Genomic DNA, 368,126 nt, shown 5'->3' with positions numbered 1-368,126 from the left:
GGTTTCCCCCCGGACCCCCCTTCCAAAAAACTTCAATAGGCTTCGCGTCGATCACTGCCAGCGCGGCAGGGTAATGCGAAGTAAATTATCGAGGGGGTCTGGGGGAAATCATTTCCCCCAGCCGGTCCAGGGCGGAGCCCTGGCCGCCGGAGGCCGCCTCTGATGCGAGGACGCCACATGCTGCTCGACGCCGACAACATCTACTACCGTCAACTCAACAAGCAGATCCGCGAGCTGGTCGCCCAGGGCGAGACCGAGTTCGAGATCATCAACGTGCGCGGCCAGCGCTACATCGCCGACGGCCTCATCGGCGACCTCACTTTCAAGGTGCACGGCGTGCCCGGCCAGGACATGGCCGCCTTCATGCGCGGGCCCACCATCCGCGTGGAGGGCAACGCCCAGGACGGCGTGGCCAACACCATGGATGACGGCCTGGTGGTCATCGACGGCATGGCCGGCGACGTGGTGGGCTACGCCATGCGCGGCGGCAAGGTGCTCATCAAGGGCGACGTTGGCTACCGCGTGGGCATCCACATGAAGGCCTACAAGGAAAAGTTCCCCGTGTTGGTCGTGGGCGGCAAGGCCGGCGACTTCCTGGGCGAGTACATGGCCGGCGGCGCCATCATCCTGCTGGGCATGTTCACCGGCAAGCCCGACGCGCCCATCTGCGGCCGCTCCCTGGGCACGGGCATGCACGGCGGCGTCATCTACGTGCGCGGCGGCGTCCCCGTCGAGCAGCTGGGGCCCCACCTCAAGACCGAGCCCGTGGACGAAGAGGACATGAAGCTCATCACCGCGAACCTCAAGCAGTTCTGCGATGAATTCGGGGTTGACTTAAACACCGTTTTGGCTGAACCCTTCCAACGCGTGAAACCGTTTTCCCACCGCCCGTACGGCAACCTTTACGTTGCCTGCTAAGGGGCCGGAAAGCGTAACCCATCACCGGAGGAATCAATGTTTCTGACCAGCGTGGCATACGCCATGGGCCAGCAGCCCGCAGCCGGCGCCGAGGGCCCCGGCGGAGGGCTCATGTCCTTCCTTCCGCTCGTCCTGATGTTCGTCATCTTCTACTTCCTGCTCATCCGCCCGCAGCAGAAGAAGCAGAAGGAAGCGCGCGAGATGCTCAAGAATCTCAAGCGCGGCGACAAGATCATGACCGGCGGCGGCATCTACGGCCGTATCGACTCCCTCACCGACGAACTGGTGAACGTGGAAATCGCCTCCGGCGTCGTCATCACCGTGAATCGCAACTTCGTGTCCGGCCTGGCCGACCCCGCGAAGGCCCCTGCGGACAAGGGTGAGAAGAAGAACGACAAGAAAGCCGTCAAAGCCGACGAAAAAAAGGAAGACAAGCAGGCTGAAACCAAATAAGCCTGTTCTGCCTCACTTTTCGACCATCTGCGAGGGGGAAACCGAGGGTTTCCCCTTTTCGCGCTGCAAGGAGCGTGCATGTCCAGCCTGTCCTGGCGCCTGATCGTGGTGGCCCTCGCGACCGTATTCGGATTGGCCTTCACCCTGCCGTCCATCGAATCCGTCCGCCAGTCCCCTTTGGGGTCGATTCTGCCCTCCAACCAGGTGAGCCTCGGCCTTGACCTCAAGGGCGGCATCCACCTGACCCTCGGCGTCGACGTCGACAAGGCCGTGGCCAACTCACTGGCCCAAGGCGGTCAGGACATCAAGGCCTTCGCCCAGGAGAAGGAGATCGTCATCATCCGCCAGAACCTGGTGGACAACAAGCGCCTTGAGTTCGTGCTGGCCTCGCCGGACAAGAAGGCCGCCTTCGACGAGATTCTCAAGAAGCAGTTCCCCGGCATGACGGTGGAGCGCACCGACACCGTCGACGACGGCAAGATCAAGTACACCCTGGGCTTCACGGCGGACTACCGCAAGAACCTGGTCTCCCTCACCGTGGACCAGGCCGTGAAGACCATCCGCAACCGTATCGACCAGTTCGGCGTGGCCGAGCCCGACATCCGCAAGCAGGCCGGTGACCGCATCCAGATTCAGCTGCCCGGCCTCAAGGATTCCGACCGCGCCATCGCCCTGGTGGGCAAGACCGCGCATCTTGAATTCAAGATCGTGGACGAGTCCGCCGACGTGGCCAAGGCCGAAAAGGGCCAGCTCCCCCCGGGCCGCGAGCTCATCATGGAGCGCATCACCAACCGCGACGGCAGCGCCGCCGACCGGCCCCTGGTGGTCAAGGCCGATGCCGTGCTCACCGGCGAGCACATCGCCGACGCCCGCGTGAACTTCGATCAGAACAACAACCAGCCTTACGTGAGCCTGAACTTCACGCCGCGCGGCGCCAAGATCTTCGAGCGCGTCACCGGCGAGAACCTGAAGAAGCGCATGGCCATCATCCTGGACGGCAAGGCCTACTCCGCTCCCGTCATCCAGGACCGCATCGCGGGCGGCCGCGCCACCATCACCGGCCGCTACACCGAGACCGAAGCCCGCGACCTGGCCGTGGTGCTGCGCGCAGGCGCGCTGCCCGCCCCGGTCAACGTGCTGGAGCAGCGCACGGTCGGACCCTCCCTGGGCCAGGAGTCCATCGACAACGGCGTGATGAGCATCAGCGTGGCCTGCGCGGCCATCGCCCTGTTCATGCTGGTCTACTACAGCTTCTCCGGCGTGGTGGCCAACATCGCCCTGGTGCTCAACGTGTTCCTGATCATGGCCGGCCTGTCGCTCTTCGGCGCGACGCTGACCTTGCCGGGCATCGCGGGCATCATCCTGACCATGGCCATGTCCGTGGACGCCAACATCATCATCTTCGAGCGCATCCGCGAGGAGATACGACTGGGCCTGCCGCCCAAGGCATCCATCAAGGAGGGCTTCCAGCGCGGCGCCCTGACCATCCTGGACGCCAACGCCACCACGGCCATCGCGGCCATCGTGCTCTACGAGTTCGGCACCGGCCCCATCCGCGGCTTCGCGGTGACCCTGCTGCTGGGCATCGTGGCCTCCATGTTCACGGCCATCTTCGTCAGCCGCACGCTGATGGAGCTGTGGGTGCGCGGGCACAAGGCCGAGACCAGGCTCTCGATCTAGTGTGGCGAATCGCCGGGGAAAGACCCCCGGTTGGAATCCGAATGAAAAAGGCGCGGTCCGCAGGGACCGCGCCTTTTTACGTGCGTCGGGGCAGGGCGGCTAGTTCACCCGGTAATGGCAGCCCAAACTCCTGGTGTTACGCATGGCCGACAGCGTGATGATGTACGCCGCCTGGCAGCCGTGGAACAGGTCGATGATGGGCTTTGAGAGCGGGGTCTCGCGGTAGAAGTCGTGCAGGTGGACGTTGAGGTCACGCAGGTCCTCGAAGGCGCGCTTCAGGCGCGAGGCCGTGCGGTGGATGCCCACGTAGTTCCACATGGTGGACTTGATGGTGGACCAGTCCTGGTTGATAAGCGCCGGGTCCTCGTTGCGGTCGTTGCCGGGGCTGACCCAGTCCGGGATGGAGTCGCACAGCTTGCGCGTGACCACCGGCTTGGAGCCGAAACGCGAGCCGATGTACCCGCCCGCGCTCACGCCCCAGACCACGCACTCCAGGAGCGAGGTGGAGGCCATGCGGTTGGCACCGTGCAGGCCCGTGCAGCTGCACTCGCCCACGGCGTAGAGCCTGTCCACGGTGGTGCGTCCGTGCACGTCCACCAGCACGCCGCCGCAGGAGTAATGCTCCGCCGGGACCACGGGGATGGGCTGCTTGGCGATGTCGACGCCGATCTCCGCGCACTTCTTGGCGATGCCAGGGAAGCGCCGGGCCACGTCCTTCACGTGGTTGGCCGCGTCCAGGTAGACGCAGTCCTCCCCGGACTTGAGCAGCTCGTCCATGATGGCCCGGGTCACGATGTCGCGCGGGGCCAGGTCCGCCCGGGTGTCGTACTTGGCCATGAAGGCCTCGCCCTTGGCGTTGACCAGCCTGCCGCCCTCGCCGCGCATGGCCTCGGTGATGAGGAAGCGCCGCTCCGCCCGGTGGTAGAGCGAGGTGGGGTGGAACTGGATGTACTCCATGTTCAAATAGCGCGCGCCGCAGCGGTAGGCCATGGCCACGGCCGAGCCCACGCAGGCCTTGGTGTTGGTGGAGTGCAGGTAGACCTGGCCCACGCCGCCGGTGGCCAGCACGGTGTAGTCCGCCAGGATGGTCTCAACCACGTCGGACACGGAGTTGTAGACGTAGGCCCCCAGGCACTGGTTCACCAGGTGGTACTTGTATTCCAGCTGGGTGGCGTGATGGTGCGAGGTGAGCACGTCCACGGCGGTGCGGTGGGTGAGCACCTTGATGTTGGGGTGCTTCTCCACGGCGGCCACCATGTGCTTCATGATGGAATAGCCCGTGGAGTCCGCGCAGTGCAGGATGCGCGGGATGCTGTGCCCGCCCTCCTTGGTGAGGTGGTACTGGCCGTCCTCGCGGAGCTCGAAGGGCACGCCCAGGCGGTCGATGAGCAGGTCGCGCACGATGGCGGGCCCCTTGCGGGCCAGGAAGCGCACGGCCAGCAGGTGGTTCACGTTCCAACCGCAGTTCAGGATGTCCTGCTCCAGCAGGGAAGGGCTGTCCTCGGGCGAAGTGTAGACGATGCCGCCCTGGGCCAGGGAGGAGTTGCCGTCGGTGAGCTTGTCCCCGGCGCAGAGCAGGTACACCTCGCGCCCTTGGTCGGCCAGGGTCAGGGCGGTGGCGCATCCGGCCGCGCCGGAGCCGATCACCAGCACCTGGGTCTTCATCCTGTAGTGGTACATTGCCTGCTCCTTGTCCGCCCTTGGAATGATTCGATCACGGCTGCCTGTTCAAAAAACACGCTGGCAAGGCGCGGGAAAAAGTCAAGGCCGAAGCGTATCCGGCATACGCGAGGGATTGGCTTTTTTCCGCAACGCCGCCAGCGGGGATTTTTCAACAGGCAGTCATCGTCCCGCCTGAACCTCTGTCACCGGCAGGAGCTCCCGCAGGAGTTTCGGGTCCAGCGCGGCAAGGGCTCCGCGCTTCCCGGCGTTGATGTAGATGACGTCCAGGCCGAAGATGCTCTTTTCCGCGTACACGGGCAACTTCTTGCGCGTGGCGAAGGGCGAGATGCCGCCCACCTGGTAGCCAGTGTGGCGCTGGGCGGCCTCCTGCGAGCAGGGGGTCACGGTCTTCACGCCCAGGCAGCGGGCCAGTTCCTTGAGGGAGACCTCGCGGTCGCCGTGCATGAGCACCAGGAAGGGCTGTTTCGCATCGTCCTCGAAGACGAGGGTCTTGACGACGGCGTTCTCGGGTACACCCAGCTCCTGCGCGGCGCGCTCGGTGCCGCCGTGGTCCACGTAGTCGTAGAGCCGCACCTCGAAGGGCACCCTGGCGGAGGCCAGCAGGCGCGTGGCGGGCGTGACGGGGGGCTTCGCGCTCATGGGCGGGGCCTAGGCGTGGCGCGAGGCCGGGCCAGCGCACACCTCCAGCATGCGCGTCAGCGCCATGCGGGCGGGGGGGATCAGGGCCTCGTCCACCTCCACGCAGGGGGAGGAGTCCAGGTTCTCCAGCAGACAGGCCAGGTTGGGCTCCGTGACCTTCTCCATGTTGGAGCAGGTGGAATAGAGCAGGGGGCGCACGTCCTTGACGCCCTTGTACTGGCCGGCCAGCCGGTTCACCAGGTTCCACTCCGTGCCCACGTAGATCACCGAGCCTTCGGGCGCTTCGGCCACGTACTTGATGATGAAGGAGGTGGAGCCGCAGGCGTCCGCCAGGGCCACGGTGTTGGGGTGGCACTCGGGATGTACCACAACCTTGCAGCCCGGGGATTCCGCCCGCGCCTTGCGGATGGACTCGGGCTTGAAGCGCGAGTGGATCACGCACTGGCCGGGCCAGAGCAGCAGTTGGGCCTGGCGGGCCTTCTCCAGCATGATGGCCTTGCCGTGCTCGCGGATGTCCAGGATGTGGCGCAGCTCCTTGGGCAGGCCCACCCAGTCGGCGGAGTTGAGGCCCAGGCGCACGTCCGGCAGGAAGAGCGTATGCGGCCCCTGCGCCAAGGCCCATTCGAGCATGACCTTGGCGTTGGCCGAGGTGCACACGGAGCCGCCGCGCTCGCCCACCAGGGCCTTCACCGCCGCCGAGGAGTTCACGTAGGTCAGCGGCGTCACGTGGAGCCCGCCCGCGGCCAGCACGTCCAGGACGTTGCGGGCCAGCCAGGCCGGGGCCATGTCCGACATGACGCAGCGGGAGTTCATCTCCGGGATGAAGACCTTCTGCCCGGGCTTGGCCAGGATGGCGGCCGTCTCGGCCATGAAGAACACCCCGCAAAACACGATGTATTCGGCGTCAAGGTCCGGGATGCGCCGGGAGAGCTCCAGGGAGTCGCCCGTGTAGTCCGCGTGGCGGGCCACGGCGTCGGACATGTAGTGGTGGGCCAGGATCACCAGGCGCTTGCCCAGGCGCTGCCGGGCGGCCTCGATGCTATCGGAGTCGTTGCGGGCGGTCATGGTGTCTGCTCCAATGCGGCCAGCTGCATGCTGAAGTCCGCGTAGGGCGCGGAGTGGGTGATGCGGCCCACGGAGATGAAGTCCGCGCCCAGCGCGGCCAGCTCCGGCAGGCGGTCCAGGTCCACTCCGCCGCTGATTTCGGTTTCGATGCCCCTGGGGATAAGAGCCAGGGCCTCACGCATCTGGTCCGGGGTCATGTTGTCGAGCATGATGCGCTCCGGGCGCTCGGCCACGGCCTGGAGCACCTCCTCCAGGCTGCGGCACTCCACCTCCAACGGCGGGCGGCCCTGGGGGAAGGCCCTGCGCACGGCGGCCACGGCCTGGGGGATGCCCCCGGCGCGGTCGATGTGATTGTCCTTGAGCATGAGCATTTCGGCCAGGTCGCGCCGGTGGTTCAGGCCGCCGCCCATGAGCACGGCGTACTTTTCCGGGTAGCGCAGGCCGGGGAGTGTCTTGCGGGTGTCCAGCAGGCGCGTGCGCGAACCGGCCAGAGCCGCGACGTAGCGGGCCGTGAGGTTGGCGATGCCCGAGAGATGGCAGAGAAAGTTGAGGATCACCCGCTCGGCCTTGAGCAGGCCCGCGGCAGGCGCGGTGATGACGGCGGCCACGGTCCCGGCGGGGATGCGCTGGCCGTCCCGCGTGCGGTAGTCGCGGCGGGCCTCGCCCAGGATGCCCATACGCTCGAGCACGATGTCCGCGATGGGCAGCCCGGCCACCAGGGTGTCCTCCTTGGCCACGATGCGCGCCGCGAGAAGGTCCGCTTGCGCGAACACGGCCTGGGCTGTCAGGTCCGGGCCGTCCTCCTCCAGGGCCAGGTCCACGGCCCGCAGCAGGTAGTCGCGGGCCGGGCCGGTGAAGTATGCGTCGAAGGCTGTCATGGTAAAAGGGGCGGGTAGCATGAAACGCCACGCCAGGAAAGAGCCCAGGCCGCTGATCCTTGCTTGATACCCGTTTCACAAATCCGGGCCGCGATCAGCCTCCCAGGGGAGCGGCAATGGCTGCGGCCGACGCGCCGCTAGAAGCTGTAGGCCAGGGACAGCTGTCCGCTCAGGCCCGCGCTCCTGGCCCCGTCGCCGAGGACGCCGTTGCATCTGGCCTTGAGCGTCAGGGCGTCGCGCTGGGCCGTCACCCCCAGGCCCGCCTTGAACAGGTTCCAGCTTTCGAAGGCTGAGGCCTGGCTCACGGAGTAGCCGTACAGCGTGCCGACGCTTTCGACCTGGGGATTGGCGAGCATCCGCTCGTAGCCGAGCGTGAGCGCGGGCGTTATCGTCCAGGCCCCCAGTTGCCGGGCGTCGAGGGCGATGTCCAGGTCCGCCAGGAGGCTGGCTGTCGTCTTGTTGATGCCGTGGACGTTCAGGGCCAGGTCGCTGCCGCCCTCGCTCAGGCTGCCCAGGCTGACGCCCGCGACGCGGACTCCGGCCTGCGGGGTGACGGTCAGGGGCGCCAGGCGCAAGACGTGGCCCAGCCCGGCGCGGCCGCCGTAAACCGCGCCGTTGCCGTTGCCGGTGGCCGTGCCCAGGCCGCCGCCCAGGCCGCGCCTGCTCTGGCAGCCGATCCAGCCCGCGTCCGCGCGCCCCTCCACGAAGGGGCCGGATTCGAGGCTGGAAAAACCGTAGCGCCCGCCGAGCGTCGCCAGCACCGCGTTGATGTCCGCGGTGGCGTCGGAGCTGCCCACGGACCCCCAGTTGTAGCCGATGCCGAGGCTGGCGCTGGCCTGCCCGTTGAAGCGGCGCGTGGCGCCGATCATGGAGCCCGCGTTGTACTCCGTGCTTTCGGCCGCGCCGTTGTATCCGTTGGTGCGGAAGCCGCCGCCGAAGCCCGCCAGCCAGTAGCGGGTCTGGCCCTCGGGCAGGTCGCGGGATTCCGTGAAGGGCCGGATCGCCTCGTCGATGCGCTGGGATTGGCGCATCAGGTAGGCGGCGGCGTCGGCGTGGACCTGGCCGCCCACCTGGGTCTGGACGCCGCCGAGCGAACCTTCGTCCACGGCGGACTGGAAATAGTAGTTGTAGCTGGTGTAGCGCCCGGACAGGGGAGAGTTCTGCAACTGGTTCAGGAGCGCCGCGCCCGAGGCCGCGTTTCCGGCAAGCCCGGCCTGTCCCGCCACCACCGGGTAGTAGACCATCTTGGCGCGCAGAACATAGATGTCGGCCTGGCTGAGCCCCAGCCCTTGCGTCAGGTAGCCGTACATCGACCCGTAGGAGGCGGTCACCTGGTCGAGCGCGGCCTGGAGCCAACTGGAATCGACACCGAAAAGCAGGTTGAAATTCATGCCGCGCAGTTCAGGCGCCACCGCCAGAACGGCCGCCGCCTGGGCGTTGATGGGCCCGGCCAGATAGGAGTTGGAGGCCAGATAATCCTGCATGCGGGTCGCGGGGGATACGCCCGCGATGGTCTCCAGCAGGGCCGCCGTCCAACCGGTGCGGTCCTTGCCGTCCGAGCAGTGGAAAAGGTCGGGTCCGGGATCGTGGGCCATGGTCAACAGGACCGCGCCGAACCCCGCGCGCGATGCCGGATTGGTGACGAACGTCCTGTAGCCTTCCTGGGCCGTGCGGAGCAGGGCCGCCTGGGAGTTGATCTGCGAGGTGTCGATGGGCAGCCCCGAAGTGCCGAAGACGTTGACGTTGGTGTATTGGGCCCCGGCAGGCAGCACGTCGGGCGTCTGGCCGATCTCCGTGGGGGTGCGCAGATCGATGTCGCGGACGATGCCCAGCCGGGATACGGTCGCCAGGTCCGTGTTGCTGAGGGTCAGGGCGCTGGAGCGATAAAAGGCCCCGGTGCGCATCACGCCGAAATTGCTTGTGGCGTTGACGAAGCCCGTGCCCCCGTTGCTGGCGGAGATGCCCGCGATGTCCCGGAAGTTCGGGGCCGAGGCCAGGATGGGAGTCGTGATCGGCTGCTGCGCCCGGGCCGGTGCGCAGGACAGGCAGAGAATCAGGGTGATGGTGACGTACAGAATGCTTTTCGCCCGGTGTGCCGCAAATGCAGGCATGCTCATCTCCCTTTTCCTGGTTGTTCGTTCGTCTCTGCCACCCCTCTGGCGATGGTATGGGAAATCCCTGGCGCACCTGTACGGCGGCCTTGTGCCGGATGTTCGCCGGTCCCGGGAGAAAGCTTGATGGCTGCCAGCCCGTCGGGCCGCTATTTTTTCCTGAGCCCCTTCAGTCGCGCGGCCAGCTTGGGCTCCGCGCCCTGGTCCTTCTCCTGGTAGAAGCGCACTCCGGAGAGCTCCGGGGGCATGTACTCCTGCTCCACCCAGGCCCCGGGGTAGGCGTGGGGGTACTTGTAGCCCTCCCCGAAGCCCCACTGGCGCTGCAGCTTGGCCGAGGGGTTGCGCAGGTGCAGGGGCACGGGCAGCGCGCCCCTGGCCTGCACCTCCTTGCGGGCGGCCAGGTAGGCCGCGTAGCTGGAATTGCTCTTGGGAGCCAGGGCCAGGTACACCGTGGTCTCGGCCATGGGGATGAAGCCCTCGGGCATGCCCACCATCTCCACGGCGTGCTGGCAGGCCACGGCCAAGGGCAGGGCCTGGGGGTCGGCCAGGCCCACGTCCTCCGAGGCGGAGAGGATCAGCCTGCGGGTGACGAAGCGCGGGTCCTCCCCGGATTCGAGCATGCAGGCCAGGTAGTAGAGCGCGGCGTCCACGTCGGAGCCGCGGATGGATTTGATGAAGGCCGAGGCCAGCTCGTAGTGCTGGTCCGCGTCGCGATCCCCGCGCATGACCTGCTCGGGCAGGTTCTGGCGCAGCTCGGCCGGGGCGCGCTTCTCCGGCGGCAGCTGTGCCGCGTACTCCAGCAGGTTCAGGAAGGTGCGGGCGTCCCCGCCGGACATGGCGGCCAGCATCTCCTGGCTTTCGCGGGGCAGGTCCTCCATGTGCAGGGCGGTGAGCCCGCGCTGGCCCACCTGGAGCATCTCCGAGTGGGAGAGGGAGCGCAGACGCATGACGTGCAGCCTGGAGAGCAGCTGCTTGGTCACCGAGAAGGAGGGGTTCTCCGTGGTGGTGGCCAGCAGGGTGATGTCGCCGTGTTCGAGCAGGGGCAGGAAGAAATCCTGCTGGGCCTTGGAGAAGCGGTGCAGCTCGTCGAGGATCAGGATCTCCTTACCCTCGATCTTTTGGCGCAGGGTGGCCAGCCCGGCCTCCGGGGCGCTGACGCGCACGTAGGGCACGCCCTTGGCCTTGGCCAGCAGCAGCGCCAGCGTGGACTTGCCGCAGCCCGGCGGACCGTAGAGCAGCAGGCTCGGCAGGCGGGCGGCCTTGAGCATGGTCTGGAGGCGGGTGATCACATGGCCCTGGCCCGTGAATTCCTCGAACGTCTCCGGGCGGATGGCGTGTGCGAGAGGCGGCATGGAGGCAGCCTACCTCCAGGCGGCGGGATTGTCACCCCCGACCGTTTCAGCGTCCCCATTCTCGCTCACAGCCCACCAGGCCAGGCCCAGGCACATGAGCGCGGCCGTTTCCCAGCGCAGGGGGCGCGGCCCCAGGGTCACGGCCTCGAAACCGGCCCCGGCGAACAGGTCCGCCTCGCCCTGGGTCAGCCCTCCCTCGGGGCCCAGCACGAAGATGCTGTCGCCCTGCACGGCCAGGTCCTCGCGGGCCAGGCCCCGGCGCAGCACCGGCGATTCCCAGAGCAGCCAGCGCTTCGTGAAGCCCGCCGCGCGCGCGGCCAGCCCGGCAGCCCCGCCGGGGATCATCTCGATCTTCGGCAGGCGGGGGTTGCCGCACTGCTTGGCCCCGGCCACAAGCTGGGCCTGCCAGGTCTCTTTGGGCTGGGCGGGCATGCCGCCCTGGCTGCGAGCTGCCTCCCAGAAGAGGATGCCAGCGGCCCCAAGCTCCACGGCCTTCTCCAGCAGCCAGCCGCGCCGGGTGGATTTGTTCCAGCCCAGGGCCAGCCAGCAGCGCGAGGCCGGGGCAGGGGCCTTACGCTCGGTGAGCAGGCGCAGCGTGACGCCGCCCTTGACCGCCTCCACCTCGAACAGGCCCTCGCGCCCCTGGCCGTCGAAACAGCGCACCTGCGCGCCGGGGCCCAGGCGCAGCACCTTGGAGAGGTGCTTGGCCTCGTCGCCGGGCAGGCGGAAGGGAGGTTCCCAGCATTCGGGGGGCAGGAAGAAGGAGTCCAGTCTGGGCATGGCGCGCCGGGTGGTTGTGTAGGTTCTGGTTGGCGGACTTTTGGGTCTGGCTGGCTTCCGCCTGGTCCCTCACTGCGCCGGATAGGCCGATATATTTGAAGAATATCAGCCTTTCCGGCGCAGCGAGGGACCAGGCGGAAGCCAACACGATTCACCGCGTTGGTGCGGCAAGACCGGGCGTTGCGGTTTCGGCGCTGACCGTTAACCGGTCACGCTCCGGTCATATTGTCGCGCCTCGCCGCGAAGCAGCCGCCGGGGTCCGGGGGGAGGCCCTCCCCCCGGCGGGGTTCGGGGCGGTGCCCCGTTGCTCTCGTAATTCTTATCCGTTCAATTTCTTCCTGGCGGTGCCGCCCTGGTAGAAGGGCAGGTCCACCTTCTTGGCGGGCAGCTCGACCTTGGCGGTCTTGACCACGAAGTCGGCGGCGTCGGCGGCCTCGGCCTTCACGTAGGCCAGGGCGATGCTGTGGCCCAGGGAGGGCGAGAAGGAGCCGCTGGTCACCACGCCCACGACCTCGCCGCCGGGCAGGGCCACAACGTCGTGGTGGCGGGCGCTGCGGCGGCCCTCGATGGAGAGCGCGATGAGCTTTTCGGGGGCGTCCAGGGCGCGGGCCTTGCCCACGTACTCCGCAGTGGAGGTGAGCATGCCCGCGTAGCCAGCGGCTCCGGGGGTGTGCTTGGTGTCCAGGTCCTGCCCGTAGAGGGGGTAGCCCATCTCCAGGCGCAGGGTGTCGCGCGCGCCCAGGCCCGCGGGCAGCACGTCGGGGTCGGCGGCCAGGGCCTCCCAGAGGTCATTGGCGCTGGAAGCGGGCAGGTAGAACTCGTAGCCCAGCTCGCCGGTGTAGCCGGTGCGGCTGACGATGATCTCCACCTCGCCGAACATGGCCTTGGTGAAGCTGAAATAACCGAGCTTCTCCCACTCGCCGGGCAGCAGGCCCTGGAGCACCTCGAAGGAGGCCGGGCCCTGCAGGTCGATCTTGGCGGTCTGCTCGGAGATGTTGGTGAATGAAAGCCCGTCAGGCAGGCGGGAGGCGATGGCCGCGAAGTCGGTGTCGATGCACGCGCCGTTGACCACGAGCATGAACTCGTCCTCGGCGATGCGGTAGACGATCAGGTCGTCCAGCACGCCGCCCTCGGAGTTCAGCAGGAAGCCGTAGCGGCACTTGCCGGGGGCCAGGGTGTCCAGGTTCTGGGTCACGGCCTTGGCCAGGGCGTCCTTGGCTCCCGCGCCCTTGAGCGAGAACTCGCCCATGTGGCAGATGTCGAAGATGCAGGCCTTGGAGCGGCAATGCTGGTGCTCGGCGATGATGCCGGAATACTGCACGGGCATTTCCCAGCCCGCGAAGGGGACCATCTTGGCTCCGTGGGCTTTGTGCCAGGCATTGAGCGGGGTGACGAACAGATTTTCCACGCTGGGCTCCGTCGGTTAGAGGGTAAGCATGTTCTGGGGCCTGGGCGGCTCGGTGCGCAGCTTGCGGATGCGCCCGAACTCGTCCACCAGGGAGACGAGGCGGCCGTACATCTTCTTGATCTGCAGCCCGTACGCCGAGAGGTCCTCGTCCTTGCGGTTGACGAAGTTCTTGTGGAGGTAGCGGTCCTGCAGGATGGTCTCGGCCATTTTGATGACCCGGTCCACCAACTCGTCGAAATAGTTGACCATTTCGAACTTGAGGTCCGAGAGGATGCCCGTGAAGGCCGTGAGCATGGCCAGGTAGGAGAGCTTCTGCCCCTTGTGCTGGCGCAGCAGCAGGTCCTCCAGGATCTTCACCTTGCGGGCCTGCTGTATGTAGCTGTATTTGCTCCAGACTTCCTGGTGCAGGGCGCGCATGGGCGTGAAACGGTCGTAGTTGTCGGGCGAGAGCAGGTAGCCGTCGAGCACCTTGACCACGTTGGCGTAGAAATCCTCGGAGTAGCTGATGATCCTGCGCTGGTGCTTGGTGAGCCAGCTGTGCAGGAACTTCAGGCGCTTCTCGTCCGTGTCCGTGCCCTGCACGATCTCGTGGCGCTTGAACACCACGCGGCCATGGTATTCGCCGCGCACGATGTCGTTCAGGCGCAGGAACATGGAGTAGGAATCCTTGATGATGTTCAGCCCGGAGGTAGCCACGCCCGTGAGCGGGTGGATGACCTCCTGGCGCACCACCGAGAGGGCGCGGTCCTGCCGGACGTTGTCCGGGTCGTACTTGTGCTGGTTGTAGACCACCCGCAGGATCACCACGCGCTTCTCCGGGTCCACGAAGTAGCCGCCGTCGCCCAGGAGCTTCACCGTGTCCTTGAAGTGCTCGTGCACGCTCACCAGGGCCAGCTTCTCCACCCGGGGGTAGTGCTTGGCGTCGGGGTGGGAGTACATGGTGGTGATGGTCCTGTCGGATTGGCCAAGCACGCGCACCATGAAGTTCTCGCCCGAGCGGGAGAGGCGGCGGGCGAACATGGCCGCCGAGGTGCGCCGCTCCGAGACGATGGGAAAGCCGTAGAGTTCCATGAGGAACTGGTACACGAAGAGGCGGTTGGCCTCGTACTTGGCGTCGTCCCCGGAGCTGAACTTGCCGATGCGCAGCCCGAACTGCTTGAGCTCCGTGTCCAGGTAGGAGGGGAAGGAGCTGTACACCCCGGCCAGGTGGAAGCGCCCCTTGGAGGTGTGCGACAGCACGTGGGCGCGCTCCATGTTCAAAAGGGTGGGCAGCAGCTCCATGTAGCTGGTCAGCGCTGTGATGTCCGTCCCGGCGAACTGCTGGCGCAGCTTGTCCTGGTCCTGCCGGGGGATGCGCATGGTCAGGGAGTTGAGGTTGGAGGCCGCCAGCCGTTCGGCCACTGCGGCGCCTTTGCTCCCGGGGCCGTGAAGGTCGTCCGGGGAGTGCAGGATGTCGTACTGGAAGACCTCCTGGAAGTAGGAGAGCTGCCTGGGCAGCACCACCATGGAGAAGCCCGGAAGCTCCTTGTACTCGAAGATGTCCACCTCGAAGGAGGGGAGCAGCTCGCGGTTTTCCACCAGGGGGTAGTTGGGCAGGGTGAAATAGGGCTGGAGCAGGGCGTACTTGGCGTGCGCCAGGTCGAGGAAGTCCTTGAGGGCCAGCAGGTCGCCGTCCTTGAGGGAGCGTGCGCGCGCGGCAAGGCCGCGCCCGCCAGGGAGCTTGCTGAAGGCGTTTTCCCAACTCAAGGACATACTACGTCTCCGCCGCGTCGGTCGTCCGGTCCGGCGGGACGCCTGTGGCGTCCGCAAGCGGCTTTCCAAACGCGGCTGTTTGCGCTACTCACCGAGAACGGAGGCCGCTCGGATCGCCCGGCGCGCCTTTCCATCCCAAAGTTTTATATTAGAAGTGCATTTCCCTCGCTCTGTCAAGGTAGGAAAACCCTGAACGCGAGGGCGCAACGGAGCCCAAGATCATGAGCACAGGCTGCGAACGCCAGCAATCCGGCAATATGGCCGACTGTCCTTGCACCTACTCCAGCTGCCCCAGGCTCGGCAACTGCTGCCAGTGCGTGGCCCACCACCGCGCCAAGGACCAGCTCCCCGCCTGCTACTTCACCAAGGAGCAGGAGGCCACCTACAACCGATCCATCGCCTATTTCATGGACTGCCGCCAAGGCTGACATGGCCCGCCTGGACGTTTTCTCACGCGTTCTGCAGCTGGTCTGCAACGTGTTCGACAGCTATTCCGCGGTGCTCTTTCTCCCCGATCCGGGGGGCGAGGGCTGCCGCCTTGCCGCGTCCTTCAGCCTGGGCGACGGCGTGCGCCAGGGCATGACCCTGGCCCCGGGCCAGGGCCTGGCGGGTTGGATCATCAGGGAGCGCAAGCCCCTGCTGGTGGGCAACTTCGACCAGAAACGCGGCGTGCTGGGCTACTATTCCGGCAAGGGCGAGGCGGAGATCAGGGCGTTTTTGGGCGTGCCGCTGGACGGCGTCACGGGCGCGCTCTGCCTTGACTCCAAAAAGGTGCACAGCTTCGGCGACAAGGACCAGAAAATCCTGGGCGAGTTCGCCAGGCTGGTCTCCGCTCTCTATCTGGAGCGCGATTCGCTGGCCGAAGGCCACGCCGAGGCCAGGATCTGCCAGTGCCTGCGCCAGCTCACCGACCTGCCCCGCATGCACCCCAAGTGGCACGCCTACCTGGGCGAACTGCTCGACCAGGTCTCCCGCGCCACGGGCTTCAGCCACTGCTTCCTGGCCGTGCGCGACGACCCTTCCTGCTGCTTCGCGGTTGAGGGCGTGAGCAAGGTGCTCTTCTCCCCCAGTCAGCCGGCCCCGGCGGGCTTCCCCCTGGGCGGGGGCATGATCGGCTGGGTGTTCAAGAACGACGCTCCCGTCTATTCCCAGGAGGCCGACCTCACGGCCCTGCGGCTCTTCGGCGCGCAGGCCAGCGCCCCGGTTTTCAAAACTGTCATCTGCCAGCCCGTGCGCTTCTCACGCCGCACCCGCGCCGTGCTGGTGCTCGCCAGCCAGGAGACCGCAACCCTTGGCGATCTCCACAAGGACTTCGCCCGCGCCGTGGCCGACCAGCTGGCCATGTTCCTCGAAAACCTGCACCTCAAGGCCCGGCTCGCTCGCCACAAGGCATAGACATTTTTCCAGCCTGCCCGTAGACAGAAGCAATTGTTCCGTAATTCAACCATCTCGCGAGCGGGCTGCACATGATATTCGACAGGCTATTCCGTTTTCTGGGCAAGGACTTGGCCATGGACCTGGGCACGGCCAACACCCTGCTGTACTCCCCTTCGGAAGGCATCGTGCTCAATGAGCCATCGGTGGTCGCCATCGAGTCGCGCACGGGCCAGCTGGTCGCCGTGGGCAAGGAGGCCAAGGAGTTCCTGGGCCGCACCCCCGAACGCATCCGCGCCATCCGTCCCATGAAGGACGGCGTCATCGCCGACTTCGAGATCACCAAGGAGATGATCGCCTTCTTCATCCGCAAGGTGATCACCGGCTTCAGGCTGGCCAAGCCCAAGATCGTCATCTGCGTGCCTACCGGGATCACCCAGGTGGAGAAGCGCGCCGTGATCGAGAGCGCCCAGCAGGCCGGAGCCCGCGAAGTCCGCCTGGTGGAGGAGCCCATGGCCGCAGCCATCGGCGCGGGCCTGCCCATCGAGGAGCCCGTGGGCAACATGGTGGTGGATATCGGCGGCGGCACCACCGAGGTGGCCGTCATCTCCCTTTCCGCCGTGGCCTACGCCGAGAGCGTGCGCGTGGCCGGCGACGAGCTCAACGAAGCCATCCAGCGCTACATGCAGGACCAGTTCCAGCTGCTCATCGGCGAGAACATGGCCGAACAGATCAAGATCCGCGTGGGCAGCGCCTACGAATTGCCCGAGCCCCTTTTCATGGAGGTCGCGGGCAAGAACATGGTCACCGGCACGCCCGGCATGGTGGAGGTTTCCGACTCCCACATCCGCGAGGCCATCAAGGAGCCGGTGAGCGTCATCGTCGGGGCCGTGCGCAAGGCGCTTGAGAAGACCCCGCCCGAGCTCGTGGCGGACATCGCCTCCCGGGGCCTGCTGCTGGCCGGCGGCGGGTCGCTGCTGCGCGGGCTGGACAAGCTCATCTCCGACAGCACCCGCCTGCACGTCATGCTCGACGACGACCCGCTGACCACCGTGGTGCGCGGCACCGGCAAGACCATCGAACATCGCGGCCACTACGACCAGGTGTTCATCAACTAGCATGGCAGATTTCGAGATGACGCCCGGACTGGCCGAGGCGGCCCTGGAGGCCGTGCGCCAGGCCGGGGGGATCATCCTGCGCCAGTGGAGCAAGCCCAGCGACATCCGGCGCAAAGGCCCCATCGACCTGGTGACGGAGACCGACCTGGCAGTGGAGGAGGCCCTCAAGCAGAGCCTCGCCCGCATCCTGCCCGGCTCCACCTTCCTGGCCGAGGAGTCCGCCGAGAGCCTCGACCCCGGCGAGCTGTGCTGGATCATCGATCCCGTTGACGGCACTACCAACTTCGCCCACCGCGTGCCCTTCGTGGCCACTTCCGTGGCCCTGTGGCAGGGCGGGCGCACGGTGCTGGGCATCGTCAACGTGCCCGCAATGAACGAGTGCTTCCACGCCGTCCTGGGCGGCGGGGCCTTCTGCAACGGCGAGCCCATACGGGTCTCCGGCGTGGCACGCCTGGAGGACTCGCTGATCGCCACCGGCTTCCCCTACACCGTGCGCCAGGACATCCGGCCCCTGATGGACAACCTGGAGAACATGCTCGTGAACACCCAGGGCGTGCGCAGGCCCGGCGCGGCCTCCATCGACCTGGCTTATACGGCGGCGGGACGCTTCGACGCCTTCTACGAGACCGGGCTCAAACCCTGGGACACGGCCGCCGGATGGCTGCTGGTCACCGAGGCGGGCGGGCGCGTGAGCGCGTTCGACGCCTCGCGGCCTTATTGGCTGCGCTCGCGCTCCATCCTGGCCTCCAACGGCCTGGTGCACGAGGCCGTGGCCGCGCTCCTGCGCGAGGATTAACCCTCTCCGCGTCCCTCTTCCCGCGTTTTCTCAGGAAACAGCACCCCTTCCTTCAGGGCGTAGACCACCCAGGGCGCAAACAGCTCGCGGTGGTCGTCCGACAACACGGAAAGCTCCTCCCGGCTGACCAGCAGCAGCTCTTCGTCGTCTCCGTCGCTGTGCAGGGTGCAGCGGAACACCTTCAGGGCTTCGAAAGCCGTGTCCTCCCCAGCTTTGAGCGCGGATTGCGGGGTCAGCGGGCCGAGGCCCTGCGGAAAGCGGCCCTCCGCCAGCCTGCGCGCGGCATCCGAGGCGGCCTCGCCGGGGAGGATGTGCCCGCGCGCCGGGAGCTCCCAGCGGCCCGGGTACAGGGCCTCCGTTTGCGGGCGCCTGGTGAGCGCCAGCCTGCCCAGCTTGTCGAACAGGAGCGTCAGCGCGGCCCTGTGCGGCAGGGACTGGCGGTGCGCCTCCGAGGCCGGGATCACGGCCAGGAGGTTGCCGTCATGGTCCACAACCTCAACCATCTCGGTCTCTGGGGATTGGTGTTTCCTGTGGGTTTCCATTATGTTCCTCGTGTGCGTCCTGGCGTGGCTTCGCGCGACATTTCGCGCTGCTGAGCCGCCCGGCGTTCCCGCAATCACAGCGCGCCCGCTGGGGGCGCGAAACGGAGCCAGATCATGCCCGATACCGGCGTCCCGGGCGCGCCGCGCCCGAAGCCCGGCCCGAAACCCAAAATCGTGCGCTTCGGCAAGGCGGACATACCCGCTGTCGTGGAGCTGGAAAAGCAGTGTTTTTCCGTGCCCTGGTCCCGCAAGCAGTACGAGGCCGTGGTCGACAACGAGCGTTTCCACGTGTTCGGGCTCGTGGAGCAGGGGGCCGTCATCGCCTACATCACCTTCTTCGCGGCCGACTGGGAGATGGAAATACTCAACATCGCGGTCCATCCCGGTCGCAGGCGCCGTGGGCTGGGCCAGCATCTGCTGGGTCACGTCTTGCAACTTTGCCGTGGAATGGGCATAAACCGGGGGTATTTGGAAGTCCGGCGTTCCAACGTCGCCGCGCAGGGCTTGTATGCCGCCTTCGGTTTCGAGGAAGTGGGCGTCCGCAAGCGCTACTACCCCGACAACAAGGAGGACGCCCTGGTCATGCGGTTGGACATGGACCCGGAGCCCTCTCCCGACTCATGATCCTCGGGTCCGGTGTGTCCGGGCCCGGCCGACCCACGATTCCGCTGGAAAAGGAGCGCTCAATGCCCATGCGTTTTTTGGACGAGATGGATATCTCCGGCAAACGCCTGCTGGTCCGGGTGGACTACAACGTTCCGCTCAAGGACGGCGTCATCACCGACGACACCCGCATCACCGCCAGCCTGCCCACCCTTGAACTGGCCCTCTCCAAGGGCGCGTCGCTGGTGCTCTGCTCGCACCTGGGCAAGGCCAAGGGCGCGTTCGACCCCAAGTTCTCCCTGGCCCCCGCGGCCAAGCGCCTGAGCGAGCTGCTGGGCCGCCCCGTGGCCTTCGCCCCCGACTGTGTGGGCCCCGAGGCCGTGAAGATGGCCGCCGCGCTGAAGCCCGGCGAGGTGCTCATGCTGGAGAACCTGCGCTTCCACGCCGGGGAGGAGAAGGGCGACCCGGCCTTCGCCGCCGAGCTGGCCAAACTGGGCGAGATCTACGTCAACGACGCATTCGGCACGGCCCACCGCCCGCACGCCTCGGTCTCCGGGGTCCCGGCGGTCATGGCGGCCTGCTGCGGCGGCTTGCTGCTCAAGAAGGAGTGGGAGTTCCTGGGCACGGCCCTGGAGGCCCCCACACGGCCCTACGTGGCCGTCACGGGCGGGGCTAAGGTCTCCTCCAAGCTGGCGGTGCTCAAGCACCTGCTGGGCAAAGTGGACAGCCTCATCATCGGCGGGGCCATGGCCAACACCTTCCTCAAGGCCCAGGGCCTCGAAGTGGGCAAGTCCCTGGTGGAGGACAATCTTCTGGACGAAGCGCGCAGCATCCTGGCCGTCGCCGTGGAGAAGAGCGTGCGCATCGCCCTGCCCGTGGACTTCGTGATCTCCATGGACGCGGGCAAGCCCCTGGGCGAGATGACCTCCGCCGGGGTCTGCGACGCCACGGCGGTGCCCGCCGAGGCCGTGGCCCTGGATGTGGGCCCCAAGACCGGCGCGCTCTTCGCCGAGGTGCTGTCCCCCGCCAAGACCGTGGTCTGGAACGGCCCCATGGGCGCGTTCGAGAACCCGGCCTTCGCCGCGGGAACCATGGGCGTGGCCAAGGTGCTGGCCGGGCTCGACGCCGTGACCGTGATCGGCGGCGGCGACACGGACGCCGCCGTGCACGCCTCCGGCCTGGCGTCCAAGATGAGCTTCATCTCCACCGGCGGCGGCGCTTCCCTGGAATTCATGGAAGGCAAGGAACTGCCCGCCTTCAAGGCCCTGAGGGAGTACGGAAAATGAAAAAGCTGATGGCTGCCAACTGGAAGATGTACAAGCTGCGCCACGAGGCCGGGGACACTGCCGAGGCCCTGGTCAAGGCCGTGAAGGACTCCATGCCCCAGGACCGCGAGGTGCTGATCCTTCCGCCGTTCACGGCCCTGCGCTCCGTGCGCAAGGCGATCAAGAAGGCCCCGGGGTTCGCCCTGGGCGGCCAGAACTTCTTCCCCTCCATGCAGGGGGCCTTCACCGGGGAGATCGCCCCGGACATGCTCCTGGACATGGGCTGCACCTACGCCCTGGCGGGCCACTCGGAGCGCAGGCACGTCATGGGCGAGGCCGACGAATTCGTGGGCCAGAAGGTGACCTTCGGCCTGGAGCGCGGCCTGAGCATGATCCTGTGCGTGGGCGAGACCATCGACGAGCGCAAGGAGGGCCGCCTTGAGGAGGTCGTGCGCCGCCAGATGGAGATGGGCCTGGCGGGCGTGCCCGCCGACGTGGCCCCCGAGCGCCTCACGGTGGCCTACGAGCCCGTGTGGGCCATCGGTTCGGGCCTGACGGCAGGGCCCAAGGAGATCGTGGAGGCGCACGGGCTGGTGCGCTCCATATTGCAGGATAAATTCGGCGCGAAGGCCCTGGAAATGCGCCTGCAATACGGTGGCTCGGTGAAGCCCGAGAACGCTTCGGAAATAATGTCTCTTGACAATGTTGACGGAGTGTTGGTAGGAGGCTCCTCCCTGAGCGCGGAAAGCTTCTCGCGGATTGTGACCGCCTAGAAGCGCATCAAACCCGGGGACACGCTCGAAAGCCGCATTGGAGAATACGTTGGAAACTCTCATCGCAACGGTACACGTCATCGCATGCGTCCTGCTGGTCGTGCTGGTGCTGCTCCAGTCCGGCAAGGAAGGCATGGGTGTCATCTTCGGCGGCGGCAGCGGCTCCGTGTTCGGCAGCTCCGGCGCCGGCGGGCTCCTGGTGAAGCTCACCGCAGGCCTGGCCGCGCTGTTCCTGGTCACCTCGCTGGCCTACAACGTGGTCACCGGCGTGGACAGGAAACCTAGCGCCTCCTCCGTGATGGACACCGCTCCCGCTGAGCAGAAGGCCGTCCCGGCCGAGAACAAGAAGCCCGGGCAGCAGAACCTCTTCGAGGAGCAGAAGGCCCCGGCCGAACAGAAGCAGTAATTGTCGAGAATGCCGAAGTGGTGGAAATGGTAGACACACCATCTTGAGGGGGTGGCGGGCGAAAGCCCATAGGGGTTCGAGTCCCCTCTTCGGCACCATCCATATGTCCAGGGACGGCCATACAAAGCCGCAAGCCTTGGAAGCCATTGAGAACCCGGGCGAGAAATCGTCCGGGTTCTTCTTTTGACGTACGAAGAATCCGGTTCGTCAAGGGCGCCTGTGGGGTATGCCAGGAGGGATGCGTGTTGCTGGCCGCTAGGCGGGACGAGTCAGCGGCGTTGCCCGAGGGTGGCGCGGGCGCCCTGCGTCTGCTCATACTGCGTTCGGGGCTCCAGCGGCAGGGGGCCTTGCGGTCTATCACGCTAGGGACTGGCCCGATGGGAGTGCGATTACGGGCTGAGGCGTCCCAGTAAACGGCCGATGGCGATCCATGTGTTCCGACTTGCCTAGAACGAAGACGCGTCAATTTATTCGTCTGACTCGACTAGAATACTGCCACGGCTATTTTTAGCTTTCCAGACATTCATGAACCGAAAAGTATACTATTTTAGACTGATTGGCTTGGCCAGAATTGTAGTTGTCGTGCATGCCGGAGCCACTTGCCTAGAACATTTACCTCTCAAAATGAGCAGTTCCGGCTTGACCGGGATGCGGGCTCGAGTGGCTCAGGTCCTGAGTTTATCGGGAATTTCGGCGACTTCACATCCGCCCCTGGTCTTCGTGTAATACTCATATCCGTACGAATTCGGAAAGTTTACTAAAAAGGGTTGACTGCAACCTGCTCAGTGGCATATTCGGCATCATCGTCGTGTGTCCTGCGAGATGTTCCCTCTTGTATAACCTTGATAAATATGTCGTTCCACGAGGAATTTGTTTTTAGATCAGAGTTGAAGGAAGGCATTTTCTCATGAAATAATCATTTCCATTTTGCAATGATGTGTTATGTATCTGACGAATGGAAAAATGGTCTTGATTCCATAGCTGTGCCGAAAATATCGTATCGCAAGTGATGGTGGCGCACAGGCAGGCAACGTTATGATGCCGGATGACGGCTGGTGATAGGCGACAGCGCCATGTTCGAGACTCAGCTGGCGTTTTATCCGCCGGCGCAGGGATCGGGCATTCGGACACAACGAGAGGCATTTGAGCAGGCGAGACGCCCTAAACAAGGTGGAGAAGTGAATGAACAGGCGTGAATTCATCAAGATCAACGTTCGTATGGCCCTGGCGGGAATTGCCTTGGCTGGAACTCAGGGCCTGCCCACAATGCTGGGCGTCTCAACCAGTCATGCGGCTTCATCTGTCAACCTAACCATCCAGCCAGTGCTTTGGGAGATGGTAGACGGCATCCAGGTCAACGCCTGGGCGTTCGATGACGGTTCCGGGCCGAGGATACCCGGGGTGATCGTCAACGCTTTGGAGGGCGAGCAGGTCACCTTCAACATCACGAACAACAACAGCATCCCCCATGGCTTCGGCCTGTGGAACGGCACCCAGATACTGCCCGGCACGACCATTGCCTCCATTCAACCCGGCGGCACGGGCTCGGTGACGTTCACGGCTCCCGCAGCTGGGAGCTACATGTACGTTGACCCCTTGAACTGGCCTCTGCACCGGGTCATGGGCCTGAACGGCGCCTTGTTCGTCAAGCCGCAGAACGCGGTCCTCCCGAACGGGAACAGGATTCCCTACAGCTCGCCCCCTGCCGCGATGCAGGAGCTGTTCTCGGATTTTGGAAAGGTTTCGTATTTCCCCGGAGACGACTGGGATCCGGCAAGAACCTGGCTCTGGATGTTCCACAGCGTGGATCCGAACTGGAACCAGACGATCCAGACCCTTGCCTGCGACGGCAACGCCGCGGGCATAGCAGCGAGCGTGGCGAGTTTCACGACCACCTATACGCCCCAGTATTTTCTCATCAACGGCAGAAGCGGGCACTGGTCCGGCCACGAGCCGGACACGGCGCCTTACGGCAACGTCGGCATGCCGGCCCTCATCGTGTCCATGAACAGCGGCTTGAACGCTGCCTCTCCCCACATCCATGGCAACCACGTTTTTGAGCTCGCCGCGAACGGCACGGTCAAGGACAACCTCATATTCCTGGACACGTGGAGCATGCTGTCGGGCGACATCAAGAGCCATCTTCTGCCTTTCATCATTCCGCCCGATACCATCAACAGTCCGGAAGACCCGGCGGCCTGGTCAGCAGCCGGCGGGGTGCCCAAGGTCGAGGTCGCCTCGGGCGTGCTGAGATCACAATTCCCCTTCGTATACCCGATGCACTGCCACCTGGAGACTTCCCAGACCGCGGCCGGCGGAAACTATCCCAACGGCTCCATGACGCACTGGTCCATCCTGTCGCCCACCATCGGCGGCCCTGTTGATCCGGCCCTGATCGGCAAGCATCCCGACCGCAGGATTTTCGGGGACCCCGACCCCCGCGGCTTCACCAACAGCGTTGGTTTATAACAGCATATCACGGAGTTCCCCATGGCCATACAGTGCAACAACACGACCTTCCCGACCGTCAGCCGGGGTCACTTCCCGGCCCCCAGCGACCCCGAGTACGACCACGCGGTCTATCACTTCAATCGCGGCTTCGCGAACATCTTCCACGGGACGCCGAACACGCCGGGATTCGTTCCCTTCAATCCGGCGACCCACCAGCGCACCACCCGCGAGTTCTACAAGGACAAGCACCTGAGCCTGGTCACCGGCCAGATACTCAATAACGCCACGCCGAACACAGTGGAGGTCTGGGGCTTCTTCGACCCGGACAATTCCAACGTGATCACGTATCCGTCCGTGCCCCTGCGCTACACCCAGGACAAGATCATCCACACAACGGTGCACACGCACCACGGCCCGCACACGATCCACCACCATGGCCTCGAGCCCGAGCCCATCAACGACGGCGTCGGCCACGTGACCATGGAGGTCGACGGCCAGTACATTTACCAGATGGTGCCCAGGCAGGCCGGGACGTTCTTCTACCACTGCCACCGCAACACGCCTCTCCACTTCCAGATGGGCATGTTCGGCTTCCTCATCATCGACCCGCCCACCGGGCCTGGCACGCTCTACGAGGGGGGGCCCAAGTACGACGTGGAAGCGCTTTGGGCTGTCACGGAGATCGACCGCAAGTGGCACGTCATGGACAAGTCGTTCGGCCAGCCGCCGGCGCCCAACGACATCCCGGGGGCGCCCCAGCTCTCCGGGTTCACCACCATCGCTCAAAACACCAGTAACGGGGCTCCAGGCCTTCACGTCTACGACCCTGACATCTTCCTCATCAGCGGCGTGCCCCAGGTCAAGGGCAATCCGACGCCTGGCCTGTGGCAGACCGACCCCAGGTCCCGCATCACGTCCAAGGGGCGCGAAACCATCCTCATCAGGCTGCTCTGCGGCGGATACAAGGTGCAGCGCTACACCTTCGGGCTGGATGTGGAACTTGTCGCCGAGGACGGCCGTCCCCTCGGCGTCGGCGCGAACCCGACCAAGAACGCGATGACCAAGTACTCCCGCCCGATCACCATCAAGGCCGGTCAGCCGTTCACCCTGACAACGGCCAGGCGCTACGACCTGATCATCAAGCCCAAGGCTGGCGGCAAGTTCCCCGTGAAGATCGAGTTCCTGAACTGGATCACCGGCCAGGTCGACTACTCGTCGCAGACATACATCGAGGTGAAGAAATGGAACCCCGTGCCGTACAACCTTTTGCTTGGGTAACGCTTCCCGTGAATACCTCTCGCCCAGGAGCGACAATGATTAAGAATAAGCTGTTGAGCCTTTTCGCCGCCTTGGCCTGCATCTCACTCGTAGCGTTGTCGGGACCGGCGCGCGCCGAACTGGCGGCCGTCGGTCCGCTGGACCCGGCCAACGGGTTCCCCCTCTGGTACCAGGACAAGGCCGGGACCTACCTGGAACTCTGCATGGACCCCATCGAGACCGTGGCCGGCCCCCTCTGCCTGCGGGCCTTGCCGTTCCCCAACAACCCCGTCTCGTTCCCGGACAACTTCGGCGCCGAAGCTTTCTGGTGGAGCGCGACGTCGGCCATCACCCTGCCGAACGGCGGCGATGCGCTGCTGGATATGGCCATTGAGGCGGCGTTCTCACTTGGCGAAACCCCGGCCGCTGGGGACCAGATCAGTTTTGCCAGGATGCGGATCAGGGTGGATACGAACGCGGGGGCGGCTGGCACCTACCGTGTCACCCACCCTTACGGAGTCACCGACTTCGTAGTTGACGCCGCTACCGCCGGTGGACGGGCCATCAACCATACCGCGGACGTCGGCATCCAGGTCGGCGTGTTCACCGGCGCGCTCAAGGGCGAAATCGGCCCCTTCCTGCAGTGCGTCTCCCCCGCGGCCCCTGCCGGGTTCCTGGGTGATCCCAACGTGCCCTGCACGGCGACCGGGAGCCCGAACAACACGAACGTGTTCAGGGTCCAGCGCATAAGCGGCCCGGTTGTGACCGGAGGGGCGTTCGGCACGGCCGGCAATCCCTCGGACGTGATCGAGAGCAACTCCTTCGCGATCATGGGCAAGGTGGCGACCAAGTTCGGCGCCTCCCTGGACCAGGCGACCTACACCCTCGGGCGCACGGGCTCGGGCAGGGTCGATGTCTACGCCTCGACTGCGCCCGGAAAGACCCTGACCGCCTCCGCCCCGGGCGTCGCGGTGCCGGTTCAGTTGACGCCCGGCACAACCCCCTTGCCCCCCGGAAAGCAGTTCGGGAGGGTGTTCTTCCAGGGAGGCCAGGTGCCGGGGCCTGTCGTCGTCCAAAACGTGTCCGACGCCCCCGCGACCTCGAGCCTCACGGTTCAGCCCGTGGATATCGTGAACATTACGAGAGCCCAGTACGTCATCGCGGAGAACGCCAGCAATCCGACAGGGACGCTGAACGTGAAGGCCAAGTCGGCGGACCTCCTCAACGCCCCTGCGCTCACTGTCTATGACGGCGACGGAACCACCTTGCTGGGGGCGATGTCAGCCTCAGGCTCCCTGAGCATGGCGCTCCCCATTCCTCCCTCGGAGATTGTGGTCAAGTCGGCTAAGGGCGGCATGGCCAGGGTGAAGGTGGAATTCGTCATTCCGCCGGTCGTAGCCGGACCTAACTACATGCTGCTGCAGCAGTAATTCCTGAAGCAGAAAATCCGTCGACTATCCGGCTCCCGCGCATGCGGGAGCCGGATTCTCAGGAGAAACGAATGGTCCGCCGTCATCGATTCCGGGTTTACCCTCTCGCCGCGTTCATCCTGGCGACCTTGTTCCTGTTTCCGTCCCTCCCCTTCAGCCAAGTGGCTCCGGTCATCCCGCCATCACTGAAGACGATCACTCTTCCGGCGATCCCCGGGATCGACAGGTACATCAAGGACAACAATGCCGCGATTATTCTCGGGAAGGCCCTGTTTTGGGATATGCAGATCGGCAGCGACGGCGTCACGGCCTGCGCGAGCTGTCACTTCCACGCCGGCGGGGACAACAGGAACAAGAATCAGGTCCACCCCGGCAAGGATGGCGCTTTCGCCATGCAGCCAAACGCCATCCTGACGGCTGCGAAGTATCCCTTTCGCAAGCTCTCATCCCCCGACGACCGCAACACCGTGCTGGGGGACAGCGACGACAGCTCCGGCTCCCAGGGCGTCTTCAGCGTCGACTACGTCGGACACGATCCCGCCCAGGGGGGATTGGAGCAGGGGACACTCACGGCCGCACCGACCGTCTTCCAGGTCAATGGGAAGCAGGTTCGCCAGGTGACTGCCAGGAACGCGCCCTCGGTGATCAATGCCGCGTTCAACTACGTGAACTTCTGGGACGGAAGGGCGAGCAATATTTTCAATGGTGTCAACGAGTTCGGCACCGGCGCCGTTCTGGCCCACCAGATACTCCGCATGGACGGCACCGGCACCCTCGTCCCTGAAACTGTCAGCCTCGACTTTTCGAGTCTCGCCTCCCAGGCTGTCGGACCCATGCTCAGCTCCGCCGAGATGTCCTATGCGGGCCGGACGTTTCCCCAACTGGGCCGGAAGATGCTCGCGCTCACGCCCCTGGCGAAACAGGACGTCCATCCCCAGGACAGCGTGCTGGGGAGCCTCTCCGCCCGCCCGGGCCCGGGCCTGCGGACCAATCAGGACGGGAGCCCTCGGACTTACGCCGACCTTGTCGCCGCGGCCTTCAAGGACGACTTTTGGGCGCACGGGCGGGAGCAGATGGAGAACAACTTCTCCCTTTTCGCCGGGCTGGCGATCCAGGCGTATGAGCGGACGCTCATCTCCAATGATACCCGCTTTGACCGGTTCCGCGAAGGCCTGATCGACCTTACGGAGCGGGAAAAACGCGGCATGGACCTGTTCTACAACACGGATCCGCAAAAGGGGACGTCCTGCTCCATATGCCACTTCGGGCCGGAGCTGACGAACATCTCCACCGTGGAGTTGGCTGCCGCCAACCCTGGAGAGCCGCTGGCGGTCATCGAATTCATGCCCATGAAGGACGGCTTTTCCCGCAATTATGACATCGGCTTCTACAACCTCGCGGTCCGCCCGACTGCCGCGGACCTCGGTCGCGGCGGGAAGGATCCCTGGGACAGGCCATTGTCCTTCTCCCGAAATGTCAGGGACGAATTCGGTCAGCCTCTCCCGGAGAGCTTCATCTCCGTCAACGGCGCGTTCAAGACGCCCGGACTGCGCAATGTCGAGCTGACCGGACCGTACTTCCATAATGGTGGCCTCACCACCCTCAAGGAGGTCATGGACTTCTACGGCCGAGGCGGTGACTTTCAGCAGCAGAACCTCAGGGACATGCCGCCCGCCATCGGGCCGGATCAGCCCGGCGGACGGCTGAATCTGCTCGTGGGCAACGAGGCCAACAAGGATGCCCTGGTGGCCTTCCTGCTCACTCTCACCGATGACCGGGTCAAGTATCGGAGGGCTCCGTTTGACCATCCCCAACTCTTCGTGCCCAATGGAGAGCCCGGGAACCAGCTTGCAGTCTTGTGTACGGATGAGCAGATCCTGACAGCAACCTGCAGCGAGATGCGCGAAATTCCGGCAGTGGGCCAGGCGGGAAGCACGTATCCGCTCAAACCATTCCTCGGGATGGACCCCTTCAGCCGGGACGACAGGCTCATCCCGAGCAATGTCATCGCGCCGGCCCTGATCCATCTGCTGCAGTAGGGATCATAGTCTGGCAACAGTTTGGTGTTCCAGCAGTCGCCGGCCCGCTTGCGGGAAATGATCCGGAGCAGGGGGCGGCCCTGATATGCAGCCATGCATGGTAATAATTAAGAGCCTGGGTGAGAAATCGTCCGGGCTCTTACGTTTGAAGATCTCGGCCATTGCGCGGGCGGGCGGCCTCCCGTATCTACGGGGCGCGTCTATTGCTTGCATATAGGCGGAACAGCTCTCAGTGCTCCTGCTTCCAGGTCATCCAGGCCCGTACAGCAATTTTGTAGCGTCATGGCGGTGAGACAGCCCGGAAGATGATGTTCATGCTCAGGGACACTGGGCATGTCAGCGCTGCTCGCCACGGCGATACCCAGTTTTGGAGGCAGGTTGTATGTGGCCGTTATGAGCCCCTCGGCCCTCATGACCGGTCGGATTGGCGAGATGATCAGTCCGCAAGTCGAATGTTCTTGCTGGAGCATATTGGGAGTTGCCACGATGTCGCTGGATTGACATCCGGCGTGTCTATGCACCTAAACACACCCACATCTGTTTGTAATGATTGACGTGTGAGTGTCGCCGTTCAGGTTGGTACAAAAGTCAATGGGTGCGAATGGGTATGGCGGTGGGGCAATAATTTTCGGAGGACAGTGCGAAATCGTGAAAAATAAGTTGAAACCTTCACGACTGGGTGTATGTTGGATGGGAAGTCCATTTAAGGCCCGCGCAAATGGGCGGCAGGCCTTTGCCCTGCTTGGAGTGTAGCCTCATTGACTCTTGGATTGTTTGAAACCAAGAGGCCAGTAAGGAAATCATGCCAGCTGTTACTGATTTCAACTGTTGATAGGAGGTGCTGCAATGGAATTGTGGCGTAAGTTGAACTTGTCGCGGACAGCAATTGTGATGACAATGCTCTGTGCAGTGTTGTCACCCGTAAGCTACTCCCCTGGAAACGGGGTTGTAACTTCGGATGCTCATGGGTACGCATTTAGCCCGATTCTTAACAAATTTGTCGACTCTCTTACGCCTGTCTGCAATGATACGAATACTTCCTATAATACGTTGGGATATTGCATACCGATCGCGAAGCCTGTCAGTTATCCTTCCGATCCTAATAGTGATTACTATCAGATAGGAATTCGGCAGTATTCCCAGCAGATGCATTCAGGGCTGCCTAACCAGACGACACTGCGCGGTTACTATGACCTCAGTCCCAATGCTTCGATCACGAAGCTGGGAACCACGGAGAAGCAGTCCTATCTTGGCCCCATCATTGTGGCCCACACCAACCGTCCAGTGCGTGTGACCTTCCGCAACGAGTTGCCGATTGGCAACGCCTTTCTGCCAGTCGACACCACCATCATGGGCGCGGAGGGCGTCCAGAACCGCACGGCCATCCACCTGCACGGCGGTTTCGTGCCCTGGATCAGCGACGGCACCCCCAACCAGTGGTTCACGCCTTCCGGCATAGGCCAGAAGGGTGTGAGCTACATCAATGTGCCGGACATGGCGACACCGGCAGCAAACGAATGGAACGCCTACTACCCCAACCTGCAGAGCGCGCGCATGCTCTGGTACCATGACCACGCCGTGGGCATCACCCGCACCAACGTCTACGCCGGCATGGCCTCGGCTTTCCTGGTCACGGATACGGCCGAAGCGCAGCTGGTGGCCAACGGAATCCTGCCCGCCGACAACAGCGGCCTCGGCATTCCGCTGATCATCCAGGACAAGAGCTTCGTCAATTCCGCCACGATCGGAACCCAGGATCCCTCCTGGGCCGCCAACCCGGATTGGGGCCAGTTCACCGGCGCCCTCTGGTACCCCCATGTGTACGAGCCCAACCAGAACCTGGCCGACGGCACTCCGAACCCCACAGGCCGCTGGGACTTCGGCGGCTGGGTGTATCCGCCCGTGCAGAACGTCCAGAACCCGCCCGCCGTCTCCGCCGTGGCCGAGGCATTTCAGGACACGTCCATGGTCAACGGGGTGGCCTACCCCTACATGGATGTGCAGCAGCGCAAGTATCGCTTCCGCATCCTCAACGCGGCTGGCGCAAGGGCCTTCAACCTGCAGCTGTACATGGAAGCTCAGGACATCAACCTGAACTACACCGGCGAGGCGAACCTGGCCCAGCCCGGCCCGGCCATGCTCCAGATAGCCAACGAGGGCGGCGTGCTGCCCGCACCGGTGGAGATGAACAATCCGCCGACCCAGTGGGGCGCCATCCCGACCTCGACGACCATGCCCACGGCGTACACCCTCCTGGTCGCCCCGGCTGAGCGCGCGGACATCATCGTCGACTTTTCGGCCTTGCCCCCGGGCGCCAGGCTGATCCTCTACAACGACGCGCCCGCGCCCGCCCCGGCCGGAGACCCCCGCGACGACTTCTTCACTGGAGCTCCCGACCAGACCGCGTTCGGAGGCGCCCCGACCACCCTTCAGGGCCAGGGCCCCAACACCCGCACGATGATGGAGTTCCGCGTCGTGGCCGGTGGGACCCCTGACGCCGTGAACTACGCGGCCACCAAGGCCTATCTGGCAAACGCCAATACCGGCCTGCCCGCGATCTTCGCCCAGACCCAGCCCAAGGCCATAGTGCCCCCCGGCACCCCTGTGAACGTGCGCGATACCACCGTCGCCGGCATCCCGGTCAAGATCAAGACCCTCAACGAGAACTTCGACAGCCACGGCCGCCTGAACACCCAGATCGGCACCAACGCCTTCACCATAGGCAACCAGGGCACCCCGGCCTACGGCACCGGCTACGAGGATATGCCCACGGAAACCGTGTTCAACCGCCAGCCGCAGATATGGACCGTGGTCAACAATACGGGTGATGTCCATCCCATTCACATCCACCTCGAGAACGTGCAGCTCGTGGCCCGCGTGGACTGGGCCGGCGTCGTGACGCCCCCGGACCCCAACGAACTGGGCTGGAAGGAAACAATCCGGATGCTGCCGGGGACCAACGCCATCGTGGCCGTGAAGTTCTCGCCGCCTCGCCTGTCCTTCGGCGTGCCCCAGAGCGTGCGCCCGCTCAACGCCACGAAGCCCTTCAACGCTGTGACAAATCCGCTGCACAACTTCGGCTTCGAATACATCTGGCACTGCCATATGCTCGAGCACGAGGAGCACGATATGATGCACGTCATCCAGGTGTACAACCCATACGCCCCGCCAGCGGCGGATTGGCTGCTGATGAACGGCGGTTGATGGTTGAAGATGCAGACACGGATTCCTGAGGCATTGAGGATCGGACTGCGCTTCAATCGTATCCAGGCAGTTGCGAGACATGAAGCTGCCGCAACGGAGGATTTATCATGATCTCAACCAGAACGATCGCCATGAGCCTGGTTCTGCTGGCGGGAGTACTGCTCCCCGGGGCCGCCATGTCCCAGAACCAGCAGCAGGCTGCCGCATGCAAGAGGACCTACGTCCAATGCGTGAACTCCAAGGAGATCACGGACGAGGCCGGCAAGTACCAGTGCGTGAAACAGTATCAATCCTGCTATCGCGCCGTTCATGGCCAAGAGACCGCGGTCATGCCCAGCGGCATTCCGACCGTGGACAAGTCGGCGAAGAAAGCCCAGTAGTAAGGATAAGCGTTGCATTCACTGCCGGGGTCCGGTTCGCCGAACCCCGGCAGTCGTCGTTGGTGAAGGGGAAGTTACGCAGGCAGGGGAGGGCAGCGCGTTGCGCTACCGCTTGCACTGGTTCAGGGCGTTGTTGCAGTTGGCCACGCAAACGGCGCGCTGGTTGGCGTCGCGCATGGAGTTGCAGACATTGACGCAGTTGGCCCAGCTGACGTTGCAGGCGTTTTCCTGGTTGCGGCGGCGGCGCTCGGCGGCGTCCTCGTCGTAGTAGGGGTCGTGGCGCCCACCGCGGTAGCCGGGATTGCCCTGGTAATAGCCGCCCCGGCCGTAGTAGGGGTCGTCGTAGTAGCCGCCGCGCTGGGCGGTATCCACGCAGCCTGCCAGGGCGAGAAGAGTGAGCAGCAGCACGTAGCGGATGTTCATGGGGCCTCCTGGGTATGCCCTTATGCACCACAAAGAGCGCGGCAAGTCAACGCGGCGCGCTCCACTCCACCGTCCGTCCGGCCGGGAATGTTGACCCCGCAACGCTTGGCCTGTAAGACCTTCCCCGGCGCGAGCGCCAGTTCATCCAGGAGCCTCCAGACATGGCAGAATACGAGGCGGTAATCGGCCTTGAAGTCCACGCCCAGTTGCTGACCGAAAGCAAGATTTTCTGTTCCTGCTCCACACGTTTCGGCAACGACCCCAACGAGAACGTCTGCCCCGTGTGCTCGGGCATGCCCGGCGTGCTGCCCGTGCTCAACGAGCGCGCCGTGGAGTACGCCGCCAAGATGGGCATGGCCATCGACTGCGCGCTCAACCCCATCTCGGTGTTCGCGCGCAAGAACTATTTCTATCCCGACCTGCCCAAGGGCTACCAGATCTCCCAGTTCGAGCTGCCCATCGCGGAGCACGGCAAGGTGGACATCCTCGTGGACGGCGCGGCCAAGACCATCGGCGTCACGCGCATCCACATGGAGGAGGACGCGGGCAAGAACATCCACTCCGCCACGGACAACGCCAGCTACGTGGATCTGAACCGCGCCTGCGTGCCCCTCATCGAGATCGTCTCAGAGCCGGACATGCGCTCCGCCGACGAGGCCGTTGCCTACCTCAAGGAGCTGCGCTCCATCCTGGTCTACCTGGGCATCTGCGACGGCAACATGGAGGAGGGCTCCTTCCGCTGCGACGCCAACGTCTCCATTCGCCCCAAGGGGCAGAAGGAGTTCGGCACCCGGGCTGAGATCAAGAACGTCAACTCCTTCCGCAACGTGCACAAGGCCATCGAGTACGAAATCCAGCGCCAGAAGGACTGCCTGGAGGACGGCGAGGCCATCGTGCAGGAGACGCGCCTCTACAACCCGGACAAGAACGTCACGGCCAGCATGCGCGGCAAGGAAGAGGCCCACGACTACCGCTATTTCCCCGACCCGGACCTGGTGCCCCTCAAGCTCGACCCCGCCAAGCTGGAGCAGTGGAAGGCCCAACTGCCGGAGCTGCCCCGGGTGCGCCGCCAGCGCTTCGAGAACGATTTCGGACTCACCGCGAACGATGCCGCCACCATCACCGCCGAGCGCGACCTGGCCGACTACTTCGAGGCCGCCTGCGCCGCCTACGCCCAGCCCAAGAAGATCGCCAACTGGATCATGAGCGAGCTGCTGCGCGAGATGGGCGAGGCAAAGCTGAGCGCCGCGCAGCTCAAGCTGGCACCAGCGGACCTGGCCAAGCTGGTGAAGCTGGTGGACGAAGGCGTGATCTCCGGCAAGATCGGCAAGCAGATCTTCCCCGACCTCTTCGCCCAGGGGGGCGATCCCGAGGCCCTGGTCAAGGCCAAGGGCCTGGTGCAGATTTCCGACTCCTCCGCCCTGGAGGAGGCCATCGACGCCGTGCTGGCCGCCAGCCCGGCGGAAGTGGAAGCCTACAAGGGCGGCAAGACCAAGCTCATGGGCTTCTTCGTGGGCCAGGTCATGAAGGCCACCAAGGGGCAGGCCAACCCCGGGCTGCTCAACCAGCTTCTGGCCAAAAAACTCAGCTAGGACGCACAATGACAGACCATATCCAGTTCTCCCCCGAGCAGGACGCCCTGGTCCTCCTGGACCAGCGCATCCTGCCCTGCCGCGAGGAATACTTCGTCTGCAAGAACAACGCGGACACCATCTACGCCCTGCAGACCATGGTGGTGCGCGGCGCGCCCGCCATCGGCGTCACCGCCGCCTACGGCTGCTACCTGGCCGCCGGCGAGGTTGACGGCAAGGACTCCGGCTGGAAGGCCCGCCTCGAAGGCCTGCTCAAGGACCTGGAGGACGCCCGCCCCACCGCCGTGAACCTGCGCTGGGCCGTTGAGCTCATGCGCAAGGCCTGGAAGACCCTGCCGGAGCTCTCCCTGGTCCAGCTGCGCGCCAAGTGGCTGGAGATGGCCAAGGAGATTCACCTCCAGGACATTGAGATCAACAAGGCCATGGGCCGCTACGGGGCCGAGCTCATCGCCGACGGCGACACCGTGATGACCCACTGCAACGCCGGAGCCCTGGCCACCGCCGGGTACGGCACCGCCCTGGGCGTGATCCGCGGCGCCTGGGAGCAGGGCAAGAAGATCCAGGTGATCGCCAACGAGACCCGCCCCTTCCTGCAGGGAGCGCGCCTGACCGCCTACGAGCTGGCCAAGGACGGAATCCCCGTGAAGGTGGCCTGCGACAACGCCTGCGCCCTGCTCATGCAGCGCGGCATGGTCCAGAAGGTGGTCGTCGGCGCGGACCGCATCGCGGCCAACGGCGACGCCGCCAACAAGATCGGCACCTTCGGGGTGGCCATCCTGGCCAAGCACTTCGGCGTGCCCTTCTACGTGGCGGCCCCGGCCTCCACCTTCGACCTGAACACCCCCACGGGCGCGGGCATCCCCATCGAGGACCGCACCCCCAGGGAGGTGACCCACGTGGGCGAGCACCAGATCACCCCGGACAACGTGGGCGTGTTCAACTACGCCTTCGACGTGACGCCCTCGGAGCTCATCGCGGGCATCGTCACCGAGCGCGGCGTGATCCGCGCCCCCTACGTGGAGAACATCCGCCGGATCATCGGCGGCGAATAACAACGACGCGGGGGCGGGGCGCAGAGCCGTTCCGCCCCTTTCCCCCCGCCTTGAGCGCTTCCGCGCCCCCGCAGGAAGGACCACCCCGTGCGCCTTATCATCAACGGAAAAGAATCGACCCTGGAACCCGGCCAGACCGTGGCCGCATGGCTCGCCGCACGCGGGCTGGACCCCCAGGCCGTCATCGTGGAAATAAACGAGGCCATCGTTCCCCGCGAGCAGTGGCCCGACACTGCCCTCAAGGAGGGCGACCGCGTGGAGGTCGTCTCCTTCGTGGGCGGAGGCTGATCCGTCATGTCCGACATGCTGACCATCGGCGACCGTGAGCTCACGAGCCGCCTCTTCATAGGCTCAGGCAAATATTCCTCCAACGCCGTGATCCCGGCCGTCATGGAGGCCAGCGGCGCGCAGGTCATCACCGTGGCTGTGCGCCGGGTGGACCCTGAGGCCGGGCAGGAGAACATCCTGGCCCACGTGCCGAAGAGCGCCATTCTCATGCCCAACACCTCCGGGGCCAGGACCGCCCAGGAGGCCGTGCGCATCGCACGTCTGGCCCGCGCCGCCGGCTGCGGGGACTGGGTCAAGATCGAGGTCATCAACGACAACCGCTACCTGCTCCCCGACAACTTCGAGACCGTGAAGGCCACCGAGATCCTTGCGGCCGAGGGCTTCACCGTGCTGTGCTACATGAGCCCGGACCTGGCCGCCGGCAGGCGCATGGTTGAGGCCGGAGCCGCCGCCGTGATGCCGCTGGGCGCGCCCATCGGCACCAACCGGGGCCTCAAGACCCGCGAGATGGTGCGCATCATGATCGAGGAGCTGGATGTGCCCATCGTGGTGGACGCGGGCATCGGCCGCCCCTCCGAGGCCTGCGAGGCCATGGAGATGGGCGCTGCCGCCGTGCTGGTGAACACCGCCGTGGCCTCCGCCGCCGACCCCGTGGGCATGGCCCGCGCCTTCGGGCGCGCCGTGGCCGCCGGGCGCGAGGCCTGGCTGGCCGGGCCCGGCGCTGTCAGCGAGCTGGCCCGGGCCTCCTCGCCGCTGACTGGTTTTTTGGGGGAGTAGGGCGGCCATGAGCTTCTACGACGTTCTGAAATCCGTGGACATGGCCTCCGTTGCGTCCGCCCTGGCGGCCGCCACCGAAGCCGACGTGCTGCGGGCCCTGGCCAGCGAGCGCCCCACCCGGGCGGACTTCCTGGCGCTGCTCTCCCCGGCGGCGGCCCGGCAGCTCGAGCCCATGGCCCGGCGCGCCCACGAGCTGACCGTGCGGCACTTCGGCCGGGCCATCAACCTGTTCACGCCGCTCTACCTGGCCAACCACTGCGTCAACCGCTGCGTCTATTGCGGCTTCAACACCCACCACGACATCAACCGCCGCCAGCTCACCCTGGAGGAGGTCGAGGCCGAGGCCCGCTGCATCGCGGCCACGGGGCTCAGGCACATCCTGCTGCTCACGGGCGAGGCCCCCAGGACCAGCTCCGTGGAGTACATGGCCGATTGCGCCCGCGTGCTGGCCAAATACTTCGCCTCGCTCTCCGTGGAGGTCTACCCGCTGGACGAGGCGGGCTACGCCAGGCTCCTGGAGGCCGGGATCGACGGCATGACCATGTTCCAGGAGGTCTACGACGAGGCGGCCTACCTGCCCCTGCACCCGGGCGGCCCCAAGCGGGACTACCGCTTCCGCCTGGAGGCCCCGGACAGGGCCTGCGCGGCAGGGTTCCGCCAGGTGGGCGTGGGCGCGCTGCTGGGCCTGCACGACTGGCGCTCCGAGGCCTTCTGCACCGGCCTGCACGCGGACTACCTGCAGAGCGCGTACCCCTCGGTGGAGGTAAACGTCTCGGTGCCGCGCATCAGGCCCCAGACCGGCGGCTTCCAGCCCAAGGTGGAGGTCGGCGACCGCGACCTGGTGCAGTACATCGCGGCCCTGCGCATCTTCATGCCCCGCGCCGGAATCACCCTCTCCTCGCGGGAGAGGCCCGGGCTGCGCGACAACCTGCTGCGCCTGGGCGTGACGCGCATGTCCGCCGGGGTGAGCACTTCGGTTGGGGGAAGGGCCACGGGCCAGAGCGACCCGGGCCAGTTCGAGATCTCCGACGACCGCAGCGTGGCGGAGATGGCCGCCATGTTCCAGTCCCAGGGCTACCAGCCGGTATACAAGGACTGGCAGTAACAGTAGATTCGAGCCATGAACCAGCTGCGCTCCGGCCTCTCCCGCTACCTGACCCAAGCCGACCTTGCCCGCATCCGCGCCCTGCGCGTGGGCATCGCGGGCGCTGGCGGCCTTGGCTCCAACTGCGCCTGGATGCTGGTGCGCTCCGGCTTCGCCGACCTCACCGTGGTGGACCACGACGTGGTGGAGCCGAGCAACTTGAACCGCCAGTTCTTCTTCGCCCGGCAAGTGGGCATGCCCAAGGTCCAGGCCCTGCGGGAGAACCTGCTGGACATCGACCCCGAGGCGCGCGTAACCGCCATCCAGGCCGAAGTGACCGCCGATAACGCCGTCTCGCTGTTCGAAGGCTGCCACGCCATCGTGGAGGCCTTCGACAAGGCCTCGGCCAAGAGGATGCTCGCGGAGGCGCACATGGGCCGCGACGTGCTCCTGGTGGCGGCCTCCGGGCTGGCCGGGTGCGGCGACGCGGACGCCATCGTCACGCGGCGTGTCCGGAAATCATTCTACATCGTGGGCGACCTCGCCAGCGAGGCCGGGCCGGACAACCCGCCCCTGGCCCCCAAGGTCACGCTGGCCGCCGCCAAGCAGGCGGACATCGTGCTGGCCTTCGCCCTGGGGAGACTGCCATGAATTCAGCCAAACCGGCCATGACGCCGCTGCTCGAGGGCGGCATATACGCCATCACCAGCCATGAACATTCACTGGGGCGCAGTAACCTGGAGGTGGCCGAGGCCGTCCTGGAAGCAGGGGTGCGCGTGCTGCAGTACCGCGAGAAGGACATGAAGCCCGGCCAAATGTACCACGAGTGCCTGGCCATCCGTGAGCTGACCCGCGAGGCCGGGGCCACCTTCCTGGTCAACGACCACGTGGACATCGCCATGCTGGTGGACGCCGACGGCGTGCACATCGGCCAGGAGGACTTGCCGCCCGAAGCGGTGCGCCGGCTCATCGGGCCGGACAAGATCCTCGGGCTCTCCACCCACTGCCCAGAGGAGGCCCGCGCCGCCCAGGAATCCGGGCTGGTGGACTACATCGGGGTGGGGCCCATCTTCGCCACCAAGACCAAGAAGGACGTCTGCGCCCCGGTGGGATTCGAATATCTGAACCACGTCATCAAGAATATCGAATTGCCCTTCGTGGCGATCGGCGGCATCAAGGAGCACAACATCGCCCAGGTGCGCGCGGCCGGGGCCCGCAACATCTGCCTGGTCACGGAGATCGTGGCCGCCAGGGACATCGGGGCCAGGGTGCGCGCGCTGACGGCGGCAATGCGTACCGAATAAGGAGTTGTCATGAAGATCATGGAGTACACGGCTGTGGAGCCCACCCACTTCGACAACGAAGTGGCCAAGGGCGTTGCGGGCAGGGTTCTTGTGGGCAAGGCCGACGGCGCGCAGAACTTCTGCATGAGGGCCTTCGAGATCGCCCCCGGCGGGCACACCCCCCGCCACGCCCACGCCTGGGAGCACGAGATGTTCTTCCACACAGGCGAGGGCGAGGTGTACGGCAACGGGCAGTGGAACCCGGTGGGCGCGGGCTGCGTGGCCTTCGTGCCCGGCAACTCCGAGCATCAGATCAGAAACACGGGCGAGAAGCCGCTCACCGTGGTGTGCCTCGTTCCTTCGGGCGCGCCCGAACTCTAGGAGACCCCCTTGATGAAAACCGCTCTGCTGCTCATCGATATCCAGAAAGACTACTTCCCAGGCGGGGCCATGGAGCTCGTGGGCGCGGAAGCCGCCGCAGCCAAGGCGGCTCGCGCCCTTGAGCACTTCCGCGCCCAGGGCATGCCCGTGTTCCACATCCGGCACGTCTCCCTGAGGCCGGGGGCGGGCTTCTTCCTGCCCGGCACCCCGGGGGTGGAGTTCCACCCCTACGTGGCCCCGGCCGAGGAGGAGCCCGTGATCGAAAAGCACTTCCCCAACGCCTTCCGGGAGACCGGCCTGGAGGCCACCCTGCGCGCCGCCAAGGTGGAACGCCTGGTGATCGCGGGCATGATGAGCCACATGTGCGTGGACGCCACCACCCGGCAGGCCTTCGACCTGGGCTTCACCTGCATCGTGCTGGCCGACGCCTGCGCTACCCGGGACCTTGATTTCGCCCACGTGCATGTGCCCGCAGCCCAAGTGCACGGCGCGTTCATGGCCGCCCTGGGGGCCGTGTACGCCGAACTGGTGGGAGTGAAGGATATGGCCGCGGCCCTGCGCTAGAGCCTGTTTTCCTGGAGCGAAGAGGTTTTGCGGGTTGACGCCGCCTTCGGGATAGGGCAAAGTCCCTGTCCCCGGCAATCTCGCGGGTCTGCATTCCGCAGGCCCGCCACGCCGGAGGCCCAATCAGGGACACACCACCCCATGCCAGCCACAGTAGCCATCATCGGCCGCCCCAACGTGGGCAAGTCTTCGCTTTTCAATCGCCTGCTGCGCAAGCGCAAGGCCATCACGCACGACCGCCCCGGCGTCACCCGCGACCGCCTGGAAGGCCAGGCCGTGCTTGCGGGCGTGCCCGTGAACCTTGTGGACACCGGCGGCCTGACCCTGGAGGACCCCCAGGGCCTCGAACTTGACGTGCTGGAGCAGGCCCGCCGCGCGGTCTACGCCGCCAACCTTGTGCTCCTGGTGGTGGACGGCCGCGAGGGCCTCACCTCCGAGGACCAGCGCGTGGCCACCCTGCTGCGCCAGTCCGGCAAGCCGGTGCTGGTGGCCGTGAACAAGGTGGACGGCGGCGAAAAGGAAGACCTCTTCATGGCGGACTTCCACGCCCTTGGCCTGGACCTGGCGCCGGTCTCCGCCGAGCACGGCTACGGGGTGCGCAGCCTGGTGGACGAGATCGTCTCCCGCCTGCCCGAGACGGACGAGCGGGGCAGGCAGAATCCCGAGACGGCCCTGACCCTCTCCCTGCTGGGCAGGCCCAACGCGGGCAAGAGCTCCCTGGTCAACGCCCTGGTGGGCGACGACAGGCTCATCGTCAGCGAAGTGGCCGGAACCACCCGCGACGCCGTGGACGTGGCCTTCGAACGCGGCGGCAAGCGCTACGTTTTCGTGGACACGGCGGGCGTGCGCCGCAAGTCCAAGATCGACGACTCCCTGGAGCGCATCGCCTCGCTCACGGCCCTGGGCAGCGGCAAGCGCGCCGAGGTGACCATCCTGGTCATCGACGGCCCCGGCGGCCTGGCCATGCAGGACAAGCGCCTCATCGCCTACCTGGACAAGGAGAAGGTCCCCTTCCTGATCGTGATCAACAAGGTGGACCTTCTGGACGCCAAAGGGCTCTCGGAACTCAAGCAGGACATCAGCGAGGAGCTGCGCATCTGCAACCACGTGCCGGTGCTCTACATCTCCGCGCTCAAGGGCAAGAACCTGCGCGACATCCTGCCCACGGCCCAGGCCATCCGCGAGGAGTGCGACATCCGCGTGGGCACGGGCGCGCTCAACCGCCTGCTGCGCGACGCCCTGGGCAAGCACCAGCCGCCGCTGGTCAAGGGCAGGCGGCCCAAGTTCTACTACCTGACGCAGACCGATACCGCGCCGCCCACCTTCGTGTTCTTCGTCAACGACCCGGAGCGCATCAAGGACAGCTACTCCCGCTTCCTGGAGAACCAGCTGCGCAAGATTTTCGGCATCCGCCGCGCGCCCGTGAAGCTCTATTTCAGGGGCAGCCACGAAGGCCGTGAAGAGGTGAAATAGATCGGCGGAGAAGAAATCTGTCGGCTGAATCAGGGAGGCGCTGCCTCCCCGAACCCCACCGGCAAGGGCATGATGCCCTTGCATCCCCAATTATATTCGATGATCAGCCGGAAACCACGTGGTTTCCGGCTTTTTTCGCGGCCCGATCAACGTTCGTATTCTGCTCCGCCCGTGTTCAGCAGGTAAGGCCAGCGGATGTAGGGGAACGTCAGGAGCACCGGGCCGTTTCCCTGGTCGAGGATTCCCTCGATCACGGTTGCCCGGCATTCCGGGCTGACGCTGCCGCGCTCCCGCGCGCAAAAGGCGTCCGGACTGTCGATGAAGCGGGTTTTTTCCCGCTTGAGAATGACGAGCGTCCTGCCTTCGGGGAGCCCGCCGATGGGCGGGATCACGAAGAACGTCAGACTGAGGGAAGCGAGGATGACCGCGACAGGCAGCAGAAGCAGGTACTTTTTCATCTCAGGATGCCTCCGAGCGGGGGCGGTGCGCATCTGACGTATGCACACGCGCTGTCTCCCGAGCGGGCTTTCAGCATTTGGCGGCTACATGGCCGGAGGTCACGCTATTTTGTCCCTTCCGCCCCGGAAGGAAATCCAGGCAGCGAGCATGGCGAAGCAGCCGAACAGCGCGAATGCCGCCCGCACGGCGGGCAGGGCCTCCGCGCCGACACGCCCGGCCGCGCCATCGCCCGAGAACAGCGCAAGCATCACACCCGTGAGCGCCATGGAGAGGCTCATGCCCGAGGTGCGCATGGTGGCCAGCAGCCCGGAGGCGACCCCGCGCCGGGTGGTGTCCACCGAGCCCATGAGCGCGTGGATGTTGGGCGAGGCGAAGAAGGCGAACCCCGCACCCAGCACGATCTGGAACCCCGCCACGCCAGCCGTGGTCAGGCCTTCGCTCCAGGCGGCCAGGGCCCAGAGCCCCAGGCCCAGCACGCCAAGCCCCAGTGCGCTGAGCCGCGTGGGCGCGATCCTGTCCGAGAGCGTCCCGGCCAGGGGGGAGAGCAGGGCCTGCGTGGCGGGCTGGACGAGCAGGAACACCCCCGCCGCGCCAGGGCTCAAGCCCAGGACGCCCTGCAGGGTGATGCTCAGGAGCAGGCTGGTGGAGAATGCGGCGGTGTAGCCGAAGGCCCCGGCGAACGCGGCGTGGCTGAAGCGGTGGTTGTCCGTGAAGAGCTGCGGCGCGATGAGCGGGGACTTGAGCCGTGCCTGCATGCGCACGAAACGCGCGCCGAGCAGCGCCCCGGCCGCCATGACGCCCAGCCCCCACAGGGATGGCTGCGTGGCCAGGCCGCCTACCAAGGCCAGCATGGCCGGAACGTAGGTGACGGCGCCGGTCCAGTCGAACCCGGCCATGTGGCCGGGCGCGTCGGGCGGGCGGTTGCGGGCGATGAGCGTGCAGGCCCCGGCGCCGATCAGCGCGCAGAGCACGAAGATGGCCCGCCAGGATACGGACGCCGTCAGGATGCCTCCCACCAGCGGCCCCAGGGCCAGCCCCACGTAGACGAACATCAGGTTCAGGCCCAGGGCGCGCCCCCTGCGCTCGGATGCTGCCGAATCCATGAGGATGGCCGCGCCCACCCCGAAGGTCATGGAGTCGGCCAGCCCCTGCATGGCGCGCGCTGCCAGGAGCGCCGGCAGGTTCGGGGCCAGCGTGGCCGTGACGGAGGCGCAGATGAACAGCACGCTGCCGCAGAGGAAGATGCGCTTGTTGCCGAGATGGTCAGAGAGGCGGCCGAAGATGGCCATGAACGCCGCCGCCGGTACGAGGTGGGCCAGCACCACCAGGGGCAGCTGATGCGGGTAGAGTGAGAACTCACGCCCGATGGAGGGCATGGCCACGGCCAGCGCGCCGTTGAGGAAGGGCGTCAGGAAGGATGCCAGGCCCACTGCGGCCTGGGACCAGTACTGGCGGCGTTCGAGTTGATCCATGCGCTTCCTGTTGGGATGAGCGGGGCGCGCTTGAGAACGCTATTGCCCCGCGTCCCTCGCGAAGCGATCCGGGTGTCGAGAGGGAGGAACTCCCTCTCGCGGGAGAGTCCAGAGAGGGCAGCGCCCTCTCTGGCCGCCGGAGGCGTCTCCTCCCAGTGATATTCTTACGAAACGGCGCTGCCGGGCAACACCTGGGCCGAGGGGGCCAGCAGCTCGAGGCCGCCTTCGCGCTTCACGGCCAGGATCATGCCCTGCGAGACCACGCCGCGCAGCTTGCGGGGCTTGAGGTTGGCCACGATGACCACCTGCCTGCCCTGCAGATCCTCGGGCTTCCAGTATTCCGCTATGCCCGCGACAACCTGGCGCGGTTCGGGGTCGCCGGCGTCCACGGTGACCAGCAGGAGCTTGTCGGCCTTGGGCACGGGCTCGACCTTGAGCACGGTGGCCACGCGCAGGTCGACCTTCTGGAAGTCCTCGAAGTCGATGGGGTCTTTGCTCACGGCGGCCTCGGGGGAAGTGGCGGCGGGTTTGGCATCGGCCTTGGGGGCCGGTTCGGGCGCGGCGGAGGGCGCGGGAGGCTCCACGCGGGGGAACATGTTGGAGGTCTTGGCCACCGGGGTGCCCGCGCTCAGGTTGCCCCAGCCCTCGGCCTCCATCTGCAGGTTCATCTGGCTGGCGGGGGTCGTGACGCCGAGCTGGGCGAGCATGGCTTCGGAAGCCTCGGGCATCACCGGCCAGAGGTGCACGGCCACCTTGCGCATGCACTCCAGCACGAAATACATCACCGTGGCCAGGCGGGAGGGGTTCTTCTCCTTGAAGAGGGTCCAGGGGGCCTGGGTGTCGATGTACTTGTTCAGGCCGCGCACCAGCTCCCAAAGGCTGTCCAGGGCCTTGGCGGTCTGGAAGCGCTCGAACAGGCGCTGGTAGTTCAGGCAGCAGTCCTTGGCCAGGAGCATCAGCTCCTCCTCGTCGGGTCCGCCTTGCCCGGCCTGGGGGATGGCCCCGTCGAAGTACTTGTGGGTCATGGCCAGGGTGCGGCTGAAGAGGTTGCCCAGGTCGTTGGCCAGGTCGGCGTTGAAGCGCCCGCAGAGGGCCTCCTCCGAGAAGGAGGAGTCGTGCCCGAGGCTCATCTCGCGCAGCAGGAAGTAACGGAAGCCGGAGAGGCCGTACTTCTGCACCATGGAGAGCGGGTCCACCACGTTGCCCAGGGATTTGGACATCTTGGTGTCCTTGATGAGCCAGTAGCCGTGCACGTTCAGGTGCTGGAAGGGCTCCAGGCCCATGGCCTTGAGCATGGTGGGCCAGAAAACGGCGTGGGGCTTGAGGATGTCCTTGGCGATCAGGTGGTTGGCGGCGGGCCAGTAGGCCTTCATGTCCTCGCCGTCGGGCCAGCCCAGGGCCGTGAGGTAGTTGAGCAGAGCGTCGAACCAGACGTAGGCCACGTAATTGGTGTCGAAGGGCAGCTCCACGCCCCACTCCAGGCGGGACTTGGGCCGGGAGATGCACAGGTCTTCCAGGGCGCCGCTCTCCAACAGGGCCACCACCTCGTTGCGGTACTGCTCGGGGCGGATGAAGTCCGGGTTGGCCTTGATGTGGTTCAGGAGCCAGTCCTGGTATTTGCCCATCTTGAAGAAGTAGTTCTTCTCCGCGATGTATTCTGGCTTGGTCTTGTGGTCGGGGCAGAGGCCGTCCGCCAGCTCTTTCTCGGTGTAGAAACGCTCGCACCCGAAGCAATAGTGCCCGCCGTACTCGCCGAAGTAGATGTCGCCGGAGTCGTAGACCTGCTGCAGGGCCTTCTGCACCGTGGCCTTGTGCAGGGGGTCCGTGGTGCGGATGAAGCGGGTGTAGTCGATGCCCAGGTTGGGCCAGAGGTCCTTGAAGAGCTGGCTGATTTCGTCGCAGTAGGCCTGGGGGGTCTTGCCAGCGGCCTCGGCGGCCTTGACGATCTTGTCGCCGTGCTCGTCGGTGCCGGTGAGCATCATCACCTGGCGGCCCATGAGTCGGTTGAAGCGGGTCATGGCGTCGGCCAGGATGGTGGTGTGCGCGTGCCCAAGGTGCGGGCGCGCGTTGACGTAGTAAATGGGCGTGGTGAGGTAGAAGCGCTCCACGATCAGTCTCCGGATTCAGGCGCGGGGGCCTGGCCGCCTTCGGGGCGTTTGTTCTTGGGTTTGCGCTTGCGCTTGCGCTTGGCCTTGGGCGGAGCTCCCTCGGCGGGCAGAGCCTCGGAGGGCAGGCCAAGGGCCACGATCTCGCCGTCGTCGCCGTCGGTGGACGGCACTGCGGCCTCGGCCGCGGGGCGTTCGCCCCCGCCGGGCGCGGGCCTGGAATCAGGCTGGCCGGGAATCTGCTCGCCGGACTGCGGCTGGGCCAAGCCAGGCTGCCCGGGCTCCTGGTTGCGGGGCTCCTGGGGGCGTTGCGGCCTGGGCTGCTGTGGCCTGCCTTGCTGCTGCCTGCCCTGCTGGGGCCTCTCACTGGCCTGGGGAGGGGCGGGGCGGCCGCCAGGCGGCTGTTGCGGAGCCACGTAGGGCACCCAGGTATCCCCGGCGATGGTGTTCCACTCCTCCAGGGTGAGCTCGCGCTCCTCCCCGGCCTCGGTGTACACCGAAATGGACTCCCGGAAGATGTTGGAGCGCAGCACCTTCATGGGGCCCTGCTCGGTCTGGTATTTCTTGCCCAGCTTGGGGCAGCGCCGCTGGAACTCCTCGTAGGTGCCCTGCTCGTAGGCCAGGCAGCACAGGAGCCTGCCGCACATGCCCGAGATCTTGGCCGGGTTGAGGAACAGGTTCTGCTCCTTGGCCATCTTGATGGTCACGGGCTGGAACTTGCGGATGAAGCGCGCGCAGCAGCACATCTGGCCGCAGTTCCCGATGGCCCCGAGCATCTGCGTCTCGTGGCGCACGCCGATCTGGCGCAGCTCGATGCGCGTGCGGTAGGCCTTCACGAGGTCCTTCACCAACTCCCGGAAGTCGATGCGCCCGGGCGCGGTGAAGTAGAAGACCATCTTGGAGCGGTCTTGCAGGATTTCCACGTCCACGAGCTTCATGTCCAGGTTGCGCTCGTTGATGCAACGGCGGCAATGGCGGATGGCGTCGCGCGCGAGTTCGCGGTTCTCGCCGTAGACGTCCATGTCCTCCGGGGCGGCGATGCGGACGATGGGTTTGAGCTCTTCCTGCTCCTGGCCCGCGGGCAACTGCTCCAGCACGCTGGCGACGCTGGCCATGGCCAGCCCCTGATCGGTCTTCACCAGAACGTGCTGCCCGGGGCGGACCTCGAAGGAGGCTGCGTCGAAATAGTATATCTGGCCGTTTTCCCGGAACCTCAGTCCCAGAATGTGAGTCATGGTGTATCCGAAACACCCCTGAGGGTGGTTGAAGATGGATGAACAACCCTTGATAGCTCATGATGGCGGGAACTTCAAACCCCAAGGGGCGCGCAATCCCGGTGGACCTGTCTTCCGGGGTCGCGGGGTGGCGCAGGCCGGGAGGGAGTGCCCGGATACCGGACCATACAGGAAGGGCTAACAGGCCGGTAAACAAGAAAATCAAGTCGAGTCGAGCACTCACGTCCGTAGCCCGCGAAGCGGCGAAAAGTTTTTGAAAAAAGTTGCGACTGTTTGTTGACAACATGAGGGCACACGCGTAATTACCGCCTTCCGCGACGGGGGGAACGTCCCGAAGCGCTGAACGGGTCATTAGCTCAATTGGTAGAGCAGCGGACTCTTAATCCGTTGGTTGTAGGTTCGAGTCCTACATGGCCCACCAGGAAATCAGGGAGTTAGGTGATAAACCTAGCTCCCTTTTTCTATTTTCCGCCAGCCGTTGCCGCCGATTTCGCGCCTCATCCGGCACCGCCTGCATCCAGGCTCCACCTTGGCCATCAGTTCTGCCGTGCAGTCGGTTGGCGTCATCTCATTCCCCGGCACAGATGGCCGTGCCACTCACCGCATAGTCCTGTTTGGAACGGAAGGAATCCTGGACTTGGGATGGATGGCGTGCGCACACAGCGTTGAACTCTGTCCATCTGCCGTAAGCCTGATGCCGCCGGTTCAGCGGGCGAGCAGGGCCGCTCCCAGTAACAATCGCGTTCAAGGCGTAGTCTTCCCACAATCTACGGATGGTCGAGTCAGGCGCCCATGTGGCTCCGTTGAACGAAGTGTTGTAGGATGAACTTCCTTCATGGAGGAGGGAGGGGGGGTGCTCTTTTTGACGCCGGGGCAAGCCGAAGCATGCTATCAGCCCCGGAATTGCCGTTAAAATATGGGCTGCATGTATTGTCTTGAATTTCAAACTCTTTCTCAAGGTTGCTATGCAACTGAATGCGCTCCGGGTTCTGCTTGACAGGGCAAGCCGAATCACTGATAACTCTAGATAGGAATGTATTCCTACGTCGATGGGGGGATTATGGTCCTCGACCAACAGGAAGCCGATCGGCGTTTGCAGGCCTTCAAGCAGGGCTGCAAGGCCGCCGGGGAGAAGCTCACCTCGCAGCGGATCGAAATCTTTCGCGAAATCGCCGCCAGCGAGGAGCACCCTGACGCGGAGTCGATCTACAAAGGCGTGCGCGAGCGGCTCCCGAATGTTTCATTGGATACCGTCTACAGGACGTTGTGGTGGCTCACGAAGATGGGGATGGTGACGACACTCGGCCCGACGCAGGACCGAACGCGATTCGATGCGAACCTGACACGCCACCACCATTTCGTCTGCATACGCTGCGGCTTGACCCGGGATTTCTACAGCGAGGAGCTGAACCGGCTGAAGCTCCCGGAATCCGTTGCAGCCATCGGATCAATCGAAAGGACGCAGGTCGAAGTGAAGGGCATATGCCACGTCTGCGCACAAGAAGAGAGTGTTGCCCACAGCATTTTGACGACGGAAGATAACAAGCGTTGTGGTGCTGACCCGAGTTGAATTCTTTGGGTTGTGGTGCATTACATCACGTATCAAGCCGATGCTTCTCATGGTTTGAGTTTATGCGGACGCATACAACGATGTTCTAATCCATGGAGGATGGGTTATGAGTGACGAGAAGAAATGTCCCGTGACGGGCAGGTCCAGCGGGCAGGTGGCCGGCGGCGGCACCTCCAACCGTGACTGGTGGCCCAACCAGCTGAACCTCAACATCCTGCACCAGCATTCCTGCAAATCCAACCCCATGGGGAAGGACTTCAACTACTCCGAGGAGTTCAAGAAGCTCGACCTCGAGGCCGTGAAGAAGGACCTCTTCGCCCTGATGACCGACTCGCAGGAGTGGTGGCCCGCCGACTACGGCCACTACGGCCCGCTCTTCATCCGCATGGCCTGGCACAGCGCGGGCACCTACCGCGTGGGCGACGGCCGCGGCGGCGCGGGCTCCGGCAGCCAGCGCCTGGCTCCCCTGAACAGCTGGCCCGACAACGTGAACCTGGACAAGGCCCGCAGGCTGCTCTGGCCCATCAAGCAGAAGTACGGCAGCAAGATCTCCTGGGCGGACCTCATGGTCCTGGCGGGCACCTGCGCCATCGAATCCATGGGCCTGAAGCCATTCGGCTTCGGCGGCGGCCGCGTGGACGTCTGGGAGCCCGAGCAGGACATCTACTGGGGCGCAGAGGACACCTGGCTGGGCGACACCCGCTACACGGGCGACAGGCAGCTGGACAACCCCCTGGCAGCCGTGCAGATGGGCCTGATCTACGTGAACCCCGAAGGCCCCAACGGCAACCCCGACCCGGTGGCCTCCGGCCGGGACGTGCGCGAGACCTTCGCCCGCATGGCCATGAACGACGAAGAGACCGTGGCGCTGATCGCGGGAGGGCACACCTTCGGCAAGTGCCACGGCGCGGGCGACGCCTCGCACGTGGGCCGCGAGCCCGAAGGCGCGGGCCTTGAGGAGCAGGGCCTGGGCTGGAAGAGCAGCTTCGGCAGCGGCAAGGGCGCCGACACCATCGGCAGCGGCATCGAGGGCGCGTGGAAGGCCAACCCCACCACGTGGGACATGGGCTACCTCAAGACGCTCTTCAAGTACGAGTGGGAGTTGGTGAAGAGCCCGGCCGGGGCCAACCAGTGGCTCGCCAAGGACGTGGCCCCCGAGGACATGGTCGAGGGCGCGCAGGACAAGAACAAGAAGTACCGGCCCATGATGACCACGGCGGACCTTTCGCTGCGCTTCGACCCCATCTACGAGCCCATCGCACGCGACTACCTGAAGAACCCCGCCAAGCTCGCCGACGCCTTCGCCCGGGCCTGGTTCAAGCTCACGCACCGCGACATGGGCCCCATCTCGCGCTACCTGGGGCCGGACGTGCCGCAGGAGAAGCTCATCTGGCAGGACCCCGTCCCCGCCGTGGATCATGACCTCATCGAGGACAAGGACGCCAAGGACCTCAAGGCCGCCATCCTGGCCACCGGGCTTTCCGTGGCCGAGCTGGTCTCCACCGCCTGGGCCTCGGCTTCCACGTTCCGCGGCTCCGACAAGCGCGGCGGGGCCAACGGCTCGCGCATCCGCCTGGCCCCCCAGAAGGACTGGGAGGTCAACCAGCCCGTTCGCCTGGCCAAGGTGCTGGCCGCGCTGGAGGGCGTCAAGGCCGGGTTCGACGCCTCGCAGTCCGGCGGGAAGAAGGTCTCTGTGGCGGACCTGATCGTGCTGGGCGGCTGCGCCGCAGTGGAGAAGGCCGCCAGGGACGCGGGCCAGGACGTGACCGTCCCCTTCACGCCGGGGCGCACGGACGCCACGGAGGCGATGACCGACGCGGCCTCCTTCGCCGTGCTCGAACCCAAGGCCGACGCCTTCCGCAACTATCTCAAGGCCAAGTACTCCGTGACCGCCGAGGAGCTGATGGTGGACAAGGCGCAACTGCTGACCCTGACCGCGCCGGAGATGACCGTGCTCCTGGGCGGCCTGCGCGTGCTGGGGGCCAACTACGGCCAGACCCCGCACGGCGTCTTCACCAAGCGTCCCGGAACGCTCACCAACGACTACTTCGTGAACCTGCTGGACATGGGCACGGTGTGGAAGCCCGTCTCGGAGGAGAACGAGCTGTTCGAGGGCCGCGACCGCGCCACGGGAGAACCCAAGTGGACCGGCACCCGCGTCGACCTGGTGTTCGGCTCCAACTCCCAGCTGCGGGCCATCGCGGAGGTCTACGGTTGTGGCGACTCCCAGGAGAAGTTCGTGGCCGACTTCGTGGCCGCTTGGACCAAGGTGATGAACCTGGACCGCTTCGACGTGATCTAAATTGACTGAACCCTCCCGCCGCCCGTTGGCGGGAAGGCACGGCCTACAAAACAGACGCGGCGCTCCACATCGGTGAAGCGCCGCGCTTTCGTTTCAATTCTCCGGGACGCCAATGAGGCGGCCCATCTCTGCCCACGGGCTCGCCGGTCAGGCGGCCCATTTCTCCACACGGGCACGCCGTTCAGGCGGCCAAGTCCGGCTTCAAGTACGCCGCGCAGGCGGTCAACCTATCCCCAAGGCGCGCCGCCACGGCTTACCGCTCCGTGTCCGGGGCGTGGTTTTGCGCCAGCCGCCTCTCCTGCATCCAGCACCACAGCACGGGGACCACGAACATGGTCACCAGCACGAAGACCATGCCGCCGAAGGGCGGGATGGCCATGGGCACCACCAGGTCCGCGCCCCGGCCCCGCGAGGTCAGCACGGGTATCAGCGCCAGGATTGTGGTGGCGGTGGTCATCAGGCAGGGACGCACGCGCTTGAGGCCCGCCTCGATGGTGGCGGCCCGGATGGCGGCAACGTCCTGGGGCGCGTGCTCCAGGAAGCGGTCGCGCAGGTAGGTGGCCATGACCACGCCGTCGTTGGTGGCCACCCCGAAGAGCGCCAGGAAGCCGACCCACACCGGCAGGGAGAGGGCCAGTTCGTGCATCTGGAAGAGGTGGCGCATGTTCACCCCGAAGATGTCCACGTCCATGAACCAGGGCAGGCCGTAGAGCCAGATCATGACGAAGCCGCCCGCCCAGGCCACCGGGATGGCCGAGAACACGATGAGCGAGGTGCTCACCGAGGAGAAGTGCATGTAGATCACCAGGAAGATCAGCGCCATGGTCAGCGGCAGGATAAAGGCCAGCCGCTTTTCGGCCCGGGCGTGGTTCTCGAAGGTGCCGGTGAAGTCGTAGGTGACGCCGGCGGGCAGCTCCAGCAGCCCGGCCTCGCGCATGGAGTCCAGGTAGGCCTTGGCGGCCTCCACGGCGTGGATGGCCGTCACCCCGGCCTTGCCGTCGAAGATCACGTAGGCGGCGGTGAAGGTGTCCTCCCCCCGGATCATGTACGGGCCGGGGCTGTAGCGGATCTCCGCCACCTGGCCCAGGGGTATCTGTGCGCCCTCGGGGGTGGTCACCAGCAGCGCGCCGATGGTCTTGGGGTCGTCGCGCAGTTCGCGCTGGTAGCGCAGGCGCACGGGGTAGCGCTCGCGGCCTTCCACCGTGGTGGTGACCACGCGGCCGCCCAGGCCGGTCTCGATGGCGTCCTGCACGGCCTGGACCGTGAGGCCGTACATCCCGGCCCTGCCCCGGTCGATGGCGATCTGTAGGTATGGCTTGGCCGTGATGCGGTCCGCCAGCACCGAGGTCGGCTCGATGACCTTGATGTCGCGCAGGAAGCGCTCGATCAGTTCGGCGGCCTTCTCCACGCTGGGCACATCCGGGCCCTTGACCCGCACGGCCACCGAGGCGCGGATGCCGCTCTGGAGCATGACAAGCCGGGCCGAGATGGGCTGGAGCTTGGGGGCGGTGGTCACGCCGGGCATGCGCGCGGCGGCGGCCACGGCGGCCCAGACGTCCTCGGGGTCGCGCACGCCGGGCCAGGCCGCGCGGCCGGGGTTCAGGACCGGGTCCAGGGCGCGCCGCCAGAGGCGGAAGGGCTGGCCGGATGGGTCCGGCACGAGGCGGCCTTCGGCGTCGCGGGTGAAGACCCCGCGCACGAAGTATCCGGCCCCGTCCGGGGCGGCCACGGGCACGCCCTCGCGGTTCTCGGCGTATCCCACGGCGTCGGGGTCGTATTTGAAGCTCAGCACGGTGCCGTTGTCTCCGGTCAGGAATTCGGGGTGGTAGTTGACCACCGTCTCGATCATGTTCAGCGGCGCGGGGTCCAGTGGGGATTCGGCCCTGCCGAGCTTGCCAACCACGGAGGCTACCTCGGGCACGCGGCGCAGGGCCTCGTCCTGGCGCTGCACGATGTCCAGCACTTCGGCCGTGGAGGCGTGGGGCATGGTGGTGGGCATGTACAGGAAGGAGCCCTCGTCCAGGGGCGGCATGAACTCCTTCTGCAGCCCCGGGAAGGCGCGTTGCATGGCGGCCAGTGGGGCGGATTCGCGCATGAACCCCGGCAGCCAGCCGAACATGCCGCCGAAGCCCAGCCACACCAGCCCGCCCAGAAGCACCAGGGCCGCTGGCATGGACAGGAAGGCCGCCTTGTGCTCCAGGCACCAGGCCAGCACGCGGGCGTAGCGGCGGTGGAACAGGTGGAACAGGCCCAGCCAGACACCGAGAACCATGCCCACGAACACCAGGTTGCGCATGACGCCGCGCTCCGGTCCCAGGGGCAGCCAGTGTCGGGCCAGCAGCAGGGCCACCCCGCCGATGGCCGTCCAGACGGCCGCGCGGGTGAGCAGGGCCTTGCGCTCGGGGGAGACGAAGCGCCGGGCCAGGTACAGCCCGCCCACGGCGGTCATGGCCAGGCCCGCGGCGGCGTCCAGGAAGATGGCCAGCAGCGCCCCGGCGTAGACCGCCAGTTCGTAGGGCGAGAAGTCCTTGGAGCGGTCCAGGCTCCTGCGCTTGAAGATCAGCTCGGCGGCAGGGGGGATGAGCCCCAGGGCCACCACCAGGGAGGCCGTCAGGGCGAAGGTCTTGGTGAAGGCCAGGGGCCGGAACAGTTTGCCTTCGGCCCCGGTCATGAAGAAGACGGGCAGGAAGCCGATGACCGTGGTGGCGATGGAGGCCAGCACCGCGCCGCCCACCTCCCGCGAGGCCAGGTACACGGTAACGGGAAGTGGTTCGCCCGGGGGGGCTTCGTCCCGCCTGCGCAGGATGTTCTCGGTGAGGATGATGCCCATGTCCACCATGGTGCCGATGGCGATGGCGATGCCCGCCAGGGCCACGATGTTGGCCTCCACCCCGAAGGCCTTCATGGCCAGGAAGGTCAACAGCACGGCCAGGGGCAGCAGGGCCGAGATGAGCGCCGAGGCCCCCAGGTTCATGACCATGGCCAGGACCACAACCACAGTGACCAGGATCTCGGAAACCAGGGCCTCGTCCAGGGTGTGCAGCGTCTCCTTGATGAGGCCGGAGCGGTCATAGAAGGGCACCACCTTCACCTGGCTGACGACGCCTCCCGGAAGGGTGCGCTTGGGCAGGGAGGGCTCGATGCGGGCGATGGCCGCCTTGACCCCGGCGATGACCTCCATGGGGTTGGCCCCGAAGCGCGTCACCACCACGCCGCCCACGGCCTCGTGGCCGTTCTTGTCCAGAGCGCCCTGGCGCAAGGCCGGGCCGAAGTTCAGCGCACCCAACTGGTTGAGGAACACGGGCCGCCCCTCGCGGGTGGCCACCAGGGTCTTGCCCAGGTCGTCCAGGCTCTTGATGAAGCCCAGGCCGCGCACCAGGTATTCCACCCGGTTGATCTCGATGGTGCGCGCGCCCACATCCAGGTTGGATTTCTGCACGGCGGCCGCCACGTCCTCCAGGGAGACGCCGTAGGCCTTGAGCAGCTGCGGGTCCAGCTCCACCTGGTACTCGCGCACGAAACCGCCGATGGAGGCCGCTTCGGCCACGCCGGGCACGGCCAGAAGGGCGTAGCGCAGGTAATAGTCCTGTAGGGTGCGCAATTCGCTGGCCTCGAAGCCGCCCACGAAGCGGCCTTCGGGGTCCAATCCGTCGAGGGTGTACCAGAACACCTGGCCCAGGGGCGTGGCGTCCGGGCCCAGGCGCGGGGCAACGCCCGTGGGCAGCAGGCCGGGCGGCAGGCTGGCCAGCTTTTCCAGGATGCGCGCACGGGAGAAGTAGAAGTCCACCCCTTCCTCGAAGACCACGTAGACCTCCGAGAATCCGAACGAGGAGTTGGAGCGCACCGTCTTGACCCCGGCGACCCCGAGCAGGGCCGTGGTCAGCGGGTAGGTCACCTGTTCCTCCACGTCGCGGGGGGAGCGGCCCGTCCACTCGGTGAAGACGATCTGCTGGTTTTCGCCGATGTTGGGGATGGCGTCCACGGCCACGGGGGCACGCAGGAGCCAGGGCAGGTTCCAGTCGAAGGGCGCCACGGAAAGGCCGCCCAACACGGTCATTACGGTCAGCAGGCCGACGACGAGCTTCTGGCGCTGGCAAAACGCCAGCACTCTTTCCAGCGGCCCGGCCCCTGGGGGCGGGGTGACGAGCGGTTCCACGGGCAGGCCGGGGCGGTCAGGTTTGTTCATGCTCACGGTGCGCCTCGCCTGCTCAGTTGCCCGCCGGGGCCTGGGGCTGCCTCGGCGCAGCGCCTGATTGCGGTGCGGCCTTGGGCTGCCCGCCCTGTCCGGGCGCGGGCGAACGGCCCTTGGAGCGGAGCATGAGCTTGAACTGCTCGTTCACGGGCGGTTCGTCCGTCTTGGGCAGGGCGTCTTCCGGCACCACGGACCCTTCGCCTCCGAAGATCTCGGCTGGCGGGAAGGCTGGAATGGGGGATGGCCCGTTGGGCCGCTCGCTGGGCGGCAGTTCGATGGCAGCGGGGGGCGCCACGTTGAGTCCGAAATCCTGCAGGCGGACAAGCCCCTCGGGCTGGAGCATGCTCGGCTTGGCCAGGATCTGGCGTTCGCTGTCGAGCTTGAAGGCTCCGTTCGTGACGACCTCATCCCCTTCGGTCAGGCCGGACTGCACGATGAAGAACCCCTCAGCCTTCGGTCCGAGCACGATCTCGCGCCCCTCGAACACGCCGGGCTTGCCCTGCACCGCAACGTAGACCACCGCGCGCCCGCCCGTGACCAGGGGGGCCGATTCCGGGATGACCAGCGGTGCACGTTCAGGCGCGGTGCCCGGGCTGGTGGGCCTGCCCTCCCTGTCCAGCAGGGCCTTGACCTTGCCGCGCAGGCTCATGCCCGGACGCAGCAGGGTCTTGACGTCGTTATAGCCCACGAGAACCCGGAAGGTCTTGTTCTTCTCGCTGAAGGTCGGCTCGATGACCAGGACCTTGCCCCAGAAGCTTTCGCCGGGGCGGGCAGGGGAGGAGAACTCCACCTCCTGCCCGATGCGCAGCCAGGGGAAGTCCTGCTCGAAAGCGTCGAAGCTTGCGAGCACGAAGTTGGGGTCGGCGATCCTGACCAGGCGCGTGCCTTTGTTGACATAGGCGCCCTGGACGGCGTTGTTTTCGATGATCACTCCGCCCACGTTGGAGGCCAGGTTGGGCATGCGTATGGGGATGACCCCCGGTGGCCGCTCCAGGCGCAGGATCTGGGCGATGTCCTTGTCGGGCAGGCCAAAGCCCTTCAGGCGGGAGCGCAGCATGGCGAACTTGCGCTGGGCGTCCTGGGTGGCCTTCTCGTCGGGCGGCGTCCCGGACGAGGAGCGCAGCGCCTGGTTGACCGGCTGGCCAAGGAGCGAGGAGACGATGTCCGGGATCATGCGCACCTGCTCGAGCAACTGTATCTCCACGTCCTGGATGTCGGCGGAGTAGAAGTCGAAGAGCCGTTGGTCCGTGCGGATGTATTCGCCGCTGCGGCGGATGTAGACCTTGTCCACTATGCCGTTCACGGGGGCGTTGATGTCGGCGATGAAGGCGTCGTCGTATTCGATCTGCCCGTAGAGATCCACCAAGGCGGTCACGTAGCGGCTCTCCACGCGCGAGGTGCTGATGCCCGCCAGGCGCATCTGCGCCGGGTCCAGGTGGTTGCGGGCGGCGTTCCCTGATTCCATGTCCCCAACGACCACCGGGGCCAGCCCCATGCCGCAGACCGGGCACTTGCCGGGCGCGGGCAGGGGGGGAATGTCGTTCATGGGGCAGGCGTAGAGCACCAGCTTGCCTTCGGTGGATTCACCCCCGGCGGCCTTGGGGGCGGCCTGCCCTCCGCTGTCAGCGGGGGCTTTCTCCGGGTTTTGGGAGCAGGCGGACGCCAGGGCCAGGAGGCACAGGATCGCCAGAAGGACGAACAGACGGGCCAGGGGCCAAGCTTCGGGGCGGGGGGCGGATACGTTCATGGTTTCCTATCCCAGTGTGAAGTCGGAGACGAGCATGGGCCAGACGGCGATGGCCGCGAGGAGCACGGCCGCTGCCAGCGCGGCCTGGCAGAGGCGGCGCTGGAGGCGGGGCAGGGCCTGGGCCAGGGAGGGAATCCCGCGCGCCCTCTCCACCGCGCCGACCCCGGCCCCGCAGATCCCCAACATCAGCAGGGAGGCGTAGAGCGGGTAGCCGATCCAGTGGAATTCCGCCTTGAGCAGGCAGAAAGGGCAGTGGTGCGTGGGCAGCTCGTACCAGTAGACGGATATGAAGGAGAGCAGGGCCAGGATGCCGATGAGGAACATGACCCCGGATATCCAGGCGAAGACGCGCGCGCCCCGCCCGGTGGCCAGGAAGTGCGCGCCGCTGCGGGCCAGGGCCACCAGCCCGCCCCAGAAGAGAATCTGGGCCAGGGTGGGCGGCAGGTGGGCCAGGGAGGCCGACAGGCCCGAGGACTCCTCGCTGAAGACGGCCCCGCAGCAGGAGGTGATCAGGTTCGGGGCCAGGTGCGAGAAATAGCCGTACTGCACGTAGGCCTCGAAGAGCACCAGGCCAGTGAGCGGCAGGAGCATGGCGTACTTGGGTTTGACCAGGGGGTAGTCGTAGCCCTGGTTGTCCAGGTGGTTGACGATGAGCCAGACCCCGCAGCCCAGGGCGGAGGCGATCTTGAGCAGCAGCGCGGTGTAGCCGTAGCTGTTGACGTTGAAGGTGCCCACCGCGCACATGGCCCCCACGAACAGGGTGTGCAGGTCCTCCCCGGCGTAGATGAACAGGAACAGCGAGAGCAGCTCGAAGGCCATCACGTAGGAGAGAATGGTGGAGATCAGGTAGGTCTTGCGCTCCAGGGCAAGCTGGCGCGGGTCGCCGCTGGTGAGGTCGAAGTGGCGCAGGATGGCCACGCCCTGCCACGCGGCGTAGGCCATGACCGCTCCGATGAGGCCCGAGGCCAGGAGCAGCGCGAGGACGACCGGCTTAACAATCATGTGGGCCTGAAGGCACGACCAGTCCGTCGCGCAGGCTGATCACCTCGTCCACCACCTTCGCCTGGTGGACGAGGGCGTCGTGGCTGGCGATGATGAACGTTTTGCCCTCGGCGTGCAGCTGGTCCACGATCTCCAGGAACTCCAGGGAGAGGGCCGTGTCCAGGTTGGCGGTGGGTTCGTCGGCGATGATTGTGGGCGGATCGTTGATCAGGGCGCGGGCGATGGCCGTGCGCTGCTTCTCGCCGCCGGAGAGGCTCTCCACCTTCTGCCCGATCTTGCCGCCCAGGCGGAATTTCTCCAGCAGGGCGGCGGCCTTGTCGCGAACCTGATGGCGGGGCTGGCCCAGCGGGCAGGCCGGGACCATGACGTTCTCCAGCGTGGTCAGCCCGGGCACCAGGTTGAAGCTCTGGAAGATGAAGCCGAAGGCCGTGCGCCTGAGCTCCGCCAGGAAGCGCTCCGGCAGGGAGGATATCTCCCGATCGCCCAGGTGGATGCGCCCCGAGGAGGGGCGGGCCATGCAGCCCAGCAGCGAGAGGAGGGTGGTCTTGCCGGAGCCGCTGGGGCCGGTGAGCACCACCACCTTGTTCTCGGGCACGGTCGCGCTCACCCCGCGCAGGGCCACGTATTCGCTGGGCCTGCCGGGATTGAATACCTTGGTGACGTTTTCAACACGGATCATGGTTCAACTCGCGCGCATGACCGTGTCCGGGTCGGTGATGGCCGCCCGCCAGGCCGGTATGACGGTTATGAAGGTGTAGGGCACCACGGAAAGGAAGAACAGGGCCAGCAGTTCCGTGAGGCTGACCACGGGGCTCAGCGGGAAGTCCACATAGAGCACGCTCCAGCCCTTGAGGGCCTGGGCGAAAAGGCCCGCGTCCGCCAGGAAGACGTGCGCGTAGGCGGCGATGGTGCCCAACAGGAAGGACGTGAGCGAGATGGCCAGCCCCTCCCAGAACTTCATCACCAGCACGTCGGAGGTGTCCCAGCCCAGGGCCTTGAGGATGCCGATCTCGTGGCGCTCCTCGGCGGAGAGGCCGGTGGCCTTGTCCCAGGCGAAGATGAAGAAGGCCAGGGCCGCGCCCGTGAACACCACGATGACCATGCCCCCGCGCCATTCGAACACGGACTCGTAGGTCCGCAGAATCTCCTCGCGCTGGATGGGCCGGGTGTCGGGGTGCTCGCGCTGAATCTTCTCGGTGACGGTCTGCATCTCCTGGGGGTTGCGCACGTTGACCGCGAGATCGGTGTACTGGCCCTCGGGCAGGCCGAACACCTGGCGGAAGGCTGTCTCCGACATGATGATCAGGTCGGCGGAGACGAGCCGCGTCTCCTCGGGCAGCACCTGCACGGGGGTGAACCCGGCGGAGTCGCCCTTGAAGGTGCGGAAGAGGTAACGGCCCTCCTGGAGGTTGGTCCAGGCCTTGGCCGCGGCCGGGCCGGCCACGATCTCGTTGTCGGCGTGGGCGAAGTCCGGCAGGCCCAGGACCGTGAAGGTCGCGCCCACGGCCCGGTTGAAATAGTAGCCCCACAGGCGCGGCTCCACCTGGCTCACGCCGCGGATCTTGCCGATGGACACGGCGTATGAGGCGGGGATCGTGTCGAAGCGCCCCGCCAGCATCCGCTGGACCACCAATTCCGGAGCCCCGGCCAGCACGGCCTGGCCTTCGGTGCGCAAGGCGCGGGAGAAGAACATGACCGAGGCGATCAGGAACACCACCAGGGCGTACGCCAGGACCAGCGCGCCGTTCTTGGCCTTGCGCCGCACCAGGCTGGCCAGGGTGTAATCAAGAAACGCCCGCTGGCGCTCGAAGGAGCTCATGGCCTGTCCTCCCCCCCGCCGGGCCCGCCGCGAGAGGTGAGGATGCCAGGCGGCGGCAGCAGGGCTCCGCTGGGGAAGTGCTCCAGGCTGCGCGGGTGGTCCTGGAAGGCCGAGAACAGGTCCGCCTGGGAGAGGTGCCGGGTGTAGCGGGCCTCGGTGGAGAGGCAGAGGTCGGTCAGGCCCAGCTCGGCCACCAGTTGCGACTCGAGGGCCAGGCGGGCGTCGCGCCGTCCGGCCTCGGCCAGAGGGTAGCCCGCCAAAAGGCCCGCCAGGATGAAACCCAGGCCGCCCGTCACGGCCAGAAAGGCGTCGGAGGGGCGCATCAGTCCAGAGCCTTGAGCAGGGCCGGGGTGATGTCGCCGTAGCGCAGAACGCGTTTGCCCTTGTGATCCTTGCGGAAAGCCTCGGCGTCGGCCTGGCTGGCCAGGGGCACAAGCTCCTGCCCCATGGGGCCGTACGTGTCGCTGCCCGCCACGTAGAAGGCCGCCTGCGCGGGGATGGGCTTCAGGGAATAGAATTCGCTCACGTACAGGTCCGCAATCTGCTCCTTCTTGAAGCCGGGCAGGTAATGGCCCGGGTCGGCCACGAAGCGGAACATGTCCTTGGGGCCGTCGAAGTAGAGGGTCTTGCCGTCCGTGAGCACCGCGTAGGCCAGCCAATCCTTGTACTTGGCCACGAACATGCCGCAGGCCGGGCACTTGTCGGTCTTGCCCGGCGGAGGGAGCTTCGGCTCGGCGGGCTGGGCGAGAGCGGCGGAGGCCAGGAGCAGCAGACCAAGAACCAGAGGCACAAAGCGAATGACTTTCTTCATGAAACATCCTTTGCGGAGCAGGCATGCACAGGGATGGGCTGAATCCGGTGGCTGCCGCATCGTTCAGGCCCTGCGGGCGGAGACGCGGCGCATCCGTTTCAGGGCGGCTGCCGCAGCTCTCCGGGATGCCCGCCCCAACACCTGAAATGTGGTGATCCGGTCGCGGTGCCCTGTGCGCAAGGGAACCGCGATGGTCCAAATACACGTACTTAATAAATAATGTACAGTATGTTCGGAGAATGTAAAGCCCTGGTGGAACAAAAAGGGCGTCATTGACGGTTCCGCCGCTTATGGGCAGCGGCTGCGGGGCTTGATACGGCCGCCCGGGGAGGGCGGCCGTTTTGCATGTAGTGAGGGTGCGGACGTTTCAACCGCGCCCGGGCGGGCCGCTACTTCGAGGCTTGCAGCAGTTGGAGGGCCTTCTGCGGGTTGTGGGCGCCCAGGGACCCGTCCATCAGAACCAGATTCGCCTTCTCCACGGCTGTGGACGCCGCCTTGCCACCCGCAGGAGAGGACTGGAGCTTCTGGACCTGCTTGAGCACTGCCTGCCGTGACTCCATCAGCGCCGCCCCCTTCGCGGCCCGGTCCGCGTCCTTGTGGCACTTGTCGCAGCTGGAGCGCATCTTGAACACGTCGGCCTCTTCAGGAGTCACAACCCGCATGGTGTGGGCCGAGACGTCCCACGGGTCCTTCGGGGTCTTTTGCGTGGCCCCGGCCCGGTTGCCCATCTTGGACATGTGGCAGTCCACGCAGACGACCCCTTTGGACGCATGGACGCTGCCCTCATACAGGGCTTTCTGGGCGGCGTGGCAGCCCACGCACTGCTGTTCCCTGGGGAGCTTGAGGCTTGAGCTCAGGTGCTTGGTGGCGTGGTCCAGGTGGCACGCGGAGCAGGTCACCCCGGCGGCCATGTGCCCGGAGCGCATGGTGTCGTGGTATTGCTGGCGGTTCTTCCTGGAGTCCTCGTTGCCCCAGAAGTTGGCGGGCCTGGTGGAGTAGCTCCAGAACTCGACCTTGTCCTGGAGGTCGGTTTGGCCGCTCCTGAAGCCCAGGGGGAAGGCGAAGTCCTTGTCCTGCTTGCTGTTCACGCGGATGTGGCACTGGCCGCAGAGCTGCTCCTGTTGCCAGGTGCCCAGCTTGCGGGGGTTGAGGATGCCGCCCTGGCCCTGTGCGGCCACGTGCTTGGAGCCGGGGCCGTGGCACTGCTCGCAGCCGATGCCGCCTTCCAAGCGGGAGAAGGCGTATTTGCCCTGCTCGTCCTTCTTGGCGTTGAAGGCGGTGGTGTGGCACCCGTTGCACTGGTAGTCCACGGTCTGCTTGGCGGGCATCTCCTCCGGCTTCCTGGGCCTGCCGTCGGGGGTGCCGTCGGCGGCCCACCAGAAGGGCGCGAAGGCGTTCTTGCGCCACTGCTTGTCGGTCTCCACCCAGCGCACCGGGCTGGGGTACACCTTGTCACCGACCTTGAGGTAGTACTGCTGCTCCCACAGTGAGCCGAGCACCTCGACGACCTCGTAGCTCTGGGCGTTGGCCGGGGAATCGGCGTCCAGCAGCGTGACGTAGCACTTGCCGTCCCTGGTTTCGGCCTTCACCTTGGGTGCGATCTTGACCTTGTTCTTGTCGGCGTCCTCGACCTCGACCCCCTCGAAGACCAGCTCAGGCCCCGAGAAATTCCCTTTAACGATGCCCGCGTCGTAAGGCCGCAGCATGTTGGCGTGGCCCGAGGCGGACCACTCCTTGAACTCCTTGGCGTGGCAGGCCTTGCAGGCCTGGGAGCCTGCGAACGAGGCCCCCTCGACGGCCGCGGTGGACACCGACGGCCTGACCATGCCGGCCGGGGCCGTCACCCTGGGGGGCGTCTGGCCTGCCTTCTCCTTGGCCTGGAGTGCGTCACCCCCGCAAACTCCCAGCACCGCCAGGATCGCCAGCACCGCCGCCACGGCGAACATCCGGTTTCCGCGCATAGCCACTCTCCTTATGGTTAACGGATCATTTGCCACATGAGTCCCGCCGCGCCGCTCAGACCGACGAGCACGTGCATGGAGACCTTCCAGCGCACGAGCGCGGCCAGGGCCGCCACGGCCACCGCCATGGCGAAAACGTCGGCTTCGCCCGAGGGAAAGAACGTGTGCCAGGCGAAATAGACGCCGATCTTGAGCACCACGCCCACAACCGCGCCCGATATGCCCGTCAGGGCCGCGCCGAGCCTGCGGTCGGCGGTGATGGCCTCGATGTAGGGCGCGCCCGCGAACACGAACATGAAGCTCGGCAGGAACATGGTGAAGGTGGTGAGCAGGCCCCCTGCGATCCCGGCGGCCAGGGGGGCCAGGTCCCCCGGCTGCTTCCAGGCCGCGATGAAGCCCACGAACTGCGTCACCATGATCAGGGGGCCGGGGGTGGTCTCGGCCAGGCCCAGGCCGAGCAGCATCTCCGTCTGCGTCAGCCAGTCCAGCCGCACCGCGTGGTCAACGATGTAGGCCAGGACGGCGTAGGCCCCGCCGAAGGTGACGAAAGGGGCCTTGCTGAAAAAGAGGGCGATCTGGGAAAGCGTGTCCGGCATGCCTCGGCAGGCCAGCACCGGCAGCACCACGGCCGCCCAGATGGCCGCGAAGGCGCCCACGGTCTTCACGACGTGCGTCAGCGGGGGCAGCGGCGCGGCGTCGCCGGGCTCTTCCGGCAGGCATTCCTTGGCGCCGGGGCGGGTTTGGCAGAAGATGTCCGGGCGGACCCGCGCCAGGGCCATGCCTCCGAGACCGGCCATCAGCACGATCATGGGGAAGGACACGCCGAAGAACTGCCCCAGGATGAAGGAGCCGCCCGCGAAAGCGTAAAGTGCCGGGTGCCGGAGGGACTTCTTTGAAAGCCGGAACAGCGCCTCCACCACGATGGCCACCACGGCGGCCGCAATCCCGTGGAAGACGCCCGCCACGGCGGGCACGTGCCCTTTCGCGGCGGCAAGCCAGGAGAGGAACAGCATCAACGCCACGGACGGCAGCAGAAAGCACAGCCCGGCGATGGCCCCGCCCAGGCGTCCGTTGAGCCGCCAGCCGATGTACACGGCCAATTGGTGCGCCTCCGGACCCGGCAGGAGCATGCAGAAGTTGAGCGCCCGCAGGAAGGCCTGCCCGCTGATCCAGCCCCGCGTATCCACCAGGTTCTTGTGCATCATGGCGATCTGCCCGGCAGGGCCGCCGAAGTTGATGAACCCGAGCTGGAACCAGTAGAGGAAGGCCACCTTCAAGGGGACACGGGGGGTGGCTGTCTCTTCGCTCATCAAGTTGCCTTCTGCTCCGAGGGGCCGGCCGTCTCCGCCGGGGCGGCGCCTTCCTGCGGCACGGCGGCGAGATAGCGCTTCTCCATCCCTTCGCCCGATCGCGTCAGTTCGGCGAACTCGGCCACCGAATCCGCCTTGGACCACAGGCCAACCAGGCCCACGGGCGGCTGGTCGAAGTGGTGGACGATGTAGGGCTTGCCGTCCACGAACCCCGTGACGGCCCCGCCCCGCACCTCAACCGCCAACTCGCGCCAGCGGCCGGTTTCCACGGGCAGGCGGGCGCTGGCCAGTTCGGTCCTGCGGCCGTCCTTGAAGGCGAAGAGCATCAGGTTGTCCTCCAGGGCGTTGACGCGCAGCACCAGGTAGGTTCCCGCGCTGCGCACGGCGAAGGCCAGCCCGGCGGCCTGGTCTATGACGCCCGCCACGGGCCGCACCATCAGCGCGGCCCGGCCGTCGCCCATCTCCGAACCCTTGGCCACGGCCAGCGGGAAGTGGAAGTAGGCCTCCACGGTGTCCAGGAAGCGCTGGTAGCGCCCGCCGGAGAGCCTGCCCATGAGCGAAGCCAGGCCCTTGGAGAGCCCCGTGGCCCACTCGGAGCCGTCCTGCCTGGCGACGCAGCGCCCCGCGCCATCCGGGAGGCACTCCCAGTCGCCCAGCGCCAAGTGGAATTCCGGCAGGGGGTTCTCCCTGCGCTTGGCCAGCAGGTCGTAATCGCCGCGCAGGAAGGCCTCGGCCATGGATTCGACCTCGGCCTGCCCGGTGATGGCCATGTCCAGGAGCCTGCTGCAGGCCAGCAGGCGGCCCAGCTGGTCCAGCGCGTCCTCCGTTTGCTGTTGGGGCGCGCCCTTGAGGGAGCCGTCCAGCACGTCGCCGCTGGCATCCACCGTGAAGCCCAGCCTGGCCAGCACCCTGGAAAGGAAGGCCACGCGCAGGCATTTGCCCGTGAAGCCCCCCGCCCCGCCCGCGAAGCGCAGGGTCACGTGGTTCTGGCTCGGCTGGCCGCCGCAGAAGGCGTCCACGTTGGCGAAGTGGTAGCCGAAGCGGGCCGAGAGGTTCAGGTAGTCCCTGCCGAGCATGGCGTAGGAGTCCCCCCCGGGGGCGCCGCCGCCCACCTCGGCGGTGGCCGAGGAGGCCATGAGGGTCATGAAGCTCTTGGCGTCGAAGGCGATGGTGCCGGACCAGGTGATGCCGGGGTGCGTGAACCCGCGCCACACGGCCAGCATGGGCACGCTGCGCAGGTCGTCCGGGGTGATGTCGTCGCAGGTGGTCAGGTTCTCGCGCAGGCCGCCGCCCAGGTCCACGCAGTAGAGGATGAGCGGAATCTGCGCCTTGAGCCGGGCCACGGGCAGGTCGTCATCCCCGGCGGAGTCGCAGAGCCCGAACATCTCCCGCATGCCCATCTCGTGGGCGTAGCGCACCACGTCGTGCAGGGTCCGGCAGTTCTCGGGCTTGAAGTCAGCGGAATCGGGGTCGGTGAGGGTCAGGGGCGCGAGCAGATCCAGCGCGGCCCGCAGGCGGCGGTGCATGGGGCTGTCCACCAGGCGCGAGCGCGGCCGGGAGGAGGGCGGCAGCTCGGCCCGGCCCTCCAGCACGCGCCCGCCCGTGGCGTCCAGAGTGACGACCTGGCCGGGGCTGAAGGCCTCGGGGCAGCCGGGCAGGCCGAACAGGGCCGGTATGCCCATCTCCCGCGCCACGGAGGCCAGATGGCTGGCCGCACCGCCCATGGCGGTGACCACGCCGCCCGCCCGGTCCAGCAGGGCGGCCAGCTCGGGGGCGGCGTTGCGGGCCGCGAGGATGGCCCCCTCCGGGATGGATTCGGGCACCGCGCCCTCGACGCGCACGACCTCGCCGCTGGCGGCCCCGGAGCTGGCCGCGGTTCCACCCTGCAGGATCACCTTGAGCCCCGCCGCCCAGTCCGCGCCGGCCTGGTCTTGGATCTGGGCCGGGGTCTCGTCCTGTTCCTGCGCGCCCAGCGGCCTGGACTGCACCACCACCAGCGAGCCGTCCTGATCCAGGCACCACTCCACGTCCTGGGGGGAGCCGAAAAACGCCTCCAGCGCAAGGCCCATGCGCGCAAGCTCCAGGGCCTGGGCGTCGGTGAGCAGGGCGGCTTCCGGGCGCGAGAGCACCTTCAGCGGCTCGCGCGAGAGGGCGTAGGCCGACGGCCTGGCCTCGCCAGAGACCAGCTTCTCCCCCAGGCCCTCCACCGCGTCCAGGCGCATGACGCCGCCAGACGGGGAGGCCGGGGAGGCCGGGAAAGACGGATCGACCGTGTACAGCACGCCGCTCACCTTGCTGTGGACCATGGCCAGCACCAGCACGGCCATGGGCGCGTCCGCGTCCTCGAGGCCGTGGCGCAGCCGGTAGAGGATGGCGTGGGGGGAATACTTGCTGGCGAAGACCATGCGGCACGCGGCCTCCAGGTCTTGCGGGGCCACGTTCAGCACGGACTCGTACTGACCGGCGAAGCTGGCCGCGCCGTCCTCGCCCACGGCGCTGGAGCGCACGGCCAGCGTGAGCCCCGGGCCTCGCGCGGCTGTCAGGGCCTTCAGGGCGGCCGCGAGTTCGCTGCTGATCTCCGGCGGGAAGGGGGCATCCCGCACGGCCTGGCGCAGCCTGAGCGAGCGGGCCTCCAGGTCCGGCAGGTCCAGGGGGGAGACGGGCTCCAGCTCTTTCGCCGCCAGCTCCTCCAGCCCGGAGGCGCGCAGGAACAGCCGGAATGCGGCGGTGGTCAGTACGAAACCGTCCGGGGTCGGCAGGGCTGCGACGCTGCGCACCAGGGCCAGCTTGGAGCCCTTGCCACCGAGCAGGGCGTCCTGCGCTGCGGTGTCGCCCGTCCCGCCCGCCGCCGAAAGCGGGACAACCAAGGGGGCTGCGGCGGGGCCTTCCTGTGCGTCCGTGCTCGGCTCCAGGGCGGCCAGGGCTCCGGCCAGCACCGCGTCCAGCGCGGGATAGAGCCCCTCATGGCGGCGCTGCGAGAGGTCGTTGAGGGAATCGGCCATGCACCGGGTGGACTCCACGATGGCGCGGCAGGCGCCCCGCACCGCGCCGGTGGTGAAGGGCTCGCCCCCGTAGAAGGTCTGCTCCAGGGCCGCGAGCCCGTCGAGCACCGCGTTGTTTTCCGCGAGCATGTCGCGGAAATGGCGGTACTTGCGGGCGGCCCTGTCCTCCGGGTCGGCCAGGAGCAGGCAGGCGTTCTTTTTCCTGAGAAATCCGAACAGACTCATTGAAGGCCTCCACGGTGCTGGCCGGGGCCGGATTGCGGCCCCGTGGGATCGAGCTGATGAGGAAATGGTCTCCTCCGGCCACTCCTTGAGACATCCGGCCAAGCTTGATGCGGCCTCCCCGGTTCGGTCCGGGCAGGCGCTCAGCCCCGGGTTCAGGCCGGGGAGGAGATGTTCTCCGCGGCCGCGATGAGCCCCTGAATCTCCCGGTGATAGCCGAAGTAGCGGGCCATGGTGACGGCGTTCTTCCCGTATTTGGGGTAGGCCGCCAGGATTTCCTCGAAGCGGTCCTCCGCGTCGCGCGGGCCGCTCAGGGGCACCTTCCCCTCCGTGATGATGTCCACCAGCCTGTCCGCATAGATGATGACGCGCTCCTCCAGGCGGTGCAGCGCGTAATCCTTGACGGGCAGCCCGAACTCCAGGGCTTCGGCCTCGCTGAGTCCTCCCCGAATGTGTTTTTCCATCACCGCGCAGACTTCGGGCGGCAGGCCGAGCTTCGCGCCCAGCTCCGCGCCGAGTTTTCCGTGCTCGATGGCGTGGGTCACCGTCTTGCCCAGGTCGTGGAAGAGGGCGCCGCGCGCCACCAGGCGCATGTCCAGGGCCGCGCCGGTCCTCTCCGCTATGTCCAGGGCCAGTTCGGCCACGGTCAGGGAGTGGTCCAGGTCTTCCTCGTTCATGCCTTGGGCGCGCAGCAGTTCGACGTCCTCTGGGGTGATTTCGGGATGCATGACCATATACCTCCGGCTCTTGCGGGAGAGGGTTGTACACATGGGGTTGGCCGGAACCTGTCGGCGGGGCGCCAGCTTGAGTATGTTGTAGCGCATGTGCTCCGCCAAGGTCCAGAGGAAGAGGTGGGAGGGGATGATGTCACTGCCAGGAGGGCGGCCAGGGGAGCGCATGCTCCAGCCAGGGAAATCGGGGCCGCTTGACCTTTCGTCCGCAGGGGGATGGCAAGAAGCGGGGCGGGCCGTTTCGTTGCGGGCGGCAGGACGGCGAGGGATGCGTCAGGGCCTTTGGACGCGAACGGGCCGCCCTCCTCGCGACAGACCCCCCAAAACGTCAACGCCCCGCCTCCCCCGGTGGGGGGGGCGGGGCGCTGCGCAATGTGCCGCCGCGGCCGTCGCCGCGAGCGCCTATTTCTTGATGGAGGTCACGATGGCCTTGTCCAGCCCCGGGTAGGACTCCAGGATGGCCTTCCTGGTGGCGAACAGCTCGCTCTGCCTTTGTTCGAACTCCGCCTTGGAGTAGAGCTTCTCCGGCTGCAGCAGGATGGACTCCACCCCGCGCACGGCCCTGGGCACCTTGAGCCCGGTGGCCTCGCAGATCTCCCAGTCCTCCAGGTCGCCGCGCAGGATGGATTCCAGGATGTTCACCGTGTCGTGCAGGGTGATCTTGTGGTAGTGCTCGCCCTCGCCCACGCCGCCGGTGTTCAGCAGGTAGCAGTCGATGTGTGGGTTCCACTTGAGGATCTCGTGAAACAGGTGGGCGTGCTCCACGCGGTCCCCGGCCAGGAAGGGGTCGTAGAAGAAGACGTTCTTGATCTTGCCCGCCTGGGTGGGATCCCCCGCGGAGGACTCCATGGACTGGCCCAGCACCATGAAGGCTGTGGCCTGCCAGGGCGAGAGCTTGGCCACCGCCGGGATGGTGGGCCCGCGCGTGATGATGAACAGGTTGTCCACCTCGTTCACCGCGATGAAGCGGGCGGCGTGCATGAAGTCGCGCCGCTCGATGACGGCGCGGCCGTTGGAGGTGCGCTCGATGTTGAAGAAGTCGAGCCCCTTGTCGGCGGTGACGTGCACGTTCTCCAGGTAGGCGTCGGGCTTGAGCGCACCGTAGAAGGTCTCGATCTGCTCGCTCGGGGTCAGGCCGTCGGTCTTGGCGTAGATGCCGCCCTGCTCGAAACCGTGGAACGAGCCGTCTCGCTTGAGGATGCCGCCGTCGTCCTGCACCAGCCAGGATTCCTCGCCGATGTTGCGGGCCAGCACCCGGCAGGTCAGCGAGGTCTTGCCGTTGGCGGAGAGCGCCACGAACAGCGAGGTCTTGGTCTGCATGTCGCCGTTGCTCATCTGCAGGGTGTCGCGGCGGCAGCCCGAGTGCAGGAAGATGCCCTCGCGCCCGAGCTTGGCGCGCCAGTCCTCCCCGGCGAAGACGCCCTTCTTCCACTCGCCCAGGTAGCTGGAGTTGCGCACGAACTTGATCATCCGGCCCGATTCGCCAAGCGCCAGGCGGATGGTGATGTCCTTCTCGGGCAGCACCTTGGAGGAGTTGCCCGCCCAGGCTTCGTCGTGGAAGAAGATCACCTGGTAGGTGGGGTCCGTGACGTCGTTGACGCGCGGCCCGAAGAGCTTGAGCCCGCCGTAGGCGATGTGGGCGAAGCGGCGTGGCACGATGAGGCGCGCGGTGACCGGGGTGGCCTCGTCGCGGATGAGCACGTCCAGGCAGATCAGCGGCTGGTCTTGCAGGTTGGTCACGGCCTGCTGGAGCAGGTCCAGCTCGGCCTGGCCGAACTCGTCGTCGATGTTGTTCCGGGTGAAGGGCTTGGCCCGGGAGGTGGGCTCCGTGATGGCGACAAGGTTGCCGTAGACCGTCTCGAAAACATCGGGTTCCTGAAGGCTTATGCGCCGCAGGCGGTCAGGTCCGGGGTTGTGGACGATGCGTTCATCGTCGGCCGCCTGGGTATAGATCGTTCTGGCTGCCTGCTCGAACTGATCGAAAATATGCATGCGTGCCTCACTGGGTTGGTTGGGGCGATTCGTCCTTGTACATCATTTCACGAGCCCCTGCCAAGCATTGTGGCGGGTTGCAATTGGCACCGCCCTGACTTAGTGCGGGATATCAGGTTGTTGGCGAAACGCGCCATGGAGGTCTGGTATGATCGTGGTCACCGGGGGAGCCGGGTTCATCGGAAGCGCGGTGGTCTGGAAGCTCAACGCGCTGGGGCAGGGCGACGTCCTGGTGGTGGACGCGCTGGGCACGGGCGAGAAGTGGCGCAACCTCCCGGGCCTGCGCTACAGCGAATACCGCCACAAGGACGACTTCCGGCGCTCCCTGGCCCAGGGCGGCAATCCGTCTCGGGTGGAGGCCGTGGTGCACATGGGGGCCTGCAGCGCCACCACGGAGCGCGACGCGGACTACCTCCACGACAACAACACCCGCTACAGCCTGGAGCTGTGCCGCTGGTGCCTGGAGAACGGGGTGCGCTTCATCAACGCTTCCAGCGCCGCCACCTACGGCGACGGCGCCCAGGGCTTCCAGGACGGCTCCGAGGGGCTGGAGCGCCTGCGCCCCATGAACATGTACGGTTACTCCAAGCACCTGTTCGACCTGGCCGCCAGGCGCGAGGGCTGGCTGGACAGGGTGGCCAGCCTGAAGTTCTTCAACGTCTACGGCCCCAACGAATACCACAAGGGCGACATGCGCAGCGTGGCCTGCAAGGCCTTCGAGCAGATCAGCGCGGGCGGGCCGGTGCGGTTGTTCCGCTCCCACCGCGACGGCTGGGAGGACGGCGGCCAGCTGCGGGATTTCGTCTACGTCAAGGATTGCGCCGAGGTGGTCTGCTGGCTTTTGGAGCACCCCGAGGTGGGCGGCGTCTTCAACGTGGGCACGGGCAAGGCCCGCAGCTTCCGGGACCTGGCCCTGGCCGTGTACGCCGCCATGGGCGAGAAGCCCCGCATCGAATACGTGGACATGCCCGAGGCCATCCGCGACACCTACCAGTACTTCACCGAGGCGCCCATGGACCGCCTGCGCGAGGCAGGGTACCACGCGCCGTTCACCTCCCTGGAGGACGGCGTGGGGGATTATGTGCGGGGGTATCTTGAAGCGCAGACGCCCTGGCTGTGAGGGGCGGTTCTAGAACAGACGCTCGAACCCGATGTCCAACCGCGCGGCGGCGTCCATGATCGCCTCCCTGAAGGTGGAGGCCACGATTCCCAGTTTGTGCGCGGTTCCGGCCAGGTCCTCGGGGCTTTGTACCGTGATCCCGTCGATAATCTCGCCGTGCCTGCCGCTGTCCGCCAGGACGACCCTGCATTTTTTCGTGAGGTGCGGCAGCAGGTTGCGGTGATAGCGCTCGAATCTCCCGCCCGTTCCCCAGATGAGCACCGAGTCCTGCGGCCCCAGCGCGGCGTAGCACGCCAGGGATTCCGCCAGCTCCTCCCAGACCTCCAGAAGCTCGGCGCAGTCCAGCACGATCCTGCCCAGAACCTCGTTGCAGCCCGTGGCCGGGATGCGGGCAAGATATCCCTCCAGAAGTTCGCTGAACTCCGGCAGGAAGTGCCCCCGCATCCCTTGCGCCCCGCTGTTGGCCCGCACGGCGTTCTCCAGCCGCAGGCCCTTGGCCACGGCCACCACGTTTTGCCGCATCTCCGCGCTGAAGTGGGCCTCCATGAAGCGCGTGACCACGTGATTGCCGGTCTGGTGGATGTCCACGTGCATCAGGTCGCGCTCGAAGGGTTCGAAGGGGCGCAGCTCGTCCAACACGATCTCGTAGGACGGGAAATAGCGCAGGGGCTCGCCCGGGTTCTCCTCGATGGCGGCCTGCACGGCCACGCGCAGGATGGACTTGCACAGGGAGTTCTCCACGAAGCGGCACTCCGGTATCTGCGCGGCCGGGACCTTGCCCACCTCGCGGGCGTTGAAGCCGTAGCGCTGGGGCGAGACGGTGAAGAGCACCTCCGGCAAGCCGCCCCCACGAATCCGGCGGATGCTCGCCAGGATGGAGCCGACGTGGAGGAGCTCGTCCTGAACGGTGTTCCTGTGGTGCGCGTACTCCGAGGCCGGGATGCCGTTGGACCTGTTGATGCACAGCCCGTTGGACTTCAGCCTGATGACGTGGGGCGTGCCCGCTGTGACCACCACGTGCGTGCAGCGGCGCAGGGCCTCGCGCAGGGCCTCAACCTCGCGCTCCAGCAGCGCGGCGGTCTCCTCGCGGGTGGTGTGCAGCCTGTGGTCGAAGTGGAACAGGTAGGGGTTGTGCCCGCCGAGGCTGTCCGCATACTCGTGGATGCGCTCGGCGTAGGCCGGGTCGGTTCCGTCGGCGGCACGGAGCACATGGGCCAATGACTCGAAGCTGTAGCCGAAGGTGGTGGGCAGGTTGCGGAAGCTCTCGATGCCCACCTGGCGCAGCGAGTCGTGCATGTGCGAGGCGAAGCAGGAGCCGAAGCACACGAAGCGGGCGTCGTTGCCCGTGACCAGCGGCGTGTGCGGAAGATCCAGCACGCGCCTGGCCGGGTACTGGAGCCAGAAGAGCGTCCTGATGCGCGAAAGCTCGTCCGCGAGGTTCATTTCCATCGCATGCCTCGGGATGTTGACGGCAGGCGCTACTTGCGCCGTTTGAACAGCTTCTCCAGCGCGGCCTTGTCCCAGGTGACCACCACGGGCCTGCCGTGGGGGCAGTAGTCGCGGTCAGGCGCGGCCGCCCACTCCCGCACCAGGGCCAGGGCCTCGTCCGGGGCCAGCGCGTCCCCGGCCTTGATGGATGCCTTGCAGCAGATCATGGCCCAGAGGTCCTCCATCTTGCGGGCCTGCCCGGCAACCAGCTCCTTCAGGAAATCCTTGGCCTGCCCGGTGCTCAGAAGCGGCGGGATGCCCCGCACGGCCACCACGCCCGGCCGCCCGCCCTCCAACTGGAAGCCCAGGGCGGTCAGCTCGCTCCAGAGGGCGGTGATCTTGCGCTCCTCGGCCGGGTGCAGGGACAGCTCGAAGGGGATGGCCAGGGCCTGGCTCTGGCCCTTGCTCTGGCTCTCGCGCATCCTGGAGTAGAGCACGCGCTCGTGGGCGGCGTGCTGGTCCAGCACGGCTAGGCCCTCCCCGGGCATGCGCAGGATCAGGTAGGTGCCCGCTATCTGCCCCAGATATTCCAGCCCGGCGGCCTTGCCCCCGGCGCGGGCGGCCGGTCGCGGCTCCCGCCGGTCGGGGCGGGCGAAGGACGGGCCGTCCGTATCGGCGGCGTAGCGCGCCTCCCGGTCCCGCAGGGATTGGGCGCCGGAAGGCCGGAAGCGCACCTCCCCCCCCTCGCCAGGCTCGCGGCTCGCGGACATGGCATGGCCGGGCGCGGCGTCGTCCCGCCAGGATTCATCGGTGCGCCGCCCCTCCGTCCGGCCGGGTCGCGGCCAGGCCTCCCCTCCGTCGCTCTCCTCGCGGGCCACCTCGCTCAGGTATTGGCGGTAGGTGGCGTACTTGGGGCCGGACGGGGCCTGGGGGGCGAAGTCCTCCCGAGGGGGGGCGGCAGCCGCGCCGAGATCCAGCTCCTCCGGCCCGGCGTCCGCCAGGGAGGGGCCTTGGTGGTCCAGCACGCGGGTCATGGGGGCGGAGGGCGCGCCCAGGTCCAGGGCGCGGGCCACGGCCTGGCGCACCAGGGAGAAGGCCAGCTTCTCGTCCCGGAAGCGCACCTCGGTCTTGGCCGGGTGCACGTTGACGTCCACCTCGCCGGGCGGGGTCTCGATGAAGAGCACAGCCACCGGATACTCCCGGGAGAGCATCCGGCCCTTGTAGGCGTCGCGCACGGCGCGCAGCAGCACGCGGTCCTGCACGGGGCGGTTGTTCACATAGAAGAGCAGCCTGTCCGGCCTCGCCTGCCCGGCATGGGGCAGCCCGGCGAAACCGGCCACGCGGCTGCCGTGCAGCTCGCCTTCAACCGGAGTCAGGGCCTGGGTCACGGCTGGGGGCCAGACGGCCTGCAGGCGCGAGAGCAGGTTCTGCCCGGCAACGAAGCGCAGCACCGTGCGCTCGCCGACAGTGAGCTTGAAGGCCACGTCCAGCCGGACCAGGGCCACGCGCTCCAGCACCTCCTGGCAGCGTTTGAGCTCCGTGGCCTGGGACTTGAGGAATTTGAGCCGCGCGGGCACGTTGGCGAACAGGTCGCGCACCTCCACGCGGGTGCCCCGGGTCATGGCGGTGGGGCCTTCCTCGCGGAAGTCGCCGTAGTGCACGTCCATGAAGCCCGCGTCAGGGGAGTCCTCGCTTTTGGAGGCCAGGCGCAGCCGGGAGACCGAGGCGATGGATGGCAGGGCCTCGCCCCGGAAGCCGAAGGTGGCGATGGATTCCAGATCCTCCACCTGGACGAGCTTGCTGGTGGCGTGGCGGGTGAGCGCCAGGCGCAGCTCGCCCTGGTCCATGCCGCGCCCGTTGTCCTGGATCAGGATCAGGCCCACGCCTCCGCCCTCCAGGGTGACCTGCACGCGATCCGCCCCGGCGTCGAGGCTGTTTTCCACCAGCTCCTTGACGACGCTCGAAGGCCGCTCTACCACCTCACCGGCGGCGATCTGATTCTGGAGCTTGGGAGGCAATACCCGGATGGTGCTGTAGCTGCTCATACGCCCGCCTCCTATCCGATAGCGCACCGTCCGGCAACGGAGTAGCCATGAGCATCCTGTACAACAAGGTGACTGCGGTCATTGAGCTGGCCAATATCGTCCACAATTTCAAGCTGCTGAACGGCCGCTGCGGCGCGGCCGTGCCGGTGGTCAAGGCCGACGCCTACGGCCACGGCCTCATCGAGGTCTGCCGCGCCCTGGCCGAGGCCGGGGCCGAGACCTTCGCCGTGGGCACGGTGGAGGAGGGCGTGGCCCTGCGCGCCAGCGGCGTGGCCCGGCGCATCATCTCGCTGCTTGGCCCCCTGGACCAGGCGGACTACGACGCCCTCTGGAACGACTCCATCGTCGGCTTCTTCCATTGCCATGAGCAGCTCGACGCCCTGCAGGAGGCCCAGGCCCGCCACACCAGCGTGCTGCCCGTCGCGCTCAAGTTCGACACGGGCATGCGCCGCCTGGGCTTCACCCTGGAGGACGTGCCCGCCCTGGCCCGCCGCCTGAGGAACATGGACAACGTGAAGCTGGAGATGGTCAGCACGCACCTGGCCACGGCGGACGAGCCCCAGTCGGCGGACTACGTGCGCGAGCAGGCCGAGCAGTTCCACGCCATCCGCGGCGCCCTGCTGGAGCACGGCCTGGAGCATACGGCCAACATGGCCAACTCCGCGGCCATGCTCACCCGGCCCGACCTGTACATGGACAACCAGCGCGCGGGCATCGCGCTCTACGGCTGCAATCCCCTGCACGGCACGCCCCTGGCCGAGGTGGGGCGGGGCCTCAAGCCCGCCATGAGCGTGAAGACGCGCATTCTCTCCGTGCATCCGCTGCGCGAGGGCCAGAGCATCAGCTACGGCTGCACCTACACCGCCGAGAAGAACATGACCGTGGCCATCGTGGCGGCAGGGTACGCCGACGCCTACAGCCGGGGCCTCACCGGCAAGGCGCAGATGTGCCTCAAGGGCCAGCGGGTCCCGGTGCTGGGGCGCGTGTGCATGCAGATGTGCGCCGTGGACGTGACCGGCGTGAAGGGCGCGGCCCACGGCGACGAGATCTGGCTGCTGGGCGGCGATGGAGAAGGCCGCATCACCCCGGAGGACCTGGCTGGCTGGTGGGGCACCATCACCTACGAGGTGTTCTGCATGCTGGGGCTGAACAAGCGGGAGTTCGTGTAGCCCGCCCGGAAGGCTCAGCCGGAAGAATCGTCAGAAAGTCAGGCCCGATGCATGGTGAGCCATGCATCGGACCTGTTTTCTTGCGCGGAGCCAGCCGGATGGGCGTGATGTGTTCTGCGGGCGGCCCGGCGGGCTTGCTGTCCTCTTGCTTCTGCCCGGCTGCAATGCTCCGGGCGGGAGCCTAGCCTGCGGCGCGGGCGCGCTTCTTCTCCAGGGTGACGCAGCGGATGCCTTCGCCAGCGAACCCTGGGCCGTAGCAGGCGTTGTCCGACACGCATTCGGCCGGACGCCGGTCGCCCTCGCGCCAGCGCTTCACCAGCCACGGCTCGCAGATGAGCGGGCGGCACAGGGAGATGAAGTCCGCCAGTCCGCCGTGCAGCAGCTCCTGCGCCACCTCGAACGAGCGCACGCCCCCCACCAGGATCAGCGGGATGGTCAGCGCGTCCTTGCAGAGCTTCGCGGCCCGCCGATAATAGACTTCCGCTTCAGGCCCCTTGATGCGGCCCTTGCGCGCGGGCATGAAGGCCTCGCCCGCGGGCCTGCACCCGCCGGACAGCTCCACCGCGTCCACCGAGGCGGCCTCCAGCATCCTGGCCACGGCAGCGGCGTCCTCGGGCGTGGGGCCGCCCTCCACGAAATCTTCCGAGTTGATCTTGGCCAGCACCGGGAAGTCCGGCCCCACGGCCTCGCGCACGGCGGCCACCACCTCCAGCAGGAAGCGGGCGCGGTTCTCAAGCGTGCCGCCGTATTCGTCGGTGCGCTTGTTCCAGGCCGGGGAGAGGAACTGGCAGAGCAGGTAGCCGTGGGCGGCGTGGACCTGCACGGCGTCGAACCCGGCGGCCTTGGCCCTGGCCGCGGCTTTGGCGAAGGCCGCAACCAGGGCGGCGATGCCCGCGTGGTCCAGCTCGCGGCAGGTGGAGCCGTCCGGCATGGGAATGGGGCTGGGGCCGACGGCGGGCAGGCCGGTGAGCTGCGTGTTGGCCTGGGAGCCGGCGTGGGCCAGTTGCAGGGCGATGATCCCCCCGGCCTCGTGCACGGCGCCGGCCAGCAGGGCCAGGCCCTGGTTCATGGAATCGTCGTGGATGCCCATCTGCTTGAGACCGGCCTTGCCCTCCGGGCTGACGTAGCTGTGGCCGCTGATGATGAGCCCCACTTCGCCGCGCGCCAGGTCGGCCACGTACTGGGCCAGGCGCGGGGTCACGGAGCCGTCGTCAGCTGCCATGCCCTCCCAGGTGGCGGAGCGCACGAAGCGGTTGGGGACGGCGAGGGAGCCTATTGTCATGCCGGTGAACAGGTCGGACATGGGGAACCTCCGGGATGTGCGGGGTAAGGATACGGGGCGTCCTGTAACACGAAGGAGGGGAGGGCGTACAGTCGCGGACGGGCCAGCCGATGCCGGAAACGGGACACGGCCCCCCGCGCCACGAAAAAGGGCGGAGGCCCGCGCCCCCGCCCTTAAAGCAACACTTCGCAATTTCTCGTGGCTATTTCTTCTTCCCGGCCCGCTTGCTGCGCAGCCAGTCGTACCAGGCGTCCAGCCCTTCCCGCGTGCGGCAGGAGGTGGGGAAGATCTCGATGTCCTTGTTCAGGGCGCGCATGTGCTTCATGGCGCTCTCCATGCTGAAGTCCACGTAGGGCAGCAGGTCGGTCTTGTTCAGCACCGAGGCCGTGCTCAGGTTGAACATGAGCGGGTACTTCTCGGGCTTGTCGTCGCCCTCGGTCACGGAGAGCAGGGTGACCTTGTAGTCCTCGCCCACGTCGAACTCGGCCGGGCAGACCAGGTTGCCCACGTTCTCGATGAACAGGATGTCCAGCCCTTCCATGTCGATCTGCTTGAGCGCCTCCAGGATCATGGAGGCGTTCAGGTGGCAGCCGCCCTCGGTGTTGATCTGCACGGCCTGGGCCCCGGTGGCGGCCACGCGGCGGGCGTCGTTGTCGGTCTGCAGGTCGCCCTCGATGACCGCCATCTTGAATTCGTCGCGCAGGTCGGCGAGGGTGCGCTCCAGCAGGCTGGTCTTGCCCGCGCCGGGGGAGCTCATCAGGTTCAGCGCCAGGATGCCGCGCTGGGCGAAAACTTCCTTGAGCTCCTGCGCCAGGCGCTCGTTGGCCTCCAGGACGTTGCGAACCACGGATACTTTCATGTTTATTCCGCCTCGATGGATTCGATGTAGAGTTCCTTGCCCGCCAGAACGGTATGCCCGAAATCCTCCCCGCAGGAGGGACAGGGGATCAGAAGCCGTCCGCGCTCCTCGGTGGTGAACTCCGTGCCGCAGGAGAAGCATTTGTATTTCGCCGGGATGGCCTCGATCTCGAAGATCGCGTCCTCCATGGGCGTCTTGGCCGTGAGGGCCATGAAACACGTCTCGAGGGCCTCGGGCACGGTGTTGGTCAGCGCGCCGTGCTTGACCTTCACGCGGATCAGCCGTTTGAGGCCGTTCTTCTCCATTTCCTGGGTGACGATGTCCAGGATGGATTGGGCGATGGACATTTCGTGCATGGTGACACCCTTGTGACCTAAATGGGAGCGAAACTCAAGAGCGCAGCCGCCAGAAGCGCGGGAAGCAGGTTGCCCACCCGGATCTGCATGAAGCCCAGCAGGTTCACCCCGATGCCGAAGATGAGCATGCCCCCGGTGGCCGTGATCTGGGTGAGCAGGTCCGGCGTGACTACCCCCCGCAGCGCCCCGGCCCCGAAGACGATGAACCCCTGGTAGAGGAACACCGGCACGGCCGAGAACATCACGCCCACGCCGTAGGTGGAGGCCAGGGGGATGGAGGCGAAGCCGTCCAGCGTGGCCTTGGTCAGCAGGATGGTGGGGTCGCCGCGCAGCCCCTCGTCAAGGGAGCCCAGAATGGCCATGGAGCCCACGCAGTAGATCAGCGTGGCGGAGATGAAACCGTCGGTGAACATGGCGTTGGTGGAGCGGGTGACGCGCTTGAGCGCCCCGCCAAGTGACTCCAGGCGCTCCTCGAGGCGCAGAAGCTCCCCGGCGATTCCGCCCAGCACCAGGCTGAAGACCACCACCAGGGGCCTGTCCATCTTGAGGGCCATCTGCAGCCCGATGATCAGAACGGAGAGGCCCAGGCCCTGGAACACGATGCGCTTCACCGATTCGGGGAAACGCCCGTGCATCATAAGGCCGAGCAGGCTCCCGGCGACGATGGCCAGGGCGTTGGCGATGGTACCCACAGGCATGTTCATGGAGCCCACGGAGCTACCAGTTTGACAGGGTGAGCACAAGGCAATCTTGACACGGCGAGGGCGCGGGCCTAAAGAGGAAAGCCCATTTGCCGGGATGGCGGAATTGGTAGACGCAGCGGACTCAAAATCCGCCGGTCGCAAGGCCTTGGGGGTTCGAGTCCCCCTCCCGGTACCAAGCATTTCAGCGGGTTACAGGTTCGGCGCACGGCGCGCCGAAAAGTGACTCACCTGTTGACTCACCTTTTCTTCAGAGGCCTAGGAAGCTGCAACTTCCTGGGCCTTCTTCATTGGGGTCACATTCGCGCGGGTTTTGGACTTTCCAAACGCCTCGTTCAGAGCCACTTTCGTACCCGTAAGCGAATGCAGGTAACGCGCCGTGGTGTGGCTCGACTTGTGGCGCAGGATCGCCTGGATCGCTGACAACGGTACTCCGGCGTTGTCTAGGATGCTCGCCGACAAATGGCGGATCGCATGGAAACCGAAACGTTTGACCCCAGCAGTTTCACAAAGCCTTTTCATCAGGTGGTCATGGCACTTGTAGTTGGTGCCGGAACGCGGATTGATGAACACGTACTCATGAAAACCAGTTTTCAGGCGCTGAGTGCGCATGGTCACGAGCAGATCGTCGGTCATGGGAATCCAGTCGAATTCCCGTCCGCCCTTGCGCTTGTTCGTCCAGAGCCTAAAGCGTAGGTTCTCGACGTCCACATCCTCCCACTTTAAGGTGTATACCTCCTGCATCCGACCCGCAGAGTGCAGGAACATCAGCAGGATACGTTTTTCATCGTCGCTCGCATGGTTGTAGACGTTCCAGAAGTCTTCTTCGGTGGGGACGTACCGAGGGCTCTTCACTTCCTTGTACCGTTCGACGAGCCAGGGGTTAGGACTGGGCAGTCCCACCGCCCTTATTCCCCAGTTGTACGCACGTACAAGGTGTACACGGTACTTGTTTGCCCGGTGGCCAGACTTTTCCTTGCTGATCTGGTCAAGGAATGTTTCCATGCGGCCGTAGGTTACCTTGCTCACCAGTGTCGTAGCAGGAATGGTCCTGAACAGTCGCCGGAAGATACGGCACTTTTCCTCATATGACTTGCTGGAAAGCCTGGTTTTCACATGATCCAAGTGGCGCTCAGCGAGATACGCCAAAGAGATCGTGTCGGTCTCCTTGAAGTTCTCGGCCCTCGACCGTGCGAGAACCTCCCACTCCTGCGCTTCGCGCTTCGACTCGCACCGCTTCTCGACACGTTTCCCCGTTGACAAGGTGATCTTGCCGTACCAGTATATCTGACCCTTGCGGTCTTTCCTGCGAATAGGCATCTTCGCTTCTCCTTCGCTGCAGGGCCTCCACTACCCATTTTTCAAAGAACAGGATGCGGCGGCCGTCTTTGAAGCCGCCATAGTCGCGATAGCGTTTATACACCGACCCGACGCGCCTGCCAACGAGGTTAGCCACGTCCTGGGCGGTCAACCTGCGACCAAATTCCTGATCCGTGAGGGTCATGGGAGAAAGCCTCCAGAGTGATTGAGGGGATCCCTCAATCACTGCAAGGGCGACAAAACTGTGCGCCTAGCGACATCTTAAGTCGCACAGGAATGATGGAGTCAAGCTAACCATCCAGAATGAAGAGTAACTTTACCAGGGGGGGCAAAAATAAGTCGAGAATGCGAAGGAATTGAAGGCCTTAGATGGCACCTATTCGTGAAGAATCCATTCAGTTACAAGCTGAGGTCTGTATGTGTAAGTTTTGGCTCGATTTAATTTTGAGTCGACTCCTGTAAGAATGTGCGAAAGATGCTCAAACAATCCGGGATGTGACTCTTTTAGACAAGATAGTGCACATTTAATCCTTGCCCTGACGGAGTCATGTATTGACTTTAAAGATTTATCGAGTGGCTGTTTATCTCTGTTGATAAATATTGAGTATGATTCTTTGAGTTTTTTTACTTCATTACGGTATTTTATTTCGTCTATAATATTGTTTTCTTTTTCATGGCACAAGATCTTGAGGCGCGTCTCAATTTCTTCTTTGACATCTTCAGTTGTTGTGCAAGTAGTGGTATTGTAAAATTTATAAGTATTTTTGTGCATACCTTCAGTATGGGCATCGTTTTGTTTCGCAAAATTTATATTAGACTGAGAGTTTAGCAATGATTTCTTTGGAAGAGAATTGTACAGTTCAAGCGGCTTAAAGCTTTTATATGGATTGCTTAACAGTGTGAAAATATATCGCATGCCATCCTGGTCTTTGATTGTAGTGTCCTTTCCATTAAACACACAGTGCCAGAAGTGACCTTTCAATAAAAATTTCCCTTTTTTGATGTCACTTTTCAGGTGATGAGCTCCTTGGTCGAAATCATGCCGGCAATGATCGTTTGAAACTGCTTCGAGATCACCTAGTGGAAAAATCATGTCTGTTTTGCTCTTAGACGCATAGTGCCTGGAAAATAAGTCCCCAACACTCCATTTTCTCATTGGGTCAAGGTCAAAATTTTTAAAAAAAGACTCTGTGTTAAAATCATTTTCTGGGAACAATGGTGTCGGCAGAGGAAGGTGGTGCAAAACAAAAAAATGCTCTAGATATTTTAAATTGATATAAATATGATCAAATGCACAGCATAAAATTCCTCCATGGGCGCTCTTGACGAATTCATGAAATTGCGTGGCGTCACTGATTAGCGTCTTGTTGTCATAAGAATATGGAAGCCCAAGAGAAAGCAGCAAGGTAATAATTTCAATTTCGTAGCTATGAGTAGAAAAGTACGCGCTCTCAAGGCTTTCGATATGGTAATCTTTTTTAAATGTGTTTTCATTCATTGAGACTGTACGCTTAAAATTGCTCGACAATACGATGTAATTGCTTTTATTTGATTTGTACATGTCGTAAGTCAGAGTGCATGACGACTTATCTTCCAGTGGTGATAAAAATACTTTTCTCGTCGCAACATGTTCAGAGCGAAAGTAAATACTTTTATCTAGATTGGTAGCCAGGTAATCAGCAATGGCTGGCCCGTAAGTGCCATCCATGTAAAGTTTGTCACGATGTAGGATTTGCTCCAGTGATGTGGCCTTAAAATTTCCCACCGCTACCCCTCATTTTTTAACATGCTAACTAGTAAGCATGGCATAGCATGGGCGTAGTCAACGTCCAAGAACCTCACTCCGTTCAAGTTGACTGTGACCACTCGCAGCAATCCGATCTCAACCAACTGCGATTAATGACGTGAGGTTGATGCACTCACATACACTTTCCAGAACTGGTTTGACAATTCACCTGCGTATGGAAAGAAGCGATTAATTCGAGGAAGGTATTGGCTGGTGTACTTGATACTCAGGTTCACCGGGGCAAGGCTTGGCGAGGTTGTCGAATGAAGTGAGATGGTTATAACCTGTCAGTCCCCCTCGAAAGAGGAGGTGGTCATGTTGCTCCTGGCTGTGTTAGCTGCGGAGTTGCGAAGCTTCAGGCACCCTAACCACGGAGATCGTCATAACCGCCTCACCCAGACCTTCCCGGCCTAATCAGTGGTGGGGCATCGACATGACCAAGGTCATGATCGAGGACTTCGGTTGGGTGTACGTGCTGATCGTGCTGGGCTGGCACACCAAGAAGGTCGTGAGGCACTACGCGGGGCTACAGGCCCGGGCTTGGCACTGGCTGGACGCCTTAAACAGGCTGTGAACTGACAGTTTCCCGAAGTTGCTCGGGGAGCAGGACTCAACCTGATGTCCGATAATGGCTTTCAGCCTACGTCCGTGAGTTTCATGAAGGCCTGCCGGGTCATGGGCGTCAACCAGGCTTTAGCCAGCTGCTCCAACCCCAAAGGCAACGCCGATACGGAGCGCTTTTTGCGCACGCTCAAGGAAGAACTAGTCTGGATCAACGAGTTCACGAGCCCAGAATACTTTGAACTGTTGGTTTTTTAATACTGATTCAGCATCCTGTATATTTTCAATCACGTTTGATCTAAAGCTGATTATAGCAATTTATTGGCTGATTTCAACCAAGCATTCTAAATTTCTATGACAGTCTGAAAGGAATTATTTTTTGTGCTAATTATTCGGCAATGCTTCATTGTGTACTATTTTGGCTTGTTTCGATGCTACAATTATTGCCAAAATCCGTGTCAAACAAAGAAACCATATTTATTATTTCTTTTTGAAGTATTGTCTCAAGAATATTATTACTCAAATCATTGTCATGGCTTGTTCTGTCTGCGGCAAAGCTCCTTCCATGTACATACGCACTTCTAATCCCGTATTGCTTGTTAAATGTTTTTTTCATTTCATTTCGTTCTTTAGAATTCCTTCCAGCTAAAAATGAATACCTGTCAGAGAGTTTGTCCAGTATTCTATCTTTTGAGTCATCGCCAAGTAGTGACTCAATCGCAATCCATCGCATGACCAATGACACCTCTTGATCTTCTTCGATCTTCGAATTAAATATCCACTTACAGGCAGATTTCAAATTATTCGTTAAGTCGTCGTATTTTGAAAGGCTCAGTAGTTTGATTAATTTTTGGAGTGTTGTGTACCTGTGAGAGTGTCGTTCTTCATTTGGAGTATTTTTGTTCAAGATGTTAAAAACATTGTCCTTTTTAAAGGCTGTAAAGTCAATGTTTAGGTGTGCTAGATAATTATTAAATCTTGTGTCCCCAAATATGTCTGTTGATAGAGACTCGTCAAATAAAGAGCTGCCCTCGGCTTTCCTTTCAGCGCTGACAATGTATCTCTGGTCAAATTCTCTCCCCTCCCATCCATCTTCAATAAGCTTGAGTGATTCCATTAAAATAATAACTTCTTTAAATTTTTGCAAAGCAATTTTGCATGATTGGTTCCAAAAGCCATGACTTTCATTAATGGTCGGCGTGACGTATCCTTTGCATTTTATGACAATAAAGTGTTCAGCGTAATGATTTATTTCTTTGTGGTGATTGCGGCATGACTCGTCGTCTGAAAAATATATGTCATCCGCGATTGGCAGCCGAAAGTAGTTGCTTGCATGAATTGGAAAATAGAATTCATAATCCATGGGGAGTGATTCAATCTCAGTTATGAATTTATTTATGTTTTCATTAAATTCTAATTTTGTGTGATCATAATATGACCTTGAAAAGTCTGGCCACTTGTTTGCGCTGTTTATGTAGTCCTCTTTTATGTTATATTGCCAAAAGCCTGATGATTTATGATTTGTGTGATAGAACAAAAGCCTGCATGAAAAAGGTAGACAAGCAAAATATTTTTCAAATAAGTCTTCCCAGTCTCTGCGACTTATATTTTTGATGGATAAACCATCGAGCGTCGAGTAAAGTTTTTCAATGATTCTTGCGGAGTTTTCTATGTACTCTTCAAATGAGATGTCTTTGTAATTATTTGAAGGATATATTTTGAACAACAGTTCCTCGATGTTTTTCCTGTCTTTGGAAGTCATGGCTTACCTCGTTGACCATAATAAAAGTTGTTTTTTAGGTTGCAATTTATGTAAAATTTTGAGTATTGCGCATTTTGTACATCTTAACTGGCTTTCGATTTAAATAGTCTGGCTTCGGAGCGATTTGTTTGAAATACAAGTCTCCGTTTTGGCTTGAGATAAACTAATTTCACAATGACTCTAGCAAGCTTTCAGTAAGCAGGTCAGCTGCTGCGGCTGCTTCATTTCTCGTACAATTTCATTGGGCAACAACCTGAGACTTTGCTCAAATTGTTCGCGGGATATCTTCGCACCTTTCCAAGGTTTTGAAGATTCGTAACGCTTTCGCGAGATGCCGAGGATGGCCCACGGCTTTTCGGGTTTGAGTCGATCACCGATCTTGGTCATGAGTTAATAAGTCCGCAGATAATTAACACACGGACGAGGCTTGACTATCAAGTCGTTTCTCATTCAAATCAAACTCAATTCCATTTGAAATTAGTAAATTCCTGGCTTTAAATGTAGAATTTTTGAGCAATAATTTCCACCCAGAGGAAGAGAGACGGTTGTTGTTTCATTTATTCCGGCAGCCTTGCTATTGCCGCCAGAATGCTTTTTAACACGTGATGGAATGATTTTTCTTTGCTGACACGAATACCCGCATAATATTGATCGGTCAAGTCGACAACCGTTTTCATACATATAAACAGCTTGCCACTGATTAATTCGCATGTGGCGCGATGATGGCATTTGTTTGTAGAGACATGTCGTGCGTTTCGAGTTTTGAAAAGATGCTTAACAGATCCTGGCGAAGTTTGTCCTTATTTTCCATATTCAATCGCTCCACCAGGAAAAACAAATGAAATAGCTACAAGTTTCCTTCTTATACTCTTTTTGGCAGTTGCCCCCGCTAGACCACTCCAGGCTCGAAACCTAGTCCTCAAAAACGCTCCGGTTTCCGCCTTTTTCAGTCCACATGGAGGAGGCAAGCGGCAATCGTGTCTGAGATCAATAAAGCTCAACAGAACATCCTTGTCCAGGCCTATTCATTCACGGCAGAGCCAATAGCCAAGGTATTTGGTTCGAAGCTTACATACGAGGAGTCAAGGTCCAGGTGATCCTCGACAAGAGCCAGAAGGGCGAACAGTAAACTAGTGCGACCTTCCTGGCCAACTCGGGCATTCCTACCTTCATCGATGCGGTCCATGCCATTGCTCACAGCAAGGTCATGGTCCTGGATGACAAGACGGTGATTACTGGCAGTTATAACTTCACCAAGGCGGCTGAAGATGAAGAACGCCGAGAATCTTCTCAATATCCGCTCGCCTGAGCTTGCCCAAATATATACTCCCAATTGGGAAGCGTATTTATAGCATTCCGCGCGGTATGAAGCTAGGTATTAGGACAGGCTCTCCCGGATTTTTCGTGGGTAAACCCCCTTCACGAACTGACCGGGTAAAGGTCCAAGCCGCAGACGAAGATGGCTGTCATGAAGTGATCCCGGTTCCTGTCGCCGCAGGCCTTTCTCTTGATGTCATGATATTGCTATTGAGGCCTTCGTCACGCCCTTTTCCAGTTGCTCTCGCGTGAACCAGAGATAGTATGCTTCCAGGCTCTCCGCCTTGCGCTCGTCGGCCACGTGCTCCACGGTGCTGTTGATCAGGTCGAACACCACGGTCACGTAGTTATGCCTCTTGCGAAAGGCTTTTTCGTCAACGCCGATGTACCGGGCGGGCTGTGATTGTTTGCGTTACCTGCCCCTGCGTACCGCCCGCTCCAGGACGCCCCATGCTTCATCCCAGGTGAGACGCAGGATGCGTCGTGTCCCCGTGACGGTGGCGTGCTCGGTCAACACGTCGATGATCAACCGTTCCATCAGCAGCGTGAAGCGCCCCTTGCTTTCAGCCCATGGTACTTTGACCTGCACCTCGCCATGTTCGGGGCAATCCACTCGCGAAACCCGTGCGTGAAGGAAGGTCTTGAACTGACAGGTGTCCAGATAACGCCAGCCCCGAGGCTTGGTATGATCCCGACAAGCCAGCTCACGGCCACAAGTGGGGCAGGACCAGCGAACACCAGGGCCATGCTCCACGCGGATGTCCACCCGGCCTTCCACCGTGTCCAGGTCAACCACCTCAACAAACCAGGGCTCGGTCAGACCGAGAATCCGAGAGAACAGGTCAGTGGCCTTCACGCGCGTCCTCAAGGAAGGACAATAGCCCGTCAGTTACCAACGGAAATCCGGAAGGCCCCATTATTGGTGGCCATCATGGGCATAGTGGCCATGCCGAAAAAGCATTGGCTGGGGCGAGCAAGCTCCCACCAGCGGAGAAGAGGAGCTAAGAAATTGCTGCTCACGGAAAAAGTCTGAAGATCTTTCTAGTTTTCCTCATTTTCCGTAAGGAATTTTCAGGCTATAGAAGCCAAACTTAGAGTTTGATGCGACAAGGTAATCTTAACAGTGTCTGTTTCCTTGCGCATAATCGACTGAAGAATTGAAGCCTCACTCGAATTATATTTAATAGGTTATTTCGTGGGGGAGGTATGGCTAATCAATTTCAGAGCTGGCAGTCGCAAATGTTGAGAGTTCGGGGCCTTGAAATTCCAGATGAGCGCCCATTGTATGCATACCGTCTTACTGGAGAAGAATTTCTGTCTCTAGAGGAACTTCTCAAGAGCGTTCTTACGCAATTTGGCCAGAGGCTTCATTGTGGCTTTTCGGCGATAGAATTGACGGCTCAACATATCTCAGGATTTCCAGCCCTCTTCGTGCTTTATGCAGCAGAGTGGTGGCGGCGACGCTACTATGGGAGTGGTTTTGCATGGGAGCCTATCCTACATGACCTCGGGTCGGATACCTCCGGATGGACTCATTTGCGTCGTAGTATCTGCGTGACTTCTGGACTGCAGGAATGGGGCCTCTCCCTAAGGGATTCTGTGGGGCTTCGCTATATCGGAACAATCGCCCTGCAGGGCGGGCTCCCTATGCGACTTTTGTCGGATGCGAAAGGGGCTTTGGGTAGGCTTTTACGATGTGTTCTCAAGGAGGCGGTCAAAGCGCAGGTTACCTCTTTGGAAATTCAAACCTGGGTCCGGAGTCTGGGCCATTACCTTCCTCGCACTTACCGCCAGTCTGAAATTTTCGTTCTGCTTGCGGACGTAATTACAACGGTCTTAACTCTGAAGGTGCAAGCGCAGCTTAACCAGAGTGCCGGATCCATTGAAGAGCTCGACAAAAGGGTTCCAGGGTGGCGTGATCGCTTTCCTCTTTCGATTGAGGATGCAGAAGCTCAGCGGCTAATTGAACAATTAATCAAAGACGCTTCTGCGGAAAAGGAACTACGCTACCCGCGGTTGTTCCGGGTTGAGCGCTACATTGAGCGCGATGAGTCTGGTGCTTGGCATTTGCGTTCAGCATTTCCTCTGGCTGATGGAATCGACTCTGAGGCGTTGGATCGTGCTTTTGGCGCATCTGCGAACGAGTTGCCAAGGTTTCTACACCTGATGCTACGGGCGGCTGACGGGGAGCAAGCTGCGTCACTACGCAAACTGGCTGGTCAGAATAAATACAGGGTAGAGAGGCGACCCTGGAGCTTTTCTGCCCAACAAGCTGCATCCGAGCATACTGTCCACCTAGCAGCCACTGATGGACGTGAGTGGGCCTCTTCGGCGCCACGAGGCGAAGCGCTAGATGTTGATCTGCCCTGGGTTTTCGACGCAAGAGATGAGGAGCCAAAGCTGCTACGCCAAGGTGGCGGTGCCGTCGGCACTAGCGAGGCCCTTGTCGCACTTCCACACGGGTGGAACGCAGTGGAGGACGACTCCAAGGGAATACCTTTAGACGGCCTTATTCCCCATTTCGGGAGACAGCTCTTCAGGGTGCGCGGCGACGTACGTTTCTCAAATGGTGAATTATCTTGCCGCATCCGTACCGGCCGAGCCGATGCTTGCGAGGAGAGCTACGAGTGGCGCGGGCAGCGCCTGTGGCAGATGGCCGTACGTCCCGCAATGGCGTTTTTGGGCAGGCCGCGGCTGTACCGTATGGATGAAAGCGAGGCAGCGAATGTCATCTCCGGCGATGCTAGCTGGCGTCCATTGGGAGGGGCCTCCTCCCTACTCGAGCCGCTCGGTCCGACCGAAATGTGGCATTCTGTGGCTGGGGAGGTTAAAGGGCGCGCCCGCATGCTCATTCTTCCCTCTGCAGCCCAGGTACGCTTGGAGTCAGGCGATGCAATTTCAGGGAGCATTCGCCTCGTGCGCTGGGGAGCTGCCAGTCTTCGTGTTGACCACGCGAGCATCACTACGGACCTTCGGCGCGATGGGAACGACTTGGTCGCGGATCTCAAGATGAGCGGAAATGAACCGGCTCCTGAATGGATTGAAGTCGATATCCACTGGCCACATGCAGCGCACCCCGGCAGGGTGCGCCTCCCATTTCCCGTGCGGGGAACGCGCATCTTTGCCAGTACCGGCGAGTTGGCACCCGGTACTCTACTGGCTGCAAACCAGCTCATCGGCGTTCGTTTGCTTTTTCTCAGTGGAAGTCCAAGTGCACTGCCCCGTATGTGCCTGCGGTTTAGGTTGGCAGGCAAGCCAGACATGATCGATCGTCAGATCACACCTCCGACAGGTTCAATGCATGTCGAAATCCGGTTACAGGACTACGCAACAGAAGTTGCCCACCTTCTGGCAAATGATGATCGACCGGATGCGCACGTCGAAGTGGTCGCCCAGATAGGCGGAGAGTCCCACACCTGCCTGCGAATAGCCCGTTACGCATGTCGCCTTGAACGCTCAGAGAGCTGTGTCTTCATAGGGTCAGCGAATAACGGAAACATTGATCTGAAGGAGCTAAAGGAGCTCCCTGTCCTGGCCCTGCGGCTCGACTCTCCTGGCGATGAACCGCAAAGTTTAGCCCCGGCCCTCTCGGAAGAAGCCAGAGGACGGACCTGGGATTTCTGCCCAGAGGATCGCGACCCAGGCTCATGGCTGTTATACCCTGCAGCCGACTCCCCTCTTGTCTTTCGCCCAACCCTTTGGACGGTCGAAGGAGAAAAGACTAATATGGGGAAGCTCACCATGGCCATTGGCATTTCCGAGTCGGAACAGCGGGATGTAATGCTTGATGAAGTGATTTCCCTACTTGGCGATGACTTTCTCGATCCGGATTGGGGTGACGTCGAACGGCTTGCCGCACAGCTCGGGCATCTACCGCTAGTCACTCTTGACTTGTGGCGGCATTTCGCCCGCTCCGACAAAGCGATGGCAGCCCTGGCTATACGTTTTTCCTCAATTCCCTTTTCCCTCATCGACCGTTTTGCCGCAGAGCTTCCATTTGCATGGGAAACTATCTCGTTTGTCGCTTGGAGAGAAGCGATCCAGAAACTGCGACTTCAGTGCGACTCACGTTTCAAGGAAGTGGCTGAAATCGTCTTCGCTGACCATTTAAAAAATAGACTCAATGAAATCACGTCACGAAGGCCGGCCCTTCGTTGGTCTGTGGCTCTTGCACGCACCGCCGCCATGGGAGAACAGTCTCAGGAGTTGCAGTTTTTTAAAAGAGTCAGTGGGGATGACATTAGTCGGATTCTGTTTGGTGGTGACGAAAGTCCTTGGCAGCGCATGATGCGAACCCACGCAGAGGATCAGTGGCCGAACTTTTTTAAGATGAATATCGCGAAGGCTAGACAAGATGAGGTCTATGCCAGATTCTTGTGCCCAATCAGCCAAGGCTATCGTGACGGAATCACCAACCTACCCATTCTTTTGGCGGCCCAAGCAGCATCCGGAGTCACCCAGGAGTGGCATAATAATCCAAATTTGATCCATGCTCTGCGCAAACACATTGAATTCGACCCTGACTGGTTTGAAGAAGCCTATAACTGGAGCACTGCCCGTTGCGTAGCTGACGGGCTCCTAAAGAGTGAGTTTACCCAATGAGCGATGGCTACTTTTCCGAACTGTTGCCCCAACTGGGCCACAGATCCAAGCTGGCAACCATCAATAGGTTAGGTTTTTCCAATGTTCCTCTAAGAATGTTTCTCGCAGAGGCCTTTTCAAGTCCCTTCGGCGAAAGTGGCAGTTTCCTGGCAGATCCAACTTTCGAGGCGGTGTTCGGCTGGCGCCAAGCGGAACCCACCATGCTTAAGCTTGCGGGAGGACTTCTGACAACTGGTCTCGTTGAGGCCATGGACGCCCCCCCCAAGGAGCTTTTGAAAGACTACCGCTTCGCTAAAGGGTTGCATCCATATCTGCATCAGCTAGAAGCATGGAGAGTCTTGTCTCAACCTCAGCCTCAATCGGTAATAGTTGCCAGTGGTACCGGATCTGGCAAGACTGAATGTTTCATGGTCCCTATTCTCGACAGGCTAGTAAGACTTCGTGAAGAAACAAAAGGGCGATTGATAGGAGTGCGTGCCCTATTTCTTTATCCATTAAATGCATTGATCAACAGCCAGAGGGATCGCTTGCGGGCATGGACACATGCTTTTAGGGGTGACATTCGTTTCTGCTTGTACAATGGAAATACACCAGAACAGATGCCGCAGCGCCAACGCAAAGAAAACCCTAACGAGGTCCTGGATCGCGAGGAACTTCGTTCCACACCTCCACCAATTTTGGTCACCAATGCCACCATGTTGGAATACATGCTGGTAAGAACCAATGACAAACCAATACTGGATGAATCGCAGGGCAAGCTCGAGTGGGTCGTACTTGATGAGGCGCATACCTATGTTGGCTCCCAGGCGGCAGAACTTGCGTTGCTCATTCGTCGTGTGCTCATTGCCTTCGGGGTAAGCCCTGAGAATGTAAGATTCGTTGCTACTTCGGCTACGATTGGTGATCCCGAGGGTAAGGGAGGGGAGCGGCTTAGACAATTTCTTGCCGAGGCAGCAGGAGTGAATCTGGATCGGGTCCACCTTATTTCAGGAGAACGCCACGTTCCAAGTCTGCCCGGGGGGAAATCAAAGCGCCGAGATTCTCTTGAGGCGCTTTGGCGGGTTGATAAGGAAGCTGAATGCTCGAAAGTACGATACCGAGTTCTAACAGAACACCAAATAGCCCGCGCCTTACGCGATCTCTTCGTGAGTGGCAGGAAATGTCCTCCGGTCGCCCGATTGTCGGATGTTACCCAAGTTGTTCATGGCGACGTTCAACCCAGTCCGGAAGGCCAGCGGGAAGCCCTCCAATGGCTAGACCTACTCTCGTCTACCAGTGACGCCAATGGAGACTGCTATTTACCATTGCGAGCACATCTATTTCATCAGACGCTCTCCGGGCTATGGGCGTGTGCCAATGGCGCTTGCTCTACCAAGGTGGGAACCGCGTTGGATAATCCGGATTGGCATTTCGGGCAGGTGTATTTCGGCCCAAGGAAGCATTGCCAATGCGGTAGTCCAGCATACGAAGTCGTCTCCTGCGATGAATGCGGCGAAGTCTACTTGTTAGGTGGGGAGGCTGGAGGGTATTTAACGCATTTTCAATCCTCCCAGGCTGTTGATGAGTTCGAGCTCGAAGTCGAGGCAGAATCTGGAGAAGAGGAAGAAGGACTTGACGAGGGTACGGCCGTATCTGCCCCGCAACACAAAGTCCTCATCGTCAACAGGACATCCTCCAGGCCAGACAGCCTCCTTGGCGAAATCGATATTGATCCAGTTAACAGGCGCATTACCGAAGTAGGCGCAGACACCCTGCGTTTGATGGTCCGAGAGGCCGAAGTCTCGGGCATTGGATGCCCCCTCTGCGGAGGGAGTGAGACAAGCCGTAAAATGCTCCTAAAGCCGGGACGCATTGGTGCCCCTTTCCTTCTTGGCAATATATTGCCGACCATGCTGGAATACGCACCTGATGGAGATAGACCTGCCGACCATCCGTATCGGGGGCGGCGACTGTTGACATTCAACGACAGTCGCCAAGGTGCAGCACGCATGGCTGCTAAATTGCAGCAAGATGCGGAACGTGGGAGAATAAGAAGTCTCATCTATCATATCGCGATCCAGCAGGGACGACATCAGGCGAGCGAGGCAGTAGCAAGACTTAAAGTCGAAATCGACCAACTCACGACTATTCAAAATCAGTCGCCCAATGATGCTTTAGCCTCCATGATAGCCACTAAGGAGGCTGAGCTTGCTGTGCTTGCTAAGCCTAAGCCAACTCCATTTTATGAGCTTGCACAACGACTTGCCGACCAAGGAAGCGACTTTGAGCGTATGCTTAAGTATTATAAGAAGTTCGCTCCAGATATTTTTGGTAGTGTAAACGGTCCTGCTGAGTTAGCGCGTTTATTTTTAGTGCGGGAATTTGGACGACGCCCGAAGCGTCAGAATAACCTTGAAACGATGGGGTTGGTTGCGGTTAGCTACCCCGCCCTGGAAAATATCCGGGAGATTCCGTCAGAAGTTGAGCGAGCCACGGGCTTCACGGCTGGAGACTGGTGCAATTTTCTCAAATTATGCATGGATTTCTTCGTTCGCTCAGGAGGGTCACTGTCCATTCCAATTACTTGGCGCCGTTGGCTTGGGGTTCCGTATCCCCAAAGCTGGATTGTTGGACGTGACGAGCCTAATACTGGTTTATACCAGCGTCGGTGGCCAAGGGCAAAGCGGAGCGGTTTGCAGAATTCCCTGGTCAAACTCCTTGTGCATGCCCTGCGAGCGGATATCCAGACGGCAGAGGGGGAAGACCGCGTGGATACCGTTCTGCACTATGCGTGGGAGGTTCTCATTGGTGCAGGATTATTTGAGATGGCCGCAGATGGGCGGGTTACCTCCTTGGGGCAGCTTGCATTTTCCCCTCAAGCTAGCGCTTGGATATGTCCGGTCACACGACGCTTTTTGGATACTACACTCAAAGGATTGTCGCCCTATTTGCCACGTGAGATAAAAGGAAGACCTTCCATTTGCACGAAGGTCGATCTTCCATTGTATGATGAGCCATTCAGCGGCACATATGACGACCTCGACAGGATGCGCAGGGGACGCGAGTGGTTGGCAAGACAGGCGGCGATCGATCCGCTCCGACAAGAAGGTGTTTGGTCGGACCTTAATGATCGTGTGATCGAACTGGTTCCCTTCTTCACTGCAGCAGAGCATTCAGCACAGCAAGATTCATCCACCTTGAGCTTGTATGAACGGGCCTTCAAATCCGGCGACCTGAACCTGCTCTCGTGCTCCACTACTATGGAGATGGGCATCGACATTGGCGGCATGGCAATGGTGACTATGAATAACGTGCCGCCCCATCCGGCAAACTACCTTCAACGCGCTGGTCGTGCTGGTCGTCGCCGAGAAGCTCGCTCTGTCTCTATGACCCTGTGCAAAACAAACCCACATGACCAAGCGGTCTTCAGCAACAGTCGCTGGGCATTTGATACACCCCTTCCTGCGCCGCAAGTGTCGCTCGACAGCAAGCTGATTGTACAGCGCCACGTTAATTCCTTCTTACTTACTCAGTTTCTCGCACAACGACTTGTTGCTGCCCATCAGGACAAAACTAAACTAACTAGTGGTTGGTTTTTCAATGATCCATCGGAGCCAGCAGCCAACTTCATCGCCTGGTGCCGCGCCTTTAATCCGACCATCTCCGCCTCTGTATGCGCGGGTCTCGAATGGCTGGTTAAGCACAGCGTATATGAGGGGTATCAATCGGAGAGTTTGACTCGTCAGGCTGCGGACGCAATGGAGCTGGTGAGTCAGGGGTGGCTGGCGGAGTGGAAGGCCCTGGAAACGCAGGAGGAAGATATCCGAAGGTCTGGAGGAAATGATGATCCAGCCTTCAAAGCCGTCACTATACACAAGTCGCGTTTGGCTGGCGAGTACCTGCTTCGTGAGCTAGCAACGAAAGGGTTCCTTCCTGGCTATGGTTTTCCGTCGCACATTTCCAGTTTCGACAACCTCACTGTCGATAAGCTTAAGAAAATCAAAACGGACGCGGGACGGGAGGATAATCGTTATCGTCGGCGTGAACTTGCAAGCCGCGATAAGGTGACGGCACTCCGGGAGTATGCGCCTGGTTCCGAAGTGGTAATGGATGGACTTGTGTACCGCTCGGCTGGAATCACTCTGAATTGGCACTCCCCAGCCTCCCTACAAGAGGTACGCGAAATACAGGATATCCGTCTCGCTTGGCGCTGCCACCGTTGTGGGGCCAGTGGTTCGAGTCATAGTTTGGATATAAGCCAACATTGCCAGGCATGCGGCACGACCATCAAGTCTGATAATATTAAGGAATTCCTAGACCCTGCAGGATTTGCGGTAGATTTATACGAATCTCCTCATAATGACGTAACACGACAGCACTTCGTGCCCCCCGAATCGCCTTGGATCAGTGCCAGGGGTGACTGGCGTCTGCTGCCCAATCCTAGCCTAGGCCGCTTTCGCGCCACGTCCCGTGGGCACATTTTCCACCAATCTCGTGGAATCTATGGGACAGGGTATGCCCTATGTCTAGCCTGTGGTCGTGCGGAGCCTATGGGCGTGAGCGGAACGCTTCCCTCTGCCTTCCTTCGGCCTCACCGCAAACTTCGTGGCGGGAGGGCTGAAGACCCCATATGCCCAGGAAGCTATGACCCTTGGAAAATCAAGCCTCGGCTTACCCTCGGCTGTGAATCGATTACTGATGTCTTGGAACTTCAATTAAAAACGGAGGATGGTATCTGGTTGCAGGATAGGGCTGCAGCGATGACGCTGGCAACGGCACTTCGCGACGCCGTGGCGGAATGGTTGGGGGTTCAGGCCAATGAATTTGGCTGCGACATCAAAGAATCTTCCCCAGAACCCGGAACAAGATGTCAGTCGATCCTGATTTACGATCATCACTCGGCTGGATATGCATCCAGTGCCGATCGATTTATAGATGATATCTTCTCTATCGCGAGGTCACACCTCTTGTGTAAGGCCAACTGCGATAGTGCCTGCCCCCAATGCATTTTAGATTTTGACCAGCGATTCCAGGCCGATAGTTTGGATCGGCATGCCGCCCTTCGGGTGCTTTCGGAAAGCTGGTTAAGTACATTATCACTCCCAGTAGAGCTGGCATATTTCGGGGTCAATTCTCGCGCCGAATATAGTCCTCTGGCAGAAGCTATCATACGTGAAGCAATGCACGCAGAAGGTTTAACCATCCGTTTGTTTGCAGGCGGGGACACAACCGAGTGGGATATTGGAATTTCACCGTTGCGCCAGTTGGTCTACCGTCTTGCCGGTAGCGGCTGGAAGATTACAATCGTACTCCCGGAGGAGGCTGTTGAAAGAGCAGACGCAGCCGACCGTCATTTCCTCGCCAGCCTCGCGGATCATCCAACAGTCAATGTGCTTGCCGTTTCCGCTTTGCTCGTCGTCAACGGTGGTCATGTGATTGCGGAGGTAAACAACAACCACAAGAGTGTTAAGTGGGCATATGGGGAGAGTCTTGCGATGTCGTTCGGTCCCACATGGGGTATGGCGTCGCTCCCTCTAGTCAAGAGCAGCGACTCCTCCACCTTGGTCTTAAATGGACGGTCACTTGAGCCAAACGCCTTACGCCCTCCCAACATTGATACTGGGGATAGAGAGTTGGTCGTTCACCACGAGTGCGATGGTTTATTGGAGGGATTTGGCGAACGGTTCTGGTCGCTCCTAACAGCTGGGCATGCAGAATCGCATAGGTTACTTACTGCCCCCCGGACCCATATAACCCATGTGCGCTACGAGGACCGTTATCTTTTTACTCCATTGTCGGTCGCTATTTTGGCCGAGTTGGTCGAAGGTATATGGTCGACAGTTGGGCGGGACAGGTGGTCTAATCCACAATTTGAAATAATCACAACCGGCCAGAGGAGTTTCGGCGAAAACTTTTCTTCCCGAACCGTATGGACTGATTGGACAGAGATTGAGATTAGAGATCAAGCAATCAAGCATACTTTTCAGTGCAAGGGGATTGAAGCAACCATGCGTGTAGTCGACAAAACGGCTACGAAGCATGGTCGACTATTGGAGATTGATTTCAATACAGGAGCGCGTCTAAGCCTCAGGTTCGACCAGGGCGTCTCTTATTGGCGTGCGTCCTCAGGATCTGTCAATAGGTTAGCCAGCCGCTTCAATTTTGATCTTGATCCTGCAGAGCAAGGTGAAATAATAGCGGATATGCAAGTACATGTTGAAGGAAATAAATGGCCGACAGAGATTTTTACAAAAGTAAGAAGTTCTCAATCAGATGTACAAAATTGATCTGGGTGCAAGTACATCTCGCGGCTTACCCTGAGAGTCGGGGCAAGGTCTTTTCAGTGGATCCGAACAATTTCAGGAAAGTCTTCTATGAGATTGCAAAAGAAGCGAAGCTCCTCAAGGAGGAAGGAATACGTCAGGATGGCTCCAGAGAGCTTTTTCCGCATCCACACACACTCAGACATACCCGCGCAATCGAGCTGCTCAAGGCGGGCGTGCCCGTCCCGGTTGTCCAAGATCTGCTAGGTCATTCGAGCATGCTCACGACCGCGCAATATGTCCGGCTGTCTGGACAAGACGCGAAGCAACTCATGAAACAACTGGGCCTACTGTGATGGGAACTGGCCGTGCTGATGTCTCCGAAAATTGAAGTTTAAGATCTTCGCCCACTGAGCAAGTGTCTCAGAAGAAGTCTTCTCGTTCAATTGGCCCTTTCATCATATCGATGATTTCTGAATGGATTTCTATTTCAAATAATGCTTGTAATGTCCGACGATCAAGTTTGTCGGGCCAGGTCTCACCGCTTTGGTCCCAGCCGATAAACTCCACTTCCAGAATTGCTTCCGCGTTCTTCAATATAAATTCTAGTCCCTGTTCATATGTGTCATAGACTGGGATGAGAAATGAAAGGCAATCGTTCGCAATATTAGCCGTAGTCATGGCCGGGCCATCACCTGGCATGGAATTCACCCAATCAAGGAAGGATTGCTTTGGTCTCAAGATCGCCATCGAGCGGTTGATCGTTTTGAACTGAGCAGAAGGCTTGTTCGGTTTGGCCATCAGTTGTGTCCTTTAACATACTGCATCAATTAGAATTTAGAACCCGATGGTGGTGGCTTGTCAAGACGGGGAGGATCCTGCCCGCTTGAGTTGCCGAAGAGCAAATTTTCAGAACACAAATTCTTTGATTTCCCACACGCGTCGAAATTCCAGGAGGCAGTGCTCAAAAATCCTAAGTTGAGACTTTTTACATTCCCACTGGACAGGGTAAATTTTGTCAAATCTTGAATAGTTTTTCCACCCAGGTCAAATCCGACGGGCCCTGGCCAATATTCCAATTTAGCTGTAAACGCTGGCTCAACGCACAAAAGGATTCAATCTAAAATCTGGAGTTTTGAATAATGCAGAACAATCGCATGATGCTATTGTCTGGAGTTCTTCTTTTCGCCATATTTGCCTGGGCCTCATGGTTATTCAGGTTTGAAATTCACATAGTGCCTAATCCTGATGGATATGTCGTGGCATATCGTCTCGATCGATGGAACGGCAGTCTTCGCCTTGTCGAGGATGACCAGTGGTATCCTGTTATCGAAGGCAACCCAGAGGATTTTCATGAAGCCTTGAGATCACCAAAATCGTCGACTTTTTAAAATAAATTTCCGCAATCCTCAGGCAAGCATATTGACATATTGTGAATTAGTATAGAGATAAGACTTCGTGCTTAATGCACATAAAAAGGAGTCAAAAATATGCCCGCTAAAAAAGGTGAGAGAATCGAACCTAAGTACGACGGCGAAAAGCTTCACGCTCTGATCAATGAAGGGAAGAACGAAAAAGAGATCATGGTCGCTTTGGGTGTTCTTTCTAAGCCCACGCTGAAGAACCACCTCATGAAGCTCATGCAGGAGAAGAAAGTATACCTGGAGATCCCCGGTGCCACCACGAGGACCAGGTCGTCATCCCCGGTCTACAAGAAGGGCAGGATCGTCCTCAGCGCCAACATGCTGGCTGGGATGGCATTCGAGGAAGGGCAGAAGTTCACCGTGAAGAAGACTGAGGATGGACTGAAGCTGAAGCTCGCCTAGTATTATCTGGATCGATTGTTCGCGCTTGGGCCGGGGCAAATTTTGCTCTGGCCCTTTAATTTCTGAACAGAATTATACGCCTGCCTTGCTGACCTGCTCGGCTATTTTCGGACCAACCGAAACTTGAGAAGAAGACTCCCACTGTCACAGACAAAAAGGGAGCCATGAGGAAGTCACGATTTCGGAAGAGTAGATGGTGGGCATCCCACATGAAGCTGACTGCAATCAGGTGCCCCAAGTGAATAAGCGCCATGGACGCGCGTACAAGAAATCTTAGGTTGAAATCACGTTGGCTTCGGTAATTGCAGGCCGATCCGTATCGGATAATGCATTGGGCGGGATAAGTTTCTTCGTCACGTAAAAGTTGAAATGCAATGTTGATGTCGAATGATCATATATACAACAGAGAAATCCTTGAAAATAGCCTTACGTACATGGCCATGACAAAAAACATTGACCTTGCTTAAAGATTGTATTCAAAATTAGCCCATTCAACAATCTCAGTAGGTACATCACAACCACTGCATTCAATTGACCTGTCGATAGCATGAGAACTTTGATAAATAAAAAGATTAAATGTGGTCTCAAAAGAATTGCCACATTCTGTACATTGGCCAGAATAGGTCCAACCCCTCCACAAAGAATGTTTCTCGACGGCTGGTTCTGGAGGGGATTCGGTAATTCTTGGAGAACTTGTCTTTGAAATTTCCATGATAGATACTGGGCCGAACAATGAAACAACATGTTCAAGGCAAGAGAGTGTTTCAGCTCGAGCTAAAGCCAAACGCTTTTCAAAGACCCTTTTAGAATAACTTGCCATGCTATGTACTTGTTCAAACCCAATTGAACATTCACTCTTGATAAAATTATCTGAAGAAACTTGATTCAGCGTACCGCAAGACTCACAAAATATTTTTTGAAATTCCATGATGCTTACCCCTTGAAATTTATATGTAACCAATCCAATATATTTCAAGAAGTTTTCCCGGTGAATCCATTAAGTTATGGCAATTAAACAAGTCATAATAAGCAAAACACATATCATAACGGCGACCATACAGATTAATGTTTGCGCAATAACAATTTCAAACTCAAAAATTTTGTACTTGCGATGCATGGATGAATATAAAATATCTAAATTCAGTATATTTGCAGAGTGGTCTTGCTATAAAACTTGAATCTCGATGGTTTCAGCATGGAAAACACCTTCAGCAGTTCCAAGCAACCTTCCGCGAGTGTCAAATCGCACTCCCACACAGTTAGACAACCACAAAGTATACCCAGTGATTTCGCCAAAACCGCGAATTGATCCTCCGTGCCGTATGTAGTGTTTGCTAATTATTCTAAATGTCTTCAAATACAATTTTTTCAACCTTCCCACACGGTACGATACAAAATGAATAAAGCGAGCTGCTACAGCCCCAGTGACAGCGGCTATTAATATTTGGTTTGGTCTTGTTTGGGCAGTGCTGACAAATATCACTGGGAATTGATTCAATTCGATATCAGTTTGTATCTTCAGAGACTTGACTAGGTCAAAAACAATGCTAGATTTAAAATTTGTATCTGCGTCGAGAAGAATTTGTACCAGCTTGTTGTAGCGCTTATAAAATAGAGGATTAACTTGCAGCCTGCACGTGTCTGGGCCGTCAGGGTATACACTTACCAGCCCAACATTTCTATAGTATACCGTGAATACACTTTTTCTTTCTAAAAAATGTAGGTCACACTGTGCCCGAACAATTTGCTTCAGATTGTCAATAATATCAAGCGGCGCTATAAGTGAATCTGACTTTTCGACAAGTTTAGGCGCGCCAGATCCAGTTGCAAAAATGTTCATACAATTTCGATCCTTTTTGAGTCGCAATTGCAAACAAAACAACGCAAGTCTTCATTAAAACTAAGATAAAAGATTGAAGTGAATCAGGTTGCAATAGATCTTATAACTTGGCGCAATTACTTCCTGTGTCTACCTCCTGGTCCAAATTGACAGCCATTTCCGTTCAGATGGGAGCCACAATAAATACACCTTCCTCCACCATGACCGTGTTCATGCCTTCCGCAAGGACCATGCCCACACGCATTCCCATATTGCCCAGACCCACAATAAATACACATCGAATCATCGTAATCATGCTCATGCACATGTTTAGGGCCAATCGAACAATAGCCGTAGCCAATTTGGCCACAATATTGACACGCCATAATCACCTCCAGCATTGAATTATTATGACAAGACATATAAATCAGTACTGGCGGCGCAAGTAGTGTATGAACTCTCATTCCTTGAAAATTTATGAAAATTAAGCACTGCCGGACTTTGGTTTATGTTTACTACAAATAATTTAAAGCGTCTACCAAGCTGAAGATGGTTGACAATATGTTTTCAGCATTAAAATTTTCATTTTCAGGGCCAATTTCCTCAAATTTTGTATCAAGCGCACGGGAGATGATGTCCATTATGAACCTGCATTCTGGACATTCAAGGTGATGGTGCCTAGAATATATATAATTATGGACTACACCATTCTGATCGACTCCCACAACGCTTTCAGGATATTTCTCCATATTGCCGAGGCACAGGACTGCTTCTCCCCTGTCACTCCGTTTTATGTCCATGACGACCTTTCCTACATGCGATCTAAGTGTTGACAACAATATATTTTGGGCTCCTACATTTTTTACCCCTTCAACAAACTTCCGGAGCGATCTGTCACACTCCCGGAATCGACTACAAACAGCCTCCTCGTTCGCATAAGTTTGGTTGCATACCAGAAATTCATCGGCAAACTCAAAGAATGAAGCGCTAATGGCCTGAAATTGGCAATTTCCTGCCGCCACTTTATTTGCCAATCGAACTTTTCTTGCAATCTCATGGCTATATCCATTAGTAACAACAACATACCTCATGGGCAAACCAGTAAGCATCGCATCGCAAAAATTTGTACTCATTTTTTTATATCTTAAGCGAGTTGAATTGTTTTTGCGGAAACTTTTTGTCTGCAGATCTTTGTTTATCACTTTCAATCTCAGCTCAGCCCCCAGCACTGGATTATCATCTATCTCATCTATCACTTTAGATACTGTATTAAGCAAATCCAATTTAACTTCACTTTCACTGTCTTTTACCACGCTAAAGGCGGTTAATATGCCATCACTATCAATATATAAGCTCACCTTGTGCGCGTCTAGATCTTCTACAATAAATTTTTTCCCATCCTGGAGATTCACCCTTTTGAAGCAGTTAAGTACAGAGCCAAAATGCAACCCAGCTATCATCCGTAATGAAATGCTCTCGAACAGGTGGGGAGGAAGGGCCACACTCTCTTCAAGATCTTTCGTTTCCTGTAGGGTTGAAATTCTAACCAATCTTGCTTTATGAAACGTATTCATTTTATTCTCATTTGCCTGGAAATTTTAGCATCTTTTGGCATTAATTTTCTTTATTGGGACTACGCGCTGACATATACAACGACTGCAAGCCACAACGCCAATATTGTGGAAAAAATATTCAACACTTTCCTGGAACAATATTCAGGATCTTCTTTTAGATGGTTATAGCAAAATACTATTCCTAAGGCTCCTGACAGTGCAACAACAAACAAAAGAACCTGAACTATAAAAGTCAGCCTAGCCATCATTATTTTAACAAAACTAGATCCAACGAAAATGTAGTTTCCAGAATTTACCCAATTTTCCACTTTGTGCCTTACGATCCGATATCCATACACGAAATTTATTGCAAAGTACCCAATCAGAAACAATTGAATCATTCTCGTCCTCCGATCGACTTTTTAAATTTTGTCTACTATTTTTTGTCGTGACTTATTCACTCTATTACAATTAATATTGAATCACTCTTTAGAGCGTCCCAACGTTTCTCAAGATAGCATTTTATGTCTCTGATTCCTTTGCAATTCTTTAGACACTCTTCTGCGATTGCTTCACAAAAATCATATCTATAATTTTCTGCAAAATAATAATTTAATACTTCACGTATCACAATTGATAGTACAGATTTCTTACATTGGCACATTGGGGCTGCAATTTTACTTAAAATTTTATCTGCTTCTAGTTCGTATTCATGAATAATATCATTAATTTCAAATCCTGCTTTGATAGCCACCCTAATGCCGATGGGGTCAAAGCCCAGAAGCACAATATTAACGATATCTATACTTGCCTTTACGGAGACGATTTCTCCTTCATGCATGTTAACCATTTGCAAGCCCCATTTCTTGTTAAATTTATCAAATTTTGTTTCATTCGTACGATTGATATTTCGCACCTGTACAAATTCCGGCTGTGATTTGCATTTTGATCCCGGTTCCAACCTAAATCCCCTCACTGACCGTCAGGATGGGCTAGCTTGAACTTTTGAACTGACCGATCGCAAAGCTCAAAATGACTGACTCCAACTAGGTATTCACTTCAGCCTCGGAGAAATAAACACCAAAACAGAACTATATTCATGCGAACATCCTAACTGCCTGTAATTACATTCAATAATATTTTCAATCAGATTCAGTTTTCTACTTCTGAGGATTCTTCCATCAGGTTGAGTTCGGCACGGATTTGGTATTTGGATGAAGAGAGCCATGCGCAGAATCATTGGCCCTATGAAAACCGGCATAATAGTTATAAATTGCAACGGCATAAATTATGTCTTGTTTTGAAATTTCATATGTATATTATCAATTGTTTCTGAAATTTATTTTATATTGCTTTTACATATAGCTTTTGACTACAATTGCAACAATTTTTCCGATTCAGCGACAATTCAATTTGAGCATCCTCCGCTAGGGGGGCGTCGGCTTTTTCCCCAGTTAACGATGGTAGCTGTCAACGCCGGTTGACATGATGACGGATGCGCAGGTGAGAAAGCTGAAGAAAGAGAAAACCTAGACGAGGCATACCTGGATAGCCGCGTTAAAATCCGTTATTACGAGCCGCAATACAGTGGAAAAATACCTCAAGGACGGCGGACTTGCCGCGGAGTCGAAATAACCTCAGGACTGGCGTACCCGGCCTGATTCATTCAGTAACACTGCCCAAAGATCGAAACATGTCTCCAAACAGGCCGGCTCTTGAGCACCGGACTACTTTTGAGGATTTGTTGGAACGGATCCCTGGCAAGTACAAAGAAGACCGGCTTCGGACCTTGCAACGTTGGGTGAAGGAGTGGCGTGGTAAGAGCTTCTTAACCTAGGCGCTTGGACACATGGCCGTACGTCGTGGTCATGACAGGCAGTTCACTTCCCACGCAAAGATCCTCGGACTGATGTCTGCTGTTAGAGTCGTGGGGAACTATGACTGAAAACAGGCCCATCTTGCCAAGATTGAGCTGTTCATCATCGTCGACTCCGGCCTGAAACCCTTCAAGACCTCAGAGGATGAAGATTTCCATGATCTGATCGCGGAACGGTACAAGATCTGCCCGACGATCATCACCAGCAATCTGGGCTTCTCCGAATGGGGAGAAGCCTTCAACTACAAGCTCTTGGGGGCCGTGCCCCTGGATCGCTTGCGGCACGGAGCATTGAGGTGGTCCTCTAAGGTCAGAGCTTCCGAAGCACAAAGGAAGAGGCTATGATCAAAAACAGCATTGCCGGTGCAGGGGAAAACAACCAGATTTTCAATATGTTTGAAGCCCGGGAATGCTGCCAAGTGGCCTTATTTGGGGCAGACATGTGTGGCGCCATTAGAGCGATCTATGACAAATTTGCGAGGCACCCAGTTCAATGGCAAAAAGCTTCGCAATTTGGCGAAAGTTGGCCTCAGAAATTTTGGAACGATTCGCGAACTTATTAACGCTTGTCATGACTTGATCCTAGCGCGATTTCGCTCTGCTGTTTTGGTCATGACCCTTCGAGAATTTATTCTCAAAATCAAGAATTAGACTTTACCAAAACGCCAGCTATGTCGGTGAATAATGCACGCGTATCATAATCGCTTAATTCAATACTATTCTTATAGCACTTGACAAATGAGAAACTGGAATTCGCATTAGATTTTTCAAACACAAACGCGACTATATCATCGCCCTCTCCGACGCCAACCACATAAGACGATTTAAATATCTCCAGAAATGGTCCTTTTTCAAAAAGTGAAAAAACATCAGAGTAGGTAAACGTGCTCTGCTCAAACCTGATCTTATAAAGCTCAGGGGGTATGTTGGCGGCATCCATTCTCTCGCATTTCACCTCTTTGTTCGAGACGAAGCTACTTAAGTCGCCAGGGATGAAGCAATTATTATTTTCCTGGTATTTAATGGCATAAAGCCGCAAAAACAATTCAATCTCATCAGTCATATTGGATGTTTTGCCAAGTAATTTACTCGCCAAATACTGAACGTTAACCTTGATAAACAAACTGATTGAGATCAAGCAGTCCATGTCCACGGCACTTGTCGCATTGGCATCGTTTATATATTGATTTGCCAATGACGCCTTGCTTTCGCACGCTGCGATTTCGTTGTCAATATTTGAAAACCATAACCTTCTAGCCATGAAAACAGCCGGCACAATGAAAAATATCAAGAGATACCACCATGCAGAGTTACCGATTTGGACAAAGTAGACAGTTAGCGCCGTCAAAATAGCTCCCAAGTAAAGAGGCACGTATGACGCCGTTGTTCTTTTATCCGTAAGGGATTCGACTCGTGTAGCCATATCAGAGACTTTCTTGTTGCTGTCAAAATACATTTCAAAGTCTGGTGTATTTATGTTGCCTTCGAGATTTTTAGATGCAACGTTCAAAAACGCCTTGACGTTCAATAGCTGTAGATTGACATCGTCCAAGCTTTGTTTGTCGCAGCTCAAAGGGTTTGCCCCAATAAAATAATATTCTTTGTTTATTTGTAGCAAAAGCTTGTAAACAGAAAAGCAAGTTGAACCAAATTCTTCAATGAATTGTTTGTTGACAATGCATTTCAAAATATCAGCAGCTATGCCATGTTCACCATTGAGAAACAAAAAAATCAATGCCCTGACAGTATTGTTTTCAAATATTTCCGGACGTTCTGTGTAAGCGGCCTCGACGAACGAAGTATGTCTCATGAGAATTGCGGCATATAAAAGCGTATTAATTTTATCCTCAAATTGCTCAAACACTACAGACACATTCTCAGGCGTTGTGAAAACGACAATTATCTGCACTAAGCTTTCAGTTAAAATCAATTCGGATGCTAGCCGCGCTCCCAAGTCATGCCGCCCAATAAAGAGGCACGCACAATACAAAAATTCAATATCGCACTCCTTATACAATTGAAATAAATCTTGACCGGGTTTGTCAATCTCGGCCTGCTCTAGAGCAACCCCTAAAAGCATGATACCGCTGGCCCTGTCTTTTAGTATATCATCAATATTATTGCGTATCCATTCAACGCAATCACTTTTCAATCCACATGCGTACGAAACTACATACAGAGGCTTTTCGTCAATCTTAAGCGCAAGATTCAATTCCTTAACATGCAGCAGCTCTCTTGCATCATCAATGCGGCGCTCTTTCAGATAAAATAAAAAGCGTCTATATGTTTCCACGAGCTCACGCATTTCAGCCCTTTCAATCCGTTCATCCTCAGCCTCTTTCGCTCGTGCGTGCATATCATATATTTCTTCAGCAAAACTTCCGATTGCTGAAGCCATTATGCTCCCAACTGACTCAACCTTATTTTCGAGAGAATTCAAATATGCGAGCATTATTTTATTCTCATCCTTATCCATTGGTTAACTCCATAGAGTAAAGAATTTATTTATTTTAGAATCATGATTAGAACAGAGGCCTAGCCCAAACGAGTTTCAGGAGGGCCTTGTAAAAGTCTTGCCCCCTGTGAATAAACAGAAATTCGCATTCCTTCCAATGCCAGAGGAACGGGTGTTTTATCATGCCTCTAAACCTGGTCAGCCTAGTCTTCGCGTACCCCCAAAAGCTCTCTATCCCATTCGAGCGTTGGCGAATTCATTTTCCCCGTGCTTCACTCGAAAATGCTTTTGGTATCCTAGGCCCACCAAGCCCCAGTATCCTCGCCACCCATCTGAATGACACTTTCGAGACTCACTCAGCCACGGATGACTGCCTAGAGAGTCGCTCAACTGCAATTGGGCACGATCTCCGTATATACTTTCCCTTAACGCATGAACATACCGAAAACAATGGTTTTACAGCCAGATCCCCGTCCGTGCTGACCTTTAATACGGCGCACCTTTTCTTCGCCGATCCTCCTGCGTAAATAGACGAGGTCCGAAGGATTGCATGGAAACTTCCACTGGAAACGGGTTTCCCGGAGAAGGCCCGAATGGGCCTCGTTTTTGGATAACACAGCGCCGCTTCAAAGAAATCAGAGATCTTGCCCCTAGGGATGGCAGAGGAAATACTCTTAAAACCAAACAAGGTTTGCAATGATTGACAAAAGTATCTTTGAAACACGAGAGTTAACGGAGATAGGCTTGGGCCGCACCAAGTCGCATGGGGCCTGGGGAGTGTCCCATTTTCTGTGTAAACCACCTTGGTTGATGGTTTAGCAGAGGTAAGCCTGCAGCCTGTCCTGGAAGAAGATGGACAGCTGGGCCATGATCTCCGGCCAGTTCCAGGTTCTCACTCTCCACCGCTTCGTGGCCTCTCCTACTGCCAGGTAAAGAGCCTTGAAGAGCGCTGTCTCCGTGGGAAATACACTTTTCCCTTTCACGGTCTTCCTGACCCGGCTGTTCAAGCTCTCGATGGGATTCGTCGTGTAGATGAGCCGTCTGACCTCTTCGGGATATTTGAAGAAGGTCGCCAGTTCTGTCCAGTTCCTTTTCCACGACATGACCACGTGCGGGTATTTCCTGCCCCATGCCTGCTCGAACTCGGCCAGGGCCATGAGGCCAGCTTCCTCCGTGGGAGCCGTGTAAACCGCCCGTAGGCTGGTGGCTACGACCTTTCTGTCCTTCCAGGCCACGTGAAAGAGCGAATTCCTGACCTGGTGAACGAGGCAGCGCTGGATCTCGGCATGCGGATAGACGGCGCCTATGGCCTCGGGAAAACCGGCTAGGCCATCCACGGCGAAAATCAGCACGTCGCTCACGCCTCGATTCTTGAACTCGTTCAGCACTCCCAACCAATACTTTGCCGACTCGGTTTGGCCGAGCCAGATTCCCAGGCACTCCTTGTTGCCAGCGAGGTCAATCCCGACCATCAGGTAAGCGGCCACGTTCTTGACCCGACCGTCCACCCGTAGTTTGAGAAAGAGGGCGTCCATGAAGACAATCGCGTAGACAGACTGGAGGGGCCGATGCTGCCATTCCTTGGCCTTATCCAAAATCGAGTCGGTAATCCGGCTTACCGTCTCCGGCGAGATCTCGTGGTTGTAGATTTCCTTGATATGATGCTGGATGTCCCTGGTGCTCATCCCTTTGGCGTACATCGACAGGATGTTGTCCTCGAAACCGCCAATGTCCTTCTGCCGCTTCTTCACAATGACGGGCGCGAACTCGGCTTTTCGATCCCTGGGGACATCAATCTCGATGGGGCCGAGCTTGGAGGCTAGCTCTTTCTGGCTGAAACCATTTCGGTAATTGTCCGTGGAAGTGTCGGACTTCTGGTACCTGTCGTAACCCAGGAAGCCGGTCATCTCGGCTCCCATGGCGGTTTCGACCACATCCTTGATCATCGAACGCAGGACAACGTTCAGGTCGTCCAGACAGGTGATCTCTCCCTCGAGCACCCGTCGAGCCAGTTCGTCTCGGTTGATCAGCACGAAAACCTCCTGGGACTTTCGCCCCTTATCGGAGGTTCACACAGAAAACGTTACAGGCCCCGGGGCCTGGCCTCAAATTATGAGTTGTTCTCCATCACGAATTTTAGTAATCGAAGGAAAGTCATCCATATCATATCTCCAGGCAGCTCCATGTACAGGTATCAATTTCTTCGCGTTTATATACCTAGCAAACTCGCCTAGATTCGCAGATGAAGCATGGCCACTCGTATGTATGTGTGTTGATGGAGTTTTAGATTTTTCGAACCAATCCTTTATTTTTTGCCCGTGACCTTTATCGAGATAACCGCTCCACATGGACCAGCTCCACACTTCATTTGGATCTGGGGTGACACCAGCAGCTGCGTAGTCTTCGATTAGCGACGATCTAGTCATCACAACCCATTTGTCGGGCGTCATGGCTAGTTTATTGGCAGATATCCCATACTTGACCATTCGCTCAGTCACTTCTTCACGCCCTCTTCTTCGATAGAAGCGGGACAGATTTTTCGTGACAACCACCTTCAGGTTTGGCCACCCAGGTCTCGGGATTTTCGCATGCTCCCCTAACAGCTCAAGCACCTCGGCAGTGTAGGTGTCGACAACAAGTGTCCGCCCTGTTTTCTTGCAGGCTCGATAAAGCGTGACTGTGCGGTCCGCGTTCTGACCTGACCAAGCAACGAATACACGGCCTGGTGTACGGTTGAAGAGGCCGACAAAATCTTCCTCAAGGTCAGACTCACTTTTGCACGGTTTATCGCTTCCGAGATTTGTCCCCTCCATGACCAGCACGTCGATGTCTGTAGGAGGATTGCGCATCAACCGTTCGACAAGGGTAGCTTTTCGTCCGTGATTCCTGAAATCTCCGGAGTAGAGAATTCGTTTTCCGGCAACCTCAACCAGAAGCATGTATGCGTCAAAGGCCGAGTGATCCGTCAGAAGAGGTGTGACCTTGAAAGGCCCAACCACAAATGGTTGGTCACTTTTCCAGGTCGAGAAAGAACGATCAATCGGCTCGTGCATTATCTCGGAGGACAATTTGATGAGCTTGGCGGTTGCTTCTCCACAAAAAACGGGCAAGTTTTTGGGCAACGCTTGGAGAAGGCCGTAGTGGTCTTGATGGGCGTGTGAGAGGAGCACACCACTAATAGGCCTGTAGAGGCCGAGAGTGTCTGGAAGTTTCACCTCCGAATCTTCAGGGACATCAAGAGGTTTGCCAACATCCAGGATGAGTCGATCCCCTTGTGATGTTGAAATCTCTATGCAATTGCCACCAATTGCGGATGCTGAACGGTGGACAGTGAGGCCGACTTGACGTGTCAATTTTTCACCTCATTTTTCTTCAAAAGCAGAGGTATAGCCGAGAAGTATTTTTTTGAAATGAAACCCAAACTTATTTTCTTTATTTGGAGCATAGTACTTTTCTATCTCTGAAAACCGCTTGTGAAATGCGTTGCTTGCAATGTAGCAAACAAAATCGCCATCCTCTTTTACATTGGACTTGAAGGGCCCCCTGAGATTGTCGATAAAACTTTTTTTGTGAATTAGCACAAACAGCGCATAATCAAGAATTTGAGCCATACATTCCATTTTTTTGTCGTTAAGCTTGAATTCTATTATTGATAACTGCCCGTACTTGTTTATGGTGACAAAATCTATAAAATATGTCGGCAAAATCCTGTTGGCCTGAGCTTTCTCGCCAGCAAAAGCTCCAGTGGAAAATTCTCGTGCAATTGGATATTTTTTTTTCTTCAAGTTGAAAAAATCTGGTCCAAAAATAGCGAGGCGCTCATTTGTATTGTGTCCTTCCCTTTGCGCAGCTAGTGAGCTAGCAAAAAGAAATGTTTGAAAATCTTTTTCTGTGCGACCGTTCTCCTTGTTGTCGCCTGGATCATTGTAGTCTACTCTAATAATTTCGTTACTTTCTCTTTCAAGCCCATTGCTCAATTCAATTTTATTGCCATATGCAGACATAAAATCAAGTTCCCACCCATTGTTCTCAGCCAAGTAAAAAAGCCTTCTACCTAGAGACCTCATATTGCATACGTTGTCTTCTTCATAGTTGAACTTGACGCAAATTTTGCCGACGTTCTTATTTGTTTCACACTCTAGGGCACTAACGAAATACATAAACCAAGGGTCGAGCGTTCGAAATCCAGTGACATTCGGCTTGCTATCTACGTTGCAAATTGCCTCTAACTTATCAACGCCGACAATATTGGCATCGTAGCTATAGTTTGCAGGGTAGGTGCCTGAAACGCCGCGCCCATTTCCATTGTAATTAGACACAAAATCTTGGATAGTCATAACTCTCCCCACAAATAAAAGGGCCGATCTCTCGGCCCGATAATAGTGTTTATATCAAATTAAGCCGCCAGCTTTCTATCCCGAAGGATGTCGGCAAACTGGGACATCTTCTCCTCACGCGCCAGACACTGCTTGAGCATAGTGATCTGCTCAGTGGTCTGGCTGGCATTGATTTCGTCCATCCCTGAAACCCCGTACCGCTCACAAATGTAAGCGGTATATTCGTCTTGGAGATCGTCGATGCCGAGGTGGCCGAAGGTCTCCATCAAGGTTTTCAATCCAGGCTTCTCAACCGTTTCAGTCGAAATTCCCGAACCTTCTAGCCATTCCAATACTTTTTTGCCTGTCTCGGGAGTCGGCGTCAAGCGTGAGCTATCGAACAGGCCGGTTCGGTCTTTCGATGCTGTTGCGACATGACCCTCAATCGAGAGATCCATGACCACAGTGAATTCATACTCCAGGCCATCTCGCTGAATGGGGGCGAGGCCCACTTTTGAGACCTTGGTCTTTCCGCTTTCGGTAGTGACCTCATAACCGGTCTTGGTGCGCATGGTCACGATGACATGACAGGTGCTGGCCAGGATCGCGTCTACCAGTTGGTTGTGGACCGGGGTAACCTCACGCCATGCATCGAACGAATTCCGTACGGCCTTGGCGGTACGGTCATGGATCGTAAGAATTCCACCGTCTCCAGCCCATGCATGTGAGAGTGAATCGATGATGAGCACGTCGTACCCAGCATCTTCTGCCGCTTTAATGCCTTCAAGGAACTTCTTGGGCTCAAAAGGTGGATCAATCCTGAGCACGTCATAGTCAACGATGTTGGCGTAGAGAGCACCGGAGCCACGCTCTGTATCTATCATCGCGATGCGGCCACCGAGGCCTTTGGCAATCTGGAGGGACGAGTAGGTTTTGCCACTACCAGCAGGACCAGTAAGGGCAAGGCGGAGCTTTGCACTTTCGCGTGTAGCTTTCTTGAACATGGCAATAACCTCCTATGCCGCCTGATCGTGCGGGTTCAAAGTTGGTGACAACTGCTGATAGGCAACTACGTCCTTGGTCATCTGGTAGAATTCCCAGGCGTATTCGCCAAGCATATTGACAGCGGTCTGCTTGTCACCATGACAGAGGGATTTGTAGGAGCACCAACCGCATTGCATTCCGGGATTCTTCCAGAAATGACCGAGCTTGATTGATGCTGCCACCTGACGACATGTTGTGACAATGTTTTCAAATTCGTCCAGACCAAGAACTGCCTTGTCATAGGTAATCTTGGGTTCCTTGGTACGGATAAGGTTCAGGAATGCGACCTCGACAGGCCTGGCATCCCAGTAGTCAGGATACGCCAGCAGGTATGCATACAGGGCCAATTCTGACGAAATGGCAGCCATTTTCATGGATGGTGTGCGCCCCACGGTCTTGATGTCGATGACAGCAGGGCCGGATTCGGTTTCTGAAACCAAATCAATAAGACCGCGTATGGTGATGCTGTCCCAGACCTCGCCGGTGAACGGATGGGTCAGGGGCACTTGGATATCTTTCTCGACGGCCAAGATAGGCATGGGGCCGATCAGCTCGAGAAATTTTATGGAGTCCGATAGGCACCGTGTCTGAGCATGTTGGTAGTCTTCGATGGTATCGTAGCCGCAGGTCTCGAAAGGCGTGGATTCCCAGAACCGCATATTTGCGACCGGGAGCACGTCCTCGATGGCGTCACGGTACATGAGACCCGACTCGACCAGGTGATGAATGGCGCGGCCTTCAATGAGGGCGGGATCATCCCGTAGCGGTTTCAGCCGCAGGCCATATCTCAGTCGGAATTTCTCCGGGCAGGAGATGTAAGCCATGAGCTTCGTCTTCGAGAGAGTAAGTGGCATGGGTATATCCTCGCTTTCTGTTGTTCCAGAAAATGGAACGGGAGGCAGCCGGTTTGGCCACCTCCCTGTTTTTAGGATGCGATGTCTGACAGAAATGGTCAGTCTTCACGCTGCGTTTGGAAGTGACCCCCTATCGACGGAATCCAACAGGATGCGTCGCCGGGGCATTTCCTCAATGGCAGCATCAATGGCGGTTTTGAGCGCGCTGAAGTCGTGAGTGACCTTCTGACGGAGAACCTCGTTGTATTGAACACCGTAGGGATTTCCGTTCAGAGTCTTGACCAGACCTCGGGCCTCATCGACCAGTTTTGCCAGGGTTTCGTCCTGGAAGAGATTTCTGTCAGCAAAGCCGTCCAGAAATTCGTTGATGCGGTTGGACATGTTGGATCGGATGATCTTGGGCTTGTCGCCGCCGGTGATCTTTTCGGAAAGATGGGTGATGATCTCCCCGAATTCTTCACGCAATGCAGCAACAGCCAATTCACGTGTCTCGGTCATTAAGTCCTGGAACTTCTGTTTCTCCTTCTGATAAATTTCTGGAGAGAGGAACGAAGCCTTGGACGGAACATCAAGCACGATAAAAGACCATGCAAAGCGGAACTTCGATTTGATGTCCTGTGGGTAATCTGTCTCAGAGAATAGTTCTCCAAGAGCAGACTTGGCCTCAGAACATGCTTCATCGTAAAATGTCGCGAATGTATCAACCTTGGACCAGAATTCATTTTTGAACTGTTCCATCCTGTTGTCGATTTCGTCGATAGAGTCCTTGGGCACGAGATGCAGACCTGCCAAAGGGAATGGCAGCGCATAGCGGGACAGAAGTTTCCGTGATTGCTGAATGGTCGTTTTGATAGGACCGAGAAGTTCTGGGTTGACGAGCAATTTCTTGCCTTTCAACCAATCAGGAGAACTGCCCAGGTCGCCCAAAAGGCTCTGGTTGATGTTCTTCGCACCGATCCAGCAGCTGGTAGCCAACTGGACCAGACAGGCTCTTTTGAACGTGTCGTTGCTCATGATGAAATGCTCCTTCGGGCTTTTGTCAGCCGCATAGGTTGATGTGCTTTTTCATCTCGATCTTGTCTTTCTGATAGAACGTCGCGGTAAGATGCTGAGATAGTTCTCGGCCAAGCAGGTCTTTCAGAAATTTACTTTCTTCAAGACACACTGGACCTTTGAAACCTTTGGTTTGAATCTGGACTTCCCCAGAATCATCAATGTCCACAACAATTTGTTTCTGCATAGGCAAAACACCTTCTTCTCCATACGTGAGATCACGGGTGGACGGGTAAAAGGACGTGGGGCCGAAGAGTTAGAAGCGATGTCGGAACTGGTATTTAGGCGGTGAGGATCAAGCGGATTCCAGAGGCTGTCTTCTTTTCGATAACGCGGTAATTGCGTCTTCGAGCCTCTTGTATGGTGCGTTCAGCACCGTAGGCTTGCTTGAGTTTTCCACCACCGTCGCCGATGGCGTTCTTGAGACTGGTATCCCAGAAGTCGGCGAGCAGCAGGAACTTTGTACCTTGCTGGACCACGCCGATTTCGTAGGATGCATTGGGAATGTGGATCGCATGATGGCACTTCCCCAGGTCTTGCTGGGTGATGCCTTCAGGGAGCGGGTATCTGTCTGGAGAGACCAAGCGCCCATACCAGATGTACGAGCGTTGATTCTCGCGGAATTCGAAACCGAGTCGCTGACATGCCTGCTTGAGGCAGACTATGTCATTGATCGTGATCTCAATCTTGGAAACATGCGACATGAGACCTCCTATTGGATAGCAGGGGTTGATGTGCGGATCTTTCGGGATTCCTCGGGAGCATCGTCTGGAGTGTTGGCCGGACGGGCACGAGTGCGTGCCCAGTTGCGTAGGGCGTCGATCTCTTCGCGCATTGTGCGGGAGAGGGGTATCACTGCATTAAGCGCAGTTCCGAAATCGGTGAAAAGGCTTTCGCGGAAAACCTGTTCAATCTCGGCTCCGCTGAATCCGTTGAGTTGGTCAGTGAATTCCAACGAGAAGTTGGTGCCGTATCTGGCGTTCATGATCTTCATGATCTCTCTACGTTCACGGTTGGAAGGTAGATCGACTGCAAATATTGAATCGAACCGGCCTGCCCTGAGTATTTCAGGGGGCAGTTTTTGAACGTCGTTAGCAGTTGCCATGACGAACACGGGTGAGGTGTTCTCTTGAAACCAATGTAACAACGCACCTAGGACATTTGATGTAGTTCCTCCGTCTGTCTCACCAGAGCTTTTTACTCCGGCAAGTGCCTTTTCGATTTCGTCTATCCACAAGACGGACTCGCCAAAAGCGGATATGATCTGCAAGGCTTGGCGAATGCGTTTCTCTGTCTCGCCAACGATCCCTGCTTTCATATCTCCTAGAGAAAGGCGGATGAGTGGCCATCCTAAGATACTGGCAGCAGCTTTACATGAAAGACTTTTACCAGTTCCAGGTATGCCCACGAGGAGCAGGCCTTTTGGCCTAGGGAGATGTTCGTTTCCAGGCGTGAACGCCTTTGCTCTTGAGCGGATATAGGTCTTGAGTTGACTCAGACCTCCAACGTTGGACAGATGTTCCGGTTCCCAGACTTCGAGAAGACCGGATTTACGGATGAGTTGCGATTTAAGATCGCTGATGATTTTTGAGGAGAAGTAGTGGCGCTTGACCAAGCTAAGCGCGTAGGCGCATTCGGCTTCGAATTCGGTGAGACCGCGAGCGAGACGCGCGGCTTTCTTGTTGGGTTTGACGTTCAGGGGGTTGCCCAACTCTTGTTGGAGCGAATAGAGGTTTTCTGTGTCAGGGAGCGGCAGGTCGATCACGGTGAAGATGGCCTTGAGTTCAGGGCGCATCTGGATGACCGGCGAGATCATAACCAGGCAGTTGCCTTTCGACTTCCACAATTCCGCACCGTTCTGAATCGCTTGTATGATCTCGGGACTGTCGGTGAACAGGTGAAGGTTGTGTGCCAGCAGGACAGTATCCATACTGTTGTTGAGCCAGGATAATGCTTCTACCGGATCACGGACCCCCTCTAAGATCTTCGCGCAACCCGCTTGTCGTATTCCCCTCATGCAGTCCCAGGCAAAGAACCTCCAATGTCCTTCGAATGGAATGACTTTTTCAGCTCGTGCTGGTTCATGGGTGAGAATCGAAATCGCGGGGAAACCTGCCTTGAGATAGTCTTGTAGCATGGAAAACCTCCTGGGTACGTTTCCCATACTATTTCTCTATGGCCGCTGAGAATATACAAACCCCTCCTACAGTTTCTGGAGGCAATGAATGCCATATCAAGTAATAACAGCATCAGGATATTTTATTCCTGGTTGTTGTTTATATAAAAATACTTTTTAGAAATTGAGGATGCAGAAATGGAAGAAATTCAAGAGACGGTGGTGAAGAAGACATGCCTTGATTGTGACACAGAAGATTGCCCTGCCAGAGCCAGTGGATTTCGGTGCCCTGAGAAAGAGATCGATCCAAACTTAATTGCTGCGCTGGAACACATGTTCAACCAGAAATTCAAAACCAAGATCATCAATGGAGAATACCTCAATGAAGAGCCAAGACTCTAGCAGCAATCATGACCAGTGTTGGGTGTGCGTGGTTGCCCCCTGTCCAAGCAGAGGGACTCCGTGTGGATGTCCTGCCGTGGTATTTGATGATGGGAAACCACGGTTACTTTACAAAGACGTTTGAAAATGAATCACCGTGCGGAACCTGCCGAAGATCTTCGTGAAAATTTGATACCGGTAATCCTTGTGATCTAGCCCCGCTTCTCGCGGGGTTCTTTTTAGGATATCTAAAATTTGAGGAATGAAGATGCTGAAATCAATCGAGTTGAAACCCGCAAAGTCTAAGAAACCGCATGCTTGCCGGTGTTCTGCCCGTTTGATGAAACCTTTGAAGAAGGAATCGAATAACACAACTTCCTTTCCCGCCGAGGAAACTCCAGCGACGTCGGCCCTACCGAAACCATCCCCAGCAGACCAAGGAAGTCTTTTCGACTTCGCCGGTCCGACTACAAATGCTACAGTCGATTCGGACACTTTTCTTTGGAATTGCTCAAGGCGCGGGCGGGCATTCCGCGACAGGGTTGCTTCCTTCACAAATGAATTTGGTGAAAATCCAATTGTTCGGATCACATCCAGTTTTAACAAAACAGACACATACTTGACCGATCCGAACAACCTTGTGATCATCGATGCGTCCACGGGGTTACTTGTGGACAATCCAATAATCAGAATGGAACTATTCAGAACGAACCTTGATGGGCGCAACTTCGTCCGCAGGTCATTCATCTCGAAGCAAGTTGTTGCTGTCTTAGATGGGATTATGGCAAGGAACGAATGGACCCCTGAAATTTCGCAAGATTTAAAATTCAATCGAGAGAAAGAAGATGAACTCATCAGCCTACTAATATCAAGACAAATTGGATTTTCCTTTGACGAACGCGGAATCTATAATGAGGTCAGGCTTTTTGGTTCACCTGACGCGCTTTTGCACTTTGCGAATGAAGCCTCGTCCAAAGGGATGCTTTTCCTGATCAACACTATTTCGTAAACCTACGCCACAAATGATGGACGTAATATGCCGAGGGCTTATGACATTCGTGAAATCCGTAGCTATCACTGTCTCGTCCCCGCTTCTCGCGGGGTTCTTTTTAGGGTAAGCAGGAAATGCCCCATGATGATGCGACGATGCCCACGACCTGGAGGCTAACATGCTGAAATGTTACGATCAGAAAGACGACAAGCTCAAAAGATCGAATGGAACCCGGAAGAGCACCGGCCAGTTGAGCCTCTGGGGTGGGTCGATCAAGCCATTTACGAAATCGGCCGAAGATCTTGCCGCACACTCCCTCAAGGATATTTCGATCCAGTGGACTGGCCAGGTCAAGAACCTGGATCTGTCAGAACTCAAAGCCCTCAAAGACAAATGCGGTGCCATCTCCGATTCTCTTTCCAAGGGCGTCGCGGAAGTCCATGGGAAGATTCGGAACAAAGGGCTGTCTCATCCAGCGGATGTCGCAGCCTATCTCGTGCTCCGAGATCTTGATGACAAGGGCATCAAAGAGGTTCCGAACCAGCGGTTGCGAGTCATTTATTTTGGTGTGAAAGCTCTTTCGGTTAATATCTTAATGCGGGTCCTGATTGAAGTTGGACATCACGTCAAACACTAAAGACGATAAGTTTAAGCTACCTTATAGTTTAATAAACAGTTCAATATTTATCGAGGCAAGAAGTTGCCAAAGGCGATTGTAACCGCCTCAAGGGGCCGCATTAAAGCCACGAATGAACAATAACCAAAAAGTCAAACAACAATTGGCAACATACTGTCGGCGCAGCACTCGATACGACCAAACCCAATGTTCATTATAGTTTTGACCAATATTATGCCAACAAAATGGCTGGCTTTATTTGTATTTTTATTCCACGTCATGAGGCTAAGTGGCTACCATTGCCATAGGCCATGGAGGTGTTATGGCTGAAAATGACTTTTCTTACTATAAAAAGTTAAATGATGACTCTAAGGTTGCGCTAATTGAATTAAGAGACAAGTTAGTTGCCAAATTTGAAAAAGAAATCGGTATCCCTGATTGTTGTTTTGAATTAGACTTTGCATCAAGAGAAGGAAATGATCGTAGAATAATACGACATATTTGTCAGGGATCCGAGGCCAATGCTATGAACTTTAAGGCGTCCAACGGCCTAAAACTTTGCTACTTAATTGATGGCTATATCAACCAAATATGCTCAAAGAATTTATTTGGACCTTATTTGTTTGCGCGCTGTGTTGTTGAATTGGCTGCATTTTGTCACTATGTATCTTCAGAATTAAATATGATTTATGAAAAGGCAGACAATACTTGGAAGTCAAAGGGGGAAGAGTTTTTTAAATTTATTTTGCGCGCTCGTTATGCGACAAGTGACACTGGCAAGAATTACGCCCTCTCCAAGGCGAATATTTCCAATAACATTAAAAAGCCAATAAGCATATCTAATTGCATCGATCGCATGGATAAAACAGGGGAACACAAAGGCATCAAGGATAAATATGCGAAACTGTGCGACTATGTGCACCATAACAATTCTAGCCAGTTCCTAGCCTCGCATGGCGCTGTAGCTTCAAACAACTTCAGAAATGAATACGGAAACATTGTTGCCCTGCAAAAAGATGGCGCTTTCTCTGTGTATAAGTATGGCTCATTTAATAAGCTTGAAATAGTTATTCGTGAAACAATAGACGACATGGTCACGTATGCTAACAGTGTCCAGTTGTCACTTGAGTCTTTGCCGCCATACCCATTTAGCAGTGAATTTATATTAAGAAAAACAGATGGAGATGGTGTGTATACGTCAATCAGCCATACGCAAAATCACAAAAGGTCGCCTATGGGGAAATGTGAAAGAAATGACCCGTGTCCTTGTGGTAGTGGTAAAAAATTCAAAAAATGTTGTTATATGTCGGTGAATTGATGATGTATCTATTCAACGCTGTTAATTGAAAGGGCCAGGGGAGTGAACCGTATACCATTGCGAACTTCCTGGCGAATTCTGAAATTCCGACGTTCATTGATGCCGCCCATGCCATTGCTCACAACAAGGTGATGATCCTGGACGGGAAGGCGGTCATCACCGGGAGCTACAATTTCACGAAGACTGCTGATGAGAAAAACGCAGAAAATTTGCTAATCATCAAGTCCGAGGAGTTGGCGAAGATCTACGCGGAGAATTGGCAGCAGCACTTGAAACATGCTGAGCCGTATACTGCCAAATATTGAAACCGTCTCACAAGGAGACATTAAAATGCCTCACGCCGAACTATCAGAATTTGTTGAGTTACGTCTAAAAAAAGAAATGCTGGATCATGTTGGTCTTCCTGACATCAACTACCCCGTACCCGTTGACGCACTTGACTCATCTCTCGAAAATGGTGGGAATATATCGTTCGCAAGCTTACTATATTGGCTTCAAGTTAAAATAAGCCCGGGAAAACAAGACTGGAAACATTTTAAACCTGCTATGAGTCGATTGGCAGAATTGGTATCACCTCCCGATGATAGATCTGAGGTTGTAGCCAGAAGTGATGAATGGTGGATTGAACTTGGCCCAGTAGACTTGAATTCTGAAATAGTTACAATCCAACGAGAAAGCGAACTAATTGCAGCAATTTCACGCAGAGAAGATGGGAGACTTCGTGTAGCTACTTTTTGGCCAATCGATTCACGTAGCGCTGAAATGCTGTTTGACCTTTCACGGATTCCGAATCCAAATTCTGGCGTCAACATGCGTGAAAACAATTGGGAATACGCTTTAGACGCTTCTGCCGCTACCGGGAATGTCTACGCATCAGAAAGGGGTGATTCATATCTTTCATACTGGAAGTTCGGAATCGGCATCAGTCATGACAAATCCGTCGTAGAGCCATATAGAAAATTTATTGATTTGATCCCACGAAGACCCTCATCAGCCGCAATTGAGCTCGGTGTCTTTTACGAGTTCTCAGCACCAGAATATTAATCCAGAAGAACAAGCCATTGTTTCAGTCTCTCGGTTTCGTATCCAGCGGATGACCATGAACACGCCCACTCAATGATTGACCTGTCCCGTGCAGCTGGCGTGCAGAAGTATTTCGGGTTTGGCTGATTTCCAACTCGAAGCAGGTCAAGGCGGTCGACGTCCCAGCAGGTGAACACCGTTATGTCCTCATCGACATCTGCCGTACCGACCGTGTGCCCCTCACAGGCGAGGCAAAGCATTTCCAACTGAGCGGGTTTAACCTTGAAAAACTCACCGCAAAGCGACCTGGCCAATTGTGCGCCCCGTGGACCATGTTCAGGATCACACCCGTCATTGTGGCGTTGGGAATCATGGAACACCGCGAAAAGTTCAACCACGACAGGATCGGCTCCAGTGGTCTCGGCAAGTTTCAACCCGAACTCGCGGACACGTGCCCAATGACTCAGCCCGTGGATGCCTCTGGGATTCAGGGAATACTCAGCCCAGATCCTTGAAATGAGCTCCGACGAAATGATCATGCGATCCTGGTGCCGGGCGGAAGTGACAGATTAGACATTTGAAAATCCCAGTTTCAAATCTTCGTCAAACGTTAGATTATCCCATCGATTCAAACAGCTTTCTGTGAGTAGATCTGCCGCAGCATTAAGTTTCAAGACTTGGATTGCTTCGTCGGGAAAGAGTTTGAGCAATTGTTCAAACTTATCGCGAGAGTATTTAGACCTCTTCCAGGGTTTGCTGGATTCATAATGTTTTCGAGAGATACCAAGGATCGCCCAAGGTTTTTCGGCAATTAATTCCTCAGAGATTTTACTCATAATTTAGATCTCATTCCTAGGTATTGATAGATTCAAAAATGAAAATTATATCTTTGTGTCTGAATTGAATTCCAGAATTTACTGCCGAAAGGTTTTGGCATTTACCATGGAAAGCACACTTGCTGGTGGCAAGTGCCATGGGTGGCAACTCCAATTCACCAACTTGCCACCAATAAGATACTAATTTTATTGACTAAAACAAACTGGTGGCAGGATGGCAGGTTGGTTTTCAACAATTATATTTTTTAATTATGTTATTTTCTTTCATATGAAATATTTTTAAGTATTGTTATTATATCATTATTACATTAATATTTTCATGAAATAAGTAAATATATTAATACCAAAACATTAAAGAGTATTGATTAAGTAAAAAAATATGAAGAAATAAAAACTGGTCAAGTCCATTTCCAACTTGCCATCTTGTCATCAGGACCATAACTTAAGTGATTTCCATGGCTTACTGGTGGCAGGTTGGTGGGATCCACTTGCCATCAGGGACTACTTGCCACCCCAGTGTCCCCCAAAGCAAAATGTCAACAGCAATGCCATCCTGGTCGTAGTATTCTGCTAAAAAATAGGGAGTTTTGCAACTCCCTAAATACTGAGATCAAGTTCTATCCAAAGAATGAATCTGTATCGTCAATTTTTTTGTTATATTCTGATTTAATTTATTCGCAATCATTCTCAAATTTCTTGTCATTGTCATTCCCAGATTGAGGCATTTGTTCAACTTTCGTGTTTACAGTTTGTAATAGTTTCAAGCTCCAGACACTTCCATTTTTAGTTTCTGACTTTACTGCGACAATACCAAGATCTTCGAGATCTGCTGCATACTTACTTAGCTTGACGCCTAGGCTTATGGGACTCTTTGGCCAATCATTGCTCAGCTTGGATTGATCATCTCCAATATTATTCAATTGAATGAGCATATCTGAAGTGCGACCCTCTATGCTTCCTGCACTTTCTGTCAAAATTTTTACTGCACTGATAAAACTGTTCGCCGACAGCTTTGCTCTTGTGTTCTTAAATTTCATCTGAAGAGCTCTGAAAGACTTCACATATGATTTTGCGTTGTAACCCAGAGCCTCAGCTACGGCTGCGCCAAAACGTTCATAGTCGCCCATTCGAGACAATCCTGCCAGCTCGATGCCAGGCAACAATCTTTTCGCCTCTACAAGAGCTTTTAGACATCCTTCTCGAATTTCAGGAAGATCTTCGCCAAAGTCAGCGTCAAGAATTGTTCTGTCGACGTTTTTGCTCATTGGCAATCTATCAAATTCAAATATCAATGCTCTATCAAGAAAGTCAGGCTCGAAGCTGGGAACATTTATCGAGGTAACAAGTATTTTCTTTTGAATTGACACCTTAAACATGTCCGTATCTACGTAATGCTTTCTTTTGCCGTATGATGTTCCTGTGACAGCCTGACAGATTAAGTCTGACAGCCAGTTGTCAACCTTTCGAACATTGTCAAAGAGTGGTATGCCTGATGAATTCAGTGTTAGGTAGAACCCCTCTTTTGTTTTTACGAAGTCTTCTTTAAGGTGGGTAGTTGGGTCAAAGACGCTTCTGAACTTGCTCGCAGTGCTTGTCTTTCCGCTTCCTTCCTGCCCAACAAAGCAGGTAACGGGTTGGTTGATTCTTGCCAGCGGACTGAGGCACAAGTCGACCAGGAGCAACATTTGTTGAGCAGAACTGCTGCAGTTCGCGTATTTCAAGAATTTTTTGGCATCTCCCCATGGGCCTGAGATCTTAATCGGAAGTTTTTCACTATTCGTTTTAAATATTATTGGACTATCTTTGATTTTTGTGTACATTGTGTCGTCGATTCTTAGGACATTTCCTTCTTCATCTGCCATGTCGATGTAATCAAACCCTCTCTCGAAGCCAAATCTGAGTCCAGACCGTACTGCTTTTCCATTTCCATCGCCGTATGCACTTGCATAGAATTTGGCATTAGATAAAAATTGGGACGGCATAATTTTATGACATTTGTCTCTGTACGCGAGAATCAAGAAGTTGCTGAATTCTTTCGAGTTGACCTCGATAAATTTCGAGTCGGGTGTAATTTTGGCATATATGCAACCGTCCTGGTCTTTCGCAAACTCGAGACTTTCGAGCAAGTCAACAACCTGCTTGTCCTTGTTCTGTTTTTGTTCCTTCGTCATCTTTTTCTCCAGATTAATTTTATTCCAAAAAGTGAGGCGAGCTTTCGCCCGCCTTACTCTGAAATAATCTAATTGTTATTTTCTGCTTCTGTAGTATTAATCTTTTAAAGACGTGTACCCTTTTACAAGGGCCTCAAAGGTTACGCCACTAATTACGAGCTCCGGGTCAACGTTTCTGCTTTCATCCATTTGTTTCTGCACTGCGCAGCCGCTTTGCATTGCTGCGTGGTAATCAAATTTGATATCAATTCCAGATTCGGCCATCACTCCATTTACGCCGGAAAGAGCATTTAAGACTGCGTTAAATTCTTTCAGTTTGTTTACTATTCTTTCGTTTTTTAGTCCATTTTTTCTTACCATTTGTTTCTCCGTGGTTAAATTGTTGTCTGTGTTGAATTTCCCATTGTTGAAATTCCAATTTACTTAGCTTCACCGCCTTCAAGATTTTCAAGCTTTGCGTAATTTCATGTTACTGCCATCCGTGTTTCGCTACGTTCTGCACGACCGCCTTGGTCAGGCTAGGAGGTCTGCTGGGGGGCGTTACCCTTCACAATCTCTATACGAAAAACTCCATTGGCTTTGGCGAGGTCTTGCGTAGGTGCAACTGAGAGGTCCTACACATCCTTGGCTCTGCCTAGTTCTCGAAAATCGTGGCCAGTGGTCTGCCCCCCCATCTAAGTTCAGTAAGTACACGTGCGATGGCTTCGCGCTTCTTAAATTTCGAACAATCTCAGGTTTCCACCATCATCGACAAATGCCAGGTTTATTTCATAAGGGCTAACTTTTCTGATTTTCATTATGTGTCTTTTGGCTTCACAATACTTCATAGTTTCAACGAAATTTGGACTGTCAAAGACATGCAGTGTCTCTGGGTCCATCACATACGCCTTGTCTTCATAAAGAGCCCAAACAACAAATCGATGATACCGTTTCATTTCTGCCGTTAAATCGTAATAGTTCAACATGCTATCCTCGCTTTTTGTAAGATGCTAGAAGATGTGCCCGTAAGTTTTTCCGGTTCGAGATTTTTCATTTACTTTTTGGAGTTTTCAAAATCCTCCTTTTCAACATTTTGATTGCGCAGGTTTCGATTCCATTTATGATCTGCCCAGGCGGTCGCTTCTGGTTTGGTCTATGCCTTCACTATCTCTATATGAAAAACTCCAAGGACTTCGGCGAGGTCTAGCGTAGGTGCAACTGATAGGTCCTACATAATCTTGGCCATACCAAGTTCAACGAAATAGGGGGCCGGTTACCCGACCCCCATCTAAGTTCACCCTACATAGGCCAGCGACGTCCAACATAGGTCCAAGTTCAGCCTACGCACGTCCAACTGCGCCAGCTTCGACCTACATAGCCTCTCAGCTGTCGTTAGCGCTGGGCTTGGATCCCGCCTTGGGCTTCCCCCGTTTCCCGGCAGGCTTCATCGTCCAGCCGGTTGTGGTCCAAATCATGTTCAAGGTCTTGCGATGCACACCACGGCGAGACACTTCAAGGCGATACTCGCCCTTGTCGGCATTGCCCTTTATGGTGAGGATCGTGTCCGCCAATTCCCGGTTTTCCAGTGTCATCACTTCCTTCGCAATCTTCTTTTCCAACTTGCGATGCATGTAGAGAGGGACGATGACCGAAACACCATGAGCGTGTCCGAACTTCTTGAGACCCTCCAGGTAGGACTTGGCTCCGGCCATGACCGCGGGCACCTTCTGTTCTGCAAAAGTCCTTTCAAGGTACGACTGGAGGACGCCATCGATCAAAATGACCGACTTGGTGTGAACCGTCTCGACCCTTTCGTTAAAGGCGTTGAGGCTCTTCTGATGAGCATCCTTCTTTTCGACCATCTTAGTCCACAATCCTGCGGCATCCTCAGGAAGCAAATTTTCTTCCTGCATCAGAGTCAGCTCGGCATCACGCTCCATGTCGTGAAGGTAAAACATGTCTCCAGGTTTCTGGATCGCATGGTCACCCAAGAGGGGCATTCCGGTTTCTACGGATTTTGCCATGGCGAGCATAAAGCTCTTTGCTTTAAGGTCATTCGGCATGATGAACACGGTAAGACCGATCGGCAGCACATCCTGTATGATGTATCTGGGCGGGGTAAGCTGTCTGCTGGTTCTGTCCTTCAGGCAGCATGCATCATGTGCAAGAAAGCGACTTTCATCCATCTCGTCCTCGTCGATGGGGTCAGCGATCCCAACGGGAGAGCGAGTTTGAGGTGCCTGGTCGACCTTGGGTGCGGCGGCGACAGCTTCGATGCCAGTCGACGCTTCCAGCGTGGAGGAAACCTTGTCGCTGTTGTCATTGGTGTAGGAAGTTGCCAGATCTTCGGCCACCTCAGCCATGTTATCGGCAGGCACAGCGGTTACATCATCAAGGCTTGTGGTCCCCAATTTCTTCGGTGGTGCAAACGGCGGGATGAAGTTGGGGTTGGCCGTTGTCATGGCACCGAAGGTAGCATGAACCTTTGCTGCCTCTTCTGTTCCAGGCGCGTTGGGTTTCTCAAATGGCGGTACGAATTTGGAATTGTCATTGTCGCTCATGGCGATCCTCCACTCAAGAGTGTTCCCTCAATGCTCTGCAAAGAGGGGAAGCCACTGGCCTCAACTCTCTAGGGCTACGCATGGCGTAGCTTGGCTACTTTCCGTGTAGCCAAACAATATTTTTCTTATTTTTTGAATAACTGTCTGGAATGATATGATTTGAAATTTACATTCTGGGGGCGCTCACCCTGTATGATCATGTGACGATCAACTGCGTGGAGAAGGGTAGGGAGAGCAGGAAGAGTAGGGGGACTCACCTGTGACTCACCTTTTAGGGGCAAATTCAAGGTGAGTCAGCGTAATCCAACACAACTCAGCATCAATTAAATTAAGTAGTTGCGACTATGGCGGCCGGTTATTCATGGACTCAAAATCCGCCGGTCGCAAGGCCTTGGGGGTTCGAGTCCCCCTCCCGGTACCAGGACGATCTCGCAGGGATCGAGCGGCCAGCTGTTTGGCGGACTCGGTCCCTTTCGTTTTGTTCCTCGGCTGACCAAACGGATGAAGGCAATCTAGGGTTGCCTCCCGACTATCCCACCAGCTGCTCCACATCCACCCCCAGCGCCGCCGCAACCTTGGCGAGCGTGGCCCGGCGCGGTTTGGCCGTGCGCGCCTCGATCTGTTCCAGCGCGGCCTTGGAGATGCCCATCCTGGCCGCCACCTGTTCCTTGGTCAGGCCCAGGTGCTCGCGCCAGGCGCGGGACAAACTCTTGCGGCCCGAACCGGCCAGCTCTGCGACTTCCTGCGGAATGTTCGTGGTGTCGTTGCTCATGGCCCGGCATAGAACGAAACCGGAGGCCCTGTCCACGCCGCACCCGGCGCCGGGCTAACGCTTCCCGGCTCCTCCGGCGATTTTGAGCAGTGTCCGCTCGTAGCCCAGGGCGATCTGGTCCCAGTCGTAGGTGGTGCGGATGCGCTCCATGGCCCGCCCGCGGTAGCCGTCCAGCTCTCCGGCGTGCTCCAGGCTCCAGCCCATGGCCTGGGCCAACTTCTCCTCCTCGGGTTCGAAGAAGATGCCGCAGTCGTCCAGCACCTCCCGGTTGAAGAGCACGTCGCGGGCCATGACGAAACACCCTGCGGCCATGGCCTGCAGGAGCGCCGGATTGGTTCCCCCCACCTCGTTGCCGTGCACGTAGGCGAAGCAGTTGCCCATCAGCTCGGCCAGCAGTTCCTTGTCGTAAATGAACCCGGGCAGCAGCACGCTCGGCCCGGCCTCACTCTCGATACTACCGGCGTAAACGCTCGGGTAGGGGCAGCCGCCCACCAGCACCAGCTTCTTGCCCGTCTGCAGGTGCTTGAAGGCCCGCAGGGTGAGCAGCGGGTTGTTCTCCGGTTCGAAGCGCGTGACCTGGAGGAAATACCCGCGCGGCTCAAGCCCCATCCGCGCAAGCCTGCCGGTGGCCGGTGCCGAGGCGGGATAGGCCCCGTAGGCCACGGTGTCGGAATCCGTGTCGTGCACGTCGCGGTAGTAGTCGCCCAGGGCAGCGGAGTCCGTGATGAGCCTGTCGGCGAGCAGGCAGCCCAGCTTCTCGCAGATGCGGTAGTAGGCTTGCGCCTTCTTGCCCCACTTGGCCCGCTTCCACTCCAGGCCGTCGGGGTTGAGCGCCACATGCCGGCCGAGAAGCTTGTAGAGGGCCATCAACGGGGCGTTGGCCGCGTTGAAGACCATGTGCGCGTCGTGCCTGGGGAACAGCGAGTGGACGATGCTCAGGAAGGTGTGGCTTAGAGTCTCCACCGCCTTGCCGCGCAGGCTCGGCAGATAGACCGCGTACATGCCCAGGGGCCTGGGATCGCGCTCCGGGTAGAGGTGCTCCCGGCAGTACAGGGTCACGTGGTGCCCCCGGGTGGCCAGGCGCTTGCCCACCTCCTCCACGCAGGTCTCGAAGCCGCCGTAGCGGCAGGGGGCGCCGCGCGTGCCCACCAGGGCGATGCGCAGCGGACGCCAGGCTGGTGCGTCGCTCATAAGTCCGAGATCCTTTTCAAACCCGGGGTGTTCTGTCCCAGTTGGCCACCCGCCCGAAGCTGGCCGCCACATGCACCCAGACGCGCCACGCGGCGTAGGCCGGGATCATGCCCAGGGCCTGCAGATCCGCCAGGGAGGCGCGCCGTCCGCTCAAGCCCAGCAGGAAATAGCCCGCATGGGCGCAGCTCAGCGCCAGGGCGGCCTGGAGCGGCGCGGCCGGGCCTCCCGCCAGGGCAAGCGGCAGGGCCAGCACCGCGAGCCCGCAACAGGCGGCGAAATTGAGCGAGAAGGGGGGCATGGCCAGATAGAGCGCGTAGGCCGCGCCGAGGCAGTCCCGTTCGGCGAGGCGCTGGCGCATGAGGCGCCCAAGCGGCCCCTTGGCCTCTGATTCCCCGGCGGACCAGCGGCGGCGCTGCACCAGGGCCGAGGCCATGTCCGGGGGCATGTACTGCTGGCTGACGGCCAGGGGGTCGTAGTGGATGCGCTCCCCGGCCGCCACGAAGGCGATTGTTGCGTCCAGGTCCTCCGTGAGGGAGCGCCCGGGCCAGCCGTGGCGCTCCACCACGCCGCGCGAGAGGCAGATGCCCGTTCCGCGCAGCGGCACCGAGAGCCCGAGCAGCTCCAGGCCGGGGTATTGCCACAAGTTCTTCAGGGTCATGGCCATGGAGGTCAGGCGGGTGAACCAGGTGCGCTCAGGCTCCAGCACGTCGTAGCGGCCCTGGACCACCTCCCGCCTCAGGGAGGTCCAGCCCGCCATGCGCGGCAGAAAATTCGCCGCCGGGCGCGAGTCCGCGTCGAAGAGCACCACGGCGTCGAAGCCGCCACGCTCCCGGATGGCTGCAAGACCGAATTCCAGCGCGTAGGCCTTGCCCCGGCGCTGCGGGTCGTCGCGCTCCAGGCAGACGGCCCCTGCCAGGCGCGCCTCGGCGGCGGTGGCGTCTGTGCAGTTGTCCGCCACCACGAACACCCGGAGGTTGTCGGTGGGATGCGCCGAAGCGAGAATCGCCCTGACGGTTCCGCCGATCATGAGTTCCTCGTCGTGCGCGGGCACCAGCACGGCCAGACGCACATGGAGGGCCTGCGGAGGCTGCCCGGCCTTGCGCAGGTTTCTCAGTGAGGCCAGCGCGAGCAGCCCCAGCGCCGCCAGCCACAGCGCCAGCGGGGCGAGACAGAGAAACAGCAGCGCGGCGGCCAGGGTCATGCGGCCGCCTTGCGGGCTTCAAGCAGGATGGAGTTGCCCCTGCTGCGGGGCAGAAGGTCGGCCAGGCCCAGGAGCATGGCCGGGAACAGGGTGAGGGGCCGCACCAGCCGGTCCAGCGTGCGCGACTTCCAGCACAGGCTGTTGAGCTCGAACGCCGCCTCGCCCGGGGGCGAGAAGGTGGGCTCGGGCGCCCTGGGTTGGAGCCCGGCCCCGGCCACCAGCGAGGTGAGTTCCTCGGGTGTGTATTCCTCGCGGACGTGCCCAGGGTCGGTGTGGGACTTGAACCAGGGCAGGAAGCGGCGCTGCAGCGAGCGCCGCAAGGGCACGTGCAGCACCAGCCTGCCGCCCGGGAGCATGCTGGCGGCGAAGAACTCCATGAGGGCGCGGTCCCGGGGGATGTGCTCCAGAACGTCCGCGCAGTAGATCAGGCCGAAGCGCGGGGAGGGGACCATGTCCTGGAAGTCGCCCTGCACGGCCTCCACGTTGGCGAGGCCCGCGGCCTTGGCCCGCGCCCTGAGGTTCCGGACGTGCCCCGAGTCGATCTCCATCCCCAGGAAGGATGACTGTGGATGCCTGCGGGCCATGGCCAGCAGCAGGTAGCCCTCGCCGAAGCCGAACTCCATCACCTGCGGGGGGACGCGCTCACGCTCCAGGGCGCGCAGCATATGCAGGGAGCGCAGCCGGGTGTGAACGGACGTGACACCCGTGAGGGAGCGGAGCAGCCCGTCCCCCTCGCTGTTTCGCCTGTAGCCCATGCCCAGGGTGAAATACACGTCAAGTCCAGACATCGGTTCCCCTCCGGAAATTGATGCGGGGGGCGCGCTTGTCGTGCGCGCCCCCCGCATGGGCAGTGGCGCTACTGCACCGGCGTGGAATAATGGACGATGGCGACACCCGCGCCCGGCAGCGTGAAGGTGGGGCCAGTCTTGGCGTAGGTGGTCGCCTTTACGGCGTCGCCCTGCTCGTTGGTGGTCATCGCGGTGGCGGCGCCGAGCACCCAGAGAGAGAAGGTGGACACCATACCGGTCTGGGCGTCCCGTACGTCGAGCACGAAGGGGGTCTTGGGAGTGCGGTTGACCACCAGCACCCAGACGTCCGAGCCCTTCGTGAAGGACTGGGCCCATACCGCCGGCACGGACATGCCCGAGGGGACGTTGCCAACCGTTTTGTAGCTCATGAGAGGGGCGTTGACGGTGGTAGAGAGGGCGTCGGCCCCGGTCATGGGCTTGAGCGCCTTGTAGAGCAGCCCCGACGGCCTGAGCCTGGGGTCGTTCCAACTCTTGACCAGCCCGAAGTTGTTGTTGCCCACCATGGACCAGAAGTTGGCCTGGGAGATGCCGTTGACCGCGCTGTACCCGACCATCTGGGCCACGTACCCGGCCTGGACCAGGGCGGTGCTGAAGCGCCAGTTGTTGGTGGCGTTGTCCATGCCCACGTTGAATTCCGTGACGAACAGCTGGGCCTTGGGGTTCTTCGACTGCACAAGGGTGCGCACGCTGGCCATGTTCTTGGCCAGGGCCACCGGGGCCGCCATGATGGCCTTGACCGTGTCGTCGTCGGTGGTGAGCGCGCCGAAGGGGGCGTAGAGGTGCAGCGAATAGAAGTCAGCCGTCGCGGCGGTGGCGGACACCACGGCGGCGTTCCAGGTGTTCTCCTCCGGGATGACGTATTTGCCCCAGGTGGTGCCGATGAGGCTGCCTTCGAGGATCGCGCCGACCTTCACCGAGGGGTCCACGGCCTTGAGAGCCTTGGAGAAGGCTATGAAACTGGTGCCGTAGGCGGCAGCGGTGGTGTAGGAGGGGTCGTCCGGCAGATAGGATTCGTTGCCCACCTCCCACCACGGGGTGGAGACGTTCTTGCTCTGCAGGTAACTCAGCCAGGCGGCCGCTTCGGAGGGCGGCTGTGTCAGGTTGGCCGTAATCATGCCCTTGGCCGAGAGGGCCTGGAGGATGGCGGCGTACTCGTCGCTGCCGCAGTACATCAGCTCAGGGGTCTTGACGTAGTTCAGGCTCGTGCTCCTGGCGCCCAGGGCCCCGATGCCGTTGCGCCAGGAGTAGATGCTCGCGAGCAGGCCGCCGGGGTAGCGCAGCGTCGGAGGCCCAAGTTGCTGGGCCGCGGCGATGGCCGCGGGCTGGAGCTGCGTGGTGCCGGGCGTCAGCAGCCCGTCACAGCCCGAGGTCCACTGAACGTTCGCCCCGAGCAGTTCCAGCGGGAAGCTGCCCTTGACCGCCCGGCGGTCCAGGCTGATGTGGTAGGTGGCCGCCAGTGATTCGGTCTCGTTGTCCCCGAGCACGAAATAGCAGGCGACAAGCATCGCGCAAATGATGAGAAGACGTGTGCGGGTGTGCATTCATCGCTCCTTTTGGGGGAAAAGCACCCGAAGATTGTTGCCGTGCCACCGCAGCCTGTCCCTGTTTCCTGGGGTCGGACGCAGGGAGTACGCCAGCAGCCAGATCAGCCACTTCACGAGCGAACCGGCCATTTCGACCCCGCAAAGAGCCAGCGCTTCAGCGAATCCGTGATGGAGGATGTAGTAACGTCTGTGTCCGGCCGCGATTCTCGCCAGGCGCGCCGTGGAGGCTTCCCCTCCGGAGCTGGCCGCTACGCCGTGGACCACGCAGGTCATTGGATAGAGATAAGCATGGCGGCCCCTGGAGGCTAGACGCTTCTGCAGCTCCAACTCCTCCCCGTAGAGAAATATGGATTCGTCAAAGCCACCTGCGGCTTCAAAATCCGTGCGGCGGACCATCATGGCCGCGCCGACAACCCAATCCACCCTCGTTGGTTCGTCGAATTCCGTTGGACCGTGGAAGAAGGCCAGGGCCTCGGCCGCGCGGGGCCACACCCGCCTCAAGCGATCAGCCAGGAAGTCCCTGCCGGCCAGGATGCGAAGCAAGCCCGGAAATCGCGCCGCCGCGTGCTGCGGGGCCCCGTCCGGCCCTATGAGCGCGCTCCCGGCCACGGCGGCGTCCGGCCGGGTGTCCAGGAAGCGGGCCAGGATGCCGGGCGTGTCCTCCTGGAGCGCGGCGTCGGAGTTGAGAAAGAACAGGTACTCGCCCCGCGCGTGGCGCGCGCCCAGGTTGCAGCCCCCGCCGAAGCCCCGGTTGCGGCCCGAGACGACGATCTGCACGGGGCCCGGGGCCGCTTCGAGCGCCTCCAGGCTCACGGGGCCGGAGGCGTTGTCCACCACGATGGCTTCCGTGCGGCCGGGGTCCGTGTGCCGCCACACGCTCTCCAGGCAGGCCAGGGTCAACTCCGGGGTCCGGTAGTTGACCACGATGACCGATACGGACGGCGCGTTCATTTCAAAACGACGAAAGTGCGCAGCACGCTCGGTATGATGAGGCCGTTGCGCATGTAGGCCCACACCTGCCAGACGTACCGGCCCGGCTGCCTGGCCTGGTAGATGGCGGTGTTGGTCTTGCCCTCGGCGCTCAGGCCCGGGCGCAGGGTTTCGCGCAAGCCCCCCTCGCGGTCCACGGAGACTTCGTAGCGGGCCACCGCTGAGGGGTCGGTCCCGGCGGGGTGCCAGCCCAGGGTGATTTCCATGCCCTGCCTGAACACGGCTCCAGTCTGGGGGAAGGCTTGGTAGACCTGGTCGGACCGGAACTCCGTCTGGGGTCCGGCCGTGGGGAATTTCCACTTCTCCTCTTGCGGGTTCTTCACGTGGCGCTCGTAGACCTCGCCCTGGCGGCTCAGCCCCTGCGTGTTCACGGGTTCGTTGGATTGCTGGCCCGCCGCGCGCGCATTGACGCACAGGAGGGGCAGGGCCAGCAGGACTGCGGCGCAGGCAAAGAGGTGTTTGGCGTTCATTTCTGCCTCGGCACGAGCTTGAGGTATGTCGCGTTCTCGTCGGGAGACGCGGTGTGGCGGAAGCGCTCCTCGCAACGCAGGCACGGCAGGGGATTCTTGTCGCCGTGCAGGGCCTTGCGCAGCTTGCGGTAGCCTCCGCCGTTCCAGATGGCGTCGAAGGATTGTTCGCGCAGGTTGCCCATGACGTACTGCGGGGCGAAGCAGCAGGCCCGGACGTCGCCCTCGAAGGATATCATGGCGTACTGCCAGGGGTAGCGGCAGGGAGGCAGGGCCGCCGGGGCGGGTGTCTGTCCGAAAATTTTCGGCAGCTCCAGGCGGATGCGGCGGTCCCGGGCCTCCATGGCCGCCTGCGCGAAACTCTCGGCGCACAGGGCCGGGTCCCCCAGCAGGCTCTGGGCGGCCATGTCCTCGTCCCAGGCCACCAGGTGGGAGGCCTTGATGGCGTCCACCCCGGCCTCGTCCGCCATGCGCACCAGCGCGGGCAGCTCGGCCACGTTGCCGCGCATGGTCACGAACTCGATGTGGATATGGGGCCGGGAGGAGCCCGAGGCGTCGCGCTCCTTGACCACTTCGCGCAGGTTGCCCCAGACCTTGCCGAAATCGGAACCAGCGCGGATGGACTCGTAGGTCTCCGCAGTGGCCCCGTCCACGGAGAAGACCACGTAGGCAAGGGGCCTTGCGGAGCGGGAGACGATCCTGCGGTACATCTTCGCGTCCATGAGCAGGCCGTTGGTGAAGAAGCCCACCCGCCCGCAGCGGAGCCTGGGCAGCATGTCGTGGAAGGCCCTGGACATGATGGGCTCGCCGTAGCCGAACAGCGCTATCTCCTGCACCGTCCCCGAGAGCTCCACGACCTTGTCGCACAGGGCGGGGTCCATGTCCCCCAGCTTGAGCTCGGTGGAGTGGCGGGAGCAGAAGGTGCAGTTGATGTTGCAGCGGTTGGTGACCTCCACCTGCATCATCCACGGCCGGGCGCTGTACGGCAGGCCCAGCTTGCCGCAGAGCACGGAGCCGAAGGTGTTGGCCTGGATGCCTGGGGAGGACTGCCCGAAGAGCGCCTCCACCTTCTGCAGGAAAGTCGTCTCGGGATTAGTGGGCACGGTGTGTCTCCATCTGTTTTTTCAGGTCGCGCTCCAACCCGGCGGCTATGGCCGTCCAGTCGAACCGCTCCACGCACAGCCTCCGGGCCTCCTCCGAAAGGGCGTCGGCCAGCCCCGGCTCCTCCCGGAGGGCGCGCAGCGCCGCCAGCGTCTCAGCGGGGCCTTCCGCGAACAGCGCCGACTTGCGGTGCTCGAGAGGCAGGCCCTCGGCGCCCACCGCGCTGGTGATGACCGGCAGCCCCGCCGCCATGGACTCCAGAATCTTCAGGCGAGTCCCGCCGCCGATGCGGAAGGGAGCGACGGAGGCGGCGCATCCAGCGTAGAGCGGGGCCAGATCCTCCACGAAGCCCGTGAAGCGCACGTCCGGCCCGGCCAGGTCCGAGAGGTCCATCCCGGCCGTATCCCCCGCCACGGTCAGGCTCACGCCGGGCACCGCGCGCCGCAGCAGGGGCATGTGTTCGCGCACGAAATGCCGGACGGCGTCCAGGTTGGGGGCGTGCCCCATGCCGCCCACGAACAGCAGCGAGGTACTGCCCATGGGGCGGGGGCCGGGAGAGGGCCTGATGGAGGCCGTGTCCACGCCGTTGGGCGCGACGATCACCCGGGCCTGCGGGGCCAGGGCGCGCAATTCGCCGGCGTCGTGCCCGGACATGGCCACCACCGTGCGGAACCGGCGCAGCTGGCGCGTCTCCTCCAGTTTCCAGAGCCTGTAGCGCAGCCACAGGAGCAGCTTGCCCGGCCAGGGCGCCACCTGGAAAGCCCGTCGCTTGGGCACGAAGGAGATGTCGTGCTCCACAAGGGCGGCACGGGGCCCCAGGGCCTCCAGCACGTCTTCGGGCGCGTTCAGGGCCATGAAGAAGAACTCCACCAGCAGCGCGTCGTACCCGGGAGCCAGCTTCCGCACGGCCCGCTCGTGGAAGGGGTGGCGCACCAGGGCGGCGAACAGGGGGGTGCCCGTCAGGCACATGGCCGCCACCCGCGCCAGCCGGGCCAGCTTGTCGCCCAGGGGGGCGGCCTGCGCTCCGGTCGCGCCCACGGTGCGCAGTTCCAGATCGCTGAACCAGCTCCGGCATTCGGTGATGTGCTCGCGCTCCCCGGCGGTGACGTTGCCCACGAAACCGATCTCGTTGCCGTTGGCCTTGAGCGCGCGGATAAGCCCGGCCAGGCGCACCCTGGTGCCCGTAGTGGGCGGCAGCGGGAACACGGGGCTCAGGATGAGGATGCGCACGGCGCACCTCCTCTCTCAGCGAACAAGCGCAAGGCGCAGCGCAGCGGGGCCGGGCGCAGCACCCCCACGAGCGCGAGCCAGCCCAGGAACAGGGCCGGAGCGGCCAGGGCCGATGCCACGGGGGGCAGCCAGAATCCCACGGCGATCCCAGAAACAGCGCCCGGGAGCGACAGGGCCATTGCGGAGGCGAGCCCCAAGGGGAATATCCTGGTTCCCACGTACCACATGTGAAACAGCGCGATGGAACCCATGGCGATCAGCCCGGCCCAGGCCGCGCCCTCCAGCCCCCCCAGGCGCACGCCGAGAATGTACAGGGCCAGGGTGCCTGCCGTGCCCCAGGAAACGATCCTCAGGGCCGTGCGCTCCTTGCGGCAGGATTGAAGCAGGAAGCCCAGGAGGCCGTTGATCGCGTGCAGGGGCAGCATGAAGGCGAGCACTGCCAGCAGCCCTCCCGCCTGCACGAAGCCGGGGCCGAACAGCAACGGCACCAGTTGGCTGCTGGCCCCGTACAGGAACAGGCTGACGGCCGTGCACACCACGGCCAGCAGCCCGGCGCTGAAGCGGGTCAGCTCCCGGGCGTGCCCGTCAGTGGCGTGCATGGTCCGGGAGAGGGCGGGGTAGATGGCGGCCACGAGGCTCTCCGGCATGAGGAAGGTCAGCGACACCAGACGCATGGCTGCGCCGTAGATTCCGGCGGCGGCCTCCCCCATGAACAGCGAGACCACGATGATGTCCATGCGGAAATAGAACGTCGCAACCAGGACCATCATGCCGAAGGAGGGAATGCCGCGCAGCAGCGCCCGGGCCTTCTCGCGGCTGAGAACCGCCAGGCCGGGGCGCCCGTCCCGCAGCATCAGCAGGGCGCAGATGCCGGAGAGGCTGCGCGAGACCACGTGAATGACCAGCAGCGATTGTAGGCCATACCCCAGGGTCAAGGCGGCCACGCTGGCTCCGACGCGCAGCCCGTTCTCCAGCGCGCTGAGCGCGACCATTGGCTTGGAGCGGCCCTGCGCGATGAAGGCCGATTCTGCGACCTGGCCAAGGACGGCCCCGGGCAAGCCCGCACCTACGATGGCCGCGCCCTGCACCATCCCCGGGGAGTAGCCCGCGGCAACGGTGAAGGCCACGAACAGCGCCCAGGCCAGCAGCGAACCCGGAAGCATCACGGCGAGCGAGGCCCCGATCCATTGCGGGCCGTGCTCCTTGTCCACCGAGATCTCGCGTGTGAGCATCGGGCCCAGGCCCAGCGTGGCCACGGCCTGGAAAACCAGGATCAGGCTCATGAGCAGGATGTAGAGGCCGAAGTCCTCCAGGCTCAAGCGTCTGGCGCAGTACCAGAACAGCACGAAGGAGAACAACGGCTGCAGCACCCGGGCCAGGAACAGCCCCGCGCCTGTCTTGAGCAGTTTCGCCATTGCCATGCACCTTCAATGCGTTACCGAAATACTCCCCCGGCCCTGGCATGCGCAAAGGGCGGAAGGATCATGTGAACACTTTCCGCAACAGTGGAATGCGCGGAATCACATTGCGCTGCGTCCAGATTGGTCCCCAGATGCCGACGGTCATCAGCACGGGCAGGATCAGGAGAAAGGCGTGGCCGTCCCAGGATACGAAACGAAGGATCAGCCCCCTGGCCACGTTGATGAAGATCGTGTTGAACAGATAGATCGGGTACATGTACTGCCCGAGCAGGGCCAGTAACCGGGAGCGGACCACCGGGCCGGTCCGGCAGAGCCCGTGCAGCGCGGGGATGGCGCATACGGATACGGGGAAGTCGTTCATGGTCACGTTCACCGCCAGGGCGCACATCCCGGCGAAGACGAGCAGGAGCAGCCACACGTACTTGTCCACGATGCGCAGATAGGCGGGGTAATGGTCGTATACGGCGATCCCCAACACCAGGAAGATGAAGTACCTTCCGCACAGGTTGAGCGCCAGGAAGTCCGGCAGCGGCAGGAAGTGGAGCACCAGCGCCGGAAGGATCAACAGCTCGGCCCGGCCGCGGGCCAGGCGCAGCAGGGGTGGGGCGACGGCGCTGAACAGGAACAGCACGTAGATGAACCACAGGAACGAGGCGTACGGGCTCGTTTTCGGCGAGATGAACACGGTGAGGTATGCGCTGAAGCCCGACAGAGGCTCGCCCACGTTGCCGATGCTCTGCACGGTCATCTTCCCGGCGAAGATGATGGTCGCCATGACGACGTAGGCCGGTATGAGCCGCCAGAATCTTTTTTTCAGGAATGCCGCGTAGTCGTCCAGGGTCTTCGGGAGCCCGCTCAAGGCCATGGTGATGCCCGTGATGAAGAAGAAGAACTGCATCTGGTACCAGTAACTGACGTGATACAAGAAGATGTACCAGTCGTTTCCGGCCGGGAACTGCATGTTGTAGGAGTGGTTGAACACCAGGAAGAGCATCAGTAGGCCCCTCCCGATGTCCAGGTCCGGGTGGCGTTCCCTGGCCATCAGCGGCGTCCTTCACCGGCTGCGGGAGCCGCCAGGATCGCCCTGGACAGCAGCACGATCACGCCCAGGTGCCACCAGAGCTGGCTGGCGATTTCCAGCTTGCGCAGACTCGGGCCGAACATGTCGGCCACGAAATATCCCGACAGGCCGGACAGAAGCGCGGCCAGCAACAGCGCGTGCTCGCCCCCGCCCTCCCGCTTGAAGGCGTTCCAGCCGAACACGGCGACGGACAGGAGGAAGAGCAGGTAGGCTCCCAGGCCGAGCAGCCCGATTTCGGAGGCCATGAGCAGGTAGATGTTGTGCACCACCGGGGCCAGGCCGGCTGCTGCCTCGTAGATGTTGTAATACCCGAACTCGGGCCCGGCCATGTTGAAGTTGTTGAGGCCGACTCCGACTACCGGGAATGTCTCGATCATGCTTATCGCCAGGTTGTTCAGGTCGGCGCGCGCGGAGATGTTCACCGGGTCCGAGAGGACTATCTTGTCGTATATCTGGCCGGAAAGGCTCGCCAGAACCACCAGGGCGGCGGCCGTCATGCCCGCCAGCAGCTTGCTGTGGCGCTTGACCCAGGCCCGGCCCTGGGGCGTGCATGCGATCAGAACGAGGAAGACGACGACCGTGGACGCCGCGGCCAGGAAGCCGCCGCGCGAGAGGGTCAGCAGCAGGGAGGCGAAGGCGCTGCCCGCCGCGAGCAGGAAGAGCAGCCTCTTCGCGCCACGGGTGGAAAGGGCCATGACGGAAACCGGCATGAGCAGCGCGGCCATGGGCACGGCCAGATAGTTGGGGTGGCGGTAGGTGCCGCCTACGCGCAGCACGAGGTCCGCCCCGAGCTTCTCCCTGAATCCGGCCACCTGGATGCCCAGGAAGGAAAAGGAATCCGGCAGTGCGTTCACGTACTCGGCCAGGACGACCGCGAACTCAAGGATCAGGCTGGCGCCGAGGCCGTAGAACATGGGCAGGAGGGATCGCTCGAAGACCGTGTCGCTGTCCATGTTGTCCAGGTGGAAGGCCACGATGAGAAAGAGCAGGCAGCATTTGAGCTCGAACACGAACTGGGTGAAGACCAGTTCGGAGTCGATGGCATTGTAGAGCGACAGGAGCAGGGTGAGAAAATAGACGCCGAGCAGCACCAGCTGGACCTTCGGCAACGGAGCGCGGGCTCCCTGGCTTTTCTCCCCGGCCGGGGCAACGAACAGCAGCGCCAGGAGGCAGAGGTCCATGAGGCTGACGTAATAGGCTGGAATGCCGCCCAGGAAGAGGTAGTAGTCCTCTCCGACGAAGAACTTCCTGGGGTTGAACACCAGGGCGAATCCCACCGTGAAGAGCAGCATGTTCCTGACGTAGCCCGTCCTGCTGAAGGCGATCAGGGCCGTGATCCCGGCCATGACCAGCACCAGGAAGATGTAGGCGTTGGGCTGGCCGACCGGCATGAACAGGGGGGCCAGCCCGGCGGCCGCCGCCAGAAGCACCATGGGCGCGATGTGCTTGAGAGAGGATAGCATGGCTTGATCCCCCGGATGGCGCTAATGGAAACGCCAGCGCCAGTTGAGGAGGTAGTTCGGGTCTTCCTGGGGCTCCCGTTTGCCCAAGGGCTCGGCCGGGACCCCCCCGACGATGGTGAAGGGCTCCACGTCCTTGACCACCACGGCCCCGGGGAGCACGACGGCCCCCCGGCCGATTCTGCACATGATCACCATGGAGCGCGCGTAGATGACTGCGTGGTCCTCGATGACGACCGGGCGCATCTGCATGGCGAACCCCTCCGCGCAGCCTATTTTGTGGCCCCCGACGCCGATGAACACCTGCATGGCGATGTTGACGTTGTTGCCGATGGTCAGCCCGCCGCCGGGATATCCGACCCCGGCCAGGAACAGGTCCGCCCCGATGCAGGTGTTGTCTCCTATGCTCACGCCGGGTCCAGGCACGCCGTGGATGCGCAGACGCTCGTGCAGGGAGGTGTCCTTGCCGATGGCCCAGCGCATGATGTTGCGGTAGAACCACAACCTGAACCAATGGCTCGGAACGTGGCAGACAACGTGGTTGGACACGTAGCTGATCACGTCCAGAAACAGGTCGTGGAACGAGTCCGGGAGCAGGCTGCGCGCGGCGCGCCTGACCTCGGCTGCTGTGAGTCCCATCGCGGCTCCCTGTCCCGCCGGCCTAGTGATAGAGCCAGGTCGGGATGTGGAAGCGCCGGAAGTTGAGCACTCCGCCCACCACCTTCGCCCGGGCCAGGTGCAGCTGGTTCATGGTGGCGTGCACCACGGCCTTGCGGGTTTTCTCCGACTTGGCCACGAAGATCACCCCGTCCGTGCAGGAGGCCAAGCTGAAGGTCTCCGGGCAGGTGGTGATGGGGGCCGCGTCCAGGATGATCATCTCATATTCCTTGCCCAGTTCGCGCAGGCGGGCCTTGAAGTCGCTGCGGCCGGACAGCAGGGTCCTGGGCAGCAGGGACTTGTCGCCCGCGGCCATCACGGAGAGGTTGCCGATGCTCTGCGCTATGTCCGGCCCGCGCGTGCCTTCGAGGTAATCCGCGAAGCCGGGCGAGGGCGGCATGCGGTGGATCTTGTGCAGCGTGGGGTTGTCGAAGTCGGCGTCGATGAGCAGCACCCGCATCAGCACCTTTTCGCTCAGGTAGTGGGCGAACAGGCGCGATATGGTGCTCACCCCAGAACCCCTGCCCCCGCCCTGGAACAGCAGGATGCACGGGGGGGACTGGCCGTCAGGGCAGTTCATCATCTGGTTGGCCAACTGCTGGAAACAGGTGTCGAACGGAACGAAGGGCATTGAGCCCCGCGAAGCGGCTTCGGCCGGCGTGTTGATCATTTTCACGATGTCCATATGTCATCCCGTTGCTTGCGAGTGTCTGGTGTCGCCTGGCGGCGCGGCCCAAGCCCCTAGGTGGAGGATTTCGTGCCGAAGAGGTGCATGTTGCGCAGCACGCTGTCGGCGTCCTCGGGCGTCATCACGGTGTCCTGCGGGACGAACACCACGGGCGCGCCTTGCAGGAGCACGCGCAGGTCGTCCACATTGTTGACCGTTCCCGAGAGCTGTTCCGCTCCCAGGGCGTAAGCCACACCCAGTATCAAGCCCAGCACGGCCCCGAGCAGCAGGTTGAGCAGCCGCTTGGGCGAAACGGGCCGCAGGGGCTCGCTGGCGGGCTGCACCAGCGTGACGGAGCCGATGCGCTCCTTGTCCATGACGGAGTTGATGCGCGATGTCTCGCTCTTGTCGGAGTAGGTGTAGAAGGTCTTGGTGAGCAGCTGGACCTGATCCTCGTACTCCTTCATCTCGATGCCCTTGGCGTCGAGGATCTGGGCGGTCCGGCTCACGTTGGCCAACTGCTCCTTCAGGGAATTGAGGTTGCGTTCCAGGGTGTTGGCCTTGCTTTTGAGGATGCCCAGGGCCTCGCGGTAGAGGCTGCCGCGCAGGCTGGCCATCTCGCCGTCGATGGCGGCCACGCTCGGGTGGCCGCCGCCGAGGCTCTGGATCATCTGGGAGTGGCGCACCTTGAGCAGCACCAGGTTCTTGAGCAGCTCGACCACGGACTGATCCTCCCGGAGTTCGACGGGAAGGACGTTCTCCACGTTGGCCAGCGGGGTCTTCTCCATCTCCTTGAACTTGCCGGTGGCCGCGCTCAGGTCCAGTTCGGCGGTGATGATGTCGTTGCTGATCCTGGAGAGAGCCTGGACCGTCTTGTCCTTCTGGATGCCCAGGTCATAGATGTTCCATTCCTTACGGAAGTCGATGAGCTTCTGCTGGGCTTGTTGCAGCTCCTGCTGCACCCCCGTCCTCTGTGCCGTGAAGAAGCTGAAGGAGCCGGGGTTCTCCATGGCGAGGGAGCTGGCCTGGAGGTATTCGGCCATGTAGGCGTCCAGGAAGAGGCGGGCCAGCCTGGGGTCGGGGTCGGTGAAGGTGACGCGGATGACCTCGGATTCCTTGACCCTGCGCACCTCGATGCGCTTCTGGAAGTCGAGCACCTGCCGCTGCTCCGCCGAGAGGGTGGGTATGAGCTGGAGGGTTTCCAGTACGAAGCGCCCGGCCCCCACGATCAGCTTGGGAACGGAACGGATGCTCTCGACGATCCAGCCGATCATGGTTTCGGGCTTGGGCCGGTTGAGCAGGTCGGGCGGGAGCGCTGCGAGCGCCTTCTCGACCATGTCGCGGCTCTCCAGAATCTGGATCTGGGTGTTCACCTGGTCCGCGCGGGTGAAGTAGACGTTGAGGGGCTGGGTCATCACCGTGGGGGGCAGGGATGCCTCGCGTCCCACCTTGACGAGCACTTTGCCCTCGCTTTCGTACTGCGGCGTGGCGATGTAATTGCCTATGATGGCCACAAGCAGGCTCAGCACGAAGATGTTTCGGATCTCCGTGCGGCGCTTGAAGAGGGCCTCCAGAAGTGTGCGCATCTGCTGACCTCCTGATTAGAACGGAGTGAAACTGGTGCCACGTGTTGATGTGGATCCCAGCGAGGCGGGGCCCCACAGGTAGCTGAACCCGACGTTGGCGCTGGCGCTCGTCGGGAAGGGCATCATGTTCCTGACGTAGAACAGGATGAAGTCGTTGAGCTTCTGAATCGTGGACGGGGGCACATAGATGACGTCGTACCGCTTGAGTTGCACGTCTTCCATGATGTTGCCCTTCTTGAGCACCGAGGCCACGTCGACCAGACGCCCGGAGGGCTGGCCGGATGCGTCAGAGCGGATGAGCACCACGGAGTCGAGCCCCGCTCCGGGTTTGTAGCCGCCGGCCATGGTGATGGCCTGGGTCACGGTGGTCGGGGTGTTGATGTTGTGCATGCCGGAGAGGTTCACTTCGCCCAGCACATAGACCATGTTGGAGCGTATCTGGCGCAGCTCGGCGGAGACATCCGCCGAAGACAGGACCCTGCGGTAGGCGTCGCGCGCCTCCTGCTGGATCTGGCCCACGCTCTTGTTCACCGCGAACAGGGGCTCGATCAGGGGCAGGCGGATGTAGCCGTCCATGCCCACCGGAGCCTCCTTTGTCTGGCCGGTCGTGCTGTTGGTGAAGGTGTTCTGCATCTCCTTGAGCTGGGTGTTCACGCTGACCACGCTGACCGTGATCTCGGGATTCTGGAAGATCCTCTTGCGCTTGTACCCCTCCACCAACTTCGCGGAGAATGCCGACGGTGAGATGTCCGCCGCCCTGAGCTCATCAAGGTAGGGGACGCTGACCATGCCGTCCGGGCGGATGACGATGTTGCGGTTGAGGTATTCGAGCCTGTGGTACTCGACGAGGAGCGTGTCGCCGCGCTGCAGCAGATAGGGGTCGTCCTTCTGCTGGATGCGGCTCAGGAAGGTGAAGCCGACGATGTCGCCCGGGCCGAGCTCGTACGTGCTGGCGTTCACCTCCTCTGGCTGCGCGGGAGCCGTTGGAAGTTTCTTGAGGTCCATCGAGGGGCGGGGACCTCCGTTGCTGCAGGAACACGCCATAAAGAGCACCAACAGCAGGAGCGAAAGGATTTTGATGGTTTTGGTGTTCATTTTGCTTCCTTGAATGTTGTGCATACGCAGTGCGACTGTTTACACCAACATCAGTGGCCAGATTTCAGATCCCTCCCCCTCGGAATATCTCCGGGATGGTGAGGAGCATGATCTTGAAATCTTCAAGAAGGTTCCAGTTGTCGATGTACTCCATGTCCAAACGCATCCATTCATTGAAAGGCAATTTGTTGCGGCCGCGAATCTGCCAGTAGCACGTCAGTCCGGGGCGCATGGAAAAACGCCTCCGCTGCCAATCCTCGGAGAAGCCCTGGTAGTCGGTGAGGGCCATCGCGCGCGGGCCGACGATGCTCATGTCGCCTTGCAGGACATTGAAGAACTGAGGCAACTCGTCGATGCTGTACTTGCGAAGGAACCTGCCAAAACGCGTTATTCTGGGGTCACACTTGATCTTGAAAACAGGCCCATCCATTTCGTTGAGGTGGTCGACGTCCGTCTTCATTCTTTCCGCGCCGACACACATGGTGCGCAACTTGTAGACATTAAATATGCGCTTGTTGTACCCAACGCGCTTTTGCTTGAATATGATCGGTCCTCTGTCAGTTATTTTGATTATCAGCGCGGATATTGCCATTATTGGCAATGTAACAATTATGCCGATGATAGCCATTATGACGTCAATGACGCGCTTTGTGCGAATTCTCCAGTCCTCAGTGGGGGCAGTGTGCAGGACAATGGAGTGTACTGAGCCGACACGCGAAGCCTCAAGCTTGCTTTTGCGAGGTTCGAAAATGTTGCTCAAATAGTGGACGGCGATACCTTGGCATTCCGCTTTTTCGATGATTGTGGATATGCTGTCGTAGTATGATCGGATGGGCAAGTGGATGAAGATGAAGTCGATCACGTTGTTGCGGATCACATCTTCGAACTTGTCCAAGGTGCTCAGCAGGCGCGCCTCCCCGTCGCTGTGGTTCTCGTCGTCAACGAATCCAAGGTTGTAGAAACCGAGTATCTGGTTCTCTTCAAAAAACCTGGCCATTTCCACAGCATGCCTATTGGAGCCAACCATGAGGACGATGCGTCTGTTCTTCTTGCTGGAATTGAACTTTTTGATTGTAAGGTACGATGTGTTGATCAGAAATGAATGAAAGGCTGTGCCGACGACCAGATATGAAACGACGGCCAGGGGGGAGAATATCTGGTGAGAAACAATACTGTCGATGATGAACAGAACAAGGGAGGTGGCGATAGTTGCAATTATGAAGCACCTGACGAGCTCGTCAATGGTAGGGATGCAGACCAATTGGTCGTTATTGAACGAATTGTTGAAAATGATGTAATTGATAATCAAGGCAATGCTACAGTAGCACATGCTTTGGATCAATGTGCGGATTTCAACATATCCGCTGTTTCCGACGACGGCGTTGTATGCGTCTGAATTGAAAATGATGAGGACAGTGAAAAGAGAGAAGAACACCGATACCGCGTGGCACAGCTTTGCATTGCGTAGGTAAGAATTACATCTTTGCTCAAACATCGTGTAAACCTACCGCTTGATATTGTCACGCAAATCAACGTTGTTGCCGCGTCGCATGGAACTGGCTATGGGCGTTGTGAGAAACCTCCTGATTTCATATCTTTGGTATTTATATGCGGTAAGAAGACAGGTCAACGTCTCTGTTTCGATGTCTGTTGTTACTGCATTAAATTTATTGATAAAATATGAAAGTTGCGTGTTTTTCGTATGCAAATATTCTCCAAATCCCCATAAGCCTGATAGACATTAAGAATCAATACGCAGTGGATATATACACACATTCCGCAGCAAAGAGTCAATGTATTTTGATTTGTTCTGATTTAGTTTGGGCGCTGCTTTTGCAAATACATGTTTTATTGAGATTAATTAAAAATATGCAGTGATATCCATGCGAGATAAATCAAGTGGGGTGCGTTTCGTTTGATGCCCCAAAATATGGAGGATACCTGCGTGATCTGGAAAACATCACGCAAACTCCGTTGACTGTAAGCTGGGAACAGCTTGTGACCGTTCGTCATCACGTTTGGCCGTGCTGTTGGAAAGGCCTTCAGGCTGGTTTGCAGTCGATACGGCTTCGGGAATATGTTGGAATAATGATAAGCGATGAGCGAGGCCCGCCCTCAGGATGGGGGGCAATCGTTTGAGCCGAAGCTGCGCAGGGAGGATGAGGGTCAGGCTGGTGAAAGCCTGTGCATACGCGTCGAGAGGCGCCCTAGGGTGCGCCGAGTCCGCCGGCGTCGAGCAGCTTGAGCCAAGCCTGCACGAGCCCCGGGTCCCACTGGCGCCCGGCGCCGTTGGCCAGGATGGCTCGCGCGGCGTCCACGCTGCGGGCCCGGTGGTAGGCCCGGTCCGTGGTCATGGCCTCGAAGCCGTCGGCGACGCTGATCAGCCTAGCCAGGAAAGGGATGTCCTCCCCCTTCAGGCCGTCGGGATAGCCTGTGCCGTCAAAGCGCTCGTGGTGGTGGTACACCACGGGCAGCACGTCGGTGAGGCTCGCCACCTTGCCCAGGATGTTGCGGGCGATGGCTGGATGCTGGCGCATCACGGGCAGCTCGTGCGGTTCGAGTATGGCGGGCTTGTTGAGGATGCTGTCAGGCACCCCGATCTTGCCCACGTCGTGGAGCATGCCCGCTGTACGCACCAGGTCCACCTCCCGTTGCTCCAGGCCGATGAATTTCCCCAGTCTGGCCGCATAGCGGCTGACCCGCTCGGAGTGGCCCCTGGTGTAGGTGTCCTTGGCCTCCACGGCGTGCACCAGGGAGAACACGATCTCGTCGTTGACCGATTTCAGGCGCGTGCAGGCCCAGTGGCTCTCGAAGCAGAGCGAGGCGTGGGCCGCGAACAGCGTGAGCAGGTGCAGGTCCGAAAGGGAGTAGGGGCTCGAGCCTTCGGCGCGCAGGGCCACCACCGCGCCCGGGGTACCCTCCGGGCCGCTAACGCTCACACCGATGGCAGAGGCGGGGACGGCGCCTTCCGACACCCTCTGGCCGAAAGCTTGGCGCAGCAGTTGCTCCTCGAGCAGCAGGGGGCGGCCCCTGTTGGCCAGCGAACCCGCGAGCGATTCGAACCAGGCCCGCACCTCGGGGTGGTCCCGGAAGTGGGGGCCAATGAGAACGTGCCTGCCGCCATGCACGCCGTTACCGTTGCCGTTGCCGTTGCCGTTGGGCGAGCCTCCATAAAAGAAGGCGATGCCGTCCGGCATGAAGCTGGAGCGGACCTGGAGCAGGAATTCCTTGATGAGGGACTTGGAGTCCTTCTGGATGGAGAGGGCGTTGTTGAGGTCCAGCATGCGCGAGAGGTCGCTGACGGCCTTCTGCTGCTGGCGCATGGAGCGCTCGTCCAGGGCCTTGATAACGGCGGAGCGAAGGCTCTCCACGCGGAAGGGCTTGAGCAGGTAGTTCACCGCGCCCAGGCGAACGCACTCCACCGCGTTGTCGATGGTGCCGAAGCCGGTGAGCACGATGACGTCGGTGCCGGGCGAGATGCGCGAGACCGACTTGATGAGGTCCATGCCGCCCGCGCCTGGCATCCGCAGGTCGCTGATGACGAGGTCGTAGCTTTCCTGCGCGATGAGGGTGGCCGCCTGAAGGCCGTCTCCGGCGGTGGAGATCTTCCCGGCCAGGTCAGAAAGGGCCTCGGCGCAGACCTCGAGTAGTTCGGGCTCGTCGTCCACCAGCAGGATGGATGTTCCGGCCGTGCTCATATTCCGATCTCTCCCGGAGGGTGAGGGTGCACTGCAGCCATATGGAATGATCCGTACAATAATGGAACTTCATTTGTCCAGTATATCGCGGATTTCCAGAAACAAAGTTCTGGGAGGTGCGTCGGACGGTTTTCTTTTTTTTCGTGTTGTTCTAATGGATGCGGACAAAGTTGTCCCCTCCGCAACCCATACCCTGCGGTGACCATGCGCCAGGAACATACACAGATTGCCGCTGAAAGAATGCGAACCCTGATCGACCGCATCGACACGCTGCCCTCGGCCCCCGCCTCGGCTCAACGCATCCTGGCCCTTGTCACCCAGCCCGCGCCGGACATGGCTGAGCTCATCGAGGCCATGGAGATGGACCCAGCCGTATCCTTGCGCGTGCTGCGCCATGCGCACTCGGCGGAGTTCAACCGCTTCGAGAAGGTGGACGACATCCGCCAGGCGGTCATGTTCCTGGGTACGGACGTGGTGTGCAACCTGGCGCTGTGCGTGTGCGTGCGCGAAGGCCTGCTCAAGAGCTTCGAGTCGGGCGATCCGGCCGTCAGCGAGATCTGGCGTCACAGCCTGGCCTGCGCCTGCGCCGCAAAGCTCATCGCGGAGCGCTTCCGCCCGGGCCTTGCGGGCAGGGCCTTCGCGGCCGGGCTCCTGCACGATTGCGGCAAGCTCGCCCTGCTCTCGGCCGGGGGGGATGCCTACGCCGCGCTGCTCAGCGACGAATTCCTGATCGGTAACCAGCTCCTCAAGCAGGAGCAGGAGTCCTTCGGCGCGGACCACTGCCTGGCGGGCAAATGGCTTCTGGAACGCTGGAGGCTTCCGGCGGAGCTTGTCGACGCCGCCTGGATGCACCATCAGCCCGCCAGCGCCTTGTTGGGCCTGGGCGAATCCGCCCAGACCAGCATGGTGGCCGCCCTGTCAGACCGGCTGGCGCATGAGTCCCTGGGCACGGTGCACCCCGGAACCGACCCCAGGAGCATGGAGCTCGCCTCCGGGCTCGGGCTGGATACCCCCGCCGTCCTCGCGGCCGTTCGGGAGGGCGTGGGCAGGATGTTCGCCCAGCGGGCCGCCCTGTTCGACCTCAAGGAGGACGCCGCGGCCTTTTACTGCAACGCCCTCGGGCGCGCCAACAGACGCCTGGGCGACGCCAACCTGAACCTCTCGGGCAAGAGCCGCGGGCTGGAAAGAGACGTGCAGGCGCTGCGCAACGTGGCCCTGGCTGGGGTCGCCATCGCCAAGGCGGACATCCCGCAGGACGTTCTCGCCGCCCTGGCGGCCTGTATGCGCGACCGCTTCGGGGCCATGGACGGCTTCGCCGGCCTGTGCGACCCGACGCTCACCGCCTGCGCGGGCCAGGCCTGGGGCGGGGAGGGGGGCGCCAGGCCCCTGGCTGTCCGCCTTACGCCCAGCCTCGAACCCGTGGCCGAGGATGCGGCCTTGCTCCACCCCGCCGTCGCCGCCAACCTTTCGGGGCTTCGCACCCGGGCCAGCGCCTTGCACGGCCCGGAGGGCCCGCCCATACACTTCCTGGACGGCGTGGCCATGGTCAGCCTGGTGGCGGGCGGGGATGTCGTCGGGGAGCTGCTGTATCTCCCCTCTGAAGGCTCCATCGGGGAGGAAGAGCGCGCCGCAGTGAGCCTGCTGGCCCAACTGGCGGCCCAGGCCTTCCGCAGGCTGGAGCTGGTGGCACGGTGCGAGGCGCGCTCGGAGCGGCTGAGCGAGGTCATGCTCTCCATGCAGGACCTCAACGAGAAGCTCCTCAAGACCCAGCGCCTCGCGGCCGTGGGCCAGCTCGCCGCCGGGGCCGCCCACGAGATCAACAATCCCCTGGCCATCATCTCGGCCCGCGCCCAGCTCATGGCCATGCGCGCAACGGACGAGGCCACCAAGAAGGGCCTGCGCCAGATGGTGGACCAGATCGACCGCATAAGCGCCATCCTGGGCAGCCTCATGGACTTCGCGCGCCCGGCCTCGCCGCGCATGGAGTCCATGAACCCGCGCGAGGTCATGGACAGGGTCCTCGGGCTCACCGAGGGCGGCCTGGCCAGCCAGGGCGTGACCATCCGGCGGGACTACAAGCCAGGCATTCCCGACATCAAGGCCGACCCCCGCCAGATGGAGCAGGTGCTTTTGAACCTCGTGCTGAACGCCCAGCACGCCATGGAGAGCACAGTGGAGGGCGCGGCCCCGGGCGGAACGCTCACCGCGGGCATATCCTTCTCCCCCGTGAGCGACTCCGTGACCTTCAGCGTCGCCGATACCGGCATGGGCATCCTCCCCGAGAACAAGGACAAGATCTTCGACCCCTTCTTCACCACCAAGGGCGAGGGCAAGGGCACTGGGCTGGGGCTCTCCACTGCCTACGGCATCGTCCAGGCGCACAAGGGCCGCATCGACGTGGAGAGCGCCCCCGGGCACGGCTCGGTGTTCAACGTGGTGCTTCCGAGGGATTTCGTGGCCCAGACCCCCGCGCAGGACATCCCCGCCGAGGGGCGCACCCCCCGGCAGGCCGTGCTCGTGGTGGACGACGAGCGCCACATCCGCGACATCCTGCGCGAGGCCCTGGAGTCCAAGGGCTACGCCGTGGAGGTCGCCGAAGACGGGGAGAAGGCCCTGCACCTGTTGCGCGAAAACCGCTACAGGCTGATGATCCTCGACATCAGGATGCCAAGCCGCGACGGCCTTTCGCTCCTGCGCGAGGCTGGCAGCTTCGCGCAGTCCGGGATGCCCGTGCTGGTGCTCACCGGGCTGGCCAGCGAGGAGGAGATTCTGGAGGCGCGCAGCCTGGGCGTGGTGGCGTGCCTGCGCAAGCCCTTCCAGGTGGACGCCCTGCTGGCCGAGGTGGGCAAGCTCCTGGACGGCGGGCCCAGGCCGTGAGCCGCGTGCTGGCCGTGGCCAGCGGCAAGGGCGGCACCGGCAAGACAAGTGTTTCGGTGAACCTCTGCGTGGGCCTGGCCAGGCTCGGCCGCAGGGTCTGCCTGCTGGACGCGGACCTGGGCCTCTCCAATGTGGACGTGCTCCTGGGCATCACGCCGGAACTCACCCTTGAGCACGTGCTCTTCGAGGGCGTGCCCATGGAGCAGGCCCTGATCCGGGCGGCTCCAGGCCTGGACGTGGTCCCCGGTGGCTCGGGCGTGTCCCGCCTGGCCGACCTCTCCAGGGAGTTGCGCTCGGTCATGGCCGCCCAGTTCTCCAAGCTTTCGGGCTACGACTATCTGGTGGTGGACAACTCCCCCGGCATCTCCAGCCAGGTGCTCTCCCTGTGCCTGGCCTGTCCGGAGCTGCTGGTGGTGGTCAACCCGGACCCGTCCTCCATCACCGACGCCTACGCCCTGGTGAAGGTGCTGGCCGAGAACGGCATGCGCCGCAGCCCCTGCCTGCTGGTGAACAAAGCAGCGTCCGCCGCATCCGCCCAGGAGATTTTCAACCGGGTGCGCGGGGCCATGGTCAAGTATCTCAAACTCGACGCCCGCTACCTGGGCTACGTCCCCAACGACCCGCACGTCTCCGCGGCGGCCGCCAGGCAGCGCCCCCTGCTGGAGATTTTCCCCGCCTCGGACGCGGGCCGCTCCCTGCTCGCCCTGGCCAGGAGCCTGGACCAGGCCCCCCTGGCCGCCGGGCTAGGCGAGTCCGACCCGGCCCGCGTGATGGAGGGGGCGCTGGTGCGCATGCGCGAGCGGCTGCCTGTGAGCCCCAGGCTCACGGCTTCGCAGGCCACGCGCCAGGCCCTGGACGCGGCCATCACCCTGGCGAATCTGCTGGAGAACCCCGGGCGCACCGACGGCGTGGCCGTGGCGGCCCGACTGAAGGCACTGCTGCTCAAGGCCCGCTCGGGCATGGAGCCGGGAGAGGACGCCCATGCGGGGCGGGGCGGCCCTCCGCAGAGCGTGCGCGTGAACGTGATCAGCCCCGACGCCTCCATCGGGGACATCCTCGCGGAGAGCCTGGACGCGGCTGGGCTGGGCGTGAACCCGGCGGGCGGGAGCGCCGACGCCGCGGTGCTCTATTGGCCGGGCGGCCGGGACATTCCGCAGGCCATGCTGGCCGAGCTGGGGGAACTTCAATACGTGCTCGTGCGCAGCCTGGGCTCCAAGGAGATGCCCCGCCTGCGCCGCGAACCGTCAGCCGTCATGGACCTGCCCTTCAACCTGGAGGACCTGGCCGGGGCCGTGCGCCGCTGCGCCATGCGCCCCACCTGATTCAACCTCCAGCGCGCCGCCGCCCGATTGGGCGGACCAGCGCCCGCGCCGGTGCGCCCTCGGCCCCTGCCAGCCTGAGGGGCAGGCAGACGAGTTCCACTGAGCCCGGCTCCACGTTTGAAAGATCCAACCCCTCCAGAATCCAGACCCCGGCGCTCAGCAGGATGCGGTGCACTTCCTCGCCGGACTCGTCCTGCCCGCCCACGGAGAGCCCGTCCACACCCAGCAGCCTCGGCCCGCGCTCCGCAAGATAGGCGGCCGCACAGGGAGTCAGGCGCACGCAGTCCTCAAGGAAACCGGCGGAATCCCAGACGCGGGCGGAATTGGCCGTCTTCAGCAGGATGCGCTCCCCACGCCTGATCCGGTGCGGGGCAAGCTCCCCGGCGGTGACGGCTCCCGGATCGAGGATGGCGATCACCCGGGCCCTGCCGATGCCGGTGTCCGGGGGCAGGGCGTCCATGTTCGCGCCGCCCGCGACGAAGTGGGCGGGTGCGTCCATGTGCGTGCCCGCGTGGGCGCACATCTCGACGCGGGTCAGGGTGCAGGGGTCGCCGCGCTCCAGGTCCAGCAGGCGTTCGGTCAGGGTTGGCGGGTCGCCCGGCCAGACGGGCATGCCGGTGCGGACGGGCACGGAGACGTCTATCCAGGGGGACCGCGTGGGTCGGGGCATGGCGATTCTCCCTCGGGCGATGCTCGAAAGGCCGCAGGCTACAGGAGGGACGCCCCGGCGGGCAACGCCTTTCGACCGCCGCCGGGCGCGGTTGACGGGGCAGGGCAAACAGGTACAATCTTTCAATGTTGGAACATTCCGCCCGGCAATCCCAACCGTCCATGCGCGCCCCTTTCCTGATCAGGGAGCTGCGCTTCGCGTGGCTGCTGCGGGAGGACGTCCGCATGGGCGCGCCCATCGACGACCCCGAAGCCCAGAAGGACTTCCAGGCCTGGTGGCTGCTGCACGCCCCGTGCGACTTCCCGGCGGCCGCGGCCCGGGTCCGTCCCGAAGACCTGCCCCACGTGGGAGACATCATCCGGCCCGCGCCTCCGGGCGAGGCCTTCGAGTTCACGCGGCTGATGGAGGTCACCTGGCGGCAGCGCACGGACGCCCGCGCCCAGCATCCGCCGGATACTCCCGCCGGGACAGCCGGTTTCATCCGCTGGTTCTTCGTCCACGGCGTGCCAGAGCACGACCTGTTCAGGCACCTCCCGGCCCAGCACGTGCGCAGGCTCAACGCCAGGGCCTGGGCCGAGGCGGCGCCCGGACAGGCGGCGGGGCAGGCAGTGGGGGAGGCCCCCGTCAGCCTGCTCCAGCTCTACACCTGGCAGATGGACCCGGCCCTGCAGGCCGAGTTCCCCCTGCACACCCCGTCCGGCAGGGCGCGTTTCCTGGGCTGGTATTACTGCGAAGGGGTCAGGACCCTGAAGCACGGGGGCTATCTGGAGCTTGATCCCCCGGCGTGGCTGGCCGGGCAGCATCCCGCCATCCCAGGCCTCAGCCGCCTTGCCGTGCTGGCCTGGCTCTGGGCCTGCCCCGGATGCGGGATGGAGGCTCTTTCGGACCCCCGCCAGATCGATGCGGCCGCCCGCTGGTTCCGCGAGGAGGCCGTGGAGCGCTACCGGCTGGGCCAGTTGCTGGCGGGCGGGCGGTCCCCACAGGCTTCGCCCGTGCCGGCGGCCGGCCGCGCTCCGTCCGGGCCCCTGCCGTCCGGGGTGAACATCGTGGGCTTCGCCAAGGGCGAACTGGGCATCGGGGAGGATTCCCGCATGGCCGCCGCCTCGCTGGAGCGCGCCGGTGTGCCCTTCGCGGTGGTCAACGTGCGCACGGGGCCCAACACCAGGCAGGAGGACTGCGCCCTGGACGCCCACCTCCGGGAGGAGGCCCCCTACGGGGTGAACCTGTTCTGCCTTACGGGGCTGGATACGGCCAGGGTCTGGCTGGAGAAAGGGGCGGACCTATTTTCCGGACGCCTGAACATCGGCTACTGGCCCTGGGAGTTGCCCGAATGGCCCGCGGTCTGGAGCGAGGCCTACGAACTCGTTGACGAGATCTGGGTCTCCAGCCGCTACACGCAGCAAGCCTTCCAGAAAAGCTCGCCCGTGCCGGTGGTGCTGATGCCCATGGCCGTCACCGTGGACAGGCTGCGGCGCCTGCCGCGCAGCGCGTTCGGTCTGCCGGAGGGTGCGTTCCTGTTCCTCTACGTGTTCGATTTCAACTCCTACCTGGCGCGCAAGAATCCCTGGGCCGCCCTGAGGGCTTTCCGCAAGGCCTTCCCGGCCGGAAGCGAGCCTGTGCGGCTGGTGCTCAAGGTGATGAACACCAGCCCGGACGACCCCCGGTGGCTGGCGTTCTGCGCAGAGGCCTCGCAGGACGCCCGCATTCTGCACATCGGCGGCACCATGGACCGGGGCGACGTGTTGGGGCTCTTCGCCGCCTGCGACGCCTATGTCTCCCCGCACCGATCAGAAGGCTTCGGGCGCACCCTGGCCGAGGCCATGCTGCTGGGCAAACCCGTGGTGGCCACAGGATATTCGGGCAATGAGGACTTCCTGACCGCCGAGACGGGCTATCCCGTGGGCGGAAGGCTGGTGCCCGTGGGAAGGGGGGAGTATCCCTTCGGGGAAGGCCTGTATTGGGCCGAACCGGACATTGACCAGCTCGCCGCCAACATGCGAGACATGGTCGAAAATCCGGCCCGGGCGTCCCGCCTGGCGGAGAACGGGCGCAGGCTCATGGAATTGCGCCACAACCCGGCCGCGGTTGGCGCGGCCTACAGGGCGCGCCTGGAATACTTGCTGGCGCGGCGCTGATGGGAGCGAAGGAGGGGCACATGAGAGGGGAGAGCATGCCGGGAGCCGGTGGCGTTGCCGCACAGTGGGCGGTCTGGCCCGAAACAGAGCGGGCTCGCGAGGCCCAGGCCGCAGCCCCCCATGCGAAGGCCCCTCATGTTCTGGAGCCGCCCCTGGCGGAACAGCCTGCCCAGGGGCCGTTGGCGCCTGAAATTCAAGTCCCGGAAGTCCCGCCTCTTGCGCAAGCGGTTCAGGCGTTTCCTGCCGTTGAAGGCCCCCGCATGGAGCTGGCCGAACTCAAGGTGCGCGCCGATTCCCTGGCCCGCGAGAACGAACTGCTGCGGCAAAGGCTGGCCCTGGCGGATCGTCAGGTGGAAGTCAAGGATATGCAGATCAACGATTTCAAGGCCATAACCGAGAACCTCACCCGCCAGAACCAGGTGCTGCTCATGCTGGCCCAGGGCGTGCCCATGGAGCGGATCCTCAAAGGGGGCCAGGATATCGATGTGCGCCCGCAGGAGCATTCCCGGCCGCAGACGCCCCGGGAGACTCCACGGCCCAGTCCTCCAAAGGCGTCCAGGCAGGCGAAACCAGGCCGCGAGTCCAATGCCCCGGCCAAGGCGGACAGGAGCCGCCTGGCCTCGATCCTGCGCGGAATGGTCAAGAAGGGGATGAGCCACCGGCTGATCGCCGAGGCCCTCAACGGGGAGGGGGCGCCCACCTTGTCAGGCACGGGCATGTGGGACAGGCGCAAGGTCGGCAAGGCCGTGGCCTTGCTGCTGTCCTGAAGATTTTACGGCCTCTCAACCGCCGGCTGGAGCAGTCCAGGCCAGGTCAGCCACATCCCTGGGACCGTCAGCGCTTTCCAGAGCGTGCTGGCGCACCGCCTCGACCCTGAAACCCCGCCTCTCGAAGAACCCCACCACGCCGCCGTCCGGCAACGCCACCGAGGTGCGCAGCGTGAGCCCTCCACGGCTGCGCGCCCAGGCGAGCATCTGCTCGGCGAGGCGCGAGCCCGCGCCGTGCCCGCGCCAGGGAGGACGCACATCCAGCAGAAACCGGCAGCAGCCCCCCGGGGAGCCGTCTTCAGGTCCCAGGCAGAGGGCGTAACCCACGGTACTGCCGCAAGCCTGGGCCAGGAAAACGGCCAGCGGCGCGCCGGGCCCGTCCTGCAGGCCGGCTGCATCGGGGCAGGCTGCCAGCAGGGCCTGCCCGTCGGCCGGGTAAACGGAAATGTCCGGCCTGCCGAGCACCACACTCGTCGGGGCTCCCGGAAAACGGTATGTCTCATGGCCGAGCACGCCCAGCAACAGGGCGTGCTCCCGGCCGTCCATCACCACCGGGGGCAGGGCGATGCTGAAGCCGCACAGCTCGCCGCAGCCCAGCGCCTCGGCGACGTCCGGGCGGGGGAGGTCGGCACGGGCGCTCAGCCACAAAGTGTCGTCCAGTACGCAGCAGACCGTCAAGGGGCCTTCGCCAGCGGGGGCGGCCACCCAGCCCGAAACAACGGGCCCGACTGCATCTATATGACCGGGGAATGTCCCGCTCATGCCAGCCACCAGGGGATGTCATGGGGCGCGGCGCAGTGGTCCGCGCAGGCCAGGGCGGTGAGGGCGAAGCGCTCCGTCCTGCGCAGCACGAAGGTGGCCGCGAAGCCTGCACGGGCCAGAGCCGTGGTCAGGCAGGCCGCGCTGAACCCGGTCCGGTGGCGCATGTGGGTGTTGCCTTCCGCGATGGCTGGGGTGAAGCCGTAGAGAACGTCGATGATCCGCACGGGACCCGCCGGAGAAACATAGAGGACGCGGTGCAGATCGCCGAGGGCGGCCTGCTGTGCGACGGCCTGGATGTCGGGGACAGTCACGAGGGCGAACCCGCCGGGAGCGAGCACGCGCCTGATTTCGCTCAGCGCGGCATGCACTTCGTGTTCGGCCAGGTGCTCCAGGTTGTGGGCGGAGTAGACCGCCTGGAAGGACGCGTCAGCCACCGGGGCCATATCCGTGATGGAGCAGGCGATGTCCGGTCCGTGGGCCGGATCGAGATCCAGGCGCACCTCCGTCCATGACCCGCGATGGAAAGGCTCCGGCAGCGGTGCGGACCCGGCGGGTCCGCACCCCACATGCAGGAAGCGGCTACTCTTCGTCATCCTGCGGCAGTTTCTTGAACACGATCAGTTTGGGGCTGCCCAGCAGGCGGCGTCCGGCGGCCGAAACGTCCACCCGATGGGGCAGGTTGTCGCGCAGTTCCTTGGGCGGGGTCCAGGCGAACCCTGAATAGCCGTCGCCGTGGCCCGCGTCGTGGACGTCCTGGCGGTACATGTTCGCCCTGGTCACGAAGTCGCGGGCGTCGTCCACGCGGACGGAAATCTCCAGCCTGCGCTCGGGGTGGGCCATGTTCCAGGCCCAGCCGCGCACCTGGCCGTCGTCGGAGGCGTCCAGATAGCCCTTCACGCCGGATTCGGTGAGCATGATGAACTTGTGGCCGTGCAACGTGATGGAGAACTCGGCGATGTCGGGCGGGCCGAAGCTGAAGATCCGGCGGATGAACTCTTCCTGGGTGATATCCGGATCGAGGCTGACCATCTTGTTGAAATCGGCGCTGGTCCTTTTGGTGCCGCCCCAGCAGAGGCTCTCGTTCGGCTCCAGCGGCGCAGGGTCAGCCAGTTTGGGAGCCAGCTTGGAGAACAGCGCCTGGGCCGCGCGCGAGCCGAGCTGCGCGTATATGAGCCGGTGCGCTCCCTGGGGAACGGGAAGGATTTCGGTGTCGATGATCGGGCCGTCATCGACTTTGATGGACATGACGTGCGCCGTGGCGCCGAAATGGGTGGCCCGCTCGTAGCTGGCCCAGGCTTCGGGAGCGGTGCCAGGGTAGTCGGGGGAGCCGGGGTGGATGTTGTAGGCCCCAAGGTCGAACTGGGTGAGGGCGTCGGCGGGCACGATGACGTTGCTCATGAAAGAGATGAGCCGGACGTTATCCTTGAATTTGTTCAGACAGACCCGCAGGGTTGCCAGATCGGGGGCGTGCTGGATTGTGGCGTTGGCCCCCCGGGCCTGAAGGGACATGGCAAGGCTTTGGATGTCTTCGTTACTGCACAATAGTACAATCGTAAACGGTTTGGACGCACTCATGATGCCACCTTCGTGAAACTTTCAGGGCTAGGAAAAAATGCAGGCCGTCGATGAAACGGCCTGCATGTTGGGCTGGTGTCACCCCCCGGCATTGCCGGGGGGGTGGCCAGAATCTTTGATCTACTTGGACCTAGCGGATGGTGGTGCCGCCGACGCCGATCAGGGGGCCGAACAGCATGATGTCGACCAAGGCGTAGAACTGGGAGAACGCCTGGAACAGCTGCAGGTTGGAGCCGGTCAGGCCGCCGGGAGCGGTGCCGCCCAGAGCGGCGTAGAGGCCGTAGGTCTGGCCGACGTAGAGTTGGCCGACCGGGCCGAGCTGGTTCAGGGTCACGGCGCCCGAGGGGATCAACCCAGCGGACAGAGCCACCAGCTGCGGGTTGCCGGCAAAGGACTGAACGAATGAAGTCTGGCTGAGGCCGCCACTAATCGTAGCCATGAATTATTCCTCCGTTTGATGTGGTTGCGCGCAGTATTTTAGCTGAAGGCCTTATCGCATCGGTTCAAGTTGGGCTGGCTCCTCGCGAGTGGTCACTTGAGAATGAACCGTCGGCATGGAGCCAGGAAAAAAAACTTCGCACTGAAATATTATGGCAAATGAAGGGCGTCAAGCGTTTTGTCCATATTGTCCACCATAATGGAACCTCGCCAGGGTGCGGGTAACGGAAAACTCCGGCCGCGCATCGCCTTGTCGGACAGGCCCGAGCCGTCGCAAGCCCGGAAGTCCACGCCCATCTAAATCGAACATAACCAACTCTCGCGACTGCTGGCAACCTTTTTTTAAGTATTCACGTTCGAAATTGGGGTGTACTGTCAGGCGGGATTTTCCGAAAGAAGTTGGCTTGTCCGCGGGCCTGCATGTCATGAGGTCCGGCGACGATGACGGAGGGGGAGCATGGGAACCTTTCATGATAAATCTTGGCGGGTTGACAATTCGTGGCTGGGGAAGGTATCTGGCGATAAGCTTAAAGACATTTCTGTGCGCGCTTTAGCGGGTCACCGGCTGCCAGCCCTCCTCGCTCGCGTTAGATAGCAAGGAACATTTCTCCATGACACAGTTTCAGCTGAATAGCGGCCTGATCTGTTATGTACTTGTGGCAAGGCACTTTCACGAAGACATCACTCCTGAAAGCATCGTTCATAAATACTCCATCGTTGAGAACGACATCGACCCTGCTCTGCTGGTGCGCATCGCCCGCGAGGGAGGGTTCAAATGCAAGACGGCCTCCCTTGATTGGAGCAAGCTCTTCCGTGTCGGAGACGCGTTTCCGATTATCGCCCGTTTCAATGACGGCCGCTACGTCATCCTTTCCGGCGTCCGGGGCGAGCCCCAAAGCGGCGATGTCGCTCTGATCGACCCCTCTTCCGGCAATTATCAGTTCCAGTTCTATACGCGCGAACAGCTCGAGGCAGTCTGGTCCGGCCAGGCGGTGATGATCAAAAAGTCGTTCGCCGTGACTGACGAGAAGCAGCCCTTCGGCCTGGGTTGGTTCGTGCCAGAGATGTTCAAGCAGAAGCAGATCTTCCGTGACATCGCCCTGGCCACCATGACGGTGAACGTCCTGTCGCTGGGCTTCCCTATCTATATGCAACTCGTGCTGGACAGGGTGCTGCAGCACCAGAGCGTCTCGACGCTCACGGTGCTCTCCATAGGACTGCTGGGCATTTTCATTCTCGACGCCCTGCTCTCCTACCTGAAGCGCTACATGCTGCTCTTCGCCACCAACAAGATCGACCTTAACCTTGCCCGTGTCATCTACGGGCATGTGCTGCGCCTGCCCATCGACTTCTTCGACAACACCCCCGCGGGCATACTGCTCAAGCACATCGGCGAAAAAGACAAGATCCGTCAGTTCATGACAGGGCGCCTGTTCATGACCATTCTGGATGCCACCATCCTGATCGTGCTCATTCCGCTGCTCTTCTTTTACAGCACGAAGTTGACATGTATCGTGCTGGGCATGTCGGTGGTGGTGGCGATCATCACCGGTTTAGCCATGGGCTCCTTCCGCAAGCGGTTGCGTTACCACTATGAAGCGGAGGCACGCCGCAACTCGCATCTGGTCGAATCGATCCGGGGCATCCACACGGTTAAATCCCTTGCTCTGGAGCCCCACCAGTACCGCGCCTGGGAGAATTTGAGCTCCAGGTCCGTCACCACTGCCTTCCATGTGGAAAAGCTCTCCGCCATCGTGGGCACAAGCTCCACCTTCATCCAGAGCCTCACCTCGCTGCTGGTGGTCTGGGTGGGCGCGAGCCTTGCCTTCGACAATGAACTCACCACAGGGGCGATCGTGGCTTTCCAGCTTCTCTCCGGCAAAGTCACGCAGCCGTTGGTGTCCATCGTCTCCATCCTCCACGAATACCAGGAGATCGGCCTCTCGGTCACCATGCTGGGCGAGATCATGAACCGCCCCGAGGAGAGGCCCCTCTCCGCGCGGGGCCTGGTGGGGCCCATCTCCGGCTCCATCGGCATCGAGCGCGTGACCTTCCGCTACGCTCCCGGCTCCCCCCCGGCCCTCATGGACCTTTCGCTCAACTTCCCGGCAGGCTCCATCATCGGCATCGTGGGCCGCTCGGGCTCCGGCAAGTCCACCCTGACAAGGCTCATTCAGGGGCTCTACCCACTGCAGGAAGGCCGGGTGACCGTCGACGGTCTGGACCTTCGCGACATCGACTTGGCCCACCTGCGCCGCTCCATCGGCGTGGTGCTGCAGGAGAACTTTCTGTTTTACGGCACAGTGCGAGACAACATCAGCGCAACCAAACCTTCGGCCACCTTCGAGGAGGTGGTCATGGCCGCGCGCCTGGCCGGTGCGGACGAGTTCATCCAGCGCCTGCCCCAGGGCTACGACAGCCCCATCGTCGAGGGAGGCGCTAACCTCTCTGGCGGGCAGCGCCAGCGCCTGGCCATTGCCCGCGCGCTGATCATGGAACCGCCGATCCTCATCCTGGACGAGGCCACCAGCGCCCTGGACGCCGAATCGGAATCCATCATCCAGGCCAACCTGGCGGGCATCGCCAAGGGGCGCACGCTCATCATCGTCAGCCACAGGCTGTCCATGCTGGCTTCGGCGCACTCCATCGTCGTTCTGGACAGGGGCCTGCTGGTGGGCAACGCGCCGCACCACGACCTGCTGCGCACCTGCCCCATCTACGCCGACCTCTGGCACAAGCAGAACCGCCACATGGAACCTGGCGCGCTGACCGGCGGCGGCTGGCAGGCACAAGGATAAACCGATGTTTTTGCCCAAGAAAAAAGACGATCCGTCCCTGCCCTCCATCCACCCGGACATGGTGGAGTTCCAGCCGGACGCGTCCGAGATAGCCAACACGCCCCTGCCCAGGACCGCCCGGCTGACGCTCTACATCATCATGCTCCTGCTGGCGTTCCTGCTGTCATGGTCCATCGTGTCGGAGGTGGACATCCAGGTCACCGGGTCGGGGCGCATAGTCTCCTCCGGGAAGGACATCGTGATTTCGCCGCTTTCCGACACGGTGATCCGCTCCATCGACGTCAAGGTGGGCCAAGTGGTGGCCGAGGGGCAGACCCTGGTGCGCCTGGACAACACCTTCACCTCGGCCACCGACACCCAGAACCGCTTCCGCCTCATGCGCAACAAAGCGGACATCGCCCGCCTGGAGTGCGAGCTCAACGGCAAGCCCTACGTGCCGCCGCCGGGCACCACCCAGGAGGAGACCTCCGAACAGCTCAAGATACTCGCCGGCCGCCGCGACGAGTTCAGCGCCAAGATGAAGGCCATCCAGAGCAAGACCGCCGAGACAGAGAGTGACATCGCCTCCCTGGAGAAGATGGTCTCCATCACCAAGAAGCAGGTGGACGTGGGCCAGGAAGTGATGAACATGCGCAGCGAGGTCTATCGCCAGGGCGTGGATTCCCGCCTGTCCTACCTGGACGCCCAGAATCAGCTCGCCAACATCACGGCCCAGCATGAGAAGGCCAAGGGGGAACTGTCCGCCAAACGCCTTATGCTCCAGCAGCTCAAGGCCGAAAAGGACGCCTACGTCAGCAACTGGCGCAACGAGGTCAGCAACAAGCTGGCGATGGCCAGGCAGGATCTGAGCACCCTCACCGAGGAGGTCTCCAAGTCTTCCCGCATGAGCGAGCTCTCCACGCTCACCGCTCCGGTGACCGCCGTGGTGCTCGACGTGGTGAAATACCCCAGCGAGAGCGTGGTCAAGGCAGGCGAACCCGTGATGTCGCTGGTTCCGCTCAATGTGCCGCTGGAGGTCGAGGCCCTCATTCTGCCCAAGGATATCGGCTTCCTGCGGGTGGGCGACCCCTGCAACATCAAGCTTGAGGCTTTCCCCTACCATCGTCATGGGCTGCTCAAGGGTAAGGTGCGCGTTGTCGGCGAGGACCAGATCTCCAAGGATACCCCCTCCGGCAGGGTGGGTGTCTACCCGGCGCGCGTGGAGATTACCGACATGAGCGATATCAGGAACGTGCCGGAGGATTTCAGGCTGGTTCCGGGCATGAGCCTGGAGGTCGGCATCAAGGTGGGTTCGCGCAGGGTCATCACCTATCTGATGTACCCAATCATGCGCGCTTTGGATGATTCCATCAGGGAACGCTAATTTCAGGCTTCAAGGAGCAGATATGGTCACCAGCAATATGTTTTTCGCCAACAAGGGGACGGCCGCGAGCCGGGGTACGGAGTCGGTCGCCACTCCTGAACTGACCCTAGTACCTCTGGAGCCTGGCCGGCATGTGATCGCCTTCACCGGAATCGACGTCCCCCAGAAAGACCTAGCCGGCCTGAGTATCCCCTGCCTGCAGCTCAGCATTCTCCCCGTCCCGGGCTCCGGCTCGGTGGCGTTCGAATCCGGCGAAGTGGCCTGGCTGACCTCCCCCGGGCAGGAAGTGGCAGTCACTGTTGGCGAGCGCGGCGCCATTGTGCAGTTTTTGACCCTGCGCCCAGGGGACTATCCCTCCACGGGGATGCATCTTGAAGTCCGCAGGCATCAGGCGGCCGCGCAGGGCGCTTCCTTCGGGCAGCCCCAAGCTCCTCAGGCTCCGATGTTCGGGCAGCAGCCCCAGGCGGCCCCCTTCGGCCAGCCTCAGGCCGCTCCTCAGGCTCCCCAGGCTCCCCAGGCTCCGATGTTCGGACAGCAGCCCCAGGCGGCCCCCTTCGGCCAGCCTCAGGCCGCTCCTCAGGCTCCCCAGACTCCGATGTTCGGACAGCAGCCCCAGGCGGCCCCCTTCGGTCAGCCCCAGGCGGCCCAAGCGCCGATGTTCGGGCAGCAGCCCCAGTCCGCTCCGGGTATCAAGCTTCAAGTGGCCTGCCACATCCAGAATGTCGGCGATCAGGTCGTCGAGGACGGCCAGCCCGCGGGTCTGCCCGGCTCCAGGCTGCGTCTCGAGGCCGTGGCCATGCTTGCCGAAAGCCTGGAACCCGACGCTCTGGAATACGCCGCCATCTCCCACGACGGACGTCTGACCCCCTGGGCTAGCGCGCCCCAGTTCTGCGGCACGCGGGGCATGGGCATGCCCCTGCTCGGTTTCGTGGCCCGGCTCAAGGGCCAGGCCGAAGCCAGGTACGACATCTGCTATTCCGGCACGTTCATGCAGGCCGGTCAGGTGGCGGAAGTGCGCAACGGCGAGTTCCTGCAGTCCGTCCAGCCGGGCGACATGCTCGAATCCCTGCGCGTGCGCATCGTCCCCAAGGGCGCTTTCTAGGCCCCGCGCGGCTTTTTCTCGCCCCCGCGCCCTGTGGCGCGGGGGCGGTTCCGCCGGGACGGAAGGGCCTTCATCCCGTGCGTGAAAGCGCGCCACGCACACAAGGCCGCCACTCAAGCCCACGGGTTCCCGCTGATGCAGCGCAACGGCCTGACCGTCCTCTTCATCCACTACGATTTCCCCAGCCAGTTCCGCGGGCTGGTGGCCCATTTCCTTGCGCGCCCCGGGGTGCTGGTGGCCGCCATCCAGCAGGCCTGCGCCTCCGCCCCTTTCGAGGGCGTGCATTACGCCACCTATCAGGTTTCAGGCCAGCCCCCGGCCGGCACGCACCCCTACGCCCGCAACATGGAGGCCCAGGTCCGGCGCGGAGCCGCCGTGCTTGAGGCCGCCTGGCGCCTGCGCTCCCAGGGCGTGGTGCCGGACCTGATCTACGTGCATCCGGGGTGGGGCGAGGCCCTGTTTCTGGAGCAGGTCTTCCCCGAGGCCAAGCGCATCGTCTATTGCGAATTCTACTACAGAACCAGCGGGGCCGACGTGGGCTTCGACCCCGAGTTCCCGGCCCCGCCGGAGCTTGGCCCGGTGCTGGCCATGCAGAACACGGCCGTGCTGCACGCGCTCAACACCTGCCACGCCGCCGTGAGCCCCACGCTCTGGCAGAAGCAGGGCCACCCCGGGCATTGGCACCCCCTTATCGAGGTGATCCACGAGGGCATCGACACGGACCTGGTGCGCCCCGACCCTTCGGCGGCGTTGCACTTGGGGCCGGGCCTGCCATCCCTGCGCGCCGGGGACGAGATCGTCACCTACATCTCCCGCGACCTGGAGCCCTACCGGGGCTTCCACACCTTCATGCGCGCCCTGCCGGAGCTGCTGGCCCGCAGGCCCGGCTGCCGCGTGCTGGTGGTGGGCAAGGACGGCCCCGGCTACGGCCCCAACCCGCCGGAGGGCCTCACCTGGCGGCAGAAGCACCTGGCCGAGAACCGCATCGACCTCTCCCGCGTGCACTTCCTGGGGGCTGAGCCCTACAACGTCTACCTCAAGCTGCTCCAGGTGTCGGCCTGCCACATCTATCTGAGCTATCCGTTCGTGTTGTCGTGGTCCTGCATCGAGGCCATGTCCGCCGGGTGCCTGATGGTGGGCTCCGCCACAGCACCTGTGATGGAGGCCATCGAGCACGGGGTCAACGGGCTGCTCACCGACTTTTTCGATCCCTCGGCCCTGGCCTCCACGGTGGCCTCCGCGCTGGAGGCCCCGGCGCGTTTCGCGCACCTGCGCGCGGCGGCCAGGCATACCGCCGTCACCCGGTACGACCACAGCCGCGTCTGCCTGCCCGCGCACCTGCGCATGGCGCAGCGGGTGCTGGAGGGCCGATGAAATCCACGTACTCCCGTCCCGACGCCGAAGCCGAGGCCCAGATCCGCGTCGCCAGGGAAGACCTGCGCACGGCCGAAAGCCTGCTGGCCTCGGGCCAGGCCGACAAAGCCCTGCCCCTGGCCCGGCGCTGCCTGGGCCTGGACGAGACCCACGCCCCGGCCTTGGCCCTGGCTTGCCGTATCTACGCGGCCTTGGGCGACATGGAGCAGGCCCTGGATTGTTCGGGACGGGTGGCGCGCATGGCCCCGGACCTGCCCGCAGCGCGGATGCTCCACGCCTCCTGCCTGCACGCGGCTCGCGATTTCGCCGCCTGCCGTGCCCAATGCCTGAAGGTGCTGGCCCAGGATGCGGACAACCGCGAGGCCCTGCGCTTCCTGCTCTCCAGCGGGTTGTCGCTTGGCGCGGCCCCGTCGCTCCAGGCAGAGGCCGTGCGCCTGGCCTCGCTCTCCGATTCCGTGGAGGACTGGGCCCTGGCCCTGCGCACCCTGGCCGAGGGCTCGGGCGTGCAGCCGTTCGGGCTGGCCGTGCTCCAGGGCGGGCACATCTGCGGCGCGGCGCTGGACCCGCGGCGGCCGCAGGACCAACTGGGCGTGGCTTTCAGCGTGGGCGGCTCCCCGGCGGGGGTGATGGCCGCCGGGCTGACCCACCCGGCCTTCGCCCTGGCCGGCCTGCCGGACGGCCACGCCTTCCGCATGGCCCTGCCCGGAGCCTGGGCGGGCGCGGAGGTGACGGCGGCCCTGGCCGACTCCGGCATCGCCTGTCACGGTTCGCCGCTCAGGCCCGCAGGGTCGGGCGCGGCCCAGGGCAGTGCTGCCGTGGAAATTTCCAACCGCATCGCAGGTCATCTGTGGCATCCGGCCGAACCAGGCAGGCGGCGCATGGTGCGCCTTGAGGACGACGCCGGGCAGGTGCGCGAGGTGCTCGCGGACCGATTCCGGCCTGACCTTCTGGAGAGGGGTCTGCACGACGGGGCGCACGGCTTCGAAGTCGTGTGGGAGGTCGCCGCGCGGAGCGGGTGCTGCGCCCGCGTCGCGGTCAGCGACGCGGCCACGGGCGCGCCGCTGCCGGGATCGCCCGTGACAGTCTGCGACCCCGGGCGCACAATCGGGGCTCTTGCGGCCTACAATGGCTGGCTGCGCCAGGCCTGGCTGGCCCCGGATGCGCCGCCGCCCCTGCCGCTTCAGTGCCGTGGGGAGTTCCTGCGCGCCGTGCGGGAGCGCGGGGCGCTGTGGCTCGCGGAACTCGAAACCCTGTCCGCCGAGGCGCTTCGAGCTGCGGCCGAGGATGAGGAGGACGGCCATGCCCCCCGTGGTTGACGTTCTGGTGCCCGTGTACCGGGGGCTGGCGGAGACCAGGGCCTGCCTGGAGTCGCTGCTGGCGGCCCCGAACCGCGCCGCCATGGAGATCGTGGTGCTGGACGACGCTTCGCCCGAGCCCGAGCTTTCGGCCTACGTGCGCGAACTGGCCGGGCGCGGGCTGGTCACGCTGCTGGTCAACCCAGCGAACCTCGGTTTTCCGGCCACGGTGAACAGGGGCTTCGCCCTGCACCAGGACCGCGACGTGGTGGTGCTCAACAGCGACACCGTGGTCTTCCCCGGCTGGCTGGACAGGCTGGCCCGCGCGGCGCACTCCGCGTCGGACGTCGGCAGCGCGACGCCGTTTTCCAACAACGCCACCATCTGCTCCTATCCACGGCCCAACCAGGACAACTCCGCCCTCCAGGACATCACCCCAGCGGAGCTGGACGCCCTGTTCGCCGCGCGCAACGCCGGGGCCGTGCGCGACCTGCCCACGGCCGTGGGCTTCTGCATGTACATCCGCCGCGATTGCCTGGTGGACGCCGGATATTTCGACGAGCACACCTTCGGCACGGGCTACGCCGAGGAGAACGATTTCTGCCTGCGCTCCGCCAGGCTGGGCTGGCGGCACGTGCTGGCCGGGGACGTGTTCGTCCGCCACAGCGGCCAGGCCTCCTTCGGCGCGGCGCGCAAGCCCGCCCTGGAGCGCAACCTGGCCCTTCTGGAGCGGCGCTTCCCCCTCTATCTGCCCACCGTGCTGGAGTGGAACCGCCAGGACCCCCTGCTGGACCTGCGCCGCAACGTGGACAGGGCAAGGCTGGAGCGCCTGCGCCCGCAACCCACGGTGGTGCAGGTCTGCCACGGGCTTTCCGGCGGCACGGCCCGCAGGCTGCGCGACGAGCGCGCCGAGCTGGCCGCCGCCGGGTTCGCCACGGCCACGCTGCTGCCGGACACGGGGCAGGGCGGGCGCGGCCCGGACCGGGTGCGCCTTGAGGCCACCCAGGCTCCCGATTGCCCCAACCTTCGCTACAGGCTACCCCAGGAGCAGGATCTGCTTGCGGCGGACCTCGCGCGCCTGGGGGCCACGGAGCTGCGCCTGCACCATTTCATGGACGTGCCGCCCGCGCTGCTGGAGCTGGCCGGGCGCATGGGCCTGCCCCAGGACGCGGTGGTACACGATTTCGCCTGGTTCTGCCCCCGCATCAACTGCATCGACGACACCCGCCGTCACTGCGCCGAGCCTTCGCCCGAGGTCTGCCAACGCTGCGTGGACGCCAACGGGGCGGATTTCCGGCCCGAGGGCGGTGTGGCCGGGTTGATCGAGCGCTCCTCGAGAATTCTGCTCGGCTCCAGGCGCGTCGCGGCCCCCAGCGCGGATGCCGCCGGGCGCATGATGCGCCATTTCCCCGGCCTCTCCGTCATGGCCGTGCCACACGGGGAGCCCGCCTTCGCGCCGCCGCCCCCGCCCCCCGCCTGGGACGGGCGCTCCCGCCTGCGCCTGGCCGTGATCGGGGCCATCGGCCCGCACAAGGGCTTCGAGGTGCTCAAGGCCTGCGCCCTGGACGCCGCCCGCCGCGACCTGCCTCTGGAATTTCGTGTGGTGGGCTTCAGCGCGGACGACGCCGCGCTCTACGCCACGGGGCGGGTGCACATCACCGGGGAGTATGCCGAGGAAGAGGCCCTGGAGCTCATCGCCCGCCAGCGCTGCCACGCCGCCCTGTTCCTTTCGGTGTGGCCCGAGACCTGGTGTTACACCCTGACCCAGGCCTGGCGCGCCGGGCTTTGCGCCTTCGGGTTCGACCTGGGGGCCATCGGCGAACGCATCCGGGCCACGGGCTGGGGGTGGCCTGTCCCGCTCTCGCTGGATGGACAAGTGGTCAACGATCACGTACTTGCCGCGTTCTCGGGGCGCGCGCAGCCTGGGCTGCCTCGCTGAATCCACCGACATCGCAGGACAATCCATGAGGGAACGCACCGACAACCGCAAGGAACGCATCCTGGGAGTTCTGGCCCGCAGGCAGAAAGACCTCACCGTGGTGCTCAACAACATCCACGACCCGCACAACGTCTCCGCGGTGCTGCGCAGCTGCGACGCCTTCGGCGTGGCCGAGGCGCACCTGCTCTACACGGACACGCCTTTCCCCACGCTCGGGCACAAGAGCTCGGCTTCCGCCAAGAAGTGGGTGCCCCTCAAGCGCCACAAGTCCGCCGCTGATATGATCAAGGGATTTCGCGGGAAGGGCATGCAGGTGCTCTCCACGGGGTTCGGGCCCCAGGCCAAGCCGCTCACCGACTGGGACCTGACCCTTCCCACCGCCGTGATCATGGGCAACGAGCATGACGGCGTGGCCGAGGAGCTGAACACCCTGGCCCCGGACCACATCTACATCCCCATGCAGGGCATGGTGCAGAGCCTCAACGTCTCGGTGGCCACGGCCGTGATCCTCTACGAGGCCTTCCGCCAGCGCATGGCCAAGGGCATGTACGACGAGCCGGGCTTCACCCCGGAGGAGATCCAGGAGCGCTACGACCTCTGGATCACGAAGTAGCGGAGCCCGCCATCAGCCCTTGCCCTGGAGCGCGGCCTGCAATTGGCGGGAGGCGTCCAGAAGCTGCCGCCAGGCCAGCTCGTGGTTGGAGTGCACCAGGGCGTCGATCTGCTGGTCGGTGTACTTGGACTCCAGCTTGATCTTGTTGCCCTGGATGTGGGCCACCTGGGCGGGGGTGGAGGCCTGGCGCATGCTGGAGTTCTGCACGTGGTCGATGCGCAGCCGCCCGGTGTAGAGGCAGGGCTTGCCAGCCAGCCAGGTGCGGATGTCGCGGTCCAAGTCGTCGAACTGGGTGGGAGTGAAGCGCACGTCGAAGCCGCCCACCTTGTCAAGCAGGGACGTCTCCAGCAGGTGGCAGCACCCCGAGACGGACATGCAGGCCCGTTCATAGCCGAACAGGCCGGCGTCACGCATTCCGGTGCAGTTGCTGAACACGCGCAGGCGCTCGCCGGACTCCGGGGCGTCCTGTCCGGCCAGCCTATGCAGCAGGTGGTAGTCCGCAGATTGGAGGCGGTGCGGGTGGCTGTGGTCGCGGATGGAGCAGCCCACGGTGGAGCACTCGGGGTGGCGCAGGGCGGCATCCAGAAGCAGGGCCAGCCAATCGTTAGGAAGGATCACGTCGTCGTCCAGGAAGGCCGCCCGCTCGCAGGCCCGCACCTGCGGCAGTGAGAGCAGCCAATTGCGCGCCGCCGGAGCCCCCACGTTCACCGGCAGGGTGACCACGCTCAGGCGGTGGGCCCCGTAGCGGTCCCTGGCGGCGGCCAGCGCGTCCGGGGTGGCGTCGGTGGAGCCGTTGTCCAGCACGAACACGGGGTTGTCCCCGATGTCGGAGGCGAAGAGGCTCTCGATGGTCTGGGCGATGAGCGCGGCCTTGTTCCAGCTGTAGGCCAGGATGGCCGTGCGCGTGGGCGGCAGGCCCTTGGGCCGCTTGGGGGCGCGCAGCGCGCAGGCCAGCTGCATGGTCAGGTTGGCGTGCCAGGGCATGGCCCGCCACAAGGGCAGCCAGTGCCGCACCGCCGCGCCGGGGTTGCCGTTTTCGGCGGCCAGCAGACCCGCTATGAACATCCGCCAGGGGCCGAACACCGGTCCCGCGCCGTCGATGGCCGGGGCGAGCCCGTGGGCGTGGTCCAGCTCGGCCGCCAGCCTGGAGTGAAGGTGCGCTTCCAGCCCCGCCTGGTCCAGGATATGTTTCGCCTTGTCGCGGTCGGGCAGGGCCACCAGCTCGTCCCAGGCTTCGCCCAGCCAGGAGAGTGCCGTCTGTCCGCGCACGGCCTGCTCAAGGAAGGTTCCGGCCAGATCGGGGTCCGCAGTAGCCTTGACCTCCTCCCAGAGGGGAGTGGGCGGCAGGGGACGCAGGCGTTTCTTGAGGGCGAGCATGGTCTGGCGCACTTCCGGGGCCAGGAAGCCCTGCGCCCCGTCCAGGGGCAGGAGCATGGCCAGCACTGTTGCGGAGAGCGGCCGCTGCTGCCAGGCCCAGGAGAGCAGGCCCGCGGCGGCCGACATCAACACTTGATTGCCGGGGGCCGAGCGCACTATTGCTTCCGCGAGGCCCCACTGTTGCCAGGGGCTTTCGGTGGAAAGCCCCCAGGTGGGCAGGGGCCCCCGCAGCAGGGCCAGTTGTGCGGGCTCGAACGGCGGGAAACAACCCAGGTACGTATCGGAGGTTTCTGTCATGGCATGTGCGCGTGATGATTGTTCCCCGCAGTCCCGGATGGACAGGGCCGTGCAGGCCCTCGTGGGGGGCGGGTGCGTCGTCTACCCCACGGAGACCTTCTACGCGCTGGGAGCCCTGGTGGGAAGCCCTTCCGCGCTGGCGCGCGTGAACACCATCAAGGGCAGGCCGCGCTCCAAGCCGCTGCCGGTGATCGTGGGCGGCATGGAGCAGCTCGGGCAGGTGATGTCCGCCGACGCGGCCTCCTGGCCGGGGTACGCGGTGGCCATGCTGCTCATGGAGCGCTTCTGGCCCGGCCCGCTCTCCATCATCGTCCCGGCGGCCAAAGGGCTGCCCCCCCAATTGCTGGACGGGCGCGGCAGTGTCTCCGTGCGCTTCACCCCCCACTCCCAGGCCCAGGAGCTTTGCCTGAAGGCGGGCTCCCCGCTGGCGGCCACCAGCGCCAACGTCAGCGGCGAGCCTTCGGTGAGCGATGTTGGCCGGCTTTCCCCGGCGGTGTGCCTCGGAGCGGACTATGTGTTGGCGGGCGACCCGGCTCCGGCGGGCGGGCTGGCCTCCACCGTGGTGCGGCCTCTGGCCAACGGCGAGGCCTACGTCTACCGGGTGGGCGCGCTGCCCCTGGAGGAGATCGAGCGTGTTGGGGTCATCCTGCGCCGCGAAGAGTAGGGAGCGCGTAAAGGTTTTTTTACCCCAAGGTGGCCCTGGGGGCTGTCGGGGGCGGGGAGGTTCAAGTTTTTCTACGATCCTGTGGGAGGGAGAGCGCGGTTGTCGATTATTTAAATACATTATTTCAGTATGTTATATAAATTTTCGACTTCTGTCCCAGGTTGGCCCGCTCCTTGCTACATAGAATGCATTCTTCCTCCTTTTGAAAACAATCTTTCTGAATCGGCTTTCAAGGATACCAGGCCCTTGAAAGCCGCTCTTCATTTTTAGCCCCGGAATAGGCGGCTGCGCCGCCGGGGCCTCTCTCCAGCACACTTCCGTCCGAATCAGGATCACGCTTTCCGCAAGGGGGCGTTGACGGGCTGCCATGGACCGGGCGCAGACCTCGCCGCGGGCAATGGCAGGGATGACGACTCCAACAGGTTGTGCGAACAGGTCCAGAAAGCTGAATGTCGTTTTGCTTCGGCCCGGAGGACTCTCGGGACCCGCATCCAGCCTCGCGGGAAGGGGCGCGCCCCTGACCGACCGGCCTGGTACAAGAAGCTGAACGCCCATCCTCCGCGCGGCGGCATGAGTTGCCAGGTGAGGCCGGCGGGCGTGCTCGCGGATGCTCATCAAGGGCCTGGCTCAATAAGCTGAACGTGAATCCGCGCGCGGCACGAATGGGCGCGCCCAGCCTTGAGGATCAGTCACGTGATCGAACATCCTCTCGCCTTCCAAGTTCAGTACACGGGATGCATTCGCCCCCGAAAGCCTGTGGCCGCTTCGAAGCGGAGCGCGCGCCCTTAGCCCAAGGCTGGCACATGGTTCAAGAAGCTGAACGCCTGACCCTCCGCTTGTTTCTCAAACGACTCTGAGACTCGTGGGGATGCACGCTGGCCGGATCGTTTGGCATGCCGGGCGCATTTGTTTGGAGCCAGCCAGGCGGGACGGAAGGCTGTAGTGCGGCGGCTCGCCATGCCTGCCCCCGGTTCATCTGGCACGAGGCTGCCCCTGACCGGTTGAAGCGATGGAGTTGTGGGACCGGTGTCGCCCCGTCGCAATCGGAGGAACGGTGGGTTCCCGTCTGTTTGCGCTGGGGGCTATGGCAGCGCGGGAGAGTTGGCTTATCAATCGTTCAAGGAATTTTACCGGAGATGGGCGCTGGGGCGGGGCGGGTCTGGGCTGTTCAAGAAATTTTACGATTACCGCACTGCCGTGGAAGGCATGCTTGCGAAATAAACAGTGTTATTTTGATAGTTTAATATGTATTTTCAGCTGTAGCCATGTGTTGGCACGCCGCTTGCTGTATGATGGGTGTTCTTCCTCCTTTTGATAAAACCGGCTTTCAAGGAATACCAGGGCCTTGAAAGCCGGTTTTACAATTTCCAGCCTTTCCCAATAGTTCCAGCACCACTTCCGGGCTGATGCCCTCCAGGCAGGCCGGGCCTAAGCGGCCGAGGCGCCCGCATTCGAGGTCCGCACAGGCGGCCGTGCAGGGCGAGCAGGGCAGTTTCAGCGAAATCTCGTCCATCCCCACTGGTCCCCATCGCGAGAAAGCCGTGGGGCCGAACAGCGACACCCCGGGCACGCCCATCATCCCCGCCAGGTGCATGGGGCCCGTGTCCCCGCCCACCACGGCCCGCGCCGAGGCGATAAGCGCCTCCAACTCCTCCAGGGTCTGGGGGGTGGCCGTCTTCGCGCTCCCCGTGTCCATGCCTCGTTCCAACTCGGCCGGGCCAAGGACCATCAGGGCCTCGCGCCCGTGTTGCTCCAGCATCCGGGCCAGTTCAAGAAAATGTACCAGGGGCCACTGCTTGGCCGGGTGACCGGCCCCGGGGAAAAGCAGCACCGGGCCGTCCGGTTTCGCCACCGCTCCGAATCGATCCCGGAACGCCGACAGCCAGTCCTGAACTATGGGAACCCCGGCCGCCTCCAGGGCGGCCAGCTGGGCCTGGCGGGCGTGCGGCGCGGGGTTGCCAGCCGGCACGGAGGGCAAGAAGGCGCAGTCCAGCCCGGGAGGGATCTCGGGAACCCTTTGCACCACGGGCCAGAATAACCGGCAGCCTGCCAACTCCTCCGGCGCTGCCGAAGCCCCGTGGACGCGCTCCAACGCGCGACGCAGGGCGGGGGGGCACGGTGCGAAGCCCAGCGGTTCGAGCCAGCGCATGCGCTCGGAAGACCCTGCCCAGTACAGCCGCGAACGATGGAAGGCCCTGGAAATGCTCAAGACGGCAGGCCAGGAAAGAAGGAAGTCCCCCAATGCTCCGTGATGAATGAGAATAACCTTGTCAGGCGCGGGTGGGGCAGGTATAGATTGCATCAAAGAGTCTCTTCGCATCCCCCGGACTGGCGTGTAAAGCCCCGCACGCCTCTGAGTCCGTTTCGCGTCCCACGGGGCATGGACGCCACAACGCAGATCTTATGGAATCCTCCTCGCCCTCCACATGCCCGTGTTGCGGGCGGCCCATGCCGGCCTACCGCAACCCCACCCCCACCGTGGATATCGTCATCGCGTGTCCCGGCGGAGGCGTGGTGCTCATCGAGCGGCGCAACGAGCCACACGGCTGGGCGCTGCCGGGCGGCTTCGTGGACTACGGCGAGACGCTCGAGAACGCCGCCATCCGCGAGGCCAAGGAGGAAACCGGGCTGGATGTGGAGCTCACGGGTCTGCTGGGCGTCTATTCCGACCCGGAGCGCGACCCCAGGCAGCACACCCTGGCCGTGGTCTACATGGCGCGCGCCCAGGACATGGCCGCCCTCGGAGCCGGAGACGACGCCGCCAGGGCCCAGATTTTCCCTCTGGACCGGCTGCCCGCCCCCCTCTGTTTCGACCACGGGCGCATCCTGGATGATTACGCGCGCGGCTTCCTCTGGCTCAACACCCGTAAGGGGCGGTGGAAATAACGGCTCGCTTCATGGGATCGTAACCACGCCGGTGTTAACCGGCCGTAGGTGTCTCGCAGCATCGGACGGGGAGCAGCATGCCATTTCATCACAAGGTCGTCTTCATCGCATCCGAGATTTACCCGTTCTCCAAGACCGGCGGGCTTGGCGACGTCCTCGGGGCGCTGCCGCTGACCCTCTCCCGCATGGGCTTGGACGTGGCCGTGATCACGCCGTTCTACGGCCGGTTGAGCACCGGCGAGTTCAAGCTGCGCCTGATCTCTTCGCGCTGCCCCGTGGGTTACCCCTGGGCTCCGATCACGGCCGAGATCTACATGGCCGACTACCACGGCCTGCCCGTCTATTTCATCCAGCGCGGGGAATACTTCGACCGCCGTTTCTACTACAACACTCACGACGGCGACTACTTCGACAACTGCGAGCGCTTCATCTTCTTCTGCCGGGCCTGCCTCGAATGGGCCAGGCGCATGGACATGGCCCCCAGGCTCATCCACGTGCACGACTGGCAGGCCGGCCTGGTGCCCGCGTTCATGCACTTCTGGCGGCAGATCGACCCCTTCTGGCGCGACACCAAGACCATGCTCACCATCCACAACCTGGCCTTCCAGGGGCGCTTCGCCTCGCGCCTCTTCAAGGGGTCGGGGTTGCCGCCCGAAGCCTGGAACATGGACGGCGTCGAATTCTGGGGTGACTTCAACCTGCTCAAGGCCGGCATAGCCTACTCCGACCTGGTGACCACCGTGAGCCCCACATACGCCGAGGAGATCCTCACCACGGAGTACGGCTGCGGGCTGGAGGGCATCCTCTCCAAGCGTAAACATGCCCTGCGCGGCATCCTCAACGGGGCCGACTACTCCGTCTGGGACCCGGGGAACGACCGCTACCTGCCGTGCACCTACAGCGCGGCCGACATCGCCAACAAGGCCGCCTGCAAGCAGAACCTGCTGGACGAGATGGACATGGACCCCATCCTGGCCAAGAGGCCGGTGCTGGGCTTCATCGGCCGCCTGCGCCGCCAGAAGGGCGTGGACCTGCTCATCGACATCCTGCCCGAACTGATGCGCATGGGCCTCGGCGTCGTGGTGCTGGGTGAGGGCAACCTGGAGTTCGAGGCTCAGCTCATGGAGATGATGGAGACCTACCCGGGCAGGCTCTCTGTCCGCATCGGCTACACCGAGGACCTGGCCCACCGCATCCAGGCCGCCTCGGACATCTTCCTGATGCCCTCGCGCTACGAGCCCTGCGGCCTGACGCAGATCTACGCCCTGCGCTTCGGCACGCCCCCGGTGGCCACCAACAGGGGCGGCCTCAAGGACACCATCGTCCCCTACCCGAACCCGGAGTGCACGGGCTTCACCTTCCCCGAGGCCACGGCCGAGTCCTTCCTGCAGAGCATACGCCAGGCCGTGGATGTTTTCTCCAGGCCCGACGAATGGAACAGGATCGTACACCGGGCCATGCGGGCGGACTTCTCCTGGGAACGCTCCGCCGCCCGCTATCTGGAAGTCTACCGCGAACTGGGCATAGACGTTTAGCCGCGCCCGCCCCGGCGCCCACCTTCCGGCCCGGCCCGGCCTTGCCTTTCCGGGCCGGGCCTGCGCCCTGGCGCGTCCGCCTCGCCCGGCGCCAAGGAGTCCACCCTGAGCACTCCCGTCGCGATTCCTCCGTTCGATCTCTACCTCTTCGGCCGTGGAGAGCATTGGGACATCTACCGCATCCTGGGCGCGCACCCCCACCGCGAGGGCGGCCGGGACGGCTTCCGCTTCGCCGTGTGGGCGCCCAACGCCCGCGAGGTGTGCGTGCTGGGCGACTGGAACGGCTGGCGCTTTGGCGAAACCATGCTGCACCCGGTGGCGGCATCGGGCATCTGGGCCGGGTTCGTGCCCGGAGTGGAGCGGGGCCAGCTCTACAAGTTCGCCGTGCGCGACGCCTCCGGCCAGGTGCGCCAGAAGTCGGACCCGTACGCCTTCCGGGCCGAACTCCGCCCGGCCACGGCCTCCGTGGCCTGGGGCCTGGGCGGCTACGACTGGCAGGACCAGGAGTGGATGCAGGCCCGCGCCGGAGCGGGCCTGCCGCTTGACAGGCCCGTGTGCGTCTACGAGGTCCATCCCGGCTCCTGGCGCTGGAGCGGGCCGAACTACGGCGACTTCCTGGACTACGGTCGGCTGGCGGACGAACTCATCCCCTACGTGGCGGACCTGGGCTTCACCCACATCCAGCTCATGCCCATGGCGGAGCACCCCCTGGACGAATCCTGGGGCTACCAGACCGGGCACTACTTCGCCCCCACCAGCCGCCACGGCACGCCCGAGGGCTTCAAACATTTCATCGACCGCTGCCACCAGAGCGGCCTGGCCGTCCTGCTGGACTGGGTGCCCGGACACTTCCCCAAGGACGCCTGGTGCCTGGGCCGCTTCGACGGCACATCGCTCTACGAGCACGAAGACCCGCGCAAAGGCGAGCACCCTGACTGGGGCACATACATCTTCAACTATTCCCGCAACGAGGTGCGCAACTTCCTGCTGGCCAACGCCCTGTACTGGCTGGAGGAGTTCCACCTGGACGGCCTGCGCATCGACGCCGTGGCCTCCATGCTCTACCTGGACTACTCGCGCGAGGACGGCCAGTGGGCGCCCAACGAGCACGGCGGCAAGGAGAACCTGGAGGCCATCGCCTTCCTGCGGGAGCTCAACACCGTGGTCCACGCCCGCTACCCCGGGGCGCTGATGGCCGCCGAGGAGTCCACGGCCTGGGCCGGGGTCTCCCGCCCGGTGAGCCACGGGGGGCTGGGGTTCAGCTTCAAGTGGAACATGGGCTGGATGAACGACACCCTGGAGTACTTCTCCAAGGACCCTTTGTTCCGCCGCCACCACCAGAACACGCTGACCTTCTCCATGCTCTACGCCTTCCACGAGAACTTCATCCTGCCCATGTCGCATGACGAGGTGACCCACGGTAAAGGCTCGCTGATCTCCAAAATGCCCGGCGACGAGTGGCAGCGTTTCGCCAACCTGCGCTGCTTCTTCAGCTACATGTGGGCCCACCCGGGCAAGAAGCTCATGTTCATGGGCGGGGAGTTCGGCCAGTGGCGCGAGTGGACCAGCCGGGAGCCGCTGGACTGGGCCCTGCTGGACTTCCCGGCCCATCAGGGGCTCATGGCCGCCCTGCGCGACCTGAATGGCATCGTGCGCCGGGAGCCAGCAATGCACGCGCTGGACTGCGAGTGGGGCGGGTTCGAGTGGGTGGACCTCTCCGACAGCGCCTCCTCGGTGATCAGCTTCCTGCGCAAGGACGGGCGCGGCGCGCAGATTCTGTGCGTGTTCAACTTTACGCCCGTGGTGCGCAGGGACTATGCTCTGGGCAGCCGCCACCCCGGGCGCTGGCGGGAGATTTTCAACTCCGACGCGGCCTGCTACGGCGGGTCGGGCGTGGGCAACGCCGGCGGCGTGGACGCCGAAAGCCCGGGCCTGGGCCTGTGGCCGCACCAGGTCCGCCTGACGTTGCCTCCGCTGGGCGCGGTATTTTTCAAAGCAGAGGAGCCTTCCGCCGATGCATCCCACGATCCTGACGACCCTGGGCGACCCCAACGGCCTGGGGCCTGAGCTTGTCTGCCGCTGGCTGGCCACGGGGCCGCGCCTGGAGGAGCGCCTCGTGCTCATCGGGCCGGAACCGGCCCTGCTCATCCACGCGGCGCGCCTGAACCTGAAGCCTTGCTGGCGCAAGGGCCTGGAGGATGAGTCACCGGGCGTCACCCTGCTGGAGCCTGAAGGCCTCAACGACTTCACCCCGCGCCCCGGCGAATTCCACGCTTCGGGCGGGCTTGCCGCCGGGCTCTCGCTGGACCTGGCCTGCGACCTTCTGCTCTCCGGGCGCGCGGCGTCCCTCGTCACCTGCCCGCTGAACAAGGCTGGGCTGCACGCGGCCGGGTTCGACTTCCCCGGGCACACCGAATTCCTGGCCCAGCGCGCGGGCCTCGGCCCGCACGACGTGTGCATGCACCTGTGCGGCCCCACCCTGCGCGTGAGCCTGGTGACCACCCATCCCCCCCTGCGGGAGGTGCCCGCCCTGGTGACACAAGAGAAAGTGCTGCACTGCCTGCGGCTCACGGCCCGCTTCGTGAGCGCCCTGGGCCTGCCCGGGCCGGTGGCGGTGTGCGGGCTGAACCCCCACGCCGGGGAATCCGGGCGCATCGGGGACGAGGAGAGCACCATAATCGAACCCGCAATCGCGCGGGCGCGCTCGGAAGGGCTGGACGTGGCCGGGCCTTTCCCGGCGGATACGGTGTTCCACAGGGCCTGGAAGGGCGACTTCCCGGCTGTGCTGGCCATGTACCACGACCAGGGCCTCGGCCCCCTCAAGCTGGTGCATTTCGGCGAATCCGTGAACGTGACCCTGGGGCTGCCCTTCGTGCGAACCTCCGTGGACCACGGCACCGGCTACGACCTGGTGGGGCGCGACTGCGCCAACATGGGCAGCTTCCTGGCCGCGCTGGACCTGGCGCGCAGGCTTTCGCGCCCCGTGGGTTGAGCACCCTCGCCACGGAAAAAATGAGAGCCGGGCATCCTCTGTGGATGCCCGGCTCTTTTTCGCTTCAGTCCGCGCGGGGCTAGGCCCTGGCCAGGCCTCCGTCCAGGAAGGTCTTGGCGTAGCGCTTGTCCTGCTTGCATATGTGCGTGACCAGCCACTCCTTGAGGAAGTCCATCAGCTCCATTGAGACGTTGGCCTGGCCGGACTTCACCTTGCCGATGTAGTCCACCACCTGGCCGGTGAGTTCCGCGTGCATCTTCTTGTGCGAGGCGCTCTCGGCGTACTTGAACTGATCGAAGTACTTCTCCTCGGTGCCGAAGTGGTAGACCGTGTACTCAGCCAGGCCGTCCAGCAGTTTTTCCAGCACGGAGCGGCCCTTGCCCGCCTTCATGGCGGCGTAGAGGTCGTTGATGAGGTCCAGGAGCTTGCGGTGCTGCTCGTCGATGACCTTCACGCCGGTTGCCAGGTCGCTGGTCCAGGCCATGAGCACGCCCGTCTGCATCCCGCTCTTGAGGTCCTCGATGAGCACGGAAAGTTCGCGTGAGAGATCGGAGAGTTCGATAACCGACTGGGCCGAGTCGTGGATGCCGTCGGCGATCTCGCTGGCCACCTGCTCCACCTCGTCGATGGCCTTGCTGATGTGCTGGGAGCTGGCCGACTGCTCCTCCGACGCCGCGGCGATGGAGAGGATCATGCTGGTGTTGGCCTCGGTGTGCGTCAGGATGGCCCCGGCGGACTGGCCGGCGCGCTGGGCCATGGCCGAGGCCTCGTCGGCGCGGGAGACGGCCAGGTCCATGTGCTCCACGTTCTGATGGATGGCGCCCTGGATGGACTTGATGGAGTCGCCCACCTCCTTGGTGGCGTGCATTGTCTTCTCGGCCAGCTTGCGCACCTCGTCCGCCACCACTGCGAACCCGCGTCCGGCCTCGCCCGCGCGGGCGGCCTCGATGGCGGCGTTGAGCGCCAGGAGGTTGGTCTGGTCGGCGATGTCGTTGATGACGTTGATGATCCTGTCGATGCTGCGGGCCTGCTCGCCCAGGCTGCCCATGTTTTCTTTGAGTACGCCGGTGGCCTCGTTGACCTTGGCGATGGCCGAGAGAGTCTCGGAGGCGATGCGCGCGCTGGCCGCGGCCTCCTCCTTGGAGTTTTCGACGCGCACGGAGGCGTCGGAGGAACTGCGGGAAATGTCGGTGATGGCCATGTTCATCTCGCCCATGGCGGTGGCCGTCTCGACCATGCGCTGCTTCTGCAGGTCGGCACCCTCGGAGATGCGCTCCATCTGGTTGGAGAGCGCCCCGGCCGAGGCCAAGACGCGGCGGACAACATTCTCCAGTTTGCCTGCCGCGCCCAGGAGGTTTGCGGCGCGGGACTCCTCGGCCAGGCGGGAAGCTTCCTGGGCCTGGAGGATGGCGTCGTCACAGGCGGCGTTTCTGAGGGCCATCTCCGCCTCCAGGCGCGCGTGGGTCTCCTGGGCGTCCTTGAGGCAGCGGGCAAGTTCGCAGAAAGCGTGCGAAAACACCTTGAACTCGCCGTTGATGTTAATGCACTCCGTGGCGGGGAGCTTCATTTCCAGGGCCTGTTTGGCCATGGTCTCCAGCCCGGCGAGCGGAAGCGCGATGATCGCTACGTGGACCGCGGCCGCAATGAGCACGACAACGGTCATAGCTATGCTCAGCCAGGCGGGAGCGCCGCCGGAAAGCGAGAAGGCCGCCAGGGTGGCGGCCAGCAGGGACGCAATGACCAATAAGCAAGACTGGAGCGTTCTTATAGACATGGATGCACCTCATCGCAATGGTGAGTCTAACTGTATTCAATGTCAAAGCGCCCTGCAAGTCTGACACTTTACAATTTGCCAATTATTCTACAAAAACAACGCCACACGGTGACCCTCAGGAGGGGCACCGGTTTAGGTAGGGACACAAACAATACTCAATCCTATTCATAAGCAGGAATCACAATGGAAAAGCAGGAAGCGCCCCGCGGGGCCATCCTTCAGCGTGACGGCGAGACCTGGGCGATCGTGCCCCGTACCCCCGTGGGGCTCATCACCCCCGAGGTGCTCGACGCCTTGAACACGGTGGTGAAGAAGTACTCCATCCCCATCGTCAAGATCACCTCGGGCCAGCGCATCGCCCTGGTGGGCATGAAGGCCGAGCAGGTGGAGCCCATCTGGGCTGACCTGGGCACCCTGGTGGGCCAAGCCATTGAGCTGTGCGTTCACTTCGTGCAGGCCTGCCCCGGCACCAGCGTGTGCCGCTTCGGCGTGCAGAACTCGCTGGGCCTGGGCCTGGAGTTGGAGAAGCTCTACGTGGGCATGGAGCTGCCGGCCAAGGTCAAGATGGGCGTCTCGGGCTGCCCGCTGTGCTGCGCCAGCTCCCTGGTGCGCGACATCGGCGTGATCGGCAAGAAGGACGGCTTCACCGTGGCCTTCGGCGGCCACTCCGGCGGCAAGCCCCGTGCGGCCGACATCGTGGCCGAGGGCCTGGACCAGGACCAGGTGGTTGCCCTGGTGAAAAAGCTCCTGGACTACTACCGCGACAACGCCAAGAAGAAGGAACGCTGCGCGCGCTTCGCGGAGCGCGTGGGCATCGAGGCCATCAAGGCCGCGGTGTTGTAAGCCGAAGGGCCGCTCCGAATGGGGCGGCCCTTTTTCATATCTCTATGATGATATCCGTCCTGCTCCCCGTGCGCGACGCGGCGGCGCACCTCCCCGCCTGCCTGGACAGCCTCCTGGCCCAAACGCTCGCTGATTTCGAGATTGTCGCCGTGGACGACGGCTCAACGGACCAGGGCCGGACGCTGGCCCTGCTGCAAGCCTACGCCGCCAGGGACGCCCGGGTGCGGGTGCAGGCCGCGGAGCACCAGGGCATCGCCTCGGCGCTCAACCTCGCGGCCTCGCAGGCCCGGGGGCGCTACCTGGCCCGCATGGACGGGGACGACGTCTGCCACCCGGAGCGGTTCGCCCTGCAGGCGGCGGCCCTGGACGCCAGCCCGGAGCTGGACGCCGTGGGCTGCCTGGTGCGTTACGGGGGCGACCCGCAAGCCTGCGGGGGCTACGCCCGCCATGTGGACTGGCTCAACACCCTTCGGAACCACGGCCAGATGCGCCTGGGCGTCTTCCGGGACGCCCCCCTGGCCCATCCCTCGGCCATGTTCCGAACCTCGTCCTTCCATCGCCTGGGCGGCTACCGGCAGGGGCCATTCCCCGAAGACTACGAGCTCTGGCTGCGCTGGCTGGAGGCAGGCGCTCGCCTGGGCAAGGTGGCCGAAACCCTGCTGACCTGGAACGATCCCCCACTCAGGCTTTCGCGCACGGACCCGCGCTACGGGCAGGACAGCTTTCACCGGCTCAAGGCCGAATACCTGGCCCGGTGGCTGGCCCGGCACAATCAGCATCATCCCGTGGTCTGGGTGGTGGGGGCGGGCAGGGTGACCAGACGCAGGGTGGAGCACCTGCAGGCCCATGGAATCCGCGTCCAGGCCTACCTGGATATCGACCCCAGAAAGATCGGCAACCATGTCGGCGGGATACCCGTAATGCACCACAGGGATCTTCCCCCCGCCGGAGAGGCCTTCGTGCTCAGCTACGTGAGCAACCCGGGCGCACCCGAACTGATAGCGGATTTCCTCAATTCCAGGGGCTACCGTCAGGGCTTGGACTATCTCCAAGCAGGATGAGGGTTTGGCGGTATATGCCGAAAAAACGCCGAAAATAAGGAAAAACGACCGTTTTGGTCTTGACTCGCCTTTTGGGTGACTCGGATGACGTTTGCGTCGCGTTTCTTTGTCAAAATTATTTGTCATTATATTTAAGCTGCTTATGAGCATATTGAACGAAAGGCCCTGATGCGGGGAATGCTCAGGAAGGCCCGCTACAAGCGACAATCCGAGAAAATGGCGCGAAACATGAAATTAATGCGGATGAAAAAGAACTAAAACTTGAATAATCTCGTAAAAATCAATCTTGTGCCTGTGGAAAACTTTTTCAACACCTGTTGAAAAAAATGTGGCCTCCAGGTCGCCAAGCCTTGTCCTTCGGTGCTTCCCGACCTGTCAGCCATCGTCGCCCCTGAAGCGGCTTTTTGCAAACTGGATCGAGATATCAAGTGGTTATGTTTTGGATAACCACCCAAGGCCGTGATGAGCACAGGGCGTTTATCCGGGTTGAGAAAAAAAGCCAGGAGAAGCATCAACTTCTCCATGACGCATCCGACCTGGAACCACATCCTCCATATACTCGAACGCAGCCTGAATCCCGGTCTGTATCAAGTATGGATAAAGCCCCTCTCGGCCGCCGTGGCCGATGGGCGCATCTGTTTGACGGCGCCCAACGAGTTCGTGGCGGCCTGGGTGCGCGACCGCCTCACCGGGCAGATCGCTGAAGCCGCGGCCCAGGTCATGGGGGGGGCGCCCGCCATCTCCGTGACGGCCCGCGACACGTCCGTCACCCCCTTGATCGAAACCTCAACAGCCCTTCCCGCACCCAAGCCGGAAGCCCCCGCGCCCGCCGGCGACTGCGTTGACCCGGCGTTCCGCTTCTCCTTCGACCAGTTCGTGGTCGGCCCCTCCAACGCCCTGGCCTATGAGGCCTCCCTGGGCCTGTGCAGGCGCAACCTGCCGGCCAACCAGCTGTTCATCAGCGCGGGGCCGGGGCTGGGCAAGACCCACCTGAGCCAGGCCATCGGCCGCATGATGCTCGCGGACATGAAGCAGGCCAAGCCCAAGGTGCGCTATCTGTCGGCGGAGGAGTTCTCCTCCCGGCTGATTCTCTCCATCAAGATGCGCGAGATGGACCGCTTCAAGGCCAGATTCCGCGAGAACGTGGACATCCTCATTCTGGAAGACATCCATTTCTTCCAGGGCAAGCTCAAGCTGCAGGACGAACTGCTCAACACCATCAACACCCTGGAGTCCCGGGGATGCCGGGTGGTGTTCACCAGCTCCTTCCTGCCCAAGGAGCTCTCCGGCCTGGACAACCAGCTGGCCTCCAGGCTCGGCGCGGGCTTCCTGGCCACCATCGACCAGCCCGACTACGCCACCCGCCTGAACATCCTGCGCCGCAAGGCCAGCCTGCATCAGGTCCTGCTCCCCGAAGACGTTGCCGACCTGCTGGCCAACAAGCTGCGCACGGACATCCGCCAGCTCGAGTCCTGCCTCCAGAACCTGGCGCTCAAGGCGCGCATCCTGGGGCAGGGCATCTGCATGGACATGGCCTGGGACGTGCTGCGCAACTACGACCTGGAGCAGCCCAGCATCAACCTGGACCAGATCGTGGACTACGTGTGCAACGTCTACAGCATCCAGCGCGAGCACCTTGTATCCAAGAGCCGCAAGCGCCAGCATGTGATCGCCCGCAACACGGCCTTCTTCCTGGCCCGCAAGCACACCCCCCTCTCCCTGCAGGACATCGGGCAGCGCTTCAACCGCAGGCACTCCACCGTGGTCAAGGGCATCACCGCAGTGGAGCGGCAGCTGACCCTGCAGACCCCGCTGGGCAGGCAGCTGGAGACCGCCATCGACCGTCTGGCCCAGTAGCTTCAGCTGGATAATTTGACACAGATGATTGGGGCGGCGCTGCCTCCCCAAGCCCCTCCGCCCAGACTCTCGGGCAGGGGGGTGACTCCCCCTGCATCCCCAACAGCTTCGCGTTCATGGGTGCGAATGTTGTGAGCACCGGGAAAACATAAAATCCGGGAAGGCCAGCCTTCCCGGATTTTGATTTGCGGGATCCAGGGGGATCATCCCCCTGGCGGGGCGTGGGGCGGCGCCCCACTCTTTGTCTGGATGACGGGCAGCGCCACATCCGTTTCAGATATGCGGTTCGCCTCAGCCCTGCCCGTCCTCCAGGACGGCCAGCTCCATGTCTCCCCAGACGCCCACCTGGCCCTCGACCTGGACGAACACGCCCAGCACACCCACGGCGGCCATCTCCTGGGCGCGCTCCAGGACCAGGGGCAGGTGCTCCGGGCTGCGGGCCAGGTTGCCCAGGGTGGTGGCTGCGGCGTCGGCCAGCGCCCCGGAGCGGGCCTTGACGGTCACCAGATCGGCGGCCCCGAAGGAGAGCGAGTGGCCGATGGTGGCCGAGGAGCCGCAAAGGGCCAGCGGGCTTTCCTGAGGCTCCACGCGCAGGGCCAGCCTTGCGCCCTGAACGGGCTTGGCCAGCAGTGCCACGAGCCTGGGCCGGGTGGTGTGGATGTAGATGTCGCCGCCGTTCTCCACCAGGATGTCGGGCGACAAGGGGGCGAAATAATCCGCCACGGCCTGGGCCACGGCCCCGGCCACGGCGGCCATGGGCCCCACCTGGCAGAGCCTGGAGGCGTCCAGCATGGCCCGGACCACGGGGGGGGCCGACTCTTCTCCCGGCTGCAAGGGGAGGGGCGTGAGGGAGTGGCGGAACTCGGGATGCAGCAGGATATGGTTGGTGAGCCCGGCGCGAACCTCGGTCAGATAGGCTCCGACCTCATCCGAGAGGTTCTTCCGGGCCGTGATGCGCAGGTCGGACTCCCCGGCGACGACCTGGAAGAAGGTCTCGCCCGGGGCGGGGCGCAGGGCTTGCCGGTAGGCCCTGTTGGGGTCCGTGTGGATCATCCGCTTTCTCCGGTGCTGGCGTGAGGCCGCGCGGGCTTTGGCCCGCCGGGGCGAGACTGCCACGGGCCCACACGTCGGACAAGCCCTTTGCTTGCCGGAATCGTGCTTCGGGAGTAGCCCTGGCACGAGGGGCTCAGCAGGCCCGGCCTAATGGAAATCCCTGTTGCGGCCGATGTGACGGCAAGATCCTCGCGATCCCCAAAGGAGATGCAGCCCAGAATGCACAGGTTGTCACAACTCGTCGACCAACTGCCCCAGATGGCCAATCCCCGGCTTGCGGCCCCGGGGATTGGGGTCTGGCTGGTCTGGGAAGGGCAGCTCTCTACCATCGTCGGTCAGATATTCAATGACTTCGGCGGTTTTCTTCAGGCAGAGGAAGAGAACCAGAGCCTGTGGTTCTTCTTCGGGGACGAAGCGATCAAGGCCTTGGGCAGGCTCTCAGGCTTCGCCCGGGTCAACCGTCTGCCCCTGCTCATCCAGCTCTTCCCGGCCTCGCTGCTGATCGGCTACAAGTTCGAGCGGAGCTTCACCTGCTCAGAGGATTTTCTGGCCCAGGAGGCAGCCCCCCCGCAGGACCTGGAGATGCTGGTCCACCCGGCGTTCGAAGGCCTGGTGCAGCCCCTGCCGGGCATGAACCTGAAGCCCGCGCTCCCTGTGCCCGGTCTCTCGCCGGCGCCGTACGGGCAGCTCACGGCGGACATCGCCATGGCGCAGGACTCCCCGCTGGGCTGGTACTTCATGCTGCGCCCCCTGGGCGATCCGCTGGACAAGAACACGGCCGAGGGCTGGCGGGCCATCTTTTCGGAGCTTCAGTCCCTGCTGGAGCGCATCGCCGCGAAATACATCTCCCACGAAGGATACCTGATCTTCGGGGTGGACAACGTGCGCTCGTTCCGCAACGTGGTCCGCGAACTGCTCACCCTGGAGGAGTCCATCCGGTCCGCGGATTCCGGCAAGAAGTACTGGCCGTGCGTCATGGCCTGCACACTCAAGCTGGGGCAGCACCTCAACAAGGATCTGCCCAGGCGCATCAACCTGGACTGGACGGACATCGCACCCGATTACCCGCACATGAGCTTCCGCTCGGCCTTGTATCTGGGGCCGGGTTTCCGCGTGAACGACGTGCGCCGGGCCTCGAGCAACCCAACCATCGACGACTGGTGCAGCATCTCCCTGGTAGAGGAGGATGGGGAGCCAGACATCCAGGACGAGGTTCCCTTCAAACCCCCGGCGAACCTGCTGGCGGGCAGCCTCACCCCGTGCTTCTACTGCGGACTCACCAGCCACGAGCCGGTGAGCTGCCCCTCCAAGTCTCTCCAGGATGCCGACCCCGGCGTGTGGGACAGGTTGGGCCTCATCGACATGGCCAAGCTGGAGGAGGCCGGGATGGGCATCAACCAGCTCATCGCCTCCGAAGGCCCGGGGGCGCTTCGCGGGCTTCTCGACGCCAAGGACGAGCGCGAGACCATCGTGCGGGGAATCTTCGAAATCGCCTATTTCAGCCAGCTGCGCTGCGTGGACCGCATCTGGCGCAGCACCGGCAAGGAGCTGCCCGGCGGTTTGGATACGCTCAACGCGCCCAACGACGGAGTGTACCTCTGGGACGCCCTGGATATGGCCAAGGCCGGGGCGCATGAGAACTTCGAGCAGGAGATCACGGCCAAGCTCGCAGCCTACGGGCGCGGCTTCCAGCCTCGCAGCGTGCAGGGCTTCGTGGCCATGGAGCAGGGCGACTGGAGCCGCGCCGGGTATTTCTGGCAGGAGGCCGCCCGCAGCGCCTATACGCCGCTGCAGCGCGGGTGGCTGTATTATCTCGAGGCGCGCGGTTTCGAGGTGCAGGGCGACTATACCCAGGCCGCCGGGCTTTACCGCCAGGCACGCTCGGAATGCCCCCGCTGGATAGAGCCGGGTTACCGGCTCGGGGTCTGCCTGGTGAAGCAGGGCTTCACCGACAGGGGGATGAACGAGATCGGCGACCTGCTCCGCCTGGACCCCAACATCTTCAACCGCGTGTTGATCGATCCCGAGCTGGAGCGTGGGCGCATCCACATCCTTTCGGCCCTCAAGACCCCCTGGAGCGAGGCCAAGACGGCCAGGGACGAGAAGCTGGACGCGGTCAAGTGCCTGCCGGACTACCTCAAGAGCTGGTTCAGGGACGACCACCCCTTCCTGCAGGAAGGAGTCCGCCACGCGCAGGAACTCGGCGGCATGTGCGCCATCAGCAACTACGTCTGCTTCATCTGCGTGGTACGCCAGTACGAAGCCCTGCAGGCCGACCTGCGCAAGGCCGTGGAGCAGTCCACACGCGAGCTTGGCAGAACGCTGGAATCGCTCCATCTCGAGCTCAAGGCCATCCATCACGAGGCCGCCTGGTTCCCGTTCGGCAAGCTGCTGCGTGAATTCAACAAGGACTACAACTCCTGCGCGGCCAAGCTCAACTGGATGCGCACGGCCTCCATGCAGGTGGCCGCAAACTTCCGCAAAAGCCAGGACTATGTGGAGGAAATCGAGGCCACCATTACGCTGCTCAAGGCCAGGCTTGTGACGCTGCGCATCGTACGGGACTCCACGTTGTTCGTGCTTCTGCTGGGCAAGAGCTTCATGTGGCTGGAGCTCGTGGGCATGGTGCTCTCGCTGGTCGCGGTGCCGGGGATAATCTACCTTTCCCAGAAATTCGGCCAGACCTGGATCGCTGACATGCTCTCCAGCCAGAAATGGCAGGTGCAGAAGGGGCTGATCATCATTGTGAGCATCGTAGCCATGGGCTTGGCTTCGGTGAAGACGGCCCTCACGTTCGAGAAAAAGCGCGCGGAACTCTTCAAGGAGGGCGAGGCGCGTGAGGCCAAGGCTGCCGTGGGCAAGGGGAAGGGCTCGGCGAAATCCGCCCCGGGGAAAGGCTCCTCCAAGGCCCTGCCCGCCGGCAAGGCCGAGTCCAAGGGCGGCAAGAAGAAATAACCGGGCATGTGGTGGCCGCGCGGCTCCAGGAGGGCAGGCTGCCGTGACACCCGGCGGCCCCAAGGGGCCAAATGGCCGGGGCACCCAGCGGGCGGGGCGGCATGCGGTCCGGGACTCCGAATGGCCGCGGGCATCGAGCGGCCGGTGGCCCGGATGACCTTGGCCGCTAGACGGCTTCAGACGCGAACGACCCCGGGCGGGCGGCCCGGCGCAAGGGCGCAAAAAAAACGGGCCCCCGAAAGGGGGCCCGCTTCTACATCAGTGAAGTCTGTAAGGACTACACGCAGCCGGTGGGCTTGGGCAGGCCGGCCATTTTGCAGGCGCCTTTGCCGGGGCCGGAGGGGAACAGCTCATAGATGTGCTTCAGCTTGTACCCGGTGACCTTCGAGAGGATGCGGACCATCGGAGCGATGCCGTTCTTCTTGTAGTAGTCCTGCAGGAACTCGATGACCTTGTTGTGCTCATCGTTGAGATCCTTGATGCCCTCGGACTCTTTCACGTACTCAACCCAGTCAGGGTTCCAGTCCTCGAAGCGCTGCAGGAAACCGTCCTCGTCAACCTCGAAGGTCTTGCCCTTGAATTCAACAGTGGCCATTCTCCATCCTCCTTGGCGTTGCTTGAACAATCTATCGGTTGCCTTGAGTTGCCGTGGATACCTCAACAAGAGGAATCCGAACCGTAAACAGCTACCCGCTGTCTTGGTACCATCATGGGACGCATGGCTCTTATCTGAAGACCGTGCTTCACGCAAGTGCGTATGCGTCCAGGTGTGGTCCCCACCTGAATTCGTGACGTCTTAAAGGCGAATTCCGAGTGTTGTCAATTCATTTCGATAACAGATCATTCCGGTATGATTTGCTCAAGATGGGTCCGTGCGAATTCAAGGCTCGGGTCCATCTCCAGGGCCTTGCTGAGAAACGTGACGGCCGCGTCCGTATGACCTAGGAATTTATGGCAAAGCCCCAGGTTGGCCAGGTCCATGACAGAGCCGGAGTCCAGGGCGAGCGCGGCCTCGAAGTCTCCGGCGGCATCGGCGTAGTTGCCGGCCTTGAAACGGCAGACGCCCCGCAGGTTGTGGTACTCCTTCACCTCCGGGCTGATGCCGATGGCCTTGCCCAGAATGGGCAGGGCTTCCTCCCACTGCTCCAGTTGGGTCAGGGAGTAGGCCTGGTAGAACAGGGCCAGGGCCTCGTCCTCCTGCTCGGGCTGCAAACCGGAGGCCTTCTCGAACAGCTCGATCGCATCCAGCACGTCGCCCGCGCGCAGGGCAAGCAGACCGCGGAAGAAGGGCAGGCAGGGCGCATCGGGGCAGGCTCCGGCCAGCACCTCCAGCCCGGTTGCGGCCTGGTCCTCGGGGCTCTCCTCGGCCAGGATGCGGCCCACGAACAGGGCCACGCTGGCCCTGGGGGTGCGTTCGCGGAAGAGGAAGCCCGGCACGAAGCTGTAGTTGGCGGAGACGCCCAGGTCCTTATGGGTGGTCTCGACGGTGTAGAGGGTGTAGCCCTGGGCGTTCAGTCCCTGGCAGAAAGCCCCGATCTCGTCGAGCATGTCCTGGCGTTCGATTCCGGGCAGTCGGTCGATGCTGGTGGAGGGGCCCTCGGCCAGCCAGCCCAGCTCGCCCAGGTCGGTGAACTTGCGCAGGCCCGAGGCCTCGTAGTTGCTTCCGGTCTCGAAGTCGCCGGCCAGCTGGGCCACCTCGGTGATGGCCCTCACGGCCGCCTTCACCGGGGAGGTGGCGGTGCCCGCCGTGAAGACGATCTCGCTCCTGATGCCCAGGGTGGACGGGTCGTAGGCCAGGGCTCCGACCGTGGGCACGGGCATGTTCAGGCTGAAGTCCTTGAGCCAGAGCGTGACGCCGTTGCGCTTGAAGGCGTCCACCAGCCCGGCCAGCACGGGGTCGTCCAGGTTGACCAGGTCGATGTTGGGCAGGTGGGGCTGCTCCCTGTCGATGACGGCGCTCACGTGGCGCTCCACCAGCTCGCAGGCGCCCTGGAGGATGGACTCCTCCAGGCAGTTGCCCGCCGAGGAGCCGTTGAACTCGTTGAGCTTCTTGAACCAATCCAGGGGCACCATGACTTCCTGGCCGTCCTGCACGCGGGTGGCGGGGTAGAAGCGCCAGGGCACCAGGTCCATGAGGGAGGCGGCCTGATCCGGGGTGATGGTGTCGCGCACGGAGAGGATGATCTCCTCGATGGGGATCACCTTGCCGGGCCAGAGGGCCTGCGCCTGGGACCATGTCGCCAGCGTGAAGTTGGACTCGTCGGCCCAGAAGCTGAAGTAGCTGAAACGCTCGGCCAGCTCCATCAGGGCGGAAGCCTCGGCCTGCGCCGGGGAGGCTCCCTTGCCCATCTGCTTGCGGGTGGGCATCACGCCCCGGGCCTGGGTGCCGCAGATGCTCAGGTATACGGGGATGCCAAGCCGCCCGGTGTCGGTGCGGCGCAGTTCGGCCAGGATGCCGCCGTGCCCGGCGAAGAGGGCCTTGACGCGCTCAACGGTGCTCTCGGGGGAGCAGAGCTTGTCGGAATCGCAGGTGTATCCCTTGGGGGTTGTTTGCAGTTTACGCATCGGTACGTCTCGTCATGCGGTAGAGCACGCAGGTTTGTGAATCCCCCGAATCGGCGCGGCAGGTGGTCTGCGTGCGCTGGATGCGGAAGTTCTGTTGGGCTTGGGCGAAAAAGGCCGCCGCTTCGCGGCAGTGGTCGCAGGAGAGCAGGACCTGAGCATCAGGCCGGGGGGCCAGTTGGCGCAGGAGCACCTGCTGCAAGGCGGCGTGCAGCGAGGGAATATACAGCGCCTCGGAGGCCAGGATGACGTCGAAGGCTTCGTCCGCGCCGCCAGCGCTGATATCCAGGATGGCGGTCCGGGCCTTGGCTTCCAGGCCATTCTTGATGATGCTGGCCCGGATGAACAACAGGGCCTCCGGTTCGATGTCCGTGAGGGTGGTGTCGCAGCCGCTCACCGCGGCGGCCAAGCCGCACAGGCCGAGGCCAGCGCCCAGTTCCAGCACCTTGCGGCCGGGCCGGGCGGCAAGCCCCGCCGCGAGCATGGCCAGGGGCAGCGACGCGGGCCAGAGCTTGGCCCAGAAGGGCAGGGTGAGCTTCTCCCCCGGGGCGGAGCGGGCGGCCAGACGGTCGATATAGGCGGACAGGTCCGTTATCTGAAGGATGTCGATGGAGACCGGCCCCAGGGCCACCGTCTCGAACCTGACGGGATAGCGCGAGGCGGCCAGGGCCAGGATGTCCTCCAGGCGGGAGTCGGCTGAGACAGCAAGTTCAAGGATGCGGGGATCGGTCATGGAGAGCGCTCCTCATGGGCATCCGAAGATGCAACAAAAAAGGCCGAACCCGCAGGTTCGGCCTTGTTCGATCCAGTGGAGCGGGAGACGGGATTTGAACCCGCGACTTCAACCTTGGCAAGGTTGCACTCTACCACTGAGTTACTCCCGCGATCTGGAGGCGGCATCCGGATTTGAACCGGAGAATGGAGGTTTTGCAGACCTCTGCCTTACCACTTGGCTATGCCGCCTCGCGCAAAGGGAAGCTGTGTTTAGAGAAAAGCTTCTGGCTTGTCAACAGCTTCCAAAACATCCATTCTGAAAGATTCCCCTGCCGGTGGGGAAGTGGAGCGGGAGACGGGATTTGAACCCGCGACTTCAACCTTGGCAAGGTTGCACTCTACCACTGAGTTACTCCCGCTCGGTGGCGAGAGGCGTGTTTAAAGAGATGGGGGGGCAAAGTCAAGCGCCATTTCGGGGAAATTTGCGAGCGTTTTCAATGTGCCAATGGTTTTGAGCGGATAGCGAGGCATATTTTTGCCTGAACTTCCCGGCACAAGCAAAAGGGGAGATGCCAGGGCCCCCTGTAGTTGGCTTGCGAGTGCAATGGTTTTTGATTACAGCCTGTTAGGGGCAAAATTTGGTGATGGCCCCACCTTTACCCCTTCACCCCGGAGCCCAAAACACGCGCCGCGTCCGGGCTTCGGCACGAACATGGGGCCAGCCCCCTTTACCTTGGCGCGCAAATCCTTTAGAGGGACTGACTTCGTTGACTCTGGGTTTCCGTAGTTTCGGAGGTTCCATTATGGATCAGAAGGATCTCGATTTCTTCCGGACGTATCTCAACGACTCGCTGCAGGATATCCTCAAGAAGGGCGAAGAGACCATTGAGGACATGACCGATACCGTCGAAGTCTACGCCGATCCGGCGGACAGGGCCACGGCCGAGTCCGACCGGGCCTTCACCCTGCGCCTGCGCGACCGCGAGCGCAAGCTGATCCGCAAGATCAAGGAGGCGCTTGAGCGCATCGACGACGGCACCTACGGCATCTGCGAGGAGTGCGGGGAGGACATCAGCGTTCCGCGCCTGAAGGCCCGCCCCGTGACCACGTTGTGCATCAAGTGCAAGGCCCGCCAGGAAGCCGACGAGGATATCAGGGGCGAATAAGCCCGCCGATGGACTCCTGCTTCTTCAGGTTTCTTGCGCCCGAGCTCGCCGGCGCCCTCGCCGGCGTCCGCTTCGACACCGTCTACGGCCCGTCCCCGGGCTTCTGGACGTTCGCTTTCACGCCACCCGTCTCACCAACGGCGGCCCTGCAGGGCTGCCGTTTCCTGCTGTTGCGCGCCCACGCCCAGAATGGGGCGATGCTGCTCTCCCCTGAAAAACCGGTCAATCCGCCCAGCCCCCCGGCCAAGGCCATGTGGCTGCGCAAACGACTGCGCGGGCGAAAAGTGACCGGCTTCAGGCTGGACTGGCCCCACAGGCGCCTGGCCCTGGAGCTCACCTCCGGCGACTGCGGCTGGCTGCTGCTCTCCATGGAGGACGACCCCGTCGTGCTGGAGCGGCTGCCGGACGGCTTCGGCGATGCGCCCGCCTGGTCAGGCGCGGACCTCGCCCTGGCCGATCCGTCCTGCCCGCGCAGCCTCCGCCGCGCCCTGGAGAAGGAGGACCCCGAGGACCGCGACGCCATGCTGGGGCGCTTCCTGAAGGGCGCTGCCGCCGGGTTCTACATGGGGCGTGGCCCCAAAGGGCCGGAGGGGCCGCTGCCCTGGCCGGCCTGGCGGGAGTCCGAACGCTTCGGGGCCGCGCTGGATGCCGCCCTGGCCCATGGGCGCGGCGCGATCTTCGAGGCCCTCGCGCCCCAGGCCGAAGACCCGAAACGGCTGCGCGTCCGGCGGGACAAGCGCCTGGAGACGCTGGAGAAGGACAGCAAGCGCCTGCAGGCCCTGGAGGCCCAGCACGCCTACGGCGAGGCCCTGGCCGCCAACCTCTCGGCCTTGGAGCCCCGCGCCAAGATCGGGCCGCTCACCCTGGACCACCCCGAACTCGGACCGCTTGAGGTCCCCATGGACCCGGCGCTCACGGTGCTGGAAAACATGGAGCGCTTCTTCCGCAAGGCGGCCAAGGGTCGGCGCGGCCAGCAGCACGTCGAGCGGCTGCGCGCCCAGGCGGAGCGGGGGGAGCTGCCCCCGCCCAGGCCGCGCGGACCCCAGGCGGCCCCCGAACCGGAGAGGAAGGGCCGCGTGCGCGACGCGGACCTGCACCGGTTCCGCTCTTCGGACGGCTTCGTCATCCTGCGGGGGCGCAACAGCGCCGCCAACCATCGTCTGGTGACCGAGGTGGCCAGCCCCTTCGACATCTGGCTCCACGCCGAGGGCGGGCCCGGCGCGCATGTGCTCCTCAGGCGCGACCACCCGGGGCAGGAAATCCCCGAACGCACCCTGCTGGAGGCCGCCGCCATCGCGGGGCTGGCCAGCTGGCAGGCCGGGGACTCCAAGGCAAAGGTGATGTACGCCCAGGCCGGCGAGGTGCGAAAAATCAAGGGCGCGGCCCTGGGCCGGGTGCGCCTTGACAGCGCGATCGGGCTCGTGGTCGCCATCGACCCGGAAATCGAAGGCAGACTGCGGATTTCCGATTGACTTTTACAGCTCTGCCCATCACGTAAAAGCACTCCTGCCTGCATATCTTAGTCTGAGGTGACGTATGACCTTGATGCGGAAGGTGCAGGTTTTTTCCATTGTATCGGCCTTGTTAACAGCCGCGGTCTGGCTCATCGCCTGGCTGGGCCTTTCCGGCGCAACCGAAGCCGCCCCCGGCTCCGGGCAGACATCCTCCCACGCGCTGTCCTCCCTCAGGGACACGGTCTTCTGGTGCGGCCTCGCGGCCGTGGCGCTTTCGCTCGGCCTGGGCGCGGCGTTCACGGCGGGCCTGGGCTCACGCCTGCGCTCTCTCGGCGTGCTGCTCTCCGGTACGGGCGAATCCCGGGACGGCGGCGACCTGGACGGCCTGGAACGCGCCCTGTCCAAGCTCTCCGCGGATCGCCAGGATGGCCTCGGCAGGATTTCGGCCCTGGAGGCCCTGGCCTCTGAGTTGTCAGAGGGGAAGGACATCGCCCTGGCGCAGGCCGCTCAGGCCAAACGCAGCGCCGAGAACTCCCGCAAGCACGGCATGTCCGGCGCGGCCGGCACCATCCGCTCCGTTGTCGGGGCCATCCAGGAGGTGGCTGGCAGCCTCTCCGGCGAGGTGGACAAGGCCGGGCGCGGCGCTCGCCTCCAGGCTGACATGGTGGCCGAAGCCTCCAGCGCCGTGGAGCAACTGGACGCCACCGTGCTGGACGCCGCCCGCAACGCCGCGCGCGCGGCCGACCTGGCCGCCCAGGCCCGGGGCAGGGCCGAAAACGGGGCGCAGGTGGTGGAGGGCGTCGTGGCCTCCATATCCCACGCCTACGGCCGCACCCAGGAGCTCAAGGACGTGGTGGAGGACCTGGGCGGGCAGGCGCAGGCCATCGGGCGGATCATGACCGTCATTTCCGACATCGCCGACCAGACCAACCTGCTGGCGCTCAACGCCGCCATCGAGGCGGCCCGCGCGGGCGAGGCCGGCCGCGGTTTCGCCGTGGTGGCGGACGAGGTGCGCAAGCTGGCCGAGAAGACCATGCTGGCCACCCGCGAGGTGGGCACCGTCATCGACGCCATCCAGTCCGGGGCCAAAGGCGCGGTCTCGGGCATGGAGAGCGCCGCCTCCGAGGTTGAGAAGGCCACGCAGGAGGCCAAACGCTCGGGCACCGCCCTGGCGGACATCGTCTCCATAGTCGAGGAGACCGCCGATCAGGTCCGGGCCATCGCCACGGCGGCGGAGCAGCAGTCCGCCATGAGCACCCAGATCGGGCGCACCGTGAGCCACGTGCGCGAAACCTCCGCCGAAACCCTTGACGGCATGACCCGTTGCGAGCAAGGGATCGAGAGTTTGATGGCGCAGGTTGGCGAGCTTGCCAACCTCAACAGCGTGTTCACCCTGCTCGGCCGGGGCGTGATCCAGGAACTCGTTGAGCGGCTGGCCACCTCCGACGAAATGAACTCGTTGGAGAGGCCCCGCATGGAGGCCCTGCTGGTTCGGGCCATGCGCGAGCACCCCTTCCTTGAGCTGGCCTACATGACCGACGCCGCCGGAGTGCAGGTGGTGGCCAACATCGGGCAGGGGGGCGCCCTGGACGGCACCGCCGTGGGCAAGTCGTGGAGCACGCGGCCCTGGTACGTGGGCGCCATGCGCGACAAGGACATCAATATTTCAGAGGTATACACGTCGTCGGCGTCCAACGCCCCGTGCATCACCGTGAGCCGCCCGGTGACCACCTCCCGGGGTGAGATCGTCGGCGTCCTGGCTTTGGACGTCAATTTGAGGTGATGCCTGAACACATGAGCAAACCGAACACAGCCGAGCGCAGGCTCGAATTCGACGACTCCGGCCTGGCCCGGGAACTCTTCGGGCCGCACAACGCCCACCTGGATCTCGTGAGGGAGCTTACGGGCGTCCGGGCGGACTCCCGGGGCAACGCGCTGACACTGCGCGGCGGCAGCGCCGAGGCCCTGGACCGCGTGGCCGAGGTCATGGTGGAGCTTTACGGCGCGCTGCGCAAAGGGGCGGGCATATCCCCCGAGAGCATCAAGCCGCTGCTGCTGGGTCTGGAGGGGGCCGTCCAACCTACGTCCCGCAGGTATTTCGAACAGGACATCTTCGTCGTCTCCCCCAAGAAGTCCATCACCCCGCGCACCCTCACCCAGCGCGAGTACCTGGGCACCATCCGCGCCACGGACATGGTCTTCGGCGTTGGCCCGGCTGGCACCGGCAAGACCTATCTGGCAGTGGCCGTGGCAGTGGCCGAGCTGCTGGCCAGACGCGTCAAGCGCATCGTGCTGACCCGGCCTGCCGTGGAGGCGGGCGAGAAGCTGGGCTTCCTGCCCGGCGACATGATGGAGAAAGTGAACCCCTACCTGCGCCCGCTCTACGACGCCCTGCACGACATGCTGGACTTCCAGCGCGTGAGCGAGATGATCGAGGAGGGCGTCATCGAGATCGCCCCGCTGGCCTTCATGCGCGGGCGCACCCTCAACGACGCCTGCATCATCCTGGACGAGGCCCAGAACACCACGCCCGAGCAAATGAAGATGTTCTTGACGCGCATGGGCTTCGGGTCCAAAGCGATAGTCACCGGCGACGTGACCCAGGTGGACCTTCCGCGCGGGGCGCCGTCAGGCCTGGTGGATGCCGTCTCCGTCCTCGAGGGCGTTGAGGGCATCGGCATCGTCTACTTCAGCGAGGAGGACGTCATCCGCCACCCCCTGGTGGGGCGGATCGTGAAAGCCTATGAGCGGCATACTCAGCCGTCTACGTAAAACCAGCCCCCCGCCCAAGGGCTCGGTGCCTTGTCAGCAGTGCGCCCAGCGCCCCATGCTGAGCTGGGGCCTCGGGGTGCTGCTGGCCGTGATTCTGGGCGCGAGCATTCTCTCCGCCGTCCGCTTCGAATCCGACGTGAAGGTCTTCCTGGCGGGCGACATCGCCAGCCAGGACGTCACCGCGGACCAGAACCTGCGCATCGAGGATCGCGAGGCCACCCTGCGCAAGCGCGACCAGGTCTCCGAGAACCAGCCTCCCGTTTTCGACCTGAGCCCCGCCCCTTTCGAGTCCCTCAAAAAGCACGTGACCGATATCCTGGCCCTCTCCCGCAAGCCCGACGAGGACCCGGAGAGGGTGCGCGCCTCCCTCTCGGAGGACCTCAACGTCGAGATCAGCCGGGACATGCTCCAGCTGTGGCGCACCCAGGAATTCCAGGACATGATGCTCCTGCAGCTGCTGCCCTGGCTCAAGGAGGTCTACTCCCGGGGCATTACGGCCCATCCCGGGGTGTTCACCACGTATAAGCAGGGCGTGCTCCTGCGCGAGCTGCCCTCGGGCATGGAGACCCTCTTCCTCGACAGCCCCGGCAGCATAGACCTGGACCGCTGCAAGGACGACCTCGACCAACTGCTGCGCAAGGACCTCAAAAAGACCATCCGCACCCGCAAGGCCGTGTTCACCCTGCTCAGCCCCTTCCTGCTGCCCAACCTGGTCTTCAACCAGGAGACCACCCTGGCCCGCAAACGCGAGATCGTGGGCGCCATGGAGCCGGTTTACACCAGCATCTACCGGGGCGAGATCATCGTCCGCCAGGGCGAGCGCGTCACCCCCGAGCAGCAGACCAAGCTCCAGGCCCTTTACGCCCATCGCACCAGCTCGGTGAGGCCCCTGGCCATCCCGGGCATGTTCCTGCTCTCCTGCCTGTTCTTCGTGCTGCTGCACCTCTCCCAGGGCAAGAAGTCGGGCATCCGGGCCGTGGGCAACCGCGAGTGGCTGGCCCTGGCCATGGTCACCGGCTTCTTCGTGCTGCTGGCCAAGTTCGTGGAGCTGGCGCGCCTCTCCGACGCGCACCTCCCGCTGTTCCTGAAATCCAGCCAGGTGGCCTTCGGGCTGCCCATAGCCGGCGCGGCGGGCGTGCTGGCCATGTTCCTGCCCCAGGCGCTGTGCTCCTTCGCGGTGCTGCTGATCTCCTACCTGGTGGCCAGCGAGGTGGGCGGCGGCCTGCAGCTGTTCAGCTACTACCTGCTGGGCGGCTTCGTGTACGCCTCCATCATCAAGAACTGCGACACCCGGCAGGACGTGCTGCGCTCCATCCTGCCCCTGGCCGGGCTGTGCGTGGTCTCCTGGATGGGCATCGTGCTGGTGCAGCAAGGCGGGGCGGAGATGACCCTGGCGGGCGGCGTGTACGCGGCCTTCAACGCCATCTTCTCGCTGCTGCTGGTGCTCGGCATGAGCCCCGTGCTGGAGCTGATGTTCGGCTTCACCTCCCGATTCAGGATGATGGAGCTCATGAGCCTGGAGCAGCCCCTGCTTCAGGAACTGATGGTCAAGGCGCCCGGCACCTACCACCACTCGCTCATCGTGGCCAACATGGCCGAGGCCGCCGCGCGCGCCATCGGGGCCAACGCTCTGCTGGCCAAGGTGGCCGCCCTGTACCACGACATCGGTAAGCTCAAGAACCCCAGCTATTTCATCGAGAACCTCTTCGGGAAGGAGAACAAGCACAACAAGCTCTCTCCCTCCATGAGCGCGCTCATCCTGATCTCCCACGTGAAGAAGGGCGTTGAGCTGGCCAACGAGCACAAGCTGGGCGAGGAGATCGCGGACCTCATCGGCCAGCACCACGGCATGACGCTGATCACCTACTTCTACCACAAGGCCCAGGAGCAGGCCGAGGCCAAGGGCGAAGAGCCCGTGCGCGAGGACGAGTTCCGCTATCCCGGCCCCAAGCCCCAGACCAAGGAGGCGGGCATCATCATGCTCGCCGACGCCATCGAGGCCTCCAGCCGCACCCTGGTGGACCCCACCCCCAGCCGCATCAACGGGCATATCCAGTCCATCGTGCGCAAGCTCTACAACGAGGGCGAGCTGGACGGCTCGGAGCTGACCCTCAAGGACCTGACCCAGGCCTCGGAGTCCTTCCACCGCATCCTCACGGGCATCTTCCATCATAGGATCGAGTACCCCAACCTGGATCGCGGCAAGGACAAGGCCAAGGAAGCCCCGGCCGCGGCCTCCTCGGGCAGAGGTTCGCCGGACAAGGCGGCCTGAGACAGCCCGAAGGGAGCCAAGAGCAGGGCGCTGCCCTGCACCCGCCAGGGGGATGATCCCCCTGGACCCCGCGACGGCTTCGCGGGGCAGGATGTCGTTTTGTGACGTGCTGTCCGCCAACTGCGTCCGCAAGGACGCCAGAAAAAGGAGTGGCCCATGCTCGTGGACTGGAAGAACCTGGTCAATAATTCCATGAAGGCGTTCGGGGAGCTGATCAAGGGCAACCCCAAGATCGGCGAGGCCATGAAGGCCTTGGACGATGCCGGTTCCGCTCACGGAGCGCTTGACGCCAAGACCAGGGAGCTGATCGCCCTGGCTGTGGCCGCCTCCACCCGCTGCGACACCTGCATCGGCGTGCACGCCAAGGCAGCGGCCGCCGCCGGGGCCACCCGCGAGGAACTGCTGGAGGCCCTGGCCGTGGCTGTGGGGCTCAACGCCGGGGCGGCCTTCGTCTATTCGGCCCGCATCCTGGAAGCCTTCGACGCCGAGAAATAGCCTGTATACCCCGGGGCCAGGCGCGCCCGGCCCCGGGGTTCTTCCGAACCGCCACCCTTCCGCGCCCGACGCGAAGCGATACAGGATTCCAAAGGAACGAAGTTCCTTTGGCCGCCGGAGGCATCTTCAATCGTATGATCTCTTCTGCTTCAACTCTTTGGATCGAACCCGGCGCGGCCCTGGACCCGACCCTGCCGCTCTCCCGGCGCGAGGCCGAACCCGTGCTGTACGCCCTGCTGGACGCGCTGGGCCTGACCGGCGGCGAGTTGGAAGTCCGCTTCGTGGACGACGTGGAGATCGCCCGGCTGAACAGGGAGTTCCTGGGCCTCACCGGCCCGACCAACGTGCTTTCCTTCCCCTCGGAGGATCCGGAGCGCCCGGCCTACCTGGGCGAGATCGCGCTTTCCGTGGACGCCCTCCGGCGCGAGGCCGCGCTCTACGGCCAGGACCCGCGTGAGCACCTGGTCCGGCTGCTGGCGCACGGCATCCTGCATTTGGCCGGGTACGACCACGGCGAGGCCATGGAGGCCATGACGGACCTCGCCGTGGAATCCCTGCGCTAGCCCGCCTTCCCCTTTACATCCTCCCCCTCTGCCGCTAAGAATTTTCTTTTTGCTGCATTTCATACTGGAGGCTCATATGCCCAGAAGATTCCTCGAAATACACGACATGACCCGCCAGGAGGCCCACGCCACCGTCTCCCGGGCCATCGAGATGAAGCAGTCGCGCTTCCGCTCCGAGCTGCTCGCGGGCAGGACCGTGGCGCTTATCTTCGAGAAGGCGTCCACGCGCACCCGCGTCTCCTTCGAGATGGCCGTGCGCCACCTGGGCGGCTCCACCATCTACATGACCCAGCACGACTCCCAGCTGGGCCGCTCCGAGCCCGTGGAGGACACCATCCGCGTGCTCTCGCGCTACGTGGACGGCGTGGTCATGCGCACCTTCGAGCACTCCAAGCTCACCCGCATGTGGGCCAAAACCTCCATCCCCATCGTCAACGCCCTCTCGGACGACTTCCACCCCTGCCAGGTGATGGGCGACGTGATGACCATGGTGGAGCGCGGCGCCGACCTGGCCAAGACCAAGGTGGCCTGGGTGGGCGACGGCAACAACATGGCCCACTCCTGGATCAACGCCGCCGTGTACTTCCCCTTCGAGCTGGTGCTGGCCTGCCCCGAAGGGTACTTCCCCAACAAGGACATCCTCGAGGCCGGGATCAAGGCCGGGGGCAAGATCCGCCTGGTCACCGACCCGCTGGAGGCCATCCGGGGCGCGAATTTCATCAACACCGACGTGTGGGCCTCCATGGGCCAGGAGAGCGAGGCCGGTGAGCGCATGGGCGTGTTCCAGGGCTACCAGGTGGACGCCAAGGCCATGGCCCTGGCCGCTCCCGGAGCGAAATTCATGCACTGCCTGCCCGCGCACCAGGGCGAGGAAGTGACCACCGAGGTCTTCGAGTCCGAAGCCTCCATCGTTTGGGACCAGGCCGAAAACCGCCTGCACATCCAGAAAGCCATCCTGGAATGGGTCTACTCCGGCGGAGAAGGCACCCTTCCGTATACCCTCGCGGAGATATAGCATGAGCAGCATCCAGAAAGTGGTCCTGGCCTATTCCGGCGGCCTGGACACCTCCGTCATCCTGAAGTGGATCAAGAAGACCTACGATTGCGAGGTCATCACCATGACCGCCGACCTGGGCCAGGACGAGGAGCTCGACGGCCTGGAGGAGAAGGCCCTGCGCACCGGCGCCACCAAGGCCTACATTGACGATCTGCGCGAGGAGTTCGCCAAGGATTTCGTCTTCCCCATCCTACGCGCCGGAGCCGTGTACGAGGGCCGCTACCTGCTGGGCACCTCCATCGCGCGGCCGCTCATCGCCAAGCGCATGGTGGAGATCGCCCTGAAGGAGGGCGCGCAGGCCGTCTCCCACGGCGCCACGGGCAAAGGCAACGACCAGGTCCGCTTCGAGCTGGCCGCCATGTCCCTGGCCCCTCAGCTCAAGACCATCGCCCCCTGGCGCGAGTGGGACTTCAAGGGCCGCGCCGATCTGCTGGCCTTCGCCAAGGAGAACGGCATCCCCGTGCCCGTCACCAAAGAGAAGCCCTACAGCTGCGACCGCAACCTCATGCACCTCTCCTTCGAGGGCGGCGAGCTCGAGGACCCGGCCAACGAGCCCGGCCCGCACAGCTACCTGCTCTGCGTCCGCCCCGAGGACGCCCCCAATGAGCCCGAATACGTGACCATCGACTTCCAGGCGGGCGACCCCGTGGCCGTCAACGGCGAGAAGATGAGCCCCGCCACCATCATCCGCACCCTGAACAAGCTGGGCGGCAAGCACGGCGTGGGCAGGCTGGACATGGTGGAGAACCGCTTCGTGGGCATGAAGTCCCGCGGGGTGTACGAGACCCCGGGCTGCACCATCATCCACGCCGCGCACCGCGACCTGGAAGGCATCACCATGGACCGCGAGGTCATGCACCTGCGCGACAGCCTGATCCCGCGCTACGCAGAGATGGTCTACTACGGCTTCTGGTTCGCCCCCGAGCGCGAGGCCATCCAGGCCCTCATCGACAAGAGCCAGGAGCGCGTCACCGGCCAGGTGCGCGTGAAGCTGTACAAGGGCCAGGCCACCCCGGTGAGCCGCGTGTCGCCCAACAGCCTCTACAACATGGAGCTGGTGACCTTCGAGGAAGACTCCGTGTACGACCAGTCCGACGCCACCGGCTTCATCCGGCTGCAGGGGCTGCGCCTGCGCGGCTACAAGAAGATGTAGTTCGTTATTGATGGTCCGCCGTCCGCCGGGCTATCCCGGCAGGCGGCGGACCGTTTGCATTCGATATGAGTGGAGACGGCCCGGGCGGTCTTCGCTCGAAGCAGTTTTTACCGGCTGCGCGCCGCGAAAACGGTGAGCCGGCATGTCCGGCCCTGCCTGCCAGCGCCCCCGGCACCCCGGTATATTTGAAGAATATCGTTGTGCCGGGGGCGCTGGCAGGCAGGGCCGGATGTGACGGCGGCCTGAGCAGACCGCACGCCATCCAGCCACCGGAGGCACTCCATGTCCGCATCGTCCAAGCCCTGGGGCGGCCGCTTCGCCGAACCCACCTCCAAGATAGTTGAGCGCTACACAGGCTCCGTCCGCTACGACAAGGCCCTCTACGCCCAGGACGTGGCTGGCTCCAAGGCTCACGCCCGCATGCTGGCCAAGCAGGGCGTCATCAGCGCCGCCGAGGCCGCGCAGATCGTTGAAGGCCTGGACGCCATCCTCAAGGACATCGAGTCCGGCGCGTTCGTCTGGAAGGACGAGCTTGAGGACGTGCACATGAACATCGAGGCCCGGCTCACCGAGATGATCGGCGACGCGGGCCGCAAGCTGCACACCGGGCGCAGCCGCAACGACCAGGTCTGCCTGGACTTCCGGCTCTTCGTCAGCGCCCGGCTGGAGGTCTGGTCCGAGCTGCTGGCCGCGCTGATCGGCGTGCTGGCGGACCGCGCCGCCGAGCACACGCGGACCATCCTGCCGGGCTACACCCACATGCAGCCCGCCCAGCCCGTGAGCCTGGGGCACCACCTGATGGCCTACGCCTGGATGTTCAAGCGCGACTTCGAGCGCTGCCGCGACGCCCTGAAGCGCTCCGCCGTGTCGCCCCTGGGTGCGGCGGCCCTGGCGGGCACCACCTTCCCGCTGGACCCCGCGGCCGTGGCCGGGGAGCTGGGCCTGAACGGCACCTTCAACAACAGCCTGGACGCCGTGTCGGACCGGGATTTCGCCCTTGAGGCCCTCTTCACGGGCTCCACGGCCATGATGCACCTCTCGCGCCTCTGCGAGGAGCTCATCATCTGGTCCAACCCCAATTTCGGCTACGTGGCCCTGCCGGACGCCTACGCCACCGGCTCCTCCATCATGCCCCAGAAGAAGAACCCGGACGTGGCCGAGCTCATGCGCGGCAAGACGGGCAGGGTCTACGGCGCGCTCTTCAACCTGATGACGCTGATGAAGGGCCTGCCCCTGGCCTACAACCGGGACATGCAGGAGGACAAGGAGCCCTTCTTCGACGCCGACCGCACCGTGAGCGACTCCCTGGCCATCATGGCGGAGATGATGAAGGTCATGGGCTTCCGGCCGGAGCGCATGCGCCAGGCCCTGAAGCTGGGCTTCCTGAACGCCACGGAGCTGGCGGACTACCTGGCGGCCAAGGGCGTGCCCTTCCGCGAGGCGCACCACGTGGCTGGCTCGGCCGTGGCCCTGGCCGAGCGCAAGGGCTGCGGCCTGGAAGACCTCACCCTGGCCGATCTGCAAGGCCTGAGCGCCGCCATCGGCCCGGATGTGGCCGAGATACTGACCTACGAGGCGGCCATGAACCGCCGCAACACCCACGGCGGCACCTCGCCCGCGCGCGTTGAGGACCAGATCGCCGCCATGCGAGCCTGGCTGGCCGAAACGGCGGGGTAGGGCGGTTGCAACAGGGAATGAAAAAGGACGCCGCGATGCGGCGTCCTTTACAATTCGGCGCTGGCGGAAGCGTATAGGGGTCGAACCTACCGACGGGGATGAGCCGTCCACTGGATTTGAAGTCCAGGCGCCACACCGGTGACGATACGCTTCCGAAGAGAGGGGCTTGTACACCTTCCGTTCGGCAACATCAACAGGCAGCACATGGACAGCCCATGCGGGCTGTGTTATCTATCCCGCTGGAGGAAACCCTCCACGGAGGAATCCAATTGAATAATCTTACGAAGAATTTGGGTATTTGGGCGGTCATTTGCCTGGTTATGATCGTCCTGTTCAATCTTCTCAACCAGCAGCCCCCCCAGTCCAGCAAGCTGGCCTATTCGGAGTTCCTGAAGAAGGCCACCTCGGGCCAGATCGAGGCCGTCAAGATCCAGGGGCACCGCATCGAGGGCATCACCACCGACAACCAGCGCTTCGCCACCTATTCGCCCAACGACCCCACCCTGGTGCAGACGCTCATCGCCAACAAGGTCCAGGTGCGCGCCGAACCCGAGGAGGAGTCCCCCTGGTACGTCTCGCTGATGGTCTCCTGGTTCCCCATGCTCCTGCTGATCGGCGTGTGGATCTTCTTCATGCGCCAGATGCAGGGCGGCGGAGGCAAGGCCATGTCCTTCGGGCGCTCGCGGGCGCGGCTCATCAACCAGGACACCCAGCGCGTCACTTTCCAGGACGTGGCCGGTGTTGACGAGGCCAAGGAGGAACTCAACGAGATCGTGCAGTTCCTCTCCGACCCCAAGAAGTTCACCCGCCTGGGCGGGCGCATCCCCAAGGGCGTGCTGCTCGTGGGCTCGCCCGGCACCGGCAAGACCCTGCTTGCCCGCGCCGTTGCGGGCGAGGCGGGCGTGCCCTTCTTCTCCATCTCCGGCTCCGACTTCGTGGAGATGTTCGTGGGCGTGGGCGCGGCCCGCGTGCGCGACCTGTTCGTGCAGGGCAAGAAGAACGCCCCCTGCCTGATCTTCATCGACGAGATCGACGCCGTGGGCCGTCAGCGCGGCGCCGGCCTGGGCGGCGGTCACGACGAACGCGAGCAGACGCTCAACCAGCTCCTGGTGGAGATGGACGGCTTCGAATCCAATGAAGGCGTCATCCTCATCGCGGCCACCAACCGCCCCGACGTGCTGGACCCGGCGCTCCTGCGCCCCGGCCGTTTCGACCGCCAGGTCGTGGTCCCCTCGCCGGACCTGCGCGGCCGCAAGCGCATCCTGGAAGTGCACACCCGGCGCACCCCCATCGACAGCTCCGTGGACCTGGAAGTGCTGGCCAAGGGAACGCCCGGCTTCTCCGGCGCGGACCTGGAGAACCTGGTCAACGAGGCGGCCCTCTCCGCGGCCAAGCTCAACCGCGACCGCGTGACCATGGACGATTTCGAGATGGCCAAGGACAAGGTGCTCATGGGCAAGGAGCGGCGCAGCCTGATCCTCTCCGACGAGGAGAAGCGCAACACCGCCTACCACGAGGCCGGGCACGCCCTGGTGGGCAAGCTTCTGGAAGGCACCGACCCGGTGCACAAGGTTTCCATCATCCCGCGCGGCCGGGCCCTGGGCGTGACCATCTACCTCCCCGAGGACGACCGGCACACCTACACCAAGAACTTCCTGCTGGACAGGATCGTCATGCTCCTGGGCGGGCGCGTGGCCGAGGAGGTCGTACTGGGCCATATGACCACGGGTGCGGGCAACGATATCGAACGCGCCACCGACACGGCCCGCAAGATGGTCTGCAAGTGGGGCATGAGCGAGAAGCTCGGCCCCCTCTCCTACGGCGAGAAGGACGAGGAGATCTTCCTGGGCCGCGAGCTCATGCACCACAAGAACTTCTCCGAGGACACCTCCCGCCAGATAGACGCCGAGGTCCGTTCCATCGTGGAGGGCTGCCACTCCCGGGCCAAGGAACTGCTCACGGCCAACATCGAGTACCTGCACGCCATCGCCAAGGCGCTCCTGGATCGGGAGACCATCAGCGGGGCCGACATCGACCTGCTGCTCAAGAACCAGGAACTGCCCCCCCTGGAGCCCACGGCCAAAGCCGAGCCCGAAAAGGCCGATGCAAAGCCCGAGGCTTCCTCCGCTCAGGCGGATTCCGGACAGGCTGCCAAGGCTGGCGGCGAGGCCGGACAGGAAGAGGCCCAGGAATCCGAGAAGAAACCCTCCGGGAACGACTGATTCCTTCCCCGAGTAATATCCGCAAGGCCCCGGGCGCTCATGCCCCCGGGGCCGCCAACCCTCTGAGCGGAGCGGCCCACCGGTGAACCACGCAGACGTTTCGCCCGGCATTGCCGCGTGGACGGTGACACGGGGGCGGGTCTTGAAGCCTGCCCCTTTTCTCGTCATGGGCATCGTCAACGTCACCCCTGACTCGTTCTCCGACGGCGGCCGCAACTTCGAGGCCTCCGACGCCTGCGGGCACGCCTCCCGGCTCCTGGCCGAGGGCGCGGCCATCGTGGACGTGGGCGGCGAATCCACGCGTCCCTTCGCCGAGCAGGTGGGCCAGGACGAGGAGTTGCGACGGGTCGTCCCCGTGATCCGGGGCATCCTGGAACGCCACCCCGACGCGGTGGTCTCGGTGGACACCTACAAGGCCGAGGTGGCCCGGCAGGCCCTGGAGGCCGGGGCGGCCATCGTCAACGACGTGTCCGCCTGCGCCTTCGAGCCCGCCCTCCTGGACGTGGTGGCAAGCCACAAGCCCGGCTACGTGCTCATGCACTCCCTGGGCAAGCCCGGAACCATGCAGGTGGACCCGCGCTATTCCGACGTGCTCTCCGAGGTGCGGACCTTCTTCGAACGCGGCATCAGGATGCTCACCGGCGCCGGGCTCCCCGAAAACAGGATCGTGCTGGACCCGGGCATCGGCTTCGGCAAGACCCTGGAGCACAACCTGACCCTGCTGCGCGGCCTGGGAACCTTTCTGGACCTGGGCAGGCCCCTGCTCATGGGGCTCTCCAACAAATCGTTTCTGGGCAAGCTCCTGGGGCTCGAAGTGCACGAGCGCGGCCCCGCCACCCAGGTGGCCTCGGCCCTGGCCCAGCTCGCCGGGGCGCGCATCCATCGGGTGCACCAGGCGGCCCAGGCGGTGCAGGCCCTGACCCTGGCGGAGGCCATGCGCCCATGACCCAGTGGCTCGGCAACATCCACGTGGGCTGGCGCGAGGCCCTGGACGTGGCCCTGGTGGGGCTGCTGTTCTACCGCATGATCCTGCTGGTGCGCGGCACGCGGGCCGTGTCCGTGATCCACGGGGTCATCGTGGTGCTGGTGGCCAACTACCTCTCGGGAGAGTTCGGGCTCTACACCCTGCACTGGCTGCTGACCAACTTCCTGAATTCGTTCTTCCTGGTGATGGTCATCCTCTTCCAGGCGGACATCCGCAAGGCCTTGGCCCAGGTGGGCCTGCGCTGGTTCGGGGGCCGCAAACAGACTTCCCGGGGGCGCGAGGCGGCCAACCAACTGCTGGCCAGCCTGCTCGACCTGGCCGAGCGCAAGATCGGCGCGCTGGTGGTGCTGGAGCGCGGCGTGCCCCTGGGCGACATCATGGACAGGGGCATCGCCCTGGCCACGGACATCCGCCCTGAGGTGCTCCAGGCCGTGTTCCACCACGAAAGCCCGCTGCACGACGGGGCGGTGATCGTGCGCGGGGCCAAGGTCGCAGCCGTGGGCTGCATCCTGCCCCTGGCCTCGCACAGCGCACTCTCCACGGCTTTCGGCACGCGCCACCGCGCGGCGGTGGGCGTCACCGAGGAGACCGACGCCCTGGCCCTGGTGGTCTCGGAGGAGCGCGGCGAGATCCGCGCGGCCCAGGCGGGCACCCTCTCGGACGTGCTGGACCCCGCAGTCCTGGAGGAACTCCTGCTGACCCAATGGGCGGACCGCCGATGACCTCCCTGTGGTACTCAAGAATCCTCGCCCTTTTGCTCGCGGTGCTTTCGTGGTACCTCGTGACCGGAAGGGAGCGGGTGGACTCCTGGGTGCGCGTGCGCATCGAGATGTCCGGGCTGGCCGACGGCCTGGTGCTGCTGGGCGCTCCCCGCGACCACCTGGACGTGCTGGTGCGCGGCCCCAAGGGGCTGGTGCGCAGCGTGGACCCGGCTGAGCTGGTCTACACCCTGGACGCCTCGAAGCTCGTACCCGGGCGCAACACCGTGGTGGTCGGCCCGGACGCCGTGGCCCTCTCCCGTTTGTTCGAGGTGGTTGAGGTCCGGCCCGCAAACCTGGAATTCTTCGTGGAGCGCCGCGTCACGCGGACCGTGCCGGTGCTCGGGGCCTTCAAGGACGCCTCCGCCCGGGACTACACCATCGTCAGCCAGCTCGACCCGCCGAAGGTGACGCTCTCAGGACCTGAATCCGTTTTGCAGGACGTGGACGAGGTGCTGGTGGAGCCCATGGCCCTGCCCGATGCGCCCTCCGGCGCCTTCGAGGCTTTCGTCCGGCTGGTGCTGCCCGACCAGGTCGAGGCCTCGCCCAGATCTGTGAAGGCCAAGGTGCAGTTCCGCCAGAACATGCGGGAGGCCGTTGCCGAGGCGCCCGTGCGCCTGGCCTTCCAGGGGGCGGCCTCCATCCGCGTTGCGCCCGAGAATGTGACCCTGCGCCTGCGCGTGCCCGTTCCCCTGCTTAGGGAGGGCGGCTGGCGCGGCCTTGTGGACGCCTATGTGGAGGTGCCGCCGGCAACGCCGCCGGGACGCCACGAATATGCCTACAAAGTGACGCTGCCCCAGGGCTGCGAGCTGATACAGGCGAAACCGGAACGCGTTTCCGTGTTCGTCAAATGACAGGAGTATCGATGAACAAGCGCCTCTTCGGAACCGACGGCCTGCGCGGCCAGGTGAACATCCATCCCATGACCCCAGAAGTGGCCCTGCGCCTGGGCCTGGCGGCCGGCGTGCACTTCCGCAACGGCAAGTGCAGGCACAAGGTCGTCATCGGAAAGGATACGCGGCTCTCCGGTTATATATTCGAATACGCGCTGGCCTCGGGCTTCTGCGCCTCGGGCATGGACGTGTTCCTGGTGGGGCCGCTGCCCACGCCGGCCATCGCCTTCCTGACGCGCTCCATGCGGGCGGACGTGGGCGTGGTCATCTCCGCCTCACACAATCCGTTCATGGACAACGGCATAAAGTTCTTCGACCGCCGGGGCTGCAAGCTGCCCGACGAGGCCGAGGACCGCATCGCCGAGCGCGTGATCGGCTGCGACGACGCCTGCTGGGAGTTCCCCGCCCCGGAGGACGTGGGCAGGGCCTTCAAGATCGAGGACAGCCCCGGGCGCTACAACGTCTATCTCAAGTCCACGATCCCCTCGGAGCTGACCTTCGACGGGCTGAAGGTGGTCATCGACTGCGCCAACGGCGCCGCTTACCGCGTTTCGCCCCTGATCCTGGAGGAGCTTGGGGCCAAGGTGATCCGCGCGGGCGTGGAGCCCGACGGCAAGAACATCAACCGCCAGGTCGGGTCGCTCTATCCGTCCGTGGCGGCCAAGATGGTGCGGGAGACCGGGGCCGACATCGGCATCGCCCTGGACGGCGACGCTGACCGCGTGATCGTGGTGGACGAGAAGGGCAACGTGCTCGACGGCGACCAGATCATGGCCATCTGCGCCCTGGATATGATGGAGCGCCGGGAACTGCCCGGCAACCTGCTGGTGGCCACGGTGATGAGCAACATGGCCCTGGAGGTGTTCATGAACGAGCGCGGCGGCAGGCTGCTGCGCACCCCCGTGGGCGACCGCTACGTGTTCGAGGCCATGCAGCGCGAGGGCGCGACCCTGGGCGGCGAGCAGTCCGGCCACATCATCTTCAGGCGCCACGCCACCACCGGCGACGGCACCCTGGCCGCCCTACAGCTGATCCGCATCATGCTGGAGCGGGGCAAGCCCCTCTCCGAGCTGGCCAACCTGCTCAGGCCCTATCCTCAGGTGCTCATCAACGTGCACGTGGAGCGCAAGATCCCCTTCGACCACGTCCCTGCCGTAACCAAGGCCGTGGCCGAGTGCGAGGCCGCCCTGGCGGGCAAGGGCCGGGTGCTGCTGCGCTATTCAGGCACGGAGTCTGTGGCCAGGGTCATGGTGGAAGGTTCGGACGACGCGATGGTGCGCTCCCTGGCGGACTGCCTGGCGGGCACCCTCAAGGAGCACCTGCGCTGAGCAGGCCGTTTTCACTGGACTTTCTGGGCGATTCCCATAGAAAATCCTTAGAGGAATAAAGGCGCGAGCCTGGAGGTTGAGTCCGATGGAGATCAAGAAAGTCGTCGTTCCCGTGGCGGGCTGGGGCACGCGCTCCCTGCCGGCCACCAAGAACGTTCCCAAGGAGATGCTGCCCATCTTCAAGAAGCCGGTGGTGCAGTACGTGGTGGAAGAGGCCCAGGCGGCCGGGCTGACGGACGTGGTGTTCATCACCAACCGCAACAAGACCATCATCGAGGACCACTTCGACTACAACCTGGCCCTGGAGAACATCCTGGAGCGCTCCGGCAAGCTCGACCTGCTGGAGACCGTGCGCCAGACCGCCGAGATGGCCAACATCATCACCGTACGCCAGAAGAAGCAGCTGGGCCTTGGCCACGCGGTGCTCTGCGCCAAGGAAGTGGTCAAGAACGAGCCCTTCGCGGTCATGGTGGGCGACGACCTGATGTTCAGCATGGAGCCGGGCATCAAGCAGCTCATGGCCGTGGCCCAGTCCGAGCACATGTCCGTGGTGGGCGTGATGGAGGTCCCGGCGGACAAGGTCTCCAGCTACGGCATCATCGAGGCCGACGAGTTCTCCTCGGGCCTGTACCGTGTGCGCGACCTGGTGGAGAAGCCCAAGCCCAGCGAGGCCCCCTCCAAGCTGGCCATGGTGGGCCGCTACGTGCTCTTCCCAGAGATCTTCGAGCACCTGGAAGCCCTGACCCCCAACAAGGACGGCGAATACCAGCTCACCGATGCCCTGCGCGGCCAGGCCAAGAAGGGCCGCCTGCTGGCGGTGAAGCTTCGCGGCCAGCGCTTCGACGCGGGCGACTGGGTGGACTACCTGGCCGCCAACATCTACTTCGCCCTGCAGGACGAGGAGCTGCGCTACCCGCTCATCTCCAAGCTGCGGGACTTCATGCCCGTTTAACAGCATCCCCGGCCGGGCCGCCAGCGGGCGGCCCGGCTTTTCCCCCAGCATGTCCACCCTTGTGCGCGTAGCGCTGCTCTCACCGCCGTTCGCCTCGCTGACCTACGGCGTCCCCCCGCATTTCGTTGGCTGGGACCTCCCGCCCGGCCTGCGCGTGGCCGTGCCCATGGGCCGCTCCCTGCGCGCCGGGGTGGTGCTCGGCCCGGGCGAGCCCCTGCCCGAGGGCGTTGTGCTGCGCGATTTCGTCTGGCCCCTGGAGCTTTCGCCCCTGCTCGGCCCCGAATACGTGAATCTGGTGGAGAACCTGGCCGCGCGCCAGATGGCCCATCCCGGCCAGGTGCTGGCAACGCTGCTCCCGGCAGGGCTGCGCTCCGCCAGGGCCAGCCTGACCGTGCGCCAGGGCGGGCGCAGGCAGAAGGTTCCGCTCTCCAAGGTTCTGGACTCCGCAGCGCCCCTGGCGGAGCTGGCCGTGGCCTGGCGCGGGGGCGAGGCGGTGCTCTCGGTCTCCGCCGCCGAACCGGAACCGGCCTACCGCCTGCTGGTGGACCCGCCCTGGCCGGTGCGCCCGGCAGCCTCCGTGCAGTTGGCCGTGCTGGAGATGCTTTTCGCCAGGGGGCAAGCCACCCCCTCGCAGCTTCGCGACTCGCTCGGGCCTGGTGTGGGGACCGCGCTCAAGGCCCTTGAGGGCAAGGGCTGCGTCGTGCTCGGCCCGCCGCCGGAGGAGCCCGACGAACCCTGCGAACCCTGCGAACCCGAAGACCGCCCCCCGCTGACCGCCGAGCAGGCCGCCGCCCTTGAGGAGCTCGCTCCCCTGGTGCCACCCGGGCCGGGAGGGGTGCGGCTGGTGCACGGGGTCACGGGCAGCGGCAAGACGCGCCTTTATTTCGAGCTGGCCCTGGAGACGCTGCGCCGGGGCAGGTCCGTGATGCTGCTCGCGCCGGAGGTGGCCCTGGCTTCGGCCCTGCGCGCCCGGGCGCGGGCCTGGTTCGGGTTCGAACCGGTGTTCTCCCACGGCTACCAGACTCCAGTGCGCCGTGAGCGCGTCTTTCGCGAGGCGGCCCAGGCCCGGTCCCCCCATCTGTACGTGGGCACGCGCTCCGCGCTGTTCCTTCCCGTGTCGGACCTGGGCCTGATCGTCCTCGACGAGGAGCACGACGCCTCCTTCAAGCAGGACGAGCGCATGCCCTACCAGGCCAAGGAGGTCGCCTTCTTCCGGGCCCGCCAGGCCGGGGCCTTGCTGCTTCTGGGCTCGGCCACGCCGGACGTGAAGACCTACCAGTCCGCGCTGGACGGCGTGACGCCCAAGGTGGTCATGGCCGGTCGCGCCGGGCCAGGGCGTCTGCCCGACGTGGAGTTGGTGGACATGTCCGCCAGGGACAAGGCCGTGCACCTGGACGCCTGCCTGGGCCGGGAGGGCGCCGGCCTGCTGGCCCCGCAGGCGCTCGCGGCCCTGGCCGAGACGGTGGAGAAGGGCGAGCAGGCCATGATCCTGCTCAACAGGCGCGGCTACGCCCCGCTGATCTTCTGCCTTGACTGCGAGCAGGTGCAGCGCTGCCCCAGCTGCGAGGTCTCCCTGACCTACCACAAGGGCCGTGAGCGCCTGGTCTGCCACTATTGCGGCCTGAGCCAAGGCTTCCCGCGCCCGTGCTCCGCGTGCGGCGGGTGCAACTTCCTGCCCATGGGCGAGGGAACGGAGATGCTTGCCGAGCAGCTCCAGGCCGTTTTGCCCGCTGGAGCCGCGGTGGCCCGGCTGGACCGCGATGTGGCCCGGCGCGCGGGCAGGGCGGAGGCCATCCTGGATGATTTCGGGCAGGGGCGCTCGCAGGTGCTGGTGGGCACGCAGATGCTCTCCAAGGGGCACGACTTCCCGGAGGTGACCCTGGTGGTGGTCGCCGACGGGGACATGGGCCGCAACATGCCCGATTACCGCGCCGAGGAGCGCAGCTTCCAGATGCTCGTCCAGGTGGCCGGGCGGGCAGGGCGCGGCGGCAAGGCGGGCAGGGTGCTCATCCAGACGCGCACCCCCGGCGACCCCTTCTGGGAGCTGGTGCGTAACGCCGACTACGAGGGCTTCTTCGCCCAGCAGATCGAGAAGCGCCGCAAGTACGGCTATCCGCCCTTCGTCAAGCTGGGCCTGGTGCGGGCCAGCTACCCCCGGGACTACGAGCAGGGCCCTGAGGCCATCACGGAGCTTTCGCGGGCGCTGCGCGGAGTGCAGGGGGTGCGCGTGCTCGGGCCGTCGCCCGCGCCCATCGCCGTGCTGCGCGACCGCAGGCGCTTCAACTGTCTGCTCAAGGCCCAGGACTGGCCGTCGATCCGCCAGAGCTACGCCCAGGCCCTTCGGGCCATGACCGGCAACGGGAAGCTACGGCTGCAACTGGATCTGGATCCGGTGGATATGATGTGAGCCAGCCGCCCGAAGGATCACTCCCGGCTGGACAACCCGCCCGAATGGGCTATGATGCCCCCATGACTCAACATCCCGGGGGTTCCATGTCAGCATTCCTGAAGAACGACGACAACGTCCTGCTGGCCACCGCCGAGGCCATCATCCAGGAGCGCCGCAAGCTGGGCCTGGAGGGTCTGGTGGGGGGCCTGGAGGCCGTGGTCATCTCCACCGAGCAGGACCACTTCCAGCCCGCCATCCTGCAGTTGCTCTCCACCACGGGGCACCAGCTCAAATACGCCTTCAGCGACGGCGACCGCGATGTGGCCGTGCTCACCCTGGAAGGTTCCGCCGACCTCATAGTGCAGACTCGCACCGGAGGCGAAAACCCCTTCCTCGAGGCCAACCGGGGTGCCAAGACGGCCGCCATGCCCAACACCCGCCTGGAGACCTTCGTCTTCAAGTGCAGGGACGTGCGCGAATATGCGCGGATTCAGCGCGAGCGAGGGGTGTTCTTCCTGCAGGACCGCGTGTTCGACAATTCCCGTTACCGCTACGCCCAGACCATGCCGTCGCGCTTCACGGGCAATGCCGTGGGCCTGGTGGAGTGGAAGACCAGGGAGTCCGACTATCTGACGGACGGCTGCAGCCCCCTGGCGCTGCCTGTCACCAAACCGGCCAGGCCCTACCTTGCCAACATCGGCGAACTGGACCACGTGGCCACCCGCGTGCGCGCCGAGGAGCGTGATGCCGCCATCCTGGAGTTCATGCAGCTCACAGGCTACAATTTCGCGTTCTCGGTCTATGTGGAGGCGCTCAACTCCATCACCAACGTGGCCCGGCTCACCCCGGACGACTACGCCCAGGTGTTCACCTCCGGCATCGAGCCTTTCAAGACCGTGGAGACCTCCGGCCCCACGGAGTTGTTCATCCACAACTTCGGGCCGCGCAGCCACCACATGGCCTTCAACACGGCCAACATCGAGAGCACCGTGGAGGCATTGAGCGCCGACGGATTGGGCTTCCTCTCCGAACTTGTGGGCTCCCGCGAGGAGGGGCTCAAACAGATCTTCAGCAAGATGAGCCCGCACACCCTGCTGGTGAACGAATACATCCAGCGCTACGACGGGTTCGACGGATTCTTCACCAAATCCAACGTGACGTTGCTAACCGAATCCACAAAGAATCAATAACCAAGGAGGTACGGTGTGGCGATTTGCAGGACGATCCTCTTGACGGCATTGGTCGCCGTCGCCGCATTGTTCGCTTGCGGCGCGGCCCTGGCCCAGGATAAATCCGGCTTCCCGATCATAACGGGCGAGCACTGGATCAACGCCACCGACGGCGAGCGCCTGGCCTTCATCGCCGGGCTCACGACCATGGTGGAGCTTGAAAAGGAAGTCCAGGGCGACAATCTTCCCCCGGTACAGAAGAGCCTCATCCCCAGTTGGGTGCGCGGCCTGTCGCGCTACACCCTCAAGGAGATCGTCGCGGCCATGGACAAGGCTTTCGCCAAGAAGCCCGAGCTCAAGTCCAAGCCTGTGGTCGAGGTTCTGTGGTACGAAGTGGCCATCCCTGAGACTCCAGCAAAATAGCGGGTGAAACCATGAGCAGAACTCTTACCACAGGTGTCCTTGTCCTTACGTTGTTGTTTGGTGCCGGTTGCACCAACATGAATAAAACCCAGCAGGGCGCGCTGAGCGGCGGCGTCATCGGCGCGGGCGCGGGCGCGGGCATCGCCGCCATCGCGGGTGGCTATGTGGGCGTCGGGGCCGCGGTGGGCGGCGCGCTCGGTGCGGTGGCCGGCGGCCTCTACGGCCACGAGCAGGACAAGAAGGCTGGCACCACCACGACCAGCAAAAAGAAGAAGAAAAGCCCGCCTCCCCCGGCCGAAACCTATTGATGGCCCGGCCTGGGAGGCAATCCCTCCCGGCCCTTTGCCCTAGGCGGACGCTCTCCGCACGGAGCTCGCCAGGCACTGGCCCCTGGACCCGATGAAACTAGAAAGCCCCCGCGCATCGGCGATGCGCGGGGGCTTAGTCGTTGTGTCTGGCGGGCATTGGGCGGTCTTCTCTGCGAAAGCAGGCGCCGCAAGTCCCTGAACCGGGGAGGGCGGCTAACGCCTCCGCGTGAAGTCCTTCTCGAGGTAATTCATGATGCCCTCGGCCGGTTGCGGCCTGGAGAACAGGAATCCTTGGGCCATCTGGCAGCCCAGCGTCCTGATGACGGCGAGCTGGGCCTCGGTCTCCACGCCTTCCGCGATGAGGCCCAGGCCAAGGTTGCGCCCCAGGCCCACGATGGCCCGCACGATCTCCGCGTGGCCGCCGGTGGCGTCGATTTCGCGGATGAAGGAGCGGTCGATCTTGAGCATGTCGATGGGGAAGCGGTGCAGGTAGGAAAGCGAGGAATAGCCCGTGCCGAAGTCGTCCACGAAGAGGCGAAGGCCCAGGGCCTTGAGTTCCTCCAGGCGTTCGATGGCGGCCTCGCCGCGGTCCATGATGACGCTCTCGGTGATCTCCAGCTCCAGGCTGCCCGGGGCGATCTCCGCCGTCTGGAGCAGGCCCGCCAGCTTCTGACCGAGGTCGGTCTGGGAGAACTGCTTGGCCGAGATGTTGACGGTCATGGAGAGGGGGGTGGGCAGCGGAAACCGCTTCTGGATCAGGGCCAGCATGCGGCATGCCTCTTCCAGAACCCACCAGCCCAGCGGGACGATGAGCCCGTTCTCCTCGGCCAGGGGGATGAACTCCAGAGGGGGGATGAATCCCCGCTCGGGGTGATTCCAGCGCAGCAGGGCCTCCAGGCTCACCGTGACCCCGGTGTTCACGTCCACGATGGGCTGGTAGTGCAGCTCGAATTCGCTTTTGGCCAATGCCCTGCGGAACTCGTTTTCCATGGTGAGCAGGCGGATGGTCTGCTCGTGCAGGGCGTTGTCGAACACCTCGTAGCGCGATTTGCCCATGCTCTTGGCGCGGTACATGGTCAGGTCCGCGTCGCGCAGCACCTCCTCGGCGGTGCCGCAGTAGCCGGTGCAGCAAATGATGCCGATTGAGACAGTGCTGTAAATCTCCTGCCCGTCGATGGTGAAGGGAACGCTCAACTCCTCCAGGATGCGCTCGGCCACCAGCGTGGCGCCGGAGAGGCTGCGAACCTGCTCGGAGATGACGGCGAATTCGTCTCCACCCATGCGGGCCAGGGTGTCGGCCTCGCGGGTGACGGTCTTCAGGCGCTCGGACAGTTTGATCAGGAACTGGTCGCCCAGGGCGTGGCCGAGGCTGTCGTTGATGACCTTGAACCTGTCCACGTCCAGGTAGAGCAGGGCGAAAAAGCTGTTTTGCCGGGCGCAGCGCGTGATGGCCTGGGAGAGCCGGTCCATGAACAGGGCGCGGTTGGGCAGGCCCGTGAGCGCGTCATGCAGGGACTGGTGCAGCAACTGCTCCTCGAAGCGCTTGTGCTCGCTGATGTCCTCCAGGGTGCCTTCGTAGCGCACGCTCTCGCCGGTGGGCCCGTGCACGAGGTGGGCGTTGATGGAGGCCCAGAGGGGGCTGCCGTCCTGGCGCACGGTCTGCACCTCGAAGGCCTGTATGCTGCCGTGGTCGCTCAGGATGCGCTGAAATATCTCGCGCTTGCCGGGGTCGCTGCAAATGCGGGCGGCGAGGTCCTCCACGGATGCTGTCATTTCCTCCAGGGATGAATAGCCCAGGATACGGGCCATGGCCGGGTTGGCGCTCACCAGCTTGCCCTGGTGGTTCACCTGGAAGATGCCCTCGATGGCGTTCTCGAAGATAGAGCGGTATTTGGCCTCGGCGGCGTTGCGCTCGTTGATCTCGGTCTGGAGGCGTTTGTTGGTCTCTTCCAGCTGGAGCGTGCGGTCGTGGAGTTCTACCGTCCTGCGGCGCACCTGTTTTTCCAGGTTCTCGCGGTGGGCCTTGTTCTCCTTGAGGAGCTTGGCGCGCTCCAGGGCGCGGCGCACGCAGTGCTCCAGGATGCCCAGGTCCTCCACGGGCTTGAGCACGTAGTCCCAGGCGCCCAGGCGCAGGGCTTCGATGGCGTCCTGGATCATGCCGGTGCCGGAGACCACGATGATCGGCACGTCCGGGGCTTCGCGCACCACGGTGGCCAGCACTTCGAGGCCGTCCATCTCGGGCATTCGAAGGTCTACGAGGATGATGTCTGGGTGTTCGGCGCGGAAGACTTCCAACCCGGCACGGCCGTTGGAAGCCTGGAGCACCTTGAAACCGCTGTCTTCGAGGTAGGCCTGGAAGGAGCGCCTGATAACGTCCTCGTCATCGATGGTCAGCAGCGTGGCCAAGGGCTCGTATGTCATGGGGTCATTCCTGGAGGAGTGTCGTAATTTTCCGCACCATCTCCCCCATGTCCAGCACGGGCTTGAAAAAGACATGACTGTCATCGAGCCCGGCGGACTTGAGGTCCTCGGAGAGGCTGAACTTGGTGGAGCCGGTGTGGATGAGGAACTTCATGCCCGGATGATCCCGGGCCAACTCGAGAATCAGGGCCGCGCCGTCCATTCCGGGCAGGCGCAGGTCCACAACGGCCAGATGCGGCGGATTAGAGCGCGCGACATCGATCGCCTGTTCGGCTGAGTCGGCGGTGCGGACCAGGAAGCCTTCGTCCTCGAGGTATGCGGCAAGACTGAGCCGCACTGGGGCTTCGTCGTCAACTACCAGAAGTTCGGCTTCTTCGATGCGCATTGTATGTCGCTTGCAAACGTTGGGGCGTAGTGACTCCACGGCATAAGTCAGGTCCCGGATACGCGAAAACGCGGCTCAGGCCAATTCATTTTTATCTCGGAGTGCAATGGTAGGAATTATTCCGACGGTAAATCCCGCGATATGCCCGCCCGCCCCTGCTGTCAGGGGCGGGCGGGCGGGCGGAGTGCTTCCTGCGTGCCGGATCGGGGCTAGTGCGTGATGGCCCTGCGGATGGTGGCCCTGGCCTGGGAGGTCTTGTCCAGGGTGATGGCCGTGCCGTAGCAGCTGAAGAACTTGGAGCCGTCGGGATGGAAGGCCACGGCCTCCTGGTAGCCCACGATGGCCTCGGCGCCGATCTCCATGGCGGATGCGGCCAGGGAGAGCATGGCGCATTCGGCGTCGTAGCCGCGCCCGTGCACCAGGCCCAGCACGCCCTTGGCGCGGCGGCCCTTGATGCTCGGCGTGGTGACCATCAGGAACTTGCCGGAGTAGAACATCTCCTTGGCGTGCTGGAGGCGTTTGCCCTGCTTGAGTTCCTCGTTGGGGTCCTTGGCTTTGCGGTCCGAACCGGTGAAGATCGAGAGCATGGCTCCTCCTTGCGGCTTAGAGAGTATGTCGTTCCGGCTTGGGCCGGTGCGTTTCGTCCATGAAACCAAGCAGTATCCATGCCATGATTTCAGTACGTGTCATTTCGAGGTGTTGGCGCGGAGGGGTGCCGGCAGCGTCGGAAAACCGCCGGAAAAAAAGGCCTGGAGGCGGCGAGCCTCCAGGCCTGAAGGGCGATGTCGGATGTGGCGTCAGCAGATGCGGGGGAGCTGTTCGCCTTCGAGCATGCCGAGCATCCTGTGCCCGCCCATGCCGGTGCGCAGCACCACCTTGCCCGGCCTGTCGGCCACCACGGAGCCGATCACCCTGGCCTGACGGCCAAGCGGGTCGCGGCGCATGATCGTCAGCGCCTGCTGGGCGTACTTCTCGGGCAGCACGCAGATCAGCTTGCCCTCGTTGGCGAGGTAGAGCGGGTCCAGCCCGAGGATTTCGCAGCCGGCGCGCACCACGTCGCTCACGGGGATGGCGGGTTCGTCGAGCACGATGCCCACTGAGGACTGCTGGGCGATCTCGTTGAGCGAGGTCGCAAGGCCGCCGCGGGTGGGGTCGCGCAGCACATGGACCTTGGGCAGGGCCTCAATGAGCTTGAGCGTCAGATGATTGAGCGAGGCGCAGTCGCTTTGCACGGGAGCCTCGAAGGAGAGGCCCTGCCGGTGGGAGAGCACGGTGAGGCCGTGGTCGCCCAGGGTGCCGGAGATGATCACAGCGTCGCCGGGCCTGGCCCTGTGCCCGCTGGGCGCGGGGTTCGCCACCACCTGGCCGATGCCGGTGGTGTTGATGAAGATCTTGTCAGCCGTGCCCCGCGGCACCACCTTGGTGTCGCCAGCCACGATGCGCACCTTGGCCTTCTTCGCGGCCAGGCCCATGGAGGCCACGATGCGCTCCAGGTCGGCCATGGCGAAACCTTCCTCGATGATGAAGCCGCAGGTCAGGTAGAGCGGCTTCGCCCCGAGCATGGCCACGTCGTTGACTGTGCCGTGCACGGCCAGGGAGCCGATGTCGCCCCCGGGAAAGAAGATGGGGTCCACGGTGAAGGAGTCGGTGCTGACGGCCAGCGGCCCGGAGACGTTGATCAGGGCCGCGTCGTCCATGCGGTTGAGGATGGGGTTGCCCAGGTGCTTGAAGAACACGTCGGCCACCAACCGGTGGGAGGCAAGGCCTCCGCTGCCTTGGTCCAGAAGAATCTTGTCGCTCATGGAACCCTACCGGTCGGTGTTGAGGTCGAGTTGGTATTTGAAGTACGCGGCGCAGCTGCCCTCGGTGGAGACCATGCATGGGCCCACGGGCTGGGCCGGGGTGCAGGCCTTGCCGAACAGCGGGCACTCGTCGGGGCGCATGATGCCCTTGAGCACCTCGCCGCAGCGGCAGCCGGGCAGCGGTTTGGAGGCCTTGAGCTCCACGCCGAGCACCTCGAAGGCGTCGAATGCGCGGTAGGCGTCCGTGAAGCCCAGGCCGCTGCCGGGGATGGTGCCGATGCCGCGCCAGAGGGCGTCCACGGGCTTGTAGACCTCGGCGACGATGGCCCGGGCCTTGGGGTTGCCCTCGTCGGCCACCACGCGCTTATAGTTGTTGATGACCTTGGGTTTGCCCTGGCGCTTCATCTCCGTCATGAGCAGGATGGCCTGCAGCAGGTCCACCGGCTCGAAGCCGGCCACCACGGCGGGGACGTGGTAACGCTCGGCCAGGGGCCTGTAGGGCTCCATGCCGATGATGGCGGAGACGTGGCCGGGCAGCATGAAGCCTTCCACGGCCATGTCCGGGTCGGAGAGCAGGGCGTCCAGGGCCGGGGGCACCAGCTTGTGGAAGGGCATGACCAGGAAGTTGCTGAGCCCCTCCTGGCGGGCGATCCTCACGGTGGCGGCCACGGTGGGGGTGGTGGTCTCGAAGCCGATGCCAAGGAAGACGACCTTGTCGCCCGGGTTGTCGCGGGCGATGGCCAGGGCGTCGAAGGGCGAATAGACCACCTCGACGCGCGCTCCCTCGGCGTGGGCCTTCTTCAGGCTGGCGCCGCCGGGGCCGGGCACGCGCATCAGGTCGCCGAAGGTGGCGATGATGACGCCGCTGCGGCCTGCGAGTTCAAGATAGGCGGCCACCTCGGATTCGTGCGTCACGCACACGGGGCAGCCCGGGCCGGTGAGGTGCACCACGGACTTCGGCAGCAGCGAATGCACGCCGCTGCGGAACAGGGCCACGGTATGGGTGCCGCAGACTTCCATGAAGCGCAGGCTGGAGCCTTTGACGGATTCTTCGATCTGAACCAGAAGCTCCTTGCAACGCGCCGGGTCGCGGAGGGGATCAGATGAGGTCAAGGTTCCATCCCTCCTGGAATATCTTCAGCGTCTCCAACGCTTCTTCGCGGTTGAGAATCCTGATCGCGAATCCGGCGTGGATGATCACGAATTCGCCCACGGCGGGCTTGTCTTCGATGAGGTCGAGGCGGATCTGCTTGCGGACCCCGCCGATTTCAACATCGGCGACCTCGCCCTCGATATGCTTCACTTCCATGGGAACGGCCAGGCACATGGGGAACCTCCCAATAAGGATGCGGCGTTGTGAAATGGACGCGCCGCAACTGGATGCACGGGTATATGGTGGCTCAATGCGGTCAAGTCAAGGCCGGGTGGTGAAAGATGAACCTCCTTACATGGATCGGACATCTAGAATTCATTCCCGGCTGTCGTATAAATGTACCGGATGGACCCTGGAGCCGGTGGTCTGCACCTGCCTGGACGGATTGTTGGCCGCCTGCAGTATATTGGTTTACTGCCGTTCACTGGCAGTAGATAGCGCTTGCTAATACCTCGTGTGACGTGGTAAAAAAGATTGAATCGGGAATTCCGGGCGATGTGAACATCGAGTGGTGTCGTATGAGCGAGCTTGAACCGCAGGACGTCATTGTCCAGGCGCGTAAACATTTGTTGAATATTGTCTCCATCCTCAAGGATGGTTCGGTGGAAGACGCCATAAAGGCGGCTGTCTATGGCCTTTACGCCTACATAAAGCACAGTGGCGTCCTGATCCGTCAGGAAAAGAAGGAATACCAGGAACTGCTCACCAAGGCGGTGCACCTGATAAGCCTCGATCCGCTGGTGAAGCAGATGTGCTCGGAACCGCTGGAGTACGTGCCCAGAAACGAGCTTCAACTCCTCTCGCGCATGCGCCAGCTGCCCGAGCAGATTCGCTCTCTTCACCGTGATCGGCTGCAGCAGGCCGAGACGGCCCGGCTTCAGTCCCGCTCGGACCGCATGGAGAAGGGCCGCCAGCTCATCGCCCAGAAATATTTCGACGGAGCCGTGCAGCACCTGGGCCGGCTGAGCGCCGAGTTCGCCGACGATGCCGCACTGCAGGCCCAGATCGGCAAGATGCTCTTCGACATCAACCACATCGAGTGCATCACCTATTTCGAGAAGGCCGTGGCCCTCGACCCCCAGGACCACGGTAGCCTGGCCATGATGGGCGTGGCTTTCCGCAAGATCCGCCAGTTCGACAACGCCGAGCGCGCCTACCTCGCGGCGCTGGAGAGGGATCAGGACAACGTGAACTACTTGTTCAACCTCTCCCGGGTGTATATCGACGCTGGTAAATGGACCAACGCCCAGGAAACATTGCGCCGGGTGCTGGATATCGACCCGACGCTCGGCCCGGCGCGCAAGGCGCTCGAGTTCGCCACGCGCCACTGCAGGGATCTGATGTGATGGCCGCCTCCGCCCAGCCCCTCGCGCCCTGGCAGGTATACGGAGGGCTGGAGCCGCCCAGCCTGCCCAGCCCCGCCCAATTGCCTCCGGCACCCACGGACATGCAGTGCTACGACTTCTGGGACCGCTACTGCATGCTGCCCCATATCCGCCAGCACAGCCTCGGCGTGGCCCGGGTGGCCACCCGGCTGGCCCTGCTGGGCAGGCAGGCCGGCCTCGACGTTGACGTGCAGACGGTGCGCGCCTCGGCCCTGCTGCACGACATCGCCAAGACCTACACCATCCGCCACGGGGGCAACCACAGCCAGCTGGGCGGAGCATGGATGCAGCAGGCCACGGGCAACCCCCTGCTGGCCATGGGTATCGTGCATCACGTGCACTGGCCCTGGCATGTCGACGTGCGGGCCTTCTTCCTGCCCCTGGCCATCATCTACGGAGACAAGCGTGTCCGCCACGACACGGTGGTCAAGCTTGACGAACGCTTCGAGGACCTCTACTCCCGCTACGGCAGCACGCAATACGTCCGCGACAGGCTGGCCGAATCGCGGCAGCAGTCCGCGATGATAGAAGAGGCGTTCGGAAACCTACTCGGGGTGGACCTCCATGAAGATACTTTTGATAGCGGGCGGCTGGTCGAGTGAGCGCGACGTCTCCCTGAGCGGGGCGCGCAACATCGACTCCGCGCTCCGCGCCCTCGGGCACGCGGTCACCTTTTTCGACCCGCTGCACAGCTTCGATTCCCTCACCGCCGAGGCCCGGCGGCACGACTTCGCCTTCCTGAACCTGCACGGCTCCCCCGGCGAGGACGGCCTTGTCCAGGCCATCCTGGACGCCGCGGGATGCCCCTACCAGGGCAGCGGCCCGGCTGCCTCCTTCCTGGCCTTGAACAAGGCCGCCGCCAAGCAGGTCTTCCGCGCCAGCGGCCTCGAGACGGCCGACTGGGAGCTGCTTGTCGCCCACCCCGGCGAGGCCTGGCGGCCCCGCTTCGGCCTGCCGGCGTTCTTCAAGCCCAACAACGGCGGCTCCAGCCTGGGCATGAGCCTGGTGCGCCAGGAAGCCGACCTGCCCGCCGCGCTGACCGCCGCCTTCGACAAGGACCGGGAGGTCCTGGTGGAGCCGGCCCTGGACGGGCTGGAGGTCACCTGCGCGGTGCTTGGCGAAGAGGCTCTGCCCCCCATCCTCATCAAGCCCAAGGCCGGGGTGTTCTTCGACTACGAGAGCAAATACGTGCAGGACGCAGCGGAGGAGATCTGCCCCGCGCCCCTTCCCGGCGAGGTCCTCGCTGCGGTGGAGCGCGCTTCCCTGGCCGCGCACAAGGCCCTTGGCCTGAGAGGCTATAGCCGGTCGGACTTCATCCTCTCGGGGCAGACCCCGGTGCTCCTGGAGGTCAACACCCTGCCGGGCATGACCGCCACCAGCCTGCTGCCCAGGGCCGCCGGAGTCGTGGGGCTGGACTATGCGGCCCTGGTCGCGCGGCTGATCGAACTGGGCCTTTCCGGTAGGGAATAGAACAACGCACTGGACGAACAGGCCCCCGGCATTATACAGCACCTGTCCGGCCGAAGGCCCCGCCAATTCACGCCGCTCATGCGGATTCTGGAGCATCAATGAGAGCTTTTCTTGCCCTTGAGGACGGCACCTGGTTTGAAGGCGCCTCTTTCACCGGTTCGGGCCGCGCAGGCGGCGAAGTCATCTTCAACACCGGAATGACCGGCTACCAGGAGGTCCTCACCGACCCCTCCTACACCGGCCAGATGGTGTGCATGACCTACCCCCATATAGGCAACTACGGCGTCAACCTGGAGGACGTGGAGTCCGACCGCGTCCGGGTTGCATCGTTCATCGTCAAGGAGTGCTGCAAGGTCCCCTCCAACTGGCGCGCCAAGGAGAGCCTGCCCGCCTACCTGGAGCGACACGGCGTCATGGGCATCGAGGGCATCGACACCCGCGCCCTGACCCGCCACCTGCGCCTGCACGGCGCACAGCGCGGCATCATCTCCACCGAGTGCACCGATCCGCAGGATCTGGTCCGCCAGACCCGCGAACTGCCCTCCATGGAAGGCCTGAACCTCGCCGACGCGGTGACTCCCAAGGAACCCTACGTCTGGGAGAACGGCAGGCCCCGCACCGTGACCCTCAAGCCCGACGGAAGCTACGACTGGCCCGGCTCCGGCCCGCGCGTGGTGGCTTTCGACTGCGGCATCAAGTGGAACATCCTGCGCCTGCTGGTTGCCCAGGGGCTCGACCTGCTGGTGGTGCCCGCCTTCTTCACCGCCGAACAGGTGCGCAAGCTGAACCCCGAATCCATTTTCCTCTCCAGCGGCCCCGGCGACCCGGCCGCCCTGACCGACATGGTGCACGCCACCAGCCTGCTGGTGAACGACTACCCCACGGCGGGCATCTGCCTGGGCCACCAGCTGCTTGGCCTGGCCCTCGGCGGCAGGACCTACAAGCTCAAGTTCGGCCACCACGGCCTGAACCACCCCGTGAAGGAAATCGCCACCGGGCACATCGAGATATCTTCACAGAACCACGGCTTCTGCGTGGACCTGGCCAGCCTGGACAACGTGGAGATGACCCACGTGAACCTGAACGACAACACGCTGGAAGGTTTCGCGCACACCAAGAAGCCCATCATCGCCATCCAGTACCACCCCGAAGCCGGGCCCGGGCCTCACGACAGCCGGTCCTTCTTCGTCCGTTACAGGGAGATGTTGCGCAGGGAGCTGGGACGCTAAACACCGCCAGGAAGGTGGGACATGTCCGCCGAACTCACCAAGGCCAGGAAACAGATCAGCGAGGTCAACTCGTACCTCAAGCAGTTGAAGCCGCTCCCAGCGGTGAACGCACTGTACGAGGCTGTATCCGCCATCCTCAAGGCCCCCTTGATGAAGGCCGAACGCGACGAGTTCGGCAAGCTCATCGAACAGGCCGTGTACCAGCTCAACAACAACCGGACGCTGCGCAAGCTGTATCCGTTGATCATCCCCTACGTGGCCGGGGACGAGAAGGGCCTCCTTGAAGTCCTGCGGGAGCTGCTGCGCGCGCTGCAGGCCAACACGGTTGAGGAAGCCAAGGACCAGATGGAGGGCCGCTCCAAGCGCCGGGCCGAAGGCATCGCCCTGGGCCTGCAGCAGCTTGAGGCCAAGGAGTTCGACCAGGCCCGCAAGACCTTCGCCTCCCTGTGCCGGGAGTTCCCCAACGACGCCGAGCTGCGCGCCGAAATCGCGGAGATATACATCCAGGCCGAGATGTTCCAGGACGCCTTCGGCTTCCTGGACGAAGCGCTCAGCTTAAGCCCCGACCAGCTCAGGCTCTACAACCGTATCGGCATCGTGCTGCGCAAGCTCGGCCAGTTCGAGCTGGGCGAGAAGTACTTCATGCGCGCCGTGAACTACGCCAAGGACGACCCCAACCTCTATTTCAACCTGGGCCGCCTTTATATCGACTGGGAACGCTGGGACAAGACCGAGAAGGCCGCCAAGCTGGCGCTCAAGCTCGACCCGGAGTTCGTGCAGGCCCAGAAGATGCTCTCCTTCGCCTTGAACAAGCAGGGCAAGGGAGCCTAGGGGCCCGTGCCGCCCGCACGGGTGGACGTGCTGATCCTCGGCGGCGGCCTGGCCGGGCTGCGCGCCGCGCTGAGCTGCCTGAAGGCCGCCCCCGGCCTGCGGGTGGCGGTCGTCTCCCTCGCCTCAATCCCTTCCGGCTCCTCCTTCGCCAACCGAAACGACGCCCTGGGCGTCCACGTCTGCTTGAACGACTCCGAGCGCGAACAGTACGTGCGCGAGGTACAGTCCCTGAACCGGGGCCAGGCCTTTCTCGATCCGCGACTGCTCGCCATCCAGGCGGAGGAGGGCGAGGCGCGGCTGGCCGACCTGATCGAGCTGGGCCTGCCCTTCGAGCGCGACGAACGCGGCGGGCTGGTCCCCCGTTCCTCCTGCTTCTCCCCCGATTCCAGACGTGCGTATGTGTTCAAGGGCCTGGAGCGCGCCTGGGGCTGCTTCCGTTCGCGGCTGGAGGCCCTGGGCTGCCTGTTCGTCCCTGGTTTCCAGCCTATTGCGATTCGGGGCGGGACGGATCCCGGCGCGTTGCTGCTGCCCCTGGGCGGCGGGGCGGCCATCCCGGTGCGGGCGGGGGCCGTGGTCGTGGCCCTGGGCGGGCCTGCGAGGCTGTTCCGGCACACCATGGCAGGGCCGGGCGTGCCCGGGTATGGCCACGGGTTGCTGGCGAGCGCAGGGGCTGACATGGCCAATTGCGGATACCTGCAATTCATGTGGGGCACGGTGCCGGGGAAGCGCTTCTTCCAGCCCGGGGACTGGAGCGGTGCGGACCCGGCGCTGGCCGCGCCCCGGCGGGGGCATTGCCCGTTCGGCTACAGGCTGGAGGATTCGGCCGTGGATTTGGCCCTGGCCGCGATGATGGAGCCGGACGGCACGGTGCCGCTGGAAGAGGGGCGCGTCGCGCCCATGGCCCACGCCAGCAACGGCGGGGCAGTGATAGACGAATGGGCGCAGACCAGCGTGCCGGGCCTGCTGGCCTGCGGGGAGTGCGCCACGGGGATGCACGGGGCAAACCGCATCGGCGGGGGCATGGTGCTGGCCACGCAGGTGTTCGGGCACAGGGCGGGTGTGCGGGCGGTGGAGCTGGCGCATGGGGAGGATTGCGGGCGCGGCCCGGCCTGGGAGGCTCCCGTCATCGACCGGAGGGAACGGATAGAGGGGCTGCGCTGGCTGGCGAAGGGGCTGTCGCGCTTCGCCGTCCTGGGCGGACGGCCCGGGCATCAGGAATTCTTGCGGGAACTGCGGGCGCGGCTGGAGACAGCGCGGGACTGGCGGCTGCGGCTCAGTTTACGGACGGGGGAGATGGTTCTGGACAGGCTGTAATAGCTTTTGCAAAAGTGCATAGCTTGTCTGGTTACTGGTAGCCTGGTTTGCGTCAGAGTTTATTCTGTTGATGTATACTTTTACTTCAGGAGATGGGGGTGGCCCCGTGTCACTGAATTGACTATACAATTCAATGTGTTGATTATTCAAACAGAGAATTCACTGAATAGACTCTCAAGGCGGATCAACCGTATCGTATTCATTTGTTTATTTGCGCTTATTGCCATGCTGCTGTGCTGTGGCGTTGCGTTATGCGCGGGTGTGAGTAAAGTTTCAGTTGTAATTAAAGAAGTTGTCGCAGCAACAGAAGAGGGGTATATAATTACAAGTGGTGGAGTTTTTTATCTGCCACATTCTGCTTCAGCAGTTGATATAGAAGATAAGCAACGTTCTGTCCTCGCTGACAAGCTGGAGCAATATTCAGGTCGCAGAGTTGTGTTGCGGATATACAAAAAAACAGTAATTGGTGTTTCATTCAATGGTGAACAATACTTTCCGAAGTTCAAAAAAACAATGATGGTAATTTATGCGGACAAGCCTTCAATAATAAACACGAATCTTACAAGAGTCGAACGTGATACCTATCTCCTCTCGCTGGAGACGACATCCGGGGTATTTTGCTTATTTAATGGCTATCAATATAAACGATATATGGACAAAGTCTATGGTAAGGTTAAGAAATTTGCAAATAAAGGAAAAATTAATGTCCCGGTTGTGTTGTATTATCATGAAATAAAAGACGCCGTGGATTGCAAGGGTGAAGTTGAAAATATTCGTCTGCGCTAGTCATGAATTGTCCAGACCCGTTGTTTTTAATCCTCAACATTCAACTTGGTGGTCTTCAGCCAGTCGTTGAATCAAGAAGGCGGGAATGGAATAATGCCTAGCAGCGATGCCAAGTATGCGGCCGGGTAGTACTTTGTAATAGCGGGAGTGCCAGTATGGCTTGATGACATGGGGTAGCTCTCGACTAACAACTTTAGGTGTGTTTAACTGGCATGAGTGTGATGTGTGTGTATACAATCAGAATATTTTGCACGGAATGTCTTGCGGTACGCCGGGGTGTAACATGTGGAATCTTTCAGATTTAGAATCTGCTGCGCTAGCCAAAGCTTCTGAAAGCCTTCTGTTTGATGATTTGTATGATTTTGTGTTGATGAGGTGGCCAGAGCGTATTGATACTTCACACAGAGAATATGTTGATTTTGACAAAATGCATGGAACTATCCGTGGGCTATATGATATTGAAGAGTCAGGTTCGGAATTATTTTGGCCGTTTGAAATATCAAACTTGTTGGTGCATTTATCTTATGCATTGTATACTGTTGTACACAAAATCTGCCTTATGCAGGATGTCGTTGTGCTGCGTGAGATCAATAGGGATTTTGTAAGGTATTGGTTTGAGGATAGGACGATATGGTATATGCTTGAACCTGATGAAACCAAAATCCCGGTTGGGCTCAGGGGCAATTTGCATGCAATATTTGATGAAGAGCTTATCAAGCAGTATTATTTCAAGAACGGATGAGCCCACGTCCGCTATGGAGCATGTCTAATTAGCGGAATAAAACGTTGGGGTCGGAGGTTTCCACACCAAATCGTCCTTATCCCTCCCCCTTCCTCTTCTTCGTAAGCAACCTCCTATTCAACGCCTGCCGCGTAATCCCAAGCATCTTCGCGGCCTCGCTCTGGTTGCCCCCGGCGCGCTCCAGCGCCTCCTTGATGATTCGCTCCTCGGCTTGTTTCAGGGTGGGCACGGGCTGCGGCCCGCCTTCCTCCAGCACCGGCGGGAACAGCTCCGGCCCCGCGCCCTTGCGCACGGAGCCTATCCATGCCCGCAGCGGCTCCATGGGCAGGCTGTCCCCCTCGCACAGAGCCACGGCGTTGAAGATCATGGCCTCCAACTCCCGGATGTTGCCCGGGAAGCCGTGCCCGGCCAGCAGCGGCAGGAACTCCGGCGGCGTGGCGGGCACGGGCTTGCCCAGCCGCTCCGCCGCCTTGACCAGGAAGTGCCTGGCCAGCAGCGGCAAGTCGTCCATGCGCTCGCGCAGCGGTGGGATGGCCACGTAGTGCGTGCGCAGCCGGAAGAAGAGGTCGCTGCGGAACAGGTCGCGCTCGATGAGCGCTTCGAGCGGCTGGTTGGAGGCCACGATCAGCCGGGCCTCCAGGGGCTTGGTGGTGTCGGAGCCCAGTTGGTAGTACTCGCGCTCCTGGATCAGGCGCAGCAGCTTGAGCTGCGAGGCCTTGCCCAGGTCGCCGATCTCGTCCAGGAACAGGCTGCCCCCGGCGGCTTCCTCTATGAGCCCCCTGCGGCCGATGGAGGCCCCGGTGAAGGCCCCTTTCTTGTGGCCGAACAGGGTGTCCGAGAACATGGCGTCGTCCAGGCCCGCCACGTTGACGCCCACGAACTTGCCGGAGAGGCCGCTGGCGTCGTGTATGGCGCGGGCCACCAGCTCCTTGCCGACGCCCGTCTCACCCGCGATGAGCACGGGCTCGCTGGAGGGGGCCACGGCCTCGACATAGGCCACCACGGCCTTCATGCGTGGGTTCTCCGTGACGATGCGCGCCGTGGGGGAGGGTTTTTCCTGCCCGGGCGCGGCCTCCAGGCGGACCGGCGGGGCGGCATCCTGGCGCTGCTCCAGGGCGTGCCGCACGGCCGAGAGCAGGTGCGCGCGGTCCACCGGCTTGACCAGGTAGTCCACGGACCCGGCGCGCATGCAGCGCACGGCGGTCTCCACCTCGTTGTAGCCCGTGACGATGATCACCGGGATCTCGGGGAATTCGTCCTTGATGAAGGCCAGCAGCTCCTCGCCCTTGAGGTGCGGCATGCACAGGTCCAGCATGATGAGCGAGACGGTCTGGCCGCGCAGGATGTTCTTGACCTCGCGCGGGTCCGAGCAGCGGATGGTATTGGTCAGCCCGGAGTAGCGCAGGTTGAGGTCGTAGCTCTGCAGGGCCTGCTCCTCGTCGTCCACGAGCAGGATGGGGTGCCTGGGGATGGGGGCGGCGCTCATGGCCTGGCGATTACTGCATGGCGGCGGGGAGGGCAATGGTGGCGGTGGTCCCCTCGCCGGGTTCGGATTCGATGATCAGCCTGCCGCCGTGCTCGCGGGCGATGGAGAGGCTGATGGAGAGGCCCAGGCCCGTGCCGCCCTGCTCGCGCTTGGTGGAGTAGTAGGGGTCGGTGACGCGGGGGATGTCCTGCGGGGGGATGCCCACGCCCTGGTCGATCACGCTGATGCGCACGCTGCCGGACTCCTCGTCGTGGGTGGTCGCGATCTCGATGCCCTGCTCCGGGGAGCGCAGGGCATGGCAGGCGTTCTGCACCAGGTTCACCACGATCTGCTCCAGGCGGTGCCTGCGGCCGCGCACCGGGGGCAGGCCCGCGCCGTAGCGCACCGAGAAGCGGCTGGTGTGCATGCCGATGGTCTTGCTCATGAGCAGCACGGCGGTCTGGACCACGTCGTTGACGGAGAGCATCTCGAAGCCGCTCTCAATATCCTGGCGGGCGAAGTTCTTGAGCTCGCGCACGAAGTCGCGGATGCGTCGCGAACCCTCGATGATGCCGCCGAGCAGCTGGGGCACGTGGGCGGTCACGTCCTCCACGGGGATGCCGCCCAGGGCCGCGCCGGGCTCCTTGTCGGCCAGCTCGCGCAGCCGGGGGCTCACCGCGTTCCAGAGGTCCAGCACCAGGGGGGCGTTGAGCATGATGAAGTTGTTGGGGTTGCTGATCTCGTGCGCCACCTCGGAGACGAGCGTGCCCAGGGAGACCAGCCTGTCCGCGTGCATGAACTGCGACTCGGTGACTTTCTGGTCCGTGATGTCCAGGCCGGTTGCCTGGAAGTCCTTGATGTGGCCGGTCCTGTAGAAGAAGCCCTGGATGATCCAGCGCTGCCAGAGCGGACGGCCTTCCTCGTCGCCGTCCACCCGCAGCTCCAGTTCGGCGATGGGGTTGTCAGCGGTGATGGTGTCCACGGCCTGGCCGAAGAGTTCGCGCACCTCCGAAGGGAGCAGCAGCAGGAAATGCTGGCCCAGGATGGACTCGCGGTCCATGTCGAAGTAGCGGCTCGCGGCTGTGTTGGCGTAGGTGAGGCTCCAGTCGGGCAGGAAGCAGCAGATAAGGTCCGGCCTGGTCTCCACGATGGACTGATAGAGGTTCTTGCGGTTGACCAGGCCTTCGATGGCCACCTTGTAGCGGGTGATATTGTCCACCATCAGGCGGTGGGCCACGCCGCCGGACGGCAGCGGGGTCAGGTCCGTGCGGACGCGGACCCAGGCCAGGCCTCCGTCGCTCATGGCCACGGGCTTCTCGATGTCGCGCCAGCCGCCTGAGGACTCCAGCAGTTCGGAGATGTCTCCGCACAGGCCGAGGCAGTACATGCTCAGCACGTCGCGGAATTCCATGAGCCGCAGGTCGTCCTGGGTGCATTCCGTCAGTGTGAAGAAGGCGGGATTGGCGTAGAAAACCCGGTAGTCGTCGTCGGCCAGCACGACTGCCAAAGGCAGGCTTCCGTAAAGAGCGTCGAGTGCTTCTCGCATGGGGCTCACGTGGGGCGGGGCGGGCTTGAGGCGCGCATCACCCTCTGGTGGGGTATGAATGGCTCCTATATCCTCTTGTAACGTTTGGCAAGTTGCTGTTACAGGTTTCACAAGCGTGTGACAAAGCGGACCGCGTGGTCCACCTCGCGCATCCGGCGCGTGGAAACAGGAGCCGACATGTTACTCTCCCGCCTGCTGGTGAAGATCACCGGCCGCAAGAGCCTGGAAGGGCTCTACGAACACTACGAGCCCGTGTCCAAGGGCGTGGTGGTGGTGCTGGCCGCCATGAGCGAATATTCTAAGACAGGCTTCAGCCTGGCCTTCCAGACCCTTTCCTCCCAGATCGACACCCTGGAGGGGCAGGCGGACAAGATCAAGCGCCGGATCAGGAACCACCTGCCCAGGGCCATGTTCCTGGAGGTGGATAAGACGCTGTTCCTCAACTACACCCGCAGCCAGGACAACATCCTGGACGAGGCCCAGCACGCCCTGAACTGGCTGGGCATGCGCCCCATGTGCCTGCCCTGCGAGCTGCTGCTCTCGGCCAAGGCCGCCACCAAGGAGTCCTGTCATTCGGTGGAGCTGCTCAAGCCCGCCATAGAGGCCACCATCGACCTGGTGTACGGCAAGGTTGACGACCGCTCGGCCGTCAAGGAGACCTTCCACAACATCCGCCTGCAGCACCACAAGGCCTCCAAGGCCTGGCGCAAGCTCATTCGCGAGGCATACGATGCGGACTGCGACTTCCGCGACGTCTACCAGTTCCTCAAGTTCGCTGAGCACATGCACGCCATGAGCCATAATGCCGAGGGTTCTGCGGACGTGCTGCGGGCCATGATCGCGCGATAAAGCCCGGAAAGGGGCAGGCCGGGAATATGGAACGGGCCGTGGAGCAGCATGCTCCACGGCCCGTTTTCGTTCTGGCCCAACGTGTCGGGTCAGGATGCCGCGGGCTAAGCCAAGGCCCTGCGAATGGCGTCCCCGGCCAGGGCCAGCGCCGCCACGGTGGCCTGGGAGCGGGCCAGGGCGTTGTTGGCCGCGAATCCGTGGACGGTGCCCAGCATGCGCACCGCGCACACGGGCACGCCCGCGTTGGCCAGGCGGCGGGCGTAGAGCTCCCCTTCGTCACGCAGAACGTCGAACTCGGCGGTGATCACCAGGGCCGGGGGCAGGCCCGCAAGCGCCTCGGGCGGGGCCTGGAGCACTGAGGCCGTGGGCTGCGCCCGCTGGCCGGGTTCCGGGGCGTACTGGTCCCAGTACCAGAGCATGTCCTGCCGGGTCAGGTTGAGCCCGGTGGCGAAGTGCTCGTAGCTGGGCTGGGAGCAGGTGGCGTCGGTGACGGGGTAGAGCAGCGTCTGGTGGGCGATGGCCGGGCCGCCGCGTTCCTTGCAAAGCATGCATACGGCGGTGGCCAGGTTGGCCCCGGCGCTGTCGCCGCCCACTGCCACGCGGGCGGGGTCGAGCCCCAGGACCGGGGCGTTCTCCGCAAGCCAGCACAAGGCGGCGAAGCCTTCCTCCATGGCCACGGGGTAGCGGGCTTCGGGGGAGCGCGAGTAGCGCACCATCAGCACCGCCGCGCCGCTCGCCCCCATCAGGTCGCGGGCGAGCCTGTCGTGGCTGTCGGGGCTGCCCAGCACCCAACCTCCGCCGTGGAAGTAGACGAGCACCGGCAGCGTTTCCGGCGCACCCACGGGCTTGAGCAGACGCAGGCGCAGCTCGCCGGAGTGGCCGCAGGCGGCCTCGATTTCACGCACTTCCGCTGCGGGGGCCGCTCCCGGGGGCAGGGCCTGGGCGGCCTCCATACCCTTCCGGGCCGCCTCGACGGGCACGGCGTAGACCGGGGGCAGCTGCGCGGCGAAGCGGGCCTTCAGGTGCGCCAGGGCATCGGGCTCCAGGGCGCTGGCTATGTGGTCTGAGATCATCAATTCATTCTCCTGGCCGGGCCGGGCCCGGGAATTGTCGGTGCCTGCGGTATCGGCACGCGTTGCATGTCTGCCGCGTTTCTGACGCGGTGGCAGCGAGGCGCACGTGGTCAAAGAAAAAAGGCCGCAGGGTTTCCTGCGGCCTTTTTGTCAGCGGATGCTCGTGCGGTCTAGTAGCTGGGCTTGAACTCGTCACGACGGTTCTTGGACCAGGCAGCCTCGTTGTGACCGGGGTCGAGGGGGCGCTCCTTGCCGTAGCTCACGATGGAGAGACGGGAGGCGGCGACACCCAGGTTGGCCAGGTAGTCGGCCGCGGCGCGGGCGCGGCGCTCGCCCAGGGCGAGGTTGTACTCGGCGGTGCCACGCTCGTCGCAGTGGCCTTCGACGACCAGCTTGATCTCGGGGTACTGCTTCAGGATCTCGGCCTTGCGGGTCAGGATCTGGCGGGATTCGGGCTTGAGGTCGTAGCGGTCCAGATCAAAGTAGATCATGGAGCCAAGCTCGCCAGCGACCCTGGCCAGCTTCTCGCGCAGTTCGCGCTCCTTGGCCAGGCGCTCGCGCTCCTGCTCTTCCCAGGAATCCTTGTCGGGGCCGGCGACCTTCTTGCTGGCGCAGCCAAAGCTCAGCAGAGAGACGCACATAAGAGCCAAAATAGCCAATAACAGTCTGTTCTTCATGAGTTGATCCTCCTCTTGCGGTAGATGACGCGGCCACCCATTACCGCGTTACGTTGTACGGAAAATTGTTCCGCCAACGGGCGAAACTCATACTCTCTTAGATGAAAAAGGCAAGTCCGCCGGGGGGCGAAACCAAGGTTACGCCGCAGCCTTTCACAATGGAAATCCTCGCCTGTATCATTCCTTGCCGACGACAGGGCTGAAAGCGGGCATCAAAGCTTCGCCTTCGCCGGTGGGAATCTGCACTGCGCCGTCTCCGTTGCGGGTGGTCAGGTACAGTTTGCGTCCGCCCGCCCTGCTGGAGGAGAAAGCGATGAAGTAGCTGTCCGGCGCGAAGCTGGGGTTCTCGTCAGAGCCGGGGCCGAAGCTCACCTGCTTTTCCGAATCGGTGGCCAGCTCATACACGTAGATGCGATGGCCGCCGCCGCCCTGTTTGGAGTAGGTGACGAACTTGCCGTCCGGGCTCATGGAGGGGTTGGTGTTGTACCCGCTCTTGGAGGCGCGGCGAACGGAGCCCGATCCCAGGTCCTTGATGAAGACGTTGGGGTTGCCCAGCCGGTCGGAGACGAAGGCCATCAGGTTGCCGGACTGGTCGAAGGTGGGGGAGACGTCGATGGAGGAGTCGGCCACCAGGGTGCCCGCCGTGTTCTTGTAGGAACCGTCCAGGCTGAAGATGTCGGTGTTGCCGCGGATGTTCAGGGCCACGGCGATGCCCCCGCCGGGGGTGAAATGCGGGCTGATGACCGTGGAGCTGGGCAGCGTGTAGACGTTGGCCTTTCCGCCGCCCCAGACGCCCAGGTAGTGCGAGGTGGAGCCGATCAGCGTGAAGCAGATGCGCGAGCCGTCCCAAGACCAGGCCGGGGAGATGGCCATGCCCAGGTCGCCGTAGCGGGTCACCTGGGCCAGGTCGCGGCCCATGGCCCCGACCATCCAGATGTCCTTGCCTTTGCCGGAGGGGCGCACGAAGGCCAGCTTGGCCTTGAAGATGGTGCCCTGGCCGGTGAGCAGGGCCATGAGCTCCATGCAGAAACGGTCGGCCACCTCGGGCAGCTGGTCGCGGGTGACGCCGGAGTAGACCTTGCCCAGCAGGAGCTTCTGGGAGAACACCTCGAAGGCGCGCAGTTCCACGTCGCCCATGCCCTTGCCCGGCTTCCAGACCGAGGTGATCATGAGGTCCACCTTGGCCAGGGAGAAGGGCTTGAAATCGATCTGGTCGGCCTTGGGCCCGGAGAGGCGCGCCCCGCCGAGGATGTCGGTGTCGCTCATGACCTTGAGGAAGGGCATGAACGAGAGGTTCTTGCGGATGAGTTCGTTGAGGTACTGGGCGTCGCTGGGGAGGTTCGGGTCCCCGAAGGGCTGCGCCTGAACCACGTTCATGCGGGCCTGCCCGGGGCCGTGGATCTCCACGGAGAGATTGTCCTGAGCGAAGGCGGCAGAGCAGAGGCAGAGCGCCGCACATGCCGTGGCCAGCAGTTTGATGATGCTGCGTGGAGCTGTCATGACTTAACGCTGTTCCTGGGAGTTGAAATTGAGCGTGAGCAGATTCAACGTCGGCGAGGGCGGAGCGGGCAGGTTTTCCGTCTCCTGCACGGCCCGCAGCGCCGAGTTGTCGAAATCCGCGCGACCCGATGACTGAACTATTCTCATATTCTGGATTCGTCCATCCCTGGCGATCTGCAATTCCACCTGACAGACGAGCTTCAGGTTGGCGAACTGCGGGAAGCGCCAGTTCTGTTTGACGAGCTTCTCCACGATGGCGGCATAGACCTGCAGCGTGGCGCCCGCGCCACCGCCGCCACCACCGCCGCCTCCGCCACCGCCGCCCTGTCCGGCCTGCTGGCGCAGCTTGGCCAGTTCCGAGGCCACGGTATTGGCGTTGGAGGCGCCGGTCCCTCCGGTCTTGGACTTGGCGTCCTTGAGGGCCTGGTTGAGCACGTCCTGACGTTCCTTGGCGGCCTTGTCGGCAGCCTCCTTGGCGGCTTTCTCCTTGGCGGCCTTGTCGGCGGCCTCCTTGGCAGCCTTGTCCTTGGCGGCTTTCTCGGCGGCTTCCTTGTCGGCCTTTTCCTTGGCGGCCTTGTCGGCGGCTTCCTTGGCGGCCTTCTCCTTGGCGGCCTTGTCAGCGGCTTCCTTGGCAGCCTTCTCCTTGGCGGCCTTCTCGGCGGCCTCTTTCTCCCGCTTGGCGTTTTCAGCCGCGATACGCGCGGCCTCGGCCTTCTCGGCGGCCGCCTTTTCAGCCGCTGCCTTCTCGGCGGCGGCTTTTTTCGCGGCCTCTTCCGCCGCGGCCTTTTTGGCGGCGTCCTCGGCCGCCTTCTTGGCGGCTTCCTCATGGGCCTTCACCTCGGCCTGGTCGGGCTTGGGCGGCTCGGGAACGGGCTTGGCCTCCTGCGGGCCGGGGGGCACGTCGGCCTTGGGGCCGGGAGGTTCTGGAGTGTTGGGTTGACCGGGCTGTCCCTGGCCTTCCCAGCCGGGAGCGGCGTCGGGCTTCAGGGCGGGGCCGGGCGTGCGGAGGTCGAGCAGCTCCACCTCGTAGACGGGAACGTCCAGGCGGATGGTGCGCATCTCCAGGTTGGTGAGCAGGATGCTCCCCAACACCACCGTGAGGTGGAGGAATACGGAAAAAAGCCAGCTGAGATAGCGCATGATTATCAGAGCGCGCCGCCACTATGGCGTGAGGGCGTCATTTTTTCGGGCGGGCCTGGTTTTTGTCGTCCTTGGCCGGGGCTTCGGGTTCCGCCACCATGCCAAGCTTGTCCACTCCCGCGCCCTTGAGCACGCCCATCACCTGCACCACCAGACCGTAGGGAACCTCCTTGTCGGCGCGCAGGAACATGAGCTTCTTCTGGTCGGTGACAAGGCGCTTCACATGGCCGGGCAGCTCGTCCAGGGTGACCGTGTACTCGTCGAGGTGCAGCGAGCCGTCCTTCTTGATGGTCAGCACGATGTTCTCGGAGTCCTTGGGCAGGGTGGTGACGGCCTTGGTCTGGGGCAGGTCCACCTCGAGGCCCTGGGTCATCATGGGCGCTGTGACCATGAAGATGATGAGCAGCACCAGCATCACGTCCACGAAGGGCGTGACGTTGATCTCGGCGAGGAAGCCTTCCCCGCCGCCCCCTGTGGACATGCCCATGCTAGTAGTCCTCCCGGGCGCGGGCGGCCTCCGGGCGTGCGCCCTGCTTGGGGGCCCAGCTCACCTCGCGCTGGATGCGGTTGAGGAAGGCGCCCGAGAAGCCGATGAGCTCACGCTCGATATGGCGGATGTAGCCCAGGTAGAAGTTGTAGGCCAGCGTGGCCGGTATGGCCACGCCCAGGCCGATGGCCGTGGCCACCAGGGCCTCGGAGATGCCGGGGGCCACCGCGGCCAGGGCCGCGCTCTGCTGCAGGCCGATGGAGTGGAAGGAGTTCATGATGCCCCAGACCGTGCCGAACAGGCCGATGAAGGGTGAGGCGTTGGCGCAGGTGGCCAGGAAGGAGAGCGACTTGGTGAGCATACCCAGCTCCGTGGCCACGGCCTGGCGCAGGGTGCGGCGGATGTTGTCCATGGCCACGCGGGACTTCTCGGCCGGGTCCAGTTCGGACTCCTCCATGCGCATGAGTTCCTCGAAGGCCTGCAAGCCCACGGCGTAGCAGGGGGACTGCTTGTGCTGGCTCACGGAGCGCATGGCCGTCTTGAGGTTCTCGGCCTCAAGGAAGAGCTTGGCGTCCCTGGCGGCGTCCTTGCGGGCGGCGCTCAGGGTGAACAGCTTCATGAAGATGATGCTCCAGCTGGCCAGGGACATGGTCGCCAGCAGGCCCATCACGAATTTGACGGTCAGGGTCGCGTTGGACAGCATTTCCAGGATGCCGCCATGCGGCGTCAACGACTCGAGCATAGTATCACCTTGCGGTATGGTTTCGCGTGCCCAGCAGCATGTCGGCCAGCCTGGGCAAAAGTTCTTCAGCCTTGCCGCTGGCGACGGCGTCGCACAGGTGCGCCATGCGGCTGGACTGGACATTTATCTCAACGACTTTCCCGCCGGTGCGGTTGCACACCGCGGGCAATGCATTGGCCGGAGCCACCTCGCACGACGTCCCGGCGATGAGCAGCAGCTCCGCACCGGAGGCCAATTGACCGCTTTTGTTCAAGGCGTCAAGTGGGATGGCCTCCCCGAAGAAGACGATGTCCGGCCGGACGACGCCGCCGCAGTCGCAGCGCCAGGGAGCGGTGGCCGGGGTGATGCCGGAGGCCTGCGCGGCGGGAAAAGGCTCCTTGCAGGTGTTGCAGTGGTAGCTGGCCATGCTCCCGTGGAACTCCACCACGCTTAAGGAGCCCGCGCGCTGGTGCAGTCCGTCGATGTTCTGGGTCACGACGGCCTCCAGCAGGCCCTCCCGCTCCAGCCGGGCCAGCGCAAGGTGCGCCGGGTTGGGGCTGGCCGCGTCCATCACGCGCACGGCGTCCATCAGGAAATCCCAGACGGCGGCGGGGTTGTCGTCAAGGGCATCGGCGGTGGCCACGCGCATGGGGTCGTAGCGGGACCAAAGGCCGCCCGGGCTGCGGAAGTCCGGGATGCCGCTGGCCACGGAAATCCCCGCTCCGGTCAAGGCGACGGCCTTGCCGTTGCGGGGCCACAACCTGGCTATCTGTTCGATCACATCCATTCTGTATCGATCGCTCCATTCAGGCGGCGCGGGCCTCTCCGGCACTGCGTCGCCCTGCGCGGCGGTAGCAGATTGGGCCGGGGCTGCAAAGAGCCGCCATCTGGAAATGAGCATCCCGGCCTGCAACTGCGTTCAGCCGGAGTAGCTAACACGCCGTGATGTAAGAGCCTACGGAAATCCGTGACTCTTGATTACAATGTGTTCATGTGCCGGGGCGTTCAGGAGCGCGCCGAATCGAACCTGCAGGACACGCGCAGCCGTTCGATGTGCTCACGGTGCTGAGCCTCCTGGTCAATGGAGGACTGCAGGGTCATCCGGTCGCCCTCGGTCGGCAGAAGGGGCAGCAGCGCGGTGAAACGCCGGATGGCGTCGTCCTCGCGGGCCAGGCTGCGCTCGAGGAAATCGTCCAGGGAGTCGGCCGGAAAGCCCTGGGGCGCACTCGTGGTGACTTCGCCGCCGTTGCGCATGATGAGCGACATGAGCTGGCGGATATGCTCAGCCTCCTCAAGGGCGAAGGCGGCCAGCTCCCGCTCCATGCACGGGTCCCCGCAGGAGGCGGAGCGCAGCGAATACTCCAGGAAGGAGGCTATCTCCGTCTGCAGCAGTTCATTGAGGTACTTCTGCAACGTCCTCGACATGCGGCAGCTCCTCCTGAACGTCCAGCCCCCTGTGCCTGGCGAAAACAAGGAATCCGGTGTGCGCCACCATGCGGTCCTCGGGGCGCAGCCTGTCGGCCACGGGCTTGTAGCGCCGCAGCATGATCTCCAGCACCTCAATGTCCTCGAAGGGGGAGTTCTCCAGGGCGCGCAGCAAGTCGCTGATCTGGTTCACGGTGGGCAGCAGGAAGCCCACGGGCGCGCCGGGGCAGATGATGTCGGCGGCCTGCTCCAGGTAGTCCCAGGGGGTGCGCACGTCCAGGAAGAGGGCGTCCGCGCCCCGGGCCTCCTCGGGGAAGCCGTCGGCGATGTCGATGTTGAAGCGCGAGGCGCGGTGGACCAGGCCCACGCGCTCCAGGTTCTCCTTGGCCAGCTCGTAGAACTCGGGACGCTTCTCGCAGGTGTAGAGGCGGCCGTTGTCGCCCACCATCCAGGCCAGGGCGGTGCTCAGACCGCCGGAGCCGCTGCCGGCCTCGATGACGCGCCTGCCCGGGCCCACGCCCAGCTTGAGCAGGATGTACCCGATTTCCTTGGGGTACATGATGGTGGTGGCGCGGCGCACGCCCTTGATGCAGTCGTAGAGGGTGGGGCGCATCACGCGGTAGGGCTTGCCCTTGTGGGTGCGCACCACCGCGCCGAACCCGGCCAGGGCCGCCTCGGACATGTGCAGCAGGCCGTCCTGGGTGTGGAAGGTCGTGTCGGGGACCAGCGTGCGAAGATAGCGCTTGCCCTCGGGGCTTATGAGCAGTACCAATTCTCCGGTTTCAATCATGCCGGAATGCATCCTTTTTTTCTTCGGTGTCGTCGAGCACGACACTGTGTCCCTCCAGGCTCCACCTGTCAAGCCGGGGTTTCGCCATGCCTGTTGAACACCCGGGACTCATCTTCGGACCGGTGCGTTCCGGCCGCCTGGGCGCATCCCTCGGGCTGGACCTGCTCTCGGCCAAGATCTGCTCCTTCGACTGCCTCTACTGCGAGGTGGGCGCCACCCGGGCGCTGACCACCAAGCGCAAGCCGTACGTCCCCGCGGACAAGCTGCTGGGCGAGCTGGCCTATTGGCTCTTCCACGACCACCCCGAGTTCGAGGTCGTCACCCTGGGGGGCATGGGCGAGCCCACGCTCAACTCCGACATGGGGCGCATCATCGAGGGCGTGCGCGAACTGGTTCCGGGCGTGCCCGTGGCCGTGCTGACCAACTCCAGCCTGGTCGCCGACCCCCAGGTGCGCGCTGAGTTGTGCCAGGCGGACATCCTGCTGCCCTCCATGGACGCGCTGGTGCCGGTGGAGTTCAACGCGGTGAACAGGCCCGCCGAGGGCGTCTCCATGGTGGACATCCGGCGCGGGCTGCTGCAGCTGCGCAAGGAGTTCACCGGCAGGATGTACCTGGAGGTGCTGGTGCTGGCGGGCGTCAACGATTCCGAGGAGAACCTGGAGCGTCTGGCCGCCTTCTGCGCCGAACTGGCCCCGGATAGGGTGGACGTGACCACCATGACCCGCCCCGGCGCCTACCCCCAGGCATTGCCCGCCCCGCCGGCCACGCTGGAGCGCTTTCGCCAGCGTCTTTGCCCCCTGACGGCATGCCCTGCGGAAGTGCCGGAAAAAGCCAGACATTTTGCTCCCGGACTGGACAACAGCACGGTAGACGGGCTACAGACCATGAACATGAGGGTGCTCGATTCCCTTGCCAGGCGGCCGCAGACCGTTTCCGGTCTCGCATCGGCCCTTGGCCTGCCGGAAGAACCCTTGAGGAATTTGCTGGACGAGTTGTTGCGCAGGGGCCTCGTGAAGGCTACCGAGCTCCAGGGCGACATTTTTTATTTTTGTGGCAGAAACTGATCCGCATGGCCGGGCCCACGCCACAGGGCCGCTTTGTACCCCTCGCGCCACATATCCGGCGCAGATGGCCTCGCGGTAGGAGAATTTCGCATGGCGACAAAGAAGCGCAAGCGCAAGATGTTCATCTCCGTGCTTCCCGGCGAGGAAGTGGAGGTGGCTGTCTCCGAGGACGGCGCTCTCCAGGAATACTACGTGGAGATGACGCACCAGGCCAAGACGCGCGGCAACATCTACAAAGGCAAGATCCACAACGTCGATCCCTCCCTGCAGGCGGCCTTCATCAACTACGGGGCCGAACGCAACGGATTCCTCCAGATCGACGAGGTCCACCCCGAATACTACCTCGAGGAGCCCAACGGCGAGCGCCGGGGCAAGTATCCTCCCATCCAGAAGGTGCTCAAGAAGGGGCAGGAGGTGCTGGTGCAGGTGGTCAAGGAGCCCACGGGCAACAAGGGCGCCTTCGTCACCTCCTACCTGTCGCTGCCGGGCCGCTACTTCGTGCTCACCCCCGGGCGTGAGCAGAAGGGCATCTCCCGCAAGGTGGAGGAAGAAGAGGAGCGCAAGCGCCTCAAGGAGATCGCCGCGGGGGTCAAGCTGGACGAGGGCATCGGCGTCATCGTGCGCACGGCCTCCATCGGCCAGTCCAAGGCGGCGCTTGAGCGCGACATCAGCTACCTCAAGCGGCTCTGGAAGGAAGTCCGCGCCAGGGGCACCTCCGTCTCCACGCCGAACATGATCTACCAGGAGCCCGACCTCTCCGCCCGCGCCGTTCGCGACTACCTCACCGACGACGTGGCCGAGGTCTGGGTGGACGACAAGGAGACCGCCGAGCGCGTCACCGAGATGGCCGCGCTGGTCTTCCCGCGCAGGCAGGGCCTGGTCAGGCTGCACCCCGACACCGACCACAGCATGTGGGAGAGGTTCAGCCTGCGCAAGCAGATCGACCAGCTGCACGGCCGCGACGTGACCCTGCCCTCCGGCGGACGCCTGGTGATCGACCACACCGAGGCCCTGACCGCCGTGGACGTCAACTCCGGCAAGATCGGCGGCGAGACCAATTTCAAGGAAATGGCCCTCAAGACCAACCTGGAGGCCGCCGTGGAGGTGGCCAACCAACTGCGCCTGCGCGACATCGGCGGGCAGGTGGTCATCGACTTCATCGAGCTCAAGGACCGCAAGCACGTGGCCGAGGTCGAGAAGGTGATGAAGGCGGCCATGAAGAACGACCGCGCCCGGCACGACGTGGGCAAGATCTCGCGCTTCGGCCTCATGGAGATCGTGCGCCAGCGCATGGGCTCCTCCGCCATGTCAGTGAGCACGGAGCTTTGCCCCTGCTGCCACGGCTCCGGCACCCGGCGCAACCTGGAGTGGCAGGCCCTGCAAACCCTGCGCGAGCTCTACAGGCTGCTGCGCAAGGGCGGCGGGGCCGATGCGGTGATCTACCGGGCGACGCCCGAGCTGGCCTTCTACCTGCTCAACCACAAGCGCCAGCGGCTGCGGGCCATGGAAGAGCACTACGGCAAGGCCATCCAGATTCTGCCGGAGTAGCGCCGTGATCCTGGTGCACGCCTGCTGCGGCCCCTGCGCAATCACCGTGCTCCAGACGCTCATGGGCAGGGGGGAGGCGGTCCGGGTGTTCTACTACAACCCGAACATCCACCCCCTCATGGAGTATCTGCGCCGCAAGGAGGCCCTGGAGGCCGTCTGCGCCCGCCTGGAGGCTCCGCTGGACTGCGCCGACGCCGAATACGACCCGGCGCTGTTCCTGCGCATGAGCGCCTTCCGGGAGGCCGCACGCTGCCCCGGGTGCTACGCGCTCCGGCTGGACCGGGCCGCGCGGGAGGCCAAGGCCCTGGGCTGCGGGGCGTTCACCAGCACGCTGCTCTACAGCAAATACCAGGACCACGCCGCCATCCGCGCCGCAGGCGAGGAGGCCGCCGCCGCCCACGGAGTCGCCTTCCATTACGATGACTACCGCGACGGCTGGGACGAGGGCGTTCGTCTCTCCCGCGAGTGGGGGCTCTACCGCCAGCCCTATTGCGGGTGCGTCCATTCCGAATTCGACCGGTACAGGAAGAAACTTGGCAAGCCCGCCCCGGCCGCACGGGGCGGACGCTGCGTCACCCCGAGCTGAACGCGGCGGGCAGGCCGCTCGGCCCCAAGGAAGGCTGGCCATGGTCAACGAAGCATCCGTCTGGTGTTTCTCAACGTTCAATGTCGTCGTGGGCCTTGGGCTCCTGGTCCTCCAGGCCGCGCTGCTCGTCTGGCTCTTGCTGGACAGGAACAGGCGCATGCGGGCCGAAAAACGCCTGCTGGAAACCAGCGTGGAGCTGGAGCACGCCCTGCTGGAGCGCTCGCGCGACCTGCAGCAGGCCATGACCGACCTGCACGACGCCAAGGCCAGCCTGGGCCAGCTGCACCGCCAGTTCGACCTGGGCACCCGCACCGACGCCCTCACGGGGCTCTTCAACAGGCGCCACATCGAAGAGCGCATGATGGAGGAGTTCTCCCGCTTCCAGCGCAACGGCGTGCCGTTCTCCGTGATCCTGGTGGGAATGGACCGCCTGGGCGAGATCAGGGCGCAGCACGGCCAGGAAGCGGCCGAACAGCTGCTTAAAAAGCTGGCCCGGGAGTCCGCCCTGACCGTGCGGCCCTACGACGTGGTGTCGCGTTGGAGCGGGGAGGAGTTCCTGCTCCTGCTGCCCAACACCGACGAGGGCGCCGCCCGCATCGTGTCCGACCGCATGGGCGCGCATCTGGCCTCCCTGGAGTTCAAGCATGGGGACACCGTCGTGCAGGTGGGGGTGACCTGCGGGGTCGCCACGGTCCGCCCTGAGGACACCCTGATCGATGTGGTCCAGAATGCGGACGCCTCCCTGCGCAGCCCCAGCAACCCCTGCCGCGACGCCGTGAATCAGGTCTGAAGCTTCGGGCCGCACAGCCTTCCCGCCGCCCCCCTGGGGAGAGTCCATGCTGCTTTACGTCCACGTACCCTTCTGCGTCTCCAAATGCCGCTATTGCGCCTTCGCCTCCGAGGTCATGGACATGGACGCCCTGGAGGCCTGGGGCAAGGCCCTGGCCAAGGAGGCGGCCCACTACGGGAAGCTCCTGGGCAACCCAACCGTCGAAACGGTCTACCTTGGCGGCGGCACGCCCAGCCTCCTGCCTGCCTGGGCCTTCGAGCGCCTGGCGCAAACCCTCAAGCGTCACTTCAACATTGCACCCGGCGCCGAGTTCACCATTGAGGCCAACCCCGAATCCTGCGTGGAGAAAGACCTCATCGGGCTGTGGCGTTCGGCAGGGGTGAACCGGGTCTCGCTGGGCGTGCAGTCCCTGCAGGACGACGTACTCGCGGCGCTGGGCCGCCCTCATACGGCCATGCATGTGCATGCGGCTGTTGAGAGGCTTCGCGCGGCCGGGGTGCCCAACCTTTCGCTGGACCTCATGTGGGGCCTGCCCGGGCAGCGCCTCAAGGGCTGGCTGGACACGCTCAAGGCCGCGGCCCGCCTGGCCCCGGAGCACATTTCGGCCTACGGCCTCACCCTGGAGCCGGGCACCCTCCTGGCGGCGGAGGCCGAGGCAGGGAGGCTGGCGCAACCCGGCGAGGACGAGGCCTCGAAGATGTACGTGAACGGCGGGGACTACCTGGAAGAGATGGGCTACATGCACTACGAGATCAGCAATTTCGGGCGCATGGGCTTTTTCTCCCGCCATAACCAGGGTTACTGGGAAGGGCGGGCCTACCTGGGCCTCGGCCCTTCGGCGGTGTCCACCATCGGGGGCAGGCGCTGGGAGAACCCGCGCACCGTGGCCGCCTATCTGCAGGCGGCCGCGAAGAGCGCCTGGGGCTCCGGCGCAGAGACGCTTACGCCCGAGGTGCGGGGGCGGGAGATGCTCATGCTGGCCCTGAGGACTTCCAGGGGCATGCGCCTGAGCGACTACAAGCGCCTCACCGGCCGGGACTTGGCCGCGTCCGAGGGCAAGCTGCTCGGGGCGTTGAACCAGAAGGGCCTGATCCGCATCCGCGACGGCAGCCTGCGCCTGACGCGCCCCGGGATGCTGGTGAGCAACCTGATCATCGGGCGGTTCCTGTTTCCCGATTGAGGCCTGCGGGATTGCGCTAAAGCTCCGTTGCTGTCAGAAGGTGGCCATGAATCCAACACCTTCCAAGGAGCCGCATATGCCGTCACGGACGTTATCCCTGTTCCTGGGCGTTTTCGCCCTGCTTCTCACCCTCGGTTCACAGCCCGCTCTGGCCCAGCAGGACGCCGGGAAGTCCGGCCCCAGCGGCACGCCAATCAGTGACGGGAAGCTGACCATGGAATTCGGCCAGGGCGGGTTCATCCTGAGCGCCTCGGGCGGCAACGGCGTGCTCACCTTCAAGGGGCGCAAGCACGTCTTCAAAATCGGCAGCCTGGGTGTCGGCGGCCTTGGCGTCTCCAAGGTGACGGCAGAAGGCGAGGTGTATAACCTTAGTAAACTTGAGGACTTCCCTGGAGCATACTTCCAGGCTCGCGCGGGGTACGCCGCCGGGGACGGCAAGGGTGTGCTCTGGCTGGAGAACTCCAACGGCGTGGTGCTCAAGCTGCGCACCAAGACCAAGGGCCTGGCGCTCACCCTGGGTGTGGACGGCCTTCTGCTGGAGATGGGAGAAATCAACAAGGGCAAGAAGAAGTAGCGCCCGGCCCGATAACCGGCTCAACACAAGCAAAACCGCGATGCGCCCCGGCGCATCGCGGTTTTTCAATTCAATGGCCAAGCAGATGACACGGCGGGCGGCCAATTCGGAAACCAGCCGCCACCAGCATCGGTTTTGCTCGATCCGCCCTTCGCAGCCCCTGCCGACCGGCAGGGGGAGAGCGCCCTAGAGCTTTTCTTTGGCCTTGCTCAGGGCGTCCTTCAAATCGTGGTAGGCATTCTCGAAGCCCTCGCGCAGTTCGCCCCAGGCCGAGGCGCTGCCCGAGCGCAGCAGTGAGAGCTTGTATCGGGCCAGGTCGTACTTGGATTCAAGCTTGGCCAGATCCTGCTCGTAGTTCTTGATGAAGTCCTGGCCTTTGGTCTCGGCCTTGGCCTTGGTGGATTCGATGCGTTCCTTCAGATGGTTGAGCTTCTCCTCCATCTGGGCGCGGAATTTTTCGCGCTCCGGCATGGCTTTTCTCCTGGCTGGATTTTTCCATGAGATATCCCTCGGATGGAGGGCGGTCAAGGAGTGGTTGGCTTCTTCAGCCCTCTACCGTGTGTCCGCAGGTAACGCCGTGCTTGCGCATCCTGTTGAGCACGGTGAGCCGCGTCACGCCCAGCAGCCTCGCGGCCTGGCTCTTGTTGCCGCCGGATAGGCGCAATGCCTCGATCAGCGCGTTCTTTTGCGCCTCTCCAGCCGCATCCGGGGCGACGTTCGCGTGCGGAATCGGACGGGGGGAGGAGGACGGCTCCTGTACTGACGCGGCCCGCCGCAGGGCGGGGGGCAGATGCCGGGCCTCGATGCGTCCGGACTGGGCAAGCACGGCCGCGTACTCCAGGGCGCTGCGCAGCTCGCGCACGTTGCCGGGCCAACCGTGGGCCATGAGCAGTTCCATGGCTTCGGGGGCAAGCCCGGTGATCTCCTGTCCGCCGCGCGCGCCGATGGCCTCCAGGAAATGCCGGGCCAGCAGGGGCAGGTCCTCCATGCGCTGGCGCAGGGGAGGCAGCTCGATGGGGATGACGTTGATGCGGAAATAGAAATCCTGCCGGAAGCGGCCCTGGGCGATGAGGGAGGGCAAATCCTGGTGGGTGGCGGCGATGAGGCGCACGTCCACGGGCACTGGGCTGTTCTCGCCCACGCGCTCGATGCTCTTGGTCTCCAGCACGCGCAGCAGCTTCATCTGGATGGAGAGAGGCGCGTCTCCGATCTCATCGAGGAAGATGTCGCCCCCGTGGGCCGCCTCGAAGCGGCCCCGGCGCTGCCTGTGCGCCCCGGTGAACGCGCCCTTGGCGTGGCCGAACAGCTCGCTCTCCAGGAGGCTCTCGTTGAGCGCGGCGCAGTTGAGCTGCACGAAGGGCGCGTCCTTGCGGCCACCCAGCTCGTGGATGGCGCGGGCGGCCAGCTCCTTGCCAGTGCCCGACTCGCCCAGCAGGAGCACCGGGGCGTCGGAGCGGGCGGCCTTCTCCAGAATGTCGTAGAGCCTGCGCATGGGGACCGAGTTTCCCACCATGCCGTGGAAACTGCCGGGCTGGTCCAGCAGGCGGGCCAGGGTCTCCACCCTGCGGTCCAGGCGGTCCAGTTCGGTCAGGTCCAGCACGCTCTCCACAGCGCCCAGCACGGCCCCGTCCTGGTCGCGGATGAGGGACTGGTTCTTGAACACCGGCAGCGTGGAGCCGTCCTTGCGGCGGATGTGGCAGCGCTTGGCCTGCGTCTCCTTCCCGGCGAAGAGCGGACACCAGGCCCCGCGCACCCGGGCGCGCTCCTTGGCGCACGAGTCGCAGCCGAACAGGGCGCACGGCCTGCCCACAAGCTCGCCTGTCTCGTAGCCGGTGAGCCTGGTCATGGCCTCGTTGACCATGACGATGCGGCCCTGCGGGTCCACGATGAAAACGCCTTCCTGGATGGCGTGGCAGATCTCCCGCCAGTGCTTTCCGATATCCATGCTGACCACCTGTGTATGCATCTGTATATGCACTATACGGTCACATGCAGGCAATTGTAAAATAAAATCTGTTAAATCAGCTGTCTGCTGTTGGCATGTTCCGTGCTCATGCAGGGCATGTTCAAACACATCGCTCCTAACAGCCGCATCACGCGCAGAACACTGCTGAAAACCCTCGGCCTTGGCGGCACGGCGGCGCTGCTGCCGGACCGCGCCCGCGCGGCTGCCCTGCCCGCGTCCGGCGGCGAGACCGCAACCCTTCTGGACCTGAGCAAATGCATAGGCTGCGGGGCCTGCGTGCAAACCTGCCGCGAGGTCAACGCCAGCAGATACCCCGACCCGGTCAAGCCGCTGCCGACGCTGCTGCCGCCAGGTACCAGGAACGAGGACTTCTCCGACAAGCGCGGGGACGACACCCGCCTGACCCCCTACAACTGGCTCTTCATCCAGAGCGCCAGGGTGGACGGCAAGGAGGTCCACATCCCCAGGCGCTGCATGCACTGCCAGAACCCGCCCTGCGCCAACCTCTGCCCCTGGGGGGCCGCCTCCAAGCGGGAGAGCGGCACCGTGTCCATCGACGCGGAGGTCTGCCTGGGCGGTGCCAAGTGCCGCGACGTCTGCCCCTGGCAGATCCCGCAGCGCCAGTCCGGCGTGGGTCTCTATCTGCACATCCTGCCCACCATGGCGGGCAACGGCGTGATGTTCAAGTGCGACCGCTGCCAGGACCGCGTGGCCACGGGCCAGCTTCCGGCCTGCGTGGAGGCCTGCCCCCAGTCCGTGCAGAGCGTGGGCCCCAGGAACGAACTGGCGGCCGCGGCCAGGCGCATGGCCAGGGAGCGGGGCGGGTACATCTACGGCCTGGAGGAGAACGGCGGCACCAACACGATCTACTATTCGCCCGTGCCCTTCGAGAAGCTCGAAGCCGCCGTGGCCAAGGGGCCGGGAAAGCCGCACCTGGCCTCCGTGGCGGATTCCATGGCCGACTCCAACACGCTGGCCTGGGCCGTTCTGCTGGCCCCGCTGGCGGGCGCGGCCTCGGCCCTGCTCAAAGGCACGAAGAGGATTCTGGCTTCCAGGGAAGCCAAGGGAGGCTCCCATGAATAGCGCCTGGATCTACAGGATCGCGATGGCCGTGCTGGCCGTCTCCGGCGTGGCCCAGATGCCCGTGTTCAAGCGCTACGGCATCGCCTCCATCCCCGGCTTCGGCTGGACCGCCGACTATTTCTTCACCCATCGCTTGCACTATGCAGCGGCCGCGCTGCTTCTGTTCTGGCTGGCCCGGCGGCTCATGACGGGCGGTCCCGCCGCCCTGGGCCGGGCGCGGCTCTGGCTTCTTGGCGTCCTGGTGCTCACGGGGGCCGTCCGGGTGCTCAAGAACCTGCCGGATGTGGATTTCTCCCCGCTGACGGTCATGCTCGTGGACTGGACGCACCTTGCCGCGGCCATGGCCATCGGGCTGGCCGCGCTGCTTATGCTCGCCAGAAGACGCGCCGATGCGCGTGCACCCATAAACCGGAGGTGAGAACATGAAACCGTTGCGGCTGCTCGCTGGGCTGCTCCTGGCGCTGGCGGCGTCGTCCGCCTGGGCCGGGAGCTGCCCGCCGTTCATGCTCCGTGCCGAGGACGGATCGGTCATCAACCCTGTAACCGGCCAGAACGCGGACAAGCCCATCTCCACCCGCCAGACCTGCGGCGCGGAGGGCTGCCACGACTACGCGGCCATCACCAAGGGCTACCACTTCCAGCAAGGGTGGGACGTCATCCGCGACGATTTCAGCAAGGATAAGCCCTGGGTGCTCTCCCCGGGCATGATGGGCAAGTTCTGACCCCCGTCCTTTCGCCAGTTGGCGAAAAAGAGCAACGACAACCCCGACCAGATCGACATGACCCCCTTCATGTTCGCGGCTGCCGGCGAGAAGGACGCCAAGAACATGGGCGTTCCCGGCTGCGGCGGCTGCCACCCGGGCGGCGGCGGCCTGGAGTTCGACCGCGACGGCAAGCGCTACGACGCGCGCCTCAAGGAGGACCCCAAGCTGGCCTCCAGCCTGGACGGCGACTACTTCAAGAGCCAGTGGGACAAGACCGGCGTGGTGGAGGCCGACTGCTTCATCTGCCACCTGCCGAACTACAATTCCAAGGAGCGCAACAAGCAGCTCAAGAAGCTCAACTTCCGCTGGGCCGCCACGGCCGCCTCCGGCATCGGTCAGGTGGAGGGCTTCGTGGACGAGGGCAAGCAGCCCACGGTGAGCTACAACCTGCGTTTCTTCAATCAGGACGGCAAGATCGCCCTGGACTTCCCGGCCGAGCCCCCCAGCGAAAACTGCGTGTTCTGCCACGGCATGTCGGACATGAAGAAGCGCGGCTTCTCCTGGAACGACCGCGTGAACCACGACGTGCACAACATGCGGGGCATGTCCTGCGTGAGCTGCCACCCCTCGGACAAGAACCACAACTTCGCCAAGGGGCAGGAGAACGTCTCCACCGTGCGGGACGACCTGGACAACACCATCAAGAAGTGCGCGGACTGCCACACCACAGGCTACATGGGCGCGCCCAGGCCCGAGCACGCCTTCATCCGCCCCAGCCACCTGGAAATGCTGGCCTGCGAGACCTGCCACATCCCGGCCATCAACCGGGCCGGCGGTGAAGGCTTCGACGTCACCAGCGGCGGCATGGTCAACTACCCCAAGATCGGGGCCAAGGGCATGGGCGCCGAATTCAAGTGGGAGCCGCGCTACCAGCTGCTCAAGCGGGGCCAGATATCGCCCGTGAATCCGCTGCTGGTGGTCACCTGGACCAACCGCGACGCGGACGGCACGTACACGCCACTGTTCATGCGCGAGATCAAGAAGGCCTATGATCTGGTCGCCCCCAAGCTGCAGGCCAAGAACCCGGCCAAGCCGGAACTGCACACCCCCGAGCAGATCGGCATGATGCTCACGGCCCTTAACGAGGCGCTCAAGGGCAACAAGCGCTTCAAGGCCGTGGCCCCCGCCTACCACAAGGGGGGCGAGATTCATGAGCTGGGCCCCGACGGCAAGGTCGTCACTCGCAAGGACGAGACCTGGGTGGCCCACATGGAGGGCTTCAACATCAACCACAACGTGGCTCCGGCCAAGCTGGCCCTGGGCGCGAACGGCTGCGCGGACTGCCACTCCGAGAAGGCCAACATGTTCCTGGGCCGCCAGGTCGCGGACATGTTCGGACCGGACGGCAAGCCCGTGTACACCGACAACGCGCGCATCCTGGGGGTGAGCCACGCCGCCTTCAGGCTGAACGCCTTCTACCAGGCTGCCGTGGTGCCCTACGGGAGCTGGATCATCCTGCTGGTGGGCTTCCTGCTGACCCTGCACTACACCGGGCAAGGGCCCAAGGGCCTGGACGCCCGCTGCGAGCCCGGCGAGATCGAGCGCTTCGGCCTGGCCGAGCGCTGGACACACCTGCTGCGCATGCTGGCCTTCATGGCGCTGGCGGCCACGGGCTACGTGTTCTTCACCAGCAACGCCACCTTGGCCAAGGCACTGTTCGGCTCCTACAAGGCGGCCATCGTCTGGCACTGGGCCGCGGGCCTGGTGTTCACGGGCGCGGGGTTGTACGCGGCGGCGCTCTGGGCGCGCGATGCGGTGTTCACCAGCTACGACCGCACCTGGTTCGCACTGCGCGGCGGCTACCTGGGCCGCAAGGGCGACGACGGGCACGCCCCGGCAGGTCGTCTCAACGCCGGGCAGAAGGTCTTCTTCTGGCTGAGCCTGGCCCTGACGCTCGTCATGGCGGCCACGGGCGTCCCGCTGATCTGGAAGCAGAGCCTCTCGGCCTCAACGGCCCTGGTGCTGGCCACCATCCACGGCGTGGGCGGCGTGCTCTTCGTGGCCGTGGCCCTGGCCCATGCCTACCTGGGCACGGTGGCCAACCCGGGCACCTGGCGGGCGCTGGTGGACGGCAAGGTCAGCCGGGCCTGGGCAGCCGAGCACCACAGCGAATGGTTCAAGAAACACTTTAAGAAATAGCGTCGCTCGGGCGCGGATGGAGAAAGAGGGGGCCAAGGCCCCCTCTTCGTTTTGCGGAAGGTCAGCCGAAGTGGTCGAACCCCTTGTTCAGCAGGGGCTTCCCGTTGATGGTGATCCCCTGGCCCTCCACGGCGTGGCCGATGGGCCACATGCCGGGCATGCGCCCGTAGAGCTCCAGGAACATGCTGCGGTGGCAGGCTCCGAGCAGGGCGTAGTCCTCCCCGCCGATGACGGCAAGCTCCGCCGGGTCGCGCCCGGTATCGCGGGCGTGGCGGATCACTTCGGCGTGGATCATATCCTCCGGGATGGACAGCTCCGCAGCCAGGCCGTCGGGCAGGAAGCGCGGCAGGTCCCGCGCCAGGCCGTCGGAGACGTCCATGAGCCCGCGCACCCCCCTGAAGCCCGCAAGCTCCAGCCCTTGGGCCAGCTTGGCCTCCGGGCGCAGGTGCGCGGCCACGGCATCGGGCCAGCTCCCCGCGCAGGCGGGGCCCTCCGACTCCAGCCTGGAAAGGCCCACGGCGGCCAGGCCCAGTTCGCCGACCACGAAGAGCACGTCCCCCGGGTGGCACATCCTGCGCTGGAACAGCCTGCCGGATTCCCCCGGCTCGCCCCACACCGTGATCGATATGACCATGGAGGAGCAGGCGTTGAGGTCGCCCCCCACCAGCGGGATGCCAGTACTGTTCGCCAGGGCGGCCATGCCGTCCAGCACGCCCTCCCAGCAGGCGGAGGGCGTGTCCGGCGGTCCGGCCAGGCCCAGACAGAAACCCACGGGCTTGGCGCCCATGGCCGCGATGTCCGAGAGGTTCACGGCCAGGGCCTTGTGCCCGGCGTCCTGCGGGGAGAAATTGGCCCGGCGGAAATGGACGTTCTCCACGAACATGTCGCAGGTCATGACCATGGTCTTGGGGCAGTCGAGCACGGCGCAGTCGTCGCCGCGCCCCACGGTCATGTGCGGGTGGGCGTTGGGGAACCGGTCCGAGATGGCCTCCAGGAAGTGGTCTTCGCTTTGAAAAGGGGAAGTTTTCATGTCCGCTTGAGGTAGCCCAGCCAGAGCCCAGCGGCAAGCCCGGCGGTGAGCACTGCCTCCGTGCACACGGTGGCCAGCGCGGAGCCTTCCGCGCCCAGGAAGGGTATGAGCGCCACGTTGAGCGCCACGTTGGCCAGGGCCGTGGCGATGGTCACGCGGGCGTAGTAGCCCTCGCGGCCCACGGCCACCAGGGCCTGGGTGAGTACGCCGTTGGGCAGGATGAACAGCAGCGAGGGCAGCAGCCACAGGCAGAGCGTCTGTGCGTGGGCGTAGCGCTCCCCGAAGGCCATGTGGATGATCCAGGGGCCGAGCCACATGGCCAGGGCCGTGCCGCTCACGGCCAGGGCGCACATCACCGCGAGCATGATGCGCAGGGAGCGCCTGAACTGCGCCGGCTGGTTCAGGCCCACCCGCAGCTTGCGGAAGAACAGGTGCGTCAGCGGGGTGCAGAACAGGACTGCCGCCTCAATGAGCCTGTAGGCCGCCGCATACTGGCCCACCGCCGCCTGGTCGCCGCCCAACTGGGTGAGCAGGATGATGTCGGACTTGAAGTAGATGGTGGTGGCCGCGCTGATGAGCAGGAACGAGCCGCAGCTGCGGTAGAGGGAGGGCTCGATGCGAAGAGCCGGGAGCACCCGGGCGTGGGCGGCCTGCGGCAATGCAAGTGCCGCGGCCTGGCCTGCCAGCCACCCGGCGAAGATGGCCGTCGGGCCCGGGGAGGGCAGGCACAGGGCCAGCGCCACACCCGTGCAGGTGAGCGTGCGCACGCACATGCGCCAGAGGGCCTCGCGCTCGAACAGTCCGTGCCCTTTCAGCTCGGCCGAAACGTAGTTCCCGGCGGAGAACAGTGCGTAATACGCCAGGGCCAGGTACATGGCCTGCTTGTCGCGCAGGGGCAGCGCCAGCACCAGCAGCGCGCCCGCCAGAGTGACCAGGGCGGCATGCCCCAGGGCCTGGCGCATGAGCGGGATCTTGTGTTCCAGGCCTTGCGTCGGGTGGGCGGTCTCGCGGAAGATCAGCGTGGAGAAGCCGCCGTCCTGCAGGATGGCGAACAGCGAGGCAATGGTGAGGATGTAGCTGTAGCCGCCGAATGCTTCCGGCCCCAGGAAGCGGCCCAGGGCGAAGGAGAGCAGGGTGGAGAGCACGGCGTTGTAGAGCGTGGCCCCCCACTGCCCGGCCAGGGCCGAGGCGAAGCGCTTGGCCGCGCTCACGGGGCGGTCTTCCCGGGATGCAGCAGGCAGTCCACGGCGGCGGGGAGGTCCGCGGCCAGGGCGGTGGGGCGGCCCTCCAGGCCCGGTTCGAGGCGCATCCAACCAGAGGCCAGCTCCGGCAGCTCCAGCTGCTGCGCGAAGCGCCCGCCGTGGCCGGTGAGCACCAGCACGGAGTCCGCCAGCCCGCAGGCCAGCCCGAAAGCCACGTCCGAGGCGTTGTCCCCGATCATGGCCGTTTCGGCGGCGTCCAGGCCGAAGCGATCCCGCAGGTCGCACCACATGCCCTGGGCGGGCTTGCGGCAGCCGCATGATTCCTGCGGGGCGTGCGGGCAGTGGGCCACGGCCTCGAAGGCCACGCCGTAGGGGGCCAGCAGCTCGGCCAGCCGTTCCTGCACGGCCTGGAAGTTCTCCAGGGCGTAATAGCCGCGCCCGATGCCCGACTGGTTGGTTACCACGAACAGCCGCGCCCCGGCGGCCGTCAGCCGGGCCAGGGCCTCGCCGGCGCCGGGCACAAGCTGCACCTGGGCCGGGTCGTGCAGGTAGTGCTTCTCCACGATGATGGTGCCGTCGCGGTCGATGAGCACGTTCTTGGGCGGCTTCACGGCCTTCTCCCGGGAATGTCCATAAGGACGTTTGGGGTCGCGGGGGATGCGTTCATATCGAAGAAGATTTCACGAGGGTGCCTTTGATTGTGGATGCCCCCAGGCAGTTATAGGAAGTGGGGCGGCGCTTCAAGCCCCGCGCCCGGCCTGCGCTCAGGCTCCAGCTCAGGCCCCGGCTCCGGTGATGACCCCGGCGGCCAGCACGCGCCCGGATGCGTCGTACAGGGCGGCGGTCTGCCCCGGCGCTGGCCTGGGGATGGGGGCGTGGAAGCGCAGCCGCAGCCGCCCGTCCTTCAACTCAGCCCCAACAGGGCGGGGGCGCTGGCGGTAGCAGGTCTGGGCAAGAGTCTCTTGCGGCCAGTCCTGCGGATGCACCAGCACGTTGGCCATTTCGGTGGAGCATTCCAGCACGTCCAGGGCCGACTTGGGACACACGATCAGGGCGTTCGCCTCCGGCCGCTTCTCAAGCACGTAGAGCGGCTCGCTCCAGGCCACGCCCAGTCCCTTGCGCTGGCCGATGGTGTGCCGCCAAAGGCCCTTGTGTCCGCCCACGCGCCTGCCGTCCTCCAGCAGGATGGGGCCGGGCCCGGGGAGCCGGGCGCCCTGGGCCTCCAGGAAGGCGCGGTAGTCGTCGCCGGGGATGAAGCAGACCTCCTGGCTCTCGCGCGGCAGCGGCGGGGCCAGGCCGCGCCGGGCCAGCTCGGCGGGCACGTCGGCCTTGCGCCAGCCGCCCAGGGGGAAGCACGCCCTGGCCAGGGATGCCGCGGGCACCAGGGAGAGGAAATAGCTCTGGTCCTTCACGGGGTCCGCACCGCGCAGCAGCTCGCCGGACTCGCCCAGGCGGGCGTAATGCCCCGTGGCGATGCGCCGCGCGCCCAGGCGGGCCGCGTGTTCCGCCAGCAGGCCGAACTTCATGTCCCGGTTGCAGCCCGCGCAGGGGTTGGGCGTCTTTCCGTCGACATAGGCCGCCACGAACGGCTCGATCACCTCGCGGCGGAACTCGCCGGAGAGGTCCACGGCCTCGAAGGCCACCCCCAGCGCCGCGCACTGGCGGGCAAGGGCCTCGGCCAGCGCCAGCTGCGCGGCGTCAGGCGGCAGGAAGTGGGCGTGCAGGGCCAGCACATCCGGCTCCTGGTCGCGCAGAAGCGCCAGGGCCAGCAGGCTGTCCATGCCGCCGGAAACGGCGACGGCGGTACTCATGGCCGGTTTCTCAGTGGGTTCACGGGTGGTTGTCTCCGGTGGGACACGTAACAGGAGCGGAGCCGCTTGTTAACCACCTGGCCGGGATTCCTGACGGGCCGTCTCGGAATTACGTGACATTGAGACCGCTTGCGACGTATTCTGGCGGCGCATTTCCCCGGTTCAACCCTATCGCGAGGTTTCCAGCAGATGAAAGTGACCCTCAACTACGGGAAGACAGGTTACGAACTGGCGTTGCCGGAGGATTGCAACGTCACCGTGATACGAAAGCAGGCCATGCCCGTGCTGGCCGACCCCGCCCAGGCCCTCGAGCGCGCCCTGGACAACCCCACCTCCGGCCCGCCTCTCACCGAGGCCGCCAAGGGCCGCAAGTCGGCCTGCATCCTCATCTGCGACATCACCCGCCCTGTTCCCAACGGCATGATCCTGCCGGTTGTGATCAAGCGGCTCATGGACGCGGGCATGGACCCCAAGGCCATCACCGTGCTGGTGGCCACCGGCCTGCACCGCCCCAACGAGGGCGAGGAGCTGCGCGAGCTCATCGGCTCCGACTGGGTGCTCCAGACCGTGCGCGTGGAGAACCACTTCGCCCGCAACGACGAGGACCACGTGCTGCTGGGCGCCTCCAGCCAGGGCACCCAGATCAAGGTGGACAAGCGCTTCGTGGAGGCCGACCTCAAGCTCGTCACCGGCCTGGTGGAGCCGCACTTCATGGCGGGCTACTCGGGCGGGCGCAAGGTGATCCTGCCCGGCATCGCCCACCACGACACCATCACCCGCTTCCACACCGCCACCTTCCTGGAGTGCCGGGCCTCGGCCAACTGCGTGCTGGAAGGCAACCCCCTGCACCGCGACCAGCTGGACGGCGTGGCCATGCTGGGCGACGTCTGGGCCGTGAACACCGTGCTGGACGAGCACAGGCGCGTCTCCTACCTCAATTTCGGCCCCCTGGAGGAGAGCCACCTGGACACCGTGGCCTTCACGCGGCCCTACTCCGAGATCAAGCTGGACCGCACCTGGAAGACGGTCATCACCTCGGCGGCCGGGTATCCGCTGGACTCCACCTACTACCAGACCGTGAAAGGCATGGTGGGGGCCATGGACGCCCTGGAGCAGGGCGGCAAGCTGTTCATCGCCAGCGCCTGCACCCAGGGCATGGGCTCGCCCGAATACGTGGACGCCCAGAAGCGCCTGGTGGCCCTTGGGGTGGACGGCTTCTTGAGCGACATCATGCCCAAGCAGCGCGCCAGCATCGACGAGTGGCAGACCGAGATGCAGCTTAAGCCCATGCGCAAGGGCTCCATCTGCCTGTACACGCGCGGCCTCAAGGAGGAGGACAAGGCATTGACCGGCGTTGAGGTCGTGGACGACCTGGAGGCGGCCCTGGCCAAATGGCTGGCCGCCTGCGGCGACAAGGACGTGGTGGTGATTCCCGAAGGGCCCTACGTGGTGCCCTTGCAGGGCAAATAGTTTCTACAGGTGAATAACCGAGGGGGGCGGGATGTATGCATCCCGCCCCCCTCGATCATTTTGAAGCTCTATAAGCTCCTGCCGGGGCCTGCCCGGCGCCGAAGCGGCCGATGTATTTGAAGAACATCATCCGCATCGGCGTCGGGCAGGCCCCGGCAGGAGCTGGCATGTCTCATCCCGGCAGAACGAAAGGTGTGGAAATGTGACCGCGAAGCCGTATGGGATTCCAAAGGGAGGAACTCCCTTTGGCCGCCGGAGGCATTCTGTGAATCCCATCGGCCGTCGTGAGGGGAAGCCTCCGGCGGCCAAAGGGGCTTCGCCCCTCTGGACTCCCAATGAAACGCGGGCCCGGGTACAAGTAACCGGACCCGCTGATTTATCTGAGTCCTACCGCCCCAGCTTCTTTTCCAACTCCGCCACTGCCAGGGTAGTCTTGATCACCGTGTCGGGGTTGAGCGACATGCTCTGGATGCCGCACTCCACGATGAACTGCGCGAACTCCGGGTAGTCCGAGGGGGCCTGCCCGCAGATGCCGATGTATTTGCCCAGGCGGTTGCTGACTTCGATGACCTGCTTGACCATCCTGAGCACGGCGGGGTTGCGCTCGTCGTACACGTGGGCGACCAGTGCCGAATCCCGGTCCACGCCCAAAATCAATTGGGTCAGGTCATTGGAGCCGATGGAGAAGCCGTCCACCACCTCCAGGAACTCCTCGGCCAGGATGACGTTGGAGGGAATCTCGCACATGCCCACCACGCGCAGCCCGTTCTCGCCCTTCCTCAGACCGTAGGCGGCCATGGTATCAAGCACCTTGCGGGTCTCCTCCACGGTGCGCGGGAAGGGGATCATCACTTCCAGGTTGGTAAGCCCCATCTCGTTCCTGATCTTGAGGATGGCCCGGCACTCCAGGGCGAAGGCCTCCCGGTAGTTGTCGGAGTAGTAGCGGCTGGCCCCGCGCCAGCCGATCATGGGGTTCTCCTCCTTGGGCTCGAACTGCGCCCCGCCGATGAGGTTGGCGTACTCGTTGCTCTTGAAGTCGGAGAGGCGCACGATGACCGGCTTGGGGTAGAAGGCCGCCGCGATCATGCCCACGCCCTCGGCCAGCTTGTCCACGAAGTACTGGGCCAGGTCGGTGTAGCCCTGGGTCATGCGGGCGATCTCGGCCTTGGCGCTCTTGTCGGTCAGTTCGCCGAAGCGCAGCAAGGCCAGGGGGTGGATGCGGATGTAGGAGTTGATGATGAACTCCTCCCGGGCCAGGCCCACGCCGTCGCAGGGGATGAAGCTCTTCTCGAAGGCCTGCTCCGGGGAGGCCAGGTTCATGGTGATCTTGGTCTTGGGCCTGGGCATGCCCTCGAGGTTGAGCTCCTGCACCTCGAAGTCCAGAAGCCCCATGTAGACCACGCCCTCGGATCCCTGGGAGCAGTCCACGGTGACGTCCTGCCCTTCGGGGATGCGGTCCGTGCCGTCCAGGGTGCCCACCACGCAGGGGATGCCCAGCTCGCGCGAGACGATGGCCGCGTGGCAGGTGCGCCCGCCCCGGTTGGTCACGATGGCCGAGGCGATCTTCATGATCGGCTCCCAGTCGGGGTCGGTCATGTCCGTGACCAGCACCTCGCCCTTGCGAAACTCGCGGATGTTGGAGGCCTCCTTGATGACGTGCGCCGCGCCGCGCCCGATGGCCTCGCCCACGGCCTTGCCTTTGGCGGCCACCGCGCCCGTGCCCTTGAGCACGAAGGAGCGCAGCACGTTCGCGTCCTTGCGGGAGTGCACCGTCTCGGGCCGGGCCTGCACGATGAACAGCTCGCCGGTGCGGCCGTCCTTGGCCCACTCGATGTCCATGGGCTTGAAGTAGCCCGCCCTGGCGGAATAGTGGTCCTCGATGGTGCAGGCCATGCGCGCAAGCGACAGGACCTCCTCGTCGTCAATCACCAGCAGGCCCCGGTCGGCCAGGGGCACGTCCACGTTCTTGGTGGGGGACTTGGCGTCGTCGGTGTAGACCATCTTGATGGCCTTCTCGCCCACCTTCTTCATGAGCACCGGCTTGAACCCGGCCTTGAGCGTGGGCTTGAACACGTAATACTCGTCCGGGGAGACGGCCCCCTGCACCACGTTCTCGCCCAGGCCCCAGGCCCCGGTGATGTATACGGCGTCCTTGAAGCCGGACTCGGTGTCGATGGTGAACATGACGCCCGAGGAGGCCAGGTCCGAACGGACCATCTTCTGCACAGCGATGGAGAGCGCGATGGCGAAGTGGTCGAAGCCCTTGTCCACCCGGTAGGAGATGGCCCTGTTGGTGAACAGCGAGGCGAAGCAACGCTGGCAGGCCTCCAGAAGCTCCTCCACGCCGTGGATGTTCAGGTAGGTCTCCTGCTGGCCCGCGAAGGAGGCGTCGGGCAGGTCCTCCGCGGTGGCCGAGGAACGCACGGCCACGTCACAGCCAGCGCCGTAGCGGGCCTCCAGCTTGGCGTAGGCTTCTTCGATGGCGCGGCGCAGCTCGTCCGGGAAGCGCAGGGAGCGGACCAGGGCGCGTATCCTGCGCCCGCGCAGGGCCAGGTTCTCCATGTCGTGGGTGTCCAGGCCGTTCAGGATGGAGCGGATGGTCTCGCGGGCGTTGTTGCGCTCCAGCAGCAGGCGGTAGGCCGTGGCGGTGATGGCGAAGCCCCCGGGCACGGTGACGCCCTTGGGGCCGAGCTCGCGGTACATCTCGCCCAGGGAGGCGGTCTTGCCGCCCACCAGGGGGACGTCCTCGCTGGTTATCTCGTCGAACCAGAGGATCAGTGCGTCGTCTCTGCTCATTTGGGGCCTCCGGCTAAGTGGGATTGTAGCGAGGATAGCACGCGGGCGGGGCGCATGGGAAGGACGGGCCGCCAAAAGAAAGCCCCCGCCGCTTGCGCGACGGGGGCTTTGGTATCGTTCGTTCAGGCGACTGGGCCTAGTAGGCTTCGTCGTAGTCCAGCTCCTTCTCGGTCACCTTGTGGGAGAAGGTCTTGTAGACCCAGGCCTGGTACGCGATGACGATGGGCACGAAGGTCAGGGCCACGACGAGCATGATCTTGAGCGTCAGCGGCGAGGACGAGCTGTTCTGGATGGTCATGGACCACGCCGGGTTCAAGCTGGAGGGCAGCAGCGCCGGGAAGATGCCCAGCACGCCGAACAGGGCCACGCCGGCGATGGTCACGGCGGAGGCGGTCCAGGCCAGGCCCAGGCGGCGCTGGCCGATGTACACGCGCTGCATCAACAGGCCGCCCACGGGCAGCAGCACCACCGCGAACAGCAGCGGGTTGGCCAGGTAGTTGGCGAACAGCTTGGTGTAAAGGGCGGTGAGCACCAGGAACAGCACGGCCACCATCAGAAGGGCGGGCCAGAGCTTCTCGGCCACCTTGAGGGCCCTGTCGTGCAGCACGCCCTCGGTCTTGCAGGAGAGGAACAGCGCCCCGTGCATCAGGAAGGCGCAGACGAACAGCACGCCGCCGCACAGGCCGTAGGGGTTGAGCAGCGTGAACAGGTTGCCCTGCAGGATGCCGTTCTGGTCGATGGGGATGCCCTTGAAGATGTTGGCGAAGGCCACGCCCAGCAGCAGGGCGGGCAGGAAGCTGCTCACCGCGTGGATCACGTCCCAAATCTTCTTGGAGCTTGCGCTCTCGACCTTGGCCCTGAACTCGAAGCTGATGCCCCGGAAGATCAGGGCGAACAGCAGGAGCATCAGCGGCGTGTACAGGGCCGAGAACATCACCGCGTAGGTGCCGGGGAAGGCCGCGAAGGTCACGCCGCCGGCGGTTATCAGCCAGACCTCGTTGCCGTCCCAGAAGGGGCCGACCGAGTTGTAGAGGATGCGCTTTTCGTTGTCAGTTGTGGCGATGGCCGGGGCGAGCATGCCCACGCCCAGATCGAACCCGTCCAGCACGAAGTAGACGGCCCACAATACGCCCCAGAGCAGAAACCATATGGTTCCGAGTTCCATGTCCGTTTCCTCCGTTTAGTGGGCCGGGCCCTTCTTGGCGTATTTCACCAAGAGGTAGATGTCGACGATGCCGAGCAGTGTGTAGACCACCACGAAGGCCAACAGTGAGAACGCCACCTGCTGCGGCTCCACCGGGGAGACGGCGTCCTTGGTGCGCATGAGCCCGTGCACGATCCAGGGCTGGCGGCCGACCTCCGCCACGGCCCAGCCCGCCTGGATGGCGATGTAGGGCAGGGGGATGGCGTAGAGCATCAGGCGCAGGTAGCCGGGGTAGTCCTGCAGCTTCCTGGACTTGAGCAGGCCGAACAGGGCCAGCAGCGGCATGATGGTGCCCAGGGCGACCATGATGCGGAAGCTCCAGAAGGTGAGGGCCACGGGGGGACGGTCCTCGGGCTTGAAATCGAGCAGGCCTTTGACTTCGGCGTTGGGGTCGTTGAAGGCCAGGATGGAGAGCAGGCTGGGGATGCCGATGGCTTCCACGGAGTTGCGGCTGTTGGCCTCGTCGGGCAGGGCCAGCAGGTACATGGGGGCGTTCTTCTGGGTGTGCCAGTGGGATTCCATGGCCGCCAGCTTTGCGGGCTGAACCTGGGCCACCTCGTTGCCGTGAACGTGGCCCTGGACGGCCACGACCACGGAGAAGATGAAGGCGAAGACCGCGCCGATCTTGAAGGAGCGGGTGAAGAACTCCACCTCGTTCTTGCGCAGCAGGTGCCAGGCGGAGACGCCGGCCACGAAGAAGCCGGAGAGCAGGAAGGCGGCCGAGAGCGTATGGACGTACTGGCTCCAGGCGAAGGGGTTGGTGATGAGCGCGACGAAGTCGTCAAGTTCGGCCCGGCCGTTGCGCATCACGTAGCCCAGGGGGTTCTGCATGAAGCCGTTGGCGATGATGATCCACAGCGCGGAGAGGTTGGCGGCGAAGGCCACCATGCAGATGGCCGCGGCGTGCATCCGCTTGGAGAGCTTATCCCACCCGAAGACCCACACGCCGATCATGGTGGATTCGAGGAAGAAGGCCACTGAGGCCTCGATGGCCAGCAGCGGGCCGAAAATATCGCCCACGTAGGCCGAGTAGCGCGACCAGTTGGTGCCGAATTGGAATTCCAGTGTTATGCCGGTGACGATGCCGATTGCAAAATTGATGAGAAAAAGTTTGCCCCAGTATTTTGCCATCTTCTTATACATCTCGTCGCCGGTGCTGACGTAACGGGTCTCCATGTAGGCAACGAGAATGGAGAGGCCCAGGGTCAGGGGGACGAAGATGAAGTGAAAGAAGGTGGCCGCGGCGAACTGCAAACGGGAAAGCATCAAGGTGTCCATGCGCCTTCTCTCCTATGCCTGGCCTTTTGAAGTTGTGGCGGATCTTCCGCCGGAGCATGCCGCATCGCACTGCGCTGCGGGGTCCAAGTTGCTGTCCGTTCTGGCGAGGCTTTCGAAGTTCGCCGCTCCCAGCGTCTGGCGGAACTGGGTCCTGGCCTTGTGCCACACGCGGTGCACCGCGCAACATGAGCTGCGCTCGCAGTCCTGCGGGCGCGAAAGGCACTCGTTCACCAGTATTTCGCCGTCTACGGCCTCCACCACCATTAGCAAAGAAATCTCCTGCGGGGGAAGCGCCAATTCCATTCCCCCAAGCGCGCCCTGGCGCACCACCACGACGCCCGCCTTGGCCAGGCTCTGGGCGATCTTGCCCAGGAAGGCCTGGGGGATGCTCATGGCCTCGGCGATCTCGCGGCGGCTGACCACCAGTCCAAACGGCTGCTTGGAGAGGTACAGGACGCAACGGATGGCGTATTCTGCGGCGCGGGTGAGTTTCATGCTGCCTCGAAACAGGATAATTAAGAGCTGATTTGTCCTATATCGAGGCCGGGCCCTGGTGTCAACAGAGCATAATAAATAAATCGCCTGATATCCAAATTGGTTCGGCCAACCCCGTCTATCCGCTCCACGCCCCGGTGCCCGCCAAGCGGCTGCGCCGCAAGGACCCGCGGGGATAGCGACCCTACGCCACGAAGCCTCGCGTACGGCCGCACCAACAAAAAGGACCCCCGCGCTGCGCTAACGCGGGGGTCCTTTGATTATTCCACCTGGGGTTTGCCGGTCAGGACCCGGACTGCGTCTGCGGGCGCGGGGCCGACAGCGCGGCCTTGCGGCTGAGGTACTTGTTCAGCCAGACGCGCAGCCGGGCATGCACCGTGACATCCACCTGCCCCAGGTACCAGGCCCCGCCGATGCAGAGAACCAGGGCCATGAGCCCGGCGATGAGCCCGGGGGGCGTATCCGTGAAGTACTTCCAGCGGTCGAACACCAGGATGATGACGTTGGTGTGTATCAGGTAGAGCGTGTATGAATAATCCCCGTATTGGGCCAGCATTGGCGGCGAGCTGACGCGGCTCTCCAGCTTGATGAGCCCGTAGAGCAAGAAGCAGGAGAGTACGCCCAGGATGTAGAGTACTGAGAAACGCACAGCCCAGAGCTCCAGGCAGGCCAGCGACACGGCCGTCATCACCAGGAGCATCATCTGTTGGGTGAAAGGCTCATTGTACCGCTGGATGTAATAGAACGTCAGCGCGCCCAATATAAAGGACGGGTTCCAGATGGAGAACCAGATGTTGAGCATGTTGGGCACGGGCTGCGGCGGCTTGAAGGCGAAGATGTGGACGATGATGCAGGCGAACAGCCAGGCCAGCAGGAACCCCGGGAAATACTTCGTCCACTTGGGGCGGGCGAACAGCGCGCAGATGAGATAATACCATATCTCGTAGACCAGGGTCCACTCGATGCCCAGCTTGTAGCTCTTGCCCATGCCGAAGGGCAGCAGGGACATGACGTAGGGCAGGTCGTCCAGGTTGAGCTGGTGGTTGGTGAAGGCGCGCATCACGAAAGCCATGACGATGACCATGAAATACATGGGGTACACGCGCACCAGGCGCTGCGCCAGGAAGTGCTTGGAGTTCCTGTCCACCAGGAAGGCCATGAAGTACCCGGAGATGGCGAAGAATGCGCAGGGCACGCCGCCGATCAGGTCGGGAACGTGTATGAAGTACGAGGGGTCGCCCTGTTTCAAGAGGTAGATCTTGACGTGCACGAAGGCCACCATGATGCACAGGATGGCTCGCAGGGCTTGAATATGGGTATATGTCATGGTGTGTCGACGTGTTGTGCTATGGAACCGCCGGGCGGAATGAGCAGAATCGGGCGGCGCCCAGCAACTACATCAAACAGGGGGGATGGTCAACGCGGGCGGACGAGGAAGACTGGCATCTCGTGCCGCCGCACACCTTCCAAAGGCCAGCCCGGCTTCCGGGCCTCCACGTGGTACAGGCAGGCGCCGGAGTTCTTCGCGACATCCTTCTGGCGATCCGGGCGCGCAACCGCATACACCCCCAAAAAAAGAGCCCCCTCCGGAAGATCCAGAGGGGGCTGCGCTGAGTCGTGTGAAGTCGCGCGCCGGCGGGACCCTAGAACGCGGCGATCTTGGCCTGCAGGGCCTCGGCCACCTTGCGTCCCAGCTCCACGCAGGCCTTGAGCTGCTCGTGGGTGGGCCTGTTCTTGGCGCGCACGCCCTCGATCACGTCGAAGTGCATGGCCGTGAGTTGCTCGGTGAGCAGCTTGAGGGATTCGCCGCTCCAGCCGTAGGAGCCGAAGGCCGCGGCCACCTTGTTCTGGGGGCGCAGGCCCTTCATGTAGGTGAGCATGGCGGAGACGGGCGGCAGCACGCCGTTGTTGTGCGTGGCCGAGCCCACCAGCACCGCGCCGGATTCGAACACCTCGGTCATCACGTCGGAGTGGTGGTTGGCCTTCAGGGACATGACCGTCACCGGGGTGCCCGCGTCGGAGAGGCCCTGGGCCACGGCGTGCGCCATCATCTCGGTGGAGCGCCACATGGTGTCGAAGAACACCACGGCCTTGTTGGCGGGCTTCTGCAGGGCGAAGTTGCGGTAGGCCTCGATGACCTGGCCCACTCCCTCGCCGCGCCAGAGCAGGCCGTGGTCCGGGGCGATCATCTGGACGTCCCAGCCCTGCTTGCCCACTTCCTCAAGGATCTTGAGGGTCACGGAGGAGTAGGGCAGCACGATGTTGGCGTAATAGCGCGAGAGCTGCCTGGCCAGTTCGGCCTGGTCCACCTCGTCCGCGAATCGCTCGGAGGTGGCGTAGTTCTGGCCGAAGGCGTCCTGCGAGATGAGCAGCTTGTCGTGGGGGATGTAGGTCATCATGGAGTCGGGCCAGTGCAGCATCCTGGTTTCCATGAAGTGCAGGGTGCGCTTGCCGATGGAGAGCGTGTCGCCGGTCTTGACCACGTGCAGGGGCCAGTCCTTGGCGTCGTAGTACTCCTTGATGGCCTTCTCGCCCATGATCGAGCAGATGATTTTTTCGGGCTTGCTGGCGGCCACCAGGCGGGGCAGGGCGCCGGAGTGGTCGGGCTCCACGTGGTTGACCACGATGTAGTCCACTTTCTCCACGGGCATGACGTGCGCGATCTTGCACAGCAGGTCGCCCGCAAAGGCGGCGTCCACCGTGTCGACCACGGTGTTCTTTTCGTCCTGGATCAGGAAGGCGTTGTATGTGGTGCCCTTGGGGGAGAGGGAGTAGCCGTGGAAGTTGCGGCGGTCCCAGTCCACTGCGCCAATATAATGAATGTCTTTAAGAATCTCGACGGATTTCATCGGGGATACCTCAAAAATGGAGAAGCCCGCCGGGGGGGGCCGGCGGGCGTGGAAAGGGATGCTATTCCTTGGAGAATTCGCCCTTGGGGGCGCCGCAGACGGGGCAGGTCCAATCTTCGGGGACCTTCTCCCAGGGGGTGCCGGGGGCGACGTTGTTGTCGGGATCGCCTTCGGCGGGGTTGTACACATATCCGCAGACGTTGCAGACATATTTATCCATGAAAATCCTCCAGATGAGAACGGTAAAGGACGGATCGCCATCTTTTTACCCCCAGCGCCGGACTCCGCCACGGGGGCGAGCCTTGCCTGAGCGGCAAAGAGGTCAATTCGTCGGTTGCGCAAACCGGCCGGGCTCTGGGGCGCGGCGCGGAAAAAACTCCCTGCTCCAACAGGCCGGTGGGGCTCCGGTTACGGAGGGCACCACGCGACTATCGAGAGCTATCATGCGCGACTGGCCCGCCTGTCAAGAGGGAAGTGCTTCCTTTCCCCCGTCGCCGTTGCCGGAGAATCGCCCCGCGAGCACCGCCAGATGGCGGGACATGTCCCGCACTGCCGTGATGCGCTTGTTGGCCTCCATGACGCGCATGGCCACGTCCTGCGAGAGGCCGTTGATATGGGAGACGTTGTCGTTGATGGCCTCGCTGGTGGAGGATTGCTGCTCCGCGGCCGATGCGATGGAGCGGATCATGTCCGCGATGCGGCCGGAGTGCGACACGATGTCTGAGAACACGGAGCCCGAGCGCTCCGCCATGCTGGCGGCGTGCTCCACGGATTCCTTGGTTCCGGCCATGCCTCCGGCCACATGCTTGGTGCCGTCCTGTATCTCGGTCACGGCGTGGCTGACCTCGGCGGTGGCCTGCATGGTTTTTTCGGCCAGTTTGCGCACCTCGTCGGCCACTACGGCGAAGCCGCGCCCAGCGTCGCCCGCCCGGGCCGCTTCGATGGCGGCGTTGAGGGCCAGCAGGTTGGTCTGGTCGGCGATGTCGCCCACCACGCCCATGACGCGTCCGATGTTCATGGCCCTCTCTGTCAGCTCGCTGAGCGATTCGGCAAGGGACTCCGCGCGGGAGGCCACCTGGCGTGTCTCGTCCACTGTGAGCCTCACTTCGGTGCCGCCCTTCTGGGCCACCGTCTGAGCCTGCTCGGATGCCTTGGATGTCTCGCTGGCGTTGCGGGCCACCTCCAGCACGGTGTCGTTCATCTGGTCCATGGCCTTGGTGAGGTTGGCCGTGAGCGCGGCTGTGTCCTCCACGCTGTGGGCCACCACTTCCATCTGGGCCGCCAGCTCGGTGGCTGCTTCGGAGAGGTTGGCCGAGACCGACATGACCTCCCGCGCCACGTCCATCAGGTTGGCGCGCTGCGTCTCGATCTGCACCTTGGCCTCTTCCTCTTCGGTCAGATCCATGAGCACGCCGATCACGCCGAGCATCTGGCCCTTGGCCCCGCGTAGGGGGGAGACCTCGTAATGCAAGGGGAAGATCTCGCCATCCTCCCGCTCGAAGAGGATCTTCCCGCCCGAGGCGGTGCCCGTGGCCAGCACTGTGGCGCAGAGGTCCAGCGTCGCTCCGCCCGCGCTCAGGATCAGGTCGGCGCGGCGGCAGTTGAGCTCCTCTTCCGAGTGCCCCAGGATCTTCGAGAGCGGTGAGTTGGCGAAACAGAAGTCGCCGTTCTGGTCGGTGACGAAGAGCGGAATGTTGACGCCCTCCAAGACGCTTTTGTTGTATTCCAGCTGATCCTGGATGGTCCGCACCATTCCGGCCAGGTCGCGGGACAGGCCGGACAGCTCGTCCTGGCCGCGCATGCTGAAGTCCACGTCGTGGCGGCCCTGGCGCACCAGGGCGGTGTTGGAGACGATGGCCTGGATGCGGCTCAGCACCGCCCGCCTCATGAACCAGGTGACCAGGCAGAGCAGCAGCACCAGGCCGGACAGCGAGATGGCGCCGTTCATGAGCTGGTCATGCCGGGCCTGGGCCAAGGTGGAGGTGATGTCCTGCAGGACGACGATGGTGCCCAGGATGGGCTTGGTAGCCCCGTGGCAGTGGTGGCACTCGGCCTCGTTGCGGATGGGGGTGGCCATGGCCATGAAGCTCGAACCGCCCAGCTCAGTCTGGGCGGAACCCTCGGCGCCGGCGAGGCCCTTCTCCAGCAGGCCGGTGACGGCCTGGCTGCGCAGGAAGGGCGCCAGATCCTTGCGCAGGGCCTTCTGGTTGGTGGAGTAGGTCACGTTGCCTTTGTAGTCGGTCAGGAAAATGTGCCCCGCCGCATCGCGCTTGGCCATTTTCTCGAACACTCCGGCGGTCTCGGAGTTCTTGCCCAGGCGCATGGGCTCCTCCACCGCCATGAGCATTAGGTGGGAAACGCGGTTGGAGTTCGCGGTCACCAGCTCCATGGTGGAGCGCGACTGCCAGGTGGAGTTGGCCAGGAACAGGCCCGTGAACACGGTCACCGTGACGACGGTGATCAGCAAGAGGACGCGGAACCCGAGTGACTGATGGAACACATGCACAGCCGTTTCCTCCCTAGTGTGCGCCGCCGTACAGCATCGGCTTGAAACCAAAGGATTTCACACGCTGTTCGTTATGGCAGGCCTGGCATTGCTCGACGGAGAGCGAGGTCTTGATGAGGGACTTGTCGCCGGACTGGGCATGGGCTTCGCCCGGCCCGTGGCAGACCTCGCACCCGGCGTTGGCGAGTTGGGGCGTCTTTTCCATGCTGATGAAACCGCCCGGCTGTCCGTAACCGGTGGTATGGCAGCCGTAGCACTCTTGAAGCTCGGCCGGGGTGAGCTTCGAGGCCATGATCTGGATGGATTGGAAGGAGTGGGCCTTCTTGGCCGACTTGGAGTAGGATTCGAATTCTTTCTGATGGCATTCAGCGCAGGCTTTGGATCCGGTGTACCCTGCGGACAATGCGTTCGACACTGCCAACAACGGCACAAAGCATACACCAACGGCTAACAATACGGCTGCCCGGCGCATACGGCCCCTCCCTGCGGGTTCTGGTTGCAACAGATCAGGCGCCTGGCCGAATGATGCGGCCAAGGGCTTGCAGCCGCAATCCAAGGCAAGGAAGGTGCGTAACTGATGAAAGCAACGGCCCACGGAGGTCCGCCAGGACAATACGCCCGTCCTTGGCGCTGTACGGCAGAGTTGTCGAGTACAGCTACACTAATAAGGATTCTGCAAGCGATATTACGCTACGCTATGGATTAGGAATTTGCAATACTAAATGCCTAAAACAGCGATGCTTGAAGGAGATTTGCGCCTTACAAATCAAAAAGCCCCGCCCGCAGGCGGACGGGGCTCAATTGTCACATCCTATAGTTGTTCTACCAGTCCAGTGTGGCCTTGAATGCCTGGGCCAGGTCATCCACGCCGCAGCGCAACAAGGCGGCTCCACCGTTGCGGATGGTGAGCGTTCCATCGTCCGTGACGCGTCCGATGGGGGCGATCCACTGCCCGGCGAAGAGCTTCTCGAAGCTGGGCACGTTGCCGGAGGGCACGCTGACCACGAAGCGGGAGTGGCTCTCGGAGTAGAGCACCTCCAAGGGGGTGGCGCAGTCCTGGCTGGCGGGCACGCGCAGCAGGTCCACGTCCGCGCCCAAGCGGCCGCCGATGCACATTTCCGCCAGGGCCACGGCCAGGCCGCCGTCGGAGCAGTCGTGGCAGGCGTTGACGACCCGGCCTTTGATGGCCCGGCGCAGGTTGCGGTAGCGGGCCTTGGCCGAGAGGGCGTCCACCTGGGGCACGCGGCAGTCGGTGAAGCCCAGCTCTTCCGCCAGTTCGGATCCGCCAAGCTCGGGGCGGGTCAGGCCCAGCATATAGAGCACGTCCCCGGCCTGCTTGAGGTCGGAGGTCATGGTCTGGGCCGCGTCGGGTATCACGGAGAGCACCGTGAAGAGCACCGTGGGCGGGATGGAGATCTTGGACCCGCCGCCGGTGTAGTCGTTCTTCATGGAGTCCTTGCCGGAGACGCAGGGCACGCCGTAGGCTTGGCAGAAGTGGGCCAGGGCCTGGTTGGCGCGCACCAGCTGGGCAAGCTTGTAGCGGCCGTCGGGCGTCTTGGCGGACTGCACCGGGTCGCACCAGCAGAAGTTGTCCACACCGGCCATGTGGGCCAGGTCGGCGCCGGTGGCCACGGCGTTGCGCACGGCCTCGTCGATGGCTCCGGCCATCATCCAGTAGGCGTCCAGGTCGGAGTACTTGGGGCAGATGCCGTGGGAGAGCACCAGGGCCTCCTTGCGGGCGAGCACCGGGCGCATCACGGCCGCGTCCGCCGGGCCGTCGCGCTTCACGCCCACCAGGGGCTTGACCACGCTGGCGCCTTTGACCTCGTGGTCGTACTGGCGGATCATGTACTCCTTGCTGCAGATGTTCAGGCGGCCCAGCATGCTCATGAGCAGGCCGGCCTGGTCCTCAACGGCGGGCTGGGGCTGGCAGATGGCTTCCGGGCGCTCCCAGCGGGCCTCCAGACGCATCCTGGGGGTGCCGCCGTGCAGGAAGTCCATGTCCAGCATGGCCACGGGCTTCTGGCCATAGCTCACGCTCAGGGTGCCGGAGTCCGTGAAGCGGCCCAGGTCGGTGGCTTCGACGTCCATCTCTGCGGCCAGGGCCATGAAGCTTTCGAACTGGTCCGGGCCGACGGCCACTGTCATGCGCTCCTGGGCCTCGGAGAGCAGTATCTCCCAGGGGCGCAGGCCGTCGTACTTGAGCGGGGCCTTGGAGAGGTCGAGCTCCGCGCCGCCGCTGTCCTGGGCCATCTCGCCCACGGAGGAGGACAGGCCGCCCGCGCCGTTGTCCGTGATGGCGTGGTAGAGGCCCAGATCCCTGGCGCGCATGAGGAAGTCGTACATCTTGCGCTGGGTGATGGGGTCGCCGATCTGCACCGCGGTGGCCGGGGAGCCTTCGTGCAGCTCCTCGGAGGAGAAGGTGGCCCCGTGGATGCCGTCCTTGCCGATGCGCCCGCCGGTCATGACGATGCGGTCGCCGGGCAGGGCGCGCTTCTCGAAGCTGGGCTTGCCGCCCACCTCGGCGGGCATGATGCCCACGGTGCCGCAGAACACCAGGGGCTTGCCCAGGAAACGCTCGTGGAACACCACCGAGCCGTTCACCGTGGGGATGCCGGACTTGTTGCCGCCGTGCTCCACGCCCTCGCGCACGCCTTCCATCACGCGGCGCGGGTGCAGCAGGCGCGGGGGCAGGGGCTCGTCGTGGAAGGGGGAGGCGAAGCAGAACACGTCCGTGTTGCAGAGCAGGTTCGCGCCCATGCCGGTGCCCATGGGGTCGCGGTTGACGCCCACGATGCCGGTGAGCGCGCCGCCGTAGGGGTCCAGCGCGGAGGGTGAGTTGTGCGTCTCCACCTTGACGCAGAGGTGGTGCTCGTCGGTGAAGCGGATCACGCCCGCGTTGTCCTTGAAGACCGAGAGGCAGATGTCTCCCGCGCCCATGGATTTGCGGATGGCCGCGGTGGAACCCTGGATATAGGTCTTGTAGAGGCTCTGGATGCTCTGGCGCGTGCCGGTCTCGGCGTTCTCGTAGTCGATGTCGGCGGAGAAGATCTTATGCTTGCAGTGCTCGGACCAGGTCTGGGCCAGCACCTCAAGCTCCGCGTCGGTGGGCTGGGCCGGGAGCCCGGCAGCCTTGCGGCGTTCGGCCACCCCGGGGGCGGAGTAGTGGTCGCGGATGGCCAGCATCTCCTCCAGGGAGAGGGCCAGCACGTTGTCGCGGCTGAAGGCCATCAGCTCGTCGTCGCTCATGGCGGCGAGGTCGATGGTGAGCACCTCGTCGCTGGCGCGGCCGGTCACCTGGGCGGCGCGGGGCTCGAAGCCGGCCTTCTCGGCCCACTGCGCGGCGGACTTGACCTCGTAGCGCTGGATCAGTTCGTTGCAGAGGTGGTCCTTGGCGATGTGCTCCACCTGCGCGAGGTCCAGCTTGCCGGAGAGGGCGTACTGGCTGGAGGTGTACACGGCCAGGGAGCGGACGCGGGCCTTGTCCAGCCCGAGCACCAGGGCCAGGGTCTCCTTGGCGGTGCGGCCTTCGTTGTCGGTGACGCCGGGGCGCAGGCCCACCTCGATGATCCAGTCGAAACCTTGGGCCAGCGGCGTGATCGACGCCACGTGGGACACGGGGTCGTGCAGGGCGGCCGCCTCGATGACCCGGTCGATCTCCTGCCTGTCCAGCCCGGCCACGGTGTAGGTTTTCACCACGGCGGCGCCGTCGACCTCCACGCCCAGTTCATGCGTGATCCTCATCGCGGCGCGGCGTCCGGGAACGTCGAGAACGTGTGGCTTGGGAGCTACTTCCACCCGAAAGAGCATGCGGATTTCCTCGTCAGTAAGTGTAGGGAGTTTCACGCCGGACAGGCCCGAGGGCCGACCGGCGGTACGTATCGCCAATGTTCAGGCCCAGAGGAAGCGGTGGCCCCCCTGGTTCTTAGCTTGATAAGAAGCCTGGTCCGCCCTGCGCAGCAGGGAGGAGGGCAACTCGTCTTCCTGGAGCATGGCCATGCCGACGGAAAGGCCCAGCACGCCCTTGAACTCCTCCTGGACCGCCTCGAGCACGCGTCCGGCCAGGTGTTCGAGCTGGCTCGGCTCGATCTCGGTGACGACCACCGCGAATTCGTCCCCGCCGTAGCGGCAGGGGTAGTCCATGCCTTTGCGCAGGCGGGCCTTGAGGATGCGCGACACGGTGCGCAGCACCTCGTCCCCGGCCTGGTGGCCCAGATTGTCGTTGACGGTCTTGAAGTTGTCCAGGTCGAAGAAGAACAGGCCCAGGGGGCGCCCGGTGCGGCGCGAGCGGTTGACCTCCCGCTCCAGCACCACGTGGAACTGGTAGTGGTTCAGAAGCCCGGTGAGGCCGTCGAACAGGGCCATGCGTTTGAGCTTCTCCTCCAGGCGGCGCACGGCGGTGATGTCGCGCCCCACCACGAGCCACTGGCGCATGCCGCCAGAGGCGCTGGGCAGGGGGGAGAAGACCAGCTCCAGCGTGCGCCCGGCGGCCCCCAGGGAGGGCAGCACCGTCTCCACCGGGGCGGGTGCTCCGGCAAGCATCTGCGGCCCCCACTCGCCCTGGAAGGAATGGGTAGGGGAGGAGCAGTCGAAGAGGTTGCGCCCCAGCAGGTCGATGGCGCGGGGAGAGGCGAAGGTGATGCGCCCGGTGACGTCGATGGTGAACACCGTGTCGCGCATGGAGCCCACGAGCTTTTCGAGGAATTCCCCCTGTTTGAGGGCCTTGAACTCCCAGCCGGAGACGAGGGAGACGTCCTCCAGGAAGAGCAGTATCTCCTCGCGGCCCTGCCAGGTGCGTTTCTCGGCCGCAAGGTACACGCAGGAGTCGTGGGCCTGGTGCTCGCCCTGCCAGAGGCAGAAAATTTTGTGCAGGGAGCGCGCGGAAGCGTCCTTGAGGAAGTTGTCCCATTGACCGTCGCGCGCGAAGCCCTTGCCCTCGCCAAGCGAGGTCCAGAGGTCCGCCCCGCGCTCCACTCCGGGGACCGCCAGGAAGTCCCGCAGGCGGTTGTTGATCTCCATGATGGCGCCCTTGGGGGAGAGACGGGCCACGCCCACGGGGAGCTGATCCAGCGTGTGGGCCTTGAGCTCCAGCACGGTCTGGCGCAGGGCGTACTGCTCGTAATTCTGGCTGGCGAAGGAGACGTAGAGCCCCACCTCCTTGAGCACGTCGCCGCGCAGGCCCCTTTTGGAGAGGCGCAACTCGCCCAGGTGGACGCCTCGCGCGACGATGGGGAAATGCGCGCCGTGGCTCAGGGTCCAGCCCAGCTCCTCGAAGCTCTCGCCCTGCTGCGCGCAGACCACCCCATTGGACCTGGAGGCCCTGAACAGGTCCCAGTCGCGGTACTCGGGCACACCCAGGGCCAGTTCCCACTCGTCCACGCCCCATTCCCACTTGAGGTGCCTGCCGATGATCCTGGCGGCGTCCAGCTTGCCTCCGGCGGCCGTGGCGATCTCGGAAGCCAGGAAGTGGAACTCCTGCATCTGCCGGATGCCGTGCTGGTAGTAGCGTTCGTCCGGGGGGGATTCGTCTATGCCCAGGGTGGAGAGCACGGTTTGGAAGCGCTGGATGCAGCGGGAATGGATTTCGTCCAGCTCCTCCCGGGTGAGCCCGAGGCGGCGCAACAGGAAGCTTCTGAAATGGACGACCTCCGCCGGGGGGTGATGGGCTCCGATCTCCAGTTCGGCCCAGCGGGTGGCCAGGATGATGCACTGGGTGGGGACGGAGTGGGAGTCGATGCCTTCCAGGTCGTGGTGGTGCTCGATGCACTTCGGGTCGTGCAGGGGGATGTTCCATTCCTGCAGCAGCTGGGTGGTGAGCAGACAATGGTCGGCCAGCCAGCGCTCGCGCTCTCTCTCCAACTGGCCGTGTGCGAGGGCGGTCAGGGGCGGGCCGTTGTCCTCCTTGGCCAGGTGCTCCGGCTCGTGGCAGGCCATCAGCAGCAGGGAGATGTCCTTGAGCAGGGCCGACAGATAGACCTGGTCCGCCGTTTCGGGGCAGAGGCGTTCCGCCAGCAGCTCCGCGGCGATGGCCGCCCAGATGATGATGCGCCAGTTGGCGTAGAAATCGATGCCTCGATCCGTCAGGGCCACGCTCAGGTGCTTCTGGTAGGTGACGGAGAGGGCGATCTTGAGGATCTCGCGCGTGCCCAGGATGGTGGCCGCCCGCTGCAGGTCGGTCACTTTCTGGGCGGAGCCGTAGTAGGGGGAATTGGCCAGGGTGAGCACCGTGGCCGTGAGCACGGGGTCCAGGGCCATGATCCTGGCCAGGACGTCGAAATCGGGGGTCGCCTTCACCGCCTCTTCCAATAGCTGCAGCATCACCGGGGGGAAGGTGAGCCGCATGCATTCCCGAAGAGTGGCGATGGTGCTGCTGGTCATGTGGCGGTCTTACTTGTCGCGCTTGGCCATGCCCTCCAAGGCGGCATATAGCAGCGTGGTTTCCGGGGTGGCGGGGAAGACCGCCAAACACCGCCCGGCGTCCTTGATGTAGGAGGCGGCCATGTCGCGCGTGCGTTCCACAAAGCCTCCTGCGTTGATCGCTACGAGGGTGGATTCCAGCTCACTCTCCTGCAATGTGTTCTCTTTGAAGGCTTTTGTAAAGCGCTCGCGCCCGGCGGGGTCGAGGGATTCGAGATAGAAGATCAGCGGCAGCGTGAGCTTGCCTTCGCGAATATCCGCGCCCTTGGGCTTGCCGGAGACTTCCTTGGGAGAGGAGTAGTCCAGGGCGTCGTCCACCAACTGGAAGGCGATGCCGATGTTCATGCCGAAATCCGCCGCGGCCTTGACCAGTTCCGGCGCGGCCCCTGCCAGCAACGCCCCCGCCTCGCAGGCGGACTGGATCAGGCAGGCGGTCTTGCCGGTGATGATGTCCAGGTAGCCCTGCATGTCCATGGTCACGTCGCGCACGCGGGCGATCTCCTGCACTTCGCCGCTGGCGGTGTTCAGGATGGCCTGGGAAAGGCAGACCATGAGCGGCGGGACGTTGTAGGAGGCGATCATGACGTTGGCCAGGGCCAGCAGCGCGTCGCCCGCCAGGATGGACTGCCCCACGCCGAAGAGCGTGTGCGCGGCGGGCCTGCCCCGGCGCAGCTCCGAGCCGTCGAGCACGTCGTCGTGCAGCAGCGTGGCCGAGTGCAGCACCTCCAGCGAGCAGGCCAGGGGGTAGGGGTCGCCCCCGGAGTAGCCCAGGGCGCGGGCGCACAGCAGCGTGAGCACGGGGCGCAGCCGCTTGCCGCCGGCCTGGAGCACATGCTCGGCCATGGGCCTGACGTAGGGATTGAGCGTGCTCACGTGGCTGCGCAGGCACGTTTCGATCTTCGGAAGCTCCCCGGCCAGGTATGAGGCGAATGTGTTCATTGCAATCTTGTGTTGGCGGGCATGACCCGGTTTACCCGACACCCGGCTCGGGCATGAGCCCGGCCAGTACGTCTCCCAGCCCGGCGAGGGCCAGGGCGAGCTTCCACTGCTTGAGGTCGCGTTCTCCGACAGCGTTGGAGATGGTCCGAACTTCCAAAAAAGGCAAGCCCCGCGCCTTGCAGGCCAGGGCGAGGGCGAACCCCTCCATGCTCTCGGTGAGCGTTGCGTGCCTGGCGGCCAGGGCAGCGGCACGCTCCGCCCCGCCCGTGACAACCCCGGAGGTCAGCGCCGGGGCGCGCGTCCAGCCCGGAGGCAGGGCGAGCCCCAGGGCCTTGGCGGCTTCGTCCGGGTCCAGGCGAAGCCGGTCGAAAATCTTCCCGCCCACGCCCTCCCATTGCGGAAAGGGGAAGCCGGAGGCGTCGGCAAGGCCGTCCCGCCCGGCCACGCCGAAATCGGCGCAGACCTCTTCGCTGGCGGCAACCGGGGCGCACAGGGGGGCCTTGGCCGTATCGAAGCTGCCGGCGACACCCAGGTTGAGCATCCCCGTCACCCGGTAGCGCTCAAGGGCCGTGGCCGCCTCCAGGGCCGCCGACAGGGGGCCTACGCCCGTGACCAGCAGCAGGACGTCACGCCCGCGAATCTCCGCCTGGACCGCGCCCCGCGCGGGGATCAGTCCAGCCCACTCCGGCCCGGCCAGCTCCGGCGCTATTTTGGCCAGGGCGTGGCGCAGCTCGCCCGGGGTGGCCGCCGCCAGGGCCAGCGTCATCTCAGCGCTTCCTGACCACGGCCACGCACAGGCCCTCCTCGGCCTCGCGCACGGACTCCACGTCCGCCTTGCGATGGGCCGCCACCAGGTCGAGCTTGCGGCGCTGTTCCGGGCGGATCTCCACCTCGATCGCGCCGCCGCTGGGTAGCGACTTCAGAAGCGAACTCGCTTCCAGGAAGCCGCGTCAGCAGTCGTGGGCGCAATTCAGGCAGGGCAAGGGCATGTTACAGCCTCCAGTAGGAAAGGCCCGCGGCCGTGAATCGGGCCTTGTCCAGGGCTCCCCGGATGTCCATCACCAGCCCGGTGGACGGGTTGGCGAAACGGGGCAGAACATTCTCGGGGGAAAGGCCGGCGTACTGCCTGTGGCTCACGGCCACGATCAGGGCCTCCAGCCCGGTGAGGTCCTCCAGCGGGGAGAGCTCCAGCCCGTATTCCTCCAGGGCCTCCTCGGGGGCGGCCATGGGATCATGGACCAGGACCTCGACGCCGTACTCGCGCAGTTCGCTGATGACGTCCACCACCTTGGTGTTGCGCAGGTCGGGCACGTTCTCCTTGAAGGTCAGGCCCAGGATGCCCACCTTGGCGCCGCTGATGGGGCGTTTGGCCGCGATCAGGCGCTTGATGCAGCACTCGGCCACATGCTTGCCCATGGAGTCGTTGATGCGCCTGCCCGCCTGGATCACCTGCGGGTGCAGGCCCAGGCCCTCGGCCAGGAAGGTGAGGTAGTAGGGGTCCACGCCGATGCAGTGGCCGCCCACCAGGCCGGGCCTGAAGCCCAGGAAGTTCCACTTGGAGCCCGCAGCCTCCAGCACCTCGATGGTGTCGATGTCCAGCTTGCCGCAGATCAGCGCCAGTTCGTTCATCAGGGCGATGTTCAGGTCGCGCTGGGTGTTCTCGATGACCTTGGCCGCCTCGGCCACCTTGATGGAGCTGGCCCGGTGCACCCCGGCCGTGACCACTGCGCCGTACACGGCGCAGAGCAGGTCCGTGGTGGGGCCGTCCTGCCCGGCGACCACCTTCACGATGGTCTCCAGGGTATGCACCTTGTCGCCGGGGTTGATGCGCTCCGGCGAGTAGCCCACGAAGAAATCCTTCCCGCAGGTCAGGCCCGAACGCTCCGAGAGGATGGGCACGCAGACCTCCTCCGTGAGGCCGGGGTACACGGTGGACTCGTAGACCACCACGCTGCCGGGGGAAAGATTCTCGCCCACGGTGGTGGAGGCGGAGCGGATGGGGCGCAGGTCCGGGCTGCGGTGCGAGTCGATGGGCGTGGGCACGGCCACGATGATGAGCTTGCAGGCGCGCAGGCGGGCGGGGTCGCAGGTGTATTCCACCTTGGCGGCGGCCAGCCTGGCGGCGTCCACTTCGCCGGTGTCGTCGCGGCCAAGGTTCAGTTGCTCTATGCGGCGGGGGGAGATGTCGAAACCCACCACCTTGAAGGTACCGGAGAGCGCCACGGCCAACGGCAGGCCCACGTAACCAAGGCCCACCACCGCGACTGTCGCGCTGCCGGAGGTAAGTTCGTCGTAAGTGACCACATGTTTCTCCAAAATGAAATCGGGCGAAGGGTCCTTACCGGAGTTTGCCCCGGCCAGCAAGCACACTGGACAGGACCTCCCCGCTGGGGCTAGGTGCTGCCCATGAACATCGACTGGAAGATCGTCGCCATGGGGCTCGGCATCGCGCTCGTGATCGAGGGCCTGCCTTATTTTCTGCTCGCGGACAAGATGCCGGAGGTGCTGCGCGCGCTGGCCTCCACCAAAACCAGGACCCTGCGGATCATGGGGCTGTGCGCCATGCTCGCCGGGGTGACGCTGGTCTGGCTGATGAAGCGCTGACCTCTCCCTTCGCCCCTCAACCCTGCTTGACGCCCACGTGTATGACCACGATGCCGAAAGCCAGGCGCTCCCAATCGACCGAGGCGAAGCCCGCGTCGCGCATCTCCTGAGCCAGGGAGGGCGCGTCCGGGAATTCGCGTATGGTGTCGGCCAGATACTGATACGCCCCGTCATCCTTCGAGAAAATTTTCCCCAAAAGCGGCAGAAGCCGGTTCAGGTACAGGTTGTACACCCCGCCCAGGATGCGCTGCTTCCCAGAACCGAATTCCAGAATGCAGAGCCTGCCCCCGGGCCTGAGCACGCGCAAGAGCTCCGCGTAGGCCTCGGAGCGGGGCCGGATGTTGCGGATGCCGAAGGCGATGGTGGCGGCCTCGAACGTCTCGTCCGGGAAGGGCAGGGCCCTGCCATCGGCCTGCACCGGGGCGATGGAGGCCACCCCGCGCCGGGCCAGCTTCTGTGCGCCCTGCGCCAGCATGGGCAGGCAGAAGTCCGCCGCGGCGATGCGCGCGCGAGGGAAGCGCCGGGCGATCTCAAGGGAGACGTCCAGGGTTCCGGCCGCAAGGTCCAGCACGCGGGGGCTGCCCGAGGCGGAAACCCCGATGTGGTCCACCAGACGCCTGCGCCAGAGAATGTCCAGCCCGAGGCTCAAGAAATGATTCAGAAAATCGTACCAGCCGGCGATGCGGCCGAACATGGAGGCCACGCTGCGGCCATGATCGGACGCCATTCTAGTCCGTGTCCTTGGTTTCGCCCTGGTAGGGGGTGTGCTCGGTGATGGTGCGAAGCACCTCGAGATATATCCGCGAGAAGTGCGCCGTGAAGTTGGAGGGGGAGATGCGCCCCGTCTCCACGAACTTCACCACGATCTCCTTGGCCACCTGCAGGGCCTTGTCCTGTATCTTGTCCACGGCGTTCTCCGCAGTCTGATTGTGAAAAAACCGCCCGGGGGGAAATGGCCTCTGACCACCAAAGGACAAACCGGGCGGAAAAGAGAAATACCTTGAAGCACTCCCCTTTTTTTCAAGGGGCTGCCTACCACGCCTGAAGCCGGGAGTCGAGGGGCGCGGCGGCCGGGAATTCCGCCAGCGCCGGCGGGGGGGCACGCCAGCCGGGAAAGGTGTCCGCTTTGGCCATCCCCTGGGCTGAACCGCGTCCGGCTGCCCCTCCCGCCCGCGCCGCGGGCTGATATATTTGAAGATTATCAGGCTGCGCCGCGCACGGGAGGGGCAGCCGGAAGCTGGGCGACCCTGCTTTGGGTGTTGTCATATTGCCGCAAGACGGTTCGAGGCCGCCAGCCAGGAAATCCGGGCGGGCGGCCTCGACGCGAAGGGGTCGAAATCCGGTCGGACCTAGAAGGGAAGCACCTTGCGGCCGCAGGCCTCCTCCAGCACCTCGGCCACGCCCAGGTAGAAGGCGGAAGCGCCGCAGACGATGCCCTCCCAGCCCGCGATGGTGCCGATGAGCGCCGAGCCGGTCCAGTCCCTGATGGCCAGCAGGAAGAAGAGCACGGTGAGCGAGCCGAAGATGAACTTGAGCACCGGGCCTTTCTTCAGCGTGCCGATCCACATGAAGAAGGTGAAGACGCCCCACACGAACAGGTACCAGCCCATGTAGGCGTGCTCGGTGGGGGCGGTCAGGCCCATCTTGGGGGCCACGATGAGGAACACCAGGGTCAGCCAGAACATGCCGTAGCTGGTGAACGCGGTGTAGGCGAAGGTGTTGCCCTTCTTGTATTCGAGCACCCCGGCGATGACCTGGGCGATGCCGCCGTAGAAAATGCCCATGCCAAGGATCATGGCGCTGATGGGGAAGAACCCGGCGTTGTGGATGTTGAGCAGGATGGTGGTCATCCCGAAGCCGAGCAGGCCTACGGGGGCGGGATTGGCTGTGGTCTGGCTCATGGCCGAAAAGCTCCTTTTTCGGTCGGTTTTATGGTTGAGGACAGTCCCTTCCGGCGGCGCGAAATTTCGACGGCCTGGGCCGGCAGGCGCAACGGCCTTGAGAACGGTCCCCCTAGGCGAAATCCGCTTCGCGGGGGACAGCTTGGGGCGTTGCTTGACGCTGGTGGCGGATGCGCTTCCGATGGAACCGCCGGGAGTGTCCGGCAATCATCGGAACAGGCGGCCCGCCCGGCCGATCCGGGGGGCCGCCATAAAGGCGGAATGGAGCGGGGCTCAGATCTCCTTGAGCACGTAATTCCGCGTGCCCAGTCCGATTTCCTCGGCGTAGGAGAGCTGGAGGTCCCCCTGGGTGTGCTTCCACGTGCCCAAGAACTTGTGCCCGCCGGGGTCGAAGTTGGAGCCCAGCTGGGAGCCGTGGAGGCCGTGTTGGCGATTGACCAGATCAAGGCAGGCTTTGTCAATGGCTACGGGGTCCCAGGAGGCGAGGATGCCTATGTCGGGCACGATGGGCGCGTCCGACCAGGAGGCGCAGTCGCAGTCCGGAGTGATGTTCACCAGGAAGTTGAAGTAGGCGGTCTTGTCCTGGCGGTTTTTCACGGCCCCGAGGGCGTATTCCACCATCTTTTCGGTGAAGGGGCCCAGTTCCGTGGCCCAGTCCATGCTGATGGCCTTGGTGCGGCACACGGTCATGCACTCGCCGCAGCCCACGCACATGGACTTGTCGATGGCGGCCTTCTTGGCCGCGAACTTCACGGCGTTCTCCGGGCAGACGCGCAGGCACTCGGCGCAGCCCACGCACTTGCCCGCGCTGACCTGGAAGCGGGGCGAATGCTGGTCCCGCTTGCCCGCCGGGGGCGAGCAGCCCATGGCCAGGTTCTTGATGGCCCCGCCGAAGCCGGCCATCTCGTGGCCCTTGAAGTGGGACACGGCGATCATGGAGTCGGAGTCCAGGATGCCGGAGGCGATCTTGACCTTCTTGAAGTGCTTGAGGTTCACCTCGACCTCGCGCCAGTCGTTGCCGCGCAGGCCGTCGGCGATGAGCGCGGGGGCCCCGGCGGTCTCGTAGCTGAAACCGTGCATTACGGTGGTGCGCAGGTGGTCCACGGCGTTGTGGCGCGAGCCGGAGTAGAGCGTGGCCGTGTCCGTCAGGAACGGGTTGGCCCCGTGCTTGCGCAGCCGGTCCACGACCGCGCGCACCAGGACGGGGCTGATGAAGGTGTCGTTGCCGAGTTCGCCGAAGTGGACCTTCACGGCCGTGAGCGCGCCGTCCGCGGCCAGGGACTTGAACCCGGCCTTGTCGAAGAGCTTGGCGATGCGGGAGAGCTTGTTGTCCTTGGGGCCTCGGGCGCGCAGGCCCGCGAAGTAGACGGTGCTTGGCTGGGGAGCGTTCATTCGGGCTGACCTCGCGTGGGAGTCGGGTTGAGGCCCGATTGTGGCCCCGGGCGAGGCGCAGGTCAAGCGGGCGGGGGAAAATCCCGCTCTGGCAAACCGGGCGGAAGTGGGTCATAGCGTAAGGCGACGCCCGCGCCTGCGGACGTGGAGGACTCAATGGATTTCGGGATGTTTGTGCGCCTCTCCCGGCGGGAGATGCGCGGCGGCTTGAAGGGCGTCTGGACGTTTCTGGGCTGCCTGGCCCTGGGCGTGGCCGCCATAGCGGCGGTGGGCTCGCTTGCGGCCGCGTTCCGCAGCGCCGTGGAGGGACAGGCCGCGCTGATCACCGGCGGCGATGTGGCCGTGAGCCAGAGCCACACCCCCCTGGCCCCGCAGGAACTGGCCGTGCTCAAGGGCCTGGGGCGCGTCTCCGAGGTCATGGAGATGCGGGCCATGGCCTCCAGGCTCGAAGGCGAGCCCAGGCGCACCCTGGCCTCGCTCAAGGCCGTGGACGAAGCCTACCCCCTGCGCGGGGAGGCGGTGCTCTCCACGGGCGAGCTTCTGGGCTCGGCGCTTGCGCTGCGCGACGGCCTCTACGGCGTGGTGGTCCACCCCGACCTGCTGGCCCGCCTGGGCCTGAAGGTCGGGGACAGAATGGCCGTCGGTGATGCCGAATTCCAGGTGCGGGCCACCATCCTGCAGGAGCCGGACCGGGCTTTCAGGCTGCTGGCCTTCGGGCCGCGCGCCGTGATCTCTTCCAAGGGCATGGAGGCCACGGGGCTGCTGCTGCCGGGCAGCCTGGTGCGATACGAATACCGCCTCCTGCTGCCCGACGCCCCTGGGGCGGCCTCCGACCCTGACCTCGCAGCCGCGCGCCTCAAGGCCGAGCTCAAGGACCCCGGGGTGCGCATCCGCACCGCCAGCGAGGTCTCGCCCACGGTGGGCGACGGCTTCCGCAGGCTGGCCGGGCTCATGTCCCTGGTGGGGCTCTCCGCGCTGCTGCTGGGCGGTCTGGGGGTCTTCGAGGCGGTGGCGGGCTACCTGGACTCCAAGACCGCAACCATCGCCACGTTCAAGGCCATCGGCGCCTCGAGCCGGACCGTGTTCTGGATATTCTTCCCGCAGATCATGCTGTTGGCCTGCGCGGGCGTCCTTGCGGGCGTGGCCGTGGGCGCGCTGGCCGGCCTGCTGGCCGGTCCGCTGCTGGCCGACGTGCTGCCCGTGGCCCCCGTGTCGGGCGTGTACCCCAAAGCCCTGGGCCTGGCCGCGCTCTTCGGGCTGCTCACGGCCGTGGCTTGCAGCGTCCCGCCCCTCTCCTCACGTACGCGGGTGGGGGCCATGAGCCTGTTCCGAGGCTACACGGACCCGCGCCGCCCGCGCCCCGGCCGCGCCGCCCTGGCCGTATCCGCAGCGTGCGGGCTGGCCCTGGCCCTGCTGGTGCTGGCCACGTCGCCCAACCGGCTGCTGGGCTGGGGCTTCCTGGGTTCGGTCGCGGCCTGCGCCGTGGCCTTCCGGGCGCTGGCCTGGGTCATGTCGGTGGCCGCTAGGGCCGTGCCGCTGCCCTCGGACCCGCGCGCCGCCCTGGCCATCAGGGGCTTTTCCCGTCCGGGCAACCCCAGCGGTTCGGTGGTGGCCTGCCTCGGGCTTGGGCTCACGGTGCTGGCGGCGGTGAGCCTTTCCGACGCCAATTTCCAGTACGCCATGCGCTCCGAACTGCCGGAGCAGGCCCCATCGTTCTTTTTCCTGGATGTGCAGCCCTACCAGATCGACGAATTCACATCCCTGGTCTCCTCGGTGCCCGGCGTTGAGCGTGTCGAGAAGGCCCCCTCGCTGCGCGGGCGCATCGTGAGCGTCAAGGGCGTCCCTGTGGATCAACTGGCCGTGGCCGAGAACGTAACCTGGGCCGTGCGCGGCGACCGCAGCCTGACCTGGGCCAGGGAAATGCCCCACGGCGCGAAGCTGGAGGCCGGGAAGTGGTGGCCGCAGGACTATTCCGGCCCGCCGCTGGTCTCCATGGACGCCGAGGTGGCCCAGGGACTGGGTCTCAAAGTGGGCGACAGGCTCACCGTATCCGTCTACGGCCGCGAGATTGAGCTGACCGTCTCCAGCCTGCGCCGCATCCGCTGGCTCTCCCTGGCGCTCAACCACGTGTTCGTGCTCTCGCCCGGCGTCATCGAGGACCAGCCCATGACCTATCTGGCCACGGCCTACGTTTCGCCCACGGCCCCGGAAGCCGCCGAGGAGGTCTACCGGAGGGTGGGGGCGCGCTTCGGCAACGTGAGCGTGCAGCGGGTGGACGAGGCCCTGGCGGACGTGGGCAACCTGGCGGAGCAGATCGCCGTGGCCGTGCGGGCCAGCGCGGTGGTCACGCTGCTGGCGGGGCTTCTTGTGCTGGCCCAGAGCCTGCGGGCCTCCATGGGGCGCAGGATCTACGAGGCGGTGATCTACAAGGTCTGCGGGGCCACCCGGGCGGACATCATGGCCGTGATGCTGGGCGAGTACGGGCTGGCCGGGCTGGCCGCCGGGCTTGCCGCGCTGATCCTGGGAGCCGGGCTCTCCTGGTTCTTCGTCACCCAGACCATGCAGACCTCCTGGGGATTCTTCGCCGCGCCCGTGGCCCTGACCCTGGGGCTTGGCATAGCGCTGACCCTGGGCATGGCCATGCGGAGCCTGTGGCGGATGCTTTCCAGCAAGGCCTGGCCGCACCTGCGCAACGAGTAGCAGGGAGGAGACGGGAAGGCTCCGCCTCCCCGCACCCCACCGGCAGGGGCATGATGCCCCTGCACCCCGCGACCGGACTTGGGGCGCGTTTTTCCTGCTGTCCTGTGACATCTTTCCCGAAGCCGGTCCCAGCCGTCCTATGAGGATGCGCCAGAGGAAGGACCACGTCGAGGGGGTCCGGGGGAAATCATTTCCCCCGGCGGGGCCCGGGGCGGAGCCCCGCCCAGCCCCCAATTAAAAAGGCCCCGCCGAGGCGGGGCCTTCGATTCTCAATCTCCTCCGTTTTCTCACTGTTCCGACAGCCACTCCCGGAAGGTGCGAAGCTCGTCGTTCCAGCCCGTGGAGAGCCGTATCTCCAGGAACTGGCGGTAGAGGTCGTCCACGAACTCCAGGCACTGGTCCAGGAGCATCATCTTCTCCAGGAAGGGGGCGTCGGGGTCGTCGCCTTCCTCCAGGCGCGTCTCGATCTTGGGGGTCTTGAGCCCGGAGAGCGAGAAGTCGTCGGAACCCAGCAGCACGGTCCAGGTGGCCCCGTCGCGCTCCAGGCGCAGGAGGGCCTTGTCCACCAGCTTGCCGTTGCGCAGGCCCAGCTTGGCCTCGGTGAACTCGGCGTGGGGGCCGGTGACCACGGCCTTCTCCACGTTGTCGCCGGACCCGCCGCGCACGGAGAGGCGCTGCTCCAGGTAGACGTTGAACTCGCGCCCGTCGGACGAGCGGAAGAGCCAGCCGTTCTTCTCCGAGCGGAACCAGAGCCAGGTCAGGAAGTCCTGGCCGAGCACGCCGTCCTGTATTGCGGCCTTGATGAGATCCATGGGGTCCTCCTAGGGGGCCGCGAAGGGGCTGGGTTCGAGGTCGTCGAGCAGGGCGTGGCGGGATTCGTCCGTCATGCGCCGGGCCAGGAAGTAGGGGGTCAGCGGCTCCAGGCTCAGCCCGAAGCTCATGTTGAAATGATCCTCGAACAGGGCGCGCACCTTGGAGTTGGTGGTGGCCAGCAGCACCATGTTGGAGCGCAGGTTCCACACCGCGTCGAACACCGCCGGAATGGGCAGGAAGCGGGTGCGCAGCTTGAGCATGACCTGGTCCTTGATTTCGGACTTGCGGTCCTTGGTGATGAAGGATTTGCCCGTCTCCTTCATGGCCTCCTTCTCGGCCTTCACGGCCAGCAGGAAATGCTTCTTGAACACGGCGGGGGGCACCCGGCGGGTGTCGAGCCGCAGGGAGAAGGCCACGTAGTGCGCCTTCTCGGGTGGGGCGGCGTGCCAGAAGCTGTCCAGCCAGTCTTCCAGGCAGACCCAGCCGAAGCTGCGCTCGTCGGCGGTGTTGTCGATGTCGCGGAAGCTGTATTTCGCCAGGCGCTCGGGAATTTCCGAGGCGATCTGGCCCGTCATGTCCCCGACCACGGCGTAGCGGGTGAAGCTGCCGCTTGCAGCGAGAATGCCCACGGGAACCTCCAGTGCGGATGTGTGTGCGTCCCGGCTTGCGGTTGCTGCCGGGCCGGCCACCGAGCACCTACCCTCTTTTTCAGCGGCGCGCCACTGCCGGGATGACCGGCGGCTTGGATGGCCCGCTTTATGCTAATCATACCTCAAACGGAGGATATGAACATGTCACTTTGGAAGGTCTCCACAGGCAACGGCAGGATCAGTTTCGGGTCCAAATCCCGGGCGCTCGGCGGCTCCAGGGGCTGCAACGAGCCCTTCAAGGGCTCCTTCTGGTGCCCTGGGCGCGGGTGGTTCGCCAAGGAGCCCTGCCCCTTCGCGAGCAAGGCGGAATGCGACAACTACAAGCGCATGTGCGGCGCGATCTGATGGCTGCACAGGCCGGTCAGGAAGCGTCTGAGGCGATGCGCGCTCCGCGTCCGTCCTCCTTGGGGATGTCTGCCCGGCATCATGGCGGGCATCCCCACGGGGGGCGGGCGCGGCACTTTTTATCTTGTTTCAAAATGGTCGGGTGGAATGGGTCGCGGGGGCATGGCTTACAAATTTGTATCAATTTGTGTCGATGTTACAAAATTGCCGCACCGCAGCCGCGCCGAGCGGATAATGGCCGCACGTGGGCGCAAGCGTCTTTGAATTTCCGGGCCGATGGTCTATGCACTGGGGCGAGCGAACCGCAATCCACGGAGGAGCCATGCCCCGCGCAAAGCACAAGACCCTCGACACCGGCATCAAGACCCTGGGCCCGGCGGCGATACCCTCCCCGCTGACCTACTGCCGTTTCGTGCCCGACGACATCAAGGTGCCGTTGCGCGTCTCCCCGGAGGACCTGGACGACCCCGCCCAGAACGCCGACGTGCTCTTTGAGCCCGCCGGGCCGCGCGCCAACATCTTTTTCGACTCCTCCAAGGTCAAGGCAGCCATCGTGACCTGCGGCGGACTCTGCCCGGGCATCAACGACGTCATCCGCTCCATCGTCATGGAGGCCCACCACAATTACAACCTGGCCGCCACGCTGGGCATCCGCTACGGGCTGCAGGGCTTCATCCCCAAGTACGGCCACGAGATCGTGGAGCTGACCCCGTCCAACGTCTCCAACATCCACGAGTTCGGCGGCACCATGCTCGGCTCCTCGCGGGGGCCGCAGCCGCCGGAGGAGATCGTGGACGCCCTGGAGCGCTCCAACATCGGGGTGCTCTTCGTCATCGGCGGCGACGGCACGCTCAAGGCGGCGCGCGCCATCCACGAGGAAGTGGTGCGGCGCGGGGCCAGGATCGCCGTGATCGGCGTGCCCAAGACCATCGACAACGACATCAGCCTCGTCACCCAATCCTTCGGGTTCGACACAGCCGTGGAGAAGGCCACCGAGGCCATCCGCTGCGCCCACACCGAGGCCCTTGGCGTGCTCGGCGGCGTGGGGCTGGTGAAGCTCATGGGGCGCGAGTCCGGCTTCATCGCGGCCCAGGCCACCCTGGCGCTCAAGGAGGTCAACTTCGTGCTCGTGCCGGAGGATCCCTTCCAGCTCCGGGGCGAGCACGGCCTGCTGCCCGCGCTGGAGAAACGCCTCAAGGCCCGCAAGCACGCGGTGATCGTTGTGGCCGAGGGAGCGGGGCAGCACCTGCTGGAGCAGTCCGGCAAGACCGACGCCTCGGGCAACCCGGTGCTGGGCGACATCGCCACGCTGCTCTCCGGCGAGATTACGGAGTACATGAAGGAGCGCGGCCAGCCCATGACGCTCAAGTACATCGACCCCAGCTATATCATCCGCTCGGTCCCGGCCAACGCCAACGACCGCGTGTATTGCGGCTTCCTGGGGCAGTTCGCGGTGCATGCGGCCATGGCGGGCAAGACGGGCATGGTGGTCAGCAAGGTCTACGGCCGCTACGTGCACCTTCCGCTGGAGCTGGTGACCAGGAAGCGCAAGAAGCTGGATCTGGCCTCGGATTACTGGCGGGCCGTGCTGGAGTCCACGGGCCAGTACGCCATCTCGCCCATGTGCAAGGACGGCGTGGGGCCTGCCTGCCTGGTGTAGGCGCGGGCGGATTGGCGCGCGGATGGAGCGTGCCGCGCTCCCGCCGCAAACACGGATGAGGAGCGTGAGTACCGGGCCGGCACGTCCCGGTTGCCGGGGCAAGCCCCAAAAAAGAACCGAAAAGCCCGGCTCCGGCGGTTTGACCGCCGGAGCCGGGCTTTTGTCATCTGATGAGCAATTCCGCTAGGCGGAGGTGTTGACGGCCACACCGCGCTGCAGCTCACGGGGGGCATAGCCCGCCAGTTGCTTGGAGCGGTGGCCCCTGCGGCGGCGCACATGATGGTGGTGATGATGCCCCGACTGTGCTGCGGCGGCCTGGGTCGCGGTGTCGGTGGAGCTGGTGCCGCCGGTTGTTGCGGCGTCCGCAGCGGTGGCGTCCGCTGACGCGGCGTTGGCCGTGGTTGTGTCCGTGGCAGCGGCGGTGTCGGTCGCCGGAGCGGCGGCTTCGGTTTCGGCGCCGGTCTCGGCCGCTTCGGCCTCCTCGCCGGGCTCGGGGAGCAGGTCGGTCAGCGAGGTGTCGCCGGAGTTGGCGGCCAGGGCGTTCTGCAGGTCGGCCGTGGCCTTGGCCGTGGCCTGGCCCAGGGCTGCCTGGGCTCCGCTCACGGTCTGGACCCCGAACTCCTCGTTTTGGCCGTTCTGGAAATAGTTGTTGATGGTCTTGTTCAGCTCGCCGTTGAAGAAGGCTATGGCCTTGTCCCCGGCCTTCGTGCCGAACGTGCGGTCGATGAACTCCAGGCCGTCCACCAGCCCTTCGCTAAGGCTCTCCTCGGTGACGTTCTGCCCGCCGGTCTTGGCGATCACCAGGCCCATGACCACGCGGGCGGCGTTGTCGCCGAAGTGGTTCTGCACGTAGTTCACGGCGTGCTCAAGCGCCCGCTCCAGCTTGCCCTGGGGCTGGCTGTTGGAGGCCTGGGAGCCGGTGGCGGCGTTCTCCGCCGAGGCAGGCGTCTTGGCGGCGTCGGCAGGCGTGGAGTGCCCGGCGATCACGCTGGCGAAGGCGTCCACGGCCTCCCTGGAGAGCGGCTGGACGAACTGCGCGAAGGGGCCTGATTTGCCGAAGATGGTGCTGGTGCCTGTTATGTTCATGGCGGTGTCCTCACTGCCGTCATCGGCCGTAACCCGGATAACTTTAGGGTTGCGCCGAACTTGGGGGTTGCCCGCAGGCCCCGGGCGCGGGTAGGTATCGCGGCCATGAACGGATGGACCGGAAAAATCCTCCGCGTGGACCTCACGCGCGGCACAGCGAGCGTGGAAACGCCCGACCAGGAGTTGCTGCGCCTGTGGATCGGCGGCAGGGGCCTGGCCGGATATTACCTCGATCCCTGCATCCACCTGCCCTGGGACCACCCGGAGATGCCCTTGTGCCTCTTCGCCGGGCCGCTCACCGGCACGGTTGCCCCCTCGGCCGGGCGGGCCTGCCTGGCCTCGCGCTCGCCGCTGACCGGCGGCTTCTTCGATGCGCAGGCGGGCGGACGCCTGGGCGCGCAGCTCAAGAAGGCCGGGTTCGACGGCGTGGTGGTCACCGGCAGGGCGGACACGCCGATGGGGCTGAAGATCGCGGACGGCGTCTGCGCCCTGGAGGACGCTTCGGGCCTCGCGGGCCTGAACCGCTCCCGGCTGCTTACGTCCCTGCGCTGGGATGGCGCGGTTGCCGCCACAGGGCCTGCGGCCGAACACGGGGCGCGCATGGCCTCGGTCTGGGTGGACGCGCGCCACGGCTTCCAGCGCGGCGGGCTGGGGCTCGGCTGGGCTGCGAAGAATTTGAAATACATCGCCGTGAAAGACTCGGGCAGGGTGGCGGTGGCCGACCCGGCCGGGCTCAAGGCCGCGCGCGAGGACATCCTGCGCCTGACCGCCGCCTCGCCCTATCTCTCCGGCGGGCACGGCCTCTCCCGCTTCGGCTCCTGCGCCCTGTACGACCTTATGGACGCCCGCTCCATGATGCCCACGCGCAACTTCCGGGCCTCGCGCTTCGCCGCCGCAACGCAGTGCAACGCGGTGCAACTGGCCCGGCGCTTCGAGAGCGCCCCCTACGGCTGCCGGGGCTGCCACATCCGCTGCGGCAGGGTGGCCGCCGACGGCCGCACCCTGCCGGACCTGGACGCGCTCTCGCACTTCACGGCCCTGCTGGACGTTGCGAACCTCGATTTCGCGGCCCAGGCGAACGCCCTGTGCCTGGAGCTGGGGCTGGACCCGGTGTCCACCGCCTCCACCCTGGCTTGCGAGGCCGAGCTGACCGGCGCGGCCCCCGACACCGCGCGGCTGCTGGCCGCCATCGAAGACCTGGCCCAAGGCCGCAGGCCGGACCTGGCCCAAGGCGCGGCAGCCCTGGCGCGCTCGCAGGGCCGTCCCGAATCGGCCATGACCGTGAAGGGCCTGGAGCTGCCCGCGCAGGACCCGCGCGGCGCATACGGCCTAGCCCTGGCCAGCGCCGTGTCCCCGCGCGGCGGCTGCCACCTGGGGGCGCTGCCCATGAGCCACGAGGTGCTGCGCAAGCCTGTGGCCACGGACCGCTTCAGCTTCCTGGGCAAGGCCCGGATCATCGCCCTGGCCGAAAACGCCGGGGCCGTGGGCGACAGCCTGGTGGTCTGCCGCAACATCTTCTACGCCGCCTCGCTGGAGGAATACGGACACGCATTCGAGGCCGTCACCGGCCTGGGGGGCGCGGCGGAGTTGTTCGCCCGCGCGGGTGAGCGCATCCGGTACCGGGAGTGCCTGATGAACGCCCGGCTGGGCTTCGGCGCTGCGCAGGACGTCCTGCCGGAGCGCCTCTTTGCCGCACCAGGGGCCATGGGAACCGAGCCGGACGCGCGGCCCATCCCGCGCGAGGCCTTCCTGGAGGCCAGGGCGCGCTATTACGCGGTGCGCGGCCTGGACGCCCACGGGCTGCCCACCCTGGAGAAATCCCGCGAACTGGGCCTGTTGGAGAGCTACCGCCGCTTCAGGCCGGAAGGTCCGGGCGGGGAAGGTGAAGGCGGGGAGGGCGGCCATGCTTGATGAACTGGACATCTACGCCCGCAAGCTGGCTGCCGCCGGGCTCTGCGAGCCGGGCGCGCCCGTGCTGGGCTTCCTGGACGACAGGCTGGCCTTCAACCGCGAAGCCCCCGAGAACGCCGTGCTGGCCGGGGTGTTCGAGCGCATGGGCATCAACTCGCTGCTCTGGCTGCCGCTCGGCGAGCCGTACGCCACCATCGTGGACTTCCTGGCCGGGCGCAGCGGCGGGGCCATCCTGCCGCGCGACTGCGAGACGCGCACCTTCCTGCACGATCTGCCTGTGGTGGAATCCTTCGACGCGGCGACCCTGGCCGAGGCCCTGTCCCGGCGAAAGAGCGTGATCGTGCGGGGCAGGGGGGTGCTGGCCCACGGCGCGGTGAGCCCGGAGCAGGCCTTCGTCAGCGCCAGTTCCGTGTGTTTCGCCAGCTTCGTGAAGTTCTTTTCCGACTACCTGGCCCTCAAGCGGGAGGGCCGGTCCGACCCTGCCTACGAGGCCGCCTTCCACACTGCCAAAAGATTCCTGGCCCCGCCGCGCACCGTGGCCCCGGAGCTGGCCGAAGGCCCCTTCGAGACCAGGGAGCAGGCCCTGGCGGCCATGGACGCCGCGGGCAAGGCCACCGTGGGCCTGGGGCTGGTGGATTCCTTCTTCGGCAACATCTCCTGCAATCTGGACGGGGTGCTGCTCATCAGCCAGACCGGCTCCTCACTGGACGAGCTGCCGGACTGCGTGGACCCTTGCCACCTGGACGGCTCCTCCTGCGCGGGGCTCACGGCCTCCAGCGAACTGACCGCGCATCAGGCAATAGTGGCCCTCACCGGGGCCGGGGTCATCCTGCACGGGCACCCGCGCTTCGCGGTGATCCTCTCCATGGATTGCGACGTGGCGAACTGTCCGGACGCCGCGCGTTGCCACGTGGACTGCTCGCGCCCCCGCTTCCTGGGGGAGCGGGGCATCCTGGCGGAGATCCCAGTGGTGCCGGGCGAGGTGGGCACGGGGCCGCGCGGGCTGGTGAACACGCTGCCCCCGGCCATGCTCGGGAGGCGCGGGGCCGTGGTGCTTGGGCACGGGTTGTTCGCCACGGGGCGCACCGGCTTCCGGGAAGCCTTCGACACCCTGCTCAGCGTGGAGAACGCCTGCCGCGAGGAGTACTTCCGCCGGGTGGAGAGCTTTGGCGGCTAGCAGCCTGTTGATGAAGACGATTTGTTCGGTCCGTTCAAAAAACGCGCGGGCAAGGCGCAGGAACAACCCAAACCCGATGCGTATTGGGCATACGTGAGGGTTTGGGTTTTTCGCCGCAACGCAACCCGCGTGGATTTTTCAAGGGACAGTTAGGCCTTGGGCGGGCGCTTGGCCCCCACGGCCCACTTCACCTGGCGGCATAGGCCCATGAGCATGTTGAACTCCGCGCGCTTGAGGCGGATGCGCTCCACGAAGGCTCGCACGGGCAGCATCCAGTAGTCGGGGTTGTCGTCCTTGATGAAGTCGATGGCGGTGAGGGCCTCGCGCAGGTTGGCGAACAGGGCCTCGCGCTCCTTGTGGGTGGCGGCGCGGGATTCCTGCGCCGGGGCGGGCTCACCGGGCTCCTCGGCGCTCTGGAGGGCCGCGGCGGGCACGGCGCGGGCCGTGGCGGCCTTCATGAACTCGTACAGGATGATGAGCACGGCCTGGGAAAGGTTCAGCGAGGATGCCTCCTCCGAGGTGGGGATGCACACGAGCCTGTCGCAGACCTTGGTCTCGTCGTTGGTCAGGCCCTTGTCCTCCGGCCCGAAGAGGATGGCCACGCCGGAGCCTGCGCGCACGGCCTCCATGCCCCGCGCGGCGGCGGTCTCCGGGGTGAGCAGGCCCTTTCTCCACCCTCCTGTGCGGGCCGTGGTGCCGTAGACGGCCTGGAAAGGGGCCAGGGCCTGGGCCAGGTCGTCCACCACGGTCATGGAGTCGAGGATCTCCTGCCCTTTCTGGGTGGCCAAGGCGCGTGCTCGGCCCTCGTCCCACTCCTGCGGGCTGACCACGATCAGCCGCGAGCAGCCCATGTTGGCCATGGCCCGGGCCGTTGAGCCGATGTTGGCGGAAAATTTCGGTCTGAATAGCACGACAGCCAGGTTGCTCAGCATGTTCGCCTCCGTGGCGGGGCCTGTAGCCCCGGACGGCTTGGCTTGCAAGGCCGTGAATGATAACCGGGCGGCTTCCAAGGCAACAAAGGGAGGAATCATGGCCGTATCACCCGACAAGAACATCTACCTGGTGGGCCCTCGCGCCTGCGGCAAGACCACCGTGGGCCGCAGGCTGGCCCAGGCCCTCTCCCGCCCCTTCATGGACCTGGACGAGGAGTTCACCCACACCACCGGCCGCACCATCGCGGACGTGGTGGAGACCGAAGGCTGGGATTCCTTCCGCGAACTGGAGACCGCCGTCCTGGCCGCCGTGGCCGAGACCCCGGGCAACGTGGTGGCCACGGGCGGCGGCGCGGTGCTCAAGGCCCGCAACCGCGAGCTCTTGGGCCAGGGCGTCACCGTGTACCTCCAGGCCGACCCGGAGAAGGTGGTGGCCCGGCTCATGGAGGAGCTGCTGCCCGAGCAGCGGCCCGCGCTCACCAACCTTTCGCTCGAGGACGAAGTCCGCAGGACCGTGCAGGAGCGCGAACCCTACTATCTGGCCTGCGCCCACCTGGTGGCCCCGGACAGCCCACTGGACGAGTTGGTGGAGCGCCTGACCCAGGAGCTCGAGAACTGGTCGGAGTAAAGCCCGAATCCCACAACTAGCCCGAACACCCCTAAAGCAAATCCCGTTCGTTCCGATATGCCTCGCAAGGGAGAGGAGATTGCGGTGCGGCTGCACCTGCCACGGCAGGAGGCCGCGCCGCAATCCGCAGGACGAGTGCGTCCCGCGTATCCAGACGAAGCGAGGTTTGCCATGTACGCTTACAAGACTCCCGACTCCCAGCCCCTGCTGCGCTCCGCACTGGTTGTCAGCGCAAGCGAAGGCCACGCAAGGGTTGACCGCCTGAGCCTCAAGAACGCCCGCATCCCCTTCTCGCGCGCCGTGCCCGGCGGCAAGAGCGCCCTGGAGCACCTCCGCAAGCACGGGGCCGACGTGGTCTTCATAGACGACGTGCTCTGCGACGGCACCGGCTGGGACTTCATGCGCACCCTGAAGGCGGACCCGCGCTTCGCATCCATCCCCGTGGTCATGATCGGACGCTCCGTGAGCCGCGAACGCGTGCTGGAGGCCATCGGCCTGGGCTGCGTGGGCTTCATGCTGCGCCCCTACACCCTGGATACCTTCTTCAAGCATCTGGCCCTGGCCCGCAAGGTCGGCTCCTGCCTGCGCTCGGAGCTGGGCAATGTGGCCGCTTGCACGGCGCTGATCGAGGAAGGGCAGGCCGAGGAGGCCGTCGAGGTCCTGGAGAAGACCCTGGAGACCACGGACGAGGCCCGGCACCATTACGAGCGCGGCCTGCAGTTGCTGGAGCGCGAGGAGTACAGCCAGGCGGTCTCGGCCTTCACCACCGCCGCCCGCCTGAGCGAGCTCATGTACGAGGCGCATCTGGGCCTGGCCCGCTGCTGGCAGGCCCTGGGCGACGAGGTGCGCTACCGCAAGGCCATGACCCGCGCCGCGGACATCTGCGCCCGCACCAAGCGCTTCGAGCACTACAAGAAGGAATTCGTGAGCATCCTGCAGAACGACCGCAGCGGCTTCAACCCGTTCCTGAGCCTGGGCATGCGCCTGGCCCGCGAGATGGACTGGGACGGTGCGGTCATGGCTCTGAGCAACGCCCTGCGCCTGGACCCGGACAACGCCAAGGGGCACCTGGAGCTGGCCAAGGCCTACCATTTCAAGCGCGAACCCGCCCTGGCCGCCAAGGCCGTGACCCAGGCCCTGCGGCTGGACGCCCACGAGGAGGAGGCCCAGGACCTCTACCAGCGTTGGACCGGAAAGGTCTGGGGCGAGCGTGAGGTGGTCCGCGTCCTGGAGGACAAGCCCTCCGGCCCCATCATCCCGGACGCCATCCCCAGCATGCTCAACGCCGTGCTCTACGTGGCCGGGGTGGTCACCGAGGGTCTGCATAAGATGCGCCGCAACTACGCCGCCTAGCAGCATCTCTTAGTTGCTTGCGGACTCTCAGGAGAACCGGCGGAGGGGAAACCTTCCGCCGGTTTCTTTTTGGGGCTGGGTGACCGCTGAAATAGTTTCCCGCAGCCTGTTCAAAAAGTTCGCTGGCAAGGCGCTCGAAAAAGTCAAGGCAGACGCGTAGCGCGCCTACGCGAGGTTTTGACTTTTTCGAGGCAACGCAGCCAGCGGAGTTTTTTCAACAGGCTGCTAGGCCCTTGCGGCGGCGCCGTCAGGGTCGAAGCGGCGGGCGACGATGATGAAGCTCACGGCCGCCCCGGCCAGGATCACGGCGGCGTTCGCCAGGGGGAAGTGGGCGTAGCCCAGCAGGTGCACGGCCTCGCTGCCGATCATGGGGCCCAGGAAGCTGCCCGTCTGCAATGACATGGTCATCAGGTTGGAGTTCACGGCCCGGTAGCGCTCGTCCGAGATGGTGAACATCAGCCCGTAGAGCGCGGGCGAGCTCAGGCCCATGCCCACGCCCAGCAGCAGGGCCGAGGCGCAGACCATGCCGAGCCCCTGGGCCCAGGTGAGCATCACGAACCCGGCGGCGGTGAGCGCGAAGCTCAGCCGGACCAGGCGCAGCTTGCGCACCCTGTCGAAGAGCCTGTTGGCCATCAGGCGCAGCACGATCATGCAGACCATCTGCATGGTGAAGAAGAACCCCACCCCCTGGAATCCCTTGGACTCGAAGAATCCCTTGGCCATGAAGAACATGGACGAGAACCCGACGATGTAGAGCGCGTTGATGCAAAGTAGCAGCGCGATGCGCGGCCGGGCGGCGTTGGCGTACATGTCGCGCAGGCTCACGGAGGGCTCCGGGCGGGAGTCGGCCTTGCGCCGCCTGCCCACCACGAAGACCACGGCCATGGCGGGCACCAGGCACAGCGACATGATGGTGTAGCCGTTCGCCAGCGAGCCAAGTCGCGGGCCCAGGGCGTCGAAGACGCTGGGCACGATGGAGTAGGGCAGCAGGATGGCCACCGAATAGAGCCCGAAGGCCTGCCCGCTGCGCCCCGAGGGGATCAGGGAGACCAGCAGGGTCATGGAGGCGGCCATGATCAGGTAGATGCCCAGGCCGTTGGCCAGGCGCAGCGCCAGGATGCCGCCGGGGCTCTGCAGGAACAGGTAGCCCGAGCCGCAGGCCATGAGCGTGAGCGCCCCCGCGATGGCGCAGGCCGCGGCCCGCCGCCTGGTCATGAAGGGGCTCAGCACCAGGTAGCACGCGATGGTGGCCAGCGAGGAGCTGCCGATCAGGAAGCCGCGCCAGCCCTCGGGGATGCCGATGTTCGCGAGGTGGACGTAGAGGCTGTAGTAGACCGTGATGTTGCAGTAGGCCAGGAAGATGAGCAGGCACAGGCCGATGAACCCGAAGCTGAAGAGGGTCGTCGGGGCCTGGTCCTGGGCCTGGCTCTGGCCGGGGGCGTCTGGAGTGTTGGGAGGATTCATTGTCCGGTCCGGTGGGTGCTGTGAATGCGGGCCGCTACGCCCTGGGGCGGTGCAAGTCAACACGCAGCGGGGCGAAGGATTTTCTCCCCGCGTTCCTTCCGGACGCTTGCATAGATGCGGTCGCGGGGCTAGCCTGCGTTCGCCGATTGGGGTGTTCCGGCTTCGACGCCGGAACTGAGATCATACCCATTGAACCTGACGCAGTTCGGACTGCCGGAGGGAATCGGACCCCGGGCGGCCTGAGGCCCGGCACATCCCCGAACCACCCGGCGCTCCGCCAAGGAGCCCGCCCATGATCGACCGCGCAGCACTCCGCTCAGACATCGCCGCCATCCGCCAGCGCGCCCCGCTGGTGCTCTCCGTCACCAACAACGTGGTCACCAACGTCACGGCCAACGCCCTGCTGGCCCTGGGGGCCTCCCCGGCCATGAGCCACGCCGCCCCGGACGCGGCAGAACTGGCCGGGTTCGCCTCCGCCGTGGTGCTGAACATGGGCACCCCCGCGCCCGCCTATGTGGAGAGCATGCTGGCGGCGGGCAAAGCCGCCAACGCCGCCGGGGTGCCCGTGGCCTTCGACCCCGTGGCCTGCGGGGCCACGAGCTTCAGGCGCGAGCTGGCCGCGAAGCTGCTTAAGGAAGTCAAGATGGCGGCCATCCGGGGCAACGCCTCGGAGATTCTCTTCCTGGCTGGGATTGAGGCATCGTCCAAGGGCGTGGACAGCGTCCACGAGAGCGTCCAGGCCGTGGAGGCCGCGAAGGCGGTGGCCCAGCGGCACGGTTGCGCCGTGTGCGTGAGCGGGGCCGTGGACGTGGTGGCGGACGGGGAGCGCGTGCACCTGCTGGAGGGCGGGCACCCCATGATGACGCTGGTCACGGGCATGGGCTGCACGGCCACCGCGCTGGTTGGGGCGTTCCTGGCCGTGAACGCGGACGCCTTCACGGCTACGCTGCACGCCATGGCCGTGATGGGGGAATGCGGGGGCAAGGCCGCCGCCGGGGTCAAGGGGCCGGGGTCGTTGCAGGTTGGTTTTCTGGACGGGTTGTACGGGCTCGGGCGTGCTGAGCGCGAAAACGGTTGAGCATATGACGTTTATGATTGGATATATATTAGCAGTAGAATCAATGTGGATAAATCGTGTTTGAATTTTGCTGATGCTATGGTATGGGTGGGGCAATTAGAATTTTTGGTGTTGTAATGGGTATGCTTCCCAAGGCTTTGCTAACTTAATTGGCTTTAAGGATAAACAAGGGAGTGGGTATGTCCAGTAATGACTTGATATTGTTAGGTCAATTGTTGGATCAGCGGTTGTCAGAAGTCGGACAAGGTTTGAGTGAGGAAGAATATTTTGAAGTATTTTCTGCTGAACAAGCCCTCAAAGATGATGATTTGTCATACGAAGAGCTTACATCTGGTGTAGTTGATGGGGGTGGGGATGGAGGAATAGACTCATTCTTCTTTTTCATTAATGACGTACCATTCAATGATGATATTGATGTATCTTTACTTAAAAAAGGTGTTCATCTTCGACTGGCATTAATACAGTCTAAAACTTCGCAAAGTTTCAGTGAGTCGGCAATTGATAAGATGATTAGCAGCGCAAGGGACATATTTGATTTAGGAAAAGATGTGAAAGCGCTTTCGACAGTGTATAATAAATCGCTTCTTGATCGTGTTGCTGGTTTTAGGAGAACTTTTCTCGCGTTAACATCTAAATTTCCAAGTGTATCATTTGAATATTACTATGTTACAAAAGGGCTTGAAGTTCATAATAATGTTGAAAGAAAGGTTCCTGCGCTCGAACAAACCATCAAAGGGCTCTTTAACCCGTCGACATTTTCATTTAAATTCATAACCGCATCAAATTTACTTGCAAACGCTCGGCGTAGTCCGTCGCTATCTACAAGTCTAAGGTTAGCTGAAAACCCAATCTCGACAGGTCAAGAAGGATTTGTCTGTCTCGTCTCGTTGAGGGACTATCTTGCATTTATCACAGATGAGGCTGGGCATCTAAGGTCCCATTTGTTCGAAGGGAATGTCAGGGATTATCAAGGTAAAACAGAAGTAAATGGTGAGATACGTAGGACGTTAGAGGAGGCGCCAACTGAAGATTTTTGGTGGCTTAATAATGGGGTTTCTTTGATATGTTCTGATGCAAGCTTGAGTGGCAAGGTGTTGACGATTAAAGACGCAGAGATCGTCAATGGTCTTCAGTCGTCGAGGGAAATATTCAATGCATTGCACGCCAAAGATGTCTCTAAGGAACCAAGGAACTTATTGGTCAGAGTATTAAAGCCACAAAGTCAAGAAAGTCGCGATCGTATAATAAAGGCTACAAACAGCCAAACCCCAATCCCGCCATCTTCATTGAGGGCGACAGACAAGATTCATCGTGACATCGAGGAGTATCTTTATTCAAAAGGGCTTTATTATGATCGCCGGAAAAATTACTATAAAAACATCGGCAAGCCAATTAAGAAAATTTTCGGCATCCCTTTCGTAGCGCAATCAGTGATGGCTTGCGCTTTGTCCGACCCTGGAAATGCACGGGCCCGCCCATCGAGTCTCATTAAGAACGAAGAAGCCTACCGACGTATTTTCAACGCGGACTATCCGATTGATATCTATTTGAAATGCCCTCTTATCGTTCAAATGATTTCCGAGGTACTAAGGCAGCATGCAGGAGAAGAATATCGCAAGCATCTCAATAATCTATTGTTTTATGTCTCGGCTGTTTGGACTTTAGGTCAAACGCATTTGCCCAATCCAGGTGTGCAGCAGATTGCCAATATCGATATAGCGTTGGTTTCCAAAGAAAGCGTTCTTCCCGTCGCCGAAGAGGTCTGGTCTGAATATGTTCGCTTAGGAGGGAACGATCAGGTGGCCAAAGGGAATGAATTGGGTAAGGTTCTGATTGAGAAGCATCGTAAGCAGGCTATTGCTGCAATCATGGATTCTCAAAAATAATGACATTCTGAGATTAACAACGCTTATTTTGACATGATAAAAGCCTACGGTTTTGTTGGGTGCATGATTAGTACGTTATGAATCTCTGCCCAAGTGGGTTCTTTATCGCCTCATGGGCGGCGGCCCTGACTGCTGCTGCCCTCCGCTCTGCGCGGGCGCGGGTTTCTTGGCCGCGCCGGGCAGCACGATCTGCGTGGCCACCAACTGCCCCGCGCTCAGCCCCGACAGCACTTCCGTCTCGTTGAGCCCGGCCAGTCCGAGTTCAGGGTAAACCCTCTCCGCCTTGCCGTCCCGCACCAGGAACACCGTCTGCTTGTTGTCCACCCACTTGAGCGCCGAGTTGGGGATCACCAGCACGCCCTGCTTCTTCTGCACCACGATCTGGCATTGGGTGGTCATTTCAGGGCGCAGGCGGGTGGCGTTTTCCGCGCTCAGGCGCACGAGCGCCTGGTAATAGACGATGTTGTCGCGGATCTCCGGCTGGGGGTAGATGGTCCCCACGCTGCCTGTGAACGTCGTGTCCGGGTAGGCGTCCACGCGGAACTCCACGGGCATGTCCGGCTTCACCTGGCCCACGTCGGTCTCGTCCACGTAGATCCACATTTCAAGGCGGGTGGGGTCCAGCACGGTGATGAGGTTGGCCACCTGCAGGCCCGCCACCACGGTCTCGCCCTGCTGGGTGCTGACCTGGCTGACCACGCCGTCGATGGGCGAGACTATCCGCGTGTAGGTGATGCGCGTGACGATGGTCTGAAGCCCGGCCTCGGCCTCCTCCACGCTCTTGTCCGCCTTGACCTTCTCCTTGATGAATTCGGTCTTGTTCAGGTCCAGCGTTGCTTTGCGGGCGCGCACCGTGTTGGCGGTGACCAGCTCCTCGCGCATGGCCGCCTCCTGGGTGTCGCGGGCCACCAGGTTCTGCTTGAGCAGTTGGGTCTGGCGGGCGGCGTTGGCCTTGGCGTAGTCCCACTGGGCCTCGGCCAGCTTGAGCTGGGCGTCGGCCTCGGCGATGCGCCGTGGATACACGTCGTCCACACGCTGCTTCTCGGCCTGGGCGCGCTCCAGCTTGGCCTGGGCCTCCTCGCGCTGGGCCTGCAGTTCGCGATCGTCGATGACGGCGATGGTCTGCCCGGCCTTCACCGCGTCGCCCACGCGCACGTGCATCTCCTTGAGGGTGCCGGTGGCGCGCGCGCCGATGCGCACGATGGCCCCGACCTGGGCCTTCACGATGCCCGTGGCCTGGAGCACCTTGCGCACGTCGCCCTGGCGCACCTCGGCCGTGGCCAGCACCTTGGCCTCGCGGTCCTGCATGCCGGGCCGCCAGACAGCCAGGGCCACGGCGGCCAGCAGCGCCGCGAGGGCGAACCATTTCCAATGCCTGCGCAGCACGGTCAGCTCATTTCCTTGATCCAGCCGGCCAGGGGCTCCTCGATGAGCGCCCTGATCCCGGCCAGGCGTTCGGGGCTCTCGGCCTCGAAGCGCAGCACCAGCACCGGCTGGGTGTTGGAGGCCCGGATCAGGCCCCAGCCGTCCGGGAAGACCACGCGCGCGCCGTCCACGTCGATGATGTCGTAGCGGGAGCGGAAATACTCCTGGGCGCGGCGCACCACGTCGAACTTGATGGCGTCGGGGCAGTCGAAGCGGATCTCGGGGGTGTTGTAGGTCCTGGGCCAGTCGGCCAGCAGGGTGCCCGCCGTGGCCTCGGGGTGGCGGTCCAACACTTCGAGGAAGCGCATGGCCGCGTAGGTGGCGTCGTCGAAGCCGTAGTAGCGGTCCGCGAAGAACATGTGCCCGCTCATCTCGCCCGCCAGCTTGGCCCCGGTGGCCTGCATGCGCGCCTTGATCAGCGAGTGGCCGGTGGCCCCCATGACCGGGTCGCCGCCGTGGGCCGCGATGTCCTTGTAGGTCAGGTGCGAGCACTTGACCTCGCCGATGACGGTGGCTCCGGGGAAATCCTTGAGGGTCTCGCGGGCGTAGATGGCCAGCAGCTGGTCCCCGAAGAGCAGGCGGCCCGTCTCGTCCACCACGCCCAGCCGGTCGCCGTCGCCGTCCAGGCCGATGCCGCAGGCCGCGCCCTCGCTTTGCACCTTGGCGATGAGGTCGGTCATGTACTTCTCCACCACCGGGTCGGGGTGGTGGTTGGGGAAGTTGCCGTCGGGCTCGCAGTAGAGCTCCACCACCTCGGCGCCGATGCCGCGCAGCACGGCGGCCGTGGCCGGCCCGCCGGCGCCGTTGCCGCCGTCCAGCACCACCTTGAGGGGGCGCGAGAGCTTCACCTGGCTGGTAAGCTCCTCGATGTAGGCGGGCAGCACGTCGTGGGTGGAGATGAGCCCCGCGCCCGTGGGGAAGTCGCCCGCCGCCATGAGGGCGTAGAGAGCCTGGATCTCGTCGCCGTAAATTGTGGACGGCCCGGCGATGACCTTGAAGCCGTTGAACTCCGGCGGGTTGTGGCTGGCCGTGACCATCACGCCCGCATTGACGCCGAGGTGTTTGGCTGCGAAATAGCACACAGGCGTGGAGACCATGCCCACGAGGATAACGTCCACTCCGGTGGAGGCCAGGCCCTGGGCCAGGCGCAGCTGGTATTCGGGGGAGCTCAGGCGGGCGTCGTGGCCCACTACGGCGCGCCGGTAGCCGTTCTTGAGGAAGTAGGCCCCGCAGGCGCGGCCAAAAACCTCCACCCAACCTGGGTCAAAGTCCTTGTCGACGATTCCCCGTATGTCGTATGCTCTGAAAATGTCTGGAACGATGGGCTTCATATCGGGTTCCGGTCTGTACCTTCTAGGGAGTTTCAGATGAACTGGGATTGGGAAAAATTGCAGGACAAAAGGCAACGCCAATTCGGCTCGGGGCCTGATTTCAAGGGCTTGGGCGATGAGTTCAAGCGTCTGAGCGAATTCAATTTCAACATCCCCGGCGGGCCGAAGGTGATCTTCATCATCGTGGCCCTGCTCTGGCTGGCTTCGGGCATCTACATCGTGGAGCCGGGCGAGGTGGGCGTGGTCAAGCGTTTCGGCGCCTACGACCGGACCACCGGCCCGGGGCCTCACTACCACATCCCCTTCCCGGTGGAAAGCGTGCTGAAGCCTAAAGTGTCTGAGGTCCAGAAGATCGAGGTGGGCTACGTGACCGCCGGGATGAAGCAGGACGGCAGCTTCCAGTACCGGGGCGTGCCCGAAGAGGCCCTGATGCTCACCGGTGACGACAACATCGTGGACGTGCAGTTCATCGTGCAGTTCCAGATCGGCGACCCCGTGGAGTGGCTCTTCCGCCTCCAGAGGCCGGTGCCCACGGTCAAGGCGGCGGCCGAGGCGGCCATGCGCGAGGTCATCGGCAACAAGACCATCGACTCCGTGCTGACCTCCGGCAAGCTGGAGATCCAGAACACCACCAAGGAGCTGCTGCAATCCATCCTGGACCGCTACAACTCCGGCGTCACCGTTGTGGCCGTGCAGCTCCAGGACGTGCACGCGCCCAAGGACGTGATGGAGGCCTTCAAGGACGTGGCCAGCGCCATGGAGGACAAGGACCGCTTCATCAACGAGGCCGAATCCTACGCCAACGACATCCTGCCCAAGGCGCGCGGCCAGGCCGCGTCCGTGCTGAACGACGCCCAGGCCTACAGGGAGTCGGTGGTCCGCAAGGCCCAGGGCGAGGCGTCCCGCTTCCTGGCCATGCTGGCGGAGTACAACAAGGCCAAGGACATCACCCACGACCGCCTCTTCATCGAGGCCATGGAGGAGATCTTCTCCAACCCGGACCTCGAGAAGATCATCATGAGCGACGAAGCGCTCAAGCATGCTGTTCCGTATCTGCCGCTTGACCGCCAGGGCCGGGTGAAATCCGGCGACAAGGGGGGGAAATAGCCATGAGGAGCTTAGTCATTGTCATCGGCTCCCTGCTGCTTTCCGCCATTGTGGCCATGCAGTGCGTCTACACCGTGGACGAGACACAGCAGGCGATCCTGCTGCAGCTGGGCAAGCCCGTGTCCGAAACCTTGGGGCCGGGGCTGCACTTCAAGCTGCCCTTCATCCAGAACGTGGTGCTCATCGATTCCCGGGTGATCAGCTACGAGGCCAGCTCCGCCGAGGTGCTCACCAAGGAGAAGAAAACCCTGGTGGTGGACAACTACGCCAAGTGGCGCATCATCGACCCCCTGCAGTTCTACCAGACGCTTCGCACCGTCGAGCGGGCCAAGGCCCGCCTGGACGACCTGATCTACGCCGAGGTCCGCGTGGCCATCGGCAGCTACTCCATGAAGGAAGTCGTCTCCTCCCGGAGGGCTGAAATCATGGCGGTGGTCACCAGCAACGTCAACGAGACTGTGAAGCCCTACGGCCTGCAGATCATGGACGTGCGCGTCAAACGCACGGACCTGCCCCCCCAGAACGAGAAGGCCATCTTCGGGCGCATGCGCTCCGAGCGCGAGCGCCAGGCCAAGCTCTATCGCTCCGAGGGTCTGGAGGAGTCCGCCAAGATCAAGTCCACTGCGGACAAGGAGCGCACCATCCTGCTGGCCGACGCCAACAAGGCCTCCGAAACCCTGCGCGGCCAGGGCGACGCCGACGCCACCCGCGTCTACAGCGAGGCCCTGGGCCAGTCCCCCGAGTTCTACGGGTTCATGCGCAGCCTCGAGGCCTACCGCAAGTCCCTGCACGACAACAGCCGGGTGGTGCTCACGCCCGGATCTGGATTCCTCAAGTATCTCAAGTAGAGAGAGCGGGGGCTGCGAAGCCCCCGCTTTTTTTCATGAAATGGTAATCCCCAACGGGGCATGTCTTCCTTGCCATCGGTGCGGGCCGGGTGTATCCGATGCGGGTCCTCCCCGCATTGGGCCGTCCGCCGGATTCCGGTGAGACCGGCCGGGACCGACAAGGAGTGCCTCCGGGTGTTCAATCTTCGTCTCATCCTGCTGCTCGGGCTGTTCCTGGCGCTGCTCGTCAAGGGCGGCCAGCTTTGCTCCGCCGAAGGGGTCCAGGCCATGACCAGGCTTGTGGACCTCAATCGGGTGGAGCCTGTTGACCCTACGCCCCTGAACAGCCCCGAGGACGACTTCAGGGGCATCAGCCCCCGGCCGGACCTCACCGAACGTGCCGCCCCCTCCAAGAAGGTGGTGAAGAGCCTGCAGGGCCTGAACAACCGCAAACAGGCCCCGGCCAAGACGGCCTCCAAGGATTCCAGCAAAGACCAGAACCGCGACTCCGGCAAGGACCAAAACAAAAAAGCCCAGAAAAAGGGCTGATGCCACCCGGTCAGACCGTCCTCCACTTTCTGCGCGCCGCCACCCAGACCCGGGGCACTTGACATTGCCCTAGAAAAGACCGATTTCATTCTGCTTACGCCGCTTCCGGCGTCATTTCCGCTTTGGGGGATCCTCATGGGTTTTGAGCTGATCAAGCCGAACATCAATTTCAATTTTCTCGGCTACCGCCGCTACGCCTACGTTCTGTCCCTGCTGCTGGTGCTGGCGGGCGTCGTCTCGCTCGTGGCCAGGGGCGGGCCGAAGTACGGCGTCGACTTCGCTGGCGGCATGACCGTCCAGCTCAAGTTCGCCAAGGCCGTCTCCGCCGGCGACATCCAGAAACCCCTGGACGCGGCCGGGCTGCCCCACCTGACCGTGCAGCGCCTCGGCCAGGAGAAGGACAACTCCTTCCTGATCAGCGCCGCCGAGAAGGGCGAACCCCTTGAGGAAGTCCGCTCCAGGGTGGACAAGGCCCTCAAGGCCGAAATGGGCGAGGGCGCCTTCGAGGTGCAGCGCGTGGAGGTCGTCGGCCCCAAGGTCGGCGAGGACCTGCGCGCCGGCGCGCTCAACGCCATCTTCTATGCGGTGGTCATCATCGCGGTGTACATCTCCGGCCGGTTCGAGCAGCGCTGGATGGCCGCAGGCCTCATGGGCGCGGGCCTGGCCTCGGCCATGTGGGCCTTGCGCCACTTCGGCCTCTCCACCGGCTACCTGATCATCGCGGCCATCCTCGTGACCCTGGTGCTGTGCTGGGCGCTCAAGCTCAAGTACGCCCTGGGCGCCTTGGTGGCGGACGTGCACGACGTGTTCATCACCATCGGCATCTTCTCCATCCTGGGCATCGAGTTCGACCTGACCATCGTGGCGGCCCTGCTGACCATCCTGGGCTACTCCCTCAACGACACCATCATCGTGTACGACCGCATCCGCGAACGCCTTGGCCATGCCAAGGACGAGCCCTTCGAGAAGGTCATCAACGACGCCGTGAACCAGACCCTCTCGCGCACCATGCTCACCTCGCTGATCACGATCTTCACCGTGACCGCGCTCTATCTGTTCGGCGGCTCCGTGCTTAAGGACTTCGCCCTTGCCATGATCATCGGCATCATCACCGGCACCTACTCCTCCGTGTTCGTGGCCTCGCCCATCCTGGTGGACCTGGGCTCCGGCCTTGATTCCTTCCAGCAGGACGAGCAGGGCGCGGCCGAAGGCGGCAAGGCGTGAGCCCCATCCCCGAAGCGAACGGTCCCGGCCATGAGATGAGCCTGTTGGACCACCTGGAGGAGCTGCGCACGCGGCTCATCCGGGTCATTTTCGCGGCGGTCATTGGTTTCGCCGCGTGCTTCGCCTTTGCCGAGAAAATCCTGGATGTGATGCTCAAGCCCTTGAAGGAGGTTTTGCCTCCTGCCAGCGTCATCCAGACCACAGGGCTCACGGAAGGTTTCTTTGTCTCCATGAAAGCGGCCTTCGTCTGCGGAATATTCCTGGCGAGCCCCTACATTTTCTATCAGATATGGAGCTTCATCGCCCCGGGCCTCTACGAGGAAGAGCGCAAGCTGGCCATCCCCGTGGCCTTCTTCACGGCCCTTTGCTTCGTGGCCGGAGCCTGTTTCGGCTACTTCATCGTCTTCCCCTTCGGATTCACGTTTCTGGCCAACTACGCCTCGGACATCATCACGCTGCAGCCCAAGCTCTCTGAATACTACTCGTTGGCGTTGGGGCTGCTCTTCGCTTTCGGCATCATTTTCGAGATGCCGGTGTTCATCTTCTTCCTGGCGCGCTTCGGCGTGGTGGACCACAAGTGGCTGCGCGCCAAGCGCCGCTGGGCCATCGTGATCTTCTTCGTGATCGCCGCCGTGCTGACCCCCACCCCGGACGTGGTGAACCAGATTCTCATGGCCGCGCCCATGGTCGTCCTCTACGAGGTGGGCATCTGGGTGGCCTACTTCTTCGGCAAGCGCCCGACGCCCCCGGCCCCCGAGGAGCAGCCCGAAGAGGGGCAGCCCGCCGTGGAGCAGGGCGCCGAGACGCCTGCTGTCGAGGCCGCGCCCGAACAGGCTCCCGAGGCATCTCCCGAAACGGCTGTCGAAGCCGCGCCCGAGGCCGCACCTGACACCAGCCCCGAGCCCGCGCCCGGACAGGCCCCCGAGGCAGCTGCCGCCGAAATGGAGGAAGTCCGCGAGGTGGCTCAGGCCGATCAGGAAGCCCACACGGCTGCCGAACTCGCCTACGGCGAAACCTCACCCCAGACGGCGGAGCCTTCGGCCGAGCTAGTGGCCGAACCCGTTGCGCCCGGGCCGGACAAGCCCGATGCCCCGAAACCGGCGGAAGCACCCGCCGAGCCGGACGGCAAACCCAAGAAATAACCGCACGCGCCGGGGGCCTTCCCCCGGCGCGAACTCTTTCAGGCCCCAGGGGCTCGACCTCGCCGCCGCCATCTGGCACTATCCCCGCCATGCCAAGCGACCCGCTCATCCGTCTGGAGCACGTGGACAAGACCTACCGCATCGCGGAAACGCCCACCGTGGTGCTGCGTGACGTCTCCCTGGACATCGGGGCCGGCGAGTTCCTGGCCCTGCAGGGGCCGTCCGGTTCAGGCAAGTCCACGCTGCTGCATATCATCGGCTTGCTGGACAGGCCCACGGCCGGGCGCTACCTGCTGCGCGGGAGCGACGTCTCCGGCCTCTCCGACGACGAACTTTCCGGCCTGCGCAACCAGTCCATCGGCTTCGTGTTCCAGAGCTTCTACCTGATCCCCTACGCCACCGCGCTTGACAACGTGCTGTTGCCCGGCCTCTACAGCCCGGCCCCCCAGCACCAGCTGCGCCAGCGCGCCGAGCACCTGCTCGCCCAGGTGGGCCTGGCGGACAGGATGCGCCACAAGCCGTCCCAGCTTTCGGGCGGCCAGCAGCAGCGCGTGGCCCTGGCCCGGGCCATGCTCAACGACCCTGACCTGATCCTGGCCGACGAGCCCACCGGGCAGCTCGATTCCAAGACATCCGCCGAGATCATGAGCCTCTTTGCCGAGGTGAACGGCCAAGGCAAGACCATCATCGTTGTCACCCACGACGAGGAGACCGCCAGCCATGCCAAGCGCCGCGTCCTGGTTCAGGACGGCACCATCGCCTGAGGCACTGCGCCTGGCCAGGAGCGTCCTGCGCGCGCAGGGCGCGGCCTGGGGGGCGCTCATGGCCTACAAGCTGCGCTCGGCCTTTGTGGTGCTGGCCGTGGCCCTTGGCATCGCCGCGCTGACCATCATCATCGCCGCCGTGGACGGCGCGCGCCGCAAGGCCCTGGAGATCGTGGAGTGGTTCGGCCCGGACGCGGTGCTGGTCTTCGGCGGCAACATCGAGACCCGCGCCGTGGGCCAGCGCACCCTGACCCTGACCTGGGACGACGCCCGCGCCATCGAGCGCTCCCTGCCCGGGGCCTACCTGGTCACGCCCATGCGCGCCAAGCAGGCCGTGACCCTGCGCTACGAGAACCGCAACATGGTCACCCCGCTGATCGTGGGCACCACCGCCGATTACGCCAGGGCCTGGAACTGGCCCCTGGTGGAGGGGCGCGACATCTCCGAGGAGGACGTGCTCCACTCGGCCAAGGTCTGCCTCATCGGCGATGCGCCGGCTCGCGAACTCTTCGGGGACGAATCGCCCATCGGCAAGGTCCTCCTCGCTGGCGACCTGCCCGTGCAGGTGGTGGGCAGGCTGGCCTACCGAGGCTTCACCCCGGGCGGCGGGGGCGTCTCCGTGGATGACAGGCTCATCATGCCCATCACCACGCTCACCCAGCGCTTCAACCTGGAACGCAAGTATTTCCGGGGGCTTCGCGTGAAGTTCCTGGAGCCAGAGCTGATGGATGACCATCTGGCCAGCCTCAAATCCCTGCTGCGGCACCTGCACAGGCTGGGCGACGACATGCCGGACGATTTCAGCGTCATCTCAGCCAGCGAGGTGCTCAAGTTCCTGACCATGATCACCGGCGGGATCATGGTCTTCCTGGGTATCACGGCGGGCGCGGCCATGATCGTGGGCGGGTTCGTGCTGGCCAACCTGCTGTTCCTCTCCGTGAGCGAGCGGCAGGAGGAGATCGGTCTGCGCAAGGCCATGGGGGCCACCTCGCTGGACATCACGCTGCAGTTCCTGTCCGAGGCGGTCTGGCTGACGCTGATAGGTGCGGTGGCGGGGATGACCCTGGGCATAGGCATGGGGCAACTGCTGACCAAGCTGGGGCTTCTGGAGATCAGGCTGTCGCTGAAGCTGTTTTTGCTGGCCCTGGCCTCGGCCCTGGCCATCGCCTTGATATTTGGGCTGAAGCCTGCCAGGAGCGCCGCCGCAATGGACCCCATCGAGGCCCTGCGCGGGGGAGAGTGAGGGAGATAGGGGGAGACGGGCCTCCGGCGGGCAAAGGGACTTCGTCCCTCTGCACTCCCTTTCAGCTTCGCCCTGGTCGCTGTCGACACGTCCCGGCTCGGCACACACCTGACGCATTCCAAAAACAGAAGGCTCCCGCATGAAGAACGCGGGAGCATCCAAGGATGCGAAGCAATGGAGGATTCCAAAGGGACGAAGTTCCTTTGGCGGGAGAGTCCAGAGAGGGCGGCGCCCTCTTTGGCCGCCGGAGGCATCCCCCTACGGCCGCATTCATTGCCCCGCTGGCGGCAGCCCGTAGAACCTGCGGGCGTTGTCCCCCGTGGAGCGCCACACCTGGGCGGTGTCCAGCCCTTTGATCCGCGCCACTTCCTGTGCAGTGAACACGGTGTAGGCCGGTTCGTTGGGGCGGCCCCGGTAGGGCTCCGGGGTGAGGAAGGGCGCGTCTGACTCCAGCACCATGCGCGAGAGCTCGATCCCGGCCACTGCCCGGCGCAGCTCCTCGTTCTTCGCATACGTCACCGGACCGGGGATGGAGATGGTGTATCCCCGCCGGATCAGCTCGGCCGCCAGGTCGGGCCCGGCCCCGAAACAGTGCCAGAGCACCCGCTCGCCCTCCATGCCGGAGTCGTCCAGCACGGCCAGGGTGTCCTCGGCGGCGTCGCGGCTGTGGATGGCGACGGGAATGCCGATCTCGCGGGCCAGGGCCAGCTGCTCCCGGAAGAGGCGCTTCTGCAGCTCGGGCGGGGTGTCCTTCCAGTAGTAGTCCAGCCCGATCTCGCCCAGGGCCTTGAGGTTCGGGTCGGCGGCGAAGAGGGCGGCCATGTCCGCCACGCGGGCCACGTCGGTTTCGGCGGCGTCGTTGGGGTGGACGCCCAGCAGGAAGAATATCTCGGGGTGGGCGCGCATGAGCGGGGCGTTGGCCGCGTATGCCTCCACGCCCAGGAACACGTTGCCGATCAGATCGACGCCGGCATTGCGGGCGCGCGCGAGCACCAGGGGCAGCTCCTGCGGGTCCAGGCGTTTGTAGTCCAGATGGGCGTGGGTCTCCACGCCGACGCACGGCAGGCCCAGGGATTCGGGCAGGGGGCGGTTGGCTTTGCTTTTCGACACCAGGGGGCGGTATCGCAGCGTGCTGCCGCGGGCAAGAAAAAATCGTTGCCTTGCGGCATCAGCCGGATAGAGTGCGCGCCATGGAATATCCGCTGACCCAGGCCATGAATGCGTTCTCGCAGGCCTCCGTCTCCGCCCTGGTGTCCATCGCCGCTCTCGCCACGCTCTCCGTGGCCATGCACCTGTTGCAGCTGCGCTACAGCGACAAGGGCGCCGCGGGAGCGCTGTCCTTGGGCAAATGGCTGGCGGCCTTGGGGGCGCTTCGCCTGCTGGAATCCCGCGTGCTCCTGGGCCTGTTCCAGGCCCCCGTGTCCGCCCTGTACGTGCTGCTGGCCTGGCTGGCGTTCCGGGCCTTCCTGCACGACGTGTACGGCGGCATGTACATGGCCCGCATCAAGGGCCGCCCAGTCAACAAGATCCTGCTCTCCCTGATATCCTTCCTGGGCATGGTGGCCCTGGCGGGGCTTGGCCTGCACGGCATCCTCGGCGTTGACGTGGGCTCGCTGATGACCTCTTCGGCCATACTCACCGCCGTGGTGGGCCTCTCCATGCAGGATACCATCGGCAGCCTGTTCTCCGGCCTGCTCATCCAGACCGAGAAGCCCTTCCAGGTGGGCGACTGGATCAAGGTGGGCGACCAGGAGGGCCAGGTGGCTGAGATAACCTGGCGCTACACCAAGCTGGTCACCTTCACCCAGAACCAGGTGCTCATCCCCAACAACGCCATCGCCAAGGAGCGGCTGCAGAACATCTCCCAGCCGATTCCGCAGGTGAACGCGGTGGTCTCTCTGCCCGCGCCGCTGCATGCGCCGCCGGTGAAGGTCATGAGCGCCCTGGAGGACGTGCTGCGCCGATCCCGCCTTGTGGCCCCGCTGCCCGCCCCGCGCGTGCGCCTGGCCGAAATAGGGCAGGATCACATGGTATTCAGGGCGGTCTTTTACGTGGCCGACTACGAGGACACGGTGGCCGCCCGCAGCGAAGTGCTGGCCGGGGCCTGGTACGAGTTCCGCAAGCTGGGCATCGAGTTCCCGGCTCCCCGGCGCGTGATGCTGCAGGAGCAGGAGCACCCCTGCCCGCATCCCTCGGCGGATCTGGTGAAGCTTCTCGGCGGGGCGGGCCTCTTCGCCGGTATGCACGCCAGCGAGCTCGAGCTGTTGGCCCAGTTTGCGGGCATGCGCGCCTATCTGCCCGGGGCCTTCATTGTGACCAGGGGCCAGAGCGGCACGACCATGTTCATCATCGCGGACGGGGCCGTGTCCGTGCGGGTTGGCGAGAAGGAACTGGCTAAGCTGGGGCAGGGCGACATGTTCGGCGAGATGGCCCTGCTGACCGGCGAACCCAGAACCGCCGACGTGGTAGCCACGCAAAACACCACCTGCCTCGAAATCGATCGCGAGGCCTTCCGTACGGTGCTCGAGCACAATCAGATGCTCATGGATAACATCACCCGTATCTTCAAGGCGCGCGAGCAGGCCAACCGGAAGGATCTGGGGAGTTCGGAGGAAGCCGCGGAGGAGGGCCTGTTCGAACGCTTCAGAAAGATTTTCTGGTGATCCCCGGAGCGTAGACGCCTCCGCACGATTGACCTAAGGTGCGGCCCGCCATGTCAGAACACGTCAAACAGATCGCCCGCGACGCGGGCATCGTCGGCGGGGCCACGCTGCTCTCGCGGGTGCTGGGCTTCTTCCGCGACGTCATCGTCGCCTACGTCCTTGGGGCCGGGCCCGCCGCGGACGCCTTCTACGTGGCCTACAGGCTGCCCAACACCCTGCGCAGGCTCTTCGCCGAGGGCTCCATGACCATGGCCTTCGTGCCGGTGTTCTCCAAGCTGCGCGGTGAGGAGGGCGACGAGGCCGCCTTCGCCATGACGCGCTCGGCCCTGGTCTGGCTGCTGCTGATCCTGGGCGTGGTCTCGGCGCTGGCCATCGTCTTCGCCCGCCCGCTGACCCTGCTCATCGCCCCGGGCTTCGCGGGCAACCCGGACCAGATGGAGCTGACTGTTCATCTGGTGCGCATCGTGTTCCCCTACATCATCCAGATCTCCGTGGTGGCCCTGTGCATGGGCGCGCTCAACTCCATGGGCCACTTCCTCACGCCGGCCCTGGCCACCAGCGAGCTCAACACCGTCATCATCGCGGGCGCGGGCGTGGCCTGGCTCTTCGGGCTGGACGTGCCCCAGGCCCTGGCCTGGTCCGTGATCGTGGGCGGCTTCGGGCAGATCTACCTGCAGGTGCCCACGCTCAGGCGTTTCGGCTTCAGGTGGTTCGGGCCGTGGTCCTTCAAGGACGCGGGAGTTGTGCGCATGGGCAGGCTGATGCTGCCCACGGTGTTCGGCGCGGCCATCTACCAGCTCAATATCGTGGTGGGCACGCTGCTGGCATCGTTCCTGGCGGCGGGCTCCATCTCGGCGCTGTATTACGCCGACAGGCTGGTGCAGTTCCCCCTGGGGGTGTTCGGGGTGGCCGTTGGCACCGTGGCCCTGCCGAGCCTCTCCCGGCTGGCCGCGACACGCGAGGACGGCGAGTTCACACGCACCCTCAACGCCTCCCTGCGCCTGACGCTGTTCATCTGCCTGCCCGCCACGGCGGGGCTCATGGCCCTGGCCGCGCCGATGGTGGACGTGCTCTTCGGTCGCGGGGCCTTCACGCCGGAGGCCGCCCAGGCCACGGCGCAGGCCCTGGTTGCCTACTGCGTGGGCCTGCCCGCCTTCGCCTGCGTGCGGCCCCTGGTCTCGGCCTTCTACGCCCTGCACGACACCAAAACCCCGGTCCGCGCCGGGTTCATCAGCGTGGTGGTGAACATCGCCCTGGCTGCGGCGCTGATGTTCCCCATGTCCCATACCGGGCTGGCCCTGGCCACCTCGCTTTCCTCCTGGCTCAACGTCTGGCTGCTCTGGCGCGCCCTGCGCTCGCATCTTGGTGATTGGGCGCAAATGGGGCGCGGCGTGGCCGTGAGCGCCGCCCTGAGCCTGCTCATCGGCCTGGGGGCCTGGCTTACGCCCGTGAACAAATACGCCGCCCTGGCCCTGATCGCCTTCTGGGCCGTGGCCTACCTGCTGCTGGCCTCCGCGTTGCGCGTGGAGGAGGCGAAACTGCTCACCGGCTTCGTGTGGCGCAGGCTCGCCCGGGGAAAGAAGGCGGCCTAGGCATGGGCGGAGAAGCCGCAAGCCTGGCCCGGGATGCCTTCCCCAACGGGCTGCGCCAGCCCGAGGGGGGCTACCGCTTCTCCCTCGATCCGCTGCTGCTGGCCGCCTTTGTCAGGCCCAAGCGCAACGTGGCCGCCGCCGACCTGGGGTCGGGCTGCGGCGTGGCCTCCTTCGCGGCCCTGATGCTCCACCCCGCGCTGCGCTCCTGCTTAGGGCTGGACATCGACCCGGCCATGACCGGATCATCCCTCGAAAACGCCCGGCTGCTGGGCCTTGAGGACAGGTTCGAGGCCCGGACCTTTGACATCCGCGCCGCGCGGGACGGCCTGACCCCGGAGAGCAGGGGGCTCGTGCTGGCCAACCCGCCCTACAGGATCCTGGGCACGGGCCAGCCATGCAGGGATGCCGCGCGCACCCTGGCGCGCTTCGAAGCCCGGGGAGGCCTGGAGGATTTCCTGGCCGCGGCCTTCTGGGTGTTGTCCAACAGAGGGACGCTGGGGATGATTTTTCCGGCGGCGCGCCTGGGGGAGCTGCTCGGCGCCTGCATTGAGGCGCGCCTGGCGCCCAAGCGGCTGCGCATGGTCCACTCCCGTCTGGACGAGCCCGCGCGCCTGATCCTGCTCGAAGCGGTGAAGAACGGCGGAAGCGAAACCACGATCGAGCCTCCCCTGGAACTCTACACCGGGCGCGGGGAGGAGACCGCCCTGAGCGCCCAGGCCCTGGAGTTCTGCCCGTTCCTGGCGGCCAACGCCAAGGCGCGGTCTTGTTCCATTTCCTGAGTCTTCCCGACGATGTGAATTAGCGAGGGGATCGGATGCTGGCGCGGAGGCATAATCATGCCCGCTGACCGCAGCCGCTTTTCGTACGCTGCGGCCAGTGGCCGCGAGGCCGGCGCACGCCCGCGAGGGAACCGCCCGTCATGGCGTCCCTCGCAGGGTATGCGCGTCGTGCAGGGCGCTTGGAACGCCCTCTAGTCTTGTGGCAGGCCCATGACCTGCGCCTTGAACCCGGGGGCCTTGGCGATCAGGTCCAGGATGAGCAGCGCGGCGTACATGTTCTTCCTGTTGCCCGCGTCCACCGCCTGGAGGATGTAGTTGCGCATCTGCGCCACCGCCTCCGTCAGTTCGGCGTGGTCCCCGGGGCTGGACATGGCGGCCGCGTCCAGAAGGTTGAGGATGAGATAGGTCCAGACGTCGTCGTAATACAGGTAATAGTTGAGAACCTCGCGGATCTTCAGAACACCGAACACCACGTTTTCCAGCTTGCTGTAGTCCTTGGACCAGACCTGGCTGTCGTTGATGTAGGGTTCGCCGCCCGGCCCGTCGAACCGCGGTTGTTGGACCGCGCCCGACCTGCCCCGCGTAAATTCACGCAGGGAAAGAACTTTGGCCATGTGCAACTCCTTGGGCTTGAGGACATCCATGTCAAGCCGCGCCGCATGGCGCGCTCGCTTCCCAAGGAAACTGGTCGGCAGTTTCAGGAGAATCTTTAGGGCTTCAGCCCCGGCGGAAGAGGGGCTGAACGGAACCGTCAGGCGTGTAGCCGGGCAGAGCCTGGGCCACGGCCTCGAGGCCCAGTCCGAAATGGGCGGTGACCACACCGGCCAGCACCTCGCGGTAGTCCACAGTGACGGCCAGGTCCAGCCCGTCGGAGAGTTTTTCCGGCGACAGCCCAGGCCACGCGCCGTGCAGCGCGCCGCCCGCCGTGGGACCGCCCAGGGCCATCAGCACGGTGCCGTGGCCGTTCTCCGTGCCGCCGTATTCGTTCTCGCGCAGGCTCCTGCCGAACTCGCTCATCACCAGCACCATCGTGTCCTTGAGGTCAGGCCCCAGGGCCTTGGCCAATGCGGCCACGCCCTTGCCGATGGAGGCCAGGGCGTCCGCCAGGCGGCCTTTGGCCGCGCCCTGGTCGAAGTGGGCGTCGATGCCGCCGAAGGCCGCGTACACCAGCCGCGTAGCGGGGTTCTGGCCCAGGTAGGCGACGATCTTGCCCGCCATGTCCGGCAGGGCGTGCACCGAGGGCGCGCCTGATGACGCCGCGGTCATCTCGCGGTCCATCTCCGTGAGGCGGTTCTTGAGCACGATCTGGGCCTGGCGGTAGTTGCGGCCCCATGGCTCGGGAGCCTTGCCGTAGATCGCGTCGAAGGATGTGAACGCCTCAGGGCGCTCGATGCGCCACAGCGGCGGCGGGAAGCCCGTGGGCTTGATCTGCTGGAAGCCCGGCCTGCCCTGGCTGATTATGGGCGGCGAGGGGGAAAGCGTGAGCCCCTTGGCTCCCGGCCCCAGCAGGGGCAGCAGCCTGGCGAAGAAGCCGTCGCGCACGTGTGGTTCGCGCGGGTTGCCGCTCTCCATGGCCTTCTGGGCCTCGGGGTGGCTGCGCAGGGGCGTGGGCAGGCCGCAGGCGGGAACGAAGGCCAGCAGCCCCGCCTTCCAGGGCTCCAGCAGGGGCTCCAGGGCCGGGTGCAGGCCGAAGCCGGGCGCCAGGGCCAGGGCGCCGCCTTCCTGTCCGGCTGGGGGGATGGCGGTTCGTGGGCGGCAGCGGCAGTAGATGGGGTCGTCCTGCGGGGGCAGGGCGGAGAGGCCGTCGAGGCCGCCGCGCAGGAAAATGACGATCAGGCGCTTGGATTCGCCGCCCTGGGCCAAGGCATCGGAGCCGAGCCCCAGCGGCAGCAGCGAGGCCAGCGCGGTCGTCGCCCCGGCGGCGAGGAACTGCCTGCGTCTCATGATTCCGCTCCCAGGGCGTTGGTGGCGTTTGCGGCACCCATCAGTATTGCTGCCCCTCCGGGCTGCCCAGCAGAATCGCGGCCTTGAGCTGCGCCGGGGCGGCGTCCACGGCCTGGCGCGTCACGGGCGTCAGGGTGAGCCCCATGGTCTTGAGCAGGGCCTCGGGGTCCAGCGGCGCGGGCGGGCCGCACGGCCCGGTCGCCCAGCAGGAGAGCGCGCCCTTGCCCGCCATGACCGCCAGGTCCAGCCGGTTCACCAGCGATTCGGCAGAGAGCCAGCCGTCGCGCACGTCCTTGTAGCCCGAGGTGCCCGGGGCGTCGTGGAGGGGCATGCCGAGCCACTCCAGGATCTCCGCCAGGGAGCGCACCTCGCCCACGCCCCTGTCAGAGGCGCGCACGATGGAGACCACGTAGCGCAGCGGGTTCTTGAATTTGCCTCCTGCGTATTTCACGCCCAGAAACTCCTGGCCGGTGAGCAGGGCGCGGGTCACCTGGCGCAGGTCGCCCTTGGTGTCCAGGTAGGTCTTGGTCAGGGCCTCCACCAGCGGCTTGGGCGGGTCGTCCGCCACGAAGAAGCGCGCCAGCTTGGTGCAGACGTTTTTGGCCGTCTGCGGGTGCAGGGCCAGCATGCGCAGGGCCTCCACGCCCTCGGCCATGCCAGCGCCCTTGATGGTGGCGCCCAGGAAGGACTTGTCCCGGTTGTCGTGGCGCTTCTCGTCGAAGAGGAAGCCGTTCTTGTCGTTCTGGCCGCGCGGCGCGCCGATGCTCCACCCGGCCAGGATCATCGCCAGGGAGGTCACGTCCTGGGGCTTGAGCACGGCATCGGGCCCGAAGGTGTGCGCGGCCAGGAGCTCTCGGGCGTGCAGTTCGGTCAGGGGGCGCTGCTGCCCCTTGCCGACGGCGCTCTCGGGCGAGGCGCTCTGCCAGTTCTCCAGGTAGATGAGCATGGCCGGATGGCGGGTGACGGCCTGGAGCATGTCCTCGAATTTGCCCAGCACGAAGGGGCGGATGGCCTCGCGCTCATAGCTGCCCACCCAGAGGTGGGCCAGGCCCTTGGCGGCCGGGACGTTGAAGTGGTTGTACCAGAAATCGCAGAGCAGCTCCTCCAGTTGCCTGGGCGAGAGTATCGCCCGCCAGAGCTTGGCCTCGGCGGCTTCGCGGGCGATGATCGCGGCCTTGGCGCGCGCGGAGTTGATCTCGTCGATGGTGGGGTGGGGGCGCGGGCCTCCGGGAGCCTTGGGGCCGTATGTGCGGAACAGCTGCACCGTGTCCATGGAGGCGGTCTTGAGGGCGGCCAGCCTGTCCTTGAGGGCTTGGGGCTCGGGAAGGGACTGCGGATCGAGCTGGCTGTCTATGTAGGCCTGCAGGCCTATGCCCTTCACGCGTTCGATCTCGCCGGGGAAGGGGCCGTAGCTCAGGCGGTTGACCACGTGGGCCGTCACGTCCTGCGGCTGGGCCTGCTCCTTGGCCTGTTCCTTGCCTTGAGTCTGCCTCTGGCCGGAAACCTGTGCGCCTCCCGGGGAAGCGAACCCCACGAGGAACAAGATCGCCAAGCACAGCGCGGCGGACGTCGGTTTCAGGAACATGTGCAGGCTGTTACCCCGGAGGTGGGCAAAATTCAATCGCTTCGGCCGCGGCGAGACGCGACGCCGCGCACGGCAACGATTGCCGCACCTACGTCACGCTTCCGTAACCCCTCGGGCCTAGAAGGAGGAAAATCGCTCCCCCGAGGGTTCACATGTCGCAATCCTGTGCAGGCCTGCTCAAGGCCGCCGTCAGCCATAGCCCCGCCTTCTCCCGCCAGGGCGTGCTGGAGCGCCTGTTCGTCTCCTGGTTCTCCGGCTTCGTCTACAACCAGATATGGGAGGACCCCAGGGTCGATCTTCACGCCCTGGAGCTGGAACCCGGCCACCGCGTGGTGACCATCGCTTCCGGCGGCTGCAACATCTGCCACTACCTGCTCGGGGGCGCGGGCTCCGTCACCGCCGTGGACCTCAACATCCACCACGTGCACCTGAGCCGCCTCAAGCTGGAGGCCGCGCGCCGCCTGCCCACACACGAGGCCTTCTTCCGCTTCTTCGGCCGCGCCGACGACAAGGCCAACGTCTGGGCCTTCTCCCGCCACATCGAACCGCACCTTCCGCGCGACACCGCCGCCTACTGGCAGGGCGCGCGCTCCTTCCTGGGCGCGCCGCGCATCGAGATGTTCGCGGAGAACATCTACGAGCACGCCCGCATGGGCCGTTTCCTGCGCCTGATGCGCACCCTCTGCCGCCTCTCCGGGCGCGACCCGCAGCGCATCCTCAAGGCCCGCACCATCGACGAGCAGCGCGAGGCCTTCAAGAAGGAGCTGGAGCCCCTGTTCACCGGGCCCCTGGCCAGGCTGCTCTCCCGCTTCGCGCCGGTGCTCTACAGCCTGGGCGTGCCGCCGCAGCAGTACAAGGCCATGGAGCGCGAGTGCCCGGGCGGCATGCTGGAGGCCTACCGCGAACGCGTTGAGAAGCTGGCCTGCGGCTTCCCGCTGGCCGACAACCCCTTCGCCTGGCAGGCCTTCGGACGGCGCTACGACAAGATCGACAGCCCGGCGCTGCCCGCCTATCTGCGCTCCGAGAACTTCCCGGCCCTCAAGGAGGCCGCGCCCGCCGCCACGGTGATCAACGCCTCGCTGATCGACTGGCTGGAGCGCCAGCCAGCCCGCAGCCTGGACCGCTACGTGCTCCTGGATTCGCAGGACTGGATGACCCCGCAGCTGCTCGGCCGCCTCTGGGCCGAGATCGCCCGCACCTCCCGGTCCGGGGCGCGCGTCATCTTCCGCACCGCTGGGGAGACCTCCCCCCTGGAACGGCAGCTGCCGCCCGCGCTCTTGGCGTGTTTCCGTTACGACGAGGCTCTCAGCCGTGAGCTGACCCCCCAGGACCGCTCCTGCCTGTACGGGGGATTCCACCTTTACCGCTTCGCGGGGTGAAACCATGGACCACGCCCTGAAGATGGATCGCATCTACGCGGTGCAGCGCCACTTTTACGACATCACCCGCCGCTTCTATCTGCTCGGGCGCGACCGTCTGCTGGAGGAGCTGCCCGCGCCCAAGTGCGGGCGCGTGCTGGAGGTGGGGTGCGGCACCGGTCGCAACCTGGAGCGGTTGCGCCGCCTGCGGCCTGATTTGAGCCTCTGCGGGCTGGATATCTCCCGCAAGATGCTGGAGACGGCGGGCAGGAAGCTCGAAGGCAGCGGAGTGGAGTTGATCTGCTGCCCGGCGGAGCGGCTCGGGTGCGCCGTCGGCGGCACGGACGTGCCCTTCGACGCGGTGTTCTTCTCCTATTCTTTGTCCATGATTCCGGCCTGGGGCCCGGCCCTGGAGGCTGCCTGGGCCTTGTTGCGGCCCGGCGGCACCCTGGCCGTGGTGGACTTCTGGGGAGAGGGCGGCCTGCCCGGATGGCTGCACTGGGCGCATTCGCGCTGGCTGGATCTGTTCGGGGTGAGCTTCAGGCCGGAACTGCTGGGGTATCTGCGCAACATGGAGCGCGCCGGGCGCGCGCACCTGAACCTGGAGTCGGTGCGCGGAGGGTACGCCTACCTGGCCTGGGTGCGTAAGATCACTGATTAGGAGCGGTTGAGCGGGAGGAGTTAGAGCCTCCGGCGGGCAAAGAGGGCTCCGCCCTCTCTGCACTCTCACGCCAAAGGAACTTCGTCCTTTGGAATCCTTTATCGCTTCGCGTAGTTGAAGGCTGCTGTGGCTCATACCCGGCAGCTTTTTTATTTGGGGTGGGAGCCGTCGGGGGGGTGCTGTCCCGGGGCTTGCACGCCGATATATTTAAAGAATATCGTCGCGCCAGCCCCGGAGCAGCACCCCCCCGACGGCTCTCTTGCCACAATCGGGTGATGGAAAAATAACAGCGTGCCGGTCTGGTGCGCGGAATCAGCGAGATGTTCAATGTGGAAGTTCAGGATGGATTGCATGCGAGGGGGCGGCATCGGGACGGGGCAGCCGGGAACGCAGCGAGGGGGAAAGGGAGTCCAGAGGGCCGAAGGCAGGACTTCGTCCTTTGGCCGCCGGAGGCTCCACCCGTTTGTCCCGGCTCCAGCCGTGGCCCCGGAGAGGCCACGGCTGGACCCGCTACGACTCACCGCGTCTGAAACATAACCAACATTCAACACTCTTTGGCCGCCGGAGGCACTTCAGCCCCCTCATTTTTCAGATGGCGATGCGCTGAAGCGGGATGAGCTCCGCCGCCTGCTCGAGAAACGCGGCCATCTCCCGTTCGCAGTCGGGCGAATAGATCAGCTTGGCGATTCCGGCGTGGCGGTCCAGCGTGGTGGCCAGGCCCAGATGGCTCTGGGCCTCCAGCAGGAAACGCAGCATCCCAAGGTATTTGGGGTCGAGCTTGAGGTAGAGGCGCGCCGAGATTTGCGGGGCCTCATAAGGCTGCCTGCGTTTTCGCGGGCGCGGCTCAGGCACCGGTTTCTCCCAGAATGCGGCAGCCGTCCTCCGTGACTACGACTGTGTGCTCCCAGCGGATGCCGCCCCACTCGGGGTAGTACAGGCCGGGCTCCACAGTGATGACCATGCCCGGCTCCAGCACGCCTTCTGCCAGGGGCGAGACGCTGGGGGCCTCGTGGGTCTCCAGCCCGATGCCGTGGCCAAGGGCGTGGGTGAAGGCCTTCTCTACGCCGTGGCGCTCGAAGCTGGCGTAGGCCGCGCGGTAGGCGTCGGCTATGGGCAGGCCGGGGCGGATGACCTCAAGAGCCTTGGCCTGGGCCTCCTGGGTACGCTCCAGTGCGCGCAGGAAGTGGTCCGGCGGGTTGGAGCCGACCCAGAAGGTTCGGGTCTGGTCGGAGCAGTAGCCGTCCAGGCGTCCGCCCATGTCCACGAGCACCATGCACTCATCGGTGATGAGCGTGCGGCCCGGCTCGGCGTGGGGCAGGGCGGCGTTGGAGTCCACGGCCACGATGGGCGCGAAGGAGAGTTCGCTGGCACCGAAATCACGGAAGAGCTGCTCCAGCCGCCAGGCGGCCTCGCCCTCGCTGCGCCCGGGCTGAAGCACCTCGGGCGCGGCCAGCATCACGCGCTCGTTGAGCGCCGTGGTGCGCTCCAGCGCATCGATCTCGGCGGGCTCCTTGATGCGCCGCAACCCCTCCACCAGCCCGTCGCTGGGGGCCAGGTCCAGGTTCTCGCGCAGCCGGGTGTGGAAATCCACGCTCATGGCCTTGGTCTCGATGCCGATGGGGCCGTTGTGCGCGCCCTTGAGGAACTCGCCGATGCGGGTGTGGCGGTGGCCGGAGTAGATGAAGATGTCCTCCTCGGGCCATACGCGCCGCGCGGCGTCGTGGAACCGGGGGTCGGTGAGCAGCTTGTCGCGCCCATTGGGGAGGATGAGCAGCATCCCCGAGGATTCGTTGCACTGCGAATCGTGCAGTTCGAAGCCGCTCAGGTAGAAGCGGTTGGCCGCGTGGGAGACCAGCAGGGCGCTCTGGCCCGCATCGCGCATGCGTGCGCGTAGGGCCTCGCGGCGTTTGGCGTACACGTCGGGGGGGAAAAAGGCGTCAGACAAGGGGAACCTCAGAGGGTATAGGTGGTTTCCGGTTTGCCGGTGACCATGCGCTCGGCCCACTCGACGCCCTGCATCACGGAATGATCCATGTTGCTCACCTCGTACTTCCACCCCCCGAAGCGGCCGCGCCCGTAGATTGAGCGCTCCTCCAGCCAGGGCTGGATCAGGCCCAGGGCCTTGTCGCGGCCCAGGGTGGGGACGGGGTAGGAGTAGTCGAGGCGCATCTCCCAGGTGGAGACCACGGCGTCGCGCTCGGCTGGCGTCATGAGCGAGACGTTTACAAGACCGTCCACCACGCTGTCCAGATGCCCGGTGGGTTCGGGCTTGTGCTCCGAGAAGCTGACCTCGGTCATGTAGGCGCGCTTGCGCACGGTCATGCCGTCGGGGTCGGGGGTGTTGTTGGGCGAATAGTGGTGGAAGTTGGTGACGCGGTAGAAGGGGTTGTCCGACTCGGGGAAATACATCCAGCAGCGCGAGTCCGTCTTGGGGCCGTCCACGCCCACGCCGCCGATCCAGCCGCCGCTGTGGGCCAGCTGCCCGGCGGCCTCGCGCACGGCGTCGGGAACGGCGCCGAGCTTCTCGTGCACCAGCAGGTCCAGCGGGCCGGAGAAGAGCAGGTGCTGGTAGCCGAAGCGCTCGCCCGTGTCGCAGAGCACCTCTTTGGCGGCATGGTCGATGCCGACGACGCGGCGGTTGTAGCGGATGTGCTCGTCCAGTTTGGCTGCCACGTGCCGGTAGATGGCCCCCGTGCCGCCGTGCAGGGGGAACTTGAACAGGTGGTTGGGGCCCCAGGACACGTCGTCGAGTTGCAACAGCACGTTCTTGAGCACGCGCTCCAGATCGACCACGCTCACGCGCTCCCCGATCCACTTGTAGCTCATGAGTTCGGGGGGCGTGGCCCAGACCTTGAAGTTGTAGGGCATCATGAACAGCCGGGCGATGCCCGCGCCGAAGATGTGCTCGATCCACTGCATGAAGTCGGCCGGGGCCTCGCCGGGGGCGCAGAAGGGCCGCGCGCCGGGCATCAGGCCGCGCACGCACTCCCAGACCAGCTCAGGGGGCAGATAGCGGATGTTGTTCTGGAAGGGGTAGGGCACCCAGGTCTTGGCGATGCGCACCCAGGCTTCGCGCTGGTGCTCCAGGTATTTGCCCTCCAGGGCCTCGTCGAGCATCCGGTCGAAATAGTCGTAATGGGAGAAGACCACATGCCCGCCCACGTCCCAGGTGAAGCCCTGGCCGTCAGTGAAGCTGGCCGACAGGCCGCCCGGATAGGGGTTGGCCTCCAGCACGGCGAAGTCGCCCACGCCCAGTTCCTTGAGGCGGCGGGCCGCGCCGAGGCCGGTGGGGCCTGCTCCGACGATGAGGTAGGTGAAGGTCACGCTTGGGTCCTCCCGGTTGCTTGCGTATACGGTGCCCGCTCGTGCATGCATGATCCGGGCCATGGCCCGGCTGTGGCGGGCAGGGAGGCGGCTGCGCTCAGGGTTCGATGTACCCGGCGGCGGCCAGCAACGGGCCGGTGACGCCGGTGAGCTCCTTGCGGCGCGTCGTGTGGAAGCGGGGCACGTCGGCCAGGGGCACGATGGAAAGCTGGTCGTGCTCGGTGCGCTCCAGCCCGGCGTAGGCGGCGAGCACGTCGCCGGGGTCCATGTCCAGCTCCGCGGAGACACCGAGCTCCCAGATGTTCGTGGTAGTGTCCTCCACCAGGGCGAAGGCCTTGAGTGAGCCAAGGGGCGCGGTGAGCCCCAACTCCTCCGTGAGCTCCCGGGCGAACTGGCCGCGCCAGGAGAGCGAGCCGTCCGGCTCCCGGCTGACGTCGGAGAGCGTTCCCGAGGGGGCCAGCTCCCACAGGCCGCCCTCCAGGGAGAGTCCTGCCCGGCGCTTGCCGAACACCAGGTGCCCGCGCACGTTCACCAGGCCGCTCACGGCCAGGGAGCGCACCCGCAGCTCTTCGTAGAGGGAGGGCTCGGCCAGCTGGGCCACGTACCACTTGTACTGGGCCATGAAGCCCAGGGCGCGGGCGCCGTCGAGGTCCACCAGGCTGAACAGGCGGCCGTTGAAGAGCCCAGGGGTGCGGGCCAGGGCCTCGGCCCAGAGCGCCTCCACGCGTTCAAGCGCGGACGCGGAGGGCGAGGGCGGTTCGCACGTATCAAGCAGGACAAGGCCGTCAGGAACGGGATGGGTAGTGTACATCAGCGTTTCCCCGCGAGGATGGTCAGCAGCACCGCGCCCAGGATCAGGGCGGAGCCGGCGTAGCCCAGGGCGCAGAAGCGTTCGTCGAAGAGGATGAAGGCCAGCACCGCGGCCACCACCGGCTCCAGGGAGGCCACCACGGCGGCGCGGCTGGCCTCGATGCGGCGCAGGCCCGCGTAATAGAGCGAGTAGGCCCCGTAGGTACTGCACACGGCCATGACCGCGCAGGAGATCCAGGCCGTGGCCGGGCGTGGGCCGAAATCGATGAACGGAACCATGCAGGCGGCCCCGGTGGGCAGCGCGTAGAGGAAGATGGTGGGCGTGGCGTAGCGCGTGAGGAAGGCCTTGCCGAAGATGTAGTAGAGCGCATAGGTGAGGCCCGCCGTGAGGCCCAGGCCGATGGCCGCCACATTGACGGATGAGCCCAGCCCGTCGCCAAGGCTGACCCCGGCCACGCCCAGAACCGTGGCCGCCACGGCGATGGCCTTGATGCGGGTCATGGGCTCCTTGAGGATGCGCCAGGCCAGCAGGGCCACCCAGGCGGGCGCTGTGTAGAGCAGCACCGAGGCCAGGGCCGCGCCGCCTTCGCGCACGGCCAGCACGTAGCTCACGAACAGCCCGGCGATGCAGACCACGCCGAAGCCCAGAATCCAGGGCACGTCGCGCGGCTCCACCTTCAAGCGGCCCGTGGCAACCGCCTGGCCCGCGTAGAGCACCCAGGCCAGCATGGCGCGCCAGAAAGCCACCTCCAGGGGGGCCATCCCGGCCTGGAAGGCGAACTTGGAGAGCGGGCCGATGAGTCCCCACATCAGGGCGGCGGCGGCCACCAGGGCGTAACCTGTGAACATGGTGGGCAAAATGACTATACGCTTCGCCCGGGGATGGAAAGCGGAAATCAGAAGCTGCGGCGCAGCAGCACCCCCGCCGAAGGCGAGGAGGCCTCGCGGTCCGGCTGGCCCGGCTGCTTCTGCCCGCCGGGCAGGTTGACCACGCCGCGTATTTCGGTCTTGTCATCCTGGTGGATCACTGCGGAGACGCCGGGGGCGCTGCGGTCATATGTCTTAGGCTCTTTCTGCACGTCGGTCTTGGGCGTCACTGCGTCGACGGCTGGGCGAAACTCGGGAGCCACGGTCACGCCGCGCTTCGAGGGCTTGCCGGACGCGGCGGGTTTCGGAGGCTCGATCTTCGAGTAGCCCTGGCCGCCCTGTGCGTTCTGGCCGGTGAGGGAGTTGAGGTTCTCGCCGGGGATGGTGATGTCGGGCCGTGGCAGAGCCGGGGCGTCCGGAACCTGGATGATCTGGCCGGGCTTGAGCCTGGCTCCGGAGGGCAGCTTGTTGGCTTGAGTCAGATCCTTGACGGAGATGTTGTTGGCGGCCGCGAAGGACTTGAGGGTGTCGCCCTTGCGGACCTCATACGGCCCGGCATGGGCGGCACCCAGCATGATGCAGAGGGCCAGCAGACAGCCGGAACCGGTCAGGAGCCGGGAAACAAGGCGGGTCGGTCTGGTCATGCTCTCACCTCGCAACGTCATCCTTGCAAGGTAAACACCTGGGCGGGATTTGGGAAGCCCTACGAACTGACGCGTGCGGAGATCGGGGCGGCCTTGCGGTTGGTCAGCGCCACGCCGCCCAGCACCAGGGCGCCACCCACGATCAGGGTGGCGTCCACGGGTTCGCCCAGCATCCAGGCCCCCAAGGCCGCTGCGGAGACGGGCACGAAGTTGATGAACACCGCCGCCCGGGAGGCCCCGATGCTCTGGATGCCTTCGTAGAACCAGACGAAGCCCAGGCCCGTGCCCAGCACCCCCAGGTAGACGACGGAAGCCCAGCCTTTGAGGCTGAGCCCAGCGGCCTGGGCGGCCAAATTCTCGTTCAGGGCGGGCGGCAGCAGCATGCACATGCCCGCCAGGCAGGAGAGGGTCACGGCGGCCAAGGGTGTGAGCCTGCCCATCACCTGCTTGCCCAGCAGCGAATACGCCACCCAGCAGAACAGCGCCCCTGCGATGGAGAGCTCGCCAAGCCCCATGCCGCCGGTGAACAGCCCCAGCGGGTTGCCGTGCCCGATCACCAGCGCGGCTCCGGTCAGGCAGGTGAGGATGCCCAGGCCCTTGGCCCAGCCCATGGGCTCCTTGAACAAAAGCCAGGAGAACAGCGCGATGAACACCGGGTTCCCGGCCACGATGATGGCCGCGCGCCCGGCGGGCACGGTCTTGAGGCCCCAGAGGAAGAAGGCGTTGTAGCCAAACACGCCCGTGGCCCCCAGGCCCAGCACAAGCAGGGCCAGGCCGGGCGTGATCTTCGGCAGGCGGCCCTCCTTGAGCAGGAAGAAGGCCAGCAGGAACACGTTGGCGGAGACGAAGCGCAGGAAGGATGCCGAGAAGGGCGCGATCTCCGGCCCGAGCACGCGCCCGGCGATGAACGTGCCGCCCCAGATCACGGCCGTGACGAACAGCTTGAGGGTGGTCAGGCTCATTTGCCCCTCGCCGCGAGGATGCCCTGCACGGCCGCCGCGCCCAGCACGATCAGGCCGCCGATGGTGGCGTGCAGGCTGGGGCGCTCCCCGATGAACAGGAACACCCAGACGGGGTTCAGGATGGGCTCGATCACCGGGATGAGCATGGCCTCCAGGGCGCGCACGTGCTGCACGGCCCGGGTGTAGATGTAGTAGGCCAGTCCTGTCTGGATTACGCCCAGGATCATGAGCGCCCCAACGCCCTTCATGTCCGGCGGGGAGCCCTGGAAATAGAAGGGCAGGCAGACCAGGGCCAGCAGGGCGTTGCCCAGGAGCACGGCCTCGGTCTGGCCGCCGCGGCCGCCCAGGCGGCGCAGGCACAGGGGGATCCCGGCGAAGGCGACGCTGGAGCCGAGAGCCAGCAGGATGCCCAGCTTGCCGTCGGGGGAGACGTCGTCCCAGAAGAAGAGGGCCATGCCAGCCATGGCCACGGCGAGGGCTGCCCAGTCGCGCGGCTTGGTGGGCTCGCCCAGGAACTTGGGGGCCAGGATGGCCACGTGCAGGGGCGCGAGATACTGCAGCACCACGGCGTTGGCGGCCGTGGTCAGGCGCGTAGCCGTCACGAAGAGCAGCATGCAGGCGGCGGTGCTCACCGCAGCGCCGAGCAGCGGCCAGCTGAAGCTGACGCGAGGCCTGCCCAGCAGCACGAACAGGGTGGCTGCGGCGATGGCGGAACGCGCCCCGGCAATGGCCAGGGGGTTCCATTCGACGGATTTGATGAACACCCCGCCAACGGACCACAGGCAGGCCGTGAGGGCCAGCGCGAGCGTCGCGCGGGAGCGGGTCACGGCGGGGCTACTCGCCCAGGTAGGCCCGGCGGATGTCGGGATTTTGCAGCAGGTTCTCGGCGGTGTCGGTCATGGAGATGCGGCCCGTCTCCATCACGTAGCCCCGGCGCGCCAGGCCCAGGGCCAGGTTGGCGTTCTGCTCCACGAGGAGCACGGTCATGTCGCTCTCCTCGTTGATGCGGCGGATGATGGCGAAGATGTGCTCCACGATGAGCGGGGCCAGGCCCAGGGAGGGTTCGTCCAGAAGCAGGAGCTTGGGCCTGCCCATGAGCGCGCGCCCGATGGCCAGCATCTGCTGCTCGCCGCCTGAGAGGGTGCCGCCCTTCTGGTCGCGGCGTTCGCGCAGGCGCGGGAACAGCTCAAACACGTGCTCCAGGTCGTGGCGGACGGCGTCGGCGTCCTTGCGGAAGTAGGCGCCCATGTCCAGGTTCTCGGCCACGGTGAGCCGGGGGAAGATGCGCCTGCCCTCGGGCACCTGGCACAGGCCCATGGCGGGCAGCTTCTCGGCGGCCACGGAGGCGGTGTCCGCGCCTTCGTAGAACACCTGGCCGGCCATCGGCCGCAGGATGGAACTGATGGCCATGAGCGTGGTGGACTTGCCCGCGCCGTTGGCCCCGATGATGGTCACGATCTCGCCGCGCTCCACGGTGAGGCTCACCTCGCGGATGGCCGGGGCGGTGCCCCAGCCCGCGCTCAGGTTGCGCAGCTCCAGGATGGGGGCGCTCACGAGTGCGCCTCCTCGGAGCGGCGCCCCACGCGCTTGGCCGGGATGAGCCCGGCGGGGCGGAAGAGCATCATGAGGGCCATGGCCGCGCCGAATACCAGCATGCGGTAGTTCTCAAAATCGCGGAAGACCTCGGGCAGCGCGATGAGCGCCAGGGCGCCCAGCACGATGCCGGGCACGCTGCCCATGCCGCCCAGCACCACCATGGCCAGCACCATGGCCGACTCGATGAAGGTGAACGAGCCGGGCGAAACGAAGCGCATCTTGGCGGAGAAGAACGCGCCAGCCAGTCCGCCGAACACCGCGCCCAGCGAGTAGGCCAGGAGCTTCATCGCGAAGGTGTTCACGCCCATGATGGAGGCGGCGGTCTCGTCCTCGCGGATGGCCTCCCAGGCGCGGCCGATGCGCGAATCCGCCAGCCTGCGCACGGAGACCACGGTGAACAGCGCGATGGCCAGGACCAGGAAATACTGCGCCTCCGGGCTCTTGAGCAGCACCCGGGCGAACTCCCAGCCGTTCTGGGGGTCGGGCAGGTACACGGCCGCGGGCTTGATGCCGAGCAGCCCGTTGGGCCCGCCGGTGAGCTGCATCCAGTTGTTGAGTATGATGCGCAGTATCTCTCCGAAGCCAAGGGTCACGATGGCCAGATAGTCGCCGCGCATGCGCAGCGTGGGATAGCCGATGACCACCCCCGCCGCGGCGGCCATCACGGCGCAAAGGGGCAGGGCCAGCCAGAAGGAGAGCTGGTAGTGGATGGAGAGCAGGGCGTAGGTGTAGGCCCCCACGCCGTAGAAGGCGATGTAGCCCAGGTCCAGCAGGCCGGCCAGACCCACCACCACGTTGAGCCCAAGGCCCAGCGTGACGTAGACCAGCACGTTGATGGCCACGTCCTGCCCGTAGCGGGAGGACACGAAGGGAAAGCCCAGCAGCACCGCCAGCAGCAGTCCGCGCCAGAGCCAGGCGGGCATGGCGCTCGAGCGCTTGGCCAGGGCGGTGAACGGCTTGAACCCGGCCGCGCCCAGCTTTTGGCGCAGCTTCCACAGGCCAAGGCCCGCGAGCACGGCGGTCATGGCGAAGCCGACGATGGAGAAGGCCTTGCCGAACTCGAAGCCCTGGGGCGTGATGCCCGTCATGGGCCAGACCACGGCGAAGAGCCACACGGCCCCCACCACGACCTTGGTGAGCATGGCCTTAGACGCGGGTATCATTGATGTTCTCGCCCAAAAGGCCGGTCGGCATGAAATAGAGCACGGCGATGAGGATGATGAACGCGAAGACGTCCTTGTATTCGCCGGAAATGTAGGCTGCGGAGAAGATCTCCGTCATGCCGATGATGAGCCCGCCCAGCATGGCCCCGGTGATGGAGCCGATGCCGCCAAGCACCGCCGCCGCGAAGGCCTTGATGCCCGGCACAAAGCCCATGTCGTAGCGCACGGAGCCGTAGTAAAGCCCCACCAGGATGCCCGAGGCGGCGGCCAGGGCCGCGCCGATGGCGAAGGTGAGCGAGATGATCCTGTCGGAGCTGACGCCCACCAGGGTGGCCATCACCCTGTCCTGGGCGGTGGCGCGCATGGCCTTGCCCAGGCGCGACTTGTAGACCAGCCGGTTGAGCCCCACCAGCAAAAGCCCGGTGGTGCCCATGGCGATGATCTGCAGGTAGGTGATGTTGAAGCCGCCCACCTGGAGCGCGCCCTTGGCGAACACGCCGGGGTAGGTCTTGTCGTAGACGCCCTGGGTGAGCATGAGCCCGTTTTGCAGGAAGATGGACATGCCCAGGGCCGAGAGCAGCACCGAGAGTTTGGAGGCCTTGCGCAGGGGCTTGTAGGCGATCTTCTCCACGCCCATGGCCAGGATGGCGCAGTAGGCCATGGCCAGCACGAAGGCGATGGTCAGGCAGATCCATGGGTGGGTCTGCATGTAGCCCTGTGAGTTCATCCAGGCCAGGAGGATGACGCCCATGTAGCCGCCCGCCGCGAAGAACTCGCCGTGGGCGAAGTTGATGAGCTGGATGATGCCGTAGACCATGGTGTAGCCCAGGGCGATGAGGGCGTAGAAGCCTCCCAGGGTCAGGGCGTTGATGAGCTGCTGGAGAAAAAAGTCCATGGTCTGCCGGGCTTGCCTTTGCTGCTGTCGTATGGATGGTTCGGCCCCGCCGTGGCGGCGGGTATCGTCGAGGCCCGTTGTTTGAGCAGACGAAACCCGCTTTCGTCAAGGCCCGGGGCGGTTTTCTGCCTTATTTTTTGAAAACTCGACCGGCAAGGTCAGGATCGGAAGATGAAGTAGACCGCGCCCAGCAGGCACAGTCCGGCCCAAAGGTGGTCCAGCTTGAGAGGCTGGTTCATGTACCAGATGGAGAACGGCGCGAACACCGACAGCGTGATGACCTCCTGCATGATCTTGAGCTGCGGCAGGCTGAGTTGGCTGAAGCCGATGCGGTTGGCGGGCACCTGAAGGAGGTATTCGAAGAGCGCGATGCCCCAGGAGAACAGCGCCGCGATCCACCAGGGCCGCGAGTGCAGGTTTTTGAGGTGCGCGTACCAGGCGAAGGTCATGAACACGTTGGAGGCGATGAGCATTCCGACGGTGAGGAAGAAGGTCCGGGTGAACATTGCTATGTGATGCTTTCCAGTTGGGTGAAGGGTGCGATGAAGATGCAGGCTGCATTGTCCCGCCCATCAGCCAGCGCAAGTGCCGGGAGTGAGCGGAAGAGATGCCTTCTGAAATACCTTTGACCCGTCATTCCGACGCGGTGAACCGTAGCTGGTCCAGCCTTGGCCTCCCCTGCGCCGGGACGGCCGCTGTATTTGAAGAACATCCGCCCGCCCCGGGCACGGGCGGCCCACCACCCCCCCCCCCCCCCCCGCCCGCGGGGGCCCCCACGGCTGGACCCTACAACATGAAGAGTGCCTCCGGCGGGCAAAGGGAGTTCCTCCCTTTGCAATCCCACACGGCTTCGCGGGGTTAGCTGAACGCCTGGACCGCGATGCGCGCCGCCGAAGCGAGCACGTCGATGCGGTATGTGGCGTCCTGCACGGGCTGGGTGAGATAGACAGCCAGGATGATCGGCGCGTCGGAAGGAGGGAACAGCACGGCCACGTCGTTGGTGGTGCCGTAATCCCCGGAGCCGGTCTTGTCCCCCACGCGCCAGCCGTTGGGAACGCCCGCGCGAATCTTCCCGGCACCCGTGGCGTTGCCCTCCAGCCAGCGCATCAGCAGCCCTCGCTGGGCCGGGGCCAGCGCATCGCCCAAAGCCAGGCGCCGGAGGCTAAGGGCCATGGCCGCGGGGGTGGTGGTGTCGCGCGGATCGCCGGGGATGGCGGTGTTCAGTTCCGGCTCCCAACGCTCCAGCCGGAAGGCTTCGTCTCCGATGGACCGGGCGTAGGCCGTCAGCGCCTCCGGCCCGCCCAGCAGCCGCAGCAGCAGGTTGGCGGCCGTGTTGTCGCTCACCTGCATGGAGGCGGCGCAAAGTTCCGTCACGGTCATTCCTTGGCCCACGCGCTCCTTGGCGGCGGGCGCCCATTTGAGCAGATCGCCGGGGGCTATCGGGATGACGCGCTCCATGAGGCCGGGGTCGTCCTCCCCGCGTTTGAGCACGGCGGCGGCGAGCATCAGCTTGAAGGTGCTGCACATGGGGAAGCGTTCGTCCGCGCGATGGGTGAGGGTGGAGCCGTCGGCCGTGTTCAGTCCGAATACGCCCAGCCGCCCGCCGGATTCGGCCTCCAGCCGCGCGAGCTGGCCCGTGAACACGCTCCGGCCGGATACGGGCGAAAACCTGGCGCAGGCCCCCAGCAGGGGCAGCGCGGCGAGAGAGAGCAGGACGCTGCGACGGGTGATGGTGCCTGCGTAGGCGGATGTGGCGGCGTTCATGGAGCGGGCCTCCTCCATAAAAAACACCCCCGTCTGGCGGGGGCGATGGAAAAAGGCCTGGAGCCCCGTGCGGGGCTCCAGGCTTGGCAATTCGGGGTTAGAACATCTTGCCGGTCTCGGGGTTCCAGTACTCCTTGTACTTGTCGCCCTCGACCTTGTAGATGGCGTAGTTCGATCCCGAGTCGCCGTTCTCGGCGAAGCGGATGATCTTGGACGCGCCCTGGGTGTTCATCTTGTGCAGTTCGGCCTTGATCTTGTCCGGGTCGGCGCTCTTGGCGGCCTTGATGGCGGAGAGCAGGGCGTAGGCGGAGTCGAACGCGTAAGCGGAATACGCGCCGGGCTCGCCGTGCATGGCGGTGTATTTCTCCAGGAACTTCTTGTAGACCGGGGCGTTCTTGTCGGCGTAGCCGAAGGTGAAGAACACGCCCTGGGAGGCCTCGGGGGCTTCCTTGATGAAGTTCGGATGGTACACGGCGTCCTGCGACACGACGGCGCTCTTGATGCCGATCTGGCGGTACTGCTTGATCATGCGGATGCCCGAGGAGGAGCTCTGCAGGCTCATGTAGAACACGTCGGGCGCGGCGGCTTTGACCTTGGTCAGCACGGCGGAGTAGTCCATGTCGCCGTCGTTGACGTGCTCGTGGGCAACCACGTTCAGGCCGGCCTTCTTGGCCTCCTCGGCCACGTACTCGGCCAGGTGCTGGGAGTAGGTGGTCTTGTCGTCCACGATGAAGATGGTCTTGGCCTTCAGCACGTCCTTCATGAACTTGGTGGCGGCGATGGCCTGATCAACGTCGAGGCCGCACATGCGGTACATGTACTTGAAGCCGCGCTGGGTGACCTTGGGGTTGGTGGAGGCCGGGGTGATCATGGGAATCTTCTCCTCGTTGAGCACCTCCGAAGCGGGGATGGTGGCCGAGGAGCAGTATTCGCCGATGACGCCGGCGACCTTCATGTTGGCCAGCTTGTTGGCGGCGGCCACGGCCTGGCGGGGATCGCACGCGCCGTCCTGCACTTCCACCTGGATGCCGTCGAAGCCGGGGATGCCGCCCTCGGCCTTGACCACTTCAACGGCGGTCTTCACGCCCTTCACGATGTCGTTGCCGTCGGCGGCCGAAGAGCCGGAGATGGGCGCGAGCACGCCGATCTTGAGCGGAGCCGCGTGCGCGGCCGCCACGCCCAGGGTGAGCGCCAGGACAGCCAGCCAGATGATCCTTTTCGCCATGTGGTCCTCCTGAGTGTTAGTGGGCCGTGCCGAGGTAGGCCTCGATGACCCTTTGGTCCTTGCGGATTTCCGAGGGCAGGCCCTCGGCGATCTTCTCTCCGTGCTCCAGCACCACGATGCGCGTGCACAGGCCCATGACCACCTTCATGTCGTGCTCGACCATGAGCACGTTGATGCCCTGGTCGAGGATGCGCCCGATGTCCTGCATCAGGGCGGAGGATTCGGTGGGGTTCAGGCCCGCGGCGGGTTCGTCGAGCAGGATGGTGCGCGGCTCGCTGGCCAGCGCGCGTGAAATTTCAAGACGGCGCTGCAGGCCGTAGGCCAAGTTCTTGGCCTGCTCGTCGGCAAGCTCGCCCAGGCCCATGAAGTCCAGGGCCCAGCGGGCCTTCTCGCGGATGCGGGCCTCCTCGGCGCGCTGCGAGGGCAGGCGCAGCATGGCCCCGGCCACGCCGCTCTTGGTCCGGCTGTGCTGGGCGATCATCACGTTTTCGAGCGCCGTCATGTTCGGGAACAGGCGGATGTTCTGGAAGGTGCGGGCCAGGCCCATGCGCAGTATCCGGTGCGGGGGCGTGCCGGCCAGGGGCGCGCCGTTGTAAGAGGCCCGGCCGCCGCTGATGGAGTACACCCCGGTGATGACGTTGAACACCGTGGTCTTTCCCGCGCCGTTGGGGCCGATGAGCCCGAGGATTTCGCCCGGGCGCAGCTCGAAGCTGACGTCGCAGAGCGCCTGCAGGCCGCCGAAACGGACGGACACGTCTTCGAAAACGAGATGGGACATTGAGGGAACCGAGCTCCTTGTCGGGAATGAGCGATGATTGTTACTCGTTAGGCTCTGAATTGGCAAGATTGTTAAGACGGCGATCGAACAGGGCTCAGGCGGGCTGGCGGCCGGAGTGCACGGCCTCGAACACTGCCAGCGTTTTCTCGGCTGTGGCCTTCCAGGAGAAACGCGCCTCGTTGGCCTTGCCCTGTTCACTCAGGCGTTGGCGCAACGCGGGGTCGGAGGCCACCTCCGCGAGCGCGCGGGCCAGCCCGGCCACGTCCGTGGGGTTGACCATGTAGGCGCTCTGGCCCGCCACCTCGGGCAGGCTCGTGGCATCGGAGCAGATCACGGGCACGCCCATGGCCTGGGCCTCCAGCACGGGCAGGCCGAAACCCTCGAACAGCGATGGGAACACGTAGGCCAAGGAGGCCGCGTAGAGCAGCGGCATGTCCCCGCGTTCCACGTAGCCAAGGCGGCGCACCCGTGCCTCTATGCCCAGGGAGCGCACCCAACTGCTCCAGTCGTCGTCCCAGGAAAGCCCGCCCGTGACCACCAGGTCCGCGTCCATCCCGACGCTGGCCTTGGCGAAGGCCTCCAGCAGGGCGCGCAGGTTCTTCCGGGGCGAAATGTTGCCCGTGTAGAGGAAGAAGGGGCGCTCCAGGCCGTGGCGCATCTTGAAGCGGAACACATCCTCGGGCTCCAGGGGCTGGTGGTAGATGTCGTCCGCCGCCAGGTGGGCCACGGCGATGCGCTCCGCAGGGATGCCCAGGATGCGGGTCATGTCGCGCCGGGTGTGCTCGGAGATGGCGATGAAGCCGTCGGCGCGGCGGGCGGTGTAACGCATGGCCCACTTCATGTAGAGGGTGTCAGCCAGCTTGTACATGCGCGGCCCGGGCTGGAAGTAGCCCAGGTCCATCATGGCGGCCACGGCCTTGCAGGGCACGCGCGGGGGCATGTTGGAGGAGGGGAAGAAGGCCACGTCGATGCCGTGGTGGGCCAGGGCCGAGGGCAGCATGACCCAGTCGAACAGCAGCCGGTTGGAGCAATTGAGGGCGTATTCCTCCGCGCTCTCGAAGGAGCCGAAGAAATGCGGCTGGGAGTGGAACAGCACGTAGGTGTTGCGCCTGTTCTGCTCCAGCAGGGCTCGCAGGAGGCTGACCAGGTATTCCTTCACCCCGCCGGAGGCGTACTCCAGGCTGCGGCAGCTGACGCCGATGCGCATGGTTTGCTCCCCCCTAGAATTGCAGGCCGTGTTGCTTGCGCACCCAGGCCCGGCAGGGCTCCCAGCGGGCGTTGGCCAGGCAGGGCAGCTTGCGGCCCGTGGCCAGGGCGCAGAGTTCGGCCCAGGCCGCGCCGAGCCTGATCTCCATGGTCACGGCCTTGACCGCCAGGGCGTGCGCGAAGCCCGTGCCGTAGCGGTTCTGGCAGATGCCCACCTCCCTGCGGAACACGTCGCCCCAGGTGGCGGTCTTGGAGGCGGGCTGCAGCCGGAACGCGGCCAGCACGTGCGGGATGCGCACGATGCGCCTGCCCTGGCTCATGCGCTGGAACAGGTCGAAATCCATGCAGTAGCGGAAGTTCGGGTCGATGCCGCCCACGGCGCGGTAGGCCTCCGCGCTCCAGAAGGTGGATTGCTGGGGCACGGCCATGTTGCAGCGCATCTGCCGGGCCGAGGGCCGCCAGACCATGTCCATCATCACGGGGCTGCCGTCTTCGGCCACCAGCACCGTGTCGCCGGTGACCATGGCCGCGTCCGGGTTGGCGGCGAAGGCCCGGGCCACGCGCAGAAGGGCCTGGTCGTCCCAGAAATAGTCGTCGGAGTTGAGCCAGCAGAGCACCTGCCCCGTGGCGCGGTCGAAGCCCTCGATCAGGGCCGCCGTCTGTCCTTCGTCCTTACCGCTTCGCCACCAGGCCAGGTGGCCGCCGTGCTTGCGGATGACTTCGACAGTGTTGTCGGTGGAACCGCCGTCGAGCACGAAATGCTCCACGTCCACGCCTTTCTGCATGGCCACGCTGTCCAGGGTGCGGGCCAGGTACTGCGCCTGATTGTAGGACGGCGTGACGACCGTGATGCGGGGCAGGGCGGGCACGGCCTTACGCTCCCGCCGCTTCGCGCAGCACGCGCCAGAGCGTCTCTGCGGCGCGGTCCCAGCGGAACTTGGCCGACTGCACGAAGCCCTTGGCCACCATCTGCTTGCGCAGGTCCGGATGGTCGAGGATCATGGAAATCTTGGCCGCCAGGTCTTCGGGGGATTCGGGGTAGAAGGGCAGGCCCGCGTCCCCGGCCACCTCGGGCAGGCTGGTGGCGTCGGCGTAAATCACGGGCGCGCCTGAGGACTGGGCCTCCACCACGGGTAGCCCGAAGCCCTCGTAGAGCGAGGGGAAGACGTAGGCCACGGCCAGGCGGTAAGCCTGGCACAGGTCCGACTCGGAGAGGTAGCCCAAGCAGCGCACCTTGTCCGCCGGGAAACCCTCGGGCAGCGAGGCGCGCAGGGCCTCCTGGTCGCCGAAGCCGGCCACGGCCAGCACGGGCACGTCGCGGCCCTGGCGCAGCAGGATGTCCAGGGCCTGGGGCACAACGGCCAGATTCTTATGCGGCTGGAGGTTGCCCGCCGTGAGCAGGAAGGGCTCGCTTAAGTTCATGCGGGTGCGGAAGTCGCCCTCCAGGCCCGCCTCGTCCTCGCGCGGGGGGCGGAAGTGGGCCATGTCCACCCCGTAGCTGGGCAGCACCTCGAGCTTATCGGCCACCTTGCCGAACACGCGCAGCATCTCCCGGCGGGAGGCCTCGGTGCCGGTGACGGCCCTGTCCGCGCGGCGAAGCCCGGCCTTGTGGCGCAGACGGAACACGGTGCGGATGTGGAAGGCCAGGGTCTCGGGGTGGGCGTGCCAGAGCACGTCGTGGTACATGCCCACGGCCTTGCCCGGCAGGAGCGGCGGGAACAGCCCGTCGGGGGAGAAAAAGACGTCCTGCGGGTGCATCAGGCGCTGCAGGAGCATGCCGGTCTGCTGCCAGGCGTAGAGCGAGGGCACCTTGGCGGTGACCGCCTTGGCCAGCCCCTGTTCCACCAGGGCCAGCGCGGCGGGGTTCACCAGCGGCCTGCCCGCGAAGAGCGTGAAGCGGGCCTGCCCCCCGGAGGCTTCCACCAGGCGCGGCAGGATGGACTCCAGGTACCGGCCGATGCCGGTGCGGAAGGGGTAGGCGAGGGGGCTAGCGTCGATTCCGACGCGCAGGACCTTGGTCATGAGCGGGACTCCGACGCGTTGACATGCGTCAATTTTGTGGAATAAGCAAGTCTGTTCATGCGAAAGACCATAGCAGCACAGCCCCCGGCCAGCCTGGCCAGCACCCTGCGGCAAAGCCTCGCTCTGGCGTCGCCCGCGGGAGTCTTCCGTCATTTCCTGCGCCACCGCGAAATCCTTCGCGAGTTCACCAGGCTGGAGTTCACCGGCCGCTTCCAGGGCACCCAGTTGGGCATGCTCTGGAGCCTCATCACCCCGCTCATCACCCTGGGCGTCTACACCTTCGTGTTCTCGGTGGTCTTCAAGACCTCCTGGAGCGGCGGCGGCAAGGGCGGGGTGACGGAATTTGCCCTGGCCCTGCTCGCGGGGCTGGCCTGCTTCGAGGTGGTGGCCGGGTCCGCCGCGCGCGGGGCCACGCTCATGGCCGAGAACGTGAACTTCGTGAAGAAGGTGGTCTTCCCGCTGGAGGTGCTGCCCGTCAGCGTGGCCCTGGCCCTGTGCGCACAGTCCCTGCTCACCCTGGGCCTGGTCTGCGTTGCGCGCCTGGTCACCGGGGACGGCATCCCGGAGACGGCGGTGCTTGCCCCCCTGGGTTACGTGCCGCTGGCGCTGCTGGCCTCGGGCCTCGGGCTCTGGCTGGCCCCGATCGGCGTGGCCGCCAAGGACGTGGGCCATATGGTCACCGCCGTGATGCAGCTCTATTTCTTCCTGACGCCCATCGTCTACCCGCTGGAGGCCGTGCCCGAGCGCTACCGCTTCCTGCTGGCCGCCAACCCCCTGCACGTGGTCATCGAGCATTTCCGGCGCACCCTGCTCTGGGGCCAGGCCCCTGACTGGACCGCCCTGGGGCTGACCAGCCTCGTCGCCCTGGTTTTCGCGCTGCTCGGGTTCGCCTGGTTCATGCAGCTCAAGAAGGTGTTCGCCGATGTGCTCTAGCGTGGCGATTTTGAAAAACATGAATATGTTTTTCAAAATTAAAATAAATTGTTTCAATGTTTTACGCTTGGAATGCGCATGAGCGGATTGCAAGGACGCAACACGAGCCCGCTCATCGCGGCGGAGGGGCTGGGCAAGGTCTACCATCTCTACAAGCGCCCCCAGGACCGCCTGCGCCAGCTGCTGGCCACGGGCGGGCGCACCTACTACAAGGAGCACTGGGCCCTGCGCGACGTCTCCTTCGCCATCAACCCGGGCGAGGCCTTCGGCATCATCGGGCGCAACGGCGCGGGCAAGAGCACGCTCCTGCAGATCCTGGCCGGGGTGCTGTCGCCCACCACGGGCCGCGTGGAGACGCCCCAGCGCGTGGCCGCCCTGCTGGAGCTGGGCAGCGGCTTCAAGCCCGACTTCACCGGCCGCCAGAACGTGTTCGTCAACGCGGCGGTGCTGGGCGTGCCGCGCAAGGTGGCCGAGCGGCGCATGGACGAGATCCTCGAATTCGCCGACATCGGCGAACACATCGACCAGCCCGTGCGCACCTACTCCTCGGGCATGTTCCTGCGCCTGGCCTTCGCCGTGACCATCTGCCTGGAGCCGGAAGTGCTCATTGTGGACGAGGCCCTGGCCGTGGGCGACGTGTTCTTCCGTCAGAAATGCTACGCGCGCCTGCAGTCGCTCATGGACAAGGGCGTGGCCGTGGTGCTCGTCTCCCACGCCATGAACGACGTGGCCCAATTCTGCACCCGCGCCCTCTATCTGGAGCGGGGGAGCACGGTGTTCCTCGGCTCGGCCATGGACGCGGTGAAGCTCTTCATGCTGCGCGCAGCCGGGGACACCTCTCTGGAGCCGGGGGCCGCCCCGCCCGAAGGAGTGGCGGTCGAGGGGTTCGGTTCCGAGGGGTTCTGGCCCGAGCCGTCGGCCTTTCTGGACATCTCCGGCGCGGGCCGGGCCGAGTCGGGCCGGGTGGAGTGCCTGGGCGTGGCGGTGCTGGACGCCCAGGGTCTGCCCGCCAGGGCCTTCGAGCAGGGCGACAAGGCGTTTTTCCACGTGGAGTACCGCGTTCACGAGCCCCTGGAGGTACCCGTGGCCGGGGTGGAGCTGGTCAGCGACAAGGGCGTGATCGTGTTCGGCAAGAACACCCTGCAGTACGACTGCCGGGTGCCCGAGTACGTGCCCGCCGGGTCGCTGCTGCGCTTCGTCTACGAGGTCAAGCTGGACCTGGCCGTGGGCGAGTACACCTTCGGCGCGGGCATGACCGCCATGAGCGCCGCAGACTTCGCCCGCCGCTCCGAGATGACCCACCCCGAGCTGGACGGGCGCAACACGGTGCTCTCCACGCTCTCCAACGTGGGCTCCCTGGCCGTGACTTTCCGCACCGCCGACACCTCCCCCGTGCAGCTCACGCACCACGGGGTGGCCAACCTGCCGGGCTCGGCGCGCGCCGCGTTCCTCCCCGGCGGAGACAATCCCGCATGAACACCGAGTCCTTCAAGGACGTCATCCGCGACATCACCACGGGCTTTCGCGCCGAGGCCCCGCTGCCCGCCTGGTTCGACAGGCTGCTCATGCTCAACCAGCGGCTCTGGCGCTGGTGGGACCTGGGCTGGCGGGCCCTGCGCCGCCTGGTCCCGGCCCTGGCCGTGGACCGCAGGCCCGGCGAGAACCCGCTGATCGGCGTGGACCTCTTGCCCCTGCTGCCCGGCGGGGCCAACGGCGGGGCCAAGGTGCTGGCTATCAACGCCCTGGAGGCCATGGCCGCCCTGGCTCCTGACTGGACCTTCGTGCTGGTGACGGGCGAGGCCAGCGTGACAGAACTCAAGGAACTGGAGTGCGCCAACCTCAAAGTGGTCGCGGCGCAGCGCTCCTGGCAGGTGAAGCCGCCGCGCAGGCTCCTGGGTAGGCCCGTGGACGCCTGGTTCTGCCCCTTCACGCGCCCCTATTTCCAGCACCCGGACACCCCCCTGGTCTCCCTGGTGCATGACCTGCAGCACCACTACTATCCGCAGTTCTTCAGCGAGGAGGAGCGCCGGGGCCGCGACCAGACCTACCAGCTGGTGGCCAGGCGGGCCACGCTGGTGGCCTGCGTGTCGGATTATGTGCGCTCCACCGTGCTCGACTACACGAATCTGCCCCCGCGCAAGGTGCGCACCGTGTTCACCCGCCTGCCCGAGCGCCTGAACCCGCCCGGCGAGGCGCAGGTCGCGGCCGTGCTGGCCCGGCTGGGCCTGGCGCGCCAGGGCTACCTGATCTACCCGGCCAACTTCTGGCCGCACAAGAATCACGCCGTGCTGCTCACCGCCTTGGGCCTGCACGCGGCGGCCAACCCCGGTTCAGGGCTCAAGCTGGTGCTCACCGGGGCGGACACGGGCGCTGCCGCCGAGTTGCGCCAGGCCGCCCAGGCCATGAACCTGGGTGAGCGCGTGCTGTTCACGGGCTACGTATCCGATGAAGACCTGGCCGCGCTCACCTCCGTGGCCCTGGCCTTGATATTTCCTTCGCTCTTCGAGGGCTACGGCATGCCCGTGGCCGAGGCCATGGCCATGGGCGTGCCCGTGCTGTGCTCCAACGTGACCAGCCTGCCCGAGGTGGGCGGCGACGCGGTGCTACTCTTCGACCCGCGCAAGCCCGAGGACGTGGCCGCGGCCATGACCCGCATCGCCTCCGAGCCGGGGCTTGCCGCCGAGTTGTCGCAAAAGGGCAGGGCCAGGGCGGCCTCCTTCGGCGGTTCGCAACGCATGGCGCGCGATTATCTGGACCTTCTGGACGAAGCCATACGCGGCCTGGGCGCGCAGAGCCACGTCTGCGAAGGCGTGAGCGCGGACGGCGTGGCCGGGCGCGTCTTCGCCGCCTTCGGCCCCGCACCTGGCAGGCAGTGGATCGAGGCCCGCTTCCGCAACGAGGGCTCCGGGCCCGTGGCCTGCGAGGCCCTGTTGGACGGCAAGCTTGTCTCCCCGCGCCGCGAGATCGCCCCCGGCGGGGAATGGAAATTCGACCGGCTGGCCAGCCCCTACGGCGGCTGCCTGGAAATCGTATTCGACATACCGCCGGGCCATGATACAGTGCCCGGTGTCCACTGCCTGGCCCTGCGCCTCACGGGCGGGCAAACCTGCGACCTGCTTCGGAGCTCCCAATGTTGACGCTGAGCGTTGTCACCCCTTCGTTTAATCAGGGCCGTTTCATCGTGCGCACCATCGAATCGGTGCTGGGCCAGGGCGTGCCCGTGGAATACGTGGTCATGGACGGCGACTCCTGCGACGACACCGCCGACCACGTGAAGCCCTACGAAGGGCGGCTGCACTTCGTCTCCCAGCGGGACAAGGGCCAGACCGACGCCGTGAACAAGGGCATCGCCGTGACCACCGGCGAGGTCATCGGCTGGCTCAACTCCGACGACGTCTACTACCCCGGGGCTTTCCAGGCGGTGCTGGAGCACTTCGAGGCCAACCCGGAGTGCGACGTGGTCTACGGCATGGCCGACCACATCGACGTGAACGACGGGGTGATCGAGCCGTATCCCAGCGAGCCCTTCGACATCGACCGGCTGGAGGAGACCTGCTTCATCTGCCAGCCCGCGCTGTTCTTCCGCCGCCGGGTGGTGGCCCGATGGGGCCTGCCGGACGTGAACCTGCGCTACTGCATGGACTATGAGTACTGGCTGCGCCTGGGGCTGGGCGGGGCGCGCTTCGACTACATTCCCGTGAAGCTGGCGGGGTCACGCTTCTATCCCGACACCAAGACCCTGGGCCAGCGCCTGCAGGTGCACGCCGAAATCAACTCCATGATGGCCGACACCCTGGGTTACGTGCCGGATCGCTGGCTGGCCAACTGGGCCCACGCCCTGCTGCGCGACTCCTGGGGCCTGAAGCCCGAGCGCAAGTCCACCACGGCGCTCATCTCGCTGTTCACCCTGGGGGCCAGCCTGTGGTGGAACAAGGGCGTCTCCCGCACGCTGTGGCGTACGGTGCGATCCTGGATGGGGTGGTGAGGCTCGTCGTCAGGATGGTTTGTCTGGAACGTGCCGTAACTGTTCCGTATATCTGCAACAACTTCATGTTTCGCTTGAACTGTTCGCGGTGCGGCCGATGCGCGTAGGCTTCGACGTCAGCCAGACCGGTGCGGGCAAGACCGGCTGCGGCTATCTGGCCCATGGCCTGGTGCACGCCCTGGCGGCGGGGCCGGACCCCATAGACTTCGTGTTCTACCCCCAGTTCGGCGACCTGTTCTGGGAGCCGGTCCCTGCCTCCTGCGCCAGGCCCGGTGGCGGCCAGCTCGGCCCCATGTTCAAGTGGCTGGACAGCTCCAGGGGCTTCTGGCGCAACCCCCCGCAGGATTTCGAGGCCCGCCTGGGCAACCCCGACATCGTGCACTCCAACAACTTCTTCTGCCCCAGGGGGCTCGGGAAGGCGCGGCTGGTCTACACCCTGCACGACCTGAGCTTCCTGGAGAACCCGGAGTGGAGCACGGAGCAGAACCGCGTGGGCTGCATGGAGGGCGTGTTCCGGGCCAGCCTGCTGGCCGACGCCCTGCTGGCCAACTCCCAGGCCACGCTGGATCACTTCCTGCGGGTCTTCCCGCATTTCCCGCGCGAGAGGGCCTGGGTGATGCACTTGGCCAGCCGCTTCGCGCCCGGGTGCCCGGCCGAGCCGCCCAAGCGCCTGCGCGGGGTGGAGCCGGGCACATTCTGGCTCAGCGTCGGCACCATCGAGCCGCGCAAGAACCAAGTCCGGCTCGTGGAGGCCCTGGCCAGGGCAGGGGGCTCGGCCCCGCTGGTGCTCGCGGGCGGCAAGGGCTGGCTCATGGACGACATGGCCCGGCTTGTGGCCGAACTGGGGCTCGGCTCGCGGGTGCGCCTCACGGGCTACGTGGGCGACGCGGAGCTGGCCTGGCTCTACGCCAACTGCCTGGGCTTCGTGTATCCGTCGCTGTTCGAGGGCTTCGGGCTGCCCGTGCTCGAGGCCATGAGCCTGGGCGCTCCGGTAGTGACCTCCAGCGTATCCTCCCTGCCGGAGGTGGCGGGCGGCGCCGCGCTGCTGGCCGATCCGCTGGACCCGGAATCCATCGCCGAGGCCATGCGCCGCCTGGAGAACGACCCGGAACTTCGGGCCGCGCTCTCACGCCGCAGCCTGCAACGCGCCGCGGAGTTCGGGTGGGACAAGGCCGCGCGCGTGGCCGCCGAGGCGTACAAGGCGGCGCTCTCGCTGCCCAAGCGCAATCCCGCGCCTTGACATGCCCGGCCCGCGAACATACCTAACACCAGTTTCTCGCTATGATTTTCCGGCCGCTTCCGGCCGATCCCCAAGGAGACGAACACATGTCCTACGATATCCGCCTCGCGAAGCTCATCAACGGAGAGACCGTCCTGGGCAAATGGGACGAAGAGACCAAGTGCCTCAAGGATCTGGCCATCCTCCAGACCGTGCCCACCCAGCAGGGCGTGCAGATGATGCTCATGCCTTTCGGCTACCCCTTCGAGACGGAGATCGCCGGCGAAGTCAAGGGTGAGCACATCCTCTACACGTACAAGACCTTCCCTGAAGAGCTGAAGAACAAGTACATCGAGGCCACCTCCAACCTGACCATCTCCAGCGCGCGCGATCTTTCCGCCCTGAACAAGATGGCCGCCGGCGGCAAGAGCCCCTCCGGCCTGATCCTGAAATAACTCCCCGACCTCTACCGGACCGGCGCATCCGTGCGCCGGTCCATTATTTTCACCATGCGCCATATCCTGCGCCTTCTTCCGAAGCCCAGCCACTTCGCCGGGGCCGAGTGGGGCGCGGTCCGCAAAGACCCCGCCCGGGTCTCGGCCCGCGTCGCCCTCGCGTTTCCCGACCTCTACGAGGTCGGCATGAGCTACCTCGGCCAGAAAATCCTCTCCGAGGCGGTCAACCGCCGCGAGGGGCTCTGGGCCGAACGCGTCTACGCCCCCTCCAAGGAAGCCGCCGCCATCATGCGCGAGCACGGCGCGCCCCTGTGCACCCTGGAATCGGACACGCCGCTGGCCGAACTCGACGCCCTGGCCTTCCACCTGACCCATGAGCTCTGCTACACCAACGTGCTCTTCATCCTCGACATGGCCGGGCTGCCTCTGCACGCCGCGCAGCGCGACGCCTCCCACCCGCTGGTGCTGGCGGGCGGCGGCTGCGCCTTCAACGCCGAGCCGCTGGCCCCCTTCGTGGACGCCTTCGTGCTGGGCGACGGCGAGGAGGTGCTGCCGGACATCCTGGAGATGATCCCGGGCTTCAAGGCGCGCGGGCTAAGCCGCCGGGAGCAGTTGGAGGAGCTGGCCAAGGTGCGCGGGGTGTACGTGCCCTCGTTCTTCGAGGACGGCAAACCCCTGCTCGAAGGCTACGACAGTGTGGAGAAGGCCGTGGTGGCCGACCTGGACGCCGCGCCCTTCCCGCTGCTGCCCACGGTGTCCTGCGGGCAGGCCGTGCATGACCGCATGAGCCTGGAGATCGCCCGGGGCTGCACGCGGGGCTGCCGCTTCTGCCAGGCGGGCATGATCTACCGCCCCGTGCGCGAGCGCAGCCTGCCGGAACTTTCGCGGCTGGCCGACGAGGGGCTCACGGTCTCCGGCTACGAGGAGCTTTCCTTCCTCTCGTTGTCCACCGGCGACTTCTCCTCGCTGGAGAGCCTGTTCGAGCAGTCCGCCGGGCGTTGCCTGGCCGACCAGGTGGCCATCAGCCTGCCTTCGCTGCGCGCGGGCACGCTCACGCCCAGGATGCTTTCGCTCATGGCCAAGCTGCGCCGCACCGGCGCCACCGTGGCCCCGGAGGCGGGCAGCGCCAGGCTGCGCGCGGTGATCAACAAGGGCATCACCGAAGAGGACATCCTGGCCCACGCCACGCGGCTGTTCGCCTCTGGCTGGCAGTCCATCAAGCTCTATTTCATGATCGGCCTGCCCACCGAGACCGACGAGGACCTGCTGGCCATCGCCGACCTGGCCGTGAAGGTGCTGCGCTGCGCCCCGCCGGGAGCCAAGCGGCTGCAGGTCACGGCGGCGCTCTCCACCTTCGTGCCCAAGCCGCACACCCCCTTCCAGTGGGAGGCCCAGATCGGCCGCGAGGAGACCGAGCGCAGGCTGGCCCTGGTGCGCCAGGCGCTGGCCCCCTACAAGAAGATCACCATGCGCTGGCACGAGCCGGGCATGAGCTGGCTTGAAGGCGTGTTCTCGCGCGGGGACAGGGCCCTGGCCCCGGCCGTGGAGCGCGCCTACCGCCTGGGGGCGCTGTTCTGCAGCTGGGTGGACATGCTCGACGTCTCGCTCTGGGAGCAGGCCTTCGAGGAATGCTCCATCGACGCCCAGGCCTACCTGGACGCCCGCGACCCGGAACGGCCCCTGCCCTGGGACCACCTGCGCTGCGGCGTGGGCAAGGCCTATCAGCTGCGCGAGCGCAAGCGCGCCTTGGAAGAGAAATACACCCAGGACTGCCGCTTCGGGTCCTGCCGCCAGTGCGGGGCCTGCCCCGAGCTGTGCCCCGAGCCGGAACTGCACACCCCCGGCGTGCGCCCGCGCGTGAATCTACCCGAGCCCGAGTGGAAGGCTTCGCTTGAGGCGGAAAGGGTCGCCCAGGCGGCCGGGGATCGGGAAGCCGGTGAGCTGGAAGCCGGAGTTGCCGTGGAGCGCGCCTCCGAACGCCCTGGCCAGCCCCAGCCCCGCGAGGAGCTGACCCACCGCGCCGCCCACTTCCGGGTCTGGTTCTCCAAGACCGGCCCGGCGGCCTACCTGAGCCAGCTGGAGCTGGCCAACGTGCTGGAGCGCGCCCTGCGCCGCTCCGAGCTCAAGCCCGCCTTCTCCGCCGGGTTCCACCCCATGCCGATGATCACCTTCGGATGGGCCCTGCCCGTTGGCGTGGAGAGCCTGGAGGAGTGGTTCGCCCTGTTCCTGCGCGAACCGGCCGCGTCGGCCGAGGTGTCCTCGCGCCTGGACGCGGCGCTGCCCGAGGGCCTGCGCGTGACGCGCGTGGACGAGCTGGGCATGGGCAAGAAGGTGGCTCAGCCCGTGGCCGAGGAGTTCCTGCTGGAGTTCCTGCTGGAAGGCGACGAACTGGCCGCCCGCATGGAGCAGTGGCGCGCCTTCTGGGCCCGGGAGAACTTCCCCTGGTTCAGCGTGACCAAGAAGGGCTCCCGCACGGTGGACATCCGTCCCTTGGCCGCCGCCATGGCTCAGGAGTCCCCCAATACGCTGCGCCTGACCTTCTCCTGGGCGGGCAACCGTTACGTCAGCCCCCTCAAGCTGGTGAAGGCCGTGAACGAGGACATTTCTTTCAAGGACTTTACCCTGACCAAGATCCGCCAGATATTCGAATGATCCCATCTGGTTGGGCGGCGAACATGACGGAGGTTTCATGTTCGGCGCACTAGCCGCAAGGGTGCGAATGTATTATGGATAGCCGATTGTGGCTCCGTGGGGGCCAGCGCTTAGGCGGCGCTGGCTCCCTGCGGCGGCCGGTTTATCCAAAGAGGTCGCACCATGATGAACCGCAGGCTTTTCGGATACCTGCTCGTGACCGCGCTCCTGGCGGCCGGGCTCGTCTACCATTTCCACCTGGGCGGCCGGCAGCAGACGCAGCCCCCGGCCCAGGCGGAGGTCACACCCACCCCGCAGCCGGTGCAGCCCCAGCCCGTCAAGGCGGCTGCCGCACCCTCCACGGTCACTGAGAGCCTGAACATGCCCGTCACGGACGGCCGCCTCCTGGCCAGGCTGCCCAACGGGCTCACCGTGCTGGTGGTGGAGGACAAGCGTTTCCCCCTGGTGGCTGAGCGCCTCTACGTGCATGCCGGATCCTCCTACGAGACCAAGGCCCAGGAGGGCATCAGCCACCTGCTGGAGCACATGGTCTTCAACAGCACGGCCAAGCGCCCCAAGGGCGGCATAGCCGCCGACATCGAGGGTGTGGGCGGCGACACCAACGCCGCCACCAGTTTCGACTACACCCAGTACATGGCCGACCTGCCCAGCGAACACTGGAAGCTGGGCCTGGACGCCTTCCAGGACATGATCTTCGGGGCCAAATTCCTGCCCGAAGAGCTGGAGCAGGAGAAGAAGGTCGTCATCTCCGAAATGGAGCGCGGCCTGGACGACCCGGGCCAGCGACTGTTCAAGCTGAGCCAGGCCCTGACTTGGAAGGGCACGCCCTACGAGCACCCCATCATCGGCTCGCGCGAGACGGTCAACGCCGTGACCCCCCAGGACCTCAAGGACTACATCGCCAAGCACTATCAGCCCCAGTCCATGCTCTTGGTGGTGGTGGGCGAAGTGGACGCCCAGCAGGTCTACCGCGAGGCCCAGGCCGTGTTCGGCTCCCTGGAGAACGACCGCTCCGTCTCCCCGCCCGACATGCGCGACATGCCCGCCAACACCGGCGGCCCCGTGGCCCGCGCCGTGCCCGGCAACTGGAACACCTGCTACCTGCGCGTGAGCTTCGCCGTGCCGGGCCTGCACTCCGCCAAGGACGTGCCCCTGGAGGTGCTCTCCGACCTGCTCGGCGGCGGCAAGACTTCGAAATTCCACCGCAAGTACGTCTATGAGCTTCAATTGGCCAACGACATCGACGTCTCCTCCATCACCCTGGAGCGCGGCGGGATGCTGACCATCGACGCCACGCTCAAGCAGGACAAGCTGGAGGCCTTCTGGGCCGAGCTGGGCCGCGACCTGGCCTCGCTCAAGGCCGACGGCTTCACCGACGAGGAGCTGGACCGGGCCAAGCTCAATATCGAGGACCATCTCTTCCGGGCCAAGGAGACCATCGGCGGCCTGGCCACCAAGCTGGCCTACTACCAGTTCAACGGCTACGGCCCGGACGGCGAGGCCAACGTGGTCTACGACGTGCGCAACGTGGACCGCGCCCAGTTGCAGGGCCTGCTCACGGAGTACGTCCAGCCCGGCAACGCGGCGCTCTCCCTGCTGGTGCCCGGCAAGGAGCAGGCCGAGGCCGACACCCTGGCCGCGAAGTTGCTTGCGGGGCTGAAGGCATCCTGGCCGGCTCCGCCGGTGGCACCCCAGGCGGCGGGGCAGGGCGGCAAGGCCTCCGCCCCCGAGGTGGTGGAACTGGGCGGCGGGCACATCCTGGTGCTGCAGCCCGACCCCACCATGCCCTACGCCTCAGTGACCCTGGCCTACCGAGGCGGCGACGGCCTGCTCTCCCCCGGAGAGCAGGGGCTTTCCGAACTGGTCTCCAAGAGCCTGACCCGCTCCGTGGGCAAGCGCCAGGCACCCGAGATCGACGAATTCCTGGGCAACAGGGCCGCCTCCCTGGGGGCTTCCGCCGGGCGCGACGCCTTCCTGCTCAGCGCGCGCTACCCTTCGCGGTTCGAGCGCGACGTGCTGGCCCTGCTGGCCGACGCCGTGCTGGAGCCCGCCTTCGATTCCGCCGAGCTGGAGCGCGCCAAGAAGCTCCAGCTGGCCCAGATCGACCAGGCCTCGGACAAACCCACCAGCCTGGCCTTCCGCAACATCTACCCCTTCCTGTTCCCCGGCAGCCACTACGGCTACTTCCGGGCCGGGCAGCCCGACGCCGTGGCGGCATTCACCCGGGAGCAGGCCCGCGCCTACTGGGAGAAGCAGCGCTCCATGCCCTGGGTCATGTCCGTGTGCGGCGTGTTCGACCGCAAGGCCGTGCTGGAGACGGCCGCGCGCCTGGCCAAGGCCCCGGCGGCCAAGGCCCCGGCCATCAACGCCCCAGCCTGGGGTCCGGAGCGCTCCAAGACCATCCAGCTGCCGGAGAGGACCCAGTCCCACCTGTTCATGATCTTCCCCGTGGAGGGCCGCGACAGCGAGGACACCGCCTCGCTGGAGGTGCTCAAGACCGCGCTGGCCGGCCAGGGCGGGCTGCTCTTCCAGGACCTGCGCGACCAGCGCGGCCTGGGCTACACTGTGACGGCCTTCCTGTGGCAGGCGCCCAGGGCGGGCTTCCTGGCCTTCTACATCGGCACCACCCCGGACAAGACCGGCGAGGCCCTGGAGGGCTTCAGGCGAATCGCCGGGCAGGTGGCCGCGGAGGGGCTGGGCAAGGACGAACTGGACAGGGCCCGTAATTCCATCGAGGGCGACTATTACCAGGGGCACCAAAGCATTGCCAGCCGCAGCCTGGAGGCGGCGGGCAACCTCATAATGGACCTGCCCCTCAACTACGACCGCGAAATGCTGGGCAAGGTGGCGGCGCTGAGCCCCGAGCAGGTGGCCAAGGTGGCGGCCAAGTACCTGGACGCGAACAAGGCGTACCTGTTCAGCATAGAGCCGTAGCCGTATCCGGTCTGGCCGTCCGGTTGTATGGATGAAACGCGCCCCCTGGCGGTATGCTCCGCCTGGGGGCGTTTTGTTATTCTCGCGTGACGAGTGGGGTAATGGCTACGGCGGCCAATGGGTTTCGCCCTTTTGAACCCCGAGCGGCATCGATGGCAGCCGATGGGGTTTGAGTCTGTTCATTGTGCCTCTACCGGGCGGCGCACGCCGACATATCGGAAGAATAACGTCATGCGCCGCCCGGAACAGTCCCAATGAACAGACAATGTGGTTCATTGCGTCAAAGTGGAAGGGATGAATCGGATTTTAATGCGCAGCGCTATGGGAGTCCAGAGGGGCGGTGCCCCTTTGGCCCCCGGAGGCGTTCCCGACGGATGGGATCGCACAGCGCGACAGGCGCTCGAAAGCGAAACAGCCCAGGCTTCCGCCCGGGCTGTTCCTGTTTCCAAAGTTGTTCTTCGTAGTCCTAAATAACAATCACCATGTGCAAATCACAAACGTTGGTCATGGTGGGACCGGTTTTCAGCAGGTATCCGATCTTGTCGAAGAAGTGGTAGGAGTCGTTGTTTTTCAGTGAGCCGTTGATGGAGAGCCCGGCCTTGGCAGCCAGCTCGATAAGCTCGGCCGAGGCGTAGGCCCCCGCGGCGTCCGTGGGGCCGTCGGTGCCGTCGGTGGAGGCCGACAGGAAGTAGATGTCCCTGCCCTTGAGCTCGTCGCGGGCAATCTCGGCCAGGAAGGCCAGGGCCATCTCCTGGTTGCGGCCGCCCTTGCCCTCGCCCTTGAGCGTCACCACGGTCTCGCCCCCGGCGATGATGCAGGCGGGCTTTTTCACCAGCATCTCGGACTTGCGCACGTCCTTGGCGATGCCCCAGAGGAACTTGGCCGCCTCACGGGATTCGCCGGTGAGGGCGCAGGTCAGGGCAGTGGTGTTGTACCCCAGGCTCCTGGCGGTCTCGCAGGCGGCCAGCAGCGCGGCCTGGTTGGAGCCGATGAGGATGTTGGTGGCCAGCTCCGTGGCCGGGTCGCCGGCCTTGGGTGTCTCCTCGATCTTGCCCTGCACGCCCAGCGTCAGGGTGCGCATCACGCCCGGAGGGGCCTTGTCGTAGAGCTGGTACTTCTCGATGATGGACATGGCGTCTTCGAAGGTGGTCTCGTCGAAGCTGGTCAGGCCGGAGGCGATGGTGTCCAGCCGGTCGCCCACCACGTCGGAGAGGATGAAGTTCAGGCTGCGCGCGGGCTGCATCAGACGCAGGAGCCTGCCACCCTTCACGCCGGAGATGTGCTTGCGGATGCAGTTGATCTCGCCGATGTCCGCGCCGCAGGCCAGCAGGGCCTTGGTCATGTTCTGTTTGTCGGCCAGGGTCAGGTTGATGGGGCCGTCGGGGTGGTCCAGCACCAGGGGGCAGGGCAGCAGGGCCGAACCGCCGCCTGAGATCAGGTTGAGGATGAGGGTCTTCTCGTCGGCGCCGCGCACCAGGTCGGCGATGCGCTGGGCCGCGCCCACGCCCTGTTCGTCGGGGGTTGGGTGGCCGGACTCCACCACCTCGATGTGCTTGAGCGGTTCCGCGTGGCCGTACTTCACCGAGATGAGGCCCTTGGTGATGCGGTCGGAAAGGATGTCCTCCAGGGCCTTGCCCATGCGCGCGGACGCTTTGCCCGCGCCCAGCACCAGCACGCGGCTGAAATCGTCCAGGTTGACCTCGTGGTGCTCGCCCTCGAAGTCGACGGCCAGCCGGGAGCCCTCCAGCCGCACATGGTTCACGATCATCTTGTAGGGGTCCACGCGCTCCAGGGCGGCGGTGAACATCTGGGTCAAATGGTCGAATTCCTTCATGGGCTCCTCCGCGTGCACGAATTGTCCGGCGCTTGAACGCCCAACCGGATTCGGGAACCTTTTCCCGAATTCGCCGCGCCTGTCCAGGGGGGCGAAGGTGCGAAGCCGCAGGACGGCCGGAGCTTGCCTCCCCGGATCGATGCGATTATCATGACGCATCGTTTCGAAACAGCATCGTCCGACCCGAATCCCAGAGAAGCCGCAAACTCCATGAAGACAAAAAACGCCGGGATGGCGGCCGCGCTGGCGGCAACCATCATCTGGGCGGGCAATTTCGTCCTGGCCAGGGGCGTCGCCCAGAACATCCCCCCATTCCAGCTCAACTTCTGGCGCTGGGTCGTGGCCCTGGCCTGCCTGCTGCCCTTCGCCCTGCCCAGGCTGCGCGCCGACCTCCCCGACATGCGCCGCCACTGGCGCTATCTGTGCGTCATGGCCCTTGTGGGCGTCAGCGCCCTGAACACGCTCATCTACAAGGCCGGGCAGACCACGGAGAGCCTGAACATGGCCCTGCTGGTGCCCACCGCGCCGATCATGATCATCATCATGTCGCGGATATTCTATGGCGAGCCCATCACCCGGCGCAGGCTCTTCGGGCTTGTGGTGGTTCTCTCCGGCGTGCTGGTGCTCATCTCCCGGGGGGAGTGGAGCAGGCTGGCCTCCGTGCAGTTCACCTCAGGCGACTTTTGGGCCCTGGCAGGCGCGGCCTGCTTCGCACTCTATTCCCTGCTGGTGCGCAACCGCCCTGCGGAGATATCCGTGGAAGGCTTCAACGCCGCCACCTTCGGCCTGGGCCTGGCCTTCACCGTGCCCTTCGTGATCTGGGAGGCCCTGGTCATGCCCAGGCCGGATTTCACGATGCCGGTCATCACCGCCATCCTGTACGCGGGGGTGGGCTGCTCCTTCGCGGCCTATCTGCTCTGGACCAGGGCCATCGCGGCCATCGGCCCCGTGATGGCCGGGGTGGTGTACTATTCGCTGCCGCTGTTCGCGGCGGTGGCTTCGCTGGTGATTCTTGGCGAGCAGGTCAGGGCCGCCCACGTGCTGGGCGGCGTGCTGGTGGTGGGCGGGATCCTGGCCGCAACAGTGGACACCCGGATGCTGCGAGCCGGGAGATGAGAGGACGAACCATGCGACGCATGCCTGCAATCTTCATCGGACACGGCAGCCCCATGAACGCCGTGGAGGCCAATCCCTTCTCGCCCCAATGGAGCGAGGCCGCCCGCGAGATGCCCAGGCCCGAAGCCATCCTCTGTGTAAGCGCCCACTGGCTGACCGAAGGATCGTTCGCGGCCACCGCGGCACGGCCGGAAACCATCCACGACTTCTGGGGATTCCCCCAGGCCCTCTACGACATCACCTACCCCGCGCCCGGGTCGCCTGAAACGGCCGGGGCCGCCATGCGGGCCGTGAAATCCGCCTCCGTCGCCCCGGACCCGGAGTGGGGGCTGGACCACGGGGCCTGGTGCGTGCTGCGCGCCATGTACCCCGAAGCGGATATCCCGGTCTGCCAGCTGAGCATCGACATGCACGCGGCTCCTGAAGCGCACCATGCGATCGGCCGCGAACTGGCGCCCCTGCGAGAAGAGGGTGTCTTGATACTGTGCAGCGGAAATATCGTGCATAATCTTGGCATGTTGCGTCGCTCCGAGCCGCCCCACGCTTGGGCCGTGGAGTTCGACGAGGCCGTGCGGGACGCCGTGGAGCGCTGCGCGGACGAGGAACTCTTCGATCCGGCCAGGTTCGGCAAGGCGGGCAAACTCTCGGTGCCAACCAGCGAGCACTACTGGCCCTTGCTCTACGCCCTGGGCGCGGCCAGCCACGACGAGAAGCCGCGCTGGTTCGCGGAGGGGTTCGACCTCTCCTCGATCTCCATGCGCAGCGCCGTGTTCGGCTAGGGCAGGTCGCCTCCGCCATCTCGCCCGGGGCCAAGCGTCTCTCCGCAGGCCTTCAGGCGCGATGCACTTGCCCGGCCTTGAATCCTTCCTCCTTGAACCATTCGCACCCCTCTCGCGCAGCCCTCCTCCTGACGTGGGAACAGCCTTCGGAGCCATGTCTCCTTTCAAGCCCCCACGATGCTCCCGGCTTCGGCTACCAGGAAGCATCCATCAGGCCGGCCGCAGGTCGGAAGTTATCATGTCGTAATCGTACCACATTTAGGCTAAGTTGTGCCGCAGTTCGCATGCTATGGATGCTTCGCCAGTGCAATTCCGTGCGGGATTAACGTTGTATCTGGGCGCATGTCCCTCGTTGGCTGGTGTTAACATATCGAGTTAACAGAAGGTGTTGCAGTCGATCTGCCAGGATTATTGCAGGCATGCCGGGAGGCATGGTACGTGCGCCCCAACATCAAGGGGTTGGCTATGAAGAACATCGTCATCCTGGCCTGTTTCCTGGCGGTTTTGGGGGCGGCCGGTTCCGCCCGGGCTCAGCTTTACGCGTATGACGCCGCCGGGGTGAAGATCGGGGTCCTGCTCAAGTTCGGCGGCTATGCGTTCTATAACGAGAAAATCAAACGCTTTCTGTCGTTCAATCTCGATGGAACCCTCGTCGCCGGAAGCCTGATCTACGAATCGGCGGACTGCACCGGCCAAGCCTTGCATTTGAGCGCCGCTCCTCCGGGTGTGGTGTACGGTTTCGGCCCGAAACTCTATGAAATAGTCTCCAACAAGACAGCCACTCCGCACAGCTACAAGAACCCGGACGGCACCTGCGGTATCTACAGCTCACCGGCCCCCGGCACCTATGCGGTCGTGAACGAGTATCTCACGCCGCTGCCCTTTGCCGTGCCGCTGCAATTGCCCCTGACGTATGCAACGGCCCGCAGCGCGACGGTGATTCCCATGCCCGTGAACTGAAATCAGCATTATCCCACCGAATGACGAAGCGCCGGAGGTCATCCCTCCGGCGCACACCGCAAATCGAGCCATCACTACCGATGCCCAGCCTTGACCGGAGCTTCCATCCTGTGCCCCCTCAGCCCGCCTGGGAAATGTTCTGGTTCAACCGGAACAGGTTCATGGGGTCGTAGCGGCGCTTCACCTCCGCAAGCTGCTCATAGTTGGAGCCGAAGGCGCCACGGATGCGGTCCAACTCGTCCGAAGGCATGAAGTTGACGTACACCGAGCCCAGGGCGTGGGGGGTGAGCGCCTTGAACAGGCCGCGCGCCCAGTTGATGCAGGCTTCGTCCTGCGCGGTGTCGCGCCAGCGGGTGTGCATGTTCACGACGAACTGCACGTCGCGGCGGGTGTAGGCTGTGGCCTCGGGCGAAATGCGGTTGACCCGCCCGCCCAGGTGCCCCACGAACAGCTCGCATTCGTCCGCCGGCAAGCGTTTGACGGCGTCTAGAAGCGCGTCGCAGGCCCCCTCGCTAAGCTCCTTGAAGTCGTGGCTCTTCCAGTAATTGCGTGCCCCGGGGCTCAGCAGGGGGTCGAAAGCGGCCTGCCAACCGGCGAAGGGATGCGGCCCGACAAGGTCCACGATGGGCTTGCCCAGCTTACGGAATGGGATCACGTCCTTTTCTCCGGCCGTGAGCGTCCCGGTGTGGCAGAGAGCGATGATCATAACCTCCTTGCCGTGCCACTCCACTGGTACGAACGGGGCCGGAGGCGCCTTGCGCAGCACCAGCCAGGCGCTCAGTTCGTCCGGGGCCTCGGCCGCCAACCGCCGGTACTCGCGCATCAGGGCCGGAGCCTCGGCGATGGGGTGCAGCAGCAGCCCGGCGATGACCTCCGGGCCGAGGCTGTGCAGTTCGAATTCGAAGGACGTCACCACCCCGAAGTTGCCGCCACCCCCGCGCACCGCCCAGAACAGGTCGGGATTCAGCCTTGCGTTCGCCCGCCTCAGCTCACCGTCGGCGGTGACGATGTCCACCGAGAGCAGATTGTCGATGGTCAGGCCGAAGGTGCGGCTGGTCCAGCCGAATCCGCCGCCCAGGGTGAGCCCGGCGATGCCGGTTGTGGAGTTGATCCCGACCGGCACGGCCAGCCCGAAGGCCTGGGTCTCCCTGTCCACGTCGGAGAGGATCGCGCCGCCGTCGACCCGGACGGTTCGGGATTCCGGGTCCACCCGTACGGAGCGCATGCGCGAGAGGTCGATCATGACGCCGCCCTCGCAGACGGCGTTGCCCGCGATGTTGTGCCCCCCGCCGCGCACCGCCAGGACCGCCTGGTGCCTGCGGGCGAAATCCACTGCCGCCTTCACGTCCACTGCCCCCAAGGCCTGGACGATCATGGCGGGCCGACGGTCGATCATGGCGTTCCAGATCGACCGGGCCGAGTCGTAGCCGGGGTCGCCGGGCAGCAGCAGGCCCCCGCGCAGGGCGGCGCGCAGGGCCTCCACTTCGGTTCCGTCCACGAGCGCCGAAGCGCCGGAGAGGGTCTGCAAGCGTACGTTGTCCATAACATGCTCCTGGTTGTGGGTCGCACGGGGGGCACGGCAGGGCCGGGCTCCAGCATGGCTTCGATGCGGTCAGGCGTCAGGGGTACGCAGCCAGAACGGGGTTCATGAGGGATATAACAGTCTGAGGGAAATTATGGCAATGTTTCTAGGGCGGGACAAGAGCGTTGAAGCCCAAAAAAATCAGGGCCTCGCGGCTATTGCCGCGAGGCCCTGTTTCTTTTGGTGGAGGCGATGAGGATCGAACAGGTATTCATGTTCTTCTCCGATCTTTCCAAAGGACTCCAGGCGAGCGTTTACGCCAAGGGCGCCTTTATGCCGTCCCGTTTTGCCAGCAACTCCGCCAGCACCCGGTCCAGCTCCGCTAATTCCAAGGGCTTGGCCAGGTAATCGTCCATGCCGGCGGCCAAGAGGTGATCCCGGTCTCCGCGCAGGGCGTTGGCCGTTAAGGCCACCACCGGGACTTTGGCCTTCTCTTCTCCTGCATCACCGCGCCGTATGGCTGCTACGGCTTCTTCCCCGTCCATGTCCGGCATGCGCACGTCCATGAGAACCAGGTCGAAGTTCCCGGCCTTGAGCGTCTCGACGGCTTCTTGTCCGTTGTGCGCTACCTCCACCTGGTGGCCGAGCCGCCCAAGGAGATTGACCGCCAGGAACCGGTTGATTTGGTCGTCCTCGGCCACCAGGACGCGAAGCCCTTCAAAAGCTGGCGCTGGCCGACAGACAATCACCCCGCTGGAGACCCCTTCCTCTGCTGCGTCCGGCTCCACAGGCCCGATCCCCGCTCGCGGAGGCACAACGCACGGCCTGGAGGCAATGTTGGCGACTCGGTTGGCATAGAAGCCGGAATCGGCCGTTCGATTGGATCGAAATTGTTCAGCGTCAGCGGCTCTCCGTGATGCGTGATCTGCATCGTGCCTGATCCCCGCGTGAGCCTGTAGGTGGCGGTGGTCGTTGTCACCTCCACCCGAAGATAAAATTGGCGGTACACAATGCAGAAGGCCAGTGATGTGAGGTGCTCAGGCAGGCGCGGGGCAAAAGACAATATGCCTGCGTGATCTCGCAGGCCGCCGAAACCGTTGACCAGTGCAATCCATGTCCCTGCAAGGGAAGCGAGATGCAGGCCATCCCGTACGTTGTGATTTATGTCTTGCAGGTCAATGAACGCAGCTTCCGCGGCATATTCGAGCGCAAGCCGGAGATGGCCAACCTCTGCGGCTATTACGGCTTGCGTGCATGCGGACAGGGAAGAATCCTGGACAGTAATTTTGTTGTAGTATTCAAAGTTCCTTGATTTTTTATCGCGAGTGAATGCATATCCGCAAAGCTGCATGGCAAGTACGAGGTCAGGCTGTTTCACGACCTGCTTTCTGTAGAGGTCGAAGTAGGGAAAATGCATCATGAGTGGGTACTGTTCTGGTTTCGTTTCGGCGAAGTTCCACACCTCGTGGTCGGTGAAGCCTTCAGCCTGTGGATGCACGCCTCGCCGTTTATCGTAGGGAATATAGATGTGGTCCGCGACGGCGCGCCAGTCGGCCATTTCCTCGGCTGTCACACCGAGATCGCTCGCCCTGTCCTGGTGGCGCTCGCACGCGTCGGCGGCGCCGGCCAAGTTCCGGGCCGCCATGAGGTTGGTGTAGACATTGTTGTCGGCAAGGGCGCTGTACTCGTCGGGGCCAGTCACGCCGTCGATTCGAAACCGTCCGTGCGGATCGTGGTGGCCGAGGGAGCGCCACAGCCGCGCGGTCTGCACGAGAACATCCATGCCGATTTCACGCTCGAAAGTTTCATCGCCGGTTGCGTTGACATGGCGGATAACCGCGTCGGAGATGTCCGCGTTGACGTGAAATGCGGCGGTTCCAGCGGGCCAATACCCCGAGCACTCCTCGCCGTTGATGGTGCGCCATGGGAAGGCGGCCCCGGCCAAGCCCAGCTCGTCGGCCCGCCGCCGGGCAGCATTGATCGTTGAGTGGCGCCAGCGCAATGAATCGGCCGCGGCAGCCGGCATGGTGTAGGTCAGGACAGGCAGGATGAACGTCTCCGAGTCCCAGAACGAGTGGCCGTCGTAGCCGTTTCCCGTCAGGCCCTTTGCGGGGATGGCGCGCCTCTCTGCCCGTGCGCCCGCCTGGAGCACATGGAAGAGGGCGAAGCGGACAGCCTGCTGCAGCCCTGGATCTCCGGCTATCTCGACATCGGCGCGCGCCCAGAAGTCATTGAGGTATTGTCTCTGTCCCTCGAGCAGGCTGTCCCATCCGGTCTGTCGCGCCGCCGCTATGGCGGCGGCCACCTGGTCGCGCAGCGCCGACACCGTGCGCTTGGACGACCATCCGTAGGCCACCAGCTTGACCAGGCGCAGGCGTTGTCCCGGCTTGAGTTCGTCAGTGACGACGATCCGGGCCGAATCTGAAGAGGTTTCCGAAGCGACATGCACCCCGGAAGTGCCCGTGACAACATGATCCATCGCCGCTACGACGTGCAGCCCGCTCTTGCGGGTTCGATGGATCAGCACGTTCTCCGCATCCCGTGTTTGGTGGTCCACAGGCAGCAGGGGTGATTCCAGCGCGCTGGAAACGCGGGGGTCTCCGTCGAAGGAGGGCATTTGCTCGTTGGCGACGAGTTCGGACTGCACGACGATGTTGGCGGGCCAGTCCAACGGTTCGACCTCGTAGCATATGCCGACAATCGTTCGATGCGTGAAGGAAACGAACCTGGTCGAGGTCACACGCACCGTTTGCCCTGCCGGTGAGGTCCATTCGACCGTCCGCGCCAGGGTGCCGGCGCGAAAATCAAGCACGCGGTCATGGCTCCGGAGGATGCCGTAGCGGGCATCGAAAGGTTCGTCATTGACGAGCAGTCGCATCAGCTTGCAATTGGCGACATTGACGAGCGCCTGGCTGGACTCAGGCAACCCGTATTGAGCCTCGGCATAGGGCAGGGGCCGCAGTTCGTAGAATCCGTTCAGGTATGTTCCCGGCAGCCCGTGGGGTTCGCCTTCGTCAAGGTTGCCACGCAAGCCGATGTGGCCATTCGAAAGCGCAAAGAGCGATTCGCTCTGAGCCAGGTGGTCGAGGTGGAGTTCCGTCTCGTGAAGAGCCCAAGGCTCAAGGCGAAATGCAGGATGGAGGATCACTTCGACACCAGGAGCGCAGCCAGGTCGTTGACGACAATGTCGGCGCCGTGACTGCGAAGCTCGTCGGCCTGATCCATGCGGTCCACGCCGACCACGAATCCAAACTTGCCCGCGCGGCCTGCGGCCACACCGGCAAGGGCATCCTCGAAGACCGCCGCCCCGGCAGGATCGACGCCGAGAGCGCGGGCCGCCGCAACATAGGTGTCCGAGGCCGGCTTGCCCGGGAGATGCCGCTCCCTGGCCACGATGCCGTCGACGCGAGCGTCGAACAGTTCCGCAATGCCGGCGGCAATGAGCGCCTCCCGGCAGTTCGTGCTCGACGATGCCACCGCGGTGCGAAGTCCGGCTGCCTTGACCGCGCGCACATAGCGCAATGAACCGGGGTATGCTTCCACACCCCGTTCTCGCATCAGGGAGAGAAAAATACCGTTCTTGCGCTTTCCGAGCCCATGAATGGTTTCCGCTGTTTCCGGGTCGTCGTTTTTCCCTTCGGAGAGCTTTATGCCGCGCGATTCAAGAAACGAACGTATTCCGTCTTCACGCGGCTTGCCGTCGACGTATTGGTCATAATCGCCAACCGCATCGAAGGGGACGAATGGTTGCCCGTCCGCACGGGCGCGGCTGGCGAGAAAGTCGTCGAACATCCGCTTCCATGCCTCGGCGTGAAGCCTCGCCGTCTTGGTGAGGACGCCATCGAGGTCGAAGAGACAGGCGCGGATGCTGCCGGGCAAGCCCAATCCGTTCTCATCCATGGTCAGCCTCCGTGTACGGCGCACCGTCCGGCTGTGGGGCGCTTACAAGCGTCATGCTCTGGAATGGTTGCGGCTCGCTGCGTATGAATTCTCCTGCTTCCTCGCGCGGCACCCGGCCGCGTCGGGCTGAGGACAGCCGGAAGATCGCGGGGGGCTCCCCCGGCAACCGGCATGGGCTCATGGGCACTGGGGCTTGGCCCGGGAGGCCTCCCTAGGCTGCAGATCACAAAGGGGGAACAAGCCGCCAGTAATGGCCTGACCGCACATTCCCCCCTTGCGTTCGTAGTAAACAGAGGATGCCGCACTAGGCAGAGACGATCAGCCTGCTCTTGTCCTTGTGCGCCAGGTTGAGGTGGACGATTTTTCCTCCGGTCTCTCCCATCTTTTCAATGACCTTGCCTGAACCGCCAGGGCGGATCATCACAAAGAGCGCGGACTGCCCGGGCCTGAGCGCTTCTGCCAGATCTTTCATGTAGGCGTCGGTGACCCCCGCGTCCCGAAGGGCCCCCTGGACCGCACCCGGGAGATGCTCGATGGCGTCGTATGGTTCAGGACCATGGATGACCAGAGAGAGCAGGTTTCCGAGGAACGTGTTGCCGAGTGACTCCCCCATGTTGAGCGGTGTCATATGATTGAGGAAGATCTTCCCGTTGGGCAATTTTTCAACTACCACGGCGTCCTCGACTTCCGAGAGGTATTCCTTTTCCATCAAAAGCAGTTGGCGGCGCACATCGGCGGCCTTGCTCGCTTCTCCGTAAGCCACGGCAACGATTTCGCTCATAGTGTCTCTCCTTTTCAAAGTCATTCAGGATCGGCCAACGGACTTCTGGGAACTGCCCGCACCACAGCAAAAAGCAAAAGTACCGACGCCCTCAATCTTCATGGGTGGATGCTATGTCGGTCCTAGGACTTAAGCATACATAACACTCTTGACTGGAGGACAGTCAACTAAAAGAGGGGCCGGGCTTCGGGAACTTGAACGGATGGCCGAAACCTCGTGCGGGTTGTCTACGAAAGACCGGGCGCCAGGGTGAAGCTCAGGCACGGGTGCGCCGCTTTGGGCCAGCTCCAGAATGCTCGGAATCTGGGCTGTCGAGGTAAGGGGACGTCTTCATGTAAAATCTCCCCGTTTGGAGTCGCGAGGCAATTCTACCTCAGAGCAACAAGTTAACGGGTGGATTGCCTTGGGAGAACTCAGCGCCAAGATCGACGATGTCGAACCCACACATATTTCAACCAAGGCGGCATGACTGTTCCACATCGAGAGCATGAGAATCCACATCACGCTGAAGGGCGTGACCGCATAGTATTGAATATACATTCATGTTTCAGCCAGCAGCGGCGGTTGCAGTTGTATCAAGCACCCGGTAGGCGAGCAATTTCAGTCTATCATTCACGACGAACCAGATCAAAGCGTAACCCCATACGAACAGCGCCCAGCCCCAGCCGAGCGGTGTCATGAACACACCATACACCGCGATCAGAGTCGCCAGTATTTGCGTGCCAAGAACAGCTATCCAGAGAACCCGTGCGGGGCGAATGGACCAGAATGGCCCGCGCGTGCGCGTCAGGAAGATCGTCAAATGTCCAGCCACGGACAGTTTCAGATACATCAAGGTCTGGATGTGCGCACGGTCGAGATGAAAGACCCGCTCGCCAAGATAAAACAAGCCGAATGCGGAGACGACTCCTATGACGCCCAGGACAGTGGAGACCCCCAGCACCAATCGCATGTTCCAAGCCTCTGGCGTGTTCTTGTAATGGACGTTGTCGTAGGCGATGGATAGTATTGCGCCGTCATTGAGCAGGGCCAGCATGACGATCATCACCGCAGTCAAAGGGTAAAAATTGAAAACTAAAATCGCCAGCGTCATGAACAGCAGCACGCGCAAGGTTTCAGCGATGCGGTAAATGGCGTAACTGTTCATCCGCTGAAAGATTTTCCGGCTCTCAGTGATGGCATGTATGATCACCGACAAGCCTGATGTCATCAATACTATGGACGCCGCCGCACGCGCCGCGTCCGTCGCCCCTGAGACGGCGATGCCGCAGTCGGCCTTTTTCAGCGCGGGGGCGTCGTTCACCCCGTCGCCCGTCATGCCCACAATGTGGCCTCGTTTCTGCAAGACATCCACGATGTGGAACTTGTGTTCGGGGAATACCTGGGCGAAGCCGTCCGCTTGCTCTATGGCATCGGCCAATTGGGGCGTCTCAGGATGATCCGTGCCGCCGAACCCGGAGGCGTCCAGAATATTCTTGCCCAGCCCCAGTTTCCCCGCTGTCTCCTGGGCGATGGCGAATTGGTCGCCGGTGATCATCTTGACCGTGACGCCCATCTGGCGAGCAGCGGCGATGGTCGCCTTAGCTTCCTCCCGGGGCGGGTCGAACAGGGGCAACACGCCGAGAAACCGCCACGCACCGCCTCCATCGTCCCGCGCCACGCCCAGCGAACGGAAGCCCCGCGCCGCGAATTCATTGACGGCCTTCTCGACGGCTGGCTCCACCTGCCCGGCGTTGATCGACAACGCCATGATCACCTGTGCAGAGCCCTTGGTCGTTCTGAACTCTTTTCCGTCCGCGCCAACGACCGTGGCCTCGGTGCGCTTGTGCACCGGATCGAACGGCTGGAAATGAACCACCTCATAGCCTTTCAATTCCTCACCGTTGCTCAGGCCGCCCAACACGGCCAAATCGATGGTGTCCTTGTTTTCGGCGCGGGATGCCAGCGCGGCGTTGCGTATGACGTCGACGGCGGTGACGCCGTCAACGGCGAACGGAGCGCCCAAGGTCAGCTTGTTCTGGGTCAAGGTGCCGGTCTTGTCCGAACACAGGATGTCCACGCCCGCCAGCTCCTCGATGGCAGCCAGGCGTGTCACGATGGCTTCTTTCCTGGCCAATAGCCTTGCGCCGACGGCCATGGTCACAGAAAGCACCGTGGGCATGGCCACGGGAATCGCGGCCACCGTCAACACCAGTGCGAACTGAAGCGTGGTGAGCATCTGGTCGCCGCGAAAGAACGCGACACAAAGAATCAGCACCACCAGGGACACTGCGAGGATGATCAGGTAATTGCCGATCTTCAGCACCGCTCGCTGGAAATGGCTGACCGTGCGGGCCACCTGCACCAGCTGCGCGGTCTTGCCGAAGTAGGTGTCCTTGCCGGTGGCGTAGACGATTGCATCGATTTCGCCTTGCCGGACTATCGCCCCCGAAAACACCGCCTCGCCGGATGCGCACGTGGCGGGCAACGACTCTCCCGTAAGCGCGGACTGATCAACTTCTATCGGGTCGCCTTCCAGGAGGCGTGCATCCGCCGGCACGATGTCCCCCAGACGCAAGCGGATGACATCGCCGGGCACAAGGTCTCTCGCCTCCGGGGTGACCCACTTTCCATCACGTTTCGCACGAGCCCTGATCGCCAGTTTGGCCTTCAGCGCGGCGATGGCGTTGCCCGCCTGATGTTCTTCCCAGAATCCCACCACGGCGTTTGCCAGTAGCAGAAGAAGGATGATGGCGAAGTCCGGCCAGTGGCGGGCAATCGCCGACAGGACCACGGCCGCTTCGATCATCCAGGGTATAGGCCCCCAAAAATAGGAGAGGAATTTCAGGAAGGCGTTGGTCGCCTTTTCCTGTATCTCGTTCGGTCCGTGTTGGGCCAGCCGGCTCCGCGCTTCAGCTTGGCTGAGGCCATCCGGAGACGATCCAAGCCGTTCCAGCAACTCCGGCATGGAAAGGGATTTCAAATTGCCTTTGGTATCGTCCTTCCTGTCGGGCTTCGATCCCGGCTCCGCCACTGGAACTCCGGGCTGGACATTTGGTTCCATAGAGGGCCTTCCACCTTTGTTTTGCCGCGGGTTGTACGAATTGCGAGATCTCTACGCCAGGCTATGGCCTGCCGCCATCCTGGCATGAAGAAGGCATGAGGACTCCAGTCTACATGCTAACCTTTCGATCGATCCAGCCCAACGTCAGGCCTTGGGCAAGTATCGAGAGCAACATCACGAAATAGGTGAGGGTCAGCACCAAACTCCGCGAGTCGCTGGCCGGCAGCGAAAGCGTCGAGAAGGTCAATGGCAATGCCGCCTCCAGGAGGGTGTGAGGCCTGCCCGGCAACATGCCCTGTGGCATGTTGCCGGAGCATGTTTATGGTTGCCCTTTGACGTAGATTTCATTGCGAACTCCTCTCACACCTGCTCTTCACCTGTACGCCAGACAAGGAGCGGGCAGCAGGACATGAGAAATCAGCCCAGCGTTTCACTGCATCATTCCTCGCGTGTTTTCGGAGTGCCTGTTGAAGCCGGTGAACGATCTCGAATTTACGTTTGTCTGATATGAACAATGCTAGAGAGGGATTGACGCATTGTGTCTGTATATAATCGTTGCGAGTCGCAAGATAGCCTGGGAAACACGAATGTGTGACGGAGGTTTTCACGAATTACGCGGGAAAAATGACGTCTGGAAAAGCTACAAATCAGACATTAATGATAAAAATTAAATTCATAGTCCAGGCACAATGACGCTGTCCCCCCTGCTCCCATTTCTCGGACGAACGTGATGGAATCCGGGATATTTCTGGCCGAACCTCATGTCCTGCCCCAGGGATCTCCGAAAGCTCACCCTTGAACTCAAACCGGGGGCGGCAAAATGAAATATCCCAAAATTACTTGCGCATGTCGTGCGTTGGCGACCTGTCTTGGCCAGAGGCAGTATGATGAAGCGCCGCTTCATTATCGCCGTGCCGGCGTCCGTCCTGGCCGCTTCCGACCTGCCGATTCGTTGCCCATCTGACACCTCCAGGACGTCCGTTCCATACGTCCAAGTTGGTGTCCAAGAAAACCCTAGGGCAATCCAGTCGCCTGTAAGGCAACAGGCGGATTCAGGGCAAGATTTGGTGCCTGAAGGGGTCGGCCGTTGTGAACCAGGTCTCGCAATACGTTAGCAAAAACAGCAAAGGCCTTACGTTCATTCAAACGTAAGGCATTGGTATTTCTCGAGCCAGCGAGGGGAATCGAACCACTGGCCTGCTGATTGCGAATTAGCTGGTTTTGTCAGGAATTTCCTGGAGATGTATCGTGTCGTTTGGGTAGAACAAGGCTTCCGCATATTTCCTGAGCATGCAAGGGACACATTAGAGTTGGCGGCAAAGCCATGTTCCGCCAATTGTATGCCCGCTCTGTATGCACAAAGAAAACGGGCACTTGGAAATGACTTCCGAGTGCCCGATATTCTTGGTGGAGGCGATGAGGATCGAACTCACGACCTCAGCATTGCGAACGCTGCGCTCTCCCAGCTGAGCTACGCCCCCGTGCGAGGCAGGCTAGTTAAGCCTTTTTGCAGGGGCGGTCAAGGGGTGGCGTGATTCAATATGGTTTCCACCCGGGCATCGTAGGTGTGTTGGGAGGCGATATGCTCCCGCCAGGCGGTGCGCAGGGCCTCGCCCGCGGATTCCAGGCGGCGCAGGGCCTCGGGGATTTCGCCGGGCGTGCGGAAGACGATCTCCCGCATGAGATCGGCGGGGAAGATGTCCAGGCCAGGGGTGTCGTCGGAGAGCAACAGGCCGCCCGCTGCCCACACGTCAAAGTGGCGCTGGTTCAGACCGCGTGGCAATAAGGGGCTTGTGGCCCCGATGACGCAGCGGCAGGAGGCGTACATCCCGGCCAGGGGGCCGTAGTAGTCCACAGGGGGCAGCAGCTCGAAGGTGGCCCGCGCCAGCTCCGGCCAGCGCTTGTCGCCGCAGACCGACAGGGGGCCGGCCGCTGCCGCGCCCTCGATGACGGCGGCGCGCCAGGCCTGGCCGCACAACTCCGCGCCAAGCCCGGCCAGACGAGCCTGCCTGCCGGGCCAAAGGGTTTCGCAGCCAAGGCGCTTGAGCCACCAGGCGTAGTCCGGGCGTTGGCCCTGCGGAAGCATGGCCAGGGCTTCATCCAGAAGCTCCTGCGGCGGGCGCAGGCCCGCGAAATAGTCGTCCCGCCCGGGAAAGCCGCTGCGGCCGACGAAGAGCAACCTGCCTTGAAGCTGCGGGGCGTCGGGCCTTGCGTCGAAGAAGCTCTGGCAGGCGGCCAGAGGCAAATGGTATGCGTGTTCTGCTCCGTGGCGGCGCAGGGACTCCAGGAACCAGCCGTCGGTGACGAATATATGGATTTCCCGCCAGAACAGGCCTTTCAGGCGGCTCAGGGCGTGGAAAGGGTTGTCCACGCACCATACGGCCACGGGCACCCCGGCGCGCCTGAGCAGGTGGTAGTCGAACCCCGACTCGTCCAGGCCGTCGAAATTGACGCTCAGGAACAGGGATGGGCTCTCCCGGCGCAGCACGGCCGCCAGTTCCCCGGGCTGGATCTCCAGGACGCGGAAACCACGCGCCCTGAATGCCTTCAGCAGCTCGCGGCGCAGCAGCCGTCCGCATGATGCGGGCATGAGCACCGTCGGCTTTGTCGAAGGGGCCGCCTGGGAGGGTAGGCGCAGACGAGCCATCAACGGGCCCCAGAAGCCTGGGAACAGCCGGAGGCTCGATACGCACAAGGAGATGTTGCCGCCGGGCGGGGAGGGCAGCCCCTCCAGGCGCGTCCAGTGCGGCGGGATGGCCGCAAGCCAGTCCGGCCCGGCCTGGGCCTCGAAGTCCGGGCATTCGATCCAGGCCACGCGCGCCTCGGGGGGCAGCCCGGCGGCCAGAGCGGCAGGGTCCGGCCCGAGCCCGAGCAGCAGCCAGTCCGGCGAGTCCGCGCTGGCGAGAATCTCCCGCGCGGTGCCGGGCGTTTTCGGCTGGCCCAGTTCGTCCGTCAGGCGCATGCGCCGGGGAGGGCTTGGCATGTGTTGGGAGCCTTGCTACAGGTTCTTCTTTCGGGGAGGCCCATGAAAAAAGTTCAAGACCATTACTTCAAGCGCGCCAAGCAGGAAAACTATCCCGCGCGCTCCGTCTACAAGCTCCAGGAGATGGACAACAACTTCAAGCTGCTCCGCCCTGGCCAGAAAGTGCTGGACCTGGGGGCCACCCCCGGCTCCTGGACGCTCTACGCCGCCAAGAAGGTGGGGCCTTCGGGCCGGGTGATCGCGGTGGATTTGAACCCCACCGAGACCGCCTTCCCGGAGAACGTCACCTTCCTGGTGGCCGACGCCCTGGAGCCCGGCCCCGAATTCACGGCCCTGCTGGACTCGGTGAAGCCCTTCGATCTGGTCATCAGCGACATGGCCCCGAAAACAACAGGCCAGCGCATAACGGACCAGGCCCGCTCCCTGGAGCTTGTGGAGCAGGCCCTTGCGCTGGCCGGGACTTGCCTGATACACGGCGGCCACTTCGTCGCCAAGATATTCATGGGGCCTGACGTCAAGGCCTTCACCGACTCCATGCGCGGCAGCTTCGAAAAGGTCAAGACCGCCAAACCCAAAAGCTCCCGCTCGGAGAGCTTCGAACAGTTCATCGTGGGCCTCGGCTTCCGGGGTCTTCCAGAAATAGCCGGAGGATAGAATGGCTGGGCATTCGAAATGGAAGAACATCCAGGTGCGCAAGGGCGCCCAGGACGCCAAGAAGGGCAAGGTTTTCACCAAGGTCACCAAGGAGCTGATGCTCGCCGCCAAGGCCGGTGGCGGAGACCCCGGCATCAACGCCCGCCTGCGTTCGGCCATCGCGGCGGCCAAGGCCGTGAACCTGCCCAAGGACAAGATCGAGACGGCCATCAAGAAGGGCACCGGAGAGCTGGCCGGCGGCAACTTCGACGAGGTCACCTATGAGGGCTACGGGCCGGGCGGCGCGGCCATCCTGGTGGATGCGGCCACGGACAACCGCAACCGCACCGTGGCCGAGGTACGCTCCATCATGAGCAAGAACGGCGGCAGCCTCGGCGAGGCCGGATGCGTGGGCTGGATGTTCGACAAGAAGGGGCTCATCGAGCTGGACAAGGCCAAGTACGCCGAGGATCAGGTCATGGAGGCCGCCCTGGAGGCCGGTGCCGAGGACGTATCCGGCGACGGCGAGAACTGGGAAGTGACCACCGCCCCCGAGGAGCTGGACATCGTGCGCCAGGCCCTGGAGGACGCCAAGCTGGAGCTCCTTTCCGTGGAGCTGACCATGGTTCCCAAGAACACCGTGGCCGTGGATGTCGAGACCGGGCGCAAGCTGCTGAAGCTCCTGGACGCCCTGGAAGATTACGACGACGTGCAGAAGACCCACGCCAACTTCGACTTGCCCGAAGAACTCCTGGCGGAGATGGACTAAGGGCCGCGTGGCCTCTCTGACCGTCCTCGGGCTGGACCCAGGCTCGCGCTTCACGGGCTGGGGCGTGGTCCGGGAGGAGTCGGGCGTGCTCACCCTGGTGGACGCCGGGGTGCTGCGGGTGCAGTCGCTTGGCGACATGGACTTGCGCCTGGGGGCCATCTTCAAGGGCGTGGCCGAGCTGGTGGCCCGGCTCTCGCCCCAGGAGGCCGCCATGGAGGACGTGTTCGTCTCGCGAAACCCGTCCTCCGCGCTCAAGCTGGGTCAGGCGCGCGGCGCCGCCATGGCCGGGTGCTCCGTCGCCGGGCTGCGGGTGCACGCCTACGAGCCTTCGGTGGTCAAGAAGAGCCTGGTGGGCGTGGGCCGGGCCGAGAAATCGCAGGTGGCCTTCATGGTGGCCCAGGTGCTCTCATGCCGAAAGGATATGCCCGCCGACGCCACGGACGCTTTGGCCGTGGCCGTGTGCCATCTCAACCAGAGGCGCTTCAGGCGTCTCTCCGGGGAGCTATGATTGCCTATCTGCGCGGCGAGCTGCTGGAGAAGACGGACAAGGGCTGCCTGATCCTCACGCCATCCGGCGTGGGCTACGAGCTGACCGTCTCCACGGGCACGGCGGCCAACCTGCCGGGCAAGGGCGAACAGGTTTCGCTCTTCGTGCACGCCCAGACCGGCGAGGACGGCACGCGCCTCTTCGGCTTCGACACCAGCGAAGATAGAAGGGTCTTCCGGGCCATGATCGAGATCCCCAAACTCGGGCCGAAGACCGCGCTCTCCATGCTCTCCTGCTTTGCGGTGCACGAGCTGGCCTCCATCGCCGCCCGGGAGGACGCCACGGCCCTGTCCCAGGTGCCGGGCATCGGCAAGAAGAGCGCCCAGCGCATGATTCTGGAGCTGAAATACGCCCTGGCGGACTTCTCCTCCGCCGTGTCCATCCCCTCGGGCAAGGCTCCGGCCGGGTCCGTGTACCGCGACGCCCTGGCGGCGCTGACCAATCTGGGGTACGCTGAGAGCGAGGCGGGCCAGATGCTGCGCGAGGCCCTGGAGGCCGAGCCGGACCTGGACGTGGCCCAGGCCATCCGCACAAGCCTCAAGAAAATCGCGGCCATGAAAGCATGAGCACACCCGCACAAGTTAATCGCGGCGACGACACCATCCGCCCCAAACGGCTCTCCGATTTCATCGGGCAGGACGACCTGCGCGCCAACCTGCAGGTCTACCTCTCCAGCGCTGCGGAGCGCGGCAAGGCCCTGGACCACACTCTGTTCTACGGCCCCCCCGGCCTGGGCAAGACCACCCTGGCCCAGATCATGGCCTCGGAGCTGGGCGTGAACCTCATCACCACCTCCGGCCCGGTGCTGGAGCGCGGGGGCGACCTGGCCGCCATCCTGACCAACCTGGGCCGCCACGACGTACTCTTCATCGACGAGATCCACCGCATGCCCCCGGCCGTGGAGGAGATCCTCTACCCGGCCATGGAGGACTTCAAGCTGGACCTCATCATCGGCCAGGGCCCGGGCGCCCGCACCGTTAAGATCGAGCTGGAGCCCTTCACCCTGGTGGGAGCAACCACCCGCCTCGGGCTGCTCACCTCCCCCCTGCGGGACCGTTTCGGGGTCATCTTCCGGCTGGACTTCTACTCCCCCAAGGAGCTGTCCACCATCGTCACCCGCGCCGCGGGCATCATCGGGGTCACGCTCACCCCGGAGGCCGCCATGGAGATCGGCAAGCGCTCGCGCGGCACCCCGCGCATCGCGGGCAGGCTGCTCAGGCGCGTGCGCGACTTCGCGGTGGTGCAGTCCTGCCCGGTGGTGGACAAGGAGCTGGCCCGCCAGGCCCTGGGCCGCATGGACGTGGACGACCACGGCCTGGACCAGATGGACCGCAAGATCCTGGGCTGCCTCATCGAGCAGTTCAGCGGCGGCCCCGTGGGCGTGAAGACCCTGGCCGTAGCCTGCTCCGAGGAAGTGCGCACCATCGAGGACATCTATGAGCCTTACCTGATCCAGTGCGGGCTGATAAAGCGCACCCCGCGCGGGCGCGTGGCCACGGCCAAGGCCCACCAGCACCTCAAAACCAATTTTCTGGGTTGACCACATGCCTGCCAAATCCCTGGACGTCACGCTCCTGGCCCACACGCCCGAGCCTCTTTCCGTCATCTACGCGGCCTTCCGCCAGTGCTACCACGCCGGTTTCGTGGGCGACATGTGGCCCAGGCTCATGGCCGGGGAGATCAGCCGCGAGCAGCAGGCCGAATTCGTGGACAAGGTGGTGCTCTCGGGCCACGTGAGCCCGGTGGAGCACGTGAGCTTCACCTTCGCCATCGAGGGCGTGTCCCGCGCGCTGACCCACCAGTTAGTGCGCCACCGCATCGCCAGCTACTCCCAGCAGTCCCAGCGCTACGTGGACGCCTCCAATTTCGATTACGTCCTGCCTCCCGCCATCGCGGCCATCCCAGAGGCCAAAGCCCGCTTCGAGGCCTTCATGGACGAGGTGGGCAGCGCCTACCGCGACCTGAAGGACATGCTGGAGGGGGCGGGCAAAGGCCCCAAGGCCAAGGAGGACGCCCGCT

314 protein-coding genes, 8 tRNA genes, 2 pseudogenes and 1 riboswitch (1 of these 325 only partly in view) are annotated in these 368,126 nt (G+C 63.7%); of the genes and pseudogenes, 147 read left to right on the top strand and 177 right to left on the bottom strand.

Annotation, left to right across the window (positions count from 1 at the left end; translation table 11 throughout):
• The first annotated feature begins 162 nt into the window (after positions 1-162).
• The 3 genes from MLE18_RS03730 (at position 163) to secD (ending at position 3,051) form a co-directional block, all read left to right on the top strand.
• Positions 163-918 carry a GltB/FmdC/FwdC-like GXGXG domain-containing protein gene (locus tag MLE18_RS03730; RefSeq protein WP_243367464.1) on the top strand — a complete coding sequence of 252 codons (756 nt, stop codon included), beginning with the start codon at positions 163-165 and terminating at the stop codon, positions 916-918.
• A 36-nt stretch (positions 919-954) separates the two neighbouring features.
• On the top strand, positions 955-1,371 hold the full coding sequence (gene yajC / locus MLE18_RS03725; RefSeq protein ID WP_243367463.1) for a preprotein translocase subunit YajC: 417 nt from the start codon (positions 955-957) through the stop codon (positions 1,369-1,371).
• 78 nt (positions 1,372-1,449) lie between these two features.
• Positions 1,450-3,051, top strand: coding sequence for a protein translocase subunit SecD (secD, locus tag MLE18_RS03720; RefSeq protein WP_243367462.1), 1,602 nt, complete (start codon positions 1,450-1,452; stop codon positions 3,049-3,051).
• A gap of 99 nt (positions 3,052-3,150) precedes the next feature.
• Here secD and nadB read toward each other — a convergent pair whose 3' ends face one another.
• The 9 genes from nadB to MLE18_RS03675 form a co-directional block, all read right to left on the bottom strand.
• Positions 3,151-4,731 carry an L-aspartate oxidase gene (gene nadB / locus MLE18_RS03715; RefSeq protein WP_243367461.1) on the bottom strand — a complete coding sequence of 527 codons (1,581 nt, stop codon included), beginning with the start codon at positions 4,729-4,731 and terminating at the stop codon, positions 3,151-3,153.
• Between the two features lie 162 nt (positions 4,732-4,893).
• Complete coding sequence (locus MLE18_RS03710; protein ID WP_243367460.1) at positions 4,894-5,373, bottom strand: aminoacyl-tRNA deacylase; 480 nt, start codon at positions 5,371-5,373, stop codon at positions 4,894-4,896.
• 9 nt (positions 5,374-5,382) lie between these two features.
• On the bottom strand, positions 5,383-6,438 hold the full coding sequence (nadA, locus tag MLE18_RS03705; RefSeq protein ID WP_243367459.1) for a quinolinate synthase NadA: 1,056 nt from the start codon (positions 6,436-6,438) through the stop codon (positions 5,383-5,385).
• Positions 6,435-7,337, bottom strand: a complete 903-nt coding sequence (gene nadC, locus MLE18_RS03700) for a carboxylating nicotinate-nucleotide diphosphorylase (RefSeq protein ID WP_243367458.1) — start codon at positions 7,335-7,337, stop codon at positions 6,435-6,437. Before nadC ends, nadA begins: the two co-directional genes overlap by 4 nt.
• Before the next feature lie 116 nt (positions 7,338-7,453).
• Positions 7,454-9,427, bottom strand: a complete 1,974-nt coding sequence (locus MLE18_RS03695; RefSeq protein WP_243367457.1) for a tyrosine-protein phosphatase — start codon at positions 9,425-9,427, stop codon at positions 7,454-7,456.
• 149 nt (positions 9,428-9,576) lie between these two features.
• Positions 9,577-10,779, bottom strand: coding sequence for a replication-associated recombination protein A (locus MLE18_RS03690; protein WP_243367456.1), 1,203 nt, complete (start codon positions 10,777-10,779; stop codon positions 9,577-9,579).
• Positions 10,780-10,788: 9 nt separating this feature from the next.
• A complete protein-coding gene (locus MLE18_RS03685; RefSeq protein ID WP_243367455.1) occupies positions 10,789-11,559 on the bottom strand; it encodes a 16S rRNA (uracil(1498)-N(3))-methyltransferase in 771 nt (256 codons plus the stop codon).
• A 319-nt stretch (positions 11,560-11,878) separates the two neighbouring features.
• Positions 11,879-12,967: a glycine cleavage system aminomethyltransferase GcvT gene (gcvT, locus tag MLE18_RS03680; protein ID WP_243367454.1), complete on the bottom strand. Its 1,089-nt coding sequence runs from the start codon at positions 12,965-12,967 to the stop codon at positions 11,879-11,881.
• A gap of 15 nt (positions 12,968-12,982) precedes the next feature.
• Positions 12,983-14,719 (bottom strand): hypothetical protein, encoded by a 1,737-nt coding sequence (locus MLE18_RS03675; RefSeq protein ID WP_243367453.1) that lies wholly within the window; start codon positions 14,717-14,719, stop codon positions 12,983-12,985.
• 221 nt (positions 14,720-14,940) lie between these two features.
• On the opposite strand from MLE18_RS03675, the gene MLE18_RS03670 reads away from it, so the two are divergent.
• The 4 genes from MLE18_RS03670 (at position 14,941) to MLE18_RS03655 (ending at position 18,007) form a co-directional block, all read left to right on the top strand.
• Positions 14,941-15,147, top strand: coding sequence for a DUF6485 family protein (locus tag MLE18_RS03670; protein ID WP_243367452.1), 207 nt, complete (start codon positions 14,941-14,943; stop codon positions 15,145-15,147).
• A gap of 1 nt (position 15,148) precedes the next feature.
• Positions 15,149-16,114, top strand: coding sequence for a GAF domain-containing protein (locus MLE18_RS03665; RefSeq protein WP_243367451.1), 966 nt, complete (start codon positions 15,149-15,151; stop codon positions 16,112-16,114).
• Between the two features lie 71 nt (positions 16,115-16,185).
• Positions 16,186-17,211, top strand: coding sequence for a rod shape-determining protein (mreB, locus tag MLE18_RS03660; RefSeq protein ID WP_243367450.1), 1,026 nt, complete (start codon positions 16,186-16,188; stop codon positions 17,209-17,211).
• Position 17,212: 1 nt separating this feature from the next.
• Positions 17,213-18,007, top strand: coding sequence for an inositol monophosphatase family protein (locus MLE18_RS03655; protein WP_243367449.1), 795 nt, complete (start codon positions 17,213-17,215; stop codon positions 18,005-18,007).
• Here MLE18_RS03655 and MLE18_RS03650 read toward each other — a convergent pair.
• Positions 18,004-18,549 (bottom strand): NUDIX domain-containing protein, encoded by a 546-nt coding sequence (locus MLE18_RS03650; RefSeq protein ID WP_243367448.1) that lies wholly within the window; start codon positions 18,547-18,549, stop codon positions 18,004-18,006. The two genes, MLE18_RS03655 and MLE18_RS03650, sit on opposite strands and share 4 nt — an antisense overlap.
• Positions 18,550-18,663: 114 nt before the next feature.
• Here MLE18_RS03650 and rimI point away from each other — a divergent pair, with 114 nt between their 5' ends.
• From rimI to MLE18_RS03595, 11 genes are all read left to right on the top strand, one after another.
• Positions 18,664-19,173, top strand: a complete 510-nt coding sequence (rimI, locus tag MLE18_RS03645) for a ribosomal protein S18-alanine N-acetyltransferase (RefSeq protein WP_243367447.1) — start codon at positions 18,664-18,666, stop codon at positions 19,171-19,173.
• Between the two features lie 62 nt (positions 19,174-19,235).
• The gene (locus tag MLE18_RS03640; protein ID WP_243367446.1) at positions 19,236-20,438 is read left to right on the top strand and encodes a phosphoglycerate kinase; all 1,203 of its coding nucleotides are present in this window, start codon (positions 19,236-19,238) and stop codon (positions 20,436-20,438) included.
• Positions 20,435-21,190, top strand: a complete 756-nt coding sequence (gene tpiA / locus MLE18_RS03635) for a triose-phosphate isomerase (protein ID WP_243367445.1) — start codon at positions 20,435-20,437, stop codon at positions 21,188-21,190. The genes MLE18_RS03640 and tpiA overlap by 4 nt, the downstream gene beginning before the upstream one ends.
• A gap of 49 nt (positions 21,191-21,239) precedes the next feature.
• Entirely contained in the window at positions 21,240-21,596 is a 357-nt protein-coding gene (gene secG / locus MLE18_RS03630; protein WP_243367444.1) for a preprotein translocase subunit SecG, read from the top strand.
• Positions 21,597-21,607: 11 nt separating this feature from the next.
• Positions 21,608-21,694: transfer RNA gene (locus MLE18_RS03625), tRNA-Leu, on the top strand.
• Between the two features lie 1,084 nt (positions 21,695-22,778).
• Positions 22,779-24,065: a multicopper oxidase domain-containing protein gene (locus MLE18_RS03620; RefSeq protein WP_243367443.1), complete on the top strand. Its 1,287-nt coding sequence runs from the start codon at positions 22,779-22,781 to the stop codon at positions 24,063-24,065.
• A gap of 21 nt (positions 24,066-24,086) precedes the next feature.
• Positions 24,087-25,325 carry a multicopper oxidase domain-containing protein gene (locus MLE18_RS03615; RefSeq protein ID WP_243367442.1) on the top strand — a complete coding sequence of 413 codons (1,239 nt, stop codon included), beginning with the start codon at positions 24,087-24,089 and terminating at the stop codon, positions 25,323-25,325.
• Positions 25,326-25,360: 35 nt separating this feature from the next.
• Positions 25,361-26,734, top strand: coding sequence for a hypothetical protein (locus tag MLE18_RS03610; protein ID WP_243367441.1), 1,374 nt, complete (start codon positions 25,361-25,363; stop codon positions 26,732-26,734).
• 71 nt (positions 26,735-26,805) lie between these two features.
• Positions 26,806-28,773: a cytochrome-c peroxidase gene (locus MLE18_RS03605; protein WP_243367440.1), complete on the top strand. Its 1,968-nt coding sequence runs from the start codon at positions 26,806-26,808 to the stop codon at positions 28,771-28,773.
• A 1,146-nt stretch (positions 28,774-29,919) separates the two neighbouring features.
• Positions 29,920-31,977, top strand: a complete 2,058-nt coding sequence (locus MLE18_RS03600; RefSeq protein WP_243367439.1) for a multicopper oxidase family protein — start codon at positions 29,920-29,922, stop codon at positions 31,975-31,977.
• A 107-nt stretch (positions 31,978-32,084) separates the two neighbouring features.
• The gene (locus MLE18_RS03595; protein WP_243367438.1) at positions 32,085-32,357 is read left to right on the top strand and encodes a hypothetical protein; all 273 of its coding nucleotides are present in this window, start codon (positions 32,085-32,087) and stop codon (positions 32,355-32,357) included.
• 105 nt (positions 32,358-32,462) lie between these two features.
• Here the strand turns inward: MLE18_RS03595 and MLE18_RS03590 are convergent, their stop codons facing one another.
• Positions 32,463-32,780, bottom strand: a complete 318-nt coding sequence (locus MLE18_RS03590; RefSeq protein WP_243367437.1) for a hypothetical protein — start codon at positions 32,778-32,780, stop codon at positions 32,463-32,465.
• Positions 32,781-32,941: 161 nt separating this feature from the next.
• Between MLE18_RS03590 and gatB the strand changes: the two genes are divergently transcribed.
• The 10 genes from gatB (at position 32,942) to der (ending at position 41,274) form a co-directional block, all read left to right on the top strand.
• Positions 32,942-34,372: an Asp-tRNA(Asn)/Glu-tRNA(Gln) amidotransferase subunit GatB gene (gene gatB / locus MLE18_RS03585; protein WP_243367436.1), complete on the top strand. Its 1,431-nt coding sequence runs from the start codon at positions 32,942-32,944 to the stop codon at positions 34,370-34,372.
• A gap of 8 nt (positions 34,373-34,380) precedes the next feature.
• On the top strand, positions 34,381-35,424 hold the full coding sequence (gene mtnA / locus MLE18_RS03580; RefSeq protein WP_243367435.1) for an S-methyl-5-thioribose-1-phosphate isomerase: 1,044 nt from the start codon (positions 34,381-34,383) through the stop codon (positions 35,422-35,424).
• An 87-nt stretch (positions 35,425-35,511) separates the two neighbouring features.
• On the top strand, positions 35,512-35,712 hold the full coding sequence (gene thiS / locus MLE18_RS03575) for a sulfur carrier protein ThiS (protein WP_243367434.1): 201 nt from the start codon (positions 35,512-35,514) through the stop codon (positions 35,710-35,712).
• 6 nt (positions 35,713-35,718) lie between these two features.
• On the top strand, positions 35,719-36,489 hold the full coding sequence (locus MLE18_RS03570) for a thiazole synthase (protein ID WP_272881431.1): 771 nt from the start codon (positions 35,719-35,721) through the stop codon (positions 36,487-36,489).
• Between the two features lie 7 nt (positions 36,490-36,496).
• Positions 36,497-37,594: a 2-iminoacetate synthase ThiH gene (gene thiH / locus MLE18_RS03565; protein WP_243367433.1), complete on the top strand. Its 1,098-nt coding sequence runs from the start codon at positions 36,497-36,499 to the stop codon at positions 37,592-37,594.
• A 15-nt stretch (positions 37,595-37,609) separates the two neighbouring features.
• Complete coding sequence (gene thiF, locus MLE18_RS03560) at positions 37,610-38,224, top strand: sulfur carrier protein ThiS adenylyltransferase ThiF (RefSeq protein WP_243367432.1); 615 nt, start codon at positions 37,610-37,612, stop codon at positions 38,222-38,224.
• A complete protein-coding gene (gene thiE / locus MLE18_RS03555) occupies positions 38,221-38,877 on the top strand; it encodes a thiamine phosphate synthase (RefSeq protein WP_419714881.1) in 657 nt (218 codons plus the stop codon). The genes thiF and thiE overlap by 4 nt, the downstream gene beginning before the upstream one ends.
• 9 nt (positions 38,878-38,886) lie before the next feature.
• A complete protein-coding gene (locus tag MLE18_RS03550; protein ID WP_243367431.1) occupies positions 38,887-39,237 on the top strand; it encodes a cupin domain-containing protein in 351 nt (116 codons plus the stop codon).
• Positions 39,238-39,249: 12 nt separating this feature from the next.
• Positions 39,250-39,801, top strand: a complete 552-nt coding sequence (locus MLE18_RS03545) for a cysteine hydrolase family protein (protein WP_243367430.1) — start codon at positions 39,250-39,252, stop codon at positions 39,799-39,801.
• 141 nt (positions 39,802-39,942) lie between these two features.
• Positions 39,943-41,274 carry a ribosome biogenesis GTPase Der gene (gene der / locus MLE18_RS03540; RefSeq protein ID WP_243367429.1) on the top strand — a complete coding sequence of 444 codons (1,332 nt, stop codon included), beginning with the start codon at positions 39,943-39,945 and terminating at the stop codon, positions 41,272-41,274.
• 146 nt (positions 41,275-41,420) lie between these two features.
• Here der and MLE18_RS03535 read toward each other — a convergent pair whose 3' ends face one another.
• From MLE18_RS03535 to MLE18_RS03520, 4 genes are all read right to left on the bottom strand, one after another.
• Positions 41,421-41,732 carry a hypothetical protein gene (locus MLE18_RS03535; protein WP_243367428.1) on the bottom strand — a complete coding sequence of 104 codons (312 nt, stop codon included), beginning with the start codon at positions 41,730-41,732 and terminating at the stop codon, positions 41,421-41,423.
• Between the two features lie 99 nt (positions 41,733-41,831).
• A complete protein-coding gene (locus MLE18_RS03530; protein WP_243367427.1) occupies positions 41,832-43,205 on the bottom strand; it encodes an MFS transporter in 1,374 nt (457 codons plus the stop codon).
• A 164-nt stretch (positions 43,206-43,369) separates the two neighbouring features.
• The gene (gene metG, locus MLE18_RS03525; RefSeq protein WP_243367426.1) at positions 43,370-45,313 is read right to left on the bottom strand and encodes a methionine--tRNA ligase; all 1,944 of its coding nucleotides are present in this window, start codon (positions 45,311-45,313) and stop codon (positions 43,370-43,372) included.
• Between the two features lie 2 nt (positions 45,314-45,315).
• A complete protein-coding gene (locus MLE18_RS03520) occupies positions 45,316-46,545 on the bottom strand; it encodes a PSP1 domain-containing protein (protein ID WP_243367425.1) in 1,230 nt (409 codons plus the stop codon).
• 345 nt (positions 46,546-46,890) lie between these two features.
• Between MLE18_RS03520 and MLE18_RS03515 the strand changes: the two genes are divergently transcribed.
• The 3 genes from MLE18_RS03515 to katG all read left to right on the top strand — a co-directional run bounded on the left by MLE18_RS03515 (position 46,891) and on the right by katG (position 50,417).
• A tRNA-Lys gene (locus MLE18_RS03515) sits at positions 46,891-46,966 on the top strand.
• A 639-nt stretch (positions 46,967-47,605) separates the two neighbouring features.
• Entirely contained in the window at positions 47,606-48,115 is a 510-nt protein-coding gene (locus MLE18_RS03510; RefSeq protein WP_243367424.1) for a Fur family transcriptional regulator, read from the top strand.
• A 106-nt stretch (positions 48,116-48,221) separates the two neighbouring features.
• Positions 48,222-50,417, top strand: coding sequence for a catalase/peroxidase HPI (katG, locus tag MLE18_RS03505; protein ID WP_243367423.1), 2,196 nt, complete (start codon positions 48,222-48,224; stop codon positions 50,415-50,417).
• 253 nt (positions 50,418-50,670) lie between these two features.
• On the opposite strand, the gene MLE18_RS03500 is transcribed toward katG, so the two are convergent.
• The 12 genes from MLE18_RS03500 to MLE18_RS03445 form a co-directional block, all read right to left on the bottom strand.
• Complete coding sequence (locus MLE18_RS03500; protein ID WP_243367422.1) at positions 50,671-54,603, bottom strand: efflux RND transporter permease subunit; 3,933 nt, start codon at positions 54,601-54,603, stop codon at positions 50,671-50,673.
• A 22-nt stretch (positions 54,604-54,625) separates the two neighbouring features.
• A complete protein-coding gene (locus MLE18_RS03495; RefSeq protein WP_243367421.1) occupies positions 54,626-56,356 on the bottom strand; it encodes an efflux RND transporter periplasmic adaptor subunit in 1,731 nt (576 codons plus the stop codon).
• Positions 56,357-56,362: 6 nt separating this feature from the next.
• Positions 56,363-57,358, bottom strand: a complete 996-nt coding sequence (locus MLE18_RS03490) for a hypothetical protein (protein WP_243367420.1) — start codon at positions 57,356-57,358, stop codon at positions 56,363-56,365.
• A complete protein-coding gene (locus tag MLE18_RS03485) occupies positions 57,348-58,037 on the bottom strand; it encodes an ABC transporter ATP-binding protein (RefSeq protein WP_243367419.1) in 690 nt (229 codons plus the stop codon). The genes MLE18_RS03490 and MLE18_RS03485 overlap by 11 nt, the downstream gene beginning before the upstream one ends.
• Before the next feature lie 3 nt (positions 58,038-58,040).
• Positions 58,041-59,177 (bottom strand): ABC transporter permease, encoded by a 1,137-nt coding sequence (locus tag MLE18_RS03480; protein ID WP_243367418.1) that lies wholly within the window; start codon positions 59,175-59,177, stop codon positions 58,041-58,043.
• Positions 59,174-59,500 carry a hypothetical protein gene (locus MLE18_RS03475; protein WP_243367417.1) on the bottom strand — a complete coding sequence of 109 codons (327 nt, stop codon included), beginning with the start codon at positions 59,498-59,500 and terminating at the stop codon, positions 59,174-59,176. Before MLE18_RS03475 ends, MLE18_RS03480 begins: the two co-directional genes overlap by 4 nt.
• Positions 59,500-59,988 (bottom strand): nitrous oxide reductase accessory protein NosL, encoded by a 489-nt coding sequence (locus MLE18_RS03470; RefSeq protein ID WP_243367416.1) that lies wholly within the window; start codon positions 59,986-59,988, stop codon positions 59,500-59,502. Before MLE18_RS03470 ends, MLE18_RS03475 begins: the two co-directional genes overlap by 1 nt.
• A gap of 389 nt (positions 59,989-60,377) precedes the next feature.
• The gene (locus MLE18_RS03465) at positions 60,378-61,949 is read right to left on the bottom strand and encodes a cytochrome c3 family protein (RefSeq protein WP_243367415.1); all 1,572 of its coding nucleotides are present in this window, start codon (positions 61,947-61,949) and stop codon (positions 60,378-60,380) included.
• 17 nt (positions 61,950-61,966) lie between these two features.
• Positions 61,967-63,259: a chromate efflux transporter gene (gene chrA, locus MLE18_RS03460; RefSeq protein WP_243367414.1), complete on the bottom strand. Its 1,293-nt coding sequence runs from the start codon at positions 63,257-63,259 to the stop codon at positions 61,967-61,969.
• Positions 63,259-66,486 carry a PEP/pyruvate-binding domain-containing protein gene (locus MLE18_RS03455; RefSeq protein WP_243367413.1) on the bottom strand — a complete coding sequence of 1,076 codons (3,228 nt, stop codon included), beginning with the start codon at positions 66,484-66,486 and terminating at the stop codon, positions 63,259-63,261. The genes chrA and MLE18_RS03455 overlap by 1 nt, the downstream gene beginning before the upstream one ends.
• Before the next feature lie 152 nt (positions 66,487-66,638).
• Positions 66,639-67,307, bottom strand: coding sequence for an HDIG domain-containing metalloprotein (locus tag MLE18_RS03450; RefSeq protein WP_243367412.1), 669 nt, complete (start codon positions 67,305-67,307; stop codon positions 66,639-66,641).
• A gap of 309 nt (positions 67,308-67,616) precedes the next feature.
• Entirely contained in the window at positions 67,617-69,206 is a 1,590-nt protein-coding gene (locus tag MLE18_RS03445) for a phosphoenolpyruvate carboxykinase (ATP) (protein WP_243367411.1), read from the bottom strand.
• Positions 69,207-69,354: 148 nt separating this feature from the next.
• On the opposite strand from MLE18_RS03445, the gene rfaD reads away from it, so the two are divergent.
• Complete coding sequence (gene rfaD / locus MLE18_RS03440) at positions 69,355-70,326, top strand: ADP-glyceromanno-heptose 6-epimerase (protein WP_243367410.1); 972 nt, start codon at positions 69,355-69,357, stop codon at positions 70,324-70,326.
• Positions 70,327-70,335: 9 nt separating this feature from the next.
• On the opposite strand, the gene MLE18_RS03435 is transcribed toward rfaD, so the two are convergent.
• Both MLE18_RS03435 and mutL read right to left on the bottom strand, forming a co-directional pair.
• Positions 70,336-71,775: a GSCFA domain-containing protein gene (locus MLE18_RS03435; protein ID WP_243367409.1), complete on the bottom strand. Its 1,440-nt coding sequence runs from the start codon at positions 71,773-71,775 to the stop codon at positions 70,336-70,338.
• Positions 71,776-71,804: 29 nt separating this feature from the next.
• Entirely contained in the window at positions 71,805-73,799 is a 1,995-nt protein-coding gene (gene mutL, locus MLE18_RS03430) for a DNA mismatch repair endonuclease MutL (protein ID WP_243367407.1), read from the bottom strand.
• Between the two features lie 47 nt (positions 73,800-73,846).
• On the opposite strand from mutL, the gene alr reads away from it, so the two are divergent.
• The gene (gene alr, locus MLE18_RS03425; protein WP_243367405.1) at positions 73,847-74,968 is read left to right on the top strand and encodes an alanine racemase; all 1,122 of its coding nucleotides are present in this window, start codon (positions 73,847-73,849) and stop codon (positions 74,966-74,968) included.
• Positions 74,969-75,149: 181 nt separating this feature from the next.
• On the opposite strand, the gene MLE18_RS03420 is transcribed toward alr, so the two are convergent.
• The 4 genes from MLE18_RS03420 to MLE18_RS03405 all read right to left on the bottom strand — a co-directional run bounded on the left by MLE18_RS03420 (position 75,150) and on the right by MLE18_RS03405 (position 78,163).
• Positions 75,150-76,271: an NADH:flavin oxidoreductase gene (locus MLE18_RS03420; RefSeq protein ID WP_243367403.1), complete on the bottom strand. Its 1,122-nt coding sequence runs from the start codon at positions 76,269-76,271 to the stop codon at positions 75,150-75,152.
• A 181-nt stretch (positions 76,272-76,452) separates the two neighbouring features.
• Positions 76,453-77,109: a hydrogenase nickel incorporation protein HypB gene (gene hypB / locus MLE18_RS03415; protein ID WP_243367402.1), complete on the bottom strand. Its 657-nt coding sequence runs from the start codon at positions 77,107-77,109 to the stop codon at positions 76,453-76,455.
• A gap of 2 nt (positions 77,110-77,111) precedes the next feature.
• Positions 77,112-77,465, bottom strand: coding sequence for a hydrogenase maturation nickel metallochaperone HypA/HybF (locus MLE18_RS03410; protein WP_243367401.1), 354 nt, complete (start codon positions 77,463-77,465; stop codon positions 77,112-77,114).
• A gap of 17 nt (positions 77,466-77,482) precedes the next feature.
• Positions 77,483-78,163: a DUF554 domain-containing protein gene (locus MLE18_RS03405; protein WP_336605555.1), complete on the bottom strand. Its 681-nt coding sequence runs from the start codon at positions 78,161-78,163 to the stop codon at positions 77,483-77,485.
• A 94-nt stretch (positions 78,164-78,257) separates the two neighbouring features.
• On the opposite strand from MLE18_RS03405, the gene MLE18_RS03400 reads away from it, so the two are divergent.
• Positions 78,258-78,344, top strand: a tRNA-Leu gene (locus MLE18_RS03400).
• A gap of 80 nt (positions 78,345-78,424) precedes the next feature.
• Here the strand turns inward: MLE18_RS03400 and MLE18_RS03395 are convergent.
• Together MLE18_RS03395 and MLE18_RS03390 are read right to left on the bottom strand one after the other, a co-directional pair.
• Positions 78,425-79,486: a tyrosine-type recombinase/integrase gene (locus MLE18_RS03395; RefSeq protein WP_243367399.1), complete on the bottom strand. Its 1,062-nt coding sequence runs from the start codon at positions 79,484-79,486 to the stop codon at positions 78,425-78,427.
• 376 nt (positions 79,487-79,862) lie between these two features.
• A complete protein-coding gene (locus MLE18_RS03390; RefSeq protein ID WP_243367398.1) occupies positions 79,863-81,194 on the bottom strand; it encodes a hypothetical protein in 1,332 nt (443 codons plus the stop codon).
• Positions 81,195-81,705: 511 nt separating this feature from the next.
• Here MLE18_RS03390 and MLE18_RS03385 point away from each other — a divergent pair.
• Both MLE18_RS03385 and MLE18_RS03380 read left to right on the top strand, forming a co-directional pair.
• The gene (locus MLE18_RS03385; protein ID WP_243367397.1) at positions 81,706-81,846 is read left to right on the top strand and encodes a hypothetical protein; all 141 of its coding nucleotides are present in this window, start codon (positions 81,706-81,708) and stop codon (positions 81,844-81,846) included.
• A gap of 44 nt (positions 81,847-81,890) precedes the next feature.
• Positions 81,891-82,091, top strand: a complete 201-nt coding sequence (locus tag MLE18_RS03380; RefSeq protein WP_243367395.1) for a hypothetical protein — start codon at positions 81,891-81,893, stop codon at positions 82,089-82,091.
• Positions 82,092-82,236: 145 nt separating this feature from the next.
• On the opposite strand, the gene MLE18_RS03375 is transcribed toward MLE18_RS03380, so the two are convergent.
• Together MLE18_RS03375 and MLE18_RS03370 are read right to left on the bottom strand one after the other, a co-directional pair.
• Positions 82,237-83,595 carry a HEPN domain-containing protein gene (locus tag MLE18_RS03375; RefSeq protein WP_243367393.1) on the bottom strand — a complete coding sequence of 453 codons (1,359 nt, stop codon included), beginning with the start codon at positions 83,593-83,595 and terminating at the stop codon, positions 82,237-82,239.
• Between the two features lie 180 nt (positions 83,596-83,775).
• Positions 83,776-83,982 carry a hypothetical protein gene (locus tag MLE18_RS03370; protein WP_243367391.1) on the bottom strand — a complete coding sequence of 69 codons (207 nt, stop codon included), beginning with the start codon at positions 83,980-83,982 and terminating at the stop codon, positions 83,776-83,778.
• A 757-nt stretch (positions 83,983-84,739) separates the two neighbouring features.
• Here MLE18_RS03370 and MLE18_RS03365 point away from each other — a divergent pair.
• Positions 84,740-84,904, top strand: a complete 165-nt coding sequence (locus MLE18_RS03365; protein ID WP_272881476.1) for a phospholipase D-like domain-containing protein — start codon at positions 84,740-84,742, stop codon at positions 84,902-84,904.
• Positions 84,905-85,108: 204 nt separating this feature from the next.
• Here the strand turns inward: MLE18_RS03365 and MLE18_RS03360 are convergent, their stop codons facing one another.
• Positions 85,109-85,297, bottom strand: a complete 189-nt coding sequence (locus tag MLE18_RS03360; RefSeq protein WP_336605559.1) for a transposase — start codon at positions 85,295-85,297, stop codon at positions 85,109-85,111.
• A 27-nt stretch (positions 85,298-85,324) separates the two neighbouring features.
• A complete protein-coding gene (locus MLE18_RS03355) occupies positions 85,325-85,768 on the bottom strand; it encodes a transposase family protein (protein ID WP_243367386.1) in 444 nt (147 codons plus the stop codon).
• A gap of 350 nt (positions 85,769-86,118) precedes the next feature.
• Between MLE18_RS03355 and MLE18_RS03350 the strand changes: the two genes are divergently transcribed.
• Genes MLE18_RS03350 through MLE18_RS03340 form a run of 3 tightly spaced genes read left to right on the top strand, consistent with a single transcriptional unit; the run spans position 86,119 to position 96,112 of the window.
• The gene (locus MLE18_RS03350) at positions 86,119-89,514 is read left to right on the top strand and encodes an STY4851/ECs_5259 family protein (RefSeq protein ID WP_336605554.1); all 3,396 of its coding nucleotides are present in this window, start codon (positions 86,119-86,121) and stop codon (positions 89,512-89,514) included.
• Positions 89,511-95,780, top strand: a complete 6,270-nt coding sequence (locus MLE18_RS03345) for a DEAD/DEAH box helicase (protein ID WP_243367384.1) — start codon at positions 89,511-89,513, stop codon at positions 95,778-95,780. Before MLE18_RS03350 ends, MLE18_RS03345 begins: the two co-directional genes overlap by 4 nt.
• Entirely contained in the window at positions 95,723-96,112 is a 390-nt protein-coding gene (locus tag MLE18_RS03340) for a tyrosine-type recombinase/integrase (RefSeq protein ID WP_243367382.1), read from the top strand. The genes MLE18_RS03345 and MLE18_RS03340 overlap by 58 nt, the downstream gene beginning before the upstream one ends.
• A 67-nt stretch (positions 96,113-96,179) precedes the next feature.
• On the opposite strand, the gene MLE18_RS03335 is transcribed toward MLE18_RS03340, so the two are convergent.
• Entirely contained in the window at positions 96,180-96,557 is a 378-nt protein-coding gene (locus MLE18_RS03335) for a hypothetical protein (protein WP_243367380.1), read from the bottom strand.
• A gap of 689 nt (positions 96,558-97,246) precedes the next feature.
• On the opposite strand from MLE18_RS03335, the gene MLE18_RS03330 reads away from it, so the two are divergent.
• Complete coding sequence (locus MLE18_RS03330; RefSeq protein WP_243367375.1) at positions 97,247-97,582, top strand: hypothetical protein; 336 nt, start codon at positions 97,247-97,249, stop codon at positions 97,580-97,582.
• 463 nt (positions 97,583-98,045) lie between these two features.
• On the opposite strand, the gene MLE18_RS03325 is transcribed toward MLE18_RS03330, so the two are convergent.
• The 4 genes from MLE18_RS03325 to MLE18_RS03310 all read right to left on the bottom strand — a co-directional run bounded on the left by MLE18_RS03325 (position 98,046) and on the right by MLE18_RS03310 (position 101,870).
• A complete protein-coding gene (locus tag MLE18_RS03325; protein ID WP_243367372.1) occupies positions 98,046-98,510 on the bottom strand; it encodes a hypothetical protein in 465 nt (154 codons plus the stop codon).
• 237 nt (positions 98,511-98,747) lie between these two features.
• Complete coding sequence (locus MLE18_RS03320; RefSeq protein ID WP_243367370.1) at positions 98,748-99,422, bottom strand: hypothetical protein; 675 nt, start codon at positions 99,420-99,422, stop codon at positions 98,748-98,750.
• Positions 99,423-99,916: 494 nt separating this feature from the next.
• Positions 99,917-100,975 carry a hypothetical protein gene (locus MLE18_RS03315; RefSeq protein ID WP_243367368.1) on the bottom strand — a complete coding sequence of 353 codons (1,059 nt, stop codon included), beginning with the start codon at positions 100,973-100,975 and terminating at the stop codon, positions 99,917-99,919.
• A 436-nt stretch (positions 100,976-101,411) separates the two neighbouring features.
• Positions 101,412-101,870, bottom strand: a complete 459-nt coding sequence (locus MLE18_RS03310) for a hypothetical protein (protein WP_243367366.1) — start codon at positions 101,868-101,870, stop codon at positions 101,412-101,414.
• Between the two features lie 1,050 nt (positions 101,871-102,920).
• On the opposite strand from MLE18_RS03310, the gene MLE18_RS03305 reads away from it, so the two are divergent.
• On the top strand, positions 102,921-103,175 hold the full coding sequence (locus MLE18_RS03305) for an ATP-binding protein (RefSeq protein ID WP_336605558.1): 255 nt from the start codon (positions 102,921-102,923) through the stop codon (positions 103,173-103,175).
• A gap of 126 nt (positions 103,176-103,301) precedes the next feature.
• On the opposite strand, the pseudogene MLE18_RS03300 reads toward MLE18_RS03305, so the two are convergent.
• The 12 genes and pseudogenes from MLE18_RS03300 to MLE18_RS03245 form a co-directional block, all read right to left on the bottom strand.
• A pseudogene (locus MLE18_RS03300) lies at positions 103,302-103,403 on the bottom strand (IS1595 family transposase); the annotation flags it as partial.
• A gap of 67 nt (positions 103,404-103,470) precedes the next feature.
• Positions 103,471-105,306, bottom strand: coding sequence for a hypothetical protein (locus MLE18_RS03295; RefSeq protein WP_243367364.1), 1,836 nt, complete (start codon positions 105,304-105,306; stop codon positions 103,471-103,473).
• Between the two features lie 46 nt (positions 105,307-105,352).
• Positions 105,353-105,782 (bottom strand): annotated as a pseudogene (locus MLE18_RS03290) (transposase); the annotation flags it as partial.
• Between the two features lie 318 nt (positions 105,783-106,100).
• Complete coding sequence (locus MLE18_RS03285) at positions 106,101-107,318, bottom strand: IS256 family transposase (protein WP_243367362.1); 1,218 nt, start codon at positions 107,316-107,318, stop codon at positions 106,101-106,103.
• Positions 107,319-107,390: 72 nt separating this feature from the next.
• Entirely contained in the window at positions 107,391-108,638 is a 1,248-nt protein-coding gene (locus tag MLE18_RS03280) for an MBL fold metallo-hydrolase (RefSeq protein ID WP_243367360.1), read from the bottom strand.
• A 9-nt stretch (positions 108,639-108,647) separates the two neighbouring features.
• The gene (locus MLE18_RS03275) at positions 108,648-109,622 is read right to left on the bottom strand and encodes a hypothetical protein (RefSeq protein ID WP_243367358.1); all 975 of its coding nucleotides are present in this window, start codon (positions 109,620-109,622) and stop codon (positions 108,648-108,650) included.
• A 59-nt stretch (positions 109,623-109,681) separates the two neighbouring features.
• Positions 109,682-110,605 carry an ATP-binding protein gene (locus MLE18_RS03270; protein ID WP_243367356.1) on the bottom strand — a complete coding sequence of 308 codons (924 nt, stop codon included), beginning with the start codon at positions 110,603-110,605 and terminating at the stop codon, positions 109,682-109,684.
• A 12-nt stretch (positions 110,606-110,617) separates the two neighbouring features.
• Positions 110,618-111,499 carry a PD-(D/E)XK nuclease family protein gene (locus MLE18_RS03265; protein ID WP_243367354.1) on the bottom strand — a complete coding sequence of 294 codons (882 nt, stop codon included), beginning with the start codon at positions 111,497-111,499 and terminating at the stop codon, positions 110,618-110,620.
• Between the two features lie 105 nt (positions 111,500-111,604).
• Positions 111,605-112,513 carry a DUF3150 domain-containing protein gene (locus MLE18_RS03260; protein WP_243367352.1) on the bottom strand — a complete coding sequence of 303 codons (909 nt, stop codon included), beginning with the start codon at positions 112,511-112,513 and terminating at the stop codon, positions 111,605-111,607.
• 25 nt (positions 112,514-112,538) lie between these two features.
• A complete protein-coding gene (locus MLE18_RS03255) occupies positions 112,539-112,739 on the bottom strand; it encodes a DUF2997 domain-containing protein (RefSeq protein ID WP_243367350.1) in 201 nt (66 codons plus the stop codon).
• Between the two features lie 94 nt (positions 112,740-112,833).
• Complete coding sequence (locus tag MLE18_RS03250; protein ID WP_243367348.1) at positions 112,834-113,256, bottom strand: DUF1257 domain-containing protein; 423 nt, start codon at positions 113,254-113,256, stop codon at positions 112,834-112,836.
• A gap of 8 nt (positions 113,257-113,264) precedes the next feature.
• A complete protein-coding gene (locus MLE18_RS03245) occupies positions 113,265-114,689 on the bottom strand; it encodes an AAA family ATPase (RefSeq protein WP_243367346.1) in 1,425 nt (474 codons plus the stop codon).
• Positions 114,690-114,866: 177 nt separating this feature from the next.
• Between MLE18_RS03245 and MLE18_RS03240 the strand changes: the two genes are divergently transcribed.
• The 6 genes from MLE18_RS03240 (at position 114,867) to MLE18_RS03215 (ending at position 119,018) form a co-directional block, all read left to right on the top strand.
• Positions 114,867-115,070, top strand: coding sequence for a hypothetical protein (locus MLE18_RS03240; RefSeq protein WP_243367344.1), 204 nt, complete (start codon positions 114,867-114,869; stop codon positions 115,068-115,070).
• A 247-nt stretch (positions 115,071-115,317) separates the two neighbouring features.
• Positions 115,318-116,058, top strand: coding sequence for a hypothetical protein (locus tag MLE18_RS03235; RefSeq protein WP_243367342.1), 741 nt, complete (start codon positions 115,318-115,320; stop codon positions 116,056-116,058).
• 160 nt (positions 116,059-116,218) lie between these two features.
• The gene (locus MLE18_RS03230; RefSeq protein ID WP_243367340.1) at positions 116,219-116,677 is read left to right on the top strand and encodes a hypothetical protein; all 459 of its coding nucleotides are present in this window, start codon (positions 116,219-116,221) and stop codon (positions 116,675-116,677) included.
• Between the two features lie 268 nt (positions 116,678-116,945).
• Positions 116,946-117,974, top strand: a complete 1,029-nt coding sequence (locus MLE18_RS18065; RefSeq protein ID WP_243367338.1) for a YecA family protein — start codon at positions 116,946-116,948, stop codon at positions 117,972-117,974.
• A 56-nt stretch (positions 117,975-118,030) separates the two neighbouring features.
• Complete coding sequence (locus MLE18_RS03220) at positions 118,031-118,279, top strand: phospholipase D-like domain-containing protein (RefSeq protein WP_336605557.1); 249 nt, start codon at positions 118,031-118,033, stop codon at positions 118,277-118,279.
• A 25-nt stretch (positions 118,280-118,304) separates the two neighbouring features.
• Positions 118,305-119,018, top strand: a complete 714-nt coding sequence (locus MLE18_RS03215) for a hypothetical protein (RefSeq protein ID WP_243367336.1) — start codon at positions 118,305-118,307, stop codon at positions 119,016-119,018.
• Here the strand turns inward: MLE18_RS03215 and MLE18_RS03210 are convergent.
• The 24 genes from MLE18_RS03210 to MLE18_RS03095 form a co-directional block, all read right to left on the bottom strand.
• Entirely contained in the window at positions 119,015-119,536 is a 522-nt protein-coding gene (locus MLE18_RS03210) for an HD domain-containing protein (protein WP_243367334.1), read from the bottom strand. The two genes, MLE18_RS03215 and MLE18_RS03210, sit on opposite strands and share 4 nt — an antisense overlap.
• 30 nt (positions 119,537-119,566) lie before the next feature.
• Positions 119,567-119,833 carry a hypothetical protein gene (locus MLE18_RS03205; RefSeq protein WP_243367332.1) on the bottom strand — a complete coding sequence of 89 codons (267 nt, stop codon included), beginning with the start codon at positions 119,831-119,833 and terminating at the stop codon, positions 119,567-119,569.
• A 671-nt stretch (positions 119,834-120,504) separates the two neighbouring features.
• Positions 120,505-122,004, bottom strand: coding sequence for a hypothetical protein (locus tag MLE18_RS03200; protein ID WP_243367330.1), 1,500 nt, complete (start codon positions 122,002-122,004; stop codon positions 120,505-120,507).
• 96 nt (positions 122,005-122,100) lie between these two features.
• Positions 122,101-122,364 (bottom strand): hypothetical protein, encoded by a 264-nt coding sequence (locus MLE18_RS03195; protein WP_243367328.1) that lies wholly within the window; start codon positions 122,362-122,364, stop codon positions 122,101-122,103.
• 353 nt (positions 122,365-122,717) lie between these two features.
• Positions 122,718-122,969, bottom strand: coding sequence for a hypothetical protein (locus MLE18_RS03190; RefSeq protein WP_243367326.1), 252 nt, complete (start codon positions 122,967-122,969; stop codon positions 122,718-122,720).
• Between the two features lie 396 nt (positions 122,970-123,365).
• Positions 123,366-124,544, bottom strand: coding sequence for a hypothetical protein (locus MLE18_RS03185; protein ID WP_243367324.1), 1,179 nt, complete (start codon positions 124,542-124,544; stop codon positions 123,366-123,368).
• 529 nt (positions 124,545-125,073) lie between these two features.
• Positions 125,074-125,316, bottom strand: a complete 243-nt coding sequence (locus MLE18_RS03180; RefSeq protein ID WP_243367322.1) for a helix-turn-helix domain-containing protein — start codon at positions 125,314-125,316, stop codon at positions 125,074-125,076.
• A 54-nt stretch (positions 125,317-125,370) separates the two neighbouring features.
• Positions 125,371-126,507, bottom strand: a complete 1,137-nt coding sequence (locus MLE18_RS03175) for a DUF1972 domain-containing protein (RefSeq protein ID WP_243367320.1) — start codon at positions 126,505-126,507, stop codon at positions 125,371-125,373.
• Positions 126,508-126,523: 16 nt separating this feature from the next.
• Positions 126,524-127,708 carry a glycosyltransferase family 2 protein gene (locus tag MLE18_RS03170; RefSeq protein ID WP_243367318.1) on the bottom strand — a complete coding sequence of 395 codons (1,185 nt, stop codon included), beginning with the start codon at positions 127,706-127,708 and terminating at the stop codon, positions 126,524-126,526.
• On the bottom strand, positions 127,705-128,496 hold the full coding sequence (locus tag MLE18_RS03165) for a class I SAM-dependent methyltransferase (RefSeq protein ID WP_243367316.1): 792 nt from the start codon (positions 128,494-128,496) through the stop codon (positions 127,705-127,707). The genes MLE18_RS03170 and MLE18_RS03165 overlap by 4 nt, the downstream gene beginning before the upstream one ends.
• A 68-nt stretch (positions 128,497-128,564) precedes the next feature.
• A complete protein-coding gene (locus MLE18_RS03160; RefSeq protein WP_243367314.1) occupies positions 128,565-130,058 on the bottom strand; it encodes a hypothetical protein in 1,494 nt (497 codons plus the stop codon).
• On the bottom strand, positions 130,059-131,012 hold the full coding sequence (locus MLE18_RS03155; RefSeq protein ID WP_243367312.1) for a glycosyltransferase family 2 protein: 954 nt from the start codon (positions 131,010-131,012) through the stop codon (positions 130,059-130,061).
• Positions 131,009-131,521 (bottom strand): hypothetical protein, encoded by a 513-nt coding sequence (locus tag MLE18_RS03150; RefSeq protein ID WP_243367310.1) that lies wholly within the window; start codon positions 131,519-131,521, stop codon positions 131,009-131,011. The genes MLE18_RS03155 and MLE18_RS03150 overlap by 4 nt, the downstream gene beginning before the upstream one ends.
• On the bottom strand, positions 131,518-132,621 hold the full coding sequence (locus MLE18_RS03145; protein WP_243367308.1) for a radical SAM protein: 1,104 nt from the start codon (positions 132,619-132,621) through the stop codon (positions 131,518-131,520). The genes MLE18_RS03150 and MLE18_RS03145 overlap by 4 nt, the downstream gene beginning before the upstream one ends.
• The gene (locus tag MLE18_RS03140) at positions 132,611-133,849 is read right to left on the bottom strand and encodes a glycosyltransferase family 4 protein (RefSeq protein WP_243367306.1); all 1,239 of its coding nucleotides are present in this window, start codon (positions 133,847-133,849) and stop codon (positions 132,611-132,613) included. The genes MLE18_RS03145 and MLE18_RS03140 overlap by 11 nt, the downstream gene beginning before the upstream one ends.
• Positions 133,831-135,264 (bottom strand): flippase, encoded by a 1,434-nt coding sequence (locus MLE18_RS03135; RefSeq protein WP_243367304.1) that lies wholly within the window; start codon positions 135,262-135,264, stop codon positions 133,831-133,833. The genes MLE18_RS03140 and MLE18_RS03135 overlap by 19 nt, the downstream gene beginning before the upstream one ends.
• A gap of 67 nt (positions 135,265-135,331) precedes the next feature.
• A complete protein-coding gene (locus MLE18_RS03130; protein WP_243367302.1) occupies positions 135,332-136,312 on the bottom strand; it encodes an acyltransferase family protein in 981 nt (326 codons plus the stop codon).
• On the bottom strand, positions 136,312-137,814 hold the full coding sequence (locus MLE18_RS03125) for an O-antigen ligase family protein (RefSeq protein ID WP_243367300.1): 1,503 nt from the start codon (positions 137,812-137,814) through the stop codon (positions 136,312-136,314). The genes MLE18_RS03130 and MLE18_RS03125 overlap by 1 nt, the downstream gene beginning before the upstream one ends.
• 21 nt (positions 137,815-137,835) lie before the next feature.
• Entirely contained in the window at positions 137,836-138,450 is a 615-nt protein-coding gene (locus MLE18_RS03120; protein WP_243367298.1) for an acyltransferase, read from the bottom strand.
• Between the two features lie 22 nt (positions 138,451-138,472).
• Positions 138,473-139,153 carry a CpsD/CapB family tyrosine-protein kinase gene (locus MLE18_RS03115; protein ID WP_243367296.1) on the bottom strand — a complete coding sequence of 227 codons (681 nt, stop codon included), beginning with the start codon at positions 139,151-139,153 and terminating at the stop codon, positions 138,473-138,475.
• Between the two features lie 56 nt (positions 139,154-139,209).
• Entirely contained in the window at positions 139,210-140,721 is a 1,512-nt protein-coding gene (locus tag MLE18_RS03110; protein ID WP_243367294.1) for a GumC family protein, read from the bottom strand.
• 15 nt (positions 140,722-140,736) lie between these two features.
• Entirely contained in the window at positions 140,737-141,816 is a 1,080-nt protein-coding gene (locus MLE18_RS03105) for a polysaccharide biosynthesis/export family protein (RefSeq protein ID WP_243367292.1), read from the bottom strand.
• A gap of 64 nt (positions 141,817-141,880) precedes the next feature.
• A complete protein-coding gene (locus MLE18_RS03100) occupies positions 141,881-143,311 on the bottom strand; it encodes a sugar transferase (protein ID WP_243367290.1) in 1,431 nt (476 codons plus the stop codon).
• Positions 143,312-144,023: 712 nt separating this feature from the next.
• The gene (locus tag MLE18_RS03095; protein ID WP_243367288.1) at positions 144,024-145,514 is read right to left on the bottom strand and encodes an HD domain-containing phosphohydrolase; all 1,491 of its coding nucleotides are present in this window, start codon (positions 145,512-145,514) and stop codon (positions 144,024-144,026) included.
• Between the two features lie 240 nt (positions 145,515-145,754).
• Here MLE18_RS03095 and MLE18_RS03090 point away from each other — a divergent pair, with 240 nt between their 5' ends.
• Both MLE18_RS03090 and MLE18_RS03085 read left to right on the top strand, forming a co-directional pair.
• Complete coding sequence (locus tag MLE18_RS03090) at positions 145,755-148,391, top strand: HDOD domain-containing protein (protein ID WP_243367286.1); 2,637 nt, start codon at positions 145,755-145,757, stop codon at positions 148,389-148,391.
• Positions 148,388-149,713 carry a MinD/ParA family protein gene (locus tag MLE18_RS03085; protein ID WP_243367284.1) on the top strand — a complete coding sequence of 442 codons (1,326 nt, stop codon included), beginning with the start codon at positions 148,388-148,390 and terminating at the stop codon, positions 149,711-149,713. Before MLE18_RS03090 ends, MLE18_RS03085 begins: the two co-directional genes overlap by 4 nt.
• Position 149,714: 1 nt before the next feature.
• On the opposite strand, the gene MLE18_RS03080 is transcribed toward MLE18_RS03085, so the two are convergent.
• Positions 149,715-150,383, bottom strand: coding sequence for a cyclase family protein (locus MLE18_RS03080; RefSeq protein ID WP_243367282.1), 669 nt, complete (start codon positions 150,381-150,383; stop codon positions 149,715-149,717).
• 161 nt (positions 150,384-150,544) lie between these two features.
• On the opposite strand from MLE18_RS03080, the gene MLE18_RS03075 reads away from it, so the two are divergent.
• Together MLE18_RS03075 and MLE18_RS03070 are read left to right on the top strand one after the other, a co-directional pair.
• Positions 150,545-152,518, top strand: coding sequence for a glycosyltransferase family 4 protein (locus MLE18_RS03075; protein ID WP_243367280.1), 1,974 nt, complete (start codon positions 150,545-150,547; stop codon positions 152,516-152,518).
• 260 nt (positions 152,519-152,778) lie between these two features.
• A complete protein-coding gene (locus MLE18_RS03070) occupies positions 152,779-153,285 on the top strand; it encodes a hypothetical protein (RefSeq protein ID WP_243367278.1) in 507 nt (168 codons plus the stop codon).
• Positions 153,286-153,300: 15 nt separating this feature from the next.
• On the opposite strand, the gene MLE18_RS03065 is transcribed toward MLE18_RS03070, so the two are convergent.
• The 4 genes from MLE18_RS03065 to MLE18_RS03050 all read right to left on the bottom strand — a co-directional run bounded on the left by MLE18_RS03065 (position 153,301) and on the right by MLE18_RS03050 (position 156,061).
• Positions 153,301-154,047, bottom strand: coding sequence for a GNAT family N-acetyltransferase (locus tag MLE18_RS03065; RefSeq protein WP_243367276.1), 747 nt, complete (start codon positions 154,045-154,047; stop codon positions 153,301-153,303).
• Positions 154,044-154,640, bottom strand: a complete 597-nt coding sequence (locus MLE18_RS03060) for a class I SAM-dependent methyltransferase (protein WP_243367274.1) — start codon at positions 154,638-154,640, stop codon at positions 154,044-154,046. Before MLE18_RS03060 ends, MLE18_RS03065 begins: the two co-directional genes overlap by 4 nt.
• Positions 154,627-155,556, bottom strand: a complete 930-nt coding sequence (locus MLE18_RS03055) for a formyltransferase family protein (protein ID WP_243367272.1) — start codon at positions 155,554-155,556, stop codon at positions 154,627-154,629. The genes MLE18_RS03060 and MLE18_RS03055 overlap by 14 nt, the downstream gene beginning before the upstream one ends.
• Positions 155,557-155,752: 196 nt before the next feature.
• Positions 155,753-156,061 (bottom strand): hypothetical protein, encoded by a 309-nt coding sequence (locus MLE18_RS03050; protein WP_243367270.1) that lies wholly within the window; start codon positions 156,059-156,061, stop codon positions 155,753-155,755.
• A gap of 610 nt (positions 156,062-156,671) precedes the next feature.
• Between MLE18_RS03050 and MLE18_RS03045 the strand changes: the two genes are divergently transcribed.
• From MLE18_RS03045 to MLE18_RS03015, 7 genes are all read left to right on the top strand, one after another.
• Complete coding sequence (locus tag MLE18_RS03045) at positions 156,672-158,858, top strand: peptidase domain-containing ABC transporter (protein WP_243367268.1); 2,187 nt, start codon at positions 156,672-156,674, stop codon at positions 158,856-158,858.
• 4 nt (positions 158,859-158,862) lie between these two features.
• On the top strand, positions 158,863-160,221 hold the full coding sequence (locus tag MLE18_RS03040; protein WP_243367266.1) for an HlyD family type I secretion periplasmic adaptor subunit: 1,359 nt from the start codon (positions 158,863-158,865) through the stop codon (positions 160,219-160,221).
• A gap of 22 nt (positions 160,222-160,243) precedes the next feature.
• On the top strand, positions 160,244-161,323 hold the full coding sequence (locus MLE18_RS03035; protein WP_243367264.1) for a hypothetical protein: 1,080 nt from the start codon (positions 160,244-160,246) through the stop codon (positions 161,321-161,323).
• Positions 161,324-161,458: 135 nt separating this feature from the next.
• Entirely contained in the window at positions 161,459-162,697 is a 1,239-nt protein-coding gene (locus MLE18_RS03030) for a glycosyltransferase (protein WP_243367262.1), read from the top strand.
• Entirely contained in the window at positions 162,694-164,013 is a 1,320-nt protein-coding gene (locus tag MLE18_RS03025; RefSeq protein ID WP_243367260.1) for a tetratricopeptide repeat protein, read from the top strand. The genes MLE18_RS03030 and MLE18_RS03025 overlap by 4 nt, the downstream gene beginning before the upstream one ends.
• Positions 163,997-165,931, top strand: a complete 1,935-nt coding sequence (locus tag MLE18_RS03020; RefSeq protein WP_243367258.1) for a glycosyltransferase — start codon at positions 163,997-163,999, stop codon at positions 165,929-165,931. Before MLE18_RS03025 ends, MLE18_RS03020 begins: the two co-directional genes overlap by 17 nt.
• A gap of 25 nt (positions 165,932-165,956) precedes the next feature.
• Positions 165,957-166,544 carry a TrmH family RNA methyltransferase gene (locus MLE18_RS03015; RefSeq protein WP_243367256.1) on the top strand — a complete coding sequence of 196 codons (588 nt, stop codon included), beginning with the start codon at positions 165,957-165,959 and terminating at the stop codon, positions 166,542-166,544.
• 12 nt (positions 166,545-166,556) lie between these two features.
• Here MLE18_RS03015 and MLE18_RS03010 read toward each other — a convergent pair whose 3' ends face one another.
• The gene (locus MLE18_RS03010; protein ID WP_243367254.1) at positions 166,557-168,218 is read right to left on the bottom strand and encodes a glycosyltransferase family 2 protein; all 1,662 of its coding nucleotides are present in this window, start codon (positions 168,216-168,218) and stop codon (positions 166,557-166,559) included.
• A gap of 37 nt (positions 168,219-168,255) precedes the next feature.
• Here MLE18_RS03010 and MLE18_RS03005 point away from each other — a divergent pair, with 37 nt between their 5' ends.
• The gene (locus tag MLE18_RS03005) at positions 168,256-168,882 is read left to right on the top strand and encodes an L-threonylcarbamoyladenylate synthase (RefSeq protein ID WP_243367252.1); all 627 of its coding nucleotides are present in this window, start codon (positions 168,256-168,258) and stop codon (positions 168,880-168,882) included.
• A 1,327-nt stretch (positions 168,883-170,209) separates the two neighbouring features.
• Here MLE18_RS03005 and MLE18_RS03000 read toward each other — a convergent pair.
• Positions 170,210-171,031, bottom strand: a complete 822-nt coding sequence (locus MLE18_RS03000) for a glycosyltransferase family 9 protein (protein WP_243367250.1) — start codon at positions 171,029-171,031, stop codon at positions 170,210-170,212.
• A gap of 299 nt (positions 171,032-171,330) precedes the next feature.
• Here MLE18_RS03000 and MLE18_RS02995 point away from each other — a divergent pair, with 299 nt between their 5' ends.
• The 4 genes from MLE18_RS02995 (at position 171,331) to pdxA (ending at position 176,295) form a co-directional block, all read left to right on the top strand.
• Complete coding sequence (locus tag MLE18_RS02995) at positions 171,331-171,768, top strand: NUDIX domain-containing protein (protein ID WP_243367248.1); 438 nt, start codon at positions 171,331-171,333, stop codon at positions 171,766-171,768.
• A gap of 77 nt (positions 171,769-171,845) precedes the next feature.
• Positions 171,846-173,303 carry a glycogen synthase GlgA gene (glgA, locus tag MLE18_RS02990; protein WP_243367246.1) on the top strand — a complete coding sequence of 486 codons (1,458 nt, stop codon included), beginning with the start codon at positions 171,846-171,848 and terminating at the stop codon, positions 173,301-173,303.
• A gap of 105 nt (positions 173,304-173,408) precedes the next feature.
• Complete coding sequence (gene glgB / locus MLE18_RS02985; RefSeq protein ID WP_243367475.1) at positions 173,409-175,370, top strand: 1,4-alpha-glucan branching protein GlgB; 1,962 nt, start codon at positions 173,409-173,411, stop codon at positions 175,368-175,370.
• Entirely contained in the window at positions 175,318-176,295 is a 978-nt protein-coding gene (gene pdxA, locus MLE18_RS02980) for a 4-hydroxythreonine-4-phosphate dehydrogenase PdxA (protein ID WP_243367244.1), read from the top strand. Before glgB ends, pdxA begins: the two co-directional genes overlap by 53 nt.
• A gap of 79 nt (positions 176,296-176,374) precedes the next feature.
• Here the strand turns inward: pdxA and MLE18_RS02975 are convergent, their stop codons facing one another.
• Positions 176,375-178,069, bottom strand: a complete 1,695-nt coding sequence (locus tag MLE18_RS02975) for a bacteriohemerythrin (RefSeq protein WP_243367242.1) — start codon at positions 178,067-178,069, stop codon at positions 176,375-176,377.
• A 183-nt stretch (positions 178,070-178,252) separates the two neighbouring features.
• Between MLE18_RS02975 and MLE18_RS02970 the strand changes: the two genes are divergently transcribed.
• Both MLE18_RS02970 and MLE18_RS02965 read left to right on the top strand, forming a co-directional pair.
• A complete protein-coding gene (locus MLE18_RS02970; RefSeq protein WP_243367240.1) occupies positions 178,253-178,912 on the top strand; it encodes a nitrite/sulfite reductase domain-containing protein in 660 nt (219 codons plus the stop codon).
• Between the two features lie 47 nt (positions 178,913-178,959).
• Positions 178,960-179,973, top strand: a complete 1,014-nt coding sequence (locus MLE18_RS02965; RefSeq protein WP_243367474.1) for a glycosyltransferase — start codon at positions 178,960-178,962, stop codon at positions 179,971-179,973.
• A 254-nt stretch (positions 179,974-180,227) separates the two neighbouring features.
• Here the strand turns inward: MLE18_RS02965 and MLE18_RS02960 are convergent, their stop codons facing one another.
• Positions 180,228-180,497, bottom strand: coding sequence for a hypothetical protein (locus MLE18_RS02960; RefSeq protein ID WP_243367238.1), 270 nt, complete (start codon positions 180,495-180,497; stop codon positions 180,228-180,230).
• On the opposite strand from MLE18_RS02960, the gene dnaA reads away from it, so the two are divergent.
• A complete protein-coding gene (gene dnaA / locus MLE18_RS02955) occupies positions 180,496-181,830 on the top strand; it encodes a chromosomal replication initiator protein DnaA (protein ID WP_243367236.1) in 1,335 nt (444 codons plus the stop codon). The genes MLE18_RS02960 and dnaA overlap by 2 nt on opposite strands.
• Before the next feature lie 291 nt (positions 181,831-182,121).
• Here the strand turns inward: dnaA and MLE18_RS02950 are convergent, their stop codons facing one another.
• Positions 182,122-182,883 (bottom strand): UPF0280 family protein, encoded by a 762-nt coding sequence (locus MLE18_RS02950; protein ID WP_243367234.1) that lies wholly within the window; start codon positions 182,881-182,883, stop codon positions 182,122-182,124.
• Between the two features lie 219 nt (positions 182,884-183,102).
• On the opposite strand from MLE18_RS02950, the gene MLE18_RS02945 reads away from it, so the two are divergent.
• Complete coding sequence (locus MLE18_RS02945) at positions 183,103-185,838, top strand: tetratricopeptide repeat protein (RefSeq protein ID WP_243367232.1); 2,736 nt, start codon at positions 183,103-183,105, stop codon at positions 185,836-185,838.
• Positions 185,839-186,115: 277 nt separating this feature from the next.
• Here the strand turns inward: MLE18_RS02945 and MLE18_RS02940 are convergent, their stop codons facing one another.
• The 6 genes from MLE18_RS02940 to MLE18_RS02915 all read right to left on the bottom strand — a co-directional run bounded on the left by MLE18_RS02940 (position 186,116) and on the right by MLE18_RS02915 (position 189,533).
• On the bottom strand, positions 186,116-186,433 hold the full coding sequence (locus tag MLE18_RS02940) for a TusE/DsrC/DsvC family sulfur relay protein (RefSeq protein WP_243310343.1): 318 nt from the start codon (positions 186,431-186,433) through the stop codon (positions 186,116-186,118).
• 245 nt (positions 186,434-186,678) lie between these two features.
• Entirely contained in the window at positions 186,679-188,403 is a 1,725-nt protein-coding gene (locus MLE18_RS02935) for a YcaO-like family protein (RefSeq protein ID WP_243367230.1), read from the bottom strand.
• On the bottom strand, positions 188,396-189,133 hold the full coding sequence (locus MLE18_RS02930) for a methyltransferase (protein WP_243367227.1): 738 nt from the start codon (positions 189,131-189,133) through the stop codon (positions 188,396-188,398). The genes MLE18_RS02935 and MLE18_RS02930 overlap by 8 nt, the downstream gene beginning before the upstream one ends.
• Positions 189,134-189,209: 76 nt before the next feature.
• Positions 189,210-189,284 (bottom strand) — tRNA-Gly (locus MLE18_RS02925).
• 4 nt (positions 189,285-189,288) lie between these two features.
• Positions 189,289-189,363: transfer RNA gene (locus tag MLE18_RS02920), tRNA-Cys, on the bottom strand.
• Between the two features lie 95 nt (positions 189,364-189,458).
• Positions 189,459-189,533 (bottom strand) — tRNA-Gly (locus tag MLE18_RS02915).
• 384 nt (positions 189,534-189,917) lie between these two features.
• Here MLE18_RS02915 and dksA point away from each other — a divergent pair.
• The 10 genes from dksA (at position 189,918) to argH (ending at position 201,723) form a co-directional block, all read left to right on the top strand.
• Positions 189,918-190,280, top strand: a complete 363-nt coding sequence (gene dksA, locus MLE18_RS02910; protein ID WP_243310340.1) for an RNA polymerase-binding protein DksA — start codon at positions 189,918-189,920, stop codon at positions 190,278-190,280.
• A gap of 8 nt (positions 190,281-190,288) precedes the next feature.
• Positions 190,289-191,752 carry an NFACT RNA binding domain-containing protein gene (locus MLE18_RS02905; protein WP_243367225.1) on the top strand — a complete coding sequence of 488 codons (1,464 nt, stop codon included), beginning with the start codon at positions 190,289-190,291 and terminating at the stop codon, positions 191,750-191,752.
• 64 nt (positions 191,753-191,816) lie between these two features.
• Positions 191,817-193,517, top strand: coding sequence for a methyl-accepting chemotaxis protein (locus tag MLE18_RS02900; protein ID WP_243367223.1), 1,701 nt, complete (start codon positions 191,817-191,819; stop codon positions 193,515-193,517).
• 11 nt (positions 193,518-193,528) lie between these two features.
• Positions 193,529-194,506, top strand: a complete 978-nt coding sequence (locus tag MLE18_RS02895; protein ID WP_243367221.1) for a PhoH family protein — start codon at positions 193,529-193,531, stop codon at positions 194,504-194,506.
• Positions 194,478-196,778 carry an HD family phosphohydrolase gene (locus MLE18_RS02890; RefSeq protein WP_243367219.1) on the top strand — a complete coding sequence of 767 codons (2,301 nt, stop codon included), beginning with the start codon at positions 194,478-194,480 and terminating at the stop codon, positions 196,776-196,778. Before MLE18_RS02895 ends, MLE18_RS02890 begins: the two co-directional genes overlap by 29 nt.
• Before the next feature lie 156 nt (positions 196,779-196,934).
• The gene (locus tag MLE18_RS02885) at positions 196,935-197,273 is read left to right on the top strand and encodes a carboxymuconolactone decarboxylase family protein (RefSeq protein ID WP_243367217.1); all 339 of its coding nucleotides are present in this window, start codon (positions 196,935-196,937) and stop codon (positions 197,271-197,273) included.
• 134 nt (positions 197,274-197,407) lie between these two features.
• Positions 197,408-197,836 (top strand): rRNA maturation RNase YbeY, encoded by a 429-nt coding sequence (ybeY, locus tag MLE18_RS02880; RefSeq protein WP_243367214.1) that lies wholly within the window; start codon positions 197,408-197,410, stop codon positions 197,834-197,836.
• A 76-nt stretch (positions 197,837-197,912) separates the two neighbouring features.
• Positions 197,913-198,851 (top strand): ornithine carbamoyltransferase, encoded by a 939-nt coding sequence (argF, locus tag MLE18_RS02875; protein WP_243367212.1) that lies wholly within the window; start codon positions 197,913-197,915, stop codon positions 198,849-198,851.
• Position 198,852: 1 nt separating this feature from the next.
• Complete coding sequence (locus MLE18_RS02870) at positions 198,853-200,046, top strand: argininosuccinate synthase (protein ID WP_243367210.1); 1,194 nt, start codon at positions 198,853-198,855, stop codon at positions 200,044-200,046.
• 282 nt (positions 200,047-200,328) lie between these two features.
• Complete coding sequence (gene argH / locus MLE18_RS02865; RefSeq protein ID WP_243367207.1) at positions 200,329-201,723, top strand: argininosuccinate lyase; 1,395 nt, start codon at positions 200,329-200,331, stop codon at positions 201,721-201,723.
• A 61-nt stretch (positions 201,724-201,784) separates the two neighbouring features.
• Here the strand turns inward: argH and MLE18_RS02860 are convergent.
• Positions 201,785-201,877, bottom strand: a tRNA-Sec gene (locus tag MLE18_RS02860).
• A 115-nt stretch (positions 201,878-201,992) separates the two neighbouring features.
• Here MLE18_RS02860 and ftsH point away from each other — a divergent pair.
• From ftsH to MLE18_RS02810, 10 genes are all read left to right on the top strand, one after another.
• Positions 201,993-203,945, top strand: a complete 1,953-nt coding sequence (ftsH, locus tag MLE18_RS02855) for an ATP-dependent zinc metalloprotease FtsH (RefSeq protein WP_243367204.1) — start codon at positions 201,993-201,995, stop codon at positions 203,943-203,945.
• 166 nt (positions 203,946-204,111) lie between these two features.
• Entirely contained in the window at positions 204,112-204,891 is a 780-nt protein-coding gene (folP, locus tag MLE18_RS02850; protein WP_243367473.1) for a dihydropteroate synthase, read from the top strand.
• Positions 204,888-205,652 (top strand): diadenylate cyclase CdaA, encoded by a 765-nt coding sequence (gene cdaA / locus MLE18_RS02845; RefSeq protein ID WP_243367202.1) that lies wholly within the window; start codon positions 204,888-204,890, stop codon positions 205,650-205,652. Before folP ends, cdaA begins: the two co-directional genes overlap by 4 nt.
• Entirely contained in the window at positions 205,649-206,542 is an 894-nt protein-coding gene (locus MLE18_RS02840) for a CdaR family protein (protein WP_243367200.1), read from the top strand. The genes cdaA and MLE18_RS02840 overlap by 4 nt, the downstream gene beginning before the upstream one ends.
• Before the next feature lie 11 nt (positions 206,543-206,553).
• On the top strand, positions 206,554-207,909 hold the full coding sequence (gene glmM / locus MLE18_RS02835; RefSeq protein ID WP_243367198.1) for a phosphoglucosamine mutase: 1,356 nt from the start codon (positions 206,554-206,556) through the stop codon (positions 207,907-207,909).
• Between the two features lie 85 nt (positions 207,910-207,994).
• Positions 207,995-208,861, top strand: a complete 867-nt coding sequence (galU, locus tag MLE18_RS02830; RefSeq protein WP_243367196.1) for a UTP--glucose-1-phosphate uridylyltransferase GalU — start codon at positions 207,995-207,997, stop codon at positions 208,859-208,861.
• Positions 208,862-208,910: 49 nt separating this feature from the next.
• Positions 208,911-211,268, top strand: a complete 2,358-nt coding sequence (gene priA, locus MLE18_RS02825; RefSeq protein ID WP_243367194.1) for a replication restart helicase PriA — start codon at positions 208,911-208,913, stop codon at positions 211,266-211,268.
• Positions 211,269-211,354: 86 nt separating this feature from the next.
• A complete protein-coding gene (locus tag MLE18_RS02820; RefSeq protein WP_243367192.1) occupies positions 211,355-212,440 on the top strand; it encodes a VOC family protein in 1,086 nt (361 codons plus the stop codon).
• Between the two features lie 39 nt (positions 212,441-212,479).
• The gene (locus MLE18_RS02815; RefSeq protein WP_243367190.1) at positions 212,480-212,842 is read left to right on the top strand and encodes a hypothetical protein; all 363 of its coding nucleotides are present in this window, start codon (positions 212,480-212,482) and stop codon (positions 212,840-212,842) included.
• Positions 212,843-212,919: 77 nt separating this feature from the next.
• Entirely contained in the window at positions 212,920-213,150 is a 231-nt protein-coding gene (locus tag MLE18_RS02810) for a glycine zipper domain-containing protein (protein WP_243367188.1), read from the top strand.
• Between the two features lie 213 nt (positions 213,151-213,363).
• On the opposite strand, the gene MLE18_RS02805 is transcribed toward MLE18_RS02810, so the two are convergent.
• The 6 genes from MLE18_RS02805 to MLE18_RS02780 form a co-directional block, all read right to left on the bottom strand.
• Entirely contained in the window at positions 213,364-215,571 is a 2,208-nt protein-coding gene (locus tag MLE18_RS02805) for an EAL domain-containing response regulator (RefSeq protein ID WP_243367186.1), read from the bottom strand.
• 4 nt (positions 215,572-215,575) lie between these two features.
• Positions 215,576-215,956, bottom strand: a complete 381-nt coding sequence (locus MLE18_RS02800; protein ID WP_243367185.1) for a response regulator — start codon at positions 215,954-215,956, stop codon at positions 215,576-215,578.
• 209 nt (positions 215,957-216,165) lie between these two features.
• Entirely contained in the window at positions 216,166-216,543 is a 378-nt protein-coding gene (locus MLE18_RS02795; RefSeq protein WP_243367184.1) for a YbjQ family protein, read from the bottom strand.
• A 210-nt stretch (positions 216,544-216,753) separates the two neighbouring features.
• On the bottom strand, positions 216,754-217,758 hold the full coding sequence (gene hypE / locus MLE18_RS02790) for a hydrogenase expression/formation protein HypE (protein ID WP_243367183.1): 1,005 nt from the start codon (positions 217,756-217,758) through the stop codon (positions 216,754-216,756).
• Between the two features lie 6 nt (positions 217,759-217,764).
• Positions 217,765-218,871, bottom strand: coding sequence for a hydrogenase formation protein HypD (hypD, locus tag MLE18_RS02785; protein ID WP_243367181.1), 1,107 nt, complete (start codon positions 218,869-218,871; stop codon positions 217,765-217,767).
• Entirely contained in the window at positions 218,858-219,085 is a 228-nt protein-coding gene (locus MLE18_RS02780) for a HypC/HybG/HupF family hydrogenase formation chaperone (protein ID WP_243310316.1), read from the bottom strand. Before MLE18_RS02780 ends, hypD begins: the two co-directional genes overlap by 14 nt.
• 428 nt (positions 219,086-219,513) lie before the next feature.
• Here MLE18_RS02780 and MLE18_RS18060 point away from each other — a divergent pair, with 428 nt between their 5' ends.
• The 8 genes from MLE18_RS18060 (at position 219,514) to MLE18_RS02740 (ending at position 226,668) form a co-directional block, all read left to right on the top strand.
• Positions 219,514-220,257, top strand: coding sequence for a tetratricopeptide repeat protein (locus MLE18_RS18060; RefSeq protein WP_243367179.1), 744 nt, complete (start codon positions 219,514-219,516; stop codon positions 220,255-220,257).
• On the top strand, positions 220,257-220,898 hold the full coding sequence (locus MLE18_RS02770) for an HDIG domain-containing metalloprotein (protein ID WP_243367177.1): 642 nt from the start codon (positions 220,257-220,259) through the stop codon (positions 220,896-220,898). The genes MLE18_RS18060 and MLE18_RS02770 overlap by 1 nt, the downstream gene beginning before the upstream one ends.
• On the top strand, positions 220,861-221,766 hold the full coding sequence (locus MLE18_RS02765; RefSeq protein ID WP_243367175.1) for a D-alanine--D-alanine ligase family protein: 906 nt from the start codon (positions 220,861-220,863) through the stop codon (positions 221,764-221,766). Before MLE18_RS02770 ends, MLE18_RS02765 begins: the two co-directional genes overlap by 38 nt.
• Before the next feature lie 98 nt (positions 221,767-221,864).
• Positions 221,865-222,995, top strand: a complete 1,131-nt coding sequence (carA, locus tag MLE18_RS02760; protein ID WP_243367173.1) for a glutamine-hydrolyzing carbamoyl-phosphate synthase small subunit — start codon at positions 221,865-221,867, stop codon at positions 222,993-222,995.
• 21 nt (positions 222,996-223,016) lie between these two features.
• The gene (locus MLE18_RS02755) at positions 223,017-223,826 is read left to right on the top strand and encodes a tetratricopeptide repeat protein (protein ID WP_243367171.1); all 810 of its coding nucleotides are present in this window, start codon (positions 223,017-223,019) and stop codon (positions 223,824-223,826) included.
• Between the two features lie 6 nt (positions 223,827-223,832).
• Positions 223,833-225,140 carry an FAD-binding protein gene (locus MLE18_RS02750; protein ID WP_243367169.1) on the top strand — a complete coding sequence of 436 codons (1,308 nt, stop codon included), beginning with the start codon at positions 223,833-223,835 and terminating at the stop codon, positions 225,138-225,140.
• A gap of 225 nt (positions 225,141-225,365) precedes the next feature.
• Positions 225,366-225,926, top strand: coding sequence for a hypothetical protein (locus MLE18_RS02745; RefSeq protein ID WP_243367167.1), 561 nt, complete (start codon positions 225,366-225,368; stop codon positions 225,924-225,926).
• A 283-nt stretch (positions 225,927-226,209) separates the two neighbouring features.
• Positions 226,210-226,668 (top strand): hypothetical protein, encoded by a 459-nt coding sequence (locus MLE18_RS02740; RefSeq protein ID WP_243367165.1) that lies wholly within the window; start codon positions 226,210-226,212, stop codon positions 226,666-226,668.
• 76 nt (positions 226,669-226,744) lie between these two features.
• On the opposite strand, the gene MLE18_RS02735 is transcribed toward MLE18_RS02740, so the two are convergent.
• On the bottom strand, positions 226,745-228,154 hold the full coding sequence (locus tag MLE18_RS02735; RefSeq protein ID WP_243367163.1) for a sigma-54-dependent transcriptional regulator: 1,410 nt from the start codon (positions 228,152-228,154) through the stop codon (positions 226,745-226,747).
• A gap of 10 nt (positions 228,155-228,164) precedes the next feature.
• A complete protein-coding gene (locus tag MLE18_RS02730; RefSeq protein WP_243367161.1) occupies positions 228,165-229,679 on the bottom strand; it encodes a PAS domain-containing sensor histidine kinase in 1,515 nt (504 codons plus the stop codon).
• Positions 229,680-229,856: 177 nt separating this feature from the next.
• Here MLE18_RS02730 and MLE18_RS02725 point away from each other — a divergent pair, with 177 nt between their 5' ends.
• Positions 229,857-230,528 (top strand): DUF47 domain-containing protein, encoded by a 672-nt coding sequence (locus MLE18_RS02725; RefSeq protein WP_243367159.1) that lies wholly within the window; start codon positions 229,857-229,859, stop codon positions 230,526-230,528.
• 104 nt (positions 230,529-230,632) lie between these two features.
• Here the strand turns inward: MLE18_RS02725 and MLE18_RS02720 are convergent, their stop codons facing one another.
• From MLE18_RS02720 to MLE18_RS02680, 9 genes are all read right to left on the bottom strand, one after another.
• A complete protein-coding gene (locus MLE18_RS02720; protein WP_243367157.1) occupies positions 230,633-231,601 on the bottom strand; it encodes an alpha/beta hydrolase in 969 nt (322 codons plus the stop codon).
• 170 nt (positions 231,602-231,771) lie between these two features.
• Positions 231,772-232,278, bottom strand: coding sequence for a peptidoglycan-associated lipoprotein Pal (gene pal / locus MLE18_RS02715; protein ID WP_243367155.1), 507 nt, complete (start codon positions 232,276-232,278; stop codon positions 231,772-231,774).
• 177 nt (positions 232,279-232,455) lie between these two features.
• Entirely contained in the window at positions 232,456-233,778 is a 1,323-nt protein-coding gene (locus MLE18_RS02710) for a translocation protein TolB (protein WP_243367153.1), read from the bottom strand.
• Between the two features lie 3 nt (positions 233,779-233,781).
• Positions 233,782-234,918: a cell envelope integrity protein TolA gene (gene tolA, locus MLE18_RS02705; RefSeq protein WP_243367151.1), complete on the bottom strand. Its 1,137-nt coding sequence runs from the start codon at positions 234,916-234,918 to the stop codon at positions 233,782-233,784.
• Between the two features lie 37 nt (positions 234,919-234,955).
• The gene (gene tolR / locus MLE18_RS02700; protein ID WP_243367149.1) at positions 234,956-235,405 is read right to left on the bottom strand and encodes a protein TolR; all 450 of its coding nucleotides are present in this window, start codon (positions 235,403-235,405) and stop codon (positions 234,956-234,958) included.
• Between the two features lies 1 nt (position 235,406).
• Positions 235,407-236,147, bottom strand: a complete 741-nt coding sequence (locus tag MLE18_RS02695) for a MotA/TolQ/ExbB proton channel family protein (RefSeq protein ID WP_243367147.1) — start codon at positions 236,145-236,147, stop codon at positions 235,407-235,409.
• Positions 236,148-236,151: 4 nt separating this feature from the next.
• Complete coding sequence (locus MLE18_RS02690; RefSeq protein WP_243367144.1) at positions 236,152-236,913, bottom strand: SIR2 family NAD-dependent protein deacylase; 762 nt, start codon at positions 236,911-236,913, stop codon at positions 236,152-236,154.
• A gap of 218 nt (positions 236,914-237,131) precedes the next feature.
• Complete coding sequence (locus tag MLE18_RS02685; RefSeq protein ID WP_243367142.1) at positions 237,132-237,551, bottom strand: ferritin-like domain-containing protein; 420 nt, start codon at positions 237,549-237,551, stop codon at positions 237,132-237,134.
• Positions 237,520-238,341 (bottom strand): tRNA (adenine-N1)-methyltransferase, encoded by an 822-nt coding sequence (locus MLE18_RS02680; protein ID WP_243367139.1) that lies wholly within the window; start codon positions 238,339-238,341, stop codon positions 237,520-237,522. The genes MLE18_RS02685 and MLE18_RS02680 overlap by 32 nt, the downstream gene beginning before the upstream one ends.
• Positions 238,342-238,427: 86 nt before the next feature.
• Between MLE18_RS02680 and MLE18_RS02675 the strand changes: the two genes are divergently transcribed.
• From MLE18_RS02675 to MLE18_RS02650, 6 genes are all read left to right on the top strand, one after another.
• Complete coding sequence (locus tag MLE18_RS02675) at positions 238,428-239,405, top strand: radical SAM protein (protein ID WP_243367137.1); 978 nt, start codon at positions 238,428-238,430, stop codon at positions 239,403-239,405.
• A 90-nt stretch (positions 239,406-239,495) separates the two neighbouring features.
• On the top strand, positions 239,496-240,953 hold the full coding sequence (locus tag MLE18_RS02670; protein WP_243367135.1) for an Rne/Rng family ribonuclease: 1,458 nt from the start codon (positions 239,496-239,498) through the stop codon (positions 240,951-240,953).
• Between the two features lie 4 nt (positions 240,954-240,957).
• Positions 240,958-241,539 carry an epoxyqueuosine reductase QueH gene (locus MLE18_RS02665; protein ID WP_243367133.1) on the top strand — a complete coding sequence of 194 codons (582 nt, stop codon included), beginning with the start codon at positions 240,958-240,960 and terminating at the stop codon, positions 241,537-241,539.
• Between the two features lie 40 nt (positions 241,540-241,579).
• Entirely contained in the window at positions 241,580-242,329 is a 750-nt protein-coding gene (locus MLE18_RS02660) for a GGDEF domain-containing protein (RefSeq protein WP_243367131.1), read from the top strand.
• A gap of 46 nt (positions 242,330-242,375) precedes the next feature.
• Positions 242,376-243,509 (top strand): radical SAM family heme chaperone HemW, encoded by a 1,134-nt coding sequence (gene hemW, locus MLE18_RS02655; RefSeq protein ID WP_243367129.1) that lies wholly within the window; start codon positions 242,376-242,378, stop codon positions 243,507-243,509.
• Positions 243,510-243,585: 76 nt separating this feature from the next.
• Positions 243,586-244,083 (top strand): hypothetical protein, encoded by a 498-nt coding sequence (locus MLE18_RS02650; protein ID WP_243367127.1) that lies wholly within the window; start codon positions 243,586-243,588, stop codon positions 244,081-244,083.
• Positions 244,084-244,269: 186 nt separating this feature from the next.
• Here the strand turns inward: MLE18_RS02650 and MLE18_RS02645 are convergent, their stop codons facing one another.
• Entirely contained in the window at positions 244,270-244,554 is a 285-nt protein-coding gene (locus MLE18_RS02645) for a sll1863 family stress response protein (RefSeq protein ID WP_243367125.1), read from the bottom strand.
• A gap of 73 nt (positions 244,555-244,627) precedes the next feature.
• Positions 244,628-246,028 (bottom strand): sigma-54 interaction domain-containing protein, encoded by a 1,401-nt coding sequence (locus MLE18_RS02640; protein ID WP_243367123.1) that lies wholly within the window; start codon positions 246,026-246,028, stop codon positions 244,628-244,630.
• A 117-nt stretch (positions 246,029-246,145) separates the two neighbouring features.
• Between MLE18_RS02640 and MLE18_RS02635 the strand changes: the two genes are divergently transcribed.
• The 4 genes from MLE18_RS02635 to MLE18_RS02620 are packed head-to-tail and all read left to right on the top strand — an operon-like array spanning position 246,146 to position 250,035.
• On the top strand, positions 246,146-247,132 hold the full coding sequence (locus MLE18_RS02635; protein ID WP_243367121.1) for a 4Fe-4S dicluster domain-containing protein: 987 nt from the start codon (positions 246,146-246,148) through the stop codon (positions 247,130-247,132).
• A complete protein-coding gene (locus MLE18_RS02630) occupies positions 247,125-247,550 on the top strand; it encodes a hypothetical protein (RefSeq protein WP_243367119.1) in 426 nt (141 codons plus the stop codon). Before MLE18_RS02635 ends, MLE18_RS02630 begins: the two co-directional genes overlap by 8 nt.
• A 4-nt stretch (positions 247,551-247,554) precedes the next feature.
• The gene (locus tag MLE18_RS02625; RefSeq protein ID WP_243367117.1) at positions 247,555-247,854 is read left to right on the top strand and encodes a hypothetical protein; all 300 of its coding nucleotides are present in this window, start codon (positions 247,555-247,557) and stop codon (positions 247,852-247,854) included.
• 57 nt (positions 247,855-247,911) lie between these two features.
• Positions 247,912-250,035, top strand: coding sequence for a cytochrome b/b6 domain-containing protein (locus MLE18_RS02620; protein ID WP_243367115.1), 2,124 nt, complete (start codon positions 247,912-247,914; stop codon positions 250,033-250,035).
• Positions 250,036-250,096: 61 nt separating this feature from the next.
• Here the strand turns inward: MLE18_RS02620 and thiL are convergent, their stop codons facing one another.
• The 4 genes from thiL to MLE18_RS02600 form a co-directional block, all read right to left on the bottom strand.
• Positions 250,097-251,065 (bottom strand): thiamine-phosphate kinase, encoded by a 969-nt coding sequence (gene thiL, locus MLE18_RS02615; RefSeq protein ID WP_243367113.1) that lies wholly within the window; start codon positions 251,063-251,065, stop codon positions 250,097-250,099.
• The gene (locus MLE18_RS02610) at positions 251,062-252,276 is read right to left on the bottom strand and encodes an oligosaccharide flippase family protein (RefSeq protein ID WP_243367111.1); all 1,215 of its coding nucleotides are present in this window, start codon (positions 252,274-252,276) and stop codon (positions 251,062-251,064) included. Before MLE18_RS02610 ends, thiL begins: the two co-directional genes overlap by 4 nt.
• Positions 252,273-252,878: a D-glycero-alpha-D-manno-heptose-1,7-bisphosphate 7-phosphatase gene (locus MLE18_RS02605; protein WP_243367109.1), complete on the bottom strand. Its 606-nt coding sequence runs from the start codon at positions 252,876-252,878 to the stop codon at positions 252,273-252,275. Before MLE18_RS02605 ends, MLE18_RS02610 begins: the two co-directional genes overlap by 4 nt.
• A gap of 165 nt (positions 252,879-253,043) precedes the next feature.
• A complete protein-coding gene (locus tag MLE18_RS02600; protein ID WP_243367107.1) occupies positions 253,044-254,078 on the bottom strand; it encodes a tRNA-specific 2-thiouridylase in 1,035 nt (344 codons plus the stop codon).
• A 189-nt stretch (positions 254,079-254,267) separates the two neighbouring features.
• Here MLE18_RS02600 and MLE18_RS02595 point away from each other — a divergent pair, with 189 nt between their 5' ends.
• Complete coding sequence (locus MLE18_RS02595) at positions 254,268-255,548, top strand: nickel-dependent lactate racemase family protein (RefSeq protein WP_243367105.1); 1,281 nt, start codon at positions 254,268-254,270, stop codon at positions 255,546-255,548.
• A 387-nt stretch (positions 255,549-255,935) separates the two neighbouring features.
• Here the strand turns inward: MLE18_RS02595 and ppsA are convergent, their stop codons facing one another.
• From ppsA to MLE18_RS02525, 15 genes are all read right to left on the bottom strand, one after another.
• On the bottom strand, positions 255,936-258,344 hold the full coding sequence (gene ppsA / locus MLE18_RS02590) for a phosphoenolpyruvate synthase (protein ID WP_243367103.1): 2,409 nt from the start codon (positions 258,342-258,344) through the stop codon (positions 255,936-255,938).
• Positions 258,345-258,480: 136 nt separating this feature from the next.
• Positions 258,481-259,509: a cytochrome d ubiquinol oxidase subunit II gene (cydB, locus tag MLE18_RS02585; protein WP_243367101.1), complete on the bottom strand. Its 1,029-nt coding sequence runs from the start codon at positions 259,507-259,509 to the stop codon at positions 258,481-258,483.
• A 15-nt stretch (positions 259,510-259,524) separates the two neighbouring features.
• A complete protein-coding gene (locus tag MLE18_RS02580; RefSeq protein ID WP_243367099.1) occupies positions 259,525-260,826 on the bottom strand; it encodes a cytochrome ubiquinol oxidase subunit I in 1,302 nt (433 codons plus the stop codon).
• 12 nt (positions 260,827-260,838) lie between these two features.
• Entirely contained in the window at positions 260,839-261,321 is a 483-nt protein-coding gene (locus MLE18_RS02575) for an RrF2 family transcriptional regulator (RefSeq protein ID WP_243367097.1), read from the bottom strand.
• A gap of 283 nt (positions 261,322-261,604) precedes the next feature.
• Entirely contained in the window at positions 261,605-262,648 is a 1,044-nt protein-coding gene (locus MLE18_RS02570; protein ID WP_243367095.1) for an acyltransferase family protein, read from the bottom strand.
• A 316-nt stretch (positions 262,649-262,964) separates the two neighbouring features.
• Complete coding sequence (locus tag MLE18_RS02565; protein WP_243367093.1) at positions 262,965-264,170, bottom strand: FprA family A-type flavoprotein; 1,206 nt, start codon at positions 264,168-264,170, stop codon at positions 262,965-262,967.
• A 61-nt stretch (positions 264,171-264,231) separates the two neighbouring features.
• Positions 264,232-264,390 (bottom strand): rubredoxin, encoded by a 159-nt coding sequence (rd, locus tag MLE18_RS02560; RefSeq protein ID WP_243367091.1) that lies wholly within the window; start codon positions 264,388-264,390, stop codon positions 264,232-264,234.
• A gap of 243 nt (positions 264,391-264,633) precedes the next feature.
• Positions 264,634-266,670, bottom strand: coding sequence for a methyl-accepting chemotaxis protein (locus tag MLE18_RS02555; RefSeq protein ID WP_243367089.1), 2,037 nt, complete (start codon positions 266,668-266,670; stop codon positions 264,634-264,636).
• Between the two features lie 19 nt (positions 266,671-266,689).
• Positions 266,690-267,148: a cytochrome c family protein gene (locus MLE18_RS02550; RefSeq protein ID WP_243367087.1), complete on the bottom strand. Its 459-nt coding sequence runs from the start codon at positions 267,146-267,148 to the stop codon at positions 266,690-266,692.
• A 350-nt stretch (positions 267,149-267,498) separates the two neighbouring features.
• Positions 267,499-270,486 carry a phosphoribosylformylglycinamidine synthase subunit PurS gene (locus MLE18_RS02545; RefSeq protein ID WP_243367084.1) on the bottom strand — a complete coding sequence of 996 codons (2,988 nt, stop codon included), beginning with the start codon at positions 270,484-270,486 and terminating at the stop codon, positions 267,499-267,501.
• A gap of 81 nt (positions 270,487-270,567) precedes the next feature.
• Complete coding sequence (locus MLE18_RS02540) at positions 270,568-273,054, bottom strand: diguanylate cyclase domain-containing protein (protein WP_243367082.1); 2,487 nt, start codon at positions 273,052-273,054, stop codon at positions 270,568-270,570.
• A 9-nt stretch (positions 273,055-273,063) separates the two neighbouring features.
• Positions 273,064-274,032 carry a polyprenyl synthetase family protein gene (locus tag MLE18_RS02535; RefSeq protein WP_243367080.1) on the bottom strand — a complete coding sequence of 323 codons (969 nt, stop codon included), beginning with the start codon at positions 274,030-274,032 and terminating at the stop codon, positions 273,064-273,066.
• A 31-nt stretch (positions 274,033-274,063) separates the two neighbouring features.
• On the bottom strand, positions 274,064-274,798 hold the full coding sequence (mqnB, locus tag MLE18_RS02530) for a futalosine hydrolase (protein ID WP_243367078.1): 735 nt from the start codon (positions 274,796-274,798) through the stop codon (positions 274,064-274,066).
• A 1-nt stretch (position 274,799) separates the two neighbouring features.
• Complete coding sequence (locus MLE18_RS17875; protein ID WP_272881427.1) at positions 274,800-274,922, bottom strand: hypothetical protein; 123 nt, start codon at positions 274,920-274,922, stop codon at positions 274,800-274,802.
• A 100-nt stretch (positions 274,923-275,022) separates the two neighbouring features.
• Positions 275,023-276,336: a nucleotide sugar dehydrogenase gene (locus MLE18_RS02525; protein WP_243367076.1), complete on the bottom strand. Its 1,314-nt coding sequence runs from the start codon at positions 276,334-276,336 to the stop codon at positions 275,023-275,025.
• 102 nt (positions 276,337-276,438) lie between these two features.
• On the opposite strand from MLE18_RS02525, the gene MLE18_RS02520 reads away from it, so the two are divergent.
• Positions 276,439-276,636 carry a DUF2065 domain-containing protein gene (locus MLE18_RS02520; protein ID WP_243367074.1) on the top strand — a complete coding sequence of 66 codons (198 nt, stop codon included), beginning with the start codon at positions 276,439-276,441 and terminating at the stop codon, positions 276,634-276,636.
• Positions 276,637-276,652: 16 nt separating this feature from the next.
• On the opposite strand, the gene MLE18_RS02515 is transcribed toward MLE18_RS02520, so the two are convergent.
• The 4 genes from MLE18_RS02515 to MLE18_RS02500 all read right to left on the bottom strand — a co-directional run bounded on the left by MLE18_RS02515 (position 276,653) and on the right by MLE18_RS02500 (position 279,929).
• Positions 276,653-277,363: a ubiquinone/menaquinone biosynthesis methyltransferase gene (locus tag MLE18_RS02515; RefSeq protein WP_243367072.1), complete on the bottom strand. Its 711-nt coding sequence runs from the start codon at positions 277,361-277,363 to the stop codon at positions 276,653-276,655.
• Position 277,364: 1 nt separating this feature from the next.
• Complete coding sequence (locus MLE18_RS02510; RefSeq protein ID WP_243310256.1) at positions 277,365-277,544, bottom strand: hypothetical protein; 180 nt, start codon at positions 277,542-277,544, stop codon at positions 277,365-277,367.
• A gap of 441 nt (positions 277,545-277,985) precedes the next feature.
• Positions 277,986-278,537 carry an acetate uptake transporter gene (locus MLE18_RS02505; RefSeq protein ID WP_243367070.1) on the bottom strand — a complete coding sequence of 184 codons (552 nt, stop codon included), beginning with the start codon at positions 278,535-278,537 and terminating at the stop codon, positions 277,986-277,988.
• 273 nt (positions 278,538-278,810) lie between these two features.
• On the bottom strand, positions 278,811-279,929 hold the full coding sequence (locus tag MLE18_RS02500) for a DUF362 domain-containing protein (RefSeq protein ID WP_243367068.1): 1,119 nt from the start codon (positions 279,927-279,929) through the stop codon (positions 278,811-278,813).
• A gap of 156 nt (positions 279,930-280,085) precedes the next feature.
• Here MLE18_RS02500 and MLE18_RS02495 point away from each other — a divergent pair, with 156 nt between their 5' ends.
• Positions 280,086-282,629 (top strand): ABC transporter permease, encoded by a 2,544-nt coding sequence (locus tag MLE18_RS02495; protein WP_243367066.1) that lies wholly within the window; start codon positions 280,086-280,088, stop codon positions 282,627-282,629.
• A 287-nt stretch (positions 282,630-282,916) separates the two neighbouring features.
• On the opposite strand, the gene MLE18_RS02490 is transcribed toward MLE18_RS02495, so the two are convergent.
• A complete protein-coding gene (locus MLE18_RS02490) occupies positions 282,917-283,441 on the bottom strand; it encodes a hypothetical protein (protein ID WP_243367064.1) in 525 nt (174 codons plus the stop codon).
• A 9-nt stretch (positions 283,442-283,450) separates the two neighbouring features.
• Entirely contained in the window at positions 283,451-284,071 is a 621-nt protein-coding gene (locus tag MLE18_RS02485; protein WP_243367061.1) for a recombination-associated protein RdgC, read from the bottom strand.
• Positions 284,072-284,233: 162 nt separating this feature from the next.
• Between MLE18_RS02485 and MLE18_RS02480 the strand changes: the two genes are divergently transcribed.
• Both MLE18_RS02480 and MLE18_RS02475 read left to right on the top strand, forming a co-directional pair.
• Positions 284,234-284,437, top strand: a complete 204-nt coding sequence (locus MLE18_RS02480; protein ID WP_243367058.1) for a hypothetical protein — start codon at positions 284,234-284,236, stop codon at positions 284,435-284,437.
• A 322-nt stretch (positions 284,438-284,759) separates the two neighbouring features.
• Positions 284,760-286,097 carry an ATP-dependent 6-phosphofructokinase gene (locus MLE18_RS02475; RefSeq protein WP_243367055.1) on the top strand — a complete coding sequence of 446 codons (1,338 nt, stop codon included), beginning with the start codon at positions 284,760-284,762 and terminating at the stop codon, positions 286,095-286,097.
• 183 nt (positions 286,098-286,280) lie between these two features.
• Here the strand turns inward: MLE18_RS02475 and MLE18_RS02470 are convergent, their stop codons facing one another.
• Positions 286,281-287,183, bottom strand: a complete 903-nt coding sequence (locus MLE18_RS02470; RefSeq protein WP_243367053.1) for a hypothetical protein — start codon at positions 287,181-287,183, stop codon at positions 286,281-286,283.
• Between the two features lie 105 nt (positions 287,184-287,288).
• Here MLE18_RS02470 and MLE18_RS02465 point away from each other — a divergent pair, with 105 nt between their 5' ends.
• On the top strand, positions 287,289-289,094 hold the full coding sequence (locus MLE18_RS02465; RefSeq protein ID WP_243367051.1) for an aldehyde ferredoxin oxidoreductase family protein: 1,806 nt from the start codon (positions 287,289-287,291) through the stop codon (positions 289,092-289,094).
• Entirely contained in the window at positions 289,087-290,271 is a 1,185-nt protein-coding gene (locus tag MLE18_RS02460; RefSeq protein WP_243367049.1) for a class II aldolase/adducin family protein, read from the top strand. The genes MLE18_RS02465 and MLE18_RS02460 overlap by 8 nt, the downstream gene beginning before the upstream one ends.
• Positions 290,272-290,420: 149 nt before the next feature.
• On the opposite strand, the gene MLE18_RS02455 is transcribed toward MLE18_RS02460, so the two are convergent.
• The gene (locus MLE18_RS02455) at positions 290,421-291,203 is read right to left on the bottom strand and encodes an RNA methyltransferase (RefSeq protein WP_243367047.1); all 783 of its coding nucleotides are present in this window, start codon (positions 291,201-291,203) and stop codon (positions 290,421-290,423) included.
• A gap of 97 nt (positions 291,204-291,300) precedes the next feature.
• On the opposite strand from MLE18_RS02455, the gene aroL reads away from it, so the two are divergent.
• On the top strand, positions 291,301-291,831 hold the full coding sequence (aroL, locus tag MLE18_RS02450; RefSeq protein WP_243367045.1) for a shikimate kinase AroL: 531 nt from the start codon (positions 291,301-291,303) through the stop codon (positions 291,829-291,831).
• A gap of 171 nt (positions 291,832-292,002) precedes the next feature.
• Positions 292,003-293,184 (top strand): tetratricopeptide repeat protein, encoded by a 1,182-nt coding sequence (locus MLE18_RS02445; RefSeq protein WP_243367043.1) that lies wholly within the window; start codon positions 292,003-292,005, stop codon positions 293,182-293,184.
• Positions 293,185-293,409: 225 nt separating this feature from the next.
• On the opposite strand, the gene MLE18_RS02440 is transcribed toward MLE18_RS02445, so the two are convergent.
• Positions 293,410-294,648, bottom strand: coding sequence for an MFS transporter (locus MLE18_RS02440; RefSeq protein WP_243367041.1), 1,239 nt, complete (start codon positions 294,646-294,648; stop codon positions 293,410-293,412).
• Between the two features lie 137 nt (positions 294,649-294,785).
• A riboswitch (TPP riboswitch) is annotated at positions 294,786-294,887 on the top strand.
• Positions 294,888-294,940: 53 nt separating this feature from the next.
• Here MLE18_RS02440 and thiM point away from each other — a divergent pair.
• Together thiM and MLE18_RS02430 are read left to right on the top strand one after the other, a co-directional pair.
• Complete coding sequence (gene thiM, locus MLE18_RS02435) at positions 294,941-295,726, top strand: hydroxyethylthiazole kinase (protein ID WP_243367039.1); 786 nt, start codon at positions 294,941-294,943, stop codon at positions 295,724-295,726.
• Between the two features lie 179 nt (positions 295,727-295,905).
• A complete protein-coding gene (locus MLE18_RS02430) occupies positions 295,906-297,612 on the top strand; it encodes an AIPR family protein (RefSeq protein ID WP_243367036.1) in 1,707 nt (568 codons plus the stop codon).
• Between the two features lie 102 nt (positions 297,613-297,714).
• On the opposite strand, the gene MLE18_RS02425 is transcribed toward MLE18_RS02430, so the two are convergent.
• Positions 297,715-298,998 (bottom strand): efflux RND transporter periplasmic adaptor subunit, encoded by a 1,284-nt coding sequence (locus MLE18_RS02425; protein WP_243367034.1) that lies wholly within the window; start codon positions 298,996-298,998, stop codon positions 297,715-297,717.
• Positions 298,999-299,000: 2 nt separating this feature from the next.
• The gene (locus MLE18_RS02420; protein ID WP_243367032.1) at positions 299,001-300,368 is read right to left on the bottom strand and encodes a phosphomannomutase/phosphoglucomutase; all 1,368 of its coding nucleotides are present in this window, start codon (positions 300,366-300,368) and stop codon (positions 299,001-299,003) included.
• Between the two features lie 36 nt (positions 300,369-300,404).
• Between MLE18_RS02420 and hflK the strand changes: the two genes are divergently transcribed.
• The 7 genes from hflK (at position 300,405) to MLE18_RS02385 (ending at position 307,224) form a co-directional block, all read left to right on the top strand.
• On the top strand, positions 300,405-301,475 hold the full coding sequence (gene hflK / locus MLE18_RS02415; RefSeq protein WP_243367030.1) for an FtsH protease activity modulator HflK: 1,071 nt from the start codon (positions 300,405-300,407) through the stop codon (positions 301,473-301,475).
• Positions 301,476-301,477: 2 nt separating this feature from the next.
• The gene (gene hflC / locus MLE18_RS02410) at positions 301,478-302,323 is read left to right on the top strand and encodes a protease modulator HflC (protein WP_243367028.1); all 846 of its coding nucleotides are present in this window, start codon (positions 301,478-301,480) and stop codon (positions 302,321-302,323) included.
• Positions 302,324-302,497: 174 nt separating this feature from the next.
• Positions 302,498-302,851 carry a hypothetical protein gene (locus MLE18_RS02405; RefSeq protein ID WP_243367026.1) on the top strand — a complete coding sequence of 118 codons (354 nt, stop codon included), beginning with the start codon at positions 302,498-302,500 and terminating at the stop codon, positions 302,849-302,851.
• A 135-nt stretch (positions 302,852-302,986) separates the two neighbouring features.
• On the top strand, positions 302,987-304,075 hold the full coding sequence (secF, locus tag MLE18_RS02400; protein WP_243367024.1) for a protein translocase subunit SecF: 1,089 nt from the start codon (positions 302,987-302,989) through the stop codon (positions 304,073-304,075).
• Positions 304,072-305,217: a twin-arginine translocase subunit TatC gene (gene tatC, locus MLE18_RS02395; protein ID WP_243367022.1), complete on the top strand. Its 1,146-nt coding sequence runs from the start codon at positions 304,072-304,074 to the stop codon at positions 305,215-305,217. Before secF ends, tatC begins: the two co-directional genes overlap by 4 nt.
• A gap of 89 nt (positions 305,218-305,306) precedes the next feature.
• Positions 305,307-305,981, top strand: coding sequence for an ABC transporter ATP-binding protein (locus tag MLE18_RS02390; protein WP_243367020.1), 675 nt, complete (start codon positions 305,307-305,309; stop codon positions 305,979-305,981).
• Positions 305,938-307,224, top strand: coding sequence for an ABC transporter permease (locus MLE18_RS02385; protein ID WP_243367018.1), 1,287 nt, complete (start codon positions 305,938-305,940; stop codon positions 307,222-307,224). The genes MLE18_RS02390 and MLE18_RS02385 overlap by 44 nt, the downstream gene beginning before the upstream one ends.
• 270 nt (positions 307,225-307,494) lie before the next feature.
• On the opposite strand, the gene MLE18_RS02380 is transcribed toward MLE18_RS02385, so the two are convergent.
• Positions 307,495-308,334, bottom strand: a complete 840-nt coding sequence (locus MLE18_RS02380) for a TatD family hydrolase (protein ID WP_243367016.1) — start codon at positions 308,332-308,334, stop codon at positions 307,495-307,497.
• Between the two features lie 80 nt (positions 308,335-308,414).
• Between MLE18_RS02380 and MLE18_RS02375 the strand changes: the two genes are divergently transcribed.
• Genes MLE18_RS02375 through MLE18_RS02365 form a run of 3 tightly spaced genes read left to right on the top strand, consistent with a single transcriptional unit; the run spans position 308,415 to position 312,258 of the window.
• Positions 308,415-309,887 (top strand): mechanosensitive ion channel family protein, encoded by a 1,473-nt coding sequence (locus tag MLE18_RS02375; protein ID WP_243367014.1) that lies wholly within the window; start codon positions 308,415-308,417, stop codon positions 309,885-309,887.
• Between the two features lie 50 nt (positions 309,888-309,937).
• The gene (gene murJ, locus MLE18_RS02370) at positions 309,938-311,479 is read left to right on the top strand and encodes a murein biosynthesis integral membrane protein MurJ (RefSeq protein WP_243367012.1); all 1,542 of its coding nucleotides are present in this window, start codon (positions 309,938-309,940) and stop codon (positions 311,477-311,479) included.
• 2 nt (positions 311,480-311,481) lie between these two features.
• Entirely contained in the window at positions 311,482-312,258 is a 777-nt protein-coding gene (locus tag MLE18_RS02365) for a tRNA1(Val) (adenine(37)-N6)-methyltransferase (RefSeq protein ID WP_243367010.1), read from the top strand.
• A 191-nt stretch (positions 312,259-312,449) separates the two neighbouring features.
• On the opposite strand, the gene MLE18_RS02360 is transcribed toward MLE18_RS02365, so the two are convergent.
• The 3 genes from MLE18_RS02360 to MLE18_RS02350 form a co-directional block, all read right to left on the bottom strand.
• A complete protein-coding gene (locus MLE18_RS02360) occupies positions 312,450-312,872 on the bottom strand; it encodes a hypothetical protein (RefSeq protein ID WP_243367008.1) in 423 nt (140 codons plus the stop codon).
• 103 nt (positions 312,873-312,975) lie between these two features.
• Entirely contained in the window at positions 312,976-314,202 is a 1,227-nt protein-coding gene (locus tag MLE18_RS02355; protein ID WP_243367007.1) for a DUF1501 domain-containing protein, read from the bottom strand.
• A 40-nt stretch (positions 314,203-314,242) separates the two neighbouring features.
• Entirely contained in the window at positions 314,243-315,787 is a 1,545-nt protein-coding gene (locus MLE18_RS02350; protein ID WP_243367005.1) for a DUF1800 domain-containing protein, read from the bottom strand.
• 152 nt (positions 315,788-315,939) lie between these two features.
• Here MLE18_RS02350 and MLE18_RS02345 point away from each other — a divergent pair, with 152 nt between their 5' ends.
• Positions 315,940-317,166, top strand: a complete 1,227-nt coding sequence (locus MLE18_RS02345) for a BtaA family protein (RefSeq protein ID WP_243367003.1) — start codon at positions 315,940-315,942, stop codon at positions 317,164-317,166.
• 4 nt (positions 317,167-317,170) lie between these two features.
• Complete coding sequence (locus tag MLE18_RS02340) at positions 317,171-317,806, top strand: class I SAM-dependent methyltransferase (RefSeq protein WP_243367001.1); 636 nt, start codon at positions 317,171-317,173, stop codon at positions 317,804-317,806.
• Between the two features lie 588 nt (positions 317,807-318,394).
• On the opposite strand, the gene MLE18_RS02335 is transcribed toward MLE18_RS02340, so the two are convergent.
• The 18 genes from MLE18_RS02335 to MLE18_RS02250 form a co-directional block, all read right to left on the bottom strand.
• Positions 318,395-318,658 (bottom strand): DUF4911 domain-containing protein, encoded by a 264-nt coding sequence (locus MLE18_RS02335; protein WP_243366999.1) that lies wholly within the window; start codon positions 318,656-318,658, stop codon positions 318,395-318,397.
• Positions 318,651-319,751 (bottom strand): M24 family metallopeptidase, encoded by a 1,101-nt coding sequence (locus tag MLE18_RS02330; protein WP_272881425.1) that lies wholly within the window; start codon positions 319,749-319,751, stop codon positions 318,651-318,653. The genes MLE18_RS02335 and MLE18_RS02330 overlap by 8 nt, the downstream gene beginning before the upstream one ends.
• Before the next feature lie 8 nt (positions 319,752-319,759).
• On the bottom strand, positions 319,760-321,130 hold the full coding sequence (locus MLE18_RS02325) for a protoporphyrinogen/coproporphyrinogen oxidase (RefSeq protein ID WP_243366997.1): 1,371 nt from the start codon (positions 321,128-321,130) through the stop codon (positions 319,760-319,762).
• Positions 321,131-321,227: 97 nt separating this feature from the next.
• Positions 321,228-321,941 carry a hypothetical protein gene (locus tag MLE18_RS02320; protein WP_243366995.1) on the bottom strand — a complete coding sequence of 238 codons (714 nt, stop codon included), beginning with the start codon at positions 321,939-321,941 and terminating at the stop codon, positions 321,228-321,230.
• The gene (locus tag MLE18_RS02315; RefSeq protein ID WP_243366993.1) at positions 321,941-322,789 is read right to left on the bottom strand and encodes a DMT family transporter; all 849 of its coding nucleotides are present in this window, start codon (positions 322,787-322,789) and stop codon (positions 321,941-321,943) included. The genes MLE18_RS02320 and MLE18_RS02315 overlap by 1 nt, the downstream gene beginning before the upstream one ends.
• Before the next feature lie 47 nt (positions 322,790-322,836).
• Positions 322,837-323,451: a LysM peptidoglycan-binding domain-containing protein gene (locus tag MLE18_RS02310; protein WP_243366991.1), complete on the bottom strand. Its 615-nt coding sequence runs from the start codon at positions 323,449-323,451 to the stop codon at positions 322,837-322,839.
• A gap of 59 nt (positions 323,452-323,510) precedes the next feature.
• Positions 323,511-324,413, bottom strand: coding sequence for a DMT family transporter (locus MLE18_RS02305; protein WP_243366989.1), 903 nt, complete (start codon positions 324,411-324,413; stop codon positions 323,511-323,513).
• Positions 324,410-325,240 (bottom strand): DMT family transporter, encoded by an 831-nt coding sequence (locus MLE18_RS02300; protein ID WP_243366987.1) that lies wholly within the window; start codon positions 325,238-325,240, stop codon positions 324,410-324,412. Before MLE18_RS02300 ends, MLE18_RS02305 begins: the two co-directional genes overlap by 4 nt.
• Positions 325,241-325,247: 7 nt before the next feature.
• On the bottom strand, positions 325,248-325,967 hold the full coding sequence (locus MLE18_RS02295) for an ABC transporter ATP-binding protein (protein ID WP_243366985.1): 720 nt from the start codon (positions 325,965-325,967) through the stop codon (positions 325,248-325,250).
• Positions 325,964-327,172, bottom strand: coding sequence for an ABC transporter permease subunit (locus MLE18_RS02290; protein WP_243366983.1), 1,209 nt, complete (start codon positions 327,170-327,172; stop codon positions 325,964-325,966). Before MLE18_RS02290 ends, MLE18_RS02295 begins: the two co-directional genes overlap by 4 nt.
• Entirely contained in the window at positions 327,156-328,067 is a 912-nt protein-coding gene (locus MLE18_RS02285) for a branched-chain amino acid ABC transporter permease (protein WP_243366981.1), read from the bottom strand. Before MLE18_RS02285 ends, MLE18_RS02290 begins: the two co-directional genes overlap by 17 nt.
• Positions 328,068-328,225: 158 nt before the next feature.
• Complete coding sequence (locus MLE18_RS02280; RefSeq protein ID WP_243366979.1) at positions 328,226-328,573, bottom strand: DMT family protein; 348 nt, start codon at positions 328,571-328,573, stop codon at positions 328,226-328,228.
• Between the two features lie 352 nt (positions 328,574-328,925).
• The gene (bla, locus tag MLE18_RS02275) at positions 328,926-329,831 is read right to left on the bottom strand and encodes a class A beta-lactamase (RefSeq protein WP_243366976.1); all 906 of its coding nucleotides are present in this window, start codon (positions 329,829-329,831) and stop codon (positions 328,926-328,928) included.
• Positions 329,832-329,928: 97 nt separating this feature from the next.
• Complete coding sequence (locus tag MLE18_RS02270; RefSeq protein ID WP_243366974.1) at positions 329,929-331,056, bottom strand: branched-chain amino acid ABC transporter substrate-binding protein; 1,128 nt, start codon at positions 331,054-331,056, stop codon at positions 329,929-329,931.
• A gap of 16 nt (positions 331,057-331,072) precedes the next feature.
• Positions 331,073-331,834, bottom strand: coding sequence for an ABC transporter ATP-binding protein (locus MLE18_RS02265; RefSeq protein WP_243310208.1), 762 nt, complete (start codon positions 331,832-331,834; stop codon positions 331,073-331,075).
• Between the two features lie 94 nt (positions 331,835-331,928).
• On the bottom strand, positions 331,929-333,041 hold the full coding sequence (locus tag MLE18_RS02260; protein ID WP_243366972.1) for a glycosyltransferase family 4 protein: 1,113 nt from the start codon (positions 333,039-333,041) through the stop codon (positions 331,929-331,931).
• 13 nt (positions 333,042-333,054) lie between these two features.
• Entirely contained in the window at positions 333,055-333,909 is an 855-nt protein-coding gene (locus MLE18_RS02255; protein WP_243366970.1) for a glycosyltransferase family 2 protein, read from the bottom strand.
• A gap of 4 nt (positions 333,910-333,913) precedes the next feature.
• Entirely contained in the window at positions 333,914-335,062 is a 1,149-nt protein-coding gene (locus MLE18_RS02250; protein WP_243366968.1) for a glycosyltransferase family 4 protein, read from the bottom strand.
• 57 nt (positions 335,063-335,119) lie between these two features.
• On the opposite strand from MLE18_RS02250, the gene MLE18_RS02245 reads away from it, so the two are divergent.
• The 8 genes from MLE18_RS02245 (at position 335,120) to MLE18_RS02210 (ending at position 347,240) form a co-directional block, all read left to right on the top strand.
• The gene (locus MLE18_RS02245; protein WP_243366966.1) at positions 335,120-335,995 is read left to right on the top strand and encodes an ABC transporter permease; all 876 of its coding nucleotides are present in this window, start codon (positions 335,120-335,122) and stop codon (positions 335,993-335,995) included.
• Positions 335,996-336,073: 78 nt separating this feature from the next.
• Positions 336,074-337,471, top strand: a complete 1,398-nt coding sequence (locus MLE18_RS02240) for an ABC transporter ATP-binding protein (RefSeq protein WP_243366964.1) — start codon at positions 336,074-336,076, stop codon at positions 337,469-337,471.
• A complete protein-coding gene (locus MLE18_RS02235) occupies positions 337,468-339,132 on the top strand; it encodes a glycosyltransferase family 4 protein (protein WP_243366962.1) in 1,665 nt (554 codons plus the stop codon). The genes MLE18_RS02240 and MLE18_RS02235 overlap by 4 nt, the downstream gene beginning before the upstream one ends.
• Positions 339,126-339,980 (top strand): glycosyltransferase family 2 protein, encoded by an 855-nt coding sequence (locus MLE18_RS02230; protein WP_243366960.1) that lies wholly within the window; start codon positions 339,126-339,128, stop codon positions 339,978-339,980. The genes MLE18_RS02235 and MLE18_RS02230 overlap by 7 nt, the downstream gene beginning before the upstream one ends.
• Positions 339,981-340,077: 97 nt before the next feature.
• Positions 340,078-341,220 carry a glycosyltransferase family 4 protein gene (locus tag MLE18_RS02225; RefSeq protein ID WP_243366958.1) on the top strand — a complete coding sequence of 381 codons (1,143 nt, stop codon included), beginning with the start codon at positions 340,078-340,080 and terminating at the stop codon, positions 341,218-341,220.
• Between the two features lie 86 nt (positions 341,221-341,306).
• Positions 341,307-341,654, top strand: coding sequence for a hypothetical protein (locus MLE18_RS02220; RefSeq protein WP_243366956.1), 348 nt, complete (start codon positions 341,307-341,309; stop codon positions 341,652-341,654).
• A gap of 30 nt (positions 341,655-341,684) precedes the next feature.
• The gene (locus tag MLE18_RS02215; RefSeq protein WP_336605552.1) at positions 341,685-344,306 is read left to right on the top strand and encodes a TIGR03960 family B12-binding radical SAM protein; all 2,622 of its coding nucleotides are present in this window, start codon (positions 341,685-341,687) and stop codon (positions 344,304-344,306) included.
• A 162-nt stretch (positions 344,307-344,468) separates the two neighbouring features.
• Positions 344,469-347,240, top strand: coding sequence for a M16 family metallopeptidase (locus MLE18_RS02210; RefSeq protein ID WP_243366954.1), 2,772 nt, complete (start codon positions 344,469-344,471; stop codon positions 347,238-347,240).
• 466 nt (positions 347,241-347,706) lie between these two features.
• Here MLE18_RS02210 and MLE18_RS02205 read toward each other — a convergent pair whose 3' ends face one another.
• A complete protein-coding gene (locus tag MLE18_RS02205; protein ID WP_243366952.1) occupies positions 347,707-349,074 on the bottom strand; it encodes a glycerate kinase type-2 family protein in 1,368 nt (455 codons plus the stop codon).
• Between the two features lie 210 nt (positions 349,075-349,284).
• Here MLE18_RS02205 and MLE18_RS02200 point away from each other — a divergent pair, with 210 nt between their 5' ends.
• The 3 genes from MLE18_RS02200 to MLE18_RS02190 all read left to right on the top strand — a co-directional run bounded on the left by MLE18_RS02200 (position 349,285) and on the right by MLE18_RS02190 (position 351,929).
• Complete coding sequence (locus MLE18_RS02200; RefSeq protein ID WP_243366950.1) at positions 349,285-350,190, top strand: DMT family transporter; 906 nt, start codon at positions 349,285-349,287, stop codon at positions 350,188-350,190.
• A gap of 11 nt (positions 350,191-350,201) precedes the next feature.
• Positions 350,202-350,969: a 4,5-DOPA-extradiol-dioxygenase gene (ygiD, locus tag MLE18_RS02195; protein ID WP_243366948.1), complete on the top strand. Its 768-nt coding sequence runs from the start codon at positions 350,202-350,204 to the stop codon at positions 350,967-350,969.
• Between the two features lie 465 nt (positions 350,970-351,434).
• Positions 351,435-351,929, top strand: coding sequence for a hypothetical protein (locus MLE18_RS02190; protein WP_243366946.1), 495 nt, complete (start codon positions 351,435-351,437; stop codon positions 351,927-351,929).
• A gap of 118 nt (positions 351,930-352,047) precedes the next feature.
• Here the strand turns inward: MLE18_RS02190 and MLE18_RS02185 are convergent, their stop codons facing one another.
• The 8 genes from MLE18_RS02185 to MLE18_RS02150 all read right to left on the bottom strand — a co-directional run bounded on the left by MLE18_RS02185 (position 352,048) and on the right by MLE18_RS02150 (position 364,158).
• Positions 352,048-353,472, bottom strand: a complete 1,425-nt coding sequence (locus MLE18_RS02185) for an FAD-binding oxidoreductase (protein ID WP_243366944.1) — start codon at positions 353,470-353,472, stop codon at positions 352,048-352,050.
• A gap of 293 nt (positions 353,473-353,765) precedes the next feature.
• A complete protein-coding gene (locus tag MLE18_RS02180; RefSeq protein ID WP_243366942.1) occupies positions 353,766-354,152 on the bottom strand; it encodes a response regulator in 387 nt (128 codons plus the stop codon).
• Positions 354,153-354,196: 44 nt separating this feature from the next.
• The gene (locus MLE18_RS02175) at positions 354,197-356,599 is read right to left on the bottom strand and encodes a glycoside hydrolase family 65 protein (RefSeq protein ID WP_243366940.1); all 2,403 of its coding nucleotides are present in this window, start codon (positions 356,597-356,599) and stop codon (positions 354,197-354,199) included.
• Entirely contained in the window at positions 356,596-357,351 is a 756-nt protein-coding gene (locus tag MLE18_RS02170) for a beta-phosphoglucomutase family hydrolase (protein ID WP_243366938.1), read from the bottom strand. Before MLE18_RS02170 ends, MLE18_RS02175 begins: the two co-directional genes overlap by 4 nt.
• Before the next feature lie 304 nt (positions 357,352-357,655).
• On the bottom strand, positions 357,656-358,132 hold the full coding sequence (locus MLE18_RS02165; protein WP_243366936.1) for a DUF1269 domain-containing protein: 477 nt from the start codon (positions 358,130-358,132) through the stop codon (positions 357,656-357,658).
• 547 nt (positions 358,133-358,679) lie between these two features.
• Entirely contained in the window at positions 358,680-361,175 is a 2,496-nt protein-coding gene (locus MLE18_RS02160; RefSeq protein ID WP_243366934.1) for a plasma-membrane proton-efflux P-type ATPase, read from the bottom strand.
• Between the two features lie 1,405 nt (positions 361,176-362,580).
• A tRNA-Ala gene (locus MLE18_RS02155) sits at positions 362,581-362,656 on the bottom strand.
• A gap of 38 nt (positions 362,657-362,694) precedes the next feature.
• Positions 362,695-364,158 carry a glycosyltransferase family protein gene (locus MLE18_RS02150; RefSeq protein WP_243366932.1) on the bottom strand — a complete coding sequence of 488 codons (1,464 nt, stop codon included), beginning with the start codon at positions 364,156-364,158 and terminating at the stop codon, positions 362,695-362,697.
• A 42-nt stretch (positions 364,159-364,200) separates the two neighbouring features.
• On the opposite strand from MLE18_RS02150, the gene MLE18_RS02145 reads away from it, so the two are divergent.
• The 6 genes in view from MLE18_RS02145 to thyX are tightly spaced (at most 7 nt apart) and all read left to right on the top strand, a layout consistent with a single transcriptional unit that may run on beyond the window.
• Positions 364,201-364,812, top strand: a complete 612-nt coding sequence (locus tag MLE18_RS02145) for an RlmE family RNA methyltransferase (RefSeq protein ID WP_243366930.1) — start codon at positions 364,201-364,203, stop codon at positions 364,810-364,812.
• A 1-nt stretch (position 364,813) separates the two neighbouring features.
• A complete protein-coding gene (locus MLE18_RS02140) occupies positions 364,814-365,560 on the top strand; it encodes a YebC/PmpR family DNA-binding transcriptional regulator (RefSeq protein WP_243366928.1) in 747 nt (248 codons plus the stop codon).
• A gap of 7 nt (positions 365,561-365,567) precedes the next feature.
• On the top strand, positions 365,568-366,068 hold the full coding sequence (ruvC, locus tag MLE18_RS02135) for a crossover junction endodeoxyribonuclease RuvC (protein ID WP_243366926.1): 501 nt from the start codon (positions 365,568-365,570) through the stop codon (positions 366,066-366,068).
• Entirely contained in the window at positions 366,065-366,673 is a 609-nt protein-coding gene (gene ruvA / locus MLE18_RS02130) for a Holliday junction branch migration protein RuvA (RefSeq protein ID WP_243366924.1), read from the top strand. Before ruvC ends, ruvA begins: the two co-directional genes overlap by 4 nt.
• The gene (gene ruvB, locus MLE18_RS02125) at positions 366,670-367,647 is read left to right on the top strand and encodes a Holliday junction branch migration DNA helicase RuvB (protein WP_243366922.1); all 978 of its coding nucleotides are present in this window, start codon (positions 366,670-366,672) and stop codon (positions 367,645-367,647) included. Before ruvA ends, ruvB begins: the two co-directional genes overlap by 4 nt.
• 4 nt (positions 367,648-367,651) lie before the next feature.
• Positions 367,652-368,126: the 5' portion of an FAD-dependent thymidylate synthase gene (gene thyX, locus MLE18_RS02120; RefSeq protein WP_243366920.1), read on the top strand. It continues 266 nt past the right edge of the window; the window shows 475 of its 741 coding nt (coding positions 1-475); its start codon is at positions 367,652-367,654; the stop codon falls past the right edge of the window.

The organism is Fundidesulfovibrio soli, from assembly GCF_022808695.1.
Taxonomy (GTDB): Bacteria; Desulfobacterota; Desulfovibrionia; order Desulfovibrionales; family Desulfovibrionaceae; genus Fundidesulfovibrio; species Fundidesulfovibrio soli.
Note: the sequence above shows the minus strand (reverse complement) of the source record. Positions and strands in the feature narration are given on the sequence as shown.

Coding starts and splice junctions, on each gene's coding strand:
- MLE18_RS03730 (WP_243367464.1), top strand. CDS start 163: ATGCGAGGACGCCACATGCTGCTCGACGCCGACAACATCTACTACCGT.
- yajC (WP_243367463.1), top strand. CDS start 955: ATGTTTCTGACCAGCGTGGCATACGCCATGGGCCAGCAGCCCGCAGCC.
- secD (WP_243367462.1), top strand. CDS start 1,450: ATGTCCAGCCTGTCCTGGCGCCTGATCGTGGTGGCCCTCGCGACCGTA.
- nadB (WP_243367461.1), bottom strand. CDS start 4,731: ATGTACCACTACAGGATGAAGACCCAGGTGCTGGTGATCGGCTCCGGC.
- MLE18_RS03710 (WP_243367460.1), bottom strand. CDS start 5,373: ATGAGCGCGAAGCCCCCCGTCACGCCCGCCACGCGCCTGCTGGCCTCC.
- nadA (WP_243367459.1), bottom strand. CDS start 6,438: ATGACCGCCCGCAACGACTCCGATAGCATCGAGGCCGCCCGGCAGCGC.
- nadC (WP_243367458.1), bottom strand. CDS start 7,337: ATGCTACCCGCCCCTTTTACCATGACAGCCTTCGACGCATACTTCACC.
- MLE18_RS03695 (WP_243367457.1), bottom strand. CDS start 9,427: ATGCCTGCATTTGCGGCACACCGGGCGAAAAGCATTCTGTACGTCACC.
- MLE18_RS03690 (WP_243367456.1), bottom strand. CDS start 10,779: ATGCCGCCTCTCGCACACGCCATCCGCCCGGAGACGTTCGAGGAATTC.
- MLE18_RS03685 (WP_243367455.1), bottom strand. CDS start 11,559: ATGCCCAGACTGGACTCCTTCTTCCTGCCCCCCGAATGCTGGGAACCT.
- MLE18_RS03675 (WP_243367453.1), bottom strand. CDS start 14,719: ATGTCCTTGAGTTGGGAAAACGCCTTCAGCAAGCTCCCTGGCGGGCGC.
- MLE18_RS03670 (WP_243367452.1), top strand. CDS start 14,941: ATGAGCACAGGCTGCGAACGCCAGCAATCCGGCAATATGGCCGACTGT.
- MLE18_RS03665 (WP_243367451.1), top strand. CDS start 15,149: ATGGCCCGCCTGGACGTTTTCTCACGCGTTCTGCAGCTGGTCTGCAAC.
- mreB (WP_243367450.1), top strand. CDS start 16,186: ATGATATTCGACAGGCTATTCCGTTTTCTGGGCAAGGACTTGGCCATG.
- MLE18_RS03655 (WP_243367449.1), top strand. CDS start 17,213: ATGGCAGATTTCGAGATGACGCCCGGACTGGCCGAGGCGGCCCTGGAG.
- MLE18_RS03650 (WP_243367448.1), bottom strand. CDS start 18,549: ATGGAAACCCACAGGAAACACCAATCCCCAGAGACCGAGATGGTTGAG.
- rimI (WP_243367447.1), top strand. CDS start 18,664: ATGCCCGATACCGGCGTCCCGGGCGCGCCGCGCCCGAAGCCCGGCCCG.
- MLE18_RS03640 (WP_243367446.1), top strand. CDS start 19,236: ATGCCCATGCGTTTTTTGGACGAGATGGATATCTCCGGCAAACGCCTG.
- tpiA (WP_243367445.1), top strand. CDS start 20,435: ATGAAAAAGCTGATGGCTGCCAACTGGAAGATGTACAAGCTGCGCCAC.
- MLE18_RS03620 (WP_243367443.1), top strand. CDS start 22,779: ATGAACAGGCGTGAATTCATCAAGATCAACGTTCGTATGGCCCTGGCG.
- MLE18_RS03615 (WP_243367442.1), top strand. CDS start 24,087: ATGGCCATACAGTGCAACAACACGACCTTCCCGACCGTCAGCCGGGGT.
- MLE18_RS03610 (WP_243367441.1), top strand. CDS start 25,361: ATGATTAAGAATAAGCTGTTGAGCCTTTTCGCCGCCTTGGCCTGCATC.
- MLE18_RS03605 (WP_243367440.1), top strand. CDS start 26,806: ATGGTCCGCCGTCATCGATTCCGGGTTTACCCTCTCGCCGCGTTCATC.
- MLE18_RS03600 (WP_243367439.1), top strand. CDS start 29,920: ATGCATTCAGGGCTGCCTAACCAGACGACACTGCGCGGTTACTATGAC.
- MLE18_RS03595 (WP_243367438.1), top strand. CDS start 32,085: ATGATCTCAACCAGAACGATCGCCATGAGCCTGGTTCTGCTGGCGGGA.
- MLE18_RS03590 (WP_243367437.1), bottom strand. CDS start 32,780: ATGAACATCCGCTACGTGCTGCTGCTCACTCTTCTCGCCCTGGCAGGC.
- gatB (WP_243367436.1), top strand. CDS start 32,942: ATGGCAGAATACGAGGCGGTAATCGGCCTTGAAGTCCACGCCCAGTTG.
- mtnA (WP_243367435.1), top strand. CDS start 34,381: ATGACAGACCATATCCAGTTCTCCCCCGAGCAGGACGCCCTGGTCCTC.
- MLE18_RS03570 (WP_272881431.1), top strand. CDS start 35,719: ATGTCCGACATGCTGACCATCGGCGACCGTGAGCTCACGAGCCGCCTC.
- thiH (WP_243367433.1), top strand. CDS start 36,497: ATGAGCTTCTACGACGTTCTGAAATCCGTGGACATGGCCTCCGTTGCG.
- thiF (WP_243367432.1), top strand. CDS start 37,610: ATGAACCAGCTGCGCTCCGGCCTCTCCCGCTACCTGACCCAAGCCGAC.
- thiE (WP_419714881.1), top strand. CDS start 38,221: ATGAATTCAGCCAAACCGGCCATGACGCCGCTGCTCGAGGGCGGCATA.
- MLE18_RS03550 (WP_243367431.1), top strand. CDS start 38,887: ATGAAGATCATGGAGTACACGGCTGTGGAGCCCACCCACTTCGACAAC.
- MLE18_RS03545 (WP_243367430.1), top strand. CDS start 39,250: ATGAAAACCGCTCTGCTGCTCATCGATATCCAGAAAGACTACTTCCCA.
- der (WP_243367429.1), top strand. CDS start 39,943: ATGCCAGCCACAGTAGCCATCATCGGCCGCCCCAACGTGGGCAAGTCT.
- MLE18_RS03535 (WP_243367428.1), bottom strand. CDS start 41,732: ATGAAAAAGTACCTGCTTCTGCTGCCTGTCGCGGTCATCCTCGCTTCC.
- MLE18_RS03530 (WP_243367427.1), bottom strand. CDS start 43,205: ATGGATCAACTCGAACGCCGCCAGTACTGGTCCCAGGCCGCAGTGGGC.
- MLE18_RS03520 (WP_243367425.1), bottom strand. CDS start 46,545: ATGACTCACATTCTGGGACTGAGGTTCCGGGAAAACGGCCAGATATAC.
- MLE18_RS03510 (WP_243367424.1), top strand. CDS start 47,606: ATGGTCCTCGACCAACAGGAAGCCGATCGGCGTTTGCAGGCCTTCAAG.
- katG (WP_243367423.1), top strand. CDS start 48,222: ATGAGTGACGAGAAGAAATGTCCCGTGACGGGCAGGTCCAGCGGGCAG.
- MLE18_RS03500 (WP_243367422.1), bottom strand. CDS start 54,603: ATGAACAAACCTGACCGCCCCGGCCTGCCCGTGGAACCGCTCGTCACC.
- MLE18_RS03495 (WP_243367421.1), bottom strand. CDS start 56,356: ATGAACGTATCCGCCCCCCGCCCCGAAGCTTGGCCCCTGGCCCGTCTG.
- MLE18_RS03490 (WP_243367420.1), bottom strand. CDS start 57,358: ATGATTGTTAAGCCGGTCGTCCTCGCGCTGCTCCTGGCCTCGGGCCTC.
- MLE18_RS03485 (WP_243367419.1), bottom strand. CDS start 58,037: ATGATCCGTGTTGAAAACGTCACCAAGGTATTCAATCCCGGCAGGCCC.
- MLE18_RS03480 (WP_243367418.1), bottom strand. CDS start 59,177: ATGAGCTCCTTCGAGCGCCAGCGGGCGTTTCTTGATTACACCCTGGCC.
- MLE18_RS03475 (WP_243367417.1), bottom strand. CDS start 59,500: ATGCGCCCCTCCGACGCCTTTCTGGCCGTGACGGGCGGCCTGGGTTTC.
- MLE18_RS03470 (WP_243367416.1), bottom strand. CDS start 59,988: ATGAAGAAAGTCATTCGCTTTGTGCCTCTGGTTCTTGGTCTGCTGCTC.
- MLE18_RS03465 (WP_243367415.1), bottom strand. CDS start 61,949: ATGCGCGGAAACCGGATGTTCGCCGTGGCGGCGGTGCTGGCGATCCTG.
- chrA (WP_243367414.1), bottom strand. CDS start 63,259: ATGAGCGAAGAGACAGCCACCCCCCGTGTCCCCTTGAAGGTGGCCTTC.
- MLE18_RS03455 (WP_243367413.1), bottom strand. CDS start 66,486: ATGAGTCTGTTCGGATTTCTCAGGAAAAAGAACGCCTGCCTGCTCCTG.
- MLE18_RS03450 (WP_243367412.1), bottom strand. CDS start 67,307: ATGCGCTACAACATACTCAAGCTGGCGCCCCGCCGACAGGTTCCGGCC.
- MLE18_RS03445 (WP_243367411.1), bottom strand. CDS start 69,206: ATGCATATTTTCGATCAGTTCGAGCAGGCAGCCAGAACGATCTATACC.
- rfaD (WP_243367410.1), top strand. CDS start 69,355: ATGATCGTGGTCACCGGGGGAGCCGGGTTCATCGGAAGCGCGGTGGTC.
- MLE18_RS03435 (WP_243367409.1), bottom strand. CDS start 71,775: ATGGAAATGAACCTCGCGGACGAGCTTTCGCGCATCAGGACGCTCTTC.
- mutL (WP_243367407.1), bottom strand. CDS start 73,799: ATGAGCAGCTACAGCACCATCCGGGTATTGCCTCCCAAGCTCCAGAAT.
- alr (WP_243367405.1), top strand. CDS start 73,847: ATGAGCATCCTGTACAACAAGGTGACTGCGGTCATTGAGCTGGCCAAT.
- MLE18_RS03420 (WP_243367403.1), bottom strand. CDS start 76,271: ATGTCCGACCTGTTCACCGGCATGACAATAGGCTCCCTCGCCGTCCCC.
- hypB (WP_243367402.1), bottom strand. CDS start 77,109: ATGAAAGTATCCGTGGTTCGCAACGTCCTGGAGGCCAACGAGCGCCTG.
- MLE18_RS03410 (WP_243367401.1), bottom strand. CDS start 77,465: ATGCACGAAATGTCCATCGCCCAATCCATCCTGGACATCGTCACCCAG.
- MLE18_RS03405 (WP_336605555.1), bottom strand. CDS start 78,163: ATGCCTGTGGGTACCATCGCCAACGCCCTGGCCATCGTCGCCGGGAGC.
- MLE18_RS03395 (WP_243367399.1), bottom strand. CDS start 79,486: ATGCCTATTCGCAGGAAAGACCGCAAGGGTCAGATATACTGGTACGGC.
- MLE18_RS03390 (WP_243367398.1), bottom strand. CDS start 81,194: ATGGATGGCACTTACGGGCCAGCCATTGCTGATTACCTGGCTACCAAT.
- MLE18_RS03385 (WP_243367397.1), top strand. CDS start 81,706: ATGACCAAGGTCATGATCGAGGACTTCGGTTGGGTGTACGTGCTGATC.
- MLE18_RS03380 (WP_243367395.1), top strand. CDS start 81,891: ATGTCCGATAATGGCTTTCAGCCTACGTCCGTGAGTTTCATGAAGGCC.
- MLE18_RS03375 (WP_243367393.1), bottom strand. CDS start 83,595: ATGACTTCCAAAGACAGGAAAAACATCGAGGAACTGTTGTTCAAAATA.
- MLE18_RS03370 (WP_243367391.1), bottom strand. CDS start 83,982: ATGACCAAGATCGGTGATCGACTCAAACCCGAAAAGCCGTGGGCCATC.
- MLE18_RS03350 (WP_336605554.1), top strand. CDS start 86,119: ATGGCTAATCAATTTCAGAGCTGGCAGTCGCAAATGTTGAGAGTTCGG.
- MLE18_RS03345 (WP_243367384.1), top strand. CDS start 89,511: ATGAGCGATGGCTACTTTTCCGAACTGTTGCCCCAACTGGGCCACAGA.
- MLE18_RS03340 (WP_243367382.1), top strand. CDS start 95,723: ATGGCCGACAGAGATTTTTACAAAAGTAAGAAGTTCTCAATCAGATGT.
- MLE18_RS03335 (WP_243367380.1), bottom strand. CDS start 96,557: ATGGCCAAACCGAACAAGCCTTCTGCTCAGTTCAAAACGATCAACCGC.
- MLE18_RS03330 (WP_243367375.1), top strand. CDS start 97,247: ATGCCCGCTAAAAAAGGTGAGAGAATCGAACCTAAGTACGACGGCGAA.
- MLE18_RS03325 (WP_243367372.1), bottom strand. CDS start 98,510: ATGGAATTTCAAAAAATATTTTGTGAGTCTTGCGGTACGCTGAATCAA.
- MLE18_RS03320 (WP_243367370.1), bottom strand. CDS start 99,422: ATGAACATTTTTGCAACTGGATCTGGCGCGCCTAAACTTGTCGAAAAG.
- MLE18_RS03315 (WP_243367368.1), bottom strand. CDS start 100,975: ATGAATACGTTTCATAAAGCAAGATTGGTTAGAATTTCAACCCTACAG.
- MLE18_RS03295 (WP_243367364.1), bottom strand. CDS start 105,306: ATGGATAAGGATGAGAATAAAATAATGCTCGCATATTTGAATTCTCTC.
- MLE18_RS03275 (WP_243367358.1), bottom strand. CDS start 109,622: ATGACTATCCAAGATTTTGTGTCTAATTACAATGGAAATGGGCGCGGC.
- MLE18_RS03270 (WP_243367356.1), bottom strand. CDS start 110,605: ATGTTCAAGAAAGCTACACGCGAAAGTGCAAAGCTCCGCCTTGCCCTT.
- MLE18_RS03265 (WP_243367354.1), bottom strand. CDS start 111,499: ATGCCACTTACTCTCTCGAAGACGAAGCTCATGGCTTACATCTCCTGC.
- MLE18_RS03260 (WP_243367352.1), bottom strand. CDS start 112,513: ATGAGCAACGACACGTTCAAAAGAGCCTGTCTGGTCCAGTTGGCTACC.
- MLE18_RS03255 (WP_243367350.1), bottom strand. CDS start 112,739: ATGCAGAAACAAATTGTTGTGGACATTGATGATTCTGGGGAAGTCCAG.
- MLE18_RS03250 (WP_243367348.1), bottom strand. CDS start 113,256: ATGTCGCATGTTTCCAAGATTGAGATCACGATCAATGACATAGTCTGC.
- MLE18_RS03245 (WP_243367346.1), bottom strand. CDS start 114,689: ATGCTACAAGACTATCTCAAGGCAGGTTTCCCCGCGATTTCGATTCTC.
- MLE18_RS03240 (WP_243367344.1), top strand. CDS start 114,867: ATGGAAGAAATTCAAGAGACGGTGGTGAAGAAGACATGCCTTGATTGT.
- MLE18_RS03235 (WP_243367342.1), top strand. CDS start 115,318: ATGCTGAAATCAATCGAGTTGAAACCCGCAAAGTCTAAGAAACCGCAT.
- MLE18_RS03230 (WP_243367340.1), top strand. CDS start 116,219: ATGCTGAAATGTTACGATCAGAAAGACGACAAGCTCAAAAGATCGAAT.
- MLE18_RS03215 (WP_243367336.1), top strand. CDS start 118,305: ATGCCTCACGCCGAACTATCAGAATTTGTTGAGTTACGTCTAAAAAAA.
- MLE18_RS03210 (WP_243367334.1), bottom strand. CDS start 119,536: ATGATCATTTCGTCGGAGCTCATTTCAAGGATCTGGGCTGAGTATTCC.
- MLE18_RS03205 (WP_243367332.1), bottom strand. CDS start 119,833: ATGAGTAAAATCTCTGAGGAATTAATTGCCGAAAAACCTTGGGCGATC.
- MLE18_RS03200 (WP_243367330.1), bottom strand. CDS start 122,004: ATGACGAAGGAACAAAAACAGAACAAGGACAAGCAGGTTGTTGACTTG.
- MLE18_RS03195 (WP_243367328.1), bottom strand. CDS start 122,364: ATGGTAAGAAAAAATGGACTAAAAAACGAAAGAATAGTAAACAAACTG.
- MLE18_RS03190 (WP_243367326.1), bottom strand. CDS start 122,969: ATGTTGAACTATTACGATTTAACGGCAGAAATGAAACGGTATCATCGA.
- MLE18_RS03185 (WP_243367324.1), bottom strand. CDS start 124,544: ATGAGCGACAATGACAATTCCAAATTCGTACCGCCATTTGAGAAACCC.
- MLE18_RS03180 (WP_243367322.1), bottom strand. CDS start 125,316: ATGAGCAACGACACCACGAACATTCCGCAGGAAGTCGCAGAGCTGGCC.
- MLE18_RS03175 (WP_243367320.1), bottom strand. CDS start 126,507: ATGAGCGACGCACCAGCCTGGCGTCCGCTGCGCATCGCCCTGGTGGGC.
- MLE18_RS03170 (WP_243367318.1), bottom strand. CDS start 127,708: ATGACCCTGGCCGCCGCGCTGCTGTTTCTCTGTCTCGCCCCGCTGGCG.
- MLE18_RS03165 (WP_243367316.1), bottom strand. CDS start 128,496: ATGTCTGGACTTGACGTGTATTTCACCCTGGGCATGGGCTACAGGCGA.
- MLE18_RS03160 (WP_243367314.1), bottom strand. CDS start 130,058: ATGCACACCCGCACACGTCTTCTCATCATTTGCGCGATGCTTGTCGCC.
- MLE18_RS03155 (WP_243367312.1), bottom strand. CDS start 131,012: ATGAACGCGCCGTCCGTATCGGTCATCGTGGTCAACTACCGGACCCCG.
- MLE18_RS03150 (WP_243367310.1), bottom strand. CDS start 131,521: ATGAACGCCAAACACCTCTTTGCCTGCGCCGCAGTCCTGCTGGCCCTG.
- MLE18_RS03135 (WP_243367304.1), bottom strand. CDS start 135,264: ATGGCGAAACTGCTCAAGACAGGCGCGGGGCTGTTCCTGGCCCGGGTG.
- MLE18_RS03130 (WP_243367302.1), bottom strand. CDS start 136,312: ATGGCCAGGGAACGCCACCCGGACCTGGACATCGGGAGGGGCCTACTG.
- MLE18_RS03125 (WP_243367300.1), bottom strand. CDS start 137,814: ATGCTATCCTCTCTCAAGCACATCGCGCCCATGGTGCTTCTGGCGGCG.
- MLE18_RS03120 (WP_243367298.1), bottom strand. CDS start 138,450: ATGGGACTCACAGCAGCCGAGGTCAGGCGCGCCGCGCGCAGCCTGCTC.
- MLE18_RS03115 (WP_243367296.1), bottom strand. CDS start 139,153: ATGGACATCGTGAAAATGATCAACACGCCGGCCGAAGCCGCTTCGCGG.
- MLE18_RS03110 (WP_243367294.1), bottom strand. CDS start 140,721: ATGCGCACACTTCTGGAGGCCCTCTTCAAGCGCCGCACGGAGATCCGA.
- MLE18_RS03105 (WP_243367292.1), bottom strand. CDS start 141,816: ATGAACACCAAAACCATCAAAATCCTTTCGCTCCTGCTGTTGGTGCTC.
- MLE18_RS03100 (WP_243367290.1), bottom strand. CDS start 143,311: ATGTTTGAGCAAAGATGTAATTCTTACCTACGCAATGCAAAGCTGTGC.
- MLE18_RS03095 (WP_243367288.1), bottom strand. CDS start 145,514: ATGAGCACGGCCGGAACATCCATCCTGCTGGTGGACGACGAGCCCGAA.
- MLE18_RS03090 (WP_243367286.1), top strand. CDS start 145,755: ATGCGAACCCTGATCGACCGCATCGACACGCTGCCCTCGGCCCCCGCC.
- MLE18_RS03080 (WP_243367282.1), bottom strand. CDS start 150,383: ATGCCCCGACCCACGCGGTCCCCCTGGATAGACGTCTCCGTGCCCGTC.
- MLE18_RS03075 (WP_243367280.1), top strand. CDS start 150,545: ATGCGCGCCCCTTTCCTGATCAGGGAGCTGCGCTTCGCGTGGCTGCTG.
- MLE18_RS03070 (WP_243367278.1), top strand. CDS start 152,779: ATGGAGCTGGCCGAACTCAAGGTGCGCGCCGATTCCCTGGCCCGCGAG.
- MLE18_RS03065 (WP_243367276.1), bottom strand. CDS start 154,047: ATGAGCGGGACATTCCCCGGTCATATAGATGCAGTCGGGCCCGTTGTT.
- MLE18_RS03060 (WP_243367274.1), bottom strand. CDS start 154,640: ATGACGAAGAGTAGCCGCTTCCTGCATGTGGGGTGCGGACCCGCCGGG.
- MLE18_RS03055 (WP_243367272.1), bottom strand. CDS start 155,556: ATGTCCCTTCAGGCCCGGGGGGCCAACGCCACAATCCAGCACGCCCCC.
- MLE18_RS03050 (WP_243367270.1), bottom strand. CDS start 156,061: ATGGCTACGATTAGTGGCGGCCTCAGCCAGACTTCATTCGTTCAGTCC.
- MLE18_RS03045 (WP_243367268.1), top strand. CDS start 156,672: ATGACACAGTTTCAGCTGAATAGCGGCCTGATCTGTTATGTACTTGTG.
- MLE18_RS03040 (WP_243367266.1), top strand. CDS start 158,863: ATGTTTTTGCCCAAGAAAAAAGACGATCCGTCCCTGCCCTCCATCCAC.
- MLE18_RS03035 (WP_243367264.1), top strand. CDS start 160,244: ATGGTCACCAGCAATATGTTTTTCGCCAACAAGGGGACGGCCGCGAGC.
- MLE18_RS03030 (WP_243367262.1), top strand. CDS start 161,459: ATGCAGCGCAACGGCCTGACCGTCCTCTTCATCCACTACGATTTCCCC.
- MLE18_RS03025 (WP_243367260.1), top strand. CDS start 162,694: ATGAAATCCACGTACTCCCGTCCCGACGCCGAAGCCGAGGCCCAGATC.
- MLE18_RS03020 (WP_243367258.1), top strand. CDS start 163,997: ATGCCCCCCGTGGTTGACGTTCTGGTGCCCGTGTACCGGGGGCTGGCG.
- MLE18_RS03015 (WP_243367256.1), top strand. CDS start 165,957: ATGAGGGAACGCACCGACAACCGCAAGGAACGCATCCTGGGAGTTCTG.
- MLE18_RS03010 (WP_243367254.1), bottom strand. CDS start 168,218: ATGACAGAAACCTCCGATACGTACCTGGGTTGTTTCCCGCCGTTCGAG.
- MLE18_RS03005 (WP_243367252.1), top strand. CDS start 168,256: ATGGACAGGGCCGTGCAGGCCCTCGTGGGGGGCGGGTGCGTCGTCTAC.
- MLE18_RS03000 (WP_243367250.1), bottom strand. CDS start 171,031: ATGCGCTGGCTCGAACCGCTGGGCTTCGCACCGTGCCCCCCCGCCCTG.
- MLE18_RS02995 (WP_243367248.1), top strand. CDS start 171,331: ATGCCGGCCTACCGCAACCCCACCCCCACCGTGGATATCGTCATCGCG.
- glgA (WP_243367246.1), top strand. CDS start 171,846: ATGCCATTTCATCACAAGGTCGTCTTCATCGCATCCGAGATTTACCCG.
- pdxA (WP_243367244.1), top strand. CDS start 175,318: ATGCATCCCACGATCCTGACGACCCTGGGCGACCCCAACGGCCTGGGG.
- MLE18_RS02975 (WP_243367242.1), bottom strand. CDS start 178,069: ATGTCTATAAGAACGCTCCAGTCTTGCTTATTGGTCATTGCGTCCCTG.
- MLE18_RS02970 (WP_243367240.1), top strand. CDS start 178,253: ATGGAAAAGCAGGAAGCGCCCCGCGGGGCCATCCTTCAGCGTGACGGC.
- MLE18_RS02965 (WP_243367474.1), top strand. CDS start 178,960: ATGATATCCGTCCTGCTCCCCGTGCGCGACGCGGCGGCGCACCTCCCC.
- dnaA (WP_243367236.1), top strand. CDS start 180,496: ATGACGCATCCGACCTGGAACCACATCCTCCATATACTCGAACGCAGC.
- MLE18_RS02960 (WP_243367238.1), bottom strand. CDS start 180,497: ATGGAGAAGTTGATGCTTCTCCTGGCTTTTTTTCTCAACCCGGATAAA.
- MLE18_RS02950 (WP_243367234.1), bottom strand. CDS start 182,883: ATGATCCACACGGACCCCAACAGGGCCTACCGGCAAGCCCTGCGCCCC.
- MLE18_RS02945 (WP_243367232.1), top strand. CDS start 183,103: ATGCACAGGTTGTCACAACTCGTCGACCAACTGCCCCAGATGGCCAAT.
- MLE18_RS02940 (WP_243310343.1), bottom strand. CDS start 186,433: ATGGCCACTGTTGAATTCAAGGGCAAGACCTTCGAGGTTGACGAGGAC.
- MLE18_RS02935 (WP_243367230.1), bottom strand. CDS start 188,403: ATGCGTAAACTGCAAACAACCCCCAAGGGATACACCTGCGATTCCGAC.
- MLE18_RS02930 (WP_243367227.1), bottom strand. CDS start 189,133: ATGACCGATCCCCGCATCCTTGAACTTGCTGTCTCAGCCGACTCCCGC.
- dksA (WP_243310340.1), top strand. CDS start 189,918: ATGGATCAGAAGGATCTCGATTTCTTCCGGACGTATCTCAACGACTCG.
- MLE18_RS02905 (WP_243367225.1), top strand. CDS start 190,289: ATGGACTCCTGCTTCTTCAGGTTTCTTGCGCCCGAGCTCGCCGGCGCC.
- MLE18_RS02900 (WP_243367223.1), top strand. CDS start 191,817: ATGACCTTGATGCGGAAGGTGCAGGTTTTTTCCATTGTATCGGCCTTG.
- MLE18_RS02895 (WP_243367221.1), top strand. CDS start 193,529: ATGAGCAAACCGAACACAGCCGAGCGCAGGCTCGAATTCGACGACTCC.
- MLE18_RS02890 (WP_243367219.1), top strand. CDS start 194,478: ATGAGCGGCATACTCAGCCGTCTACGTAAAACCAGCCCCCCGCCCAAG.
- MLE18_RS02885 (WP_243367217.1), top strand. CDS start 196,935: ATGCTCGTGGACTGGAAGAACCTGGTCAATAATTCCATGAAGGCGTTC.
- ybeY (WP_243367214.1), top strand. CDS start 197,408: ATGATCTCTTCTGCTTCAACTCTTTGGATCGAACCCGGCGCGGCCCTG.
- argF (WP_243367212.1), top strand. CDS start 197,913: ATGCCCAGAAGATTCCTCGAAATACACGACATGACCCGCCAGGAGGCC.
- MLE18_RS02870 (WP_243367210.1), top strand. CDS start 198,853: ATGAGCAGCATCCAGAAAGTGGTCCTGGCCTATTCCGGCGGCCTGGAC.
- argH (WP_243367207.1), top strand. CDS start 200,329: ATGTCCGCATCGTCCAAGCCCTGGGGCGGCCGCTTCGCCGAACCCACC.
- folP (WP_243367473.1), top strand. CDS start 204,112: ATGGGCATCGTCAACGTCACCCCTGACTCGTTCTCCGACGGCGGCCGC.
- cdaA (WP_243367202.1), top strand. CDS start 204,888: ATGACCCAGTGGCTCGGCAACATCCACGTGGGCTGGCGCGAGGCCCTG.
- MLE18_RS02840 (WP_243367200.1), top strand. CDS start 205,649: ATGACCTCCCTGTGGTACTCAAGAATCCTCGCCCTTTTGCTCGCGGTG.
- glmM (WP_243367198.1), top strand. CDS start 206,554: ATGAACAAGCGCCTCTTCGGAACCGACGGCCTGCGCGGCCAGGTGAAC.
- galU (WP_243367196.1), top strand. CDS start 207,995: ATGGAGATCAAGAAAGTCGTCGTTCCCGTGGCGGGCTGGGGCACGCGC.
- priA (WP_243367194.1), top strand. CDS start 208,911: ATGTCCACCCTTGTGCGCGTAGCGCTGCTCTCACCGCCGTTCGCCTCG.
- MLE18_RS02820 (WP_243367192.1), top strand. CDS start 211,355: ATGTCAGCATTCCTGAAGAACGACGACAACGTCCTGCTGGCCACCGCC.
- MLE18_RS02810 (WP_243367188.1), top strand. CDS start 212,920: ATGAATAAAACCCAGCAGGGCGCGCTGAGCGGCGGCGTCATCGGCGCG.
- MLE18_RS02805 (WP_243367186.1), bottom strand. CDS start 215,571: ATGACATACGAGCCCTTGGCCACGCTGCTGACCATCGATGACGAGGAC.
- MLE18_RS02800 (WP_243367185.1), bottom strand. CDS start 215,956: ATGCGCATCGAAGAAGCCGAACTTCTGGTAGTTGACGACGAAGCCCCA.
- MLE18_RS02795 (WP_243367184.1), bottom strand. CDS start 216,543: ATGCTCTCGATCTTCACCGGTTCGGACCGCAAAGCCAAGGACCCCAAC.
- hypE (WP_243367183.1), bottom strand. CDS start 217,758: ATGAGCGACAAGATTCTTCTGGACCAAGGCAGCGGAGGCCTTGCCTCC.
- MLE18_RS02780 (WP_243310316.1), bottom strand. CDS start 219,085: ATGTGCCTGGCCGTTCCCATGGAAGTGAAGCATATCGAGGGCGAGGTC.
- MLE18_RS02770 (WP_243367177.1), top strand. CDS start 220,257: ATGGCCGCCTCCGCCCAGCCCCTCGCGCCCTGGCAGGTATACGGAGGG.
- MLE18_RS02765 (WP_243367175.1), top strand. CDS start 220,861: ATGAAGATACTTTTGATAGCGGGCGGCTGGTCGAGTGAGCGCGACGTC.
- carA (WP_243367173.1), top strand. CDS start 221,865: ATGAGAGCTTTTCTTGCCCTTGAGGACGGCACCTGGTTTGAAGGCGCC.
- MLE18_RS02755 (WP_243367171.1), top strand. CDS start 223,017: ATGTCCGCCGAACTCACCAAGGCCAGGAAACAGATCAGCGAGGTCAAC.
- MLE18_RS02745 (WP_243367167.1), top strand. CDS start 225,366: ATGCTGCTGTGCTGTGGCGTTGCGTTATGCGCGGGTGTGAGTAAAGTT.
- MLE18_RS02740 (WP_243367165.1), top strand. CDS start 226,210: ATGTGGAATCTTTCAGATTTAGAATCTGCTGCGCTAGCCAAAGCTTCT.
- MLE18_RS02735 (WP_243367163.1), bottom strand. CDS start 228,154: ATGAGCGCCGCCCCCATCCCCAGGCACCCCATCCTGCTCGTGGACGAC.
- MLE18_RS02730 (WP_243367161.1), bottom strand. CDS start 229,679: ATGCGAGAAGCACTCGACGCTCTTTACGGAAGCCTGCCTTTGGCAGTC.
- MLE18_RS02725 (WP_243367159.1), top strand. CDS start 229,857: ATGTTACTCTCCCGCCTGCTGGTGAAGATCACCGGCCGCAAGAGCCTG.
- MLE18_RS02720 (WP_243367157.1), bottom strand. CDS start 231,601: ATGATCTCAGACCACATAGCCAGCGCCCTGGAGCCCGATGCCCTGGCG.
- pal (WP_243367155.1), bottom strand. CDS start 232,278: ATGAAGAACAGACTGTTATTGGCTATTTTGGCTCTTATGTGCGTCTCT.
- MLE18_RS02710 (WP_243367153.1), bottom strand. CDS start 233,778: ATGACAGCTCCACGCAGCATCATCAAACTGCTGGCCACGGCATGTGCG.
- tolA (WP_243367151.1), bottom strand. CDS start 234,918: ATGCGCTATCTCAGCTGGCTTTTTTCCGTATTCCTCCACCTCACGGTG.
- tolR (WP_243367149.1), bottom strand. CDS start 235,405: ATGGGCATGTCCACAGGGGGCGGCGGGGAAGGCTTCCTCGCCGAGATC.
- MLE18_RS02695 (WP_243367147.1), bottom strand. CDS start 236,147: ATGCTCGAGTCGTTGACGCCGCATGGCGGCATCCTGGAAATGCTGTCC.
- MLE18_RS02690 (WP_243367144.1), bottom strand. CDS start 236,913: ATGGATGTGATCGAACAGATAGCCAGGTTGTGGCCCCGCAACGGCAAG.
- MLE18_RS02685 (WP_243367142.1), bottom strand. CDS start 237,551: ATGTCGAGGACGTTGCAGAAGTACCTCAATGAACTGCTGCAGACGGAG.
- MLE18_RS02680 (WP_243367139.1), bottom strand. CDS start 238,341: ATGATTGAAACCGGAGAATTGGTACTGCTCATAAGCCCCGAGGGCAAG.
- MLE18_RS02675 (WP_243367137.1), top strand. CDS start 238,428: ATGCCTGTTGAACACCCGGGACTCATCTTCGGACCGGTGCGTTCCGGC.
- MLE18_RS02670 (WP_243367135.1), top strand. CDS start 239,496: ATGGCGACAAAGAAGCGCAAGCGCAAGATGTTCATCTCCGTGCTTCCC.
- MLE18_RS02660 (WP_243367131.1), top strand. CDS start 241,580: ATGGTCAACGAAGCATCCGTCTGGTGTTTCTCAACGTTCAATGTCGTC.
- hemW (WP_243367129.1), top strand. CDS start 242,376: ATGCTGCTTTACGTCCACGTACCCTTCTGCGTCTCCAAATGCCGCTAT.
- MLE18_RS02650 (WP_243367127.1), top strand. CDS start 243,586: ATGCCGTCACGGACGTTATCCCTGTTCCTGGGCGTTTTCGCCCTGCTT.
- MLE18_RS02645 (WP_243367125.1), bottom strand. CDS start 244,554: ATGCCGGAGCGCGAAAAATTCCGCGCCCAGATGGAGGAGAAGCTCAAC.
- MLE18_RS02640 (WP_243367123.1), bottom strand. CDS start 246,028: ATGGATATCGGAAAGCACTGGCGGGAGATCTGCCACGCCATCCAGGAA.
- MLE18_RS02635 (WP_243367121.1), top strand. CDS start 246,146: ATGTTCAAACACATCGCTCCTAACAGCCGCATCACGCGCAGAACACTG.
- MLE18_RS02630 (WP_243367119.1), top strand. CDS start 247,125: ATGAATAGCGCCTGGATCTACAGGATCGCGATGGCCGTGCTGGCCGTC.
- MLE18_RS02625 (WP_243367117.1), top strand. CDS start 247,555: ATGAAACCGTTGCGGCTGCTCGCTGGGCTGCTCCTGGCGCTGGCGGCG.
- MLE18_RS02620 (WP_243367115.1), top strand. CDS start 247,912: ATGACCCCCTTCATGTTCGCGGCTGCCGGCGAGAAGGACGCCAAGAAC.
- thiL (WP_243367113.1), bottom strand. CDS start 251,065: ATGAAAACTTCCCCTTTTCAAAGCGAAGACCACTTCCTGGAGGCCATC.
- MLE18_RS02600 (WP_243367107.1), bottom strand. CDS start 254,078: ATGAGTACCGCCGTCGCCGTTTCCGGCGGCATGGACAGCCTGCTGGCC.
- MLE18_RS02595 (WP_243367105.1), top strand. CDS start 254,268: ATGAAAGTGACCCTCAACTACGGGAAGACAGGTTACGAACTGGCGTTG.
- ppsA (WP_243367103.1), bottom strand. CDS start 258,344: ATGAGCAGAGACGACGCACTGATCCTCTGGTTCGACGAGATAACCAGC.
- cydB (WP_243367101.1), bottom strand. CDS start 259,509: ATGGAACTCGGAACCATATGGTTTCTGCTCTGGGGCGTATTGTGGGCC.
- MLE18_RS02580 (WP_243367099.1), bottom strand. CDS start 260,826: ATGGACACCTTGATGCTTTCCCGTTTGCAGTTCGCCGCGGCCACCTTC.
- MLE18_RS02575 (WP_243367097.1), bottom strand. CDS start 261,321: ATGAAACTCACCCGCGCCGCAGAATACGCCATCCGTTGCGTCCTGTAC.
- MLE18_RS02570 (WP_243367095.1), bottom strand. CDS start 262,648: ATGACATATACCCATATTCAAGCCCTGCGAGCCATCCTGTGCATCATG.
- MLE18_RS02565 (WP_243367093.1), bottom strand. CDS start 264,170: ATGAAATCCGTCGAGATTCTTAAAGACATTCATTATATTGGCGCAGTG.
- rd (WP_243367091.1), bottom strand. CDS start 264,390: ATGGATAAATATGTCTGCAACGTCTGCGGATATGTGTACAACCCCGCC.
- MLE18_RS02550 (WP_243367087.1), bottom strand. CDS start 267,148: ATGCGCCGGGCAGCCGTATTGTTAGCCGTTGGTGTATGCTTTGTGCCG.
- MLE18_RS02545 (WP_243367084.1), bottom strand. CDS start 270,486: ATGCTCTTTCGGGTGGAAGTAGCTCCCAAGCCACACGTTCTCGACGTT.
- MLE18_RS02540 (WP_243367082.1), bottom strand. CDS start 273,054: ATGACCAGCAGCACCATCGCCACTCTTCGGGAATGCATGCGGCTCACC.
- MLE18_RS02535 (WP_243367080.1), bottom strand. CDS start 274,032: ATGAACACATTCGCCTCATACCTGGCCGGGGAGCTTCCGAAGATCGAA.
- mqnB (WP_243367078.1), bottom strand. CDS start 274,798: ATGACGCTGGCCCTGGCGGCGGCCACCCCGGGCGAGCTGCGCCACGCC.
- MLE18_RS02520 (WP_243367074.1), top strand. CDS start 276,439: ATGAACATCGACTGGAAGATCGTCGCCATGGGGCTCGGCATCGCGCTC.
- MLE18_RS02515 (WP_243367072.1), bottom strand. CDS start 277,363: ATGGCGTCCGATCATGGCCGCAGCGTGGCCTCCATGTTCGGCCGCATC.
- MLE18_RS02505 (WP_243367070.1), bottom strand. CDS start 278,537: ATGAGCCAGACCACAGCCAATCCCGCCCCCGTAGGCCTGCTCGGCTTC.
- MLE18_RS02500 (WP_243367068.1), bottom strand. CDS start 279,929: ATGAACGCTCCCCAGCCAAGCACCGTCTACTTCGCGGGCCTGCGCGCC.
- MLE18_RS02495 (WP_243367066.1), top strand. CDS start 280,086: ATGGATTTCGGGATGTTTGTGCGCCTCTCCCGGCGGGAGATGCGCGGC.
- MLE18_RS02490 (WP_243367064.1), bottom strand. CDS start 283,441: ATGGATCTCATCAAGGCCGCAATACAGGACGGCGTGCTCGGCCAGGAC.
- MLE18_RS02480 (WP_243367058.1), top strand. CDS start 284,234: ATGTCACTTTGGAAGGTCTCCACAGGCAACGGCAGGATCAGTTTCGGG.
- MLE18_RS02475 (WP_243367055.1), top strand. CDS start 284,760: ATGCCCCGCGCAAAGCACAAGACCCTCGACACCGGCATCAAGACCCTG.
- MLE18_RS02470 (WP_243367053.1), bottom strand. CDS start 287,183: ATGAACATAACAGGCACCAGCACCATCTTCGGCAAATCAGGCCCCTTC.
- MLE18_RS02465 (WP_243367051.1), top strand. CDS start 287,289: ATGAACGGATGGACCGGAAAAATCCTCCGCGTGGACCTCACGCGCGGC.
- MLE18_RS02460 (WP_243367049.1), top strand. CDS start 289,087: ATGCTTGATGAACTGGACATCTACGCCCGCAAGCTGGCTGCCGCCGGG.
- MLE18_RS02455 (WP_243367047.1), bottom strand. CDS start 291,203: ATGCTGAGCAACCTGGCTGTCGTGCTATTCAGACCGAAATTTTCCGCC.
- aroL (WP_243367045.1), top strand. CDS start 291,301: ATGGCCGTATCACCCGACAAGAACATCTACCTGGTGGGCCCTCGCGCC.
- MLE18_RS02445 (WP_243367043.1), top strand. CDS start 292,003: ATGTACGCTTACAAGACTCCCGACTCCCAGCCCCTGCTGCGCTCCGCA.
- MLE18_RS02440 (WP_243367041.1), bottom strand. CDS start 294,648: ATGAATCCTCCCAACACTCCAGACGCCCCCGGCCAGAGCCAGGCCCAG.
- thiM (WP_243367039.1), top strand. CDS start 294,941: ATGATCGACCGCGCAGCACTCCGCTCAGACATCGCCGCCATCCGCCAG.
- MLE18_RS02430 (WP_243367036.1), top strand. CDS start 295,906: ATGTCCAGTAATGACTTGATATTGTTAGGTCAATTGTTGGATCAGCGG.
- MLE18_RS02420 (WP_243367032.1), bottom strand. CDS start 300,368: ATGAAGCCCATCGTTCCAGACATTTTCAGAGCATACGACATACGGGGA.
- hflK (WP_243367030.1), top strand. CDS start 300,405: ATGAACTGGGATTGGGAAAAATTGCAGGACAAAAGGCAACGCCAATTC.
- hflC (WP_243367028.1), top strand. CDS start 301,478: ATGAGGAGCTTAGTCATTGTCATCGGCTCCCTGCTGCTTTCCGCCATT.
- secF (WP_243367024.1), top strand. CDS start 302,987: ATGGGTTTTGAGCTGATCAAGCCGAACATCAATTTCAATTTTCTCGGC.
- MLE18_RS02390 (WP_243367020.1), top strand. CDS start 305,307: ATGCCAAGCGACCCGCTCATCCGTCTGGAGCACGTGGACAAGACCTAC.
- MLE18_RS02385 (WP_243367018.1), top strand. CDS start 305,938: ATGCCAAGCGCCGCGTCCTGGTTCAGGACGGCACCATCGCCTGAGGCA.
- MLE18_RS02375 (WP_243367014.1), top strand. CDS start 308,415: ATGGAATATCCGCTGACCCAGGCCATGAATGCGTTCTCGCAGGCCTCC.
- murJ (WP_243367012.1), top strand. CDS start 309,938: ATGTCAGAACACGTCAAACAGATCGCCCGCGACGCGGGCATCGTCGGC.
- MLE18_RS02365 (WP_243367010.1), top strand. CDS start 311,482: ATGGGCGGAGAAGCCGCAAGCCTGGCCCGGGATGCCTTCCCCAACGGG.
- MLE18_RS02360 (WP_243367008.1), bottom strand. CDS start 312,872: ATGGCCAAAGTTCTTTCCCTGCGTGAATTTACGCGGGGCAGGTCGGGC.
- MLE18_RS02355 (WP_243367007.1), bottom strand. CDS start 314,202: ATGAGACGCAGGCAGTTCCTCGCCGCCGGGGCGACGACCGCGCTGGCC.
- MLE18_RS02350 (WP_243367005.1), bottom strand. CDS start 315,787: ATGTTCCTGAAACCGACGTCCGCCGCGCTGTGCTTGGCGATCTTGTTC.
- MLE18_RS02345 (WP_243367003.1), top strand. CDS start 315,940: ATGTCGCAATCCTGTGCAGGCCTGCTCAAGGCCGCCGTCAGCCATAGC.
- MLE18_RS02340 (WP_243367001.1), top strand. CDS start 317,171: ATGGACCACGCCCTGAAGATGGATCGCATCTACGCGGTGCAGCGCCAC.
- MLE18_RS02320 (WP_243366995.1), bottom strand. CDS start 321,941: ATGTACACTACCCATCCCGTTCCTGACGGCCTTGTCCTGCTTGATACG.
- MLE18_RS02315 (WP_243366993.1), bottom strand. CDS start 322,789: ATGTTCACAGGTTACGCCCTGGTGGCCGCCGCCGCCCTGATGTGGGGA.
- MLE18_RS02310 (WP_243366991.1), bottom strand. CDS start 323,451: ATGACCAGACCGACCCGCCTTGTTTCCCGGCTCCTGACCGGTTCCGGC.
- MLE18_RS02305 (WP_243366989.1), bottom strand. CDS start 324,413: ATGAGCCTGACCACCCTCAAGCTGTTCGTCACGGCCGTGATCTGGGGC.
- MLE18_RS02290 (WP_243366983.1), bottom strand. CDS start 327,172: ATGATACCCGCGTCTAAGGCCATGCTCACCAAGGTCGTGGTGGGGGCC.
- MLE18_RS02285 (WP_243366981.1), bottom strand. CDS start 328,067: ATGGACTTTTTTCTCCAGCAGCTCATCAACGCCCTGACCCTGGGAGGC.
- MLE18_RS02280 (WP_243366979.1), bottom strand. CDS start 328,573: ATGTTCACCCGGACCTTCTTCCTCACCGTCGGAATGCTCATCGCCTCC.
- bla (WP_243366976.1), bottom strand. CDS start 329,831: ATGAACGCCGCCACATCCGCCTACGCAGGCACCATCACCCGTCGCAGC.
- MLE18_RS02270 (WP_243366974.1), bottom strand. CDS start 331,056: ATGGCGAAAAGGATCATCTGGCTGGCTGTCCTGGCGCTCACCCTGGGC.
- MLE18_RS02265 (WP_243310208.1), bottom strand. CDS start 331,834: ATGTCCCATCTCGTTTTCGAAGACGTGTCCGTCCGTTTCGGCGGCCTG.
- MLE18_RS02260 (WP_243366972.1), bottom strand. CDS start 333,041: ATGCGCATCGGCGTCAGCTGCCGCAGCCTGGAGTACGCCTCCGGCGGG.
- MLE18_RS02250 (WP_243366968.1), bottom strand. CDS start 335,062: ATGACCAAGGTCCTGCGCGTCGGAATCGACGCTAGCCCCCTCGCCTAC.
- MLE18_RS02245 (WP_243366966.1), top strand. CDS start 335,120: ATGCGAAAGACCATAGCAGCACAGCCCCCGGCCAGCCTGGCCAGCACC.
- MLE18_RS02240 (WP_243366964.1), top strand. CDS start 336,074: ATGAGCGGATTGCAAGGACGCAACACGAGCCCGCTCATCGCGGCGGAG.
- MLE18_RS02235 (WP_243366962.1), top strand. CDS start 337,468: ATGAACACCGAGTCCTTCAAGGACGTCATCCGCGACATCACCACGGGC.
- MLE18_RS02230 (WP_243366960.1), top strand. CDS start 339,126: ATGTTGACGCTGAGCGTTGTCACCCCTTCGTTTAATCAGGGCCGTTTC.
- MLE18_RS02225 (WP_243366958.1), top strand. CDS start 340,078: ATGCGCGTAGGCTTCGACGTCAGCCAGACCGGTGCGGGCAAGACCGGC.
- MLE18_RS02220 (WP_243366956.1), top strand. CDS start 341,307: ATGTCCTACGATATCCGCCTCGCGAAGCTCATCAACGGAGAGACCGTC.
- MLE18_RS02210 (WP_243366954.1), top strand. CDS start 344,469: ATGATGAACCGCAGGCTTTTCGGATACCTGCTCGTGACCGCGCTCCTG.
- MLE18_RS02205 (WP_243366952.1), bottom strand. CDS start 349,074: ATGAAGGAATTCGACCATTTGACCCAGATGTTCACCGCCGCCCTGGAG.
- MLE18_RS02200 (WP_243366950.1), top strand. CDS start 349,285: ATGAAGACAAAAAACGCCGGGATGGCGGCCGCGCTGGCGGCAACCATC.
- ygiD (WP_243366948.1), top strand. CDS start 350,202: ATGCGACGCATGCCTGCAATCTTCATCGGACACGGCAGCCCCATGAAC.
- MLE18_RS02190 (WP_243366946.1), top strand. CDS start 351,435: ATGAAGAACATCGTCATCCTGGCCTGTTTCCTGGCGGTTTTGGGGGCG.
- MLE18_RS02185 (WP_243366944.1), bottom strand. CDS start 353,472: ATGGACAACGTACGCTTGCAGACCCTCTCCGGCGCTTCGGCGCTCGTG.
- MLE18_RS02170 (WP_243366938.1), bottom strand. CDS start 357,351: ATGGATGAGAACGGATTGGGCTTGCCCGGCAGCATCCGCGCCTGTCTC.
- MLE18_RS02165 (WP_243366936.1), bottom strand. CDS start 358,132: ATGAGCGAAATCGTTGCCGTGGCTTACGGAGAAGCGAGCAAGGCCGCC.
- MLE18_RS02160 (WP_243366934.1), bottom strand. CDS start 361,175: ATGGAACCAAATGTCCAGCCCGGAGTTCCAGTGGCGGAGCCGGGATCG.
- MLE18_RS02150 (WP_243366932.1), bottom strand. CDS start 364,158: ATGCCAAGCCCTCCCCGGCGCATGCGCCTGACGGACGAACTGGGCCAG.
- MLE18_RS02145 (WP_243366930.1), top strand. CDS start 364,201: ATGAAAAAAGTTCAAGACCATTACTTCAAGCGCGCCAAGCAGGAAAAC.
- MLE18_RS02140 (WP_243366928.1), top strand. CDS start 364,814: ATGGCTGGGCATTCGAAATGGAAGAACATCCAGGTGCGCAAGGGCGCC.
- ruvA (WP_243366924.1), top strand. CDS start 366,065: ATGATTGCCTATCTGCGCGGCGAGCTGCTGGAGAAGACGGACAAGGGC.
- ruvB (WP_243366922.1), top strand. CDS start 366,670: ATGAGCACACCCGCACAAGTTAATCGCGGCGACGACACCATCCGCCCC.